Annotated in this window: 418 protein-coding genes, 4 tRNA genes, 3 rRNA genes, 1 other RNA gene and 4 pseudogenes (1 of these 430 running past the window's edge); 318 read left to right on the plus strand and 112 right to left on the minus strand. The window is 71.4% G+C overall.

Annotated features, from left to right (window positions below):
* Positions 1-250: 250 nt before the first annotated feature.
* The 3 genes from rho to DSM26151_RS05070 all read left to right on the plus strand — a co-directional run bounded on the left by rho (position 251) and on the right by DSM26151_RS05070 (position 4,921).
* Complete coding sequence (gene rho, locus DSM26151_RS05060) at positions 251-2,560, plus strand: transcription termination factor Rho (protein WP_407651013.1); 2,310 nt, start codon at positions 251-253, stop codon at positions 2,558-2,560.
* A 3-nt stretch (positions 2,561-2,563) separates the two neighbouring features.
* Positions 2,564-3,643, plus strand: coding sequence for a peptide chain release factor 1 (gene prfA / locus DSM26151_RS05065; RefSeq protein WP_234661331.1), 1,080 nt, complete (start codon positions 2,564-2,566; stop codon positions 3,641-3,643).
* A gap of 303 nt (positions 3,644-3,946) precedes the next feature.
* Positions 3,947-4,921, plus strand: coding sequence for a hypothetical protein (locus DSM26151_RS05070; protein WP_234661332.1), 975 nt, complete (start codon positions 3,947-3,949; stop codon positions 4,919-4,921).
* 141 nt (positions 4,922-5,062) lie between these two features.
* On the opposite strand, the gene epsC is transcribed toward DSM26151_RS05070, so the two are convergent.
* Together epsC and cysK are read right to left on the minus strand one after the other, a co-directional pair.
* On the minus strand, positions 5,063-5,644 hold the full coding sequence (epsC, locus tag DSM26151_RS05075; RefSeq protein WP_234661333.1) for a serine O-acetyltransferase EpsC: 582 nt from the start codon (positions 5,642-5,644) through the stop codon (positions 5,063-5,065).
* A gap of 32 nt (positions 5,645-5,676) precedes the next feature.
* Positions 5,677-6,612 (minus strand): cysteine synthase A, encoded by a 936-nt coding sequence (gene cysK, locus DSM26151_RS05080; RefSeq protein ID WP_234661334.1) that lies wholly within the window; start codon positions 6,610-6,612, stop codon positions 5,677-5,679.
* A gap of 87 nt (positions 6,613-6,699) precedes the next feature.
* Here cysK and prmC point away from each other — a divergent pair, with 87 nt between their 5' ends.
* Entirely contained in the window at positions 6,700-7,581 is an 882-nt protein-coding gene (prmC, locus tag DSM26151_RS05085) for a peptide chain release factor N(5)-glutamine methyltransferase (RefSeq protein ID WP_407651014.1), read from the plus strand.
* An 11-nt stretch (positions 7,582-7,592) separates the two neighbouring features.
* Here prmC and DSM26151_RS05090 read toward each other — a convergent pair whose 3' ends face one another.
* On the minus strand, positions 7,593-8,522 hold the full coding sequence (locus DSM26151_RS05090) for a TetR/AcrR family transcriptional regulator (RefSeq protein ID WP_234661335.1): 930 nt from the start codon (positions 8,520-8,522) through the stop codon (positions 7,593-7,595).
* 106 nt (positions 8,523-8,628) lie between these two features.
* Here DSM26151_RS05090 and DSM26151_RS05095 point away from each other — a divergent pair, with 106 nt between their 5' ends.
* The 14 genes from DSM26151_RS05095 to DSM26151_RS05160 all read left to right on the plus strand — a co-directional run bounded on the left by DSM26151_RS05095 (position 8,629) and on the right by DSM26151_RS05160 (position 20,795).
* Positions 8,629-9,552, plus strand: coding sequence for an ATP-binding cassette domain-containing protein (locus DSM26151_RS05095; protein WP_234661336.1), 924 nt, complete (start codon positions 8,629-8,631; stop codon positions 9,550-9,552).
* Positions 9,549-10,376, plus strand: a complete 828-nt coding sequence (locus tag DSM26151_RS05100; protein WP_234661337.1) for an ABC transporter permease — start codon at positions 9,549-9,551, stop codon at positions 10,374-10,376. The genes DSM26151_RS05095 and DSM26151_RS05100 overlap by 4 nt, the downstream gene beginning before the upstream one ends.
* A gap of 112 nt (positions 10,377-10,488) precedes the next feature.
* Positions 10,489-11,289 (plus strand): L-threonylcarbamoyladenylate synthase, encoded by an 801-nt coding sequence (locus DSM26151_RS05105; RefSeq protein ID WP_234661338.1) that lies wholly within the window; start codon positions 10,489-10,491, stop codon positions 11,287-11,289.
* Positions 11,286-12,560 (plus strand): MraY family glycosyltransferase, encoded by a 1,275-nt coding sequence (locus DSM26151_RS05110; protein ID WP_234661339.1) that lies wholly within the window; start codon positions 11,286-11,288, stop codon positions 12,558-12,560. Before DSM26151_RS05105 ends, DSM26151_RS05110 begins: the two co-directional genes overlap by 4 nt.
* Positions 12,557-13,036: a hypothetical protein gene (locus DSM26151_RS05115; RefSeq protein WP_234661340.1), complete on the plus strand. Its 480-nt coding sequence runs from the start codon at positions 12,557-12,559 to the stop codon at positions 13,034-13,036. The genes DSM26151_RS05110 and DSM26151_RS05115 overlap by 4 nt, the downstream gene beginning before the upstream one ends.
* Positions 13,037-13,192: 156 nt before the next feature.
* Positions 13,193-14,056 carry a F0F1 ATP synthase subunit A gene (gene atpB / locus DSM26151_RS05120; protein ID WP_407651015.1) on the plus strand — a complete coding sequence of 288 codons (864 nt, stop codon included), beginning with the start codon at positions 13,193-13,195 and terminating at the stop codon, positions 14,054-14,056.
* A gap of 45 nt (positions 14,057-14,101) precedes the next feature.
* Entirely contained in the window at positions 14,102-14,338 is a 237-nt protein-coding gene (gene atpE / locus DSM26151_RS05125; protein ID WP_108390493.1) for an ATP synthase F0 subunit C, read from the plus strand.
* A 31-nt stretch (positions 14,339-14,369) separates the two neighbouring features.
* Positions 14,370-14,936 carry a F0F1 ATP synthase subunit B gene (locus DSM26151_RS05130; RefSeq protein ID WP_234661342.1) on the plus strand — a complete coding sequence of 189 codons (567 nt, stop codon included), beginning with the start codon at positions 14,370-14,372 and terminating at the stop codon, positions 14,934-14,936.
* Positions 14,937-14,939: 3 nt separating this feature from the next.
* Positions 14,940-15,731 carry a F0F1 ATP synthase subunit delta gene (locus DSM26151_RS05135; protein WP_234661343.1) on the plus strand — a complete coding sequence of 264 codons (792 nt, stop codon included), beginning with the start codon at positions 14,940-14,942 and terminating at the stop codon, positions 15,729-15,731.
* Between the two features lie 96 nt (positions 15,732-15,827).
* On the plus strand, positions 15,828-17,465 hold the full coding sequence (gene atpA, locus DSM26151_RS05140; RefSeq protein WP_234661344.1) for a F0F1 ATP synthase subunit alpha: 1,638 nt from the start codon (positions 15,828-15,830) through the stop codon (positions 17,463-17,465).
* A 90-nt stretch (positions 17,466-17,555) separates the two neighbouring features.
* Complete coding sequence (locus DSM26151_RS05145; protein WP_234661345.1) at positions 17,556-18,464, plus strand: F0F1 ATP synthase subunit gamma; 909 nt, start codon at positions 17,556-17,558, stop codon at positions 18,462-18,464.
* Positions 18,465-18,491: 27 nt separating this feature from the next.
* The gene (atpD, locus tag DSM26151_RS05150; protein WP_234661346.1) at positions 18,492-19,949 is read left to right on the plus strand and encodes a F0F1 ATP synthase subunit beta; all 1,458 of its coding nucleotides are present in this window, start codon (positions 18,492-18,494) and stop codon (positions 19,947-19,949) included.
* Positions 19,950-19,951: 2 nt separating this feature from the next.
* Complete coding sequence (locus DSM26151_RS05155) at positions 19,952-20,212, plus strand: F0F1 ATP synthase subunit epsilon (RefSeq protein ID WP_234661347.1); 261 nt, start codon at positions 19,952-19,954, stop codon at positions 20,210-20,212.
* A gap of 10 nt (positions 20,213-20,222) precedes the next feature.
* Positions 20,223-20,795, plus strand: coding sequence for an AAA family ATPase (locus DSM26151_RS05160; protein WP_234661348.1), 573 nt, complete (start codon positions 20,223-20,225; stop codon positions 20,793-20,795).
* Here DSM26151_RS05160 and DSM26151_RS05165 read toward each other — a convergent pair.
* A complete protein-coding gene (locus DSM26151_RS05165; RefSeq protein ID WP_234660574.1) occupies positions 20,792-21,766 on the minus strand; it encodes an IS481 family transposase in 975 nt (324 codons plus the stop codon). The genes DSM26151_RS05160 and DSM26151_RS05165 overlap by 4 nt on opposite strands.
* A 109-nt stretch (positions 21,767-21,875) precedes the next feature.
* On the opposite strand from DSM26151_RS05165, the gene DSM26151_RS05170 reads away from it, so the two are divergent.
* On the plus strand, positions 21,876-22,634 hold the full coding sequence (locus DSM26151_RS05170) for a YaaA family protein (RefSeq protein WP_234661349.1): 759 nt from the start codon (positions 21,876-21,878) through the stop codon (positions 22,632-22,634).
* Positions 22,635-22,657: 23 nt separating this feature from the next.
* Here the strand turns inward: DSM26151_RS05170 and DSM26151_RS05175 are convergent, their stop codons facing one another.
* Together DSM26151_RS05175 and DSM26151_RS05180 are read right to left on the minus strand one after the other, a co-directional pair.
* Positions 22,658-23,269 (minus strand): DNA-3-methyladenine glycosylase I, encoded by a 612-nt coding sequence (locus DSM26151_RS05175; RefSeq protein WP_234661350.1) that lies wholly within the window; start codon positions 23,267-23,269, stop codon positions 22,658-22,660.
* Positions 23,266-23,757, minus strand: coding sequence for a methylated-DNA--[protein]-cysteine S-methyltransferase (locus tag DSM26151_RS05180; protein ID WP_234661351.1), 492 nt, complete (start codon positions 23,755-23,757; stop codon positions 23,266-23,268). The genes DSM26151_RS05175 and DSM26151_RS05180 overlap by 4 nt, the downstream gene beginning before the upstream one ends.
* Before the next feature lie 198 nt (positions 23,758-23,955).
* Between DSM26151_RS05180 and DSM26151_RS05185 the strand changes: the two genes are divergently transcribed.
* Complete coding sequence (locus DSM26151_RS05185; RefSeq protein WP_234661352.1) at positions 23,956-25,173, plus strand: DUF4192 domain-containing protein; 1,218 nt, start codon at positions 23,956-23,958, stop codon at positions 25,171-25,173.
* A 102-nt stretch (positions 25,174-25,275) separates the two neighbouring features.
* Here the strand turns inward: DSM26151_RS05185 and DSM26151_RS05190 are convergent, their stop codons facing one another.
* On the minus strand, positions 25,276-26,691 hold the full coding sequence (locus DSM26151_RS05190) for an aspartate aminotransferase family protein (protein ID WP_234661353.1): 1,416 nt from the start codon (positions 26,689-26,691) through the stop codon (positions 25,276-25,278).
* Between the two features lie 25 nt (positions 26,692-26,716).
* Positions 26,717-27,199: an Lrp/AsnC family transcriptional regulator gene (locus tag DSM26151_RS05195; RefSeq protein WP_234661354.1), complete on the minus strand. Its 483-nt coding sequence runs from the start codon at positions 27,197-27,199 to the stop codon at positions 26,717-26,719.
* Between the two features lie 164 nt (positions 27,200-27,363).
* On the opposite strand from DSM26151_RS05195, the gene DSM26151_RS05200 reads away from it, so the two are divergent.
* From DSM26151_RS05200 to DSM26151_RS05260, 13 genes are all read left to right on the plus strand, one after another.
* Positions 27,364-28,515 (plus strand): FHA domain-containing protein, encoded by a 1,152-nt coding sequence (locus DSM26151_RS05200; protein WP_234661355.1) that lies wholly within the window; start codon positions 27,364-27,366, stop codon positions 28,513-28,515.
* Between the two features lie 25 nt (positions 28,516-28,540).
* On the plus strand, positions 28,541-29,347 hold the full coding sequence (locus DSM26151_RS05205; RefSeq protein WP_234661356.1) for a PP2C family protein-serine/threonine phosphatase: 807 nt from the start codon (positions 28,541-28,543) through the stop codon (positions 29,345-29,347).
* A gap of 87 nt (positions 29,348-29,434) precedes the next feature.
* Positions 29,435-30,838, plus strand: coding sequence for a serine/threonine-protein kinase (locus tag DSM26151_RS05210; protein ID WP_234661357.1), 1,404 nt, complete (start codon positions 29,435-29,437; stop codon positions 30,836-30,838).
* Positions 30,835-36,696, plus strand: coding sequence for an Ig-like domain-containing protein (locus tag DSM26151_RS05215; protein ID WP_234661358.1), 5,862 nt, complete (start codon positions 30,835-30,837; stop codon positions 36,694-36,696). Before DSM26151_RS05210 ends, DSM26151_RS05215 begins: the two co-directional genes overlap by 4 nt.
* Before the next feature lie 20 nt (positions 36,697-36,716).
* Positions 36,717-37,688 (plus strand): AAA family ATPase, encoded by a 972-nt coding sequence (locus tag DSM26151_RS05220; protein WP_234661359.1) that lies wholly within the window; start codon positions 36,717-36,719, stop codon positions 37,686-37,688.
* Positions 37,685-39,073, plus strand: coding sequence for a DUF58 domain-containing protein (locus tag DSM26151_RS05225; protein ID WP_234661360.1), 1,389 nt, complete (start codon positions 37,685-37,687; stop codon positions 39,071-39,073). The genes DSM26151_RS05220 and DSM26151_RS05225 overlap by 4 nt, the downstream gene beginning before the upstream one ends.
* Positions 39,070-41,409 carry a transglutaminase-like domain-containing protein gene (locus DSM26151_RS05230; protein ID WP_234661361.1) on the plus strand — a complete coding sequence of 780 codons (2,340 nt, stop codon included), beginning with the start codon at positions 39,070-39,072 and terminating at the stop codon, positions 41,407-41,409. The genes DSM26151_RS05225 and DSM26151_RS05230 overlap by 4 nt, the downstream gene beginning before the upstream one ends.
* Positions 41,406-42,014: an FHA domain-containing protein gene (locus tag DSM26151_RS05235; protein WP_234661362.1), complete on the plus strand. Its 609-nt coding sequence runs from the start codon at positions 41,406-41,408 to the stop codon at positions 42,012-42,014. The genes DSM26151_RS05230 and DSM26151_RS05235 overlap by 4 nt, the downstream gene beginning before the upstream one ends.
* A 99-nt stretch (positions 42,015-42,113) precedes the next feature.
* Entirely contained in the window at positions 42,114-45,086 is a 2,973-nt protein-coding gene (locus DSM26151_RS05240; RefSeq protein ID WP_234661363.1) for an FtsK/SpoIIIE domain-containing protein, read from the plus strand.
* Between the two features lie 158 nt (positions 45,087-45,244).
* Positions 45,245-46,459, plus strand: coding sequence for an ABC transporter substrate-binding protein (locus DSM26151_RS05245; RefSeq protein ID WP_234661364.1), 1,215 nt, complete (start codon positions 45,245-45,247; stop codon positions 46,457-46,459).
* Entirely contained in the window at positions 46,459-47,658 is a 1,200-nt protein-coding gene (locus DSM26151_RS05250) for an ABC transporter ATP-binding protein (protein ID WP_234661365.1), read from the plus strand. The genes DSM26151_RS05245 and DSM26151_RS05250 overlap by 1 nt, the downstream gene beginning before the upstream one ends.
* Positions 47,659-47,661: 3 nt before the next feature.
* Entirely contained in the window at positions 47,662-48,573 is a 912-nt protein-coding gene (locus DSM26151_RS05255; protein WP_234661366.1) for an ABC transporter permease, read from the plus strand.
* A gap of 95 nt (positions 48,574-48,668) precedes the next feature.
* Positions 48,669-49,472, plus strand: a complete 804-nt coding sequence (locus tag DSM26151_RS05260; RefSeq protein WP_234661802.1) for an ABC transporter permease — start codon at positions 48,669-48,671, stop codon at positions 49,470-49,472.
* A 37-nt stretch (positions 49,473-49,509) separates the two neighbouring features.
* On the opposite strand, the gene DSM26151_RS05265 is transcribed toward DSM26151_RS05260, so the two are convergent.
* On the minus strand, positions 49,510-50,499 hold the full coding sequence (locus tag DSM26151_RS05265) for an asparaginase (protein WP_234661367.1): 990 nt from the start codon (positions 50,497-50,499) through the stop codon (positions 49,510-49,512).
* Positions 50,500-50,504: 5 nt separating this feature from the next.
* Entirely contained in the window at positions 50,505-51,887 is a 1,383-nt protein-coding gene (gene gabT, locus DSM26151_RS05270) for a 4-aminobutyrate--2-oxoglutarate transaminase (protein ID WP_234661368.1), read from the minus strand.
* Between the two features lie 103 nt (positions 51,888-51,990).
* On the opposite strand from gabT, the gene DSM26151_RS05275 reads away from it, so the two are divergent.
* The gene (locus DSM26151_RS05275) at positions 51,991-52,470 is read left to right on the plus strand and encodes an OsmC family protein (RefSeq protein WP_234661369.1); all 480 of its coding nucleotides are present in this window, start codon (positions 51,991-51,993) and stop codon (positions 52,468-52,470) included.
* A gap of 10 nt (positions 52,471-52,480) precedes the next feature.
* Here the strand turns inward: DSM26151_RS05275 and DSM26151_RS05280 are convergent, their stop codons facing one another.
* Together DSM26151_RS05280 and DSM26151_RS05285 are read right to left on the minus strand one after the other, a co-directional pair.
* Entirely contained in the window at positions 52,481-53,374 is an 894-nt protein-coding gene (locus DSM26151_RS05280; RefSeq protein ID WP_234661370.1) for a hypothetical protein, read from the minus strand.
* Positions 53,375-53,481: 107 nt separating this feature from the next.
* A complete protein-coding gene (locus tag DSM26151_RS05285; protein ID WP_407651016.1) occupies positions 53,482-54,243 on the minus strand; it encodes a lysophospholipid acyltransferase family protein in 762 nt (253 codons plus the stop codon).
* 86 nt (positions 54,244-54,329) lie between these two features.
* Between DSM26151_RS05285 and DSM26151_RS05290 the strand changes: the two genes are divergently transcribed.
* The 3 genes from DSM26151_RS05290 to DSM26151_RS05300 all read left to right on the plus strand — a co-directional run bounded on the left by DSM26151_RS05290 (position 54,330) and on the right by DSM26151_RS05300 (position 57,484).
* Complete coding sequence (locus tag DSM26151_RS05290) at positions 54,330-54,971, plus strand: 4'-phosphopantetheinyl transferase family protein (protein ID WP_234661371.1); 642 nt, start codon at positions 54,330-54,332, stop codon at positions 54,969-54,971.
* Between the two features lie 27 nt (positions 54,972-54,998).
* On the plus strand, positions 54,999-56,093 hold the full coding sequence (gene dxr, locus DSM26151_RS05295) for a 1-deoxy-D-xylulose-5-phosphate reductoisomerase (protein WP_234661372.1): 1,095 nt from the start codon (positions 54,999-55,001) through the stop codon (positions 56,091-56,093).
* A 65-nt stretch (positions 56,094-56,158) separates the two neighbouring features.
* Positions 56,159-57,484, plus strand: a complete 1,326-nt coding sequence (locus DSM26151_RS05300; RefSeq protein ID WP_234661373.1) for a M50 family metallopeptidase — start codon at positions 56,159-56,161, stop codon at positions 57,482-57,484.
* A gap of 75 nt (positions 57,485-57,559) precedes the next feature.
* Here DSM26151_RS05300 and DSM26151_RS05305 read toward each other — a convergent pair whose 3' ends face one another.
* A complete protein-coding gene (locus DSM26151_RS05305; protein WP_234661374.1) occupies positions 57,560-58,744 on the minus strand; it encodes an acetyl-CoA C-acetyltransferase in 1,185 nt (394 codons plus the stop codon).
* A 121-nt stretch (positions 58,745-58,865) separates the two neighbouring features.
* On the opposite strand from DSM26151_RS05305, the gene DSM26151_RS05310 reads away from it, so the two are divergent.
* From DSM26151_RS05310 to DSM26151_RS05380, 16 genes and pseudogenes are all read left to right on the plus strand, one after another.
* Positions 58,866-60,062 (plus strand): substrate-binding domain-containing protein, encoded by a 1,197-nt coding sequence (locus DSM26151_RS05310; protein WP_234661375.1) that lies wholly within the window; start codon positions 58,866-58,868, stop codon positions 60,060-60,062.
* A 138-nt stretch (positions 60,063-60,200) separates the two neighbouring features.
* A pseudogene (locus tag DSM26151_RS15175) lies at positions 60,201-60,599 on the plus strand (ATP-binding cassette domain-containing protein); the annotation flags it as partial.
* A 234-nt stretch (positions 60,600-60,833) separates the two neighbouring features.
* Positions 60,834-60,881 (plus strand): hypothetical protein, encoded by a 48-nt coding sequence (locus DSM26151_RS15180; protein WP_407651031.1) that lies wholly within the window; start codon positions 60,834-60,836, stop codon positions 60,879-60,881.
* Complete coding sequence (locus DSM26151_RS05320; RefSeq protein ID WP_234661377.1) at positions 60,878-61,609, plus strand: ABC transporter ATP-binding protein; 732 nt, start codon at positions 60,878-60,880, stop codon at positions 61,607-61,609. The genes DSM26151_RS15180 and DSM26151_RS05320 overlap by 4 nt, the downstream gene beginning before the upstream one ends.
* A complete protein-coding gene (locus DSM26151_RS05325; RefSeq protein ID WP_234661378.1) occupies positions 61,609-62,484 on the plus strand; it encodes a branched-chain amino acid ABC transporter permease in 876 nt (291 codons plus the stop codon). The genes DSM26151_RS05320 and DSM26151_RS05325 overlap by 1 nt, the downstream gene beginning before the upstream one ends.
* Complete coding sequence (locus DSM26151_RS05330) at positions 62,481-63,569, plus strand: branched-chain amino acid ABC transporter permease (RefSeq protein WP_234661379.1); 1,089 nt, start codon at positions 62,481-62,483, stop codon at positions 63,567-63,569. The genes DSM26151_RS05325 and DSM26151_RS05330 overlap by 4 nt, the downstream gene beginning before the upstream one ends.
* Complete coding sequence (locus tag DSM26151_RS05335) at positions 63,562-65,142, plus strand: class I adenylate-forming enzyme family protein (RefSeq protein WP_234661380.1); 1,581 nt, start codon at positions 63,562-63,564, stop codon at positions 65,140-65,142. The genes DSM26151_RS05330 and DSM26151_RS05335 overlap by 8 nt, the downstream gene beginning before the upstream one ends.
* Positions 65,139-65,798: a TetR/AcrR family transcriptional regulator gene (locus DSM26151_RS05340; protein ID WP_234661381.1), complete on the plus strand. Its 660-nt coding sequence runs from the start codon at positions 65,139-65,141 to the stop codon at positions 65,796-65,798. The genes DSM26151_RS05335 and DSM26151_RS05340 overlap by 4 nt, the downstream gene beginning before the upstream one ends.
* Positions 65,795-66,541, plus strand: coding sequence for a 3-hydroxybutyrate dehydrogenase (locus DSM26151_RS05345; protein ID WP_234661382.1), 747 nt, complete (start codon positions 65,795-65,797; stop codon positions 66,539-66,541). Before DSM26151_RS05340 ends, DSM26151_RS05345 begins: the two co-directional genes overlap by 4 nt.
* Entirely contained in the window at positions 66,538-67,506 is a 969-nt protein-coding gene (locus DSM26151_RS05350) for an alpha/beta fold hydrolase (RefSeq protein ID WP_234661383.1), read from the plus strand. The genes DSM26151_RS05345 and DSM26151_RS05350 overlap by 4 nt, the downstream gene beginning before the upstream one ends.
* Complete coding sequence (locus DSM26151_RS05355; RefSeq protein ID WP_234661384.1) at positions 67,503-68,294, plus strand: CoA transferase subunit A; 792 nt, start codon at positions 67,503-67,505, stop codon at positions 68,292-68,294. Before DSM26151_RS05350 ends, DSM26151_RS05355 begins: the two co-directional genes overlap by 4 nt.
* A 1-nt stretch (position 68,295) precedes the next feature.
* Positions 68,296-68,937, plus strand: a complete 642-nt coding sequence (locus DSM26151_RS05360) for a CoA transferase subunit B (RefSeq protein WP_234661385.1) — start codon at positions 68,296-68,298, stop codon at positions 68,935-68,937.
* Between the two features lie 11 nt (positions 68,938-68,948).
* Positions 68,949-70,028, plus strand: coding sequence for an alpha/beta hydrolase (locus DSM26151_RS05365; RefSeq protein WP_234661386.1), 1,080 nt, complete (start codon positions 68,949-68,951; stop codon positions 70,026-70,028).
* A gap of 74 nt (positions 70,029-70,102) precedes the next feature.
* Positions 70,103-71,233 carry a flavodoxin-dependent (E)-4-hydroxy-3-methylbut-2-enyl-diphosphate synthase gene (gene ispG / locus DSM26151_RS05370; protein ID WP_234661804.1) on the plus strand — a complete coding sequence of 377 codons (1,131 nt, stop codon included), beginning with the start codon at positions 70,103-70,105 and terminating at the stop codon, positions 71,231-71,233.
* Positions 71,234-71,393: 160 nt separating this feature from the next.
* On the plus strand, positions 71,394-72,920 hold the full coding sequence (locus DSM26151_RS05375) for a hypothetical protein (protein WP_234661387.1): 1,527 nt from the start codon (positions 71,394-71,396) through the stop codon (positions 72,918-72,920).
* Positions 72,921-73,027: 107 nt separating this feature from the next.
* Complete coding sequence (locus DSM26151_RS05380) at positions 73,028-74,794, plus strand: proline--tRNA ligase (protein ID WP_234661388.1); 1,767 nt, start codon at positions 73,028-73,030, stop codon at positions 74,792-74,794.
* 40 nt (positions 74,795-74,834) lie between these two features.
* Here the strand turns inward: DSM26151_RS05380 and DSM26151_RS05385 are convergent, their stop codons facing one another.
* Entirely contained in the window at positions 74,835-75,647 is an 813-nt protein-coding gene (locus DSM26151_RS05385) for a DUF1206 domain-containing protein (protein WP_234661389.1), read from the minus strand.
* A gap of 171 nt (positions 75,648-75,818) precedes the next feature.
* Between DSM26151_RS05385 and DSM26151_RS05390 the strand changes: the two genes are divergently transcribed.
* Positions 75,819-77,855 (plus strand): PhoX family protein, encoded by a 2,037-nt coding sequence (locus tag DSM26151_RS05390; RefSeq protein WP_234661390.1) that lies wholly within the window; start codon positions 75,819-75,821, stop codon positions 77,853-77,855.
* Between the two features lie 12 nt (positions 77,856-77,867).
* Here the strand turns inward: DSM26151_RS05390 and DSM26151_RS05395 are convergent, their stop codons facing one another.
* The gene (locus DSM26151_RS05395; RefSeq protein WP_234661391.1) at positions 77,868-79,382 is read right to left on the minus strand and encodes an alanine/glycine:cation symporter family protein; all 1,515 of its coding nucleotides are present in this window, start codon (positions 79,380-79,382) and stop codon (positions 77,868-77,870) included.
* A gap of 138 nt (positions 79,383-79,520) precedes the next feature.
* On the opposite strand from DSM26151_RS05395, the gene nusA reads away from it, so the two are divergent.
* The 5 genes from nusA to DSM26151_RS05420 all read left to right on the plus strand — a co-directional run bounded on the left by nusA (position 79,521) and on the right by DSM26151_RS05420 (position 86,064).
* Complete coding sequence (gene nusA, locus DSM26151_RS05400) at positions 79,521-80,519, plus strand: transcription termination factor NusA (RefSeq protein ID WP_234661392.1); 999 nt, start codon at positions 79,521-79,523, stop codon at positions 80,517-80,519.
* A gap of 93 nt (positions 80,520-80,612) precedes the next feature.
* A complete protein-coding gene (locus DSM26151_RS05405; RefSeq protein WP_234661393.1) occupies positions 80,613-80,858 on the plus strand; it encodes a YlxR family protein in 246 nt (81 codons plus the stop codon).
* A gap of 88 nt (positions 80,859-80,946) precedes the next feature.
* The gene (infB, locus tag DSM26151_RS05410) at positions 80,947-83,772 is read left to right on the plus strand and encodes a translation initiation factor IF-2 (RefSeq protein WP_234661394.1); all 2,826 of its coding nucleotides are present in this window, start codon (positions 80,947-80,949) and stop codon (positions 83,770-83,772) included.
* 63 nt (positions 83,773-83,835) lie between these two features.
* Positions 83,836-84,279, plus strand: a complete 444-nt coding sequence (gene rbfA, locus DSM26151_RS05415; protein ID WP_234661395.1) for a 30S ribosome-binding factor RbfA — start codon at positions 83,836-83,838, stop codon at positions 84,277-84,279.
* A gap of 102 nt (positions 84,280-84,381) precedes the next feature.
* On the plus strand, positions 84,382-86,064 hold the full coding sequence (locus tag DSM26151_RS05420) for an FAD-dependent oxidoreductase (RefSeq protein WP_234661396.1): 1,683 nt from the start codon (positions 84,382-84,384) through the stop codon (positions 86,062-86,064).
* An 11-nt stretch (positions 86,065-86,075) separates the two neighbouring features.
* Here DSM26151_RS05420 and DSM26151_RS05425 read toward each other — a convergent pair whose 3' ends face one another.
* Complete coding sequence (locus DSM26151_RS05425) at positions 86,076-86,984, minus strand: HhH-GPD family protein (RefSeq protein WP_234661397.1); 909 nt, start codon at positions 86,982-86,984, stop codon at positions 86,076-86,078.
* 23 nt (positions 86,985-87,007) lie between these two features.
* On the opposite strand from DSM26151_RS05425, the gene DSM26151_RS05430 reads away from it, so the two are divergent.
* A complete protein-coding gene (locus tag DSM26151_RS05430) occupies positions 87,008-87,604 on the plus strand; it encodes a nucleoside/nucleotide kinase family protein (RefSeq protein ID WP_234661398.1) in 597 nt (198 codons plus the stop codon).
* 7 nt (positions 87,605-87,611) lie between these two features.
* Here DSM26151_RS05430 and DSM26151_RS05435 read toward each other — a convergent pair whose 3' ends face one another.
* A complete protein-coding gene (locus DSM26151_RS05435; protein ID WP_234661399.1) occupies positions 87,612-88,568 on the minus strand; it encodes a hypothetical protein in 957 nt (318 codons plus the stop codon).
* A gap of 68 nt (positions 88,569-88,636) precedes the next feature.
* Complete coding sequence (locus DSM26151_RS05440) at positions 88,637-89,641, minus strand: ketopantoate reductase family protein (RefSeq protein WP_234661400.1); 1,005 nt, start codon at positions 89,639-89,641, stop codon at positions 88,637-88,639.
* A gap of 96 nt (positions 89,642-89,737) precedes the next feature.
* On the opposite strand from DSM26151_RS05440, the gene truB reads away from it, so the two are divergent.
* The 4 genes from truB to DSM26151_RS05460 are packed head-to-tail and all read left to right on the plus strand — an operon-like array spanning position 89,738 to position 92,389.
* The gene (gene truB / locus DSM26151_RS05445; protein ID WP_234661805.1) at positions 89,738-90,604 is read left to right on the plus strand and encodes a tRNA pseudouridine(55) synthase TruB; all 867 of its coding nucleotides are present in this window, start codon (positions 89,738-89,740) and stop codon (positions 90,602-90,604) included.
* A complete protein-coding gene (locus DSM26151_RS05450) occupies positions 90,601-90,969 on the plus strand; it encodes a hypothetical protein (RefSeq protein ID WP_234661401.1) in 369 nt (122 codons plus the stop codon). Before truB ends, DSM26151_RS05450 begins: the two co-directional genes overlap by 4 nt.
* 26 nt (positions 90,970-90,995) lie before the next feature.
* Positions 90,996-91,463, plus strand: a complete 468-nt coding sequence (locus DSM26151_RS05455; RefSeq protein ID WP_234661402.1) for a hypothetical protein — start codon at positions 90,996-90,998, stop codon at positions 91,461-91,463.
* Positions 91,460-92,389: a bifunctional riboflavin kinase/FAD synthetase gene (locus tag DSM26151_RS05460; RefSeq protein ID WP_234661403.1), complete on the plus strand. Its 930-nt coding sequence runs from the start codon at positions 91,460-91,462 to the stop codon at positions 92,387-92,389. The genes DSM26151_RS05455 and DSM26151_RS05460 overlap by 4 nt, the downstream gene beginning before the upstream one ends.
* Positions 92,390-92,580: 191 nt before the next feature.
* Here the strand turns inward: DSM26151_RS05460 and DSM26151_RS05465 are convergent.
* Positions 92,581-93,840, minus strand: a pseudogene (locus DSM26151_RS05465) (DHA2 family efflux MFS transporter permease subunit); the annotation flags it as partial.
* Between DSM26151_RS05465 and DSM26151_RS05470 the strand changes: the two are divergent.
* The 8 genes from DSM26151_RS05470 to DSM26151_RS05505 all read left to right on the plus strand — a co-directional run bounded on the left by DSM26151_RS05470 (position 93,839) and on the right by DSM26151_RS05505 (position 101,764).
* A complete protein-coding gene (locus DSM26151_RS05470; RefSeq protein ID WP_234661404.1) occupies positions 93,839-94,492 on the plus strand; it encodes a TetR/AcrR family transcriptional regulator in 654 nt (217 codons plus the stop codon). The pseudogene DSM26151_RS05465 and the gene DSM26151_RS05470 overlap by 2 nt on opposite strands.
* A gap of 87 nt (positions 94,493-94,579) precedes the next feature.
* Positions 94,580-95,524: a sugar-binding transcriptional regulator gene (locus tag DSM26151_RS05475; protein ID WP_234661405.1), complete on the plus strand. Its 945-nt coding sequence runs from the start codon at positions 94,580-94,582 to the stop codon at positions 95,522-95,524.
* 25 nt (positions 95,525-95,549) lie between these two features.
* Entirely contained in the window at positions 95,550-96,557 is a 1,008-nt protein-coding gene (gene deoC, locus DSM26151_RS05480; protein ID WP_234661406.1) for a deoxyribose-phosphate aldolase, read from the plus strand.
* A 17-nt stretch (positions 96,558-96,574) separates the two neighbouring features.
* Positions 96,575-98,155: an aldehyde dehydrogenase family protein gene (locus DSM26151_RS05485; protein WP_234661407.1), complete on the plus strand. Its 1,581-nt coding sequence runs from the start codon at positions 96,575-96,577 to the stop codon at positions 98,153-98,155.
* A complete protein-coding gene (locus DSM26151_RS05490) occupies positions 98,152-99,012 on the plus strand; it encodes an aldehyde dehydrogenase family protein (RefSeq protein WP_234661408.1) in 861 nt (286 codons plus the stop codon). The genes DSM26151_RS05485 and DSM26151_RS05490 overlap by 4 nt, the downstream gene beginning before the upstream one ends.
* Positions 99,013-99,020: 8 nt before the next feature.
* Positions 99,021-99,260 carry a hypothetical protein gene (locus tag DSM26151_RS05495; protein ID WP_234661409.1) on the plus strand — a complete coding sequence of 80 codons (240 nt, stop codon included), beginning with the start codon at positions 99,021-99,023 and terminating at the stop codon, positions 99,258-99,260.
* A 2-nt stretch (positions 99,261-99,262) separates the two neighbouring features.
* Positions 99,263-100,762 carry an SDR family oxidoreductase gene (locus DSM26151_RS05500; RefSeq protein ID WP_234661410.1) on the plus strand — a complete coding sequence of 500 codons (1,500 nt, stop codon included), beginning with the start codon at positions 99,263-99,265 and terminating at the stop codon, positions 100,760-100,762.
* A gap of 66 nt (positions 100,763-100,828) precedes the next feature.
* Positions 100,829-101,764, plus strand: coding sequence for a glycerophosphodiester phosphodiesterase (locus tag DSM26151_RS05505; protein WP_234661411.1), 936 nt, complete (start codon positions 100,829-100,831; stop codon positions 101,762-101,764).
* Positions 101,765-101,803: 39 nt separating this feature from the next.
* Here DSM26151_RS05505 and DSM26151_RS05510 read toward each other — a convergent pair whose 3' ends face one another.
* The gene (locus tag DSM26151_RS05510; RefSeq protein ID WP_234661412.1) at positions 101,804-102,361 is read right to left on the minus strand and encodes an O-acetyl-ADP-ribose deacetylase; all 558 of its coding nucleotides are present in this window, start codon (positions 102,359-102,361) and stop codon (positions 101,804-101,806) included.
* A 7-nt stretch (positions 102,362-102,368) separates the two neighbouring features.
* On the minus strand, positions 102,369-102,647 hold the full coding sequence (locus tag DSM26151_RS05515; RefSeq protein WP_234661413.1) for a metal-sensitive transcriptional regulator: 279 nt from the start codon (positions 102,645-102,647) through the stop codon (positions 102,369-102,371).
* Positions 102,648-102,685: 38 nt separating this feature from the next.
* Here DSM26151_RS05515 and DSM26151_RS05520 point away from each other — a divergent pair, with 38 nt between their 5' ends.
* Complete coding sequence (locus DSM26151_RS05520; protein ID WP_234661414.1) at positions 102,686-104,539, plus strand: DUF2207 domain-containing protein; 1,854 nt, start codon at positions 102,686-102,688, stop codon at positions 104,537-104,539.
* An 11-nt stretch (positions 104,540-104,550) separates the two neighbouring features.
* Here DSM26151_RS05520 and DSM26151_RS05525 read toward each other — a convergent pair whose 3' ends face one another.
* Positions 104,551-104,754 (minus strand): hypothetical protein, encoded by a 204-nt coding sequence (locus DSM26151_RS05525; protein WP_234661415.1) that lies wholly within the window; start codon positions 104,752-104,754, stop codon positions 104,551-104,553.
* An 83-nt stretch (positions 104,755-104,837) separates the two neighbouring features.
* Here DSM26151_RS05525 and DSM26151_RS05530 point away from each other — a divergent pair, with 83 nt between their 5' ends.
* From DSM26151_RS05530 to DSM26151_RS05560, 7 genes are all read left to right on the plus strand, one after another.
* Positions 104,838-105,569 carry a ZIP family metal transporter gene (locus tag DSM26151_RS05530; RefSeq protein WP_234661416.1) on the plus strand — a complete coding sequence of 244 codons (732 nt, stop codon included), beginning with the start codon at positions 104,838-104,840 and terminating at the stop codon, positions 105,567-105,569.
* Positions 105,570-105,907: 338 nt separating this feature from the next.
* Positions 105,908-108,052, plus strand: a complete 2,145-nt coding sequence (locus DSM26151_RS05535) for a DEAD/DEAH box helicase (RefSeq protein WP_234661417.1) — start codon at positions 105,908-105,910, stop codon at positions 108,050-108,052.
* A gap of 139 nt (positions 108,053-108,191) precedes the next feature.
* A complete protein-coding gene (locus DSM26151_RS05540; RefSeq protein ID WP_234661418.1) occupies positions 108,192-109,223 on the plus strand; it encodes a 6-phosphofructokinase in 1,032 nt (343 codons plus the stop codon).
* A complete protein-coding gene (locus DSM26151_RS05545; protein ID WP_234661419.1) occupies positions 109,223-109,738 on the plus strand; it encodes an 8-oxo-dGTP diphosphatase in 516 nt (171 codons plus the stop codon). Before DSM26151_RS05540 ends, DSM26151_RS05545 begins: the two co-directional genes overlap by 1 nt.
* 89 nt (positions 109,739-109,827) lie before the next feature.
* Positions 109,828-111,006 carry an inorganic phosphate transporter gene (locus DSM26151_RS05550; RefSeq protein WP_234661420.1) on the plus strand — a complete coding sequence of 393 codons (1,179 nt, stop codon included), beginning with the start codon at positions 109,828-109,830 and terminating at the stop codon, positions 111,004-111,006.
* Complete coding sequence (locus DSM26151_RS05555; protein ID WP_234661421.1) at positions 111,003-111,335, plus strand: peptidase; 333 nt, start codon at positions 111,003-111,005, stop codon at positions 111,333-111,335. Before DSM26151_RS05550 ends, DSM26151_RS05555 begins: the two co-directional genes overlap by 4 nt.
* A gap of 41 nt (positions 111,336-111,376) precedes the next feature.
* Positions 111,377-112,843 (plus strand): NCS2 family permease, encoded by a 1,467-nt coding sequence (locus DSM26151_RS05560; protein WP_234661422.1) that lies wholly within the window; start codon positions 111,377-111,379, stop codon positions 112,841-112,843.
* Between the two features lie 3 nt (positions 112,844-112,846).
* Here the strand turns inward: DSM26151_RS05560 and DSM26151_RS05565 are convergent, their stop codons facing one another.
* Positions 112,847-114,163 carry a uracil-xanthine permease family protein gene (locus tag DSM26151_RS05565; protein WP_234661423.1) on the minus strand — a complete coding sequence of 439 codons (1,317 nt, stop codon included), beginning with the start codon at positions 114,161-114,163 and terminating at the stop codon, positions 112,847-112,849.
* 194 nt (positions 114,164-114,357) lie between these two features.
* Between DSM26151_RS05565 and DSM26151_RS05570 the strand changes: the two genes are divergently transcribed.
* The 3 genes from DSM26151_RS05570 (at position 114,358) to DSM26151_RS05580 (ending at position 117,716) form a co-directional block, all read left to right on the plus strand.
* Positions 114,358-114,651 (plus strand): hypothetical protein, encoded by a 294-nt coding sequence (locus DSM26151_RS05570; protein WP_234661424.1) that lies wholly within the window; start codon positions 114,358-114,360, stop codon positions 114,649-114,651.
* Positions 114,652-114,708: 57 nt separating this feature from the next.
* The gene (locus DSM26151_RS05575; RefSeq protein WP_234661425.1) at positions 114,709-116,088 is read left to right on the plus strand and encodes an adenylate/guanylate cyclase domain-containing protein; all 1,380 of its coding nucleotides are present in this window, start codon (positions 114,709-114,711) and stop codon (positions 116,086-116,088) included.
* 155 nt (positions 116,089-116,243) lie between these two features.
* Positions 116,244-117,716 (plus strand): aspartate ammonia-lyase, encoded by a 1,473-nt coding sequence (locus DSM26151_RS05580; RefSeq protein WP_234661426.1) that lies wholly within the window; start codon positions 116,244-116,246, stop codon positions 117,714-117,716.
* A gap of 50 nt (positions 117,717-117,766) precedes the next feature.
* On the opposite strand, the gene DSM26151_RS05585 is transcribed toward DSM26151_RS05580, so the two are convergent.
* A complete protein-coding gene (locus DSM26151_RS05585; protein ID WP_234661427.1) occupies positions 117,767-118,642 on the minus strand; it encodes a fumarylacetoacetate hydrolase family protein in 876 nt (291 codons plus the stop codon).
* A gap of 71 nt (positions 118,643-118,713) precedes the next feature.
* Complete coding sequence (locus DSM26151_RS05590; protein WP_234661806.1) at positions 118,714-120,234, minus strand: DNA-3-methyladenine glycosylase 2 family protein; 1,521 nt, start codon at positions 120,232-120,234, stop codon at positions 118,714-118,716.
* A 146-nt stretch (positions 120,235-120,380) separates the two neighbouring features.
* On the opposite strand from DSM26151_RS05590, the gene DSM26151_RS05595 reads away from it, so the two are divergent.
* From DSM26151_RS05595 to DSM26151_RS05630, 8 genes and pseudogenes are all read left to right on the plus strand, one after another.
* Positions 120,381-121,775 carry an FAD-binding oxidoreductase gene (locus DSM26151_RS05595; protein WP_234661428.1) on the plus strand — a complete coding sequence of 465 codons (1,395 nt, stop codon included), beginning with the start codon at positions 120,381-120,383 and terminating at the stop codon, positions 121,773-121,775.
* Between the two features lie 26 nt (positions 121,776-121,801).
* Positions 121,802-122,956, plus strand: a complete 1,155-nt coding sequence (locus DSM26151_RS05600; protein ID WP_234661429.1) for a PrsW family intramembrane metalloprotease — start codon at positions 121,802-121,804, stop codon at positions 122,954-122,956.
* Positions 122,949-123,365, plus strand: a pseudogene (gene arr / locus DSM26151_RS05605) (NAD(+)--rifampin ADP-ribosyltransferase); the annotation flags it as partial. The gene DSM26151_RS05600 and the pseudogene arr, both read left to right, overlap by 8 nt.
* A 268-nt stretch (positions 123,366-123,633) precedes the next feature.
* Positions 123,634-124,002, plus strand: coding sequence for an FKBP-type peptidyl-prolyl cis-trans isomerase (locus tag DSM26151_RS05610; RefSeq protein WP_234661431.1), 369 nt, complete (start codon positions 123,634-123,636; stop codon positions 124,000-124,002).
* A 176-nt stretch (positions 124,003-124,178) separates the two neighbouring features.
* Positions 124,179-125,012: a DUF4397 domain-containing protein gene (locus tag DSM26151_RS05615; protein WP_234661432.1), complete on the plus strand. Its 834-nt coding sequence runs from the start codon at positions 124,179-124,181 to the stop codon at positions 125,010-125,012.
* Positions 125,013-125,017: 5 nt separating this feature from the next.
* Positions 125,018-125,713 (plus strand): class F sortase, encoded by a 696-nt coding sequence (locus tag DSM26151_RS05620; protein ID WP_234661433.1) that lies wholly within the window; start codon positions 125,018-125,020, stop codon positions 125,711-125,713.
* A 135-nt stretch (positions 125,714-125,848) separates the two neighbouring features.
* Positions 125,849-126,418, plus strand: a complete 570-nt coding sequence (locus DSM26151_RS05625) for an RNA polymerase sigma factor (RefSeq protein WP_234661434.1) — start codon at positions 125,849-125,851, stop codon at positions 126,416-126,418.
* Positions 126,399-127,217 (plus strand): anti-sigma factor, encoded by an 819-nt coding sequence (locus tag DSM26151_RS05630; protein WP_234661435.1) that lies wholly within the window; start codon positions 126,399-126,401, stop codon positions 127,215-127,217. Before DSM26151_RS05625 ends, DSM26151_RS05630 begins: the two co-directional genes overlap by 20 nt.
* A 50-nt stretch (positions 127,218-127,267) precedes the next feature.
* On the opposite strand, the gene DSM26151_RS05635 is transcribed toward DSM26151_RS05630, so the two are convergent.
* Together DSM26151_RS05635 and DSM26151_RS05640 are read right to left on the minus strand one after the other, a co-directional pair.
* The gene (locus DSM26151_RS05635) at positions 127,268-127,612 is read right to left on the minus strand and encodes a protealysin inhibitor emfourin (protein ID WP_234661436.1); all 345 of its coding nucleotides are present in this window, start codon (positions 127,610-127,612) and stop codon (positions 127,268-127,270) included.
* Between the two features lie 10 nt (positions 127,613-127,622).
* Positions 127,623-128,687, minus strand: coding sequence for a M4 family metallopeptidase (locus DSM26151_RS05640; RefSeq protein WP_234661437.1), 1,065 nt, complete (start codon positions 128,685-128,687; stop codon positions 127,623-127,625).
* 6 nt (positions 128,688-128,693) lie between these two features.
* On the opposite strand from DSM26151_RS05640, the gene DSM26151_RS05645 reads away from it, so the two are divergent.
* Complete coding sequence (locus tag DSM26151_RS05645) at positions 128,694-129,581, plus strand: CPBP family intramembrane glutamic endopeptidase (RefSeq protein ID WP_407651032.1); 888 nt, start codon at positions 128,694-128,696, stop codon at positions 129,579-129,581.
* Here DSM26151_RS05645 and DSM26151_RS05650 read toward each other — a convergent pair.
* Positions 129,496-130,020: a hypothetical protein gene (locus DSM26151_RS05650; RefSeq protein ID WP_234661438.1), complete on the minus strand. Its 525-nt coding sequence runs from the start codon at positions 130,018-130,020 to the stop codon at positions 129,496-129,498. The two genes, DSM26151_RS05645 and DSM26151_RS05650, sit on opposite strands and share 86 nt — an antisense overlap.
* 50 nt (positions 130,021-130,070) lie before the next feature.
* Between DSM26151_RS05650 and DSM26151_RS05655 the strand changes: the two genes are divergently transcribed.
* The 3 genes from DSM26151_RS05655 to DSM26151_RS05665 all read left to right on the plus strand — a co-directional run bounded on the left by DSM26151_RS05655 (position 130,071) and on the right by DSM26151_RS05665 (position 133,059).
* Positions 130,071-131,048, plus strand: coding sequence for an NAD(P)-dependent alcohol dehydrogenase (locus DSM26151_RS05655; RefSeq protein WP_234661439.1), 978 nt, complete (start codon positions 130,071-130,073; stop codon positions 131,046-131,048).
* Between the two features lie 73 nt (positions 131,049-131,121).
* Positions 131,122-131,619, plus strand: a complete 498-nt coding sequence (locus DSM26151_RS05660) for a peptidoglycan-binding domain-containing protein (RefSeq protein WP_234661440.1) — start codon at positions 131,122-131,124, stop codon at positions 131,617-131,619.
* Between the two features lie 261 nt (positions 131,620-131,880).
* Entirely contained in the window at positions 131,881-133,059 is a 1,179-nt protein-coding gene (locus tag DSM26151_RS05665) for a Fic family protein (RefSeq protein ID WP_234661441.1), read from the plus strand.
* Between the two features lie 24 nt (positions 133,060-133,083).
* On the opposite strand, the gene DSM26151_RS05670 is transcribed toward DSM26151_RS05665, so the two are convergent.
* The 3 genes from DSM26151_RS05670 to DSM26151_RS05680 all read right to left on the minus strand — a co-directional run bounded on the left by DSM26151_RS05670 (position 133,084) and on the right by DSM26151_RS05680 (position 135,534).
* Positions 133,084-134,505, minus strand: coding sequence for an HNH endonuclease signature motif containing protein (locus DSM26151_RS05670; RefSeq protein ID WP_234661442.1), 1,422 nt, complete (start codon positions 134,503-134,505; stop codon positions 133,084-133,086).
* 99 nt (positions 134,506-134,604) lie between these two features.
* A complete protein-coding gene (locus tag DSM26151_RS05675) occupies positions 134,605-135,045 on the minus strand; it encodes an SAM-dependent methyltransferase (protein ID WP_234661443.1) in 441 nt (146 codons plus the stop codon).
* A 117-nt stretch (positions 135,046-135,162) separates the two neighbouring features.
* Positions 135,163-135,534 (minus strand): DUF488 domain-containing protein, encoded by a 372-nt coding sequence (locus tag DSM26151_RS05680; RefSeq protein WP_234661444.1) that lies wholly within the window; start codon positions 135,532-135,534, stop codon positions 135,163-135,165.
* 133 nt (positions 135,535-135,667) lie between these two features.
* On the opposite strand from DSM26151_RS05680, the gene rpsO reads away from it, so the two are divergent.
* Entirely contained in the window at positions 135,668-135,937 is a 270-nt protein-coding gene (gene rpsO, locus DSM26151_RS05685; RefSeq protein ID WP_234661445.1) for a 30S ribosomal protein S15, read from the plus strand.
* A 101-nt stretch (positions 135,938-136,038) separates the two neighbouring features.
* The gene (locus tag DSM26151_RS05690; protein ID WP_234661446.1) at positions 136,039-137,151 is read left to right on the plus strand and encodes a M24 family metallopeptidase; all 1,113 of its coding nucleotides are present in this window, start codon (positions 136,039-136,041) and stop codon (positions 137,149-137,151) included.
* A 27-nt stretch (positions 137,152-137,178) separates the two neighbouring features.
* On the opposite strand, the gene DSM26151_RS05695 is transcribed toward DSM26151_RS05690, so the two are convergent.
* On the minus strand, positions 137,179-137,727 hold the full coding sequence (locus tag DSM26151_RS05695) for a CGNR zinc finger domain-containing protein (protein WP_234661447.1): 549 nt from the start codon (positions 137,725-137,727) through the stop codon (positions 137,179-137,181).
* Positions 137,728-137,796: 69 nt separating this feature from the next.
* Here DSM26151_RS05695 and DSM26151_RS05700 point away from each other — a divergent pair, with 69 nt between their 5' ends.
* From DSM26151_RS05700 to DSM26151_RS05725, 6 genes are all read left to right on the plus strand, one after another.
* Positions 137,797-138,801: an EamA family transporter gene (locus DSM26151_RS05700; protein ID WP_234661448.1), complete on the plus strand. Its 1,005-nt coding sequence runs from the start codon at positions 137,797-137,799 to the stop codon at positions 138,799-138,801.
* Between the two features lie 9 nt (positions 138,802-138,810).
* Positions 138,811-139,698 carry an LLM class flavin-dependent oxidoreductase gene (locus DSM26151_RS05705; protein WP_234661449.1) on the plus strand — a complete coding sequence of 296 codons (888 nt, stop codon included), beginning with the start codon at positions 138,811-138,813 and terminating at the stop codon, positions 139,696-139,698.
* Between the two features lie 36 nt (positions 139,699-139,734).
* Positions 139,735-140,370, plus strand: coding sequence for a hypothetical protein (locus tag DSM26151_RS05710; RefSeq protein WP_234661450.1), 636 nt, complete (start codon positions 139,735-139,737; stop codon positions 140,368-140,370).
* Between the two features lie 99 nt (positions 140,371-140,469).
* Entirely contained in the window at positions 140,470-142,113 is a 1,644-nt protein-coding gene (locus DSM26151_RS05715) for a M28 family peptidase (RefSeq protein WP_234661451.1), read from the plus strand.
* A gap of 137 nt (positions 142,114-142,250) precedes the next feature.
* The gene (locus DSM26151_RS05720) at positions 142,251-143,411 is read left to right on the plus strand and encodes an LLM class flavin-dependent oxidoreductase (protein WP_234661452.1); all 1,161 of its coding nucleotides are present in this window, start codon (positions 142,251-142,253) and stop codon (positions 143,409-143,411) included.
* Positions 143,408-144,052, plus strand: a complete 645-nt coding sequence (locus DSM26151_RS05725) for a CE1759 family FMN reductase (protein ID WP_234661453.1) — start codon at positions 143,408-143,410, stop codon at positions 144,050-144,052. Before DSM26151_RS05720 ends, DSM26151_RS05725 begins: the two co-directional genes overlap by 4 nt.
* A gap of 27 nt (positions 144,053-144,079) precedes the next feature.
* On the opposite strand, the gene DSM26151_RS05730 is transcribed toward DSM26151_RS05725, so the two are convergent.
* Both DSM26151_RS05730 and DSM26151_RS05735 read right to left on the minus strand, forming a co-directional pair.
* Positions 144,080-144,397 (minus strand): YciI family protein, encoded by a 318-nt coding sequence (locus DSM26151_RS05730; protein WP_234661454.1) that lies wholly within the window; start codon positions 144,395-144,397, stop codon positions 144,080-144,082.
* Positions 144,398-144,562: 165 nt separating this feature from the next.
* On the minus strand, positions 144,563-144,727 hold the full coding sequence (locus DSM26151_RS05735; RefSeq protein WP_234661455.1) for a hypothetical protein: 165 nt from the start codon (positions 144,725-144,727) through the stop codon (positions 144,563-144,565).
* Positions 144,728-144,858: 131 nt separating this feature from the next.
* Between DSM26151_RS05735 and DSM26151_RS05740 the strand changes: the two genes are divergently transcribed.
* Positions 144,859-145,248: a DUF7882 family protein gene (locus DSM26151_RS05740; RefSeq protein WP_234661456.1), complete on the plus strand. Its 390-nt coding sequence runs from the start codon at positions 144,859-144,861 to the stop codon at positions 145,246-145,248.
* A 6-nt stretch (positions 145,249-145,254) separates the two neighbouring features.
* On the opposite strand, the gene DSM26151_RS05745 is transcribed toward DSM26151_RS05740, so the two are convergent.
* Positions 145,255-145,575 carry a DUF7882 family protein gene (locus DSM26151_RS05745; protein WP_234661457.1) on the minus strand — a complete coding sequence of 107 codons (321 nt, stop codon included), beginning with the start codon at positions 145,573-145,575 and terminating at the stop codon, positions 145,255-145,257.
* A gap of 115 nt (positions 145,576-145,690) precedes the next feature.
* On the opposite strand from DSM26151_RS05745, the gene DSM26151_RS05750 reads away from it, so the two are divergent.
* Positions 145,691-145,864, plus strand: a complete 174-nt coding sequence (locus DSM26151_RS05750; protein ID WP_234661458.1) for a CsbD family protein — start codon at positions 145,691-145,693, stop codon at positions 145,862-145,864.
* A gap of 108 nt (positions 145,865-145,972) precedes the next feature.
* On the opposite strand, the gene DSM26151_RS05755 is transcribed toward DSM26151_RS05750, so the two are convergent.
* A complete protein-coding gene (locus DSM26151_RS05755) occupies positions 145,973-146,179 on the minus strand; it encodes a dodecin family protein (protein ID WP_234661459.1) in 207 nt (68 codons plus the stop codon).
* 203 nt (positions 146,180-146,382) lie between these two features.
* On the opposite strand from DSM26151_RS05755, the gene DSM26151_RS05760 reads away from it, so the two are divergent.
* Positions 146,383-148,533: a glycosyltransferase gene (locus DSM26151_RS05760; protein WP_234661460.1), complete on the plus strand. Its 2,151-nt coding sequence runs from the start codon at positions 146,383-146,385 to the stop codon at positions 148,531-148,533.
* Positions 148,534-149,981: 1,448 nt separating this feature from the next.
* Here DSM26151_RS05760 and DSM26151_RS05765 read toward each other — a convergent pair.
* Positions 149,982-150,884, minus strand: a complete 903-nt coding sequence (locus DSM26151_RS05765; protein ID WP_234661461.1) for an ABC transporter ATP-binding protein — start codon at positions 150,882-150,884, stop codon at positions 149,982-149,984.
* A gap of 333 nt (positions 150,885-151,217) precedes the next feature.
* On the opposite strand from DSM26151_RS05765, the gene DSM26151_RS05770 reads away from it, so the two are divergent.
* The gene (locus DSM26151_RS05770) at positions 151,218-153,500 is read left to right on the plus strand and encodes a polyribonucleotide nucleotidyltransferase (RefSeq protein WP_234661462.1); all 2,283 of its coding nucleotides are present in this window, start codon (positions 151,218-151,220) and stop codon (positions 153,498-153,500) included.
* A gap of 84 nt (positions 153,501-153,584) precedes the next feature.
* Here DSM26151_RS05770 and DSM26151_RS05775 read toward each other — a convergent pair whose 3' ends face one another.
* The 4 genes from DSM26151_RS05775 to DSM26151_RS05790 form a co-directional block, all read right to left on the minus strand.
* The gene (locus tag DSM26151_RS05775) at positions 153,585-154,433 is read right to left on the minus strand and encodes an SDR family NAD(P)-dependent oxidoreductase (protein WP_234661463.1); all 849 of its coding nucleotides are present in this window, start codon (positions 154,431-154,433) and stop codon (positions 153,585-153,587) included.
* Positions 154,434-154,542: 109 nt separating this feature from the next.
* Positions 154,543-154,755: a hypothetical protein gene (locus DSM26151_RS05780; protein ID WP_234661464.1), complete on the minus strand. Its 213-nt coding sequence runs from the start codon at positions 154,753-154,755 to the stop codon at positions 154,543-154,545.
* Positions 154,752-155,408 carry an ArsR/SmtB family transcription factor gene (locus DSM26151_RS05785; protein WP_234661465.1) on the minus strand — a complete coding sequence of 219 codons (657 nt, stop codon included), beginning with the start codon at positions 155,406-155,408 and terminating at the stop codon, positions 154,752-154,754. Before DSM26151_RS05785 ends, DSM26151_RS05780 begins: the two co-directional genes overlap by 4 nt.
* 104 nt (positions 155,409-155,512) lie before the next feature.
* Positions 155,513-155,977 (minus strand): Lrp/AsnC family transcriptional regulator, encoded by a 465-nt coding sequence (locus DSM26151_RS05790; protein ID WP_234661466.1) that lies wholly within the window; start codon positions 155,975-155,977, stop codon positions 155,513-155,515.
* Positions 155,978-156,143: 166 nt separating this feature from the next.
* Between DSM26151_RS05790 and pdhA the strand changes: the two genes are divergently transcribed.
* From pdhA to DSM26151_RS05815, 5 genes are all read left to right on the plus strand, one after another.
* Positions 156,144-157,271 carry a pyruvate dehydrogenase (acetyl-transferring) E1 component subunit alpha gene (gene pdhA / locus DSM26151_RS05795; protein WP_234661467.1) on the plus strand — a complete coding sequence of 376 codons (1,128 nt, stop codon included), beginning with the start codon at positions 156,144-156,146 and terminating at the stop codon, positions 157,269-157,271.
* Entirely contained in the window at positions 157,268-158,278 is a 1,011-nt protein-coding gene (locus DSM26151_RS05800; RefSeq protein ID WP_234661468.1) for an alpha-ketoacid dehydrogenase subunit beta, read from the plus strand. The genes pdhA and DSM26151_RS05800 overlap by 4 nt, the downstream gene beginning before the upstream one ends.
* A gap of 2 nt (positions 158,279-158,280) precedes the next feature.
* Positions 158,281-159,669 (plus strand): dihydrolipoamide acetyltransferase family protein, encoded by a 1,389-nt coding sequence (locus DSM26151_RS05805; RefSeq protein ID WP_234661808.1) that lies wholly within the window; start codon positions 158,281-158,283, stop codon positions 159,667-159,669.
* 16 nt (positions 159,670-159,685) lie between these two features.
* Entirely contained in the window at positions 159,686-159,994 is a 309-nt protein-coding gene (locus DSM26151_RS05810; protein ID WP_234661469.1) for a 4a-hydroxytetrahydrobiopterin dehydratase, read from the plus strand.
* A gap of 146 nt (positions 159,995-160,140) precedes the next feature.
* Complete coding sequence (locus DSM26151_RS05815) at positions 160,141-160,467, plus strand: histone-like nucleoid-structuring protein Lsr2 (RefSeq protein ID WP_234661470.1); 327 nt, start codon at positions 160,141-160,143, stop codon at positions 160,465-160,467.
* Position 160,468: 1 nt separating this feature from the next.
* Here the strand turns inward: DSM26151_RS05815 and DSM26151_RS05820 are convergent, their stop codons facing one another.
* Positions 160,469-160,954: a GNAT family N-acetyltransferase gene (locus tag DSM26151_RS05820; protein ID WP_234661471.1), complete on the minus strand. Its 486-nt coding sequence runs from the start codon at positions 160,952-160,954 to the stop codon at positions 160,469-160,471.
* Positions 160,933-161,529 carry a TetR/AcrR family transcriptional regulator gene (locus DSM26151_RS05825; protein ID WP_234661809.1) on the minus strand — a complete coding sequence of 199 codons (597 nt, stop codon included), beginning with the start codon at positions 161,527-161,529 and terminating at the stop codon, positions 160,933-160,935. The genes DSM26151_RS05820 and DSM26151_RS05825 overlap by 22 nt, the downstream gene beginning before the upstream one ends.
* Before the next feature lie 198 nt (positions 161,530-161,727).
* On the opposite strand from DSM26151_RS05825, the gene DSM26151_RS05830 reads away from it, so the two are divergent.
* From DSM26151_RS05830 to DSM26151_RS05880, 11 genes are all read left to right on the plus strand, one after another.
* A complete protein-coding gene (locus tag DSM26151_RS05830) occupies positions 161,728-163,335 on the plus strand; it encodes a carboxyl transferase domain-containing protein (protein WP_234661472.1) in 1,608 nt (535 codons plus the stop codon).
* A gap of 5 nt (positions 163,336-163,340) precedes the next feature.
* Positions 163,341-165,347 carry an acetyl/propionyl/methylcrotonyl-CoA carboxylase subunit alpha gene (locus DSM26151_RS05835; protein ID WP_234661473.1) on the plus strand — a complete coding sequence of 669 codons (2,007 nt, stop codon included), beginning with the start codon at positions 163,341-163,343 and terminating at the stop codon, positions 165,345-165,347.
* 8 nt (positions 165,348-165,355) lie between these two features.
* Entirely contained in the window at positions 165,356-166,519 is a 1,164-nt protein-coding gene (locus DSM26151_RS05840) for an acyl-CoA dehydrogenase family protein (protein ID WP_234661474.1), read from the plus strand.
* Between the two features lie 30 nt (positions 166,520-166,549).
* Positions 166,550-167,071 (plus strand): MaoC family dehydratase, encoded by a 522-nt coding sequence (locus DSM26151_RS05845; RefSeq protein ID WP_234661475.1) that lies wholly within the window; start codon positions 166,550-166,552, stop codon positions 167,069-167,071.
* The gene (locus DSM26151_RS05850) at positions 167,068-167,919 is read left to right on the plus strand and encodes an HpcH/HpaI aldolase/citrate lyase family protein (RefSeq protein WP_234661476.1); all 852 of its coding nucleotides are present in this window, start codon (positions 167,068-167,070) and stop codon (positions 167,917-167,919) included. The genes DSM26151_RS05845 and DSM26151_RS05850 overlap by 4 nt, the downstream gene beginning before the upstream one ends.
* Positions 167,919-168,695, plus strand: a complete 777-nt coding sequence (locus DSM26151_RS05855; protein ID WP_234661477.1) for an electron transfer flavoprotein subunit beta/FixA family protein — start codon at positions 167,919-167,921, stop codon at positions 168,693-168,695. The genes DSM26151_RS05850 and DSM26151_RS05855 overlap by 1 nt, the downstream gene beginning before the upstream one ends.
* Positions 168,696-168,705: 10 nt before the next feature.
* A complete protein-coding gene (locus DSM26151_RS05860; RefSeq protein ID WP_234661478.1) occupies positions 168,706-169,692 on the plus strand; it encodes an electron transfer flavoprotein subunit alpha/FixB family protein in 987 nt (328 codons plus the stop codon).
* A 3-nt stretch (positions 169,693-169,695) separates the two neighbouring features.
* The gene (locus DSM26151_RS05865) at positions 169,696-171,375 is read left to right on the plus strand and encodes a cytochrome b/b6 domain-containing protein (RefSeq protein ID WP_234661479.1); all 1,680 of its coding nucleotides are present in this window, start codon (positions 169,696-169,698) and stop codon (positions 171,373-171,375) included.
* Between the two features lie 155 nt (positions 171,376-171,530).
* On the plus strand, positions 171,531-172,568 hold the full coding sequence (locus tag DSM26151_RS05870) for an aldo/keto reductase (protein WP_234661480.1): 1,038 nt from the start codon (positions 171,531-171,533) through the stop codon (positions 172,566-172,568).
* A 43-nt stretch (positions 172,569-172,611) separates the two neighbouring features.
* Positions 172,612-173,994 carry a M16 family metallopeptidase gene (locus tag DSM26151_RS05875; protein ID WP_234661481.1) on the plus strand — a complete coding sequence of 461 codons (1,383 nt, stop codon included), beginning with the start codon at positions 172,612-172,614 and terminating at the stop codon, positions 173,992-173,994.
* Between the two features lie 25 nt (positions 173,995-174,019).
* Complete coding sequence (locus DSM26151_RS05880; protein WP_234661482.1) at positions 174,020-174,625, plus strand: histidine phosphatase family protein; 606 nt, start codon at positions 174,020-174,022, stop codon at positions 174,623-174,625.
* Positions 174,626-174,635: 10 nt separating this feature from the next.
* On the opposite strand, the gene DSM26151_RS05885 is transcribed toward DSM26151_RS05880, so the two are convergent.
* Positions 174,636-175,124 carry a GNAT family N-acetyltransferase gene (locus tag DSM26151_RS05885; protein ID WP_234661483.1) on the minus strand — a complete coding sequence of 163 codons (489 nt, stop codon included), beginning with the start codon at positions 175,122-175,124 and terminating at the stop codon, positions 174,636-174,638.
* Between the two features lie 33 nt (positions 175,125-175,157).
* On the opposite strand from DSM26151_RS05885, the gene dapB reads away from it, so the two are divergent.
* Both dapB and DSM26151_RS05895 read left to right on the plus strand, forming a co-directional pair.
* Entirely contained in the window at positions 175,158-175,916 is a 759-nt protein-coding gene (dapB, locus tag DSM26151_RS05890) for a 4-hydroxy-tetrahydrodipicolinate reductase (RefSeq protein ID WP_234661484.1), read from the plus strand.
* Positions 175,913-176,368, plus strand: a complete 456-nt coding sequence (locus tag DSM26151_RS05895) for a hypothetical protein (RefSeq protein ID WP_234661485.1) — start codon at positions 175,913-175,915, stop codon at positions 176,366-176,368. Before dapB ends, DSM26151_RS05895 begins: the two co-directional genes overlap by 4 nt.
* Here DSM26151_RS05895 and DSM26151_RS05900 read toward each other — a convergent pair.
* The gene (locus tag DSM26151_RS05900; RefSeq protein WP_234661486.1) at positions 176,328-177,245 is read right to left on the minus strand and encodes a TIGR01777 family oxidoreductase; all 918 of its coding nucleotides are present in this window, start codon (positions 177,243-177,245) and stop codon (positions 176,328-176,330) included. The two genes, DSM26151_RS05895 and DSM26151_RS05900, sit on opposite strands and share 41 nt — an antisense overlap.
* A 2-nt stretch (positions 177,246-177,247) precedes the next feature.
* Positions 177,248-177,673 carry an OsmC family peroxiredoxin gene (locus tag DSM26151_RS05905; RefSeq protein ID WP_234661487.1) on the minus strand — a complete coding sequence of 142 codons (426 nt, stop codon included), beginning with the start codon at positions 177,671-177,673 and terminating at the stop codon, positions 177,248-177,250.
* Positions 177,674-177,743: 70 nt separating this feature from the next.
* Here DSM26151_RS05905 and DSM26151_RS05910 point away from each other — a divergent pair, with 70 nt between their 5' ends.
* The 16 genes from DSM26151_RS05910 to dapF all read left to right on the plus strand — a co-directional run bounded on the left by DSM26151_RS05910 (position 177,744) and on the right by dapF (position 194,117).
* Positions 177,744-178,550 carry a thymidylate synthase gene (locus DSM26151_RS05910; protein WP_234661488.1) on the plus strand — a complete coding sequence of 269 codons (807 nt, stop codon included), beginning with the start codon at positions 177,744-177,746 and terminating at the stop codon, positions 178,548-178,550.
* Positions 178,551-178,564: 14 nt separating this feature from the next.
* A complete protein-coding gene (locus tag DSM26151_RS05915) occupies positions 178,565-179,077 on the plus strand; it encodes a dihydrofolate reductase (protein ID WP_234661489.1) in 513 nt (170 codons plus the stop codon).
* 178 nt (positions 179,078-179,255) lie between these two features.
* The gene (locus DSM26151_RS05920) at positions 179,256-180,110 is read left to right on the plus strand and encodes a type IV toxin-antitoxin system AbiEi family antitoxin domain-containing protein (protein ID WP_234661490.1); all 855 of its coding nucleotides are present in this window, start codon (positions 179,256-179,258) and stop codon (positions 180,108-180,110) included.
* 185 nt (positions 180,111-180,295) lie between these two features.
* Positions 180,296-181,219, plus strand: coding sequence for a 4-hydroxy-tetrahydrodipicolinate synthase (gene dapA / locus DSM26151_RS05925; RefSeq protein ID WP_234661810.1), 924 nt, complete (start codon positions 180,296-180,298; stop codon positions 181,217-181,219).
* A 76-nt stretch (positions 181,220-181,295) separates the two neighbouring features.
* Entirely contained in the window at positions 181,296-182,972 is a 1,677-nt protein-coding gene (locus DSM26151_RS05930) for a ribonuclease J (RefSeq protein ID WP_234661491.1), read from the plus strand.
* A gap of 78 nt (positions 182,973-183,050) precedes the next feature.
* Positions 183,051-185,945 carry an FtsK/SpoIIIE family DNA translocase gene (locus tag DSM26151_RS05935; protein WP_234661492.1) on the plus strand — a complete coding sequence of 965 codons (2,895 nt, stop codon included), beginning with the start codon at positions 183,051-183,053 and terminating at the stop codon, positions 185,943-185,945.
* Between the two features lie 45 nt (positions 185,946-185,990).
* Complete coding sequence (pgsA, locus tag DSM26151_RS05940) at positions 185,991-186,593, plus strand: CDP-diacylglycerol--glycerol-3-phosphate 3-phosphatidyltransferase (RefSeq protein ID WP_234661493.1); 603 nt, start codon at positions 185,991-185,993, stop codon at positions 186,591-186,593.
* A complete protein-coding gene (locus DSM26151_RS05945) occupies positions 186,590-187,093 on the plus strand; it encodes a CinA family protein (RefSeq protein ID WP_234661494.1) in 504 nt (167 codons plus the stop codon). Before pgsA ends, DSM26151_RS05945 begins: the two co-directional genes overlap by 4 nt.
* A gap of 178 nt (positions 187,094-187,271) precedes the next feature.
* A complete protein-coding gene (locus tag DSM26151_RS05950; protein WP_234661495.1) occupies positions 187,272-187,586 on the plus strand; it encodes a helix-turn-helix domain-containing protein in 315 nt (104 codons plus the stop codon).
* A 64-nt stretch (positions 187,587-187,650) separates the two neighbouring features.
* Positions 187,651-187,872 carry a DUF3046 domain-containing protein gene (locus tag DSM26151_RS05955; RefSeq protein ID WP_234661496.1) on the plus strand — a complete coding sequence of 74 codons (222 nt, stop codon included), beginning with the start codon at positions 187,651-187,653 and terminating at the stop codon, positions 187,870-187,872.
* Positions 187,873-187,910: 38 nt separating this feature from the next.
* Positions 187,911-188,570, plus strand: a complete 660-nt coding sequence (locus DSM26151_RS05960; RefSeq protein WP_234661497.1) for a DUF6226 family protein — start codon at positions 187,911-187,913, stop codon at positions 188,568-188,570.
* 265 nt (positions 188,571-188,835) lie between these two features.
* Positions 188,836-189,900, plus strand: coding sequence for a recombinase RecA (gene recA, locus DSM26151_RS05965; RefSeq protein ID WP_234661498.1), 1,065 nt, complete (start codon positions 188,836-188,838; stop codon positions 189,898-189,900).
* A gap of 11 nt (positions 189,901-189,911) precedes the next feature.
* Entirely contained in the window at positions 189,912-190,625 is a 714-nt protein-coding gene (locus tag DSM26151_RS05970; RefSeq protein WP_234661499.1) for a regulatory protein RecX, read from the plus strand.
* Positions 190,626-190,658: 33 nt separating this feature from the next.
* Positions 190,659-192,212: a tRNA (N6-isopentenyl adenosine(37)-C2)-methylthiotransferase MiaB gene (miaB, locus tag DSM26151_RS05975; protein WP_407651033.1), complete on the plus strand. Its 1,554-nt coding sequence runs from the start codon at positions 190,659-190,661 to the stop codon at positions 192,210-192,212.
* A 16-nt stretch (positions 192,213-192,228) separates the two neighbouring features.
* Positions 192,229-193,164 (plus strand): tRNA (adenosine(37)-N6)-dimethylallyltransferase MiaA, encoded by a 936-nt coding sequence (gene miaA / locus DSM26151_RS05980; protein ID WP_234661501.1) that lies wholly within the window; start codon positions 192,229-192,231, stop codon positions 193,162-193,164.
* Between the two features lie 71 nt (positions 193,165-193,235).
* Positions 193,236-194,117: a diaminopimelate epimerase gene (gene dapF / locus DSM26151_RS05985; RefSeq protein ID WP_234661502.1), complete on the plus strand. Its 882-nt coding sequence runs from the start codon at positions 193,236-193,238 to the stop codon at positions 194,115-194,117.
* On the opposite strand, the gene DSM26151_RS05990 is transcribed toward dapF, so the two are convergent.
* Positions 194,104-194,733, minus strand: coding sequence for a class I SAM-dependent methyltransferase (locus DSM26151_RS05990; protein ID WP_234661503.1), 630 nt, complete (start codon positions 194,731-194,733; stop codon positions 194,104-194,106). The two genes, dapF and DSM26151_RS05990, sit on opposite strands and share 14 nt — an antisense overlap.
* Before the next feature lie 43 nt (positions 194,734-194,776).
* Between DSM26151_RS05990 and hflX the strand changes: the two genes are divergently transcribed.
* The 3 genes from hflX to metE all read left to right on the plus strand — a co-directional run bounded on the left by hflX (position 194,777) and on the right by metE (position 199,880).
* On the plus strand, positions 194,777-196,303 hold the full coding sequence (hflX, locus tag DSM26151_RS05995) for a GTPase HflX (protein WP_234661504.1): 1,527 nt from the start codon (positions 194,777-194,779) through the stop codon (positions 196,301-196,303).
* 215 nt (positions 196,304-196,518) lie between these two features.
* Positions 196,519-197,547, plus strand: coding sequence for a methylenetetrahydrofolate reductase (locus tag DSM26151_RS06000; RefSeq protein ID WP_234661505.1), 1,029 nt, complete (start codon positions 196,519-196,521; stop codon positions 197,545-197,547).
* A complete protein-coding gene (gene metE, locus DSM26151_RS06005; RefSeq protein WP_234661506.1) occupies positions 197,544-199,880 on the plus strand; it encodes a 5-methyltetrahydropteroyltriglutamate--homocysteine S-methyltransferase in 2,337 nt (778 codons plus the stop codon). Before DSM26151_RS06000 ends, metE begins: the two co-directional genes overlap by 4 nt.
* 112 nt (positions 199,881-199,992) lie before the next feature.
* Here metE and lexA read toward each other — a convergent pair whose 3' ends face one another.
* Complete coding sequence (gene lexA, locus DSM26151_RS06010) at positions 199,993-200,670, minus strand: transcriptional repressor LexA (RefSeq protein ID WP_234661811.1); 678 nt, start codon at positions 200,668-200,670, stop codon at positions 199,993-199,995.
* 278 nt (positions 200,671-200,948) lie between these two features.
* Between lexA and DSM26151_RS06015 the strand changes: the two genes are divergently transcribed.
* The 9 genes from DSM26151_RS06015 to DSM26151_RS06055 all read left to right on the plus strand — a co-directional run bounded on the left by DSM26151_RS06015 (position 200,949) and on the right by DSM26151_RS06055 (position 212,255).
* Positions 200,949-201,335 carry a LysM peptidoglycan-binding domain-containing protein gene (locus tag DSM26151_RS06015; RefSeq protein ID WP_234661507.1) on the plus strand — a complete coding sequence of 129 codons (387 nt, stop codon included), beginning with the start codon at positions 200,949-200,951 and terminating at the stop codon, positions 201,333-201,335.
* Between the two features lie 48 nt (positions 201,336-201,383).
* Positions 201,384-202,484, plus strand: a complete 1,101-nt coding sequence (locus tag DSM26151_RS06020; protein WP_234661508.1) for a histidinol-phosphate transaminase — start codon at positions 201,384-201,386, stop codon at positions 202,482-202,484.
* Between the two features lie 9 nt (positions 202,485-202,493).
* The gene (gene hisB, locus DSM26151_RS06025) at positions 202,494-203,111 is read left to right on the plus strand and encodes an imidazoleglycerol-phosphate dehydratase HisB (protein ID WP_234661509.1); all 618 of its coding nucleotides are present in this window, start codon (positions 202,494-202,496) and stop codon (positions 203,109-203,111) included.
* On the plus strand, positions 203,108-203,746 hold the full coding sequence (gene hisH / locus DSM26151_RS06030) for an imidazole glycerol phosphate synthase subunit HisH (protein WP_234661510.1): 639 nt from the start codon (positions 203,108-203,110) through the stop codon (positions 203,744-203,746). Before hisB ends, hisH begins: the two co-directional genes overlap by 4 nt.
* Before the next feature lie 127 nt (positions 203,747-203,873).
* The gene (priA, locus tag DSM26151_RS06035) at positions 203,874-204,620 is read left to right on the plus strand and encodes a bifunctional 1-(5-phosphoribosyl)-5-((5-phosphoribosylamino)methylideneamino)imidazole-4-carboxamide isomerase/phosphoribosylanthranilate isomerase PriA (protein WP_234661511.1); all 747 of its coding nucleotides are present in this window, start codon (positions 203,874-203,876) and stop codon (positions 204,618-204,620) included.
* Entirely contained in the window at positions 204,604-205,392 is a 789-nt protein-coding gene (locus DSM26151_RS06040; protein ID WP_234661512.1) for an SseB family protein, read from the plus strand. Before priA ends, DSM26151_RS06040 begins: the two co-directional genes overlap by 17 nt.
* 80 nt (positions 205,393-205,472) lie before the next feature.
* Positions 205,473-206,855, plus strand: a complete 1,383-nt coding sequence (locus DSM26151_RS06045) for a pyridoxal phosphate-dependent decarboxylase family protein (protein WP_234661513.1) — start codon at positions 205,473-205,475, stop codon at positions 206,853-206,855.
* An 8-nt stretch (positions 206,856-206,863) separates the two neighbouring features.
* Positions 206,864-211,477, plus strand: coding sequence for an ATP-dependent helicase (locus DSM26151_RS06050; protein WP_234661514.1), 4,614 nt, complete (start codon positions 206,864-206,866; stop codon positions 211,475-211,477).
* Position 211,478: 1 nt separating this feature from the next.
* Positions 211,479-212,255: a DNA-formamidopyrimidine glycosylase family protein gene (locus DSM26151_RS06055; RefSeq protein ID WP_234661515.1), complete on the plus strand. Its 777-nt coding sequence runs from the start codon at positions 211,479-211,481 to the stop codon at positions 212,253-212,255.
* Positions 212,256-212,434: 179 nt separating this feature from the next.
* On the opposite strand, the gene DSM26151_RS06060 is transcribed toward DSM26151_RS06055, so the two are convergent.
* Positions 212,435-212,830: a DUF1844 domain-containing protein gene (locus tag DSM26151_RS06060; protein ID WP_407651017.1), complete on the minus strand. Its 396-nt coding sequence runs from the start codon at positions 212,828-212,830 to the stop codon at positions 212,435-212,437.
* A gap of 265 nt (positions 212,831-213,095) precedes the next feature.
* Between DSM26151_RS06060 and infC the strand changes: the two genes are divergently transcribed.
* The 18 genes from infC to DSM26151_RS06150 all read left to right on the plus strand — a co-directional run bounded on the left by infC (position 213,096) and on the right by DSM26151_RS06150 (position 230,424).
* Positions 213,096-213,713 (plus strand): translation initiation factor IF-3, encoded by a 618-nt coding sequence (gene infC / locus DSM26151_RS06065; RefSeq protein WP_234661813.1) that lies wholly within the window; start codon positions 213,096-213,098, stop codon positions 213,711-213,713.
* Between the two features lie 54 nt (positions 213,714-213,767).
* Positions 213,768-213,962 (plus strand): 50S ribosomal protein L35, encoded by a 195-nt coding sequence (gene rpmI / locus DSM26151_RS06070; RefSeq protein ID WP_234661516.1) that lies wholly within the window; start codon positions 213,768-213,770, stop codon positions 213,960-213,962.
* Between the two features lie 32 nt (positions 213,963-213,994).
* Positions 213,995-214,381, plus strand: coding sequence for a 50S ribosomal protein L20 (gene rplT, locus DSM26151_RS06075; protein ID WP_234661517.1), 387 nt, complete (start codon positions 213,995-213,997; stop codon positions 214,379-214,381).
* Between the two features lie 95 nt (positions 214,382-214,476).
* Entirely contained in the window at positions 214,477-215,277 is an 801-nt protein-coding gene (locus DSM26151_RS06080) for a TrmH family RNA methyltransferase (RefSeq protein ID WP_234661518.1), read from the plus strand.
* A 105-nt stretch (positions 215,278-215,382) separates the two neighbouring features.
* Positions 215,383-216,168 (plus strand): amino acid ABC transporter ATP-binding protein, encoded by a 786-nt coding sequence (locus DSM26151_RS06085; RefSeq protein WP_234661519.1) that lies wholly within the window; start codon positions 215,383-215,385, stop codon positions 216,166-216,168.
* Positions 216,169-216,227: 59 nt separating this feature from the next.
* Positions 216,228-217,094 (plus strand): glutamate ABC transporter substrate-binding protein, encoded by an 867-nt coding sequence (locus tag DSM26151_RS06090; protein WP_234661520.1) that lies wholly within the window; start codon positions 216,228-216,230, stop codon positions 217,092-217,094.
* Positions 217,095-217,177: 83 nt separating this feature from the next.
* The gene (locus tag DSM26151_RS06095) at positions 217,178-217,825 is read left to right on the plus strand and encodes an amino acid ABC transporter permease (RefSeq protein WP_234661521.1); all 648 of its coding nucleotides are present in this window, start codon (positions 217,178-217,180) and stop codon (positions 217,823-217,825) included.
* Positions 217,822-218,727, plus strand: coding sequence for an amino acid ABC transporter permease (locus DSM26151_RS06100; RefSeq protein ID WP_234661522.1), 906 nt, complete (start codon positions 217,822-217,824; stop codon positions 218,725-218,727). The genes DSM26151_RS06095 and DSM26151_RS06100 overlap by 4 nt, the downstream gene beginning before the upstream one ends.
* A 39-nt stretch (positions 218,728-218,766) precedes the next feature.
* Entirely contained in the window at positions 218,767-219,807 is a 1,041-nt protein-coding gene (pheS, locus tag DSM26151_RS06105; RefSeq protein ID WP_234661523.1) for a phenylalanine--tRNA ligase subunit alpha, read from the plus strand.
* Positions 219,808-222,333 carry a phenylalanine--tRNA ligase subunit beta gene (pheT, locus tag DSM26151_RS06110; protein ID WP_234661524.1) on the plus strand — a complete coding sequence of 842 codons (2,526 nt, stop codon included), beginning with the start codon at positions 219,808-219,810 and terminating at the stop codon, positions 222,331-222,333.
* 68 nt (positions 222,334-222,401) lie between these two features.
* Positions 222,402-222,815: a DUF1801 domain-containing protein gene (locus DSM26151_RS06115; protein ID WP_234661525.1), complete on the plus strand. Its 414-nt coding sequence runs from the start codon at positions 222,402-222,404 to the stop codon at positions 222,813-222,815.
* Between the two features lie 248 nt (positions 222,816-223,063).
* Positions 223,064-224,107: an N-acetyl-gamma-glutamyl-phosphate reductase gene (gene argC / locus DSM26151_RS06120; protein WP_234661526.1), complete on the plus strand. Its 1,044-nt coding sequence runs from the start codon at positions 223,064-223,066 to the stop codon at positions 224,105-224,107.
* Positions 224,104-225,261, plus strand: coding sequence for a bifunctional glutamate N-acetyltransferase/amino-acid acetyltransferase ArgJ (gene argJ, locus DSM26151_RS06125; RefSeq protein WP_234661527.1), 1,158 nt, complete (start codon positions 224,104-224,106; stop codon positions 225,259-225,261). The genes argC and argJ overlap by 4 nt, the downstream gene beginning before the upstream one ends.
* A gap of 16 nt (positions 225,262-225,277) precedes the next feature.
* Positions 225,278-226,219, plus strand: a complete 942-nt coding sequence (gene argB, locus DSM26151_RS06130; protein WP_234661814.1) for an acetylglutamate kinase — start codon at positions 225,278-225,280, stop codon at positions 226,217-226,219.
* Between the two features lie 35 nt (positions 226,220-226,254).
* Complete coding sequence (locus DSM26151_RS06135) at positions 226,255-227,412, plus strand: acetylornithine transaminase (protein ID WP_234661815.1); 1,158 nt, start codon at positions 226,255-226,257, stop codon at positions 227,410-227,412.
* Between the two features lie 35 nt (positions 227,413-227,447).
* Complete coding sequence (argF, locus tag DSM26151_RS06140; RefSeq protein ID WP_234661528.1) at positions 227,448-228,377, plus strand: ornithine carbamoyltransferase; 930 nt, start codon at positions 227,448-227,450, stop codon at positions 228,375-228,377.
* Positions 228,377-229,807: an argininosuccinate lyase gene (argH, locus tag DSM26151_RS06145; RefSeq protein ID WP_234661529.1), complete on the plus strand. Its 1,431-nt coding sequence runs from the start codon at positions 228,377-228,379 to the stop codon at positions 229,805-229,807. The genes argF and argH overlap by 1 nt, the downstream gene beginning before the upstream one ends.
* Complete coding sequence (locus DSM26151_RS06150; protein WP_234661530.1) at positions 229,804-230,424, plus strand: DNA-3-methyladenine glycosylase; 621 nt, start codon at positions 229,804-229,806, stop codon at positions 230,422-230,424. The genes argH and DSM26151_RS06150 overlap by 4 nt, the downstream gene beginning before the upstream one ends.
* Before the next feature lie 98 nt (positions 230,425-230,522).
* Here the strand turns inward: DSM26151_RS06150 and DSM26151_RS06155 are convergent, their stop codons facing one another.
* Together DSM26151_RS06155 and DSM26151_RS06160 are read right to left on the minus strand one after the other, a co-directional pair.
* Positions 230,523-231,119: a hypothetical protein gene (locus DSM26151_RS06155; protein WP_234661531.1), complete on the minus strand. Its 597-nt coding sequence runs from the start codon at positions 231,117-231,119 to the stop codon at positions 230,523-230,525.
* A gap of 47 nt (positions 231,120-231,166) precedes the next feature.
* A complete protein-coding gene (locus DSM26151_RS06160) occupies positions 231,167-231,892 on the minus strand; it encodes a DNA-binding protein (protein ID WP_234661532.1) in 726 nt (241 codons plus the stop codon).
* A 128-nt stretch (positions 231,893-232,020) separates the two neighbouring features.
* Between DSM26151_RS06160 and tyrS the strand changes: the two genes are divergently transcribed.
* The 21 genes from tyrS (at position 232,021) to der (ending at position 257,197) form a co-directional block, all read left to right on the plus strand.
* Positions 232,021-233,322 carry a tyrosine--tRNA ligase gene (gene tyrS / locus DSM26151_RS06165; protein WP_234661533.1) on the plus strand — a complete coding sequence of 434 codons (1,302 nt, stop codon included), beginning with the start codon at positions 232,021-232,023 and terminating at the stop codon, positions 233,320-233,322.
* A 7-nt stretch (positions 233,323-233,329) separates the two neighbouring features.
* A complete protein-coding gene (locus tag DSM26151_RS06170; protein ID WP_234661534.1) occupies positions 233,330-234,703 on the plus strand; it encodes a CoA transferase in 1,374 nt (457 codons plus the stop codon).
* A 434-nt stretch (positions 234,704-235,137) separates the two neighbouring features.
* Positions 235,138-236,664 (plus strand): 16S ribosomal RNA (locus DSM26151_RS06175).
* A 450-nt stretch (positions 236,665-237,114) separates the two neighbouring features.
* A 23S ribosomal RNA gene (locus DSM26151_RS06180) occupies positions 237,115-240,219 on the plus strand.
* 232 nt (positions 240,220-240,451) lie between these two features.
* Positions 240,452-240,568: ribosomal RNA gene (gene rrf / locus DSM26151_RS06185) — 5S ribosomal RNA — on the plus strand.
* The 16S, 23S and 5S rRNA genes sit together here, the layout of an rRNA operon.
* Before the next feature lie 137 nt (positions 240,569-240,705).
* A complete protein-coding gene (locus DSM26151_RS06190; protein WP_234661535.1) occupies positions 240,706-242,460 on the plus strand; it encodes a primosomal protein in 1,755 nt (584 codons plus the stop codon).
* The gene (locus tag DSM26151_RS06195) at positions 242,457-243,485 is read left to right on the plus strand and encodes an HAD-IIA family hydrolase (RefSeq protein ID WP_234661536.1); all 1,029 of its coding nucleotides are present in this window, start codon (positions 242,457-242,459) and stop codon (positions 243,483-243,485) included. Before DSM26151_RS06190 ends, DSM26151_RS06195 begins: the two co-directional genes overlap by 4 nt.
* Before the next feature lie 73 nt (positions 243,486-243,558).
* On the plus strand, positions 243,559-243,741 hold the full coding sequence (locus DSM26151_RS06200) for a hypothetical protein (protein WP_234661537.1): 183 nt from the start codon (positions 243,559-243,561) through the stop codon (positions 243,739-243,741).
* A gap of 4 nt (positions 243,742-243,745) precedes the next feature.
* Positions 243,746-244,555, plus strand: a complete 810-nt coding sequence (locus DSM26151_RS06205) for a TlyA family RNA methyltransferase (RefSeq protein WP_234661538.1) — start codon at positions 243,746-243,748, stop codon at positions 244,553-244,555.
* Entirely contained in the window at positions 244,510-245,466 is a 957-nt protein-coding gene (locus DSM26151_RS06210) for an NAD kinase (protein WP_407651018.1), read from the plus strand. The genes DSM26151_RS06205 and DSM26151_RS06210 overlap by 46 nt, the downstream gene beginning before the upstream one ends.
* Entirely contained in the window at positions 245,459-247,156 is a 1,698-nt protein-coding gene (gene recN, locus DSM26151_RS06215) for a DNA repair protein RecN (RefSeq protein ID WP_234661540.1), read from the plus strand. The genes DSM26151_RS06210 and recN overlap by 8 nt, the downstream gene beginning before the upstream one ends.
* Positions 247,157-247,300: 144 nt before the next feature.
* Positions 247,301-248,962 carry a CTP synthase gene (locus tag DSM26151_RS06220; protein WP_234661816.1) on the plus strand — a complete coding sequence of 554 codons (1,662 nt, stop codon included), beginning with the start codon at positions 247,301-247,303 and terminating at the stop codon, positions 248,960-248,962.
* A gap of 1 nt (position 248,963) precedes the next feature.
* Positions 248,964-249,626 (plus strand): NUDIX domain-containing protein, encoded by a 663-nt coding sequence (locus DSM26151_RS06225; RefSeq protein WP_234661541.1) that lies wholly within the window; start codon positions 248,964-248,966, stop codon positions 249,624-249,626.
* The gene (locus tag DSM26151_RS06230; protein WP_234661542.1) at positions 249,623-250,528 is read left to right on the plus strand and encodes a site-specific tyrosine recombinase XerD; all 906 of its coding nucleotides are present in this window, start codon (positions 249,623-249,625) and stop codon (positions 250,526-250,528) included. The genes DSM26151_RS06225 and DSM26151_RS06230 overlap by 4 nt, the downstream gene beginning before the upstream one ends.
* A 44-nt stretch (positions 250,529-250,572) precedes the next feature.
* A complete protein-coding gene (locus DSM26151_RS06235; protein ID WP_234661543.1) occupies positions 250,573-251,460 on the plus strand; it encodes a ParA family protein in 888 nt (295 codons plus the stop codon).
* A complete protein-coding gene (locus tag DSM26151_RS06240; RefSeq protein WP_407651019.1) occupies positions 251,444-252,361 on the plus strand; it encodes a segregation and condensation protein A in 918 nt (305 codons plus the stop codon). Before DSM26151_RS06235 ends, DSM26151_RS06240 begins: the two co-directional genes overlap by 17 nt.
* Positions 252,351-253,076, plus strand: coding sequence for an SMC-Scp complex subunit ScpB (gene scpB, locus DSM26151_RS06245; protein WP_234661544.1), 726 nt, complete (start codon positions 252,351-252,353; stop codon positions 253,074-253,076). The genes DSM26151_RS06240 and scpB overlap by 11 nt, the downstream gene beginning before the upstream one ends.
* The gene (locus DSM26151_RS06250) at positions 253,063-253,860 is read left to right on the plus strand and encodes a pseudouridine synthase (RefSeq protein WP_234661545.1); all 798 of its coding nucleotides are present in this window, start codon (positions 253,063-253,065) and stop codon (positions 253,858-253,860) included. The genes scpB and DSM26151_RS06250 overlap by 14 nt, the downstream gene beginning before the upstream one ends.
* A complete protein-coding gene (locus DSM26151_RS06255) occupies positions 253,861-254,943 on the plus strand; it encodes a prephenate dehydrogenase (protein WP_234661546.1) in 1,083 nt (360 codons plus the stop codon).
* Entirely contained in the window at positions 254,940-255,635 is a 696-nt protein-coding gene (gene cmk, locus DSM26151_RS06260) for a (d)CMP kinase (protein WP_407651020.1), read from the plus strand. The genes DSM26151_RS06255 and cmk overlap by 4 nt, the downstream gene beginning before the upstream one ends.
* A 50-nt stretch (positions 255,636-255,685) precedes the next feature.
* A complete protein-coding gene (gene der, locus DSM26151_RS06265) occupies positions 255,686-257,197 on the plus strand; it encodes a ribosome biogenesis GTPase Der (protein WP_234661547.1) in 1,512 nt (503 codons plus the stop codon).
* Between the two features lie 4 nt (positions 257,198-257,201).
* Here der and DSM26151_RS06270 read toward each other — a convergent pair whose 3' ends face one another.
* The gene (locus tag DSM26151_RS06270; protein ID WP_234661548.1) at positions 257,202-257,840 is read right to left on the minus strand and encodes a GNAT family N-acetyltransferase; all 639 of its coding nucleotides are present in this window, start codon (positions 257,838-257,840) and stop codon (positions 257,202-257,204) included.
* On the minus strand, positions 257,837-258,343 hold the full coding sequence (locus DSM26151_RS06275) for a nitroreductase family deazaflavin-dependent oxidoreductase (RefSeq protein WP_234661549.1): 507 nt from the start codon (positions 258,341-258,343) through the stop codon (positions 257,837-257,839). The genes DSM26151_RS06270 and DSM26151_RS06275 overlap by 4 nt, the downstream gene beginning before the upstream one ends.
* A 62-nt stretch (positions 258,344-258,405) precedes the next feature.
* On the opposite strand from DSM26151_RS06275, the gene DSM26151_RS06280 reads away from it, so the two are divergent.
* From DSM26151_RS06280 to DSM26151_RS06290, 3 genes are all read left to right on the plus strand, one after another.
* On the plus strand, positions 258,406-258,876 hold the full coding sequence (locus tag DSM26151_RS06280; protein WP_234661550.1) for a MarR family winged helix-turn-helix transcriptional regulator: 471 nt from the start codon (positions 258,406-258,408) through the stop codon (positions 258,874-258,876).
* Position 258,877: 1 nt separating this feature from the next.
* On the plus strand, positions 258,878-259,534 hold the full coding sequence (locus DSM26151_RS06285) for a hypothetical protein (protein WP_234661551.1): 657 nt from the start codon (positions 258,878-258,880) through the stop codon (positions 259,532-259,534).
* 85 nt (positions 259,535-259,619) lie between these two features.
* A tRNA-Pro gene (locus DSM26151_RS06290) sits at positions 259,620-259,696 on the plus strand.
* 115 nt (positions 259,697-259,811) lie between these two features.
* On the opposite strand, the gene DSM26151_RS06295 is transcribed toward DSM26151_RS06290, so the two are convergent.
* On the minus strand, positions 259,812-260,696 hold the full coding sequence (locus DSM26151_RS06295) for an aldo/keto reductase (protein ID WP_234661552.1): 885 nt from the start codon (positions 260,694-260,696) through the stop codon (positions 259,812-259,814).
* A complete protein-coding gene (locus tag DSM26151_RS06300) occupies positions 260,693-262,192 on the minus strand; it encodes a sulfatase-like hydrolase/transferase (RefSeq protein ID WP_326491037.1) in 1,500 nt (499 codons plus the stop codon). The genes DSM26151_RS06295 and DSM26151_RS06300 overlap by 4 nt, the downstream gene beginning before the upstream one ends.
* A 101-nt stretch (positions 262,193-262,293) precedes the next feature.
* Here DSM26151_RS06300 and DSM26151_RS06305 point away from each other — a divergent pair, with 101 nt between their 5' ends.
* From DSM26151_RS06305 to DSM26151_RS06325, 5 genes are all read left to right on the plus strand, one after another.
* The gene (locus tag DSM26151_RS06305) at positions 262,294-263,703 is read left to right on the plus strand and encodes an ABC transporter substrate-binding protein (RefSeq protein ID WP_234661553.1); all 1,410 of its coding nucleotides are present in this window, start codon (positions 262,294-262,296) and stop codon (positions 263,701-263,703) included.
* Complete coding sequence (locus DSM26151_RS06310; protein ID WP_234661554.1) at positions 263,703-264,647, plus strand: carbohydrate ABC transporter permease; 945 nt, start codon at positions 263,703-263,705, stop codon at positions 264,645-264,647. Before DSM26151_RS06305 ends, DSM26151_RS06310 begins: the two co-directional genes overlap by 1 nt.
* A gap of 5 nt (positions 264,648-264,652) precedes the next feature.
* Complete coding sequence (locus DSM26151_RS06315) at positions 264,653-265,468, plus strand: carbohydrate ABC transporter permease (protein WP_234661555.1); 816 nt, start codon at positions 264,653-264,655, stop codon at positions 265,466-265,468.
* Positions 265,469-265,529: 61 nt separating this feature from the next.
* Positions 265,530-267,050, plus strand: coding sequence for a sulfatase family protein (locus DSM26151_RS06320; protein WP_234661556.1), 1,521 nt, complete (start codon positions 265,530-265,532; stop codon positions 267,048-267,050).
* Positions 267,043-269,430 carry an alpha-L-rhamnosidase-related protein gene (locus DSM26151_RS06325; RefSeq protein WP_234661557.1) on the plus strand — a complete coding sequence of 796 codons (2,388 nt, stop codon included), beginning with the start codon at positions 267,043-267,045 and terminating at the stop codon, positions 269,428-269,430. The genes DSM26151_RS06320 and DSM26151_RS06325 overlap by 8 nt, the downstream gene beginning before the upstream one ends.
* Here DSM26151_RS06325 and DSM26151_RS06330 read toward each other — a convergent pair.
* Complete coding sequence (locus DSM26151_RS06330) at positions 269,421-270,389, minus strand: LacI family DNA-binding transcriptional regulator (protein ID WP_234661558.1); 969 nt, start codon at positions 270,387-270,389, stop codon at positions 269,421-269,423. The genes DSM26151_RS06325 and DSM26151_RS06330 overlap by 10 nt on opposite strands.
* A gap of 224 nt (positions 270,390-270,613) precedes the next feature.
* Between DSM26151_RS06330 and DSM26151_RS06335 the strand changes: the two genes are divergently transcribed.
* The 5 genes from DSM26151_RS06335 (at position 270,614) to ligD (ending at position 276,373) form a co-directional block, all read left to right on the plus strand.
* The gene (locus tag DSM26151_RS06335) at positions 270,614-272,056 is read left to right on the plus strand and encodes an L-fucose/L-arabinose isomerase family protein (protein ID WP_234661559.1); all 1,443 of its coding nucleotides are present in this window, start codon (positions 270,614-270,616) and stop codon (positions 272,054-272,056) included.
* A 776-nt stretch (positions 272,057-272,832) separates the two neighbouring features.
* Positions 272,833-273,756, plus strand: coding sequence for an aggregation-promoting factor C-terminal-like domain-containing protein (locus DSM26151_RS06340; protein ID WP_234661560.1), 924 nt, complete (start codon positions 272,833-272,835; stop codon positions 273,754-273,756).
* A gap of 110 nt (positions 273,757-273,866) precedes the next feature.
* Positions 273,867-274,949, plus strand: a complete 1,083-nt coding sequence (locus DSM26151_RS06345; RefSeq protein ID WP_234661561.1) for a YihY/virulence factor BrkB family protein — start codon at positions 273,867-273,869, stop codon at positions 274,947-274,949.
* Between the two features lie 66 nt (positions 274,950-275,015).
* Entirely contained in the window at positions 275,016-275,294 is a 279-nt protein-coding gene (locus DSM26151_RS06350; RefSeq protein WP_234661562.1) for a DUF2277 domain-containing protein, read from the plus strand.
* A gap of 50 nt (positions 275,295-275,344) precedes the next feature.
* On the plus strand, positions 275,345-276,373 hold the full coding sequence (gene ligD, locus DSM26151_RS06355) for a non-homologous end-joining DNA ligase (protein ID WP_234661563.1): 1,029 nt from the start codon (positions 275,345-275,347) through the stop codon (positions 276,371-276,373).
* A 36-nt stretch (positions 276,374-276,409) separates the two neighbouring features.
* Here ligD and DSM26151_RS06360 read toward each other — a convergent pair whose 3' ends face one another.
* Together DSM26151_RS06360 and DSM26151_RS06365 are read right to left on the minus strand one after the other, a co-directional pair.
* Positions 276,410-277,054 (minus strand): GTP pyrophosphokinase, encoded by a 645-nt coding sequence (locus DSM26151_RS06360; RefSeq protein WP_407651034.1) that lies wholly within the window; start codon positions 277,052-277,054, stop codon positions 276,410-276,412.
* Between the two features lie 156 nt (positions 277,055-277,210).
* Positions 277,211-277,615, minus strand: coding sequence for a YchJ family protein (locus tag DSM26151_RS06365; protein WP_234661564.1), 405 nt, complete (start codon positions 277,613-277,615; stop codon positions 277,211-277,213).
* A gap of 264 nt (positions 277,616-277,879) precedes the next feature.
* Between DSM26151_RS06365 and DSM26151_RS06370 the strand changes: the two genes are divergently transcribed.
* On the plus strand, positions 277,880-278,623 hold the full coding sequence (locus tag DSM26151_RS06370; protein ID WP_234661565.1) for an aggregation-promoting factor C-terminal-like domain-containing protein: 744 nt from the start codon (positions 277,880-277,882) through the stop codon (positions 278,621-278,623).
* A 6-nt stretch (positions 278,624-278,629) separates the two neighbouring features.
* Here DSM26151_RS06370 and DSM26151_RS06375 read toward each other — a convergent pair whose 3' ends face one another.
* The 9 genes from DSM26151_RS06375 to idi are packed head-to-tail and all read right to left on the minus strand — an operon-like array spanning position 278,630 to position 285,061.
* Complete coding sequence (locus DSM26151_RS06375; RefSeq protein WP_234661566.1) at positions 278,630-278,923, minus strand: GNAT family N-acetyltransferase; 294 nt, start codon at positions 278,921-278,923, stop codon at positions 278,630-278,632.
* Between the two features lie 36 nt (positions 278,924-278,959).
* A complete protein-coding gene (locus DSM26151_RS06380; protein ID WP_234661567.1) occupies positions 278,960-279,331 on the minus strand; it encodes an RNA-binding S4 domain-containing protein in 372 nt (123 codons plus the stop codon).
* Between the two features lie 43 nt (positions 279,332-279,374).
* On the minus strand, positions 279,375-280,274 hold the full coding sequence (locus DSM26151_RS06385) for a prenyltransferase (protein ID WP_234661568.1): 900 nt from the start codon (positions 280,272-280,274) through the stop codon (positions 279,375-279,377).
* Positions 280,271-280,624, minus strand: a complete 354-nt coding sequence (locus tag DSM26151_RS06390) for a lycopene cyclase domain-containing protein (RefSeq protein ID WP_234661569.1) — start codon at positions 280,622-280,624, stop codon at positions 280,271-280,273. The genes DSM26151_RS06385 and DSM26151_RS06390 overlap by 4 nt, the downstream gene beginning before the upstream one ends.
* Positions 280,621-280,977, minus strand: a complete 357-nt coding sequence (locus DSM26151_RS06395; RefSeq protein ID WP_234661570.1) for a lycopene cyclase domain-containing protein — start codon at positions 280,975-280,977, stop codon at positions 280,621-280,623. Before DSM26151_RS06395 ends, DSM26151_RS06390 begins: the two co-directional genes overlap by 4 nt.
* On the minus strand, positions 280,977-282,590 hold the full coding sequence (gene crtI, locus DSM26151_RS06400) for a phytoene desaturase family protein (protein ID WP_234661571.1): 1,614 nt from the start codon (positions 282,588-282,590) through the stop codon (positions 280,977-280,979). Before crtI ends, DSM26151_RS06395 begins: the two co-directional genes overlap by 1 nt.
* Complete coding sequence (locus tag DSM26151_RS06405; RefSeq protein WP_234661572.1) at positions 282,587-283,483, minus strand: phytoene/squalene synthase family protein; 897 nt, start codon at positions 283,481-283,483, stop codon at positions 282,587-282,589. Before DSM26151_RS06405 ends, crtI begins: the two co-directional genes overlap by 4 nt.
* Positions 283,480-284,526: a polyprenyl synthetase family protein gene (locus DSM26151_RS06410; protein ID WP_234661573.1), complete on the minus strand. Its 1,047-nt coding sequence runs from the start codon at positions 284,524-284,526 to the stop codon at positions 283,480-283,482. Before DSM26151_RS06410 ends, DSM26151_RS06405 begins: the two co-directional genes overlap by 4 nt.
* Positions 284,519-285,061, minus strand: coding sequence for an isopentenyl-diphosphate Delta-isomerase (gene idi / locus DSM26151_RS06415; RefSeq protein ID WP_234661574.1), 543 nt, complete (start codon positions 285,059-285,061; stop codon positions 284,519-284,521). Before idi ends, DSM26151_RS06410 begins: the two co-directional genes overlap by 8 nt.
* 147 nt (positions 285,062-285,208) lie before the next feature.
* On the opposite strand from idi, the gene DSM26151_RS06420 reads away from it, so the two are divergent.
* The 5 genes from DSM26151_RS06420 to DSM26151_RS06440 all read left to right on the plus strand — a co-directional run bounded on the left by DSM26151_RS06420 (position 285,209) and on the right by DSM26151_RS06440 (position 288,175).
* Entirely contained in the window at positions 285,209-285,676 is a 468-nt protein-coding gene (locus tag DSM26151_RS06420) for an NUDIX hydrolase (protein WP_234661575.1), read from the plus strand.
* 9 nt (positions 285,677-285,685) lie between these two features.
* Complete coding sequence (locus DSM26151_RS06425; RefSeq protein ID WP_234661576.1) at positions 285,686-286,306, plus strand: CDP-alcohol phosphatidyltransferase family protein; 621 nt, start codon at positions 285,686-285,688, stop codon at positions 286,304-286,306.
* 104 nt (positions 286,307-286,410) lie between these two features.
* Entirely contained in the window at positions 286,411-286,824 is a 414-nt protein-coding gene (locus DSM26151_RS06430; RefSeq protein ID WP_234661821.1) for an FHA domain-containing protein, read from the plus strand.
* Entirely contained in the window at positions 286,821-287,513 is a 693-nt protein-coding gene (ftsR, locus tag DSM26151_RS06435) for a transcriptional regulator FtsR (RefSeq protein WP_234661577.1), read from the plus strand. The genes DSM26151_RS06430 and ftsR overlap by 4 nt, the downstream gene beginning before the upstream one ends.
* Positions 287,514-287,620: 107 nt before the next feature.
* A complete protein-coding gene (locus tag DSM26151_RS06440) occupies positions 287,621-288,175 on the plus strand; it encodes a MerR family transcriptional regulator (RefSeq protein ID WP_234661578.1) in 555 nt (184 codons plus the stop codon).
* Positions 288,176-288,273: 98 nt separating this feature from the next.
* Here DSM26151_RS06440 and DSM26151_RS06445 read toward each other — a convergent pair whose 3' ends face one another.
* Complete coding sequence (locus tag DSM26151_RS06445; RefSeq protein WP_234661579.1) at positions 288,274-289,116, minus strand: ParA family protein; 843 nt, start codon at positions 289,114-289,116, stop codon at positions 288,274-288,276.
* Between the two features lie 80 nt (positions 289,117-289,196).
* Between DSM26151_RS06445 and DSM26151_RS06450 the strand changes: the two genes are divergently transcribed.
* Genes DSM26151_RS06450 through def (DSM26151_RS06460) form a run of 3 tightly spaced genes read left to right on the plus strand, consistent with a single transcriptional unit; the run spans position 289,197 to position 294,496 of the window.
* Positions 289,197-292,601 carry a pyruvate carboxylase gene (locus DSM26151_RS06450; RefSeq protein ID WP_234661580.1) on the plus strand — a complete coding sequence of 1,135 codons (3,405 nt, stop codon included), beginning with the start codon at positions 289,197-289,199 and terminating at the stop codon, positions 292,599-292,601.
* A gap of 37 nt (positions 292,602-292,638) precedes the next feature.
* Positions 292,639-293,991, plus strand: a complete 1,353-nt coding sequence (locus DSM26151_RS06455; protein WP_234661581.1) for a MinD/ParA family ATP-binding protein — start codon at positions 292,639-292,641, stop codon at positions 293,989-293,991.
* Positions 293,992-294,004: 13 nt separating this feature from the next.
* Positions 294,005-294,496: a peptide deformylase gene (gene def, locus DSM26151_RS06460; RefSeq protein WP_234661582.1), complete on the plus strand. Its 492-nt coding sequence runs from the start codon at positions 294,005-294,007 to the stop codon at positions 294,494-294,496.
* A 129-nt stretch (positions 294,497-294,625) separates the two neighbouring features.
* Here the strand turns inward: def (DSM26151_RS06460) and DSM26151_RS06465 are convergent, their stop codons facing one another.
* Positions 294,626-296,461 carry an AMP-dependent synthetase/ligase gene (locus DSM26151_RS06465; protein ID WP_234661583.1) on the minus strand — a complete coding sequence of 612 codons (1,836 nt, stop codon included), beginning with the start codon at positions 296,459-296,461 and terminating at the stop codon, positions 294,626-294,628.
* Between the two features lie 140 nt (positions 296,462-296,601).
* Between DSM26151_RS06465 and DSM26151_RS06470 the strand changes: the two genes are divergently transcribed.
* The 3 genes from DSM26151_RS06470 to DSM26151_RS06480 all read left to right on the plus strand — a co-directional run bounded on the left by DSM26151_RS06470 (position 296,602) and on the right by DSM26151_RS06480 (position 299,764).
* Positions 296,602-297,549: an ROK family glucokinase gene (locus DSM26151_RS06470; RefSeq protein ID WP_234661584.1), complete on the plus strand. Its 948-nt coding sequence runs from the start codon at positions 296,602-296,604 to the stop codon at positions 297,547-297,549.
* A gap of 49 nt (positions 297,550-297,598) precedes the next feature.
* Entirely contained in the window at positions 297,599-298,294 is a 696-nt protein-coding gene (locus DSM26151_RS06475) for a lysophospholipid acyltransferase family protein (protein ID WP_234661585.1), read from the plus strand.
* A gap of 141 nt (positions 298,295-298,435) precedes the next feature.
* On the plus strand, positions 298,436-299,764 hold the full coding sequence (locus DSM26151_RS06480; RefSeq protein ID WP_234661586.1) for a class II 3-deoxy-7-phosphoheptulonate synthase: 1,329 nt from the start codon (positions 298,436-298,438) through the stop codon (positions 299,762-299,764).
* A gap of 121 nt (positions 299,765-299,885) precedes the next feature.
* On the opposite strand, the gene pknB is transcribed toward DSM26151_RS06480, so the two are convergent.
* Both pknB and DSM26151_RS06490 read right to left on the minus strand, forming a co-directional pair.
* Entirely contained in the window at positions 299,886-301,772 is a 1,887-nt protein-coding gene (gene pknB / locus DSM26151_RS06485) for a Stk1 family PASTA domain-containing Ser/Thr kinase (RefSeq protein ID WP_234661822.1), read from the minus strand.
* Between the two features lie 115 nt (positions 301,773-301,887).
* Complete coding sequence (locus DSM26151_RS06490) at positions 301,888-302,961, minus strand: LysM peptidoglycan-binding domain-containing protein (RefSeq protein WP_234661587.1); 1,074 nt, start codon at positions 302,959-302,961, stop codon at positions 301,888-301,890.
* 186 nt (positions 302,962-303,147) lie between these two features.
* Between DSM26151_RS06490 and DSM26151_RS06495 the strand changes: the two genes are divergently transcribed.
* Positions 303,148-303,432: an Rv2175c family DNA-binding protein gene (locus DSM26151_RS06495; RefSeq protein WP_234661823.1), complete on the plus strand. Its 285-nt coding sequence runs from the start codon at positions 303,148-303,150 to the stop codon at positions 303,430-303,432.
* Positions 303,433-303,457: 25 nt separating this feature from the next.
* Here DSM26151_RS06495 and DSM26151_RS06500 read toward each other — a convergent pair whose 3' ends face one another.
* Complete coding sequence (locus DSM26151_RS06500; protein ID WP_234661588.1) at positions 303,458-304,558, minus strand: polyprenyl synthetase family protein; 1,101 nt, start codon at positions 304,556-304,558, stop codon at positions 303,458-303,460.
* Positions 304,559-304,634: 76 nt separating this feature from the next.
* Between DSM26151_RS06500 and DSM26151_RS06505 the strand changes: the two genes are divergently transcribed.
* The 26 genes from DSM26151_RS06505 to DSM26151_RS06630 all read left to right on the plus strand — a co-directional run bounded on the left by DSM26151_RS06505 (position 304,635) and on the right by DSM26151_RS06630 (position 334,209).
* Positions 304,635-305,021 (plus strand): DUF3040 domain-containing protein, encoded by a 387-nt coding sequence (locus DSM26151_RS06505; RefSeq protein WP_234661589.1) that lies wholly within the window; start codon positions 304,635-304,637, stop codon positions 305,019-305,021.
* Between the two features lie 393 nt (positions 305,022-305,414).
* Complete coding sequence (mraZ, locus tag DSM26151_RS06510) at positions 305,415-305,846, plus strand: division/cell wall cluster transcriptional repressor MraZ (RefSeq protein ID WP_234661824.1); 432 nt, start codon at positions 305,415-305,417, stop codon at positions 305,844-305,846.
* A gap of 106 nt (positions 305,847-305,952) precedes the next feature.
* On the plus strand, positions 305,953-306,906 hold the full coding sequence (rsmH, locus tag DSM26151_RS06515) for a 16S rRNA (cytosine(1402)-N(4))-methyltransferase RsmH (protein ID WP_234661590.1): 954 nt from the start codon (positions 305,953-305,955) through the stop codon (positions 306,904-306,906).
* On the plus strand, positions 306,903-307,487 hold the full coding sequence (locus DSM26151_RS06520) for a hypothetical protein (protein WP_234661591.1): 585 nt from the start codon (positions 306,903-306,905) through the stop codon (positions 307,485-307,487). The genes rsmH and DSM26151_RS06520 overlap by 4 nt, the downstream gene beginning before the upstream one ends.
* Before the next feature lie 77 nt (positions 307,488-307,564).
* Positions 307,565-309,349, plus strand: a complete 1,785-nt coding sequence (locus DSM26151_RS06525; RefSeq protein WP_234661592.1) for a peptidoglycan D,D-transpeptidase FtsI family protein — start codon at positions 307,565-307,567, stop codon at positions 309,347-309,349.
* A 13-nt stretch (positions 309,350-309,362) separates the two neighbouring features.
* Entirely contained in the window at positions 309,363-310,970 is a 1,608-nt protein-coding gene (locus tag DSM26151_RS06530) for a Mur ligase family protein (RefSeq protein ID WP_234661593.1), read from the plus strand.
* The gene (locus tag DSM26151_RS06535; RefSeq protein ID WP_234661825.1) at positions 310,967-312,379 is read left to right on the plus strand and encodes a UDP-N-acetylmuramoyl-tripeptide--D-alanyl-D-alanine ligase; all 1,413 of its coding nucleotides are present in this window, start codon (positions 310,967-310,969) and stop codon (positions 312,377-312,379) included. The genes DSM26151_RS06530 and DSM26151_RS06535 overlap by 4 nt, the downstream gene beginning before the upstream one ends.
* Positions 312,376-313,470 carry a phospho-N-acetylmuramoyl-pentapeptide-transferase gene (mraY, locus tag DSM26151_RS06540; RefSeq protein ID WP_234661594.1) on the plus strand — a complete coding sequence of 365 codons (1,095 nt, stop codon included), beginning with the start codon at positions 312,376-312,378 and terminating at the stop codon, positions 313,468-313,470. Before DSM26151_RS06535 ends, mraY begins: the two co-directional genes overlap by 4 nt.
* Entirely contained in the window at positions 313,455-315,011 is a 1,557-nt protein-coding gene (gene murD, locus DSM26151_RS06545) for a UDP-N-acetylmuramoyl-L-alanine--D-glutamate ligase (protein WP_234661595.1), read from the plus strand. The genes mraY and murD overlap by 16 nt, the downstream gene beginning before the upstream one ends.
* Entirely contained in the window at positions 314,968-316,227 is a 1,260-nt protein-coding gene (ftsW, locus tag DSM26151_RS06550; protein ID WP_234661596.1) for a putative lipid II flippase FtsW, read from the plus strand. Before murD ends, ftsW begins: the two co-directional genes overlap by 44 nt.
* Entirely contained in the window at positions 316,224-317,324 is a 1,101-nt protein-coding gene (murG, locus tag DSM26151_RS06555; protein WP_234661597.1) for an undecaprenyldiphospho-muramoylpentapeptide beta-N-acetylglucosaminyltransferase, read from the plus strand. The genes ftsW and murG overlap by 4 nt, the downstream gene beginning before the upstream one ends.
* 43 nt (positions 317,325-317,367) lie before the next feature.
* The gene (gene murC, locus DSM26151_RS06560) at positions 317,368-318,774 is read left to right on the plus strand and encodes a UDP-N-acetylmuramate--L-alanine ligase (protein WP_234661598.1); all 1,407 of its coding nucleotides are present in this window, start codon (positions 317,368-317,370) and stop codon (positions 318,772-318,774) included.
* 10 nt (positions 318,775-318,784) lie between these two features.
* A complete protein-coding gene (locus DSM26151_RS06565; protein WP_234661599.1) occupies positions 318,785-319,825 on the plus strand; it encodes an FtsQ-type POTRA domain-containing protein in 1,041 nt (346 codons plus the stop codon).
* A gap of 157 nt (positions 319,826-319,982) precedes the next feature.
* Positions 319,983-321,200, plus strand: coding sequence for a cell division protein FtsZ (gene ftsZ, locus DSM26151_RS06570; RefSeq protein WP_234661600.1), 1,218 nt, complete (start codon positions 319,983-319,985; stop codon positions 321,198-321,200).
* Positions 321,197-321,871 carry a YggS family pyridoxal phosphate-dependent enzyme gene (locus DSM26151_RS06575; RefSeq protein ID WP_234661601.1) on the plus strand — a complete coding sequence of 225 codons (675 nt, stop codon included), beginning with the start codon at positions 321,197-321,199 and terminating at the stop codon, positions 321,869-321,871. Before ftsZ ends, DSM26151_RS06575 begins: the two co-directional genes overlap by 4 nt.
* A 32-nt stretch (positions 321,872-321,903) precedes the next feature.
* Positions 321,904-322,377 (plus strand): cell division protein SepF, encoded by a 474-nt coding sequence (locus DSM26151_RS06580; RefSeq protein ID WP_234661602.1) that lies wholly within the window; start codon positions 321,904-321,906, stop codon positions 322,375-322,377.
* 10 nt (positions 322,378-322,387) lie between these two features.
* Positions 322,388-322,705, plus strand: a complete 318-nt coding sequence (locus DSM26151_RS06585; RefSeq protein ID WP_234661603.1) for a YggT family protein — start codon at positions 322,388-322,390, stop codon at positions 322,703-322,705.
* Between the two features lie 119 nt (positions 322,706-322,824).
* Entirely contained in the window at positions 322,825-323,511 is a 687-nt protein-coding gene (locus DSM26151_RS06590) for a DivIVA domain-containing protein (RefSeq protein WP_234661604.1), read from the plus strand.
* Positions 323,501-324,103, plus strand: a complete 603-nt coding sequence (gene lspA / locus DSM26151_RS06595; RefSeq protein ID WP_234661605.1) for a signal peptidase II — start codon at positions 323,501-323,503, stop codon at positions 324,101-324,103. Before DSM26151_RS06590 ends, lspA begins: the two co-directional genes overlap by 11 nt.
* A 1-nt stretch (position 324,104) precedes the next feature.
* The gene (locus DSM26151_RS06600; protein ID WP_234661606.1) at positions 324,105-325,025 is read left to right on the plus strand and encodes an RluA family pseudouridine synthase; all 921 of its coding nucleotides are present in this window, start codon (positions 324,105-324,107) and stop codon (positions 325,023-325,025) included.
* Positions 325,026-325,185: 160 nt separating this feature from the next.
* Entirely contained in the window at positions 325,186-328,656 is a 3,471-nt protein-coding gene (gene dnaE / locus DSM26151_RS06605; protein WP_234661826.1) for a DNA polymerase III subunit alpha, read from the plus strand.
* 48 nt (positions 328,657-328,704) lie between these two features.
* Positions 328,705-330,018 (plus strand): histidinol dehydrogenase, encoded by a 1,314-nt coding sequence (hisD, locus tag DSM26151_RS06610; protein ID WP_234661607.1) that lies wholly within the window; start codon positions 328,705-328,707, stop codon positions 330,016-330,018.
* Between the two features lie 25 nt (positions 330,019-330,043).
* Positions 330,044-330,517, plus strand: a complete 474-nt coding sequence (gene nrdR / locus DSM26151_RS06615) for a transcriptional regulator NrdR (protein WP_234661608.1) — start codon at positions 330,044-330,046, stop codon at positions 330,515-330,517.
* Positions 330,518-330,574: 57 nt separating this feature from the next.
* Positions 330,575-331,630 (plus strand): quinone-dependent dihydroorotate dehydrogenase, encoded by a 1,056-nt coding sequence (locus DSM26151_RS06620; RefSeq protein ID WP_234661609.1) that lies wholly within the window; start codon positions 330,575-330,577, stop codon positions 331,628-331,630.
* 147 nt (positions 331,631-331,777) lie between these two features.
* Complete coding sequence (locus DSM26151_RS06625; RefSeq protein ID WP_234661610.1) at positions 331,778-333,190, plus strand: hemolysin family protein; 1,413 nt, start codon at positions 331,778-331,780, stop codon at positions 333,188-333,190.
* Positions 333,187-334,209, plus strand: a complete 1,023-nt coding sequence (locus DSM26151_RS06630; protein WP_234661611.1) for a hemolysin family protein — start codon at positions 333,187-333,189, stop codon at positions 334,207-334,209. Before DSM26151_RS06625 ends, DSM26151_RS06630 begins: the two co-directional genes overlap by 4 nt.
* Positions 334,210-334,293: 84 nt before the next feature.
* On the opposite strand, the gene DSM26151_RS06635 is transcribed toward DSM26151_RS06630, so the two are convergent.
* Positions 334,294-335,346, minus strand: coding sequence for an App1 family protein (locus DSM26151_RS06635; RefSeq protein WP_234661612.1), 1,053 nt, complete (start codon positions 335,344-335,346; stop codon positions 334,294-334,296).
* 106 nt (positions 335,347-335,452) lie between these two features.
* Between DSM26151_RS06635 and DSM26151_RS06640 the strand changes: the two genes are divergently transcribed.
* From DSM26151_RS06640 to DSM26151_RS06660, 5 genes are all read left to right on the plus strand, one after another.
* The gene (locus DSM26151_RS06640) at positions 335,453-336,136 is read left to right on the plus strand and encodes a TetR/AcrR family transcriptional regulator (protein ID WP_234661613.1); all 684 of its coding nucleotides are present in this window, start codon (positions 335,453-335,455) and stop codon (positions 336,134-336,136) included.
* Between the two features lie 116 nt (positions 336,137-336,252).
* Complete coding sequence (locus DSM26151_RS06645; RefSeq protein WP_234661614.1) at positions 336,253-337,065, plus strand: ABC transporter ATP-binding protein; 813 nt, start codon at positions 336,253-336,255, stop codon at positions 337,063-337,065.
* Positions 337,062-337,754 (plus strand): ABC transporter permease, encoded by a 693-nt coding sequence (locus DSM26151_RS06650; protein WP_234661615.1) that lies wholly within the window; start codon positions 337,062-337,064, stop codon positions 337,752-337,754. Before DSM26151_RS06645 ends, DSM26151_RS06650 begins: the two co-directional genes overlap by 4 nt.
* The gene (locus tag DSM26151_RS06655; protein ID WP_234661616.1) at positions 337,751-338,518 is read left to right on the plus strand and encodes an ABC transporter permease; all 768 of its coding nucleotides are present in this window, start codon (positions 337,751-337,753) and stop codon (positions 338,516-338,518) included. The genes DSM26151_RS06650 and DSM26151_RS06655 overlap by 4 nt, the downstream gene beginning before the upstream one ends.
* Complete coding sequence (locus DSM26151_RS06660; protein WP_234661617.1) at positions 338,515-339,441, plus strand: ABC transporter substrate-binding protein; 927 nt, start codon at positions 338,515-338,517, stop codon at positions 339,439-339,441. The genes DSM26151_RS06655 and DSM26151_RS06660 overlap by 4 nt, the downstream gene beginning before the upstream one ends.
* Here the strand turns inward: DSM26151_RS06660 and DSM26151_RS06665 are convergent.
* The 3 genes from DSM26151_RS06665 to DSM26151_RS06675 are packed head-to-tail and all read right to left on the minus strand — an operon-like array spanning position 339,438 to position 341,540.
* On the minus strand, positions 339,438-340,205 hold the full coding sequence (locus DSM26151_RS06665; protein WP_234661618.1) for a DedA family protein: 768 nt from the start codon (positions 340,203-340,205) through the stop codon (positions 339,438-339,440). The genes DSM26151_RS06660 and DSM26151_RS06665 overlap by 4 nt on opposite strands.
* A gap of 35 nt (positions 340,206-340,240) precedes the next feature.
* Entirely contained in the window at positions 340,241-341,167 is a 927-nt protein-coding gene (locus DSM26151_RS06670; RefSeq protein ID WP_234661619.1) for a M56 family metallopeptidase, read from the minus strand.
* A gap of 1 nt (position 341,168) precedes the next feature.
* Positions 341,169-341,540 (minus strand): BlaI/MecI/CopY family transcriptional regulator, encoded by a 372-nt coding sequence (locus DSM26151_RS06675; RefSeq protein ID WP_234661620.1) that lies wholly within the window; start codon positions 341,538-341,540, stop codon positions 341,169-341,171.
* Between the two features lie 115 nt (positions 341,541-341,655).
* On the opposite strand from DSM26151_RS06675, the gene DSM26151_RS06680 reads away from it, so the two are divergent.
* The 10 genes from DSM26151_RS06680 (at position 341,656) to holA (ending at position 357,551) form a co-directional block, all read left to right on the plus strand.
* Positions 341,656-343,065, plus strand: coding sequence for a cytochrome ubiquinol oxidase subunit I (locus DSM26151_RS06680; protein ID WP_234661621.1), 1,410 nt, complete (start codon positions 341,656-341,658; stop codon positions 343,063-343,065).
* Positions 343,066-343,078: 13 nt separating this feature from the next.
* Positions 343,079-344,086 carry a cytochrome d ubiquinol oxidase subunit II gene (gene cydB, locus DSM26151_RS06685; protein WP_234661622.1) on the plus strand — a complete coding sequence of 336 codons (1,008 nt, stop codon included), beginning with the start codon at positions 343,079-343,081 and terminating at the stop codon, positions 344,084-344,086.
* A gap of 1 nt (position 344,087) precedes the next feature.
* Entirely contained in the window at positions 344,088-345,722 is a 1,635-nt protein-coding gene (gene cydD, locus DSM26151_RS06690) for a thiol reductant ABC exporter subunit CydD (RefSeq protein ID WP_234661623.1), read from the plus strand.
* Entirely contained in the window at positions 345,715-347,439 is a 1,725-nt protein-coding gene (gene cydC / locus DSM26151_RS06695) for a thiol reductant ABC exporter subunit CydC (protein ID WP_234661624.1), read from the plus strand. The genes cydD and cydC overlap by 8 nt, the downstream gene beginning before the upstream one ends.
* 172 nt (positions 347,440-347,611) lie before the next feature.
* Positions 347,612-349,150: a M20/M25/M40 family metallo-hydrolase gene (locus DSM26151_RS06700; protein ID WP_234661625.1), complete on the plus strand. Its 1,539-nt coding sequence runs from the start codon at positions 347,612-347,614 to the stop codon at positions 349,148-349,150.
* A gap of 104 nt (positions 349,151-349,254) precedes the next feature.
* On the plus strand, positions 349,255-350,670 hold the full coding sequence (pabB, locus tag DSM26151_RS06705) for an aminodeoxychorismate synthase component I (protein WP_234661626.1): 1,416 nt from the start codon (positions 349,255-349,257) through the stop codon (positions 350,668-350,670).
* Positions 350,671-350,753: 83 nt separating this feature from the next.
* A complete protein-coding gene (gene leuS / locus DSM26151_RS06710; protein ID WP_234661627.1) occupies positions 350,754-353,327 on the plus strand; it encodes a leucine--tRNA ligase in 2,574 nt (857 codons plus the stop codon).
* A 104-nt stretch (positions 353,328-353,431) separates the two neighbouring features.
* Entirely contained in the window at positions 353,432-354,124 is a 693-nt protein-coding gene (locus DSM26151_RS06715; protein ID WP_234661628.1) for a helix-hairpin-helix domain-containing protein, read from the plus strand.
* Positions 354,125-356,512, plus strand: a complete 2,388-nt coding sequence (locus DSM26151_RS06720) for a ComEC/Rec2 family competence protein (protein ID WP_234661629.1) — start codon at positions 354,125-354,127, stop codon at positions 356,510-356,512.
* Complete coding sequence (gene holA, locus DSM26151_RS06725; protein ID WP_407651023.1) at positions 356,493-357,551, plus strand: DNA polymerase III subunit delta; 1,059 nt, start codon at positions 356,493-356,495, stop codon at positions 357,549-357,551. The genes DSM26151_RS06720 and holA overlap by 20 nt, the downstream gene beginning before the upstream one ends.
* A 323-nt stretch (positions 357,552-357,874) precedes the next feature.
* Here holA and rpsT read toward each other — a convergent pair whose 3' ends face one another.
* The 4 genes from rpsT to DSM26151_RS06745 all read right to left on the minus strand — a co-directional run bounded on the left by rpsT (position 357,875) and on the right by DSM26151_RS06745 (position 360,880).
* Positions 357,875-358,135, minus strand: coding sequence for a 30S ribosomal protein S20 (rpsT, locus tag DSM26151_RS06730; protein WP_234661631.1), 261 nt, complete (start codon positions 358,133-358,135; stop codon positions 357,875-357,877).
* A 147-nt stretch (positions 358,136-358,282) separates the two neighbouring features.
* Complete coding sequence (locus tag DSM26151_RS06735; protein ID WP_234661632.1) at positions 358,283-359,059, minus strand: alpha/beta fold hydrolase; 777 nt, start codon at positions 359,057-359,059, stop codon at positions 358,283-358,285.
* Entirely contained in the window at positions 359,031-359,657 is a 627-nt protein-coding gene (locus DSM26151_RS06740; protein WP_234661633.1) for a response regulator, read from the minus strand. The genes DSM26151_RS06735 and DSM26151_RS06740 overlap by 29 nt, the downstream gene beginning before the upstream one ends.
* The gene (locus DSM26151_RS06745) at positions 359,654-360,880 is read right to left on the minus strand and encodes a sensor histidine kinase (protein WP_234661634.1); all 1,227 of its coding nucleotides are present in this window, start codon (positions 360,878-360,880) and stop codon (positions 359,654-359,656) included. Before DSM26151_RS06745 ends, DSM26151_RS06740 begins: the two co-directional genes overlap by 4 nt.
* Before the next feature lie 79 nt (positions 360,881-360,959).
* Here DSM26151_RS06745 and lepA point away from each other — a divergent pair, with 79 nt between their 5' ends.
* Genes lepA through hemW form a run of 3 tightly spaced genes read left to right on the plus strand, consistent with a single transcriptional unit; the run spans position 360,960 to position 364,696 of the window.
* Entirely contained in the window at positions 360,960-362,816 is a 1,857-nt protein-coding gene (gene lepA / locus DSM26151_RS06750; protein ID WP_234661635.1) for a translation elongation factor 4, read from the plus strand.
* A 9-nt stretch (positions 362,817-362,825) separates the two neighbouring features.
* Positions 362,826-363,464 carry a DUF1990 family protein gene (locus DSM26151_RS06755; RefSeq protein WP_234661636.1) on the plus strand — a complete coding sequence of 213 codons (639 nt, stop codon included), beginning with the start codon at positions 362,826-362,828 and terminating at the stop codon, positions 363,462-363,464.
* The gene (hemW, locus tag DSM26151_RS06760; protein ID WP_234661637.1) at positions 363,464-364,696 is read left to right on the plus strand and encodes a radical SAM family heme chaperone HemW; all 1,233 of its coding nucleotides are present in this window, start codon (positions 363,464-363,466) and stop codon (positions 364,694-364,696) included. The genes DSM26151_RS06755 and hemW overlap by 1 nt, the downstream gene beginning before the upstream one ends.
* Here hemW and DSM26151_RS06765 read toward each other — a convergent pair.
* Positions 364,693-365,136 carry a DUF4870 domain-containing protein gene (locus tag DSM26151_RS06765; protein WP_234661638.1) on the minus strand — a complete coding sequence of 148 codons (444 nt, stop codon included), beginning with the start codon at positions 365,134-365,136 and terminating at the stop codon, positions 364,693-364,695. The genes hemW and DSM26151_RS06765 overlap by 4 nt on opposite strands.
* A 105-nt stretch (positions 365,137-365,241) precedes the next feature.
* On the minus strand, positions 365,242-365,676 hold the full coding sequence (locus DSM26151_RS06770) for a DUF4870 domain-containing protein (RefSeq protein ID WP_234661639.1): 435 nt from the start codon (positions 365,674-365,676) through the stop codon (positions 365,242-365,244).
* 178 nt (positions 365,677-365,854) lie between these two features.
* On the opposite strand from DSM26151_RS06770, the gene hrcA reads away from it, so the two are divergent.
* The 9 genes from hrcA (at position 365,855) to leuA (ending at position 374,915) form a co-directional block, all read left to right on the plus strand.
* Complete coding sequence (hrcA, locus tag DSM26151_RS06775) at positions 365,855-366,874, plus strand: heat-inducible transcriptional repressor HrcA (RefSeq protein WP_234661640.1); 1,020 nt, start codon at positions 365,855-365,857, stop codon at positions 366,872-366,874.
* 58 nt (positions 366,875-366,932) lie between these two features.
* The gene (gene dnaJ, locus DSM26151_RS06780; RefSeq protein WP_234661641.1) at positions 366,933-368,036 is read left to right on the plus strand and encodes a molecular chaperone DnaJ; all 1,104 of its coding nucleotides are present in this window, start codon (positions 366,933-366,935) and stop codon (positions 368,034-368,036) included.
* A 13-nt stretch (positions 368,037-368,049) separates the two neighbouring features.
* On the plus strand, positions 368,050-368,784 hold the full coding sequence (locus DSM26151_RS06785) for a 16S rRNA (uracil(1498)-N(3))-methyltransferase (protein ID WP_234661642.1): 735 nt from the start codon (positions 368,050-368,052) through the stop codon (positions 368,782-368,784).
* Between the two features lie 24 nt (positions 368,785-368,808).
* A complete protein-coding gene (locus DSM26151_RS06790; RefSeq protein WP_234661643.1) occupies positions 368,809-369,165 on the plus strand; it encodes an HIT domain-containing protein in 357 nt (118 codons plus the stop codon).
* A 76-nt stretch (positions 369,166-369,241) separates the two neighbouring features.
* On the plus strand, positions 369,242-370,276 hold the full coding sequence (locus DSM26151_RS06795) for a PhoH family protein (RefSeq protein ID WP_234661827.1): 1,035 nt from the start codon (positions 369,242-369,244) through the stop codon (positions 370,274-370,276).
* A complete protein-coding gene (gene ybeY, locus DSM26151_RS06800) occupies positions 370,273-370,734 on the plus strand; it encodes an rRNA maturation RNase YbeY (RefSeq protein WP_234661644.1) in 462 nt (153 codons plus the stop codon). Before DSM26151_RS06795 ends, ybeY begins: the two co-directional genes overlap by 4 nt.
* A 2-nt stretch (positions 370,735-370,736) precedes the next feature.
* Positions 370,737-372,056, plus strand: coding sequence for a hemolysin family protein (locus DSM26151_RS06805; protein WP_234661645.1), 1,320 nt, complete (start codon positions 370,737-370,739; stop codon positions 372,054-372,056).
* A complete protein-coding gene (era, locus tag DSM26151_RS06810; RefSeq protein WP_234661646.1) occupies positions 372,053-372,946 on the plus strand; it encodes a GTPase Era in 894 nt (297 codons plus the stop codon). Before DSM26151_RS06805 ends, era begins: the two co-directional genes overlap by 4 nt.
* A gap of 193 nt (positions 372,947-373,139) precedes the next feature.
* A complete protein-coding gene (gene leuA / locus DSM26151_RS06815) occupies positions 373,140-374,915 on the plus strand; it encodes a 2-isopropylmalate synthase (RefSeq protein ID WP_234661647.1) in 1,776 nt (591 codons plus the stop codon).
* 86 nt (positions 374,916-375,001) lie between these two features.
* On the opposite strand, the gene DSM26151_RS06820 is transcribed toward leuA, so the two are convergent.
* Positions 375,002-375,661 (minus strand): trimeric intracellular cation channel family protein, encoded by a 660-nt coding sequence (locus DSM26151_RS06820; protein ID WP_234661648.1) that lies wholly within the window; start codon positions 375,659-375,661, stop codon positions 375,002-375,004.
* A gap of 36 nt (positions 375,662-375,697) precedes the next feature.
* The gene (locus DSM26151_RS06825; protein ID WP_234661649.1) at positions 375,698-376,441 is read right to left on the minus strand and encodes an SDR family oxidoreductase; all 744 of its coding nucleotides are present in this window, start codon (positions 376,439-376,441) and stop codon (positions 375,698-375,700) included.
* A gap of 89 nt (positions 376,442-376,530) precedes the next feature.
* Between DSM26151_RS06825 and recO the strand changes: the two genes are divergently transcribed.
* From recO to DSM26151_RS06840, 3 genes are read left to right on the plus strand one after another with little or no spacing between them, the layout of a single operon-like run.
* Complete coding sequence (gene recO / locus DSM26151_RS06830) at positions 376,531-377,268, plus strand: DNA repair protein RecO (RefSeq protein WP_234661650.1); 738 nt, start codon at positions 376,531-376,533, stop codon at positions 377,266-377,268.
* A complete protein-coding gene (locus tag DSM26151_RS06835) occupies positions 377,265-378,077 on the plus strand; it encodes an isoprenyl transferase (RefSeq protein ID WP_234661651.1) in 813 nt (270 codons plus the stop codon). The genes recO and DSM26151_RS06835 overlap by 4 nt, the downstream gene beginning before the upstream one ends.
* 51 nt (positions 378,078-378,128) lie before the next feature.
* A complete protein-coding gene (locus tag DSM26151_RS06840) occupies positions 378,129-378,794 on the plus strand; it encodes a DsbA family oxidoreductase (protein WP_234661652.1) in 666 nt (221 codons plus the stop codon).
* Between the two features lie 202 nt (positions 378,795-378,996).
* On the opposite strand, the gene DSM26151_RS06845 is transcribed toward DSM26151_RS06840, so the two are convergent.
* On the minus strand, positions 378,997-379,482 hold the full coding sequence (locus DSM26151_RS06845; protein WP_234661653.1) for an aminoacyl-tRNA deacylase: 486 nt from the start codon (positions 379,480-379,482) through the stop codon (positions 378,997-378,999).
* Between the two features lie 84 nt (positions 379,483-379,566).
* Between DSM26151_RS06845 and dusB the strand changes: the two genes are divergently transcribed.
* From dusB to DSM26151_RS06910, 13 genes are all read left to right on the plus strand, one after another.
* Positions 379,567-380,736 (plus strand): tRNA dihydrouridine synthase DusB, encoded by a 1,170-nt coding sequence (gene dusB / locus DSM26151_RS06850; RefSeq protein WP_234661654.1) that lies wholly within the window; start codon positions 379,567-379,569, stop codon positions 380,734-380,736.
* On the plus strand, positions 380,733-382,001 hold the full coding sequence (locus tag DSM26151_RS06855) for a deoxyguanosinetriphosphate triphosphohydrolase (RefSeq protein WP_407651035.1): 1,269 nt from the start codon (positions 380,733-380,735) through the stop codon (positions 381,999-382,001). The genes dusB and DSM26151_RS06855 overlap by 4 nt, the downstream gene beginning before the upstream one ends.
* Before the next feature lie 48 nt (positions 382,002-382,049).
* Complete coding sequence (gene dnaG / locus DSM26151_RS06860; RefSeq protein WP_234661656.1) at positions 382,050-383,939, plus strand: DNA primase; 1,890 nt, start codon at positions 382,050-382,052, stop codon at positions 383,937-383,939.
* 157 nt (positions 383,940-384,096) lie between these two features.
* The gene (locus tag DSM26151_RS06865) at positions 384,097-385,728 is read left to right on the plus strand and encodes an ABC transporter substrate-binding protein (RefSeq protein WP_234661657.1); all 1,632 of its coding nucleotides are present in this window, start codon (positions 384,097-384,099) and stop codon (positions 385,726-385,728) included.
* Between the two features lie 117 nt (positions 385,729-385,845).
* Positions 385,846-386,820, plus strand: coding sequence for an IS481 family transposase (locus DSM26151_RS06870; RefSeq protein WP_234660574.1), 975 nt, complete (start codon positions 385,846-385,848; stop codon positions 386,818-386,820).
* A 75-nt stretch (positions 386,821-386,895) separates the two neighbouring features.
* Entirely contained in the window at positions 386,896-387,987 is a 1,092-nt protein-coding gene (locus tag DSM26151_RS06875; RefSeq protein ID WP_234661658.1) for an ABC transporter permease, read from the plus strand.
* A gap of 1 nt (position 387,988) precedes the next feature.
* On the plus strand, positions 387,989-389,059 hold the full coding sequence (locus DSM26151_RS06880; protein WP_234661659.1) for an ABC transporter permease: 1,071 nt from the start codon (positions 387,989-387,991) through the stop codon (positions 389,057-389,059).
* The gene (locus DSM26151_RS06885) at positions 389,056-390,747 is read left to right on the plus strand and encodes an ABC transporter ATP-binding protein (RefSeq protein WP_234661660.1); all 1,692 of its coding nucleotides are present in this window, start codon (positions 389,056-389,058) and stop codon (positions 390,745-390,747) included. Before DSM26151_RS06880 ends, DSM26151_RS06885 begins: the two co-directional genes overlap by 4 nt.
* Positions 390,744-391,610 carry an ATP-binding cassette domain-containing protein gene (locus DSM26151_RS06890; RefSeq protein WP_234661661.1) on the plus strand — a complete coding sequence of 289 codons (867 nt, stop codon included), beginning with the start codon at positions 390,744-390,746 and terminating at the stop codon, positions 391,608-391,610. Before DSM26151_RS06885 ends, DSM26151_RS06890 begins: the two co-directional genes overlap by 4 nt.
* Positions 391,607-392,599, plus strand: coding sequence for an NAD(P)-dependent oxidoreductase (locus tag DSM26151_RS06895; RefSeq protein ID WP_234661662.1), 993 nt, complete (start codon positions 391,607-391,609; stop codon positions 392,597-392,599). Before DSM26151_RS06890 ends, DSM26151_RS06895 begins: the two co-directional genes overlap by 4 nt.
* Positions 392,600-392,671: 72 nt before the next feature.
* Positions 392,672-392,747 (plus strand) — tRNA-Asn (locus DSM26151_RS06900).
* A 187-nt stretch (positions 392,748-392,934) separates the two neighbouring features.
* Positions 392,935-393,621 (plus strand): AzlC family ABC transporter permease, encoded by a 687-nt coding sequence (locus tag DSM26151_RS06905; protein ID WP_234661828.1) that lies wholly within the window; start codon positions 392,935-392,937, stop codon positions 393,619-393,621.
* The gene (locus DSM26151_RS06910) at positions 393,618-393,923 is read left to right on the plus strand and encodes an AzlD domain-containing protein (RefSeq protein WP_234661663.1); all 306 of its coding nucleotides are present in this window, start codon (positions 393,618-393,620) and stop codon (positions 393,921-393,923) included. Before DSM26151_RS06905 ends, DSM26151_RS06910 begins: the two co-directional genes overlap by 4 nt.
* Positions 393,924-393,963: 40 nt before the next feature.
* On the opposite strand, the gene def (DSM26151_RS06915) is transcribed toward DSM26151_RS06910, so the two are convergent.
* Entirely contained in the window at positions 393,964-394,530 is a 567-nt protein-coding gene (gene def / locus DSM26151_RS06915) for a peptide deformylase (RefSeq protein ID WP_234661664.1), read from the minus strand.
* Between the two features lie 41 nt (positions 394,531-394,571).
* Here def (DSM26151_RS06915) and DSM26151_RS06920 point away from each other — a divergent pair, with 41 nt between their 5' ends.
* The 3 genes from DSM26151_RS06920 to DSM26151_RS06930 all read left to right on the plus strand — a co-directional run bounded on the left by DSM26151_RS06920 (position 394,572) and on the right by DSM26151_RS06930 (position 397,013).
* Complete coding sequence (locus tag DSM26151_RS06920; protein WP_234661665.1) at positions 394,572-395,489, plus strand: DMT family transporter; 918 nt, start codon at positions 394,572-394,574, stop codon at positions 395,487-395,489.
* 198 nt (positions 395,490-395,687) lie between these two features.
* Complete coding sequence (locus DSM26151_RS06925; protein WP_234661666.1) at positions 395,688-396,929, plus strand: glycosyltransferase; 1,242 nt, start codon at positions 395,688-395,690, stop codon at positions 396,927-396,929.
* Between the two features lie 10 nt (positions 396,930-396,939).
* Positions 396,940-397,013, plus strand: a tRNA-Ile gene (locus DSM26151_RS06930).
* A 567-nt stretch (positions 397,014-397,580) separates the two neighbouring features.
* Here the strand turns inward: DSM26151_RS06930 and DSM26151_RS06935 are convergent.
* The 4 genes and pseudogenes from DSM26151_RS06935 to DSM26151_RS06950 form a co-directional block, all read right to left on the minus strand.
* Positions 397,581-398,501: an NAD-dependent epimerase/dehydratase family protein gene (locus tag DSM26151_RS06935; RefSeq protein ID WP_234661667.1), complete on the minus strand. Its 921-nt coding sequence runs from the start codon at positions 398,499-398,501 to the stop codon at positions 397,581-397,583.
* 38 nt (positions 398,502-398,539) lie between these two features.
* Positions 398,540-399,235, minus strand: a complete 696-nt coding sequence (locus DSM26151_RS06940; RefSeq protein ID WP_234661668.1) for a type 1 glutamine amidotransferase domain-containing protein — start codon at positions 399,233-399,235, stop codon at positions 398,540-398,542.
* Positions 399,228-399,833, minus strand: coding sequence for a TetR/AcrR family transcriptional regulator (locus DSM26151_RS06945; protein ID WP_234661669.1), 606 nt, complete (start codon positions 399,831-399,833; stop codon positions 399,228-399,230). Before DSM26151_RS06945 ends, DSM26151_RS06940 begins: the two co-directional genes overlap by 8 nt.
* 227 nt (positions 399,834-400,060) lie before the next feature.
* Positions 400,061-400,795: pseudogene (locus DSM26151_RS06950) on the minus strand (ATP-binding protein); the annotation flags it as partial.
* Between the two features lie 26 nt (positions 400,796-400,821).
* On the opposite strand from DSM26151_RS06950, the gene DSM26151_RS06955 reads away from it, so the two are divergent.
* The 4 genes from DSM26151_RS06955 to DSM26151_RS15185 all read left to right on the plus strand — a co-directional run bounded on the left by DSM26151_RS06955 (position 400,822) and on the right by DSM26151_RS15185 (position 403,972).
* Positions 400,822-401,592, plus strand: coding sequence for an IS3 family transposase (locus DSM26151_RS06955; protein WP_234661670.1), 771 nt, complete (start codon positions 400,822-400,824; stop codon positions 401,590-401,592).
* An 856-nt stretch (positions 401,593-402,448) separates the two neighbouring features.
* Positions 402,449-403,048 (plus strand): helix-turn-helix domain-containing protein, encoded by a 600-nt coding sequence (locus tag DSM26151_RS06960; protein ID WP_234661671.1) that lies wholly within the window; start codon positions 402,449-402,451, stop codon positions 403,046-403,048.
* The gene (locus DSM26151_RS06965) at positions 403,048-403,632 is read left to right on the plus strand and encodes a hypothetical protein (protein WP_234661672.1); all 585 of its coding nucleotides are present in this window, start codon (positions 403,048-403,050) and stop codon (positions 403,630-403,632) included. The genes DSM26151_RS06960 and DSM26151_RS06965 overlap by 1 nt, the downstream gene beginning before the upstream one ends.
* 124 nt (positions 403,633-403,756) lie before the next feature.
* Positions 403,757-403,972 (plus strand): helix-turn-helix domain-containing protein, encoded by a 216-nt coding sequence (locus tag DSM26151_RS15185; protein ID WP_407651036.1) that lies wholly within the window; start codon positions 403,757-403,759, stop codon positions 403,970-403,972.
* Here DSM26151_RS15185 and DSM26151_RS06970 read toward each other — a convergent pair.
* Together DSM26151_RS06970 and DSM26151_RS06975 are read right to left on the minus strand one after the other, a co-directional pair.
* Positions 403,869-404,834, minus strand: coding sequence for a LysR family transcriptional regulator (locus tag DSM26151_RS06970; RefSeq protein WP_234661673.1), 966 nt, complete (start codon positions 404,832-404,834; stop codon positions 403,869-403,871). The genes DSM26151_RS15185 and DSM26151_RS06970 overlap by 104 nt on opposite strands.
* 40 nt (positions 404,835-404,874) lie before the next feature.
* Complete coding sequence (locus DSM26151_RS06975; RefSeq protein ID WP_234661674.1) at positions 404,875-405,912, minus strand: LacI family DNA-binding transcriptional regulator; 1,038 nt, start codon at positions 405,910-405,912, stop codon at positions 404,875-404,877.
* Between the two features lie 181 nt (positions 405,913-406,093).
* Here DSM26151_RS06975 and DSM26151_RS06980 point away from each other — a divergent pair, with 181 nt between their 5' ends.
* The 7 genes from DSM26151_RS06980 to DSM26151_RS07010 all read left to right on the plus strand — a co-directional run bounded on the left by DSM26151_RS06980 (position 406,094) and on the right by DSM26151_RS07010 (position 419,049).
* Positions 406,094-407,407, plus strand: a complete 1,314-nt coding sequence (locus DSM26151_RS06980; protein ID WP_234661675.1) for an ABC transporter substrate-binding protein — start codon at positions 406,094-406,096, stop codon at positions 407,405-407,407.
* A 67-nt stretch (positions 407,408-407,474) separates the two neighbouring features.
* Entirely contained in the window at positions 407,475-408,359 is an 885-nt protein-coding gene (locus DSM26151_RS06985) for a carbohydrate ABC transporter permease (protein WP_234661676.1), read from the plus strand.
* A gap of 5 nt (positions 408,360-408,364) precedes the next feature.
* On the plus strand, positions 408,365-409,267 hold the full coding sequence (locus tag DSM26151_RS06990) for a carbohydrate ABC transporter permease (RefSeq protein ID WP_234661677.1): 903 nt from the start codon (positions 408,365-408,367) through the stop codon (positions 409,265-409,267).
* Positions 409,264-411,906, plus strand: coding sequence for an alpha-L-rhamnosidase (locus tag DSM26151_RS06995; protein ID WP_234661678.1), 2,643 nt, complete (start codon positions 409,264-409,266; stop codon positions 411,904-411,906). The genes DSM26151_RS06990 and DSM26151_RS06995 overlap by 4 nt, the downstream gene beginning before the upstream one ends.
* Entirely contained in the window at positions 411,903-414,149 is a 2,247-nt protein-coding gene (locus DSM26151_RS07000) for a glycoside hydrolase family 3 protein (protein ID WP_234661679.1), read from the plus strand. Before DSM26151_RS06995 ends, DSM26151_RS07000 begins: the two co-directional genes overlap by 4 nt.
* 452 nt (positions 414,150-414,601) lie before the next feature.
* Positions 414,602-416,398, plus strand: coding sequence for an acyl-CoA dehydrogenase (locus DSM26151_RS07005; RefSeq protein ID WP_234661680.1), 1,797 nt, complete (start codon positions 414,602-414,604; stop codon positions 416,396-416,398).
* 914 nt (positions 416,399-417,312) lie between these two features.
* Entirely contained in the window at positions 417,313-419,049 is a 1,737-nt protein-coding gene (locus DSM26151_RS07010) for a bifunctional 3'-5' exonuclease/DNA polymerase (RefSeq protein ID WP_234661681.1), read from the plus strand.
* On the opposite strand, the gene DSM26151_RS07015 is transcribed toward DSM26151_RS07010, so the two are convergent.
* Positions 419,034-419,687 (minus strand): PadR family transcriptional regulator, encoded by a 654-nt coding sequence (locus DSM26151_RS07015; RefSeq protein WP_234661682.1) that lies wholly within the window; start codon positions 419,685-419,687, stop codon positions 419,034-419,036. The genes DSM26151_RS07010 and DSM26151_RS07015 overlap by 16 nt on opposite strands.
* Before the next feature lie 210 nt (positions 419,688-419,897).
* Between DSM26151_RS07015 and DSM26151_RS07020 the strand changes: the two genes are divergently transcribed.
* Positions 419,898-420,419, plus strand: a complete 522-nt coding sequence (locus DSM26151_RS07020) for a DUF3145 domain-containing protein (RefSeq protein WP_234661683.1) — start codon at positions 419,898-419,900, stop codon at positions 420,417-420,419.
* Between the two features lie 153 nt (positions 420,420-420,572).
* Here the strand turns inward: DSM26151_RS07020 and DSM26151_RS07025 are convergent, their stop codons facing one another.
* The 6 genes from DSM26151_RS07025 to aceE all read right to left on the minus strand — a co-directional run bounded on the left by DSM26151_RS07025 (position 420,573) and on the right by aceE (position 428,211).
* A complete protein-coding gene (locus DSM26151_RS07025) occupies positions 420,573-421,808 on the minus strand; it encodes a beta-ketoacyl-[acyl-carrier-protein] synthase family protein (RefSeq protein ID WP_234661684.1) in 1,236 nt (411 codons plus the stop codon).
* 81 nt (positions 421,809-421,889) lie between these two features.
* Positions 421,890-422,138, minus strand: coding sequence for an acyl carrier protein (locus DSM26151_RS07030; protein WP_234661685.1), 249 nt, complete (start codon positions 422,136-422,138; stop codon positions 421,890-421,892).
* Between the two features lie 69 nt (positions 422,139-422,207).
* The gene (locus DSM26151_RS07035; RefSeq protein ID WP_234661686.1) at positions 422,208-423,212 is read right to left on the minus strand and encodes a beta-ketoacyl-ACP synthase III; all 1,005 of its coding nucleotides are present in this window, start codon (positions 423,210-423,212) and stop codon (positions 422,208-422,210) included.
* A 31-nt stretch (positions 423,213-423,243) separates the two neighbouring features.
* On the minus strand, positions 423,244-424,164 hold the full coding sequence (locus tag DSM26151_RS07040; RefSeq protein WP_234661687.1) for an ACP S-malonyltransferase: 921 nt from the start codon (positions 424,162-424,164) through the stop codon (positions 423,244-423,246).
* A gap of 91 nt (positions 424,165-424,255) precedes the next feature.
* Positions 424,256-425,470 carry a PucR family transcriptional regulator gene (locus tag DSM26151_RS07045; protein WP_234661688.1) on the minus strand — a complete coding sequence of 405 codons (1,215 nt, stop codon included), beginning with the start codon at positions 425,468-425,470 and terminating at the stop codon, positions 424,256-424,258.
* A 14-nt stretch (positions 425,471-425,484) separates the two neighbouring features.
* Positions 425,485-428,211 (minus strand): pyruvate dehydrogenase (acetyl-transferring), homodimeric type, encoded by a 2,727-nt coding sequence (gene aceE / locus DSM26151_RS07050; RefSeq protein WP_234661689.1) that lies wholly within the window; start codon positions 428,209-428,211, stop codon positions 425,485-425,487.
* A gap of 176 nt (positions 428,212-428,387) precedes the next feature.
* Between aceE and DSM26151_RS07055 the strand changes: the two genes are divergently transcribed.
* The 5 genes from DSM26151_RS07055 (at position 428,388) to rnpB (ending at position 431,063) form a co-directional block, all read left to right on the plus strand.
* The gene (locus DSM26151_RS07055; protein WP_234661690.1) at positions 428,388-428,849 is read left to right on the plus strand and encodes a peroxiredoxin; all 462 of its coding nucleotides are present in this window, start codon (positions 428,388-428,390) and stop codon (positions 428,847-428,849) included.
* 64 nt (positions 428,850-428,913) lie between these two features.
* Positions 428,914-428,986, plus strand: a tRNA-Val gene (locus tag DSM26151_RS07060).
* A gap of 57 nt (positions 428,987-429,043) precedes the next feature.
* Positions 429,044-429,865, plus strand: coding sequence for a Nif3-like dinuclear metal center hexameric protein (locus tag DSM26151_RS07065; RefSeq protein WP_234661691.1), 822 nt, complete (start codon positions 429,044-429,046; stop codon positions 429,863-429,865).
* A 52-nt stretch (positions 429,866-429,917) separates the two neighbouring features.
* Positions 429,918-430,655, plus strand: a complete 738-nt coding sequence (locus tag DSM26151_RS07070) for a zinc ribbon domain-containing protein (RefSeq protein WP_234661692.1) — start codon at positions 429,918-429,920, stop codon at positions 430,653-430,655.
* A gap of 32 nt (positions 430,656-430,687) precedes the next feature.
* Positions 430,688-431,063, plus strand: an RNA gene (gene rnpB, locus DSM26151_RS07075) — RNase P RNA component class A.
* A 38-nt stretch (positions 431,064-431,101) separates the two neighbouring features.
* On the opposite strand, the gene ppgK is transcribed toward rnpB, so the two are convergent.
* Both ppgK and map read right to left on the minus strand, forming a co-directional pair.
* On the minus strand, positions 431,102-431,857 hold the full coding sequence (ppgK, locus tag DSM26151_RS07080; RefSeq protein WP_234661693.1) for a polyphosphate--glucose phosphotransferase: 756 nt from the start codon (positions 431,855-431,857) through the stop codon (positions 431,102-431,104).
* 34 nt (positions 431,858-431,891) lie between these two features.
* Positions 431,892-432,755, minus strand: a complete 864-nt coding sequence (map, locus tag DSM26151_RS07085) for a type I methionyl aminopeptidase (RefSeq protein WP_234661694.1) — start codon at positions 432,753-432,755, stop codon at positions 431,892-431,894.
* 11 nt (positions 432,756-432,766) lie between these two features.
* Here map and DSM26151_RS07090 point away from each other — a divergent pair, with 11 nt between their 5' ends.
* A complete protein-coding gene (locus DSM26151_RS07090) occupies positions 432,767-432,952 on the plus strand; it encodes an SPOR domain-containing protein (protein WP_234661695.1) in 186 nt (61 codons plus the stop codon).
* Between the two features lie 31 nt (positions 432,953-432,983).
* Here the strand turns inward: DSM26151_RS07090 and panB are convergent, their stop codons facing one another.
* The gene (panB, locus tag DSM26151_RS07095) at positions 432,984-433,871 is read right to left on the minus strand and encodes a 3-methyl-2-oxobutanoate hydroxymethyltransferase (protein ID WP_234661696.1); all 888 of its coding nucleotides are present in this window, start codon (positions 433,869-433,871) and stop codon (positions 432,984-432,986) included.
* Positions 433,872-433,959: 88 nt separating this feature from the next.
* Here panB and glnA (DSM26151_RS07100) point away from each other — a divergent pair, with 88 nt between their 5' ends.
* Both glnA (DSM26151_RS07100) and DSM26151_RS07105 read left to right on the plus strand, forming a co-directional pair.
* The gene (gene glnA, locus DSM26151_RS07100; protein ID WP_234661697.1) at positions 433,960-435,297 is read left to right on the plus strand and encodes a type I glutamate--ammonia ligase; all 1,338 of its coding nucleotides are present in this window, start codon (positions 433,960-433,962) and stop codon (positions 435,295-435,297) included.
* Between the two features lie 13 nt (positions 435,298-435,310).
* Positions 435,311-438,325, plus strand: coding sequence for a bifunctional [glutamine synthetase] adenylyltransferase/[glutamine synthetase]-adenylyl-L-tyrosine phosphorylase (locus DSM26151_RS07105; RefSeq protein ID WP_234661698.1), 3,015 nt, complete (start codon positions 435,311-435,313; stop codon positions 438,323-438,325).
* A gap of 105 nt (positions 438,326-438,430) precedes the next feature.
* Here the strand turns inward: DSM26151_RS07105 and glnA (DSM26151_RS07110) are convergent, their stop codons facing one another.
* The gene (gene glnA, locus DSM26151_RS07110; RefSeq protein ID WP_234661699.1) at positions 438,431-439,855 is read right to left on the minus strand and encodes a type I glutamate--ammonia ligase; all 1,425 of its coding nucleotides are present in this window, start codon (positions 439,853-439,855) and stop codon (positions 438,431-438,433) included.
* A gap of 142 nt (positions 439,856-439,997) precedes the next feature.
* On the opposite strand from glnA (DSM26151_RS07110), the gene DSM26151_RS07115 reads away from it, so the two are divergent.
* On the plus strand, positions 439,998-440,429 hold the full coding sequence (locus DSM26151_RS07115) for an RDD family protein (RefSeq protein ID WP_234661700.1): 432 nt from the start codon (positions 439,998-440,000) through the stop codon (positions 440,427-440,429).
* Positions 440,430-440,512: 83 nt separating this feature from the next.
* Here DSM26151_RS07115 and DSM26151_RS07120 read toward each other — a convergent pair whose 3' ends face one another.
* From DSM26151_RS07120 to lipB, 3 genes are all read right to left on the minus strand, one after another.
* Complete coding sequence (locus DSM26151_RS07120) at positions 440,513-441,235, minus strand: DUF4191 domain-containing protein (RefSeq protein ID WP_234661701.1); 723 nt, start codon at positions 441,233-441,235, stop codon at positions 440,513-440,515.
* A 66-nt stretch (positions 441,236-441,301) separates the two neighbouring features.
* Positions 441,302-442,291 carry a lipoyl synthase gene (gene lipA / locus DSM26151_RS07125; protein ID WP_234661702.1) on the minus strand — a complete coding sequence of 330 codons (990 nt, stop codon included), beginning with the start codon at positions 442,289-442,291 and terminating at the stop codon, positions 441,302-441,304.
* Entirely contained in the window at positions 442,288-442,929 is a 642-nt protein-coding gene (lipB, locus tag DSM26151_RS07130) for a lipoyl(octanoyl) transferase LipB (RefSeq protein ID WP_234661703.1), read from the minus strand. The genes lipA and lipB overlap by 4 nt, the downstream gene beginning before the upstream one ends.
* A gap of 112 nt (positions 442,930-443,041) precedes the next feature.
* Between lipB and DSM26151_RS07135 the strand changes: the two genes are divergently transcribed.
* On the plus strand, positions 443,042-444,610 hold the full coding sequence (locus DSM26151_RS07135; RefSeq protein WP_234661704.1) for a serine/threonine-protein kinase: 1,569 nt from the start codon (positions 443,042-443,044) through the stop codon (positions 444,608-444,610).
* Here DSM26151_RS07135 and sucB read toward each other — a convergent pair.
* The 3 genes from sucB to DSM26151_RS07150 form a co-directional block, all read right to left on the minus strand.
* Complete coding sequence (sucB, locus tag DSM26151_RS07140; RefSeq protein ID WP_234661705.1) at positions 444,607-446,094, minus strand: 2-oxoglutarate dehydrogenase, E2 component, dihydrolipoamide succinyltransferase; 1,488 nt, start codon at positions 446,092-446,094, stop codon at positions 444,607-444,609. The two genes, DSM26151_RS07135 and sucB, sit on opposite strands and share 4 nt — an antisense overlap.
* 67 nt (positions 446,095-446,161) lie before the next feature.
* Positions 446,162-447,535 (minus strand): dihydrolipoyl dehydrogenase, encoded by a 1,374-nt coding sequence (gene lpdA, locus DSM26151_RS07145; protein WP_234661706.1) that lies wholly within the window; start codon positions 447,533-447,535, stop codon positions 446,162-446,164.
* A 93-nt stretch (positions 447,536-447,628) separates the two neighbouring features.
* Positions 447,629-449,101 (minus strand): leucyl aminopeptidase, encoded by a 1,473-nt coding sequence (locus DSM26151_RS07150; protein ID WP_234661707.1) that lies wholly within the window; start codon positions 449,099-449,101, stop codon positions 447,629-447,631.
* 87 nt (positions 449,102-449,188) lie between these two features.
* On the opposite strand from DSM26151_RS07150, the gene DSM26151_RS07155 reads away from it, so the two are divergent.
* The 4 genes from DSM26151_RS07155 to DSM26151_RS07170 all read left to right on the plus strand — a co-directional run bounded on the left by DSM26151_RS07155 (position 449,189) and on the right by DSM26151_RS07170 (position 453,725).
* Positions 449,189-450,106, plus strand: coding sequence for a proteasome assembly chaperone family protein (locus DSM26151_RS07155; protein ID WP_234661708.1), 918 nt, complete (start codon positions 449,189-449,191; stop codon positions 450,104-450,106).
* A 296-nt stretch (positions 450,107-450,402) separates the two neighbouring features.
* Positions 450,403-451,728, plus strand: coding sequence for an RNA polymerase sigma factor (locus DSM26151_RS07160; RefSeq protein WP_234661709.1), 1,326 nt, complete (start codon positions 450,403-450,405; stop codon positions 451,726-451,728).
* Positions 451,729-451,734: 6 nt separating this feature from the next.
* Positions 451,735-452,985 (plus strand): Mur ligase family protein, encoded by a 1,251-nt coding sequence (locus DSM26151_RS07165; RefSeq protein WP_234661710.1) that lies wholly within the window; start codon positions 451,735-451,737, stop codon positions 452,983-452,985.
* The gene (locus DSM26151_RS07170) at positions 452,982-453,725 is read left to right on the plus strand and encodes a type 1 glutamine amidotransferase (RefSeq protein ID WP_234661711.1); all 744 of its coding nucleotides are present in this window, start codon (positions 452,982-452,984) and stop codon (positions 453,723-453,725) included. Before DSM26151_RS07165 ends, DSM26151_RS07170 begins: the two co-directional genes overlap by 4 nt.
* A gap of 108 nt (positions 453,726-453,833) precedes the next feature.
* On the opposite strand, the gene DSM26151_RS07175 is transcribed toward DSM26151_RS07170, so the two are convergent.
* Positions 453,834-454,064 carry a DUF7455 domain-containing protein gene (locus DSM26151_RS07175; protein WP_234661712.1) on the minus strand — a complete coding sequence of 77 codons (231 nt, stop codon included), beginning with the start codon at positions 454,062-454,064 and terminating at the stop codon, positions 453,834-453,836.
* 145 nt (positions 454,065-454,209) lie between these two features.
* Here DSM26151_RS07175 and DSM26151_RS07180 point away from each other — a divergent pair, with 145 nt between their 5' ends.
* Positions 454,210-456,285 (plus strand): DNA gyrase/topoisomerase IV subunit B, encoded by a 2,076-nt coding sequence (locus DSM26151_RS07180; RefSeq protein WP_234661713.1) that lies wholly within the window; start codon positions 454,210-454,212, stop codon positions 456,283-456,285.
* Between the two features lie 55 nt (positions 456,286-456,340).
* Here DSM26151_RS07180 and DSM26151_RS07185 read toward each other — a convergent pair whose 3' ends face one another.
* A complete protein-coding gene (locus DSM26151_RS07185; RefSeq protein ID WP_234661714.1) occupies positions 456,341-458,809 on the minus strand; it encodes a DNA gyrase/topoisomerase IV subunit A in 2,469 nt (822 codons plus the stop codon).
* Positions 458,810-458,886: 77 nt separating this feature from the next.
* Between DSM26151_RS07185 and DSM26151_RS07190 the strand changes: the two genes are divergently transcribed.
* Positions 458,887-460,032, plus strand: coding sequence for an alkaline phosphatase family protein (locus DSM26151_RS07190; RefSeq protein ID WP_234661715.1), 1,146 nt, complete (start codon positions 458,887-458,889; stop codon positions 460,030-460,032).
* 64 nt (positions 460,033-460,096) lie between these two features.
* Here the strand turns inward: DSM26151_RS07190 and DSM26151_RS07195 are convergent, their stop codons facing one another.
* Positions 460,097-460,218, minus strand: partial view of a DUF3043 domain-containing protein gene (locus tag DSM26151_RS07195; RefSeq protein WP_234661716.1) — the final stretch only. It continues 463 nt past the right edge of the window; the window shows 122 of its 585 coding nt (coding positions 464-585); its start codon lies beyond the right edge, outside the window; its stop codon occupies positions 460,097-460,099.

Raw genomic sequence — 460,218 nt, forward strand, 5'->3', positions numbered from 1 at the left:
CGTCGCCGTGCGCGACCGGTCGTCGAGGCGCCCGGCGTGGCGAGTGGTCCGCCGGACCGGCACCCGGTGCTAGACTGATCACGCACCCGGCGGGCGCTGTACCATGGCGCACCGCCGTTCGGTGCAATTCCCGGCATCTCATGCTTTCGCGAATGCGCAGATCTGCGCCCCGTGCGCACGTCTGCGACGTGCCGCGAACAACTCTCCTCGGCCGACCCCCGTAGCCCGGCCAGGGGAAAGGACAATCCCAGTGACCAACGGAACCGACCACGCCGAGGGCGTGGCGAACCGCACCCGCCTGTCGACCATGAAGGTCGCCGAGCTCCAGGAGCTCGCCGCCTCGCTCGGCATCTCCGGTGCATCGAAGCGCCGCAAGGGCGAGCTCGTGGACCTGATCTCCGCGCACGCCGAGGCGAACCCCGTGGCCGACGCCGACGTCGCGCCCGCGGGCACCGCACCGGCCGACGCGCCGGAGGCAGCGACCGCCGCGCCCGCGGAGGCGGCCGCCGAGGCATCCGCTGACGCCCCGGCCGTCGAGGCGCCCGCTGCTGAGGCTGGGCCCGCCGATGAGGTTGCGCCGCCCGTCGAGGCCGCGCCCGCTCGTCGCGGACGCCAGCCGCGGCGCGCGACCACCGCGACGGCGGCAGCACGGCACGCCAACGCAGGACTCGCCGGCATCGATCTCGTGCCCGGCGCAGCGCCCGCTGCCGAGCAGCCGGCTGCCGAGCCGACCGCCGCGGCTCCGGAATCCGGGAACGGCGATCGCGCGAAGCGCGGAGGCTCGAAGAACGGTCCCGCGACGGACGGCGCTCCGAAGTCCGGCCGCGCGCAGGGCGAGCCCGCGCAGGCCGAGCCCGCTGAGGCGGACGACGACGCCCGCGAGGCGGCTCGCGCCGCAGTGCGCGAGGAACTCGCAGCCGCGACCGGCGGCCGCAAGGCCGACCAGGCCGACGCGGGCGAGGACGCCGAGAAGTCCGACGGCGACCGGCCTGCTGCCGAGGGCGGCCGCCAGGGTCGGGGCCGCAACCGCGGCCGCCGCGGCGGATCCGATCGTGGCGACGGCCAGAAGTCGGAGCAGAAGGCCGACCAGCCCGGCGGGCAGAAGGCCGACCAGCCCGGCGGGCAGAAGGCCGACCATCCCTCCCGCAAGCGCGACGCGCAGGCCGACTCCGACCAGGCGCGCCAGGACGACGACACGACCAGGTCCGAGCAGGGCAAGGCCGACCAGGGCAAGGCCGAGCAGGGCGGCCGCGGCCAGCAGGGGCGCGGCGAACAGCAGCAGGGCGACGGCGAGGGCGGCGGTCGCCGCAACCGCTACCGCGATCGCAAGCGCCGCGGCCAGGCCGGCCAGGGCGACGAGGTCGAGCCCGAGATCCTCGACGACGACGTGCTCATCCCGATCGCGGGCATCCTCGACGTGCTCGACAACTACGCGTTCGTGCGCACGACCGGCTACCTTCCCGGTCCGAGCGACGTCTACGTCTCGCTCGGCCAGGTGAAGAAGTACCACCTGCGCAAGGGCGACGCCGTGGTCGGCGCGATCAAGCAGCCCCGCGAGGGCGAATCGAACAGCCGCCAGAAGTACAACGCGCTGGTCAAGATCGACTCGGTCAACGGCCAGACCGCCGAGGAGGCCGCGGCCCGCGTCGACTTCCAGAAGCTCACGCCGCTCTACCCGCAGGATCGCCTGCGCCTGGAGACCGAGCCCACCAAGCTCACCCAGCGCATCATCGACCTCGTGGCGCCGATCGGCAAGGGCCAGCGCGGCCTCATCGTCGCGCCGCCGAAGGCCGGAAAGACCATCGTGCTGCAGCAGATCGCGAACGCCATCGCGATCAACAACCCCGAGGTCCACCTCATGGTCGTGCTCGTCGACGAGCGCCCCGAAGAGGTCACCGACATGCAGCGCACGGTCAAGGGCGAGGTCATCGCCTCGACGTTCGACCGCCCCGCCGAAGACCACACGACCGTCGCCGAGCTCGCGATCGAGCGCGCCAAGCGGCTGGTCGAGCTCGGCCACGACGTCGTCGTGCTGCTCGACTCGATCACCCGCCTCGGGCGCGCCTACAACCTCGCGGCCCCGGCCTCCGGGCGCGTGCTCTCCGGCGGCGTCGACGCATCGGCCCTCTACCCCCCGAAGCGGTTCTTCGGCGCGGCCCGCAACATCGAGAACGGCGGTTCGCTGACCATCCTCGCCACGGCGCTCGTCGAGACCGGGTCGAAGATGGACGAGGTGATCTTCGAGGAGTTCAAGGGCACCGGCAACTCCGAGCTGCGCCTCTCGCGTCACCTGGCCGACAAGCGCATCTTCCCCGCGGTCGACGTCAACGCGTCGTCGACGCGACGCGAGGAGATGCTGCTCTCGCCCGACGAGGTCAAGATCACCTGGAAGCTGCGTCGGGCCCTCGCCGGCCTCGAACCGCAGCAGGCCCTCGAAGCCGTCCTCGGTCGCCTGCGCGAAACGCAGTCGAACACCGAGTTCCTCCTGCTCATGCAGAAGTCGGCCCCCGTCGGCGGGAACGGCAACGGGAACGGACACGAGTCCGACCACCACCGCTGATCCATGTTCGACTCCATCCAGCCGCTGATCGCCGAGCACGCCGCGCTCCAGGAGGAGCTCGCCGACCCGGCGCTCCACGCCGATGCCGCGCGCGCGAAGCGGGTGAACCGGCGCTACGCCGAGCTCAGCCGCATCGTCGCCGCGAACGAGTCGTGGACGCAGGCGCAGGACGACCTCGACGCCGCGCGCGAACTCGCACGCGAGGATGAGGCCTTCGCCGAGGAGGTCCCCGCACTCGAGGCGCACCTCGCCGAGGCGCAGGAGAAGCTCCGCCGGCTCCTGATCCCGCGCGACCCCGACGACGGGCGCGACGTCATCATGGAGATCAAGGGCGGCGAGGGCGGTGCCGAGAGTGCGCTCTTCGCGGCCGACCTGCTGCGCATGTACATCCAGTACGCGCAGTCGAAGGGCTGGAAGACCGAGCTGCTCGAGCGCGACGAATCCGATCTCGGCGGCTACAAGAACGTGCAGGTCGCGATCAAGTCGAACGCGTCCGACCCGTCGCAGGGCGTGTGGGCGCACCTCAAGTACGAGGGCGGGGTTCACCGGGTCCAGCGCGTCCCGGTGACCGAGACGCAGGGACGGATCCACACCTCGACGACCGGCGTGCTCGTCTTCCCCGAAGTGGACGAGCCCGAAGAGGTCGAGATCAACCAGAACGACCTCAAGATCGACGTCTACCGCTCGTCGGGCCCCGGCGGCCAGTCGGTGAACACGACCGACTCGGCCGTGCGCATCACGCACGTGCCCACCGGCATCGTCGTGGCCATGCAGAACGAGAAGTCGCAGCTGCAGAACCGGGAGGCCGCGATGCGCGTGCTGCGGGCGCGCCTGCTCGCGCGTCAGCAGGAGGAGCTCGCGGCCGCGGCATCCGATGCGCGGAAGTCGCAGATCCGGTCGATGGACCGGTCCGAGCGCATCCGCACGTACAACTTCCCCGAGAACCGCATCGCCGACCATCGCACGGGCTACAAGTCGTACAACCTCGACCAGGTCATGAACGGCGCGCTCGAGCCGATCATCGAGTCGGCGATCCACGCCGACGAGGAAGCGCGCCTGGCCGACCTCGGCGACCAGGGCTGACGCCGGGCCGCGGCTCGCGCCCGCGCTCGGCTCGCGCTCGCGCCCGGCTCGCGCCTGCGCTCGGCTCGCGCTCGCGCCCGCGCCCGCGCTTCGATTGCGCCACATGGCCGGCGGTGCGCCCGTCGAGCTGGCGCCGCACGCCGCACGTGGCGCAGACCACGGTGCAGACTGGCGCAGGGCGGGGTGCCGGTCCGCCCGGCGCACTTGGCCCGGCGTTCCTGCACAGCGCGCCGTGCGCCGGTGCTGTCCACGGGTCCGAGCGCCGCGCACCCGTCGCGTCGATCGCGCACCGATCATCGACGGATGGCGCACCCCCTCCTGCCCGTGAACTCCGACGGATTCGTCCTCTCCAGCCAGGTGCGCAGCGTCGGCCGCCTGAGCACGCTCGAGGAGCAGCGTCGCTGCGATGAGCTGCTGCGGCTGCGCCGCGGTGTGTACGTCGACCGCGAGCGGTACGAGGGCGCCGGGCCGCTGCGTCGCTACCGCGATCGCGCGATCGCCGTCGCGCTGCAGCGCCGGTCGCCCGTGTTCGCGGGCTTCACCGCAGCGGTGCTGCACGGCCTGCCGAGCGTCGGCCGCCTGCCGGGCGAGATCTTCCTGCTCGCCGGCGGCCCGTCCGGGCGGCGTCGGAACGGTGTCGTGGAGATCGCACGCACCGGCGCGGAGCGTCTCGTCGAGATCGACGATTGGGCTGCGGTCGATGTCGTCGACGCGGTGATCGACGTGGCGAAGCGGATGCCGCTGCTCACCGCGCTCGTCATGGCCGACGCTGCCCTCCACGCGCCGAGGTTCGGCGAGAAGCCCCCGCGCTGCACCTCCGACGACCTTCGCGCGGCGTACCAGGCGCGGATGCCGTTCCCGGCGAGCAGTGCGGTTCGTGCCGTGATCGAGCGAGCTGTGCCGGATGCGGACACGCCCATCGAGACGCTGAGCCGACTGCGGTTCGAGGAGCTGGGTGTTCCGGCGCCGCTGCGTCAGTTCGCAGTGCCGCTTCCGCGTCTCGGTCGGGTCGTCCATCTCGACTTCGCCTGGCCCGAACTCGGAGTGTGGGGCGAGGCCGACGGTGCGGAGAAGTACGGTTCCGGGCCGGAGGCGGCCCGCGTCGTCCGTGCGGAGAAGCTGCGTGAGGACGAGATCCGCGCGGAGACCGGATGGCGCTGCGCTCGGTGGTCCTGGCGCGACGCATGGGACCGGGCACCGCTCCGAGACATCCTGAGCCGGGCCGGCGTCCGCCGGAACCACTCGATTGCGCCAGTTCGTCCACCGAGCGCCCGGTGATCCGGCGCGGCATCGTCGAACTGGCGCAATCCGGGGCAGAGGTGGGGCCGACCGGGAGAGCAGCGGCAGCGCAGGGCGGCGGCAGCGCAGCGCGGCGGCAGCGCGGCGCGGGGGCAGCGCGGCGCCGCCGCCGGCCGGGCGTCAGATGTGCCAGTCGTGCAGTCCGCGCGCGGCGTCGGCCGTCGCGGGGGAGAGGGGCTTCGCGACCGCCGGGATGCCGACGAGGAGCGAGTGCGCCGGCGCGCCGCGGGTGACGACGGCGTTGGCCCCGATCGCGCTGCCCGCGCCGATGACGATGTCGCCGAGCACCTTCGCGCCGGCGCCGACGGTCACGCCGTCGCCGAGGGTCGGGTGCCGCTTCGCGCCGCGGGGTGCGCCGCGAGGCGCCTTCCCGCCGAGCGTGACGCCGTGGTAGAGCATGACGTCGTCACCGACGACGGCGGTCTCGCCGATGACCACGCCCATGCCGTGGTCGATGAAGAAGCGGCGGCCGATGGTCGCGCCCGGGTGGATCTCGATGCCCGTCAGGAACCGCGTGAGCTGCGAGAGCACGCGCGCAGGGAACCGCAGCAGCGGCGCGGCCCACATGCGGTGCGCCACGCGGTGCGACCAGATCGCGTGCAGGCCGGAGTACGCCACGACGATCTCGAGACGGTTCCGCGCTGCGGGGTCGTGGGATCGGGCGGTCGCGATGTCTTCCCTGAGCCGGCCGAGGATTCCCACCGGCCCAGTCAACCAGATCCCGCGCCGCCCGTTCAGTCGAGGAGGCCCTCGTACAGCACGGTCGACAGGTACCGCTCGCCGTAGCTCGCGAGGATGACGACGATGGTCTTGCCGGCGTTCTCGGGGCGCTGGGCGAGCTGCGTCGCCGCGTGCACGGTGGCGCCCGACGAGATGCCGCCGAGGATGCCCTCCTCGACGCCGAGTCGGCGCGCGGTCGCGACGGCCTGGTCGATGTCGACGTCGATGATCTCGTCGTAGACGTCGCGGTCGAGGATGGAGGGCACGAAGTTCGCGCCGATGCCCTGGATCTTGTGCGGTCCGGGCTCCCCGCCGTTCAGGATCGGCGACTCGAGCGGTTCGACGCCGACGATCTGCACGCCGGGCTTGCGCTCCTTGAGCACCTGGCCGACGCCCGAGAGCGTGCCGCCCGTGCCGATGCCGGAGACGAAGATGTCGACGCCGCCGTCGGTGTCGTTCCAGACCTCTTCGGCGGTCGTGCGGCGGTGGATCTCGACGTTCGCGAGGTTGTCGAACTGCCGTGCGAGGATCGCACCCGGTGTCTCGGCCGCGAGCTGCTCGGCGCGCGCGACCGCGCCCTTCATGCCCTCGGATCCGGGCGTGAGGACGAGTTCCGCACCGTAGGCGCGAAGGAGTGCGCGACGCTCCTTGCTCATGGTCTCGGGCATGGCGATCACGACCCGGTAGCCGCGCGCGGCGCCGATCATCGCCAGCGCGATGCCCGTGTTGCCGCTGGTGCCCTCGACGATGGTGCCGCCGGGCTTCAGCTCGCCGGAGGCCTCCGCGGCGTCGACGATGCCGACGCCGAGCCGGTCCTTCACGCTGGCCGAGGGGTTGTAGAACTCGAGCTTGGCGAGCACGGTGGCGCCGGCGCCATCCGTCACGCGGTTCAGCTTGACGAGGGGCGTGCGCCCGAAGACGTCGGTGATGTTCTCGTAGACCTGGGCCATGGTTCCGCTCTCTCTCGCGCCGGGGTGGTGCCGTCGACCAGCTTACGAAGGGTGGCAACGTGCGGACAGTGGGTTACATTCCATTGCGTGAATGCAACGCCCGGTGCCGCCGCCCGTCCGCTCCGCGAGATCCGTCGGGAGATCGTGCGCGAACTCGGTGCGGCGGGCGTCGTCGACCCCGAGGTCGACGCCGATCTGCTGCTCGGTCACGTCCTCGGGCTCTCGCGCGGCGGGGTGCAGGCGAAGCTGGTCGTCGGCGGCGAGGTCGGTGAAGCGGATGCCGCGGTGCTGACCGGACTCGTCGCGCGTCGGGTCCGGCGTGAGCCGCTGCAGCACCTGACGGGGCGTGCGGCGTTCCGCTCGCTCGAGCTGGCCGTGGGCCCGGGGGTGTTCGTCCCGCGCCCGGAGACCGAGCTGCTCGCACAGCTCGCGATCGATGCGCTGCACGCGGCTGCCGAGCCGGAGCCGATCGGACTCGACCTCGGGTCGGGCAGCGGCGCGATCGCGCTGTCGATGGCGACCGAGGTGCCGCACGCACGGGTCTGGGCGGTCGAGAACTCGCCGGAGGCGTTCGGCTGGACGCGGCGCAACGTCGAGGAGGTCGGTGCGCCGAACCTCGAGCTGGTGTTCGGCGACCTGGCCGACGCGTTGCCCGAGCTCGAGGGGCGCGTGGCCGTGGTGGCGTCGAATCCGCCGTACATCCCGCTCGGTGCGATCCCGCGGGATCCGGAGGTGCGGCTGCACGATCCGGAGCGCGCGCTCTACGGGGGGCGGGACGGCCTGGACGTCGTCCGGGTGCTCTCGCGGCGCGGGCTCCGCCTCGCGCGTCCGGGCGGCGCGCTGATGATCGAGCACGGCGAGGCGCAGTCGGCCGAGATCGCGGCGATACTCGTGGCCGACGGATGGCACGCGGTCGCGCATCACCGCGACCTGACGGGCCGCGACCGGGTGACGACCGCGCGGCGCTGACCGCGGCGCCGTCAGGCGCGCTCGTGGCGTGCGCGAGCCTCGCGCAGCGCGGTGCGGGCGGTCCTGCGCGCGTCGCGCAACCGCTTCTCGGCCTCGCGGACGGCCTTCCGGGTCTCGCGGACCCGCTTGTCGGCGGCGACCTCGGGCGCCTCCGCCGGCTCCGGCCGGGGGTCGGCGACGGCCCCCGCATCGCGGCGTGCGAGGTAGTCGGCGATGCCGTCGAGCACTCGCTCGAGTCCGAACGCGAACGGGTCGTCGCCCTGCGCGAAGACCCCCGCGTCGACGGCGCGTCGGAGCGCCGGGTAGTCGTCGGCCGTGACGAACGCCTCGAGGATCGCCGAACGCCCGTCGTCGATCGCCTGCGGGTCGATGCCGGCGGCGTCGGCCGTCTCGACGTAGGAGCGTTCGATCGAGCTCTGCCAGCGGACCTGGCCGGTGATCAGCAGGATCATCGCGACCCGTTCCCCCTCGTCGATCGCGGCGACGCCCGCGAGGGTGTCGAGCATCGCATCCATCCAGGCGAGGTGGTTCGGGGTCAGCGGGGTGCCCTGGATGGCGATGTCGAGCAGCCAGGGGTGTTCGCGCTGGATCTCGAGCTGCGCCCTCGCGAGCGCGCGGAGCCGCGCGCGCCAGTCGGCCGGGTCGAGGCCCTCGTCGGGTTCGGGCGGCAGGCCGGTGCCGCGTTCCTGCATGAGGACGAGGAGGTCGTCCTTCGAGGTGACGTAGCGGTAGAGCGACATGGGCGTGTAGCCGAGCGACTGCGCCACTCGGCTCATCGAGACGGCCGGGAGGCCTTCGGCGTCGGCGATCTCGACGGCGGCGTCGACGATGCGCTCGATGCTCATCTCGCGCTTGGGGCCGCGCTGCGGGTTCGCGGCGATGCCCCACGCGAGGGCGACGCCCCGGGGCAGGTCGGGCTCGACGGGCGGGTCGCTGCTCATCCGGCTCCAATCGGCGTGCGGGATTGCATCGAGTCTAGAACTGTGTATTACTTAAACGGCAGTGGATGTCATACACAGTTTACGTGATACACGAAAGGTGCGATCCATGACCACCGCGATCGAGGCCCGCGGCATCGCCAAGCGGTTCCGCGGCACCCGGGTCCTCGACGGACTCGATCTCACGGTCGGAACCGGCACCGTCTTCGCCCTCCTCGGGCCGAACGGCGCAGGCAAGACCACGACCATCGACATCCTCACCACGCTCGTGCGCGCCGACGCCGGGACCGCGCGGGTCGCGGGCGTCGACGTGCGCGCCGACCCCGACGCCGTCCGTGCGCGCATCAGCGTCACGGGGCAGTCCGCAGCCGTCGACGGCGTGCTCACCGGACGCGAGAACCTGCTCATGCTCGCCCGGTTGTCGGGGCTGCCCGCGCGATCCGCGAGGTCGCGCGCCGACGAACTGCTCGAGCGGTTCGACCTCACGTCCGCCGCCACCCGGCGCGTCGCGGCGTACTCCGGCGGCATGCGGCGCCGGCTCGACCTCGCACTGAGCCTGGTCGTCCCGACGCCCGTGGTCTTCCTCGACGAGCCCACGACGGGTCTGGACGCACGGAGCCGACGCGAACTCTGGCAGCTCATCCGGGAGGTGTCCGACGCCGGCTCCACGGTCTTCCTCACCACCCAGTACCTCGAGGAGGCGGACCGGCTCGCCGACCGCATCGCCGTACTCGATCGCGGGCGCATCGCCGAAGCGGGAACCGCGAGCGAGCTGAAGTCCCGCGTGGGCGGCGAGGTCGTCGTGCTCCTCGGGGCGGACGACGAGGTGCTCGCCGAACTGCCCACCGACGGCACCGTCCACGCGCTGCGCGCCGCCGTCGACGAACTCGACCGGCACGAGGCATCCGCGATCGACGGTACCCGGGTCGCGATCCGCCGCCCCAGCCTCGACGACGTCTTCCTCGCCATCACCGCGCGCTCGCGCGAACCGCGCGGCGACCACGACCTCATCGGAACGGAGCGACGCCCATGAGCACCATCACCCCGCACGCGAACCCCGCCGCGCACCCGGCCGCGCCCGCCGCGCGCCGCACCCGCCCGGCCGGCCTGACCGCCGAGGTCGTGTTCGTGCGGCGCAGCCTCACGCACACGCTGCGCGATCCCGAGGCGCTGCTCATGGCGGTGCTCCTGCCGACCATGCTCATGCTGCTGTTCACGTTCGTGTTCGGCGGCGCCCTCGACCCGTCGGGCGGCTACGTGGACTACGTCGTGCCCGGCATCATCCTGCTCTGCGCCGGGTTCGGTGCGGGCTCCACGGCGCTCTCGGTCGCGGGCGACATGACGACCGGCGTCATCGACCGGTTCCGGACCATGCCCCTGCGCGCGAGCGCCGTCCTCACCGGACACGTCGTCGCGAGCGTGCTGCGGAACCTCGTCGCGACGGCGATCGTCGTCGCGGTCGCGCTGGCCGTCGGCTTCCGGCCCACGGCGACGGCCGGCGAGTGGCTCGCCGCGATCGGCGTCATCGCGCTCTACATCCTCGCGATCACGTCGCTGTTCGCGGCGATCGGCCTGGCGGCCTCCGGCCCGGACGCCGCGAACGCGTACGGCTTCATCCTGCTCTTCCTGCCCTACCTGTCGAGTGCGTTCGTCCCGGTCGAGAGCCTTCCGACGTGGCTCGCCGGCTTCGCGCAGCACCAGCCGATCACCCCCGTCATCGAGACCATCCGCAGCCTGCTCATGGGCACGCCGGTGGGCGATCAGGCCTGGCTCGCGCTGGGATGGTGCACGCTGATCATCGTCGTGGCCGCGACGTGGGGAGCATGGCTGTTCCGGACCAGGACGGGCAGGCGCTGAGCCGGCGGACCCCCGCCGAGCGTGCGAGAACGGATGCCGCGTGCCGCCGCCCGCACGCGGCATCCGCGCCGCCCAGCGCCGCCGATGCTCGCGCGTCTAGAATCGAGCGGTCATGACACTCATCCACGACTGCTCGGTCGAATCCGACCTCCTCGCCGGCATGCGCCTGGCCCGCCGCGCCATCGGCAGCGGCGAGCTCGTCGTCATCCCCACCGACACCGTCTACGGCGTCGCCGCGGACGCGTTCAGTCCGGCCGCGGTGCAGCGCCTCCTCGACGCCAAGGGTCGCGAGCGCACGTCGCCGCCGCCCGTGCTCGTCCCGGGCATCCCGACGCTCGACGCGCTCGCGTCCGAGGTGCCCGACGCGGTGCGCGCCCTCGTGGCCGAGTTCTGGCCCGGCGGGCTCACCGTCATCCTCCGCGCCCAGCCGTCCCTGCAGTGGGACCTCGGCGAGACCCGCGGCACGGTCGCCCTCCGCATGCCCGACCAGCGGATCGCCCTCGAGCTGCTCTCCGAGACCGGTCCGCTCGCGGTGTCCTCGGCGAACCTCTCCGGAATGCCGTCGGCGACGACCGCACAGGACGCGGCCGACATGCTCGGCGACCGCGTCGCCGTCTACCTCGACGGCGGCGCCGCCGGAACGGCGTACGACGCGATCGGCGAGCGTCCCGGCGACACGTCCTCGACCATCGTGGATGCCACGGGCCTCGGCCCCGACGGCACGGGCGCGCTGCGCATCGTCCGCGCCGGGGTGATCTCCCGCGAGCGGATCGCCGCGGTCGTGGGGGAGGAGGCACTCACGCCCGAGGGCGCGCCGGAGGCGGCGCCCGGGGATTCCGGCGTCGCGCCCGAGGCATCCGCCCCCGCCGCCGACGACGCATCGGCGGAACGCACGGACCCCGGCGCGCCATGACCCTGTTCGTCGCGCTCGCACTGCTCACGGCGATCGTCACGTACGTCGGATCCCTCGTCGTCTGGAAGCTGAGCCTGAAGTTCCGGCTCTACCCGAAGATCCGCGAACGCGACGTGCACACCCGGCCGACGCCGAGACTCGGTGGGGTCGCCATGTTCCTCGGCATCCTCATCGCCTTCGGCGCGGCGGCCTGGATCTCCTCGCTCGGCATCGACCGGTTCGCGAACCTGCGGATCGTGTTCCAGGACCCCTTCCAGGTCCTCGCGATCCTCCTCGGCGCCGGCCTGATCGTCGCGATGGGCGTCGCCGACGACCTGTGGGACCTCGACTGGCTGACCAAGCTCGCCGGCCAGTTCATCGCCGCGGGCCTCATCGCCTGGCAGGGCGTGTCGATCGTGTCGCTGCCGATCGGCGGCCCGGACGGCGGCATCACCGTCGGCTCGGCGTGGATGAGCGCCACCGTGACCGTGTTCACGATCGTGCTGGTCATGAACGCGATCAACTTCATCGACGGGCTGGACGGCCTGGTCGCGGGCGTGGCGCTGATCTCGAACGGCGTGTTCTTCCTCTACTCCTACCTGCTCGTGCAGCAGACCTCGCCGAACAACTACTTCAACCTCGCGTCGCTGCTGGCGGTCGTCGTCGTCGGGGCGTGCGCGGGGTTCCTGCCGTTGAACTGGCACCCGGCGAAGCTGTTCATGGGTGATGCCGGCGCGCTGCTGGTCGGGCTGCTCATGGCGACCTCGGCGATCGCGGTCACCGGCCAGGTCGACCCGTCGCAGCTCGGCACCGACGAGCTGTTCCCGGCGTTCATCCCGATCATCATCCCGTTCGCGGTGCTGCTGATCCCGTTGCTCGACTTCGGGCTCGCCGTCGTGCGCCGCCTGCGCGCGGGCAAGTCGCCCTTCGCGGCCGACCGCAAGCACCTGCACCACCGGCTGCTCGACATGGGGCACTCGCACCTGCATGCGGTGCTGATCTTCTACGGCTGGACGGCCGTGGCATCCTTCGGCTGCTTGCTCGCGTTCGTCCTGCCGGTGTACTTCGGCATCGATTCGGGCTGGGCCTTCCTCTTCATCGGGGTCGGCTTCGTGATCCTCGCAGCCCTCACGCTGGCGCCGCTCGGCCGGCGCAAGCGCCAGACCGTCGCGGCCGAAGCGGATGCCGCGGGCACGCCGTTCCCCGCGGGCCACGACGAGCTGGCGGGCACCTCCCCCCGAACCGCCCCCGAACGCCCGGCGACGGGCGAACACCCCACAGGAGCAAGATGACCCCCGCACCGCGCGATCCGGCAGACCGGACGCCGACCTCGAACCCGATCCTCCGCCGAGCGCTCGTCTGGGGCGGTGCCATCGCGGGCGGCATCGCGGTCGTCGGCGGGCTCGTCGGCTACCTCGTCGCCGGGCCGGAGGGGCTCGTGAGCGCCCTGGTCGGCACGCTCATGGCGGTCGTCTTCATGGGCATCACGGGCGCGAGCATCCTCCTCGCGAACCGGTACGCGAACTCCGACCTCTTCGTCGGCGTGTTCTTCGGGATCGTGCTCGGCGGATGGATCCTGAAGTTCATCCTCTTCATCGTGCTCGTGGTCACGCTCCGCGGGGTGGAGCAGCTCGATCCGGTCGTGCTCTTCCTCGCGATCGTCGCCGGTGTGATCGGGTCGCTCGTGGTCGACGTGCTGGTCGTCGCGAAGTCCCGGCTGCCCTACGCGAGCGACGCGCAGCTGCCGCCGCCGCCGTCCGACGACTGACGCGGACGCCGCGACGCGCCTGCGAGCGGGCACGCCCCGGTCGGCGCCGACTTCTACAACGTGTGGCGATTCGGTCTGACGGCGAAGTCTTGCTAGAGTAATGGAGATCCCCCACGGTTCCGCCCCCTGCTCCGGCATGGGTACCGGACCGTTTCCATGTTCGTCGACGCGAGAGCTCCGCTCCACGCCCCGAAACAGGAGAAAGCGCTGCTAGCTAACGCTGCGAACCTGCTGGTTCCGACTGAAACCACTGATGGTGAATTCCACGGGCCGTCGATCGAGGAATTCTTCCCCGGGCCGATCTTCCTCGAGGGCACCCCCTTCGAGATGAGCCGCATCACGCTGGTTCAGCTGATCGCGGTCGCCGCCCTCCTGCTGGTGTTCTGGGCCGGCACGCGCCGCATGCGCGTCGTGCCCGGTCGCTTCCAGAGCGTCGTCGAGATGGGCCTGGACCTCGTCCGCGTCAACGTCGCCGACGACCTGCTCGGCAAGAAGGACGGCAAGCGGTTCCTGCCGATCCTGACCACCATCTTCTTCATGGTGCTGTTCATGAACATCACGGGCATCATCCCGTTGCTGAACATCGCAGGCACCTCGGTCATCGGCGTCCCGCTCGTGCTCGCGATCGTGTCGTACGTGACCTTCATCTACGCCGGCATCAAGGCGAGCCCGAAGAACTTCTTCAAGAACTCCCTGTTCCCCTCTGGCGTCCCGTGGCCGGTGTACATCATCGTCACGCCCATCGAGCTCATCTCGACCTTCATCATCCGGCCCGTCACGCTCACGCTGCGACTGCTGATGAACATGATCGTCGGGCACCTGCTGCTCGTGCTCTTCTTCGCTGCGACGCAGTTCTTCGTCTTCCAGCTCGGCGGCTGGTACGCCCTGCTCGGCGTCGGATCGCTGGCATTCGGCCTCGCGTTCACGGTGTTCGAGATCCTCGTCGCCGTCCTGCAGGCCTACGTCTTCACGCTCCTCACCGCGGTCTACATCCAGCTCGCGGTGGCGGAGGAGCACTGAGCCAGGGCAACCGCCCGAAGAAACCCCAAGAAAGGAAACCCTAACGTGGACGCAACCACCGTTCTCGCTGAGATCAACGGCAACATCGCAACGGTCGGCTACGGCCTCGCCGCCATCGGCCCGGCCATCGGCGTCGGCATCGTCGTCGGCAAGACGATCGAGGGCGTCGCTCGCCAGCCCGAGCTGGCCGGCCGCCTGCAGGTGCTGATGTGGATCGGTATCGCCTTCACCGAGGCGCTCGCCTTCATCGGTATCGCGACCTACTTCATCTTCACGAACTAGTCCTTTCCGCACCCACTTAGAGGAGGCCACTGTGCTTCACGCAGTACTCAGGGCTGCGACGGAGGGCGAGTCGGGGCCGAACCCGGTCCTCCCGGCCATGTACGACATCGTCTGGTCGGCGGTCTGCTTCGTCATCATCCTCCTGTTCTTCTGGCGCTACGCGCTGCCGCGCATGCAGCAGCTGCTGGACGAGCGTGCCGAGGCGATCGAGGGCAACATCGCGAAGGCCGACGAGGCCCAGCGCAAGGCCGAGGCGGCGCTCGAGGAGTACACCGCCCAGCTCGCCGACGCGCGAGCCGAGGCCGGTCGCATCCGCGAGACCGCCCGCGAGGACGGCAAGAAGATCGTCGCCGAGGCCAAGGACCAGGCGTCGGTCGAGGCGGCACGCATCAGCTCGAGCGCGCAGGCCCAGATCGAGGCCGAGCGTCAGTCGGCCCTGGTGTCGCTGCGCTCCGAGGTCGGCACGATCGCGATCGACCTCGCTTCGGGAGTCGTCGGCGAGACCCTCTCCGACGATGCCAAGGCCAAGGCCGTGGTCGACCGCTTCCTCGCAGACCTCGAGGCGTCCGAGCAGGCCGCCGCAGGAGGGAAGAAGTAGTCCATGGGCAGCGCTACGAGAGAGGCCCTGGCCGGCACGCGAGCCGAGCTCGCGACGCTCGGCGGGGCCGAGCTCCCGGTCGCAGGCGACCTCCTCGCCGCGACCCGGGTGATCGCCGCGACCCCGCAGCTGCGGACCGCGCTCACCGACAACGAAGCGGATGCCGCGCAGAAGACCGCGCTCGTCGAGCGCGTCTTCGGCGACCGGATCGCGCCCGGCGCGGCGAAGCTCCTCGTGAGCGCCGCGTCGCGTCGGTGGTCGAGCCAGGCCGACTTCCTCGACGGCGTCGAGGAACTCGGCTTCCGCGTCGCTGCAGACGCCGCGGGTGACGCCGAGGTCGATGCCGAACTGTTCGCCTTCCAGCGCACGGTCGGCTCCGACGCCGAACTCGAGCTCGCGCTCGGTTCCAAGCTCGGTTCGACCGACGCGAAGGTCCGACTGGTCGAGCGACTGCTCGCGCCCGTCGCCTCGCCCGCGACCACGCTGATCGTGCGTCACCTGGTGCAGTCGCCCCGCGGGCGCCGCACCGGTGAGATGCTGCGGGATGCCGCCGCCGTGGTGGCCGACCAGCGCGGCTTCGACGTCGCGACGGTCACGACCGCCGTCAGGCTCGGCGACGACCAGTTCGCCCGACTCGAGCGCACGCTCGGGGCCCAGGCCGGACGACGGGTCCGCTTCGACGCCATCGTGGACCCGACGGTCCTCGGCGGCATGCGGGTCCAGATCGGCGACGACGTAATCGACGGCAGCGTCGCCAGCCGCCTCAGCGAGCTGAGGCAGAAGCTCGCCGGCTGACGCCGGCCGACAACGACCGGCGTCCTGCGCCGCGACACACCAGTAGCTGTACAAGCGGTACAGATCAGGGCCCCGCCCTCAGAAAAGGAAATGGCAATGGCAGAACTCTCCATCAGCCCCGACGAGATCCGTTCGGCTCTCTCGGAGTTCGCCCGGGACTACGAGCCGGGCGCGGCGCAGAAGACCGAGGTCGGGTACGTCACCGACGCGGCCGACGGCATCGCCCATGTCGAGGGCCTGCCCTCGGTCATGGCGAACGAGCTCGTCAAGTTCGCGGACGGGACGCTCGGCCTCGCCCTGAACCTCGACGAGGACGAGATCGGTGTCGTCGTGCTCGGCGAGTTCACCGGCATCGAAGAGGGCATGGAGGTGACCCGCACGGGCGAGGTCCTCTCGGTTCCCGTGGGCGAGGGCTACCTCGGCCGCGTCGTCGACCCGCTCGGCGCGCCGATCGACGGTCTCGGCGAGATCGCTTCGGAGGGTCGTCGTGCGCTCGAGCTGCAGGCGCCCGGCGTCATGCAGCGCAAGTCGGTGCACGAGCCGCTGCAGACCGGCATCAAGGCCATCGACGCGATGATCCCGGTCGGCCGCGGCCAGCGTCAGCTGATCATCGGCGACCGCCAGACCGGCAAGACCGCGATCGCGATCGACACCATCATCAACCAGAAGGCGAACTGGGAGTCGGGCGACCCGACCAAGCAGGTCCGCTGCATCTACGTCGCGATCGGCCAGAAGGGCTCGACCATCGCCTCGGTGAAGGGTGCGCTCGAGGACGCCGGCGCGATGGAGTACACGACCATCGTCGCGGCCCCCGCCTCCGACCCCGCGGGCTTCAAGTACCTCGCGCCGTACACCGGCTCGGCCATCGGCCAGCACTGGATGTACGACGGCAAGCACGTCCTGATCATCTTCGACGACCTGTCGAAGCAGGCCGAGGCCTACCGCGCCGTGTCGCTGCTGCTGCGTCGCCCGCCGGGCCGCGAGGCGTACCCGGGTGACGTCTTCTACCTGCACTCGCGCCTGCTCGAGCGTTGCGCGAAGCTCTCCGACGAGCTCGGCGCCGGCTCGATGACCGGCCTGCCGATCATCGAGACCAAGGCCAACGACGTCTCGGCGTACATCCCCACGAACGTGATCTCGATCACCGACGGCCAGATCTTCCTCCAGTCGGACCTGTTCAACTCGAACCAGCGTCCGGCGGTCGACGTCGGCATCTCGGTCTCCCGAGTCGGTGGCGACGCCCAGGTCAAGTCGATCAAGAAGGTCTCGGGCACGCTCAAGCTCGAGCTCGCGCAGTACCGCTCGCTCGAGGCGTTCGCGATGTTCGCATCCGACCTCGACGCGGCCAGCCGGCGCCAGCTCGAGCGCGGCGCGCGACTGACCGAGCTGCTCAAGCAGCCGCAGTACTCGCCGTACCCCGTCGAGGAGCAGGTCGTCTCGATCTGGGCCGGTACCAACGGCAAGCTCGACGAGGTCCCCGTCGAGGACATCCTGCGCTTCGAGCGCGAGTTCCTCGACTACCTCGGCCGCAACACGTCGGTGCTCTCGGACCTCCGCGAGACCAACGTGCTCACCGACGAGACCGTCGCGACCATGGAGTCGTCGGTCGACTCGTTCAAGCTCGAGTTCCAGACCGGTGAGGGCAAGCCCCTCGCCTCGGTCGGCAGCGAGAAGTTCGAGGCGATCGATGAGGAAGAGGTCGTCCAGGAGAAGATCGTCAAGGGTCGCCGCTAGTCGCTTTCCCCGTGCCCGGGGCTCTCGGCGCGGTCGCCATCAGGCCGCACGCAGAGCCTCGGGAACAGGAAACCAGGACACAGGAGAAACATGGGAGCGCAGCTTCGGGTCTACCGCCAGAAGATCAAGTCGGCGCAGACGACCAAGAAGATCACGCGAGCGATGGAGCTCATCTCCGCCTCGCGGATCCAGAAGGCGCAGGCGCGCGTCGCAGCGTCCACGCCGTACTCCGACGCGATCACCCGCGCCGTCTCGGCGGTGTCGAGCTACTCGAACGTCGCGCACGTGCTCACGACCGAGCCCGAGCAGGTCGACCGCGCCGCGATCGTGATCTTCACCTCGGACCGCGGCCTCGCGGGCGCGTTCAACTCGCAGGTCCTCCGCGAGGCGGAGGAACTCGCCGAGCTGCTCCGCAGCCAGGGCAAGCAGGTCGTGTACTTCCTCATCGGCCGCAAGTCGGTGGGCTACTTCACGTTCCGTCGCCGCGACTACGAGCGCAGCTGGATCGGGGGCACCGACAACCCCGAGTTCGAGACGGCCAAGGAGGTCGCCGAGGCCGTGCTCGAGGCCTTCCTCCGGGACAGCGCTGACGGCGGAGTCGATGAGATCCACATCGTCTACAACCGGTTCGTCAGCCGCATCACCCAGGTGCCGGTCGTCACGCGCCTGCTGCCCCTCGAGGTGGTCGAGGCCGACGATGAGCCGGCGCCCACGGGCAAGCCCGACGTGTTCCCGCTCTACGAGTTCGAGCCCGACGCGGAGACCGTCCTCGACGGGCTCCTGCCGGTCTACATCGAGAGCCGGATCTTCAACGCCATGCTCCAGTCGGCCGCAGCCAAGCACGCGGCGACGCAGAAGGCGATGAAGTCGGCCACCGACAACGCCGACAAGCTCATCACGGACTACACCCGACTGGCCAACGAGGCCCGTCAGTCCGAGATCACGCAGCAGATCGCAGAAATCGTGGGTGGAGCGGACGCGCTCTCCTCCGCCAAGTAGCCCAGATTCATCCAGAAGGAAGAGGACATGACTGACACCGCTACCGCGCCAGTCCAGGACAAGGCGGGTTCCGTCGGCCGCATCGCGCGCGTGACCGGGCCCGTCGTCGACATCGAATTCCCGCACGACTCGATCCCGGAGATCTACAACGCCCTCAAGGCGACGATCACCATCGGCGAGGAGTCGACGGAGCTGACGCTCGAGGTCGCCCAGCACCTCGGCGACGACGTCGTGCGCGCCATCGCGCTCAAGCCGACCGACGGCCTCGTCCGCGGCCAGGAGGTCCACGACACCGGCGCCGCGATCTCCGTGCCCGTCGGCGACGTGACCAAGGGCAAGGTCTTCAACGTGATCGGCGAGGTCCTGAACGCCGCTCCCGGCGAGACCGTCGAGATCACCGAGCGCTGGCCGATCCACCGCAAGCCGCCGAGCTTCGACCAGCTGGAGTCCAAGACGCAGCTGTTCGAGACCGGCATCAAGGTCATCGACCTGCTCACCCCGTACGTGCAGGGTGGCAAGATCGGCCTCTTCGGCGGTGCGGGCGTCGGCAAGACCGTCCTCATCCAGGAGATGATCCAGCGCGTGGCCCAGGACCACGGTGGTGTCTCGGTGTTCGCCGGTGTCGGCGAGCGCACCCGTGAGGGCAACGACCTGATCCACGAGATGGAGGAGGCGGGCGTCTTCGACAAGACCGCCCTCGTCTTCGGCCAGATGGACGAGCCGCCGGGGACGCGTCTGCGCGTCGCCCTCTCGGCGCTGACCATGGCCGAGTACTTCCGCGACGTGCAGAAGCAGGACGTGCTCCTCTTCATCGACAACATCTTCCGCTTCACCCAGGCGGGCTCCGAGGTGTCGACGCTGCTCGGCCGCATGCCCTCCGCGGTGGGCTACCAGCCGAACCTCGCCGACGAGATGGGCATCCTCCAGGAGCGCATCACCTCGACGCGCGGCCACTCGATCACCTCGCTGCAGGCGATCTACGTGCCCGCCGACGACTACACCGACCCGGCGCCGGCTACGACGTTCGCGCACCTCGACGCGACGACCGAGCTCTCGCGTGAGATCGCGTCGAAGGGTCTCTACCCCGCGGTCGACCCGCTGACCTCGACGTCGCGCATCCTCGACCCGCGCTACCTGGGCGAGGACCACTACCGCGTCGCGACGACCGTCAAGCAGATCCTCCAGAAGAACAAGGAACTGCAGGAGATCATCGCCATCCTCGGTGTCGACGAGCTCTCCGAGGAAGACAAGATCACCGTCTCCCGCGCCCGTCGCATCCAGCAGTTCCTCTCGCAGAACACCTACATGGCGAAGAAGTTCACGGGTGTCGAGGGTTCGACCGTGCCGCTGAAGGACACGATCGAGTCGTTCGACGCCATCGCCCGCGGTGACTTCGACCACGTCGCCGAGCAGGCCTTCTTCAACGTCGGCCCGATCTCGGACGTGGAAGAGAAGTGGGCGAAGATCCAGAAGGAGAACGGCTGAGCATGGCCAGCCTCAACGTGAGCGTCGTCTCGGCCGACCAGGAAGTCTGGTCGGGCGAGGCGGCCATGGTGGTGGCGCGCACCGTCGAAGGCGAGATCGGCATCCTGCCGGGTCACGAGCCCATGCTCGCGATCCTCGCCGGTGGCGAGGTGCGCGTCACCCTCCCCGGTGGTGAGAAGATCACCGCCGACGCGGAGGACGGATTCCTCTCGGTGCAGTCGGACGCGGTCCAGGTCGTCGCCTCGCGGGCCACCCTCGCCTGAGGCGGCGACGATGCTGGGGGAGCACTCGTTCGATCGGCAGTTCGGTGACCTGAGCGTCACGCAACTCGTCGTGATGGCCGGGCTGCCGGGTGCGGGCAAGTCGACGATCGGCGAGATCGTCGGTGCCCGCCTCGGCGCCTCGGTCGTCTCGGTCGACCCGATCGAGTCGGCGATCCTCCGCGCGGGGATCGACGTCGACCAGCCGACGGGGCTGGCCGCCTACCTCGTGGCCCAGCAGATCGCCGAGACTGAGCTCGACGCCGGGCGCACGGTGATCGTCGACGCCGTCAACGCCGCCGAGTCGGCGCGTCTGGCCTGGCGGGACCTCGCCGAGCGGGCTGACGTCCGGCTCCGGGTCGTCGAGGTGGTCTGCTCGGACACGGCCATCCATCGAGAGCGGCTCGAACGGCGCGAGCGCAACCTGCCGCACCTCGACGAGACGACCTGGCGCGCGGTCGAGCAGAGCCTGGACGGGTACGCGCCGTGGACGGGCCCCTCTGCCGCACTCCCGCGCGTGACCCTCGACAGCGTGCAGCCGCTCGGCGTCAACGTCGACGCAGCGCTCGCGTTCATCTCCGCCTAGTTGTTCTTCCCACTGACGTTGTGGACGCGGTCGATGGGTGCGAGGCCGCCGATCCCGGTGTGGGGTCTGTGGTGATTGTAGTGATGCAGCCAGTCGGGGTAGCTCGTGGCGCGCTGCTGGTCTGACGCGTAGTGCCGGGCGTATGCCCATTCGTCGGCGAGGGTGCGGTGGAACCGCTCGATCTTGCCGTTCGTCTGTGGCCGGTACGGGCGGGTGTACTTGTGCGTCACGTTCTCGCCGAGCGCGTCGTTGAATGCCTTCGAGCGGTAGCAGGACCCGTTGTCCGTCATCACGCGTTGCACGGTGATGCCGTGGCCGGTGTAGAACGCGTTCGCGCGTTCCCAGAACCCCGCGGCGGTGTCCTTGCGTTCGTCGTCGAGGATCTCGGAGTACACCAGGCGGGCATGGTCATCGATCGCGGAATGCAGGTACGAGTAGCCGGCCCCGGACCGGTGCTTGCGCCCTGCGGAACGGCCCAGGGTGCGCCACCCGCCGCCGTCGGGGATGCGGCCGAGTTTCTTCACGTCCACGTGCACCAGTTCGCCCGGCACGGCGCGTTCGTAGCGGACGGGCTTGGGCTTGCGGACCCGGACTCCGGTGTTCTTGTCGACCTGTCCCAGCAGCGGCACCCGGTACCGGTTCAGCACCTTCGAGACCGTCGACTGCGGCAGGCCGAGGTGGTACGCGATCCGGTGCGGACCCCAGCGCCGGTTCACCCGCAACCCGATGATGCGACGCTCGGTGCGCTGCGGCGTCCGCGACGGCGAGACCTTCGGCTTCGAGGACCGATCCTGCATCGCCGCACGCCCGCCTGCCCGGTACCGGGCGACCCACTTCGACACCGTGCCACGAGCGACCTGGAACCGTTCAGCGACACGAGCCTGTGTCCACCCGTCGTCGACGACGAGCAACGCGATCTTGATCCGCCCGGTCACGGTGAGCGCAGCACGGGCATGGGTAGCGTAGGACACGAGGACCTCCGTTGTGTCGAGTGAGTGTGGTAACCCACATCGATACCGGAGGTCCTCACCTCACCCCGTCACACCACGCTGCACACAACCACCGTGGGAAGTACACCTAGTGCTGGTCCTGCTGCCTCCGTCCGAGACCAAGCGATCGGGCGGGGAGGGCCACGCGCTGGAGTTCGCCGCGCTCTCGTTCCCGGTACTCGACGAGCCGCGCCGCACGGTCGTCGACGCGACGTGCGCGTTGGCCGCCGATCCGGACGCGATGATGCGCGCCCTCAAGCTCGGTCCCCGCCAGGCTTCCGAGGTCGAGCGCAACCTGCACCTGACGTCCTCGCCCACGATGCCCGCGCTCGACCGGTACACGGGCGTGCTCTTCGACGCGCTGGACGGCCCGTCGCTCGATGCGGACGCCCGGGAGTACGCCCGCGAGCGGGTCGCGGTGCACTCCGCGCTCCTCGGGCTGGTGGGAGCGATGGACCCGATCCCGGCGTACCGTCTCTCGCACGATTCGCGACTGCCCGGGATCCGGTTGAAGGCCCACTGGCGCGCGCGCGTCGCTGCGGCGCTCGCGGAACACGACGGCCTCATCGTCGATCTCCGATCGGAGGGCTACGCGGAACTGGGCCCTGCGCCCGTGCGGCCCGACAGCGTCTTCGTCCGGGTCGTGTCGATCGACGGCGGCGGGCGCCGACGCGCGCTGAACCACTTCAACAAGAAGGCGAAGGGGTTGTTCGCGCGAGCGCTGCTCGAGGCTCGCCCGACCCTGGCGACCCGGACGGACCTGCTCGACTGGGCGAGGACCGCCGGGTTCCGGCTCGATGCCGGGCACTCCCGGCCGGGTGCGCCCGACGAGCTCGACCTGGTCGCGTAGCGCGTCGGGTACCTCGGCCGGATTCAGGACGGTTCCGAGGTCGTCGACTCCGCTGCCGCTCCGGCCCAGTGGCAGCCGGCGACGTGGTCGTTCACCATGCCCATCGCCTGCATGAGCGCGTACATCGTCGTCGGACCGACGAAGCGGTACCCCAGGGACTTGAGGCGGCGGCTGAGTTCGGCCGATCCCGGGGTGGTCGCGGGAACCTCGGCGAATGAGGCGGGCGGCTTCGCCCGGGGCGGCGGAGCGAAGCCCCAGAGCAGATCGTCGAGCGTTCCGTCGAGCGCCAGGGTCGCCCTGGCGTTGGTGATGGTCGCCTCGATCTTGCCGCGGTGCCTGATGATGCGCGCGTCCGTGAGGAGTCGCTGGACGTCGGCTTCGGTCATCGCGGCGACGCGGACGGGGTCGAAGCCGTGGAAGACCTCCCGGAATGCGGGACGGCGCCGCAGGATCGTGATCCACGCGAGGCCCGCCTGGAACCCCTCGAGGCAGAGCTTCTCGAACAGCCGGGTCGGATCGTGCTGCGGACGCCCCCACTCCTCGTCGTGGTAGCGCCGGTACTCGGCATCCGTCGCGGCCCAGGCGCAGCGCGCGAGCCCGTCGTCGCCGACGACGACATCGCGGACCGCGTTCACGCAGCGAACCCGATCTCCTCGTGCGCGAGCAGCCAGAGCTTGGTCGGCACGCCCTGGCCGCCCGAGTACCCGGTGACCCGGCCGTCGGAGCCGAGGACGCGGTGGCAGCCGATGATGAGCGGCAGCGGGTTCGCCCCGACGGCGCCGCCGATGGCGCGCGCCGACCCCGGCCGCCCCACTGCCGATGCGAGCGCCCCGTAGGTGATCGCCTCGCCTCGCTCGAGCCGTTGGAGCTCGGTCCAGACGGCGCGCTGGAAGGGGGTTCCCGAGAGCCGGACCGGGAGGTCGAAGACCGCTCGGCGCCCGAGGAAGTACTCGTCGAGCTGGGCCCGCGCCTCCTCGAGCAGCGGTGACGGCCGCTCGGGCACGCCGTCGTGCGGGAGTGCGCCGTCTCGCTCGATCGCGAGGGAGGTGAGCGCCGACTCGTCGGCGAGGAGTTCGATGCGCCCGATCGGACTCGGGAATCGGATGAGGTACTGGTTGCCCATGCAATGAGGATAGGCCGGGCCGCCGACATCGACTGGCGGGAATCGGACACTGCGCGGAACTCCCGGATCCGGGGCGATGTGGAGGATGAGCCACGTTCCGGCGGCGGCCCGTCCTCCCCAACTCGGGCGGTGACCGGTCCGGCCACCGGAGCGGACGCGGACCCCGGGATCGATGCGCCGACGCCCAGACTGCACGCCATGACGACGATCATCCGCGCCGAAGCGGCGCACGACTTCCTCGCCCTCGTCCCGCACCTGGTCGGGTACCGACCGACGCGATCGCTCGTGTGCGTCGGGTTCGAGGGCTCCCGCACCGCGGGCGTGCTTCGGCACGACCTCCCACCGGAGGACCGCATCGACGCCGTGGCCGCGATGATGCTCGGCACGCTGTGCCGCCTCCCGCGGGTGGACGCCGTAGCCGCGGTGGTCTACGGCGAGGCCGCCTTCGACGGCACCGCGATGCCCCACCGCCGGATCCTCGAGACGCTCGCGAGCCGCCTCGAGGAGGCGGGGTTCGAGGTGCGGGACGCGCTCTGCGTCGCGACCGACGGCTGGGGATCGCTCTTCGATGACGACCTGCCCGGTGGCGGGCATCCGCTCTCGATGATCGAGCAGAGCCCGGCTGCGCGGCGGGCCGCCTTCCGCACGCGCGGAGGGCTCGCCGACTCACCGTCCGCGACGGTCCCCATCCCCGCGCCCGGACCGGAGACCGCGGCTGCCGTGCGCGAACTGCTCGACGCCCTCGGCGACCGGGGCGACCGCACCGAGGACGCCCTGGACCGGATCGACGCCGTACTCGGCACCGACAGCGATCCCCTCGTGCTCGTCGAGCGGCTCGCGGCCGGAGGCATCACGGGCGCGCCCGAGGAGTACGCGTGGATGGTGCACCTGGCGGCGAGTCCGCCCGTGCGGGACGCGATCATGCTGCAGTGCGCGTTCGGACCGCTCGTCGGAGAACTCGCGCTCGCGGCCGGTGACGTCTCCTGCCGGTGCGCCGACGGCGAGCCGTGCGACGCCGACGAGTGCGACGCCGAGGGCGCCGGCGTCGACGCGCACCCGGGCGGTGAGCGCGTCGACGGGTTGCTCGCGAGGCTCATCCTCGGGCAGAGCACGATCCGGCCCGATGCGGATCGGATCGGGACCTGCCTCGAAGCGCTGTGCGCCGCGATCGGGAGCGCGCCCGCCGGGCGGCGGTCGGGCGCCCTGTGCGTGGCCGCCTGGCTCGCGTGGGCGATCGGCCGCGGCTCGGCGGCGGGAACGCTCATCGACCTCGCCCTCGGCGAGGAACCGGAGCACTCGATGTCGCGGCTGCTGCACGGGTTCTTCGGATCCGGTGCGCTGCCCGAGTGGGCGTTCAGCGAAGCCCTTCCGAGGCCGGATCGCGGCGAGGGGCCGCCCGTCTTCGAGGGGATGTGAGGCGGAGACGCCGGAGACGCCGGGACGCCCGGGCCGTGACGGGCCCGGGCGTCCCGGTGGAACGCTCCGCGCGCTCGGGGGTCGCCGGCGCGCAGGTCGCGGTCAGAGGAGGTCGGTCGCCTCCGTGAGCACGCCGCGCAGGGTCTGCTCGATCTCGCGGAACTCCGCGGGGCCGATCGTCAGCGGCGGTGCGAGCTGGATGACGGGGTCGCCACGGTCGTCGGCCCGGCAGTACAGGCCGGCGTCGAAGAGCGCCTTCGAGAGGAAGCCGCGGAGCAGGCGCTCCGACTCGTCATCGTCGAACGTCTCGCGCGTGGCCTTGTCCTTGACGAGCTCGATGCCGAAGAAGTACCCGTCGCCCCGGACGTCGCCCACGATCGGGATGTCGAGCAGTTTCTCGAGTTCGGCGCGGAACAGCGGCGAGTTCTCGCGCACGCGCTCGTTGAGCTTCTCCTCTTCGTAGATGTCGAGGTTCTCGAGCGCGACCGCCGCCGCGACGGGGTGCCCGCCGAAGGTGTAGCCGTGGTAGAAGCTCGTGCTGCCCGACTTGAACGGCTCGTACAGCTTCTCCGAGATGATCGTCGCCCCGATGGGTGCGTACCCCGAGGTCATGGCCTTCGCGCAGGTGATCATGTCGGGCTGGTAGCCGTAGGCGTCGCACGCGAACATGTGACCGACGCGACCGAACGCGGCGATGACCTCGTCGGAGACCAGCAGGACGTCGTACTTGTCGCAGATCTCGCGAACCCGCTGGAAGTACCCGGGCGGCGGCGGGAAGCATCCGCCGGAGTTCTGGATCGGCTCGAGGAAGACCGCGGCCACGGTCTCGGGGCCCTCGAACAGGATCATCTCCTCGATGCGGTCGGCCGCCCACCGGCCGAACGTCTCGATGTCGTCGGTCGGCCCGCCCATCTCGGCCGCGCGGTAGAAGTTCGTGTTCGGCACGCGGAAGCCGCCGGGCGTGACCGGTTCGAACATCTGCTTGATCGCGGGCAGCCCCGTGATCGCGAGCGCGCCCTGGGGCGTTCCGTGGTACGCGACGGCCCGCGAGATCACCTTGTGCTTGGTGGGCATCCCGCGGAGCTTCCAGTAGTACTTCGCGAGCTTGAACGCGGTCTCGACGGCCTCGCCGCCTCCGGTCGAGAAGAACACGCGGTTCAGGTCGCCGGGCGCGTAGTCCGCGAGGCGATCCGCGAGCTCGATCGCGGCGGGGTGGGCGTAGGACCACAGCGGGAAGAACGCGAGCTCCTCGGACTGCTTCGCGGCGACCTCGGCCAGGCGGCGTCGTCCGTGCCCGGCGTTGACGACGAACAGGCCCGAGAGCCCGTCGAAGTACTTTCGGCCGTTGATGTCGAAGATGTGGTGGCCCTCGCCACGCGTGATGATCGGAACTCCGTGCTCCTCCATCACCGACTGGCGGGAGAAGTGCATCCAGAGATGGTCCTTCGCCTTCTTCTGCAGCGCTGCGTCGTCGTAGCCTGCGGTGCCGCTGAGCGGCGCTGCGTCGAGGGTCGTCATCGGATACTCCTTCCGGGCTGCCCGTTCACCGGGTGCCCCAGTTGTAGAACTGCTTCTGCAGCTTCAGGTAGACGAACGTCTCGGTGCCGATCACGCCGTCGAGGCTCCGGATCCGCGAGTTCAGCAGCGTGATCAACTGGTCGTCGTCCTCGCACACGACCTCGGCCATGAGGTCGAAGCTGCCTGCCGTGAGGACCACGTAGTCGATCTCCGGAATCTCGGCCAGGGCCTCGGCGAGGACCCGCGTGTCGCCCGTCGCGCGGATGCCGATCATCGCCTGGCGCGTGAAGCCGAGCTGCATGGGGTCGGTCACCGCGACGATCTGCATCACGCCGGCCTCGGTGAGTCGCTGCACGCGCTGGCGGACGGCGGCCTCGCTGAGGCCGACGGCCTTGCCGATGTCGGCGTAGGAGCGCCGCCCGTCGGCCTGGAGCTGTTCGATGATCGCCTTCGAGACGTCGTCGAGTTGCACCGGCCGCTGGCTGTTCGAGCGGCTTCCGTTCGTCATGCGTTCGATCATGACAGTGAGGCGCTGGTTTCACAAGGGAATCCGTCGATACTCGGTCGATTCACTGCGGATTCCATCGTTGCGGCGTGTGCCCGGGAGCGGGGCGTGCGTCCACCGGGCATGGGGCGGACACTCCGGCCGCCCGCGATGCCAGACTGGACGACATGGTCGACGGTGCGGTGCGTCGCCGGGACGAGCCCGGCGCCCGGGACTGGGACGTCGTGGTCGGCGCTCGGTTCATCGCGGCGATCGCGGCCCCGGCGAACGACCGCGTGCTGAGCGCCCTCGTCGAGCAGGCCGTCACCCCCGAGGCCGACCTCGAGGACCTCGTCGCGAGGATCCCGATGGGCTACGGCGGCGTCGAGCACCTCGCGATCGTGTGGTGGCCCACCGAGGGCGACCCGATCACCGCGATCGTCCGGGGCGACGCCGTGGTCGATCTGGTCTCCCCGGGAGGCACCAGGCGGCTGGACTCCCGCGGCATCGTGCCGTGGCATCTCGCCGAGTTCACCGCGGTCACCCGACTGCGGATCACCGGAGCGAACGCGTCGCCCGACGGCGTCCGCCAGGTCGGCCTCCGAGGGGCGCCGGTCGCGGCCGACCGCGCCGCGTTCCGCGCTTCGGCGGTCGAGTGGTCCTGGCGGGAGGCGCCTGCGGCACCCGGGACTGCGGCATCTGAGAGCGCGGATGCCGGAGCCGCGCGCCCGGCGCCCCCGGCGGGGCCGTCCCGCGCGAGCGCCGATCGCCGGCACCCACTGACCAAGGTGCCGACGATGCCCCTGGACCTCGTCGGCGACGGGGCCGACACCGTCCGCCACGTCCGCGGCGACGTCGCGGAGGCGGACACCGTGCTCACCCCGGCCGCGCGGCGCAGGGCGGGCGGGCCGCGTGAGGGCGACGTGCGAGCGGATGCCGCGGCATCCGCTCGGGCCCGCACGGGTCGCGATCGGGGCGCCTCGGCTCCCTCGGCCCCGGGCTACCGCATCGTCGGGGGCGCGACCGGCACGGTCGCCGGGTCCGTCATCATCGGCCGCAGCCCGAGTGCGCCGCGGGTCGCAGGCGAGTCCGTCGAGCTCGTGCGCGTGGACTCGCCGTCGGGAGTCGTCTCCGCCGCGCACCTCGAGCTCCGCATCGAGGGCGAGCGCCTCGTCGCGGTCGACCTGCGCTCGACCAACGGCACCGTCGTGCGCTCGCGCTCGGGTCGTCGCCGGCTCAGGTCCGGCGAGTCGGTCGTCGTCTCGGCGGGCACCAGCCTCGTCCTCGGAGGGGATACCATCGTCGAGATCCTCCCCGCGCCAGGGAGCGTCGACGCATGACCTCGATCGGAACGCAGGGGGACTGGTGACGCAGATCGGCAACGGCAACAGCCGCCACGAGGTCACGCTGCCCGACGGAACCGAGGTCGAGCTGGCATGGTCGGCTGCGACCGACACCGGCCTGCGCCGCTCGGTCAACGAGGACAGCTACGTGGCGCAGGCCCCGGTCTTCGCGGTCGCCGACGGAATGGGCGGGCACGCGGCGGGCGACTTCGCGAGCGCCGCGGTCGTGACCAGGCTCGCCGAGCACGGAGGACGGGCCGCCGTCGGCACCGCCGAGATCGACGCGGCGCTGAAATCGGCCGTCCAGGACATGGGCCGCGGCACCGGGGTCACCGACGAGGGCAGCGGCACGACCGTCACCGGCGTCGGCCTCGGCCTCGTCGGCGATGAGCCGGCCTGGATCGTGTTCAACATCGGGGACTCGCGCGTCTACCGGCTCGTCGGAGGCGTGCTCGAGCAGCTGACGGTCGACCACTCGATCGTGCAGGAGCTGGTCGACGCCGGGCAGATCACGCGCGAGGAAGCCGACACCCACCCGCACTCGAACGTCATCACGCGCGCGGTCGGGTTCCACGAGGCGCCGATCCCGGACTACCGGGCGATCCCGCTCGAGGAGGGCATGCGCCTGCTCCTGTGCTCCGACGGCCTGACCAAGGAACTCACCTCCTACGGCATCCGCCACTTCCTCACCTCGGGGCGGTCGCCCGACCAGGCCGTGAGGCAGCTCGTCGAAGCGGCCGTCGGCAACGGCGGGCGCGACAACGTGACCGTCATCGTGCTCGACGTGCTCCGGGTCGTCCGACCGTCCACAGGCGACGACGCGGGCTGATCCGGCGGCCGTGGCGCGACCCTAGAATTGGTGGACGCCGCGCGGCGGGCGCGCGGCGCGGATCGCGATCGAGCCGCTGGGAGGAACGTGACGAGGCGACTGCCGTCAACGCCGCCCAACCTGCCGGGCTTCTCGTTCATCCGGGTCCTCGGCTCGGGCGGCTTCGCCGACGTCTTCCTCTACGAGCAGAACATGCCCCGGCGGCTCGTGGCCGTCAAGGTCCTGCTCTCCGAGGTCGTCGACGACGAGGTCCGCCAGATGTTCCAGGCCGAGGCGAACCTGATGGCCCAGCTCTCGAGCCATCCGTCGATCCTGACCGTGTACCAGGCCAGCGTCGCGGCCGACGGGCGACCGTACCTCGTGATGGAGTACTGCTCCTCCACGCTCGCCCAGCGCTATCGTGCCGTCCAGCTGCCGCTGTCCGAGGTGCTCTCGACCGGCGTCCGCATCGCGAGCGCCGTCGAGACGGCGCACCGCCAGGGGGTCCTGCATCGCGACATCAAGCCCTCCAACATCCTCACGACGGCGTACGGCCACCCCGTGCTGGCCGACTTCGGCATCGCCGCGACCCTCGGCCAGGCGGCGGCCAGCGATGCCGTCGGGCTGTCGGTCCCCTGGTCGGCCCCGGAGGTGCTGCTGGACGAGGTCGCCGGCACGGTCGCGAGCGAGGTGTGGTCCCTCGGGGCCACGGTCTACTCCCTCATCGCGGGCCGGAGCCCGTTCGAGATCATCGGCGGTGACAACGGGACGGTCGCGCTCGTCGGCCGCATCGAGAAGGCCAAGGTTCCGCCCACCGGGCGACCCGACGTCCCTCGGAGCCTCGAGGCACTGCTCGCCCGCGCCATGTCCAAGCGGCCCGCCGACCGGCAGGCCGGTGCCCTGGAGTTCATCCGCGACCTCCAGGCCGTCGAGGAGGAGCTCGCCCTTCCGCAGACCCAGCTCGAGGTCGCCATGGACGACTGGGCGCTCGCCACGGCTGTCGACCCCGACGAACGGACGCGGATCGGCGCAGGGACGACCGTCGGTTCGTCGCGCTCGCGGCGCCGGCGCGCCCGCAGCGCGGCACGCCCCAGGACGGTCGACGGGAACTCGCAGGGTTCCGGGGCTGAGCGGGGTCGCGCCGCGCCGCCCTCGACGGGCCGCCTCATCGGGGGCGTCGCGGTCGCCGCGGCGGTGTTCGTCGGGCTCGTGGTCGCGGGGCTCGTCACGCTCGCCCGCGACGCGGGCGGGATCCCCGTCGTCACCGACGTGCGCGCGCGGACCGACGGCGCGGCCATCGAGTTCGCGTGGGAGGACCCGGGGCTGCGCGCCGGGGACGCCTACATCGTGACGGTCGACGGCGCGGCGTCGCCGCCGCAGCGCGCGGCGGCGTACTCGTTGAGCGTCGACGAGCCCGGAACGGTGTGCGTGAGCGTCACGGTCTGGCGCGATGGGAAGTCCGGCACCCCGAGCGTCGAACGCTGCACCGACGTCGACGAGGTGCCCGGATGAACCTGCGGGATCTCTGGAACCGGCGCCGTTCGGCGGTGCTGACCGGCGGGTCCGTCGTCGCGGTCGTCGCCCTCGTCGCGGGCGTCGCCGTGGCATCCGGGGGCTACACCGCGCAGCGCATCGACCTCGGAGACGCCTCCGTGTGGGTCGCCAACGACGAACGGCTGACCGTCGGCCGGGCGAGCACGGCCGTGCACGAGCTCAACGCCGTCGTCGACACCGGCGGGGCGCGTGCCGAGATCGTCCAGCGCGGTGCGAGCGTGCTCGTGCTCGACCGGGACAGGGCGAGCGTCGGCATCGTCGACGCGACGACGTCGACCGTGCTCGACACCGTGGCCGTCCCGGGCGATGCCGAGATCGCGCTCGCCGGAGACCGCGTCGTCCTCGCCGCGGACGGCGACGTCTGGGTCTGGCCGGCGGACGAGTTCGGATCCTTCGACGCGGAATCGGACCCCGCGGTCTCGTTCGGCCCCGGAGCCGTCGTCTCCGTCGACGAGGACGGCCGGATCTTCGGGTTCGTCCCGAGCACCGGGGTGCTCCACGCCTCCGACGCGGACCGGCCCGACGACGTCCGCTCGACCCGGATCGAGGCGTTCGAGGAGGCGGATCGCGTCCAGGTGACCTCCGTCGCGGGACGTTGGGCGGTGTTCGATGAGACCGCACTCGTCCTGCACGTCGAGGGCGGAACGACGGTCGACCTCGATCCCGTCGCGGACCCCGGAGACGGAGCGGTCCTGCAGCGCCCGGCGGCCGGCGGCGACCGCGTGCTCCTCGCGACGCGCACGCGACTCGTCGAAGCGCCCCTCGACGGTTCCGGCGCGGTCGTCCTCGTCGACGGGCGGCGCGGCGTCCCCGCCGCTCCGGTCACGCACGGCGGATGCAGCCACGCCGCCTGGTCGGACGGCATGGCCTGGCGCGACTGCGGGAACGCCGAGCTCGTGCCGCTCGCGGGAACGACCGGATCGCCGTCGCTCGCGTTCCTGGCGAACGGCGAGACGCTCGTGCTCAACGACCGCCGCTCGGGCACGACCTGGGCGGCATCCGGCGACTACGGCGTGATCGACAACTGGGACGACCTGCTGGCCGTCCGACGCGACGAGCAGACGGTCGAGGAGAACGACCCCGACGCGACGCCGACCATCGAGAAGACCCAGGTGCCGCCCGTGGCCGTCGACGACGACTTCGGCGCGCGGCCGGGCCGATCGACGCTGCTGCCCGTGCTGCTCGACGACTACGACGCGAACGGCGACGTGCTCATCGTCTCCGCGACCGACGGCGAACTGCCCGGCTGGGCGAGCCTCGACATCGTCGCGAACCGCCAGCAGATCCAGCTCACCCTCGACGCGGACGCGTCCGGCTCCTTCGAGTTCGGGTACACGATCGACGACGGTCGTGGCGGCACGGCGCACGCGAACGTCGCGGTCACGGTGCGCGCGCCGGACGAGAACGGCGCCCCCGAGCAGGTGCGGCCGACCCGGGCGGTCGTCGAGGAGGGCGGCCGCGTCACGACGGCGGTGCTCGGCGAGTGGGTCGATCCCGACGGCGACCCCGTGTTCCTCAGGCGCGCGACGGCCGAGGCGCCCGACCGCGTGTCGTCCACCGCCGACGGCGTCGTCGTGTTCGACGAGGGGGCCGGCCGCGGGCCCTCCCGGTCGATCGCGCTGGTCGTCTCCGACGGCCGCGACGACGGCAACGGTGCGATGAGCGTCGCGGTGCGCCCGCTCGGCGAGGCACCGGTCATCGCCGAGCCGTTCGTCGCGCTCGCGACCGCCGGCGAGGAGATCGAGATCGAACCCCTCAGGCACGTGCGGGGCGGGTCGGGGATGCCGCGCCTGAGCGCGGTCCCCGCCAAGCCGAAGGCCGAGATCACCCCCGACTTCGACTCGGGCACCTTCCGCTTCCGATCCGAGGACGTGCGAACGCACTACCTCGAGTACACCGTGACCGACGGCGGCGAGACGGCCACGGGACTCGTGAGGGTCGAGGTGAGCGCCCCGCCGGAACGCGACACCACGCCCATCACGGTTCCGCACACCGCGTTCCTGCGCCTCGACCAGCCGATGGAGGTCGATGTGCTCGCGACCGACATCGACCCGACCGGGGGGCTGCTCGTCCTCACCGGCGCGGCCGAGGAACCCGTCGACGCACTGCGGATCGAGGTCATCGACAACCGCGTGCTGCGCGTCACGCTCACGCAGCCGCTGCCGACCGGGTCGACCAGCTTCGGCTATCGGGTGAGCAACGGCCTCGCCGATGCCGTCGGCGCCGTCACGGTCGTCGAGGTGCCCCGCCCCGACCGGTTCCAGCCGCCGATCGCCGTAGCGGACACGGCGTCGGCGCGAACGGGCGACGTCATCGACATCCCGGTCCTCGACAACGACGCGCACCCCGACGGCGACCGGCTCGTCCTCGCTCCCGAACTCGAGCAGGCCCCCGCCGCGGGGCTGCTCTTCACCTCGGCCGGGCGCCTGCGCTTCGCCGCACCCGATGCGCCCGGCGAGTACACCGGCGTCTATCGCGTCGAGGGACCGGACGGCCAGTTCGGGACCGCCGCCGTGACCATCACGGTGCGCGACGCCGATCCCGAGGGCAACGCGGCCCCGGTGCCGCGAACCGCCACCGCGCGGGTCCTCGCGGGCGGCACGGTCCGGATCCAGATCTCGCTCGGCGGCATCGACCCCGACGGCGACTCGGTCCAGCTCATCGGCGAGGAGTCCAACCCCGAGCGGGGGTCCGTCGTGGATCGCGGCCCCGACTGGCTCGAGTACCGGGCCGGCGAGTACTCGGCCGGCACGGACTCCTTCTCGTACGCGGTGGTCGACGCCCTCGGAGCCCGGGCGAGCGGAACCGTTCGCGTCGGCGTGGCGCCGGCCGCGCCGGGCGCCCGGCCCCCCGTCGCGATCGAGGACGACGTGACCGTGCGGCCCGGCCGGACCGTCGCCGTCCGGGTGCTCGAGAACGACAGCGACCCCGACGGGTCGCCGCTGCGGCTGACCGGGGCGGAGCCGAACACCGCAGGCACGTCGGTCGAGACGATCGACGGCCTCGTCGTGGTCGACGTTCCCGAGGAGCCCGACACCTACGGAGCGATCTACACGATCGAGAACGAGCGCCAGTCGAGCGCCTCGAGCTTCGTCCGCGTCACCGCCGACCCCGATGCCCCGCTCGCCCGGCCCGAGGCGCCCGACGTCGTCCTCAGCCTCACGGACGTGCTCGAGGAGGACGAGGTCTCGGTCGACGTCCTCGAGGACGTCTTCATCGCGGATGCGGACCCGGGCGAAGCCGACGTTGCGCTCGTCGCCGGGTACGGCGACGGCGCGCGCGTCGAAGCCGAGGGCGACGTGCGGGTGGAGGTCCGCGACGCCCGCCGCATCGTGCCCTACTCGGTCGGCCACCCCGACGACCCGGGCCTTCGCGCGTACGCGTTCATCTGGGTGCCGGGCCGCGACGACGCGCTGCCGCAGCTGCGCCGCGACGCACCACCCGTTCGCGTGACCTCGGGTGAGGAGGTCGTCTTCGAGCTCGAGGACTACGTCGTCGCGGCGTCCGGCCGTCCGGTCAGGTTGACGGATGCCGCGACCGTGCGCGCGTCCCGATCGGACGGGAGCGACCTCGTCCTCGACCAGGACACCCTCCGGTTCCGGAGCGAGGACGGGTACTTCGGGCCGGCATCCATCTCATTCACCGTGACGGACGGAGCGAGCGCGGACGATCCGGATGGACGGGTCGGGACCATCGTCGTGCCGATCGACGTCCGGCCGGGGGAGGGGCAGCCGCCCGCATTCGTCGGAGGCGTGATCGACTTCGAGCCCGGCCAGGAGAAGGCCATCGACCTCGAGCGCCTGACGAGCTCAGCGGATGCCGACGCGAGCGACCTGGAGTTCCGGGTCGTCGGCCCGGTGCCCGAGGGGTTCGACGCGGGCCTCGACGGCGGCGACCTCGTGGTCCGCACCGACGCGAGCACGGCCCAGGGCACGCGCCGGTCGATCACGATCGGCGTCGCCGACGGCGGGATCGAGGGGACGCCGGGCCGGATCGACCTGCGGGTCGTGCCGTCGACGAGGCCGCTCGCGCAGCCGGCGCCGGACCTCGCCGTCGCCCCGCGCGGTCGGACCACGACCGTCGACGTGCTCGAGAACGACGCCGCCGGCAACCCGTTCCCGAACTCGCCGCTGCGCGTCCTGCGCGTGCGCGGGGTGGATGCGGAGAGCCTTCCGCCCGGGCTCAGGGTCGTGCCCGACGACGACCGCGCGACGCTCGCCGTGACGGTCGAGCCGGGAGCCGATCCCGTCAACACGACGCTGCAGTACCAGGTGGCCGACGCCACGGATGACTCGAGCAGGTACGCCTGGGGCACGGTCACGATCTCGGTCCAGGATCGTCCCGAACCGGTCACCGAGGCACGGCTCACCGCGTTCCGCGACGGCGAGATCGACCTCGCGTTCGGCGCGGGTGCCGCGAACAACTCGCCGATCGAGGGCTACCGGATCAGCCTGCTCGACGCGGGCGACGGAACGGAGCTCAGCGCCTCGGAGTGCGCTGCGACCACCTGCACCGTTCCGACGACCGGGAACGGTCCGGCTTCGGCCGCGGTGGTCCGGATCCAGGCCCGCAACGCGATCGGGCTCAGCCACCCGGTCGACCTGCCCGAACCGGTCTGGTCGGACGTCATCCCGCCGCCGGCAGCGGGCCTTCGAGCGCTCCCGCTCGACGGACGACTGCGCGTGGAGTGGAGCCCGGTCCCATCCGGATCGGGCAGCCCGGTCGAGACGTACGCGGTCTGGGTCGCCGGTTCGCCCGTCGAGGTTCCGGCGTCCAGGGCCTGCACGGCGTCGCTGTGCACCTTCGACTCCCAGGACCTCGCCAACGGCAGCACGGTGGCGGTGACCGTGAGTGCACGCAACGGCGCGCTCCCGGCGCTCGCCGCGTGGACCGAGGCCACGACGACGGGAACGCCCTTCGGCGTGCCGTTCGCGGGAGCGATGAACGATCCGGTTCCGAATCCCGCGGCGGGCAGCGTGGTCGTGTCGTGGTCTGCGTTCGACGGCAACGGCGACGCGATCGACGGGTACTTCGTCCAGCGGCTCGTCGAGGGGGAGACCGCCGTGCCGACGGGCGCCCAGGCGTGCACGGTCACCCGTCCCGCACCGGGAAGCGTCGTCGCCCCCACGGTGGGCGGGACGGTCGCCGAGATGGTGCACGTGGGGCCCGGGACGGCGAGCGTGGCGTTCACGGGCACCGACGCGCAGTCGGCGAGGTACGGGTTCGTCGTCTGGGGGTACAACCGGGCCGGGTGCGTCTCCACGGAGGTCAAGACGACCGTCGTGCGTCCGGCGCCCGACGCGATCAGCGACGTCCGGAGCGGGATGGGATGGCTCGGCCCCGAGACCTGGGACCGCCACATCGACGGCGTCGTCGGCGGAACCCGCCGGCTGCAGGTGATCGCGGTGGACGGGTCGGGAGCGCGGGTCGGTTCGCCGCGGGACTTCTCGGGGTCGGGATGGCTCCGCCAGCTGCTCGACCGCCCGTTCGGGCAGACGGCCCGGTTCCAGGTCCGCGCGTGCACCGTGTGGGGCACCTGCGGGCCGTGGTCCGAGACGTTCCCGAGCGGCGAATCCCCATCGCTCACCTTCGCCCTGCCGGGGCGGGCGTACGACCCGGCGACGCGCACCTGGTCGTGGACGGCCGATCCCGCCAACGGCGGGCTCCCCGTCGAGTACCGCTGCGGGTCGCGCGACGATGCAGGCAGGCCCGCGCAGTCCTCGACGTCCTGCACGGTCGAGAACGGCAGGCCCGGCGACGCGGTCTGGTTGGATGTTGAGGTCGCGGGCGTCACCGCGAGATTCGAGGCACGATGAAGCCCACGGAGGAGCACCGCATGACGATGACGCCCGAGGACGCCACCCGGTTCGCGTCGAACCTCGACGAGCTCGTCGGAGCCGTCGAGGAGGTGCTGCTCGGCAAGAACCGCGTCATCCGGCTCGCGTTCACCGCGCTGCTGAGCGAGGGGCACCTCCTGCTCGAGGACGTGCCCGGCACGGGAAAGACCTCGCTCGCGCGAACCATGGCCCAGTCGGTCGCGGGGACGAGCAACCGCGTGCAGTTCACCCCCGACCTGCTCCCGGGCGACATCACCGGCGTCTCCGTCTACGACCAGCGCTCGCGTGCATTCGAGTTCCATCCCGGCCCCGTCTTCGCGAACATCGTGCTCGCCGACGAGATCAACCGGGCCAGCCCGAAGACGCAGTCCGCGCTGCTCGAGGTCATGGAGGAGGGCCAGGTCACCGTCGACGGTCAGACCCACCCCGTCGCCCGTCCGTTCATGGTCATCGCGACCCAGAACCCCGTCGAGCAGGCAGGCACCTACCGGCTCCCCGAAGCGCAGCTGGACCGATTCCTCATGCGCACCTCGATCGGATACCCGGACCACGCGTCGACCATCCGGATCCTCGAGGGAACCGACCAGCGCGCGCACGACCATCGCGTCGAGGCACGCCTGGACGCCGCCGAGATCGTCGAGATGGCGGCGCTCGCGCGCACCGTCTACGTCGACCCGACCATCAACGACTACGTCTCGCGTCTCGTCGACGCGACCCGGAGCGCGACCGAGGTGCGCCTCGGCGTGAGCGTCCGCGGCGCACTCGCGCTCGTGCGCGCCGCGAAGACGCACGCCGCGGGCCGCGGGCGGCACTACGTCGTCCCCGACGACGTCAAGGCCCTCGCCGAGCCCGTGCTCGCGCACCGGATCATCCTCGATCCCGAGGCCGAGTTCGACGGCGTCACCGCATCCAACCTCATCGCACAGGTGCTCATCGAGACCCCACCGCCCGCAGCGAGGCAGGTCGGGTGAGCTCCGACACCCGGACGATCATCCCCGAGGAGGCCGCGAGCCAGGGCCTGCTCGCGGTGGTCATCGCTCGCGCGGTCGTCGCCGCGCGAGCCGCGGCATCCGTTCTCGAACGCACGACCCGTGCGGCGCGCTCGGTCGTGACGCCCCTCGGCTGGGGCGTGATCGCCGGCGGGATCGCCTCGCTCGTCCTCGCGTACGGCTGGGGGTGGACCGAGCTCGCCGTGATCGGCTGGGGCCTGCTGTTCGTCGCGGCCGCGGCCTCCCTCTGGCTGGTCGGGCGGGGAGCCGGACAGATCCTGCTCACGCTCCCCGTCCCGCGCGTCGCCGTCGGCGAGACCGCCGAGGCGCGCCTGGTCGCCCGCAATCCCGGACGTCGGCGATTCTCGGGCGCCCGGCTCGAGATCCCGGTCGGTCGCCGGGTCGTGGAACTGCTCCTGCCGGCGCTCTCGCGCGGCGGGGAGGTCGACGAGCACGTCGGCATCCCGACCGACCGACGCGGCATCGTCGCCGTCGGACCGGCGCGCACCGTCCGTGCCGACCCCCTCGGGCTCATGCGACGCGAGATCGTGTGGTCGGACGTGCGCGAACTGCACGTGCATCCCCGAACGGTCGCGGTGTCGGCGCTGAGCACCGGGTACCTCCGCGACCTCGAGGGGTCGCCGACACGCGACCTGACGGCGAGCGACATCGCCTTCCATGCGCTCCGGGAGTACCAGCCGGGGGACGACCGACGGTACATCCACTGGCGCAGTTCGGCCAAGACCGGCACGTTCATGGTGCGCCAGTTCGAGGAGACCCGGCGCAGCCGTCTCATGGTGCTGCTCGACCTCCGCCCGGACGCGTACGAGGACCCCGACGACTTCGAGCTGGCGGTGAGCGTCGCGGCATCGATCGGGGCCCGCGCCATCCGCGACGCGAGGAGCCTGGCGTTCGCGGTGTCGGGTCGGTGGCGGAGCGGTCGGCCCGCCCTGAATCGTCGCACCGCCCTGAACCGTCGCACCGCCCCGGGGGCCGAGCCCGTGCGCTCACGCTCGGGCATCGCAGCGGTCCGCGAACTGCCGACGGCGTCGCGCGACCGGCTCCTCGACGCGCTGTGCATCGAGGAGCGCGACCCTCGCGCCGCCGCCCTCGGGGACGTCGCGCGCGCCGCCGCCGAGTCCATCTCGGGGGTCTCGCTCGCGTTCGTGATCACCGGGGGAGCCTGCGAGGTCGCCGACCTGCGGCAGGCCGCGACGCGGCTTCCGCTCGGGGTCGAGACGATCGCGGTGCGCTGCCGATCCGAGGGCGAGGCGAGCGCACGCTCGGTCGGGGGCGTCGCCGTCTACGGGATCGGCTACCTCGAGGACCTGGCCTCCCTGCTCGCGCGGACGGCGTCGGTGGCATGAGCGCGGCACCGGCCCAGGGGCAGCCGCGCACGACGCGGCCGTTCGGCGCAGGCTCGCGGCCCGGCGCAGTGCGCCTGCGCGGGTCCGCGCTCGGGTCCGCGATCGTCGGGACGCTGCTCGTGATGCTGGTCCTGGCGACCGCGATGATCCCGTGGTGGCCGATCTACGAGTCCGCGCGGTTCCTCGTCGCCGCGACGGTCGCGATCGTCACGGGAGCCGCGATCGCCCTCGCCGGGGCGATCTGGAGGTGGCCCGCGTGGGCGGTCGTCGGAGCGGTCGCGGCGGGCTACGTCGTGCTGGGCGTCCCCGTCGCGGTGCCCGCGCGGGCCTACGCCGGGGTGCTTCCCACCGCCGAAGGCGTCATCGACCTCGTGCTCGCGGCGTCGCTGTCGTGGAAGCAGCTCGTCACGATCTCCGTGCCCGTCGGCTCGTACCAGGCGCTCCTCGTGCCGCCGTTCCTCCTGGGCCTCATCGCGAGCGCTGCCGCCGTCACGATCGCCGTGCGCACCCGCCACCCCGCGCTCGCGCTCCTGCCGCCCGCGGCACTCCTCATCACGGGAATCGTGCTCGGCGTCGTGCACGACGAGGGCGCCTTCACGGCGGGCGCGGCGTTCCTCGTCGCGAGCATCGCCTGGCTCGTCCGCCTCGCCTTCGCGCGGACCCGGCCCGAGGCGCGCATCGGGTCCAATTCCGCGCTCGCCGAGGTGCGGCGGATCATCGGCGCGGCGCTCGTCCTCGCCGTCGCGCTCGGCGGGGCCACCGCCGCGTCGCTGGCCATGCCGGCCGGCCCTCGGGACGTGGTGCGCGCCGAGCTGCGCCCGCCGTTCGACCCGCGGACCCAGGACAGCCCGCTGTCCGGCTTCCGTGCGGCGTTCGCACCCGAGGTCGCCGATAGGGAGATGCTCGGCGTGACCGGCCTGCCGAACGGGGTCGGCCTGCGCATCGCGGTGCTCGACACCTACGACGGCATCGTGTACTCCGTCGGCGGGAGCGATCGCTCGGCCGCCTCGGGCCAGTTCACGAGGCTGCCGTACCGCCTGGACCAGTCGGACGAAGCCGGGCGGCCCGTGGCGCTCGAGGTCGAGGTGCTCGGCTATCGCGACGTCTGGGTGCCGGGAGCAGGGAGCCTCGAGCGCATCGAGTTCGACGAGCCGCGAGCGGATGCCCTCGCGGACGAGTTCGCATACAACGACGTGACCGGGACCGCGGCCGTCCGATCCGGCCTGCAGGCCGGCGACGGATACCGGGCGAGCTCGGTCGCGACCGTCGGCGGCGTCGACCTGACGCTGCTGCGCCCCGGCGGCGCCATCCTCCCGGAATCGCCAGAGGCGCCCGACGAACTGCTGCGGCTGCTCGACGCGTGGACGCGTTCCTCCGACGAGCCCGGCGCGCGGCTGGCGGCCGTCATCGAGGGCTTCCATCGCGAGGGCTACGTCAGCCACGGGCTGGAGGACGAGACGCCGAGCCGATCCGGCCACGCGCTCGACCGGATCGCCGAGCTCGCGACGGCCAACCCGATGGTGGGGGACGGCGAGCAGTACGCGGTCGCGGCTGCGCTCCTCGCGCGCGAGATCGGCTTCCCGGCACGGGTCGTGGTCGGCTACCTGCCACGGCCCGAGGACGACGCAGGGGCCGCACGGGTGCTCCGCAGCTCCGACCTGCAGGCCTGGATCGAAGTGCAGGCAGCGGACGGAGCGTGGATCCCGGTCGACCCCAACCCGGAGGTGCGCCCCGTACCCGAGCGGGAGCCGGACGACCCCACGGTGGTCTCGCGGCCCCAGTCGGCCCTGCCGCCGCCGGAGGACCCGACACCGCTCGACGACCGTTCGGGCGAGCCGGACTCCGGATCGCAGGACCCCGATCGCGACGACGCCTGGGTCGCCGCGCTCATCGCAACCCTGCGGATCGTCGGCATCGTCCTCGCGTTCCTCGCGCTGCTCGCGAGCCCGTTCGCCGCGATCCTCGTGGCCAAGGCGCGCCGCCGCCGCCTCCGGCGACGAGCTCCGACGTCCGTCGAACGGATCGAGGGCGGATGGCAGGAGTTCGCGGACCAGGCGGCCGACCACGGATACCCGATCGTTCCGACCGCGACTCGCGCCGAACAGGCCGCGGTCGTCGGCGGTCTCGCACCCGCGGTACTCGCCGCAGTCGTCGATCGGGCCGTCTTCGGCCCGGACGGACCGCATCCGGGCGACGACGATCGCGTCTGGGAGTCGGTCGACGAACTCAGGGGACGCCTCGACGAGCCGAGATCGCGGCGCGAGCGCCTGCGCGCGCGGGTCTCGCTCGCCTCGCTCGGCGGGTACGCTGGCTCGCGGAAGGGAACGGGGACGTGAACTGCCGGATCTGCGGAGCGACACTGCCCGAGGGGGCGATGTTCTGCGGCGCGTGCGGGAGCTCGACGTCGGCGACGCCCGAGTCCCGGAGGCCGTTCGACCCGCGACCCGGCGACACCTTCGTCATCCACCGCACCGAGACCGGCGTGCTCAGCGTGCCGGTGCATCCGCCCGGGCCGTTCGAACCGCCGGCCGCATCCGCGCCCGCTCCGGCACCCGATGAGGATGCCGACGAGGAACCCGCGAGCGGCGCCACGCCCGAGGAGGCTCCGCCCGCGGCATCCGCTTTCGTACTGACCTTCACGACCGGCGAGGTCGTGACCGTCCGGGGGACCGGCCTGGTCGGGCGCCGGCCGCTGGCCGAGCCCGAGGAGGCGTTCGACCACCTCGTGCAGATCGTCGATCGCGGCGTGTCGGTCTCGAAGACCCATCTCGAGTTCGGCCAGCACGAGGGCGCGCTCTGGGTGGCCGATCGGTACTCGGCGAACGGCACGGTCGTTCGCCGCCCGGGGGAGTCCGGGGTCCGGTGCGAGCCCGGTCGGCGGGTGCTCGTGCCGAGGGGGAGCCGCGTCGAGATCGGCGAGCAGGCGTTCACGGTCGCCTGATCGGCGACCCGCCCTCCACGGACCGATCCGGTCGGCGCGTTCCCCACGTCCGGGAGTCGGCCGGCCCGCCCGCCCCTGCCGATGTGATGGCGTGGTCGCATGACGGATGCCGCGGCGCGCGCGCTCGAGGGACTGCCCTCGCTCAGCCTCCCACCGAGCCCGCCCGACCCCCCGCGCCCGGGCTTCCCCTGGATCGCGGCGGCCGCGCCCGTCGCCGGTGCGTTCGCGATCTGGGCGATCACGGGTTCGGCGCTCGCGCTCGCCTTCGCCGCACTGGGCCCGCTCGTCGCGCTCGCCTCGATGCTCGACGCCCGACGGTCCGCGCGCAGGGACCGGCGCGCGCACACCCGGGAGCGGCTCGCGGCGCTCCAGCGGCTGCGTGACGAGATCGCGCGGAGACACGACCTCGAACGCGCGGCGGCGTGGTCGGCCGCGCCGACCGCTCGGGCGTTGCAGGGCCGCGGGGTTCCCGCGTGGGGTCCGAACCTTCCGGGGCGGGTGGTCGTCGGGTCGGGCGTGGTCGCGAGTCGCGTCGCGATCGAGCGAGCGCAGCGGTCCGAACCGGACGCGGACGACCTGCTCGCGGTCGCCTCCAGGCTCACGGACGCCCCGGTGCGGGTCGACCTGCGCGGCGGGATCGGGTTCGTCGGACCCATCGCCCTGGCCCGCGCCGCTGCACGCGCGAGCGTCATGCAGGTCGCCGCGACGATCGACCCGTCGGCGTGCATCCTGCGCCCGGACGGCGACGCCTGGGCGTGGGTGGACGAGCTGCCGCACGCGACTCGCCCGGGCTCGTCGGTCCGGGTGCGGATCGTCGACCGCGTGGAGGAGTCGCGATGCGACCCGGGCAGGGCGGATGCCGCGGCGAGCGAGCCCTCGGAGACCGTCCTCGCCGTCGCCGAGCAGGTCGGCGAACTCCCACCCGGCGTGGGCGCGATCATCCGGACCGCGACGACGCGCGGCGGGGTGCTGCACGTGGATGGCGCACGGCCGGAGCCGATCCGGCCGGAGTACCTCTCGGAGGCCGAGGCCCGTGAGGCGGCCGGGCGCCTCGCGTCCATCGCACGGCGGGCCGGCATCGCGGCATCCGCTCGCGCCCTGCCCGAGCGGGTGGAGCTGGGATCGCTGCTGGAGCCGGCGGGACTCGCACCGCGCGACGGGGCCGACCGCGCCCGTCTGCCCGCGACCTTCCTCGCCGGGGGCTCCGGCCCCGTCGAGATCGACCTCGTCGCCGGACCGCACGCGATCGTCGCGGGCACGTCGGGGAGCGGGAAGAGCGAACTGCTCGTGGCCTGGATCACGGCGATGGCCGCGGCGCGCCCGCCGGATCGGGTCGCATTCCTCCTCGTCGACTTCAAGGGCGGTGCGGCATTCGAACCGGTCGCCGGGCTCCCGCACGTGGCCGGGGCGGTCACCGACCTCGACGAGGACGAGGCGCAGCGCGCCGTGACCAGCCTGCGCGCGGAGCTGCGCCACCGCGAGCGCGTCCTCGCCGATTCGGGGGCGCGCGAGATCTCCGCCGTCCCGCCGAGCGTCGTCCTGCCTCGCCTGGTCGTGGTCATCGACGAGTTCCAGGCGATGATCGAGCGCTTCCCGGAGCTCGGCTCGGCGGTCGCCGACATCGCCGCCCGCGGCCGCTCGCTGGGGGTGCACCTGATCCTCTCCGCGCAGCGGCCGAACGGGGTCGTCCGCGAGCAGGTCAGCGCGAACTGCGGGATCCGGATGTCGCTGCGCGTGCTCCAGCGCGCCGACAGCGTTGCGGTCGTCGGGACCGACGCCGCCGCGCACCTGGATCCGTCCCGCCCGGGCCGGGTCATGGTCGACGCCGGCGACGCTCGCGCGGTCGAGGCGCAGTCCGCGCTCGCCGACCCCGACACGATCGCGGCGGTCGCGGCCGGGTACGCCGGGGCCGGGCCGCCGCGCCGCCCCTGGCTCGACCGGCTGCCCGCGCGGATCGGGGTCGACGACGTCGACGCGGTGCTCTCCGACGCCGACGGCGTGCGATCCGACGGCGTGCGATCCGACGGTCCGTCGGGCGGTTCGGCGGGCCTGGTCCTCGGGGTCGCCGACGACCCGGCCGAGCAGCGGCGTCGGCCGGTGCGCTGGAGCCCGGGGGTCGACGGCGCGCTGCTCGTCCTGGGCAGCCCGGGGTCGGGCCGGTCCGCACTGCTGGAGGCCATCGCGGTGCAGGTCGAGCGCGAGCACGGCCCGGGTGCGGTGGTCCGGCTGGACGGACCGCCAGGGCGCGACTGGGACCGGCTGACGACGCTGCGCGAGGCGGCGGTCGCCGCGGCCGGTGCGGCCGACGAGGTCCGACTGGTCGTCGCGGACGACCTCGACCTGCGCTTCGCCGGCTGGCCGGACGAGCACCGCTTCGCTGCGCTCGACGCGGTCGAGGACCTGGCGCGTGCGGTCCGCCGCTCGGGACCGGCGCTCGCCGCGGCCGCGACGCGCGCGTCCGCGCTGCCGCCCGGGCTCCGCGACCTGCTCGCGACGCACGCGCTGCTGCGCCACGCCACGCGTGCCGACCTCGTCCACGCCGGCGGCGACGGCGGGCTGCACCGCGGCGATGCGCCGCCGGGTTCCGGTCAGTGGAACGGGCTCCGTGCCCAGTTCCTGCATGCGGCACGGCCGCCCGCTCCCGCGAGCGACCTGACGGATGCGCCGGCGCTGCGCCTCGACGGGGCCGCGTGCGTCGCGATCTGCTCGGCACGACCCGGACCGGACGCGGCAACCATCGCGCGGATCCTCGAGCGCGGCCCGACGGGCGGCGAGGCGATCCGGCTCGCCGACGGCCCCGAGGCGGTCGCGCGGGCGACCGCCGCGTTCGCCCGCGGACCGGCCGAGGTGCCGGTCGCGGTCATCGGCGACGGTGAGGCGTGGACCTCGAACTGGGCGCTCGCCGCGACGGCACGTGCGCGGGCGCACCTGATCGTGCACGGCGGACCGGCCGAGTACCGTGCGCTGGTGCGGAGCTCAGGCCTGCCGCCCCTGCTCGACGGCCACCGCGACCAGTGCTGGTCGGTCGAGCCCGGCGAGCCAGCGGTGCGACGAACCTGGCCGACCGGCTGACGACGGATTCCGCAGGCGCCACGGGCAGAACGATGCGGATTCCGTGCCTGCCGATGATGGAAAGTCACGATTCGGACATCATGTGCTGACACCGGGCCGTTCCCTGTGTCACTATCTTCGCACCCCTTGCACGAGCAGCACGTCGATAGGAGACCCTCGTGAGCAGCCGACCCCTTCCCCAGGACCCCGCCGTCCGCGCCCTCATCGCCCAGGCGCGCCGGGCGCAGCTGACCCGCCGGAGCCTGCTCGCGGGCGCCGGAGCGGGCGCCTCGGCGCTCACCCTCGCGGCCTGTTCGACCGGAGGCGGTCAGGCGAAGCCGACCGCCGCCGCCGACGACTCCGCCAACGACAAGACGCTCAACTGGGCGAACTGGGCCGCGTACATCGACGAGGACGACGCCGGCAACTACCCCACCCTCGTCGCCTTCGAGGAGGAGACCGGCATCTCGGTCAACTACGAGGTCGCGGTCGACGACAACAACACCTACTACGGCAAGGTCAAGGACCAGCTCGCGCTCGGCCAGGACATCGGCGCCGACACGGTGTGCCTGACCGACTGGATGGTCTCGAGGTGGATCCGGCTCGGCTACACGCAGGAACTCGACCACGCGAACATCCCGAACATCGCCAACCTCGCACCCGCGCTCGAGAACCCCGGCTTCGACCCCGGTCGCGTGCACTCGCTGCCGTGGCAGGGCGGCTTCGCCGGCATCTGCTGGAACACCGAGAAGGTCCCGGGCGGGCTCGCCTCGGTCCAGGACCTCTGGAACGCCGAGCTGAAGGGCCGCGTCGGCGTGCTCTCCGAGATGCGCGACACGATGGGCCTCATCATGCTGGAGAACGGCGTGGACATCGCGGGCGACTGGGGCGACGCCGAGTACGACGCCGCCATCGAGATCCTCGACGAGCAGGTCGCCAACGGGCAGATCCGCAACATCAAGGGCAACTCCTACCTCGAGGACCTCAAGAGCGAGGACACGCTCGCGGCCATCTGCTGGTCGGGCGACATCACGGTCCTGAACGCCGAGGCCGGCGACAAGTGGCAGTTCGCGATCCCGGACGCGGGCGGCACGCTGTGGAACGACAACTTCCTCATCCCGATCGGCTCGCCCCGCAAGACCAACGCCGAGACGCTCATGAACTACTACTACGAGCCCGAGGTCGCGGCGGAGGTCGCGGCGTGGGTGAACTTCATCACGCCGGTCGTCGGCGCGCAGGAGGCGGCGAGCGCGATCGACCCGGAACTCGCCGAGAACCAGCTGATCTTCCCCAACGCCGACACCCTGAGCACCGCGCACATCTTCCGCGCGCTCTCGGGAGCCGAGGAGCAGAAGTACCAGACCCAGTTCCAGCAGATCCTCCTGGGTTCGTGATGTCGGTTCGCGAATTCGCCGAGAGCGGGGCCGACCTCGAGCTCGTCGGGATCCAGAAGCGCTTCCCGGGCTTCACGGCCATCGAGGAGCTCGACCTCACGATTCCCGCCGGCTCGTTCTTCGCCCTGCTCGGCCCGTCGGGCTGCGGGAAGACCACCACGCTGCGTCTGGTCGCCGGGCTCGAGGAGCCGACCAACGGGCGCATCCTGATCGGCGGGAAGGACGTCACGGCCACGCGTGCGCACCAGCGCCCCGTCAACACGGTGTTCCAGAGCTACGCGCTGTTCCCGCACATGTCGATCATCGAGAACGTCGCGTTCGGGCTCAAGCGTCGCCGGATCGCCGACGCGCAGGCCAGGGCCCACGAGGCGCTCGCGCTCGTCGAACTCGACCACCTCGCGCAACGCCGACCGGCCCAGCTCTCCGGCGGCCAGCAGCAGCGCGTCGCCCTCGCCAGGGCGATCGTGAACCGGCCCGCGCTGCTGCTGCTCGACGAACCGCTCGGTGCACTCGACCTGAAGCTCCGCCGGCAGATGCAGCTCGAGCTCAAGACCATCCAGGAGGAGGTCGGACTGACCTTCCTCCATGTCACCCACGACCAGGAGGAGGCCATGACCATGGCCGACACCGTCGCGGTGATGAACAAGGGCGCGATCGAGCAGATGGGTGCGCCGGAGGAGCTCTACGAGCTGCCGCGCACGGCGTTCGTGGCGAACTTCCTCGGCAAGTCGAACCTGTTCACGGGCGATGTGGTCGCCACGACCGACGCGGCGATCACCGTCGACGCGGGCGGCCATCGCATCGTGGTGCCCACGTCGCGCTCGCAGCGGCACCAGGGCCTGGTCACGATCGGGGTCCGACCCGAGAAGGTCACGTTGCATCCGGAGGAGCCGGAGCCGTCGTCGGGTCGGAACCTGCTCGGCCCGGGGCACGTCATCGACGTGTCGTTCGCCGGGGTGAGCACCGAGTACACGGTCGCGGTCCCGGGCGTCGGAACGATGTCGGTGTTCGCGCAGAACATGACGTTCGGCCCCGTCGCGCACGAGGGATCCGAGGTCTGGCTCAGCTGGGACGTCGAGCACGGGTTCGGGCTCTCCGATGAACCGGACGAGTCCTCGCGCTTCCCGGCGGACTCGGATACGCAGTCCATCGCCGTGCAGCGCCGCGAAGCGCTCCTCACGGAGCTCGAGGGCAGCTGAGCCATGGCCTTCGCAGCATTCGCGACGACGGAGGCGCAGCCGCAGGTCACCAGGAGGAAGAGCCCGATCGCGCTCCTCCTGCTGCTTCCCGGCATCCTCTACCTCGTCCTGTTCTTCCTGACACCGCTCATCTCGCTGATCCTGACCTCGCTCCAGGCCCCCAGCGAGTTCGGCGACATCGGCGTATACGACTACGCGTTCAACTGGCAGAACTACGTCGCCGTCGTCGAGGCGTACTGGCCGCACATCCTGCGCTCGTTCGGCTACGCACTGCTGGCGACGGTGTTCGCGCTCCTGTTCAGCTACCCGATCGCCTACTTCATCGGCGTCAAGGCGCGACGCTGGCCGTTGCTGCAGAGCCTCATGCTGGTGCTCGTGATCGCGCCGTTCTTCATCAGCTTCCTGCTGCGCACCCTGGCCTGGAAGCAGATCCTGTCGGACGAGTCGCTCATCATCACCTCGCTGAAGGCGCTGTCGCTGCTCGCACCCGACGCGTACTTCGCGGGGACGCCGTTCGCGGTGGTGTTCGGCCTGACGTACAACTTCATCCCGTTCATGACCCTGCCGCTCTACACCGCGCTCGAGCGGCTCGACACGCGCTACCTCGAGGCGGGCAGCGACCTGTACGCGAACCCCTTCACGGTCTTCCGGAAGGTGACCATCCCGCTTTCGATGCCGGGCATCGTCGCGGGGACGCTGCTGACCTTCATCCCGGCGGCGGGTGACTACATCAACGCCAGTCGCGACTTCCTCGGCGGGCCGGACACGCAGATGATGGGCAACGTGATCGAGGCGAACTTCCTGGTGCTGCTGAACTACCCGGCGGCCGCGGCGCTCTCGATCATCCTGATGGCCGCGATCCTCGTGCTCGTCGGCGTCTACGTGAAGCGCTCGGGAACGGAGGACCTGCTGTGAGCGGAGAAGTCCAGGCGGCCGCCGTCCTCGGCGGGCTGGCCGAGAGCGAGGAACTCGAGGACCGACGGGGGCCGCAGCGCCCCCGGCGCGGACGGATCGGGCTCGGCGACTGGCTCCTGCCGGTCTACGTCGTCATCGCCTTCGTGTTCCTGCTGATCCCGATCGCGTACACGTTCGTGTTCTCGTTCAACGACTCCCTGAAGTCCAACATCGCGTGGCGCGGCTTCACCTTCGACAAGTGGCTGAACGTCTGCAACGTCGAGGGCGGCGCCGTGTGCGAGGCGTTCGGCAACAGCATCCTGATCGGCCTCGTGGCGACGGTCATCGCGACGACGCTCGGCACGATGATCGCGATCGCGCTCGTGCGCTACCGGTTCCGGGCGCGGTCGTCGATCAGCCTGCTGCTGTTCCTGCCCATGGCGACCCCCGAGGTCGTGCTCGGCGCCGGACTCGCGGCGCAGTTCCTCGCGGTGGGCGTGCCGAAGGACATGCTGACGATCATCCTCGCGCACACGATGTTCTGCATCAGCTTCGTGGTGGTGACCGTCAAGGCCCGCGTCGCGAGCCTCGATCCCGCCCTCGAGGAGGCCGGGCGCGACCTCTACGGTTCGCCGCGCGCGGTGTTCTGGCGGATCACGTTCCCCCTGCTCACCCCGGGCATCATGGCCGCGGCGCTGCTGTCGTTCGCGCTGAGCTTCGACGACTTCATCATCACGAACTTCAACTCCGGTTCCGTGACGACGTTCCCGAAGTACGTCTACATCTCGGCGTCGCGCGGCATTCCGGCCGAGGCGAACGTCATCGCGTCCGCGGTGTTCATCGTGGCCCTCGTGCTCGTCGTCATCGCGCAGGTCTCGCGCGCGGCCCGGGCGAAGCGCCTCGCGGCGGAGGTGGGCTGACCGGACCGGTCGAAGCCGGTGGCCGGGTCCGTGCGCGTCAGACCGTCGCGCGGATCCGGCCGACGGCTCGGCCACCGCCGAGCACGTCGAGTCCGAGTTCGGGCTCGACCCGGTCGACGTCGGACGCCGCCAGCGCACCCGCCGCGACGAGCAGGCGTGCTGCGACGACGCCCGAGGCCCGTGGCGACCCGTCGAGCATCTTCATCGCGAGCGTCGTGCCGTCCGGTGCGGTCATGACCTGCACGCCCTCGGCACCGAACTTCGAGAACACGCCGAGGCGTTCGATGAGCACCGAGTCGTGCCTGCCCGCGCCGGCGACGGCCCATCCGTTGCCGCGCACGCCCTCGGTGAGCGCGGCGGCCTCGCGGAAGAGCGCGAACGGCGAGGACGCCGCGGAGGTCGTGATCTTCTGGATGCCACGCGCGAGCGCGGTGAGGCTGACGGCGTGGACCGGCGCCCCGCACCCGTCGATGACGCTCGCGACCGGACGTTCGCCCGCGAGTCGTTCGAGCACGTCGAGGATGCGCTTCTGCAGCGGATGCTCCGGCTCCAGGTAGTCCTCGATCGACCAGCCGTTGGCTCGGCAGGCCAGGAGCATCGCCGCGTGCTTGCCCGAGCAGTTCATCGTGATCGGGTCCGGACGGAGCCCGGCGCGCACGATCTCGTCGCGCGCGGCGCGGTCGGTCGGGAACTCGGCCGGGCACTGCAGTGCGGATGCGGGCAGGCCCTCGCGCGCGAGCAACCCCCGGACGAGGGCGACGTGGCGGGAGGTGCCGGTGTGGCTCGCGGTCGCGATGGCGGCATCCTCGCCGCGCAGGGTGACGCCCGAGGTCATGACGGCGAGCGCCTGGAACGGCTTCATGCTGGATCGTGCGAGCACCGGGGCGTTCGGCGCGCCGAGTACGCGCACCGTGTCGCCGTCGGGACCGAGGACAACCGCCGAGCCGATGTGCCGGGACTCGACGAATCCGCCGCGTTCGACGACGGCCAGTTCGGCGGCGGCAGCCGCGGGGAAGGTCTCTCCCACGTGCGTCAGCCGAGGCTCGCGAACGCGTCGCCGATCACGCCGAGCGCATCTTCGACGAGCTCGTCGGTCATGCGCAGGCTCGGCAGGAACCGCAGGACGTTGCCCCACGTCCCGGCGTTCAGCAGGAGGACGCCGTGCTCGGCCGCGTAGGCGATGACCTTCGACACCGCCTCGGCGTTGGGCGCCTTGGTCGTCTCGGCCGTGCCCGGCTGGACGAGTTCGATCGCGATCATGGCACCGCGTCCGCGGATGTCGCCGATGATCGGGTGCCGTTCGCGCAGCCGTTCCAGGCCCGCCGTCAGGGTCGCCTCGATCCGCTGCGCCTCGGCGAGGAGCCCGTCGGCCTCGATGGTCTCGAACACGGCGATCGCCGCGGCGCACGCGACCGGGTTGCCCCCGAAGGTGCCGCCGAGGCCGCCCGCGTGTGCGGCATCCATGATCTCGGCGCGCCCGGTCACGGCGGCGAGGGGGAAGCCGGCGGCGACCCCCTTTGCGGTGAGCACGAGGTCCGGGGTCCAGCCGAAGTGCTCGGCGGCGTACACGCGCCCGGTGCGGGCCATGCCGGTCTGGATCTCGTCGGCGATCATGACGACGCCGGCCGCGGTGCACCATTCCTGCAGCGCGGGCAGGTAGCCGTCGGCGGGGACCATGAAGCCGCCTTCGCCCTGGATGGGTTCGACGACGAGGCACGCGAGGTCGCTCGCGCCGACGACCTTCTCGAGGTAGCCGATGGTCCGTGCTGCGGCCTCGGCCCCGGTCAGGCCGTCGCGGTACGGGTAGGAGCTCGGAGCGTGGTAGACGTCGCCCGCGAGCGGGCCGAACCCGGTCGCGTACGGCATGGCCTTGTAGTTCATGGCCATCGTGAGGTTCGTGCGGCCGTGGTACGCGTGGTCGAGCACGGCGACGGCGCGTCGCCCGGTGTGCTTGCGGGCGATCTTCACGCCGTTCTCGACGGCCTCGGCGCCCGAGTTGACGAGCACGCTCCGCTTCGCGAAGTCGCCGGGGGTGTGCTCGGCGAGCAGTTCCGCGACGCGGACGTACTCCTCGTAGGGGGTCACGGTGAAGAGCGTGTGCAGCACGTCGCGCGACTGATCGATCGCGGCCTCGACGACGCGCGCGGGCGTGTGGCCCGCGGTCGTGACGCCGATGCCCGCGCCGAAGTCGAGGAATCGGTTGCCGTCGACGTCTTCGATCACGGCGCCGTGGGCGCGGGCGATGTAGACCGGGAGCGCGCTGGAGACGCCTGCGGACACGACCGCGGTGCGACGGGCGTGCAGTTCCTGCGAACGCGGGCCGGGGATCGCGGTGACGATCCGTCGTTCCTGCGGAACGGCCGAGCCGGCCGGTTCCGCGGGCAGCGTCTGGACGGGAAGCTGGGTGTCAGTCATGATCCGCCCAGCCTAGCGCCGCGTCGGGCCCGCGGCGTGGGCCCTCTGGTGCAGAATCGACCTCGGCGCGGCGCTCGTCCGCGCGCTCGGCGAAGGGATGGCGATGCTCGGCGAACACCGTTACGCGATCGGCCTCGAATGGCAGGGGGATCGGGGCGAGGGCACCGCCTCGTACCGTTCCTACGGTCGGCAGCACGTCGTCCGCGCCCCTGGCAAGCTGCACGAGATCGCCGGTTCGAGCGATCGGGCGTTCCACGGCGACCGCGACCGGTGGAATCCGGAGGAGCTGGTGCTCGCGGCGCTCAGTCAGTGCCACATGCTCTCCTACCTGCATGTCGCGGTGAACCACGGCATCGTCGTCGTGGGCTACGAGGACGACGCCGCGGCCCTCATGCGCGAGGACGGACGCGGCGGGGGGAGCCTCGTCGAGGCGGTGCTCCGACCGAGGGTCACCGTGGCCGAGGAGTCGATGCGGGTGCTCGCCGAGTCGCTGCACCACGAGGCGGCCGAGAAGTGCTTCATCGCGGCATCCGTCGCGTTCCCGGTCCGGCACGAACCGGCGACCCTGGTCCGGGAGGCCTGATCCGCCGCCGCTACGGCGCCGAGCCGGGAGGCGCCGGAGCGGGGCACGGGAAGCCGCCCACGAGCCTCGAGCACGGCGGGAAGTACTCGGGCAGCCGTTCCTCGAGCGGGTCGCCGAACCAGCGGTTCCAGATGCGCCAGAAATTCAGGTTGCCGTAGGCCGAGCAGTCGTCGCCCGCCGACGGATCCTCGAGGACCGTGCCGTTGGGTTGGTAGGGCGTGTAGTTGTACAGGTTCGCGGTCGCCTGGTTCCGGATCCGGATCGCGCTCGACCCGCAGGCGGTGTCCGGGTGGTACCCCACCTCGACGCGGCCGACCCGGTAGGCCCGGTCCGGCTGGACCGTGTACTGCCGGAACTGCCAGGCGGCGTTGTAGACCTGGTTGAAGAAGCCGAAGTACTCGGTGTCGCAGTCGGCGGTGTCGGGGCAGGCGTAGCCGGTCGCGCGCTGGTACCCGTAGGTGCTCGGCCTCGTGAGCAGCGATTGCTCCTTCTGGAGCAGGACGAGCAGGGTGCGCGGGCTCACGCCGCAGGCGTCGGCGACCTCGGCGATGATGCGGCTGGCCGGCACGGCGGTGCCCGCGGGCACTGCGGTGCAGTGGCGCGGTCCGGCGGGCGGCACCGCGGGGACGTCTTCGGCGTAGTCGGCCAGGCAGGGCACGTCGTCGGCGGGCCGGCAGTCCCGCGATTCCAGGAAGGACTGGATGCCGCGCTCGGTCATCGCGGCCGAATCGAAGAAGGCGTCGTCGCTGACGATGAACCCCGGGTCGAACTGCGCGGTCGACGGCGCCCGCCGGTCCTGCGAGGTGACGTCGCGTTGCATGCCCGGCTCGGGTGCGCAGGCCGAGAGCAGCAGTGCCGCGGATGCCGCGATCACCGCGATCCACGTCCGCGTCGCCGTCCTCATCCGGCCGACGATACCGGCGCGCCCGGATCGATCGCTGGGAATCAAGTCGATCCCCGCGAATCGGGCCGATCGCCGGAATCGGGCTGATCCCCGGGAACCCGCAGGGGTCAGACGCGCTCGCGCGGTACGACGCGGTCGGCGATCTTCGCCAGGGTGCCCTGCGGCGGTGCCTCGTTGTAGGCGTTCGCGAGTTCCTGGCCCGTGAGCGCGTGGATCGCCGCCATGATCTCGTCGGTCGCGGCCCGGCGGGCGCGCCCGGAGGTGGCTGCGCCGTGCCGCGAGAGGTCGAGGGGTTCGCCGAACTTCACCGTCACCGGCGCCACGCGCGGCATCGTCGAGCCGACCGGCTGGATCTCCTGCGTGCCGATGAGCCCGACGGGGACGACGGTCGCGCCCGTCTCGAGGGCGAGCCAGGCGATGCCGGTGCGCCCGCGGTAGAGGCGGCCGTCGAGCGATCGCGTGCCTTCGGGGTAGAGCGCGAACGCGCTGCCGGACTCCAGGATGCGACGGCCCTGGTCGAGCGCGGCCTGCGCTTGGGCGCCCGCCCCGCGCTCGACGCCGACCGCGCCGATCGCGGTGAAGAACGTCCGGGAGGCCCAGCCCTTCAGGCCGGTGCCGGTGAAGTAGTGCGATTTCGCGAGGAACTGGACGGGCCGGGGCGCCGCGAGCGGGATGACGATGCTGTCGACGAAGGAGAGGTGGTTCGAGGCGAGGATGACCGGGCCGGTGCGGGGAACGTGCTCGGCGCCGAGGATCTTCGGCCGGTAGACCAGCCGGACGAGGGGCCGGAGGACGCCGCGGACGAGACCGTAGACGGGCCCCGGCTTCGACGGCTTCGCGGGCGCGGCATCGACCTCGATCTGAGTCACCCCTCGACGGTACGGCAGCCCGTATGCGCACTCCGGAATACGGGGCGTGGCCCGCACCGCGTGCCCGCGTGCGTCATCATGGGCGGGTGGAACGGATGCCGGGAGAGACGATCGAGCTGCCCGGGACGGGGGTGCGCGTCCTCGTCGTCGCGGGCGGACGCCGGGGGATCGGCGTCGATGCGGCGCTCCGCGCGCACGTCGCGCACGTCGCCGGGGTCCCGGCGGACGACGTCGAACTCGACCACGCGTGCCCACTGTGCGGCGTGCGACACGGCAGCCCCGCCGTGCGGTACCCGACGACGCCGTCGGGCGCGTCGTGGTTCGCGGATGCCGCGACGGGCGGCGGCGTGGTCGTCGCGGCGATCGATGCCCGGCACGCGCTCGGGGTGGGCGTCGAGGCGGTCGCACCCGAGCCCGACCCGGCGCTCGACGAGGCGGCGCTGCACCCGGAGGAGCGGGCGCGGCTCGACGGGCTCGACGTGACGGCGCGCGGGATGGTGCGCGCACAGCTGTGGGCGCGCAAGGCGGCGATGCTGCGGGCGATCGGGCACGTCTCGGTCGTCGAGCCGGCGCGGATCGCACTCACGATGCCGGGCGACGACGCCGGCGACGCACGCGTGGTCCGGGGCGCGCCCGAACTCGGCGACGGGTGGTCGCGGGTGCGGATCCGCGATGTCGCCGTGCCGGGCCGTGCCGCGGCATCCGTCGCGCTCGTGCCGCGCCCCTGATCGCTGGGCGCCGCCTATGGTGGTGCTGTGCGCAGCGTCATCATCCTCGGGTCCACGGGTTCCATCGGCACGCAGGCGCTCGACGTCATCAGGGCCAACCCGCGGCGCTTCGACGTCGTGGGCCTCGCCGTCGGTTCGAACCGTGCCGAGCTCGAGCGCCAGGCGGAGGAGTTCGGGGTCGAGCACACCGCGGTCGGCATCGACGAGGCCGTTCAGCTGGTGCGCAGCGTCGACGCCGACGTCGTCCTGAACGGCATCACCGGATCGGTGGGCCTCGGCCCGACGATCGCGACGCTCGAGCGCGGCATGACGCTCGCTCTGGCGAACAAGGAATCGCTCATCGTCGGCGGCGACCTCGTGACGCGGCTCGCCGAGCCCGGGCAGATCGTGCCCGTCGACTCGGAGCATTCGGCCATCGCGCAGGCGTTGCGATCGGGCACGCGCGACGAGGTGCGCCGACTCGTGCTGACCGCGTCCGGCGGGCCGTTCCGCGGGCGCCGTCGCGAGGAGCTCGTCGGCGTCACGCCCGCCGAGGCGCTCGCGCACCCGACGTGGGACATGGGCCTCGTCGTCACGACGAACTCGGCGACGCTCGTGAACAAGGGCCTCGAGGTCATCGAGGCGCACCTGCTGTTCGACGTCGACTACGACCGCATCGACGTCGTCGTGCACCCGCAGTCGATCGTGCACTCGATGGTCGAGTTCGTCGACGGGTCCACGATCGCGCAGGCGTCGCCGCCCGACATGCGCCTGCCGATCTCGCTCGGCCTGGACTGGCCGAAGCGGGTCGGTGCCGTCGGGCGCCCGCTCGACTGGACCACCGCGCAGCAGTGGAGCTTCGAACCGCTCGACGACGAGGCGTTCCCCGCCGTGCGGCTGGCCAAGCAGGTCGGCCGGGCCGGCGGGGAGTACCCGGCCGTGTTCAACGCGGCGAACGAGCAGGCGGTCGCGGCGTTCCACGCGGGCAGGATCGGGTTCACCGACATCGTCGAAACCGTGCGCGCCGTGGTCGATGCGCACGAGGCCCCCACGGGTGCGCTGAGCGTCGACTCGCTGGCCGAGGCCGAGCGCATCGCCCGGGCCGCGGCCGACCGGCGCATCGAGCACGCCGGGCGCGGCTGACGCCCGCGGCATCCGCTCACCGCTGCGGACAGCGCGCACCAAGCTGACGCCCCTACGATGACGGGGTGGAATCCGTGCTCGCGTTCGTCATCGGCGTCGCCATCATCTTCGTCGGCCTCGTCCTGTCGATCGGCCTGCACGAGATCGGGCACCTCGTTCCGGCGAAGCTGTTCGGGGTCAGGGTCACGCAGTACATGATCGGGTTCGGCCCGACGATCTGGTCGAGGCGGCGCGGTGAGACCGAGTACGGCCTCAAGGCGGTCCCGCTCGGCGGGTACATCGCGATGATCGGCATGTTCCCGCCCGGCAAGGGCGAGCAGGCGACCGAGGGCAGCACCGGCTTCTTCCGCACGCTCGTGCAGGACGCGCGCGAGTCGAGCCGGGAGTCGATCACGCCCGGCGACGAGCACCGCGCGTTCTACCGGCTGCCGGTGTGGAAGCGCATCATCGTCATGTTCGGCGGGCCGTTCATGAACCTCCTGCTCGCGATCGTGCTGTTCGGCGTGCTGCTCATGGGCTTCGGCATCGCTCAACCGTCGACCACGATCGGCAGCGTCTCGGAGTGCGTGCTGCCCGCGACGAGCGAGCGCCAGACGTGCGAGACGGGCGACCCGGCGGCGCCCGGGGCCGAGGCCGGGATCCAGCCCGGCGACACGCTCCTGGCGGTCGCGGGGACGCCGATCGATTCGTGGACCGAGTCGACCGCGATCATCCGCGAGCGCCCGGGGCAGCCCATCCCGGTCGTCGTCGAGCGCGACGGCGAGGAGGTCGAGCTGCAGGTCACGCCCATGCTCTCGGAGCGGTACGTGACCGACGAGCTCGGCCGCGTCGTCGAGGGCGAGGACGGCGAGCCCGCGACGATCGAGGTCGGCTTCGTCGGCATCGGACCGGCCTCCGAGACGGTGCGCCAGCCGGCCGGGGCCGTGCTGCCCATGGTGGGTGAGAACGTGCAGGCCGTCGCGGGCATCATCGTCAATCTCCCGCAGCGCATGACGGATGTCGCGAACGCCGCGTTCGGTCCGGAGGAACGCGATCCGAACGGGCCCATCTCGGTCGTCGGCGTCGGGCGCCTCGCGGGGGAGATCTCGAGCCTCGACGAGGTGCCGATCGCGTCGCGTGCTGCGGGCCTCGTCGGCATCCTCGCGTCGCTGAACGTGGCCCTGTTCGTCTTCAACCTCATCCCGCTGCTCCCGCTCGACGGCGGGCACATCGCGGGCGCGATCTGGGAGGCGATCCGGCGAGGCTGGGCGAAGCTGCGGAACCGCCCCGACCCGGGCCCGGTCGACCTCGCCAAGCTCATGCCGCTGACCTTCGCGATGGTCATCGTGCTCGGCGGTATGAGCGTGCTGCTCATCTACGCGGACCTCGTCAAGCCCGTCAGCATCCTCTGAGGCGGACGCGCCGGACGCGCCCGACGCCCGACCGCATCCTGCGGCCGGGCGTCGGTTCGTGCGTCGGTTCGTGCGTCAGCGCGAGAGCAGCAGCGCCTCGCCCTGGCCGCCGCCTCCGCACAGGGCGACGGCCGCCCTGCCGCCGCCGCGCCGCGAGAGCTCGAGGGCCGCGTGCAGGGCGAGTCGGGCGCCGGAGGCGCCGATGGGGTGGCCGAGCGCGATCGCCCCGCCGTGGACGTTGACCTTCTCGTGGTCGAGCTCGAGGTCTCGCATCGACTGGAGCGACACGGCCGCGAAGGCCTCGTTGATCTCGACGAGGTCGAGGTCGGCGGCGTTCCAGCCGTCGCGGTCGAGCGCTGCGGCGATCGCGTTCGAGGGCTGCGAGTGCAGCGAGTTGTCGGGGCCGGCGACCTGGCCGGATGCGCCGACGAGGGCGAGCCAGGGCAGCCCGCGCTCCTCGGCCCAGGTGCGGGAGGCGACGACGACGGCCGCGGCGCCGTCGGAGATGGGCGAGGAGTTGCCGGCGGTGATCGCGCCGCCCTCGGCGAAGGCCGGGCGGAGCTTTCCGAGGGTCTCGGCCGTGGAGTCGGGGCGGACGCCCTCGTCGGCCCCGACGATGACGGGGTCGCCCTTGCGCTGGGGGATCTCGACCGGCACGATCTCGTCGTCGAACAGCCCGTCGGCCTGGGCGGCCCCGGCGCGCACGTGGGATGCCGCGGCCACTTCGTCCTGCTCGGTTCGCCCGAGTCCGTACCGGGCGTTGAACCGTTCGGTGGACGCGCCCATCGACTCGTGGTCGAAGGCGTCGGTGAGGCCGTCGTGGGCGGTGACGTCGAGCATCTCGACGTTGCCGTAGAGCGTGCCCCTGCGCGAGCCGGGGAGCACGTGGGGAGCGTTGGTCATGGACTCCTGGCCGCCGGCGACGACGACCTCGGCCTCGCCGAGGCGGATGAGCCGGGCGGCGTCGGCGATCGCGACGAGGCCCGAGAGGCACACCTTGTTGATCGTGACCGCGGGGACGCGCCAGGGGATGCCGGCCGCGACGGCCGACTGCTTGGCGGGGTTCTGGCCGGCACCGGCCTGGAGCACCTGGCCCATGATGACGGCGTCGACGTCGTCGGGGGAGACCCCGGCCTTCTCGATCGCGCCGCGGATGGCGACCGTGCCGAGTTCGACGGCGGTGCGGCTGCCGAGGTTGCCGGCGATGCGGCCGAACGGGGTGCGGGCGCCGGCGATGATCACGACGTCGGGAACGCTCATGTCGGGTGGACTCCTTCGTCTCGAGGCTTGCGCATCGTGCGCGGTTGACTCTAGTGTACGTTCCTGAGACCTGAACCACCTGTCAGGTTTGACATCGTCGTCACCCAGAGAGGCTCACAGCATGCGAGTTGCACCGAAGTATCTCGCCCCGGCGTTCGTCGCCGTCGCGGCGCTGACCCTGGTCGGATGCGCTCCGACCACCACCGCGGGAGGCGACGCCGACACCGGCGATGCAGCCCCCGTCGCCATCGGCATGATCACGTCGCAGACCGGCCCCCTCGCCGCCTACGGCGAGGCCTACACCGCCGGGTTCGAAGCCGGCCTCGACTACGCCACGGACGGCACCGGCGCCGTCGACGGCCGCGAACTCGACATCACCTGGGCGGACGACCAGGGCAACCCCGACACCGCGGTCGCCAAGGCCAAGGACCTCATCGGCCAGGGCACCTCCGTGCTCGCGGGCACCGTCGTCTCGGGCATCGCGGTCTCGCTCGCCGAACAGGCCGAGCAGAACGAGATCCTCTACATCTCGGGCCCCGCCGCCGCCGACGCGATCACGGGTGTCAACGAGTACACCTTCCGCTCGGGCCGGCAGACCTACCAGGACGTCGCGACCGCGGGAACGTTCATCGGCGACCCCGAGGGCAAGAAGGTCGTCGTGTTCGCGCAGGACACCGCGTTCGGCCAGGGCAACCTCGCCGGCGTCGAAGCGGTGCTCGGCGGCCAGGGCGCCGAGGTGCAGGGCGTGCTCGTCGCAGAGGACGCGACCGAGTTCACCCCGTTCGCGCAGCAACTCCTCGACGCCGACGCCGACCTCGTCTTCGTCGCCTGGGCCGGGGCCTCCTCTGGCGCGATGTGGACCTCGCTGCAGCAGCAGGGCGTGTTCGACGCGGTCCCGGTCGTGACCGGGCTCGGAGACGTCGCGACCTACCAGGCCTACGGCGACGCCTCCTCGGAGATCTCGTTCCTCAACCACTACTTCGGCGGCGCGGCGGGCACCGACGTCGAAGCCGCGATGATCGAGCGGCTCGAGGAGGACGGCGCCGAGCCCGACCTCTTCTCGGTCGACGGGTTCGTGGCCGCGCAGATGATCGTGCAGGCCGTCCGCGAGGGCGGCGACGACGTCGCGGCCATGATCGAGGCACTCGAGGGATGGACGTTCGAGTCGGTCAAGGGCGAGATCACCGTCCGCGCCGAGGACCACGCGCTCATCCAGCCGATGTACCAGGTCAAACTCGTCGACGGCGCCGACGGCTGGGCGCCCGAACTCGTCGACACCGTCGACGCCGAGGACGTCGCCCCGCCGGTCGCCGGCTGATCCGATCCGCCCGATCCGCCCGATCCGACCCGACCCGACCGCGAACCGAAGGACGCTTCGACCATGACCGACCACCCGGCGCTCGAACTCGAGCACGTCTCGCTCAGCATCGGCGGCGCACACCTGCTCAGGGACGTGTCGCTCGCCGTGCCCGTGGGAGAGATGCTCGGCGTCATCGGCCCGAACGGGGCCGGCAAGACGACGCTGTTCAACGTCGTCTCCGGCATCCTGAAGCCGACCGAGGGGTCGGTTCGCCTCGCCGGCGCCGACGTGACCGCCCACCCCGTCCACCGGCGGGCGGCGGCCGGGCTCGGCCGCACGTTCCAGACCTCGAGCCTGTTCCCCGCACTCGACGTCCTGGAGAACGTGCGGCTGGCGGCTCAGGCGCGCGAGGGCCGCGCGGCATCCGTGTTCCGAACCCCCAGGCGCACGGATGCCGCCACCGGCCGAGCACTCGCCGCCCTCGAGGAGGTCGGCATGGCCCACCGGGCCGATGCCGGCGCCTCCGGGCTCAGCCACGGCGAGAAGCGCAAGGTCGAGATCGCGATGCTCATCGCGATGGAGCCACGCGTGATCCTCCTCGACGAGCCCATGGCGGGCGTCGGCTCGGCCGACGTCCCCGCGCTCACCGAGGTCATCCGCGGGCTCCACCGCGGCGGGCGCACCGTGCTCATGGTCGAGCACCACATGGACGTCGTCCTCGGCCTGGCCGACCGGGTCGCCGTCATGCACCACGGCGAACTGCTCGCCGCCGACTCCCCGGAGGCCGTCATGGCGAACCCCACCGTCCAGTCCGCCTACCTCGGGACCGCAGCATGACCCGCGAGCATCCGGCCGCAGAACCCATCCTGTCGGTCCGCGGCCTGCACGGCCGGATCGCGGGACAGCAGGTCGTCGAGGACGTCGCGTTCGACGTGCCCGCGACGGGCGTGACCGCCCTGCTCGGACGCAACGGCGTCGGCAAGACCTCGACGATCAGGTCGATCCTCGGCCTGATCGAACGCACCGGCGAGGTGCGCCTCGCGGGCGAGCGCATCGACCGGCTCCCGACCCACCGCATCGTCGGACGCGGCGTCGCCTACGTGCCCGAGGACCGCGAGGTCTTCGGAACGCTCACCGTCGAGGAGAACCTCCGGCTGGCCGAGCGCGACCGGATGCCGCGGCGCGAGCTCGTGGCATCCCTCTTCCCCGACCTGGTCGCCCGCCGCGGCCAGCGAGCGGGCACCCTCTCGGGCGGGCAGCAGCAGATGCTCTCGCTCGCCCGCGCCCTCGTCAACGAGAACCGGCTCCTGCTGGTCGACGAACCCACGAAGGGCCTCGCACCGCGCATCGTCGACGAGGTGGCCGATGCGCTCGCCGAGGCCGCGCGGACCGCACCGATCCTGCTCGTCGAGCAGAACCTCCACGTCGTGCGGCGACTGGCCGAACGCGTGGTCGTGCTCTCCTCGGGCCGCGTCGTGTTCACCGGCACGGCCGGTGAGCTCCTCGACGACCACGACCGCGTGCAGCGCTTCCTCGGCGTGCACGACGAACGGGAGGCCGCCTGATGGACACCCTGATCCTGCTGCTCGTCACGGGCCTCGGCCTCGGCGCGCTGTACTTCCTCGTCGCCAGCGGGCTCTCCCTCATCTACGGGCTCATGGGCGTGCTGAACTTCGCCCACGGCGCCTTCCTCACGATCGCGGCATTCCTCGGCTGGGAGGTCGGGCGTCGCATCTCCGACGGCACGTGGACGGGCCTGGTGATCTCCGCGGTCGTCGGCATCCTCGTCGGCGCGACCGTCGCCGTGCTCACCGAGGTGCTCATCATCCGACGCCTCTACGAGCGCCACATCGAGCAGGCGCTCGTCACGGTCGGCATCTCCCTCGCCGCGGTCGCCCTGTTCGAGGGCATCTGGGGCACCGACCCGATCTACACCGACCGGCCCGCCTGGCTCACCCAGACCACCGAGATCCTCGGCGCCCGCATCCCGAACGACCGGTTCCTGCTCATCGCGTGCGCCGCGCTCGTGCTCGGCGGCATCGTGCTCTTCCTCAGACGCACCAGGTACGGCCTCATCATCCGCGCGGGCGTCGAGAACCGGAACATGGTGACCGCGCTCGGCATCGACGTCCGCCGCTCGTTCACGCTCGTGTTCGCCATCGGCGGCGCCGCCGCCGGACTCGGCGGCGTGCTGGCATCCGTCTACTACGGGTACGTCTCGGCGCACCTCGGATCGATCCTGCTCATCTTCGCGTTCATCGTGACCGTCATCGGCGGCCTCGGCTCGCTCACGGGCGCCGCGATCGCGTCGGTGCTCGTGGCCGTACTGCAGCAGTTCGCGAACTTCTTCCTCGGCGGCACCGGCGACCTCGTCGTCGTCGTGCTCCTCGCCGCCGTGCTGCTCATCCGCCCGCGTGGACTCATGGGGAAGGCCGCATGACCAAGACCTCGCTCCGCCTGCTCGTCGGCGGCATCCTGCTCGTCATCGCCCTCGCGGTGCTGCCGCTGCTCGCCATCGACATCCCGGGCGTCCTGCCCGGCCCGACCTACACGCCGGGAACCCTGCAGCTGCTCGCCTTCGCCCTGCTCATCGCCGCGCTCGCGCTCACCTACCGCATGATGTTCGGCCTGGCCGGCCTGCTCTCGTTCGGCCACGCGCTGTTCTTCGCCGCGGGCGCGTACGGCCTGGCGATGACCCTGGAGGCGTTCGGCCCGGCCGAGTGGCCGAGCGCGCTCGTGTTCACGGTGTCGATCCTCGTCACGCTCGTGCTCGGCTTCGTGCTCGCGGCGACCGTCGGCGCGCTCGCCCTGCGCGTCACCGGGATCTCGTTCGCGATGGTCACCCTCGCGTTCGCCCAGGCCGGGTCGGTGCTCATCCGCCGCAACCCCGGCAGCGCGACCGGCGGCGAGGAGGGCCTGCCGCTGGACACGACCCACGTGCCCGGCGACCTCGTCGGCGTCGTCGACACCCGCAACCTCTACTGGGTCGCCCTCGGCATCCTCGTCGCGGTGTACCTCGTCGTGCTGTGGGTCGAGAAGAGCCGTGCCGGCCATGTCGCCGAGGCGGTCCGCGAGAACGAGCTCCGGGTGCGCGTCATCGGCATGCGCCCCTACAACGTCAAGCTCCTCGTGTTCATCGCCGCGAGCGTGCTCGCCTCGGTCGCGGGCATGGGCTACCTGCTGCTCCAGTCCGGAGCCGCGCCGCGCGTCGCGACCGCCGACTTCACGCTCACGCTGCTCGTCATCGTCGTCCTCGGCGGTGTGGGGGCGCGCTGGGGCGCGGTCGTCGGCGGTATCGTCTACACACTGCTCGACCAGCGGCTCACGGCGCTCGCCGGGTCGGACGCGATCGCCGCCCTGCCCGACGTGCTCCGGATCCCGCTGTCCGAGCCGCTGTTCATCCTGGGCACGCTGTTCGTGCTCGTGGTCCTGTTCCTCCCGGGGGGCATCGCGGGGCTCCCGGCACGCATCGCCACGGGCCGCAAGCAGCACCCGGTCGAGCCGGAGGGGGCCGTCGATGCCTGACGGGGCATGCACGCTGGGTCGCTGGACCGCCGATCGGGCGCGGACCGCGCCCGACGCGGTCGCGGTCGACGACCGGGGGGTCGCGCTGACCTACCGCGGGCTGGACGAGCGCGCCGCACGGCTCGCCGCGACGTTCCGCGAGGCGGGGTACGCGATCGGCGACCGCGTCGCGACGATCACGGGCAACAGCGCCGACCACGTCGTGCTGTTCTTCGCCTGCGCGAAGGCCGGACTCGTGCTCGTGCCGCTGTCGTGGCGGCTCTCGCCGCGTGAGCTCGCGGAGCAGCTCGAGATCGCCGACCCCGTGCTGCTGCTCGTCGAGGACGAGTTCGCCACGCTCGCGCGCGCCACGCTGGCCCGCGTCGCACGGCGCATCCCGGTCGCCGCGCTCGGCGCGCACGGCGTCGAGCAGCGCGTGCCGCACCCGGGCGCGCGTACCGAGACGCCCGAGACCCGCACCGAGGTCCGCGACGACGACGTGCTGCTCATCGTGTTCACGTCGGGCACGACGTCTCGCCCGAAGGGCGCGATGCTCACGCACGCGAACTGCTTCTGGACGAACCTGTCGCTGTCCAAGACCATCCAGATCGCCGAGCACGACGTCGTGCTGGCGGTCATGCCGCAGTTCCACGTCGGCGGATGGAACATCCAGCCGCTGCTGGCGTGGTGGTCCGGGGCCACGGTCGTGCTCGAGCGCACGTTCGATCCGGGCCGGGTGCTCCGGCTGGTGGCGGAGCGCCGGATCACGACGATGATGGGCGTGCCCGCGAACTACCTCTTCCTCGCCCAGCACCCTGACTTCGCGCACACCGACCTCTCGAGCCTCGGGCACGCGGTCGTCGGCGGCGCCCCGATGCCGCCCGCGCTGCTGCGCACCTGGCACGCGCGCGGCGTCGCGCTCACGCAGGGCTACGGGCTCACCGAGGCCTCGCCCAACGTGCTGTGCCTGCCCGACCGCGAGGCACGGGAGCGCGTCGGCTCGGCGGGCGTCGCATACGCGCACGTCGACGTGCGCGTCGCCGACCCGGCGACGGGCGAGCTGCTCGCCGGCGCGGCGGAGGGCGAGCTCCTCGTCGCCGGCCCGGGGGTGTTCCCCGGCTACTTCCGCGACCCCGAGGCGACCGCGGCGGCGCTGCGGGACGGCTGGCTGCACACGGGCGACCTCGTCCGGCGCGACGCCGACGGCCACTTCACGATCGTCGACCGGCTCTCCGACGTGTACATCTCGGGCGGCGAGGGCGTCTCGCCGGCCGAGGTCGAGTCCGTGCTGATCGCCCACCCGGCCGTCGCCGACGTCGCGGTCGTGGGCGTGCCCGACGAGCGCTGGGGCGAGGCCGGCTCGGCCTGGGTGGTCCTGCGGCCGGGCGCGATCACGGATGCCGCCGAGCTGGCCGAGTTCGCCCGCGGCTCGCTCGCGGGCTACAAGGTGCCGCGCGACATCCGCTTCATCGACGAGATCCCGCGCTCGACCGCGGCCAAGACCCTGCGCCGCGTGCTCGCCGAACGGGCCGCACGGCTGCGCGAGGCCGAACGCGAGGCCGGGTCCGCATCGACGACGGAGGTGGACGCATGAGCGCGGCACCGCGCACCGCGCGCGGCGAGAAGACGCGCAGGAGGCTCCTCGAGGCCGCCGAGCACGTGTTCGCCGAGCACGGGTACACCGAGGCATCCGTCTCGCGCATAACCGAGCGCGCGGGCGTCGGGCAGGGAACGTTCTACCTGTACTTCGACTCGAAGCTCGACGTGTTCGACGAACTCGTCGAGGACCTGAACCAGCGCGTGCGCCACGCCATGAGCGAGGGTGCGCGCGGCGCGAGCACGAGGCTCGAGGCCGAGCGCGCCGGCTTCGCGGGGTTCTTCCGGTTCACCGCCGAGCACCCCGCCCTGTACCGGGTCGTGCGCGAGGCCGAGTTCGTCTCGCCGGGCGCGCTCCGGATGCACTACACGCGCATCGTCGAGGGCTACATCGACGGGCTCCGGCAGGCGCAGGATGACGGCGAGATCACCGACATCGACCCGACGGTGGCCGCCTGGGCTCTCATGGGCATCGGCGAGATGATCGGCATGCGCTGGGTGCTGTGGGGCACCGGCGGCGACGGCGCGGGCGGCGACGCCGACCCGACCGCTTCGGGCACCTCCGCCGTCCCGGATCACGTGTTCGACGAGATGATGCGATTCATCGGCGGCGCCCTCGGGCGCGGCCGTGGCGAAGGGGAGGGCGGTTCATGACTTCACTGGCAGGCCGGCGCGCGATCGTCACCGGCGGTGCGAGCGGCATCGGGCTCGCGTGCGCCGAGGCGCTCGCCGGCGCGGGGGCGCACGTGGTCATCGCGGACCTGAACGGAGCCGCCGCCGCCGAGGCGGCCGACCGCGTCGGCGGCGAGGCGTGGCGGGTCGACCTCGGCGAGACCGCCGCGCTCGCGGAGCTCTCGCTCGAGGCCGACATCCTCGTCAACAACGCCGGGCTCCAGCACGTGCGCCCCATCGAGGAGTTCGAGCCCGAACGCTTCTCGCTGCTGCTCCGCGTCATGCTCGAGGCGCCGTTCCTGCTCATCCGGGCGGCGCTGCCCGGCATGTACGAGCGCGGCTGGGGTCGGGTGATCAACGTCTCGAGCGTGCACGGCCTGCGTGCCTCGCCGTACAAGTCGGCGTACGTCGCGGCCAAGCACGGGCTCGAAGGCCTCTCGAAGGTCACGGCGCTCGAGGGCGGCGCGCACGGCGTGACCTCGAACTGCGTCAACCCGGGCTACGTGCGCACCCCGCTCGTCGAGCAGCAGGTCGCCGACCAGGCGAGGGTGCACGGCATCCCCGAGGCCGATGTCGTCGAGAAGGTCATGCTCACCGAGTCGGCGATCAAGCGGCTGGTCGAGCCGGCGGAGGTCGCGAGCCTCGTGCGCTGGCTCGCGAGCGAGGACGCCCGCATGGTGACCGGCGCGAGCTACACGATGGACGGCGGATGGAGCGCCCGATGATCGGACCCGAGGCGATCGGACCCGAGGCGTTCAGCGCACCCGTCCGCGGCGGCGCCCTCGCGGGCGGCCAGTGGCGAGCGGATGCCACGGGCACCCCGATCCTCGCCGTGCACGGCATCACCGCGAGCCACCGGGCCTGGCATCACGTCGCCGGTGCGCTTCGCGGGCGCCGCATCGTCGCGCCCGACCTGCGGGGCCGTGGTCGCTCGGCCGATCTGCCGGGACCGTGGTCGCTCGTGGACCATGCCGAGGACCAGGTCCGCGTACTCGACGCGCTCGGCATCGACCGGGCCTTCGTCATCGGCCATTCGATGGGCGCGTTCGTCGCCGTGCGCCTCGCCGCGGCGCGTCCCGACCGCGTCGCGGGCGTCGTGCTCGTCGACGGCGGCCTGCCGATCCCGCACCCCGAGGGGCTCGCGCCCGACGAGGTCGCCTCGGCCGTGCTCGGGCCGGCGATCGCGCGGCTCGAGATGCGCTTCCCGACCGAGGACGCGTACGCGGACTTCTGGAGGGCGCACCCGGGCATCGGCCCCGCGTGGGACGAGCGCGTCGCCGACTACGTCGCCTACGACCTCGTGGGCGGCGCGCCCGAGCTGCGCAGTTCGTCGGTCGCGGCCGCCGTCGCGCAGAACGTGCTCGAACTGGACGGCAGCGGCGGCTACGCCGAGGCCCTCGCGAGCCTGCCCGGGCCCGTGGACTTCCTCCGCGCCGAGCGCGGGCTGCTCGATCAGCCCGAAGCCCTGTACCCTGCCGAACGGGTGACGGCGTGCGCACGACGGACGCCGGCGCTCCGCGTCACCGAGGTCGCGGGGCTCAACCACTACACGGTCGTGATGACGGATGCCGGGGCGGCCCGGGTCGCCGCGGTCGCAGCACCGCGACTGGTCGAGGCGGATGCCGCGGCATCCGCTCACGGCCGACTGATGGAGCGCATCGGCGCCGTTGACGAGGAGGTCACACGATGACACTGGACAAGACGTTCCCATCGGCCGCGGAGGCGGTCGCCGACATCCCCGACGGAGCGTCGCTCGCGGTCGGCGGGTTCGGGCTGTGCGGCATCCCCATGGTGCTGATCCAGGCGCTGCTCGAGCGCCGCGTCGGCGGCCTGTCGGTCGTCTCGAACAACTGCGGCGTGGACGACTGGGGGCTCGGGGTGCTCCTGGCCGAGGGCCTGATCCGCAAGATGACCTCGTCGTACGTCGGCGAGAACAAGGAGTTCGAGCGGCAGTACCTCTCGGGCGAGCTCGAGCTCGAGCTGACCCCGCAGGGCACGCTCGCCGAGAAGCTGCGCGCGGGCGGCGCGGGCATCGCGGCGTTCTTCACGCAGACCGGCGTGGGCACGCAGGTCGCCGAGGGCGGCCTGCCGCGCAGGTACGCGACCGACGGCTCGATCGCCGTCGCGTCGGAGCCCAAGCCCGTGCAGACGTTCACGATGCGCGGGCAGGAGCACGAGTTCGTGCTCGAGGAGGCCATCACGACCGACTTCGCGCTCGTGCACGCGCTGAAGGGCGACCGGCACGGCAACCTCGTCTTCGACAAGTCGGCCCGCAACTTCTCGCCGCTGTGCGCGATGGCCGGGCGCGTCTGCATCGCCGAGGTGGAGGAGCTCGTCGAGCCGGGCGAGCTCGACCCGGACGCCGTGCACCTGCCCGGCATCTTCGTCGACCGCGTCGTCGAGGTCGGTCGCGACGTCGAGAAGCGGATCGAGCGGCGTACCGTGCGCCAGGCCACCGAGACGACGGAGGGGAACTGAGATGGCGCTCACCAGGCTGGAGATGGCCGCGCGCGCGGCGAAGGAGCTGACGGACGGCTCGTACGTGAACCTCGGCATCGGACTGCCGACGCTGGTTCCGAACTACGTGCCCGACGGCGTCACGGTCGTGCTGCAGTCCGAGAACGGCATCCTCGGCGTCGGGCCGTACCCGACCGAGGACGCGGTCGACCCCGACCTGATCAACGCGGGCAAGGAGACCGTGACGGTGCTCCCGGGTGCGGCGTACTTCGACTCGGCCACGAGCTTCGGCATGATCCGCGGCGGCAAGGTCGACGCGGCGATCCTCGGCGCGATGCAGGTCTCCGCCGCCGGAGACCTGGCGAACTGGATGATCCCCGGGAAGATGGTCAAGGGCCCCGGCGGCGCGATGGACCTCGTGCACGGCGCGAGGCGCCGCATCGTGCTCATGGAGCACGTCGCGAGGGACGGCTCGCCGAAGATCGTGAACGAGTGTTCGCTGCCGCTGACCGGTCGCGGGGTCGTGGACCGCATCATCACCGACCTCGCCGTGATCGACGTCACCGCCGACGGGCTGAAGCTCGTCGAACTCGCGCCCGGCGTGAGCGTCGACGAGGTCGTCGCCGCGACCGAGCCGCCGCTGGACACCACCGCGCTCGGCTGAAAGGAACCCCCATGGTCGACACCATCCTCCCCGGCATCGCCGTCCACCGCGTCGAGACCGCGCGTCTGACCGCGCAGGTGCTCGAACGCCCCGCCGCCGAGCCCGGGCCACCGGATGCCACGGTGCTGTTCGTGCACGGCAACGTGTCGTCCTCGTTGTTCTGGCAGCCCACGATGCTCACCCTCCCGCCCGGCGTCCGCGCCCTCGCGGTCGACCTGCGCGGATTCGGCGGCAGCGACGTGCTCCCGGTCGACGCGGCCCGCGGCCTCGGCGACTTCGCCGAGGACGTGGCATCCGTCGCCGACGCCCTCGGGCTCGACCGCCCGCACGTGGTCGGGTGGAGCATGGGCGGCGGCGTCGTCATGCAGGCACTCGTCGAGCAGCGGATGCCGGCGGCATCCGTCACGCTCGTCAATCCGGTCTCGCCATACGGTTTCGGCGCGACGGATGCCTCGGGGAAGCTGCTCACGCCCGACGCTGCCGGCTCGGGCGGCGGGGGAGCGAACCCCGACTTCATCGCCCGACTCCGTGACGGAGATCGCACCGCCGACGCGCCGTCATCGCCGCGATCGGTGTACCTCGGCACGTACGTGACGCCCGGCTTCAGCTCGGAGCACGACGACATCTGGGTCGAGGCGATGCTCACGACCGCGCTCGGCGAGGCCAACTACCCGGGCGATTCGACGACGTCGGAGAACTGGCCGGGCTTCGCGCCGGGCCACAGCGGCGTGCTCAACACCATGGCGCCCACGCAGTTCGACGTCAGCGGCATCGTCGACCTCGACGTCAAGCCGCCGATCCTGTGGATCCGGGGGGCGAACGACGTCATCGTCTCGGACACGTCGCTCTTCGACCTCAACCACCTCGGCGCGCTCGGCGTGATTCCCGGTTGGCCGGGGGAGGACGTCGCACCGGCGCAGCCGATGGTCGCGCAGACCCGCGCGGTCCTCGAGGCCTATGCCGAGCGGGGCGGTGCGTACCGCGAGGCGGTGTTCGAGGCGAGCGGGCACTCGCCGCTCCTCGAGGAGCCCGAGCGATTCGTCGCCGAGCTCGTCGCGCAGGTCATCGGGGAGGCCCCGACCGCTGCCTGAGCCAATCGTTCGATGGAGGCCCCGCGCAGCGGCCCGGCCGTAGACTCGAACACGTGCCTGCAGTGAATCTCGGAATGCCCAAGGTCCCCGAAGTCCTCGCGCCCCGGCGCAAGACGCGGCAGATCAAGGTGGGCAAGGTGCTCGTCGGCGGCGACGCCCCGGTGAGCGTGCAGTCGATGACGACGACGCCCACGCCGAACATCAACGCGACCCTGCAGCAGATCGCCGAACTCACCGCGTCGGGCTGCGACATCGTGCGCGTCGCCGTGCCGAGCCGCGACGACGCCGAGGCGCTGCCGATCATCGCGAAGAAGAGCCAGATCCCGGTCATCGCCGACATCCACTTCCAGCCGAACTACGTCTACGCCGCGATCGACGCCGGCTGCGCCGCGGTGCGCGTGAACCCGGGCAACATCCGCAAGTTCGACGACCAGGTCGGCGAGATCGCACGCCGGGCGAAGGAGGCGGACGTCTCGATCCGCATCGGTGTCAACGCGGGCTCCCTCGACCCCCGCCTGCTCGAGAAGTACGGCAAGGCCACGCCCGAGGCGCTCGTCGAGTCGGCCGTGTGGGAGGCGAGCCTGTTCGAGGAGCACGACTTCCACGACTTCAAGATCTCGGTCAAGCACAACGACCCGATCGTCATGGTGAAGGCGTACCGCATGCTCGCCGAACGCGGCGACTGGCCGCTGCACCTCGGCGTGACCGAGGCCGGCCCGGCGTTCCAGGGCACGATCAAGTCGGCGACCGCGTTCGGCATCCTGCTCTCAGAGGGCATCGGCGACACCATCCGCGTCTCGCTCTCCGCGCCGCCCGTCGAAGAGGTGAAGGTCGGACTGCAGATCCTGCAGTCGCTGAACCTCCGCGAGCGCAAGCTCGAGATCGTCTCGTGCCCGTCGTGCGGCCGCGCGCAGGTCGACGTGTACAAGCTCGCCAACGACGTCACCGACGGGCTCGAGGGCATGAGCGTGCCCCTGCGCGTCGCCGTCATGGGCTGCGTCGTCAACGGTCCCGGCGAAGCGCGCGAGGCCGACCTCGGCGTGGCATCCGGCAACGGCAAGGGCCAGATCTTCGTCAAGGGCGAGGTCATCAAGACCGTGCCCGAGTCCGAGATCGTCGAGACCCTCATCGCCGAGGCGAACCGCATCGCCGGCGAGATGGGTGCCGACGCGCCGGTCGGCACGCCCACGATCGTCACGCCGTAGGGAGCGCCCGGGCATTCCCGTACCCCCAGTTCGGGGCTGACCCGTATCCGAGCAATCCTTCGCTTCGTTAGCGTAGGGCTGCGCGCCGGGGGACGCGTCCCACTCGGTTCATGCGCGTATCGAGCGCCGTCGAGGACGGCCCGACGAACGGAGTGCACGGATGTCCATCGAGAACCCGCACCGGCCGCGATCCCGGCTCGGACTGGGCGCAGCCGCCCTCGCGACGACCCTCGCGTTGTCGTTCGCCCCGCTCGTCGCCTACGCCGACGAGTCGTCGACCCCGGACGAGGCGGCCTCGGTCGCAGCGACCGAGATGGGGGACACGGTACCCGCCGAGCCCGAGGCCATCGAAGCGGATGCCGCCCCGGCGGCCGAAGCCCCCGAAGCCCCCGAAGGCGCCGACCCGGCTGCACCCGCGGAACCCGCCGAGCCCGTCGAGGTCGTCGTGGCCGACGACGACGCCACCGTCGACGAGACGCTCGCCGAGGACGTCGAGGAGCCGCTCGTGACGCTCTTCAGCGCGGAGCCCGCCGCCGAATCCGCCGCGGTCGAGTCCGCAGCCGTCGAGGCTGCGGCCGTTCCGGCACCGGGCGACCCGTGCTACCCCGCCGTGTGCATCACGAACGGCACGATCCTGCTCGCGGTGAATCCCACGGGCGAGCTCAACACCAACGACGCGACGGGGTCGCCCGCGGGGCCGGGCGATGCGGGCCTCGCCTACCTGCCCACGGGCAGCGACTCGACCTCGCCCGGCTGCCTCTGCGAGGGCTGGGGCGTCGGCGACCCGGCATCCGGAGTCTGGGGCGGTGCGAACCTCGCCTCGGAGGGCCAGGGCGGGACGAACCTGCAACTCGAATCGTTCGTCTACACCGGATCGACGGCGAAGTCCGTCGTGGTCGTCGTGGACGACGCGGATGCACCGGTGTTCCGCGTGACGCACGAGTACGTCCCGTCATCGGCGACGCCGAACCTCTACCAGGTCAACGTGACCATCGAGAACCTCTCGGGCGCGCCCATCGCGACGGTGCAGTATCGCCGCGTCATGGACTGGGACATCGAGCCGACCGCGTTCAGCGAGTTCGTCACGATCGACCGCGGAAGCGCGAGCGCGCTGTTCTACACGAGCGATGACGGCTTCGCGAGCCCCAACCCGCTCTCCGGCCCCGCGTCGATCCTGTTCGAGGGCGAAGCGGTCGACTCCGGGCCGGACGACCACGGTGCCCTGTTCGACTTCAGGTTCGGACCGCTCGGCGTCGGCGGAAGCCTCGGCTTCGTGATCTTCTACGGTGCGGCCGCGACCGAGGCCGAGGCGATCGCCGCGCTCGCCGCGGTCGGTGCCGAGGCGTACTCGTTCGGCCAGACCGAGACCGATCCGAAGGGCGGAACGCCGAACACGTTCATCTTCGCCTTCGGCAAGGTCGGCGGCGCGCCGATCTTCAGCCCGCCCGGCGGCCCCGGCGGACCCGGCGAGCCCGAGCCGAAGCCCGGCTCCGCACCCGCATCCGACGGCGGCGCGACTCCGGTCATGGCCGTGAGCGACACCGGATCGATGGGATCAGCGCTCGCCGAGACGGGCACCGACTCCCAGCCCGTGCTGTGGATCGCGCTCTGGGTGATGCTCGCAGGCGCAGCAGCAGTCGTCGTCGCGCGGATCGCCGGCCGGCGCGAGGACGCTCGAAGGGAGTGATCGACGAGCAGGCCGGTGGCGGGGTCGACCCGCCACCGGCCCGCCGTGCGGCGGGCACCGTCGCGACCGGCGGACCCGCGGCATCCGCCCCTGCATAGAATCGTCGGGTGCCCACACGCCTGACGAACTTCTTCCTCCGCACGCTCCGCGAAGACCCCGCCGACGCCGAGGTCGCGAGCCACAAGCTGCTCGTGCGCGCCGGCTACATCCGGCGCCAGGCGCCGGGGGTGTTCGCCTGGCTGCCGCTCGGTCTGCGCGTGAAGGCGAAGATCGAGCGCGTCGTCCGCGAGGAGATGGAGGCCGCGGGTGCGCACGAGGTGCACTTCCCGGCGCTGCTGCCGCGCGAGCCCTACGAGCAGACCGGCCGCTGGACCGAGTACGGCGACGCGCTGTTCCGGCTCAAGGACCGCAAGGATGCCGACTACCTGCTCGCGCCCACGCACGAGGAGGTCTTCACCCTGCTCGTGAAGGACCTGTACTCCTCGTACAAGGAGCTGCCGCTCACGATCTACCAGATCCAGGACAAGTACCGCGACGAGGCCCGGCCCCGCGCCGGCCTCCTGCGCGGCCGCGAGTTCACCATGAAGGACGCCTACTCGTTCGACGTCAGCGACGCCGGCCTCGACGCCAGCTACCAGGCGCAGCGCGACGCCTACGAGCGCATCTTCGCGCGGCTCGGCCTCGAGTACGTCATCGTCCAAGCGGATGCCGGCGCCATGGGCGGCTCCAAGAGCGAGGAGTTCCTGCACCCGACCCCCGTCGGCGAGGACACGTTCGTGCGCTCGGCCGGGGGCTACGCGGCGAACGTCGAGGCGTACACGACCGCGGTGCCCGAGCCGATCCCGTTCGACGGGCTGCCCGAAGCCGAAGTGCTCGACTCGCCGAACACGCCGACGATCGCGACCCTCGTCGACCTCGCGAACCTCGAGTACCCGCGGCCCGACGGCCGTGACTGGACCGCGGCCGACACCCTGAAGAACGTCGTGCTCGCGCTCACGCACCCCGATCACACGCGCGAGGTCGTCGTCATCGGCGTGCCCGGCGACCGCGAGGTCGACGCCAAGCGCGTCGAGGTCGCCTTCGCCCCCGCCGAGGTCGAGGCCGCCACCGAAGCGGACTTCGCGAAGCACCCCGGTCTCGTCAAGGGCTACATCGGGCCGTGGTCGCCGGGCGGCGCCGTGCTCGGGGCCGAGTCGGCCACCGGCATCCGCTACCTCGTCGACCCGCGCGTCGTCGACGGGACCGAGTGGATCACCGGCGCCAACCTCGACGAGAAGCACGTCTTCGGCCTCGTCGCCGGCCGCGACTTCGTCGCGGACGGCACCATCGAGGCGGCGAACGTGCGCGAGGGCGACCCCGCGCCCGACGGGTCGGGCCCGGTCGAACTCGCCCGGGGCATGGAGATCGGGCACGTCTTCCAGCTCGGCCGCAAGTACGCCGAGGCGCTCGGGCTCAAGGTGCTCGACGAGAACGGCAAGCTCGCGACCGTGACGATGGGCTCCTACGGCATCGGCGTGACCCGCATCCTCGCGATCATCGCCGAACTCAACAACGACGACAAGGGCCTCGTCTGGCCCGCCTCGGTCGCGCCGTTCGACGTGCACGTGCTCGCGACCGGCAAGGACCAGGCGGCGTTCGACGCAGCTGAGACCGTCGTCGCCGACCTCGAGGCGGCCGGTCTCGACGTGCTCTTCGACGACCGCCCCAAGCTCTCGCCCGGCGTGAAGTTCGCCGACGCCGAGCTCATCGGCGTGCCGAAGATCGTGATCGCCGGCCGCGGCGTCGCCGACGGGCTCGTCGAGGTCTGGGACCGTTCGACCGGAGAACGCGCGAGCGTGCCGATCGACGGCGTGCGCGCGGCGCTCGCCGGCTGACCGGGGCGCTCGCCGGGAGGCTGCGGCGCCCGCTCGCTCCTCACAGGCGCGCGTAGCGCGCACGGGCCACGCAGAACAGCCCGTAGACGATGAGGCCGCCGCCGACGATCCAGAGCACCAACGTGCCGAACGGCAGTTCGGCGAGGCTCCGCAATGCCCCGTCGAGCCCGCCGGCCCGTTCCGGGTCGTGGGTGAGCGAGGCGACGACGAAGAGCACGCCGACCACGCCGATCGCCACGCCCTTGGCGACGTAGCCGACGACGCCCAGCGCGAGGATGCCCGTGCGGGCGACGCCGCCGGGCAGGTCGAGGTACTCCTCGAAACGGCGGAGCGCACCGCGGTACACGAAGGCGATCCCGACGCCGATCACGACGAGCCCGAGCAGCACGAGGACGAGCACGCCGCCCGGCGCGGCGAGCAGCCGTGAGCTCAGGGTCTGCGCCGACTCCGAGGAGTCGGACCTGCCGCCCATGGCGTAGACCAGTGCGGTGGCGCCGATCGAGACGTACGCGATCGCCGTGCCGACGTACTTGGCGCGATGGGCCCACTTCGTCTTCGCGTCCGGGTCGCGCTCGAGGAACGCTTCGGTGACCTGCCAGATCGCGAGCGCGAACAGCCCGAGCGCGATGATCCAGAGGAGCACGACGCCGAACGGCAGGCGCGCCAGCTGGCTCATCGCGCCGCCCTGATCGGCGTCTGCGCCGCCGCCGGCGCCCTGCGCGACGGTGATGGCGATGCTGCCGATGACCACGTGGACGACCCCGAGCACGACGTAGCCGAGCCGCGCGGCCACGCGGAAGGAACTCGAACGCTGCGCGGCACCCGCCGCAGACCTTCCCGAGTCGCTCGCCATGCGTTCAGCGTAGCGACGGCGCACGCGAGCCGGCAGGCTTCCCGGATCGGATGGCCCACGTTCACCCGTCGGACACCGATGCGTGGTGCTCCGGCCACTGCGTCCCGAGAGGCTCGGCGCGTCCTTCCGGCCCGAAGCGCGGGGCGCCCGCGCGCAGAACGAGGAGCTTCAATGACCATCCCCGAACTCCGTCTCACCCCGGTCTCGCACGCGATCGGCAAGCGATCGCCCGTGACCTGCCGACTGAAGTGCGCCGACGCATGCCTCGGGCCCGAATGCAACACCTCGAACAACGCCCACTTCCGCGACATCGCGTCGCAGGCGATCTCCCGTCGTTCGGTGCTCGGCCTGGGCGTCGCCGGCGCGATCGGCCTCATGGTGGGCGGCGGCGCAGGAGGCGGCGTCGCCCCGGCCTTCGCTGCGAAGCCCGGGACCGCCGGGCTCGCGTTCACCCCGATCGCCCCCGTCGCCCGGACCGTGGACGCGTTCACCGTGCCGACCGGGTACCGCTGGCAGCCGATCATCCGCTGGGGCGACCCGCTGTTCTCCTCGGTGCCGGCCTTCGACTTCGAGGCCCAGACCGCCGAGGCCCAGGCCGGGCAGTTCGGCTACAACAACGACTACCTCGACATCATCGCCGACCCCAGCGGCAAGACGGGCGTGCTCGTGACCAACCACGAGTACGTCAACCCCGACCTGATGTTCGCGCCCACGAACGACCCCGAGGAGCGCCGCCGCCGCGGCGAGGTCTTCAAGGCCGCCATGGGCATGGCGGTCGTCGAGGTGAAGCGCCGTCGCGTCGGCGACCCGTGGGAGTACGTGGTCGACGGCAGGCGCAACCGGCGCGTGACCGTCGAGTCGACGTTCGAGCTCACCGGTCCCGCCGCCGGCTCCGACCTCGTGAAGACGGCCGCCGACCCCGAGGGCCGCTGGGTGAAGGGCACCCTCGGCAACTGCGCCGGCGGCACCACGCCGTGGGGCACCGTGCTCTCGGGCGAGGAGAACTTCAACGGGTACTTCGCCTGGGCGGCCGACACGGCCGAGCAGAAGCGCTACAGCGCCACCCCGACCACGTCGACGGAGACGGGCTGGGAGCAGTACGACGAGCGCTTCGACGCGCACCGCCCCGGCTACGTCAACGAGCCGAACCGGTTCGGCTGGATCGTCGAGATCGACCCGAGCGACCCGACGTCGACGCCGAAGAAGCACACCGCGATGGGCCGCTTCAAGCACGAGGGCGCCAACGTCACGATCGCCGAGGACGGCCGCGTGGTGGCGTACATGGGCGACGACGAGCGCAACGACTACCTGTACAAGTTCGTCTCGAAGGGCCGCTACACGGCGGCGACCTCGACGGGTGCGCGCAAGAAGAACCTGCGCCTGCTGAGCGAGGGCGACCTGTTCGTCGCGCGCTTCACGGGCAACTCTCCTGCGGCCGAGATCACGGGCGACGGCATGCTGCCGTCGGACGGCGCCTTCGACGGCGGCGGCGAGTGGGTCGCGCTCACGCGCGACGGCGAGAGCGTCGTGCCCGGCATGTCGACCGAACAGGTGCTCGTCCACACGCGCCTCGCAGCCGACCTCATGGGGGCCACCAAGATGGACCGCCCCGAGGACGTCGAACCGAACCCGCGCACCGGAAAGGTGTACCTCGCGCTCACGAACAACAGCCGCCGCACGGTCGCGACCCTCGACGAGGTCAACCCGATCACCGGCAACCGCTTCGGGCACGTCGTCGAGATCACCGAGACCTCGGGCCAGGCGGGGGAGCGCTTCGCCTGGAGCATCCTGCTGCTGTGCGGCGACCCGGCGGTGAACGAGGCCACGTACTTCGCGGGCTTCCCGAAGGAACTGGTCTCACCGATCTCCTGCCCCGACAACGTCGCCTTCGACTCCGAGGGCAACCTCTGGATCTCGACCGACGGCCAGCCGAGCACGATCGGCTACAACGACGGCCTGTTCCGGGTGCCGCTCGAGGGAGACCAGCGCGGCAATGTGCAGCAGTTCCTCGCGGTTCCGCGCGAAGCCGAGACCTGCGGGCCCGTGATCCACGACCGCGAGGGGCTCGTGTTCGTCGCGGTGCAGCACCCCGGCGAGAACGGGTCGGTCGGCGCGCAGACGTCGTACTTCCCGGACTACGTCGCGGCGCACACGGGCGACCGGGTCGCCGCGCCGCGGCCCTCGGTCGTGCAGGTCTGGAAGGGCTGAGCGCACGGATATCTACCGTGGCTCGTCCTCGTGACGCAGGTGGTCGCGGTGCTTCTCCGCCTGGCGGCGCTTGGTCGCGACGTCGATCGGGCCCGTCACGGACCGCTCGTCGACCCAGCACTCGATGCCCGCGACGTCCGGGAGGAGGTCCCGCGTGAAGACGGGGTCGCGGCCCTGCCGACGCTGGTGCGTGTAGTCGCGGAGGAGCCGGAAGGCGATGCCCGAGAGCAGCGCGATGGCGATGAGGTTCACGAGCGCCATGAGACCCATGATCCCGTCGGCCGTGTTCCAGACGAGGTCCGCTCCCGCGATCGAGCCGACGAAGATCGCGACGACGACGAGCGAACGATAGGTCGTGAGCACCCATCGCCGGGGCGAGATGAACTCGATGTTCGATTCGCCGTAGTAGTAGTTGCCGAGGATCGAGCTGAACGCCAGCAGGAACACCACGATCGTCAGCAGCACGCCGGACCACGGCCCGAGGGTCGCGACCATCGCGTCCTGCGTGAGCCCGATGCCGCGTTCGGCGTTCGCGAGGTCGGGGTTCGAGAGCAGGATGATGAACGCCGTGATCGAGCACACCAGGAACGTGTCGAAGTACACCCCGAGGGTCTGGACGAGACCCTGCTTGACGGGGTGGGTGACGGCTGCGCTCGCGCCGGCGTTCGGCGCCGAGCCGAGACCGGCCTCGTTCGAGAACATGCCGCGCTTGACCCCGGTCAGGATGATCGTGCCGAGCGTCGCGCCGACGACTTCGTTGAAGCCGAACGCCTCGGTGAAGATCGAGGCGAACACGGCTGGGAGCTCGGTGATGTTCATGGCGACGATCACGAGCCCGATGAGCAGGTAGGTCAGCGCCATGAGCGGAACGACCGCCTGGGTGACCGAGGCGATGCGGCGGACGCCCCCGAACACCACGAGCCCGGTGAGGGTGGCGATCGCCGCGCCGACCGCCCACCCGACCCAGCCCGGTGCGCCGCCCGGGGCCACGGTGCTCGCGAACGAGGCGCTGATCGTGTTCGCCTGGAGCGAGGAGAACGCGAACGGGAAGCAGAGGATCAGGATGACGGCGAAGAGGATGCCGGCCCATCGCGCCTTGAGTCCTCGTTCGATGTAGTACGCGGGTCCGCCGCGGAAGCCGTCCTCGTCTCGCACCTTGAAGAGCTGCCCGAGGCTGGATTCGACGAACGCCGATGCGCCGCCGATGAAGGCCATGAGCCACATCCAGAAGATCGCGCCGGGTCCGCCGATCGCGATCGCGGTGCCCACGCCGGCGATGTTGCCGACGCCGACGCGGGAGGCCGCGGAGATCGTGAACGCCTGGAACGCCGAGACGGATTGCGGCGCGCCGTCCTCGTCGCGGGGCGTCTTGTCGGTCAGGGTCCGGAACATCTCCGGGATGAGCCGGAACTGCACGACCCCCGAACGGATCGTGAAGTACACGCCGAGCATCACCACGACCGGGAGCACGATCCAGGTCCAGAGCCCGTCGCCGGCGTCGAGCACGAAGTCGTTGAGGACGTCCATCGCCCCAGCATGGCACCTTCCGCGAGGAACCCTCGGGAACCGGGGGCGGCCGCGTGGCCCGGCGGGCCGGGCATCCGCTACGCTTGAGTGTTCCGCCCGCGGGGGAGGCGGACTGAGAGCTGAATAGAGGAGGCCGGAATGGACATCGACCTCAGCGTGCTCCGCATGATGGAGCGCGAGAAGGAGATCCCGTTCGACGAACTGGTGCAGATCATCGAGCAGGCGATCCTGATGGCCTACCTCAAGCACACCGATCCAGCCGTCCACGGGCACGCCAACCCGCGAGGCGCGCGAGCGCACCTCGACCGCAAGACCGGGCACGTGTCGATCTACGTGCCCGAACTCGACGAGAACGGCGACGTCATCGGCGAGGCCGAGGACTCGCCGAGCGACTTCGGGCGGATCGCGGCGTTCGCGGCGAAGCAGGTCATCAACCAGCGCCTGCGCGACATCGCGGACGACGCCGTGCTCGGCGAGTTCCGCGGGCGCGAGGGCGACATCGTCGCCGGCATCATCCAACAGGGACCGAACCCGCGGATGGTGCACATCGACCTGGGCACCGTCGAGGCCATCCTCCCGCCGGAGGAGCAGGTCCCGGGCGAGGAGTACCCCCACGGCCAGCGCATCCGCGTCTACGTGACGAGCGTCGCGAAGGGCGCGAAGGGGCCCGCGATCACCGTCTCCCGGACCCACCCCGCGCTCGTCCGCAAGCTCTTCGCGCTCGAGGTCCCCGAGATCGCGTCGGGCGTCGTCGAGATCGTCTCGCTCGCGCGTGAGGCCGGGCACCGCACGAAGATCGCGGTGCGGGCGAACCAGCCGGGCGTCAACGCGAAGGGCGCGTGCATCGGCGAGCTGGGTCAGCGCGTGCGGGCGGTCACTGCCGAGCTCGGCAACGAGAAGATCGACATCGTCGACTGGAACGACGACCTCGCGACGTTCGTCGCGTCGGCGCTCTCGCCGGCGAAGGTCACCAGGGCGTTCGTGATCGACGACGGCACGCGTGCGGTGCGCGCGCTCGTGCCCGACTACCAGCTGTCGCTCGCGATCGGCAAGGAGGGCCAGAACGCCCGCCTCGCGGCCAAGCTCACGGGCGCGAAGATCGACATCCAGCCCGATTCGATCCTCGACAAGGCCTGATCGGGCCGACACGACCTGATCGAGCCCGACACGACCCGGCCTCGGCGCTCCGTGCGCGGCGCGCGCGGGGGACGCCCCGAACGGAGGTGTAGGATGGAACCCGTCAGAACGTGCATCGGATGCCGTTCGCGTGCCCCGCGGTCCTCGCTTCTGAGGGTCGTCGCCCAGAACTCTCGAGTCCTCGCCGACACGTCGGCGGTGCTTCCCGGGCGTGGCGCGTGGCTGCATCCGACGCTCGAGTGCTTCCGACTCGCCCAGCGGCGGCGCGCCTTCGGGCGCGCACTTCGTCTGGGCGGCGAAACCGATGCATCCGATGTGGAGAACAGGTTGAACGGCTAATGGACAACTCATGAGCGGCTCGAAATGAGACCCGTCCGTCATTGATGGTCCGCCCCTGTGCCGGGGTCGGACCCGGAACAGGAGAGAAGTGGCTGCCAAACCACGCGTACACGAGATCGCCAGCGAACTCGGCGTCGACAGCAAGGTCGCGCTCGAGAAGCTGAAGGAGATGGGCGAATACGTCAAGGGCCCGTCGTCCTCGATCGAACCCCCCGTCGCCCGCAAGCTCCGCGCCGCCCTCGAGGGCGCAGCGGGCGCGCCTGCCGAGGCGGGCAAGTCCGCCGCGGCCAAGCCAGGCGCGGCCAAGCCCGGCGCGGGCAAGCCCGGGCCGAAGCCGGGGCCGAAGCCCGCGGCCGACGCCCCGAAGAGCGTCGCCGAGCGTCAGGCCGAGGCCGAGCAGAAGGCCGCCGCGGCTGCCGCCGAGAAGAAGTCGGCTGCGGCCGAGACCTCGGCTGCCGACCAGGCGCCTGCCGAGGCGCCCGCCGCACCTGCGGCCGAGGCTCCGGCGCAGCGCCCCGGCGGTGCGCCCAAGCCCGGCGGGCCCAAGCCCGCCGACACCGCCCGCCCCGGCGCGCCCAAGCCCGGCCAGGGCGGCGCACCGCGTCCCGGCGGCCCCCGCCCTGGTGCACCGCGCCCCGGCAACAACCCGTACTCGAGCTCGCAGGGCATGGGCCAGCGCCCGAGCCAGCCGCGTCCGGGCAACAACCCGTTCTCGAGCTCGCAGGGCATGGGCCAGCGCCCCACGCCGGGCAACATCCCGCGGCCCCAGCCGCCGCGGCCCGGCGCTCCGCGGCCCGGCGCCCCGCGCCCCGGTGGTGGCGGCGGCGGTCGCCCCGGCGGCTTCCAGCGCCCCGGTGGCGGTGGCGGCGGCGGCGCGCGTCCCGGTGGCGGCGGCGGCTTCGGCGGCCCTCGTCCCGGCGGCGGCTTCGGCGGCCCGCGTCCCGCGGGCGGCGGCGGTCGTGGTCGCGGCCCGGGCGGCGGCACCGCGGGTGCCTTCGGTCGCGGTGGCGGCAAGAGCAAGTCGCGCAAGTCGAAGCGGACGAAGCGGGCAGAATTCGAGATGCGGGAGGCCCCGTCGCTCGGTGGCGTGAGCGTTCCGCGCGGCGACGGCAACACCGTCATCCGCCTGCGTCGAGGCTCCTCGATCTCCGACTTCGCCGACAAGATCGACGCGAACCCCGGTTCGCTCGTCACGGTGCTGTTCCACCTCGGTGAGATGGCGACGGCCACCGAGTCGCTCGACGAGGCCACCTTCGAGGTGCTCGGCGCCGAGCTCGGCTACAAGATCCAGGTCGTCTCCCCCGAGGACGAGGACCGCGAGCTCCTCGAGGGCTTCGCGATCGACCTCGACCAGGAGCTCGAGGACGAGACCGACGAGGACCTCCGGGCGCGCCCGCCGGTCGTCACGGTCATGGGCCACGTCGACCACGGAAAGACGCGACTGCTCGACGCCATCCGCAACGCGAACGTCGTCGCGGGCGAGGCCGGCGGCATCACGCAGCACATCGGTGCGTACCAGGTGCACACCCAGCACGACAGCATCGATCGCGCGATCACCTTCATCGACACCCCGGGTCACGAGGCGTTCACCGCCATGCGCGCCCGTGGTGCGCAGGTGACCGACATCGCGATCCTCGTGGTCGCGGCCGACGACGGCATCATGCCGCAGACGATCGAGGCGCTGAACCACGCGCAGTCGGCGAACGTGCCGATCGTGGTCGCGGTGAACAAGATCGACAAGCCCGACGCCAATCCCGGCAAGGTGCGCCAGCAGCTCACCGAGTTCGGCCTCGTGGCCGAGGAGTACGGCGGCGACGTCATGTTCGTCGACGTCTCGGCGCGCGAGAACATCGGCATCCAGGACCTCCTGGACGCGGTGCTGCTCACGGCCGACGCCGGGCTCGACCTGCGCGCGAACCCCGACAAGGACGCCCGAGGCGTGGCCATCGAGGCCAAGCTCGACAAGGGCCGCGGTGCGGTTGCGACCGTGCTCATCCAGTCGGGCACGCTGAAGGTCGGCGACGCGATCGTCGCGGGCACGGCCTACGGCCGCGTCCGTGCGATGAGCGACGAGAACGGCGAGCCCGTGCACGAGGCGACGCCGTCGCGGCCGGTCCAGGTGCAGGGCCTCTCGAGCGTCCCGCGCGCCGGCGACACCTTCCTCGTCACCGAGGAGGACCGCACGGCCCGCCAGATCGCCGAGAAGCGCGAGGCCGCCGAGCGCAACGCCCAGCTGGCCAAGGCTCGCAAGCGGATCTCGCTCGAGGACTTCACGCGTGCGCTGGAGGAGGGCAAGGTCGAGGCGCTCAACCTCATCATCAAGGGCGACGTGTCGGGTGCCGTCGAGGCGCTCGAGGAGTCGCTGATGAAGATCGAGGTCGACGACTCGGTGCAGCTGCGCATCCTCCACCGCGGTGTGGGTGCCGTGACCGAGAGCGACATCGACCTGGCCACGATCGACAACGCGATCGTGATCGGCTTCAACGTCCGCCCCGACGTGAAGGCACGTGAGCGCGCCGCCCGCGAGGGCGTCGACGTGCGCTTCTACTCGGTCATCTACAACGCCATCGACGACATCGAGAACTCGCTCAAGGGCATGCTCAAGCCCGAGTTCGAAGAGGTGCAGTCGGGTGTCGCCGAGATCCGCGAGGTGTTCCGCTCCTCGAAGTTCGGCAACATCGCCGGTGTCATCGTGCGATCGGGGACGATCACGCGAAACGCCAAGGCACGCGTCATCCGCGACGGCGTCGTGGTCGGCGACAACCTGGCCATCGAGTCGCTGCGTCGATTCAAGGACGACGTCACCGAGGTCCGCACGGACTTCGAGGCGGGCATCGGCCTCGGCAAGTACAACGACATCCAGGTCGGCGACGAGATCGAGACCATCGAGATGCGCGAGAAGCCGCGGGCCTAGGCCCAGGCATCCGGTCCGGGGCGGCGCGAGCCGCCCCGGACCTTCCCCGGAAGGATGGACAGCATGGCTGATCCGCAGCGGGCCAGGAAGCTGGCCGACCGCATCAAGGAGATCGTCGCGCGACGTCTCGACAAGGGACTGCGCGACCCGCGCCTCGGGTTCGTGACGATCACGGACGTCCGCGTGACCGGCGACCTGCAGCACGCGAGCATCTTCTACACCGTCTACGGCACCGATGAGGAGCGCCGCGACTCGGCGCTCGCGCTGAAGGCCGCGACGGGGATGCTCCGCAGCGAGGTCGGGCGGAACATCACCGCGCGCCTCACGCCGACGCTCGAGTTCATCGCGGATGCGATCCCTGAGAACGCCCAGCACATCGAGGAGCTCCTCCGCGAGGCACGCGAGCGCGACCAGGCCACCACCGCCATGGCGGCGACCGCCGCGTTCGCGGGCGACGCCGACCCCTACGTGAAGCCGCGCGAGGTCGACGAAGAGGTCGAGGACTGACCGGCCCGGGCCCGGTGGAGGTCGCGCTCGAGCGCGCGTGAGCGCGGCGAGGGGCCTGTCGCCCTGTCGCCGCCGTCGTTGCGCAGAGTAGACTCCGGGCGCATGTCGAGCGTCGCGCAACCGGTCATCCTCGTCGTGGCGCGCGACCCCCGGGTCCGTGCCGCGATCGTCGCCGAGCTCGAGCGGCGGTACGCCGCCGACTACGGCATCGAGCAGGCCGACGACGATGCCGCCGCCGCGACGCGTATCGACGACATCGCCGCCCGAGGGGCGCACCTCGCGTTGATCCTCGCCGACCGCGCGGGAGACGTCGACGGCCGCAGCCTGTTCGCGCGGGCGCGCACGCGCTTCCCCGACGTGCGCCGCGGCCGCCTCATCGAGTGGGGCCAGTGGGGCGACGCGGCCGTGCGCGACGAGATCCTCTCGCTCATGGGCGCGGGCGAACTCGAGTACTACGTGATCCGGCCGTGGCACTCGCCCGACGAGTACTTCCACCGCACGATCACCGAGTTCCTGCTCGAGTGGGAACGCTCCATCGGACTGCGTCCGCGCGAGGTCGCCGTGATCGGCCGGGCCGGGTTGCCGCGCACGCACGAACTGCGGAGCCTGCTCGCACGCGGCGGGGTTCCCCACGAGTGGCTCGAGCCCGAGACGGATGCCGCTCGCACGCGCCTCGCGGCCGCGGGCGTCGGCGAGGTGCCCGACCGGCCGATCGTGGTCATGCTCGACGGCCGCGTGCTGCGCGACCCCGGCAATGCCGAGCTCGCCGAGGCGTATGGACTCACCACGTCGCTCGGCGACGACCCGAGCGCCGACGTCGTCGTCGTCGGGGCGGGCCCGGGCGGGCTCGCGGCGGGCGTGTACGCGGCTTCCGAGGGGCTCGAGGTGCTCATCGTCGAACGCGAGTCGATCGGCGGGCAGGCCGGGTCCAGTTCGCTCATCCGCAACTACCTCGGATTCTCTCGAGGGATCTCCGGATCCGAGCTCGCGCAGCGCGCGTACCAGCAGGCCTGGGTGTTCGGGGCCCGGTTCGCGCACGCGCGGGAGGCCGTCGCGATGGAGGCGGGCGAGTCCGGGTTCGTGGTGCACGTCGCTCCCGAGGATGCGATCCGCTGCCGCGCGATCGTGCTCGCGACGGGCGTGTCGTACCGGCGACTGGACGTCGCCGGACTCGAGGCGTTCGAGGGCGCGGGGGTGTACTACGGTGCGTCGGCGATGGAGGCGCAGTGGATGGTCGGCCGCCCCGTGTTCGTCATCGGCGGCGGCAACTCCGCGGGGCAGGCGGCGCTGCACCTGGCGCGGTACGCGGCATCCGTCACGCTCCTCGTGCGGGGCTCGGGCCTCGCTGAGAGCATGTCGCAGTACCTCATCGACCAACTCGCCGCGCAGGGCGTCGAGGTGCGCACGCGCGTCGAGGTCGTCGGCGGCGGCGGCGACGGGGTGCTCGAGCGCATCCGCCTGCGCGACCGCGACACGGGTGTCGAGGTCGACGAGGCGTGCGGGGGGCTGTTCGTGCTCATCGGCGCGGCGCCGCGGACCGGCTGGCTTCCCGAGGGCATCCTCCGCGATCGTTGGGGGTACGTGCTCACGGGCCCCGACATGATCGCGCAGGGCGGTGCCGAGACGTGGCCGCTCGAGCGCGACCCGTTCCCGCTCGAGACGAGCGTTCCGGGCATCTTCGCGGTCGGCGACGCCCGGCGGGGTTCGGTCAAGCGCGTGGCGTCCGCGGTCGGGGAGGGTTCGGTCGTCGTCGCGGCGGTGCATGCGCACCTCGCGACGAGCTGACCGGTGTGCGATCAGGAGCCGGGGAGCGCGTAGCCTCCGTGCGAGTGCACCGCGAGGCCGTCCGCGACGAGGGTCGTCAGGGCGCGACCGAGCCGGTCGTCGGGCACGACGGGCTCGAGGTCCTCGCGCGGAACCGGCCGGTGCGCGGCCCGCAGTTCGCGCATGACGAGTCCGCGCGCCTCGCGGTCGCTGCCGGCGAACCGCGCCTGCCGCGGCCGCCGTGGGGCGTCGGAGGCCGGGTGCCCCGCCGCGCGCCAGGCGCAGCGCCCGGCGATGGGGCACGCGTCGCACCGCGGCGCGCGGGCGACGCACACCGTCGCGCCGAGCTCCATCGCCGCCGCGTTGAACGCGCGCGCCTCGGCCGGATCATCGGGCAGGACGGCCGCCATCGCCTCGAGGTCGCGCCTGGACGACGGGGGTCCTGCGTCGGGCCGTCCGTCGATCGCCCGCGCGAGCACCCGGCGCGTGTTGGTGTCGACGACCGGGTGCCGGTCGCCGAACGCGAACGCCGCGACGGCCCGTGCCGTGTACGGTCCGACGCCCTGGAGTGCCAGGAGCGCGTCGAGGTCGCGCGGCACCCGGCCGCCGTGGCGCTCGACGATCTCGGTGGCCGCCCGGTGCAGCCACAGCGCCCGGCGCGGGTACCCGAGCCGATCCCACATGCGCACGGCCTCGCCCGGAGGCGCGGCCGCGAGATCGGCGGGCGTCGGCCACCGCCGCATCCACTCCTCCCACCTGGGCTGCACGCGGGCGACCTGGGTCTGCTGCAGCATGAACTCGCTGACGAGCACGGCCCACGCCGAGACATCGGCGGCACGCCACGGCAGCGGCCGCGCGGCATCCGCGAACCAGGCGACGACGGCCGACGCGATCGGGGCATGATCGTGCTCGCGGTCGGCGATCGACGCGGGCGGGGTCATCCGTCCAGCGTAGGCTTCGAGTCATGCGCTTGGTCACCACGCCCCGGGTCGCGTTCCTGCGTCAGGTCGCCGACGACGTGCTCGCACGCATCGGTCGAGGGCGGGTGATCGTCGCGATCGACGGCCCGGTGCGCAGCGGCAAGACGCAGCTCGCGGACGACCTGGCCGACGTGCTCCGCGAGCGCGACCTGGCCGTGTTCCGGGCCAGCTCGGAGGATTTCCACCGGTCGCGCGAAGCGCAGGCCGCCTACGGTCCCGACACCGCCGAGCGGTACTGGCGGTACGGCATCGACGAGTCGCTCCTGGACCGCACGCTCGTCGACCCGTTCCGGATGGCCGGCTCGACGGCGTTCGTGACCCGCGCGTTCGACCTGGTGCGCGACGCGTGGGTCGAACCGAAGTGGGTCACCGGGCCTGCCGACGCGATCCTCGTGCTCGACGGGCGATTCCTGCTCCGCGAGCGCCTGCGCGACCAGTGGGACGTCGCGATCGCGGTCGACGGCGAGCCGACGGACGCCGCCGACCGTCTCGCCTATGCCGCGAGCGACCCGCGCGAGGTCGCGGCGATCGTGATCGACCAGTCCGACCCGGAGCATCCCCGCCGCGCCGGGGCCCGCTGAGCGCGGATCATCCCGCGGCGGGCTCAGCCTGCTCGCGGCCGAGCCGGCCGACGATGAGCTTCCCGAGCAGGCCGAGCACCGCGACGACCACGGCGACGATGATCGGCGGGAGCGCGAGTGAGGGGTCGGTCACCGCGGCCCGGAACACGTCTCCGGCGTAGTCGAGCATCTCGACCGGGTCGCGCGCGAGCACCCGGCTGCTGGCCGCGTTCGACACCGCGGTGATGAGCGCCGGTCCGATCCAGAGCACCGCGAGCGCGACGAGCGCACCGAGCACCCGGCCGACGCTCGCGACCCCGGCCCACGCGATCGCGGCGCCGACGAGGACCGCGGGCAGCCAGCGCAGGAGGTCGAGCACCTGCGCCGACGCGGGGTCCACCACCGGGAAGAGGTCGTGGATGAGGAGCAGCCGGACCCAGCCCGGCGTGAGGACCGCCGTGATCGCGAGCCCGATGACGGCCCCGCCCGGCGGAGCGGCCGCGACGAGCAGCATGACCACGAGCCCGACGAACACCGCCAGGGTCGCGATGCCGACGAGCGCGGCCAGGTAGAGCGTCGATTCGGGTCGTTCTTCGAGGCCGTCGCGCACGACCGTCGCGGTCTGCGCGATCGCGAAGACCTGGACGGCGAGCAGTCCGAGCAGCATCCACGCCGTGCCCGGACGCCGCCGTACCGGCCGGGTCGCACGGGCCGCGACCCCGGCGAACGCCGAGCCGACGATCAGCAGCGCGGCGATGATCGACAGCGCGTACTGGCTGAACGGCAGCAGCACGAGCGGGTACGACTCGGGCGGGGTATCGGTCGCCCAGAGGTTCTGCAGCGGCAGTCGCATGCCTGAGAGCACCCACGGCAGGAGGCCGAGTGCTGCGGCAGCGGCTCCGATCGGCAGGCACAGCCACCAGCGAATCGGGCGAGGGCCGGTCTCGTCGGGTTCCGCGGATGACTCGGGCTCGCTGGGTTCCACGTCGACTCGTCTCGCTCGGCGGATCGGACTGCGCCGAACCCTAGCCGGTCGGGCGCGCCGCCGGCGTGCTACGCGCCGGTGTGCGCGAGGACCGCGCTCACCCGATCGGCCGGAAGCGGCGTTCCGGCGGACTCGACCTCGTGGACGAGCGCCGTGAGCGCGCGGTTGACCGGTGCGGCGAGCCCTGCGGCATCCGCTGCCCGGACGACCGCGCCGTTGAGGAAGTCGACCTCGGTCGGCTGTCCGCGGCGCAGGCTCTGCTGGGTCGAGCCGAGGTTGGGAACCCGGCCCATGCGCACGCGCATGAGCCACGGCAGCACCTGCCCGATCGCGAGGGGCAGGCGCGCGAACAGGCGCAGGCGCCGGTCGCCGAGGCCCTGCAGGGCGCCGAAGCGGATGCCGCCGGCGATGCCGACCCGCACGCACTCGCGCATCGACGCGGTCACGACCCGGCGCAGCGCCCGGTCGCCGAGGACGTCCTGCACCGAGCGGCCGACGATCGCGGGCACGGCGTTGAGCATGTTGACGACGAGCTTGGTCCACTGCGCGCCGCGGAAGTTCGCGACGGCGACGACCGGCACGGCGCCCGAGAGGAGCGCCGCGACGCGACGCACCTCGCCGTCGGGCTCGCCGTCGCCGCGGCCCAGGTAGCTGGCCGCGGCCGTGGTGACCCGCACCGAGCCCGGCTCGGTGTAGTTCGCGGCGATGATCGAGAGCATGCCCATGCACGAGGAGGCGGGCAGGAGGCGCTCGGCCGCAGCGACGCCGTCGAGCCCGTTCTGCACGACCACGACCGGAACGCCGTCGATCGCGTCGGCGTTCGCGGTGATCGCGGCGGCGGCGTCCTGTGCCTTGGTGCACACGAGCACGAGGTCCGGCCGCGCGGACAACCGCTCGGCCGCCGCAGGTCGCGCATGGACCTCGCCGTAGCCGCCGGTCAGGCGGATGCCGCCCGCGCGGATCGCCTCGAGGCCGGCGCCGCGGGCCGTCACCTCCACGTCGTGCCCCGCTCGGGTGAGCAGGGCGGCGAACGTGCCGCCGAGCGCACCCGCACCGATGATCCCGATCCTCACCGGACCAGCGTAGGCGCACGACGGAGCCCGGCGGTCCGCGCTGTTAGCCTGTACGGCGTGAACAGCGGCATCCTCCTCGTCGACAAGCCGCAGGGGATGACCAGCCATGACGTCGTCGCCCGCGTGCGGCGACTCGCGGGCACGCGCAAGGTCGGCCACGCCGGCACGCTCGACCCGATGGCCACCGGCCTGCTCCTGATCGGCGTCGAGGGCTCCACGCGCCTGCTGCACCACCTCGTCGGGCTCGACAAGGAGTACCTCGCGACGATCCGACTCGGGTGGGGCACGACGACCGACGATGCCGAGGGGGAGGCGCTGCCCGCGGCATCCGCCGACCTCGTCGCGGGCCTCGGACGCGAGGCGGTCCTCGCCCGCATGGCCGAGCTCACGGGCACCATCGACCAGGTTCCGAGCTCGGTCAGCGCGGTCAAGGTCGACGGCAAGCGCGCCTACCGCCGTGTGCGCGACGGCGAGGCCGTCGACCTTCCGGCCAGGACGGTGACCGTGTCGGTCTTCGAGGCGGGCGCCCAGCGGGCGGGCGACGGATGGCTCGACCTCGACGTGCGCGTCGCGTGCTCGTCCGGCACCTACGTGCGCGCGCTCGCGCGCGACCTCGGCGCGGGGCTCGGCGTCGGCGGGCACCTGACCGCGCTGCGTCGCACCCGGATCGGCGCGTTCGACGTCGCCGAGGCCGGCGGGCTCGAGGGGTTCGACGTCGCGGCCGCCAGGCTCGCGCCGGCGGCCGCCGCGCGCCGCGTGCTCCCCGCGATCGGGGTCGACGAGGACGGCGTGCGCGACCTGCGCCACGGCAAGCGCATCGCGGCGCCGCCGGGGGCCGGGACCATCGCGGCCGGCGATCCCATCGCGGCGGTCGGCCCGGGCGACGTGCTCGTCGCCGTCGTCGAACGACGCGGCCCGCAGCTCAAGGTCGTCACCGGATTCCCCGCCGAGGAGGGCGCATGATCGAGTGGTTCGCGTACGTGCAGGTCGCCGTCGCGGTCGTCGCGGGCGTGCTGTGCCTGGTGCTCGGCCTGGCCGGCCGGGTCCCGAACGACCTCGTGCTCGGGGCGCTCGCGGTCGTCGAACTGCTGCTGATCGCGCAGGTGGTCGTCGCACTCGTCGCGCCCGCGGTCGGCAACGCCGCTGCCGGGAGCGTGCTCGAGTTCTGGGTGTACCTCGTCAGTGCGGTGCTGCTGCCGCCCGCGGCGGCGTTCTGGGCGCTCGTCGATCGCGGGCGCTGGGCGACCGTCGTGTGCGGGGTCGCCGCGCTCGCCGTGGCGGTCATGCTGTACCGCATGCTGCAGATCTGGACGGTCCCGCTGTCGTGAGGCGGGGTCTGGGAGAATCGGACGACATGAACGAGACATCCACCGCGCCCGCGCCCGAGCGGGCACGTCGACGCGGTCGGCTGAGCGGCGTCGGGCGCGTGCTCGTCGCCGTGTACGGGGTGCTCGCGCTCGCCGCGACCGGCCGGTCGCTCGTGCAGATCGTGGAGCGCTTCGACGAGGCGCCGATCGCGTACGGGCTCTCGGCGTTCGCGGCGCTCGTCTACATCCTGGCGACCGTCGCGCTCGTGCGGCCCGGTCGCGTCTGGTACCGGGTGGCGTGGGCGACGATCGCGTTCGAGTTCACGGGCGTGATCGTCGTCGGGCTCGTGAGCGTGCTGCGGCCGGACCTGTTCCCGGACGACACCGTCTGGTCGTACTTCGGCATGGGCTACCTGTTCATCCCGCTCGTGCTGCCGCCGCTCGGCATGTGGTGGCTCGCCCGCCACCCGGTCGCCGGGAACGGCGCCGAGGCGGACGCTCGGGAGGGCGAGTGAGGACCTTCCCGGGGATCGAGGCGGTCACCGCGCACTTCGGTCCGTCCGCCGTGACGATCGGCAAGTTCGACGGGGTGCACCAGGGCCACCGTGCGGTCATCGGCGAGCTGCGGCGCATCGCCGACGCGCGGGGCCTCGAGTCGGTCGCGATCACGTTCGACCGGCACCCGGCGGCGTTCCACGCGCCCGGGCAGGCGCCGCCCGAGCTCGTCAGCACCCGGCAGAAGCTCGAACTGCTGGCCACGACGGGCCTGGATGCCACGGTGCTCCTGCACTACGACGGCGGGTTGGCCGGCCACACGGCCGAGGCGTTCGTCCGCAGGTACCTCGTCGACGCGCTCGACGCGCGGGTGCTCCTGGTCGGGCACGACTTCCGGTACGGGGCCGGCAACGAGGGCGATGTCGAGATGCTCCGCCGTCAGGGCGAGGAGCACGGGTTCGAGGTCGTCGTGGTCGACGACGTCGTGCCCGAGGGCGGGCGCCGGGTGTCCTCGACGTGGATCCGGGAACTGCTCGACGCCGGGGACGTCGCGCACGCGGCCGAACTGCTCGGGCACCAGCCGACGGTGCGCGGCATCGTCGTGCACGGCTTCAAGCGCGGGCGTGAACTCGGGTACCCGACGGCGAACCTGTCGCCGGAGTCGGAGGGCCTCATCCCGGCCGACGGCGTCTACGCGGGGTGGCTCGTCGACGGCGGGGTGCGTTACCCGGCTGCCATCTCGGTCGGTGACAACCCCACCTTCGAGGGCGTGCGCAAGAAGCAGGTCGAGGCGTACGTCCTCGACCGGGACCTCGACCTCTACGATCACGTGGTCGATGTCGAATTCGTCGAGCGCATCCGCGGCATGGAGCGCTTCGACGGCGTCGAGGCGCTCGTCGCGCGCATGGCCGTCGACGTGGAGCGCGTGCGCGAACTCGTGTCGTGAGCCGCCGAGCGCCCGGGCGGCAGGAGCATCGCGACGGCTGCGGCGAGACCGAGCACGACGGCGCCCGTCGCCACAGCGGGGACGGCGGCGTCGACGTAGTCGGCGGGAGCGAGCGCCCCGCCTGCCGCGGCGAACACGGCGGTGAGCACGGCGATGCCCAGTGCACCGCCGACCTCGCGGATCGTGGAGTTGACGCCGGAGGCCGTCGCGTGGTGCCGCTCGGGCATCCGGGCGAGCACGGCGGTCGCCATGGGCGCGAACACGAGTCCCATCCCGATCCCGGCGAGCACGAACGCCGGGGCGAGTTCCGGGTAGGGGACCCGCTCGTCGAGGCGTGCGGCGATCCAGGCCATCGCGGCGGACTGGGCGGTCAGGCCGGCGACCATGAGGGCGCGCGTGCCGACGCGCGGCGCGAGCAGGCCCGCGGCGGGGGCGACGAACATGGGTGCGAGGGTCCAGGGCATCGTCATGAGTCCCGCCTCGAGGGCGCTCCTGCCCTGGACGACCTGGAGGAACTGCACGAGGAGGAAGATCGCGCCGAACATGCCGAAGCTGAAGGCGAACCCGACGGCGTTCGCGACGCTGAAGCTGCGGTCGCGGAACAGCGAGAGGGGCATGACGGGGGCGGGCGCGCGTGCCTCCCACCTGACGAACCCGGCGATGAGCGCGGAGCCGCCGAGGATCGGCAGGGCCACTTCGGGCGAGGCCCAACCGGCCTCGTTGCCGCGGACGATGCCGAAGACGAGTCCGAGCACGCCGAGTCCCGCGAGGGCGACGCCGACGGAGTCGATGCGGGTGCGTTCGCCCCTGGAGTCCGCGAGCGCGACGCGTGCGAGCGCGAGGGCCGCGATGCCCAGCGGCACGTTGATCCAGAAGATCGCCTGCCAGCTCCAGCCCGAGATGACGGCGCCGCCGACGAGCGGGCCGAGCGCGACGCCGAGGCCGGACACGCCACCCCACACGCCGATGACCTGTGCGCGCCGGTGGGGCGGTGCGGCGCCGGCGACGAGGGCGAGCGAGAGCGGCATGATCGCGGCGGCGCCGACGCCCTGCACCGCACGCGCGCCGATGACCATCCACGGTTCGGTGCTGAGCGCGGTGAGGGCGCTCGCGAACGTGAACACGGCGATGCCGGCGAGGAACACGCTGCGCCTGCCGAGCCGGTCGCCGAGCGCGGCCGCGGGCAGGAGGAACGTGGCGAAGGCGAGCGCGAACGAGTTGAGGAACCATTGCAGCTCCTCGAGGTCGGCGTCGAGCCGGGCGCCCATGACGGGGAGCGCGGTCGTGATGACGAGGTTGTCGAGCGAGGCCATGAACATGGGCAGCGAGGTCGCGACGAGCGCGAGCCAGACGGGGGAGCGGCGGGGCCGGTGCATCGTTTCGGGACTCCGAGCAAGTAGTAATCGAATGATCACTTGACGGTAGTAATCGACTGATAACCTGTCAAGCATGAACCCGAATCCCGTCCGGCTCTCGGCCGACCAGCGGCGCGAGCAGATCCTCGCGGCCGCGACCCGCGTCTTCGGCGAACTCGGCTACGCCGGCGCGACGACCGACCGGGTCGCGCGCGCCGCCGGGATCAGCCAGCCCTACGTCGTCCGGCTGTTCGGCACGAAGGAGCAACTGTTCCTGGAGACACTGCGGCACACGCTCGCGAGAGTCCTCTCGGTGTTCCGCGAGGCGCTCGCGGCGGAAGACGTGGGAGGCCCTGCGACCGGCCCCGGCCCCGGTCCCGGCCCCGGCCCCGGCCCCGGCCCGGGCCCCGGGTACGAGACGGAGGCGCGACTCGGCGCGGCCTACCTGGCGCTCGTCGAGGACCGCGGGACCCTGCTCACGCTCCTGCACGGCTTCCTGATGGGCTCCGACCCGGTGATCGGCCCCGTCGCCCGCGACGGCCTGCTCCAGGTGTTCCGCCTGCTGCGTGACGAGGCGGGCTTCGCCCCCGAGCAGATCCGCCGCTTCCTCGCCGACGGCGCGCTCATGAACACGCTCCTGGCCTCGGGCATCGGGCTCGCGGTCGAGCGCGATCCGGACGCGGCGGACCTCATCGCGTGCACGTTCGGCCCCCATGTCGGCGCGGTGCTCGGGCGCGCCTCCGCATGACCCCGACTGCTCATGTGAGCAGAACCGCACGCGAGTGTTGCCGATGCGCGGGTCGCTGCCTACGCTGGATGCGGGGGAAGGAGGCGAATGGACGAGACCGACGAACTCCTCTCGATCCGAGCTGCCGAGCTCTACTACGAGGAGAACAAGACCCAGGACGAGATCGGCCAGGCCCTGCGGCTCACCCGCTGGAAGGTCGGGCGGCTGCTCGCGCAGGCCAAGCAACGCGGCTTCATCCGCATCGAGATCCTGCATCCGCGCGCCCGGCGGCTGCCCATCGAGCGCCGCCTCCGCGAGGAACGCGGGCTCGACGACGCGATCGTCGTGTCCGCCGCGGGCGTGGCATCCGCTGAGGAGCTGCAGGCCCGCACCGCCCAGGCCGCGGCCGACTACCTGACCGCCCTGCGGCCCGTGCCGCGCACGCTCGGAGTGAGCTGGGGCCGAACGCTCTTCGAGATCTCCCAGCACCTGCGCACCGGGTGGGCGACCGGCGCCAACGTCGTCCAGATCAACGGCGGCGTGAGCCTGAACCGCCGCGCGGGCACGGCGGCCGCCACGGCCGTCGCCATCGCCCAGAAGGGCGGCGGGAGCGCCACGCTCCTGCCCAGCCCCGCCATCCTCGAGCACCTCGCGACGAAGGAGGCCATCGAGGCCGACCGCGTCGTCGCCGGGGTCATCGACCTGGCCCGTTCGGCCGACGCCTTCCTGTTCAGCGCCGGACCGGCCGACCACACGTCCATCCACATCGAGAGCGGCTACCTCACCGAATCCGACGTCGACCTCCTGGTGCAGAAGGGCGCCGTCGGCGACGTCGTCGGCCGCTACATCGACTCCGACGGCAACATCGTCGACGCCGCGCTCGACGCGCGCACGGTCGGCCTCACGCTCGACGACCTGCGCGGCACCCGCCTGCGCATCGCCGTGATCGCCGGCCGCAGCAAGCACCCCGTCGCCGACGCCGTCGTGCGCTCCGGGCTGTGCTCCGTCCTCGTCACCGACGAGGCCACGGCCCTCGACCTCCTCGACGGCTGAATCCAAGAAAGACAGGTCACCACTGATGTCCGGCACCTCACTCGTCACCGCGCGCGAGCGCGCTGTGGCCGTCCTCGGCGGCCAGCCCGACGACGCGACGCTCCGCAGGTACCTGCACGGCATCGCGGGCGTCGACGCCGTCGGCCTCGAACAGCGCGCGGCGGGCCTCGCCACGCGCTCGATCAAGACCTCGTCCAAGACCTGGGCGCTCGATCGCATCATCTCGCTCATCGACCTCACCACGCTCGAGGGCGCCGACACCCCGGGCAAGGTGCGCTCGCTCGTCGCGAAGGCCATGACCCCCGACCCGACGGATGCCACGACCCCGCGCGTCGCGGCCGTCTGCGTCTACGGTGACATGGTCCCGTTCGCGGTCGACGCGCTCGGCTCCGCGCACGGCGACCCCGACGACGGGCTCGTCTCGGTCGCGGCCGTCGCGACCGCGTTCCCGTCGGGCCGGTCCTCGCTCGAGATCAAGCTCGCCGACACCGCCGAGGCCGTCGCGGCCGGCGCCGACGAGATCGACATGGTCATCGACCGTGGAGCGTTCCTCGCGGGCCGCTACGGGCAGGTGTTCGACCAGATCGCCGCGGTCAAGGAGGCCTGCCGTCGCCCCGACGGCACGAGCGCGTCGCTCAAGGTCATCCTCGAGACCGGCGAGCTCGTCACCTACGACAACGTCCGTCGCGCCTCGTGGCTGTCCATCCTCGCGGGCGGCGACTTCATCAAGACCTCGACCGGCAAGGTCCAGCCCGCAGCGACCCTGCCCGTGACGCTGCTCATGCTCGAGGTCGTGCGCGACTGGCACCTGCTGACGGGCCAGCGCATCGGCGTGAAGCCCGCGGGCGGCATCCGCGCCTCGAAGGACGCGATCAGGTACCTCGTGACCGTCGCCGAGACCGTCGGCGAGGAGTGGCTCGTGCCCCACCTCTTCCGGTTCGGGGCGTCCAGCCTGCTGAACGACGTGCTCCTGCAGCGCCGGAAGATGGCCAGCGGCCACTACTCCGGACCCGACTACGTGACGATCGACTGAGACGAGAGCACCGCATCATGAGCTTCCTCGAATACGCACCCGCCCCCGAGTCGCGGGCGATCCTCTCCCTCCGCGACCAGTACGGCCTCTTCATCGACGGCGAGTTCGTCGACGGACGGGGCACGCCCTTCCAGACCATCTCGCCCGCGAGCGAGGAGCGCATCGCGATGATCGCGAACGCGAACGGCGCCGACGTCGACGACGCCGTCGCCGCGGCCCGGCGCGCCCACGACCGCGTCTGGTCGAAGATGTCGGGCCGCGACCGGGGCAAGTACCTGTTCCGCATCGCCCGGCTCGTGCAGGAACGCGCGCGCGAACTCGCCGTCGCCGAGTCGCTCGACAACGGCAAGCCCATCAAGGAGTCCCGCGACGTCGACGTGCCGCTCGTGGCCGCCTGGTTCTTCTACTACGCGGGCTGGGCCGACAAGCTCGACCACGCGGGCCTCGGTGCGAACCCGCGGGCGTTGGGCGTCGCCGCGCAGGTGATCCCGTGGAACTTCCCGCTGCTCATGCTCGCGTGGAAGATCGCGCCGGCGCTCGCGGCGGGCAACACGGTCGTCCTCAAGCCCGCCGAGACCACGCCGCTGACCGCGCTGATCTTCGCCGAGATCGTGCAGCAGGCCGACCTGCCGCCCGGCGTCGTGAACATCGTGACCGGCGCGGGCGACACGGGCGCCGCGCTCGTCGCCCACGAGGGCGTCGACAAGGTGGCCTTCACCGGGTCGACGGCCGTCGGCCGCGCGATCGCGAAGCAGGTCGCGGGCACCGACAAGAAGGTCACGCTCGAGCTCGGCGGCAAGGCCGCGAACATCGTGTTCGACGACGCGCCCATCGACCAGGCCATCGAGGGCATCGTCAACGGCATCTTCTTCAACCAGGGGCACGTGTGCTGCGCGGGCAGCCGACTGCTCGTGCAGGAGTCGATCCACGACGAGGTCGTCGAGCGGCTCAAGAACCGGCTGTCGACGCTTCGCCTCGGCGACCCGCTCGACAAGAACACCGACATCGGGGCGATCAACTCGCGCGAGCAGCTCGAGCGCATCCGCGCGCTCTCCGACGCGGGCGTCGACGAGGGGGCCGATCGGTGGAGCGCTCCGTGCGAGATCCCCGAGAACGGGTTCTGGTACGCGCCGACGATCTTCACCAACGTGCAGACCTCGAACCGCATCGCGCGCGAGGAGATCTTCGGGCCGGTGCTCTCGGTGCTGACCTTCCGCACGCCGCAGGAGGCGATCGCGAAGGCGAACAACACGCCCTACGGCCTCTCGGCAGGCATCTGGACCGACAAGGGCAGCCGCATCCTCGCGGTCGCCGACCAGCTGCGCGCGGGCGTCATCTGGGCGAACACGTTCAACCGGTTCGACCCCTCGAGCCCGTTCGGCGGGTACAAGGAGTCCGGCTACGGTCGCGAGGGCGGCAGGCACGGGCTCGGGGCGTACCTCGCTCCGGCATCCGTCACCTCGAGTCGTCGCGGCACGCCCCGCGCCGTGGCGGCCGCGGCCGAGGCATCCGACACGAAGCCCGCGGCGCGTCGCCGCACCGCGCGAAGCGCGAAGTCCACGAAGACCACCAAGACCACGAAGGGAGCCGCGAAGTGAGCCGCCTCGCCGTACCCAAGACGTACAAGCTGTTCATCGGCGGCGCGTTCCCGCGCAGCGAGTCCGGTCGCACCTACGAGGTGACCCGGGCCGACGGGGCGTTCCTCGCCAACGCCGCGAAGGCGTCGCGCAAGGACGCGCGCGACGCGGTCGTCGCCGCTCGCGGCGGCGTCGCCGGGTGGGCCGGAGCGACCGCGTACAACCGCGGCCAGGTGCTCTACCGCATCGCCGAGCTGCTCGAGGGGCGGCGGGCGCAGTTCGTCGCCGAGATCGAGGATGCCGAGGGCGTCACGCGCGCCGAGGCCGGCGCCCAGGTCGACGAGGCGATCGACCGCTGGGTCTGGTACGCGGGCTGGGCCGACAAGTTCGCGCAGGTCGCGGGAGGCGCCAACCCGGTCGCGGGCCCGTACTTCAACATCTCGGTGCCCGAGCCGACCGGGGTGGTCGCGGTCATCGCTCCGCAGGACTCCTCGCTCGTCGGACTCGTCTCGGCGATCGCGCCGGCGCTCGTCGCCGGCAACTCGGTGGTCGTGGTCGCGAGTGAGCGGTTCCCGCTCTCGGCGATCAGCCTGGCCGAGGTCCTCGCGACGAGCGACGTGCCCAAGGGCGTCGTCAACGTCCTCACCGGATCGCCAGCCGAGATCGCACCGTGGCTCGCGAGCCACGCCGACGTCAACGCGATCGACCTGGTGGGCGCCGGCGACCTCGACTGGATCGACCTCGAGATCGCGGCCGCCGAGACCCTCAAGCGCGTGCTCCGGCCCGAGCAGGGCGCGGATGCCGCGGCTCCGGCGCTCGACCGGATCTCGGCGTTCACCGAGACCAAGACGGTCTGGCACACGAAGAGCCTGCGGTAGGAGGCGGCGTGTCCGGGCGCAGGGGAGCCTCCGACGAGCGCGGACGCCTCGTCTCCGATCCGTTCGGCTACCGGGTGACCGGGGGCGGCGCGGTCATCGTGCTGCGCGGGGGCCGCGCCGTGATGACGGTCGGCGGCAGGGATGCCGCCAAGCTCGCCGCGGCGTTGGAGCGCGCCGACGATGACGGCGCGCAGCACCTGCTCGCGCGGGCGAGCGGACACTACCGCCAGGGCAACGAGCGCGGCTGAGCATGCGAGTTCTCGTGACCGGGGCGACCGGGTACATCGGGGGGCGGCTCGTGCCGCGGCTCGTCGAGGCGGGGCACGAGGTGCGCGCGATCGTGCGCCGGCCGGAGCGCCTGCGGACGGTTCCGTGGGCGCGCGACGTCGAGGTCGTCGGGGGCGACCTGACGGATGCCGCGGCAGTGGACGCGGCCATGCGCGGGATCGACACGGTGTACTACCTGGTGCACTCCATGGGCGGGCGCGGGGACTTCGAGGACGTCGAGCTCGAGATCGCGGGCAACGTCGCCGAGAGCGCGCGGCGCAGCGGCGTGGGGCGCATCGTGTACCTCGGCGGCCTGCATCCGGGCGAGGGCGAGTTGTCCAGGCACCTGCGGTCGCGGGTGCGGGTCGGCGAGGTGCTCATGTCGTCGGGGGTTCCGACGATCGTGCTGCAGGCGGGGGTGATCATCGGGTCGGGGTCGACCTCGTTCGAGATGATCCGGCACCTGACCGAGGTGCTGCCGTACATGCCCGCGCCGCGATGGGTGCGCAACTTCATCCAGCCGATCGCCGTCCGGGACGTGCTGCACTACCTGGTCGCGGCCGCGCGGGTGCCCGAGCGCGTGAACCGCACGTTCGACATCGGCGGGCCGGACGTGCTGCGCTACGGGCAGCTCATGAACGGCTACGCGGTCGAGGCGGGCCTTCGGCAGCGTCCGATCGCCGCGCTCCCCGTGCTCACGCCGTGGCTCGCCGGGCAGTGGGTCAACCTCGTCACCCCGATCCCGCGGCGGCTCGCGGTGCCGATCATCGAGTCGCTGCAGTTCGACTGCGTCGCGCGCGACCACGACATCGACCGGGTGATCCCGCCGCCTGCGGGCGGCCTCACGCCGTACCGCCGTGCCGTGCGGCTCGCGCTGGAGCGCGAACGGGCGGGCGAGGTCGAGACCAGTTGGCAGAACACCGAGGTCGTCGGGGCTCCCAGCGATCCGCTTCCGAGCGACCCGGAGTGGGCCGGGTACCGCGTGTACACGGATGTGCGCGAGCGCGAGTGCTCGGCGCCCGCCGCGTCGCTCTGGAGCGTGATCGAGGGCGTCGGCGGCACCAACGGCTGGTACTCGTTCCCCCTCGCCTGGGCGATCCGCGGGTGGATCGACAAGCTGGCGGGCGGCGTCGGCCTGCGGCGGGGCAGGCGCGACCCGGCGCGGCTGCGGGCCGGGGACGCGGTGGACTTCTGGCGGGTCGAGCGGGTCGCGCCGCCCGGGGATCGGCCGGGCTTCCTCCGGCTGCGGGCCGAGATGCGCGTTCCAGGGCGTGCCTGGCTCGAGATGTCCGCCGAACCGGCGGGGCAGGGCTCGCGCTACCGGCAGCGGGCGGTCTTCTTCCCGCGCGGGCTCGCCGGCCGGCTGTACTGGTGGGCGGTGTTCCCCTTCCACGGGATCGTCTTCGCCGGGATGGCCAACCGGATCACGTCGGAGGCCGAGGCGGGCCCGTCCTCGACGGGCGCGGAAGTAACGAATCGGTAACGCCGGATGCTAGGGTGACCTGCACGGTCCGCGCAACGAGGCACGGCCCGTGGAAAGGCCCGACACGTGCGTTCCCCCCGAGACGCGGTCGACCCGGCGACCGCATCCCGCCCCCGGCGTTCCCACCGCCCGCCACGTCCGCTCGTCCGGATCCCGCTCGCCATGACCGGCCTGGTCGCAGCAGCCTCGCTGCTGTGGAGCGTCTCGACGCCCGCCGACGTCTACGCCATCGACGTGTTCGGGGCGTTGCGCGAACCCGGCCAGGCCGCCGCGATCATCGGGCATCGCGGCGATCGCGCCCAGGCGCCCGAGAACACGATGCCCTCGCTCGAATCGGCGATGGACGAACTCGAGTACGTCGAGACCGACGTGCGGCTCACCCGCGACGGGGTTCCGGTGCTCTTCCACGACACCGATCTCGAACGCGTCACGGGCCGCACCGGTCGCGTCGAGGACCTCGACCACGACCAGGTCGCCCGCCTCGACGCCGGCGCCTGGTACGCGGAGGAGTGGGCGGGCGAGCCCATCCCGACGCTCGAGGAGTTCCTGGCGGCGCTCGGCGAGCGCGACGCCGCGCGCGCGCTCGTCGAGCTCAAGGCGGACTGGACGGCGTCCGAGGTGCGCATCGTGCTCGACCTCATCGAGCGCCACGGCCTGCGCGGGCGCATCATCCTGCAGAGCTTCAGCATCGAGACCCTGCAGTCCATCCAGCGCGTCGCGCCGACGACGCCGCGCATCATGCTCATCCGCGAGCTCCCGGCAGACCCCGTGCCGTTGGCCGACGAACTCGGGGTCATCGGATTCGGCACGACCGCGGCATCCGTCACCGACGCCCCCGGCGCCGTCGACGCCGCGCACGCGGCCGGACTGGCCGTGCTCTGCTACACGCTGAACACGCAGGACCGCTGGCAGGAGGTCAGCGCGCTCGGCGTCGACGGCATCATCACCGACCAGCCGAGCGACCTCGACGCGTGGATCGCGTCGACCGCGCCGGGCACCTGACCGGGCGGGAACCTGACCCGGGGCCGGACGCCCGTCGGCTCAGCGGGCGTCGAGTTCGACGACCTCGACGCCCAGGCGCGACGCGGCCTCGGAGAAGGTCTCGTGCATGCGCTCGGAGAACAGCACGAAGCGCACGAGCGGGGGCGATGCGGTCGCGCCGGCGACGCTCCCGATCGCGACCTCCGCCGCGTCGTCGGCCGGCCAGCCGTACACGCCGGCCGAAACCGCGGGCAGGGCGACGGATGCCGCGCCGAGCCCGTGCGCGACGCGCAGCGCGTTCCGGTAGGCGTCGGCGAGCCGGACGCGACGTGCGGCCGCTTCGGGGCCCGGGCCGGGCCACACCGGCCCGACGGCGTGCACGACCCACCGTGCGGGCAACCGGCCGGCGGTCGTCGCGACCGCATCCCCGGTCGCCAGGCCGTCCGGCAGCATGGTCTCCCTGATCCGGCGGCACGCGGCCAGGACCTCCGGTCCGCCCGCCCGGTGGATGGCGCCGTCCACGCCGCCGCCGCCGAGCAGCGACGGGTTCGCCGCGTTCACGATCGCATCGACCCGCTCGAGCGTGAGGTCGCCCGTGACCAGCTCGATCCGCGGCATCCGCCCGTCAGCCCCGGTTGTTGGAGAGCTCGAAGATGCGCACGAGCTCGGCGACGGCCGCCTCGCGCTCGTCGCCGCCCGCCTCGTACATGTGCGACACGTGGGTGCGCAGGTGGTTCTCGACGAGGAGCTTGTTCAGCGAGCCGAGCGACTTCTGCACCGCCAGGGAGAGCGTGACGATGTCGACGCAGTAGTCCTCGTTCTCGATCATCTTCTCGATGCCGCGCAACTGACCCTCGATGATCTTCGTGCGGTGGAGCGCGCGCTTCTTGATGTCCTCGATCACCTCGTCAGGATACGCCCGACGTTCGCTAGCGTGAACGCATGCGCCGCGTCCTCCTGAGCTCGATGATCGTGCTGCTCGCGTTCGGCGCCGGGGCACCCGTGGCGGCGGCGGCGCCGGCGGACGCGGTGCCCGCGGCGGCGCCGATCGCCGGGGCGCCGGTCGCCGCGGTGCGGGCCGATGTCGACGACTTCACGTTCGCGAGCCTCGACGCGGTGTACGAACTCGGCAGGGACGACGGCGGACGCTCGACGCTGCGCACGACGGAGACGCTCGTGGCCGTCTTCCCCGAGTTCGACCAGAACCGCGGCATCCGCCGCGCGATCCCGCGCTGGTACGACGGCCACCCCACCGACATCCGGGTCGTCTCCGTCCACGACGACACGGGGGCCGAGCGCGGCTTCGAGACCGAGCGCAGCGAGGACGACGAATTCGAACTGGTCACGATCGCGGCCGACGACTTCGTGCACGGCGAGCAGACCTACGTGATCACCTACGACCAGCGGAACGTGACCTTCGACCCCGACGACCTCGACGTCCAGGAGTTCTACTGGGACGTCAACGGCACGGGGTGGGCGCAGCCGTTCGGCAGGGTCCGGGCCGAGGTCCGGCTCGAACCCGACCTCGCCGCGGCGTTCACCGGGGATGCCGCCTGCTACCGCGGCTTCGAGGGCTCGAACACGCCGTGCGAACGCCTGGACGTGACCCCCGGCGGCGATCCCGTCGCGGTCGCCCGCGCCGAGGCCCTCGGCCCGCACCAGAACCTCACGATCGCGCTCGCCTTCGCACCGGGGACCTTCGAGCCCCGCGACGAGCGGTTCACCTCGTCGCCGGTCGCGATGGCGTCGCTGTTCGGGGCGGTGGCCGCGGTGCTCCTCGCGATCGCCGCGGCCGTGATGCGGCTGACCCGCTGGCGGGACCACCCCGGGCGCGGCATCGTCGTGGCCGAGTACGAACCGCCCGCCGACCTGACGCTCATGGAGGCCGCCGACCTCGTCGGCGCCGCGCCCAAGGGCGTCACGGCGACGCTCCTGGCCGAGGCGGTGTGCCGCCGCGTGCGGGTGGTCGAGAGCCGCCCGAAGCGCTACGCGGTCGTGCTCGAGGCACCGGTCGACGGGGCCGATCGCGACGCCGTGCGCGTCCTGCGGGCGCTGTTCGGCGCCGGTGCCGCGCCGGGGGCGCGCAGGGACCTGCGTACGCGCGACACCGCGGTGGGCACGCGGTTGGCGAGCCTGCGCCGCTCGGTGCACGCGCGTGTGGAGCGCGAGGGGCTGCGCCGCAAGCCCGACCGCGGGTTCCGCGCGGTGTTCGCCGTGCTCGGGCTCGCGGCCGGGCTGTCGGCCGTCGTGTTCGGCTTCGGCGCGCTGGATGCGCGCATGGGCGGCGCATGGCCGTGGCTGACGATCCTCACCGGGGTGATCGCGGCGGCCGCGACGCTCGGCGTGGTCGCGGTCGTGCGTCCCCTCACCGAACGGGGTCGGGCCGGGCGCGACCACCTCGACGGGCTGCGCGAGTTCATCCGCCTCGCCGAGGCCGACCGGATCCGGGTCCTGCAGTCGCCGAGCGGTGCGGAGCGGCGCCCGTTCGCGGGCGAGGACCCAGAGCAGGTGCTCCGCCTGAACGAGCGACTGCTGCCGTACGCGGTGCTGTTCGGGCTCGAACGCGAATGGAGCCGGGTGCTCGCGGCCCTCTACGCCGAGCAGGGTCGCGAGCCGGACTGGTATTCGGGGCGCACCGCCTTCAACGCCGCGGTCTTCGCGGTCGGCGTCAGCTCGTTCGCGAGCGCCTCGAGTGCGAGCTGGTCGGGGTCGTCGTCGAGCTCGTCCTCTGGCGGGTCCGGCGGCGGCGGCTCGTCGGGCGGCGGCGGCGGGGGAGGAGGAGGCGGCGGCGTCTGAGGCGCGTCGCGTCAGTCCTCGTCGCCGGCCGTGCGCTCGGGGAGGACGACGCGTCGCTCGGCATCGATGCCGACGACCTCGTCGGGCTCGTCGTCGTCGGTGGTGCGGGCGTCGTCGTCCGCGCCGTCGGGCTCGGGCGGGAGTTCGCCGTCCTGTGCCACCTGGAACTCGTGATCGTCGGCGATGCCTCCGCCGACCTCCGTCGACACGTCCATGCCACGAGACTAACCCCGCGCGGCCCCGCCCGACAGGGGCGCGTCGCATCCGGCGGCCGAGGCCGCGGAAGTATGCTCCGGGCATGCCCGAGTGGATGCTCGCCGCGCTCGCGGGGCTCGCCGCGGGCGGGGCGCTGCTCGCGGGTGCGATCATCGCGTGGTTCGTGCGCATTCCGCGGAAGGCGGTCGCCGCGACCATGGCGTTCGGCGCCGGCGTGCTCGTCTCGGCGCTCGCGTTCGACCTCGTCCTCGAGGCGGAGGAGGTCGGCGGGTTCTGGCCGACGGTCGTCGGGTTCGCCGTCGGCGCCGTCGTCTACGTCGTCGCCGACGGACTGCTCGACCGCACCGGGCACCGGAACCGTCGCGGCAGCGACGCCGGTCCGGGCTCGGGCACGGGCATCGCGGTCGGTGCGCTCATCGACGGCATCCCGGAGAGCGCCGTGCTCGGCGTCGGCATGCACGGCGGTGCCGGCGTGAGCGTGCCCGTGCTGGTCGCGATCATCATCTCCAATGTCCCGGAGGGGCTGAGCTCGACCGCCGACCTCAAGGCCTCGGGGCGCAGCGCCCTTCAGGTCATGCTGCTGTGGGGCGGGATCGCGCTCGCGTGCGCGCTCGCGGCGCTCGGCGGCTACGCGCTGCTCGCCGACGCGGGCGGTCAGGTCGCCGCGGTCGTCACGGCGCTCGCCGCCGGCGCCATCCTGGCGATGATCTGCGACACGATGATCCCCGAGGCGTTCGCGACGGAGCGGCGACTCACCGGGCTGCTCGCGACGTTCGGGTTCCTGCTGAGCTTCGCGCTGCACCGGGCGGCCTGACCGGGCGGCCCGTCGGGCGGCCCGGCCGGGCGGCCTGGCCAGGCGGCCCGGCCGGACGGCGGAGCACGGCGTGTTGGCATCCGGCCCGCGACCGCGCGTAGAATGACCTGCGGCGCTCGACGGATCCATTCGCGAAGCCGACGGCTGGGGGAACTCGCTCCGCCATGCTCGGCCGCTCCCGGATCCGGCGCACCCCGACGGGACCGCACGCAGCGGCCCGTCGACGGCGCGGGCCACGTGCGTGGCCACGATCGCCGGATCGCATCGGCCGGCAGGCGTGGTCACGCAGCAGGGCATCGGGTGCAGAGGGGCTTCGAGCCCGGACAGGGGAGGACCACTTGGCGCAGAGCAGGCAGCAGACGCAGTCGAGGCAGCGGCAGCGAACGCGCTCGCGCGACGACGACGCGCCCATCATCCCGATCCTCGCGCGCAAGGTGCGCGAGGTCGAGCAGAAGGCGCAGAAGAACAAGCTGGGCCCGACCAACCGGACGAAGTTCCAGGTCATCGCACTGCTCATGCGCGAGGAGCGCGCGCGCGTCAAGGGCGACACCGAGATCGGCGACGCCGCCCGCGCGGAGCTGCTCAAGCGACTCGACGGCATCGCGCAGATCCTCGCGAAGACCGCCGCACGCGACACGAGCCTGATCACCCTGCTCGAACCGGATGCCTCGATCTCGACGGTCGCGCAGCGATTCCGCCGCGACTGGCTGCTCGAGTCCGGCGCCGACCTCAGCGAGGACGAACTGATCATCGTGCGCGAGCCCGAGGCGCGCCCGGTGGTGCTCTCCGAGAACCAGGTGATCCCGCGGTCGGTGCGTTCGCGGCAACTCGCGAACCCGTTCCTCGCGCCCGACTTCGCCGCCTCCGCGCAGCCCGCAGTCCCCGTTCGGCGCCTCGCGAACTGGGAACTGCTCGGACCGCTGTTCAAGTCGTTCGAATCCGGCTCCGGCGGCCAGGCCGCGTCGATGGAGCTCCCCGCGGCGCCGAAGGCCGATCGGCTCTCGCCCCGCGGGCTCGAGCTCATGCCCCACCAGGCCCGATTCATCGAATCGGCCAGGCAGGGCCATCGGCGGTTCCTCCTCGCCGACGAGCCGGGACTCGGCAAGACCGCGCAGTCGGTGCTCGCGGCATCCGTCTCAGGCGCCTATCCGCTGCTCGCGGTCGTTCCGAACGTGGTCAAGATGAACTGGGCCCGCGAGGTCGAGCGCTGGACCCCGCACCGCCGCGCGACCGTCATCCACGGCGACGGCGACACCGTCGACGCCTTCGCCGACGTCGTCGTCGTCAACTACGACGTCCTCGACCGGCACCTGGCCTGGCTGTCGACGCTCGGGTTCCGCGGGATGGTGGTCGACGAGGCGCACTTCATCAAGAACCTGCAGTCGCAGCGGTCGCGCAACGTGCTCGCGCTCGCCGAGCGCATCCGGGCGAACACGCCCGGCGGCGACCCGCTGCTGCTCGCGCTGACGGGCACCCCGCTCATCAACGACGTCGACGACTTCCGAGCCATCTGGCAGTTCCTCGGCTGGATCGACGGCGACCGGCCCTCCCCGGAACTTCTGGGCAGGCTCGAGGAGACTGGGCTCACCCCAGCCGACCCCGGGTTCTACCCCGAGGCCAGGCAGTCGGTCATCGACCTCGGCATCGTCCGACGCCGCAAGAAGGACGTCGCGGCCGACCTGCCCGACAAGCGCATCGCCGATCTCCCCGTGGAGCTCGACGACGAACTCGGCCGGTCGATCCGCGCGGCCGAGCGAGAGCTCGGCAACCGGCTCGCGACGCGCTTCCGATCCCTCGTGGAGTCGCGCAGGCTCCGAGTGGGCGACCTCGACGAGCTCGAGCGCGACCAGTTCATCCGCGCCGTCGCGCTGTCCGAGCTCGAGGAGTCGAAGTCCTCGAAGTCCGGCGAGAACGTCTTCACGATGGTTCGGCGCATCGGCCAGGCGAAGGCGGGCCTCGCGGCCGATTACGCGGCCCAGCTGGCCCGATCGGCCGGCAAGGTCGTGTTCTTCGCCAAGCACATCGACGTCATGGACCAGGCTGAGGCCTCCTTCGCGGCGCGCGAGCTGCGGTCGGTGTCGATCCGTGGCGACCAGAGCGCGATCGCCCGCCAGCAGGCGATCGATGCGTTCAACACCGACCCCGAGGTCTCGGTCGCGGTGTGCTCGCTCACCGCCGCCGGCGTCGGCGTGAACCTGCAGTCCGCCTCGAACGTCGTGCTCGCCGAGCTCAGCTGGACCGCGGCCGAGCAGACCCAGGCGATCGACCGCGTGCACCGCATCGGCCAGGACGAGCCGGTGACGGCGTGGCGCATCATCGCCGCGCACACCGTCGACGCCCGCATCGCCGAGCTCATCGACCAGAAGCAGGGCCTCGCGCTGCGAGCCCTCGACGGCAGCGACGTCGAACCCGGTTCGGCCGACTCGGTGCAGCTCGACGCCCTCCAGCACCTGCTGCGGCAGGCGCTCGACGGCGCGCTGTAGGCGGCGGGGCAGCACCGCCGACGGGCCCGACGTCACGGAATCGAACGGACCCCGCGCTCGACGCTAGACTCCCTCACGTTCGCGCCTCGACGCAGCGGCTCTCTGCGGACGTCCCCCTTCACGAGGAGTCAACACAGGCATGAAGATCGGCATTCTGACCAGCGGCGGCGACTGCCCCGGACTGAACTCCGTCATCCGAGGCGCGGTGCTCAAGGGCGTCATCTCGCACGACGCCGAGTTCGTCGGGTTCCGCTGGGGCTGGCGGGGCGTCGTCGAGGGCGACATCGTGCCGATCGTCCGCCACGACGTCCGCGGCCTGTCGAAGCAGGGCGGCACGATCCTCGGTTCGAGCCGCACCAACCCGTTCGAGGGCGAGCACGCCGGTCCCGACAACATCCGTCGGATGCTCGACGAGCACGACATCGACGCGATCATCGCGATCGGCGGCGAGGGCACGCTCACCGCGGCGCGCCGGCTCGTCGACGAGGGCGGCCTGCCCGTGATCGGCGTGCCGAAGACGATCGACAACGACCTCGCCGCGACCGACTACTCGTTCGGATTCGACACGGCCGTCGAGATCGCGACCGAGGCGATCGACCGGCTCCGCACCACGGCGGACTCGCACGAGCGGTGCATGGTGCTCGAGGTCATGGGTCGGCACGTGGGCTGGATCGCCCTGCACTCCGGCATGGCCGGCGGCGCGCACGCCATCCTGATCCCCGAGCAGCCGATGAGCATCGAGGAGATCTGCGAGTACGTCGAGTCGGTGCGCGACCGCGGCCGTGCCCCGCTCGTGGTCGTCGCCGAGGGCTTCAAGCTCGACACCATGGACGAGGCGCACTCGCACCTCGGCCTCGACGCGTTCGACCGGCCGCGCCTCGGCGGCATCGCCGAGAAGCTCGCGCCCATGATCGAGGCGCGCACGGGCATCGAGTCGCGCCACACGGTCCTCGGCCACATCCAGCGCGGCGGTGCGCCCTCGGCGTACGACCGCGTGCTCGCGACGCGCCTCGGCATGGCGGCGGTCGACGCGGCCGTCGACCGGGCGTGGGGCAGCATGGTCACGCTGCGCGGCACCGACATCGAGCGCGTCACGATCGCCGAGGCGACGGGCGGCCTGAACCGCGTTCCGCAGGCGCGCTACGACGAGGCGAAGATCCTGTTCGGCTGATGGCGACCTCCGCGGGCGGGGCCGGTGAGCGGATGCCGCTTCCGGAGGTCTGCGTCTGCTACGTGCTCCGCGAATGGGAGGGGCGCACCGAGGTGCTGCTGGGGCGGAAGAAGCACGGCCTCGGGAAGGGGTACTTCGTCGGGCTCGGCGGCAAGCTCGAACCGGGGGAGACCGCCGTCGAGGCGGCGGTGCGCGAGGTGCACGAGGAATCCGGCCTCGTCGTGGCATCCGCCGACCTCGACGCGCGCGGCCGCCTGCGGTACCTGTTCCCGTACCGGACGGCGTGGAGCCAGGTCTCGAACGTGTTCGTCGTGCGCGAGTTCGCCGGCGCGCCGGCGCCGTCGGACGAGCTGGATCCGGAGTGGTTCCCACTCGATGCGGTTCCGCTCGCGCACATGTGGGACGACGCGAAGCACTGGCTGCCGGGCGTGCTCGCTGGCGGTCGGGTGGAGCGCACGTACGTGTTCGGCGAGGACCTCGCGACCGTGGTGGAGGCCCGGGATCACGTCGCGTAGTATCGACGGGGCTCGGCGCTCGCCGAGGTCGCAACCACCTTTCCGTGAACACTCGGTGAACCCGTTCGCCGACGGACAGAAAGACGCCGGTGGATCTCACCCTCATCGTCGTGCTGGTCATCGCGCTGGCGCTCTTCTTCGACTTCACGAACGGCTTCCACGACACGGCGAACGCGATGGCGACGCCCATCGCGACCGGCGCGCTCAAGCCCAAGATGGCCGTCACGCTCGCCGCGATCCTCAACCTGATCGGGGCCTTCCTGTCCACCGAGGTTGCGAAGACCATCTCGGGCGGCCTGATCCGGGAAGGCGAGGACGGCGTGTTCATCACGCCCGAGCTCATCTTCGCGGGTCTCATCGGAGCCATCACCTGGAACATGGTGACCTGGCTGCTCGGCCTGCCCTCGTCCTCGAGCCACGCGCTCTTCGGCGGGCTCATCGGAGCGGCCCTCGTCGGCTTCGGCGTCCAGTCGATCGACGGCGCGGTCCTGATGTCGAAGATCATCCTGCCCGCGCTGCTGGCCCCGGTGACGGCCGGGCTCGTCGCGTTCGCCGCGACCAAGCTCGCCTACGCGATCACGCGGCGATACGACGGCAAGCCCGACGGGCGCGACGGCTTCCGGTACGCGCAGATCTTCTCGAGTTCGCTGGTCGCGCTCGCCCACGGCACGAACGACGCGCAGAAGACGATGGGCGTGATCACGCTGACGCTCATCGCCGCGGGGATGCAGACGGCGGGCACGGGACCGGAGTCCTGGGTCGTCGTCACGTGCGCGATCGCGATCGCACTCGGCACCTACATGGGCGGATGGCGCATCATCAAGACCCTCGGCACGGGACTGACCGACGTCAAGCCCGCCCAGGGGTTCGCGGCCGAGACCGCCACGGCCGCCACGATCCTCGCCTCCAGCCACCTCGGGTTCGCGCTCTCGACCACGCAGGTGGCCTCCGGCTCCGTGATCGGCTCGGGTCTCGGCCGCCGCGGGTCGAAGGTGCGCTGGCGCACCGCGGGGCGCATCGGCATCGGCTGGCTGCTGACCCTGCCCGCTGCGGGCGGCGTCGGGGCATTGGCCGCGGTCGTCGCGCTGATGGGCCCGATGGGCGTCATCATCGACGCGATCGCCGCTGCGGCGATCATCGGCGGCATCTTCCTGTGGTCGCGGCGTGACGAGGTCTCGCACCGCAACGTGCTGAGCGAGGTCGCCGACTCGGGTCGCGCGGTCAGGATCAAGCGCAACCCGAAGCCGAAGAAGAAGGTGTCCTCGTGATCGACTGGATCGCGTTCGTGATCGTGTTCGTCGCCTCGCTCGTCGGCGCGGCCGTCGTCGTGAGCGCCTACGCGCTCGGCCTGCGACTGCTCACCGTCGGGGGGCGCACGCCGGTGGTCGCGCCCGCCGACTTCACCGACGCGATCACGACGATCTCGCCCGAGGAGGCGAAGCGGGCCGCCAGGCGCGCCGAGAAGGCCGCGAAGAAGAGCCCGCTGACCGACGCGCAGAAGCGTCTGGCCGTCGTCGGCGCGTGGGCCTGCTTCGCGCTCAGCGGCGCTGCGGTGCTGTACGGGATCTACCTCATCGTGCCCGCGCTCAGCGGCTGACCCGCAGCAGGCGCTTCCCCTCCCGACCCCGACTGGATGCCATGAACACCCGACCCGACACCGAGACCGCCGGCGAACCCGCACCGAGGAACGCGATCGACCGCTTCTTCGAGATCACCGAGCGGGGTTCGAGCGTGCCCGCCGAGATCCGCGGCGGCATCGTGACCTTCGTCACGATGGCCTACATCGTGATCCTCAACCCGATCATCCTCTCCGGCGGAACGGATGTCGCGGGCGAGAACCTCGGCTTCGCGCAGGTCGCCGCGGTCACCGCGCTGACCGCCGGCGTCATGACGATCCTGTTCGGCGTCGTCGCCCGGCTCCCGTTCGCGTTCGCGGCCGGGCTCGGCATCAACTCCTTCCTCGCGGTCTCGGTCGTCGGCCAGGTCACGTGGGCCGAGGCGATGGGACTCGTGCTCATCAACGGCCTCATCATCGTCGTGCTCGCGGCGACGGGCCTGCGGCGCCTCATCTTCGAGGCCGTGCCGATGCCGCTCAAGCTCGCGATCACGGTCGGCATCGGCGTGTTCATCGCGTTCATCGGATTCGTCGACGCCGGATTCGTGACCGCGACCGGCGCGTCGTCGCCGCCCGTGGGCCTCGGCGTCGACGGCTCGGTCACGACGGTGCCGACGCTCGTCTTCGTGATCACGCTGCTGGTCACGGGCGTACTCGTCGCACGCAGGGTCAAGGGCGGAATCCTCGTCGGCCTGCTCTCCGGCACGGTGCTCGCGCTCGTCCTCGAGGCCGTCCTCGACCTCGGTCCGAGATTCGGCGCCGACGGGTCGGTGAACCCGCAGGGCTGGGGGCTGTCCGTTCCCGAGCTGCCCTCGCAGTGGGTGAGCGTGCCCGACCTGTCGCTCATCGGCCAGGTGAGCTTCGGCTCGTTCGAGCGCATCGGCGTCCTCGCCGCGCTCATGCTCGTCTTCACGCTCGTCTTCACCAACTTCTTCGACGCGCTCGGCACCATGACGGGCCTCTCGAAGGAGGCCGGCGTCGCCGACGCGAAGGGCGAGTTCCCGCGCCTGCGCTCGGCGCTCGTCGTCGAGGGCGTCGGCGCCGTCGCGGGCGGCTTCACGTCGAGCTCGTCGAACACGGTGTTCATCGAGTCGGGCTCCGGCATCGGCGAGGGCGCCCGCACGGGCCTCGCGAACCTCGTCACCGGCGCGCTGTTCCTCATCGCCATGTTCCTCACGCCGTTGACCTCGATCGTGCCCTCCGAGGTGGCCGCGGCCGCGCTCGTCATCGTCGGCGCGCTCATGATGGCGCAGATCCGCGAGATCGACTTCTCCGACTTCAGCGTGCTGCTGCCCGTGTTCCTGACGGTCACGGTCATGCCGCTGACGTACTCGATCGCCAACGGCATCGGCGCGGGGTTCATCGCGTGGGTCGTCGTCCGCGCCTTCGCGGGCAAGGCGAAGGAGATCAGCCCGCTGCTGTGGGTCGTCGCCGCCGGCTTCCTGGTGTACTTCGCCCGCGGCCCCGTCGAGGCGCTGCTCGCAGGCTGACGCTCACGAGCTCTCGACCCGATCGTCCGCGACGATCGCGGTGCCGCGCCAGCGCGCGATGCCGTTCATGAGGTGGTAGACCACGATCGCCGCGATCGTGCCGAGTGCGATGCCGTTGAAGACGACGTCGCCCGCCATGAAGGTGAAGTCGGCGACGCCGATGACCAGCGCCGTCGCCGCCGTGAACTGGTTCACGGGGCTGCGGAAGTCGACCCGGTTGTCGACCCAGATCTTCACGCCGATGATGCCGATGAGGCCGTACAGCGCGGTCGTCACCCCGCCGAGCACCCCGGGCGGGATCGTGTTGATGAGCGCGCCGACCTTGGGCGACAGGCCGAGCAGCAGTGCGAACGCGCCCGCGACCCAGTACGCGGCGGTCGAGTACACGCGCGTGGCGGCCATGACGCCGATGTTCTCGCCGTACGTCGTCGTGCCGGACCCGCCGAAGAAGCCCGCCAGGGTGGTCGCGAGGCCGTCGGCGAACAGGGCGCGGCCCGTGGACCGGTTGATCGAGGCATCCGTCATCTGGGCGACGCCGCGGATGTGCCCCACGTTCTCGGCCACGAGCACGAGCACGACCGGGAGGAACGCCGGGAGCAGGCCCCAGACGGCCGCGTCGGCGATCGGGTTCGCCGGGAGGTGGAAACTCGGAAGGCCGACCCAGGCCGCGTCGGCGACGGCGCCGAAGTCGACCTCGCCCTGCGCGACCGCGGCGAGATAGCCGACGACGACGCCGAGCAGGATCGACATCCGCCCGAGCAGACCGCGGAACAGCACGCTCGCGACGATGACCGCGCCGAGCGTGATGAGCGCCGTCAGGGGCGCCGCCTCGAAGTTCGTGCGGGCCACGGGCGCCAGGTTCAGGCCGATGAGCGCGACGATCGCGCCCGCGACGACGGGGGGCATGAGCGCGTCGATCCAGCGCGAGCCGGCGAACTGGACCACGAGGCCGACGACCGCGAGCAGGATGCCGACGACGACGATGCCGAACAGCGCCGCGCCCATGGGGTCGGCCACGCCCTCGGCGGCGGTCGCGGCCGTGATCGGCGCGATGAACGCGAACGACGAGCCGAGGTAGCTCGGGACGCGGTTGCGCGTGATCAGCAGGAAGAGGATCGTGCCGACGCCCGAGAAGAACAGCGTCGTCGCGGGCGGGAAGCCGGTGAGCACGGGCACGAGGAAGGTCGCGCCGAACATGGCGACGACGTGCTGTGCGCCCAGGCCGATGGTGCGCGGCCAGGAGAGCCGTTCGCCGGGCCCGACGACGTCGCCGGGGGCGACGTGCGCGCCGTCGCCGTGGACGGTCCAGGGGAGGTTCATGTGATTCCGATCGGGTCGAGGGGGAGCTGGCCTCAGGGGTCCGGACGGGATGCTACCGGGTGCGCGCCCCTCGGCCGGCGCGGGTGCCCGCCGCACGCAGGTTCCGGGGGTCAGCCCCATGTCGCGGCGTTCGGCCCGCGCCTAGCGTGGAGGCGTACTCGGAACCGGGTACCCGAAGACGAGGAGACCATCGCATGACCACCATCGCGCCCGCCCCGACGAGCACCGACGTCGAGACGCGCGGGTTCGCCGTCTCGAGCCTCGTGCTCGGCATCGTCTCGTTCGTCGCGGGGTTCACGTTCGTGGTGCCCGTCGCGGGCCTCGTGCTCGGCATCCTCGCGCTGCGTCGCGAACGGTCGGCTCGCACCATGGCCGTCTGGGGCGTCGTGCTGAACGCCGTGATGCTCGCCGGCGCCGTCGTCGGCACGCTCGCCTTCCTCGTGTTCGGGCTGCTCCTGCTGCCGTTCGCCCCGCTCGCCTTCATCTGAGCCGGCAGGTGCCGATCCCGCCCCCTCCCGCTAGCCTGACCGCGAGGGGGCGGCGGCATGGACGCTGAACGGGCGACTCGGATCTCGACGTGGGGTTCCGGCGCGCCGGAACCCCGGTACGCCGAGAGCGAGGACGGCTCGGTCGCCTACCAGGTGTTCGGGGACGGACCGCGCGACCTGCTGCTCATCGGCAACTGGGCGAGCAACATCGAGGTGATGTGGGAGCACCCGTCGATGGTGCGCTACCTCGACCGGCTCTCGAGGTTCGCCCGCGTCATCTGCTTCGACAAGCGGGGTGCCGGGCTCTCGGATCCCGTCCCGATGGCCGCGCTGCCCACGCTCGAGCACTGGATGGACGACGCCCGTGCGGTGCTCGACGCCGCAGGCTCCGACTGCGCGGCGCTGCTCGGCGACGCCGAGGGCGGCCCGATGGCGATGCTCTTCGCCGCGAGCCACCCCCAGCGCACGACCTCGCTCGTGCTCACGAACACCTTCGCGCGCATGCTCCGCGCGCCCGACTACCCGATCGGGATGCCGGAGGCCTCCGCCGAGCGCCTGCTCGTGCAGTGGCGTGCCGCATGGGGGACGGGCGACGTGCTGGCGCTGTCGGCGCCGAGCGTCGCGGACGACCCGCAGATGCGCCGCTGGATCAGCAGGTACATGCGGCTGTCGATGACCCCCGCGACATCCACGCGCATGTACCGCTGGGTGCTGCAACTCGACGTGCGCTCGGTGCTGCCGAGCATCCCCGTGCCGACGCTCGTGCTGCACAAGGCCGACAACCTGCACTACCGGCTGCCGTTCGGACGCTACCTCGCCGAGCACATCCCGGGCGCGAAGCTGGTCGAGCTGGCCGGTGCCGACTGGTACCCGCCGTTCGTCGGCACCGACCAGTTGCTCGACGAGGTCGAGGAGTTCCTCACGGGCGACCGCGCCGCGCCCGTGGACGACCGCGTGCTCGCGACCGTGCTCTTCACCGACATCGTCGGCTCGACGGACCTCGCCGCCCGGCTCGGCGACCAGCGATGGCTCGACCTCAAGCTCGCCCACGACGAACTCGTCCGGGCGCGCATCGCGCGGCATCGCGGCACGCACGTGTCCTCGACCGGGGACGGGTTCCTCGCCCTGTTCGACGGGCCCGCCCGCGCCGTGCGCTGCGCGTGGGAGATCGCGACCGCGGTGCGCGGGCTCGGGATCGAGATCCGTGCGGGCCTGCACAGCGGCGAGGTCGAGCTCCAGGGCGAGGATGTCGCCGGGATCGCGGTCCACCTCGCGTCGCGCGTGATCGCGCTCGCGGGTGCGGGGGAGGTGCTCGCCTCGGGCACCGTCAAGGACCTCGTCGTGGGGTCCGGGATCGCGTTCGAGGATCGCGGCGAGCACGAACTGCGCGGCGTTCCGGACCGATGGCGGCTGTTCCGCGTGGCCGGGCTCGGGTGAGCGTTCCGCATCGCCCGACCCGGACGCTGTGTACAGCCAGGTGCCGCACACCGGACGCCCGGGATAGGACCGGGGGCGGGTGCGCGAGTAGGCTCGGGGGAGATCAGGCGCGGTGATCCCGCGCATCCCTGCGAGGCGATGGAGCCAGTGTGTCGATGACCCGACCGAATCCGAGCACCCATGAGCACGCGACCCGGACCGAGACCGATTCGCTCGGGAGCGTCGAGGTTCCCGCGGACGCCTACTGGGGCGTCCACACGATGCGCGCGCTCGAGAACTTCCCGATCTCGAAGCGCCCGATCTCGGTCTACCCCGAGCTGATCGCTGCGCTCGCCCAGGTCAAGCAGGCCGCGTCCCGCGCCAACAAGGAACTCGGCGTGCTCGACCCGCGCAAGCAGGCGTGGATCGACGAGGCGTGCCAGCGCATCATCGACGGCGAGTTCCACGACCAGTTCGTGGTCGGCGTCATCCAGGGCGGCGCGGGCACGTCGACGAACATGAACGCGAACGAGGTCATCGCCAACGTCGCGCTCGAGATCGCCGGCCAGCCGAAGGGGCGCTACGACCTCATCCACCCGATCGACGACGTCAACCGCAGCCAGTCGACGAACGACACGTACCCGACGGCGCTGAAGCTCGCGATGACCGCGTCGCTGACGACGATGCTGCTCGAGCTCGACGCGCTGCGCATCGCGTTCGGCCGGAAGGGCCGCGAGTTCCACGACGTGCTCAAGGTCGGCCGCACGCAGCTGCAGGACGCCGTGCCGATGACGCTCGGCCAGGAGTTCCACGGGTTCGCCACGACCCTCGGCGAGGACATCGCGCGCCTGCGCGAGACGATCAAGCTGCTCTCCGAGGTCAACCTGGGCGGCACCGCGGTCGGCACCGGCATCACGGCGGACCCGGGCTACGCCGCCTCGGTCGTGCGCCACCTCAGCGAGATCGCGGGCAACCCGCTCGAGACCGCGCCCGACCTCGTCGAGGCGACCAGCGACACCGGCGTGTTCATGACGTTCTCGAGCGCGCTCAAGCGCAGCGCGATCAAGCTGTCGAAGATCTGCAACGACCTGCGCCTGCTCTCCTCCGGCCCGCAGGCGGGTTTCGGCGAGATCAACCTGCCGCCCAAGCAGGCCGGCTCGAGCATCATGCCGGGCAAGGTCAACCCGGTGATCCCCGAGGCCGTCAGCCAGGTGGCGTACGCGGTGGCCGGTGCGGATGTCACGGTCATGATGGCCGCCGAGAACGGGCAGTTGCAGCTGAACGCGTTCGAACCGGTCATCGCGCACTCGCTGCTGCAGTCGATCACGTGGATGCGCCAGGCGTGCTGGACCCTGCGGGTCAACTGCGTGGACGGCATCACCGCGAACACCGAGTTCCTCGATGCGCAGGTCGCGTCGAGCGTCGGGGTCATCACCGCGCTCATCCCGTTCATCGGGTACGGCGAGGCGGCGAAGCTCGCGAAGGCGGCGCTCGCGACGGGGCGTCCGGTCGCCGACCTGGTCGTGGAGGCCGGCCTGATGACGCGCGAGGACGTCACGCGCCAGCTGCTGCCGTCGCGCCTGTCGGGAGTGCACCCGATCACGCAGGCGATCCCCGTCGCCGACCTCAAGGCCGAGGCGAGCGACTGACTCGGCGAGCGACTGACTCGGGCGCGCGGCCGGCCTGCGCGCGCCGCGCTTCAGACCACGCGGCAGTGCGTGGTCAGCGAGCCGATGCCCTCGATGGTGACGGTGACGGTCGAGCCGTCGTGCATGAACACCTGCGGGTTGCGCGAGTAGCCCGCGCCGCCCGGGCTGCCGGTCGAGATCAGCGTTCCCGGCGGGACCGTGGCGGTCTTCGACAGGTACGAGATGATCTCGGCGACGCTGCGCACCATCTCGTTGGTCGAGGCGTCCTGCATGACGTGGCCGTCGAGGTTGGTGGTCAGCCAGAGGTCCTGGGGGTCGGCGATCTCGTCGGCGGTGACGACGACGGGACCGGTCGGCGTGAAGCCGTCGAACGACTTGCACCGCGACCACTGCGCTTCGCTGAACTGGATGTTGCGGGCCGTGATGTCGTTGACGACGGTGTAGCCGAAGACGTGGTCGAGCGCGTCCTGCGGCGAGACGTTGCGGGCGGGCGTGCCGATGATGACGCCGAGCTCGGCCTCGTAGTCCACCTGGGGCGCGACGTCGTCGGCCCAGGTGGTCGTCCCGCCGTGCGCGGCGAGCGAGTTCGGCCAGAGCGAGAAGATCGTCATGGTCGACTCGGAGCGGAGCTTGAGCTCGGAGGCGTGCGCGGCGTAGTTCGCGCCGATCGCGAGCACCTGCGCGGGGCGCAGCACCGCGGAGTCGTGGCGCAGTTCGGCCACCGGCATCGTCGGCGCGCCCGCGGCGGTCGCCGCGTCGACGGCGGCGCGCACCTCGGCGAGCGCGTCGGGTCCGCGTTCGATGAGGTCCTGCAGGTCGCGGGGGGCGGATGCCATCGCCTCGTCCAGGAAGAGCGCCTGATCGTCGCGGACCACCGCGAGTCGGGGGGTGTCCTGGCCTTCGACTCGGAGATGCGCGAACTTCACCGTTTCAGGCTATCGGGCGATCCTGCCTTCCGTCTGTGCGGAATGTACAACGATCGGGTCCGGATGCGCCCTCACGGCGACAACGCGGCCGCCCGCCACAGGTGCATCGACGCGTAACTGCGCCACGGCGCCCATGCGGTGCCCCGTGCGGTGAGCGCACGGGCATCGGGCGGGAGTCCGAGTCGCTCGGCTCCGGTGCGCAGTGCGAGGTCGGAGACGAGCAGTTCGTCGGGTTCGCGGGTGACGCGCATCGCGACGTATCCGGCGGTCCACGGCCCGATGCCGGGGATCGCGAGGAGTTCGGCGCGCAGGTCGGCGCGCTCGCGCTCGGGTGCCACGACGAGCGCTCCGCCCGCGAGCCGGGCGGTCACGTCGAGGATGGTCCGGATCCGCGCGGCCGGGCCGCGCAGCACCTGTTCGCCGTGCTCGGCGATGGCTTCGGCGGTCGGGAACAGGGTGCGGGTCGTCCCCGCGATCTCCACGCGCTCACCGAGGTCGGCGGCGAGTCGGGTCAGCGCCGTCCGTGCCGCGGCGACCGAGACCTGCTGGCCGACGAGCGCGCGCACGACCAGCTCGTGCGGGTCGAGGGCGCCGGGCATCCTGATCCCGGGGACGGCCGCGACCGACGGCGCGAGCGCCGGGTCGGTGCCGAGCGCGGCGTCGATCGCCTCGGCGTCGGCGTCGAGGTCGAACAGGCGCCGTACGCGCGCGACGAGCGGGGCGAGGTCGGTGAGGTCGGTCAGGTGGGCTTCGACCTCGAGCGATGGCGAAGCGGATGCCGAGCCCGTAGCGGATGCCGAGCCCGTAGCGGATGCCGGTGCCGCGAGCCGCACGAGGGCCGGCCCGGCCGGGAGTGCGAGCGCGCGCTCGTAGCGATCGGGCGCCGCGTCCTCGACGCCGTCGAGGGCTCGTGCGGCCAGCCACGCGAAGACCCCGGCGGAATCGAAGGGCGCCCTCGCGGGCAGCCGCAGGCGCACCACGCCGGGTTCGACGGGCGCTGAGACGGATGGCGCGGCATCCGCTCGCCCCCGGCGTCGCCCGTTCGCGCGCTGCCCGTTCGCGCGCTGCCCGATCTCGCGGAGTTCGAGCGGGCTGCGCTCGTACACGGCGCGGACGGTGTCGTTGAACTGGCGGATGCTGCCGAAGCCGGACGCGAACGCGACGTCCGAGACGCGCATCGAGGTCGAGGTCAGCAGGGCCCGCGCGGTCTGCGCGCGGTGCGCGCGGGCGAGCGCGAGGGGGCCCGCGCCGAGTTCCGCCGAGAGCACGCGTGTGAGGTGGCGCGGCGTGTAGCCGAGGCGGGCGGCGAGTCCGGGCACGCCCTCTCGTTCGACGACCCCGTCGGTGATGAGCCGCATGGCGCGCGCGGCGAGGTCGTCGCCGAGGTCCCATTCGGGTGAGCCGGGAACGGCGTCGGGCAGGCAGCGCTTGCACGCCCGGAGGCCGGCCTCGTGTGCGGCCGCGGCCGTGCGGTAGAAGGTCACGTTGCGGGGTTTCGGCGGTGCGGCCGGGCAGCTGGGCCGGCAGTAGATGCCGGTCGAGTGGACGCCCGTGATGAACTGGCCGTCGAACCGGGCGTCGCGTGCGAGCATGGCGCGGTAGCGCTCGGCGAAGGCTGCGTCCTCGAGAGCCGGGTCGGCGTGCCCGGTTGCGTTCGTGTCCACCCCTCAAGCGTGGCATCCGTCGGCGCCCTCGACCAGCGGGAATCGGACATCGCCGCGACGGTACGCTGGGCCGCATGCCCGAAGCCCTCCGCGACCGACTCCGATCCGCATTCGGCGACCGTGCCATCCTCGGCGGGCCCCGGCTCGAGGCGGTCCGGGAGGATCGCTCCGGCCAGCGCAGCGACGCACCGCCGCTCGCGGTCGTCGAGGCGACCACGACCCGCGAGGTGCAGGCGCTCATGCGCCTGGCCACCGAGACCCGGACGCCGGTCGTGCCGCGCGGCGCGGGCACCGGGCTCGCGGGCGGGGCGATGTCGAGCCGCGGCTCCATCGTGCTCGACCTCTCGCGCATGAACCGCATCCTCGAGCTCGACGGAACCGACGAACTCGCCGTCGTCGAACCCGGCGTGCTCAACGGCGACCTCGACCGGGCCGCTCGCGAGCACGGGCTCTGGTACGCGCCCGACCCCGCGAGCCGGGCGATCAGCTCGATCGGCGGCAACATCGCGACCAACGCCGGCGGCCTGCTGTGCGCCAAGTACGGCGTGACGCGCGAGAGCGTGCTCGGTCTCGCCGTCGTGCTCGCCGACGGAACCCTGCTGCGCACGGGCCACCGCACGGTCAAGGGCGTGACGGGCTACGACCTCACCGCGCTCATGACCGGCTCCGAGGGCACGCTCGGCGTCATCGTCGAGGCGACGCTGCGGCTGCGCCCGGTCGTGGCCGGGCCCGTCGAGACCGTGGCGGCGGCCTTCCCCGACGTCGAATCCGCGGGCGCGGCGGTCGTCGGCGTCGCGGGCGCCCGCGTCAGGCCCGCGATCCTGGAGCTCATCGACCCGGTCGGTCTCGCCCGCGTGCGCGAGCACCTCGGCGTCGACGGCATCGCGGGCACGCCGCTCGAGGGCTTCGCGCCGGGCGAGACCTTCCTGCTCGCGCAGTTCGATGCGGGGGATGCCGCGGCCGAGGCATCCGTCATCGACCGCGTGTTCACCGAGGCCGGCGGGCGGGTCGTCCGCTCGACCGACCCGGCGACGGGCGAGCGGCTCCTCGGCATCCGCCGCGCCATGCATCCCGCGCTCGCCTCGCGCGGCAGCGTGCTCATCGAGGACGTCGCGGTGCCGCGCTCGAGGTTGCCCGAGATGTTCCGCGCCATCGCCGAGATCGGGCGGCGCCACGGCGTCGAGATCCCGACGCTCGCCCACGCGGGCGACGGCAACCTGCACCCGAACTTCGTGTTCGAGGGCGACGAGGTTCCCGAGCGCATCTGGGCCGCGGCCGACGACCTGTTCCGTGCCGCGATCCGGCTCGGCGGCACGCTCACCGGCGAGCACGGCGTCGGCATCCTCAAGCGCCGCTGGCTCGCCGACGAGCTCGGCGACACGTCGGTCGGCCTCCAGCGGCGCATCAAGGAGGTCTTCGACCCCGCAGGCATCCTCAACCCGGGCGTGATGTTCGTCGACGAGACGTGATCTCCGACGACGAATAGGATTCCCGCGTGACCCTCCCCACCGACGCTCCCTTCCCGCACCGGACCGCACGCCGTCGCGGTGCACGGGCGGGGGCGGGCATCGCGGTCGTCGTCCTCATCGCGATCGCCGGGCTCGTCGCGCTCGTCGTGGCCGCCTACCTGGCCGTCGGGCTCGGCGTCTCGGTGCTCGCGGTCGGCACGCTCGCGGCACTCGTGCCGCTCGCGATCGTGCTGCTCGCGGTCGCCTGGATCGACCGGTGGGAACCCGAACCGCGCTGGGCGCTGTGGCTGGCCTTCCTCTGGGGTGCCGCGGTGTCGGTCGCGATCGCGCTGCTCGTCGACCTCGGCGTGCAGCTGTTCGCGGCCGCAGCGGCCGCGGGCGAGCCGACGGGCTCGCAGGCGATGCAGGCGGTCGTGCAGGCCCCGCTGGTGGAGGAGATCGCCAAGGGCCTCGGCGTGCTGCTGCTGTACGCGCTCGCGCGGTCGCACCTGGACGGGCCCGTGGACGGGCTCGTGTACGCCGCGACCATCGCGGCGGGCTTCGCGTTCACCGAGAACATCCTCTACTTCGGCGCCGCGCTCATCGAGGGCGGGGCCGATGAGCTCGGCATGACGTTCGTGGTCCGCGGCCTGTTCTCGCCGTTCGCGCACGTGCTCTTCACGGCGTGCATCGGCATCGCGGTCGGCATCGCGGCACGGCGAGGCCACGGCGCGAACGTCTTCGGCTGGTTCGCCGCCGGGCTGGTGTGCGCCATCGCGCTGCACGCGTTCTGGAACGGCTCGCTCGCCTTCGCCGACGCGTTCGCCCTCTACTTCACGGTGCAGGTGCCGATCTTCGTCGGCGCGGTCGTCCTGACCGTCGTGCTGCGGCGCGAGGAGCAGCGCGTCACGCGGACCAGGCTGGCCGAGTACGCCGCCGCGGGCTGGTTCAGCCGCGACGAGGTCGACGGGCTCTCGACGTGGGCGGGCCGGCGGGCGGCGCTCGGGTGGGCGCGTGCGCAGCATCCGCCGCGCACCGATGCGGTGCGGCGATTCATCGCGGATGCCACGAGGCTCGCGTTCACCCGCAACGCCATCGCGACCGGGCGTGCCGACGTGCGACGCTTCGAGGACGAGCAGGATCTCCTCGGTGCCGTCTCGCGCGACCGCGCGGCGATCTCGGGGGCACCGGGTCATGGGTGAGCCGAAACCGTTCCAGGTGCATGAGTCGGGTGCGCTGCTGCACGGCACCCGGGCCGACCTCGCGCCGGGCGATCTCATCGTCCCCGGCCGACCCTCGAACTTCGGCGGTGGCCGCACGGCGAACCACGTGTACGTCACCGAGACGCTGGATGCCGCGGTCTGGGGCGCGGAACTCGCGGCCGGCGACGGACCCGGACGCATCTACCTCGTGGAGGCCACCGGCGCCATCGAGGACGACCCGAACCTCACCGACAAGCGGTTCCCGGGCAACCCGACCCGCTCGTACCGCACGCGCGAGCCGGTGCGCGTGATCGGGGAACTGCGCGACTGGACCGGGCACTCGCCCGAGCAGGTGCAGGCGATGCGCGAGGGTCTCGCCGACCTCGAGCGCCGGGGTGCGAACGTCATCTACGACGAGGTCGATCCCACCGAGCCGTCGCCCGAGGGCGGCGATCGGCCCCAGAGCGGCGATCGGCAAGGGTGACGCGCTCCGGTGCGGGGCGACCGGCACCGGAACAGTGAAACTCGCCGCCCCGTGGTGTGGCCTCAGCCGACAGCTCTCCGGGGCGGCGAGCTCTTAGGGGACCAGCGTGCAACGTGTTCGCCATCCGCGCAAGTGGTGGGTGGACGGGCGTCCGCGATTGTGATCGGGCCGCGGCATCCGTTTGGATGGGTGCATGACTGATACGAACAGCAAGCCCGAGATCGAGGCCCCCGAGGGGCCGGCTCCCGTGGAGCTCGTGATCGAGGAGATCGTCGTCGGCGAGGGTGCGGAGGCCGCGCCCGGTTCGACGGTCGACGTGCACTACCTCGGCGTCGAGTACGACTCGGGCGAGGAGTTCGACTCGTCGTGGAGCCGCGGCCAGTCGATCAACTTCCCGCTGCAGGCGCTCATCGCCGGCTGGCAGGAGGGCATCCCCGGCATGAAGGTCGGCGGGCGCCGCAAGCTCGTCGTCCCGCCCGCGAAGGCCTACGGCACCGCGGGCGGCCACCCGCTCTCGGGCAAGACCCTGATCTTCGTCATCGACCTGCTCGGCGTGAGCTGAGCCGGGCAGCCTGAACGGCAGGAGGCCGGCGCACCGAACGGTGCGCCGGCCTTCGTCGTGCCGCGGGATGGCGAGAATCTTCCATGCATGTGCATCCGATCGGCCCGTTCATCCGGAAGGAAGTGGTGTCAGGCAAGATCCGCCCCGCGAACCGCGGGACAGACCAGGAGGACACCATGAAGAAGTTCATCGCCGCAGGCATCGGCGCCGGAGCGCTCGTCGCGCTCAGCGGACTCGCGCCGGCCAACGCCGCCGAGGATGCGGCCATGCTCTCCGTGCTGCACGGGGTCCCCGGCCTCACCGTCGACGTGTACGTGAACGACGAGCTCACGCTCGACGATTTCGAGCCCGGCGACCTCGCCGGCCCGCTCGAGCTCGCCGCGGGCACGTACTCGGTCGCGATCACCGCGTCCGACGCGGCGGATGCCTCGGAGCCCGTGATCGGACCCGTCGACCTGCCGCTCGAGGCAGGCGGGAACTACACGGCCGTTGCGAACCTCGACGCCGACGGCAACCCGACCGCCAACCTGTTCACCAACGACGTCTCGGAGATCGCCGCCGGAGAGGGCCGGCTGACCGTGCGCCACGTCGCTGCGGCACCCGCCGTCGACGTGCTCGCGGGCGGCGAGGCCGTGATCACGGGTCTCGCGAACCCCGACGAGCAGTCGCTCGACCTGCCCGCGGGCACGGTCGAGGCCTCCGTGGCCGCCGCGGGCACGACCGACCCGGTGCTCGGGCCGGCACCCGTCGACGTCGCCGAGGGCACGCTGACGATCGCCTACGCGTGGGGCAGCCTCGAGGACGACACGCTCGCGCTCGCCGTGCAGACGGTGACGGGCATGCACTCGAGCCCCGACGGCGTCCCCGCGGGCGCTGCAGGTCTCGTCGCGACGAACGCGCCGGAGCGCGTCGTCGGACTCTGGGCCGCCGCGGCCATCGCGGCGCTCTCGGTGATCGCGATCGCAGCCGGAGCGGCCCGCAAGGCCGTCTCGGCGAGGACCGAGCGCTGATCACCGTGCGGGGGGAGGCGGTCGCGGCCGGGGCGTGGGGGTCCTCGGTCGCGGCCGTCGCCGCGCTGGCGCTGCTGGTCGGCTGCGCCGCCATGCCAGGCGGAGGAGGCGGAGCCGGCGGAGGAGGCGGGCCAGGCGGAGACGACCGACCCGCTGCCGCGGCGCCGGCCGCCCGGGATGCCGCGCGCGCGCAGCAGACCGTGCCCGAGGTCCCGCGCCGCTCCTCGGCGCCCGAGGCGAATCGTGCGGCGTCGCCGCCCGCGCCGGTCCGGGTCGAGCTGCCCGACCTCGGCATCGACGTCGCGGTCCGCCCGGTGGGCGTCGACTCCGGCGGAGGCATGGAGCTCTTCGACGACCCGTCGCTCGCGGCCTGGTACCGATGGGGGCCGGCTCCGGGTTCGGGCGCCGGCTCGACCGTCATCGCAGCCCACGTCGACTCCCTCGAGTACGACGTCCTGCCGTTCGCCCGGTTGAAGGATGCGGCGCCCGGCACCGCCGTGATCGTGACGGATGCCGCGGGCACCCGCCACACGTACGCCGTCGAGTCGCTCGAGGTGGTCGAGAAGACGGCCGTGGACTGGGATGCCGCGTTCGATCGTTCCGGGTCGCCGCGGTTGACGCTCGTGACGTGCGGGGGAGCGTTCGACTACGACGCGCGAACCTACCTCAGCAACGTCGTCGCGATCGCCGTGCCGACCTGACCGTGGAGACCGAAGGGCAGGGTGGGGATGCTCGATATGCTGATGGCTGCGCCGCAGTCGACGACCGCGGTGCAGCCGCGCGTCACGGCCGACGCGCGGACCGGTCCGAGCCGACGAAGGGATGAGCGCCCCACGGTGAGCCCGATCGCCTTCGACACCCTCGACGACCGAGCCCTCGCGGAGCAGTTCTCCGCGGGCGATGAACGCGCCCTCCGAGAGGCGTACGCGCGCTGGTCGCCGCTGGTCTTCCGCCTCGCGCTGCGCTCGCTCGGTGATCGGACCGACGCGGAGGACGTCACCCAGCAGGTCTACCTCGCCGCCTGGCGCGGACGCGGCACCTTCGACGTCTCCCGTTCGACGCTCAGCGCGTGGATCGTGGGCATCACCAAGCACCGCATCGCCGACGCGCACGAAGCGCGGGCGCGCTCGCGTCGCCTGGAGGAGAGCCTCGTCGCCGAGGCATCCGTCGCGGTGGCCGCAGCCGACGACGACTTCGCCGAGCGCGCGATGGTCGCCGAGGAACTGGGGCGACTCGAGCCGGTGCCGCGTCGCGTGATGCAGCTCGCGTTCTACGACCAGCTCAGCCACTCGCAGATCGCCGAGGCCATGGGCCTGCCGATCGGGACGGTGAAGAGCCATGTCCGACGCAGCCTGAGTCGGCTGAGATCACGATGGGAGGTGGAGGATGGACCACGTCGAGCCTGACGAGCTGGCCGTGCTGGCCCTCGACGGCCGCGAGCCCGATGCCGCGGTCCGCGCCCACCTCGACGCCTGCGACGCGTGTGCGGCCGAGTACGCTGCGCTCGCGCGGACGGTCGACCTCGGACGCGAGTCGCCGTCCGAGGGGTTGGAGGCTCCGCCCGCGTCGGTCTGGGCGGCCATCCACGGCGAGCTCGGGCTCGCGGCCGATCTCGCCGACGACCCGCTCGCCGACGACCCGCTCGCCGACGACCCGCTCGCCGAGACGGATGCCGGCGCGCGGCGCCACGTGCCACGTGCCCGACCACGCGTCCCGTCGGCGGTCGAGCCGGCCGCTCGGGCGCGCCCGGGGCGTTCGCGCCGGTGGTTGCCGGTCGCGGCCGCCGCGGCGGTGGTGGGTCTGCTCGCGGGCATCGGAATCGGCTTCGGCTTCGCCGGCACGGGCGGCGGCGGCGGCGCCGACCCGGCGACCGTGATCGCCACCGCCGAGCTCGACGCCTTCCCCGGGTGGGATTCCACGGGGACCGCGACGGTCGAGGCGGATGCCGCAGGCGAGCGCACGATCGTGGTCGACCTGGCCGCAGAGGTGGCGTCGGGGGAGGTCCGCGAGGTGTGGCTCATCCGGTCCGACGCATCCGGGCTCGTCAGCCTCGGCCTGATGGACGGCGACTCCGCGCGCTTCGCGGTGCCGGCGGGCATCGACCTCGACGAGTACCCGCTCGTGGACGTCTCGGCCGAGCCGGTCGACGGCGATCCCGCGCACTCGGGCGACTCGATCGTGCGGGGCGAGCTCCGCGCCGCCTGATCGGTCGCGTGCCGCCGGGTGCGTGCCGCCGGTCGCGCGCGTCGCGCAGCTCAGGCCTCGGTCGGCGTCCGCCGCCGCTCGGGTTCCGCGGTCTCGGTGACGCGGTCGACGAGCTCGCGCCACGGGCCCGTCACCTGGCGCTCGGCGAGCGTCGCCTCGCGCTCGGGTTGCGTCGCCGCGCGCTCGGGCGGCGCCGCCGCGCTCGCCGTCTCGCCGGTGCACCGGATGCGGTACTCGAACCGGTCGGGTTCCGCGGGCACGGGCGGCGTCCGGCCCCAGGGCAGGCGTTCGACGAGCAGCACCCATTCCTCCGGGTCGGGCTGGTCCTCGACCTGAACGGTCCACGTCAGTCGCAGCCCGGCGAACCCGCCGCTGCGGGTGACCTCGACCTCCATGGTGCGGATGCTACCCGGCGCGCCTCTCGGTTTCGACCCCGACCGCCGCCCAGCCCGACTCGATGGCCCGTGCCTCGCGCGATTCCGGGCCGAAACGAGCGGATGCCGCGGCGAGCGTCGCCGCGCGGAACGCCGTGAACCCGCTGTCGGGGTCGAGCGAACCACCTGTGAGCGTGTCGTACCAGACGCGCCCGACGTGCTCCCACACGAACCCGCCGACCTCGATCGCCGCGAGTGCGAATGCGCGGTTGGGGATGCCCGAGTTCAGGTGCACCCCGCCGTGGTCGGCTTCGGTGACGACGAAGTCGCTCAGGTGCGCGGGCTGCGGGTCGCGGCCGAGGAGGTCGTCGTCGTACGCCGTTCCGGGCTCGAGCATCGAACGCAGCGCCCGGCCCTCGATGTGCTCGGTGAACACCCCGGAGCCGATGAGCCAGGTGGCGGCATCGGCGTCCTGTCCGAGCGAGTACTGCTCGACGAGCGCTCCGATGACGTCGGCGACGTGCTCGTTGAGGGCGCCGGACTGGTCCTGGTAGCGCAGTCTCGCCGTCTGCTCGACGACGCCGTGCGCGAGTTCGTGTCCGATGACGCTGAGGGACTGCGTGAACCCGCTGAAGATCTCGCCGTCGCCGTCGCCGAACACCATGCGCTCGCCGTCCCAGAAGGCGTTGTCGTAGCGGTGGCCGAAGTGCACGGTCGCCTCGAGCGTTCCGCCGCGGCCGTCGATGCCGTCGCGACCGAAGACGCGGACGAGGAGCCGGTGGGTGTCGCCGAGGCCGTCGTAGGCGTCGTCGACGGATTCGTCACCGGTGGCGCGTTCGCCTTCGCTGCGCACCAGCCGGCCGGGCAGCTTCTCGTACCCTTCCGCGTCGGAGATGCGGCGGTCGGGCTCGGAGGGGACGTCGGGAAGCACCGAGGGCAGTTCTGGAAGCTCGCGCTGTTCCGGCGCCTCACGCCCGAGCAGCGCGGCCGGTTCCCGCAGGAGCGTGCGCCGGGCGGCATCCGCTGCCAGGGGGAACCTGGGCGCTGCGAGGCTCGCGATGCGGTCGAGCAGGTAGGGCGGCACGATTCCGGGCATGGTCTGATCGTGGCATCCGCTCCCGACAACGATGCACATGGCACGCTGGGAACCGTGACCCCATCCGCTCCCGCCGCGCTCCGCACGCACCCGATCGCACTCGTGCCCGCCGCACTCGTGTGCGGCGCCGCCATCCTGCTCTTCGGAGTCCAGGAGCGCCTGCCGGGCTACGCGATGCTCCTCGTCGGGCTCGCCGTGGCGTGGGCGACCGACCGGGCCGGGCGCACCGAGCGGCTCGCGCCCGACCTGGCGCTCATCGCGATCGGGCAGGCGATCATCTCGACGATGTCGCTGAAAGCCGACCTGTCGAACGAGGCGATGCTGCGGTTCACGGTCGTGCTCGGTGCGGCGGTCGTCGTGCCGTTCCTCATCTCGCGGCTGGTGTACCGCGAGCGGACGATCCGCTTCCCGTGGCGGACGGGTCGGCGGTGGACGCGCACGCAGTGGTTCTACCTGATCTTCGTGACCGTCGCGGGGTGGCTCATCCTGCCGTTCTACTTCATCACGTCGGGGGTGTACGAGAACTGGCCGACGGTGACCGAGCCCGGCGAGGTCGCGCGCCTGTTCGTGGGCGTGAACGCGGTCGGCACGTGGGATGAGCTGTTCTTCATCTGCACGGTCTTCGCCCTGCTGCGTCGGCACTTCCCCACGTGGCAGGCGAACCTGTTGCAGGCGGTCGTGTTCGTGTCGTTCCTGTGGGAACTCGGGTACCGCGAGTGGGGCCCGCTGCTGACGATCCCGTTCGCGCTCATCCAGGGCTACACGTTCAAGCTCACGAAGTCGCTGACGTACGTGCTCATCGTGCACCTCATCTTCGACGCGGTCGTGTTCTGCGTGATCGTGTACGCCCACAACGGGTGGCCGGCGATCTTCCCGTTCGTGCCGGGAGGATAGTGCGGACCGATGCGACTGCCAGCGCGAGCGCGCCGAGCACGGCACCCGCGCACACCGCCCATTCGAGCGGGCCGGGCGGGTCGGGGATCGTCGCGGCGATCGTGCCCCCGGTGCTGCGGTACACGGTCGCACGCTCGCCGACGGCGAGGTCGTCGCTCCGGATCTCAGCGCGGGTCCCGTCGGCGAGCTCGACGCTCACGACCCGGTACTGTGCCTGCCTGCTGCCGCGCCGGTCGGCGACGAGCTGTTGCTCGGAGCCCTCGTCGACGATGCTCGCCACGACCGCTTCGTACGAGGCGGACGCTCGTGCGGAGACCTCCGCGATCCCGACGACGGCCGCCGACCCGAGCAGGATCGCGCCGAGTGCGAGCACGGCGGCGGTGAGACCGAGCGGCGGATAGCCGGGGCGGTCCTCGGTTCGTCGTCGGGCGTCGGCCATGGGGTCTCCCGCTTCCATCGTCGCACTCGCGGTGCGGATATGCTCCCCGCATGCGCGCCCTGCGGTACGACCGCTACGGAGGTCCGTCGCGGCTCCGCATCGTCGAAGCGCCGATCCCGGTCCCCGCCGCCGGGCAGGTGCTCGTGCGCGTGGCCGCGTCGTCGGTCAACTCGTGGGACTGGGACCTGCTGCGCGGAACCCTGCTCGCGCGGTTCGGCGGGCCGTGGCGTCCCGAGCACCCGGTCCTGGGGGCGGATGTCTCGGGTGAGGTCGTCGCGGTCGGTGCCGGCGTCGCGGAATTCGCGGTAGGCGACGCCGTGTGGGCCGATCTGTCGGATGCCGGGTGGGGGTGCTTCGCCGAGTTCGTCGCAGCGGATGCCGCGGCGCTGCGTCGTCGCCCGGCCGGCGTCGACCCGGTCACCGCTGCCGCGGTGCCGCAGGCGGGCGGGCTGGCCTGGCAGGCGCTCGTCGGGGTCGCGGGGCTGGCAGCGGGTGAGCACGTGCTCGTCGTCGGTGCCGGCGGGGGAGCGGGCACGTTCGCGGTGCAACTCGCGCGGCATCTCGGTGCGGGCGAGGTCGTGGGCGTCGATCGCGCCGAGAAGCTGGGTCCGGTCCGCGAACTGGGTGCGACCGAGATGATCACAGCGGATGCCGGCGCGGCGCTGTTCGCAGCGCGGAGCGCACCCGGTTCCCCGCGATTCGACGTGATCGTCGACCTCGTCGCGCGGCATCCGCTCGCCGCCTACCGTCGGCTGCTGCGCCCGGGAGGCCGTCTGGTCGTCGTCGGCGGATCGCTGCGCACGATCGCCGCGGTCGCGGCGACGCAGGGGCGGCCGGATGGCGACGGGCGCGAGCTGCGCCTGCTCGCGGCGCAGCCGAACGGCGGGCTCGACGAACTCGGTGGGCTCGTGGCATCCGCTGCACTGACGCCGGTCGTCGACGCGGTCGTCGGACTCGAGGGCGTGGCCGGCGCGCTCGCGCGGATCGGGGCGGGAGCGGTGGTGGGCAAGGTCGTCGTGGTTCCGTAGCGGTTCGGCGCGTACGGGGACGGCTGCCCATTCACCCCTGAGGCGGGCTCTGAATAGGCTCGCGCTGCGCAGGGTGCGCCGGGGGTCGGGCCGAGACGGGGCTCGTGTCGCCGGGGGGCTGCTGGCGATCGCCATCGCCGGATTCGGTGTCGTCGTGCCGGCGACGGCGGCGCACGCGGGAACCGGGTCGACGGGCAAGGGGTGCACGGCGCACCAGTACGCGTACGGCGGGTACGCGTCGTGCATCGGGAACATCCAGAAGATGCTGAACGGCATCAGCCACGTTCGGGGCAAGACGTACGGCGGGTACACGCTCACCGTCGACAACCAGTTCGGCGCGAACACCAAGACGAACGTGCGTCGGTTCCAGAGCTACGTCGGACTGGTCTCGGACGGCATCGTCGGGCCGAAGACGTGGCACCAGCTGTGCCGGTATGCGGGGACCCGCTCGTTCGCGGAGCACAACGCGTCCGCCGCGCAGAAGACCGCATGGAACGCCGCGTACCACGCCGGGTGCTGGGTCGACAAGCCCGGTCCGGGGGCGAGCATCATCCCGATCAAGAAGTACTAGGGACCCAGGGGGAGCGAACCCCGGGTGCGGCGATCCGTCTGGTATCTGTGCCGTGCCCGGGGTTCGTTCATGCCCGGGGTGTCAGGGCTGCGCCGCCGTCGGGGCATCTGCCAGACTTGCCTGCCTCGGGCGACGCCGGTGAATGCGACGGCGGATCGCGCGAATACTGCACGCGACGCCCTGAAAATGTTCCCGCACGCTCCAGGGGTCAACTTCGTCCTGATCATTGGCATCGAGGCCGGGTCTCACTAAATCCTGAGCATGTCTGAGCAAAATGCGGTGCCGCACATCGACGAATCGGCGTGGGCGTTTCCCCGGTTCGACTTCGATTCACCGTTGGCCGCGTCGGTCGTCGATCTCGAACGCCTGCGCGGTGAGATCGGCGTCGGCACGACCCCCGCTCGAGTGTTCTCCGAACTCCACAGGCTGTTCCAGTTTCTTTCGAGCATGGTGTCGGCACGCATCGAGGGCAACCGCACCGCGATGCTCGACGCGATCGCCGGAGCGCAGGAAGCCGAACGCGACGCAGCCGGGGTGCCCGAGGCGATCCAGGAGATCCTCAACGTCGAGGCGGCGATGGAGTTCGTGGACACGGTCGATCGCTCGCGTCCGGTCACGCATGCGTTCGTGCGCGACCTGCACCGCCGTGCCGTCGACTCGCTCGTGAGAGAGGGCGACTCGCGACCTGGTGCGTACCGGGTCCGCGATGTCGCCATTCAAGGCGCTGCGCATCGCCCGCCGCTCGCGCAGTCGCTCCAGGCAGAGATGGACCGGTTCCTCGAGTTCGTGAATCTCCCGGTGCCGACCCACCGTCAGCTCCTGCACGTCGCGATCGCGCACCATCGCTTCCGCTGGATCCATCCGTTCCAGAACGGCAACGGGCGCGTCTCCAGGCTGCTGAGCTACGCCATGCTCGGCCGCCATGGGTTCGTGAGCCCTGTCGGGCTCCGAACGGTCAACCCGACCGCGGTCTTCGGCGTGTCGCGGAGCGACTACTACGACGCCCTCGCAGCTGCCGACGACTTGAGCAACGCCGGCACGATCGCGTGGTGCGAGTTCTTCATCGAGGGGTTGCTGGCAGACCTGCGGCGACTGCACCAGCTGCAAGACAACGCTGTGGTGCGCGGCACACTGGTCGTGCCGGCACTCGACCGATTCACCAGGTCGGGTGGCATCACCGCGCTCGAGCGAGACGTGGTGCAGTTCGCATTCGATCACGAGGTGATCCGCGCCGGGCAGCTCGAGCACCTGATTCCGGGCAGCCCCTCGACGCGGAGCCATGCGCTGCGGCCGTTGCTCGACCGCGGTCTGCTCAAGCCGGATCATGCCGGCGGGCGCTCCTACAGCGTCTCGTTCGGCCCGAACGAGCTGACCCCGTTCCTGATCAGGGAACTCGACCGATCCGGGTTCCTGCCTCCGCTGCTGAGAGACGGCGAATAGCTGACAGCTTCGGCGCACGCGAGATCAGAACGGCACAGCCTCGAACTCGGGGTCGAGCAGTTCTCTGACCGCGCCGTCCACGAACGCGGAGCCGACGGGCACGGACGGCACCGGCGCGTTCGCCGCGCCAGGCGGCCGCGAGCCCGCACCGACCGCCTCACCGATCCCGACTGCTTCCCCAGCCCCGACCCCCTCGAACCTCCGCTCCGGATGCGTGCGCAGGACATGCCCCGCGGGGGAGGTCCAGCGCATGACGCCGCCGCCCTCCTGCACCACTCGCCACGCGCTCTCGTGCTTGAGGCGGTGATGATGTCGACACAGTGCGGCGAGGTTCGACGCGTCGGAACGACCGCCGTGCTGCCAGGCGATCGTGTGGTCGAGGTCGGCACGCTCGGCACGACGCGTGCAGCCGGGGAAGCGGCACTGCCCGTCGCGCACTCGCACGAACCCGTCGAGGTCGGCCGGCGCACGGTAGGTCTCGCGGCCGTAGCTGAGGGTGGCGCCCGTCTCGGGGTGCACGAGGATCCGCCGCATCGACGGCGCGTGCGCCGCGAGGCGGCGGGCGGTCTCGGCGTCGATCGGGCCGTAACCCTCGAGGTCGGCCGGCTCGTCGTCGAGACCCAACAGGGTCAGCACGGGCACGGTCACGTTGATGCGCGGTTGCACCGCCCCGGTCGGGCCGGCGGCCGCCTCACGGGTGCGCGCATCGCCCGCGATGACGCCTGAGAGCAGCAGGTCGGCGGCGAGGTCGGCCGCGCGCTGCGTGCGCGTGCGCCGATCGTCGGCTTCGGCCGGACGCGCGGCGAGCGCACCCAGGCGGCGCTCGATCGCGAACGCCCGCTCGGCCTCGAGGAACACGCTCAGCCACGCCATGCCGTCGGGCGCAGCCTCGACGCACACGCGACGATCGGCAGCCGCGCGCGCACGCCGATCGACGAGCGGCTCGGGATGCAACCGCTCGCGCACCCGCCGCATGCGTCGGCGCACGTCGGCATTCGTCGACACGACCCCGTCGGCCACGGCGGAGGCGGCCGCCTCGAGCGCCACACCCTCGACCGCTTCGGCGACCTCGGCCGGTACGTCGCGCGTGAGCTCGAGCACCGACCGCACCTGGGTCGGTGCGATCAGCCCCGCCTCGAGCGCGTCGAGCGTCGCGCTCCGCGGCCCGGTCAGGCGCTCGGCCTCGGCGACCAGCCGGGCAGCGGATGCCTCGTGCTGCCCGAGCGTCGTCGCGAGTTCGGCCACGAACGACCGCGTCGCCAGATCGCGCTCGCCTGCGGCGCTCGACTCGGTGACGCCGTCGGCCTCGGCGGCGAGTTCACGGGCGCGTTGCACGGCCCGGTAGCGCTCAGCGTGGAGCTGTCGGATGAGCTGCTCGTAGACCGTGATCGACGCCAACTCGAGTTCCAGCGCCGCTTCGGCGGGGAGATCGAGGGTGGCTGGCATGAGGCCAGTCAACCAGCGACCACCGACATTCGACGGGGTCTCGAGACGGCGCCGGCGCGCCTCCTCGATCCGCGGGCGTGCGGCGCCGCGCCGCCTGCGTCACCGCCCCGGTCGACCGGGCAGCACGAGTTCGCGCAGCGGATCCCCGCCGTCGATGAACAGGCGGCCATCGGGGGCGAGTGCGTCCGCGATCCGGCGCAGCGCGCGCTCCCCGGCCGCCGGGTGCCGGCCGTCGAGGGCGCCGACCCGGCACGCGAACGCCAGGTCGTAGGGGCGCTCGCCGGGGTCGAGCTCGAAGTCCTCCACCGCGACCTGCCTCACGCTGAGAACGCCCGCCTCGATCTCGTCGGCCGCCGTGCGCCTGGTGAGCGCGACGCCCTTCGCCGAGCGGTCGACGACCAGGATGTGACCGTCGCCGATCCGAGCCGCGACGGCTCTGGCCGCGGTGCCCGGCGCGCCGCCGATCTCGAGTACCCGCATGCCGGGCCGCAGCGGAAGAGCGTCGACGACCGCGGCCAGTCGTGGAGAGATCACGCTCATCGCCCCAGCCTCCTCGGCGGCGGCGTGCACGGCAAGAGCGGTGCTGACAGACCTCGACGCGACCGCCGACCCGATCGGCGAGGCACGCAGCGCCTGAGCCGCACCGGGGTCACCGCACTACCCCGTCTCCGCCCCGTGCGCCGCCAGCCACTCGAGCAGCACCCGCGCGTGGTTCTGCGTTTCATCCCTCGCCCCGTACACGAGCGTCACCCGCTCGTGCGTGCCCGCGACCTCGAGCAGCGCGGCCGCGGCCGCGCTGCCGTCGAGCTCGGCACGGTACCGCGCCGCGAACCCGTCGAAGGTGCCTGCACGGTCGGCTGCGTGGTGCCACTCGGCACGCAGTTCCGGGGAGGGCGCGGCATCCTTCGCCCACTCGTCGAGTTCGGCGCGCTCCTTCGAGATCCCCCGCGGCCAGAGCCGGTCGACGAGCACCCGGTATCCGTCGGATGCCTCGGGGGCGTCGTACACGCGCTTGATCACGACCACCATGCGCTTCATCCTGCGGCAACCCCGCGGCATCCGCTCTGGTAGAGTATGGAGGTTGCCGTGAATCGGCCGCGCATCAAGAGAGCCCAGGCACCCAGCCCCGGGCAGCGCGCAACGAGAAGAAGGGATCCCGTCTATGGCACTGGATGCGAACATCAAGAAGGCGATCATCGACGAGTACGCGACTCACCCCGGTGACACTGGATCCCCCGAGGTCCAGATCGCGATCCTCACCAAGCGCATCAAGGACCTCACCGAGCACCTGAAGGAGCACAAGCACGACCACCACTCGCGTCGTGGCCTGCTGCTCCTCGTCGGTCAGCGTCGTCGTCTGCTCGGCTACCTCGCCGACGTCGACATCAGCCGCTACCGTGCGCTCATCGAGCGTCTCGGGCTGCGTCGCTGAGCGCGCGAATCGTCTCCCCGAAGGCCCCGGCTCCTCCTGCACGAGGAGGCCGGGGCCTTTCGGCAGGTACGGGGGAGCGTGCGAACGGCTAGCCTCCGGCCATGACCGCCGCGTTCACCGCCGACGACCACATCGCCCGCATGCACCGCGCCGCGCGGCAGGCCGCAGACGCGGGCCTCGCGGGCCTGGTCGTCACGCCCGGCCCGGACCTGCGCTACCTCACCGGCTACCTTCCGGTCGCGATCACCGAGCGGCTCACGATGCTCGTGATCCCCGCCGAGGGCGACCCGTCGCTCGTCGTGCCGAGACTCGAACGGCCCGACGCGGAACGCGCGGAGGCGGCATCCGCCCTCGCCATGCTCGACTGGCGCGACGGCGACGACCCGTACGCGACCGCCGCACCCCTGCTCGGCCCGGGTCGCTACGCGATGTCGGATTCCGCGTGGGCCATGCACCTGCTCGGGCTGCAGGCCCGGCTGCCGGGCACGACCTACGTGTCGATGACCGAGGCGCTGCCCATGCTGCGCGCCGTCAAGGACGCCGACGAACTCGAACGCCTTGCGGCGGCGGGTGCGGCAGCGGATGCCACGTACCGCGAGATCCTCGGGGTGCGCTTCGCGGGCCGCACCGAGCGCGAGGTCGCGGCCGACCTCGCGGCCGGGCTCACCGCGCACGGCCACTCGCAGGTCGATTTCACGGTCGTCGGGTCCGGCCCGAACGGCGCGAACCCGCACCACGAACAGGGCGATCGGGTCATCGAGGACGGCGACATGGTCGTGCTCGACTTCGGCGGGCTCAAGCACGGCTACGGCTCCGACACGACCCGCACGGTGCACGTCGGCGAGCCGACGGACGAGGAACGAGCGGTGCACGACCTCGTCGTCCGCGCCCAGCAGGCCGGATTCGAGGCGGTGCGTCCGGGAGTTCCGTGCCAGGAGATCGACCGCGTCGCGAGGGCCGTGATCACGGATGCCGGCTACGGCGAGTACTTCATCCACCGGGTGGGGCACGGCATCGGGTTGACCACGCACGAACCGCCCTACATGGTCGAGGGCGAGACCACGCCGCTCGAGCCGGGAATGTGCTTCTCGATCGAACCCGGCGTCTACCTTCCCGGCAGGTTCGGCGTGCGCATCGAGGACATCGTCACGGTCACCGCCGACGGCGGGAAGCGCTTCAACGAGACGCCGCACGAGATGGCGATCGTGCAGTAGGCCGGCGCGTGCAGTAGGCCGGCGCGGTCAGTCCGCCGTGCGCGCCCGGTACGCGCGCGTGGCCATCCGGTTGCCGCAGCGGACGCTGCAGAAGCGCTTCGAGGCGTTCTTCGACAGGTCGACGAACACGCCCGTGCAGTCGTCGGCCTCGCAGCGCGCGAGGCGGTCGACCTGGTCGGCGCGGATCACGTCGACCAGCGCCATGGCGGCCTCGACGAGCATGCGCTCGGCGAGCGGGGACTCCTGCGAGACGGCGTGGATGTGCCAGTCGAGATCGTCGTGCCGGACGAGCCGCGGGATCGCGTGGGCCTCGTCGAGGATGACGTTCACCTCGTGGGCCAGGTGGTCGCGATCGAGGGTCCAGACGGCGCGCAGGCGGTCGCGCACCGCGCGCACCTCGGCCAGTTCCCGCGTGTCGCCGTCGCGACGGCCCGAGAAGGCCCACTCGTCGAGCAGGGCCGCGAGCTGCGCCGCGTCGGCGAGTTCGTCCGTCCCGGATTCCGACGCGCCGGGGACCGTGTCGGCGACCGCGGCCATGAAGCCGAGCGCCGACACCGTGTCATCGGTGAAAATCATTTGACTCCTGACATCCGTTCGGCTAACGTCACGAGCATAACCAAGTTGGCTCATGACATAGGGGTGGCAATGCGCGCATCGCGGGGCATCGTCGGCATCGTGATCGGGCTCGCGGCCGGGCTCGCCTTCGGCGCCGGCGGCGTGTTCGTCAAGCCGCTGCTCGAGCACGGCTGGTCGCCCGGCGCCGCGGTGCTCGCGCGCATCAGCATCGCCGCGGCCCTGCTCGTCGTGCCCGCGCTCATCGTGCTCCGATTCGACCTCAGACCGCTCTGGCGCGCCCGCTGGACGATCCTGCTCTACGGCGTCGTCGCGGTCGCGGCCGTGCAACTGGCCTTCTACGCGTCGATCGAGCGCATCCCCGTCTCGATGACGCTCCTGATCGAGTACCTCGCGCCCATCGCGCTCGTGCTGTTCGCCTGGGTGCGCACCAGGCGGGTTCCGCAGCTCATCGTCATCGGGGGCTCCGTGCTCGCGGCCGCGGGCCTCTGGCTCGTCATCGGGCCGGGCGGCGGCGACCTCGACCCCCTCGGCCTGGCCCTCGCGGCCATCGCGATGCTCGGCGTCTGCGTGTACTACGGCATGGGGGAGCGCGCGACCGAACAGCTCCCGCCCGTCGCGCTGCTCGCCGCGGGCTTCGTCGTTGGGGCGATCGCCCTCGCCCTCGCCGGGCTCGTCGGGCTCGTGCCGATGGAGGTCAGGTTCGGCGAGGTCCCCTTCCTCGCCGGCACCGCGCCGTGGTGGGTGCCGCTGCTGACCGTCGGCGCCGTCTCGACCGCGTTCGCCTACACCGCAGGCGTCGCCTCCATCCGGTTGCTCGGAACCCGGCTGGCGTCCTTCCTCGGGCTCTCCGAGGTGGTCTTCGCCGGGATCGTCGGCTGGATCCTCATCGGCGAGGCCCTCGGGGCCCTGCAGATCCTCGGCGGCGTGCTCATCCTCGGCGGCATCGTGCTCGTCAAGCTCGAACGCACCCCGGCCGACGAGGCATCCGTCGCGCTCGACGCGGACCTCGTGCCGGTACCCGCGGACCTGACGCCGACCGCGCCGCCCACCGCGCCGGTCCGGACCTCCGCGTAGGCTCGGCCCATGCGCTTCGGCCTCGTCATCCTGCCCCAGTACGACCGCGCGGAGACCGAGCGCCGGTGGCGCCGGGCCGAGGAACTCGGCTTCGACCACGCCTGGACCTACGACCACCTGTCGTGGCGCGGGCTCGCGGGCGAGCCCTGGCACGCCACCGTGCCGACGCTCACGCTCGCGGCCACGGTCACCGAACGGATCCGGCTCGGCACGTTCGTCGCGAGCCCGAACTACCGCCACCCCGTGCCCTTCGCGAAGGACGTCGCGACGCTCGACGCGATCTCGGGCGGACGCCTCGTGCTCGGGCTGGGGTCGGGCGGCACCGGGTTCGACGCGCACGTGCTCGGCATCCCGCCGCTGTCGGCGAGGGAACGGTACGAGCGGTTCCGCGAGTTCACCGAGGCGCTCGACGTGCTGCTGCGCTTCGAGCGCGGGTCGGGCGAGGGCATCTCGCACCGCGGCGCCCACTACGTCGCCGACGCCGCACGCATGGTCGGCGAACCCGCGCAGGCGCCGCGCATGCCCTTCCTCATGGCCGCGAACGGTCCGCGGGCCATGCGCCTGGCCGCCCGATACGGCTCCGGGTGGGTCACCACGGGCGGCGAGCACGAAGCGGATGCCGCGTGGTGGGCCGACCTGGCCGACCTCGCCGCGCGCGTCGACGAGGCCTGCGCAGCCGAGGGGCGTGATCCCGCGGGCTTCGACCGCGTGCTCTCGCTCGACGCCGAGTCCCGCTACTCGATGCGGAGCGTCGATGCGTTCGAGGACGCCGTGCTCCGTGCCCGCGAACTGGGCTTCACCGACGTGATCGCGCACCGCCCCCGCGAGCACGGCCTCTACGCGGGCGACGAGCGCGTGTTCGAGGAGATCGCCGGAATCCTCCCGACGCTTCGCTGAACCTCGGCGGCACCTGCCCGGCGGTAGCCTGTCGTGGTGTCCGCGCCCCGCTACGTCCCCGTGCTCCACTGGGAACCCCTGCCCTATCTCGTGATCGTGTTCCTGCTCGTCCTGACCGGGGCGATCCGGCCCGAGCACGGCGGATGGTACGTGCTCCTCCTCTTCGCCATCGCGCTCACGGCCGGATGGGGCGTGATCGCGTTCATGCGCGAGCGACGCACGCGCAACCCCGACCCGATGGGCGGCCTCACCGGCCTCGACGGGCTCGCGATCGTCGACGCCCCGGCCCTGGCGGCATCCGTTCGCGCCGTCGTGCCGGTCGCCGACACGCATCGCCACCAGTCCGCGATCGAGATCGCGCGCGTGCACGGCGGACCCGACCTGCACGCCGTGCTCGTGCCGCGCGCCAGGCGCTGGCTCTCGCCCAGGTACCGCGTCGGGGTGCAGCTGATCGCGGCCGGCACCGGCGACGCCAGGCCCAGGCACGCCGGATTCCTGCGCGAGGACGCCGATGCCCGGTGGCGCGACCGGCTCGACGCGCTGCGCGTCGACGGACGCTACGTCAGGGTTCCGGCGCGCATCACGGGCGCCGCGCAGCCGCGCGGGGTCGAACTCGACGTCAGCGGACTCGAGTCGGTGGTCGGACCGGAGCCCGGGAACCGCCCCCAATAGGCGTCCATCTGGCCATTGTCAAGCCTGTTGAGGGGACCTCAGGTCCAGTAGTGTCTCGCATCGAGGGCGTCGACGAAGACGCCTCGAGAAGGAGAGACGATGTATCACACGAAACGGCTTTCCCGCCGCGCCGCGGTGCTCGCGACCAGTGCAACCACGGTCGCAGCCCTGGCGTTGGTCCCCGCAGGAGCCGCGTTCGCCGCACCCGGCGGCAACTCCTGCGACACCCGGAACAACAACACCGTCCAGAAGCTCCTCGAATGCGTCGACGCCGACGGCGCGATGGAGCACCTGCAGGCCCTGCAGTCCATCGCGGATGCCAACGACGACAACCGCGCCGCCGGCACGAGCGGCTACGAGGCGAGCGTCGACTACGTCGTCGACGTGCTCGAGGACGCCGGATGGGACGTCTCGACCGAGTCGTTCCCGTACACCTACGTCGGACCGTCGACGCTGACGCAGCTGGCGCCGATCACCGCCGAGTACGAGACCGGGCCGTTCACCGGCAGCGGTGCGGGCGACGTCACGGGCACGGTCATCCCGGTCGACGTGATGCTCGGGCTCGGCAACACGAGCACGAGCGGCTGCGATGTCGCCGACTTCGCGGGCCTCGACTTCTCCGGCCAGGCCGACATCGCGCTCGTCCAGCGCGGCACGTGCCCGTTCGCCGACAAGGCGCTGAACGCCGAGGCCGCAGGCGCCGAGGCCGTGATCATCTTCAACCAGGGCAACACGACCGGCGACGACCGCAACGGGCTCATCGTCGGCACCCTCGGCGGGTCCTCGGTCGTCGGCATCCCGGTCGTCGGCGCGAGCTACGAGCAGGGCGTCGCGCTCAGCCAGGCCGGCTCGATCGCGAACGTCTTCGTGCCCGCGCCCGAGGAGCGCCCGCAGAAGAACGTGATCGCCGAGAAGAAGGGCGTCAACGACGACAACGTGGTCATGGCGGGCGCGCACCTCGACTCGGTGCAGGCCGGCCCCGGCATCAACGACAACGGCAGCGGCTCGGCCGCACTGCTCGAACTCGCGCAGAGCATCGAGAAGCTGAAGCCCCAGAACACCATCCGCCTCGCGTGGTGGGGCGCCGAGGAGTCGGGTCTCATCGGCTCCGAGGAGTACGTCGCCGGCCTCAGCCAGGAGGAACAGGACCGCATCGCGCTGTACCTGAACTTCGACATGGTCGCCTCGCCCAACTACATCTTCATGGTGTACGACGGCGACGAGTCCGGCTGGCTCGCACCGACCGGCGTGCCGATCCCCGACGGCTCGACCGCCATCGAGAAGCTGTTCGAGAGCTACTACACCTCGGTCGGCGAACCGTACGACGACGCGCAGTTCAGCGGTCGCAGCGACTACGACGCGTTCATCCGCGTCGGCATCCCCGCGGGCGGTCTGTTCACCGGTGCCGAGGTCGTCAAGACCGCGGAGCAGGAGAGCATCTGGGGCGGTGTCGCCGGTGAGTCGTACGACCAGTGCTACCACCAGGCCTGCGACACGATCGACAACGTCAACGCGCACGCGCTCGGCGTCAACGCCGACGCGGTCGCACTCGCCGTGCTCGCCTACTCCTACTCGACCGAGTCGGTCAACGGCGTCAAGGGCACGGCCGTGCCCGGCGGGCTGAACCTCCCGGCACCGGCTGGGCCCGAGGGCACCATCGGCGGCAACGCCGGCGGCCTCGACCCCGACCTCGTTGATGAGGACGGCCACGGCCACCACCACGGACCGCACGAGACCGAGTAGTCCGACCGATCCGAGCCAGCGGGGCCCGTCGCGATTCGCGACGGGCCCCGTCGGTGTGCGGGAATAGTGCGGGCGCGGCATCCGTTGTCGACCATTGCATGCAGAAGCATGGAACACGGAAGGCCCAGGAGGGCGACATGCAGTTCGGAATCTTCTCCGTCAGCGACATCACGCAGGACCCGACCACCGGTCGGACTCCGAGTGAGGCCGAGCGGATCCAGGCGACGCTGACCATCGCCGAGCACGCCGAGGCCGTCGGCCTCGACGTCTTCGCGCTCGGCGAGCACCACAACCCGCCGTTCTGGTCCTCCTCGCCCACGACCACGCTCGCGTACATCGCCGCGAAGACCTCCACCCTGCAGCTCTCCACCGCGACGACCCTCATCACCACCAACGACCCGGTGAAGATCGCCGAGGACTACGCGATGCTGCAGCACGTCTCGGGCGGCCGCACCGACCTCATGCTCGGCCGCGGCAACACCGGGCCGGTCTACCCATGGTTCGGCAAGGACATCCGCCAGGGCCTTCCCATCGCGGTCGAGAGCTACGAACTGCTGCACCGCCTCTGGCGCGAAGACGTCGTCGACTGGGAAGGGAAGTTCCGCACCCCGCTGCAGAGCTTCACCTCGACCCCGCGGCCCCTCGACGGCGTGCCGCCCTTCGTCTGGCACGGATCGATCCGCACCCCCGAGATCGCCGAGCAGGCCGCGTACTACGGCGACGGATTCTTCGCCAACCACATCTTCTGGCCCGCCAGCCACACCCAGCGCATGATCGCGCTCTACCGGCAGCGCTTCGAGCACCACGGCCACGGCACCGCCGCGCAGGCGATCGTCGGACTCGGCGGCCAGGTCTTCATGCGCGCGAACTCGCAGGACGCGGTGAACGAGTTCCGCCCGTACTTCGACAACGCACCCGTGTACGGGCACGGCCCGAGCATGGAGGACTTCACGCAGCAGACGCCGCTCACCGTCGGCAGCCCCCAGGAGGTCATCGACAAGACGCTCGGCTTCCGCGACTACGTCGGCGACTACCAGCGCCAGCTGTGGCTCGTCGACCACGCCGGCCTGCCGCTGAAGACCGTGCTCGAACAGCTCGACCTGCTCGGCGGCGAGGTCGTCCCCGTCCTGCGCCGCGAGTTCGCGAAGGACCGCCCCGCCGACGTGCCGGACGCGCCGACCCACGCCTCGATCGTGCGCGCCGCGTACGGAGACGCGGCGCCCCCGCAGGCGACCCCGAACGCCAACCGCGGCGACAACCTCACGCTCGGCTCGCCCTACCTGGAGGCCGCACGATGACCGCCGAACCGTCGACCGTGCGCAGGATCGTCGTCGTCTCGTCGGGCCTGTCCACGCCGAGTTCGACCCGGCAGCTCGCCGACCGGCTCCTCGCCGACAGCTCCGGGCTCCTCGGCGAACGCGGCGTCGAGGTCGAGGCACGCGTGTTCGAGTTGCGCGACCTCGCCCACGACATCGCCAACCACCTGCTCATGGGCTTCGCGCCACCGTCCCTCGAGGAGGCGCTCGACGCGGTCGCCGGGGCCGACGGGCTCATCGCCGTGACCCCGATCTTCACGACGAGCTATGCGGGCCTGTTCAAGTCGTTCGTCGACGTCATCGAGCCCGACGCGCTCACCGACCTGCCCGTGCTCATCGGCGCGACCGGCGGCACCCCGCGGCACTCGCTCGCGATCGACTACGCGATTCGCCCGCTGTTCACCTACCTGCACGCGATCCCGGTCACGACCGGTGTCTTCGCCGCCACGGGCGACTGGGGCGGCGGCGGAGACGGCGTGCGCTCGCTTCCCGACCGGATCATGCGCGGCGCCACCGAGTTCGCCGACCTCGTCGAGCGCACCGACCGTTCGACGCGCGTGCGGGATCCGTTCTCGCTCGATCGGCCCATGGGCCACCTGCTCGGCGGGCTCACGGGCCAGTAGCGGCGCGCCACGGCATCCGCTCTCGCCTCACATCCCGGGCACCGAGAGCTGTTCGAGGATCTCGATCGTGCCGAGCTCCAGGTGCGGATGGCCGTCCATCAGGGCGGCCGCGGCATCCGCGTCGGGCGCCTCGATGATCGAGAAGCCGGCGATGGTCGACGCGGTGCCCTCGGCGCCGACGTGGCGGGCGGCGCCGAGCGGCGTGCCGAAATCGACCAGCGCGTCGCCCGCCTGCCCCGCCCAGGCCATCCAGGCCTGCATCGCGGCCTGCCCCTCGGACTCCGACTGCTGCATCTGCTCCTCGGCGCTGACGTCCGCGTGGTAGAGCACCAGGTACGTGGTCATGGTCGACCCCCTCAGGTGCGGCTGCGCCCGTCGCGCCCCGCCCGAGGCTCACGATACGCCCGCGCCGCGCGCGCCGACAGGTGCGATCCGTGTGCGGAGGAGCGTGCAAGCGGATGCCACGGAGGAAGGTCCTCGCGCGGCATCCGCTTGCTCAGGCTCCGAGGCTCAGACTCGGTTCCGCCCGCTCATCGATCTGATCAGCCAGGCGATCGCGGCGAGGACGAGCAGGACGAGACCCACCCAGAGCAGGAAGTTCAGTGACTCGACCAAGCCGCCCGTGATCGCGAGGACCACCGCGACGACGATGATGATGATGAAGAGGATGCTCATGCAGAATGCTCCCGTCGCTCCTGTTCGGATGCGCTGAATGCTACGGGCGGACCGGGCACGGCAGAAAGGGGGTTGACAACGAATCCGCGCCCGATGCCCCGTTGCGGCGGGCGGCGGCGTATCGTTGCCCTGTGGGCACCCTGTACTACGGCGACTCAGGCACGCCGATCGGGATCGAGGACCGGGCGCTGGCCCACCTTCAGGTCGCGCTGGTCACCAAACTCCGCCGCAACGAGAGCTTCACGCTGTCGTGGCCGCACTCCGAGGACCAGGAACGCGGGCGGACCGCGCTCTGGCTCCACCCGGCGATCCCGCTGCGGTTCGTGTTCGACGAGTCCGAGCGGATCGAACTCAGCCGGGAATGGGTCGAACGACTGATGCGCTCGGCGAACAGCACGAGCGGCATCGAACTCGTCCCGGAGCAACTCGACTCGGAGCCGATCCGAACCGACGCCGAGCAGCCGATCCAGGTGGGCGTCGACGTGCAGCCGGTCGAGGGGGAGCCGGCCGAGGCGTCGTAGCGACGCTCAGGTCTCGAACGGCGCCGTCTCGGATGGCTCGGGCAGCACGTGGAGACCGTGCGTGCTCCCGGCGCTCAGGGCGAGCTCCTCGACCCAGAAGCGGTTCAACGCCGGCCGCCGGTTGCCGCTGAACACGAACTGCAGCGGGATCGACTCGTGCAACCAGAGCGTCGTCCGGCCACTGCCGCGGTCGACGCCGTGCTCGAGCGTGAGTGCGAAGCTCTCGGAGCGCCTGAGCTTGTTGATGATCACCACGCGAAGATGCGCGAGGGCACGGTCGTCGATGTCGAACTCGCGCGACGACGCGCCGTAGATCAGTTTTCCCATGTCCGCACTGTATCGCCGGCCCGCAGCCTTAGCGCGCACCGTGTGCGTTCGCAAGCCCCTTCCGTTCGCGCCGCGGGCGGCGTTCACTGGAAGCGAGCGAACGGAGGTGCGCACGATGGGCGCAAGCGACAAGATCAAGCACACGGCTGAGAAGGTGTCCGGGCAGGCGAAGGAGGCGGTCGGCAAGGCCACCGACGACGAGCAGAAGGTCGCCGAGGGCAAGGCCGAGCAGAGCGGCGCCGACCTGAAGCAGGCGGCGGAGAACGTCAAGGACGCCTTCAAGAACTGACCGCAGGACCGGGGGACAGCACGACCCGGGGGGGCACGGGGCCGGAGCGGATGCCGCTCCGGCCCCGGTGCGTCCGCAGGTCTTCGACGGCCGCAGCTCTCGACGGCCTCAGCCCTCGAGCACGAACGTGACCTCGAGGGTCACGGACCACTCGATGACGCTCCCGCCCTCGACCTTGACCTTCTGCTCCTTCACCCAGGCGCCCTTGACGTTCCGCAACGTCTCGGCGGCGCGCGCGATGCCGATGGAGACCGCGTCGTCGAAGCCCGACTCCGAGAACGCGGTGATGGTGGTGACCCGTGCGACCGATGACATGTCGTTCCCCCTCGAACGTATCCGGACACGTCGGGCGACGCGCCCTGCACCCCATGTAACTCCTCCGAGCGGGAATCCGCGACCGCCGGGCGTTGCCCGTACCCGGACGGGATGCGACGCGCGAGCGTCGAACCGGTGAACCCTGGGCGACCACCGGCGTCGCGGTGCGGTCCGTGCGAGGACGGCCCGCCATGCTGGGCCGCGTGAGAGTCGCACTGCTCGCCGAGTCGTTCCTCCCGCACATGAACGGGGTCACCCACTCGCTCCTGCAGGTGCTCCGGCACCTCGAACGGCGCGGGCACGACGCGCTCGTCCTCGCACCGCGCTCGGGGCCCGTCGAGCACGGGATGCACGGCGCCCGCGCCGAGTTCCTGCGGTCGATCCCGATGCCCGGGTACCCCGAGGTCCGCGTCACGATCGCGAGCACCCGTCGCCTCGCGGGCCTGCTCGCGGACTTCGAGCCGGACGTCGTGCACCTCGCGTCCCCGTTCGTGCTCGGCTGGCAGGGCGTCCTCGCGGCCGAACGGCTCGGCGTGCCGAGCGTCGCCGTCTACCAGACCGATGTGCCGGCCTACGCCGAGCGCTACCGGCTCCCCGGCGCCGCGCCGATGCTCGCCGACCACGTCGGCCGGTTGCACCGCCGTGCGACGCTGAACCTGGCTCCGTCGACGGCCGCGATCGCGCAGCTCGAGTCGTACGGCGTCGATCCGGTACGGCGGTGGGCGCGCGGGGTCGACACCGACCGGTTCCGGCCCGGCCGCCGCTCCGACCGGTGGCGGCGACGGCACGCGCCCGACGGCGAGGTGCTCGTCGGCTACGTCGGCCGGCTCGCACCCGAGAAGCAGGTCGAGGACCTCGCGGCGCTCGCCGCGATCGACGGGGTCCGCCTCGTCGTGATCGGCGACGGCCCCTCCCGCGCCGCGCTCGAGGCGATGATGCCGGATGCCGCGTTCACGGGCTTCCTCGGCGGCGACGCGCTCGCCGAGGCGATGGCGAGCCTGGACGTGTTCGTGCACCCCGGCGAGAGCGAGACCTTCTGCCAGACCGTGCAGGAGGCGCTCGCGAGCGGCGTGCCCGTGGTCGCGACCGGACGCGGCGGCCCGCTCGACCTGGTCACGTCGAGCCGGGACGGCTGGCTGTACCGGCCTGGCGACCTCGGCGATCTCGTCGCGCGCGTGCGCGACCTCGCGGGCGACCTCGCGAAGCGGCGGGCGTTCGGTCGTGCGGCGCGCGACGGCGTGGCGGGGCGAAGCTGGGAGCGCCTCGGCGACGAACTGCTCGCGCACTATGCGGAGGCGGGCGCGTTGCGGCGCGGCACGGCCGCGCGCTCGGCGCCGTCTGCGCTCGCGACGCCCGCGATGACGACGCCCCGAGCAGACCCGGTGCGTCCGGCGGCCATCGACGGCGAAGAGCGGATGGCGCTGCCGCCGCCCGGTTCGTCCGCGCCGCGCCCCGCGTGGCGTCGGTACGTGGCCGTCGGCGACTCGATCACCGAGGGGCTCTGCGACTCGTCGCGCATGGCCGCGGGGGAGTACCGGGGGTGGGCCGATCGCCTCGCGATGCTGCTCGCGCAGAGCGGTGACGGCATCGGCTACGCGAACCTCGCGGTTCGGAGCCGTCGCATCGCGGATGCGGTCGACACGCAGGTGCCGCGCGCGGCCGAGCTCGACGCCGACCTGGTGACGGTGCTCATCGGCGGCAACGACCTGGTCCGGATCGACGCGAGGCCCGAGGCGCTCGCCGCGCGCCTCGGCGACGCGGTCGACGCGCTCCGCGGCCGCGGCGCCGACGTGCTCGTGGTCACCCCGTTCCTTCCCGCCCATGCGCGTCTCGGCACGGTGCGGGGGCGGTTCGAGCGGTTCGCCGGACTCGTCGCGGCGCGCGCGGAGGCGTCCGGGGCCCGGGTGCTCGACGCGTCCCGGCACACCGGGCTCACGGCGCGCGGCGTCTGGGCCGAGGATCGCGTGCACCTGAACTCGTCCGGGCACCGTGCGCTCGCGTACGCCGCGGCGGGGGCGCTCGGCGTTCGGGATGCCGCGGCGCTCGCGGGTCTCGACGCGGCCCTGCACGGCGACGCCGAGGATCCCGATGCCTCGCCGCTGCCGAACGCGGAGTGGTTGCGCAGGCATGCCGTCCCGTGGATCGGGCGGCGCATGCTCGGCCGGACCGCGGGCGACGGTCGCGTGCCCAAGCACGACGCGCTCGTGCGGGTGCCGGCTTCAGCGCGGGACGTCTCGACGGCGCATGCCGATGAAGCCCGTGAGGGCGAGCGCCGCGCCGATGCCGCCGAGCAGCCACTGGGTCGCGGGGACCACGTCATCGACGGGGAGGTTGCCGACCAGGTGGACCGGTGAGAGGTCGAGCGCCCAGTCGGGCAGGTCGAGCGTGTTCCCGAGGACGGCGACGAACGCGATGTACCCGAGCGCGATCCAGACCCCCCAGGTCGCGCGGGGGAAGGCGCCGAGCAGGAGGACCCCGAGCCCGACGACGACGGCCACCGCCGGAAGGTACGCCACTGCGGCCGCGAGGATGCCGTCGACCTCGCCGTTCGCGGTCAGGCCGAGCCCGGCCGCGCCGATGAGCAGCGTCGCGGCGGCGAACACCGCCGACCACGCGGCGTGCGCACCGAGCCAGCTCGCCCGCGCGATCGCCCGCGCGAGCGTCGGTTCGAGCGTGCCCGACGTCTCTTCGTCGCGCGCCCGTCCGACGCCCTGCCCGAGGCATCCGATCGCCATCACGACGATGATCGCCAGCGTGATGGCGACGTAGCCCTCGGTCGCCTCGCCGTCGCCCATGACCGCGGCCAGCGCCGGGTTGGCGGCGATCGCGTCGGCGATGTCATCGGTGAACGCGCCGAACACGGCGCCGACGGCGAAGGCGCCCGCGATCCAGGCGAGCCCGGCAGGCGTCTGCAATCGCAGCGCGAGTCCCCACGTCGAACGCGTGATCCGGCCGGCCCGGGCGGGCCCCGGCCGTGACGGCACGAGTGCCGCGCCCAGGTCGCGCCGCCCGACGAGCGAGATCCCGGCGAGGATCAGCACGGCGGCGACCCCGATCGCGAGCGCGAGCGGCCAGAGACGCTGGTCGTCGGTGAACGGCCGGGTCTCCTGCTGCCAGGCCAGCGGCGAGAGCCACTTCCATCCGTTCTCTCGCACGTCGCCGACCGCGCGGGCGGCATACGAGAGCCCGAGCACGAGGATGCCGAGACCCGTGACCGCGCCGGCACGGCGGAGCAACTGGCCCGCGAAGGTCGCGAATCCGGCGAACACGGCGCCGAGCGCGGCGATCGACCCGCCGTAGAGCATCGCGGCATCGGCCGGCTCGCCGTAGGCGATGAGCACGGTCGCGAACCCGGCTCCGACCACGACGAGCGCGCACACGGTGGTGAGCACGGCCGCGATCCACGGGTCACGTGCGCCGACGCCGCGCGAGCGCAGCAGTTCGAGCATTCCCCGTTCCTCCTGCGCGCGCGTCTGCCGCACGACGAGCAGGAGTCCCATGAGCGGGATCGCGATCCCCGAGATGAACCCGAACTCGTTCGAGACGACGCCGCCGAGCGTGTCCGCACCGTATGGCGTGCCGTTGATCGCCGCCATCGCGGGGTCGCTCGCGACGGTGTCGTCGTAGCCCTGCAACTGCTCGGGCGTTCCGTAGAGCCCGTCGACGGCGGCGACCGTCGCGAGGTAGACGCCGATCAGGGCGAGAGTCCAGACGACCAGTGGAATCCACCCGGTGCGCAGCTGGATGCGAGTGATCGCGGCGAGCCCGCCGGTCGCCGCGCGCGGCGACGCCACCGCGGCGCTCATCGCCCGCCCTGGTAGGCGGTGAGGAAGAGCTCGTCGAGGCTGGGTGGGCGCACCGTGAGCGCTTCCACGCCCGCTGCGAGCAACGGCGGAAGCACATCGTCGAGCGCTGCCGGGTCGATGGTGAACTCGAGTTCCACGCCGTCGCCGGCCGGCCGCCGTTCGAGGCCGGCGACCGACGGGTGCCTCGGCTCAGCGACCGGCCCGCGCGTGACCGCGTGGATCGTCGTGCGCGAGAGTCGTCGCAACTCGGCCACGCTGCCGGATTCGACCACCTTGCCGTGCCGGATGATCGTCACGTTCTCGCACAGTGCATCGACCTCGCCGAGGATGTGACTCGAGAGCAGCACGCTCGCCCCTTCTGCGGCGCGTTCGCGCACGCACTCGCGGAACACCTCCTCCATGAGCGGATCGAGCCCCGATGTCGGCTCGTCGAGGATCAGCAGGTCGGCACGGGCCGCGAACGCCGCGACGAGGGCGACCTTCTGGCGGTTGCCCTTGGAGTAGTCGCGGACGCGCTTGGAGGGGTCGAGGTCGAATCGCTCGAGCAGTTCCGCCCTGCGGCCCTCGTCGAGCGGGGCGCCCGAGGAGCCGAGCACGTCGATGCACTGACCGCCGGTCAGGCGCGGCCAGAGGGCGACGTCGCCCGGCACGTAGGTGAGGCGTCGATGCAACGACACCGCGTGCGCCCAGGGGTCCGAGCCGAACAGCCGCACGTTCCCGCTCGTCCGGCGCACGAGTCCGAGGAGGATCCGGATCGTCGTCGACTTGCCCGCGCCGTTCGGCCCGAGGAAGCCCAGCACCTCACCCTGCCGGAGCTCGAGGTCGAGCCCGTCGAGGGCGACGACCCTGCCGAAGTGCTTGACCAGCCCGTCGATCTCGATGATCCTGTCGGTCTCCATACCCGCCTCCACCCGCGTCTCGTTCCCACGCAGGGTATCGGCGTGCGGCGCCGCTCACTAGGTCCCGACACGCCGGACTGATAGGCTCTGGAAGGATGCCCGCGTGGCATCCGCTCAATTCAACATGAGCACGCGCCCTGCCAAGGGCGTTCCGGAGCAGGCCGGCAGGAAGCTGGTCCCCTGTGGTGGTGTACCAATCGCGAGCTTGGTGGACTTCTACTGGTGGCCAGCGTGAACGCGTCGGCATCGATGCGATTCGTATTGCCTGTTCCTGCTCCTGCGTTCGAGTCGTGCCCACACGGGGTGCGACGATAAACAAAGGAGAGAGACCTCTTGGAAGGTCCTGAAATCACGTTCGCCGAAACCGTCATCGACAACGGTCGGTTCGGCAGCCGCACCATCCGCTTCGAGACCGGCCGACTCGCGCAGCAGGCGCAGGGTTCGGCGGTCGCCTACCTCGACGACGAGACGATGCTGCTCTCGGCCACCTCGGTGTCGAAGCAGCCGAAGGAGCACTTCGACTTCTTCCCGCTCACGATCGACGTCGAGGAGCGCATGTACGCCGCGGGCCGCATCCCCGGCTCGTTCTTCCGCCGCGAGGGTCGCCCCTCGACCGAGGCGATCCTCACGTGCCGCCTCATCGACCGCCCGCTGCGCCCGTCGTTCGTCGACGGCCTCCGCAACGAGGTCCAGGTCGTCGTGACGGTGCTCGCCATCGAGCCCGACGAGCTGTACGACGTGCTCGCCATCAACAGCGCGTCGCTCTCGACGCAGCTCTCGGGCCTGCCCTTCTCCGGCCCGATCGGCGGCGTGCGCGTCGCCCTCATCGACGGCCAGTGGGTCGCCTTCCCGAAGCACTCGCAGCTCGAGGAGGCCGTGTTCAGCATGGTCGTCGCGGGCCGCGTCGTGACCGAGGCCGACGGCTCCGAAGACGTCGCGATCATGATGATCGAGGCCGAGGCCACCGACAACGCGTGGAACCTCATCCAGGCCGGCGCCGTCAAGCCCGACGAGACCGTCATCGCCCAGGGCATCGAGGCGTCCAAGCCGTTCATCAAGCAGCTCGTCGTCGCGCAGCAGCAGGTCGCGGCCACCGCGGCCAAGCCGACCGCCGACTACCCGACCTTCCCGCCCTACCAGGACGCGACGAAGGCCGCGGTCGAGGCGCTCGCCCTCGACGAGCTCGAGCGCGTCTACCAGATCGCCGGCAAGGTCGAGCGCCAGGACGCCGACGACGCGCTCAAGGCGCGCGTCAAGGAGGCCATCGCAGCCAAGGTCGAGGCGGGCGAACTGCCCGAGTCGGCGAACGCCGAGGTCTCCGCGGCGTACAAGTCGGTCACCAAGCACGTCGTCCGCTCGCGCGTCCTCACCGACGGCGTCCGCATCGACGGGCGCGGCCTCGCCGACATCCGCCCGCTCGACGCCGAGGTGCAGGTCATCCCGCGCGTGCACGGTTCCGCGATCTTCCAGCGCGGCGAGACCCAGATCATGGGCGTCACCACGCTGAACATGCTCAAGATGGAGCAGCAGATCGACTCGCTGAGCCCGGTCACCAAGAAGCGCTACATGCACAACTACAACTTCCCGCCCTACTCGACGGGTGAGACGGGTCGTGTGGGTTCGCCCAAGCGCCGCGAGATCGGCCACGGTGCACTCGCCGAGCGTGCGCTCATGCCGGTGCTGCCGACGCGCGAGGAGTTCCCCTACGCCATCCGCCAGGTCTCCGAGGCGCTCGGCTCGAACGGCTCGACCTCGATGGGCTCGGTCTGCGCGTCCACGCTGTCGCTGCTGAACGCGGGCGTGCCGCTCAAGGCGCCCGTCGCGGGCATCGCGATGGGCCTCATCTCCGACACCGTCGACGGTGAGACCCGCTACGCGGCGCTCACCGACATCCTCGGTGCCGAGGATGCACTCGGCGACATGGACTTCAAGGTCGCCGGCACCTCGGAGTTCGTCACGGCGATCCAGCTCGACACCAAGCTCGACGGCATCCCCGCCTCGGTGCTCGCGGGCGCGCTGACCCAGGCGAAGGAGGCGCGCACCACGATCCTGCAGGTGCTGAACGCCGCGATCGACAGCCCCGACGAGATGGCCCCGACCGCGCCGCGTGTGATCAGCGTCCAGATCCCGGTCGACAAGATCGGCGAGCTCATCGGCCCCAAGGGCAAGACGATCAACGGCATCCAGGACGACACCGGCGCCGACATCTCGATCGAGGAGGACGGCACCGTCTACATCGGCGCGACCGACGGCCCCTCGGCCGAAGCGGCCCGCGCAGCGGTGAACGCGATCGCCAACCCGACCAACCCCGAGATCGGCGAGCAGTTCCTCGGCACCGTCGTGAAGATCGCCGCGTTCGGCGCCTTCATCTCGCTGCTGCCCGGCAAGGACGGCCTGCTGCACATCTCGGAGGTGCGCAAGCTCGCCGGCGGCAAGCGCGTCGAGAACGTCGACGACGTCCTCGGCGTCGGCCAGAAGATCCTCGTCGAGATCACCAAGATCGACGACCGCGGCAAGCTCTCGCTCGCTCCCGTCATCGCGGAGGAGGCCGACACCAACGGCCGCGGCGCGACCGGCGAGCACGCCGACGCTCCCGCCGAGGGCGTCGACGCGTAAGCGCGCGATCCCGTCACCGGATGCCCGTCCCGATTCGTCGGGGCGGGCATCCGTCGTTCTCGGCTCGCCGGCCGCCGGGCGCCGCTAGCCGCGGGTGTCGGCGGCCGCCGCGACGATGCCGCGCATGACGTTCCAGTAGCCGACGGGCGCGACGCGCGTGACCAGGTCGCTCAGCCGCGAGTCGCGGCCGATGAACACGCGCGGGCGGCGCCGCACGATGCCGTCGACGATGCGCTCGGCGGCCTGGGCGGGCGTCGTGCGGTAGAGGGCGGCCTGCGCGTCGGCGGCGCGCGCGGCCGCGCCGGGTGCGACGGCGGCCGCGACGCGGGCGTGGTGGATGATGCCGGTCTGCACGCCGCCAGGGTAGACCGCCGACACCGAGACATCCGTCGCCTCGAGCTCATGACGCAGCGCGTCGGTGAACCCGCGGACGGCGAACTTCGACGTGACGTAGGGGACCCGCCCAGCGGGCGCGGCGAGGCCGTACAGGCTCGACACGTTGGCGATGTGCGCGTCGCCCGCGGCGATGAGCGACGGCAGGAACGCCTTCGTCATCGCGACCGTTCCCCAGAGGTTGATGTCGACGACCCAGCGGAACTCCTCGAGCGTGGCCTGCTCGAAGCTGCCGAGCATCGACACGCCGGCGCAGTTGAGCAGGATGCTCGGTGTGCGCCCGTGCCCCGCTTCGACCGCGTCGGGGAGCGCGGCGACCGCGGCGAGGTCGGCGAGGTCGATCACGTGGGTGCTGACGATCGCGCCGCCGGCGCGCAGCCCGCCCGCGAGCGCCTCGAGGGCTGCAGCGTCGCGGTCGACCAGCGCGAGCGCGCACCCTCGGGCGGCGAGCAGTTCGGCCGAGGCCCGACCCATGCCGCTGCCGGCTCCGGTGACGACGGCGAGTCGGCCGTCGAGTCGCAGGGCGGGTCGGCGGGCCATGGCGCTCCTTCGCGGCGGTGGATCGGGCAGTACACCCTGACACGACGGCGCCGCCGGACCAAACCCGGGCGGTGCGCGGGTCGCGCACCGCCCGGTCCGGATGGGGTCGCTACCCGAGCATCAGGCGTGCGGCGGCGTGGGTGCGCGCGTTGGCTTCGGCCGCTTCGCGTGCCGCCGATCGCTCGGCGAGGACCCGAAGGATCCGCTCGCGATCGGTGCGGCGCACGGCGCGCCGGCGGCCCCATCTCGCGAGGGCGAGCCCCGCGCGGACGGCCAGGCCTGAGACCCGGGTCGACGCGGGGGAGACGGTGAGCGTGTTCATGGCTGCTCCGTTTCGGCGGGGTCGGCTGCCTGCCCGCGAACCAGCGGGAAGGCGTTGACGTGGATCTGCACGGGGCGCGATCCGGGCGACGGCGTGCGCTTGTACGCGTCGATGTACTTCTTCAGCACGGCGTCGATGTCGGTCACGAGCCCGTGCAGCTGGTCGGGGGTCAGCGTGAGGTTGATCGTGTCGGAGGTCGCGACGTCGAGCCAGTCGCTGCCGAACACCTCTTCGCCCGTGGTCACGAACTCGCGGAAGTTCTGGTCGCGCGAGCGGAACCACTCGTCTTCGACGAGCCGCACCGCGAGCCGCTCGGCGCTGCCCTGCGGCAGGCTTCGCGCGTCGGGGATCGCGATCGAGCCCGGCCGGCGCTCCCACCAGCGCTCGCGACCCGTGCCGCGGCCCGTGACCTCCTGCACGAGACCGGCCTTCGCGAGCTGCCTGAGGTGGTAGCTCGTCGCCCCGCTCGACTCGCTGAGCCGCTCGGCGAGGCCGCTCGCGGTGGAGGGGCCGTACGTCGAGAGCTCGTCGTAGATCTGCACCCGCAGCGGGTGCGCGAGGCTCTTCAGGCTCTCGCTGGAGAGCACGTGGTCGATGCCCGGGTGGCGGGTGCTGCTCGGCCAGGTCTCGGGGTCGTTCGTCTGCTCGTCCATGGTGCAAAGGTACCTCTGCAAAGAAAACTTTGCAAGGGTTTGTTTGCAACGATGTGTTTGCAGCAGGTTCGCCGCATCGCCTCAGGACGCCTCGCGGCGGATGATCAACCGGATCGATCGAGCAACGGGCCGAGCCGGTAGGGGATGAGCTCGCCCATCGCGAGCGAGGTCTCGGTGCGCTCGACGCCCTCGATCGCGAGGATCTCCTCGTCGATCCGGAACAGGTCGTGCGCGTCGCGGCACACGACCCGGACGAGGAGGTCGATCTGGCCCGAGAGCCCGTGCGCCTGGATCACCTCGGGGATCGCGGCGAGGGCGACGACGACCTCGGAGAGCACCTTCTGTCGTGCGTGCACGGCGACGAACGCCTCGAGCGGGTAGCCGAGCGGGCTCGGATCGATGCTCCGCTCGAACGAGAGGAAGGCGCCGGATGCCTCGAGCCTCGCCATCCGCGCCTGCACCGTGTTCCGGCTCATCCGCAGCCGCTCGGCGAGGGCCACGACGGTCGCACGCGGATCGGCTGCGAGTGCGCTGAGCAGTGCACGGTCGACGTGGTCGTAGCCGGTCATAGTGCTTCACGATAGCACCGGCGTTCCCCTCTCGACCATGCAACATGCTCAAGCGGATCGCCGATGCTTGAGCCGATTGCCAGTTCGTCGTAGCCTTCGGGTATCCGGCATCGGCGCCGGATGCCGGGCTGCCCACAAGGCGGCCGGCCGACACGGAGGTTCGACGATGACCCCTAGCGACCGAGAGGCGACCGGGCTGCTCACCCGCCCCGACGACCTCGTCCGACTCCTCGACCAGTCCGGCGTGCGTCACGCCAGCCCCGAGTTCGACCCGTGGGTCGCCGATGTCGACCTCGACGCGCTCATCCGCCTCCACCGCGACATGGTGGTCGTGCGCCGCCTCGACTCCGAGGCCACCGCGCTCCAGCGTCAGGGCGAACTCGGCCTGTGGCCGCCGCTGGCCGGGCAGGAGGCCGCGCAGATCGGCTCCGCCCGGGCCCTGCACGATGACGACTTCGTCTTCTCGAGCTACCGCGAGCACGCCATCGCCTGGATGCGCGGCGTCCGCCCCGACGAACTGCTGAGCGTGTGGCGCGGCTCCGCGGCATCCGGATGGGATCCGTACGCCAGGCGCATGGCGATCCCGCAGATCATCATCGGCGCCCAGACCCTGCACGCCGTCGGCTGGGCCATGGGCGCCCGGTGGGAGGGCACGACGTCGGCGTCGATCGCGTACTTCGGCGACGGGGCGACGAGCGAGGGCGACGTGAACGAAGCGCTCGTGTTCGCCTCGAGTTTCGACGCGCCCGTCGTGTTCTTCTGCCAGAACAACGGCTGGGCGATCTCCGAACCGGTCGGCCTGCAGTCCAAGCAGCCGCTCGCGCGCCGGGCCGACGGCTTCGGCATGCCCGGCATCCGCGTCGACGGCAACGACGTGCTCGCGGTGCTCGCCGTCACCCGCTGGGCGCTCGAGCGCGCCCGCCGCGGCGAGGGGCCGACCTTCATCGAAGCCGTCACGTACCGCATGGGACCGCACACCACGGCCGACGACCCCAAGCGATACCGCTCCGACGACGACCTCGCGGCGTGGCGCGAGCGCGACCCGATCACGAGGCTCCACGCGCACCTCGCGGCATCCGGTGCCGACATCGACGCGGTCGACGCCGACGTCAAGGAGGCCGCCGACCGCGCCGCGGCCGAACTCCGGGCGGGCCTCACCGCGATCGCCGACCCCGAACCGATGAGCGTGTTCGAGCACGTCTACGCCGAACCCAACAGCCACGTCGAACGGCAGAAGGAGCGCTTCGCGCGCTACCTCGCGATGTTCGGCGACGAGGACGGAGGCACCGCATGAGCACCATCACCTTCGGCAAGGCCATCAACGAGGGCCTGCGCCGCGCGCTCGCCGACGACGACAAGGTCGTCCTGCTCGGCGAGGACATCGGCACCCTCGGCGGGGTCTTCCGCATCACCGACGGGCTCAAGGCCGAGTTCGGCGAGCACCGCGTCGTCGACACGCCGCTCTCGGAGGCGGGCATCATGGGCACCGCAGTGGGTCTGGCGTACCGCGGGTTCCGTCCGGTCGTCGAGATCCAGTTCGACGGATTCGTCTACCCGTCGTTCGACCAGATCGTCACCCAGGTCGCCAAGCTCCACTACCGTTCGCGAGGGACGGTGCGGATGCCGCTGGTCATCCGGATCCCGTTCGGCGGCGGCATCGGCGCGGCCGAGCACCACTCCGAATCGCCCGAGGCGTACTTCACGCACACCGCGGGCCTGCGGGTCGTCGCGTGCTCGAACCCCGCGGATGCCTACGTCATGATCCGCCAGGCGATCGCGAGCGACGACCCCGTCGTCTTCCTCGAGCCCAAGCGCCGGTACCACGTCAAGGGCGAGGTCGACCTCGACGCGAGCCTCGCCGACGCGCGCCCGATGGGCGTCGCGACGACCGTGGCGTCCGGCGGCGACGTCACGCTCGTCACCTACGGTGCGCTCGTGCAGACCGCGAGGGATGCCGCGACCGCCGCCGCAGAAGACGGCGTGTCGATCGAGGTCATCGACCTGCGTTCGCTCGCGCCCGTCGACTACGCCACGATCGAGGCATCCGTGCGCCGCACCGGCCGGCTCGTCGTCGCCCACGAGGCCGGCGAACAGGGCGGCGTCGGCGCAGAGATCGCCGCGTCGATCACCGAACGCTGCTTCGACTGGCTCGAGGTCGCGCCCGTTCGGGTGACCGGCCACGACATCCCGTACCCGCCCGCGAAGCTCGAGCAGTACCACCTGCCCGACCTCGACCGGATCCTCGACGGCGTCGACCGCGCGCTCGGGCGGCCGAACTCGCTGAGCGAGGTGGAGGCGTGAGCATGATCCGCGACTTCGCACTGCCCGACCTCGGCGAGGGGCTCACCGAGTCCGAGATCGTCGCCTGGCGCGTCAAGGTCGGCGACCACGTCGAACTGAACCAGATCATCGCCGACGTCGAGACCGCCAAGGCCGTCGTCGAACTTCCGTCGCCCTTCGAGGGCACCGTCACGGCCCTGCACGCGGCCGAGGGCGAGACCGTCAACGTGGGCGAGAAGCTCTTCTCGTGCGACACCGGCGGGGGAGCGGATGCCTCGGCAGCGGATGCCGCAGCACCTGAGGCCCCCGCGGAGGTCGCTGCCCCGGAGGCCGCCGAGGTGCGCGAGCCCACGCTCGTGGGGTACGGCGCGAGCGCCGACCGCGGACCCAAGCGCCGCCCGAGACGGCTCGGCGCAGCGGCACTCGCCGAGGACCTCGTGCCCGAGCCGCCGGAGCACGAACGCGCCGTGACGGCCGGCACCGGCGCGGCCGGCACCGGCGCGGCCGAGCACCCGGACCGGGGCGAGCGGCCGCGTTCGACCCCGCCCGTGCGCAAGCTCGCGCGCGATCTCGGCGTCGACCTCGAACAGGTCGAGGGCACTGGCGAACGGGGCCTCATCACGCGGGCCGACGTCGAGGCCGCGGCATCCGCCGCCCCCGCGGCATCCGCTGCCGGCACGGCATCCGCTGCCGTCGCCGAACCGGCAGCACCGGGCGAGACCCGCATCCCGATCCGCGGCGTCCGCAAGCACACCGCGGCGGCCATGGTCCGCAGCGCCTTCACCGCGCCGCATGTGACCGAGTTCCTCACGGTCGACGTGACGGCGACCATGGCGCTGCTCGAGGGCATCCGCTCGGATCGCGCCTTCGCCGGTCACAAGGTGACCCCGCTCGCGATCGTCGCGAAGGCGCTGTGCATCGCCGCCGCCCGCACGCCCGAGGTCAACTCGCGCTGGGACGAGGACGCGCAGGAGATCGTGCGCTTCGGTCACGTCAACCTCGGCATCGCCGCCGCGACCGAGCGCGGTCTCGTGGTGCCGAACATCCGCGGCGCCGAGCGGATGACGCTCATCGAACTCGCCGACGCGATCGTGGCCCTCGCCGAGACCGCTCGTGCCGGGAAGACGCCGCCTGCCGATCTCATGGGCGGCACGATCTCGATCACGAACATCGGCGTGTTCGGGATCGACGCGGGCACGCCCATCCTGAATCCGGGGGAGGCGGCGATCCTCGCGATGGGTGCGGTGCGGCGGGAGCCCCGCGAGCATCGCGGCGAGATCGCGCTGCGCGAGGTCATGACGCTCTCGCTCTCGTTCGACCATCGACTGGTCGACGGCGAGCAGGGTTCGCGCTTCCTGGCCGACATCGGCCGGATCCTGCGCGACCCCGGGCTGGCGCTGACCATGATGTAGGGGCAGCATGGGCGGCATGGACGCGCACACCCCGCTCGCGCGGGAGGAGGTCGAGGCCGACCTCGCAGGCACCGGATTCCGGCACGACGGCGAGCGGCTGACCGCGGAATTCCGCACCAGGGATTTCGCGGGCTCCGTTCGCCTGCTCGATGCCGTCGCGATCGAGGCGGATGCCGCGAACCACCATCCCGACGTCAGGCTCGGTTGGGGGCGGATCGAATTCGATCTCGTCTCCCACGACGTCGGGGCGGTGACCGCACGGGATGTCGCGCTCGCCCGCGTCATCGGCGGCATCGCGGAGGCGCAGGGCATTCTCCCGGCGTGAATTCATCGTGAATTCCGCGGCGATCGAATTCTCCACATGCGATGGAATTCAGTGCTGTATCTCGAATCGGTTCCCTATGCTCGGAAGCGATATCCGAATCGGTTCTCGAGTTGTGCGGTGAATTGCCGCAGTGAGGGATGTGGAACATGGCCAAGCGCGTGATCGAGACGCTCATCGACGATCTCGACGGGAGCGACGCCGATCGCACCGTCTCGTTCGCCCTCGACGGCGACCAGTACGCGATCGACCTGTCGGATGAGAACATCGCCAAGCTCGGCGCGGCGCTCGCGCCCTTCATCGGCGCGGCGCGCAAGACCGCGGCGCGCGGCGGCGGCCCTCGGCGTCGCAGCAGCGGCGGCGGGGCGGGCAGCGAGACGAAGGATGCGCGCGAATGGCTCCGTGCCAACGGGCACGAGGTCTCCGACCGCGGTCGGATCCCCGCGAACCTGATGGAGCTCTACCGCAACCGGTGATTCAGCGCAGGACGAACTCGATCTCCTCGATCTCCTCGCCGCGCGCGTTGGCGTAGTCGCGGTCGCGGCCGACCTCGACGAACCCGAGCTTGCCGAGCACCGCGACGGATGCCGCGTTGTCGGCCGCGGCGCGTGCGCGCAGGGGGCGCGGCTGCGTGTCGAGGAACAGTCGCAGCGCGCGAGTGGCGATGCCGCGGCCCCAGTGCGCCCGGTCGATCCAGTAGGTGATCTCGGGCATCCCGGTCTCGGGGTCGACCCAGCGGGCGACGCTGCCGACGATCCGTCCGTCGCACCGCACCGTGCGCGCGTCGTAGTCCTCCCGCTCGGCGAATCGGGCGCAGTGCGCGTCGTACGCGGCGCGATCGGTCGGATCGGATGCCGTGAACGCGGCCACGCGATTGGCCTCGGGATCGAGTTGGATGCGGAACAGCTCGTCGCGGTCTTCTGCGCGGGTCGCGCGCAGGGTCACGACGTGAGGCTCGACCATGCCATGTCCTCCAGGATGCTGCGGACGACTCTGTCCGCGGGTCGGCGCCCATGGATGCGGGCGCTGTGGGGGGTCGAGTTGATCAGTCCGAAGGCGGCGTGTGCCCGGATGCGCAACTCGGATTCGGCCCGGTCGGGCCGAAGTCTGGTGAGCACGTCGACCCAGAGCTCGACGTACTCGCGTTGCAGGCGGCGGACCTCGTGCGTGTCGGTGCCGTCGAGGCTGTCGAGGTCGCGGTCCTGGACGCGGATGACGTCGGCGTTCGCGAGGGCGAAGTCGACGTGGAAGCGGATGAGCGCGTGCAGCGCGGCCGAGGGGTCGGCGATCTCGTGCGCGGTGCGTCGCCCTCCGTCGAGGAGCCCACGGCTCGCGTCGGCGAGGATCGCGGCGAGCACCGCGGCCTTGCCCGGGAAGTGGCGGTACACGGCGGGGCCGGACACGCCCGCGGCCTGCCCGAGTTCCTCGAGGGTGACTCCCGCGTACCCGCGGTCGGCGAAGAGCCGTGCGGCGGCAGCGAGCAGCGCGGCGCGACGGTCGGCCTTGGCTCGGCCGCGTTCGGTGAGCGTCTCGGTCAGGGGTGCCTCCGGGGGATCCCGCGGGTCATTCGGTGAATGAACACTAACCGACCTCCGCGCCCACGGCAAGGCTTCGCCCGGTCGTGCCCATCGGTGCTTGCGGAACTCGGTGAATGCTCGCTAACATGAATCCCGGTTAGCGAGCGTTCACCGAAGCGCTCGCCTGAACGCCACGACGGAGAGGCGGAACGGGAGCGGATGCACACCATCACGAGCGCGATCGATGCGGCGTCCGACGCCGCGCGCGCCAACGCCGACGCCCATGCCGTGCTGGCCGACGAACTGCGCGAGAAGCTCGCGACCGCAGCGCTCGGCGGGCCGGAGGGCTCACGCGAGCGCCACGTCGCGCGCGGCAAGCTGCTGCCGCGCGACCGGGTCCGGCGCCTGCTCGACGAGGGCAGCCCGTTCCTCGAGCTCAGCCCCCTCGCCGCGGGCGACCTCTACGACGACGACACGCCCGCCGCGGGGGTCATCGCGGGTGTCGGCCTCGTGCACGGCCGGCCGGTCATGGTGGTCTGCAACGACGCGACCGTCAAGGGCGGCACCTACTACCCGATGACGGTGAAGAAGCACCTCCGCGCTCAAGAGGTCGCCCTCGAGAACCGGCTCCCGTGCATCTACCTCGTCGACTCGGGCGGCGCGTTCCTGCCCAAGCAGGACGAGGTGTTCCCCGACCGCGACCACTTCGGCCGCATCTTCTACAACCAGGCGAACCTCTCGGCGCGGCGCATCCCGCAGGTCGCCGCCGTCATGGGCTCGTGCACCGCCGGCGGCGCCTACGTCCCGGCGATGAGCGACGAGACCGTGATCGTGCGCGACCAGGGCACGATCTTCCTCGGCGGCCCGCCGCTGGTGAAGGCCGCGATCGGCGAGGTCGTCACGCCCGAGGAGCTCGGCGGCGGCGAGCTGCACGCCCGCACCTCCGGCGTCACCGACCACCTCGCGGAAGACGACGAGCACGCACTCGAGATCGTCCGCGACATCCTCACGACCCTTCCCGCCCCGCCCGAGCGGGCGTGGGCCGTGCGCGAGCCGCGCGAACCCGCGGTCGACCCCGCGAGCCTCACCGCGGCCGTCCCCGTCGACGTGCAGCAGCCCTACGACGTGCGCGAGGTCATCGCGCGCCTCGTCGACGGCAGCGAGTTCCACGAGTTCAAGCGCGAGTACGGCGACACGCTCGTCACCGGCTTCGCCTGGATCGACGGGCACCCCGTCGGCATCGTCGCGAACAACGGCGTGCTCTTCAGCGAGTCCGCCATGAAGGGCGCGCACTTCATCGAGCTCTGCGACCAGCGCGGCATCCCGCTCGTGTTCCTCCAGAACATCTCCGGCTTCATGGTCGGCCGCGACGCCGAGGCGGGCGGCATCGCCAAGCACGGCGCCAAGATGGTCACCGCCGTCGCCACGACCCGGGTGCCGAAGTTCACGGTCGTCATAGGCGGCTCGTTCGGCGCCGGCAACTACTCGATGTGCGGCCGGGCGTACTCGCCGCGCTTCCTCTGGATGTGGCCGAACGCGCGCATCTCCGTGATGGGCGGCGAGCAGGCGGCATCCGTGCTCTCGACGGTCAAGCGCGACCAGCTGGCCGTGCGCGGCGAGCAGTGGTCCGCCGAGGACGAGGAGGCGTTCAAGGCGCCCGTGCGCGAGCAGTACGAGGCGCAGGGCAGCCCTTACCACTCGACCTCGCGGCTGTGGGACGACGGCGTCATCGCGCCCGGCGACACCCGCACGGTGCTCGCCCTCGCCCTCGAGCTCGCGAGCCGCACCCCGCTGCCCGAGCCCCGCTTCGGCCTGTTCAGGATGTGATGGGAATGTTCGAACGTGTCCTGGTGGCCAACCGCGGCGAGATCGCGGTGCGCGTCATCCGCACCCTCAAGCGACTCGGCATCCGCTCGATCGCGGTGTACTCCGACGCCGACGCCGGCGCGCCCCACGTCGCGCTCGCCGACGAGGCCGTCCGGATCGGCCCGGCCGCGGCGTCCGAGAGCTACCTCGACCCTGCGCGCATCGTGCGCGCCGCGCTCGAGACGGGCGCGCAGGCGATCCACCCCGGCTACGGCTTCCTCAGCGAGAACGCGGCATTCGGCCGTGCGTGCGCCGAGGCCGGCATCGTGTTCGTCGGGCCCGGAGCGCTGGCCCTCGAGGTCATGGGCGACAAGATCCGCGCCAAGCGGCACGTCGAGGCATCCGGCGTGCCCGTCGTGCCCGGCGTCAGCGAACCCGACGCGACCGACGTGACCCTCGCCGCGGCGGCGCCCGGGATCGGCTTCCCGATCCTCGTCAAGCCCTCCGCGGGCGGCGGCGGCAAGGGCATGCAGGTCGCGCGCGACCAGGCGGAGCTCGAGCAGGCACTGCCCGCCGCGCGCCGCGTCGCCCGTGCCGCGTTCGGCGACGACACGCTCCTGCTCGAGCGCTTCATCGAGCGCCCGCGCCACATCGAGGTGCAGGTCCTCGCCGACGCGCACGGCACCGTCATCCACCTCGGCGAGCGCGAGTGCTCGCTGCAGCGCCGCCACCAGAAGGTCGTCGAGGAGGCGCCCTCGCCGTTGCTCGACACCGCGACGCGCGCGCGCATCGGCGCGGCCGCATGCGAGGCCGCTCGCAGCGTCGAGTACCTCGGCGCGGGCACGGTCGAGTTCCTCGTCTCGGATGCCGCGCCCGACGAGTTCTTCTTCATCGAGATGAACACCCGGCTGCAGGTCGAGCATCCGGTCACCGAGCTCGTCACCGGCGTCGACCTCGTCGAGCAGCAGCTGCGCATCGCGGCGGGCGAGCCGCTCGCGATCGCGCAGGACGACGTGCGGATGACCGGCCACGCGATCGAGGCGCGCGTCTACGCCGAGAGCCCCGAGCGCGGGTTCCTGCCGTCGACCGGCGACGTGCTCGCCTGGCGTGCGCCGACGGGCGAGGGCGTGCGCGTCGACGCGGGCATCAGCGAGCAGCAGCGGATCACCGCGGACTACGACCCGATGATCGCCAAGGTCATCGCGCACGGCGCCGATCGGGCGGAGGCGGTCGACCGGCTCGACGCGGCGCTCGCCGACACCGTGCTGCTCGGCGTCGAGACGAACGTCGCGTTCCTCCGGACCCTGCTCGCGCACCCCGACGTGCGCGCCGGACGGCTCGACACCGGGCTGATCGACCGGCTGCCGGCGGCAGCGGCGAGCGCGCCTGGCTCGGCGGCAGCGGATGCCCCGGCCGACCCGCTCGCGGGCGCGGCGCACGCCGAACGCGAGCGCATGGCGCGCGCAGCGGCCGACGGCGGGCACGCCTGGGCGCGCGAGCGCGGCTGGCGGATCGGCGGCGAGCGCGATGGCGAGACGGATGCCGCGGCATCCGCTGCGGGCGACGCCGTCGTCGCGACCGCACCCGACGGCACCGTCTGGGTGCATGCCGACGGCCGCACCGCGGCCTTCCCGCGGCCGGACCGCCGGGCGGCGCTCGAGGCTCGCCTCGCCCTGCTCGAGCGCGGCGGCAGTGCCGATCCCGACCTGCGCGCGCCCATGCCCGGCAGCGTCACGACGATCCTCGTCGCCGACGGCGACCGGGTCGAGGCCGGAGCACCCGTGCTCGCGATCGAGGCGATGAAGATGGAGCACCGCGTGACCGCGACCGTCGCCGGGCTCGCCCGCATCCGCGTCGCCGTGGGCGACCAGGTCGCCCGCGACCAGGTCGTCGCGCGCGTCGAGCCCGCGCCCGACGCCGCTGACGTCGCTGACGCCGCCGACGCCGCCGGCACCGGCCCCGCGACATCCGAGAACCGACCGCGGGCCGGCGCCCACGACGCCGCCGTCCCGAACGCATCCCACGAGGAATGAGGAGCACCATGCACGACCTGACCGACGAGGAACAGCAGCTGTACGACATGGTCTGCGAGTTCGCCGACACCGTCGTCGCCCCGCAGGCCTACGAGGCCGACCGCACGCACGAGCTCTCGATGGACGTCGTGGCGCAGATGGGCGAGCTGGGCCTGTTCGGCCTGCCGTTCCCCGAGGAGGTCGGCGGCCAGGGCGGCGACTACCTGGCGCTGTGCCTCGCGATCGAGGCGCTCGCGCGCGTCGACCAGTCGATCGCGATCACGCTCGAGGCCGGCGTCGGCCTCGGGGCCATGCCGATCTACCGTCACGGCACCGACGAGCAGAAGGCCGAGTACCTGCCCGACCTCACGGCCGGCCGTGCCCTGGGCGGGTTCGGCCTCACCGAGCCCGAAGCAGGCTCCGACGCGGGCGCGACGCGCACGACGGCCGTGCTCGACGGCGACGAGTGGGTCGTGAACGGCTCGAAGCAGTTCATCACCAACTCGGGCACGCCGATCACGAGGTTCGTCACGGTCACGGCGGTCACGGGCGAGCGCACGCGCCCGGATGGCTCCACCTCGAAGGAGCTCTCGACGATCATCGTGCCGAACGGCACCCCCGGTTTCACCGTCGGTCCGGGCTACGACAAGTCCGGATGGCGTGCCTCCGACACCCACCCGCTCACCTTCGACGACGTCCGCGTCCCGGCTGCGAACCTGCTCGGGGAGCGCGGGCGGGGCTTCGCCAACTTCCTCCAGGCGCTCGACGAGGGCCGCATCGCGATCGCCGCCCTCGCGACCGGCGCGGCGCAGGGGTGCCTCGACGAGGCCGTGGCCTACGCGAAGACCCGGAACGTGTTCGGCGTGCCCATCGCGAGCCACCAGTACATCGCGTTCACCATCGCCGGCATGCAGGCCCGCGTGCACACCGCGCGCCTGGCATGGCACGACGCGGCGCGCCGTGCCGACGCGGGGCTGCCGTTCAAGAAGGAGGCCGCGATCGCGAAGCTCGTCTCGAGCGACGCCGCGATGCTGAACGCCCGCGACGCGACGCAGATCTTCGGCGGCATGGGGTTCATGAACGAGACGACCGTGGCCAGGCACTACCGTGACTCGAAGATCCTGGAGATCGGCGAGGGCACGAACGAGGTGCAGCTCATGGTCATCGCGCGCGAGCTCGGGCTGGCGGCGTAGGGCGGCGCGGCCGCCGGTGAGGAGGATGCCATGACGGATGGCGCGATGCGCGACGTCGTGCAGCGCGGGCTCTGGTTCGAGGAGTTCGAGGAGGGCGTGCGGTACCTGCACCGCCCCGGGCGCACGGTCACGGAGGCCGACAACGTCCTGTTCACGACGCTCACCATGAACCCGCAGCCGCTGCACCTCGATGCGGCGTGGTCGGCACGTCAGCCGTTCGGCCGGGTCCTGGTGAACTCGCTCTTCACCTTGTCGACGCTCGTCGGCCAGTCCGTGGGGCAGCTCACGCAGGGCACGCTCGTCGCCAACCTCGGCTTCGGGGCGGTCGCGTTCCCGAACCCCGTCTTCGTGGGCGACACCCTCTACGGCGAGAGCGTCGTCGAGTCGAAGCGGCTGTCGTCGTCGCGTCCCGGCGAGGGCATCGTCGTGCTCGGCCACACCGCGCGCAACCAGGACGACGAGGTGGTCGCGACGGCGTCGCGCACGATGCTCGTGTGGACCCGCGAGGCGGGCGAACGCCGGTCTCGCGCCGATGGCGAGGTGAGCGGATGACGCACCCGCCGTTCCGGTTCGGCCCCGCGCTGCTGTTCTGCCCTGCCGACCGGCCCGACCGGTACGCCAAGGCGGCTGAGCGCGCCGACGCCGTGATCCTCGACCTCGAGGACGCCGTGGCCGAGTCCGCGAAGCCGGCGGCTCGCGAGTCCCTCGTGGCGAACCCGATCGACCCGGCACGCGTCGTGGTGCGGCTGAACCCGGCATCCACACCCCATCTCGCCGACGACCTCGCGGCGCTCCGGCGCACCGCGTACCGCACGGTCATGCTCGCCAAGTGCGAGGGCACCGCCGACCTGGTCGCGCTCGAGGACTTCGAGGTGATCGCGCTGTGCGAGACCGCACGCGGCGTGCTCGCCGCGCCCGACATCGCGTCGGTCCCGATCGTCTCCGCGCTCATGTGGGGCGCGGAGGACCTCGTCGCCTCGCTCGGCGGCGGCTCCAGCCGGACCGCCGACGGTCGCTACCGCGACGTCGCGCGGCACGCCAGGTCCCAGGTGCTGCTGTCGGCCGGCGCGCACGGCGTGGCGGCGATCGACGCGGTGCACCTCGACCTCGCCGACGGGGACGGCCTCCGCGCCGAGGCCGAGGACGCGGCCGCGCTCGGCTTCGCCGCCACGGCGTGCGTGCACCCGGGCCAGGTCGAGATCGTCCGGTCGGCGTACGCGCCGGGCCCCGAACGGCTCGAGTGGGCGCAGTCGCTGCTCGCCGAGGCGGCCGTGCGCGAACTCGACGGCGTGTTCGCCTTCCGCGGGCAGATGGTGGACGCACCGCTCCTGCGTCAGGCAGAGTCGGTCGTGCGGCGGGCGCACGCCCGTGGATCGTCGGAGAAAGGGACTGAGCGCTGATGAAGATCGTCGTCCTCGTGAAGGAGGTCCCCGACACCTACGGGGAGCGCCGACTCGACCTCGAGACGGGGCTCGCGGATCGCGCCGCGAGCGAGGCCGTCCTCGACGAGATCGGCGAGCGCGCGCTCGAGGTGGCCCTCGCCCACGCCGACGCGCACGAGGGCACCGAGGTGGTCGTCATGTCGATGGCGCCCGAGAGCGCCGCTGCGACGATCCGCAAGGGCCTGGCGATGGGCGCAGCCTCGGCCGTGCACATCGCCGACCCCGGCCTGGCCGCCGCAGACCTGGGATTGACCGCGCGCGCCCTCGCCGCTGCGATCCGACGCACCGGGTTCGACCTCGTCATCACGGGCAACCTCTCGACCGACGGCAGCGGCGGCGTGCTCCCCGCCATGCTCGCGGAGCTGCTCGAGGTCCCGAACGCGACCGCGCTCACGTCCGTCGAGATCACCGACGGCTCGGTGTCGGGAACGCGCGACGTCGACGGCGGCACCATGCGCGTGAGCGCGCAGCTGCCGGCCGTGATCTCGATCACCGAGGCCCTTCCCGACGCCCGATTCCCGAACTTCAAGGGCATCATGGCCGCGAAGAAGAAGCCGTTCGAGACGCTCGCGGCCGCCGACCTCGGCATCGAGCCGGCGGACCTGTCCGCAGCCTGGTCGATCATGACCGCCATCGCCGAGCGGCCACCGCGCACGGCGGGGACCAAGATCACCGACGAGGGCGACGGCGGCACGCGGATCGCCGAGTTCCTCATCGAGAACCGGCTGGTGTGAGAGGACGACCATGAGCGACCACCCCGCAGACCAGATCCTCGTCGTCCTCGAGACGACGCCGAACGGCGACCTCGCCGCCAGCGCGGCCGGCCTCCTCGCGGCCGCATCCGGCATCGGCACGCCCGTCGCCCTCGTCGTCACCGCCCCCGGCGGGGCGCAGGCGCTCGCCGAACAGGCCGCGGCGCTCGGTGCCGAACGCGTGCTCGCCGTCGAGACGCCTGCGGCGCAGTCCGAGCTCACGGTCCCGCACGTCGATGCGCTCGCCGCGGCTGCCGCGGCCGTCGCGCCAAACGCGGTACTCATATCCGAGTCGGTCGACGGCCGCGACATCGCGGGCCGCTTCGCCGCCCGCTCGGGTGCGCCGATCGCGGTGGACGCGGTCGGCCTCTCGCGCGACGACGAGGGCGTGGTGGCGCACCACTCCGTGTACGGGGGCGCCTACACGCTCGCCTCGGCCGCCACGTTCGGGCCGCTCCTCGTGACCGTGCGGCAGGGCGCCATCGATGCGCGGGCCGAGGCACGACCCGTCGTGCTCGAATCGCTCGAGGTAGCGGCCTCGGGTGCGTCGTCGGCCGCGATCGAGTCGGTCGAGCCCGTGACCGAGTCCTCGAGCCGCCCCGAACTGCGCGGCGCGAAGCGGGTCGTGTCCGGTGGTCGCGGCCTCGGCTCGGCCGAGCAGTTCGCGCTCGTCGAGGAACTCGCCGACGCGCTCGGCGCCGCCGTCGGCGCCTCCCGTGCGGCGGTCGACGCCGGCTACGTCCCGGCGAACCACCAGGTCGGGCAGACCGGCGTCTCGGTCTCCCCGCAGCTCTACATCGCCCTCGGCATCTCCGGAGCGATCCAGCACAAAGCGGGAATGCAGACGGCCAAGAACATCGTCGCCGTCAACAAGGACCCTGACGCCCCGATCTTCGAGGTCGCCGACTTCGGCGTCGTCGGCGACGTCTTCACCGTCGTGCCGCAGCTGATCAGCGCGCTCGCCGAGCGGAAGCGCTGACGCGTGACCGAAGTTCGCAACCTGCGCAGGGGACTGCCACGGAGCCGCGGCGGTGAGCCCTGGCCCCCGGACGCGGCGGCACCGGCCGCGCAGGTGCCGGACGCGCAGGTGCCGGATGCGCAGGTGCCGGATGCGCAGGCGACGGCGCAGGCCGTGACGCCGCAGGCGGCCCCGGAACCGGCGGCAGCAGCGGCGGCGACGCCGCCCGCCGCGCCATCGGGTCGCCGGCTCCGAAGCGGCCTGCCGCGGGTGCGCGGAGGGGCGCCGTGGCCCGAGCCCGGCCAGGCGCCCGATGGTGCGATCGCCGAGGCGAGGGATGCCGCGGCCGCACCGCCACCGGCCACGTCGTCGCCGACCGCATCGTCGCCGGCCGCATCCGTCGATGCCGTGTCCGAGCCGCGTTCCGCGGATGCCGCGGGCGGGGCCGCTGCGGCGATCGGCACCGGGCTTCGCCGCGGGCTCCCTCGAGTCGCCGGGGGAGAGCCGTGGCCGGCACCCGGGGACGCTCCGGCGTCGACCCCGCCGACGCCGGTCGCTCGAACCACCGCGCCTCCTGCGACGGCGACCTCCGTGCCCGCGGCATCCGCTCCCGACGCTCCCGCGCCCGCGGCGGCAGCCGCTGCACCGACGAAGGCCGCCACCGCGCCTGCGGTATCGGCCCCAGAAGACCCGGCCCGGGCAGCAGCCGCGGCAGCCGTGGCATCCGCACCGACCGCGGCACCCCCGGCAGCCGCGGCGGCCCCGGCCCCCGACGCGCCCGCGCAGCCGGGTCCGATGCTGCGCGGCCCGATGACCGTCAGGCAGTGGGCCGGCGCATCCGTCGTCGGCATCCTCGCGATCATCGGTGCCGCGACCATCGTCGTCCAGCTCACGAGGTGGTTCCTCGGGCTCGAGTTCATGCAGGACTTCCTTGCGACCTACCCCGGCGAGACGCACCTGCCCGACGGTGCGCCCGTCGGCCTACCGGCCTGGCTCGGCTGGCAGCACTTCTTCAACGTCTTCCTCATCGTGCTGATCATCCGATCGGGCCTGCAGGTGCGCACCGAGCGGCGCCCGCCGGCGTCCTGGACGCCGCGCTGGGCGAAGGGCGGCCAGGGGAGGATCAGCCTCACCCTGTGGTTCCACCAGTCGCTCGACATCCTGTGGCTCGTGAACGGACTCGTCTTCATCGTGCTCCTGTTCGCGACGGGCCAGTGGATGCGCGTCGTGCCGACCAGTTGGGAGGTCCTTCCGAACGCGGTCTCCGCGGGGCTGCAGTACCTCTCGCTCGACTGGCCGCTCGAGAACGGCTGGGTCAACTACAACAGCCTCCAGGTGCTGGCGTACTTCGCGACGATCTTCATCGCCGCGCCGCTCGCCGCGATCACCGGGGTGCGGATGTCGGGGCTGTGGCCGAAGCGCGCCGCGACGCTGAGCCGCCTCTACCCGGTCGAGTGGGCTCGCGCCGTGCACTTCCCGGTCATGCTGTACTTCGTCGCGTTCATCGTCGTGCACGTGGCACTCGTGTTCCTGACCGGGGCGCTGCGCAACCTCAACCACATGTACGCGGCGCAGGACGCCGACGGCTGGCTGGGCTTCTGGATCTTCGTCGCCTCGATCGTCGTCATCGCGGCCGCGTGGTTCGCCGCCCGGCCGTCGGTGCTCGCGCCGATCGCGGGAGTGTTCGGCAAGGTCGGCCGGTAGCTCCCGAGTCCGATCCAGCCGGTCGCCGGACCGCGGCGCACGGGGCGTTCGTCTCCTCGGGTTCACAAACGATTCAGTAACGCTTCACCGTCAGGCCCGACGGCGCGTTCGTCCATCACCTAGCGTCGAAGGCAATCCTGGGGAGGAGGACACGCGTGGCACGACACGTACTGCAGGGGGCACGCCGCGTCGAGGACGCGGCGGCGACGCGGATGCCGCGCCACGACGCGCACGAGGCGATCGACAGCAACGCCGTCTCGGGACCGATCGCGGTTCCACGTCGCGAACCGCTCGGCGACACCGGTTTCGAGATCCACCCGCTCGCGCTCGGCGGGAGCGGGCTGGGCCGGGCGCTCGGCGACGGCGACGGCGACGCGATCCTGGATCGCTTCGTCGCGCTCGGCGGCAACCTGATCACCGCGATCGGCGACGATGCCGATGGCGGGAGCGAGCGCCTCATCGGCTCCTGGATGCACGAGCGCGGCACCCGCGACCGCGTCCACGTGATCACCGAGGTCGGTCGCGACCCGCAACGGCCGGGACTGTCTCCTGCGGCCATCGCCGCGTCGGTCGATGCGTCGCTGACGCGCCTGGCGACCGACCGGATCGACCTGCTCTGCTTCCACGGGGAGGACCCCGACACCCCGCTCGAGGAGAGCCTCGGCGCCGTCGACGCCCTCGTGCGTTCCGGCAAGGTGCTCGCCCTCGGCGCCTCCCACTTCAGCCCCGAACGGCTCATCGAGGCCCGCGTCCTCGCGGCCAACGGGCTCCCGCGGTTCAGGGCGATCACGACGCCGTACAACCTCATGCAGCGTCGCGGCTTCGAGGGAGCCACCGAACTGGTCGCCCACGCGCAGGCACTGCCCGTCCTGCCGTCCTCGGCGCTCGCGAACGGGTTCCTCGCCGGAGGCATCCGTCGTCGCACCGACGCGTCCCGCGACGCGCACGGCGCACGGCGCACGGCGCACCTGGGCCGGCGCGGATCGCGCGTGCTCCGGGCGCTCGACGAGGTCGCGGCGGCCCACCGCGCCACGCCCGCGACCGTCGCGATCGCGTGGCTGCTGGCCCGACCCACGGTAGCGGCCCCCGTCGCGAGCGTCAGCCGGCCGGAGCAGGTCGATGCGCTGCTCGCCGCGAGTTCGCTCCGACTCCAGCGCTCCGAACTCGTCGAACTCGACCGCGCCTCGGCCTGACACGCGAGACGTCGGCGTCCGGAGCGTGGCATAGGCTGGACGGGTGAACGGCGCCGTCGACCTCCAGCTCGGTGAGCCCGACCTCACCTTCCGCGCCGCAGGCGACACGCTCGTTCGCAGGACCGTGCTCCCGTCCGGCATCCGCGTGCTCACCGAGCAGGTGCCCGGAAGCCGGAGCGCGACCATCGGCTTCTGGGTCGCGGTCGGCTCGCGAGACGAGCACCCCGCAGACAGCGGCCACCCCGCGACCTTCGGTTCGACGCACTTCCTCGAGCACCTCCTGTTCAAGGGCACCGGCACGCGCAGCGCCCTCGACATCGCGGTCGCCGTCGACGCGGTCGGCGGCGAGCACAACGCCGTGACGGCGAAGGAGTACACGTGCTACTACGCCAAGGTGCAGGACCGCGACCTGCCCATGGCCGTCGACGTGCTCGCAGACATGTTCACCTCGTCGGTGCTCGACGTCGACGACTTCGAGTCCGAGCGCGGGGTCATCCTCGAGGAACTCGCGATGGCCGGCGACGACCCGGCGGATGTCGCGAACGAACGCTTCTTCGAGGCGGTGCTCGGCTCGCACCCGCTCGCGCGCCCCATCGGCGGCGACGCCCACACGATCGGCGCCGCCACCCGCGACGCGGTCCGGGAGCACTACCGTGCGTGCTACCGGGCGCCCGACCTCGTCGTGACGGCCGCGGGCGCCGTCGACCACGACGAACTCGTCGCCGGCCTGTCCGCCGCGCTCGTCGCCGCAGGCTGGGACCTCGAGGCGGTCGCGCCGCCGGTCGACCGCCGCGCGACGGAGGTCGCGCTCCTCGAGGGGCGCGCACCGCTGACCGTCGTCGAACGACCCGGCGAGCAGGCCCACCTCGTGCTCGGCGTGCCGGGCCTCGTGGCCACCGACGAACGACGCAGCGTGCTCAGCGTGCTCAGCACCATCTTCGGCGGCGGCATGTCGTCGCGACTCTTCCAGCAGATCCGCGAGCAGCGCGGGCTCGCCTACGCGGTGTACTCGTTCGCGCCCGGCTACTCGGATGCGGGCGTGTTCGGCATGTACGCGGGGTGCGCGCCGAAGAACGCCGCGACCGTCGCCGCGCTCATGCGCACCGAGCTCGAACGTCTCGCCCACCACGGCGTGACCGACGAGGAACTCGCGCGCGCGACCGGGTACCTCGGGGGAGCGTCCGCGCTCGCGCTCGAGGACTCCGACACGCGCATGTCGAGGCTCGGCCGCGCCGAGCTCGCCCTGGGGGAGTTCTCCGACCTCGACGAGGCGTTGCGCCGCGTCGGGCGCGTCACCGCCGACGACGTCCGGGCGCTCGCCACGGAACTGGCCGCCAGGCCGTTCTCACTCGCCGCGGTCGGCCCCGTCGACGAATGGATGTTCCGATCCGTCGTCGACTCGCCCGAAGCCCGACCCGTCGCCTGACGACGCCCGACCACAGGACCCGAACGTGCCCCACCACCTCTACCTCGTCCGACACGGCGAACAGCTCGACGCCGAGCACGGCATGCCCGACGGGCCGCTGTCGCCGCGCGGGCGACGCCAGGCCGAGCTGCTCGCCGAGCGGCTCGGCGGCATCCCCTTCGACGCCGCCTACCATTCGCCGCTGCAGCGTGCGGCGGAGACCGCCGGGATCATCGCGGAGAAGCTGCCGTCGCTGACGCCGGAGCCCTCGCCGCTGCTGTTCGACTGCGTCCCCTCGGGGCCCGCACCCGAGACGCCGGCCGCGTACGCCCCGTTCTTCGGCTCCTTCACCGAACTCGACTTCGAGGCCGGGCGAGCGCAGATGGCCGACGCCAACGCCGAGTTCCTGCGCTCGCACCGCGAGGACCGGCACGACCTGCTGATCACGCACAACTTCGTCATCGGCTGGTTCGTTCGCGAGGTGCTCGGGTCGCCCGAATGGCGGTGGGCGACCATCAACCAGGCGAACTGCGGGCTGACGGTGCTCACGCAGCGCGCGCCCGGACGGCCGTGGACGCTCGTCGTCCACAACGACCTCGCGCACCTGCCGCCCGAACTGCGCACGGGCCTGCCGGAGCCCTACGCGATCTGAGCGGGCCCGCTCACGGGCGCGGCCGCACGAGCTTGCCGTACCAGTTCGTGGCGTTCGGGTTGTCGTTGTAGGGCTCGATGGGCTCGTATCCGCTCGACGCGTACAGCCCGCCGGCCGCGGAGAGGCTCGCGTTGGTGTCGAGCACGAGCTCCTGGGCGCCGAACCCGATCGCGCGCGCCTCGAGCTCCTCGAGCAGGCGGCGCCCGCCGCCCCGGCCGCGCGCGGGCGGCGCGAGCCAGAGGTGCTTGACCTCGTACCGCACGAGCCCGTCGGTCGACGGGTCGATCCGCCGGATGCCGCCGCACCCGACCGCGGTCCCGGACTCGTCCTCGATGACGACGAACAGCCCTGCGGGCGGCGTGAACTGCGCGGCATCCGGCCACGTCGGGCGGTACGCACCCTGCTCGGGCGGGAATCCCGCGGCCCGCTCGGCGAAGTAGTCGCCGAGCAGCCCCTGCGCGTCGGGTGCGGTCACGGCGGCGTCGCGGAAGCGGAGCATGACGCCAGCCTACGGGCGGGTAGGGTGAAGCCCGTGACGATCACGGTGGCGGTCGCTGGCGCGACCGGGAAGATGGGGCGCTTGGCGACCCGGCTCATCGACGAGGCCGACGACCTCGACCTGCACGCGGGGCTCGACTCGTCGTCGAGCCTCGACGAACTCGCGGGCGCCGACGTCGTCTTCGACGTGACGCACCCGTCGGCGAGCCCGGCGATCGTCGAGGCCGCGATCGCCGCGGGTGCCGCGGTCGTCGTCGGCACGTCCGGGTGGTCGCGCGAGCGCATCGCCGAGGTCGAGTCGAGGCTCCGCCGCGAGGAGTCGCCGCGCGGGGTGATCTTCGTGCCGAACTTCTCGGTCGGCAGCGTGCTCGGCTCGGCGTTCGCCGCGATCGCAGCCCGGCACTTCGACTCCGTCGAGATCGTCGAGGCGCACCACGCGGGGAAGGTGGACTCGCCCTCGGGCACCGCGGTCCGCACGGCCGAACTCGTCGCCGCGTCCCGCGGCGACCTCGGCCCCGTCGCCGCCCCGCACGCCGACCAGCGGGCGCGCGGCCAGCTCGTCTCGGGTGTCCCGATCCACAGCCTCCGCATGGACGGCATCCTCGCCGACCAGCGGGTGCTCCTCGGCGGTCCGGGGGAGAGCCTGCAGATCACGCACTCGACGATCGCGTCCTCGGCGTACGAGGCGGGCATCCTGCTCGCGGTGCGCCGGGCTGCGACCGCGGACGGCGTCACGGTCGGCCTGGACGCGCTGCTCGGACTCGACACGCTCCTCGACGCGCCCGCCGCATGAGCGGAGCCAAGCTCGGCGCGATCGTCATGACCGCGCTGCTCGCCCTGTACGTGGTGCTGGTCGGCGCTCGCGCCATCCAGTTCGTGCAGACCGGCGAGCCGGTCGCGATCGCGATGGGCGTCGCCCTCATCGTGCTGCCGGTCATCGCCGTGTGGGCGATCTGGCGTGAACTGTCGTTCGGCATCCGCTCGCAGCGTCTCGTGCGCCGCCTCGAGGGCGAGGGCGCGCTCGACCTCGGCATCCCGGCGCGCCCGAGCGGCCGGGCGGATCGCGATGCGGCGGATGCCGCGTTCGGGCGGTTCCGCGCGGAGGTCGAAGCCGAACCGGACTCGTGGCGCGCCTGGCTCCGGCTCGGGCTCGCCTACGACGCCGCAGGCGACCGCCGGCGTGCGCGACGGGCGGTGCGCCGCGCTATCGAGCTGGACCGTTCGGGCGAGCCGGATCAGCACTGAGCATCGCGTCGAGGGCCGACTCGATGCTCGGGTGCGCGAACCGGTACCCGTCGTCGATGAGCCGCTGCGGGCGCACCTTCTGGCTCGAGAGGATCAGGTCGTCGGCTGCGCGGCCGATGGCGAGCTCGAGGACCCGTTCGGGGACGGGGATCGCGTAGGGCCGATGCAGCCGTTCGGCGAGCGCCGCCATGACGCGGTCGGCGGTCGCGGGGGTCGGCCCGACCAGGTTCACCGGGCCCGACGCATGCGAGTCGAGCAGTCGCACGATCGCCCCGACCTCGTCGTCGAGCGAGATCCACGGCCAGTGCTGGCCGCCCGTGCCGAGCCGCCCGGACACGCCGAGCGTGGAGAGCAGTCGGAGCCGTCGCATCACGCCGCCCGGGCCGATGACGATGCCGCTGCGCAGCAGCACGGTGCGGGTCTGCTCGGGGGCCAGGCGCGCCGCGGCCTCCCATCGGGCGACGACCTCGGCGAGGAACCCGGTGCCCGCGCTCGAATGCTCCGTCAGCAGTTCGCCGGGCCGGTCGCCGTAGTACCCGACGGCCGAGCCGCTGAGGAACACGGCGGGCGGGGTTCGCGCCTTGCGCATGGCGTCCGCGAGCGTTCGGGTCGCGCGCACGCGCGACTCGAGGATCTCGTTTCGGTAGCGGCGGGTCCAGGGGAGCCGCTGAAGTGAGGCGCCCGCGAGGTTCAGCACCGCGTCGACGCGGTCCATGATCGTGAAGTCGATGATCCCCGAACCGGGCGACCACGACACCTCGTCGTCGGACTGCGCTCGTCGCCGGACGAGCCGCACCACGTCGTGCCCGTCGCCGGCGAGTCGCTCGCGGACGGCAGAGCCGATGAAGCCGGACGCTCCGGCGACGAGGACGCGCACCGCTACGCGAGTTCCGCCTCGATGGTGATGGTCGTGCCGGCGAGGGCCTTCGAGATCGGGCAGTTCACCTTCGCGTCCTCGGCGAACGCCTCGAACTCCGCCTCGGTGACCCCCGGCACGCGTGCGCTCACGAGCAGGTGGCTGCCCGTGACGCCTTCGCCCGGCTGGAAGGTCACGGCGGCGGTCGTCTGGATGCTCTCGGGTGCGTGTCCGGCCTTGGTGAGGATGTTCGACAGCGCCATCGAGAAGCAGGCCGAGTGCGCCGCACCGAGCAGTTCCTCGGGGTTGGTCGTGCCGGCCTCGCCCTCGGCGCGTGCCGTCCAGTTCACGGCGAACTCGGCGACCTTCGACGAATCGAGTCGCGTCGTGCCCGAACCCTCGAAGAGGGTTCCCGTCCAGACCGTGGTCGCTTCGCTCGTCAGTGCCATGGGTCCTCCTCGTCGAATGGGTTCCCAGCCTATCGAGCGGATGCCGCGCCGTCGGCGTTAGCCTTGGGCCGTGGCCAGCGCGATTCCGACTCCGTACGAAGACCTCCTCCGCGATGTGCTCGAGCACGGCACGCCGAAGGCGGACCGCACCGGCACCGGAACGCGCAGCGTCTTCGGCCGTCAGCTGCGCTTCGACCTCGCGCAGGGGTTCCCGCTCATCACGACCAAGCGCGTCCACTTCAAGTCCGTCGCGCTCGAGCTGCTGTGGTTCCTGCGGGGCGATTCGAACGTGCGGTGGCTCCAGGAACGCGGCGTGAGCATCTGGGACGAGTGGGCGGATGCCGCGGGCGAGCTCGGCCCGGTCTACGGCGTGCAGTGGCGCAGCTGGCCTACCCCGTCGGGCGAGCAGGTCGACCAGATCGCTCAGGTGATCGACGAGATCCGCCGCAACCCCGACTCGCGTCGGCTCGTCGTGTCGGCCTGGAACCCGGCCGACATCCCCGACATGGCGCTCGCGCCGTGTCATGCGCTGTTCCAGTTCCATGTCGCCGACGGCCGCCTCTCGTGCCAGCTCTACCAGCGCAGCGCGGACCTGTTCCTCGGCGTGCCGTTCAACATCGCCTCGTACGCGCTGCTCACGCACCTGATCGCGCAGCAGACCGGGCTCGAGGTCGGCGACTTCGTGTGGACCGGCGGCGACTGCCACATCTACGACAACCACGTCGAGCAGGTGCGCACGCAGCTCGAGCGCGACCCGTACCCGTATCCGACCCTGCGCGTGGCCCCGCGCGCGTCGATCGACGAGTACGAGTTCGCCGACTTCGAGGTCGTCGGATACGAGCACCACCCCGCGATCCGCGCGGCCGTCGCGGTATGAGCGGTGACGGCGGCGTGAGCCGAATCGGACTCATCTGGGCGGAGGCGCGCGGGGGAGTCATCGGCGCGGGCGGCGGCATGCCCTGGCACGTGCCCGAAGACCTGGCGCACTTCAAGCGCACGACCGCCGGATCGCCCGTGATCATGGGCCGGCGAACCTGGGACTCGCTCCCGCCGAGGTTCCGTCCGTTGCCGGGCCGGGCGAACATCGTCGTGACGCGCCGGGCCGACTGGCACGTCGACGGCGCCGAGCGCGCGGCATCCGTCGGCGAGGCGATCGAGCTCGCGAACTCGCACGCGTCGGCCGCAGCGGACGGCCGCATCTGGGTCATCGGCGGCGCCGAGATCTTCGCGCGCACGATCGGCCTGGCCGACCGCCTCGTCGTCACCGAACTCGACGTCGACGTCGACGGGGACACGTTCGCACCCGACCGCTCGGGCTGGCCGGTCGTGTCGTCCGACCCCGTCGAGGGATGGCACGACTCGAGCTCCGGCATCCGCTACCGCTTCCTCACCCTCGAGCGCTGACCCGTCGACCGGTCGTCGGACGATCGGGCCGACACGCCGCCCGGTCCCGGCGCGTCGAACGAATCCTCCGACGACCGGCCAACCGACCCTGCCTCCACACGCGCGGGCGTGAGGGAGTTGCGCACTGGGGGAAGGTGGGGTGGGCGGAAACGGCTGCGCGGCGCGCAGCATGTGGGTCATGCCCATCGATCCCGTTCGCGCATGCGCCGCGCTGGGCGGCATCGCCAGCAGGGCCGAACTGCTTCGCGCGGGTGCGTCGCGCTCGACGATGCACCGGGCGGTGCGGGCGAACGACCTGCTGCGACTGCGCCAGGGGGTGTACGCCGTCGCGGACCTCCCCGACGAAGTGAGGGCGGCCGCCGCGCACGGCGGCGCGCTCACCTGCGCCCCGCGGCTCCGGTTCGCAGGTCTCTGGCTGCTCGCCGAGCAGCACGGCGTGCACGTCGCGATCCCCGGTCGCGGCCGGATGTTCGAGCACGTGGGTTGCGTGTGCGTCACCCACCGGGCCGACGCTCCCGCCAGGGGAGGTATGGTGCCCGTGGTCCATGCCCTGGCGCATCTGCGGCGTTGCGCGGGCGCGGAGGATTTCGTCGTGGCGCTCGAGTCCGCGTTGCGGCTCGGCGTGCTCGAAGAGCCCGGGCGGGCGGCGTTGCGCGCGTTGGTCCCGAAGCATGCATGGGCACTCGTCGACGATGCGAGAACGGATGCCGACAGCGGACTCGAGTCGCTGCTGCGCCACCGGCTGAACCGTCTGGGAATCTCGCTGCAGTCGCAGGTGAGCATCCCCGGGGTCGGTCGGGTCGACTTCGTCCTGGGAGACCGGCTCATCCTCGAGGTCGACGGGCGCGACAACCACGACGGACCGTCGAAACGGCACCGCGACCTGGTGCGGGATTCGGTCGCAGCGGCGCACGGCTTCGACACCCTGCGCTTCGACTACGCCATGGTCGTCCACGACTGGCCGGTCGTCGAGGCCGCGATCCTCGGCAAGGTCGAGCGGAACCTTCACCTTCGTCGGCCGTACGTCGGATGATTCGGATGCCGCGCCGACCTCCCCCGGCGCGCCGCACGAATCATCCGACGATCGGCACGTGAGACGGCGGGAGGACGGGGGAGTCGGGCGGCTGGAGGCGAGGCGGGAGGGCGAGCCGCGATAGCCTGTAGGGCGTGAGTGCAGTCAATCCCTTCGGTCAGGTGCTCGTCGCGCTCGTCACGCCCATGACGGCGGACGGCGAGGTCGCGTGGGACGACGTCGAGAAGCACATCGACGACGTCATCAGCGCCGGCGCCGACGGGATCGTGGTCACGGGCACGACCGGTGAGACCTCGACGCTCACCGATGCCGAGAAGCTGCGCCTCGTCGAGGTCGGCAAGGACGTCGCCGCGGGCCGCGCGAAGATCATCACGGGCGGCGGGTCGAACGAGACCGCGCACGCCATCGAGCTCTACAAGGCCAGCGAGAAGGCCGGCGCCGACGGCATCATGATCGTCACGCCCTACTACAACAAGCCCACCCAGGCCGGAATCCTCACGCACTTCCGCCTCGTCGCGGATGCGACCGACCTGCCCGTGATCCTCTACGACATCCCCGGCCGGACCGGCGTGCCCATCGCGTACGAGACCATCCTGCGCCTGGCCAAGCACCCGAACATCCTGGCTGTGAAAGACGCCAAGGGCGACTTCAGCCAGGTGAGCCGCGTGCTCAACCAGACCGACCTCATGTACTTCTCGGGCGACGACGCCAACGTGCTGCCGCACCTCTCGATCGGCGCGACCGGCCTCATCGGCGTGACCGCGAACATCGCGCCCGCGCCGTACCGCGCCATCGTGGACGCCGTCAATCGGGGCGACCTCGCGGCCGCGACCGCCGAGCACCGTCGGCTCGAACCGCTCGTGCGAGCCGCGATGACGCACGTGCCAGGCACCGTCGCGTCGAAGTACATCCTCCACGGACTCGGCCGGATCGGCAGCCCGCGCGTGCGCCTTCCGCTCGTCGGCCCCGAGGAATGGGAGGCTGCCCTCATCGAGGACGAGCTCGACCTCGTCCAGGGCGTGCCCGGCGTCGACTTCCACAACTTCCGGCCCGACCGCAACGCCGCCGCCGGCGGCGCACTGCCGAAGGTGGCCGGCACCACGCGCTGACGCGCGCCCCACGAGACATCCGCTGCGGCACGCGCCACAGCACCAACTGAACACTGCGAGAGAGTAAGGAGGGCGCATGCCCGACGAGATCTTCGACCCCCAGCCGCTCCAGCCCGGAACGCTGCGGGTCACCCCCATCGGCGGCCTCGGCGAGGTCGGCCGCAACATGACGTGCTTCGAGATCGACGGCAAGCTGCTGATCGTCGACTGCGGCGTGCTCTTCCCCGAGGAGCACCAGCCCGGCGTCGACCTGATCCTGCCCGACTTCGGCTTCCTCGAGGAGCGCATCGACGACATCGTCGCGGTCGTGCTCACCCACGGCCACGAGGACCACATCGGCGCCGTGCCCTACCTGCTGCGCCTGCGACGCGACATCCCCCTCGTGGGCTCCACGCTCACGCTCGCGCTCGTCGAGGCCAAGCTCAAGGAGCACCGCATCGCGCCCTACAGCCTCACCGTCAAGGAGGGGCAGGTCGAGGAACTCGGGCCGTTCGAGCTCGAGTTCGTCGCGGTCAACCACTCGATCCCCGACGCACTCGCCGTCGCGATCCACACCGACGCGGGCACCGTGCTCGCGACGGGCGACTTCAAGATGGACCAGCTCCCGCTCGACGGGCGCCTGACCGACCTGCGCGAGTTCGCCCGCCTCGGAGAAGAGGGCGTCGACCTCTTCCTCGTCGACTCGACGAACGCCGACGTGCCCGGCTTCACCCCGCTCGAGCGCGCGATCGGCCCCGTGCTCGACGAGGTCATCGCCCGGTCGCCGCGTCGCGTGATCGTCGCGAGCTTCTCCAGCCACGTGCACCGCGTACAGCAGGTGCTCGACGCAGCCCACGCGAACGGACGCCGTGTCGCACTGCTCGGGCGCTCGATGGTGCGCAACATGACCATCGCCGCCGACCTCGGCTACCTCAAGGTTCCCGAGGGCGTGCTCGTGGACTACAAGAAGGCCGGCGACATCCCCGACGACGAGATCGTCTACATGTCGACGGGCTCGCAGGGCGAGCCGATGGCGGTCCTCAGCCGCATGGCCAACCGCGACCACCAGATCGAGGTCGGCGAGGGCGACACCGTGATCCTCGCGTCGAGCCTGATCCCGGGCAACGAGAACGCGGTCTACCGCGTGATCGACGGACTCACCAAGCTCGGCGCGAACGTCGTGCACAAGGGCAACGCGAAGGTGCACGTCTCTGGGCACGCCGCCGCGGGTGAACTGCTGTACTGCTACAACATCCTGCAGCCGAGGAACGTCCTGCCGGTCCACGGCGAGTACCGCCACCTCGTCGCGAACGCGCGCCTCGCGCAGGACACCGGCATCCCCGCCGAGCGCACCTTCATCGCCGAGAACGGCACCGTGCTCGACCTGCGCGACGGCGAGGTCACCGTCGCCGGCCAGCTCGACCTCGGATTCGTGTACGTCGACGGTTCGACGGTCGGCGAGATCACCGACGCCGACCTGAAGGACCGCCGCATCCTCGGCGAGGAGGGGTTCATCTCGATCATCGTCGTCGTGGACGCCTCGACCGGGCGCGTGATCGTGGGCCCCGAGATCCACGCGCGCGGCTTCGCCGAGGACGACGCGGTCTTCGAGGACGTCAAGCCCAAGATCGTGGCTGCGCTGGCGGATGCCGCCCAGCACGGCGTCCACGACCCGCACGCGTTGCAGCAGACGCTGCGTCGCACGGTCGGCACCTGGGTGAACCGCCGCCTGCGTCGCCGCCCGATGCTCGTGCCGCTCGTCATCGAGGCGTAGCCGCGCCCCCTTCCCTCCCTGCCCGACACTCGCCGCCGCTGCGCGTCGGCGTCGTCGGCTGGCCGTAACGTGGAACCCATGGCTCCGAGCACCAAGTCGAACGGCCGCGCGTCGCGCGCGTCCGGGCGCGGCTCGTCGGCGCGCACGGCACCTACGAAGAAGCTGCCGGCCCAGCGCGCGTCGACGAGTTCCCGCAGCGCCGCGAAGCCCGATCAACCCGGGCTGCTCGTGCGCGCCTGGATGGGACTCGCGCACATGACGGGTGGTGCGGCGCGCGCGCTCGGCCCCGAGACGCTCGCGAAGGAGGAGCGCCGCGACGGCCTGCCCTTCTTCCTGGTGCTCATGGCGATCACCGGAGCGGTCGTCGAGTGGTTCTTCATCAACGACGAGGTCGCGCGCTCGCTCGACGCGTACACGTTCGGCGGGCTGTTCGGGCGGGTGGCGTTCGCGCTTCCGGTCGTGATGCTCATGTTCGCGGTGTGGCTGTTCCGGCACCCGAGTTCGGTGCACGACAACACGCGCATCGGCATCGGGCTGGGCATGCTGCTCATCACCGTCTCCGGCCTGTGCCACCTGTTCGGCGGGCAGCCCGAGCCGAGCGAGGGCATGCCCTCGCTCGCGCAGGCGGGCGGCATCCTCGGCTGGATGCTCGCGGCGCCGCTCATCTTCCTCATCACCGAGGTGGGCGCGGGCATCGTCCTCGTCGTCCTCGTGCTGCTCTCCCTGCTGATCCTGACCAAGACGCCGCCGACGCGGGTGCCCCAGCGGTTCCGCGAACTGTACGAGTGGCTCTTCGGTGCACTGGAGGGAGCGGATGCCGAGGCTGGGGAGCCCGCGACGTCCGAGTCCAAGCCCAAGCGCCGCTCGAAGGCGGACCGCACCGAGCAGGTCGAGCTCGACGGGGTCGACGACGACGAGACCCCCTCGGGCGGCCTGCTGCCGTGGTGGCGCCGCAACGCGTCGAACCGCGAGGAGGATCCGGACTTCACCGGCTCCGGTGCCGAGGGCCTCACCGAGGTGTTCGGCGAGGGTTCGGCCGCCGGCAGCTTCGAGACTCCGCTCGAGGGCGTTCGTCCCGCAGATCCGTACGGTGCCGGGGTCATCGACGACCTCGAGCGCGCCGAGTCGGCGCTGCAGCGCTTCACGGGCGAGGTCGCGCCCGGCGGCACGGGCCTGCTCGGCGACGACCCGGGCGCGACCCAGGTGCTCGCACCTGCGGGCGCGGGTGCGCCGGCCGGCACCGCCGGCGCGACGACGGCGGATGCCGCGGCCGGAGCAGATGCCGCACCCGACCTCGATCCCGAGGACCACCACCCGGATCGGCCGTACCACCTGCCCGCGTCGTCGACGCTGGCGGCGGGTGCGCCGGGCAAGACCCGTTCGGCGGTCAACGACGAGGTCGTGCGCCAGATCACGGGCGTCCTCGAGCAGTTCAACGTCGACGCGAAGGTGACCGGGTTCTCACGCGGTCCGACGGTCACGCAGTACGAGATCGAACTCGGTCCCGGGGTCAAGGTCGAACGCGTGACCGCGCTGTCGAAGAACCTCTCGTACGCGGTCGCGTCGAACGAGGTGCGCATCCTCTCGCCGATCCCCGGCAAGTCCGCCATCGGCGTCGAGATCCCGAACGCCGACCGCGAGACGGTCACGCTCGGCGACGTGCTCCGCTCGGGCGCTGCGGTCAACGCCAAGCACCCGATGACGATCGGCGTCGGAAAAGACGTCGGCGGCGGGTACGTCGTGGCGAACCTCGCGAAGATGCCGCACCTGCTCGTGGCCGGCTCCACCGGTTCGGGCAAGTCGAGCTTCGTGAACTCGATGATCACGAGCCTGCTCATGCGCGCGAAGCCCGCCGAGGTGCGGATGGTGCTCATCGACCCCAAGCGCGTCGAGCTCGCGCCGTACGCGGGGGTGCCGCACCTCATCACGCCGATCATCACGAACCCGAAGAAGGCGGCGGAGGCGCTGCAGTGGGTCGTGAAGGAGATGGACATGCGCTACGACGACCTCGCGTCGTTCGGGTTCCGTCACATCGACGACTTCAACGCGGCCGTGGTGGGCGATGAGATCAAGCTGCCCGCCGGCAGCGAGCGCAAGCTCAAGCCGTACCCGTACCTGCTCGTCGTGGTCGACGAGCTCGCCGACCTCATGATGGTCGCCCCGCGCGACGTCGAGGACTCGATCGTTCGCATCACGCAGCTCGCCCGCGCGTCGGGCATCCACCTCGTGCTGGCCACGCAGCGGCCGTCGGTCGACGTCGTGACCGGCCTGATCAAGGCCAACGTGCCGTCGCGCCTCGCGTTCGCGGTGACGAGCGTCACCGATTCCCGGGTCATCCTCGACCAGCCGGGCGCCGACAAGCTCATCGGCCAGGGCGACGCGCTGTTCCTGCCGATGGGGGCCTCGAAGCCGATCCGCGTGCAGGGTGCGTGGGTCACCGAGACCGAGATCGACCGCGTGGTGAAGCACGTCACTCGTCAGGCGCGCCCCGAGTACCGAAAGGACGTCGAGGCCGCGGTCGAGCGGAAGGAGATCGACTCCGACATCGGCGACGACCTCGAGCTGCTGCTCGCCGCCGCGGAACTCGTCGTCTCGACCCAGTTCGGGTCGACGTCGATGCTGCAGCGCAAGCTCCGCGTCGGGTTCGCCAAGGCGGGCCGCCTCATGGACCTCCTCGAGTCGCGCGAGATCGTCGGGCCGTCCGAGGGTTCGAAGGCGCGCGACGTGCTCGTGACGCCCGAGCAGCTCCCCGGGGTGCTCGCGAGGCTGCGCGGCGAGGAACCGTCGACGCCGGCCGCGCCCGCGGCATCCGCTTCGCCCGAGCAACCGCCGGCCGCAGCGCCGGCGACGCAGCCCGGGCCGAGCGAGGTCGACGACCGCTACGACGACCCGGTCGGCCGGATCCCCGAGGGCCTCGAAGAGGTCGAGGCCGGCCCCGACGAGGATGCCTGGGGGCTCACCGGACGGGACTGACGGGCCGCGACGGGGCTGGCCGCGAGCGGCCGTTAGGCTGGGCGCATGACCGCTCCCGAGGGCCGTGCACGCGTCTCGAACTGGAACCTGCCGAACGCGATCACGGTCGTCCGGATCGTCATGGCGCCCGTGTTCTTCTGGCTGCTGCTCGCCGATGCAGGCGCCGACGGGCCGATGCGCTGGTGGGCAGCGGCCATCTTCGTCGTCGCGATCTCGACCGACTGGGTCGACGGCCATCTGGCGCGCTCCCGGGGGCTCGTGACCGACCTCGGCAAGCTGCTGGATCCGATCGCCGACAAGCTGCTCACGAGCGGCGCGCTCGTGTGCCTGTCGATCCTCGGCGAGCTGTGGTGGTGGGTCACGATCCTCATCGTCGTGCGCGAGGTCGGCATCACGGTCTGGCGGCTCGTCGAGGTGAGCCGGGGCACGGTGGTCCCGGCATCGTCGGGGGGCAAGGCGAAGACGTTCACGCAGGCGATCGCGATCTCGCTCCTCCTGACGCCGCTGTGGCTGTTCCTCGGCGACTGGTACCTGTGGCTGGGCTGGGCGTGCATGGCGGCCGCGCTCGTGCTCACGGTCTGGTCGGGCCTGCTGTACGTGCGCGACGCGATCCGCCTCGGGCGCGAGCACCGGGCCGGCGCGCAGTGAGCGACGCGGCGGAACTCGTCGCGCGGCTTCGGGAGCGCGGGCGCACGGTGGCGTGCGCCGAATCGCTCACGGGCGGGCTGCTGTCCGCGACCATCGTCGACGTGCCCGGCGCCTCGGAGGTGCTCCTCGGCGGGGTCGTCGCCTATGCGACCGAGCTCAAGAGGGCGCTCGTCGGCGTCGACGAGCGGCTGCTCGCCGAACGGGGACCCGTCGACCCGGAGGTCGCCGAACAACTGGCCGAGCGGATCCGCGCGCTCTGCGCGGTCGCCGGCCGTGCGGCCGATCTCGGGCTCGCGACCACCGGCGTCGCCGGGCCCGACCCCCAGGGCGGATTCCCCCCGGGGCGGGTCCACCTCGGCATCGCCTCACCGCGCGGCGTCCGCTCGGTCGAGCTGGACCTGCCGGGCGATCGTGCGGCCGTTCGCCGCGGGAGCGTCGACCGGGCGCTCGCCGAGGCGCTCGTCGAGCTCGACGCGCTGGACGCGGCATCCGTCGGGTGAGGTACGCGACCGCGTCCGGGCCCGGGGAATAGGGCAGATGACGACTCGGTTACACGTCTGCAGTTCACAAGAAAACACCAGTGACCCCCGCTAGGCTCGGGTGACGGGATGAGGCGCTAGACTGACCTCCCCGAAACCGGCTCCGGTGAGGGTCGCAGGGTAGACGAGGGAGGTTCCGATGGTTCTGGTCCGACAGGAGATCGGCGACGTGCTGAGGGACTTCCGCCTGCAGAAGGGGCGCACCCTCCGTCAGGTCGCCAGCAAGGCGAGCGTCGCGCTGGGCTACCTCTCCGAGGTGGAGCGCGGCCAGAAGGAGGCGTCGAGCGAGATCCTCGCCTCGGTGGCAGACGCGCTCGACACGCCCATCTCCGTGATCATGCACGAGGTCGGAGACCGCATCGCGGTGCTCGAGGGGCTCTCGACGCCGTCGGTGCCCGACAGCCTTCCCGACGAGCTGGTCGCGGAGTTCGACGCGGACATGATGGTCCGCTGATCCATTCGATCGTGATGAACGGCCGGTCTGCGGACCGGCCGTTCGCATGTGCGAGAGGCACGACGTGAAGCGCAGCGAGTTCGCCCGGGCGGTCGAGCAGGAGTTCGGTCCCGGCTACGGCGACGTGGTGGTGCGCGACCTCGTGCTCGTCGAGCTCGGCAATCGCACCGCGCATGAGGCGCTCGCGGCGGGGGTGGCGCCTCGCGACGTGTGGTTCGCGCTGTGCGCGGCGACGGATGTCCCGGAGCAACGTCGTCACGGCGCCGGACTGCCCGAGCCTCGCTGACGCGGACTGCGCCGACCAGGGCTGGATAGGGTGGGGCCGTGCCCGACTACGTGCGACCTGTGCTCCCCGGGCGGGTGTTCGTCGATGAGCACGGTGCGCCGATCGAGTACGGCCGGCGGTGGGGCGACGATTCGCCGCCTGACGAGGCGTACTCGCGCACCGGGAACCTCGAGCGCTTCGCCGGCCTGCACACCGTCGCGCTCGCCCTCATCGAGTGGTTGCGTGCCTCGTTCGACGTCGAAGTCGACGAGGGTGCGGATGCCGAGGCCGACCTGCTCCTGCAGCCGACGGACATGGTGCGCGCGGTGCGCCTGACGCCCGCGTCCGCCCAGTGCGCGCCGCTGACCTTCGTGCTGACCGGGTTCCCCGGCGTGTTCCTGCACGCTGGGATGCTGCACGACTTCCACTTCCCGGCGTGCGGGTGCGACGCGTGCGACGAGGACCCGAGCGCTCTCGTGGATGACTTCGAGTGGACCGTGCGCATGGTCGTCGCCGGGCACTACCACGAGACGGCGGGGTCGCCTCGGGGCGGATGGCACGGGTTCCGGCTCGACGAGCCCGGCGTGGGTTCGCGCGCCGGACAGGGGCAGACGATCGAACTGCCTCCCGGGGTGCTCGAGGCCGCGCTCGAGCGGATGCCGGCGGGCGGGAGGTGGCGCGCGTGGCCCGAGCGGACCGAGTCCGCGCCGGGCGGGTGACCCGCGGACCCTCTCCGAAGACGCGTTCGACACGCCGACGCGCGGTTCGAACATCCGTTCGGGAGCTGCGCTAGGCTCCTCACCAGCGGGAGGGATGACGCATCCATCCACAGTCGGCGGCCTTCGGGCGACGGATGTCGGTGGTCGGCCATACGGTCGATGCGTCGGAACACCCCGCCACCGCCTTGTCGCGAGACGTGCCGGTCACGGCCTGGCACGCGGACGACAGCCTAGAGGCAGCCGCCGAACCCACGAAGGAGCACCGATGCCATCACCCGCAGACCGCGAGAAGGCCCTCGAGACCGCACTCGCCCAGATCGACCGCCAGTTCGGCAAGGGGTCGGTGATGCGCCTCGGAAGCGAGGAGCGCGCACCGGTCGAGGTCATCCCCACCGGCTCGATCGCGCTCGACGTCGCACTCGGTGTCGGCGGCCTCCCGCGCGGCCGGATCATCGAGATCTACGGCCCGGAGTCCTCGGGCAAGACCACGCTCACGCTCCACGCGATCGCGAACGTGCAGCGGGCCGGCGGCATCGCCGCGTTCATCGACGCAGAGCACGCGCTCGACCCCGAGTACGCCAAGAAGCTCGGCGTCGACATCGACTCGTTGCTCGTGTCGCAGCCCGACACGGGTGAGCAGGCGCTCGAGATCGCCGACATGCTCGTGCGGTCCGGCTCGATCGACCTCGTCGTCATCGACTCCGTCGCGGCGCTCGTGCCGCGCGCCGAGATCGAGGGCGAGATGGGCGACTCGCACGTCGGCCTCCAGGCGCGCCTCATGTCGCAGGCGCTGCGCAAGCTCACGGGCGGACTCAACCAGACCAAGACCACGGCGATCTTCATCAACCAGCTCCGCGAGAAGATCGGCGTGTTCTTCGGCAGCCCCGAGACGACCGCGGGCGGCAAGGCGCTGAAGTTCTACGCGTCGGTGCGCCTCGACATCCGCCGCATCGAGACGCTGAAGGACGGCACCGACGCGGTCGGCAACCGTACCCGCGTCAAGGTCGTCAAGAACAAGATGGCGCCGCCGTTCAAGCAGGCCGAGTTCGACATCCTGTTCGGCGTCGGCATCTCGCGCGAGGGCAGCCTCATCGACTACGGCGTCGACCAGGGCATCGTGAAGAAGTCCGGTGCCTGGTACACCTACGACGGCGACCAGCTCGGCCAGGGCAAGGAGAACGCGCGCAACTTCCTCCTCAAGAACCCCGACATCGCCGCGGACATCGAGCAGAAGATCCTTGCGAAGCTCGGCATCGGGATGCCCGCGGGGGCACCGGTCGCCGTGCCGGCGAACGTTGAGTCGCTCGCGGCCAAGCGCAAGGGCGCCTGACGGGCACCACGATGAGCGAGCAGGGAACCGAGCGTCTCGCACCGGTCACCTACCTGCCGTGGGTGTCGTCGTCGGCAGGACGGGCCGACGACGACACCGCTCCGCTCGACCGGGCGGTCGCATCGCACCCGGCCGGATCCGCCGTACGTCGCGGGGGGCAGGGGGGCACGCAGCGTTCGTCCTCCGCACGGGTCGGCGCTGCGGTGCCCGACCCGGAGGAGACCGGAACCGAACGCGACGATCGCATCGACCGGCTCATCGTCTCGCGGCTGCGGCGATCATCGCTCTCGGTCGCCGAGGTGCGAGCCATCCTCGTCGAACACGGGCTCGACGACGCCGAGGTCGAGGAGTGGCTCGAGCGATACGAGCGTCTCGGGTACCTCGACGACCGACGGCTCGCCGAACAGCTCGTGCACGCCCATGAGCGACGGGGGCGCGGCAGCGGCGCGCTCGTGCACGAACTCGGCCGACGCGGCATCGCCGACGAGCTCGCGCGCGAGGCCGCCGACGCCCTCGACCCCGAGATCGAGTTCGAGCACGCCCTCGCCGTCGCCGAACGCCGCGCGAGACAGCTCGGTGGACTCGAGCGCACCGTCGCCGAGCGGCGGCTCTCGGCGTTCCTCATGCGTCGCGGGTACGGCAGCCAGCTCGTCCGACGGGCGGTGGCGATCGCGCTCGATGGCGCGGCCGACGGCGGAGGCGGAGCCGACACGCGCGGATCGTAGACTGGTTCGACCATGAGCACCATTCACGAGGCGATGCCCGCTGCAGCGGAATCCATCGCCGCAGACGAAGCCGCGCCCCGCACCTACGAGGTCCGAACCTACGGGTGCCAGATGAACGTGCACGACTCCGAGCGGCTCAGCGGCTCGCTCGAAGCGGCCGGGTACGTGCCGGCCGACGGGGTCGAACCCGACATCGTGGTGATCAACACGTGCGCGGTGCGCGAGAACGCCGACAACAAGCTCTACGGCAACCTCGGGCACCTCGCGGGGGTCAAGCGACGCCATGCGGGCATGCAGATCGCCGTCGGCGGCTGCCTCGCCCAGAAGGACAAGAGCGTCATCCTCGAGAAGGCGCCATGGGTCGACGTCGTGTTCGGAACCCACAACATGGGCTCGCTGCCGAGCCTGCTCGAGCGCGCCCGCCACAACGACGAGGCGCAGCTCGAGATCCTCGACGCCCTCGAGGTGTTCCCCTCGACGTTGCCCACCAAGCGGGACTCGACCTACTCCGGGTGGGTCTCGATCTCCGTCGGCTGCAACAACACGTGCACGTTCTGCATCGTGCCCGCCCTCCGCGGCAAGGAGAAGGACCGCCGCCCGGGCGAAATCCTCGCCGAGGTCCAGGCGCTCGTCGACGACGGCGCCATCGAGGTGACGCTGCTCGGCCAGAACGTCAACTCCTACGGGGTCGAGTTCGGCGACCGGCAGGCGTTCGGCAAGCTGCTCCGCGCCACGGGCGCGATCGACGGCCTCGAGCGCATCCGCTTCACGAGCCCCCACCCGGCCGCCTTCACCGACGACGTCATCGACGCCATGGCCGAGACGCCGAACGTCATGCCGCAGCTGCACATGCCGCTCCAGTCGGGCTCCGACCGCATCCTCAAGGCCATGCGTCGCTCGTACCGTTCCGAGAAGTTCCTCGGCATCCTCGATCGGGTCCGCGCGAAGATCCCGAACGCCGCGATCTCGACCGACATCATCGTCGGCTTCCCCGGCGAGACCGAGGAGGACTTCCAGGAGACCCTGCGCGTGGTCGAGGCCGCCCGGTTCGCGTCCGCGTTCACGTTCCAGTACTCGATCCGGCCCGGCACGCCCGCCGCGACGATGGCCGACCAGGTGCCCAAGGAGGTCGTGCAGGAACGCTACGAGCGCCTCGTGGCGCTCCAGGAGCGCATCTCCTGGGAGGAGAACCAGAAGCTCGTCGGCGCTCCCGTCGAGGTGCTGGTCGCGACCGGCGAAGGCAAGAAGGATGCCGAGACCCATCGCCTCACCGGTCGTGCCGAAGACAGCCGGCTCGTGCACTTCGAGGTCCCCGCGGGTTCCGAGCTCCCGCGCCCCGGCGACGTCGTCTCCGTCGTGATCACCCAGGCCGCGCCCTTCCACCTCATCGCCGACTCCACCGACGATGCGCCCCTGCGGGTCCGCCGCACACGCGCCGGCGACGCATGGGATCGCGCGCAGGCCGAGAGCTGCGGCGTTCCCGCCGCGCCGGGCGCGGCATCCGCTCCCGGACGCGTGTCGCTCGGGCTGCCGGGCCTGCGGGTCGCCACCACCCCGATCTACGACCCGACCGACGGCCAGCGCTGAGGTGGCCTGCGCGCAGGTGACCAGCACTGACGTGAGCCTCATCGCGGTCGTCGGCGCGACGGGAACCGGCAAGTCCCGCTTCGCGCTCGACCTCGCCCACGCGATCGCCGCGACCGGCCGACCCGCCGAGGTCGTCAACGCCGACGCGATGCAGCTCTACCGCGGCATGGACATCGGCACCGCGAAGCTGCCGGAGGCCGAGCGCGAGGGCGTGCCGCACCACCTGCTCGACGTGCTCGAGGTCACCGACGAGGCATCCGTCGCCGCCTACCAACGAGACGCCCGACGCGCGATCGAGGCGATCGCCGGGCGCGGCGGCGTCGCGCTGCTCACGGGCGGGTCGGGCCTGTACGTCTCGAGCGTCATCCACGACCTGCGGTTCCCCGGAACGGATGCCGCGATCCGCGCCCGGCTCGAGGCCGAGCTCGACCGGGTCGGACCGGGGATCCTGCACCGCCGCCTGCGCGAGATCGACCCCGAGACGGCCGCGAGCACCGACCCGCAGAACGGCCGTCGCATCGTGCGTGCCCTCGAGGTCATCGAACTCACGGGCGAGTCCAAGGCCGCACGCCTGCCCGACGAGCCCGTGCCCTGGCGCCCGCACCGCATCGTGCACCTGCGCGCCGAGCGCGCCGACCTCGTCGCCCGGCTCGATGCGCGCGCGGCGGGCATGTGGGCGGAGGGCCTGGTCGACGAGGTCCGCGGCCTCGTGCCTGCCGGCATCGAACGCGGTGTGACCGCGCGCAAGGCCATCGGCTACGCGCAGGCGCTGGGCCAGATCCACGAGCGGATGCCGGAGGCCGACGCGATCGCCGAGACGCAGGCGCTGACCCGCACCTACGCGCGCAGGCAGGTCGGATGGTTCCGGCGGTACGCCGCGGCATCCGTCGTCGACGCCCTCGACCCGGCCGCCGTCGCGGCCGAGGTGGCACGGCAGGCGAGCGTCGCCTGAACGCAGCCTGAGCGTCGCCTGAGCGCCGGAGGCGGTCCGACGGGCCCTCGGCCGCTGCCTAGACTGGTGCGATGGCGTTCGATCTGCGCTTCACCAAGGGCCAGGGCACGGGCAACGACTTCGTGCTGACCAGCGACCCCGACGGGGAGCACCCGCTCGACCCCACGCGGATCGCGGCCGTGTGCGATCGCCGGTTCGGCGTCGGCGCCGACGGGTTCATCCGGGCGGTGCGCTCCGAGCGACTGCCCGAGGGCGAAGCCGCACTCGCGGAGGATCCGGGCGCGACGTGGTTCATGGACTACTGGAACGCCGACGGCAGCCCGTCCGAGATGTGCGGCAACGGCATCCGCGTGTTCCTGCGCTTCCTCATCGACCAGGGGCTCATCGCACCCGTCGACGGCGAATGGGTCGCGATCGGCACGCGTGCCGGGGTGCGCCGGGTGCGCACGTCGCCCGGAGGCTTCGAGGCCGACCTGGGCCTCTGGCGCCTCGACGGCGGCGAGCCGCTCGTGCGCGCGAAGAACCTGCCCGTCGCGCGCCCCGGGATCGGCATCGACGTGGGCAATCCGCACGTCGTGGTCGCCCTCGCCGACGACGACGAGCTCGACGGACTCGACCTGTCGTACGTCCCCGTGGTCGAACCGGCGCCCGACACCGGCGCGAACATCGAGTTCGTCGTGCCGGCCGACCCGCTCGTCGACGGCGGCCGCGGCCGCATCCGCATGCGCGTGCACGAGCGCGGGTCGGGGGAGACCCTCTCGTGCGGCACGGGAGCGGTCGCCTCGGCGCTCGCGGTGCGGTACTGGGCGGGCGCGGGCGCCCCGGACGAGTGGATCGTGCAGGTGCCCGGCGGCGTCGTCGGCGTGCGCATGCAGGTGCAGGGCGACGGCGAGCACGTGCTGCTCTCGGGCCCGGGCGAACTCGTCTTCGACGGGGTGCTCAGCCTGGGCTGAGCAGGCCTCGTTCGCGGCCCACCGCGAGCACCCGGAACCCCTTCGAGGACCCGGCGCGCTCGACGCGCCACCCCTCGCCGAACTCCTCGGCGATCCAACGGGCGAGCGAATCGGCGCCGAGGTTCTTCTGCACGACCAGCCACGCGGTCGCGTCGTCGTCGAGCCGCGGCAGCCAGCGGCGAAGCAGGGCGTGCAGCTCGGCCTTGCCGATGCGGATCGGCGGATTCGACCAGATCGTGGCGAACCGGACCTCCTCGGGGACGTCGTCGGGCAGCGCGGCCGAGACATTGCGCACGCCCAGGCTCCGGGCGTTGCGGCGCACGAGGTCGAGCGCTCGTTCGTTGACGTCGACGGCCCACACCGTGGCATCCGGTGATTCGAGGCCCAGGGTGAGCGCGATCGGCCCCCATCCCGCCCCGAGATCGAGCAGGTGCCCGGTCGACGGCGGCGACGGCACCTCCTCGAACAGGACGCGCGTGCCGACGTCGACGTGGTCGGGGCTGAAGACGCCGCCCGCGGTCCGCACCTCGACGTCACGGCCCGCCAGCTTCACGGAAACGGTCCGCAGGGAGGCCGGATCGGCGGGCTTGGACGAGAAATAGTGCTCCTGCGGCATACAGGGGAACCTATCGCAGCACACCCCAAGTAGGCTTGATCGGATGAACGAGCAGGAACCCGGCACCCACGACGATGCGGTCGACCGCGTCCTGCGCAGCGCGGACGCGCACGCCGGCGTGTCCAGGTTCGGCGGAGCGGACGCCACGTCGATCCAGCGTGCGGGCCTGGACGCGACCGGCGGCGACGGGTTCGACGGCGACCAGTACGACCGCGAGGAACGTGCGGCGCTGCGCCGCGTCGGCGGACTCTCCACCGAGCTCGAGGACGTCACCGAGGTCGAGTACCGGCAGCTGCGGCTCGAGAACGTCGTGCTCATCGGCGTCTACGCGCAGGGCTCGCTCGAGGACGCCGAGAACTCGATGCGCGAGCTCTCGGCGCTCGCCGAGACCGCGGGGGCACGCGTGCTCGACGGGGTCCTGCAGCGGCGCCCGCATCCGGACCCGTCCACCTACCTCGGCCGGGGCAAGACCGAGGAACTCCGGCACCTCGTCGCCGCACTCGGCGCCGACACGGTCGTCGCCGACACCGAACTCGCGCCGAGCCAGCGGCGCGCCCTGGAGGACGCGGTCAAGGTCAAGGTCATCGACCGGACGGCCGTCATCCTCGACATCTTCAGCCAGCACGCCAAGAGCCGCGAGGGCAAGGCGCAGGTCGAGCTCGCGCAGCTCGAGTACCTCCTGCCGCGCCTGCGCGGCTGGGGCGAGTCGATGTCGCGTCAGGCCGGTGGCCAGGTCGGCGGCGCCGGTGCGGGCATGGGCTCGCGCGGTCCGGGTGAGACCAAGATCGAACTCGACCGCCGACGCATCCACTCGCGCATGGCGAAGCTGCGCCGCCAGATCGCGGGCATGAAGCCCGCACGCGACGCCAAGCGGGCCAACCGCAAGCGCAACGCGGTGCCGTCGGTCGCGATCGCCGGCTACACCAACGCGGGCAAGTCGAGCCTGCTCAACCGCATCACGGGTGCGGGCGTGCTCGTCGAGAACGCGCTGTTCGCCACGCTCGACGCGACCGTGCGCCGCAACACCACCGCCGATGGGCGCGTCTACACGATCGCCGACACCGTCGGGTTCGTGCGCAACCTCCCGCATCAGCTCGTCGAGGCGTTCCGTTCGACGCTCGAGGAGGTCGCCGACGCCGACCTCGTCGTGCACGTCGTCGACGCCGCCCACCCCGACCCCGCCCAGCAGATCGCCACGGTCCGCGACGTGATCGGCGAGGTCGGTGCACGCGACATCCCCGAACTCGTGGTCTTCAACAAGGCCGACCTCGTCTCCGCCGAGGACCGCCTCGTGCTGCAGGGCCTCGTGCCGGGCGCCGTGTTCGCGTCCGCGCGCACGGGCGAGGGCGTGCCCGACGTGCTCGCCGCGATCGGCCGCATGCTGCCCGACCCCGCCGTCGAACTCGACCTGCTCGTGCCCTACGACCGCGGCGACATCGTCTCCGCGCTGCATGAGGGCGGTCGGGTCCTCTCGACCGAGTACGTCGAGGACGGCACGCGCATCCGCGCGCTCGCCTCACCCGAGCAGGCCGCGCAGCTCGAGTCGTTCCGGGCGGCCGCGAGCGCGTAGCATCCGCTGCCCGAGTCACTCGTCGTAACAACCGCCGCGCCGCCGGATCGCGCGGCGTATCGTCGCAGCAGATCGTGACGAACGGCCCGACGCCGATCGTCTGGAGCGACAGCCGAGCCCGGCACCCGCCCGCGAGACCCACCTGCCGTGACGGCCGGTCGGGCGCGGCGTGCCGTGCATCCGACCATCCGGTCGCGGGCGTCCCCTGGAGCGAGATGAGCGGACCGGAACCCGACGACGCAGTGACCGCGCCGCTCCCGCCGATCTCGTTCGAGCTCTTCCCGCCGAGAACGGATGCCGCGGCGATCGCCCTCGGCCGCACGATCGACCGGCTCGCCGACGTCGATCCGGCGTTCATCTCCGTGACCTTCGGTGCCGGTGGGTCGAGCCGCGACCGGTCGCTCACCGTGCTGCGCTACATGCTCGAGCACACGCGCGTGGAACCCATGGCGCACCTCACGTGCGTCGGATCCAGCCACGCCGAGGCGAACCGGCTCGTGCGCGAATTCCTCGACGCGGGAGTGACGAGCTTCCTCGCGCTGCGCGGCGACCCGCCCGCGGGCGCCGCGGACGCGGACGACGCGATCGGCGACCTGCGCAGCGCCGCCGAGCTCGTGCAGCTCATCCACCGCGTCCAGGAGGAGCGCGAGCCCTTCGGGCAGTCGCGCATCCCGGGCATCCCCGGCGCGACCGCGATCGGTGCACGCCCGCGCCCCGAGCGGGTCGCCGTCGCGGCCTTCCCGACCGGACACCCGCGTTCGCGCGGGACGAGCCAGGACGTCGACGTGCTGCTGGCGAAGGAGATCGCGGGCGCGACGCTCGCGATCACGCAGCTCTTCTGGCACGCCGACGACTACCTCGGCTTCGTCCAGCGCGCGCGCGCAGGCGGAGTGGGCATCCCGATCCTCCCGGGGATCATGCCCGTCACCAACCCCGCCCGCCTGAGCCGCCTCGAGCAGCTCACCGGGGTGCCGGCGCCCGCGAGCCTGTCGATCGGCCTCGAGATCGAACCCGACGCCGACGAGCAGTTCGCCATCGGCGTCGAGTACGCCTCGAACCTGTCCGCCGAGGTGCTCGCGGGCGGTGCGCCCGGCCTGCACCTGTACACCTTCAACCGGCACGAGGCCGTCCTGGCCGTCCTCGGCCGGCTCGACCGCGCCGACGACCCCGCACCCGTCCCCGCCAGGATCCCCGCACCCACTCCCGCCACCGCGGGCACCGAGAGGAACACGAGAGAACGATGACCGCACCGACCTTCCCCACCGGAACGATCCTGGGCTACCCCCGCATCGGGCGACGCCGCGAGCTCAAGCGCGCGGTCGAGGCGTTCTGGGCCGGACGCATCGACGCCGCCGAGCTCGAGACGACCGCCGCCGAGCTGCGTGCGGCGACGCGCGAACGCCTCGCCGCACTCGGCCTCGGCCGCACCGACTCGGCGATCCCCGAGAGCTTCTCGTACTACGACCAGGTGCTCGACGCCGCGGTCGCGGTCGGAGCGATCCCCGCCCGCTTCGAGCGGCTGCGGGGCGCGGACGGCCGGCTCGACCTCGCCGGCTACTTCACCGTCGCGCGCGGCGAGGGTGCCGACGCCCCGCTCGAGATGACGAAGTGGTTCGACTCGAACTACCACTACCTCGTTCCCGAGATCGGCCCCGACACCGCGTTCGCCGCGAACGCCGACGCGCTCGTCGCCCAGGTGCGCGAAGCGCGTGCGGCGGGCTTCGTCACGCGCCCCGTGCTCGTCGGGCCGGTCACCTTCCTGCTCCTGTCGAAGGCAGCGGATGGCGCACCCGACGGGTTCCGCCCCATCGACCGCCTCGCCGACCTCGTGCCGGTCTACGCGCGACTGCTCGCCGAACTCGCCGCCGCCGGGGCCGAATGGGTGCAGCTCGACGAGCCCGGGCTCGTCAGCGAGAGCATCGACGAACCGCGTGAGCGCGTGATCGCCGCCGTGTCGGCCGCATACGACGCGCTCGGCGCTGCCGTGGAGCGCCCCGCCATCCTCGTCGCGGCCCCGTACGGCGGTCTCGACGACGCACTGCCCGCGCTCGCGGCGACTTCCGTCGAGGCGCTCGCCCTCGACCTCGTGCGCGGCGACGTCCCGACCGGGCTCGACGCCGCGACGACCGAGGCGCTCGCGGCGAAGACCCTCGTCGCGGGCGTGGTCGACGGGCACAACATCTGGCGGGGCGACCTCGCGCACGCCTTCGCGCTCGCCGATTCGCTGCGCGAGCTGTCGGGCGCGGTGGCCGTGTCGACCTCGACCTCGCTGCTGCACGTTCCGCACGACGTCGACGACGAGACCGCGCTCGACGCCCGGCTGGCGAGCTGGCTGGCGTTCGCCGACCAGAAGGTCGCGCAGGTGGCTGTGCTCGCCCGCGGCCTCGCCGAGGGGCGCGACGCGATCGCGGACGAGCTCGCCGCGGCATCCGCTGCCCTGGTGGACCGCGCCGGCGCACCCGGCGTGCAGGTTCCCGCCGTGCGCGACCGGCTCGACGCGCTCGGCGCGTCGGCGTTCGCGCGCGTCGACTACGACACCCGCGTCGCCGCCCAGGACGACCTCGCGCTGCCGGCGCTGCCGACCACGACGATCGGGTCGTTCCCGCAGACCGCCGACATCCGTCGCGCGCGAGCCCGCCTGGTCGCGGGCGAGCTCACCGACGCCGAGTACCGCGAGCTCATGCGGGAGGAGATCGCCCGGGTCATCCGCCTCCAGGAGGACCTGGGCCTGGACGTGCTCGTGCACGGCGAACCCGAGCGCAACGACATGGTGCAGTACTTCGCCGAACTGCTCGACGGGTTCGCGGTCACGCAGCACGGCTGGGTGCAGTCCTACGGTTCGCGATGCACGCGCCCGTCGATCCTGTGGGGCGACGTCTCCCGCCCGGCGGCCATGACCGTCGACTGGTCGACCTACGCGCAGTCGCTCTCCGACAAGCCCGTCAAGGGCATGCTCACGGGCCCCGTGACGATCCTCGCGTGGTCGTTCGTGCGCGACGACCAGCCGCTCGGCGACACCGCCCGGCAGGTCGCGCTCGCGCTGCGCGACGAGATCGGCGACCTCGAGCGGGCCGGCATCCGCATCATCCAGGTCGACGAGCCCGCGCTGCGCGAGCTGCTGCCGCTCAAGCGCGCCGACCAGCCCGCCTACCTCGACTGGTCGGTCGGTTCGTTCCGCCTCGCGACCGCGGGGGCGGCGCCGGCCACCCAGGTGCACACCCACCTGTGCTACTCGGAGTTCGGCGTCGTCATCGACGCGATCCGCGCGCTCGACGCCGACGTCACCTCGATCGAGGCGGCGCGCAGCCGCATGGAGGTCGTCGGCGACCTCGCCGCGAGCGGCTTCGACCACGGCGTCGGACCCGGCCTCTACGACATCCACTCGCCGCGCGTTCCGAGCGTCGAGGAGGTGCGGGCGCTGCTCGAGACCGCCGTCGCCGGCGTTCCGGCCGGCCGGCTCTGGGTGAACCCGGACTGCGGCCTGAAGACGCGCGGCTACGACGAGACCGTCGCGTCGCTGGCCAACATCGTCGCCGCGACCCGTGCCGTGCGCGAGGGCGTGACCGTCGGGGCCTGATCGGCCCGGTCGGCCCGGGTCGCCCTGATCCACGAGAGCGGATGCCGCGGCGCGAGCCGTGGCATCCGCTCTCGCCCGTCTCCCGCCCGCGCGGCGAGGCGGTTCGCGCGCGTCAGACCGTGCGGAGGACCGCGACGACCTTGCCGAGCACCTCGGCGTGGTCGCCGAGGATCGGCTCGAACGCCGTGTTGCGGGGGAGCAGCCAGGTGTGGCCGTCGCGCTGGCGGAATACCTTGACGGTCGCCTCGCCGTCGAGCATGGCTGCGACGATCTCGCCGTTCTCGGCGGTGGGCTGCGACCGCACCACGACCCAGTCGCCGTCGCAGATCGCCGCATCGACCATCGAGTCGCCGACGACCTTGAGGATGAACAGCTCGCCCTTGCCCACGAGCTGGCGCGGGAGCGGGAAGACCTCCTCGACCTGCTGCTCGGCCGTGATCGGGATGCCGGCGGCGATGCGCCCGACGAGCGGGACCATGGCCGCGTCGCCGACCGGTGCGGGATCGGCGGCGCCTGCCGGGCGTTCGGTGCCGGGCACGTCGATGAGGATCTCGAGCGCGCGCGGCCGGTTCGGATCGCGTCGGAGGTAGCCGGACAGCTCGAGCTGGTTGAGCTGGTGCGTGACGCTCGAGAGGGAGGAGAGCCCGACGGCGTCGCCGATCTCGCGCATGCTCGGCGGGTAGCCGCGATCGGCCACCGAGGAGCGGATGGCGTCGAGGATCGCGAGCTGCTTGGCGCTCAGCGTCTTGCGCCGACGGGACCGGCCGCCCGTGCCGCGCGCCTGGTCGATGTCGGTGCTCACGGGCCTCGCCTCCGGTTCGGCGTTCGGATGTCGGTGGTCGGTGTTCGACTGTCGTCGGACATTCGAAACTGTATCCGCCTCGCACGCGCACGACAAACATCCGTTCGAGTGTGTCGCGGAAACGGCGGCGGGAATCCCACCTCCCGACGCTTGCGGGTTCGAATGTTCGAAGATATATTCGGAACACAGGTTCGCATCCGGCCTTCCCGGCCGAAGGCCGGATGCGAGACCGACTCGGATCGGGCGGTGTCTCGGGAGGTGCGCAGATGAGTGCAGTGGTGATCAGGGCTGCCGGAGCGATGTCGGTGATGCCCGGCTTCCCGTCGCAGTCGCGTTCGCCGAAGCGTCGCCTCCGGTTGACGCGGCGTGGGCGCGCGGTGTTCACGACCCTGGCGGCGCTGCCGCTCGTGGCGGGCGTGCTCACGGGGGCACTGGCCTCCGGCGGCGCGGTCGCCGGCATCGACGACGGGCGTGCGCCCGCCGTGCTCGAGACGTTCGAGGTCGGCGCGGGCGACACCCTGTGGGCCATCGCCGAGTCGATCGCGCCGTCCGCCGATCCGCGCGACGTGATCTACGAGATCATGCGACTGAACGGTCTGCGCGACGCGGTCGTGCAGCCCGGCCAGCAACTCGTGCTTCCCGCCGCTCCGTGAGTGCGGACCCCGCCGAAACAGGCGCAACCGCGCGGATAGCATTGATCGGTGACGAGTCTCGACGATCTGCCCATCCGTGACGACCTGCGTGGCAAGGCGCCGTACGGTGCGCCGCAGAAGCACGTGCCGGTCGCGTTGAACGTCAACGAGAACACGCATCCGATCCCGGAGGACGTGGCGCACGACATCGTCGCGCGCGTCGCTGCGGCGATCATCGGCCTGAACCGGTACCCCGACCGGGAGTTCACCGATCTGCGCACGGCGCTCGCGGACTACCTCGGCCACGACCTCGCCCCCGAGCACATCTGGGCGGCCAACGGCTCGAACGAGGTCCTCCAGCACGTGCTGCAGGCGTTCGGCGGTCCGGGGCGGACCGCGCTCGGCTTCGGTCCGACCTACTCGATGTACGGGCTCATCGCCGACGGCACGGGCACCGCGTGGATCGCGGCGGACCGCGACGCCGACTTCGAACTCGCGCCCGAGACGGCCGTCGCCGCGATCCGTCGACACGACCCCGACATCGTGCTGCTCTGCTCGCCGAACAATCCGACCGGCACCCCGCTCCCGCCCGAGACCGTCGCGGCCGTCGCGGATGCGGCGCGCGGCGTCGTGGTCGTCGACGAGGCCTACCACGAGTTCGCCGCCCCCGGGACGCCGAGCGCGCTCGAACTGCTCCGCGGTCGACCGCGTCTGCTCGTCTCGCGCACGATGAGCAAGGCCTTCGCGTTCGCCGGCGCGCGCGTCGGCTACCTCGCAGCCGATCCGGCCGTCGTCGACGCCCTGCGCCTCGTCCGGCTCCCGTACCACCTGTCGGCGCTCACCCAGGCCGCCGCCCTCGGCGCGCTCGCCCACGCCGACGAGATGCTCGCGATGGTCGACGAGATCCGCGGCCAGCGCGACCGCATCACGCGCGAGCTCGCGGGCATGGGCTTCACCCCGTACCGCAGCGGCTCGAACTTCGTCCTCTTCGGCGGGGTCGCCGACCCGCCCGCCGTCTTCGCGGCGCTCCTCGAGCGCGGCATCCTGATCCGCGAGATCGGACTGCCCGGATGCCTTCGGGTGACCGCCGGAACCGAGGCCGAGACCACCGCGTTCCTCGAGGCGATCGCGCTGTTCGCGCCGAACGACCCGTCGACGACCCCCGAATAGGATGACCGCATGAGCACCACCGAACGCCCATCGCGCACCGCGCGCGTCCAGCGCGAGACCAGCGAATCGAGCATCGACCTGTCGATCGACCTCGACGGCACGGGCGCGAGCGACATCGAGACGAGCGTGCCGTTCTACGACCACCTCCTCACCGCGTTCGCGAAGCACTCGCTCACCGACCTCACCGTGCGCGCGCGCGGCGACATCGAGATCGACGTGCACCACACCGTCGAGGACGTCGGCATCGTCCTCGGCACGGCGATCCGACAGGCGCTCGGCGACAAGCGCGGCATCTCGCGCTACGGCGACGCGCTCGTGCCGCTCGACGAGGCGCTCGCGCAGGCCGTGGTCGACATCTCCGGGCGCCCCTACCTCGTGCACACGGGCGAGCCGGCCGGGTTCGAGTTCCACCTCATCGGCGGCCACTTCACCGGATCGATGGTGCGGCACGTGTTCGAGGCGATCACCCACAACGCCGGGCTCACGGTCCACATCGACGTGCGCGGCGGCCGCGACCCGCACCACATCGCCGAAGCCGAGTTCAAGGCGTTCGCCCGGGCCTTCCGCCAGGCGAAGGCGTTCGATCCGCTCGTGCGCGGCGTTCCGTCGACCAAGGGCGCGCTGTGAGCGGTGCGCGCCGAGTCGCCGTGCTCGACTACGGTTCGGGCAACGTCCACTCGGCCGTCAAGGCGCTCGAACGCGCCGGCGCCGAGGTCGAACTGACCGCGGACCGCCGAACGATCTTGGAGGCCGACGGGCTCCTCGTGCCCGGTGTCGGCGCCTTCGCTGCTGTCATGGAGGGCCTTCGCTCGGTGCGCGGCGATGAACTCGTCGACCGGCGCCTCGCCGGAGGGCGGCCGGTGCTCGGCATCTGCGTGGGCATGCAGGTCATGTTCGAGCACGGGGTCGAGCGCGGCGTCGACACCGAGGGTCTCGGCGAGTGGCCGGGATCGGTCACCGAGCTGCCGGCCGACGTGCTGCCGCACATGGGCTGGAACACCGTGCAGCCGGATGCCGGTTCGGTCCTGTTCGACGGGCTCGCCGACGAGCGGTTCTACTTCGTGCACTCCTACGCGGCCCGGGAATGGCACCTCGACGTCATCCCGCCGTTCCCGCAGCCCGCGCTGACCTGGTCCGAGCACGGCGGCCGGTTCCTCGCAGCCGTCGAGAACGGCCCGCTGTCGGCGACCCAGTTCCACCCCGAGAAGTCGGGGGATGCCGGCATCCGCCTGCTCGCGAACTGGATCCGTTCGCTCGGGTGAGGCAGGAGCGCGCCCCGCGTACCATCGCGCATGACGGCGCGATTCGTCATCGACGGCATGGTGCGGACTAGGATTCTGTGACTGTGCCGAGGCCGCGCCCCGCGGCTGCTCCGATCCGAGGACAGTGATGAGTGAGTTCAACAAGACCCCCCGTCTGGTGCTGCTTCCGGCAGTCGACGTGGCGGGCGGCAAGGCGGTCCGCCTGACCCAGGGCGAAGCCGGCACCGAGACGAACTACGGCGACCCGGTCGACGCGGCCGCCGACTGGGCCGACCAGGGCGCGGAGTGGATCCACCTCGTCGACCTCGACGCGGCGTTCGGCCGTGGGTCGAACGCGGGGATCCTGAAGAAGGTCATCCGGCAGGTGCGGGGTGTGAACGTCGAGCTCTCCGGCGGCATCCGCGACGATGCGTCGCTCGAGAACGCCCTCGAGATCGGCGCGAAGCGCATCAACCTCGGCACGGCCGCCCTCGAGAACCCGGAGTGGGCGGCATCCGTCATCGCCCAGTACGGCGAGGCGATCGCCATCGGCCTCGACGTGCGCGGCACGACGCTCGCCGCGCGCGGCTGGACGAAGGACGGCGGCGACCTCTGGCAGGTCATGGACCGGCTCGAGGAGGCGGGCGCTGCGCGCTACGTCGTCACCGACGTGACGAAGGACGGCACGCTGCAGGGGCCGAACATCGAGCTGTTGCAGCGCATCATGGAGCGCACGCGCCGCCCGGTGATCGCCTCGGGCGGCGTCGCGAGCCTCGACGACATCGCGGCGCTGCGCGAGCTCGTTCCGCACGGCCTCGAGGGCGCGATCATCGGCAAGGCCCTGTACGCGGGTGCGTTCACGCTGCCCGAGGCGCTGGATGTCGCTTCCCACTGACCCTACGGCCGACTCGGCCGGCCGCCCGTGGGCGGGCCGGTCGTTCCAGCCCAACCCGCACGCAGCCGACGACGGGCTCATGCCCTCCGGGCTCGGTGACGCGCTCGCCCGCTTCCGGGCGGGCGAGTCCGGCCAGGCCGACGTCGTGGCCGCGTTCGGCCCGGCGCGCCTGCTGATCCCGCTGCTCGCCGAACTCGGCGACGGCGGCACCGAGGTCGGTGCGCACGGGCACGCGATCGAGAAGAGCCAGGAGCTCTCGATCGTCACGGTCGAAGGACCGGACGGGCGCCGCGTGCTGCCCGTGTTCGGCTCGGTCGAGGCGATGACGGCCTGGAACCCCGCCGCCCGCCCGGTGCCCGCGGACGGCGTGCGCGTCGCGCTCGCCGCGGCGGACGACGCGACCGAGCTCGTCGTGCTCGATCCCGGATCGGCGACCGAGTTCGTGCTGCGCAGGCCCGCGGTGTGGGCGGTGGCGCAGTCCAGGCCGTGGCATCCGCCGTTCGAGTCCGAAGCCGTTCGGGCCGCGTTCGAACGTTCGATCGGCGGCGAACTCGCGGTGCTCGGCGTCGAACTGGCACCGGGGGACCCCACCGCACGACTGCGGGGCCCGGAGCTCGTCGTGCGGCTGACGCTCGTGGCGGGACTGACCCGGCAGGAACTCGACGCCACGACCGCGCGCCTCGCGCGGCGCTGGGCCGCCGATGACGTGATCGCGACCGGGGTGGACTCGCTCGCGGTCAAGCTCGTCGGAGGCGACCGGGAGCCGGCCTGACGCGTTGACGCCGTCCCCGCCCGGGTGGAGGATCGGGGTGCGCGTCGGTGCGTGCCGGGGCGCTGAGGCGGGTGGGGGCCATGACCTACGACGAGTCGCTGCTGGACGTTGCGCACCGCAGCGCGGCGGACTGGCTGCGGGGTGTGGCCGAACGACCGATTCCGCCGCGCGCGGACGTCGACGAGCTGGCCGACTCGCTCGGCAGGGACCTGCCAGAGCGCGGCGAGCCGGCGCCGGAGGTCGTCGCCCGGCTCGCCGAGCGCGCCGAGCCCGGCCTCATCGCGATCGGCTCGCCGCGGTTCTACGGATGGGTGATCGGCGGAACCCAGCCCGTCGCGCTCGCGGCCGACTGGCTGGTCTCGGCGTGGGATCAGAACGCGGGGCTGCGCAAGATCACGCCCGCCGTCGCGGCGCTCGAGGAGATCGCCGGCGCCTGGCTCCTCGACCTGCTCGGGCTGCCCGCGGGAGCCGACGTCGGCTTCGCGACCGGCGCGACGACGGCGCAGACCGCGTGTCTCGCGGCCGCGCGCGACGAGGTCCTGCGGCGCGTCGGCTGGGATGCCCTGCAGGAGGGCCTCGCGGGCGGTCCGCGCATCCGTTGGATCGTGGGGGAGGAGCGGCACGGGACGATGGACCTCGCCGCCCGCTACCTCGGGCTCGGTGCGCCGACGGCCGTCGCGTGCGACGACCAGGGGCGGCTGTGCGCGGACGCGCTCGAGGCCGAGCTCGCGCGCGGTGACGGGCCCGCGATCGTCGCGCTGCAGGCGGGCAACATCCACTCGGGCGCGTTCGACCCGTTCGCCGACGCGTGCCGCATCGCGCACGAGGCCGGCGCGTGGGTGCACGTCGACGGGGCGTTCGGGCTGTGGGCCGCGGCATCCCCTCGGCTGGCCCACCTGACGGCCGGGATGGCCGCCGCGGACTCGTGGTCGACCGACGCGCACAAGACGCTCAGCGTGCCGTACGACTGCGGCATCGCGATCGTGCGCGATCCCGCGGCGATGCGCCGCGCGCTCAGCATGCACGCCAGCTACCTCCAGGCGACCGAGGTCGGCGCCGACCCTCACGAGAAGGTGCTCGAACTCTCGCGGCGGGCGCGCGGCGTGCCGACGTGGGCGGTGCTGCGGCATCTCGGTCGCTCCGGGGTCGCAGATCTCGTGGACCGGCTCGCCGGTTCGGCGCGGATCATCGCCGACGGGCTCGCACGGCTGCCCGGCGTCGAGGTGCTCAACGACGTGGTCTTCACGCAGGTGTGCATCGCGCTGCCCGACGACGCGGCGACCGAGGCGCTGAGCTCGGCGCTGTGGGCGGACGGCGAGGTGCTCGCGATGACCTCCCGCTGGCGCGGGCGCGCGGTCGTGCGGTTCTCGGTGAGCAACTGGGGAACGGATGCCGCGCAGGCGCGCCGCACGGTCGACGCCGTCGCCCGGGTGCTGGCGGGACTGTCGGCGGCATCCGGTTGAATGGCAGGGTGACCGGGGCGCTGGATTCGTTCGCGCCCGCGACGCGGGCGTGGTTCACCGAGTCGTTCCGTGCGCCGACCTCCGTTCAGGAGGCTGCGTGGCGGGCGATCGCGGCGGGCGAGCATGCGCTGGTGGTCGCGCCGACCGGGTCGGGCAAGACGCTCGCGGCGTTCCTGTCGGCGATCGACCGGTTGCACCACGCCGAACCCGCCGAGCAGCGGCGCACCCGCGTGGTCTACCTCTCGCCGCTCAAGGCCCTCGGCGTCGACGTGGAACGCAACCTCCGGGCGCCGCTCGTGGGGATCGCCCGAACCGCCGCGGCGCTCGGGGTTGCGGTGCCCGAGGTCTCCGTCGGCGTGCGCTCGGGCGACACGACGCCCGCCGACCGGCGCGCGCTCGTGACGCGGCCGCCCGACATCCTCATCACGACGCCCGAGTCGCTGTTCCTCATGCTGACCTCCCAGGCGCGCGAGACGCTCGCGGGCGTCGAGACCGTCATCGTCGACGAGATCCACGCGCTCGCCGGCACCAAGCGCGGGGCGCACCTCGCGCTCTCGCTCGAGCGGCTCGACGAGCTCGCCGCGGCACCCGTGCAGCGCATCGGACTCTCGGCGACCGTGCGACCGCACGACGAGGTCGCGCGATTCCTGGCGGGCACCCGCCCCGTGTCGGTCGTCGCGCCCCCGTCGGGCAAGCGATTCGACCTGCGCGTGACCGTGCCGGTCGACGACCTGGCCGACCTCTCGGGCGGACCGGACGGATCGGGCGAACCCGGCGGCTCGGTCTGGCCGCACGTCGAGGGGGCGATCCTCGACGAGGTGCTCGCACACCGTTCGACGATCGTGTTCGCCAACTCGCGCAGGCTCGCCGAACGACTCACGGCGCGGCTGAACGAACTGTGGGCGGAGCGGACCGCCGAAGCCACCGGGCTCGAGCCGACGGGCCCCGGAGCGGTCGCGCGCCGGCCGGCGGGGCTCGCGCCCGTCGCGATCGGGCCGGCCGCGGCATCCGCCCAGGGCTCGCCGCCCCGCCGTCCGCCCGCGGAACTTCCCGGGGCGTCCGGGCTGACCACGGGCGCCGCCGCGGTCATCGCGCGCTCGCACCACGGCTCGGTCAGCAAGGAGGAGCGCGCGCTCGTCGAGTCCGACCTGAAGGCCGGGCGACTGCGGTGCGTCGTGGCGACGTCGAGTCTCGAGCTCGGGATCGACATGGGCGCGGTCGACCTGGTCATGCAGGTCGAGTCGCCGCCGTCGGTCGCGAGCGGGCTGCAGCGCATCGGGCGGGCCGGGCACCAGGTCGGCGAGGTCTCCAAGGGGCTGCTGTTCCCCAAGCACCGGGCCGACCTGCTGCACTCGGCGGTCGTCGCGGAGCGCATGGTCGCGGGCGGCATCGAGCCGCTGCGGATCCCCGCGAACCCGATCGACGTGCTCGCACAGCACACGGTCGCGGCCGCGGCGGTCGACGAATGGGAGGTCGAGCACTGGTTCGACCTCGTGCGCCGCGCGGCGCCGTTCGCGACGCTCCCGCGCTCGGTGTTCGACGCGATCCTCGACCTGCTCGCCGGGCGCTACCCGTCCGACCGGTTCGGCGAGCTGCGACCGCGCATCGTGTGGGACCGCGACACCGGCACGATCACGGGCCGGCGAGGCGCGCAGCGACTCGCCGTCACGAGCGGCGGCACGATCCCGGACCGGGGCATGTTCGGCGTGTTCATGGTCGGCGAGGCCGGTCCCGGCCGGCGCGTCGGCGAGCTCGACGAAGAGATGGTGTACGAGTCGAGGGTGGGCGACGTGTTCGCGCTCGGTGCCACGAGCTGGCGCATCCAGGAGATCACCCACGATCGGGTGATCGTCTCGCCGGCGTTCGGCGAGCCCGGCCGCCTGCCCTTCTGGAAGGGCGACGGCATCGGCCGCCCGGCCGAGCTCGGCGCCGCCATCGGCGCGTTCATCGGCGAGCTCTCGGCAGCCGACCAACCGGCCGCGCTCGCGCGAGTGGCCGCCGCGGGCCTCGACGAGCGCGCGGGCGCGAACCTGGTGCGCTTCATCGCCGACCAGCGCGAGGCGACGAACGTCGTGCCCGACCACGAGCACCTGGTCGTCGAGCGGTTCCGCGACGAGCTCGGCGACTGGCGCATCGTGCTGCACTCGCCCTACGGCCTGCGCGTGCACGCGCCGTGGGCGCTCGCGGTCGACGCGCGCGTGCACGAACGCCTCGGCGTCGAGGCGCACGCCGTCGCCAGCGACGACGGCATCGTGCTGCGCATCCCCGATGCGGCAGACGAGCCGCCCGGCAGCGAGCTGTTCGACTTCGAACCCGACGAGCTCGCGCAGATCGCGACCGAACGGGTCGGCGACTCGGCCCTGTTCGCCTCGCGGTTCCGGGAATGCGCGGCGCGCGCGCTGCTGCTGCCGCGGCAGAACCCCGGCCGCCGGTCGCCGCTCTGGCAGCAGCGGCAGAAGGCGTCGCAGCTGCTCGAGGTCGCGCGCGACTATCCGGAGTTCCCGATCGTGCTCGAAGCCGTGCGCGAGTGCCTCCAGGACGTGTACGACCTGCCCGCCCTCCGCAGCCTCGCCGAGCGCATCCGCGGGCGGAAGGTGCGCTTCGTCGACGTCGCGACCGAGACCGCGAGCCCGTTCGCCGCGAGCCTGCTCTTCGGATACGTCGGGGCGTTCATGTACGAGGGCGACGCGCCGCTCGCCGAACGCCGCGCGGCGGCGCTCTCGCTCGATCCCGGCATGCTCGCCGAACTGCTGGGCACGGTCGAACTGCGCGAACTGCTCGATCCGGGTGTCGTGGAGGAGACCGAGCGGATGCTCCAGCGCCGGCATCCCGACCGGCTCGCGCGCGGCGAGGAGGGGGTCGCCGACCTGCTGCGCGAGCTCGGCCCGCTCACGGGCGCCGAGATCGCCGAGCGGGTCGACGAGACGACGGATGCCGCGGCATCCGTCACCGCGCTCGTCGCCGCCCGCCGCGCGGCCCTCGTCCGGTTCGCCGGCACCGAATGGGTCGCCGCGGTCGAAGACGTCAGCCGCCTCCGGGACGCGCTCGGCGTGCCGATCCCGCCCGGGCTGCCCGACGCGTTCGGCGAGCCCGTCCGCGACCCCCTCGGCGACCTCGTCAGCCGGTTCGCGCGCACGCGCGGGCCGTTCACGGCATCCGCCGTCGCGGAGCGCTTCGGCGTCGGCACCGCCATCGCGCACACCGCGCTCGCGCGGCTCGCGGGCGAGCGTCGCGTGGTCGAAGGGGCCTTCCTTCCGCACGGCGGCGGCACGGAATGGTGCGATGCCGAGGTGCTGCGCAGGCTGCGGCGGCGTTCGCTCGCGGCGCTGCGAGCTGAGGTCGAACCCGTCGCACCGCGCGACTTCGCGAGGTTCCTGCCCGACTGGCAGCACGTCGGCGGGCGCTTGCGGGGCGTCGACGGCGTCGCCGCGGTCGTCGAGCAACTCGAGGGCGTGCCCATCCCGGCCTCCGCGTGGGAGACGCTCGTGCTTCCGGCGCGGGTCGCGGACTACCGGCCCGAGTTCCTCGACGAACTCAGCTCGTCGGGCGAGGTGCTGTGGGTCGGGCGCGGCGCCCTCTCAGGAGACGACGGTCGGGTGAGCCTGCACCTGGCCGACACCGTGCACGTGACGATGCCGCCGCCGGTGGATCAGCCGCTCGACGCGATCGAGACGGAACTGCTCGCCGCGCTCGGCGGCGGCGGGGCGTACTTCTTCCGGCAGCTCTCCGAGGCGGTCGGGCAGACCGAGGATGCTCCGCTCATCGACGCCCTCTGGCGACTCGTGTGGGCGGGCATGCTCACCAATGACACGTTCGCACCCGTCCGCGGCCTCCTCGGGGGCGGCGGCGCGCATCGCGCGCGCGCGACGACGCCGCGCGCACGGGTCGGCGGACGCACCGTGTCGCGGCGCGTGCTCGCCTCGGCGGCGGCGGCCGCGCAGGGTGCGCGCACGCCCAGGTCCGCGCCGCCGCGCGCAGCCGGCCGGTGGTCGGTGCTCCCGGTCGCGAGCGACGTCGCGACGCCGCGCGCCCACGCGCTCGGCGAGACCCTGCTGGAGCGCTACGGCGTCGTCACGCGCGGATCCGTCGTCGCCGAAGACCACCTCGGCGGATTCGCGCTCGCCTACCGCACCCTCGCCGGGTTCGAGGAGAGCGGTCGCGTGCGGCGCGGGTACTTCATCGACGGCCAGGGCGGCGCCCAGTTCGCCACGAGCGCCGCCGTCGACCGACTCCGGCAGGCGCCGCGCGGCGGTGTGCACGTGCTCGCCGCGACCGACCCCGCGAACCCCTTCGGGGCTGCGCTCGACTGGCCCGAACCCACGGTCGAGCTCGCCCACCGCCCAGCCCGCAAGGCGGGCGCCGTCGTCGCGATCGTCGACGGCGAGGCCGCGTTCTACCTCGAACGCGGCGGCCGCACCGCACTCGTGTTCACCGACGACGACGAGGTGCTCGCCCAGGGTGCCGCGGCGCTCGCCGAGACGCTCGCCCGCGCGCGCGGCGCGCGCTTCCGCGTCGAGACGGTCAACGGCGCGCGCGTGTTCGGCTCGGTGCTCGACGCGCCCCTGCGTGCCGCAGGGTTCCGTGAGAGCCCTCAGGGGTTGCGGTTCGAGGCGCGGAGCTGAGATGCCCGAGGGAGACACGGTCTTCCGCGCCGCTCGACGACTCGACGCCGCGCTCGCCGGGTCGACGGTCGTGCGCAGCGACCTCCGCGTCCCGGCGTTCGCGACCGTGTCCTTCGCGGGCGAGGCGGTCGGCTCGGTCGGCAGCCGCGGGAAGCACCTGCTCATGCGCATCGGCGACCGGGTGCTGCACACGCACCTGAAGATGGAGGGGGAGTGGCGCGTGCTCCGGCCCGGTCAGCGGTGGCCGCGCCCGGCGCACCGCGCCCGGGCGATCCTCGAGACGACGGATGCCACGGCCATCGGGTTCGACCTCGGACTCGTCGAGGTCTTCCCCGCTGCCGAGGAGGACGAGCGGCTCGCCTACCTCGGGCCGGACCTGCTCGGCCCGGACTGGGACGGGGCCGAAGCCGTCCGTCGGCTCGCGGCCGCACCCCACGCGCAGATCGTGGTCGCCCTCGCCGACCAGCGCAACCTCGCCGGGCTCGGCAACGTGCTCGTGAACGAGGTGTGCTTCCTGCGCGGCATCCGCCCCGATCGTCCGGCCGGCGAGGTCGACCTCGCAGCGGCCGTCGACCTCGCCAGACGCGTCATCCATGCCAATCGGGACCGGGTCGAACGCACGACGACGGGCGACACTCGGCCGGGCCGGCGCCTGTGGGTGTACGGCCGGGCGGGCGAGTCGTGCCGCCGGTGCGGAGCGCGCATCGAGCACGGCAGGTACGGTCCGAACGCCGTGGAGCTCCGCGAGACCTACTGGTGCCCGAACTGCCAACGGTGAGCCGGGGCCGCCCCGCCGTGAACGTGCGGCATCTCCTCGTGCCGCGATTCAGGAGGATTCGCGCTCGCGTCGGCGTGTCGCGCACCGACACGCCGGCGAGCGGGGAATTCCTCCTGAATCGCGGGAGGGCGTGAGGGCGTGAAGGGGTGGGGGAGGGGACGCGCGGGAGCGCCCGAACCTCAGGTGACGGGGCCGGTGTACTTCTCGCCCGGGCCCTGCCCGATCGGGTCGGGGATCGCGGACGCCTCGCGGAACGCCAGTTGCAGCGAGCGCAGCCCGTCGCGCAGCGAGCGCGCGTGCATGTCGCTGATCTCGGGCGCGCCCGCGGTGATGAGCCCGGCGAGGGCGTTGATGAGCTTGCGGGCCTCGTCGAGGTCGGTCTGCGACTCGGGGTCGTCGGCCAGGCCGACCTTGACGGCTGCGGCGCTCATGAGGTGAACGGATGCCGTGGTGATGACCTCGACCGCGGGCACCTCGGAGATGTCGCGCGTGGCGTCGGCGACGCCCTGGTCGGTGCCGGATTCGGCATGGTCGTGCTCGGGCGCACGCGTGGACTCGGCCGGAATGTTGCTCACGGGGATCCTCTGCTAGACTACTGCGGGCTCCGGGGCCAGTCCCCGGTACGAAAGTGGAGAGACTCCCACCCGCGCATACCGCTTCAACAAGGTTACCGGGTCGTTCGCACTCCGCTTCCCCGCTCCGGCGGGGGAGTAGTCAGGGTGCCGCATGAGCCCGCGGTGAGATTCCGCGGGCGTCATCGCGTTGGATTTCCGCTCTCGTCGTCGGGCGGCATCCGTTTCCCGACGAGCTGGAACACCAGTTCGAGTAGAGGAGACACGCATCAGCGATCCGCGTACCAATGACCGTATCCGCGTCCCCGAGGTCCGCCTCGTGGGCCCTGGCGGAGAGCAGGTCGGCGTCGTGAAGATCGAGGTGGCACTGCGGCTCGCGCAGGAGGCCGACCTCGATCTCGTCGAAGTCGCGCCGAACTCCCGTCCGCCGGTCGTCAAGATCATGGACTACGGCAAGTACAAGTACGAGGCTGCGCAGAAGGCGAAGGAAGCCCGGCGCAACCAGGCGAACACGATCCTCAAGGAGGTTCGGTTCCGTCTCAAGATCGACAAGCACGACTACGAGACCAAGATGAAGCGCGCCGTCGGCTTCCTGAAGTCCGGCGACAAGGTCAAGGCCATGATCCTGTTCCGCGGTCGCGAGCAGTCGCGCCCCGAGATGGGCGTGCGCCTCCTGCAGCGCTTCGCGGAGGATGTCGCCGAGTTCGGCACCGTCGAGCACAACCCCACGATCGACGGCCGCAACATGGTCATGGTCATCGCCCCCCTCAAGAACAAGTCCGAGGCCAAGGCCGAGGCGAATGCACAGCGTGCTGCGGCCAAGCAGCGCCCGGCGGCGGATGCCACGGGCGACGGGTCGCAGACGGCCGAGGCCACCGAGGCCTAGGCCAGCACCACGTCCGCCACCGCGGTGGCGGCAGAACCAAGGAGAAGACGAGAGATGCCGAAGCAGAAGACCCACTCCGGGTCCAAGAAGCGCTTCAAGGTCACCGGCAGCGGCAAGATCAAGAAGCAGCAGGCCGGTATGCGCCACAACCTCGAGGTCAAGTCCTCGTCGCGCAAGGCCCGCCTGAACCAGGACAAGGTCGTGTCGGCCCCCGACGCCAAGGTCATCAAGAAGCTGCTCGGTCGCTGAGCGCGCCGAACCCGTAAGGAAGTAACAGAGCAATGGCAAGAGTCAAGCGCGCAGTCAACGCGCACAAGAAGCGTCGGGTCATCCTCGAGCGTGCCGAGGGCTACCGCGGTCAGCGGTCGCGCCTCTACCGCAAGGCGAAGGAGCAGGTCACCCACTCGCTCGTCTACTCGTACAACGACCGCCGCAAGAAGAAGGGCGACTTCCGTCGCCTCTGGATCCAGCGGATCAACGCGGCCGCCCGCCAGAACGGCATCACGTACAACCGCCTCATCCAGGGCCTCGGCCTCGCGGGCATCGAGGTCGACCGTCGCATCCTCGCCGAGCTCGCCGTGAACGAGCCCGCGGTCTTCGCCGGTCTCGTCGAGAGCGCCAAGCAGGCCCTCCCGAAGGACGTGAACGCTCCGAAGGACGCTGCGTAAGCCGGCATCCCGCGCCTGAACGGCCCGGCACCCGTGTGGGTGCCGGGCCGTTCGCGTTCCCGGCGCCCCGTGGCATCCCTCGGTAGGCTGGCCGTGTGCTCGAGAATCCGAGGTCGCCGCGCGTCCGTGCCGTCGCCAAGCTCGCGAAGAAGTCCGCGCGCCAGGAGACCGGCATGTTCCTGCTCGAGGGGCCGCAGGCGGTCGCCGAGGCGCTGACGTTCCGGCCCCAGCTGGTGGTCGAGCTGTACGCCACGCCCACCGCGGTCGAACGGTACTCCGACATCGGCGACACCGCGATCGACGCGGGCGTCGACCTCGAGTACGTCACCGAAGAGGTCCTCGACGCGATGGCCGACACGGTCACGCCGCAGGGCTTCGTCGCGGTGTGCCACCAGTTCCCGACCGCCGTGAAGGACGTGTTCGCCGCGAAGCCCACGCTGGTCGCCATCCTCGAGGAGGTGCGCGACCCGGGGAACGCGGGAACGATCGTGCGGGCAGCGGATGCCGCCGGTGCCGACGCCGTCGTCTTCACCGGCCGTGCGGTCGACCTGTACAACCCGAAGGTCGTGCGCTCGTCGACGGGGTCGATCTTCCACCTGCCGGTCGCGGTCGGCGCCGACCTCGAGGACGTGCTCGCACGCGCCCGCGAGGCGGGACTCACGGTGCTCGCAGCGGACGTCAAGGGCGACGACCTGCTCGAGGTCCGGCGCGAGGGGCTGCTCGCCGGGCCGACGGCCTGGCTCTTCGGAAACGAGGCGCGCGGGCTCCCGGACGACCAGCTCGCGATGGCCGACCGGACGGTCACCGTGCCGATCTACGGGCATGCCGAGTCGATGAACCTCGCGACCGCGGCGTCCGTGTGCCTCTACGAGAGCGCGTTCGCCCAGCGCGACTGATCGCGCGAGACGTCGGGGTCGGATCCGGTCGCCGACGTCACGGTTCGGTAAATCCCCCGTTCGGGCGGTGGCCGTCGACGCCCCGAGGGCCCTATTTTTGGGGGTATGCCCACCGACAGCGCCGCCCGCACGTCGAACATCTCGGTCCGTCGCGGTGAACCGCTCGTCGTGATCGACCACGTCGACAAGCACTTCGGCGAGCTCCACGTGCTCAACGACATCAACACCGTGGTCAACCGCGGCGAGGTCGTCGTCGTCATCGGGCCGTCGGGTTCGGGCAAGTCGACCCTGTGCCGGGCGATCAACCGGCTCGAGACCATCGACTCGGGCACGATCACGATCGACGGCAACGTGCTGCCGGAGGAGGGCGCGGCGCTCGCGAAGCTCCGGGCCGACGTCGGGATGGTCTTCCAGTCGTTCAACCTCTTCGCCCACAAGACGGTGCTCGAGAACGTCACCCTCGCGCCGATCCGGGTCAAGAAGACCTCCCGCAAGGAGGCCGACGCCAAGGCGATGGAGCTCCTGGAACGCGTGGGCGTCGCCAATCAGGCCAAGAAGATGCCGGCGCAGCTCTCGGGCGGGCAGCAGCAGCGTGTCGCGATCGCTCGCTCGCTCGCGATGAACCCGAAGCTGATCCTCATGGACGAGCCGACGAGCGCCCTCGACCCCGAGATGATCAACGAGGTCCTCGACGTCATGATCGGCCTCGCCGAGCAGGGCATGACGATGATCGTCGTCACGCACGAGATGGGCTTCGCCCGGAAGGCGGCCGACCGCGTGCTGTTCATGTCGGACGGCGCCATCGTCGAGGAGGCGACTCCGTCGGACTTCTTCGACAACCCCCAGACCGACCGCGCGAAGGACTTCCTTTCGAAGATCCTCGAGCACTGAGACCTCCGCGGCCACGAGCCGCGGAGAACCTGATCGAACCACGAGAGATGAGGCACGACATGAGACGCAACAGAATCGCCCTGGTCGCCGCCGCGGCCGCCACCGCGCTCCTGTTCAGCGCGTGCGCCAGCGACGGAGGCGACACCGCCGATGAGCCCACCGTCGAGGAGTCGCCGGAGTTCGAGGAGGGCACGACGATGGCCGAACTCGCCGAGGCGGGCTCGGTCACGGTCGGCACCAAGTTCGACCAGCCGCTGTTCGGCCTGGTCGGCCCGGACGGGATCCCCGTCGGCTTCGACGTCGAGATCGCGAAGATCATCGCGGGCGAGCTGGGCATCGCACCCGAGAACATCGAGTGGGTCGAGACGGTCTCGGCCAACCGGGAGCCGTTCATCGAGAACGGCCAGGTCGACTTCGTGGTCGCGACGTACACGATCAACGACGAGCGCAAGGAGGTCGTCGACTTCGCCGGGCCGTACTTCGAGGCCGGTCAGTCGATCCTCGTGCTCGCCGACAACGAGGACATCATGAGCGAGGACGACCTGGTCGGCCAGCCGGTGTGCTCGGTGAGCGGGTCGACGCCCGCGGCGAACCTGCGCGACCTGGGCGCCGAGGTCATCGAGACCGACACCTACAGCAACTGCCTCGAGCCGCTGCGCAGCGGTCAGGCCGTCGCGGTGTCGACCGACAACGTGATCCTCGCGGGTCTGGTGGACCAGAACCCCGGCGAGTTCAAGGTCGTCGGCGAGCCGTTCACGCAGGAGCCCTACGGCATCGGCGTGATGCTCGGTGACGACGACTTCCGGTCGTTCATCAACGACGTCCTCGAGCAGTCCTACGAGGACGGCTCGTACGAGGCGGCATGGGATGCGACCGCGGGCACGGTGCTCGAGTTCCGCGACCCGCCGGCCGTCGACCGGTACTGATCCGCACGTGAGGTCCGGGCGCCGCGGGCGCCCGGACCTCCCGGGTCGGTTCGTCCGGCCCGCCCCGTACAGGAAGGAAGCGCGTGGACGCCGTCATCGACAACCTCCCGTTCTACCTCGAGGGCTTCGGCATGACGCTGCTGCTGCTCGTGGTGTCCGGAATCGCGGCGCTCGTGATCGGCACGCTCATCGCGGCCATGCGCATCTCGCCCGTGCCGTCGCTGCGCTGGTTCGCGACGGGCTATACCGAGATCGTCCGGAACACCCCGCTCACGCTCGTCCTGTTCTTCTGCGCGTTCGTGCTCCCGGTGCTGGGCTCGCGACTCGACTACGCGACGGCCGCGATCATCGGCCTGTCGGTGTACACCTCGCCGTTCGTCGCCGAGGCGCTGCGCTCGGGTGTGAACGGCGTCCCGGTCGGCCAGGCCGAGGCCGCCCGCAGCGTCGGATTCGGCTTCTCGCAGACGGTGGGGCTCATCGTCCTGCCGCAGGCGTTCCGGATGACGATTCCGCCGCTGATCAACGTCTTCATCGCACTGACGAAGAACACCTCGGTCGCCGGCGGGTTCTTCGTGGTCGAGCTCTTCGCGGTCGGCCGCATCGTGGCGAACGCGCGCGGTGACCAGGTCATCGCGATCCTGCTCGCGGTCGCCACCTTCTACCTGCTCATCACCGTGCCGCTCGGTCTGCTCGCGGCGCGCCTCGAACGACGTTGGGTGGTGCAGCGATGACGAGCGTGCTCTTCGACGCGCCGGGCCCCGTGGCCCGCCGCAATTCCCTGATCGCGTCCGTCGTCGGCGCTGTCGCGATCCTCGCCGGCATCGCCTGGCTCTACTTCGTGCTGAACGCACCCCGCGGCGACCTCCCCGGCTACTTCGACCCGAGCCGGTGGGAGCCGTTCACCGAACCCCTGGTCTGGCAGCGCCTCATCACGGTCGGCGTGTGGGGCACGTTGAGCGCCGCGCTCACGGCATCCGTCTTCGCGATCGCCCTCGGCATCGTCTTCTCGCTCCTCCGCAGCGCCCAGACCGCCTGGATCCGCATCCCCACGGCGATCGTGCTCGAGTTCGTGCGCGGCATGCCCGTGCTGCTCATGATGCTGTTCATCCTGCTCGTGCTCAACACGGGCTCGTTCTGGGCGGTCGTGGCGGCGCTCACGCTGTACAACGGCGCGCTCATCGGCGAGGCGCTGCGCGCCGGGCTCGCAGCGCTGCCGAAGGGGCAACGCGAGGCGGGCCTCAGCCTCGGCATGCGGCCCATGCAGTCGAAGATGCTCATCGAGTTCCCGCAGGCGTTCCGGCAGATGCTGCCGATCATCATCGCCCAGCTCGTCGTACTGCTCAAGGACACCTCGCTCGGCTACATCGTCGGGTACGTCGAACTGCTCCGCGTCAGCATGAACCAGCTCGCGAGCTTCTACGGCAACTACTACCTGTTCTCGTTCTTCATCGTCGCGCTCGTGCTGTACCTCACGATGAACCTCACCCTGTCGTGGTTCGCGCGGTGGGTCGCACGGCGCACCCAGCGTCGTACCGGCATGAAGGCGCCGAACCCCGACGAGGAGAACGAGGAGCTGCTGCGGGCGAAGGCGATCGCGGAGTCGAAGCAGACACCGCAGGGCGGCATCCTGTAGGTCGGTGCGCGTCCGGCCGGACGACTAGACTCGACTCTCGTGTCCGAGCCCCTCCAGATCACCGAACCGGCCGTCGCCGCCGCGGTCGACGCGGCCCTCGTCGCGATCGCCTCAGCGAGCGACTCCGCTGCGCTCAAGGCCGTCCGAGCCGAGCACACCGGCGAGAAGTCGACCCTCGCACGACTGAACGCGTCGCTCCGCGACGTCCCGGGCGACCAGAAGGCCGCCCTCGGCAAGCTCGTGGGCGGTGCCCGCGGCCGGGTGAACCAGGCCTTCTCGGCCCGCGAGGCCGAGATCCTCGCGGCCGAGGCCGAGGCGCAGCTCGCCGCCGAGGCGGTGGATGTCACGGCGTTGCCGTCGCGGTTCAGCGCCGGGGCGCGGCATCCGCTCGCCCTGCTCGAAGACCGCGTGTGCGACGTCTTCACCGGCATGGGCTGGGAGATCGCCGAAGGTCCGGAGGTCGAGAGCGAGTGGTTCAACTTCGACGCGCTCAACTTCGACGCCGACCACCCGGCTCGGGCCATGCAGGACACGTTCTTCGTCGACCCGCCCGAGTCGCACCTCGTCATGCGCACGCACACGAGCCCGGTGCAGATCCGCTCGCTGCTCGAGCGCGAGGTTCCGGTCTACGTGCTGGCTCCCGGACGCGTCTACCGCACCGACGAGTTCGACGCGACCCACCTGCCGGTGTTCATGCAGTTCGAGGGCGTCGCGGTCGACAAGGGCCTGACCATGGCCCACCTCCGTGGAACCCTCGACCACTTCGTGAAGTCGATCTTCGGCGAGGAGGCGAAGGTGCGCCTGCGCCCGAGCTACTTCCCGTTCACCGAACCGTCGGCCGAGCTCGACTTCTGGCATCCGACCTTCAAGGACGGCCCGCGCTGGATCGAGTGGGGCGGGTGCGGCATGATGCACCCGAACGTGCTCCGCGCGGCCGGCATCGACCCCGAGGTCTACACGGGCTTCGCCTTCGGCATGGGCATCGAGCGAGGGCTCATGCTCCGCAACGGCGTCCAGGACATGCGCGACATGGCCGAGGGCGACATCCGCTTCTCACAGCAGTTCGGAATGGTGGTCTGAATGCGAGTGCCGCTCAGCTGGCTCGCCGAATACGTCGACCTCGCGCCGGGGGCCTCCCTCGAGGACGTCCATGCCGCGCTCGTGCGCGTCGGACTCGAAGAGGAGGACGTGCACACGTTCGACCTCCAGGGGCCGATCGTCGTGGGCGAGGTCCTCGAGTTCGTCGAGGAGCCGCAATCCAACGGCAAGACCATCCGCTGGTGCCAGGTGCGCGTCGCGCCCGACGGCGAGCAGGCCGCCGATGGCGGGGACGCCGTGCACGGCATCGTGTGCGGGGCGCGCAACTTCTTCGTGGGCGACAAGGTCGTGGTGACCCTTCCCGGCTCGGTGCTGCCCGGACCGTTCCCCATCGCGGCCCGCAAGACCTACGGGCACGTGTCCGACGGCATGATCGCGTCGGCGCGCGAGCTCGGCCTCGGCGAGGACCATGACGGCATCCTGCGCCTGTCGACGCTCGGCGTCGACGCGCCGGTCGGCACCGACGCGCTCGAGCTGCTCGGCCTGAACGACGCGGCCGTCGAGATCAACGTCACGCCCGACCGCGGCTACGCGTTCTCGATCCGCGGCGTGGCCCGTGAGTACGCGCACGCGACGGGCGCCGTCTACCGCGACCCCGCGGCGCAGCACGAGACGGCGGATGCCGCGGCCGACGCGTTCCCCGTCGAGGTCCGTGACGACGCCCCCATCCGGGGCCGTGTCGGCGCGAGCGTCTTCGCGACGCGCATCGTCCGCGGCATCGACGCGACCCGGCCCACGCCGGCGTGGATGGTCGCGCGCCTGAAGCTCGCCGGCATCCGCTCGCTGTCGCTGCCCGTCGATATCACGAACTACGTGATGCTCGAACTCGGGCAGCCGATCCACGGCTACGACCTCGACGCGCTGCAGGGCGGCATCGTGGTCCGTCGCGCGGCGGCGGGGGAGACCCTCGAGACGCTCGACGGCAAGGTCCGCACGCTCCACGCGGAAGACCTGCTGATCACCGACGATCGCGGCCCGATCGGGCTCGCGGGCGTCATGGGCGGCGCAGAGACCGAGATCGGCGACGAGACCGCCAACGTGCTCATCGAGGCGGCGAACTTCGATCCCGTCTCGATCGCGCGCACCGCTCGGCGGCACAAGCTTCCCAGCGAGGCGTCCAAGCGCTTCGAGCGGGGCGTCGACCCGGCGATCGCCGGGGCCGCGGCCGCGCGCGTCGCGCAGCTGCTCGTCGACCTCGCGGGCGGCACGGCGGATGCCGCGGGCGGCCTGCTGCACGACGCGCCGGCGCGCGAGGCGATCCACCTGCCCGACGGGTTCGTCTCGGAGCGGATCGGCGTCGAGTACACGGCCGACGAGGTCCATGACGCCCTCGCCGAGGTCGGCGGGGTCGTGACGCGGGTCGACGGCGGATTCGACGTCGTGCCGCCGTCGTGGCGGCCCGACCTGACCGCGAACGTCGATCTCGTCGAGGAGGTCGCGCGCCTGCTCGGGTACGACCGCATCCCGTCGGTGCTCCCCGTCGCCCCGCCGGGGCGCGGCCTCACTCGAGCGCAGCGGATCCGCCGCGGCGTGGCCGACGCGCTCGCGGCCGCGGGCTCGACCGAGGTGCTCGCGTTCCCGTTCACGACCGACGCCGACAACGCCCTGTACGGCTCGGCCGACGGTGCGCCGGTCGCGGGCGTCAGGCTCGCGAACGCGCTCGACGCGTCGGCGCCGTTCCTGCGGCGCTCGCTGCTGCCCGGGCTGGTCCAGGTCGCCCGGCGCAACCTCTCGCGCGGCTTCACCGACCTCGACGTGTACGAACTCGGGCTCGTGTTCCTGCCCGAGGCCGGCCGCACGTACGGCACCTCCGAGCTCCCGGTCGGCTGGAAGCGCCCGGCCGCCGAGGTGCTCGACACGCTGAACGAGGGCATTCCGGCGCAGCCGCGCCACGCGGCCGTGCTGCTCGTGGGCGACCGCGTCGCCAAGCAGCCTGGTGTCGCGGCCGAGGCGGTCGGCATCGCCGACGCGCTCGACGCGGTGCGGCGCATCGCGCGGGCCGCGGGCGCCGAGGTGGAGTTCGTGCAGGGATCGCACCAGGCGATGCACCCGGGGCGCACCGCCGAGGTCCGCGTCGCCGGGCAGTCCGTCGGGTTCGCGGGCGAACTGCACCCGAGGCTCACCGCCGACGCCGACCTGCCGCGCGTGGTCGCGGTCGCCGAGGTCGACCTCGACCGGATCATCGAGCTCGCGGACGAGGTCGTCGAGGCCGCTCCGATCGGCACGCTGCCGGCTGCGACGCAGGACCTCTCGCTCCTGGTCGACGCGGGCGTGCCAGCCGCGGCCGTCGCACAGGCCGTGCGCGAGGGTGCCGGCGAGTTGCTCGAGCACGTGCGACTCGTCGACGACTACCGCGGTGCGGGCGTTCCCGACGGGGCGAAGAGCCTGACGTTCGCCCTGCGCTTCCGTGCGTCCGACCGCACCCTGACCGCGGCCGAGGCGAGCGAGGCCAAGCTCGCGGGTGCCGCGCTCGCGGGCGAGCGCACCGGGGCCGTGATCCGCGACTGACCCGACACGCGGCGGGGCCGGCCGGCGAAGACCTCGCAGACGGGCCCCGACGGCGGTACCGTGTCGGCATGGCCGAAGCGAAGACCGTGCCGACCGGGGCGAGCGTGTCGGAGTTCCTCGATCGCGTCGAGCCCGCAGGGCGACGCGCCGACGGGTTCGAGTTGCGCGAGCTGTTCGACCGCGTGACGGACACCGACGCGGTGATGTGGGGGCCGTCGATCGTCGGCTACGGTCTGCACCACTACCGGTACGAGTCCGGCCGCGAGGGCGACTCGATGGTCGTCGGCTTCTCGCCTCGGAAGGCGTCGGTCTCGCTCTACGGGCTGCAGACCCCGGGCGCCGAGGAGCTCATCGACCGGCTCGGCAAGGTCAAGGTCGGGGCCGGATGCCTCTGGGTCGGCCGGCTCGAAACCATCGACCGTGCGGTGCTCGAGTCGCTGGTCGACCGGGCCTGGGTGCGCACGCGCGGCGACGACGTCTGAGCCGAGTCGTCCGTCGGCGGTCGGGACGCCTGCCCGGTTTGCCGTTCCTCGCGAGTGCCCGCTAGTCTCGCTGGCATGTCCACCTCGCGCCCCGCCGTCGACGCACCCGTCGCGCGCGCCGCGGCGCTGCGTGGCCGACGTCGTGTCGGGCGCCGAATCGAGGCGACCCCCGCGACGGCCTGAGTCCGCCGTCCCGGGCGTCGCCGGAGCCGCAGCCCCCCGACCGATCAGCCCTTAAGGTGGATCCCATGACGTTTACCGTCGCCGTCTCCGGCGCGTCCGGGTATGCGGGCGGCGAGTTGCTGCGCCTGCTCGCCGACCATCCCGATCTCGAGGTGCGCACGGTGACCGCGCACTCCAACGCGGGGCAACCGCTCACCGCGGTGCAACCGCATCTGCGCAGCTACACGCACCTCACCCTGAAGGAGACCACGGCTGAGACGCTCGCCGGCCACGACGTGGTCTTCCTCGCGCTGCCGCACGGCGCCTCCGGCGCGATCGCGGCGGAGCTGCCCGACGACACGCTCGTGATCGACTGCGGCGCCGACCACCGGTTGGAGGATGCGGGCGACTGGTCCGCGTTCTACGGCGGCGACTTCCACGGCGCCTGGGAGTACGGCGTCCCCGAGCTGCCGCGGCTCTCGGGCACGCAGCGCACCCGGCTCGCGGGAACGCGCCGCATCGCGGCGCCCGGCTGCAACGCCTCGACCGTCGCGATCTCGCTCGCCCCCGGCATCCGCGCGGGCGTCATCGAAGACGCCGACCTCGTCTCGGTCCTCGCGGTCGGACCGTCGGGTGCGGGCCGGGCACTGAAGGCCCACCTGCTCGGTTCCGAGATCCTGGGCTCGGCGAGCCCATATGCCGTCGGGGGCACGCACCGCCACATCCCCGAGATCCAGCAGGCGCTGCGCTGGGCCGGGGCCGCGGCGCCGACCATCTCGTTCACGCCGACGATCGTGCCCATGGCCCGCGGCATCCTCGCGACCTCGACCGCGAGGGTCGTACCCGGAACGAGCGCACGCGACGTGCGCGCCGCCTGGGAGGACGCGTACGCGAGCGAGCGCTTCGTGCAGCTCCTGCCGGAGGGGCAGTTCCCGCGGACGGCCGACGTTCTCGGCGCCAACACCGCGCTCCTCGGCCTCGCCGTCGACGAGGCGGCCGGCCGGGTCGTCGTGGTCGCTGCCGTCGACAACCTCGTCAAGGGCACCGCGGGCGCCGCGATCCAGTCGACGAACATCGCACTCGGCCTCGCCGAGGCGACCGGCCTTCCCGTGAACGGAGTCGCACCGTGACCGTCACCGCACCCGGCGGGTTCGACGCCGCCGGCATCGCCGCCGGCATCAAGCGCTCCGGCGCGCTCGACCTCGCGGTCGTGGTCAACCGCGGCCCGCTCGCGAACGCCGCGGCGGTCTTCACCACGAACCGCGCCAAGGCCAACCCGATCCTCTGGTCCGAGCAGGTCGTCCAGGACGGCACGGTCTCGGCGATCGTGCTGAACTCGGGCGGCGCGAACTGCTTCACGGGCCCCGAGGGGTTCCAGGTCACCCACCGGACGGCTGAGGCAGCGGCATCCGCTCTCGGCATCTCGGCCGGCGACGTGCTCGTCTGCTCGACCGGGCTCATCGGCGAGCAGCTCGACGGCGAGGTGCTCGAGGAGGGCGTGCTGTCGGCCGTGAACCGGCTCGCCGCGGACGCCACGGCCGGTGCCGATGCGGCCCGCGCCATCATGACGACCGACTCGCGACCCAAGACCGTCGAGGTCGTCGTCGACGGCTGGCGCATCGGCGGCATGGCCAAGGGCGCGGGCATGCTCGCCCCGGGACTGGCGACGATGCTCGTGGTGCTCACGACCGACGCGGTCGTCGACGCCGCCGGGCTCGATGCCGCACTGCGGAGCGCGACGCGCGTCAGCTTCGACCGGCTCGACTCCGACGGGTGCATGTCGACCAACGACCAGGTGACCCTCATGGCGTCGGGGGCGTCGGGCGTCGAGCCCGACCCCGAGACGTTCGCCGACGCGCTCGCGACCGCGTGCCGCGACCTCGCGTTGCAGCTGCAGGGCGACGCCGAGGGCGCGAGCCATGACATCGCGATCGAGGTGCGGGGCGCGGCGAGCGAGGACGACGCGGTCGAGGTGGGCCGCTCAGTGGCCCGCAACAACCTCTTCAAGGCGGCCATCTACGGCAACGACCCGAACTGGGGCCGCGTCCTCGCCGCGATCGGCACGACGCAGGCACCGTTCGACCCGTACCTCGTCGACGTCACGATGAACGGCGTCCGGGTCTGCCATGCGGGCCGACCCGATCGCCCGCGCGAGGACGTGGACCTCACGCCGCGCGCGACGCACGTCGTCGTCGAACTGCATGCGGGCGAGGCATCCGCGACGATCTGGACCAACGACCTCACGCACGAGTACGTGCACGAGAACAGCGCGTACTCGAGCTGACATGGACGAGGAGCAGATGACGCCCGAAGACGCCCGAGCGGATGCCGCCGACGCGACCCGCAAGGCCGGAACCCTGATCGAGGCGCTGCCCTGGCTCAAGCGCTTCCACGGCGAGACGATCGTCGTGAAGTTCGGCGGCAACGCGATGGTCAGCCCCGAACTGCAGCGCGCGTTCGCCGAGGACATGGTCTACCTCCGCTATGCGGGCATCCGGCCGGTCGTCGTGCACGGCGGCGGCCCGCAGATCTCGGCGATGCTCGACCGGCTCGGCATCGCGAGCGAGTTCCGCGGCGGCTACCGGGTCACGACCCCCGAGACGATGGACGTCGTGCGGATGGTGCTCTCCGGGCAGGTCACCCGCGAGCTCGTGAGCCTCATCAACGAGCACGGCCCGCTCGCGTCTGGCGTGTCCGGTGAGGATGCCGGGCTGTTCACCGGGCGTCGTCGCGGCGCGCTCGTCGACGGCGTCGAGGTCGACCTCGGCCAGGTCGGCGACGTCGTCGCGGTCGACCCGACCGCGGTCGTCGCGCACCTCGAGGCGGGACGCATCCCGGTCGTGTCCTCGATCGCGCCGGACCTCGATCAGCCCGGCCAGTCCCTCAACGTCAACGCCGACTCGGCGGCGGCCTCGCTCGCCGTCGCGCTCGGCGCGGCGAAGCTCGTGATCCTCACCGACGTGGCCGGCCTCTACCGCGACTGGCCGAACCGCGACTCGCTCGTGTCGATGATCGACGTGCCCGAACTGCAGTCGCTGCTGCCCTCGCTCGAATCCGGGATGATCCCGAAGATGACGGCGTGCCTCGACGCCGTCGCAGGCGGCGTGCCGAAGGCGGCGATCATCGACGGCCGTCTGCCGCACTCGATCCTGCTGGAGATCTTCACGCAGCAGGGCATCGGCACCGAGGTCGTCCCCGCTCCGGCGATGACGGCGACGGATGCCGCGGGGGAGCGCTCGTGAGCGGTGTCGACTGGCGCGAGCACTACTCGCGCCGCATGATGCGCACGCTCGGGATGCCGCTCGCGAAGCTGGAGCGCGGCGAGGGCGCCTGGGTCTTCGACGACGAGGGCACCCGCTACCTCGACTTCCTCGCGGGGATCGCGGTGAACTCGCTCGGCCACGCCCACCCCGTCTTCGTCGACGCCGTGTCGACGCAGGCGGCGAGGCTCGCGCACGTGTCGAACTACTTCGCGACCCAGCCCGCGCTCGATCTCGCCGACCGGCTGACCCGGCTCGCGGGTGCGGGCGAGCGGGGCCGCGTCTGGTTCGGCAACTCGGGCGCGGAGGCGAACGAGGCGGCGTTCAAGCTCGCACGGCTGAACAACTCCGGCGGGGCCCGGACCCGCGTGCTCGCACTCGTCGACGCGTTCCACGGGCGCACGATGGGCTCGCTCGCGCTGACCGGCAAGCCAGCGATGCGCGATGCGTTCGAGCCGTTGCCGGGCGGCGTCACGCACCTGCCCTCGACGATCGAGGCGCTCGAGGGCGCGCTCGACGACTCGGTCGCCGCCCTCGTCCTCGAACCCGTCAAGGGCGAGGCGGGTGTACTCGAACTGCCCGACGGCTACCTCCAGGCGGCCCGCGAGCTCACGCGACGACACGGCGCGCTGCTCATCATCGACGAGGTGCAGACCGGGGCCGGTCGCACGGGCGAGTGGTTCGCCTTCCAGCACGCCGGCATCGTGCCCGACGCGATCACGGTCGCCAAGGGCATCGGCGGCGGCATCCCGATCGGCGGCCTGATCACGTTCGACGGCGCATCCGAGCTGTACGCCAAGGGCCAGCACGGCTCGACCTTCGGCGGCAATCCGCTGGCGACCGCGGTCGCCGACGCCGTGCTCGCCGAGATCGAGCGCGCCGACCTCGTCGGCAACGCCGAGCGCCGCGGTGCCGAGCTCCGCGATCGCATCGACCGGATCGGGTCGCCGCTCGTCGCCGGCACGCGCGGACTGGGCCTGCTCGCGGGCGTCGCGCTCACCGAGCCCGTTGCGGCGCAGGTGTCGGCGGCCGCGCTCGAGGCCGGCCTCATCGTCAACGCCGCGAACGACTCCACGATCCGGCTCGCGCCGCCGCTCATCATCGGCGACACCGAACTCGACGTGTTCGAGGAGCGCTTCGCCGGCGCCCTCGCAACCGTCGCCGCGTCCCTCTGACCACCCCGTCCGCCGAAGCGCAGAACGGAGCACCCATGACCCGCCACTTCCTCCGGGACGATGACATCACGCCCGCCGAGCAGGCCGAGATCCTCGACCTCGCGGAACGCCTCAAGGCCGACCGCTGGTCCGAGACGCCGCTCGCCGGACCGCAGACCGTCGCCGTCATCTTCGACAAGTCCTCGACGCGCACGCGCGTCTCGTTCGCGGTCGGCATCGCCGACCTCGGCGGCTCGCCCCTGATCATCTCGACCGCCAACAGCCAGCTCGGCGGCAAGGAGACCCCGTCCGACACGGCACGCGTGCTCGAGCGGATGGTGTCGGCGATCGTCTGGCGCACCTACGCGCAGGCGGGCCTCGACGAGATGGCCTCCGGAACGAGCGTGCCCGTCGTCAACGCGCTCTCCGACGACTTCCACCCCTGCCAGCTGCTCGCCGACCTGCTCACGATCCGCGAGCACAAGGGCGACCTGGCCGGCCTCACGGTCACGTTCCTCGGCGACGGGGCATCGAACATGGCCCAGTCGTACGTGCTCGCCGGGGCGACCGCGGGCATGCACGTGCGGATCGCGTCGCCCGAGGAGTTCGCCCCCGCGGCATCCGTCGTCGCCGACGGCGACCGCATCGCGGCGGCGACCGGGGGATCGGTCACGCTGTACACCGACGCGGCCGAAGCCGCCGCGGGCGCCGACGTGATCGTCACCGACACGTGGGTGTCGATGGGCAAGGAGGACGAGAAGGCGCACCGCGTGGCGACGTTCGGCGGGTACAAGGTCGACGCCGAACTGATGTCGCTCGCGAAGCCCGACGCCGTGTTCATGCACTGCCTGCCCGCCGATCGCGGGTACGAGGTCGAGGCCGACGTCATCGACGGGGAGCAGTCGATCATCTGGGACGAAGCGGAGAACCGCCTGCACGCGCAGAAAGCGCTGCTCGTGTGGCTCCTGGCGCGGAAGGACGCGTGATGGCCGAGCAGCACGGAACCAACGAGGGCTCGCTCTGGGGCGCCCGGTTCGCCGGCGGTCCGTCTCCCGAACTGCAGCGGCTGTCGAAGTCGACCCATTTCGACTGGCAGCTCGCGGCGTACGACCTCGCCGGGTCGCGCGCGCACGCGCGCGCGCTCGCCGCGGCGGGCTACCTCGAGGCCGACGAGCTCACGCGCATGCTCGCGGGCATCGACGCGATCGAGGCGCGCGTGGTCACGGGCGAGCTCGTCGCGGCGGAGGGCGATGAAGACGTGCACGGCGCGCTCGAGGCGGCGCTCATCGCCGAGCTCGGGCCCGAGCTCGGCGGGAAGCTCCGCGCGGGCCGCAGCCGCAACGACCAGATCGCGACGCTCGTGCGCCTGTACCTGAAGGATCACGCCGCCACGATCGCGCGACAGCTCGTGCACCTGATCGACGCGCTCGCGGCGCAGGCCGAGGCGCACCGCACCGCGATCATGCCCGGACGAACCCACCTCCAGCACGCCCAGCCCGTGCTGCTCGCGCACCACCTGCTCGCGCACGCGTGGGCGCTCTCGCGCGACGTCGAGCGCCTCGTCGATTGGATGAAGCGCGCGGACGTCTCGCCGTACGGCGGCGGCGCCCTCGCGGGGTCGACGCTCGGCCTCGACGCGGCATCCGTCGCGCGCGACCTCGGGCTCGCGAGCCCGGCCGAGAACTCGATCGACGGCACCGCGAGCCGCGACGTCGTCGCGGAGTTCGCATTCGTCGCCGCGATGGTCGGCATCGACCTCTCCCGCATCTCGGAGGAGATCATCCTCTGGAACACGCGCGAGTTCGGCTTCGTCACGCTCGACGACGCGTACTCGACGGGCTCGTCGATCATGCCGCAGAAGAAGAACCCGGACATCGCCGAGCTCGCCCGCGGCAAGTCGGGTCGCCTGATCGGCAACCTCACGGGCCTGCTCGCGACGCTCAAGGCGCTGCCGCTGGCCTACAACCGCGACCTCCAGGAGGACAAGGAGCCCGTCTTCGACTCGGTCGAGACCCTCGAGGTGCTCCTGCCCGCGTTCACGGGCATGGTCGCGACGCTCACGTTCCACACCGAGCGGATGGCCGAGCTCGCGCCGGCCGGGTTCTCGCTCGCGACGGATGTCGCCGAGTGGCTCGTCAAGCGCAAGGTGCCGTTCCGCGACGCACACGAGATCACCGGCTCGCTCGTGCGGTACGCCGAGGAGCACGGGCTCGAGCTGCACGAGGTCGACGACGCGGCGCTCGCCGACGTCTCCTCCCACCTGGTCCCCGAGGTCCGCGAGGTGCTCACGATCGAGGGGTCGGTGGCCAGCCGCGACGGCATCGGGGGAACCGCTCCGGCGAGCGTCGGCGCGCAGTTCGCCGCGCTCGCCGACCGGGTGCGCCACCTGGTGCAGTCGCTTCCCGGAGCGGATTGAGCGACTCGGGTCTGGTCGCACCCGGACGCGAGTGGTTCGCGCGCGACCCCGTCGAACTCGCTCCGAGGCTGCTGGGCGCCGTGCTGGGGTACGACGCTCCGGATGGGCGCGTCGCCGTCAGGGTCGTCGAGGTCGAGGCGTACCGGGGCGTCGGCGTCGACCCCGGCTCGCACGCGTTCCGGGGTCGGACCCGCCGCAACGAGGTCATGTTCGGCGAGGGCGGGCACCTGTACGCCTACTTCACGTACGGCATGCACGTGTGCCTGAACGTCGTCGCGGATGCGACCGGGACCTCCGGGGGAGTGCTGCTGCGCGGCGGCGCGATCGTCGACGGCCTCGGGCTCGCCCGCGCACGACGCCCGGGCGCGTCGGACGGGGATCTGGCGCGTGGGCCGGCGCGCCTGGCGAAGGCCCTCGGGGTGCCGCTCGCGGCGAACGGGTCGGACCTGCTCGCGCCGCCGTTCTCGTTGCGGGTGCCCCGCTCGCCGCTCGAGCACGCGTCGGGCCCGCGCACCGGGATCAGCGGCGCCGGCGGCGCGAGCTCGTTCCCGTGGCGGTTCTGGCTCCCGGGCGAGTCGGGGGTGTCGCCGTACCGGCGGCATCCCAAGTCGCACTGACGGCGCACCGACCGGCGCACTGACGGTGCACGGACCGGTGCACCGACGGGAGGGGCGACGCCCCGGGGCATCCGCTCGACCCCGGCCTGCCGATTCGCTCAGCGCACCGCGAGGTGCACGGCGAGCGCTGCCGCGCACGCCCAGACCAGGCTCGCGAACGTGCCGATGATGAAGCGCTCGCGCGCCTCGGGCGCCTCGAGTTCGGTGAACCGGCCGACGCCCTTGACCGCGACCACGATCGCGAGCCCCTCGGGGAAGCCCGCGAGGATCGTTCCCGCCGCCGCGAGCCGTTCGAGGATGCCGATCGTGAGCCCGCCGCGCAGCACCTCGCGTCGCGCGGGGGCGACGCCCGGCACCGGGGGTGCGTCGGAGCGGACGTCGACCATGATTCCGCCGTGGATGCCGGCGGGCGTGCTCGTGCCCATCGCGAGCCGGAGCGCGGTCGCCGCGGCCGGGCTGCCGCCGAGGACGGCGGTGACCATCGCGAGCAGTCCCGCGAGCGGGGCCGCGACCGGTGGGACGTGCTCGGGGACGGTCGATGCGGCGACGATCGCCAGGCCGAGCGCGCCCGCGGCCGACCAGAGCAGGACGGGACGGGGCCTCAGGTACGCCATGACGGACAGGACGGCCGCGGCGGCGAGGGCGCCGAGGATCACGGACCATCCGATGGCGGACATCGCTGCGACGACGTTCACGGGCTCCTCCGCTGCAGCCGGGGTTCGGGTCGGCGGCGGGGTCGAGCCTACCGAGCACCACCGTCGTCGGGCTCCGCCGGGTGCCCCGTGTCGGATCCCGCCGATCCGCCGGCATCGAAGCGGGAGCCGAGGTCCGCGACGAGGCGCACGAGCGTCGGGTGCGCGTCGGCCTCCGCGGCCCAGAGCGCGGTCTTCAGGCGCTGGCTCACCGCGGCGTCGGAGATGCCCAGGCGGGCCGCGGCATCCTTCTGGCTTCCGCCGTCGCGCACGAGGTCGACGGCCTCCCACCCCTGGGGGGTGCGCCGGGCCCGGATCAGCAGCAGCAGGCGCACGAGCGCCTCGACCTCGGCGGGTTCGAGCGACGGGGATCGGGCCGGGGCCGGGGTGGATGCCGCGTCCGGCGGCGGGTTCACCGGGCCGGTCGCCTCGCCCGCGCGCAGCGCGAACCTCGCGTCGGCGCGCTTGGCCGCCTCCACGGCGTCGCGCGCGGCGAAGAACGCGGTGCCGCTGGCGAGTCGCACCGCGTCGGGGAGCGGCTCGCGGACCTCGCCGACGCCGAGACCGATGCTCCAGTGGCCGTCGCGCGCGAGGTCGAGTACCACGTCGATCGCGCACTCGGCGTCGGCGGTGAGCAGCTGCAGTTCGTCGCCGGCGGTCTGGTCGACGGGCAGTCGGAGGCGGTCGCCGAACCGGCGCTGCAGGCGGTCGCGCGTGGATGCGGATCGGTCGACGTCGGTCCGGCTGTCGACCTGGTCGGCGGTGATGACGTACACGGCACACGCTCCTCACTGAAGGGTTCAACCTTCGATCGACATGATCAAGTCTAGAGACTTCAATCAAGTGATTCAAGGATGCCGCGCGGAACCCGGATCCGCCGATCGCCGCTGCTAGCCTTGCAGGCGTGTCCGACCCCGCCATCCTCGCAACCCAGCAGAACGACCCCTCGTTCGACGACGTCTGGGAGGAGCTCCGCTGGCGCGGGCTCGTCCACGTGTCGACCGACGAGGCGTCCCTGAAGGAACTGCTCGCGGGCGAGCCGATCACGTACTACTGCGGGTTCGACCCGACCGCGCCGAGCCTGCACCTCGGCAATCTCGTGCAGATCCTCACGCTCCGCCGCATCCAGCTGGCCGGTCACCGGCCGCTCGGGCTCGTCGGCGGCTCGACGGGCCTCATCGGCGACCCCCGCCCGACCGCGGAGCGCACCCTGAACACGAAGGAGACGGTCGCCGACTGGGTCGGCCGCCTCGAGACGCAGGTCAGGCGCTTCCTCTCCGCCGAGGGCGAGAACGCCGTCCGCATGGTCAACAACCTCGATTGGACCGCCGGTCTCTCGGCGATCGACTTCCTGCGCGACGTCGGCAAGCACTACCGCGTCGGCACGATGCTGAAGAAGGATGCCGTCGCGTCGCGCCTGAACTCCGACGCCGGTATCAGCTACACCGAGTTCAGCTACCAGATCCTGCAGGGCTTCGACTACCTCGAGCTCTTCCGTCACTACGACTGCGTGCTGCAGACCGGCGGCAGCGACCAGTGGGGCAACCTCACGAGCGGCACCGACCTGATCCACCGCGTCGAGGGCCGGCACGTGCACGCGATCGGCACGCCGCTGATCACGAACTCCGACGGCACGAAGTTCGGCAAGAGCGAGGGCAACGCCATCTGGCTCGATGCCGACATGTGCAGCCCCTACCGCTTCTACCAGTTCTGGCTCAACACCGACGACGCCGACGTGATCGCTCGCCTCAAGGTGTTCACGTTCCTCGGCCGCGAGCGCATCGAGGAACTCGCGGCCAGGGTCGCCGACGAGCCGTTCCGGCGCGAGGCGCAGAAGGTCCTCGCGCACGAGGTCACGACGCTCGTGCACGGTCCGGATGCCACGGCCGCCGTCATCGCGGCATCCGAGGCGCTCTTCGGCCGCGGCGAACTCGAGGGCCTCGACCACGCGACGCTCGAAGCGGCATTGCGCGAGCTTCCCCACACCGAGACCACGGCGGATGCCACGGTCGTGCAACTGCTGGTCGACACCGGACTCGTCTCGAGCCTGAGCGATGCCAGGAGGGCGATCGCGCAGGGCGGGGTGTCGATCGACAACGCCCGCGTCGACGACGATGCCGCGACGATCGGCGATCGCACGGCGGGCGGCGGCATGGCGGTCCTGCGCCGCGGCAAGAAGACGCTCGCGGGCGTGTTCGTCCGATAGGGCGACGATGACGCGCGAGTCGGCGGCCGACGGGCTGCTCGCGCGCGTCTGGGCCGAACTCGGACGCGACACCGCGGAGCTCGGCGCGCTCGGGTCCCTTCCCGCAGCCCCGCTGCCGGCGCGGCTGGACGTGTCGGGTCTCGCCGTGGCATCCGTCGCCGCCGCGAGCCTCGCGGCCTGGGCGCGCACCGCGGCCGCCGACTCGATCCGCCTCGACGGCGACCGCGTCGCCGCGGCGTTCCAGAGCGAGCGCGTGGCGCGCCTGGACGGCGTCGCGCCCGACGTGTGGTCGCCGCTCTCGGGGTTCCGGCGCGCCCGCGACGGCTGGGTGCGCACGCACGGCAACTACCCGCATCACGCTGCGGCGCTGCGCCGCGTGCTCGGGCTCGGCAGCGCCGAGGCCCGGCCGGAGGTCGTCGATGCGGCCGTCGCGGGTCGGGATGCCGACGAGCTCGCCGAGGCCGTGACGGCGGCCGGTGGCATGTGCGTGGTCGTCGCCGAGGAGGACCCCGCCGCGGATGCGCACCTGCGGGAGCATCCGCTGGTCGACCTGACCCGATCGACGGATGCCGCGCCACGGCCGGGTCCTGCGCGCGGCGCGCCGGATCGGCCGCTCGAGGGGGTGCGCGTGCTCGACCTCACCCGGGTGATCGCCGGCCCGGTGGCGACCCGCACCCTCGCACTGCTCGGTGCCGAGGTGCTGCGGATCGATCCGCCCGAGCCGGCCGAGCTCGGCTGGCAGCACCTCGAGGGCGGCCCGGGCAAGCGCAGCGCCCTGCTCGACCTCGGGCGAGAAGCGGATGCCGCCCGGCTGCGGGCCCTGCTCGAGGGAGCCGACGTCGTCGTGCTCGGGTACCGGCCGGCGGCGCTCGGCCGGCTCGGCCTGGACCCGGACGACCTCACCGCCCGGTACCAGGGACTCGTGGTCGCGCAGCTGTCGGCGTGGGGCACCGAGGGTGCCGCACGGGAGCGGGGCGGCTTCGACAGCCTCGTGCAGGCGCAGTCGGGGATCGCGCTGGTCGAAGGAGGACCCGATGCGCCGGGAGCGCTGCCGGCGCAGGCGCTCGACCACGCGACCGGGTACCTGCTCGCGGCCTCGGTGACGACCGCACTCGAGCATCGTGCCGTCCGCGGCGGCTCCTGGATCGCGCGGATGTCGCTGCGGAGGACGGCCGCCGAACTGCTCGGCATGCCACGCGGGCTCGCGACGGCGCGCCGGGGACTCGACGATGCGCGGCGCAGCGCGCTCGCGATGACGCTCGTCGGAGAGGCCGGCAGTCAGCGCCTCGCCGTGCCCGCGATCGCGTCTCCCATGGGGCCGGTGCGGTGGCGAGCACCCGCCCGTCCCTGGGGCGCGGACCGGGCCGAATGGGCGTCGTGATCGGCGACACGCCCGGGATGCGGCCGCGAGTTGCGGCAGCCCCCTGAACTCCGTAGAGTATTCATTCGTTGCCCCAAAGGAGCAGAGGACGCGAGCAGCTCCTCCTCCTCAAGCGGCACGATCCCGAACCCCCGATCAGATCTGATCCGAGGGTTCGAAGCTTCCGGAGCGGTCCCACGGGATCACCGGCGGAAAGACGAACATCGCTTCGGATGATCGACTCGCGACGAGCGGGTCGAGGTCCGGGTGCGTCCGTTCCTTGAGAACTCAACAGCGTGCACTATGTTCAATGCCAATTTTTGAATCCCGTGTTTCCTCTTTCGGGAGGGGATGGGTTTCCTTTGATTGATGGACAATTTGATTTTTGTAAGTCAGTTGTTTCTCTGTCAGTGATTTGAACTCCCTGACGCCTTTCGGGGTGTTGGGAACCATTTTTTTTGGAGAGTTTGATCCTGGCTCAGGACGAACGCTGGCGGCGTGCTTAACACATGCAAGTCGAACGATGAGGCCCAGCTTGCTGGGTGGATTAGTGGCGAACGGGTGAGTAACACGTGAGTAACCTGCCCCTGACTCTGGGATAAGCGTTGGAAACGACGTCTAATACCGGATATGACCTTTCCCCGCATGGGGTTTGGTGGAAAGTTTTTCGGTTGGGGATGGACTCGCGGCCTATCAGCTTGTTGGTGAGGTAATGGCTCACCAAGGCGTCGACGGGTAGCCGGCCTGAGAGGGTGACCGGCCACACTGGGACTGAGACACGGCCCAGACTCCTACGGGAGGCAGCAGTGGGGAATATTGCACAATGGGCGCAAGCCTGATGCAGCAACGCCGCGTGCGGGATGACGGCCTTCGGGTTGTAAACCGCTTTTGTCAGGGAAGAAGGGCCTTCGGGCTTGACGGTACCTGGAGAAAAAGGACCGGCTAACTACGTGCCAGCAGCCGCGGTAATACGTAGGGTCCGAGCGTTGTCCGGAATTATTGGGCGTAAAGAGCTCGTAGGCGGTTTGTCGCGTCTGCTGTGAAATCCCGAGGCTCAACCTCGGGCCTGCAGTGGGTACGGGCAAACTTGAGTGGTGTAGGGGAGACTGGAATTCCTGGTGTAGCGGTGGAATGCGCAGATATCAGGAGGAACACCGATGGCGAAGGCAGGTCTCTGGGCACTTACTGACGCTGAGGAGCGAAAGCGTGGGGAGCGAACAGGATTAGATACCCTGGTAGTCCACGCCGTAAACGTTGGGCGCTAGATGTGGGGACCTTTCCACGGTTTCCGTGTCGTAGCTAACGCATTAAGCGCCCCGCCTGGGGAGTACGGCCGCAAGGCTAAAACTCAAAGGAATTGACGGGGGCCCGCACAAGCGGCGGAGCATGCGGATTAATTCGATGCAACGCGAAGAACCTTACCAAGGCTTGACATGACCGAGAACGCCGCAGAAATGTGGAACTCTTTGGACACTCGGTTACAGGTGGTGCATGGTTGTCGTCAGCTCGTGTCGTGAGATGTTGGGTTAAGTCCCGCAACGAGCGCAACCCTCGTCGCATGTTGCCAGCACGTTATGGTGGGGACTCATGTGAGACTGCCGGGGTCAACTCGGAGGAAGGTGGGGATGACGTCAAATCATCATGCCCCTTATGTCTTGGGCTTCACGCATGCTACAATGGCCGGTACAAAGGGCTGCGATGTCGTAAGGCGGAGCGAATCCCAAAAAGCCGGTCTCAGTTCGGATTGAGGTCTGCAACTCGACCTCATGAAGTCGGAGTCGCTAGTAATCGCAGATCAGCAACGCTGCGGTGAATACGTTCCCGGGCCTTGTACACACCGCCCGTCAAGTCATGAAAGTCGGTAACACCCGAAGCCGGTGGCCTAACCCTTGTGGAGGGAGCCGTCGAAGGTGGGATCGGTGATTAGGACTAAGTCGTAACAAGGTAGCCGTACCGGAAGGTGCGGCTGGATCACCTCCTTTCTAAGGAGCACTGGACCAGGTTTCTGGTTCCAGGAGTCCCAGATCAGACCGAACGTGTCTGCTGGGTGCTCGTGGGTGGAACATTGACATAGGCGTCCAGGCTGATGGTTCTGGTTCAGTACGCCGCTCTTCGGGGTGGTTGGAACGACCGGGGTTGTCGGGTTGGGTGCGTGCACGCTGTTGGGTCCTGAGGGACCGGACATGGCCTTGGGTGTCTTCGGGTGCCCTGTGGTCGGGGATGGTTTCCCTGTTCAGGCCTTCATCGAAGCCGGCGGTTGCTGGTGGGGGTGGGGGTTCTGTCCGTCTGTTGAGAACTACATAGTGGACGCGAGCATCTTAGATTCAATGTCCTTCGGGATGTTGGGTCACAAAGGTGAGTCGTCAGGTGGCTGCCTTTCGGGGTGGCTGTTTGGCGTATTCACTGGTCAATTTTGATCGAACTCATGTGATTTTCAAGTTTCTAAGAGCAAACGGTGGATGCCTTGGCATCTGGAGCCGAAGAAGGACGTCGTAATCTGCGATAAGCCTCGGGGAGTTGATAAACGAGCCGTGATCCGAGGATTTCCGAATGGGGAAACCCCGCCAGGCCCTTCGGGTGACCTGGTGACTCCCGCCTGAATGTATAGGGCGGGTAGAGGGAACGTGGGGAAGTGAAACATCTCAGTACCCACAGGAAGAGAAAACAACCGTGATTCCGTGAGTAGTGGCGAGCGAAAGCGGATGAGGCTAAACCGGTCATGTGTGATACCCGGCAGGGGTTGCATGGTCGGGGTTGTGGGACCTTTCGGGTCGATCTGCCGGTCGACCACGGTGACGCGTCGGGTATAGGCGAACCGGTTTGAATGCCGGACCAGAGTGGGTGTGAGTCCCGTAGCTGAAATGCCCGGCCGGCCGGAGAGGGATCCCAAGTAGCACGGGGCCCGAGAAATCCCGTGTGAATCTGTCAGGACCACCTGATAAGCCTAAATACTCCCAGATGACCGATAGCGGACAAGTACCGTGAGGGAAAGGTGAAAAGTACCCCGGGAGGGGAGTGAAAGAGTACCTGAAACCGTTTGCTTACAAACCGTCGGAGCCTCCTTTGTTGGGGTGACGGCGTGCCTTTTGAAGAATGAGCCTGCGAGTTAGTGATCTGTGGCGAGGTTAACCCGTGTGGGGTAGCCGTAGCGAAAGCGAGTCTGAATAGGGCGTTTGAGTCGCAGGTTCTAGACCCGAAGCGAAGTGATCTATCCATGGCCAGGTTGAAGCGACGGTAAGACGTCGTGGAGGACCGAACCCACTTAGGTTGAAAACTGAGGGGATGAGCTGTGGATAGGGGTGAAAGGCCAATCAAACTTCGTGATAGCTGGTTCTCTCCGAAATGCATTTAGGTGCAGCGTTGCGTGTTTCTTGCCGGAGGTAGAGCTACTGGATGGCCGATGGGCCTCAACAGGTTACTGACGTCAGCCAAACTCCGAATGCCGGTAAGTGAGAGCGCAGCAGTGAGACGGTGGGGGATAAGCTTCATCGTCGAGAGGGAAACAACCCAGACCACCGACTAAGGTCCCTAAGCGCGTGCTAAGTGGGAAAGGATGTGGAGTTGCACAGACAACCAGGAGGTTGGCTTAGAAGCAGCCACCCTTGAAAGAGTGCGTAATAGCTCACTGGTCAAGTGATTCCGCGCCGACAATGTAACGGGGCTCAAGCACGCCACCGAAGTCGTGGCATTACCGCATATCGATAGGCCTTCGTGGTCCAGTCGTGGTGATGGGTAGGAGAGCGTCGTGTGCCGAGTGAAGCGGCGGTGGAAACCAGCCGTGGACGGCACACGAGTGAGAATGCAGGCATGAGTAGCGAAAGACGGGTGAGAAACCCGTCCTCCGGAAGACCAAGGGTTCCAGGGTCAAGCTAATCTGCCCTGGGTAAGTCGGGACCTAAGGCGAGGCCGACAGGCGTAGTCGATGGACAACGGGTTGATATTCCCGTACCGGCGAAGAACCGCCCACACGAGACCAGGAGTGCTAAGCATCCCAAGACACGTGGACCCCTTCGGGGGCGATCGTGTGGCGGCATGCGACCCCGTCTGGTGGAGTGAGCGTGATAACAGGTGTGACGCAGGAAGGTAGCCCAGCCCGGGCGATGGTTGTCCCGGGGCAAGCGTGTAGGCCGACTCCTAGGCAAATCCGGGAGTCACACAAGGCTGAGACGTGATGCGGATGAAAAGTGGGTGATCCTATGCTGCCGAGAAAAGCATCGACGCGAGGTTCCAGCCGCCCGTACCCCAAACCGACTCAGGTGGTCAGGTAGAGAATACCGAGGAGATCGAGAGAATCGTGGTTAAGGAACTCGGCAAAATGCCCCCGTAACTTCGGGAGAAGGGGGGCCGGATACGTGAACCCACTTGCTGGGGGAAGCGTTGAAGGCCGCAGAGACCAGTGGGAAGCGACTGTTTACTAAAAACACAGGTCCGTGCCAAGTCGCAAGACGATGTATACGGACTGACGCCTGCCCGGTGCTGGAAGGTTAAGCGGAACGGTTAGCACTTCGGTGCGAAGCTGAGAAGTTAAGCCCCAGTAAACGGCGGTGGTAACTATAACCATCCTAAGGTAGCGAAATTCCTTGTCGGGTAAGTTCCGACCTGCACGAATGGCGTAACGACTTCCCAGCTGTCTCAACCGCGAACTCGGCGAAATTGCATTACGAGTAAAGATGCTCGTTACGCGCAGAAGGACGGAAAGACCCCGTGACCTTTACTACAGCTTGGTATTGGTGTTCGGTGTGGCTTGTGTAGGATAGGTGGGAGACTGTGAAGCGGGCACGCCAGTGTTCGTGGAGTCATTGTTGAAATACCACTCTGGTCACTCTGGATATCTAACTTCGAACCGTGATCCGGTTCAGGGACAGTGCCTGGTGGGTAGTTTAACTGGGGCGGTTGCCTCCCAAAGAGTAACGGAGGCGCCCAAAGGTTCCCTCAACCTGGTTGGCAATCAGGTGGCGAGTGTAAGTGCACAAGGGAGCTTGACTGTGAGACTGACAGGTCGAGCAGGGACGAAAGTCGGGACTAGTGATCCGGCAGTGGCTTGTGGAAGCGCTGTCGCTCAACGGATAAAAGGTACCTCGGGGATAACAGGCTGATCTTGCCCAAGAGTCCATATCGACGGCATGGTTTGGCACCTCGATGTCGGCTCGTCGCATCCTGGGGCTGGAGTAGGTCCCAAGGGTTGGGCTGTTCGCCCATTAAAGCGGTACGCGAGCTGGGTTTAGAACGTCGTGAGACAGTTCGGTCCCTATCCTCTGCGCGCGCAGGAAATTTGAGAGGATCTGACCCTAGTACGAGAGGACCGGGTTGGACGAACCTCTGGTGTGCCAGTTGTTCCGCCAGGAGCACCGCTGGTTAGCTACGTTCGGGATGGATAACCGCTGAAAGCATCTAAGCGGGAAGCCGGCCTCGAGATGAGATTTCCATCCCCTTCGGGGGGAGAGGCTCCCAGCCAGACGACTGGGTTGATAGGCCAGATGTGGAAGCACCGCAAGGTGTGCAGCTGACTGGTACTAATATGCCGATAACTTGATAATCACTACACACACCACGTTTCAAGGCGGTGGTGTGTGGCCAAGGTGACTCGCGTCCACTCTGTGGTTCCCTTCAGACGGAAACACACACATAACAACACAGCGACACCCCCACCCCACCAACCGCCCTCACGGGACGGCCGGCGGGACACCCGGGGGACCGAGACCACCAACACCCCACCCACCCCGCACACAGCCGGGGGTGACGGGTCGGGGAGCATGTTGGTTCTAGAGTTTCGGCGGCCATAGCGCGAGGGAAACGCCCGGACACATTCCGAACCCGGAAGCTAAGACTCGCAGCGCCGATGGTACTGCAGGGGCGACCCTGTGGGAGAGTAGGACACCGCCGGACACACATTGCAGAGTGGCCACCCACCGCGTTCAATTGCGAACGCCGGAGGGTGGCCATTCTTCGTTGACGCGGTCGCTCGACTGCACCGCGAGTACGGTTGAGTCCACAGGGCTCCCAGACAGGACGACAGGTACACCGTGAGCGACTCCACGCACGAACCGGGCGAGCGCCGGAACGAACAGGGCGGTGACCGTCGAGACGCACGTCGCGGCGATCGTCCAGGGCACACGGAGGGCACCGGTCGCGGTGGCGACCGCAAGTCCGGAGGTGATCGTCGCGACGGCGGGCGGCCGTCCGGGCAGCGTGGCTCTGGTGAGCGTCGTGACGGAGACCGGTCCACCGGGCAGCGTCGCGACGGGAACCGGGAGTCCGGGCCGCGTCGTGACGGCGATCGGTCGGCCGGGCAGGCGCGCGCGGGCGGTCGGTCGTACGGGCAGCGTTCGGACGAACGCCAGCCGTACGGCCAGCGCCGCGACGGGGGGCGCGGGGAGCGTCGCGAGGGGGATCGTCGGGACGGCGACCGCTCGTACGGGCGCGATCGCGGCTTCGACCGACAGCAGGGCCGCCCCTCGAGCGACCGCGGGCAGCAGGGCGACCGTCCCTACGGCGACCGCAGGCATGGCGACCGGCGCCAGGACGATCGCAGGCAGGGCGAGCGTCCCTATCGCGAGCGCACCTCCGGCGACCGTCCGGGCGGGGAGCGCCCGTATCGGCCACGGAGGGACGACGAGCGCGGGTACGGTGCGCGCGACGACCGCCGGGGTCACGGCGGGCGCCACACCGACGGGCCCGCGGGCCCGCGCGAGCCGCGCCAGGGCGGCGGTCGCGTCGCAGGACGGCCCGCGCAGCGCGGGTTCGACCGTGGACGAGACCGGGACCGGGCACCGCACGAGCGCGCGCCCCGCGAGGCCGGGCACGGGGCCGCCGAACTCGCGCTCCGCCCGCGCCACGACGACCCGGTCGTCGCCGACCGGATCCAGCCACGAGACCTCGACCGCGCGGCGAGATCCGAGCTGAAGACGCTCTCGAAGGAGAACGCGGATTGGGTCGCACGTCACCTCGTCGCGGCAGCCGAGGCCCTCGAGGACGACCCGGCACTCGCGCACCGGCACGCGCTGTCGGCGTCGCGCCGCGCAGGTCGCGTCGCCGTCGTGCGCGAGACGCTCGCGATCACCGCGTACGCGACGGGTGACTTCGCCCTCGCCCTGCGCGAACTGCGCACGTACCGGCGCCTGTCCGGCAACGACGACCAGATCGCCCTCATGGTCGACAGCGAGCGCGGCGTCGGCAGGTCCGACCGGGCGCTCGAACTCGGACGTTCGGTGGACCGGTCCGCGGTGCCCGTGCAGGTCCAGGTCGCGCTCGCGATCGCGATGTCGGGTGCACGACTCGACCTCGGTCAGCCCGAACTCGCGCTGACCGAACTCGAGATCGCGCAGCTCGACCCCGACCGCGCGTTCTCCTACAGCCCGGCGCTGTTCGCCGCGTATGCGGAGGTGCTCGAGGAACTCGGACGCGCGGACGACGCGGCGCGGTGGCGGTCGCTCACCGAGCGCGCCGAGGCCGCGCTGGAAGGCGCCCGTCCGGACTTCATCGAGGTGTTCTCGCTCGAGGACGACGAGGAGCCCGTCGCGGTCGACGCGCCGGCCGCGCCCCCGACCGGGTCCTCCGAGCCGGGCGCCGAGCCTGATGGCGAACCGACCGGAGCCGAGCCGACCGAGGACGAGCCGACCGAGGATGCGCCGTCGGAGGATTCCGCCGGCGCACCGGCCGATTCCGTCGACGCGGTCGAGGAATCCGACCCGGCCGATGCCATCGAGCCCGAGGTCGCGGAGATCCTCGCCGAGACCGCCCACCTCGACGGCGACCAGGCCGGCGCCGAGCCGGCATGAGTCCGTTGTTCGCGTCGCGCCGGAACGGCGCGACGCCGCTCGACGGGGTCGACGCCGTGTTCGCCGACCTCGACGGCGTGGTCTATGCGGGACCGCACGCGATCCCGCACGCCGTCGAGAGCCTGAACCGGGTCGCCGGATCGGTACCGGTCGCGTACCTCACGAACAACGCCTCGCGCAGCGACGAGCAGGTCGCCGCCCACCTCACCGCCCTCGGGCTGAAGCCGGTCGCACGCGACGTCGTGACCTCGCCGCAGGCGGCGATGCGGCTGCTCGCGGCATCCGCTCGGCCGGGGGCGCTCGTGCTCGTCGTCGGCGGCGACGGCATCGTCACCGAACTCGAACGCCGCGGATACCGGGTGACCCGGTCGGCCGACGACGCGCCGGACGCGGTCGTGCAGGGATTCCATCCGGACGTCGGATGGCGGGAACTGGCCGAGGCCGCGTTCGCGCTCAACGCGCACGGCGGGCCGGGCGAGCCCGGCGGCATCCCGTGGATCGCGACGAACATGGACTGGACCATCCCCGTCGAACGCGGCGTCGCGCCCGGCAACGGCACGCTGGTCTCCGCGGTGCACACGGCCGCGGGTCGCTTCCCGGAGGTGGCGGGCAAGCCCGAGGCGCCGATCTTCGAGGAGGCGCGCGAGCGATTCGGCGCCGCGAACCCGCTCATGGTCGGCGACCGGCTCGACACCGACATCCGCGGGGCGAATCGCGCCGGGATCTCGTCGCTGCTGGTGCTGACCGGGATCGATCGCGCCAAGCAGGCGCTGGCAGCGGATGCCGCGAGCCGGCCGGACTTCATCGTGACCGACCTCCGCGGGCTGCACGAGCCGTACCCCGAGGTCGAACGGCGCCGCGGCGCCGTTCGCGTCGGGCGTGCCGAGGTCCGGGTCGACGGCCGTCGCGTCGTCGTGGAACGCGAGGGCGAGGGGATCGACCTGCTCCGTGCCGCGTGCGTCGCGATCTGGGAGTGCGGCACCGCGATCCACGCCCTCGACGTGCCCGAGCGGCTGTACCGCTGAGCGATTCGCGGCGCCGCGCGGTGCGCACCGCGTGTCGCCGCCCGTGTCGGCGGCACCGGGTAGCGTTGAGGGCGTGAGCACAGGAGACCTCGACGTCGACGAGCCGATGGAGCACGATCTCGCGGCGTCGGCCGCCGACGCGCTCGAGTCGATCGATGCGGCGCCGCTCGAGGAGCGTGCCGCGAGGTTCGATGCGCTGGCGGAGCGGCTGCGACGCGAACTCGAGCGCTCCGACCCCGCGCGTGCCGCGGGCTGAGCCCGTGGCGCAGCAGCGACTCGATGCGGCGCTGGCCGCACGCGGACTCGCGCGATCGCGCACGCACGCGGCCGCGCTCATCGCCGACGGTGCCGTCCGCGTCGACGGGCGGCCCGTCGTCAAGCCGTCGCACAAGGTCGACGACGCCGACGTGATCGAGGTCGCGGCCGCAGATCACTACGTCAGCCGGGCGGCGCACAAGCTCATCGCGGCACTCGACGCATTCGAGGTCGATCCGGTGGATCGCGTCGTCCTCGACGCGGGGGCGTCGACCGGTGGCTTCACGCAGGTGCTGCTCGAGCGCGGCGCCCGGCGGGTGCTCGCGATCGACGTGGGCCACGGGCAGCTCGCCCCCGAGCTGCACGGGCTCCCGGGGCTGGTGCTCGTCGAGGGGTGCAACGTCCGCCACCTCGACGCCCCGTCCCTGGCCGAACTGACCGGAGTCGACGAACGGCCGGGCCTGGTCACCGCCGACCTCTCGTTCATCTCGCTGACGACCGTGCTGCCGGCGCTCCGGGCGGCGGCCGACCCCGCCGCCGAGTTCGTGCTCCTCGTCAAGCCGCAGTTCGAGGTCGGGCGCAGCGGAACGCGGGAGGGCGTCGTGCGCGACCCCGCGGCGCGTGGTGACGCCGTCATGCAGGTGCTGTGGTCCGCCCACGACCTCGGACTCCGGACGGCTGGGGTGCTGTCCTCCCCAATCGCCGGCACGCACGGCAACCGCGAGGTCCTGGTGCTGCTGAGCCCGTCGCGCGGCGGCGATCCGTCAGAATGGTCGGGTCGGGTCCGAGAAGCGACGGGAGGCATCACGGCGTGAGCGAAGCGCGGTACTTCCTCGTGGTCTCCCACACCGGTCGGGCGTCGGCGCTCGAGGCGACCGCCGATGTGTGCGGGCAGCTCGTGGCGGCCGGAGCCGTTCCGGTCGTCGCCGATGAGCAGTGGCGCGACGTGATGACGGCGCTGCCCGAACTCGACGGACTCGTCGAGCGGTTCGAGCGAGTCGAGGCGTCGGCGATCGAACTGGTCATCGTGCTCGGCGGCGACGGCACGATCCTGCGCGCGGCCGAGCTCACGCGCGACGCCCCGGTGCCGCTGCTCGGCGTGAACCTCGGCCATGTCGGCTTCCTCGCGGAGAGCGAGCGCGACGACCTCGGGTACACGGTCGGGCGCGCCCTCGCACGTGACTACACCGTCGAGGAGCGCATGACGCTCTCGGTGCGTGCGAAGGTCGGCGACGAGGTCGTCTACGAGGGGTGGGCGCTCAACGAGGCCAGCGTCGAGAAGGCCGAACGCGAGCGCATGATCGAGGTCCTCATCGAGGTCGATCGGCGCCCGCTCTCGTCGTTCGGGTGCGACGGCGTGGTCATGTCCACGCCGACCGGATCGACCGCGTACTCGTTCTCGGCGGGCGGGCCCGTCGTCTGGCCGGCGGTCGAGGCGCTCCTGCTCGTCCCGCTGAGCGCGCACGCGCTCTTCGCCCGGCCGCTCGTCGTGGGGCCGGACTCGTCACTCGCGGTCGAAGTGCTGCAGCGGACCGAGACGACCGCGGTGCTCTGGTGCGACGGAAGGCGGATGTTCGAGCTGCCCCCGGGCGCTCGCGTCATCGTCCGCCGATCCGACGTGCCGGTGCGGCTCGCCCGACTGCACCAGGCGCCGTTCACCGATCGGCTCGTGAACAAGTTCCAGCTGCCCGTGACGGGATGGAAGGGGCCGGTCGCCGGTGATTGAGGAACTCGGAATCCGCGACCTCGGGGTGATCGCCGAGGCCACGCTGCCGCTCGGCCCGGGGTTCACCGCCGTCACGGGTGAGACCGGTGCGGGCAAGACGATGGTCGTGACCGCGCTCGGCCTGCTGCTCGGCGCCCGGGCGGATGCCGGGACGGTGCGCTCGGGGGCCAAGCAGGCGTGGGTCGAGGGGCGGTGGCTGCTGGCCGACGCCGAGCCGGTCGCCGAGCGGGTGGCCGACGCCGGCGGCGAGATCGACGCGGGCGAACTGCTGCTCGGCCGATCGGTCTCCTCGGAGGGGCGCAGTCGCGCGATCGTCGGCGGGCGGAGCGCGCCCGTGGGCGTGCTCGCCGAACTCGCCGATCACCTCGTCGTCGTCCACGGCCAGGCCGACCAGCAGCGGCTGCGTTCGGCGACCGCGCAGCGCGACGCGCTCGACCGGTTCGCGGGCGCCGATCTCGCGGCGGTGCTCGCCGACTATCGTGCGGCGTTCCGCGCCTGGCGTGCCGACGCCGACGAACTGCGCACCCTGCGCGAGCACCACGACGAGCGGCTGCGCGAGGCGGAGGAGCTGCGCACCGCGCTCGACGAGCTCGAGGAGGCCGATCCGCAGCCGGGCGAGGATGCCGCGCTGCAGGAGCGCGCCGACCGCCTGACGAACCTCGAGGAGTTGCGCCTCGCGGCAGCGCAGGCGCGCGAACTCGTGTCGGCCGAGGTCGCCGGCGAGGACACACCCGACGCGATCACGCTCGTCGAGGCCGCGCGCCGGCATGTCGAACGCGTCGTCGCGCACGACGCGGGCCTCGCGCCGATCGCCGAGTCGATCGCGAACGCCGGGTTCGCGCTCGCCGACGCCGCGACCGAACTCTCCGGGTACCTCGCCGGTCTCGACGCCGACGGCGCCGCGGAACTCGAGACGGTGCAGCAACGCCGTGCCGTGCTCGCCGGCCTCGCGCGGCGCCACGGCTCACTCGAGGGCGCCGTCGCGTTCCGCACCGACGGCGGGCTCCGCCTGGTCGAACTCGACGGCGACGACGACCGCATCGCCGAACTGGAAGCGCGCGTCGCCGTGCACGAAGCCCGGGTCGACGAACTCGCCACGCGCGTCACCGGGCTCCGCACCGACGCCGCAGCACGGCTCGCATCGGCGGTCACGGCCGAACTGGGCGCCCTCGCGATGCCCGACGCCGAACTCAGCGTCGTCGTCGAACCGGTCGCCGAGGCATCCGCTCACGGGCGCGACCAGGTCGCGATCCTGCTTCGGCCCCATCAGGGCGCCGAACCGCGCTCGGTCTCGAAGGGCGCCTCCGGCGGAGAGCTCTCGCGGGTCATGCTCGCGATCGAGGTCGTGATCGCGGGCACCGACCCCGTTCCGACGTTCGTGTTTGACGAGGTCGACGCGGGGGTCGGCGGCGCGGCCGCGATCGAGATCGGACGGCGGCTCGCGCGGCTGGCGGAACGCTCCCAGGTGATCGTCGTCACCCACCTCGCGCAGGTCGCCGCGTTCGCGGGCAACCACCTCAGCGTCGTCAAGGGCACCGACGGGCGGGTGACGGCCTCGAGCGTGCGACAGCTCGACGGCGTCGAACGCGAGGCCGAGATGGCGCGACTGCTCTCGGGGCTCGCCGATTCCGAGTCCGGGCTCGCACACGCGCGCGAACTGCTCGAGATCGCCGAACGGGATGCCGCGTGAGGCCCGTCTGGGGCCGGGTGAGGCCGACACGCGGCATTCGGCTCCGTCCCAGCCTCGAGTCGGATAGGCTATAAGCCCGTGGTGGATGATCGCGGAGCAGACCTTTCGAACACTCGACGCACGGATGCGGACGTCACCGATCGTGTGACCAAGCACATCTTCGTGACCGGCGGTGTCGTTTCCTCGCTGGGCAAGGGGCTGACGGCTGCGAGCCTCGGCAACCTGCTCACGGCCCGGGGCCTCCGGGTGGTGATGCAGAAGCTCGACCCGTACCTGAACGTCGACCCGGGGACGATGAACCCGTTCCAGCACGGCGAGGTGTTCGTCACCGACGACGGCGCCGAGACCGACCTCGACATCGGGCACTACGAGCGCTTCCTCGACATCGACCTGTCGCAGGCCGCCAACGTCACGACCGGCCAGATCTACTCGACCGTCATCGCCAAAGAGCGCCGCGGTGAGTACCTCGGCGACACCGTGCAGGTCATCCCGCACATCACCGACGAGATCAAGCGCCGCATGCGCCTCCAGGCCTCCGAGACGCCCAAGCCCGACGTGATCATCACCGAGATCGGCGGCACGGTCGGCGACATCGAGTCGCAGCCGTTCATCGAGTCGGCACGTCAGGTGCGCCACGAACTCGGCCGGGGGAACGTCTTCTTCGTCCACGTCTCCCTCGTGCCCTTCATGGGCGCATCCGGCGAGCAGAAGACCAAGCCCACCCAGCACTCCGTCGCGGCGCTGCGCTCGATCGGCATCCAGCCCGACGCGCTCGTGCTGCGCAGCGACCGTCCCGTCACCGAGTCGAACAAGCGCAAGATCGCGCTCATGTGCGACGTCGATGAAGCGGCCGTCGTGAACGCCGTCGACGTGCCCTCGATCTACGACATCCCGACGATGCTGCACGACCAGGGCCTCGACACCTACCTCATCGACGCCCTCGGACTCGACGCGAAGGCCGACGACGTCGACTGGTCGGCCTGGTCCGACCTGCTCCGCGTCGTGCACGACCCGGCGCACGAGCTCACGATCGGCCTCGTCGGCAAGTACATCGACCTGCCCGACGCCTACCTCTCGGTGACCGAGGCGCTGCGCGCCGGCGGCTTCGCCAACGACTCGCGCGTGAAGATCGAGTGGATCCCCTCCGACGAGTGCCGCACCCCCGAGGGCGCGAAGGAGAAGCTCTCCCACCTCGACGGCATCTGCGTACCCGGCGGGTTCGGGGTGCGCGGCATCGAGGGCAAGCTCGGCGCCCTGCACTTCGCCCGCGAGAACGGCATCCCGACGCTCGGGCTGTGCCTCGGCCTGCAGTGCATGGTCATCGAGTACTCCCGCAACGTCGCCGGCATGCCCGGCGCGTCCTCGAGCGAGTTCGACGAGGACACCGAGTTCCCGGTCATCGCGACCATGGAGGAACAGGTCGAGATCATCGCTGGCGGCGACCTGGGCGGCACCATGCGCCTCGGGCTGTACCCGGCGGCCCTCTCGGAGGGCTCCATCGTCGCCGAGCTCTACGACGCCGAACTCATCAGCGAACGCCACCGGCACCGCTACGAGGTCAACAACGCCTACCGCGACCGCATCGCCGACGCCGGCCTGGTGTTCTCGGGCCTGTCGCCGGACCGCTCGCTCGTCGAGTTCGTCGAACTGCCCCGCGACGTGCATCCGTTCTACGTCGCCACGCAGGCCCACCCGGAGCTGCGCAGCCGCCCGAACGACGCGCACCCGCTGTTCCGCGGGCTCGTCGCCGCCGCACTCGAACGGCACCAGTCCAGCCTGCTGTTCGACGACGTCGAGGAAGCCTGAGATGACCGCGCCCGTCGGCGGGTCGGCCGAGCCGCCCGCCGACGAGTACGTCGACCTCCCGGTCCGCGAGCGTGAGCGCGTGTTCGAAGGGCGCGTCTGGGACGTGCGCCGCGACGAGTTCGAGTACGGTCCGCGCGGGGCGTCGATCGTCCGCGAGTACGTCGACCACCCCGGAGCGGTCGCGGTCCTCGCGCTCGACGAGGACGACCGGGTGCTCCTGATCCGGCAGTACCGGCACCCCGTTCGCGCCCGCGAGTGGGAGATCCCGGCGGGCCTGCTCGACGTCGACGGCGAACCGCCCGTCGAGGCCGCGCGGCGCGAGCTCGCCGAGGAGGCCGACCTCGTGGCATCCGACTGGGCGGTGCTCGCGGACTACTTCACGACGCCCGGCGGCAGCGACGAGGCGATCCGCATCTACCTCGCCCGCGGACTCGCGGCGGCGCCCGACGTCCACGACCGGGAAGACGAGGAGGCCGACATGCTCGTGCGCTGGGTCCCGCTCGACGAGTGCGTCGACGCGGTCCTGGCACGCCGCGTCGGCAACCCGTCGCTCGCGGTCGGCGTCCTCGCCGCCGCAGCGTCCCGCGCGCGGGGCTGGGCGAGCCTCGCGGCCGCGGACACGCCGTGGCCGGCCCACCCAGGCCTGCGACCGGCCGGCGGATGACCTCGCGCGGGGTCGAGGAGTACCTGCGGCACCTGACCGTGGAGCGCGGGCTTGCGCGCAACACCCTCGCCTCGTACCGGCGCGACCTCGCGATCTACCTCGACTGGCTGGAGGCCGCGGGGCTCGGCGAGCCCGAGCGGGTCGGCCCCCAGGACCTGGCCGCGTTCGTGCACTTCCTCGGCGCCGAGCGGATGCCGCCGCTGGCGGTCTCCTCGATCGCGCGCGTGCTCTCCGCGGTGCGCGGCCTGCACCGCTTCCTCGCCGAGGAGGGTCGCACGGCCGCCGACCCGTCGCGCGACCTGCGCCCGCCGAAGCTGCCCGTGCGGCTGCCCAAGGCGATCCCGGTCGAACAGGTCACCGCGATCATCGACGCGGCCCGGATCGGCGATGAGGTCATCGCGCTCCGCGACGTCGCGCTGCTCGAGCTGCTGTACGCGACGGGTGCGCGCGTCTCCGAGGCGACCGCGCTCAACGTCGACGACCTCGTCGACCGGGACGTGGTGCGGCTCTTCGGCAAGGGCGGAACCCAGCGCATCGTGCCCGTCGGTTCCTACGCCCAGGACGCCCTCGGCGCGTACCTCGTGCGATCGCGCCCCGTGCTCTCGGCCCGGGGGAGCGCGACGCCCGCCCTGTTCCTCGGCGTCCGCGGCCGTCGGATGTCGCGACAGGCCGTGTGGCAGGTGCTGCAGGATGCCGCGTCGCGTGCCGAGGTCGCGGCATCCGTCTCACCGCACACCATGCGGCACTCGTTCGCGACGCACCTGCTCGCCGGCGGGGCGGACGTCCGGGTCGTCCAGGAACTGCTCGGGCACGCGTCGGTCGCGACGACCCAGATCTACACGCTGGTCACGGCCGATACACTCCGCGAGATGTACACGGTCGCGCACCCGCGTGCTCGCTAGAATCGACCGAACGCATCCGGAACCGACGGGGAGAGAGCCGAACCGTGACCTACGAACACGACCCGGTGGACGGCACCGCCACGCTGGAGTCGTCGGACCTGGGTCCCACCGGCCGCCCGCTGCGGGAGTTCGACGAACCCGCGCCGCTGCGCGAGCACGGTCCGGCGCGCATCATCGCCCTCTGCAACCAGAAGGGCGGCGTCGGCAAGACCACGACGACGATCAACCTCGGTGCCGCGCTCGCCGAGTACGGTCGCCGCGTGCTCGCCGTCGACTTCGACCCGCAGGGCGCGCTGTCGGCGGGCCTCGGCGTCGAGACCCACGACGTGCCGACGATCTACGACCTGCTGCTCTCGCGCAGCGTCGCGCCGGCCGATGCGATCCAGCGCACCGCGATCGACGGTCTCGACGTCATCCCGGCGAACATCGACCTGTCGGCTGCCGAGGTGCACCTGGTGACCGAGGTCGCGCGCGAGCAGATCCTCGCGGGCGTGCTGCGCAAGCTCGCGCCCGAGTACGACGTGATCCTCATCGACTGCCAGCCGTCGCTCGGCCTGCTCACGGTCAACGCGCTCACGGCGGCGCACGGCGTGGTCATCCCGCTCGAGTGCGAGTACTTCGCGCTCCGCGGCGTCGCGCTGCTCATCGAGACGATCGACAAGGTGCGCGACCGCCTCAACCCGGCGATCACGCTCGACGGGATCCTCGCGACCATGTACGACGCGCGCACCCTGCATTCGCGCGAGGTGCTCGAACGCGTCGTCGACGCCTTCGGCGACCGCGTGCTCGAGACCGTGATCACGCGGACCGTGAAATTCCCGGACGCGACGGTCGCGGCGACCCCGATCACCGAGTTCGCACCCGAGCACGCGGCGGCGCGCGCCTACCGACAGCTCGCCAGGGAACTGGTCGACCGTGGCGCGGTCGCCTGAGCCGACGGCGGCGGCACCGACCCCCGAGGCGCCTGCGGCGGCCGAGCCCGCCGCCCCCGAGTCCGCCGCGGTCGCGGCCGATGTGGCCGCGGCCGATGCCGACGTGCCCGGCGCCGATCCCGAGTTCCGGGTCGCGCTGTCGAACTTCGAGGGCCCGTTCGACCTGCTGCTCTCGCTGATCGCCAAGCACGAGCTCGACATCACGGAGGTGTCGCTCTCCGCGGTGACCGACGAGTTCATCGCCCACCTGCGCGGCGTCGAGACCGAGGCCGACCTCGATCGGGCCAGCGAGTTCCTGGTGGTCGCGGCGACGCTGCTCGACCTGAAGGTCGCGGGGCTGCTGCCGCAGGGCGAGCTCGTCGACGCCGAGGACGTCGCGCTGCTCGAGGCGCGCGACCTGCTGTTCGCCCGGCTCCTGCAGTACCGGGCGTTCAAGGAGGCCGCGGCGTGGTTCGGCGCGCGGATCGAGGTCGAATCGCTCAGGCATGCGCGCACGGTCAGGCTCGAGGAGCGCTTCCGGCAGCGGGCGCCGGAACTGCGGTGGACGGTGGATGCCGCGGACTTCGCCGCGCTCGCGACGCTCGCGTTCACGCCGCGCGAGATCCCGACCGTGGGACTGGATCACCTGCACGCGCCGCTCGTGTCGATCCGGGAGCAGGCGGCGCACGTCGTCGCGGTGCTCCGGCGCGGCGACCCGGTGACGTTCCGCCGGTTGATCGCGGGCGTCGATCGACCGGGTATCGTCGTGGCGCGGTTCCTCGCGGTCCTCGAGCTGTACCGGCACGCGGCGATCGGCTTCGACCAGGTCGAGCCGCTCGGCGAGTTGACGCTGCACTGGGCGGCGAGCGAGGACTGGTCCGATGACCGACTGGAGAGCCTGGGGGCCGATTATGACGAGTGAGGGTCTCGAGGGGGCCGAGGGTCTCGAGGGCGTCGACGGTCTCGACCGGCCGCGACCGGCGGATGCCGCGGAGGAGGTCTCGGTCGCGACGCCCCTGGACGTTCCGGGGCAGCCCCGGCTCGATCTCGACCGCGCGATCGAGGCTCTGCTGTTCATCGCCGACGAGCCGCAGAGCCTCGTGCACCTCGCGGCCGCGGTCGCGCGTCCCATCGCCGAGGTGCGCGCGGCCATCGCGCGACTGAAGGGCGACTACGACGGCGGGGCGGCCTCGGGCGAGCCGCGGACCGACGCGGGGGAGCGGGCGGATGCCGGTGGCATCCGTCGCGCCTTCGAACTGCGCGAGGTCGGCGGCGGCTGGCGTTTCTACGCGCGTGCCGAGTACGACGCGCTCATCACGAGCGCCGTCCTCGCCCAGACCTCGACCCGGCTCAGCCAGGCGGCCCTCGAGACGCTCGCGGTCATCGCCTACAAGCAGCCGATCTCCCGGTCGGGGGTTGCCTCGATCCGCGCGGTCAACGTGGACTCGGTCGTGCGCACCCTGCTCGGCAGGGGCCTGGTCACCGAGGTCGACACCGACGAGGAGACCGGCGCGATCCTGTACGGCACGACTGACCTGCTGCTCACCAACCTCGGCATCTCCTCGCTCGACGAGCTGCCGCCGATCTCGCCGCTGCTGGACGGCGGCCAGGAGGGATTCGATCGTGACCTCGTCTGACCTGCCCCAGGGCACGCGCCTGCAGAAGGCGCTCGCGGCGGCGGGCGTCGCCAGTCGCCGCGTCGCGGAAGACCTCATCGTCGCCGGCCGTGTCGAGGTGAACGGCGTGGTCGTGACCGAGCTCGGCCGGCGCATCGACCCCCTCGCCGACCTCGTCTCGGTCGACGGCACCGCGGTGCAGCTCGACCAGGAGAAGCGCTACTACATGCTCAACAAGCCGCGCGGCGTGGTCTCGACGATGCGCGACGAGCAGGGCCGGCCAGACCTGCGGCGCTTCACCGACCCGCTCGACGTGCGCGTCTTCAACGTCGGGCGCCTCGACGGCGACACGACCGGCCTGCTCGTGCTCACCAACGACGGCGACCTCGCGCACGTGCTCTCGCACCCGTCGTTCGGCGTCGAGAAGACCTACATCGCGAAGGTGGGCGGGCGGATGACTCCGCAGACCCTGCAGCAGCTCAAGCGCGGGGTCGACCTCGAGGACGGCCCGATCCGCGCGGACCGCGCGAAGATCCTGCAGGCCGCGGGCGACCAGCGGCACACCATGGTCGAGGTCACGCTGCACTCGGGTCGCAACCGGATCGTGCGACGTATGCTCGACGCGGTGGGGCATCCGGTCGTCGAACTCGTCCGGCGCCAGTTCGGCCCGCTCCACCTCGGCACGCTCCGTTCGGGCGAGCTGCGCGAACTCGAGCGTGACGAGGTCGGCAAGCTCCTCACGATCGTGCGCGACGCCGAGGCCCGTCGGAGCACCGACGCGGACGGGAAGAAGGGGAACGCCTAGATGGTCGAGTCACGACTCGTCGGTCCGGTGCGCGTCGTCGGCACGGGCCTGCTCGGCACGAGCGTGGCGTTGGGCCTGCGCACCCGCGGCATCGACGTGATCCTCGCCGATGCCTCGCCCACGCACGTCGCGATCGCGATCGACCTCGGCGCAGGTCGCGCCGAAGCCGACGGCGACGCGCCCCAGCTCGTGGTCGTCGCCGTCCCGCCGGATGTCACGGCGCGGGTCGTGGCATCCGAACTGGCGGCCTTCCCCGAGGCGATCGTGACTGATGTCGCGAGCGTGAAGGGCGGCATCCTCGCCGACCTCGTCGCCGCGGGCGCCGACGTGTCGCGGTACATCGGGTCGCACCCCCTCGCGGGCCGCGAGCGCGGCGGACCGCTCGCCGCGCGCGCCGACCTGTTCGCGGGCCGGCCGTGGGTCGTCGCGGCGCACGACGAGATCAGCTACCGGCGGGCGAGCGCGATCGACGACCTCATCCTCGACCTCGGCGCGACCCTCGTCGAGATGACCCCCGACGCGCACGATCGCGGGGTCGCGCTCATCTCGCACGTGCCGCAGGTCGTCTCGAGCATCATGGCGCGGCGATTCATCGACGCGCCGAACGATGCGCTGGGCCTCGCCGGGCAGGGCGTGCGCGACGTCACTCGCGTCGCCGCGAGCGACCCGGACCTGTGGGTGCAGATCCTCGGCGCGAACGCGGCGCCCGTGCGCGACATCCTGCTGGCCTACCGCGACGACCTCGACCGCTTCATCGACGCGCTCGCCGACCCGGCCGCGCCCGGAGCCCGACGCCGCGTCGCCGAGGAACTCACGGGCGGGAACACGGGCGTCGAGCGGCTCCCGGGCAAGCACGGCACCGACAAGCGCTTCACCACGATCGTCGTCATGGTCGACGACCGGCCGGGCCAGCTGGCCCGGCTGCTCGCCGAGATCGGCGAGATCGGCGTCAACCTCGAAGACCTCCGCCTCGAGCACTCCCCGGGCCGCCAGGTCGGCCTCGCCGAAGTGCAGGTCGTGCCCGAGGCGGCCGACCGACTGACCACCGAGCTGGCCGCACGCGGCTGGCGGATCGCAGGATGAACATGCACCACGACCCCGTCCACCCCTTCGTCGTCGCCGTCGACGGTCCCGCAGGCAGCGGGAAGTCCAGCGTGTCCAAGGCGGTCGCCCGCAGTCTCGGCTGGGGATTCCTCGACACGGGCGCGGCCTACCGGGCGCTCGCCTGGCACACGGTCGCCTCGGGCGTCGACGCCGAGGACGCGGCATCCGTCATCGCCTGCCTCGACTCGTTCGACTACCGGATCGGGACCGACCCGACGGGGTACGCCGTCCACGTCGGGGCGACCGACGTGACCCGGGCGATCCGGGAACCGGGCATCTCGGGGGTCGTCAGCCTCGTCGCGCGCGTCCCGGAGGTGCGCACCGACCTCATCGAGCGGTTCCGGGCGATCATGGCGGCCGAGCGCCGCGGCGGCATCGTCGTCGAGGGCCGGGACATCACGACCGTCGTCGCGCCCGACGCCCCCTCGCGCATCCTCCTCACCGCGTCGGAGGAGGTGCGGATGGCGCGGCGCTCGGCGGAACTCGTCGGGCACTCGGCCGCCGCGACCGGCGCGCAGCTGCGCGCACGCGACGCCGCCGACTCGAAGGTCGTCGACTTCATGAACGCCGCCGACGGCGTCGTCACGGTCGACTCGACCGACCTCGACTTCGACCAGACCGTCGAGGCCGTGCTCGCGGTCATCCGCGACGCTCAGGTTCGAACTGGTTGAATAGACCGGTTGTGCGCCCGCGCGCGACCCCGAGACACCCAGGAGTTGGAATGACCGATCGCGACGACGAGTTCGACGCACCCGACGACGACCTCGCCGAGCGCCTCGCGGGCGTCGACGACGAGCTCGCCGAGCAGCGCGCCGCCGCACTCCGGTCGGGGCTCGACGACTACGACCTGGAGGACGAGGACCTCGACCTGCTCGAGCACGCCGAGGAGGGCGAGGAGGGCATCCGCTACCTCCCGGCGCTGCCGGTCATCGCGATCGTGGGCCGCCCGAACGTGGGCAAGTCGGCGCTCGTGAACCGCATCCTCGGGCGCCGCGAAGCCGTCGTCGAGGACACGCCCGGCGTGACCCGGGACCGCGTGTCGTACAAGGGCGAGTGGCTCGACCGACGCTTCACGCTCGTCGACACGGGCGGTTGGGAGCCCGACGCGCGGGGCATCGACGCGTCGGTCGCGGCGCAGGCCGAGGTCGCGATCGAACTGTGCGACGTCGTGCTGTTCGTGGTGGATGCCACGGTCGGCGCGACCGCGACCGACGAGCACGTCGTGCGGCTGCTCCGCAAGACGAAGAAGCCCGTGTTCCTCGTCGCGAACAAGGTCGACGACGCCCGCCAGGAGCCCGAGGCGGCGGCGCTCTGGAACCTCGGCCTGGGCGAGCCGTACCCGGTCTCGGCGCTGCACGGCCGCGGCGTCGCCGACATGCTCGAAGCGGTCTTCAAGGTCCTTCCGCAGGTTTCGGCCGTCGCGAAGGACGAGTTCGGCGGCCCTCGCCGGGTCGCGATCCTCGGGCGCCCGAACGTGGGCAAGTCGAGCCTGCTCAACAAGGCGGCCCGCGAGGAGCGCGTCGTCGTCAACGACCTCGCCGGCACCACGCGCGACCCGGTCGACGAGCAGATCGAGCTCGGCGGCAAGGTGTGGCGCTTCGTCGACACCGCCGGCATCCGCCGCCGCGTGCACCTGCAGCAGGGCGCCGACTTCTACGCGTCGCTGCGCACGCAGGCCGCGCTCGAGAAGGCCGAGGTCGCCGTCGTGCTCCTCGATGTCTCGCAGCCGATCTCCGAACAGGACGTGCGCATCATCGACCTCGTGCTCGAGTCGGGCCGCGCGCTCGTGCTCGCGTACAACAAGTGGGACCTCCTCGACGACGACCGTCGCCGCTACCTCGAGCGCGAGATCGAGCAGGACCTGCACCACGTGCAGTGGGCGCCGCGCGTGAACATCTCCGCGAAGACCGGCCGGCACCTCGAGAAGCTCGTGCCCGCCCTGGAGACCGCGCTCGAGTCGTGGGACACGCGCATCCCGACCGGCAAGTTCAACGCGTTCCTCACCGAGCTCGTCCAGGCCCACCCGCACCCCCTGCGGGGCGGCAAGCAGCCGCGCATCCTGTTCGGCACCCAGGCGTCGACGCGCCCGCCGACCTTCGTGCTGTTCACGACCGGGTTCCTCGACCCCGGCTACCGCCGGTTCATCCAGCGCCGCCTGCGCGAGATCTACGGCTTCGTCGGCACGCCCATCGTGACGAACATGCGCGTCCGCGAGAAGCGGCAGCGCGCGTAGGGCGTCACTCGCCCAGCAAGACCTGCATGATCGCGCGGTCGGGCTTCGGGCGCGCGACCTCGACGAAGCCGGCCGCCGCGTACATCGGCACGGTGCCGGGGAAGAGGTCGGCCGCGGGCGTCTTCGCGCCGTTCGCGCGCCTGACCTCGGTGTCGACGGCATAGGCTTCGACCACCCTCGCGCCGTGCGACCGCGCGTGCTCGACGGCCGCCCGGGCGAGGGCGCCAGCGACGCCGCGCCGGCGATGCGCCCGCGGCACCACGAAGCACGAGACCGACCACACCCCGGGGTCGTCGAAGTCGGCCTCGGGCGATGCCGGCCCGAGCCGCCCGTGCGGGAGGCGTACGAGCGCGGGCCGAGGCTCGACCGCGCACCACCCGACGGGCGTGTCGTCGTCGTACGCGATGAGGCCCGGCCCGGGCTCAGGGCCGGCGAGCTGGGCGGCCAGGCGGCCCCGCAGTTCGTCGCGCGGCGCGGTGTCGAACTCGGCGCCGCGCAGCTTGTACCACTGGCACCAGCACCCGGCCGGGTCGCCGCGCGTGCCGAACACCGCCTCGACGTCGGCGAACGGCGCCTCACGCGCCGAGACGACGCGGAACCGCGGTGCGGTCGGTGCGGGGGCGGCCTCGGCAGGCTCGGTCATGGGGAGACGCTCTCGCCCGCCGGCGACCTGCGCGGATCGAGTCGAAGGGCGCGCAGGTCGAGCGCCATGACGCGCAGTGCCGCCGGGTCGCCGGTGAACCTCTCGCCGAGTGCCATGCGGCCGAGCATCGCGGCGGCCTTCGGGTGGCGGCGCTGGTAGTCGGCGAGCAGGTCGAACCGGGCGTCCTCGTCGAGGTCGACGGCGGTCGCCGCGTACCGGTCCGAACGCCAGTGGACGCCGACGTGCGGCCGTGCGAGCGCGTTGCGGTACCAGTCGGTGCGCGAGCCCCGGCTCGCGACGACCCACAGCGTCGGGGGAGCCGAGCCGGAGCGCTCGCTCCGGACGACCTCGAGCACGGTCTGCCGTTCGACCCCGCTGCGGCGCCCCGTCGCGCTCAGCATGAGGTACCGGCCGCCCATCATCTCGCCGAGTCCCGCCCGGTAGATCGCCGCTGGGGCGCGGTAGAACCAGCTCAGCAGGGGTCCGGGCTTCTTCATCGCCATCCGTTCAGCCTAGGAGCTCGACCCGGCGCCGCACGCGCAACATTGTGAAGTATCATCACGATATGGCCACGCCCGCGACCGTGCTCGACCGGCTGCTCGAGATCAGCGACCTGTTCCAACGCGACCTCGCCCGCGAGTTCGCGGGCACCTCGCTCACCGCGTCGCGCACCCGGCTGCTGTGGGAGCTCGTGCACGAGGGGCCCAGCACCCAGCACGCGCTCGCGGAACGGCTCGAGGTCAGCCCGCGGAACGTCACCGGCCTGGTCGACGCGCTCGAGGCATCCGGCTACGTCCGGCGCGAGCCGCACCCGAGCGACCGCCGTGCGTTCCTCGTCACCCTCACCGCGGCCGCCGAAGCGCTCATGACCGAGATGCAGCGCGACCACGCCGAACTCTCCGAAACCCTGCTCGCCGCGGTCGCGCCCGAGGATCGCGCCGCGTTCCTGCGCGGCGCCGAGGCCGTCGCCGACCGGCTCCGCGGGCTCGTCGAGACCGCCGAGGCCGGCCGTGCGGCCAGCCGGAGGGAGCCGTGACATGACCGCGGAGGTCCGACGCGCGCCCGTGGCATCCGTCGCCCGTCGGGTCGGCGCGACCGCCCTGCGGGCGCTGAGACTCGAACTGCGCATCTACGCCAGCATCGGCCGGCTCATCGCCCGGCGCCCGGCGATCGCCCCCGGCGCGAGCGGGTTCGGCTACCACGCACCCGTCATCACGATCCTCTGGATCTTCATCGTGCTCTCGGCCGTCGAGATCCCGATCCTCGACCTCATCGTCCACCGCTGGCCCGTCGTGCGCATCACCGTGCTCGTCATCGGGATCTGGGGACTCACCTGGATGATCGGGCTCCTCGCCGCCTATCTGATGCGGCCGCACACGGTCGGGCCCGACGGCATCCGCGTGCGCGAGGGCCTCGAGACCGACGTGCTGCTCGCCTGGGACGACATCGCCTCGGTCGCGCGCGAGCGCCGCATCGACGAACCCAAGACGCCGAAGGTCACTGAAGCGGACGGCACCCGAACGCTGTCACTGCGGATGCAGAACGAGACCGCCGTGCTCATCGAGCTCGAACGGCCGACCCGGGTGCGGCTGCCCGGGCAGCCCCCGCGCGGGGGCGAGCAGGTGGTCGACCACGTTCGCATCTGGGTCGACGACGTGGACGGGTTCATGGCGGCGGTGCGGCGGGAGATCTGAATCCGCTGCGGGCACGTGTGCACGAGCACCCCTCCGGATGCGGCTATGATTGACGAGTTGCCTTCGACGGAGACGAAGCGGGCATCGGGCTGTGGCGCAGCTTGGTAGCGCACTTGACTGGGGGTCAAGGGGTCGCAGGTTCAAATCCTGTCAGCCCGACCAGAAAGTCCCGGAAACTCAAGGGTTTCCGGGACTTCCTCGTTGGAAGCGAGGCTATCGACTCAACGGAGCAGGACCGTGGAGTCCTCGCTGGAAGTCGACGTCGGTGGACGTGGGCTCACGTGGCGGTCGCGTCGGTCAGCCCTCCACGTGCCGAATCCGCCCGGGCTGTGTCGGAGGCCCACGCGGCCGCACAGGCCGCGTCCCAGTACTCCGTCTGCGCTGCCGCTCCGTCGGCTGCACGCGACGGGCTTCCCATGCCCACGATCACCGACAGGGCCTCCGAGTTGGCGAGCATCCCACGGAGCGCCAGACGATGCGCCCCCACGCCGCGTTCCCGTGCGAGTGCCGCGAGCGCTGGGAGGCGCGCCGGGAGGTCGCGAGCGTGCGCGGGACCGCCGAGGGGCGAGAAGGCGAAGAACGCCAGGCCGAGGTGCTCGGCGCAACGGAGCTCCGACGTGGCATCGCCGGCGACGAGGCGGTTCTGAACGGCGGTCAGTCGGCACGACGAACGTGCCGCCTCGATCTGAGCCACGGAGGCATTCGAGATTCCGATCGCGCCGATCTTGCCTTCGCGCCGCAAGTCGTCCAGGGCGCCGAAAGCTTCTTCGAGGTCTCCGCCTTCGTCGGCGCGGTGGAGGTAGTACAGGTCGAGACGCTCGCGATTCAGGGAACGAAGGCTCGCGTCGACGTCCCGCCGCAAGCGGTCGGGTGTGTTCTCGACCGCCCACGTCGTCGGACCGGTGCGGAAGTGGCCGCCCTTGGTCATGATCACGGCACCTTCTCGCCCGCGAAGCGCCCCGGCGAGGAGGTGCTCGTTGTGAAGGTCGTCATCGACCGTGGCATACGCTCGTGCCGTATCGAAAACACGCACCCCGGCCTCATATGCGGCGCGGATCGTGGCGACCGCGTTCGCGTCGTCGCGCAGATCCGCGGTCGAGAAGCGTCCGCAGCCTTGCGCAACGCGACCGCGGAGGAATGCGGCTGTGATCGAGCCGGTCATCGAGGCAGCGGACCGCGGATGAGCGGGCTCATTTCCCGCATGCGATGGATAGGGGGTGTCGTCTCAGAGACGACGTACGTCCAGAGCTCACGCTGATTCGGGAACGGGTCCTCGAAATACGCCAGCCACTCCTCCAACTTCGCGTGGAGGCGCGCCTGGACCTCTGCAGTCCCAGGAACCCCGGGTAGTGGGATGCGCCCGAAGTGGTTGTCGAGCTGATGAGTGTCGTCGGAGCGGCGGAACAGGGTATCCATGCGCCGCAGCAGCACGGTGCGGCCGACGTCCGACTCCGCATGCGGTTCCGAACCGTCTGTGCGGTCGATGTTCTCGGTCGAGTACGTCCACTCCTTGGTGTAGACGCCTCGCCACGGGGTAGTGAAGTAGAAGAGGGGCGCTGACTCGACGACGTCGTCGTCCTCGTCGCGGATCGCTGCCGACAGGTCCTTGCCGTGGACATGCTCGGGCACGTCGAGCCCCATCAGCCCGAGCAGCGTCGGCATGAGGTCGATCGTCCCCACGATCAGTTCGGACGTGCGCGCTCGCACCTGCCCAGGGATCGACATGATCAGGGGTACGCGTGCCGACACGTCCTCGGGGCTGGACTTGTGCCAATGGTTGTTGAACGCGCCGAAGGTCTCGCCGTGGTCGCTCGTGTACACGATGATCGTGTTTTCACGCACGCCGCGCTCATCAAGCGCTGCAATGACTCGGCCGACGTTGGCGTCGACCTCGCTGCAGAGGGCTAGGTAGCCCTGGGTCATCAGGCGCGTGCGCTCGTTGACCGGGACCGTGGGGCGAAGGGTGAGAGCATCCGGGTCGTAGAGGTCCTTGAACTCGTCAGGCGCGTCGAACGAGGTGTACTTCGCATCGTCTCCGCCGTTGTGGTTGTGCGGCGCGTGGTACGAGACGAACAGGGTGAACGGGTCATCGACGCTCTGGTTCTCGATGAAGCGCAGGGCCTGATCGGTCTGCCCTTCCACCTCCCAACAACCGAAGTGCACCTTCTCGTCGCCGTCCCAGAAGAAGGAGTTGTCGGGGTCGTAGTTGACCGCGCAGTTGTTCGACAGGAATTCGTCATCGAAGCCGTGGCGATCCGGTCCGGCCGGGATCGGGCGGTTCCGGTCTCCACCGTACAGGTGCCACTTGCCGACATACCCGTTGCGGTATCCGTGGCGCCGGGTGACTTCGGCGAACGAGTCACCGAGGTCTGTCGCCAGGCGCCGGTCGTTCGTGAAGCAGTTGTTCCACAGCGGGTGCACGCCCGAGATGAGCATGCTCCGCGCGGGCGTGCAGACGGGCGAGTTCGAGACCGCGTGATCGAACAACAGGCCCCGTTCGGCAAGTCGATCGAGGTGTGGGGTCTTCACGTCGCTGAGCCCGTACGCACCCAGCATGTCTCGCGACTGCTGGTCGGAGAAGATGAACACGAGGTTCGGCCGCCGGGGGGATCCTGTCGTCGGTGCGGGCGCGTCGTGATCGTATATGAACCGGTTCATGAGGATGATCCTCCCACAGCTTCATTCGACATGGGGGGTCACAGGGCCCTTGGTTGTCAGCAATCTGGCCATGCATCGCTCCTCCAGTTCGAGGTGGGTATATGCGATCGCGGCGGCATCTGCTACATTTTCGTGAATCGGTTCATTGCGACCGAATCCCTGTCCAAGCAAAGAAGGTTGTCACAGTGGCCACTTCACCATTGACCCCCCGCCGGCTTGTCGCCGGCGCCGGCGCGGTCGTGCTCGCCATCTCACTCGCCGCCTGCTCCGCGAGTGACCCCAGCTCCGACGACTCCGACGCCTCGACGCTCAGCGGTGAGATCCGCGTCGGGATGATCGCGTCCCTCGCTCCGCAGTTCGAGCGGTACGCCGAGGAGTTCGAGGCGGACTTCCCCGACATCGACGTCACCGTCGAAGCCGTTGCGGAGTCGCCCGCCGACTACATCCAGCAACTCGCGACACTGAACCTCAGCGACTCCGTTCCGGATGTGCTGTTCAACACCGGCGGGCTCAACCAGACGCTCGATGCGAATGGCTTGCTGTGGGACATGTCGGAGTGGCTGGATGAAGGCCGATCGGGCCTCGACGCAGCCAGTTTCGCGCCCAACTTCCTCGGTCTGTTCCAGGGCGACGACGGTCGCACCACAGGCCTTCCGGTCAGTGCCGACAGCGGCGTCGTGACATACAACATCGCACAGTTCGAGGAGTACGGCGTGCCGCTGCCGACCGAGGACTGGACCTACGAGGAGATGTACGACGCCGCACGCCAGATCACCGAGGGGTCCGGTGGCGATGTCTACGGCATCGTCACTCCTCTCGCTGTGGCCGAAACCCCCTTCCAGTGGTATCCCGTTCTGCGCGCCTACGGCAGCGAGATGTACGACGCCGACGCCGATGAGTTCGTGTTCGCAGACGCTGCGGGCATCGAAGCGTGGACGACGCTGCTGGAGCCGTACACCGAGGAGTTCGGCGTGCCGTACTCAGCGCTCGCGAACGACCCGGGCAAGAACCTCTTCCCGAGCGAGCAGGCAGCCATGGAGGTGTCTTCGACCGCTCGCATCGCCGCACTTCGCGAGCAGATGCAGAGCGACTGGGACGTCGCCCCGATGCCTCTCATCGACGGTGTGCGCACCACCGGCGGGGGTGCGTACTCGCTGTCGCTGAGCGAGAAGTCCGACAAGAAGGACGTCGCGTGGGAGTTCCTCGCGTGGTTCTACTCGGTCGAGGGCGGATTCGAGGTCGCCAAGGACGACGGGATCATCCCCGCGACCACCGACGGCATCGAGAACGGTACCTGGCAGCAGGACCCGCCGCCCGTGCCTGCGAGCTTCGTCCCGACCGTTCAGACGTCGATCGAGGACGCGATCCTGCAGAAGCCGTACCCGGCCGACGTCGCACCGGAGGTGCTGCCGGCGCTTCAGGAAGCGATCCAGAAGGTCATGCTGCGTGACGTCGCCATCGATGTGGCGTTCACGGAAGCCCAGGACTCGCTGAACGCACTGCTGCGGTAATGACAGACACGCGCGCGACTCAGCGCATCGTCACTCGTCCGGGCGCGGGGAACACCCCGCGCCCGGCGGGCCGGCGCGCGCACCGCTTCGACGTCGTCGCCGCGTGGGGGATGCTCACCCCTGCGGTGGTGATGTTCCTCACGTTCGTCATCGTTCCCGCGCTGGTCGGGATCGGACTCAGCTTCACCGAGTGGGACTTCTTCAGGCCGCCCGTCTTCGTGGGCTTCGACAACTACACCCGGCTGGTCTCCGATCCCGACGTCTGGCAGGCGCTCGGCGTGACGATCCAGTACGTCGTGCTCGGCGTGATCCCCACCGTCCTCATCGGCTTCATGATGGCCGTGCTCATCAATGCCAATATGCCCGGCGTTCCGGTGCTGCGCGTGCTCTACTTCGTTCCGGTGGTGCTCTCGGTCGCGGTCTCCGCCGTGTTGTGGTCGTTCATGTACGACCCCCGGCAGGGCCCGATCGCCGCGTTGTTCCGAGTGGTCGACGTTCCGCCCGTCGACTTCCTCAACAGCGAGGTGCTCGCCCTGCCATCGCTCGTTCTCATGATGATCTGGCTGGCCCTGCCGATCGTGATCATCTTCTATCTGGCAGGCCTGCAACGGGTGCCCGAGGACATCTACTCCGCGGCGGCGCTCGACGGCGCCGGCACTTGGCGCATGCTCTGGTCGATGACGTGGCCGAACGTCATGCCGACGACGTTGGTCGTCGTCGTGCTCCAGATCATCAACTTCGTGGCCAACTCACTCGACGTGGCGCTGATCATGACCGGTGGCGGACCGCTCGGGGCGACACGGAGCCTGTCGCTCTATGCGTATGAACAGGCCTTCATGTCTCAGAACGTGGGCTACGCCAGCGCACTGTCGATCTTCCAGCTCCTGCTCATCGTCGGGATCATCGCCCTCGGGCGCGTCCTGGGATCGAGGTCATTCCGATGAAACCCATGACCATGCGCTACGGCCGCTACACCACCATCGTCGTGTTCGGGCTGATCATCGCCTTCCCGCTGCTGTACCTCCTGTCGGGGTCCCTGATGTCATTCCAGGAGATCTCGCAGTACCCGCCGAAGCTCGTGCCGAGCGAACTCATCTGGCAGAACTACGCGGACGCGTGGGAGTACCTCACCCCGCGGACCGTGCTGAACACGTTCATCTTCGTGATCTCGGTCCTGGTGCTGCAGCTCGCGATCTGCCTGCCCGCGGGCTTCGCGCTCGCGAAGATCCCGATCCGCGGCACGGGACTGCTGCTGGCGATGTTCATCATCCCGATCTTCCTGCCTGCGAACCTGACACTCATCCCGACGTTCATCGTGACGCTCGAACTCGGCCTCGTCGGTTCGTTCGCCGGCCTGATCCTGCCCGTGGTGGGCCACGCGTCGCTGGGCATCCTGTTGTTCCGCCAGTTCTTCGCAACGTTCCCGGGCGGTCTGATCGAGGCTGCGCGTCTCGACGGCGCCGGGTGGTTCCGCACGTTCTTCTCGATCGCGCTGCCACTGGCCAAGCCGGTCATCGCGTCGTACTCGGTCGTGACGTTCCTGACGGCGTGGAACATGTACATCTGGCCGCTCGTCGCGGCGCCCGGTCCCGACACCCGCGTGCTCACGCTCGCCCTCGCGCCGCTGGCGCAGGGGGATTTCAGCAACATCTCACCCGCGGTGAGCTTCGCGGCAGCGGTGGTCGCCATGATCCCGGTATTGCTCGTCTTCGTGCTGTTCCAGCGATGGTTCACCCGGGGAATCGTCGGCTCTGGACTCGAATGACCCCTACCGCGACCGACCACGGGCGCGTCCTGCACGCGCCATCCCTTCGAAAGGTTCCACGATGACCGCGGATGACAGGCCCGACATCATCTTCCTGATGACGGACCAGCAGCGCTGGGACGCCCTGGGCGTCCACAACCGCCTGGTCAAGACTCCCCACCTCGATCGCCTGATCGAGTCTGGGATCCTCTTCCCCCAGGCGACCTGCCAGGCGCCGATGTGCGTGCCCAGCCGTCACTCGCTGATGACCGGGACGTACCCGTCGCAGAACGGTGTCCGCTCGAATGAAGCGGCCACGCCGGGCGACGACGCGATCGTCGCTCCCGTGCTCGCAGAGGCGATGCGCGACGCCGGCTACCTCACGGCGGGCTTCGGCAAGACCCACTGGGGTCGAACCCCCGAAATCCCATCGACCCGTGGGTTCGACGTGCGGGTCGTCGGGACGCGCGATCTCGGGATCGAGGTCGGAGCCGTCGGCTGGCAGGAGGAGGAGGACCCCGATGGTCGTGCGGCCTATCTCGAGATGACGCGCGGCTACGGCCCCGGAGAGGAGGAACCGGTCGGGTACATCGGGGCCACGTCGACGATCCCTACCCGGAACCATCCCGACGGCTGGATCGCCGAGCGTGCCCTCGAGTGGCTCGACGGTCCGGATCTCGAAACCGACAAGCCGTTGTTCTTCTACCTCAGCTTCGTGAAGCCCCATGCGGGCCACAACCCCGCCGCGGAGTTCGAGGCGCTGTACGACATCGACGAGATCCCCGATCTCGAGACGCCTCCGTGGGACGAGTCGCGTTACGATCACATCCGGGTTCGAGACGACAACTCGCACTTCCTCGGGGCCCGCAGCGAACGGTGGCGTGACGCGTGGCGGGGGTTGACTCCGCGCGAGCGTCGGTACGCGACCCTGCGCTACTGGGCGAACTGCAGTTGGTTGGACTCCCTGTTCGGCAGAGCGCTCGACCGACTTGCGGTGCGAGGCCGTCTCGCCAACGCGCTCATCGTGTTCGCCAGCGACCACGGCGAAATGCTCGGCGAGCGCAACTTCCAGTTCTCCAAGTACTGCCTCTACGACAGCAGCGTGCGCGTGCCGCTGGTCCTTTCCGGCACGGCCATCGCCTCGGGGCTCCGGGGGACTGTGGACGATCGTCCCGCTGCCCTCGTCGACATCTACCCGACGATCGCTCAGGCGGCGGGTTTCGGCATCCACGCGAGCGCCGCGGGTGCTTCGCTGCTCGAGCCGGCCCGCCGGGCGGGGTCGTTCGCCGAGATGCACGAGCCCGCACCTGCGTGGATGTGGCGCACCGCTCGCTACAAGCTCATCGCGTTCGTCGACCCGGAGAGGTCCGGGGCACAAGGCGAGCTCTACGACTTGCAGGCCGACCCTCGAGAGTGGCACGACCTGTACCACGACCCGGCGCACCTCGCGGTGCGCGCGGACCTCATGGCAGAGCTCATCGCCCATATGGCGGCGACCTCCGCCGCTTCACCCACCCACGGCGCGCTCGGCGCAGCACCCGTCCTCGAGGCGGTACACGCCTTCGCAGGCCACCAGAACGACAGCGAGACCAGCCATGAGTGACGTCGACACGCGACAGACCATCCGCCCACAGGACAGCCCTCTCAGCGATCATGCCCTCCTCGAAGGAGTGCAGATCGAGCCCCACGGCCGCTCTGGCCTGGACGGCCGGCCGGCCGGTGCCGTGCGCCGCGCGCTCGAACCGACGTTCCCCGGCGCGTTCTGGTTGGCAACCGACGCCCGGCCCGACCAGCACGCGGGGTTCGTCGCCGACGTCGTGGTGCCGGAGGACTGCTCGTACCGACTCGCCGTCCAGGCGTCGGGCGCCTTCCGCCTTCGCATCGACGCCGAGACCGTCGTGCATGGGCCGCTTCGGTATGCGCCGGCGCTGCCGGAGTATCACGAACAGCGCATCGACCTCCCGGCCGGGCGTCATCGGCTCGCGTTGCATGCGCAGGCCGAGCTCCTGACGACCCGCATGTCGGCGGCGGTGCCGCCCTTCGCGTGGGTGCGGCTCATTGCCGATGACGACGTCGAGGTGTCGCTGAGCTGGCGTGGCCGCGAGCTGGAGGAGTATCACGCCACCGGCTTGCGCGTCAGTCCGCTGCTCGGCTGGGTCGAGTGGCAGGCACTCCCGTTCGTGGGCGCGTGGTGGGACGACGATCTGCATGCCGGGTGGTCCGAGACCCGGGCGGTCGATCTCTCGGTGCTCGGACCCGAAGCCACGTGTGCCGACATCGCCTTGCCCGCATGGCGGACGCATTCGCTCGCACCGCAGTCGTCCGGGGTCTATCGCGACACCTACGTCGGGTACGAGTTCGACGACATCGGCACCCAGTTCCTGCTCGCGGACGACGACCCCGACCCGCTCGATGACCTGGACGGAAGGTGGTTCCGCTACGACCTGGGCCGCGTTCGAGTGGGATCGGTCGCTTTGAGGGTGGCCGCGTCCGCGAAGGCGGAGATCACGGTCGGATTCGCCGAGCGATTGACGCCAGATGGTCGCCCGTCACCCGTCGTCGCCCTCTCAGCTGGTCCGACGCGCATGCTCCAGCACTTCACGGTCGATGCCGGCGAGACGACGATCGAACCGTTGCAGTCCCTCGGCGGCCGCTACGTCGAGGTGCGGGTGCGCGGTGGACTGGACAGCGACATCAAGGACGCCCGCTTCGTCGAGCGGGACTTCCTGGGGGCGCCTACCGGGCGCTTCGAGTCGGGCGACCCACTGCTCGACCGCATTTGGATGACGGGGCTGGACACGCTCCGGGCGACGGCTGAAGACAGTCTCATCGACTCCGTTCGTGAGCGCGGTGAGTGGGTTGGCGACGTTGTCTCGAGCGCCCTGCACCTGTTGAGCGCAGGTTGGGGGGATGTGCGTCTCGTACGCCGCGCATTGCTGCACTCCGCTGCCGGGGCACGTGACGACGGGCTCGTCTCCGGTTGCGGTCCAGGGGAAGTGCTCTACCTCGGCACCTATGCCGCGCAGTGGGTGACGGCGTGCCTCAACGTTGCGCGGGTCGAAGGGGACATCGGCATCCTCCGCGAACTCGAGGAGAGTGCCAGCGCGAATGTCGATGCTCTCCTCGCCTGTATCGATTCCGATGGCGACCACCGCCTCCCTTGGTCGTTCGTCGACTGGGGGTACGGCGTTCCGCAGGACCAGCCCAACCTGGCCGTGCTGTCCCATGTCCACCAGGCGGTGCGGAGTTGGCGGCGCTGGCTCGAACTCCTCGGACAGCATGACCGGGCAGCGGTCTACGGGGTCGACGAAGAGCGGCTCGCGCGGGTGCTCGCTCGTTGGATGGGCGACCCCGCCAACCCCTACCACTCATGGACCCTCGGTGTTCAGAGCGGCATCGTCGATCCCGAGGGCGCGGCGGAGTACATCCAGAAGCACGTCTCGCGGGCGTTCCCGTTCGACCGCACGGCGGACAGACTTCGCGACCCAGGACAGGTGCGTCCCGGCGCGGTCACACCGTACTTCACGAACTACTCCTTTCCCGTCCTCCTCGACACGGGTCTCGGCTCCGAGGTCGCGGAGATGTGGCGCACCGGTTGGGGCTGGATGCTCGAGCGCGGAGCCACGACCTGGTGGGAGGTCTTCGACGAGCGGTGGAGCCAATGCCATTACTGGGGTGGCGCGCCGACCTGGCAGATGTCGCGGTGGGGCCTCGGGCTGCATCTCGACGTCGATCACGAAGGACCGGTCGCCGACCTCCGCGTCAACGACCTCGGGCGGGACCGGGTCTCGGGCCGCGCGCATCTCGCCGGTGGCCGGACTGCCGAGGTGGAGTGGGAGAAGACCGGCGGTGATTCCATCCGCTACCGGATCGACTTGTCGGACGCGATCCGCCTCCGCGTGCATGGTCGGGTGCGGCACTTGTCGCGCGGCGGTCATGAGTTCGAGATGCAACGCCAGGGAAGCAGCGCGCTCTACCGATGAAGACCGACCGACGTGGGCAGCGACGTGTGGCGCACGACGAGTTCGGGGGAGTACACGCGCCGGGAATGCTCGTGGCCTGGCCCCGCGGCGATCTCCGCGACCGTGAGCTCCACCGCGGCCTGGGCGATGAGTTCGACCGGCTGACGCACCGTCGTCAACGGCACCTGCGCGGTCGCGGCGAACTCGATGTCGTCGTGCCCGATGAGGCTCAGGTCATCGGGAATGCGGATGCCGCCTTCCCGGGTGATCTCGTGCATCAGCCCTATGGCCAGCCGGTCGTTCGCTGCGAAGATCGCGTCGGGGCGGCGTTCGGGCGGCGTCGCGAGTACGCGCGCTCCCACCCGCCGACCTTCGTCGATCGAGAGAGTGACGGTCGACAGGTAGTCCATGCGCACCCCGGGCGTCTCGGCTACGGCGCGCGCGGCACCGTCCACACGCCCGCGGACCTGGTGGATCGGGCCGCCGGCGACGAGGATGTCACGCCGCCCCTGTTCGATGAGGTGTCGCACGGCGACGTAGCCGCCGTGCTCCGCGTCGGACTGGACGGTGCTGAAATCTCCATCGGCGTCGGCTACGCCGAGGAGCACGATCGGGGTGCCGCTGGCGTGAATGGAACGCACGCGTGGGGTGACTCCGCCGATCGGCGCCAGCATGATCCCGCCGACGCGCTGCTCTTCGAACAAGTCGAGATAGCGGGTCTCGCGCTCGGCCCGCTGCGAGCTTCCGCCCAGCAGCACGGAGAAGCCGGCCTTCTCCGCGGCGTCCTCGGCCACTTCGGCGAGTGTGTTGAAGAAGGAGTCGTAGCCGCTCAGAACGAGCAGACCGAGGGTCCTGCTCGAACCCGAGGAGAGCTGCCGGGCGTGGCTGTTGGGCACGTAGTCGAGGTCGCGCATCGCAGCGTGCACGCGCGCAACGAGTTCGGGCTTCACCGAAGTACGACCGTTGAGCACATTGGACACGGTTCCCACCGAGACTCCCGCAGCGCGAGCGACGTCTCTGATGTGAACCCGCGCGCGCGACATCGAACTGGCCTCCCGTCCTGCCCGCACCGCCATGGCTCGACGCGGGCGCTCTTCATTATGTCCGGCGCGAGGCCGAAATCGCGCCGGGACCGCGCCGCGTCCCCTGCCGACAACCCATCCTCACATCGTGGCATGCGCCGCGACAACGAAAGAAGGCACGCATGACGACCGAACTGACCGAGTTGAGCACGGTGCTCGCTCCGAAATCGCGGCGCAAGCCGAGGATCGGATTGGTCGCGGGCGGGCTCGGGACATACTGGCCGCAGTTCCCGGGATTGCTTCCGCAACTGCGCGAATCGTCCCGGTATGTGTCTGAACGGTTCGCGGAGATGGATTCGGATGTGACGGATGTCGGATTCATCTCCGACGCCCAGGAGGGGGCGGCCGCCGCGGAGGCATTGAGGAAGGCTGATTGCGACCTGATCGTGCTCTTCCTGACGACGTATCTGACGAGCTCGATGGTACTGCCGATCGCGCAGCGGTCGGGCGCGCCGGTGCTGGTCATCGACCTTCAGCCGACGCAGAAGATGGACCATGCATCGTTCGATACCGGTGCATGGTTGGCATACTGCGGCCAGTGCCCGGTCCCGGAGGTGGGGAACGTGTTCATGCGCGCCGGCATCGAGTTCCGGTCGGTGTCAGGGTACCTCCGGCAGGAGTCTGCGTGGAAACGGATCGAGCAGTGGATCGCAGCCGCGCATGTGAGGGCGGCGCTCCGGCATGCCCGTCACGGCCTCATGGGGCACGTGTATCCGGGGATGCTCGACGTCTCGACCGACTTGACACTGCTGCCGGTGACATTCGGGTCGCACGTGGAGGTATTGGAGTTCGACGACCTGCGCGTGCGGGTGGATTCCGTCACCGAGCGAGAGACTGCGCAGAGGATGGAGCTTGCGCGCCGAGTCTTCACACTCGACCACTCGGTCGTGGAGGAGGACTTCGCCTGGGGTGCGAAGGTATCCGTCGGCTTGGACCGACTCGTGGACGACTTCGACCTGGACTCGCTCTCCTACTATCACCGCGGCCTCGACGGGGAGCAGCACGAACGGCTGGGTGCCGGCATGATCCTCGGTGCTTCATTGCTGACCGCCCGGGGCATACCGGCGACGGGCGAGTACGAGTTGCGCACGACGCTCGCGCAGCTCGCGACGCAGGTCGTCGGTGCCGGTGGGTCGTTCTGCGAGATCCAGGCCTTGAACTTCGAGGACAACGTGGTCGAGATGGGGCACGACGGACCGGCCCACCTGGCCGTCTCATCTCGTGACCCGCTGCTGCGCGGCCTCGGGGTGTTCCACGGCAAGCGCGGGTGGGGTGTATCGGTCGAGTTCGACGTGCGGCACGGCCCGGTCACGCTGCTGGGACTCGGGCAGAACCGCGACGGGTCGTTGTCGTTCATCGCCTCTCAGGGCGTGGTGGTTCCCGGCCCGCTGCTGGAGATCGGGAACACCACGAGTCGGGTGGACTTCGGTCGCGATCCGGGAGAGTGGGTCGACGCCTGGTCGGCGACCGGCGTCGGGCACCACTGGTCCCTTTCGCTCGGACACCGCGGCACCACCTATCGCGCGGCCGCGTCGCTTCTGGGTATCGACTTCCGGATGGTCTGAACCCATGCCTGTCACCGTCGTCGCAGTCCTCACCGCCAAGCCGGGTCAGGGCTCGGCCGTCATCGAGTCGTTCCGCGCAGTGTCGCCGCTCGTTCGAGCAGCCTGAATGAGTGGATTCAGCGGCGAAACGACGGCCACTCCTTCAGAGCATTGCGGGGATCTCGTAGCTGGGTTCGCCGCGGAGCCTGAACGCGTCGGCGATGAGCGCCCGGGCGTGTAGATCCCGATCGTGCGTTCTGACGCGGCAACGGCGGCGTGACGACCGGGGCAGTCCGACGTACGATCGAAGAACGCCGGCCGGGGCGCTTCGAAGGGAGCAGCACTGGCCACGTGGCATCCGATCCTCGCCGCCGAAGAGCCCGAACCCGGCCGGTGGCGACTCGTCGACTCGCTCGGCCGCGAATACGGCCTCGTGAGCATCGTCCGCGTCGACGGGCAGGTGCGATTCCGCGCCGAGTTCGAGGGAAGGCTCCTCGGGTACGGCACGACGTTGCGGGGCGCATGCGAGCGCGTGCACCACGCGTTCGTGCGTTCCCACGGGCCCGGCGAATGGCGGGGATACCCCGATTTCTCTCGGGCGGAACGGTGAGCACACCCGTGCCGAGGAGGTGAGGTTCCGTCACTGATTCTGATGACTTTCACAGGGAACCGGCACGAGTCGTGGAGGAACGGTGTGCAGACTGGCGGCTTCGCCACGGCGACCCCCCTTTACGTGAAGCACCGAGACGAGACCGCGAACGCGCGAGGACAGCACCTCGTGCCGCCGCACTGGATATATGCAGAACCAGAACACTTCCCCCGACATCCTCAGCACCACCGAAACCCTCGACGCCACGCGTGAGCGCGTGCGCCGCACACGCCGCAAGCGGCGCGCGGCCTGGCTCACCGCAGGCGGCATCGTCGCCGTCGGCGCGATCGTCGGATCCGGCTTCGCCATCCAGACGGCCGTCGCCGACCAGGAGCAGCGCGTCGCCGCGACGGCCGCGCTGACCGCCGCGACCGAGCGTGACACCGACCAGCTCACCGCGGCCGGCGGCCTCCTCGAGGCCCACGCCGCCAAGAAGGCCGAGGACACGCTCGCCACCGCCGACGCCACGATCGCCAAGGCGAAGGGCAAGGCGGATGCCACCGAGCTCGCCTCCACGGTCGCGTCGCTCGAGTACTACACCCACCTGGCACCCGAACGCGTCTTCGCGCTCGCCGACCAGACCAGCGACCACGTCTCGAAGGTGGCCGCGCAGGTCAAGGAGTTCGACCGCAAGGCCGCTGAGAAGGCCGCAGCGGAGAAGGCCGCCCGCGAGAAGGCCGCCGCCGAGAAGGCCGCGGCCGAGGCCGCAGCCGCAGAGACCGAGTCGTCGTACTCGGCACCGTCGTACCCGAGCGGCCCCGCGAACCCGAGCGGCGCGCAGGCGACCGCGCGCGACCTCATGGCGTCGATGTACGGCTGGGGCGGCGACCAGTTCGGCTGCCTCGTCGACCTCTGGAACAAGGAGTCCGGCTGGAACGTCTACGCCCAGAACCCGTCGAGCGGCGCCTACGGCATCCCGCAGGCGCTCCCCGGCAGCAAGATGGGCAGCGCCGGCGGCGACTGGGCCACGAACGCCACGACCCAGATCAAGTGGGGCCTCGGCTACATCGCCGGCCGCTACGGCACCCCGTGCGGCGCCTGGTCGCACTCGCAGTCGGTCGGCTGGTACTGATCCCCGGCCGCACCTGACGCGCCCCACGACGGGACCCGCGGACCTCGAGGTCCGCGGGTCCCGTCGCGTGTTCCCGGGCAGGCGCACCCGCCGTGGGTACGCTGGGCGACATGAGCGTCACCGGTGCGAACCCGCGCGGAGGCGGCATCCGCGCCCGTATCACCCGCGCCGTCGAGTGGGTGCTCAGCACCAAGCCCGCCCGCGCCGTCCTGCTCTATCAGGAGCAGCACGGCCCGATGCTCGCCGACAGCATCACGTACCGCACGCTGTTCTCGGTGTTCGCCGGCGCATTCCTCGGGTTCGCGATCGCCGGAATCTGGCTCGCCGGCAACCCGCAGGTGATCGACGCGATCGTCGAGACCGTCGACGACGTCATCCCGGGGCTCATCGGCGCGAACGCCGCGATCGACCCCGACGTGCTCATCCAGCCCGTGAACCTCTCGATCGCGGGAGCGATCGGCCTCGTCGGCCTCGTCGCCGCCGCGATCGGCGCCATCCGGTCGCTGCGCATCGCCCTGCGTGCGCTCGCCGGCAAGCCCGACGAGACCACCTTCGTCGCGTGGCAGTTGCTGCGCGACCTCGCGATCGCGATCGGCTTCGGGCTGCTGCTGGTCGCCGGATCCGCGGCGACGGTCATCGGCACCGGGTTGCTCGATTCGTTCGTCGACTGGCTCGGCGCCCCGCTCGGCGGTGCGCTGTTCGACACGGGCTCGCGCACGCTCTCGGTCGCGGTCGTGTTCGCCATGGACACCGTCGTCGTCGCGGGCCTGTTCCGCATCCTCTCCGGGCTCCGGCCGGGGGCCAGGGCGCTCTGGACCGGCGCCCTGCTCGGCGGCGCCGCCCTGACCGTGCTCCAGGTGCTCTCCGGGCTGTTCGTCGGGGGAGCCACGCGCAACCCGCTGCTCGCCGGCTTCGGGTCGCTCATCGCCCTGTTGCTGTGGCTGAACCTCTCCAGCCAGGTCATCCTCATCGCGAGCGCCTACATCATCACGGGCGTCCACGAGGCGCAGGACCGCGTGCGCGAACGGTACGGTGCGACCTCGATGGCCCTCCGGCGCCTCAAGCGCGCCGAGCGCAGAGCAGCGGATGCCGCGGCCGAGGTCGCCGCGGCCCGTGACGCGATGCTCGGGGTCGAGGAGGGCGACCGGAAGCGCGAACGGGCCGACGGTGATCAGCTCGGGCCGGGCGGCTGAACCACCCGGGTCCTCGACGAGGCCGACACCCTCGACGCCGCCGCAGCACCGGGTTAGGCTCACGCCATGTGCAGGAACATCCGCACCCTCCACAACTTCGAGCCCGCAGCCACCGGCGACGAGGTGCGCGCCGCCGCCCTGCAGTACGTCCGCAAGGTCAGCGGATCCACCCACCCGTCCAAGGCGAACGAAGCCGCGTTCGACGAGGCCGTCGAAGCCGTCGCGCACATCACCCAGCACCTGCTCGACCACCTCGTCACCAACGCGCCGCCCAAGGATCGCGAGATCGAGGCCGAGAAGGCGCGCGCACGCGCCGAGAAGCGCTACGCCGCGCTCAGCGCCTGACCGCCGGCCGCACGTGACCGGCGTCGGCGGAGCACGATAGCCTCGGCGCCATGGCCCGCGACGCGACCACCATCGACCTCGACGGCCCGGACGGCACGCGCACCGTCCGGATCTCCAGCCCCGACCGCGTGGTGTGGTCGGAGCCCGGCATCACCAAGCTCGCCCTCGCCGAGTACCTCGTCGCCGTCGGGCCGGCGTTCGTCGCCGCGAACGGCGACCGGCCGGTCTCGCTCGAACGGTTCCGCGACGGCATCGGCGGGGAGTCGTTCTTCTCGAAGAACCCGCCGAAGGGTGCACCCGAGTGGGTGCACGACGTCACGGTGACCTACCCCAGCGGCAGGCGGCATCCGCAACTGGTCATCGACGAACCGGCGACCGCGGTCTGGGCGGCGCAGATGAACACCATCGTGTTCCACCCGTGGGCCTCGCGGGCCGGGGCGCCCGACCTGCCCGACCAGCTGCGCGTCGACCTCGACCCCCAGCCCGGAACCGGGTTCGCCGACGCCGTCCCCGCGGCGCACGCACTGCGCGAACTCATGGCCGAGGCCGGCCTCACCGCGTACGTCAAGACCTCCGGCAACCGCGGCATCCACGTGTTCGCCCCGATCGAACCAGAGCACGAGTTCCTCGACGTGCGGCACGCCGTCATCGCGCTCGGCCGCGAACTCGAGCGCCGCATGCCCGACCGCATCACGACCGCCTGGTGGAAGGAGGAACGCGGGCAGCGCGTGTTCGTCGACTTCAACCAGGCCAACCGCGACCGCACCATGGCCGGCGCCTACAGCCCGCGCGCCATACCGGGCGCCCCCGTGTCGTGCCCGCTCGACTGGGACGAGCTCGACGGAACCGACCCCGCCCGGCACACCGTGCTCACCGTGCCGATCCGGCTCGCCGAGCACGGCGACCCGTGGGCGGGCATGCACGAGCACCCCGGGCGGATCGACACGCTCCTCGAGTGGTGGCAGCGCGACCTCGAGGACGGCCTCGGCGAACTGCCGTTCCCGCCCGACTTCCCCAAGATGCCCGGGGAACCCACCCGCGTGCAGCCGAGCCGCGCCCGCAAGCCCGAGGCCGACTGACGGCCGCGCGCGACGCGCGCACCGGCGCGCCAGGGCTCAGACCTCGACGGGCCCGTCGTTGCGCGGCTCACGAGGCAGGCCGTGCACCTCGCGATGCAGTCGCTCCATGCGCGTGTCGAGCTCCGCCGCCGTGCGCGCCGCATCGGTGAGCTGCGCGAGCAGCGACTCGGGCACCTGCCGGTCGAACTTGTAGTAGATCTTGTGCTCCAGGCTCGCCCAGAAGTCCATCGCGATCGTGCGGATCTGCACCTCGACGGCGACCGGGTGAGCGCCCGTCGACAGGTACACGGGGATCTCGACGATCAGGTGCAGGCTCTGGTACCCGTTCGCCTTCGGGTGCGCGATGTAGTCCTTCACCCGCAGCACGCGCACGTCCTCCTGCGCCGTCAGCAGGTCGGCGATGCGGTAGGCGTCCGAGACGAAGCTGCACGTCACGCGGACTCCCGCGATGTCGGTCACCGTCGCGCGGATCGTGTCGAACGAGGGCTCGACGCCCTTGCGCCGCATCTTGTCGATCACGCTGTCGAGGCTCTTCAGCCGGCTCGAGATGTGCTCGATCGGGTTGTACGCGTACGCCTGGTTGAACTCCTCGCGCAGGATCGACAGCTTCGTGATGATCTCGTCCATGCCGAACTTGTACCGCTGCATGAACCGCTCGGTCTCATCGCGCAGCGCGCGCATCTCGTCGAGCGTCGAGCCGTCGATCGTGTCGAGCGTGCGCAGGGCACGATCCGTGAGCATCGGCTGCCGGGCGGGGCGGGCCGGCGGTGGTGCGTCGAGCTGCGTCATCGAGGTTCACCGTAGGCGGTCAACCTCGACGTTGCCCGAGCGGATGCCTCACCCGATCGCGTCGACGTACAGCCACCGGCCCTCGCGCACGAACCGGCTGACCTCGCGCTGCACGCCGCGCTCGCCGGAGGCGACGTATCGTGCGGCGAACTCGACGACGCCCTCCCGGTCGAGCGGGCCACCGCGTTCCGTGCGGATGATCTCGAGCGAACGCCAGTGCACGTCCGGGTCGGGCTCGAGGGTCGCGGGTCTCGTCGACGGATGCCACGTCGCCAGCAGGTACGTCACGTCGCCGACCACGAACGCGGTGTAGCGGGAACGCATGAGCTGCACTGCCGTCGGGGCGGGCGCACCCGCGAGGACGGGCCCGCAGCACTCGGCGAACACGTGACCGCTCGTGCACGGGCACCGGTCGCCGGGGGCGGGGGCGGGGAACGCGCTGGAATGCGGCATCCGCCCAGTCTGGCGCAGGTTCTCCTCAGGAGAAGTCGAGGGTTCATGCAGAAACGGCGTGCAGAGTGGGGGACTCGTGCGCGGCAGCCCCCGGCCCGCGTCATGCCAAGCCCCAGCTCGGAGGGCCCCCGACCATTCTTCCGAGCGCCCCCGCCTATGCACTCCAGCACCCCCACCACGCCTGCCCAGCCCGCGGACGCCCCCGTCCGCACCGATGCGGCCACCCGCCGCGGCGCACGCCGGAGCCGCGCGTCCCGCCGCCGCATGCTGCTCGGCGCAGGTGCGCTCGTCGCGATCGGCGCCGTCGCCGGCACCGGGCTGACCGTCAACCAGGCCCTCGCCGCGCAGCGCGTCGCGGAGACGAGCGCGCTCACCGAGTCGACCGGCCTCGCCGGCGAGCAGCTCGGCGCGTACGCCGGCATCGCACAGGCGAAGGTGCACGCCGAGGCCCAGGACACGCTCACGCTCGCGACCGACACGCTCGCGGAGGTCGAGGGCAAGATCGACGCCACCGGGCTCGCGTCGTCGGTCGCCTCGCTGGGCGAGTTCGAGACGCTCCCGCTCGACGACGTGCGCGACCGCGTGGCGTCGACCCGGTCGGAGATCGACGAGGCCGCAGCGAGCGCCGCCGCCTACGACAAGGCGCTCGCCGAGCGGAAGGCCGCCGAGCGCCGCGCCGCGGAACTCGCGCGCGCCAACACGCCCGAGGGCGCCAAGGCCACGGCCCGCTCGCTCGCCGCATCCCAGTACGGCTGGGGCGAGGGGCAGTTCGGCTGCCTCGTGAACCTGTGGAACAAGGAGTCCGGCTGGAACTACCAGGCCACCAACCCGTCCAGCGGTGCGTACGGCATCGTGCAGGCGTGGCCCGCGGAGAAGCTCGCGACCGCGGGCGCCGACTGGAAGACCAACGCCACCACCCAGATCAAGTGGGGCCTGGACTACATCTCACGCGGTTACGGCTCGCCGTGCGCCGCATGGGGCCACTCGCAGTCCGTGAACTGGTACTGACCCGGCTCAGCTCGCCCTCGGGTCGAGCAGCTCGCGCCGGTCGGGATGCCGGTCGAACCACTGCTCCACGTACCAGCAGCTCGGCACGATGCGTCGGGCGCCCTGCGCCTCGACGTCGTCGACGGCGAACGCCACGAGATCGGCCGCGAGCCCGCTCCCGCGATACGGCGGATTGGTGAACGTGCGCACGAACGCGACCGCATCGCCGAGCTCGCGATAGTCGAGCACGCTCGCCACCTGCCCGTCGACACGGAGCACGTACCGGCGCTGGTCGGGTTCGTGGAGAAGTTCCCTGCTCACCCGGCCCACGCTACGCCAGTGCGCGGGCGGGCGCGGTCAGCGCCCGCGAAGTCGGTCGAGATCGCGACGCTCGCGCTTGGTCGGCCGGCCCGCACCCCGATCGCGGACGGGCACGGTCGGAACCGCCTCGCGGGGCAGAGGAGCGGGCGTGCGATCCTCCACGGCCGTCGCCGCGAGCTCCGCCGACACGCGCTTCACGATCGGGCGCCGCACGATCAGGGTGCGGTCGAACCCGTGCAGGCGCACCCGGACCTCGTCACCCGGCCGCACCGCCTGCGCGGCCTTCGCGCGCTCGCCGTTGACCCGCACGTGGCCCGCCCGGCACGCGGTGGTCGCCGCGGACCGCGTCTTGCAGACGCGGACCGCCCACAGCCACGCGTCCACGCGTGCCGACTCGAGCTCCGCCATCCCCTCAGCCTACGACGGCGAACGGATGCCGACCCGCGTCGCGTCAGCGGATGAGCGCCCACCAGATCATGAGCATCGTGACGAAGAATCCGACGACGTAGTTGATGAGGATGAAGTGCCGCCACCCGCGGTTGGACGTGCCCGACGCGGCATCCGTCACCGAACGATAGGGCCAGGCCGCCCACAGGTACGGCAGCACCAGCAGGGCCGCGAGCGGGCCCGGCCACTCCGTCGCGAGCATCAACAGGCCCGCCGCGAGCCACAGGGCCAGCGCGATCCGGACCGTCGTCGCCGCGCCGAACGCCGTCGCGATCGACGCGATCCCGGCCTCCCGGTCCGGCACCACGTCCTGCACGGCGCCGAACGCATGGCTGGCCATGCCCCAGCAGAAGAACGCGACGAGCAGCGCGACCAACGGCCAGGTCGGCGCGGCTCCCGCGATCGCCAGACCGTACACGGCCGGGCTCACGAAGTGCGTGCTCGAGGTCGCCGAATCCAGCACCGGGACCTCCTTGAACCGCAGGCCCGGCACCGAGTACGCGAACACCGCGAACAGGCTCACCGCGAGCACGAGCCACGACCACGGCGACCCGGCACCGAGCCACAGCAGCAGTGCCACGAGCGGGGCCGCGGTCGCGACGCCCGACCACACGACCGCACGGTGCAGCCCCGGGTCGAGCAACGCCCCCTCCGCGCCGCCCTTGCGCGGGTTTCGGAGGTCGGACTCGTAGTCGTACACGTCGTTCACGCCGTACATGAGCAGGTTGTACGGAACGAGGAAGAACAGCGTGCCGACGACGAAGACCGCATCGACGCGACCGGTCGTCAGCACGTACGCCGCCGCGAACGGGAACGCGGTGTTGATCCAGCTGACCGGCCGCGACGACCACAGGACCTGCCCGGCCGCCCGGAGCGCGCCGACCCGCGCGCGTTCGGCGCTCATCGCGAACCTCCGGCCCGTCGGCGCGCGAACAGCGACCACACGGCCGGGAGCAGCAGCACCCCCGCGATCGGGTACAGGAAGTCCTCGACGGGTGCGAGCCCGATCGTGACCCCGGAGCGTCGGTCCTCGTCGTAGGCCACGATCCCCGCGGCGATGATGAGCGTGTCGAACACCGCGGTCAGCACGAGCAGGACCGCGGCCGCCGCCGACGTCGCGACCGCGCGGCGACGACCCGCGCGGCGACGACCCGCGCCGGGTCCCCGCGACCCGGAACTCCCGCGAGGCCATCCGACCCGGGCCACGACCGCCGCCACGACGAGGAACGGAATGCTGATCAGCAGGTACGTCACCGGTCACCGCCTCCCGACCGGACCTCGGCATCGCGGCCGGCCCGGACCTCGAGGATCCGTTCGAAACCGAGCACGAGCACGAGCGTGAGGTAGCACAGGAACACCAGGAACACCGGTTCCTCGAGCGGCAGCTCCGGAGCCAGCTCGATGCCCGTCACGATCGACGAGTCGCCGCGGAAGAACACGCCCGACAGGATGCCCGCGGCATCCCACACGAGGAAGAAGGCGACGCCGATCCCGACCGTCGCCGCCGCCGCGAGCGGGGCGCGCCAGAACACGAGGCGCCAGCGCGCATCGATGAGCGCCATGCACCCGATCACCGCGGAGAGGCCCGCGAGGTAGACCAGCCCCATCAGCGACCCGCCGGCCACTGCCGAGCGCCCGCGGCATCCGCGCCGTCGGGCTCGGCGATCGGCCCGGTCGAACGATCGCCGCGCACGCGCTTGAGCACGTTCTCGGCACTGATGAGGCACATCGGCAACCCGATCCCCGGCGTCGTCGAACCGCCCGCGTAGTACAGGCCCTCCACCCGGCGCGACCGGTTCGAACCCCGCAGGAAGGCGGACTGCCGCAACGTGTGAGCCGGCCCGAGCGCCCCGCCCCGCCACGAGTTCAGGCCCTCCTCGAAATCGGCCGGCCCGACCGTGCGCCGGACCACGATCCGCTCCGACAGGTCGCCGACCCCGGGCAGCCGCGAGATGCGGCGGATGGCGGCATCCGCCGTCTCCTCGACGAGCCGGTCGCCCGACCCGCCCTCACCGCCGCGCCCGATCGAGGGATCGGCGGGCACCGGCACCAGCAGGAACAGGTTCGTGTCGCCGGGCGGCGCCACCGTGGCATCCGTCGCACTCGGCATGCACGCGTAGAACGAAGCGGGGTCGGGCACCCTCGGATCCGAACCGAAGATCGCGTCGAAGTTCGTCCGCCAGTCCTCCGTGAAGAACAGCGTGTGGTGGGCCAGCTCGGGAACCCGGCCGCGGATGCCGAGCATCGCCAGCACCGCCCCGGGGCCCGACGTCCGCCGCCGCCACCACGACTCCGGGTACGTCTGCGCGGCCACCGGGAGCAACTGCGTCTCCGTGTGGTGCAGGTCGGCGGCCGAGACCACACGATGCGCCGGAGCGACCACCTCGCGCCCGTCCGAGGTGCGGAACCGGGCGCCCCTGACCGCCGGCCGCGGGCCGTCCCACGACAACTCGATCGCCTCGACCCGCGCACCCGTGACGATCTCGACCCCCGCGCCGACCGCGATCGCGGCGATCCGCTCGATCAACCCGGCGAACCCCCCGCGCGGATACGCCACGCCCTCCCCGAGATCCAGGTGGCTCATCAGGTGGTACAGGGCCGGAGTCCGATCCGGCGACGAACCGAGGAACACCGCCGGGTAGCCGAGGACCTGCCGCAGGCGGCGATCGCGCACGGCCCGCGCGGCGAACCGCTCCAGGCTCGTGCCGAGCAGCCGAGCCATCCGGCCCGACTCCCGCACCACCTCGCCCGCGGCCAGCCCGCGGACGTCCGTGAAGTCCGTGTACAGGAACCTCCGCAACGCCAGGTCGTAGGCGGAATCGGCCGAATCGAGGTAGCGCTCGAGCGCCCGCCCCGCGCCGGGCTCGACCGACTCGAACAGCTCGACGTTCGCGGCACGCGTCGAGCGCACGTCCAGCGGCTCCTCGTACCCGTCCGCCCAGACCCGATACCCGGGGTCGAGCCGCACCGGGTCGACCTCGGCCGCGGCGCTCGTCCCGAACAGGCGGAAGAAATGCTCGAACACCTCGGGCATGAGGTACCACGACGGACCGGTGTCGAACCGGAAGCCGTGACGCGACCAACTCCCCGCGCGCCCGCCCACCTCGTCGCGCGCCTCCAGCAGCGTCACCCGATGCCCGTCCCGCGCGAGCAGCGCGGCCGTCGCCAGCCCCGCGATCCCGCCCCCGATCACCACGATCCGCTCCGAACCGCCGATCATCGCCGACCACCTCCCGTCGTCAACGCCGACCGCACCGCGATCGCGAACTTCTCCCCGTCGGGCACCCGGATCCGAGTCGCGATGATCGACGACGCGGGCGTCGCACGACACCGGGTCGCAAGACTCGCGAACACCCCGTGCGCCGCGGCGACCGAGGCCCGCGCTCGCCGCGGGAGCTCGGGGATCGCCGCGCGCGCGAGGTCGAGATCGCGTTCGATGTCGTCGAGGATCGCGGACTTGTCGGCCTCGGAGAACGCATCCGGGTCGACGCCGGGGAAGTAGTTCCTGCCGAGCGTGCGCCAGTCCGTCGCGAGGTCGCGGAGGAAGTTGATCTTCTGGAACGCCGCGCCGAGATGGACCGCGCCGCGCTCGAGCCGGGCTCGCCGGGCGGGGTCGACACCGGATCCGGACTCGTCGACCAGGAACGCCGCGAGGCACATCAGGCCCACGACCTCCGCGGAACCGTGGATGTACTCGGCGATCTCCTCCGGCGCGATTGGCGTCGGATCGAGGTCGCGCCGCATCGACGCGAAGAACGGGCGCGTCAGCTCGACACCGAACCCGCACTCGCGTGCCACCGAGGCGAACGCGTGCACGACCAGGTTCGCCGAGTACCCGCGGGCCAGTGCCCGCTCGACCTCCTGCTCCAGGCCGTCCAGCACGTCGCGCTGCTCGAGCACGTCCAGTCCGGCCTCGGCGGCCGCGCCGTCCACGACCTCGTCCGCGACCCGGACGAGCGCGTACACGGTGCGGATCCGATGTCGCGTGGCAGGGTCGAGCAGCCGCGCCGCCGTCCCGAACGACGTCGAGTACCGGGCGATCACGGTCGCCGAACTCGCCTCGGCGGCATCCGAGTACCGCGCGAGCAGCCCGCGGTCGTCGCGCGCGCTCACCGGACGCGTCCGATCGCCTGCTGCGCGAACCCCGCCAGCTCCGACCGCAGCTGGAGGGGGACCTCCGCACCCTCCAGCTCGTGCAGCGCGAGCGTGACGTGCTCGGCCGCCGACGCGACCGCGGCGTCGAGCGCACCGCACCCGCGCAGTCGCTCGCGCAACGCCGACGCGCCCGCGTCGTCGAGCGCAGGATCGCCCAGGCGGTCGCGGATCTCCGGCCACGCCGTCGTCGCGGCCGCATGCGCGATCAACGCCGTCCGCTTGCCCTCGCGCAGGTCGGCGGACGCCGACTTCCCCGTGCTCACCGGGTCGCCGAAGACGCCGAGCACGTCGTCCGTGATCTGGAAGGCCACACCCGCGAGGCGCCCGAACCGGCCGAGCGCCGCCACCGCGGACGCGGGCGCCCCGGCCAGCACGGCGCCCGCCGACAGCGGCGCCTCGAACGAGTACACGGCCGTCTTCTGCTCGAGCATCGCCAGCACGCCCTCCAGTTCGGGCGTGGATCCGTGCAGCGACGAGACCACGTCGGCGAGCTCGCCTGCAGCTGACACGAAGACCGCGTGATCGAGGATGTCGAGCAGCGCCCGCCTCCGGTCGTCGCCGATCGGCAGGATCGCGATCTCCCGGTGGGCGCGGCTCAGCGCGAGATCGCCCGCGAGCACGGCCGCGGTGGCGCCCCACACCTCGCTCGCCCGGGCATCCCCGCCGAACTCGGTCGCGCGCGCCGCGAAGCGACCCGCCACGTTCGGCACGCCCCGCCGAACCGTGTCCCGATCGATCAGGTCGTCGTGGATCAGGAACGCCGTGTGCAGCAGCTCGAACGCCAGGGCCACGCCGGTCACCACCGTGCGGTCGACCCCGCCGAACCCCCGGTACGCCGACCACACCAGCCCGGGGCGGATCCGCTTCCCGCCCGAGCTCTGATGCTCGATCGACTCCCACAGCGCGGCGTAGTGGCTGCCGTAGGCACCCGCTCGCAATCGCGCCTCGGCGAAGAAGACCCGGAGCCCCTCGTCGACGTCGGCATCGAGCCGTTCAGGCACGGAACAGCTCCAGTTCCTCGGCCTGCAGCACCAGCCACGGGCTGAACGCCCACGGCGTCGCGCGGATCGCGGCCGCGAACTGCTCCGGCCGGACCCAGCGGTACTCGGCGACCTCGCGCGGATTCGGATCGGGCTCGGCCGAAGCGGTGGCCACGTAGACCGGGCACACCTCGTTCTCCACGATGCCCGCGGCATCCGTCGCCCGGTACCGGAACAACGGCAGGGCCAGGTCGATGCCGGTCAACTCGAGCCCCAACTCGTGATCGGCCCTCCGCCGCACCGCATGCAGCAACGGCTCGGCCGGGCGGGGGTGACCGCAGAACGAGTTCGTCCACACCCCGGGCCAGGTCTGCTTCGTCACCGCCCGACGGGTGACGAGCACCTCGCCGATCGGATTCACGACGTGGCACGAGAACGCCAGGTGCAACTCGGTCGACGGCCCGTGCGCGGCGCTCTTCGGTGCGCGGCCGATGGGCGTACCCGACTCGTCGAGGAGCACCACCTCGTCCTCGAGACCGTTCATCGTGCGGTCCATGGGTCCTCCCTCCGGCTGTGCGGGTGCATCAGCCCCCGCGTCATGTGGACGAAGCTATCGAACGCCGATCCGGTCGGGAACAACCGAAAGTTCGATCAGGCCACGCAGACGGATGTCGCACCCGACCGACTGCGGCATGCTGGAGACGTGACGCGAACGAGTGGCGACGGCTGGGTCGAGGGGCCGGGCGGCGCCAGGTACTGGGGGAGGTTCGGCGCGGCCGGGCTGCTGATCCTCGAACCCGGCGGCACGGTCCTCATGCAGCACCGCGCGGCGTGGAGCCACTTCGGCGGCACCTGGGGGATCCCCGGCGGCGCACGCGACGCCGGCGAGACCGCGTGGGCGGCCGCGGTCCGCGAGGCGACCGAGGAGACCGGGATGCCGCGGGGAATCCTCGTGGAACGGTTCCAGAGCGTCCTCGACCTCGGGTTCTGGTCGTACACGACCGTCGTCGCCGACGCCGAACGGCGATTCGAACCGCGTCTGGCCGACCCGGAATCGATCGAGCTGCGGTGGATCGCGCTCGCCGAGGTGGACGATCTGCCGCTGCATCCGCGCTTCGCGGAGTCGTGGCCGGCGTTGCGCGGCCGGATCCGGGCGACGAGCGGTCGATAGGATCGACTCGTGGGCGGGCACAGTTCGGGGGTCTCGGATCGGGTCTGGACCGTGCCCAACATCCTCAGCATGCTCCGGCTGCTGCTGGTGCCGGTGTTCCTCGTCCTCGTGGTCGCGGGGGAGTACGTCCCGGCACTCGTGGTGCTCGTCGTCGCGAGCCTGACCGACCTGCTCGACGGCTACCTCGCCCGGCGGCTCGGGCAGATCACCAGGCTCGGCCAACTGCTCGACCCCGCCGCCGACCGGCTGTACATCTTCGCCGCCCTCCTCGGGCTCGCCGCGAACGGCCTGGTCCCGTGGTGGATCGTCGTCGTGATCGTCGCGCGCGACGTGTTCCTCCTCGTGCTGGGCATCGTGCTCGCGAACCACGGATACGGGCCGCTGCCGGTCCACCAACTGGGCAAGGCCGCGACCTTCGCGCTGTTCTCGGGCGTGCCGATCATCATGCTCGGGCTCGCGTTCCCGCAGGTCCAGCCGGTCAGCGAGCCGATCGGCTGGGCCGTGACGATCTGGGGCGCCTTCCTCTACTGGTGGGCGGGCGTGATCTACGCGATCGAGACCGCGCGTGTCGTCCGCCAGGCGCGGGTGTCCCCGCCCCCGGCATCCGATACGCTTGAGCAGGGAGGTTAGCGGTGGCGGATTCCGACATGACCCAGACCGGCGCGAACGACGAGGGGGTCGAGCCGCCTGCCGAGACATCGGCGCAGCTCATCGACCACGTCAACGACACGACGATGGGCTTCAGCCGTGAGGCGGCGGCGCAGTTGAACGCCCTCGACGGCGACGTCAGCGTCGCCGAACAGGAGGCGATCGCGGCGCTCCCGTCCGCTTCGGCGCTGCTCATCGTGCGTCGGGGGCCGAACGTCGGCGCGCGGTTCCTGCTCGACACCGACGTCACGTCGGTCGGCCGTCATCCCGACGCCGAGATCTTCCTCGACGACGTCACGGTCTCGCGCAAGCACGCGGAGTTCGTCCGTCACGGCACGGCGTTCCAGGTGCGCGACCTCAACTCGCTCAACGGCACCTACTTCGACGGCGTCCGGATCGAGACCGCGCTGCTCAGCGACGGCGCCGAGGTCCAGATCGGCAAGTACCGGCTCACCTTCTACGCCTCCCGACACGACCTCGCGCCGGCGGGAACCGGGTGAGCGGGGGCGCCGCGACGCGGCGTCCGGCTCACGCCCCACCGCTGCTCGGCATCGGCCAGGTCCTGGCGAAGCTCCAACCGGAGTTCCCGGAGCTGACCCCGTCGAAGCTGCGCTTCCTCGAGGAGCAGGGGCTCGTCTCGCCCGCCCGGACCGCGGCGGGCTACCGCAAGTTCTCCCCGGGGGACATCGAACGACTGACCGTGGTGCTCTCGATGCAACGGGACCACTACCTCCCGCTCAAGGTCATCCGGACCCATCTCGCCGAGATCGACGCGGGCCGCACGCCCGCGCTTCCCGGCGCGGTCGACGCGGCGGCCTTCCGCGCCTCGGCTGCGAGGTACTCCCGCGACGAACTCGTCCGTGAAGCGGATGCGACACCGGCGCTGCTCGACGACGCGATCGCGGCCTCCCTCATCCGGCCGGCCGAGGTCTACGGCCCAGAGGCGCGCGATGTGCTCGCCGCCCTCGCCGTCCTGCGGGGGAGCGGCATCGAACCGCGACACCTCAGGGGCATGCGTGCCGCAGCCGAGCGCCAGGCGGCGCTCGTCGAACAGGCGATCGCGCCCGAACGGCGCACCGACCCGGCCGGCCGCGCGCGGAGCGCCGAGCGCGCGCGCGAACTCGGCGATCGCCTCGCCGCGGTGCACGCCGCGGTCCTCAGGCAGAGTCTCGAACGGCCGGCGCGGTGACGCGACACGCCGTGACGTTCGGCCCGATGTCCTCGACTCCGATGCGGCACGTCGGTAGCGTGGACTGCGCGGCCGCGGGGTGCGGGCGAGAGTAGAGGGGCGATCGGATGACCGGGCTCGATCGGAGCGAACGAACACGCTACGACCTCGGACTGCTCTTCACCGACGGCCTCCCCGAGCACGACGACGGCACCGGCTACCGCGGAGCGGTCGCCGCTCGCGCCGCGGGCATCAGCTATCGGCAGCTCGACTACTGGGCGCGCACGCAGCTCGTCGAACCGACCGTCCGCGGCGCGGCCGGATCGGGTTCGCAGCGGCTCTACGGGTTCCGCGACATCCTCGTGCTCAAGCTCGTCAAGCGTCTGCTCGACACGGGCATCTCGCTCCAGCAGATCAGGGTCGCCGTGACCCAGCTCCGCGAGTCGGGAATCGACGACCTCGCGCAGACCACGCTCATGAGCGATGGTGCGAGCGTCTACCTCTGCACGTCCGACGACGAGGTCATCGATCTCGTCAATCGCGGCCAGGGCGTGTTCGGCATCGCGGTCGGCAAGGTGCTCCGCGAGGTCGAGTCGACGCTCGTGCAGCTCGACACCCAGCCCGTCGAGCACGTCGACGAGCTCGCCGCACGGCGCGGTCGACCCGCGCGCAAGATCTCCTGACCCAGGGCGATCGGCTCCTCGCGAGGCTCGCACGCGTGCGATGTGACGTCGCGTTACGCGCCGACGCAGGCCCCGATCAGCCCTGACGCCCGCCCCGATCAGGGCTGCGACGCGTCCAGCTCGAACTGCTGCGGAAGGCCCGGCGCGACGTCGCCGATGCGCGCGGCGCGCAGCACCCGCTCGAGCAACTGGTCGAAGTGCGCCGACATCTCCTCGGCGCTCTCGCCCGGCCACATGTGCAGCGGCTTCGCCGCGCCCTGCGCCTGCTGCAGCGAGGTGCGCTCGGGCAGCTGCGGGCTGAGCACCAGCGGGCCGAACATGTCGCGGAGCTCCTTGATGCGGAACTGGTGCTCCAGCGACTGCACACGCGCGCGGTTCACGATGATGCCGAGCGGCTGCAACCGGGGCGAGAGGCCCCGCCGGATCTCCTCGATCGCACGAAGCGCGCGGTCGGCCGCGGCGACCGAGAACAGCCCGGGCTCGGTGACCACGGCCACGCGGTCGCTCGCAGCCCAGGCGGTGCGCGTGAGCGCGTTGAGCGACGGCGCGCAGTCGATCAGGACCAGCTCGTAGTCGGCCTCGACGTTCGCGAGCGCCTCCTCGAGCTTCCAGATGTCGCGGATCGACGGGTGCGGCCCGTCGTAGTTGATGGCCGACGGACTGCCGATCATGACGTCGATGGTCGACTGCGGGTTCGTGCGCGCCCACCCGCTCGGCGCGATCGCCGAGCGCACGATCTTCTCCTTGGGAGAGGCGAGGACGTCCGCGACGTTCAGGTGACCGGCGACCTGGATGTCCATGCCGGTCGAGACGTCGGATTGCGGGTCGAGGTCGACCACCAGCGTGCGCACCCCTCGCGCGAAGGCCGCGGACGCCAGCCCGAGGGTGACGGTGGTCTTTCCGACTCCGCCCTTCAGTGAACTGACCGAGAGAACGTGCACGAGCGAATACGTTACCGTTACTCGGAGCGCGTTACCTCACAGTTCGCTGTGCGGGAAAGTCCCCCTGGTGAAAGGCCTGCATGTTCTCGAAGATCCTGGTCGCCAATCGCGGTGAGATCGCCATCCGTGCGTTCCGTGCCGCCGTCGAACTCGGTGCGAAGACCGTCGCCGTCTTCCCCTACGAAGACCGCAATTCACTGCACCGGCTGAAGGCTGACGAGGCGTACCAGATCGGCGAGCCGGGGCATCCCGTGCGCGCCTATCTCGACGTCTCGGAGATCATCCGCGTCGCGAAGGAGTGCGGAGCCGACGCGATCTACCCCGGCTACGGGTTCCTCTCCGAGAACCCCGAGCTCGCGCAGGCCGCGGCCGATGCGGGCATCACCTTCATCGGGCCGCCCACGCGCGTGCTCGAGATGGCCGGCAACAAGGTCACCGCGAAGCAGCAGGCCATCGCCGCGGGCGTGCCCGTGCTGAAGTCGACCGATCCCTCGACCGACGTCGACGGCCTGCTCGCGCAGGCCGACGAGATCGGCTTCCCGATCTTCGCCAAGGCGGTCGCCGGCGGCGGCGGGCGCGGCATGCGCCGCGTCGACCGCAAGGAGGACCTCCGCCGAGCCCTCGAGGAGGCCATGCGGGAGGCCGACAGTGCATTCGGCGACCCCACCATGTTCCTCGAGCAGGCGGTGCTGCGGCCCCGGCACATCGAGGTCCAGGTGCTGGCGGATGCCTCCGGCGAGACCGTCCACCTCTTCGAACGCGACTGCTCGGTGCAGCGTCGACACCAGAAGGTCGTCGAGATCGCGCCGGCACCGAACCTGTCCGACGAGGTCCGCCAGTCGCTCTACCGCGACGCGGTCGCGTTCGCGAAGTCGATCGACTACGTCAACGCCGGAACGGTCGAGTTCCTGCTCGACACCGCCGGTGAGCGGGCCGGCGAGCACGTGTTCATCGAGATGAACCCGCGCATCCAGGTCGAGCACACCGTGACCGAGGAGGTCACGGACGTCGACCTCGTCGTCGCGCAGATGCGGATCGCCGCGGGGGAGCGGCTCTCCGACCTCGGACTCACTCAGGACCGCCTGCAGCTCCGGGGCGCGGCGCTGCAGTGCCGCATCACGACGGAGGACCCCACCGCGAACTTCCGCCCCGACACCGGCAAGATCACGACCTACCGCTCGCCGGGCGGGGCCGGCATCCGCCTCGACGGCGGCACGGTCAACCCGGGTGCCCAGATCAGCCCGCACTTCGACTCGATGCTGGCGAAGCTCATCTGCCGGGGCCGTGACTACGAGCAGGCCGTCACCCGAACCAAGCGCGCACTGGCCGAGTTCCGCATCCGCGGGGTGTCCACGAACATCTCGTTCCTGCAGGCGGTGATGGACGACGAGCAGTTCATGGCCGGCGACCTCAGCACGTCGTTCATCGACGAGCGGCCCGAGCTCATGCGGGGCCGCGTCTCGAAGGACCGCGGAACGAAGATCCTGAACTGGCTCGCGGACGTCACCGTGAACCAGCCGAACGGCGCGGCGCCGACCACCGTCAGCCCGGCCGAGAAGCTCCCCGAGATCGACCTCGGCGCCCCCGCACCCGCGGGGTCCCGGCAGCGCCTGCTCGAGCTCGGGCCGGCCGGCTTCGCCGCCGCGCTGCGCGCGCAGACGCCGCTCGCGGTCACCGAGACCACCTTCCGCGACGCCCACCAGTCGTTGCTCGCGACCCGGGTCCGCACGCGCGACCTCGTCGCCGTGGCACCGCACGTGGCCCGCATGACGCCGCAGCTGCTGTCGGTCGAGGCCTGGGGCGGGGCGACCTACGACGTCGCACTGCGCTTCCTCGGCGAGGACCCGTGGGAGCGGCTCGCCGCGCTCCGCGAGGCGCTGCCGAACATCAACATCCAGATGCTGCTCCGCGGTCGCAACACGGTCGGGTACACGCCGTATCCGACCGAGGTCACCGACGCCTTCGTCCAGGAGGCGGCGGCCACCGGCGTCGACATCTTCCGCATCTTCGACGCGCTCAACGACGTCTCGCAGATGCGCCCCGCGATCGACGCGGTGCTCGCGGCCGGTTCGCCCGTCGCCGAGGTGGCGCTCTGCTACACGGGCGACCTGCTCGACCCGTCCGAGGACCTCTACACGCTCGACTACTACCTGCGGCTCGCCGACCAGATCGTCGACGCCGGGGCGCACGTGCTGGCGATCAAGGACATGGCGGGGCTGCTCCGCCCGACCGCGGCCGAGAAGCTCGTCTCGGCGCTCCGCGAGCGGTTCGATCTCCCCGTGCACCTGCACACGCACGACACCGCGGGCGGCCAGCTGGCGACCCTCCTCGCCGCGAGTCGGGCCGGCGTCGACGCGGTCGACGTGGCATCCGCCCCGATGGCCGGAACCACCAGCCAGCCGTCGGCATCGGCGCTCGTCGCAGCCCTCGCCCACACCGAGCGCGACACCGGCATCCCGCTCGACGCGGTCTCCGACCTCGAGCCGTACTGGGAGGCGGTGCGCCGCATCTACCGTCCGTTCGAGTCCGGACTGCCCGGCCCGACCGGCCGGGTGTACCACCACGAGATCCCCGGCGGCCAGCTCTCCAACCTGCGCCAGCAGGCCATCGCGCTCGGCCTCGCGGACGACTTCGAACTCATCGAGGACATGTACGCCGCCGCGAACGACATCCTCGGTCGCGTGCCGAAGGTGACGCCCTCCTCCAAGGTCGTCGGCGACCTCGCGCTCCACCTCGCGGCGGTCAAGGCCGACCCGGCCGACTTCGCGGCCAACCCCGAGAAGTACGACGTGCCCGACTCGGTCATCGGCTTCATGGCCGGCGAACTCGGCGACCTCCCCGGCGGATGGCCCGAGCCCTTCCGGACGAAGGTGCTCGCCGGGCGCGATGCGCGCGTCGGCGTGACCGAGCTCTCGCACGCGCAGCGCCGCGGGCTCGCGGAGCCAGGACCGGACCGGCGCGCCCTGCTGAACGCGCTGCTCTTCCCGGCGCCGACGCGCCAGTTCGAGCAGATCCGCGAGCTGTTCGGCGACCTCTCGGTCATCGACACCGCCGACTACCTCTACGGGCTCCGCCCGGGCGCCGAGCACGTCGTCGAGATCGCGAAGGGCGTGCGCCTCTACGCCGGACTCGAAGCGATCGGCGAGGTCGACGACAAGGGCATGCGGACCGTCATGACCGTCCTGAACGGCCAGCTCCGCCCGGTGTTCGTCCGCGACCGCAGCATCACCGTCGAGGCGCGCGCAGCGGAGAAGGCGGATGCCTCGCAGCCCGGCCACATCGCCGCGCCGTTCTCCGGCGTGGTGACGCTCCAGGTCGAGGCGGGCGCCGAGATCGAGGCGGGCCAGGCCGTCGCCTCGATCGAGGCGATGAAGATGGAGGCGGCGATCACGTCGCCGGTCGCCGGTGTCGTCGAACGCGTCGCGATCCCCAGGACGCAACAGGTCGAGGCGAGTGATCTGCTCCTGGTGGTGCGCCCGGGTTAGACTCGGCACAGTTCAGCACTGATGAGGAGGGGACTCGGTGGCGGAACACGACGAGGTCTCGAACGGCTCATCCGATCCTGACGAACGCGAGAACCACCGAACGCGTTCGGGTGGCGCGCACGCCGCCGAGCAGGTCGACGTCCACGTCGACCTGCCACCGGCACCGCCGCGCGCGATGCCCGACGACGAGGTCGCCGTGGCGATCGACGACGTCGCGGTCGACCCGGGCGACCTGACCGCGGTCACCGCCGGGTCGGCATCGGTCGACGTGGTGCCGTCGTTCGTCGGCGGCGCCCGCGCCGCCGCGAGACGCGACGGCTCGCCGTACGGTGCGCTGCTCGCTGCCGACGGGGCTCGACTGCGTCGCGAACGCGTCACGACCGACACGGGCTCGCACGTGGCGGTCGTCGAGGACCGCGACCCCGCCGCGCTCCCGGCCGAGGTGCCCGAGACCGCCGAGTCGCTCACCGCCGACCGGCTCATCGACGTCAACCGCACGACGCGACCGGCCCCGCAGGGCGGGATGAACCGCTTCGTGTACGAGGCGAGCTTCCACCTCGTCAACCTCGGCGACTCGGCGAAGGTCCGTGCGCACCAGGCGATGAGCGAGCGCATCCGCCGCCGGTTCGACGGCGGCGCCAGGTTCGTGCCCGTGCTCACCCGCAAGGGCGGGGTCGGCAAGACCACCGTGACGACGCTGCTCGGCATGGCCCTCGCGGACGCCCGCGACGATCGCATCATCGCGATCGATGCGAACCCCGACCGAGGCACGCTCGCCGAACGCGTCGACCGGCAGACCAGGGAGACCGTCCGCGACGTGGTCGCCAAGGCCTCTTCGATCGGCGGCTACACGGACTTCTCCCGGTTCGTCTCACGCGACGGCACGCGCCTCGACATCCTCGCGTCGGACACCGACCCGACCCTGTCCGAGGCGTTCGACGACAACGACTACAACGTCGTCGCGGGCCTCGCGGCGCGCTACTACTCGATCGTGCTCACCGACTGCGGCACGGGCATCGTGCACTCGGTCATGCGCGCGACGTTGCAGCGCGCCGACTCGATCGTGGTCGTCTCGGGCGGCAGCGTCGACGAGGCGCGACTCGCGAGCGAGACGCTGACCTGGCTCGAGGCGAACGGGTACACCGAGCTCGTGCGCAACGCGGTCGTGGCCATCAACCTGGCGACGCAGGGCACCCATATCGTCAACGTCGACGAGATCGAGGCCCATTTCCAGTCTCGCGTGCGCGAGATCGTGCGGATCCCGTACGACCCGCAGCTCGCGGCGGGCTCGGTGGTGAACTGGGGCGACCTGCGCTCCGTCACGCAGCACTCGGCCCGCGAACTCGCCGCCCTCGTGGTGGAAGGCCTGCCCGTCGAACGCGGGCACTGAACACGGAGCACCATTGCCGGAACGTCCTATTCGCCTGTTCGGCGACCCTGTCCTGAAGACCGCTTCGAGCCCCGTCGGCGACGTCGACGATCGCGTCCGATCCCTCGTGGAGGACCTGGTCGACAGTGTCCGCCTGCCGGGGCGGGCGGGCGTCGCGGCGCCCCAGATCGGGGTGAACCTGCGCGTGTTCAGCTACAACATCGACGGCGAGGTCGGGTACGTCATCAACCCCGTCCTCGTGGAGGTCTCGGGAGACCCGGAACTGGTCGACGAGGGGTGCCTGTCGGTCCCCGGACTGTGGCACAAGACGCCGCGTCATCCGTTCGCCCGGGTGCGCGGATTCGACCTCGAGGGCAATGAGATCGAGGTCTCGGGCGACGGCCTCATGGCGCAGGCGCTCCAGCACGAGACCGATCACCTCGACGGCGTGCTCTACCTCGACCGGCTCGAGAAGGACGAGCGCCGTGCTGCGATGCGCGCGGTGCGCGAATCCGACTGGTTCTGAGCGGGCCCGCGCCGTGCGTCGCGGGCCCACGGCGGTGCCCGGTGCGCCGCCCGGTGCGCCCCCCGGCGCCGCCCGGAACGACGAAGGTCCCCGCGGACTCCGCGGGGACCTTCGCCGTTCGAGCGGTCGTCAGCTCACGATCGAGTGACCCTCGGTCGCGGGCGAGCCCGAGTAGAGCCCCTCGATCTCGGCGGAGAAGTCCTCGAGGATGACGTTGCGCTTGATGCTCATCTTCGGCGTCAGGTGACCGCTGGCCTCGGTGAACTCGGTGGGCAGGATCACGAACTTCCGGATCGACTCGGCGCGCGAGACGTTCTCGTTCGCGGTGTCGATCGCGCGCTGGACCTCGGCGAGCACCTTGGCGTTGCGACCGGCATCCTCGATGGACATGCCGGCATCCTCGCCGTTGTTGTTGAGCCAGACCGGGAGCATCTCGGGGTCGAGGGTCACGAGCGCCGAGATGAACGGCTTCGCGTCGCCGACCACGACGACCTGGCCGACCAGCGGGTTCGCGCGGATCGGGTCCTCGAGCGCGGCGGGCGCCACGTTCTTGCCGCCCGCGGTGACGATGATCTCCTTCTTGCGCCCCGTGATGGTGAGGAAGCCGTCGGCGTCGAACTGGCCGATGTCGCCGGTCTTGAACCACTCGCCCTCGAAGGCCTCGGCGGTCGCCTCGGGGTTCTTCCAGTACTCCTTGAAGACGTTGATGCCCTTGACCTGGATCTCGCCGTCGTCGAGGATGCGGACCGAGACGCCGGGCAATGCGGGGCCGACCGTTCCGATCTTCGACTTCGTGACCAGGTTGACCGTCGCGGGCGCCGTGGTCTCGGTCAGGCCATAGCCCTCGAGGATCGTGATGCCGAGCGCGTGGTAGAAGTGGCCGAGGCGGGGTCCGAGCGGCGCGGATCCGGAGACGGCGTACTTCACGTTGCCGCCCATCGCCGCGCGGAGCTTCGAGAACACGAGTCGGTCGAAGAGTGCGAACTTCAGGCGGAGCCCGAGGGGGATCTTGCCTCCGGCCTCGAGCGCGGTCGAGTAGGCGACCGCGGTCTCGGCGGCCGCGTGGAAGATCTTGCCCTTGCCGCCGGCCTCGGCCTTCTGCTCGGAGACGTTGTAGACCTTCTCGAAGACGCGGGGGACCGCGAGCAGGAACGTCGGCTTGAAGCTGCCGAGGCTCGGCAGCAGCTGCTTGGTGTCGGGCTGGTGCCCGACGCGCACGCCGGCGTGCACGCAGAGCACCGAGATGAACCGGGCGAACACGTGCGCCGTCGTGATGAACAGCAGCGTCGACGCGCCGTTCGGGTCGAGCACGACCTCGTCGAGTGCGACGGCCGAGTTGCGGCAGAGCTCGACGAAGTTCGCGTGGGTGAGCACGCACCCCTTGGGCTTGCCGGTCGAGCCCGACGTGTAGATCAGCGTCGCGATGTCGGAGCCGACGGCGAGGTTGCGACGGCGCTCGATCTCTTCGTCGGGCACGTCGGCACCGCCGGCCGCGAGCTTGTCGAGGTCGCCGAGGTCGATCTGCCAGACGTTGCGGATCGCCGGCAGGTCGGCGTGCACCTCGTCGAACCGCGCGAAGTGGTCGGCCGTCTCGAGGATGACCGCGATCGAGCCCGAGTCGCTGAGGTTCCACCGCACCTGCGCGGGGGAGTTCGTCTCGTAGATCGGCACGAGCACGGCGCCGGCGAACCAGGCGGCGAAGTCGATCAGCGTCCACTCGTAGCGGACCTTGCTCATGAGGCCGATCTTGTCGCCGGGCTGGATTCCGGCTGCGACGAGGCCCTTGGCCAGGCGGACGACCTGCTCGTGGAACTCCCTGGTCGTGACCGGGCTCCACCCGCCGTCGGACGTCGGCAATGAGAAGAGGACCGAGTCGGGCGTCGCCCTGACGCGCTCGACGAGCAGGTCGGTGGTGTTCGCGTCGGGGTCCGCTGGGACCAGCGGCGCGGTGGTGAATTCGATCACGGTAGCTCCTTCGGCACCGGAAGGGCCGCTCGGCGTACGGGATCGAACGGCCACTGCTGTGGGGTTGACTACACTCTAGTCGGTGCGCCCCGGCTCGGGCCGGAGTTCGCGACCTCGACATCCCGGCGAAAGGCTTCGACGTGCACGCGATCGGCATCGACATCGGCGGCACCAAGATCGCGGGGGCAGTGGTCGACGACCTCGGTGCCATCGTGCGGTCCGCTCGCGTGCCGACGCCGACCGATGCGAGCGCGCTCGAGGACGCGGTCGTCGCCATGATCGGCGAACTCTCCGACTCCGGCCCGGTCGACGCCGTCGGCGTCGCGGCGGCCGGGTTCATCGATGCGGCCCAGTCCACCGTGTACTACGCACCCAACATCGACTGGCGCAACGAGCCGCTGCGCGAGAAGCTCGAACGCCGCGCCGGGCGACCGGTCGTCATCGAGAACGACGCGAACGCCGCGGGATGGGCCGAGTTCCGCTTCGGCGCCGGCCGGCTCGTGAGCGACATGGTCATGCTCACCATCGGGACCGGGGTGGGCGGCGCGGTCGTCTCGAACGACCGGCTGTTCCGCGGCGGCTTCGGCATCGGCGCCGAACTCGGCCACCTTCGCCTCGTGCCCGACGGGCTGGCCTGCGGCTGCGGGCGGCGCGGATGCCTCGAACAGTACGGGTCCGGGCGGGCGCTGCTGCGCATCGCCGGCGAGATCGCGGACGGCGGCGGCATCGGCGAGGCGCTCGCGACGGCGCGATCCGAGCGCGGCGGGCTCGATGGCCACGTCGTCGGCGCCCTGATCGGGTCCGGCGACCCCGGCGCGATGGCGGCGCTCGAACGACTCGGGCGGTGGCTCGGCGAGGCCGCCGCGAGCATGTCCGCCGTGCTCGACCCGCAGCGGTTCGTGTTCGGCGGCGGGGTCTCGGTCGCCGGCGAGGCCCTGCTCGAGCCGATCCGTGCGGCGTACCTCGAGCACCTTCCGGCGCGCGGGTATCGTCCCGAGCCCGACTTCGTGATCGCCGAACTGGTCAACGACGCGGGGGTCGTCGGCGCGGCCGATCTCGCCCGGGTCTGGGTGGAGGAGCACGCCTGACGCCTCGCGCGTTAGGCTTGCGACTGCTGGACGAGACGGAAGGACCGACGTGTTCTACTGGATCATGAAGCACATCGTGGTCGGCCCGCTCATCCTCGCGGTCTTCCGCCCCTGGGTCGTCGGCCTCGAGCGCGTCCCGAAGGAGGGCCCGGTCGTGCTCGCCTCGAACCACCTGTCGTTCATCGACTCGATCTTCCTTCCGATCGTGGTCGATCGTCCCGTGGTCTTCCTGGCCAAGAGCGAGTACTTCACCGGGAAGGGCCTCAAGGGCTGGGCCACGCGCATGTTCTTCCAGTCGGCAGGGCAGCTGCCCATCGACCGGTCGGGCGGCAAGGCGTCCGAGGCGTCGCTGAACACCGGCCTCCGGGTCCTCGGCGAGGGCAAGATCCTCGGCATCTACCCGGAGGGCACGCGCAGCCCCGACGGAAGGCTGTACCGCGGCCGGACGGGCGTGGCGCGGATGGTGCTCGAGGCGGGAGTTCCGGTCGTGCCCGTCGCGATGATCGGAACGGCCGAGATCATGCCGATCGGCACCAGGCTGCCGAAGGTCCGGCGCGTCGGCATCGTGTTCGGCGAGCCGCTCGACTTCTCCCGATTCGACGGGATGGAGGGCGACCGCTTCGTCCTCCGGTCGGTCACCGACGAACTCGTCTACGACCTTCGCGCGCTCAGCGACCAGGAATACGTCGACGTCTACGCCAGCACGGTCCGCGAGCAGCGGGCGGTGCCGTCCGCCGGGCGGTAACGGGCCGCCGCGGGGCGGTAGGGTTGATCGACGGCGTCGCGACGTGCGACGCCGGTTCCCGTTCAGCGCCGCGTGCGCCCAACCCTCCAGGACAGTCCAGTGGTACAGCTCGTCGAGCCGGTCGTGAATGCAGATCCCTCCGTGATTGCCGGCCTCGACTATTGGCGCACGCTGCCGATCAAGCAGCAGCCGTCCTGGCCCGACCCCGAGGCCGCGCACGCGGCATCCGCCGAACTCGCGGCGCTCCCGCCGCTCGTGTTCGCGGGCGAGGTCGACATGCTCCGCGATCGGTTGGCCGCGGCATCCCGCGGCGAGGCGTTCCTGCTCCAGGGCGGCGACTGCGCCGAGACCTTCGCAGGCGCGACCGCCGACCAGATCCGCAACCGCGTGAAGACGGTGCTGCAGATGGCCGTCGTGCTCACCTACGGCGCGTCGATGCCGGTCGTGAAGATGGGGCGGATGGCGGGCCAGTTCGCCAAGCCCCGTTCCAGCGACACCGAGACCCGTGGCGACGTGACGCTGCCCGCCTACCGCGGCGACATCGTCAACGGCTACGACTTCACGCCGGAGTCGCGGCAGGCCGACCCCTCGCGCCTGCTCCAGGGCTACCACATGGCCGCGTCGACGTTGAACCTGATCCGCGCGTTCACGCAGGGCGGGTTCGCCGACCTGCGCCAGGTGCACGCATGGAACCAGGGGTTCGCAGCCAACCCCGCGAACATCCGCTACGAGAAGCTCGCACGCGAGATCGACCGCGCCGTCAAGTTCATGGACGCCTGCGGTGCCGACTTCGAGGAGCTCAAGCGCACCGAGTTCTACACCGGCCACGAAGGCCTGCTGATGGACTACGAGCGTCCGATGACTCGCATCGACTCGCGCACGGGCACGCCGTACAACACGTCGTCGCACTTCATCTGGATCGGCGAGCGCACCCGCGAGCTCGACGGTGCGCACGTCGACTTCCTCTCGCGCGTGCGCAACCCGATCGGCGTGAAGCTCGGCCCGACGACCACGCCCGAGGTCATGCTCGAGCTCGTCGAGAAGCTCGACCCGAACCGCGAGCCGGGAAGGCTGACGTTCATCACGCGCATGGGTGCGGGGAAGATCCGCGACGCCCTGCCGCCGCTGCTCGAGGCGATCGCGGCCAGCGACGCGAATCCGCTGTGGGTCACCGATCCGATGCACGGCAACGGCATCACCACCCCGACCGGCTACAAGACGCGTCGCTTCGACGACGTCGTGGACGAGGTCAAGGGCTTCTTCGAGGCGCACCGCGCTGCGGGCACCCACCCGGGCGGCATCCACGTCGAACTCACGGGCGACGACGTCACCGAGTGCCTCGGCGGGTCCGAGCACATCGACGAGAGCACGCTGGCGACGCGCTACGAGTCGCTCTGCGACCCTCGCCTGAACCACATGCAGTCCCTCGAGCTGGCGTTCCTCGTCGCGGAGGAACTCGCCGCTCGCTGACGCTCACGCCCGACGGGCGGTCGCGCATCCACGGATGCCGCGGCCGCCCGTCGCCGTTCGCGGGGGCGCTGCGGGCGCCGTCGGCGCATCCGGCGCCCGCAGCGCCGGATGCCTCAGCGCATCACTGGGTCAGCGAACCCACCAGTCGGACGCTGCTGCCGCGCGGAGCGAGCTCCCCGGCTGCGGGCGACTGCTCCTTGGCGGTCGCGAGCCCGAGGAAGAGGTCCGGGAACTCGTACGAGACCGTGAATCCGGCCGCCTCGAGCTCATCGATCGCCTCGGTCATGACCTTGCCCACGACGTTCGGAACCTCGACGGGTGCGGGCCCCTTCGAGACCGTCAGTCGCACGGTGTCGCCCGGGTTCATGGGGTCGTCGAGCCAGTCCGCGGTGACCACGACGTCGACCGGGACGCTGTCGCTGTAGGCGGGATCGGCGAAGTCGACCACGAGCCCGGCATCCTCGAGCCGCTGCTGCGCCTCGCCGACCGCAGTGCCCTCGACCGGGGGCACCGGGCCCACGGAGACGACCAGGGAGAGCTCGCCGCGCTCGGGATACGCCTCGGCGATCGGGCTTCCGTCTGCAGCGAGCACCGCGATGACCAGGCCCGCCTCGACGTCGCGCGAGAACTGCTCGGCGGACTCGCCGACGGAGAACGCGGCCAACGCCTCCGTCGCGGCCGCCTCCGGCTGGCCGATCACGTCCGGGACGGCGAGGATCTCCGGGCCGGTTGACACGTACATCGTGACGGTCGAGCCTCGGCGGGCGGAGTCGCCCGCGGGCGGGTCCGTCCCGGCGACCTGGCCCTCCGGGACGACCGGATCGGTGCGCTCCGCGGGTTCGACCGTGAAGCCGGCGCCCTCGAGCAGCCGCGTGGCATCCGCCGGGAGCAGCTCGGCCGTGTCGGGGACCGCGGCCATCGCACCCGGCCCTGCGCCGAAGTACCACCCGGTTCCGGCGGCGAGGCCGGTCAGCAGCAGCACCAGGGCGAAGATCCACGAGCCGCGCCGACGACGCCGCGTCGCGGCGCTCGCGAGCGCATCGGCATCCTCGTGGTCTTCGGCCGCGCCCGCCGGCGCGAGCATCGCGGCCGTCCCGCCCGCGAGCACGCGCGTCTCGGCCGTCGGGATGCCGGCGCCGCCCGGCGCGAGCACGAGCGTGTCGTGCGCGGCCGTGCTCGCCCCTCCGGGGCGGAGTGCGGGTTCGAGCGCGCGGAGGCGGTCGAGCATCGCCCGGGCATCGGCCGGACGCGCGTCGGGGTCGCGCGAGGTCGCCCAGAGCACGAGCTCGTCGAGTTCGGCGGGCACCGACGGCATCCGCTCGCTCGGGGCGGGGACCGACTCGTTCGCGTGCTGGTAGGCGATCTGCATGGGCGCCTCGCCCACGTAGGGCTGTTCGCCCGTCAGCATCTCGTACGCCATGATGCCCAACGCGTAGATGTCGCTGCGGGCGTCGGCGACGCCGCGCGTGACGAGCTCGGGGGAGAGGTAGGCGATGGTGCCGAGCAGGGCCTGCCCGGTCGCGGTGTTCGCGCTCGCGGCCCGGGCCAGCCCGAAGTCGCCGAGCTTGATGCGGCCGTCGTCGGCCAGCAGCACGTTCTCGGGCTTCAGGTCTCGGTGCACGATGCCGGCCTTGTGCGCGGCAGCCAGTCCCGAGAGCACGGCGTCGAGGATGTCGACGGTCTGCTCGGGCGTGAGGCGCCGGTAGTCCTTGAGGAGATCGCGCAGCGTGATGCCCGGCAGGTACTCCATCACGAGGTACGCCATGTCGGCGTCCTGGCCCTGGTCGAACACGTTGACCACGTTCGGGTGCGCGAGGCGCGCAGCCGAACGCGCCTCCTGGACGAAGCGCGTCTTGAAGGTGTTGTCGTCGGCCAGGTGGCCATGCATGATCTTGATCGCGACCCGGCGCTCGAGGCGCAGGTCGGTCGCGAGGTAGACCGTCGCCATGCCCCCGCGGGCGATCCGCGAGCGCACCTGATAGCGACCGTCGACGAGACGGCCGATCATCGGATCAGCGGGCGGAGCGGTGGTCACCGTAGAAGTGTACGAAGCGGCATATGCCGTTCGGTGAACAAACGCCGGGGCGTGGGGGATCGGTACGGCATCGTGACGATGCCGTGGATCAGCCGAGTTCGTCGAGCCAGCGCCTGGCGGATGCCTCCCACTTGGCGTAGTGCAACGGGTGCGCACTGCGCTGCACGGCCTGCGCGGCATCCGTCACCGAGAGCTCCTCCCACCCCGTCACGTCGAGCAGGCCGGGCGTGCGGCCCTCGTTGGGCGTGGTCGGCCCGCCGTAGAACGCCGTGGCGGCCCGGACGGGGTCGAGCACCTGCTCGGCTGTGCCCCAGCCCTGGCTCGGCCGCTGCTGGAACAGCCCGGCGGAATCGCGGTCGCCATGGCGGAGGTTGCGCAGTCCCGACTCCTGGGCGGCCGCGGCGAGGGCCACGACGATGCCCCGATCGGGGACGCCGAGCGATCGGCCGACGTCGATGACGACGTGCGCGTTCGCGCGCATCTCGTCGTCGAGGCGGACGTCGAGCGCGACGACCTCGGCGGCGTCCGAGGGCGCGGCGGATGCCTCGGGCGCGACGGATGCCTCGGCCCGGCCCTCGCCGGTCGGGAGCCGGATCGCCTGTCCGGGGAAGATCAGGCTCGTCCGGCTCAGGCCGTTCGCGCTCAGCACGACGTCGACGCTGAGGCCGTGCTCGGCGGCGATCGCGCTCACGGTGTCGCCGGGCGCGACGATGTGGTGCGCGATGCCGGGGTCGGCTGCGCCATCGCCGGCCGGACTCGCCGCGGTTCCCCCAGGCAGGGCGAGTCGTTGCCCGGGGAAGATGAGGCTCGACCAGCTCAGGCCGTTCTCGGCGAGGACCTCGGCGGTGGCCATGCCGTATCGCTCGGCGATCGCGCTGACCGTGTCGCCGGCCTGGACGACCACCTCGGCGGGCGTCGCCGTCGCAGCGGCGACGGTCGCAGCGGTCGGGGCCATCGCCCGGGTGGACTTCGGCTTCGGGCGCTGCTTGGTCGTCTGCGGCGCGGCGTCCGCCGGCTGGGCGAACCCGAGGGTCACCGCGACGGCGCCGAGGATCGCGACGGGGAGCGTGAGGAGCCGGTGACCGGCTCTGCGACGTCGCCCCGCTGGGAGCGGACGGCCGGAACCGCCCGTCGCCGACGCCTCGCCCCGGTGCTGCCTCATGGATCCCCCTCCGCATGGTGCGCGGATGCCGTCACGGTCTCACGCGTACCGGGCCGAGTCAAACCGGCGGCGGGCGAGTCGCGACACCGGGGCCGGTACCGGATCGCGGGTCCGGCGTGGCAATCTGGTGTGGTGACCGACGTCGAGCAGACCGAATGGCTGACCATCCCCGATCTCGTCGAACGCATGGACGAGAGTCCCGGGCGGATCCGGCGCCTGATCTCCGAGCGCTACCTGCTCGGGGCGCGGGTCGACGGGGTGCTCAAGGTTCCCGCCGCGTTCATCCGCGACGACGCGCCGCTGCCCGAGCTCCACGGAACGGCGATGGTGCTCGCCGATGCCGGGTTCAGCGACGACGAGGCGCTCAGGTGGCTGCTCGCCGAGGAGGACAGCCTCGGCACGACCCCGATCGCCGCGCTCCGTGCGGGGCGGAAGGCCGAGGTGCGGAGGGTCGCGCAGGCGCTCGCCTGACGTGGCTCCGGTGCCCGGCGCGCGTTCAGTGCTCGCGTCGCGTGACGGCGTAGGCGAGTTCGGTCAGGCCGTCGGTCGCGTCGCGATCGAGCCCGCCCGCCGCGAGCGCGCCCAGGGCCCGCTCGGTGTCGGCCGCGATCACGGCCTCGACCTCGTCGACGGCCCCGCTGTCGCGGATCATCCGCTGCAGCGTGCCGATCTCGTCGGCTGAGAGCGCCGGGTCGCCGAGACGGTCGTCGAGTCGTTCCCGGTCGACCGCAGGCATCCGCTCGCGAGCGATCGCGATGAGCATGGTCCGCTTGCCCTCCCGGAGGTCGTCGCCCGCGGGCTTGCCGGTCACCTCGGGGTCGCCGTAGACGCCGAGCACGTCGTCTCGGAGCTGGAAGGCGATCCCGATCGGCAGGCCGAACTCGCGCAGGACGTCGATCCGGTGCTCCGAGCCGCCCGCGATCGACGCGCCGATGACGAGCGGAGCCTCGATCGAGTACTTGGCGGACTTGAACACGAGCACCCGTTCGGCGCGCTCACGATGGCTGCCGTCGGGGTGGGCGACCCACGCCTGCTCCTCGAGGATGTCGAGGTGCTGCCCGACCGTGACCTCGGTCCGCATGCGGTTGAACGCGAGCCGGGCGGCGCGTGCGGATGCGCGGTCGCGCATGCCGGCGAGACCCTCGTCGAGGAGTTCGTCGCTCCAGCCGAGCAGGAGGTCGCCGAAGAGGATCGCGCTCGCGCGGCCGAACGCCGCCGCGTCGCCGGCCCAGGCGGCCCCGGCATGCTGGGCCTCGAAGACACGGTGGGTCGACGGTGCGCCGCGGCGCGTATCGGAGTTGTCGACGAGGTCGTCGTGGACGAGGGCAGCGGCGTGGAAGACCTCGAGGGCGGATGCCGCGGCGACGAGCGCCTCGCGGGAGCCGTCGTCGGCATCGCCGGCCGCACCGCGGACGGCAGCGAACCCGAGCGCGCAGCACCGCGCTCGGAAGCGCTTGCCGCCGCTGAGAAACACCTTCGAGAACTCGGAAATCGGGTCGAGGTCGGTGCTGATCGAGCGGAGAATGGAAGCACGGTCGGCGAGGAACTCCTCGAGGCGTTCGTTCACCGCATCGGCGAGACGGGGAGCAGTGACCACCCGCCTAGCCTACCGGCGCCGATGGGGACTAGAATGGCGTGACCAAGCGTCGATCCCGAGAACTGAGGGGAATGAGATGCCGCTTTCGGAGCAGGAGCAACGCCTTCTCGAGGAGATGGAGCGGAACCTCTACAAGAACGACGCCGATTTCGTCGCGACCGTCGGCGGTGGCGGGCGCGGGCGCCCGAACTACCGGTCGATCGTGATCGGAGTCCTGCTCGCCGTTGCGGGTGCCGGCGCCCTGATCGGGGGAGTCGCCTCGCAACTGCTGATCGTGGGCGTGCTGGGCTTCGCCGTCATGTTCGCCGGCGTGCTGATCGCGATCACCCCGTCCAAGCGAGCCGGCGGTGCCGCGCAGCCCATGCCGCAGCCGGGCGCCGCCTCCAGGCCCGCGAAGCCGCAGGCCGGGTTCATGGACCGGCTCAACGAGCGCTGGGACCGTCGTCAGGACGGGCGCGACTGACCTTCATCCCCTGATTCCGACTTCCTGACGGGCCGATCTTCGGATCGGCCCGTTCTCGTGCGCGCGGGGCTCCCGTTCCCGCCGGGAGTCGCCTCCACCTCGCGCCGGGAGTCGCCTCCACTTCGCACCACCGGTACGCCGGGGCTCGTCGCCGAGGCATCCCCCGTCGCGCCACGGGGCGCTCCGAGGTGGTGCCCGGAGGCGTGCTCCTCGTCCCCCGGCGGTGCGGCACGCCGCGAGGCATCCATTTCCCTCCACCTCCGGGATGCCTGAGAATCAGGGCTTTCCCCGAGGTCGAATCGCCGATTCCGCGGGAATGTCGTTGTTCAGTGGAGGAGAGTGGAGTAAAGTGGGGCTGCACCTGGTTCCTGGCCGGAGGATGGGGGTGACGTGATGTTCCTCGGAAGCTACGAACCGAAGCTGGATGAGAAGGGTCGTGTCATTCTTCCGGCGAAGTTCCGGGAGGAGTTGTCGAACGGCCTCGTGCTCACACGCGGTCAGGAGCGCTGCATATACGTGTTCAGCGCGCGGGAGTTCGAGAGCATGAGCGAGAAGATCCGCCAAGCCCCCGTCACGAGCAAGCAGGCGCGCGATTACATGCGCGTCTTCCTGTCGGGTGCCTCTGCGGAGACCCCCGACAAGCAGCATCGCGTCACCATCCCTGCGAACCTCCGCACCTATGCGGGGCTCGACCGGGACCTCACGGTCATCGGGGCGGGGAGCCGGGTGGAGATCTGGGATGCCGCGGCGTGGACGACGTACCTCGCCGAGCAGGAGGCGGCCTTCGCGGAGACGGCGGAGGAGGTGATTCCCGGACTGCTCTGAGTCCACGGGGTCCGACTCCCAGCCGTGCGAGCCTGCTGCACTTCCCCGCAGCAGGACGAACGGATGGGGATCAGGCCCCGGAGGCCGAGGGGACGAGAGGGAGATCATGGACATCGAACGGATCCACACACCCGTGATGCTCGAGCGAACGCTCGAGTTGCTGGCGCCGGCCCTCGAACGCGAGGGTGCGGTGTACGTCGATGCGACCCTCGGCATGGGCGGGCACTCGCGTGCCGTGCTCGAGCGCTTCCCGAACGCGACCGCGATCGGACTCGACCGGGACACCGACGCGCTCGCCATCGCGCGTGAGCGCCTCGCGGCGTTCGGCGACCGCGCGCGATTCGTGCACACCGTGTACGACGGCATCGTCGAAGCGGTCCGCGGCGAGGGGCTGCGCGAGGTCGACGCGATCCTCTTCGACCTCGGCGTCTCCTCGCTCCAGCTCGACCGGGCCGAACGAGGCTTCGCGTACTCGAAGGACGCACCGCTCGACATGCGCATGGACTCCACGCGCGGCCGGACGGCCGCCGAGGTCGTCGCCGAGTACTCCGAGGAGGACCTGCGGCGCATCTTCCGCGACTACGGCGAGGAGAAGCTCGCGGGGCGGTACGCGAGGGCTATCGTCGCCGCTCGGGCGCGAGAGCCGATCACCCGCTCCGCGCAGCTCGTGGACGTGCTCCAGGCGGCGACCCCCGCAGCGATCCAGCGGGCCGGCCACCCCGCCAAGCGCGTCTTCCAGGCGCTGCGCATCGAGGTCAACGAAGAGCTGACGGTCCTCGAGCGGGCCCTGCCCGCGGCCCTCGGCCTGCTCGGCGTGGGCGGGCGCATCGTCATCCTGTCGTACCAGTCGCTCGAGGACCGGCTCGCCAAGCGGGTCCTCGCTGCGGCATCCACCTCCACGGCACCCCCCGGGTTGCCGATGGAACTCCCCGAGCACCGCCCGCAGTTCACGCTCCTCGTCCGGGGTGCCGAGCTCGCGAGCGAGGCCGAGCAGGCGGAGAACCCGCGTGCGAAACCCGTGCGACTTCGTGCCGCAGAACGAGTGAGGAGGCCGTCATGAGCGCACTGCCGGCCCAGACCGGACCCGCCAGACGGCTCGTGCCGTCGCCTGCGCGGCGCCTGCGGCCCGCCCCCGAGCCGTCCGCGCGCCGCGCGCCGCGGCTCGTGTACGCGGTCGTCGCCCTCGGCTCGATCGGCGTGATCGCGATCGTGCAGTTGCTGCTCTCGATCGCCATGACGCAGGGCGCCTACGAACTCGACGCCCAGCTGCAGCGCCAGGCCCAGCTCCAACGCGAGCAGCAGAAGCTCGCCGACGACCTCGACCGGCTGCAGTCGCCGCAGTTCCTCGCGGCGAACGCCGAAGCGCTCGGCATGGTCCCGAACACCGACCCGGTCATGCTGCGGCTCTCGAACGGTGCGGTGATCGGCGACCCGACCGCGGCCGAAGCGGGTACCGGCTCCTCCTCGTCGCTCGTGCCGAACGCCCTGATCAGCGGCGTGCCGCTCGTGACCGAGCGGGGCGGCGAGCAGACTGCGAAGGGTGAGGCCGGCAAGCCCGCGGAGGCGGCCGACGGCGCACCGGCAGCGCCGGCGCCGCCGCCGGTGGTGACCGACGGGCTTCCGACCCCCGCCACGCACTGACCCGCCCGCCGGGCAACCGACCGAACCCGAGACCGAGAACCGAGAACCGAGACGGAGCGAACCAGCCGATGAAGCGCGTGAGCCGCCACCCGATGCGCCGCATCGTCGCAGCCGGAACGGCACTCGTGCTCATGGTCGGCTGGTTCGTCGTCCGGCTCGTCGACATCCAGGTCGTTCGGGCCGCCGAGCTCAACGAGGCATCGCAGGACGTGCGATCCGAGACCGAGACCGTCTACGGCGAGCGGGGCCGCATCCTCGACGCGAACGGCACGGTGCTCGCGGAGCCCGTCATGAGGTACCACATCACGATCTCGCCGAAGCAGGCGATGGCCACCGAGTCGTTCGAGCGGACCGCCGCCGACGGCGCCGACGAGGACGTCACCCGCGACGAGGCCCTCGAACAGCTCGGCGCCGCGCTCGGGCGCACCGGCGCCGACATCCGCTCGGAGATCGACGAGGCGCTCGCGGCCGATCCGAAGGCGGACTTCGCCTACCTCGCCAAGCGCGTCGACACCGAGGTCTACGAGACCGTCAAGGCGCTGCGCATCCCCTTCGTGTACTCGAAGGAAGCGCCCGCGCGCCGCTACCCCAACGGCTCGGTCGCGGGCAACCTCATCGGCTTCGTCACCGAGGAGGGCGAGCCCGGAGCCGGGCTGGAGTACTCGGAGAACACGTGCCTGGCCAGCGAGGACGGCGAGCGGACCTGGCTGCACAGCCTCAAGGACTGGGTCGCGATCCCCGGCACCGAGGTCGTGAACGTGCAGCCCCACGACGGTGGCGACCTGCAGCTCACGATCGACGCCGACCTGCAGTACTACGTCCAGCGCGTCGCCGCGGAGCAGGTGCGCGCGACGGCCGCCGACTGGGCGACCGTGACGGTCATGGAGGCGAAGACCGGCAGGCTCCTCGCGGTCGCCGACGTGCCGACCGTCGACCCCAACGCGCCGAGCGCGACCGACGAGGGCGACCGCGGTTCGCGGGCCTTCACGGCCCCGTTCGAGCCGGGGTCGACCTTCAAGGCGCTGACCGCGGCATCCGTCATCGATGCGGGCGAGGGCGACGCGAAGAGCCGGGTGACGGCCGACTACCGCTACATCGCGCCGAACGGCGCCGACGTCAACGACAGCTTCTACCACGGACCGACCAACTACACGATGACGGGCATGCTCATCGACTCGTCGAACACCGCGATGTCGCTGTTCGGCGAGAAGGTGAGCGACGAGCAGCGGTATCAGGACATGGTCGACTTCGGCCTCGGCGAGCCGACCGAGGTCGGGTTCGCGAGCGAGGCCGGCGGCGACCTGCACGGCGGACCCGACGAGTGGGACAACCAGACCAGGTACGCCACGATGTTCGGGCAGGGCCTGACGACGACGTCGATCCAGATCGCGAGCGTGTACCAGACCCTCGCGAACGGCGGCGTGCGGATGCCCGTCACGCTCGTCGACGGATGCCTCGCGGCCGACGGCACCCTGACCGACGCCCCCGCGCAGGAGGGGCGTCGGGTCGTCTCCGAGAAGGCGGCCGACCAGACCTCGCTCATGCTCGAGCAGGTCTACCGCGAGGGGTGGCTCGCCGACCAGTGGAACATCCCCGGCTACCGGGTCGCGGCGAAGACCGGGACCGCCCAGGTCCCGGACGGCCAGGGCGGGTACCAGGCGGGGTACCTCGTGTCGGTGTCCGGCTTCGCCCCGGCGGATGATCCCGAGTTCGTCGTTTCGGTCAGCATCATGAACCCCGTTAAGATGAACTCGTCCGCCGCATCGGCTCCCGTCTTCCAGCAGGTGATGAGCCAGGTGCTCAAGAAGTATCGGACCGTTCCATCCGGCGCCCAGGCGCCCGAACTGCCAGCCACCTGGTGAGAAAGTTGGGTTCGTGACCGGATCGCCTCCGACGGCACTCCGGCCGCAGCACCCGAGTCCTCGTTCGCTCCGCGGCCTCGCGGAGGCGTTCGGATTCGAGGTGCGCGGCCGGATCGACGAACTCGACGTCACGGGCGTCGCCATCTCGACGGGCGCGGTGCACGGCGGCGACCTGTACGTCGGAGTGCCCGGGCGCAACGCCCACGGCGCCGACTACGCCGCGAAGGCCGCCGCGAACGGTGCGATCGCCCTGCTCACGGATGTCGCCGGCGCCGAGCGCGCCGCGGACGCGGGCCTGCCGATCCTCGTGACGCCCGACGCACGCGCAGCACTCGGCGAGGTCGCCGCGTGGATCCACCGCACCGCCGAGAACCCGGCCGCGCTGTTCGGGGTCACGGGCACCAACGGCAAGACGAGCGTCGTCTACCTGCTCTACGCGATCCTGCGACAGCTCGGCGTGACCGCCGGGCTGACCTCCACCGCCGAACGCCGCATCGGCGACGAGGCCGTCACGAGCTCGCTCACGACGCCGGAGGCGAGCGAGCTGCACGCGCTGCTCGCCCGCATGCGCGAGGTCGACGTGCGTGCGGTGGGGATCGAGGTCTCGGCGCAGGCGCTCAGCCGGCACCGCGTCGACGGCATCGTGTTCGACGTCGTCGGCTTCACGAACCTCTCGCACGACCACCTCGACGACTACGCCTCGATGAGCGAGTACTTCCACGCCAAGCGGGAGCTGTTCACGCCCGAGCGCGCCAGGCGCGGCGTGGTGACGATCGAGTCCGAGTGGGGCGCCCGGCTCGTCGCCGAGTCGCGCATCCCGGTGACCACGCTCGCGATCGGCGAGGATGCCCCGGACGCCCCGGACGCCCCGGGCGCCCCGGACGCCCCGGGCGCCCCGGGCGCCCCGGGCGCCGACGCCGACTGGCGCCTCGACGTGCTGGAGGAGGCTCCGACGCACACGGCGTTCCGCCTCACGGGCCCGGGCGGGCGCGAGCTCGCGACCCGGATCCCGCTCATCGGACGCTACAACGCCGCGAACGCGGCGCTCGCGATCGTGATGCTCGTCGAGGCCGGCAACGACCTCGACCTCATCGCGGCGGCCGTCGCCGACCACGGCATCGACGCGTACATCCCCGGGCGCACCGAGCGGGTCTCGGGCACGCGCGGTCCGGTCGTCTACATCGACTACGGCCACACGCCCGATGCGTTCGCGCACGCGCTCGACGCCATCCGCCGCACGACCGACGGCCGCGTGGTCATGGTGTTCGGCGCCGACGGCGACCGCGACACGACCAAGCGCGCCCAGATGGGCGCCATCGCCGCTCGCGGAGCCGACGTGGTCGTCATCACCGACTTCCATCCGCGATGGGAGGACCCGGCCGCGATCCGCGCCGCGCTCGTCGAGGGTGCCCGTGCGGCCGTCCCGGACCGCGAGATCCACGAGATCGCCGACCAGCGGGCCGCGTTCCGCGCCGCACTCGCGCTCGTCGGCGAGGGCGATGCCATCCTGTACGCGGGGCCGGGACACGAGGACTACCAGGAGGTCGCGGGCGTGAAGCATCCGTACTCGGCCCGGGACGACGCCCGGCTGGCACTTCAGGAAGCGGGGTGGCTCGAATGATCGCGCTGACCATCGCCGAGATCGCCGAGGCGACCTCGGGACGATTCGAGGCGGGCGACTCGGGCGACACGGCCGAGACGGTCGTCGACGGCGCCGCGACGACCGACACGCGCGAGGTCGAACCGGGCGGCGTCTTCGTCGCCAAGCGCGGCGAGTTCGACGACGGCCACCGGTTCGCGCCGGCGGCCGCCGAACGCGGAGCGGCACTGCTCATCGTCGAACGCCGGCTCGACCTCCCGGTCGCGCAGGTCGTCGTCGAGGACTCGGTCGACGCGCTGGGCGCGCTCGCCACCGAGGTCGTGCGTCGCGTGCGCGCCCTCGGGAGCCTGCGCATCGTCGGCGTGACCGGCTCCAACGGCAAGACCACGACGAAGAACCTGCTGCGGACTGTCCTCGATCAGGTCGGCCCGACGGTCGCCTCGCGCAAGAGCTACAACAACGAGGTCGGCGCACCGACGACCATGCTCGAACTGACCGCCGAGACCCGCTACCTCGTGGCCGAGATGGGCGCGTCGGGCGTCGGCGAGATCTCGCGACTGATCCGGATGGCGCGCCCCGACGTCGGCATCGTGCTCAAGGTGGGCCTCGCGCACGCGGGCGAGTTCGGCGGCATCGAGCGCACGGTGCAGGCGAAGTCCGAGATGGTCACCGACCTGCTGCCGACGGATGTCGCGGTGCTGAACGTCGACGACCCGCTCGTCGCGCCCATGGCCGGGCGCACGGACGCACGTGTCGTCGGGTTCGGCCTGGGTGAGCGTGCCGACGTGCGCGCGAGCGACATCGTCGTGCATGCGCGCGGCACCGAGTTCACGGTCGCCGTCCCCGGCGGTGAGTCGGCGCGCGTGCGGTTCTCGGTGCTCGGCGAGCACCACGTCATGAACGCGCTGGCCGCGACATCCGCCGCCCTCGAACTCGGCGTGCCGCTCCCGGTGATCGTCGCCGGCCTCGAGCAGGTCACGCTGGCCGAGCAGTGGCGCATGCAGGTGCTCGGCGGCCGCGACGGCATCACCGTGATCAACGACGCGTACAACGCCAGCCCGGACTCGATGGCCGCGGCGCTCAAGACGCTCGCGCAGGTCCGCACGCCGGGCTCGCGCACCATCGCGGTGCTCGGCGAGATGAGCGAGCTCGGCGACCTGTCCGGCGAGGAGCACGACCGCATCGGCCTGCTGGCCGTGCGGCTCGGCATCTCGCAGCTCGTCATCGTCGGCGACGGTGCTCGACGCATGCACATCAGCGCGATCAACGAGGGTTCCTGGGACGGCGAGTCGACCCACGTCGCCACCGACGACGAGGCCTTCGAGCTCGTGACCGCACTGGCACGACCGGGGGACACGGTGCTCGTGAAATCCTCGAACGCGGCGGGCCTCCGCCACGTCGGCGACCGACTGGGAGAATGGTTCGCGTGAGAGCACTACTGACCGCCGGGGCCCTGTCGCTCTCGTTCACCCTGTTCCTGACGCCGCTGTTCATCAGGCTGTTCACCCGGCTCGGGTGGGGCCAGTTCATCCGCGACGACGGTCCGAAGACGCACCACGTCAAGCGGGGGACGCCCACCATGGGCGGCATCATCTTCATCCTCGGCACGCTGTTCGGCTACTTCACCGCGACGCTGCTCATCGGCGACGGTCCGACCGCTTCGGGCCTGCTCGTGCTGTTCATGATGGTGGGCCTCGGCCTCGTCGGGTTCGTCGACGACTTCCTGAAGACCCGCAAGCGCCAGAGCCTCGGACTCGGCGGGTGGGCGAAGATCGCCGGGCAGACGGTCGTCGCCGCCGCGTTCGCGCTCCTGGCCCTGCAGTTCCCGAACCGCGAGGGCGTCACTCCCGCGACGACGAAGATCTCCTTCATCCGCGACCTGCCGCTGGACTTCATGGTCTTCGGCACGGTGTTCGGCATCATCGCGTACCTCGTCTGGATCGTGCTCATCACGGCCGCGGCCTCGAACGGCGTCAACGTCACCGACGGCCTCGACGGCCTCGCCTCCGGGGCGTCGATCCTCGCGATCGGCTCGTTCATCATCATCGGCTTCTGGCAGTTCAACCAGTCGCGGTTCAGCGAGAACCTCAATCCGAGCGACCTGTATCGCAGCTACGACGTGCGCGACCCGCTCGACCTCGCGATCGTCGCGACGGCGATCGTCGGGGCGGTCGTCGGCTTCCTGTGGTGGAACACCAACCCCGCGCACATCTACATGGGCGACACCGGCTCGCTCGCGCTCGGCGGCGCGCTGGCCGCCCTCGCGGTCGTCAGCCAGACCGAGCTGCTCCTGCTGCTCATCGGCGGCCTGTTCGTGATCGAGGCCGGCTCGGTCATCGTGCAGCGCGTGTACTTCAAGCTCACCGGCGGCAAACGCATCTTCCTGATGAGTCCGATCCACCACCACTTCGAGCTCAAGGGCTGGGCCGAGGTGACGATCGTGGTGCGGTTCTGGATCATCGCCGGCCTGTTCGTCGCCGCCGGCGTCGGCGCGTTCTACTTCGAATGGCTGCAGAGTTGACGGATGCCGCGGCCGGCGCCGCACGTCTCGAAGCGCTGACCAGCTGGCACGCCGAGGGGTGGCGCGGGCTCAGGGTCGCCGTGCTCGGGCTCGGCGTCACGGGCTTCGCGGTCGCCGACACGCTCGCCGAGCTCGGAGCGGACGTGAGCGTCTACGCGAACGCGCGCGACGACGAACGCGCACGGATCCTCGACGTGATCGGCGTGCGGTTCGTCGTCGACCCGCTCGCCGACGTGCCTGCGGAGCTCGCGGCATCCGCCCCCGAGCTCATCGTGGTCTCGCCCGGATTCCGGCCCGACCATCCGGTGCTGCGCTGGGCCGCCGACGCGGGGGTGCCCGTGTGGGGCGACATCGAACTGGCATGGCGCGTGCGCGACAAGGTGCGCGCCTCGGAGTGGATGCTCGTCACCGGCACGAACGGCAAGACGACCACGGTGCAGCTGGCCGCGACGCTCGTCGCCGCGAACGGGGTGAGGGTCGCGCCGTGCGGCAACATCGGGGTGCCCGTGCTCGACGCGGTCCGCGACCCGATCGGGTACGACGTGCTCGTGGTCGAGCTCTCGAGCTTCCAGCTGCACCACCTGCCGATCGCCGGGCCGGGAGCGATCCACCCGGTCGCGAGCGTGTGCCTGAACCTCGCCGACGACCACCTGGACTGGCACGGCTCGCCCGAGGCGTACCGCGGCGCCAAGGCCAAGGTGTACGCGAACACGAAGCTCGCGTGCGTGTACAACCGCGCCGACGACGCCACGCGGGCCATGGTCGAGGACGCCGACGTCGAGGAGGGCGCGCGCGCCATCGGCTTCGGCCTCGACAGCCCCGGGCCGAGCGACTTCGGCGTGGTCGACGGCATCCTGTGCGACCGGGCGTTCCTCGAGGACCGCCGCACGGCCGCGCTCGAACTCACCACGCTCGAGGAACTCGAACCGAACGGGCTCGCGGTCCCGCACATCGTCGCGAACATCCTCGCCGCGTCGGCGCTCGCGCGTTCCATCGACGTGCCCGTGGGCGCCATCCACGACGCGCTCGCGACGTTCCGGCTCGACGCGCACCGCATCGAGTCGGTCGCGGTCGCGGGCGGCATCCGCTGGATCGACGACTCGAAGGCGACCAACCCGCACGCGGCCGAGGCGTCGCTCGCGGCGTTCAGTCCCGTGGTCTGGGTCGTCGGCGGGCTCCTGAAGGGCGTCGACGCCGATGAACTCGTGCGCAGGCACGTGCCGCGGCTGCGCGCGGCGGTGGTCATCGGACGGGACCGGACGGCGCTGGTCGCGGCGTTCGGCCGACACGCGCCCGAACTGCCCCTCTTCGAAGTCGAAGCGGATGACACTGAGAGCGTGATGCCCGACGCGGTCGCCCTCGCGGCCTCGGTCGCGCAGGACGGCGACACCGTGCTCCTCGCGCCCGCGGCGGCATCCATGGACCAGTTCGCGGATTACGCCGATCGCGGCCGGCGCTTCCAGGACGCCGTCCGCGCCAGGCTCGGAGGGGAGGGGCATGGCAGGCCGGCCACGGACCCCTCGACCGGCGAAGCCGACTGAGCCCAGCGGGCTCGCGGCCCGCATCCGGCTCGGCGCGTTCCGCTCCGAGTCGAAGGACTGGTTCCTGCTGCTCGGCACGGTGCTCTTCCTCGTCGTGCTCGGGCTCGTCATGGTGCTCTCCTCGTCGCAGGTCGAGTCGGCGCTCGCGAACGACGGCGACTTCACCTCGCGCGCGGCCCAGCAGGCGACCTACGCCCTCCTCGGCGTGCCCGCGATGCTCATCGCGGGGCGCATGCCGGAGAAGTTCTGGATGCGGATCGCGTGGACGGCGCTCGGCATCTCGTGCATCCTCCAGGTGCTCGTCGTCGCGACCCCGCTCGGCGTCGAGGTGGGCGGGAACACCAACTGGCTGCGGCTCGCACCGGGCGTGCAGTTCCAGCCGTCCGAGCTCATCAAGGTCGCCCTGGTCCTCTGGCTCGGACTCATCGTGACGAAGAAGCAGGACCACCTCGGCGACTTCGGCAAGGGCATCATGCCGATCCTGATCGTCGGCGGGGGATCGATCGGGCTCGTGCTGCTCGGCGGCGACCTCGGCACCGTCATGGTCATGGCGGCGATGCTGATCGGCACGCTCTTCCTGATAGGCGTGCCGCTGCGGCTGCTCGCCGTCCCCGTGATCTTCGGCTCGGTCGCGTTCGCGCTCGTCGCGGTCTCGAGCGAGAGCCGCATGCGTCGCATCACCGCGTTCCTCGAGGAGGACTGCGCGAAGTACAACCTCGGCGACTGCTGGCAGATCCAGCACGGCACCTTCGCACTGGCCAACGGCGGGTTCTTCGGCGTGGGCCTCGGCAATTCCGCGGCGAAGTGGTCGTGGCTGCCCGCGGCCGACAACGACTTCATCTTCGCGATCATCGGCGAGGAACTCGGACTCATCGGCGCGGTCGTGGTCATCGGGCTGTTCGTGGTGCTCGCGATCGCGCTCGCGCGCATCATGCGCCACGCGGCGACGCCGTTCGGGCGCACGGTCTCGGCGGCGGTGCTCGTCTGGGTCGTCGGCCAGGCATGTGTCAATATCGGTGTCGTGCTCGGCATCTTCCCCGTCCTCGGCGTTCCGCTGCCGCTCGTGTCGGCCGGCGGGACGGCGCTGCTCACGACCCTGTTCGCGATCGGGGTGGTGCTCTCCGTCGCGCGCGACCCCGGCGCCCCGGCCCCTGCGGTCGCCGTCGCGGCGCGACGCGGCGGTGCGCGCGGATCGAAGGCGGCGCGCGCGCGATGACGACCTACCTGCTGGCCGGCGGCGGAACCGCCGGTCACGTGAACCCGTTGCTCGCCGTCGCCGACCGGCTCCGCGAACGCGACGCGTCGGCCGAGGTACTCGTGCTCGGGACCGCCGAGGGACTCGAGGCTCGGCTGGTGCCCGCGCGCGGGTACGAGCTGCTCACGATCGAGAAGGTGCCCTTCCCGCGTCGGCCGAACGGCGCGGCGCTGCGCTTCCCGTCGCGGTTCCGGCGTTCGATCGCCGACGTGCGCGAGATGATCGCCGGGCGCGGGGTCGACGTCGTGGTGGGCTTCGGCGGGTACGTGTCGACGCCCGCGTACCTCGCCGCACGCAGGGCCGGCATCCCCGTCGCGATCCACGAGGCGAACGCCCGCCCGGGCCTGGCCAACCGTCTCGGTGCGCGCTTCGCGGCGCGCGTCGGGGTCGCCTTCGCGGGCACGCCGCTGCGGCACGCCGAGGTCGTCGGGATGCCGCTGCGGCGCGAGATCGAGACGCTGGACCGCCCCGGCCGACGCTCCGAGGCGGCCGACCTGTTCGGCCTCGATGCGGGCCGGCCGGTGCTGCTCGCCACGGGAGGATCCCTCGGTGCACGTCGCATCAACCGCACGGTGGTCGACAGCGCCGAGGCGATCACTGGTGCCGGATGGCAGGTGCTGCACGTCACGGGCGCGAAGTCCGAGGTCTCCGACCCCGGCGTCGCCGACTACCGCATGATCGAGTACGCCGACCGCATGGACCTCGCGCTCGCGATCGCCGACGCCGCGGTGTCGCGGGCGGGCGCTGCGACCGTGAGCGAGCTCTCCGCGCTCGGCATCCCCGCCGTGTACGTTCCGTACCCCGTCGGGAACGGCGAGCAGCGGTTCAACGCCGCGGGCGTGGTCGCTGCCGGCGGCGGCATCCTCGTCGAGGACGCCGCGTTCCTGCCCGAGTGGGTCGGTCGCGAGGTCGTCTCGCTCATCGCGGACCGCGACCGGCTCGAGCGGATGTCGCGTGCCGCGGCATCCGTCGGCGCGCTCGACGGCACCGACCGCATGGTGGCCCTCGTCGACGGCGCCCTGCGCGGCGGCGGCGCCCCGGGCGCCGCGGGCGCGTAACGTTGACCACACAGACCCGACCCGCAGGAAGCACCGCGATATCGTGACGATCAAGCCCGACCTCTCCACCGTGATCCCCGCCGACCTCGGCGCCGTGCACTTCGTCGGGATCGGCGGTTCCGGCATGAGCGGCATCGCGCGGCTCGCGCTCGACGCCGGGCACCGCGTGACGGGTTCCGACGTGCGCGATTCGGCCAACGTCGAGGCGCTGCGCGCGCTCGGCGCGACCGTCTCGATCGGCCACGCGGCCGAGAACCTGCCCGACGACGTCGACACCGTGGTCGTGACGGGCGCGCTCTGGCTGGACAACCCGGAGTACCGGCTCGCGCTCTCGCGCGGCATCCCGGTGCTGCACCGCTCGCAGGCGCTCGCGTCGGTCATCGCCGGCCGGCGCCTGGTCTCGGTCGCCGGAGCGCACGGCAAGACGACGTCGACGGGCATGATCATCACGGGCCTGCTGGGCCTCGGCGAGGATCCGAGCTTCGTCAACGGCGGCGTCATCGAGGAGCTCGGGGTCAGTTCGGCGGCGGGCGAGGGGGAGCTGTTCGTCGTCGAGGCCGACGAGTCGGACGGTTCGTTCCTGCTGTACGACACGTCGGTCGCGCTGATCACGAACGTCGACCCCGACCACCTCGACCACTACGGATCGTTCGAGGCGTTCGAGCAGGCGTTCGTCGACTTCGCCGACCGGTCGGACGAGCTCGTCGTGATCTCGGCCGACGATCCGGGCGCCGTGCGCGTGCGGGACCGGCTCTCGCACGCCCGGGTGCTGACGTTCGGCGAGGCGGCCGGCGCCGCGGTGCGCGTGCACTCGATCGTGACCGAGGGGCCGGTCTCGTTCGCGCTCGACTACGAGGGGTCGACGTACTCGGCGACCCTGCGGGTCCCGGGACGGCACAACGCGATCAACGCGGCCGGCGCGTTCGCCGTGCTCGTGGGGCTCGGGTTCGACCCGGCGGCGTCGCTCGCGGGCATCGCGCGATTCGCGGGGACCGGGCGCAGGTTCGAGCTGCATGGCGTCGTCGACGGCGTGAGCGTGTACGACGACTACGCGCACCACCCGACCGAGGTCGCGGCCGCGCTCTCGGCGGCGCGCACGGTCGTGGGCGACGGGCGCATCATCGCCGTGCACCAGCCGCACCTCTACAGCCGCACGCGACTGTTCGCGAAGGAGTTCGCCGACGTGCTCGAGGAGCATGCGGACCTCACGGTCGTCCTCGACGTCTACGGCGCCCGCGAGGATCCCGAGCCCGGCGTGACCGGGGCCCTGGTGAGCGAGCGGTTCGCCGACGGCGAGCGGGTCGCGTTCATCGCCGACTGGCAGGATGCGGCCGATCACACGGCGCGCATCTCCCGTCCGGGAGATTTCGTGATCACGCTGGGGTGCGGTGACGTCTACCGCATCGTGCCGCAGATCCTGGGGTCGCTCGAGCGCGAGCGAAACGACTGATCGGGGCGCGGTGAAGCGTCCCGAGGGATTCGATCGCACGAGGCCCGCCCGGGCGGCGGCGCCGGGCACGGCGGGGTCCGCGTCGGCCTCGACGCCCGTGGCGGGGCGGCGCCCGGGTTCGAGCCCGGGCCGGGGTGCGAGCGCGAGCCGGGGCACGAGCCCGACTGCGGCGAGGTCGGCTCCGGCGTCGGGTCCGGCGTCGCCGGAGTCGTCGCGTTCCCAGGCGACCGAGCCCATCGTCCTGCCCGAGGGGGCTCCCGAGCCCGCGAGCGGACGCCGCGGCGAGACGTTCGCGGCGCGGCGGCGGCTCGCGATGGCGGAGCGCGAGCGCCGCAGGTACGAGCGACGCGAGGTTCGCAGGTTCACGAAGCGTTCGCGCCTGCGCCGTGCGACGTGGATCACGGTGCTCGCGACCGCGGCCGGGATCGCGGTCGCCGCGGTCGCGGTGGCGTACTCGCCGCTGATGGCGCTGCGCGAGGTGCGGGTCGAGGGCACCGCGCGGATCGACGCGGCGGCGGTGACGGCGGCGTTCGACGAGCGGATCGGCACGCCCCTGCCGCTCATCGCGCCCGACGAGGTCCAGGGGGCGCTGTCGGAGTTCCCGCTCATCGAGACGTACTCGACCGAGACGATCCCGCCGGGGACGCTGGTGGTCCGGATCGTGGAGCGCACGCCGGTCGGCGTACTCGACACGTCGGGCGGCCTGGTCTCGGTCGATGCTGCCGGCGTGGTCGTCGAGCGACTGGAGGAGCGTCCTTCCGGTCTGCCGTTCATCGAGGTCGACGGCGGGCTCGGTGCGCCGCCGTTCCAGGCGGCGGGCCGGGTGCTGCGCGGGCTGCCGGCCGAGGTCCGCGCCGGCATCGACGTGGTGCGTGCGAGCTCGGCCGACGACCTCCGGTTCGAGTTGGCGACGGGCGCCGAGGTCGTGTGGGGCGGCGCGGACGAGCTCTCGCTCAAGGTCGCGGTCCTCGAGCGCCTGCTCGCGACGGCGCCGCCCGACGAGGTGGATCGCTACGTCGTCTCGGCGCCGCTGTACCCGGTCGTCGAGTGATCGAGGCGGCTTTCGTCGGTCGGATCGCGACACGCCGCGGGCGGCGAGCGGAGCGACCGCCCGCGCCGCCTACGTTCAATTCAGGAATTGCATACTCGGCAAAACTTTAACCTTCGAGTAGAGGTTCAGGGTTCAGAGTTCGCAGAGAGGGCCGGACATGTCGACAAACCAGAACTACCTCGCCGTGATCAAGGTCGTCGGCATCGGCGGTGGCGGCGTGAACGCCGTCAACCGCATGATCGAGCTCGGCCTTCGCGGCGTCGAGTTCATCGCGATCAACACCGACGCCCAGGCATTGCTGATGTCGGATGCCGACGTCAAACTCGACGTCGGCCGTGATCTCACGCGCGGGCTCGGGGCGGGCGCCGACCCCGAGGTCGGCCGACGGGCCGCGGAGGACCACGCCGAGGAGATCGAGGAGGCCCTCGCGGGCGCCGACATGGTCTTCGTCACCGCGGGCGAGGGCGGAGGAACCGGAACCGGCGGCGCCCCCGTCGTCGCCAGGATCGCGAAGTCGATCGGCGCGCTCACGATCGGTGTCGTCACCAAGCCCTTCAGTTTCGAGGGCCGCCGTCGCCAGACGCAGGCCGAACAGGGCGTGGCGCGCCTGAAGGAAGAGGTCGACACCCTCATCGTCGTGCCCAACGACCGGCTGCTCGAGATCAGCGATCGCGGCATCTCCATGCTCGAGGCCTTCGCGACCGCCGACCAGGTCCTCCTGGCCGGCGTCCAGGGCATCACCGACCTCATCACGACGCCCGGGCTGATCAACCTCGACTTCGCCGACGTGAAGTCCGTCATGCAGGGCGCCGGGTCCGCGCTCATGGGCATCGGATCCTCGAGGGGAGCCGACCGGGCGATCAAGGCCGCCGAACTCGCCGTCGCGAGTCCGCTTCTCGAAGCCTCGATCGACGGCGCGCACGGCGTGCTGCTGTCGATCCAGGGCGGATCCAACCTCGGCATCTTCGAGATCAACGACGCGGCCCGACTCGTGCAGGAGGCCGTCCACGCCGAGGCGAACATCATCTTCGGGGCCGTCATCGACGACACCCTCGGCGACGAGGTCCGCGTGACCGTGATCGCCGCCGGATTCGACGGCGGCGAGCCCTCGGCCAGGCCGGTCGAGGTGCGACAGCCGAGTGCGGTTCCCGCCGCTGTGGGCGTCGGCGCAGGCGTCGGCGGGCACGCCGGGGCGGGCATCGGGGGTTCGAGCGCGGGTGAGGACTCGGTCGACGGCGTCGCCGAGATCGACATCGAAGAGCTCGTCGAGAGCGCGAACTGGGGCGAGGCGAGCGCGACGGCCGACCGGATCGGATCGGACCCCGCATTCGGCGACGACCAGGACGACCTCGACATCCCCGACTTCCTCAAGTGACGCAGGGCCTGTCCGACCGCCTCGAGTCGGTCCGGTCGGCGGTGGCGGATGCCGCGGCCGAGGCCGGGCGCGACCCGGGCGGGATCACGACGATCGTCGTGACCAAGTTCCAGCCCGAGTCGCTCGTGCGCGACCTCGCCGCGCTCGGCGTGCGAGACGTGGGGGAGAACCGACACCAGGAGGCGCAGGCCAAGGCGCGCGCGCTCGAAGACCTCGACCTCCGGTGGCATTTCGTGGGGCAGTTGCAGAGCAAGAAGGCCCGGCAGGCGCGCGAGTACGCCTCGGTCATCCACTCGATCGACCGGCTCTCGCTCGTCGACGCCCTCCGCTCCGACGACCGGGTCGTCGACGGGTTCATCCAGGTGAACCTCACCGACGACCCGGGCCGCGGCGGCGTCGCCCCCGGCGAGCTGGACGCGTTCGCCGAGCGCGTACTCGCCACCGCCGGCATCCGCCTGCTCGGGCTCATGGCCGTCGCGCCGCTCGACGAACCGGCTCGCGCGGCGTTCGCTCGCGTGCGCGCGATGTCGGACCGCCTGCGATCGATCGCCCCCGAGGCATCCGCTCTGTCCATGGGGATGTCTCACGATTTCCGGGACGCGATTCTGGAGGGTGCGACACACCTTCGGATCGGGACGGCAATCACCGGGAACCGGCCGGTCGCCGGTTAGCCTCGAACCACGCAACACTGACGGAGGCCGCGATGTCGAACCCGCTCAAGAAGACGATGGTCTACCTGGGACTCGCCGACGAGGAGCTCGAGCCCGAGACGACGACCGCGTCCACGCCGACGCCGGTCGTGCAGCCCGCGCCCGCGCCGGCCCCCAAGAGCGGCGGCTCCGTGACCCCCCTCCGAAAGCACCATGTGCAACCGACACCCCCGCAGGCGGAGATGAACGAGATCCTCACGGTGCACCCGCGCCAGTACAAGGACGCCCAGATGATCGCCGAGTCGTTCCGCGAGGGGGTGCCCGTCATCATCAACCTCTCCCAGATGTCGGACGCCGATGCGCGTCGTCTCATCGACTTCGCGAGCGGACTCTCGCAGGGCCTCCACGGCAAGATCGAACGCGTGACGAGCAAGGTCTTCCTGCTCTCGCCCGCGCACGTCGTGGTCTCCGGCGAGGCGGGCGAGAACGAGGGCGACGTGGACGCCTCGTTCTTCTCGCACGCGTAGACTCGCGGACGTGAGCGCACTCGTCGTCGTCTGGAACCTCGTCTACACGCTCCTCCTCATCTACTTCTTCGTGATGTGGGCGCGGTTCGTGCTCGACCTGGTCCGGACCTTCAACCGCTCGTGGCGCCCCCGCGGCGTCGTGCTCGTCCTCGTCGAGGCCGTGTACACGGTGACCGATCCGCTGGTGCGGTTCTTCCGTCGCCTCATCCCCCCGATCCGGCTCGGTCAGGTCGCACTCGACCTCGGCTGGAGTGTCGCGATGCTCGTGGTCATCATCGCGATGACCGTCGTCTCGTGGCTCGCTGCGGGGGCCGCGGTCGCCGCCTGACGTGTTCGCCAGGCGCGGACGCGCCGCATGACACGCGCACTGCGTCCGTCGAGGTGGTCTTTGCTACCGTTAGCAGAACGTGATCGAACCGTTCGACAGAATCAGAGGGATGGAAAGCCATGGCGCTAACTCCGGAAGATGTGGTCAACAAGCGCTTCCAGGCGACGAAGTTCCGGGAGGGCTACGACCAGGACGAGGTCGACGACTTCCTCGATGAGGTGGTCGTCGAACTGCGCCGGCTGAATCAGGAGAACGACGAGCTCCGGCAGCGGCTGATGGCCGCCGAAGCGCGCGCCGCCGAAGGCGCCGCAGCTCCCGTCGCCGCGGCGGCCCCGGCACCCGCGGCCCCCGCCTACGCCGAGCCCGCGGTCGGTGCGCCCACGGTGGCCGTGCCGACGCAGCCCGCCGCGCCGCAGTCCGAGCTCGACGAGCAGGCCAGCACGACCAACCTGCTGCAGCTGGCCCGCCGACTCCACGAGGAGCACGTGCGCGAGGGCGTCGAGAAGCGCGACGCGCTCATCGCCGAGGGCCACGCGACCGCCGCGCGCATCGTCGCCGAGGCCGAGGCCAAGCAGCGCGCACAGATGGGCGTCCTCGACCAGGAGCGCGTCGCACTCGAGAAGCGGGTCGACGAGCTGCGCGTGTTCGAGCGCGACTACCGCGCCAAGCTCAAGAGCTACATCGAGGGTCAGCTCCGAGACCTCGACACGGCGCAGCCGGTCCAGGTCGGAGCCGGTGCCGGGTTCCCGGCCCAGGGCGTGAGCGGCGAGCAGCCCACCCCGACCTTCCAGGGCTTTGGAGGCTGAGCGCCCGGCCAGGACGGGCGTCATCACGCTGCTGATCCTGGTCGGCGTCGCGGGCGCGATCTACGGCATCGACCAGCTCAGCAAGCAGTACGTCGTCAGCACGCTCGCCGAGGGGGAGATCGTTCCCGTCCTCGACGGCGTGCTGCAATGGCAGTTCGTGCGCAACCCCGGCGCCGCGTTCTCGATCGCGAGCGGCATGACCTGGGTGTTCACGATCCTCGCCGCAGCGGTCATCACGGTCATCATCTGGTTCGCCCGGCGCATCCGTTCGATCGCCTGGGCGCTCGTGTTCGGGCTCCTCCTCGGCGGGGTGCTGGGCAACCTCACCGACCGTCTCCTCCGGGAGCCGGGCTTCGGGATCGGCCATGTGATCGACTTCATCTCGACGCCGTGGATGCTCCCGGCGATCTACAACGTCGCCGACATCGCGATCGTCTCGAGCATGATCCTGTTCATGATCCTGACGATCCGCGGGATCGGCCTGGACGGATCCCGCCCCGAGAAGTCGCCCGCCGCGACCGCCGGTGCCGACCCGGCCGGCGAGCCCGACGCCCGTGGCGGCACCGCCGCGGAACTCGCTCGCGAGTCCTGACGTGGAGCACCGTTCGCTGCCCGTCCCGGACGGGCTCGACGGCGTCCGCGTCGACGCCGGCCTCGCGAAGCTCCTCGGCTTCTCGCGCACGCAGGCGGCCGACATCGCGTCGTCCGGCGGCGCGAGCCTCGACGGTCGCCCGGTCGACAAGTCTGACCGGCTCCGCGCGGGCGGCTGGCTCGAGGTGACCTGGGCGCCGCCGCGCACCCTCGAGGTGGAGCCCATCCCCGTGCCCGACCTCGGAATCGTCCACGACGACGACGAGATCGTCGTGGTCGACAAGCCCGCGGGCGTCGCAGCCCACCCGTCGCTCGGCTGGGAGGGCCCGACCGTGGTCGGCGCGCTCGCGGCATCCGGCTACCGCATCTCGACCTCCGGCGCCGCCGAACGGCAGGGCGTCGTGCACCGCCTCGACGCGGGCACGAGCGGGCTCATGGTCGTTGCGAAGTCCGAGTACGCGTACACGATGCTCAAGCGGGCGTTCCACGACCGCGAGGTCGAGAAGATCTACCACGCGGTGGTCCAGGGGCACCCCGACCCGTTCGCGGGTACGATCGACGCGCCCGTCGGCCGGCATCCGCGCTCGGAGTGGCGGTTCGCCGTGACGGTCGACGGCAAGCACGCGGTCACGCACTACGAGACGATCGAGGCGTTCCCCTACGCGTCGCTGCTCGAGATCCACCTCGAGACCGGGCGCACGCACCAGATCCGCGTGCACATGTCCGCCCAGCGGCATCCGTGCGCCGGCGACGCGATGTACGGCGCCGATCCGACCCTGTCGGCCCGACTCGGGCTCACCCGCCAGTGGCTGCACGCCAAGCAGCTCTCGTTCGTGCACCCGGGCACGGGGGAGTGGTCGACCTACGCGTCGGAGTACCCGGCCGACCTGCAGCACGCGCTCGACGTGCTCTCGGGCGACTGAGCCCCGGTCGCGCGCGTCGACCGCCGCGAGCCCGCGCCCGATCGTCGGCGGCTCGCCCTACACTGTGAACACCCCCGAACACGCCTCGCAGCACCACCCGAAGAGGAGCCCTGTGGCCGCGGATTCCTTCGTCCACCTGCACGTGCATTCCGAGTACTCGATGCTCGACGGAGCCGCCCGCGTCGGGGAGCTGATGAAGGCCGCGGCGGCCGAGGGCATGCCGGCGGTCGCGATGACCGACCACGGCAACGTGTTCGGTGCGTTCGACTTCTGGAAGCAGGCGACGGATGCCGGGGTCAAGCCCATCATCGGCACCGAGGCGTACCTGACCCCGGGCACCCACCGGAGCGACAAGACCCGGGTCCGGTGGGGCAACGGCGGTGGAGACGACGTGTCGGGCGCCGGCGCCTACACGCACATGACGCTGCTCTCCGAGACCAACGAGGGCATGCACAACCTATTCCGGCTCTCGAGCCGCGCGTCGATCGAGGGCTACTACTTCAAGCCGCGCATGGACCGCGAGCTCCTCCAGACCTATTCCAAGGGGCTCATCGCGACCACCGGGTGCCCGTCGGGCGAGGTGCAGACGAGGCTCCGCCTCGGGCAGTACGACGAGGCCGTCGCGGCCGCCGCCGAGTTCCGCGACATCTTCGGGCGTGAGAACTTCTTCGCCGAGATCATGGACCACGGCCTGGGCATCGAGAAGCGGATCATGGACGACCTGCTGCGGCTCGCCAGGCAGCTCGACCTCCCGCTCGTGGCCACCAACGACCTGCACTACACCCACGCCCACGACGCCAAGAGCCACGCGGCGCTCCTGTGCGTGCAGTCGGGATCGACGCTCGACGACCCGAACCGCTTCAAGTTCGACGCCGACGAGTTCTACCTGAAGTCGGCCGCCGAGATGCGACACCTCTTCCGCGACCACCCGGAGGCGTGCGACAACACGCTGCTCATCGCGGAGCGATGCGACGTGCAGTTCAACACGAACGCGAACTACATGCCGCGCTTCCCCGTGCCCGAGGGTGAGGACGAGCAGAGCTGGTTCGTCAAGGAGGTCGAGCGCGGGCTGCACGAGCGCTACCCGGGCGGGATCCCCGACGAGGTCCGGAAGCAGGCCGACTACGAGGTCGGGGTCATCAGCCAGATGGGCTTCCCGGGCTACTTCCTCGTGGTCGCCGACTTCATCAACTGGTCCAAGCGCAACGGCATCCGAGTGGGCCCGGGCCGCGGCTCGGGTGCCGGATCGATGGCGGCGTACGCCATGAAGATCACCGACCTCGACCCGCTCCAGCACGGCCTCATCTTCGAGCGTTTCCTGAACCCCGACCGCGTCTCGATGCCCGACTTCGACGTCGACTTCGACGAGCGTCGTCGCGGCGAGGTCATCAGGTACGTGACCGAGAAGTACGGCGACGAGCGCGTGGCGCAGATCGTCACGTACGGCACGATCAAGGCCAAGCAGGCACTGAAGGACTCCAGTCGCGTGCTCGGGTTCCCCTTCGGCATGGGCGAGAAGCTGACGAAGGCGATGCCGCCCGCGGTGATGGGCAAGGACATCCCGCTCTCGGGCATCCTCGACCGGGACCACGCCCGCTACAAGGAGGCGGGCGACATCCGCGCCCTCATCGAGACCGACCCCGAGGCGAAGACCGTCTTCGAGACCGCGCTGGGCCTGGAGAACCTCAAGCGCCAGTGGGGGGTGCACGCCGCAGGCGTGATCATGTCGAGCGAGCCGCTCATCGACATCATCCCGATCATGAAGCGCGAACAGGACGGCCAGATCGTCACCCAGTTCGACTATCCGGCGTGCGAGTCGCTCGGCCTGATCAAGATGGACTTCCTGGGGCTGCGCAACCTCACGATCATCGACGACGCGCTCGACAACATCGAGGCCAACCGCGGGTTCCGACCCGTGCTCGAAGACCTGGCGCTCGACGACCCCGCGGCCTACGAACTGCTCTCGCGCGGCGACACGCTCGGGGTGTTCCAGCTCGACGGCGGCCCGATGCGCTCGCTCCTGCGGCAGATGAAGCCCGACAACTTCGAGGACATCTCGGCCGTCATCGCGCTGTACCGCCCGGGGCCGATGGGTGCGAACTCGCACACCAACTACGCGCTCCGCAAGAACGGGCTGCAGGAGATCACGCCGATCCACCCGGAGTTCGAGGAGCCGCTGAAGGACATCCTCGACACCAGCTACGGCCTGATCATCTACCAGGAGCAGGTCATGGCGATCGCCCAGCGCGTCGCCGGCTTCTCGCTCGGCCAGGCCGACATCCTCCGACGGGCGATGGGCAAGAAGAAGAAGTCCGAGCTCGACAAGCAGTACGAGGGCTTCTCCGGCGGCATGAAGGCCAACGGCTTCTCGGATGCCGCGATCCAGAAGCTCTGGGAGATCCTGCTGCCGTTCTCCGACTACGCGTTCAACAAGGCCCACTCGGCCGCCTACGGCGTGCTCAGCTACTGGACCGCGTACCTCAAGGCGCACTACCCGGCGGAGTACATGGCCGCACTGCTCACGAGCGTGGGCGATGCACGCGACAAGCTCGCGCTGTACCTCAACGAGTGCCGTCGGATGGGCATCCAGGTGCTTCCCCCCGACGTCAACGAATCGATCGGGTACTTCGCCGCCGTCGGCGACGACATCCGCTTCGGCCTCGGTGCGGTGCGCAACGTCGGCTTCAACGTCGTCGACGCGATCCGCGCCGCACGCGAGGCGAAGGGGCGCTTCGAGAGCTTCCACGACTTCCTGAAGAAGGTGCCGACGCAGGTCGCGAACAAGCGGACGGTCGAGTCGCTCGTGAAGGCGGGCGCGTTCGACTCGCTCGGGCACACGCGCCGCGCGCTCGTCGAGATCCACGAGGGCGCGGTCGAAGCGGCCGTCAAGGAGAAGCGAGCTGAAGAGAACGGCGATGTCGGGTTCGATTTCGACAGCCTGTTCGAGGATCACGAGAAGGATGCCGCGCCGTCGCCCGTGCCCGACCGGCCCGAGTGGGCCAAGCGCGACAAGCTCGCCTTCGAGCGCGAGATGCTGGGGCTCTACGTCTCCGACCATCCGCTCGCCGGTCTCGAGGCGACGCTCGCCAAGCACGCGTCGACCTCGATCACCGACCTGATGAGCTCGGATGCGACGCAGGACGGCGACGTCGCGACGATCGCAGGGCTCGTCACGAGCGTCCAGCATCGGGTGGCGCGCCAGTCGGGCAACCAGTACGGCATGATCCAGGTCGAGGACTTCTCGGGCGAGATCACCGTCATGTTCATGGGCAAGGCCTACCAGGAGTTCGCCCCGGCCCTGCAGGGCGACTCGATCGTCGTCGTGCGCGGTCGGGTCAGCCTGCGCGACGATGGCATGAACCTGCACGCGTACAGCGTGTTCGAGCCCGAGGTCGGCCAGGGCGATGAGAGCGGGCCGGTCATGATCTCGCTTCCCGACGTGCGCGCGACGACCGAGACCATCCAGGCGCTCGGCGACGTGCTCATCCGCCACCGCGGCGGCACCGAGGTGCGTCTGAAGCTCACCAAGGGTCGCACCGCCCGGGTCTTCGAACTGCCATACCCCGTGGCCGTGAGCGCCGACTTCTACGGCGAACTCAAGAGCCTGCTCGGGCCGAACTGCCTCGCATGACGCCGCGCCAGGCGGCCGGGGTGCGCGGATCGCTAGGCTGAGCAGGCCATGCTTCGCACGATCGATCTCCGCGGCTCCCGTCCGACCCCGACCGAACTGCTCGCGCTCGTCCCGCGCGCGGCGACCGACGTCGGCGCAGCGCTCGAGCCCGCGCGCGCCCTGATCGACGACGTCCTCGCGCGAGGCGAGGAGGCGCTGCTCGACCAGGCCGAGCGCTTCGACGGGGTGCGCCCCGCAGCGGTGCGCGTCTCGGCGGGCGAGCTCCGTGCCGCTCGCGACGGACTCGATCCCGAGGTCCGGCGGGCGGTCGAGGCCACGATCGACCGGGTTCGTGCCGCGAGCGCCGCCCAGGTCCCGCCGCCCGAGCGCACGGTGCTCGGTCCGGGCGCCGTCGTCGAGCAGCGCTGGCAGCCGGTCGGCCGTGTCGGCCTGTACGTCCCCGGCGGCAAGGCGGTGTACCCCTCGAGCGTCGTGATGAACGTGGTCCCGGCACAGGTCGCCGGCGTCTCCTCGATCGCGCTCGCGTCGCCTGCCCAGGCCGCGCACGGCGGCCGGATCCACCCCACGATCGCGGGCGTCGCCGCGCTCCTCGGCGTCGACGAGGTGTACGCGATGGGCGGCGCGGGCGCGATCGGCGCCTTCGCGCACGGCGTGCCCGGAATCGGGCTCGACCCCGTGCAGCGGGTGACCGGTCCCGGCAACGTCTTCGTGGCCGCAGCCAAGCGGGTCGTGCAGGGCATCACGGGCATCGACGCGGAGGCCGGTCCGACCGACATCCTCGTCATCGCCGACGACACGGCCGATCCGGACTTCGTCGCGGCCGACCTCGTCAGCCAGGCCGAGCACGACGAGCTCGCGGCGGCCGTCCTCGTGACCGACTCCGCCGATCTGGCGCAGCGCGTGCTCGAGCGCGTCGCCGCGCGGGCGGAGGCGACGCGTCACGCCGAGCGCGTCCGGCAGGCGCTCCGTGGCGAGCAGTCCGCGGTCGTCCTCGTCGACGACCTCGAGCAGGCGGCCGCGTTCGCGGACGCGTTCGGCGCCGAGCACCTCGAGATCCAGGTGGCCGACCCGGATGACGTGCTCGCCCGCATCCACAACGCCGGCGCGATCTTCATCGGCCCGTACTCGCCCGTGAGCCTCGGCGACTACGCGGCAGGGTCCAACCACGTGCTGCCCACGGGCGGCCAGTCGCGCCACGCGGCCGGCCTCTCGGCGGCGACGTTCCTGCGTCCGCAGCAGGTCGTGCGCTACGACGAGTCGGCATTGCGCGCCGTCGCCCCGACGATCGCGACCCTGTCGGCCGAGGAAGACCTCCCGGCGCACGGCGAGGCCGTCGCCGTCCGCTTCCACGAGCACCCCTGAGGGCCCGCGCTACGCTGAGGACACCATGTACTGCCCCTTCTGCCGCCACCCAGACTCCCGTGTCATCGATTCCCGGACGAGCGACGACGGGCTCTCGATCCGGCGCCGGCGCCAGTGCCCCGAGTGCGGGCGTCGGTTCTCGACGACCGAGACCGCGAGCCTCGCGGTGATCAAGCGTTCGGGCGTGATCGAGCCGTTCAGTCGCGAGAAGGTCGTGCTCGGCGTGAAGAAGGCGTGCCAGGGGCGCCCCGTCACCGATTCCGACCTCGCGGTGCTCGCGCAGAAGGTGGAGGAGACGATCCGCTCCACCGGGGCGTCGCAGATCGACGCGAACGACATCGGCCTGGCGATCCTGCCGCCGCTTCGGGAACTCGACGAGGTCGCCTACCTGCGGTTCGCGAGCGTGTACCAGGCGTTCGAGTCGCTCGACGACTTCGAGTCGGCCATCGAGGTGCTCCGCGAGGAGCACGGCCGGATCCCCGCACGCCCGGTCGAGTGAGCCGCCGGGCGATCGCGGTCGGGGCCGCGGCGCCCGCTCCGGTACCCTGATCCAGGCATGTATGGACTCCTCTTCTCCCTCGTCTTCACGCGCATGGATCCCGAGCGTGCGCACCACCTCGCGTTCCGGGTGATCCGCAGCCTTCCGACGCTCGGCATCGGCCGGCTCGTCGAGCGCTCGACCGCACCGTCGGACGAGCTCGCGGTGGAGGCGCTCGGCCTGCGGTTCCCGTCGCCGTTCGGCGTCGCGGCCGGCTTCGACAAGGACGCGCTCGGCGTCGTCGGCCTCGGCCAGCTCGGGTTCGGCCACGTCGAGGTCGGCACGATCACGGCCCTGCCGCAGCCAGGGAACGATCGCCCGCGGCTGTTCCGCCTCGTGGGCGACCGTGCGCTCGTCAACCGCATGGGGTTCAACAACGGCGGGGCGGATGCCGCGGCCGGACGTCTCTCGCGGCTTTCACGCCGCACGCGCCGTCCGGTGCTCGGAGTGAACATCGGCAAGAGCCGGGTGACGCCGGTCGAGCGCGCCACCGAAGACTACGTGCGCAGCGCCCGGGTGCTCGCGCCGTACGCGGACTACCTCGTGGTCAACGTGAGCTCGCCGAACACGCCGGGCCTGCGCGGCCTGCAGGAGCTGGATGCGCTCGCACCGCTGCTCGAGGCCGTGCGGGCGGCCGCGGGGGCGACCCCGCTGCTCGTGAAGATCGCCCCGGACCTCGCCGACGACGAGGTCGTGCGCATCTGCGACCTCGTGGTGCGGCTGGGGCTCGACGGCATCATCGCGACGAACACGACGATCTCGCGCGAGGGCCTGACCGCCTCCGCGAGCGAGGTCGAGGCGATCGGCGCGGGCGGGTTGTCCGGCGCGCCGCTCGCGGCACGCTCGCTCGAGGTCCTGGAGCTCATCCGGGCGCACGTCCCGGCGGAGCTGTGCGTCGTCTCGGTCGGCGGCGTCGAGACCGCCGAGCAGGTCCAGGAGCGGCTCGATGCCGGTGCCACGCTCGTGCAGGGGTATTCGGCGTTCATCTACCGCGGTCCGATGTGGGCGCGGCAGGTCAACCGGGGCCTGGAGCGCATCCGGCGCGAGCGTCGCCCGGCGGCACCCGCCGCCTGACCGGCATCCTCCGCAGTCCGTGCCGAGCGGGCGGCGCTACGCTCGAATGCACATGAGAACGCTTGGAGGCGTCGAGCACACCGTGCCCACCACACCGACCGTCGGTCCCCGAAGCCGCGCCACGACCGTCGTCACGAACACGACCCGATGATCACCGCCCTGCTCCTGCTGCTCCTGGGCATCGTGCTCACCGCAGCCATCATCGCCGCCAACGGCTACTTCGTCGCGCAGGAGTTCGCGTACATGTCCGTCGACCGCGCACGCCTGCGGGCGAGGGCCGACGGCGGCGACGCCGCCGCGAGGCGTGCGCTCGCGGTCACCAGACGCACCTCGTTCATGCTGTCGGGTGCGCAGCTCGGCATCACCGTGACCGGCCTGCTCGTCGGGTACGTCGCCGAACCGTTCATCGGCGAGTCGCTCGGCGTGCTGCTCGGCGGGGTCGGCGTGCCGACCGCGACCGGCATCGCGATCGGCACCGTCGTGGCGCTCGCGCTCGCCACGGTCGTGCAGATGATCTTCGGCGAGCTCTATCCGAAGAACCTCGCGATCGCGAATCCCGAACCGCTCGCGCTCGGCCTGGCCGGATCGACCCGACTGTACCTCGGCGCATTCGGCTGGCTCATCAGCCTGTTCGACGCCGCCTCCAACACGGTGCTCCGACTGCTTCGCGTCGAGCCCGTGCACGATGTCGACAGCAGCGCCACGGCCGAGGACCTGGAGCACATCATCGACGACTCGCGTACGAGCGGCGACCTGCCGGAGGAGCTCTCCATCCTGCTCGACCGGATCCTCGACTTCCCCGATCAGGACGTCGAGCACGCGATGATCCCGCGCGTGCGCGTCGACACCGCGGCCCCGGCCACGACGATCGCCGAGATCCGCGAGCTCATGACGACCGGTCACACGCGGTACCCCGTCATCGACGAGCGGGACGAGCCCGTGGGCGTCGTGCATCTCGCCGATGTGCTGGCCGCGGCACCCGACGACCCGCGCCCGGTGACCGAGATCATGCGCCGACCGCTCGTCGTGCCGACCCTCATGCGGCTGCCCGATGCGCTCCGGGAACTCACCGGCACACGCAACGAGCTGGCGTGCGTCATCGACGAGTACGGCGGGTTCGCGGGCGTCGTGACGGTCGAGGACCTCGCCGAGGAACTCGTCGGAGAGATCAGCGACGAGCACGACGCGCCCGTCGGCGTCGGCGCCGAGATCGACGACGACGGGGCGTGGATCATGGACGGCGACCTGCACCTCGACGAGGTCGAACGCATCATCGACCGCGATCTGCCCCGCGGAGACTCCGAGACGATCGCCGGCCTGGTCATCGCGGAGGCCGGCGCGCTCCCCGCGCTCGGCGACGCGGTCGAGGTCGAGCTCCCCGCGACGGGTGCCGAGCTCGCCGAGGACGAACCGGAGCTCCGCCGCCTGCGCGTGGAGGTCACCGCGATCGACCGGCACGTGCCATCCGCCGTCAGGGTGAGCTTCGCCCCGCCCGCCGGAGACTCCCCGGGCGAGTCCGCCGACGGGTCGGATCCTGCCGACGAGGAGGCGGATCGATGAACGCCTGGGTGGTCGCGGGGATCACGGTCGGTCTCATCGCGCTCAGCGCGTTCTTCGTCGTCATCGAGTTCGCGCTCATCGGGGCGCGGCGCCACCGCCTCGAGCAGGAGGCGGGCGAGAAGCGTTCGGCGCGCGCGGCGCTGCGCGGCATGAACGAACTGACCATCATGCTCGCGGGCGCACAGCTCGGCATCACCGCGTGCACCTTCGCGCTGGGCGCGGTCACCAAGCCCGCGGTCGACGGATGGCTCGGCCCCGTCTTCGCCTCGTGGGGACTGCCCGACTGGCTCGCCGGCGGCTCCGCGTTCGCGTTGTCGCTGGCGTTCGTGACCTTCCTCCATCTCGTCATCGGCGAGATGGCGCCGAAGTCCTGGGCGATCGCGCACCCGGAGACCGCGGCGAAGCTCATCGGCCTGCCCTCCCGCGCGTTCATCTGGGTGTTCCGCCCGTTCCTGCTGTGGGTGAACCGCATCGCCAACGTCCTCGTCGCGAAGTCCGGCGTGGAGCCCGTGGACCGTGCCGCGGTCGGCGGCCGCGACGCCGAGACCATCCGCAACCTCGTCGAGTACTCGACCCAGGTCGGCGTGCTCGAGCCCGGACTGCAGTCGCAGATCACCGAGGTGATCCGGCTCGAGCAGCTGACGGTGGACGCGATCACGACGCCCGATGAGGCGCCGACCTCGGTCGGTCCGGATGCCACCGTCGCCGATGTCCGCGCCGCAGCGTTGGCCTCGGGCCACCTGCGCATCCTGCTGCGGGACGTCGACGGACGCATGGCGCGCGTCGTGCACGTCCGAGACACGCTTCCGGCAGCGGATGACACGAGCGCCGACGCGTTCGCCCGTCCGGCGTTCCGGGTCGAGTCGTCCACGCCGGTGTACGAGCTTCTGCGCCGGATGCGCGAGCAGCGTGTGCAGCTCGCCGTCGTCGAGCGCGGTGAGCGGCTGCTCGGCATCGTGACCCTCACCGACGTGGTTCGGCGCGTGCTCCCGGAGACGGCGACGAACGCGGGCGCCTGACCGCGGGCGGAGCCGCGCGGGCGGAGCCGCACCCGCCCGGGAGCGTCCGATGCGCAGCGACGCCGGGGTCAGACCATGCCGAGGTCAGAGCATGCCGATGTCGGCGAGGCGGTCCGCGATCGTCGCGCCGTCCCGTGCCGAGACCCACGGAACCCCGGCGTGCTGCGCGGACTTGGCCCGGCCGCCCGCGAGAACGGCCTGACCTGAGGAGAGCTCGCGGATCGCGATCGCCGCGACGAGCTCGGGGTGCTCCCGGGCGAACTCCGCGTAGAGCTCCTCGTCATGCTGGCCGTCGTCGCCGATGAGGAGCCAGCGGACCCCGGGGAACTCCTCCGCCAGGCGCCGGAGGTTCTCGATCTTGTGCGCCCGGCCGCTCCGGAACCACCGGTCGTGCGTGGGCCCCCAGTCGGTGAGCAGGAGCGGGCCCGGCGGGTAGAGGTGCCTCGAGAGGAACCGGGTGAGCGTGGGCGCCACGTTCCAGGCCCCCGTCGAGAGGTAGATGACGGGCGCGCCCGGGTAGCGGTGCACGAGCCGCTCGAACAGCACCGCCATGCCCGGCGTGGGCATGCGCGCGTGCTCGTCGAGCACGAACGTGTTCCAGGCGGCGACGAACGGGCGGGGGAGCGCGGTCACCATGACCGTGTCGTCGACGTCGGAGATGATGCCGAAGTCGACGTCGGGGCCGACGACCCAGATGGGTGCGTCGACCGGTTCGGCGCCCTCGGTGTGCAGGACCGCGCGGTTCCAGCCGGGCTCCAGGCGCACCGGGACCTTCGTGTCGACCACGCCGCCGCGATCGGCGAGGACCTCGATGCGCTGGCCTCCGACCTCGATCGTCACGGGCACGTCGCCGACGGGCACGCTCGTGAAGCTCCGCCATCCGCGGATGCCCTGGTCGCGCCTGCGGCGCCGACGCGGGGACGCGTCGGCGGCCACGGGCCGGGAGAGCAGGACCCGGCAGAACACCCGTGCCCACTCGGTCGAGCCGTAGCCCGTGTAGGGCACCACGGTCGGAACGTGGCCGCGGCGGCGGGCCCAGCGTTCCCGGACGTCGTGGACCCAGTCCTCGACGCGCGCGGCACCGTGCCGGGTCGGGCGCTGCCGTGGTCCGGCCGGGACGGGGGAACTCGCCGGCATCCACTCAGTTTGTCATGTCGCCCGAGTCCGACGCGAAATCCGTCGCGGGGCGGATGATCGGGCCGTCCGGACACCGGTAGAGTGGTCCGGCGAACAAGGAGGACCCGTGCCGAACATCGACCTGATCCTGGGGGCCGATCACGGAAGACGCCGATCGGTGCGGACCGAGCCGACGCAGCGACGCAGCAGCCAGCGGCTCGACGCGCTGCTCGATGCGGCCGCCGCGATCGTCGACGAACTCGGATTCGAGCGACTGACGACGCAGATGGTCGCCGAGCGCGCCGGTGCCTCGATCGGAACCGTCTACCGCTACTTCCCGGATCGGGTGGCGGTGCTGCACGCGCTCCGCGAGCGGAGCGTCCGGCGCTATCGCGAGCGTCTCGCCGAGGCGATGGAGTGCAACGAGCTCGCGGCATGGTGGGACGTCGTCGACTGCGCGCTCGGCGTGTGCATCGACCTCTACCGCGAGGAGCCCGGGTTCAGCGTCGTGCATGCCGCTCCGCGCGAACTGTCGGAGATCGACGGCGAGCCCGAGATCGCGCACCGGATCGCGAAGGTGCTCGAGCACGAATTCGGCGCGGTCGACGACGAGGAGCTCCGGCTCCGACTGGGCGTCTGCCTCGAGACGGGTGCCGCGCTCATCCACCGCGCGTTCGAGCGCGAGGCCGACGGCGACGCGCGGTACCTCGACGAGGCCCGCCGCATCGTCCGCGACTACCTCGACGCGCACTTCGGTGCGACGCTCCCGGAAGGGCTCGCCGCGGGCGCGGCCTCGTCCTCGGCGGCCTGAGCGCCGGATTTCCGCGACGAGCGAACCGCCGCGGCATCCGTTGCCCCGTCGCGGCACTCGTGTTTGGCTTGTTCCGCGGCGCCGTGCGGCATCGCGACCGGAGCGTGAGGGGCGACATGATCGAGTTCCGAGGCGTCACCAAGCAGTTCCCCGACGGCACGGTCGCCGTCCACGAGGTCGACATCGTCATCCCGCCGCGCAAGACGACGGTGTTCGTCGGGTCGTCGGGATCCGGCAAGACGACCCTGCTGCGGATGATCAATCGCATGGTCGACCCCACCCTGGGCCAGGTGCTCATCGACGGAACGGATGTCGCGACGGTCGACCCGGTCGCGCTCCGCCGGAGCATCGGCTACGTCATGCAGAACGCCGGGCTCCTGCCGCACCGGAGGGTCATCGACAACGTCGCGACGGTGCCGCTCCTGCGCGGCGTGTCGAAACGGGAGGCGCACGCGCACGCGCTCGAACTGCTCGACACCGTGGGGCTGGACCGCTCGCTCGCGGACAGGTACCCGTCGCAGCTGTCCGGCGGCCAGCAGCAGCGGGTCGGCGTCGCGCGCGGGCTCGCGGTCGACCCGAACATCCTGCTCATGGACGAACCGTTCGGTGCGGTCGACCCGATCGTTCGCGCCGAGCTCCAGCAGGAACTGCTGCGCCTCCAGGGCGAGCTCGGCAAGACGGTCGTGTTCGTCACGCACGACATCGACGAGGCGTTCCTGCTCGGCGACCAGGTCGTGATCCTGCAGCAGGGCGGGTTCATCTCGCAGGCCGCGTCGCCCGCCGAGATCCTCGCGAACCCCGCCGACGCGTTCGTCGCGGACTTCGTCGGCGCCGATCGCGGCAAGCGGGCGCTGCACATCACCGACGTCGACGGGCGGCAGGTCGTCGTCGATGGCGACGGTCGGCCCGCCGGAGTCCTGACCTCGTGACCTGGCTGTGGTCGAACCTCGACCTGGTCGCCGAGCTCATGCTCGTGCACCTGGCGTTGTCGGTGCCCGCGATCATACTGAGCTTCGTGGTGTCGGTCCCGCTCGGGTGGCTCGCCCACCGGTACCGGTGGTCGCGCGGCGTGCTGCTCTCGCTGTGCGGACTGCTGTACGCCATCCCCTCGCTCGCCCTGTTCATCGCGCTGCCCGCGTTCACCGGGCTGGGACTTCGTTCCCCGGTGAACCTGGTCATCGCACTCACCCTGTACGGCATCGCGGTCATCGTGCGGACCGCGGCCGACGCGTTCGACGCGGTCGACCGCGACATCCGCCAATCGGCGACCGCCGTCGGATATTCGGCTGCGGGCCGGTTCTGGGGGGTCGAGCTCCCGCTCGCGGGTCCGGTCCTCCTGTCGGGGCTCCGGGTGGTCATCGTCAGCACCGTGAGTCTCGCGACCGTCGGCGCCGTCATCGGCGTGCAGAGCCTCGGGAGCCTGTTCACGGACGGATTCCAACGCGGCATCCAGGCGGAGATCATCGCCGGCATCGTCGCGACGGTCGTGCTCGCGCTCGGGCTCGACGCGCTGAGCGTGCTGCTCGGCCGAATCCTGATGCCGTGGACCCGGCGGCGGGCGCCGATCGGCGCCCCGGCCGCGTTGCCGGCCCGGCCGCGGACGGAGGAGCCGGCGTGAACCTCTTCCTCGACGCCTTCGCCTGGCTCACCGACCCCGCCAACTGGACCGGGGCGGGCAGCATCCCGCAGCGCACCTGGGAGCATCTGTGGATCTCGGCACTGGTGCTCGCGATCGCCTCGGTCATCGCCCTGCCCCTGGGCGCGTTCGTGGGCCACACCGGGCGCGGTCGCGAGAGCGCTGTCATGGTCTCGGGCGGACTGCGCGCACTTCCCACGCTCGGGGTCCTGACGCTGTTCGGGCTCTGGCTCGGCATCGGACTGCGCGCGCCGGTGCCCGCGCTCGTCATCCTCGCGATCCCGCCCCTGCTCGCGGGGGCGTACGCGGGCTTCGAGGCGGTCGATCGTCGGACGATCGACGCGGCCCGGGCAATGGGCATGCGCGAGACGCAGGTCGTGGCCAAGGTGGAACTGCCGCTCGGACTGCCCATCGTCGTCGGCGGCATCCGTTCGGCGACACTGCAGATCATCGCGACGGCGACGCTCGCCGCCTACGTCGCCGACGAGGGCCTCGGCCGGTTCATCTTCGCGGGACTGAAGACCCGCGACTACCCCGAGATGCTCGGCGGATCGATCCTCGTCATCCTCCTCGCGCTCGTCATCGACGGATGCCTGGCGATCGCGCAGCGCGTCGCCGTCCCCGCCGGTGTCCGCGCGACGCGCACGTCGGAACCGCAATCGCGGCGCACATCAGAACTCCGTTCGCGGCCGACCCGGCCGCGAACGATCGCGGGGCGACCCGACACCGAAGGGAAACAGGAATGATCACAGCAGGAAAAGGCCGGCTCGTTGCGCTCGCAGCGGCCGCGGTCGGGGCGACAGTGGCCCTGGCAGGGTGCGCGTCGGGCGATCCGCTCGACAGCGGATCGGATGGCGGCGACGCCACGAGCGAGACCATCGTCGTCGGCTCGCAGGACTACTACTCGAACGAGATCATCGCCGAGCTCTACGCGCAGGCGCTCGAGGAGAACGGCTACACGGTCGACCGGCAGTTCCGGATCGGCCAGCGAGAGGTCTACATCCCCGAGATCGAGTCGGGTGCGATCGACGTCTTCCCGGAGTACACGGGCAACCTCCTCCAGTTCTACGCGCCGGACACGACGGCGACCGCGAGCGAGGACGTCTACGCGGAGCTCGAGTCGGCACTGCCGGAGGGACTGCGCGTGCTCGAGCAGTCGCCGGCGACCGACCAGGACTCGTACAACGTCACGCAGGCGTTCTCCGACGAGTACGGCGTGACCAGCCTCGCCGACCTCGCGGACGTCTCGGCGCCGATCACGCTCGGCGGCAACTCCGAGCTCGAGACGCGGCCCTACGGTCCGGAGGGCCTGAGCTCGGTCTACGGGGTCGAGGTCGCGTTCACGCCGATCGAGGACAGCGGCGGCCCGCTCACGCTGAAGGCGCTCGTGGACGACCAGGTGCAGATGGTCAACATCTTCAGCGCCGATCCGAACATCGCGGCGAACGACCTCGTCACCCTCGAGGACCCCGAGGGGCTCTTCCTCGCCTCGAACGTCGTCCCCGTGGTCAGCGAGAAGGTCACCGATGAGATCGCGGCGATCATCGACACGGTCAGCGCTGCGCTGACCGCCGAGGAACTCGTCGCGCTCAACGCGCTCAGCGTCAACGAACAGCAGTCGGCCGAGGAGATCGCGGGCGACTGGCTCGCGGAGCAGTCGCTCTTCTAGGGCAGCGTCTTCCGCTCGGAGGGGTCGGTCGCGGTCGCGGCCGGCCCCTCGTCCGTCGTGGCGGTGCCGTCGAGCGTCGGGGTGGTGCCGTCGTTCGCCGGGGCGGCGGGCGTGCGGTGCGCCCCGGTGTCGTCCATGTGGCGCGCCTCGAGTCGCATGAGCAGCCTCTTGCCGAGCCACGCGAGGATCAGGAAGACCACGATCGCGCCGACGAACAGGTACCCGGCCCAGTGCAGGCTGTCGCTGAGTTCCCGATAGCCGCCCGCAGCCGCTGAGCCGACCCCGACGTAGGCGAAGGACCAGATGACGCACGCGGGCGCGGTCCACGCGAGGAACCGGCGGTAGCTCATCTCGCTCATGCCGACCGTGAGCGGCACGAGCGAATGCAGTACGGGCAGGAACCGGGAGATGAACACGGCCGGGCCGCCGCGCCGCGCGAGGTATCGCTGCGCGCGATGCCAGTTGTGGTCGCCGATGCGCCGCCCGAGGCGGGAGTGCTGGATGTGCGGGCCGAACCATCGCCCGAGCGCGAAGCCGATGCTCTCGCCGACGAGGGCGCCGATGATGACGGTGAGCGCGAGGGCGATGAACTCGACGGAGCCCTCGACGCCGGTGGAGGCCACGATGACGATCGAGTCGCCCGGGACGACGAGCCCGATGAGGACCGAGGTCTCGAGCATGATGCCGATGCCGGCGAGCAGGGTGCGGACGACCGGGTCGACGCCCTGCACCGTCTCGAGGATGCCGTCGAGCAACTCGTTCACGCTCGAGATCCTATTCGTCGGGCCTGCGTGGCCGCTCAGAACGCGATCGTCGCGATGACTGCGGAAGGCACGACGACGATGGCGGCCGACAGGGACCACACGGCGGTGCGCGCGTCGCGCCCGAGCGGGAGGAGGCCGGGGGCGAGCCGGGCGAGCCGGCGCTCGAGCATGCCCTCGTCGGGCGTCACCCCGCCGGCATCCGCGTAGGCGCCCGGCTCGCCGGACGTGCCGACCCGCAGCAGCGCGCTCCGCAGCGGTGCGGCGCCGATGCGGCGACGCGGCGCGTCGTCGGCGAGCATCTCGGTCAGCACGGTGACGGATCGTTCGGCGCGGTTCGCGATCGGGAACCAGGGCAGGGCGGCGTGCCACGACCGGAACGCCAGGAGCACGAGGTGGTGGAACTGGTCGAGGTGCGCGCGTTCGTGGTCGATGACCGCGCGGAGTTCGTCCTCGTCGAGCAGGTCGACCAGGCCCTCGGTGATCACCGTCGCGGTGCGCAGCCCGGGCACGCAGTACGCGGCCGGCGTCGGATGGGCGAGCACTCGGGCGCCGGAGCCCGCCTGCACCGGGCTCGCGAGCAGGTCGATGAGGCGGTGCTGGCGTCGCCGCGCGCGCTCGGCGCGCACGGCGGTCGTCAGGAGGTTCAGCGCCAGGTGGACTGCGAGGCCGACGGCGAGCGTGAGCGACGCGAGGTGCACCACGCCGAAGTGCACGGGGATCGGACCGCCGTGGAACGCGGGGAGGAGTTCGGCGGTGGCCGATCCGAGCGAGCCGGCCGGCGCGGCGCCGAACGCGAGCAGGGCGCCGATCATCGAGAGGCCGCCGCCGAGCGCGATCGCCTGCCACAGCACGAGCGCGGTCGCGGGGGAGCGTGCCGGCCAGTTCGCGCGCGAGAGCGCGACGGGCACCGGCCACGCGAGGGCCAGCGCGAGCGCGCCGAGCAGGAGGGCTGCGGCGATCACGTCAGGTGCGGATGAGGTCGTCGAGCAGCTTGCGGAGCGTGCTCGCTTCGCCGGCGCTGACGGTTCCGACGAAGCGCGCGAGTGCCGCGTCGCGGTCGGAGGAACTCGAGAGGACCTCGTGCATGAGTTCTGCGGTGTGGTCGGCTCTGGAGAGCAGTGCCGAGTAGTGGTGCGGGCGCGATTCCCGGGTGCGGGTGACGAATCCCTTGCGCTCGAGGCGCGAGAGGACGGTGAGCACGGTCGTGGTCGCGGGGGCCCTGCCTGGCTCCGAGGATGCCGCGAGCCGGTCGCGCACCTCGTTCGCGGTGAGCGACTCGTCGCTGATCCAGAGCTGCTCCATGACGGAGCGCTCGAGTTCGCCGAGACCTGCCATGGAACGAGGATACCGCCCGGACCCTCCGAATTCTACGAAACGTAGAAAACTGGCCTATGGTGAGAGCACCGACCTCCGGAATCCACAGGTCCCGCCCATGAAAGGGGTCCCCGGCGTGAACGACCTCCTCGATCCGTTGCTGCTCGCCAGATGGCAGTTCGGGCTCACCACGGTCTACCACTTCCTGTTCGTGCCGATCACGATCGGCCTGGCGACCTCGGCCGCCGTGTTCCAGACCGCCTGGGTGCGCACCGGCAAGGTCGAGTACCTCCGCATCACGCGCTTCTTCGGAACGATCTTCCTCATCAACTTCGCGATGGGCGTGGTCACCGGCATCGTCCAGGAGTTCCAGTTCGGCATGAACTGGTCGGAGTACTCGCGTTTCGTCGGCGACGTGTTCGGGGCCCCGCTCGCCCTCGAGGGCCTGCTCGCGTTCTTCCTCGAGGCGACCTTCATCGGACTGTGGATCTTCGGCTGGAACCGGCTTCCGCAGAAGGTGCACCTCGCGACGATCTGGGCGACCGCGATCGGCACCATCCTCTCGGCCTACTTCATCATCGCGGCGAACGCCTTCATGCAGAACCCCGTCGCCTACCGGATGAACGCCGAGCGGGGACGAGCCGAGCTCACCGACATCTGGGAACTGCTGACCAACCCCGTCGCGCTCGCGGCGTTCCCGCACACGATCACGGCGTCGTTCATGGTCAGTTCGGGCCTCATCATCAGCGCCGCGGCCTGGCACCTCGCGCGCAACCAGCACCTGGACACCATGCGGCCGGCGCTGAAGTTCGGCCTGTGGGGCATGGTGGTCTGGGGCGCCCTGACGACGATCTTCGGCGACCAGCTCAGCCTCGCGATGGTCGCCACCCAGCCCATGAAGATGGCGGCCGCCGAGGCGACCTACGACACCGTGTGCGGGGCGGATGCCTCGTTCTCGCTGTTCACGCTCGGCACGCCTGACGGATCGAGCGAGCTGTTCTCGGTCCGAGTGCCCTACCTGCTCTCGCTGCTGTCGACCCACTCGCTCGACGGCTGCGTCGAGGGCATCAACCAGCTCCAGGCCGAGTACACCGAGCTGTACGGCCCCGGCGACTACACCCCGATCATCTGGGTGACGTACTGGGCGTTCCGCTGGATGATCGGCCTCGGCATGCTGCACGTGCTCGTCGCGGTCGTCGGGCTGTGGCTCACGCGCGGCGGCAGGCTGCCGAAGCAGCCCTGGATCTGGAAGGCCGCGGTGTGGAGCTTCCCGCTCTCGCTCGGGGCGATGATCGTCGGCTGGGTGTTCACCGAGATGGGCCGCCAACCCTGGATCGTGTTCAAGCTGCTCCCGACCGAATCGGCCGTCTCGCCCAACGTGACCGGGCTCGAGGTGCTCATCTCGCTGGTCGCCTTCACGCTCGTCTACGGGGCGCTCGCGGTCGTCGAGTTCCGCCTCATCGTCCGTGCCGTGCAGAAGGGCCCGCCCGAGATCGAACCCGACCCGGAGTCGGGCGAGGTCGAACACGTCGAGACGGTCTACTAGGAAGGACACGGTCATGGATCTCGCAGTGCTCTGGTTCTGGATCGTCGCGTTCATGTTCGTCGGCTACTTCGTGCTCGACGGCTTCGACTTCGGCGTCGGCATGTCGTTGCCCTTCCTCGGCAGGGACGACACCGACCGGCGGGTGCTCATCAACACCATCGGCCCCGTGTGGGACCTCAACGAGACCTGGGTCATCGTCGCGGGCGCGTCGCTGTTCGCCGCCTTCCCCGAGTGGTACGCGACCCTCTTCTCCGGGTTCTACCTCGCCCTGCTCGTCATCCTGCTCGCGCTCATCGCGCGCGGCGTCTCGTTCGAGTACCGCCACCAGCGGCCCGAGGCCGAGTGGAAGCGCCGTTTCGACCTGATGATCATCGTCGGCTCCGCGGTGCCGGCCCTGCTGTGGGGCGTCGCGTTCGCGAACATCGTGCAGGGCGTGCCGCTGGACGCCGACCACAACTACATCGGCACGCTGTTCGACCTGCTCAACCCGTACGCCCTGCTCGGCGGGCTCACGACGCTGCTGCTGTTCTTCACCCACGGCGTGGTGTTCGTCGCGCTCAAGACCGACGGGGACATCCGTCGCCGGGCCCGACGCCTCGCGACGCGCGCGGGGCTCGCGACGATCGTCGTCGCGGCGACGTTCCTGGTGTGGACCGGATTCGCGCACGGCACCGTCTGGTTCTGGGCCCTGGCCGCGGTCGCGGCGCTGGCGCTCATCGGGTCGTGGCTGGCGAACGCGCGCGGCGCCGAGGGCGTGGCGTTCGGACTCATGGCCGCGACGATCGGAGCGGCGGTGTTCGCGCTCTTCGCGGCGCTGTTCCCGGAGGTCATGCCGGCCTCGAACGACCCCGCGAACAGCCTCACGATCGAGAACGCGTCGAGCACGCCGTACACGCTCACCGTCATGAGCTGGACCGCGCTGATCTTCCTGCCGCTGATCCTCGCCTACCAGGGGTGGACGTACTGGGTGTTCCGCAAGCGCGTCACCCGACGTCAGGTCGACCCCGCCGCCGTGGGCTGACGTGCGCCCGTTCGATCCCCGACTGCTCCGGCGCTCGCGCGCCGCGCGCGGCTTCCTCGCCGCGGGCGGCGCGCTCGCGCTGCTGCAGGCCGGGGCGACGGTCGGCTTCGCGTGGGCGCTCGCGACCCTCGTGACCGGAGTCATCGCCGGGCAGGTGCCGGGCGGTGCCGGCGCGATGACGGCCGTGCTGCTCGCGACGGCCGGCATCCGCGCCCTCGCCGGGTGGCTCTGGGAGTGGCTCGGCTCGGCTGGCGCGATGCGGGTGAAGTCCGGACTGCGCGCCGACCTGCTGCTCGCGCTCGAGCGGTCCGGGCCGTCGAGCCGGCCGGGCGGGACCGCCCGTGCGGCGACGCTCCTCGGACCGGGGCTGGACGCCCTCGACGAGTACTTCGGCCGGTACCTGCCGCAGCTCGTGCTCACTGCGGTCGCGACGCCGGTCCTGGTCGCCGCGGCGTGGGCGGCCGACTGGGTCTCCGGGCTCATCCTGCTGATCGTGCTGCCGCTCATCCCGGTGTTCATGGCCCTCATCGGCATGGCCACCGAGGTCGTGCAGCGCAAGCAGTGGAGCCGGTTGCAGGCCCTCGCGCGCGGGTTCCTCGAGGTGGTCGGCGGCCTCTCGACGCTCATGGTGTTCGGCCGTGCCGAGCGGCAGGCCGGTCGCATCCGGCGCGTCACCGACGAGTACCGGTCGAGCACGATGAAGGTGCTGCGGGTCACGTTCCTGTCGGGCTTCACGCTCGAGCTCGCGGGCAGCCTCTCGGTCGCCCTCGTCGCGGTCTCGATCGGGCTTCGGCTCGTCGCGGGCGACATGACGTTCGCTCCCGGGCTGTTCGTGCTGATCCTGGCACCCGAGGTGTTCCTGCCGATCCGGAACGTCGGCGCGGCGTTCCATGCGGCGACCGCGGGCCTCGAGGCCTCGCGCGATGCGCTCGACCAGCTCGACCGGGCGGATGCCGCGGACGCGCCGGTCGCCGACCCGGAGGCGGTGGCATCCGCCGCGTCGACCCGCGGCGGGCTGCGCGCGCGGGGGCTGGTGGTGCGCCGCGACGGACGACCGGTCGTCGGGCCGGTCGACCTCGACGGAGCGAGGGGCGAGGTGGTCGCGCTCGTCGGCCCGAGCGGATCGGGCAAGTCGTCGGTGCTGGCGGCGATGCTCGGGTTCGCGGATGCCTCGGGCGAACTCGCCCTCGACGGGCGCGCGCTCGGCGCGCAGCGGCGGGGGAGCATCGCCTGGTCGGCCCAGACGGCCCGACTGTTCGAGGGCACCGTGGCTGAGAACGTGCGGCTCGGCGCGCCGGATGCGGACCCGACGCTCCTCGAGCGGGCCCTGGCCGTCGGCGGCGTCGACGTCCCGGCCGACCTCGCGCTCGGGCCGTCGGGAGCGGGACTCTCGGGAGGGCAGGCGCAGCGGGTCGCCGTCGCGCGGGCCGTGCACCGGGCACTCGCGACGGATGCGCCGCTGCTGCTGCTCGACGAGCCCACCTCGGCGCTCGACGCCGACCTCGAGCGCACCATGGCCCGCGAGCTCGTCGAGTTCGCCCGGTCGGGGCGCATCGTCGTGGTCGCGACCCACCGGGGTGCGCTCGCGTCCGCGGCCGACCGGGTCGTCGCGATCCAGGAGGCGGCGCATGTCTGATCGCACGTCGACCGTGCTGCGCAGCGCCGTCCCTCCGCTGCGACGCCTGCTGCCGTCGGTGCTGCTCGGGATCGCCTCCGGCGGGTCGGCCGTCGCGCTGCTCGCGGCGAGTTCCTGGCTCATCGCTCGCGCCGCGGAGCAGCCCCCGATCCTGTACCTCTCGCTCGGCGTGGTCGGGGTCCGCGCGTTCGCGATCGGCCGGGCCGTGTTCCGCTACCTCGAGCGCCTGGCCGGGCACGACGCCGCGTTCCGCCAGCTCGCCGAGATCCGTTCCGGCGTCTTCGAGCGGATGCTGCCGCTCACGCCCGACGGACTGGCCTCCTCGCGTCGGGGCGACCTGCTCGCCCGCTTCGTGGGCGACGTCGACGAGTTGCAGAACGTGAGCCTGCGGATCGTGCAGCCGGTCGTGAGTGCCGTCGTCGTACTGGCGGGGGCGATCGCATGGCTCGCGTGGCTGGCGCCGGCGTCGGCGCTCGCGGTCGGGTCGTGCCTGCTCGTGGGCGTCGCGGTCGCGATCCTGGCCCAGACGGTGCTCGCGGCTCGCGCCGACGCGAGGCTCGCGCCGCTGCGCGGCGACCTGCAGGCCGCGATCGTCGAGCACGTGCAGGCGCTCGACGTGCTCGTCGCGTTCGACGCGGCCGCTGCGAGCCGCGAGCGGATCTCCCGGCTCGGCGCACGCCTCGAGCGGGCGACGCGGACCCGCGCGTCGGCGGTCGGGCTCGCAGCGGCGGCCATGAGCGCGCTCGGCGGCTTCGCGGCCGCCGCGAGCCTCGCCGTCTCCGGGCCGGTGTTCGCAGACGGGCGCATCGACGCTCCGACGCTCGCGGTGCTCTGCCTCGTTCCGCTCGCGATCGCGGAGGTGGCGGCCGCCGTTCCGGTCGCCGTCGGCTCGCTCCGGGTCGTGCGCGCGTCGGCGCGTCGCGTCGCCGAGGCGGTCCCCGCCGACCTGCCCGTGGAGATCCCGGCACCGGCTCCAGGCACCACCGAAGGCGGAGCCGTCGTCACTGCGCGGGTGCCGGCGCCGTATCGGAGCGTTCCCGCGATCCGGCTCCGGTCGGTCGGAGCGCGATGGCCGGAGGCATCCGCCCCATCGGAGGCCGTCGATGCGACTGCGCCCGCGGCGCGCCCCGCGGCGCCGTTGCGCGATCTCGACCTCGACCTGGCACCCGGCGAGCGCGTGCTCGTGACCGGTGCCTCAGGGGCGGGCAAGACCACGCTCGCCCACGTGCTCGTGCGGTTCCTCGAGTACGGGGGCTCGTACCGGATCGACGGGGTCGAGGCGCGCGACCTCGACCCGCGCGAGGTGCGACGGATGGTCGGGCTCGTCGAGCAGCGGCCGTGGCTGTTCGACGAGGATGTGCGCCAGAACCTGCTGTTCGCCCGCGACACCGCGACCGACGACGACCTGCTCGGGGTCCTGGAACGAGTCGGCCTGCGGGACTGGCTCGACGATCGGGGCGGCCTCGACGCGCGCGTCGGCGAGCGCGGCGGCCTCGTCTCGGGCGGGCAGGCCCAGCGCATCGCGCTCGCGCGTGCGATGCTCGCCGACTTCCCGGTCCTGGTGCTCGACGAACCGACCGCGAGCGTCGACCCCGAGCGTGCCGATGCCCTGCTGCGCGACCTGCTCTCGGCGGCCGGTCCGGACCGCTCCGTCGTGCTCATCTCGCACACGGGCGCGCCGGCGGGGCTCGTCGATCGCGAGGTGCGGCTGGGGTAGTTCCGGGCCGCGCACGTCGGCGGTCGCGCACGATTCCGTCGTTCGGCGCCGATCGGTTGCGTCGGCGCGCGCGAGGGCTTCCCTCGGAGGACGGGCGTGGGTTAGGTTCCCGCCAGCGGCGTGCGAGCCGTTCGCTGGGCCGCGTGATCACATCACCTCCGGAGGAGCAACTGTGAAGCATCGAACCAAGACCGGACTCACCCTCGGCGCGGTCGCGGCGAGCGCCGCCCTGTGCGGGAGCGTCATCGTCGCGGGCTCGGCCCAGGCCGCGCCCGTCACCGACACCCAGGCCCTGCGCGACGCCGTGACCGTCGGCGGAGTCATGGAGCACCTGACCGCGTTCCAGTCGATCGCCGACGCGAACGGCGGCAACCGCGCGGCCGGGACCGCCGGCCACGAGGCGTCGCTCGCGTACGTGCAGGGCCTGCTCGACACGGCCGGCTATGACACGTGGACGCAGGAGTTCACGTACGAGCGCACCGACTTCACGGGAACCTCGCTCTCGCAGACCGCACCCGGCGCAGTGCCGTACACGCTCGGCGTCGACTACTTCCCGATGGACTTCACGGGCGGCGCGAACGTCGAGGCGGCGGTCACCGCGGTCGACGTGAACCTCTCGGGCGACCGGGCCTCCACGAGCGGCTGCGAGGCCGGCGACTTCGCCGGATTCACCCCCGGGAACATCGCGCTCATCCAGCGCGGGTCGTGCGACTTCGCCGTCAAGGCGCAGAACGCGCTCGACGCCGGCGCCGTCGGCGTCATCGTGTTCAACCAGGGCAACGATGTGCCGGGCGACGACCGGTTCGGACTGTTCGGCGGCACGCTCGGCTCGATCATCGACCCGAGCCTGCCCGTCGTGAGCGCTCCGTTCGACCTCGGCGCCGAGTGGGTGAACACCCCCGGCCTCCGGTTGAACCTCAGCGTCCAGATCGACATCGTCGAGGTCACGACCGAGAACCTCCTCGCCGACACCACGAGCGGTCGAACCGATCGCACGGTCGTGGTCGGCGGCCACCTCGACTCCGTCGCCGAAGGTCCCGGCATCAACGACAACGGTTCGGGCACCGCCGCGATCCTCGAGACCGCGCTGCAGATGGCCGAACTCGGCATCGACCCGGAGAACCGCGTGCGGTTCGCGTTCTGGAGCGGCGAGGAGGACGGCCTGATCGGATCCAGCCACTACGTCGAGCAGCTGAGCGCGCGCGAGATCAAGGAACACGCGCTGAACCTCAACTTCGACATGATCGGCTCGCCGAACTCCGTGAACTTCGTCTACGACGGCGACGGCGATGCGTTCGGCGCGGCCGGGCCGAACGGGTCGGCGCTGATCGAGGGCGTCTTCACGGACTTCTTCGCCTCGCAGGGGCAGTCCTCCGACCCCACCGAGTTCGACGGCCGGAGCGACTACTTCGGCTTCATCGAGGCCGGGATCCCGGCCGGCGGGCTCTTCACCGGCGCCGAGGGCATCAAGTCCGTGGAGCAGGCCGCCCGCTACGGCGGAACGGCGGGCATCGCGTACGACCCGTGCTACCACGCGGCGTGCGACGGGATCGCGAACGTGAGTGCGGGTGCGCTCGACATCATGTCGGACGCGGTCGCGCACTCGACGTTGACGTTCGCCGAGACCGAGTCGGCCGTGAACGGCACCGGGAAGGGCAAGGCCAAGGGCCAGTTCGACCCGCAGTTCAAGGGCAGCAACGCGGTGAAGTGAGTTCGGATGAGGCCCGGGGCCGCCGCGCGAGCGGGGGCCCCGGGTCGATCTCCGGGCGGGGACGCGCGCGCGAGGAGCACCGCGCGCGCATCTATCCTGAGGGGATGCCGCGCCGGATCCGGAGTCTCGCCCTGCCCGGGTGGCGCGACCCCGAGACGGTCTTCCTCGCGGTCGGCGCGGGCGCGCCGCGGGTGGCGTGGCTCGACGGGGGCGCCGACGCGGCCGAGGGCCGCAGCGTGATCGCGGTCGCCGCCGATGGTGCGCCCGCCGTGATCGGGGGTCCGGAGGCCGAGCCCGACGCCGTCGCCGCGGCGCTGGCCGCGCACGTGGACGGCACGAACCTCGCCGGGCAGGTGCGCGCGGGCGAGCGCGCGGCCGTCGGCTGGCACGGCTGGTTCGGGTACGAGTTCGGTGCGCGCACACTCGGCGTGCCGGCCGCGGTCGCCGACGCCGCCGGGCCCGCCGTGCCGGAGGTCGCCTTCTTCCTCGCCGACCGGGTCGTCGTGTTCGAGCACGGTCCGCGCCGCGTGCGGCTCGAGTGGCTCGAGGACGACGCCGCGGACGACGCCGGACGGCGGGCGATCGCCGAGTGGGTCCGGGCCACGACGCACGCGATCGCGACGGCGCCGGCGGCTGCGCCATCCGTTCGCCCACCGGGTCAGGACGAGGCGGCGGCCCCGCCCGCGCCGACCCGCTGGCGGCACCCGCCCGACGAGTACCGGCGCATGATCCTCGAATGCCAGGCCGCGATCACGCGCGGCGACGCCTACCAGCTGTGCCTGACCAACCGCGTCGACGTCGACGTGCGGCCCGACCCGGTCGCGACGTACCTCGCCCTGCGCGCGTCGAGCCCGAGTCACCACGGCGGGTTCGTCCGCATCGACGACGTCGCCCTGCTCAGCGCGTCGCCCGAGCAGTTCCTGCTCGTCGAACCCGACGGCACGGTCGCGACCAAGCCCATGAAGGGCACCCGGCCGCGTTCGGCCGACCCGGCAGCGGATGCCGCGCTCCGCGCCGAGCTCCACGCGAGCGAGAAGGAACGCGCGGAGAACCTCATGATCGTCGACCTCATGCGCAACGACCTCGGCCGGATCGCGGAACTCGGCACCGTCCGGGTGCCGCACCTGCTCGAGGTCGAGGAGTACCCCCACGTGCATCAGCTCGTCTCGACGGTCTCGGCGCGGCTGCGGCATCCGCTCACCGCGCTCGACGCCGTCCGATCGGCGTTCCCCGCCGGGTCGATGACGGGCGCACCCAAGCTGTCGGCCATGACGATCCTGCACGGACTCGAACGCGGGCCGCGCGGCGTGTACTCCGGAGCGTTCGGATGCCTCGGCGTCGACGGGGGCGCGGACCTCGCGATGGTGATCCGGTCGATCCTGGTCACGCCTGCCGGAGCGTCGATCGGCACGGGCGGCGGCATCACCGCGCTCTCCGATCCCGACGAGGAGATCGAGGAGACGCACGTCAAGGCGCGTGCGCTCATCGCGGTGCTCGGTGGGCGGATGCCGCCCGGGTAGGCTTGATCCCCGGGCGCGTCGTCGTGCGCGCCGCACGTCCCAGGGCGTTTCCCCGAACCCTTCGCAGCACGATTGAGAGATCCGTGGCACACGAGCAGGACCCCACGCAGACCGAGGCCGGCATCTACGACTTCGCGGCCATCCAGGCGAAGTGGCTTCCAGTGTGGGACGAGCTCGAGCCGTTCCGGGCGGCCAGGCCCGGCGACACGCGCCCGCGCAAGTACATCCTCGACATGTTCCCCTACCCGTCGGGCGACCTGCACATGGGTCACGCCGAGGCCTTCGGGTTCGGCGACGCCGCTGCGCGGTACTGGCGCCACCAGGGCTTCGACGTGCTCCACCCGATCGGTTGGGACTCCTTCGGACTGCCCGCCGAGAACGCGGCCATCAAGCGCGGTGCCGACCCGCGCGAGTGGACCTACGCGAACATCGATCAGCAGAAGCGCTCCTTCAAGCAGTACGCGCCGTCGTTCGACTGGTCCCGCGAGCTGCACACGAGCGACCCCGAGTACTACAAGTGGAACCAGTGGCTGTTCCTGAAGCTCTACGAGCAGGGCATCGCGTACCGCAAGGACGGCCAGGTCAACTGGTGCCCGGTCGACCAGACGGTGCTCGCCAACGAGCAGGTCGTCGACGGCCACTGCGAGCGCTGCGGTGCGGTCGTCACGAAGAAGGCCCTGACGCAGTGGTACTTCCGCGTCACCGACTACGCCGACCGCCTGATCGACGACCTCAACCAGCTCGAGGGCAAGTGGCCGAGCAAGGTCCTCACGATGCAGCGCAACTGGATCGGCCGCTCGTCGGGTGCCGACGTCGACTTCGCCATCGAGGGTCGCGACGAGCCGGTGACGGTGTTCACGACCCGCCCCGACACGCTCTACGGCGCGACTTTCATGGTCGTCGCGCCCGACTCCGCGATCGCGGCCGAGCTCGCCGCCGGCGCGTCCGACGAGGTGCGCACGCGCTTCGAGCAGTACCTCGACTCGGTGCGCGCCGAGAGCGACATCGAGCGACTCGCCACCGACCGGCCGAAGACGGGCGTGTTCCTCGAACGGTACGCGACCAACCCGATCAACGGCGAGCGGCTGCCGATCTGGGCCGCCGACTACGTCCTGGCCGACTACGGGCACGGTGCGGTCATGGCCGTGCCCGCGCACGACCAGCGCGACCTCGACTTCGCGCGTGCGTTCGAACTGCCCGTGCGCGTCGTGGTCGACACGAACGCGCCCGTGACCGGGGTCATCCCCGTCATCCCGGTCGACGAGCACGGCGTGCCGTTGCCCATGGACGACCTGCCCGTGCTCGACCCCGCCGCCACCGGCGTCGCCCTCGCGGGCGAGGGGCGCCTGATGAACTCGGGCCCGCTGAACGGGCTGAGCAAGTCCAACGCCATCCGGCGTGCGATCGAGCAGCTCGAGGAGCGCGGCGTCGGCCGCGCCGCGAAGAACTTCCGGCTGCGCGACTGGCTGATCTCGCGCCAGCGCTACTGGGGCACGCCCATCCCGATCATCCACTGCGAGCACTGCGGCCAGGTCCCGGTCCCCGAGGCCGACCTGCCGGTGCGGCTGCCGGATGCCGCCGGGCTCGACCTCAGCCCGAAGGGCGCGAGCCCGCTGGGCGCTGCCGAGGAGTGGGCCCGCGTCGCGTGCCCGTCGTGCGGTCGCGACGCGCGACGCGACTCCGACACGATGGACACGTTCGTCGACAGCTCCTGGTACTACCTGCGGTACCTGAACCCGAACGACGACGAGCGCGCGTTCGATCCGGCCGAAGCCGACAAGTGGATGCCGGTCGACCAGTACGTCGGCGGCGTCGAGCACGCCATCCTGCACCTGCTGTACTCGCGATTCGTCACGAAGGTGCTCTTCGACCTCGGCTACCTCGGGTTCACCGAGCCGTTCACCTCGCTGCTCAACCAGGGCATGGTGATCATGGACGGCACGAAGATGTCGAAGTCCAAGGGCAACCTGGTCGAGTTCGCCACCGAGCTCTCGGCGCACGGCGCCGATGCGCTGCGCGTCACGATGGCGTTCGCCGGGCCGCCGGAGGACGACATCGACTGGGCCGACGTGTCACCGGTGGGCGCGGCGAAGTTCCTCGCGCGCGCCTGGCGCATCTCGGGCGAGGTCACCTCGAGCCCCGACGTCGAGTGGAAGACCGGTGACGCGGCGCTGCGCCGCGTCACGCATCGACTGCTGGCGGATGCCCCGGGGCTGGCCGAGTCGTTCAAGTTCAACGTGATCGTGGCTCGACTCATGGAGCTCGTGAACGCGACCCGCAAGGCGATCGACTCCGGTCCGGGTGCGGGCGACGCCGCGGTGCGCGAGGCGGCCGAGGTCACGGCGATGATCCTCGACCTGTTCGCGCCGTTCACCGCGGAGGACATGTGGGCGCGGCTCGGGTACGAGCCGACCGTCGCGAACGTCGTGTGGCGCAAGGCCGACCCGGCGCTGCTCGTCGAGGAGTCGGTCACCGCGATCGTGCAGGTCGACGGCAAGGTGCGCGACCGAATCGAGGTCTCGCCCAAGGTCGGCGCCGACGAGCTCGAAGCGCTCGCACGAGCCTCGGCCGCGGTGATCCGCTCGGTGGGCGAGCGCGAGATCGTGAACGTCATCGTCCGCGCGCCGAGGATCGTGAACATCGCCACGCGCGGGTAGGCGCGGGCCGGTCCCGTCCTCCACATGAGGCCACGGGACGCGCGGGAGCGACCTGCGGAGCGGCCGCCGCCGCCCGGGGTGCTCGCGCACCGTAGCGTCGCGGCGTGACCCGCGAACCCGGCCCCGACCCGCTCGCACCGCTCGCGGCCGCACGTGCCCGGCCGCGTGCACGGGTCGCGGTCGGCGCGGCCGTCGTGGTCTTCCTGCTCACGGTCGCGATCTCCGCGGTGGGGGCGTTCGCCGCGTCGGGTGGCGGCGATCACGGTGAGATCGGCCCGGCCTCCGGCGATCCGTCGGTCGCCGCGGACGGCGTCACCGTCGACGGCGGGGCAGGCGCCGCCGCAGTGGATGCGCCGCAGGTGCTCGTGCACGTGCTCGGAGCGGTCGTCGAGCCCGGCCTCGTCGAGCTCGCCGCAGGCGCCAGGGTCATCGACGCGATCGCCGCGGCGGGCGGTCTCGCCGAGGACGCCGACCCGGCGGGCGTGAACCTCGCGCGGACCCTCGCCGACGGCGAGCAGCTCGTCGTGCCCAGGGAGGGCGAGGTTCCGCCGCCCGTCGCGGAGGGAACGGCCGGCGCCGGTGCCCCAGGCGGGGGAGCGCCGGGCGGGCGGGTCAGCCTCAACCGCGCCGGGCTCGCCGAGCTCGACACCCTCCCGCGGATCGGTCCCGCGCTCGCCCAGCGCATCATCGACTGGCGCGAGTCGAACGGCCCCTTCACCGACGTGTCGCAGCTCATGGACGTCGCGGGCATCGGCGACGCGGTCTACGCCGGACTCGTCGACCTCGTGAGCCTCTGAATGCGCGGCCACGACCTGCGGCTGCTCGCACCCGCGGGCGCCGCCTGGGCCGCGGGGTGGTGGGCGACCGGGGCGACCGAGGCCGGGGTGCCGACCTGGGTCGTGCCTGCGGCGGCCTGGTCGACCGCGCTCGTCGCGGTCGCGATCCTCGTGCGCGGCCGGTCGGTCGTGCGCGGGGCGGCCGCGGTGCTCCTGACCGTCGCGTCCGCGGCGGGCCTCGTGGCCGGGTCGGCGTGGGTGGTGCTCGAGCAGCGGCATCCGCTCTCGGTCGCCACCGCCGCCGACTCGCGGGCACCGGTGCTCGTGCACGTCCGGCTCGACGCGTCCCCGCGCCCCGCGCGAGCCGCACCGTGGGACGAGGGCGGGCGGCTCCGCGCGGCGGGCACGCTCATCGCCCTCGAGGCACCCGACGGAACCCTGCGGACGCTCGGCGGCGTCCCCGTGCGCGTGAGCCTGTCGATGCCCGAGATCGACCCGGCACCCGGATACGGAAGCACCGTCGTCGCACGTGCGCGACTGTCTCCCGAGCCCGGCTCGTCGCGCGCCGCGTATCGTGCGGCGACCGACGAGGTCGCAGCGGTCGAGGCGGCGTCGCCGTTCGTGGCGTGGACGCACCCGCTGCGCGCGTCCTTCGCCGACGCGGCCGCCGGCCTCGGCGGCGACGGCGGCGCGCTCGTGCCGGGCCTCGCGATCGGCGACACCTCGCGAGTCTCGGAGGAGCTCGAGGCCGCCATGACGACCGCGTCGCTCACCCACCTGACCGCGGTCTCGGGAGCGAACTGCGCGATCGTGACGGCCGCGGCGTTCTGGTTCGCCGGGCTCGCGGGCGCGTCGCGCCTCGGCCGTGTGGTCGCCGCGCTGGTCGCCCTCGGCGCGTTCGTCGCGCTCGTGACCCCCGAGGCGAGCGTCGTGCGGGCCTCGGCCATGGCGGTCGTCGTGCTCGTCGCGTGCGCGACCGCGCGGGCGGCCGGCGGTGTGCCGGCGCTGTCCGCGGCCGTGATCGTGCTGCTCGCGATCGACCCCTGGTACGCGCGCGATGCCGGCTTCGCGCTCTCGGTGTGCGCGACCGCCGGGCTCGTGCTCCTCGCGGGTCCGCTCACGGGAGTGCTCGCGCGATGGATGCCGCGGACGCTCGCCGCGGTCGTCGCGATCCCGGCCGCCGCGCAGATCGCCTGCCAGCCCGTCCTGATCCTGCTCGAACCCGTGATCGCGCTCTACGGCGTGCCGGCGAACCTGCTCGCGGCGCCGGCCGCGCCCATCGCGACGATCGCGGGACTGCTCGGCTGCCTGCTGCTGCCCGTGCTGCCCTCGGTGGCGGTCGCGCTGATGCAGGTCGCGTGGGTGCCCGCGTCGTGGATCGCGATGCTCGCGCGCGGGGTCGAGACCCTGCCCGTGCCGGGCGTGGCCTGGCCCGAGGGTGCACTCGGCGCCGGGCTCGTGATCGTGGCCGCCGCCTCGTGGGTCGTGCTCGCCTTCGGGTCCACGGGCACCGCGGGACGCAGCGTGGACCGTGGCCGGGCCGGCCCGCGGCCGATCGTGCGCGCGGTCGCAGCGACGCTGCTGCTGACGTGCACGGCCGTCCCGCTCGGTGCCGCGGCGGGCCCCGCGTTCGTCGCCGCGGCGAGTCGCCCCGGCGACTGGGACGTGTGGCAGTGCGACGTCGGCCAGGGCGACGCCGTGCTCGTGCGCGTCGACGGCTCCGTCATGCTGATCGACACCGGCCCCGAGGCATCCGCTCTCGACCGCTGCCTGAGCACGGCGGGCGTCGACCGCGTCGACCTCCTCGTCATCACGCACTGGGACGCCGACCACGCCGGCGGAACCGGCGCCCTCGGCGGTCGCGTCGGCACCGTGCTGCACGGCCCGCTCGACGGCGCCCGCTCCGACCGCGCGCTCGAACCGCTCGTCGCGGCCGGTGCCGGCACCGTCGAGGTCGTCGCCGGCCGGACCGGGACGCTCGGCGGCGCGCAGTGGCGCGTCGTCTGGCCGCGCCCGGGCGCCGCACCCGGCAACGACGCGAGCGTGGTGCTCGCGCTCGCGAGCCCGGAGTTCCGCGCGGTGTTCCTGGGCGACCTCGGCCGCGACGCGCAGGACGCGCTGCGGCGCGCGGGCACGCTCGAGCGGGCGGACATCGTGAAGGTCGCGCACCACGGCAGCGCCGACCAGAGCGCCGAGCTCACCCGCTCGCTCGACCCGCGCGTGGGCCTCATCGGCGTCGGTGCCGACAACGGCTACGGGCACCCGACGGATGCCGCGCTGGACGCGCTCGCGGCCACGGGCGCGACGGCCGTTCGCAGCGACCTCGCCGGGCACGCGGCGCTGCGCGTCGAGGACGACGGCATCCGCCTCTGGACCGAGCGCGGGGCGGATGTCGCGGCCCCTCCGTAGACTGGACCGGCACGACGGGAGGAACAGCGTGGCGGCACGAGCGGGCGCGAAGGCGTCCAGGGCCAAGGTGCCCCAACTGGACTGGAGCGACGTGCGGCCTGCGCCGATCGTGCTCGTCTCCGGCGCCGAGGACGTCCTGGCCGAGCGGGCGATGACGACCCTGCGCGACGTGCTCCGATCTGAGGATCCGTCGCTCGAGGTGACCGACATCGAGGCCGACGGCTACACCCGCGGCACGCTGCTGACGATCGCGAGTCCGTCGCTGTTCGGCGAACCCCGACTGATCCGCGTCACGGGGGTCGAGAAGGCCAGCGACGAGTTCCTGCTCGACGCGCTCGACTACCTCGGCGCTCCGGCCGAGGGCACGACCGTGGTGCTGCGCCACCGGAGCGGCAATCGCGGCAGGAAACTGCTCGACGCGGTCCGCGCCGGCGACGGCGGCGGCATCGAGGTCGTGTGCGCCGAGCTCAAGCGCGACGCCGACAAGCAGGAGTTCGCTGCGGCGGAGTTCCGGCTGGCAGGCCGGCGCATCGCCCCTGGCGCGCTGCGCGCCCTCGTGAACGCCCTCGGCGACGACCTCGGCGAACTCGCTGCGGCCTGCCGTCAGCTCATCGCCGACGCCCCTGGCGCCATCGACGAGCGCACGGTCGAGAAGTACTACGGCGGTCGCGTCGAGACCACGGCGTTCGAGGTCGCCGACGCGGCGATCGCGGGCCGGCACGGCGAGGCCCTCATCGCGCTGCGGCACGCGCTCGACTCGGGCGCCGACCCGGTGCCGATGGTGGCGGCGTTCGCGATGAAGATCCGCACCATGGCGAAGGTCGCGGGTTCGCGGGGGGCGTCCGCATCTTCGCTCGGACTCGCGCCGTGGCAGGTCGATCGCGCGCGGCGCGACCTGGCCGGGTGGAGCGACGAGGGGCTCGCCACGGCGATCCGCGCGCTGGCCGACGCCGACGCCGGTGTCAAGGGTGCCGAGCGCGATCCGGTGTTCGCGCTCGAACGGCTCGTCGGCGTGATCGCGGGGCGCGGGCGCGGCTAGCCGCCGCGGCCCGCCTGCCGCCGGCTCGGCCTGCCGCCAGCTCGGCATACCCGACCCATTCGGTCCACCGCTTCCCGGCTGCGCCGGAACGCGATTCAGGACATTCGGGCGCTCCGGCGGCGTGTCGCGCTGCGACACGCCGGGCTCGACCGCGAACGTCCTGAGCGGGTGTGCGGGTGTGCGGGTGTGCGGGTGTGCGGGTGTGCGGGTGTGCGGGTGTGCGGGTGTGCGGGTGTGCGGGTGTGCGGGTGTGCGGGCAGGAGTGCGGCGGAACGACGAAGGCTCCGCACCTCACGGTGCGGAGCCTTCGATCACGACTCGGTTCAGAGCGCGGCAGCCTGCTTCGCGATCGCCGACTTGCGGTTCGCGGCCTGGTTCTGGTGGATGACGCCCTTGCTCACGGCCTTGTCGAGCTTGCGGTTCGCGACGCGGACCGCGGCGGCGGCCTTGTCCTTGTCGCCGCCGGCGATGGCCTCGCGCGCGGCGCGCACGACGGTCTTCAGCTCGCTCTTGACGGCCTTGTTGCGCTCTTCGGCCTTGCGGTTGGTACGGATGCGCTTGATCTGCGACTTGATGTTTGCCACGTGGTTCGTCTTTCGTGTGTTCTGCGGGTACCTGAGTTGCCGCAATCGGTAGAGGGGCCGTCGCGGCGCATCGTGCGGGGTGGGACCCACACGCAAGCCAACAGGCAACGATACCAGCATCGTCTGGCACGCACCAATGCGAGAGGTTCAGCGTGTCGGCCGCCGGGCCGCGGCCCGACGCTCGAGTTCGGCGACCGCGCCGAGAACCGCGCCCGCGAACTCGTCGGGCCGCACCAGGCTCACCAGGTGCGTCGCCCGTTCGACGTGCACGAGCCGCGCGTCGCGCGCGGCACGCAGCATCCGCCGCTCCTCGACGCGGAAGTGATCGAGGCGGCCGTTGACGAACCAGATCGGCACCCTGACGGCGGCGATCGAGGCGAGCACGTCGAGTTCGCCGACCGCCGCGAGCGTCGGCTGCATCGCGTCGAGCGCGACGCCGCCCGCCACGACGTCCTCGACCGCGGAAGGGGAGAGGAACATGCGCGCGACCGCGTCGTTCATCCACCGGCCGCGGTCGGGCAGGCGCCCGATCAGGCGCGCGAGCGCCTGGTACCCGCGGAGCGCGGGGCCGCGCGGGCGCGTTCCGCACGACGCGGCGACGAGCCCGTCGAGTGCGTCGGGATGCCGCGCCGCGAACTCGATCCCGAGGTACCCGCCGAGGCTCAGGCCGACGAGCAGCCGCGGCGTGCCCGGGGCGGGCGGGCCGAGGGCGTCGCCGATGACGCGCATCGCCGCGGCCAGCGAGAACGGTTCGTCGATCCGCGCACCGTGCCCCGGAAGGTCGACGGCCACGACGTCGAGGTCGTGTCGGGCGAGCCTGACCGCCTGCCCGCGCCACATGCTCGCCGAGGTGCGGATGCCGTGCACGAGGACGACCCGGGCGCGCGGCATCCGCTCACCCCGCCCGGATCGTGCCGAGCTCACGGGCCCGGGCGACCGCTGCCGTGCGCGAGCCGACCCCGAGCTTGGTGAAGATGTGCACGAGGTGCGACTTCACGGTCGCCTCGCTCAGGAAGAGGGCCTGCCCGATCTCCCGGTTGGTCCGCCCGGCGGCGACGAGGTTCAGCACCTCGGCCTCGCGGACCGTCAGCCGCTGATCGGCCGTGCGCCGGGATTCGTCGAGGCGCGACGCGACGCCCGGTGCGAGCGCGGACTCGCCCGCGGCGGCGGCGCGGATCGCGTCGATCAACTCGTTCGGCGGCGCGTCCTTGAGCAGGTAGCCGCTCGCGCCCGCTTCGATCGCGCCCAGGATGTCGGCGTCGGTGTCGTAGTTGGTCAGGACGAGTACGCGCGGGGCGCCCACGATGGAGCGGATGCGACGCGTGGCCTCCACCCCCTGCAGGGCACCGGGGAACTGCAGGTCCATGAGCACGAGATCGATGCCGGGGCCGGATGCCAGGCGCACGGCCTCCTCGGCGGTGGCGGCCTCGCCGACGACGTGCAGGTCGGCCTCGGCCTCGAGCAGTGCGCGCATGCCGGCGCGCACCACCGGGTGGTCGTCGCTGAGCAGGAGCCGGATCACGAGCCCGCCACCGGGATCCGGATCGACACGGCGGTGCCGCCGCCGGGGGAGGACTCGACGTCGGCGCGGCCGCCGAGGCTCTCGGCGCGGCGGCGGATGGCGCGCAGGCCGAACGACTCGGCGGCAGCCTCGGTGCCCTCGAGTTCCGCAGGGTCGAACCCGACGCCGTCGTCGACGACGTCGAGCGCGACCTCGTCGCCGAGGTAGCTGAGCGTGATCTCGGCGCGGTCGGCGTCGGAGTGCTTGACGACGTTGGAGAGCGAGCCCTGGGCGATGCGCAGGAGGGTCGCCTCGATCGACATCGGCAGCGGCACGGGCTCGCCGCTCAGCGAGAACGCGATCCGGGTGCGTGCGCCCGCCTGACGGGACTGCTCGTCGGTGGCCGACGCGAGGCGGCCGAGCGCCGCCGGCAGCGTCTGCTCGTCCAGTGCCGGCGGAGTGAGTTCGCGGATGAACCGGCGCGTCTCGTGCAGGTTCTCCGCGGCGGTCTCGCGAGCGAGCCGGAGCTTGTCGCGCGTGGCCGCGTCGACGGTCTCGCGTTCGGCGGCGTGCAGGAGGAGCTGGATGCTGGAGAGCCCCTGGGCGACGGTGTCGTGGATCTCGCGCGCGATGCGCTCGCGCTCGGCGAGGCTGCCCGCCTCGCGGCTCGCGGCGGCGAGTTCCTCCCTCGTCGCGAGGAGGTCGATGATGAGCGACTGCCGCTCGCGCGTCTCGACGGCCATGGCGCGGTAGCCGAGTCCGATGATGACCGCGACGCCCGCGGAGATCAGGGGGCCGACGATGCTCCCGACCTCGAATCCGAGCTGCGAGGTCGTGCTCCACACGCTGATGAGGAAGGTCACGCCCACGAGCGGCACGGCCCACCGCGCGGGCAGCACGTGCAGTTCGAGGAAGAACAGGGGGAACGCCAGGAACGCGGCATCCGGGGTCAGTGCGCTGAGGCCGAGCCACAGGCCCAGCAGGATGACGAGCCATCCGGCCCGCATCCACGGCGTGACCACCGAGTGCGCGGTGACGACCCCGACGAGGTAGGCGCCGACGAAGGCGATCGAGAGGATCGAGATCGCGACGACCTGGTCGCTTCCGACGATGATCGCCCGGGCCAGGACGAACACCGTCAGGCCGACGACCAGCACGTGGAGGCCGACCCGCAACGAGACGAAGACGGGTCGCAGCGCGGACGGCTGGACCCGTCCGACGAGTGGGGCATCGAGCACGGTCATGGTGTCGTTCAGCGTAGCCGCGGGCCCGCGGCGCGGCATCCGTCGAAAGTGGGATCGCCCGCATGGGAGAATCGACGGGATGTCTCCGAGAGCCGCCCATCCACCGGTGCCTGCCGCCACCGATCCCGCGCTGATCCGCAACTTCTGCATCATCGCGCACATCGACCACGGCAAGTCGACCCTCGCCGACCGCATGCTCGGGATCACGGGGGTGGTCGCCGACCGCGACATGCGCGCCCAGTACCTCGACCGCATGGACATCGAGCGCGAGCGCGGCATCACGATCAAGAGCCAGGCCGTGCGCATGCCGTGGCAGGTCGGCGACACGTCGTACGCGCTCAACATGATCGACACGCCCGGTCACGTCGACTTCAGCTACGAGGTGTCGCGCTCGCTCGCCGCGTGCGAGGGCGCGATCCTCCTGGTCGACGCGGCGCAGGGCATCGAGGCGCAGACCCTCGCGAACCTCTACCTCGCGCTCGAGAACGACCTCGAGATCATCCCGGTGCTGAACAAGATCGACCTTCCGGCCGCCGAGCCCGAGAAGTACGCCCGCGAGCTCGCCGACCTCATCGGCGGGTCGCCCGAGGACGTGCTGCGGGTCTCCGGCAAGACCGGCCTCGGCGTGGAAGACCTGCTCGACCGGGTGGTCGAGCGCATCCCCGCGCCGACCGGCGACGCGGACGCCCCGGCCCGGGCGATGATCTTCGACTCCGTCTACGACAGCTACCGCGGTGTCGTCACGTACGTGCGGATGGTCGACGGCAAGCTGAACCCGCGCGAGCGCATCCAGATGATGTCGACGAAGGCCACGCACGAGGTGCTCGAGATCGGCGTGAGTGCGCCCGAGCCGACCCCCACCAAGGGGCTCAGCGTCGGCGAGGTGGGCTACCTGATCACGGGTGTGAAGGACGTCCGGCAGTCGAAGGTCGGCGACACGGTGACGACCTCGACGAAGTCGGCCTCCGAACCGCTGCCGGGCTACACCGAGCCGCTGCCCATGGTGTTCTCGGGCATCTACCCGGTCGACGGCAGCGACTACCCCGACCTGCGCGAGGCGCTCGACAAGCTCAAGCTCTCCGACGCCGCGCTCGTGTACGAGCCCGAGACCTCGGTCGCGCTCGGCTTCGGCTTCCGCTGCGGCTTCCTCGGCCTGCTGCACCTCGAGATCGTGACCGAGCGGCTGCGCCGCGAGTTCGGCCTCGACATCATCGCGACCGCACCGAGCGTGGTGTACGAGGTCGTGACCGAAGACAAGAAGCAGATCACGGTCACGAACCCGAGCGAGTTCCCGACCGGCGGCAAGATCGCCGAGGTCCGCGAGCCGATCGTCAAGGCCGCGATCCTCGCGCCGAAGGACTACGTCGGCACGATCATGGAGCTCTGCCAGTCGCGTCGCGGCACCCTGCTCGGCATGGACTACCTCGGCGAGGACCGGGTCGAGATCCGCTACACCATCCCGCTCGGCGAGATCGTGTTCGACTTCTTCGACAACCTCAAGTCGAAGACCGCCGGGTACGCGTCGCTCGACTACGAGCCCGCGGGGGAGCAGGCCGCCGACCTCGTGAAGGTCGACATCCTGCTCCAGGGCGAGCAGGTCGACGCGTTCAGCGCGATCGTGCACCGCGACAAGGCGTATGCGTACGGCACGATGATGGCCACGCGCCTGCGCGAGCTCATCCCGCGGCAGCAGTTCGAGGTGCCGATCCAGGCCGCGATCGGCGCGCGGATCATCGCGCGCGAGAACATCCGCGCGATCCGCAAGGACGTGCTGGCCAAGTGCTATGGCGGCGACATCACGCGCAAGCGCAAGCTGCTCGAGAAGCAGAAGGAGGGCAAGAAGCGCATGAAGATGGTCGGTCGCGTGGAGGTCCCCCAGGAGGCGTTCATCGCGGCGCTCTCGGGTGAGACCGAGAAGAAGGATGCGAAGAAGTAGGGGGAGATCGTGGCCCGTCGAAGCACCTTCACCGACCAGTCCGTGACCTACGGCGCGATCGGGGCGACCATCGACCCCGACCTGCTGCGGTACCCGCCGCCCGGGTTCTCCGCGGCCGAGGACTCGGTGCGGCTGGGCTCGGGCCGGGACCGGTTCGAGCAGTCGGCCGAGTCCCTGATGACGTGGGGCATCCAGCAGGGGGCCGGCTTCACCGTGACGGATGCCGCTCCGGGCACGGGTGCGCAGTACACGGGCATCTCGTACGATGCGACGGGCACGCCGCTGCCCGAGCAGCCGGCCACCCGGACCGAGCAGAAGTTCGCCGCCGACGGCACGCCGTACCTGAGCGCCGGGATGACCGCGACGCTGCGCCGTCGGCGGCGTTCGACGCCGGTCCTCGTCGTGTACCTGATCGACGAGCCGAACCGCGTCGGGTTCGCGATCGGCACCGCGGGGCCGTCGCGCGAGCATGGCGAGGAGTCGTTCGTGCTCGAGCACCGCGACGACGACTCGGTGTGGCTGACGATCCGTTCCGCGTTCGAACCGCACGGGCGGATGGGTCGGCTCCTGGCTCCCGTGCTGCGTCGCCGACGCCGCGAGCTGACCACGCGGGAGCTCCGCGCGCTGCATCCCGCGTTCACCTCCTGATGGCGGGGCCCCTGCCCATCGCGGATCCGGCGCCGGCCGACGGACTCCTTCCGGCGAGTGCGACGGCGGATGCCGCGTCCCGCGCGTTCGGCGTGTACGTGCATGTTCCGTTCTGCCGGGTGCGGTGCGGGTACTGCGACTTCAACACCTACACGGCCGGGGAGCTCCGCGGTCTCTCGCAGGCGGCGTATGCCGACCAGGCGATCGCCGAGGTCGCGTTCGCGCACGGCGTGCTCGCCGCGTCGGGCGTGCCCGACCGTGCGGCGGGGACCGTGTTCTTCGGCGGCGGCACGCCGACGCTGCTGCCCGCGACCGACCTGGTGCGCATGCTCGGGGCGATCACCGACGCGTTCGGGCTCGCGCCCGGTGCCGAGGTCACGACGGAGGCGAACCCCGACTCGGTGGACGCCGATGACCTCCGCCGGCTCGCGGACGGGGGCTTCACGCGCGTGTCGTTCGGCATGCAGTCGGCCGTTCCGCACGTGCTCGCGACGCTCGACCGGACCCATGATCCGGCCCGCATCCCGCTCGTCGTCCGGTGGGCTCGCGAGGCGGGTCTCGACGTGAGCCTCGACCTCATCTACGGCACTCCCGGCGAGCGCCTGGCCGACTGGCGCACGAGCGTCGAGGCGGCGCTCGAGGAGGCTCCCGATCACGTGAGCGCGTACGCGCTCATCGTCGAGGACGGGACGAAGCTGGCCCGGCAGATCAGGCGCGGCGAGGTCGCCGCGGTCGATGACGACCTCGCAGCGGACATGTACGAGCTCGCGGACGACCTGCTCGCTCGGGCCGGCTACGAGTGGTACGAGGTGTCGAACTGGGCGAGGGACCCCGCGCACCGGTCGCGGCACAACCTCGGGTACTGGCGCGGGGACGACTGGTGGGGCGTCGGGCCGGGGGCGCACAGCCATGTCGGCGGCGTGCGGTGGTGGAACGCGAAGCACCCGGCGGCCTACGCGGAGCGACTGGTCGCGGGCGTCTCGCCCGCGGTCGGCCGCGAGCGCCTCGATCACGCGACGCGCGAGACCGAGCGGGTGCTCCTCTCGGCCCGGATCCGCGAGGGCATCGAGGTGTCGAGCCTGCACGCCGCCGGGAGGCACGCGGTCGCCGGGCTCATGGCCGACGGACTGGTGGATGCGCGAACCGCCCTCGCCGGGCGGCTGACGCTCACCCGCCGCGGGCGGTTGCTGGCCGACGCCGTCGTGCGACGCCTGCTCGAGGGCGCCTCCTAGCTCACGAACTTGATCGCGACCGGGTACACGTAGTACTCGCCGTTGTTGGCCTTGATCGCGGCGATGATGCCGAACACGATCGCGCAGACCCAGGCGGCGATCAGCAGGAAGATGCCGATGATCACGAACGTCAGGATCGAGCCGACGACGTAGGCGATCAGCAGCGTGATCTGGAAGTTCAGTGCGGTCGCGGTGTGCTCCCGGATGAACGGCCCCTTGTCCTTCAGGATCAGGTACCCGATCAGCGCGGGGAGGAACCCGAAGAGGATCCCGCCGATGTGGATGAGCGTGGCCCACAGCTTCTCGTCGGCCGGGCTGAGCGGCTGGCTCTGCTGGTAGGAGCCGCCGCCGGGCGGCGGAGGCGTCGGGCCGCCGGGCGGCGGGGGAGGCGGTCCGCCTGCGGGCGGCGTGGGCGGTGTGGGAGGCGGTGCGTCGGACATGCTGTGCTCCTCTGATCGGCGCCGTGCAGGGACGCTCTCATGCTGGCACACGACGACGCGCCGGTCGAGGACGACTCGACCGGCGCGTCGGCAGGAGACGGAGCGCTACTTGATGAGGCGGATGGCGAAGGGGTAGCGGTAGTGGTTGCCGTCCTTGGCCTGCATGAAGCCGAGCACCGAGAACACGATGACCGCGACCCAGAGCGCGAGCGGCAGGATCCAGCCGATGAAGCCCCAGATGCCGAACGTGACGGCCGTGAGGATCGCGTTGACGATGAAGATCGCGACGTAGGCGAACACGGCGGTGATCTGGAAGTTCAGCGCCTCCTTCGCCTCGGTGTTCGTGAAGGCGCCGCGGTCCTTGAACACGAGCCAGATGATCAGCGACGGCAGGAAGCCGAGGATGCCGCCGAGGTGGGCGAACGACGCCCACTGGACATCCTGTTCGTGGGGCAGGGGTGCGGCGGGGCCGGGCGCGCCCTGGGAGCCTGGGTCCTGCGGAGGAAGGTTCGAGTCGGTCACGACGGGCCTTTCGGTCATGGGATCGGGGATTCTGCGGGCGGCCGGGGGCGACCCTCCCGCGGGACGAAGCACACGCTATCGGCGCGGCGGGTCCGGCGGCAACGGGGCAGGCACCGGATGTCGAGATATGATTAGCAGTCACGTGGGCGGAGTGCCAGCCACGAGCCATCCGGATCGGTCGAGGGAAGCGAGGGACATGGTCTCCGAACGCAGCCTCGAAGTGCTCCGGGCGATCGTGCAGGACTACGTCGCGTCGCGCGAGCCGGTCGGCTCGAAATCGATCGTCGAGCGGCACCACTTCGGGGTGTCCGCCGCGACCATCCGCAACGACATGGCCCTCCTCGAAGAGGAGGAGCTCATCGCCGCGCCGCACACCTCCTCGGGCCGGATCCCGACCGACAAGGGCTACCGCGTGTTCGTCGACCGGTTGGCCGACGTCCGCCCGCTGACGCCGGCGCAGCGCCACGCGATCGAGACCTTCCTCGGCGAGTCCCACGACCTCGACGAGCTGCTCGGGCGCACCGTGCGGCTGGTGTCGCAGCTGACTCGGCAGCTCGCGGTCGTGCAGTACCCGAGCTTCGCGCGCGCGCGTGTGCGCCACGTCGAACTCGTCTCGCTCGCGCCCACGCGGGTGCTGTGCATCCTCATCTCGGACAGCGGGCAGGTCGAGCAGCGCCTCGCCGAACTCGACCAGGAGGTCGACGAGGGCACGCTCGCGCGCCTGCGCGATCGGCTCAACGAGATCTCGGCGGGCCTGACGATGGCGGATGCCGCGACCGCGCTGTCCGCAGAGACCGACCACGCCGACCGGGCCCACGCCGAGGTCCTGCGCACGCTCGCCGCGACGCTCGCCGACCAGGCCATGGTGACGCGGGCCGACCGCCTCGTCGTCGCGGGAGCCGCGAACCTGGTGCGCACCGAGCAGGACTTCGCCGGCAGCATCCTCGGCGTCATGGAGGCGATCGAGGAGCAGGTCGTCATCCTCCGGCTGTTCGGCGAGATGGCCGCCGACGAGGGGCTCGCGGTGCGCATCGGCCGCGAGAACGCCGCCTACGGGCTCGGCGAGACCTCGGTCGTCTCGAGCACCTTCGCCGTCCCCGGTCGCGACATGTCGCGGCTCGGCGTCGTCGGCCCCACCCGCATGGACTACTCCCAGAGCATGGCGGCCGTCCGCGCCGTCGCCCGATACCTCTCCCGCACACTCGGCGAGAACTGAACCGGAGGGTGCCGCCGTGCGGCATCCGCCCATCGCGATCGAAAGGAATCCGCCTCACGTGGCCGACCACTACGAGGTCCTCGGCGTCGCCCGCGACGCCGCCCCGGACGAGATCAAGAAGGCCTACCGACGTCTCGCGCGCGAGCTGCACCCGGACGTGAACCCGGGCGCCGAGGCGTCCGAGCGATTCAAGGAGGTCACGCACGCGTACGACGTGCTCTCGGACCCGAAGCAGCGGCAGCAGTACGACCTCGGCGGCCAGGGCGGGTTCGGCGGCGGAGCGGCCGGGTTCGGCGGGTTCGGCGACATCTTCGAGACGTTCTTCGGTGCGGGCCAGGGCAGTCGCGGACCGAGATCGCGCCGCGAGCGCGGCCAGGACGCGCTGATCCGCCTCGAGGTGGGCCTCGACGAGGTGATCTTCGGCACGCACCGCGACCTCGAGGTCGACACGGCGGTCGTGTGCGAGACCTGCAACGGATCGTGCTGCCAGCCCGGCACCTCGCCCGTGCGCTGCGACATCTGCGGCGGAAGCGGGCAGATCCAGCGGGCGGTGCGCTCGCTGCTCGGCAACGTCATGACCTCGAGCCCGTGCGGGTCGTGCCGCGGGTACGGCACGATCATCGCCACGCCGTGCGTGACCTGCCAGGGGCAGGGTCGCGTCCGCGCGCGTCGCACGGTCCCCGTCGACGTGCCCGCCGGTGTCGACACCGGCGTGCGACTGCAGATGCCCGGCTCCGGCGAGGCGGGCCCCGCGGGCGGACCGAACGGCGACCTCTACCTCGAGATCAAGGTGAAGACCCACGAGGTGTTCAGTCGGGACGGCGACGACCTGCTCTGCACGCTCGAGGTGCAGATGACCGATGCCGTGCTCGGAGCGACCGCGAAGGTCGCCGCCCTCGACGGGGACGTCGAGCTCGAGCTGCGCTCCGGAGTGCAGTCGGGCGACGTCCTCACGGTCAGGGACCGCGGCATCACCCACCTGCGCGGCAACGGCCGCGGCGACCTCAAGGTCGCGGTGCACGTGATCACGCCCACCAAGCTCAGCGGCAAGGAGCGCGAGCTCGTCGAGCAGCTCGCGGCCCTGCGCAAGCCCAAGTCGCCCGAGCTCGGGCACTTCCAGCAGGGGCTGTTCGCGCGCCTGCGCGACCGGTTCCTCGGCTGACCGGGTCGGATCGATGAGCCACCGCTACCTCGACGAGTCCCTGGACCTCGCCACGGCGACGCCGGGCGATTCGGTCGAACTCGGCGGTGACGAGGCCCGGCACGCCGTCACGGTGTCGCGGCTGCGCGTCGGCGAGCAGGTCTCGATCGGCGACGGCCGCGGTCGCGTCGTGCACGGGCCGGTCACCGTCGCCGAGCCGCGACGGCTCCGGATCGAGGTCGAGGCCGTAGACGACGAACCCGAGGCGTCGCCGCGTCTCACGCTCGTGCAGGCGCTCGCGAAGGGCGACCGCGACGAGCTCGCGGTGCAGGCCGCGACCGAGCTCGGCGTCGACCGCATCGTGCCGTGGTCGGCGAGCCGGTCGGTGTCGCGGTGGGAGGGCGCGAAGGCAGCGAAGGGTCGCGCGCGGTGGGCGAGCATCGTGCGCGAGGCCGTCAAGCAGTCCCTGCGCGCCCGTCTGCCCGTCGTCGAGGACGTCGCGACGACCCGTGGCCTTCCGGGCGTGCTCGCGGGCGAGCGGATGCTGCTGCTCGTGCCGGGCGCCCGGACCCGGCTCGCCGACATCCGTCCCGACGGTCGCGACCTCGCGCTCGTCGTCGGCCCAGAGGGCGGCATCGACCCGGCCGAGATCGAGCGGTTGGTCGAGGCGGGCGCCGAGGCGGTCCGGCTCGGCGAGCCCGTCCTCCGCACCTCCACGGCGGGCCCAGCGGCGATCGCCGTGCTCTCGGTGGCGCTCGGGCGGTGGTGAGGCATCCGTCGCTACGATGGTGGGATGAGCGGAACGGCTGAGCCCACGGTCTTCGAGCGCATCGCGGCCGGCGAGATCCCGGCGAAGATGGTCGCCGAGACCGAACGCGTCATCGCGTTCCACGACATCGCACCGCAGGCGCCCGTGCACGTGGTCGTCACGCCCCGCATCGGCCGGCACCGCGACGTCGTCGAACTCGCGGCCGACGACCCCGAACTGCTCGCCGAGCTCGTCTCGGTGGCCAAGGGCATCGCCGACGACCTCGCAGACGGGCAGTTCCGGCTGATCTTCAACACCGGCCCCGCCGCAGGCCAGACCGTGTTCCACGTGCACGCCCACGTCCTCGGGGGCGGCCTGAAGGAGGGATCGCTTGGCGGCTGACGAGGCTGAGGCGACCGCGCCCACCGGAGCCGACGCGCGGGGCGAAGAGGATCGCCTCCGGATCGACGGAATCGCGATGGTGCGCCTCCTCGGGCCGCAGGACCGACTGCTCACGACCATCGAGCGCGAGTTCCCCGGCGTCGACGTGCACGTGCGCGGCAACGAGATCGCGATCCGCGGCGACGCCGACGAGCGGGGTCGGGTGCGCCGGCTCATCGAGGAACTGCTCGAACTCGTCCGCAGCGGCGGCGAACCCACCCCGATCGAAGTGAGGAGCTCGGCCCGAATGCTCGAAGCAGACCCGAACGCCAAGCCGTCCGAGCAGCTCGGACAGGTCATCATCTCCAGTCGCGGCCGGTCCATCCGGCCGAAGACCGAGGGCCAGCGCGCCTACGTCGACGCGATCGACCTGAACACCGTGGTGTTCGGCATCGGCCCGGCCGGAACCGGCAAGACGTACCTGGCGATGGCGAAGGCCGTGCAGGCGCTCCAGCGCAAGGAGGTCAGCCGGATCATCCTGACGCGTCCCGCGGTCGAGGCGGGAGAGCGGCTGGGCTTCCTGCCGGGCACGCTCACCGACAAGATCGACCCGTACCTGCGCCCGCTCTACGACGCGCTCAACGAGATGATGGATCCCGAACTCGTGCCCAAGCTGCTCGCGTCGGGCACCGTCGAGGTCGCGCCGCTCGCGTACATGCGGGGCCGGACGCTGAACGACTCGTTCGTCATCCTCGACGAGGCGCAGAACACGACGCCCGAGCAGATGAAGATGTTCCTGACCAGGCTCGGGTTCGGATCGCGCATGGTCGTCACGGGGGACATCACCCAGGTCGACCTGCCGGGCGGGTCGAGCGGGCTGCGCCTGGTGACGCGGATCCTCGACGGGATCGACGACATCCACTTCGCCCGGCTCACGAGCGACGACGTCGTCCGGCACACGCTCGTCGCCCGCATCGTCGACGCCTACACCGAGCACGACCAGCGGTCGCAGGCGCAGCGCTACGAGCGCGAGCAGGCGCGCGAGTTCGCCAACCGCGCCGAGCGCCGCGGGGCCGAGCGCCGCGGCGCCCCCGCCCCCCGCGACCACCTGCCCAGGAAGAGGATGCCGTGAGCATCGAGATCAACAACGAGTCGGCCGTCGAGGTCGACGAGGCCGCCCTCCAACGGCTCGCCGTGTACGCCCTCGATGCGATGCACGTGCACCCCGATGCCGAGCTCGCGATCGTGCTGGTCGACGAGGGCGCCATGGAGCAGCTCCACGTGCAGTGGATGGACGAGCCCGGACCGACCGACGTGCTGAGCTTCCCGATGGACGAGCTGCGGCCGGGGACCGAGGACGAGCCGGCGCCGGCCGGCCTGCTCGGCGACGTGGTGCTGTGCCCGCAGGTCGCCGAGTCGCAGGCCGCAGCGGCCGGGCACACCCTGCTCGACGAACTGCTGCTGCTGACCACGCACGGCGTGCTGCACCTGCTCGGATTCGACCACGCAGAACCTGCGGAGGAGAAGGAGATGTTCGGCATCCAGCGCGACATCCTCGTCGGATTCTCGATGCAGGAGCGGCGCCGCTGACCATGCTTCCCTGGCTCTTCCTGGGGGCGGCCTTCGTCCTCGTCGCGTTCGGCGGACTCATGGCCGCCGTCGATGCCGCCATCGGCGTGACCAGCCGTGCCGACCTCGTCGACCTGTCGTTCGGCGCGCGCGCCGCACGATCGCTGCGGGCGATCGCCGAGGATCCGGGCGCGCACGTGAACGCCGTGAACTTCATGCGCATCCTCGCCGAGACGACCGCTGCGGTCCTCGTGACGCTCGCGTTCACGTTCATCCTCGACGACGTCTGGCTCGTGCTGCTCGTGTCGGCGCTCATCATGACCGGCATCTCCTTCGTGCTCGTCGGGGCGAGCCCGCGCAGCGTCGGCCGGACCCACGCGGCCGCGGTGCTGCGATTCGCCGCGCCGATCGTGCGGTTCGTGCGCGTGCTGCTCGGCCCGCTCGCCGGCGCGCTCGTCTCGCTCGGCAACCGGGTCACGCCGGGCCGCATCCGGTTCGCGGGCGTCTCGAGCGAAGAGCAGCTGCTCAGCATCGTCGACGAGGCCACCGAGCTCGAGGTGCTCGAGCAGGCCGATCGCGAGCTCATCCACTCGGTGTTCGAGTTCGGCCACACGCTGGTGCGCGAGGTCATGGTGCCGCGCACCGACATGGTCACGATCGAGACCGCGGCGCACCTGCCGCAGGCGATGGCCCTGTTCCTGAAGGAGGGTTACTCGCGCATCCCGGTCGTCGACCGCGAGGCCGACGACATCGCCGGCATCCTCTACCTGAAGGACCTGGCCCGTCTCGGCTTCGAGCGCCCGCTCGACGCCGCGACCGTCACCGTCGCCGACCTCGTCAGGCCGGCGACGTTCGTGCCCGAGTCGATGGGCGCGGATGCGCTGCTGCGGCAGATGCAGCTCGAGTCCAACCACCTCGCGATGGTCGTCGACGAGTACGGCGGCATCGCGGGGCTCGTCACGCTCGAGGACCTCATCGAGGAGCTCGTGGGCGACATCTCCGACGAGTACGACCGCGAGGCCGCGCAGGTGGAGCAGCTCTCCGAGGGCCGGTACCGGGTCAACGCGCGCCTGCCGGTCGACGAGCTCGGCGAACTGTTCGGGCTCGACCTCGACGACGAGGACGTCGACACCGTCGGCGGGCTGCTCGCGAAGGGCCTCGGCCACCTGCCGGTCACCGGCGACCGGGTGGGCGTGAGCGGGCTGCTGCTCGAAGCCGAACGGACCGAGGGTCGCCGCAAGCGCATCGCGACCGTCCTGGTCGAGGCCGACCAGGCGCTGATCGACGTGCGGGCCGCGTTCGCGGCCGACACGGGCACCACCGATGAGGGGACGCGACCATGACCGAGTACCGAGCCGGATTCGTCTCCTTCGTCGGGCGCCCGAACGTGGGCAAGTCGACGCTCACGAACGCGCTCGTCGGCGAGAAGGTCGCGATCACGAGTTCCAAGCCGCAGACGACCCGCCGTGCCATCCGCGGGATCGTGCACCGACCGCACGGCCAGCTCATCGTCGTGGACACGCCCGGGCTGCACCGGCCGCGGACCCTCCTCGGCGAACGCCTGAACACGCTCGTGCAGACCACCCTGGGCGACGTCGACGTGATCGGCTTCTGCGTGCCCGCGAACGAGGCGATCGGCCCCGGCGACCGCTTCATCAACGACCAGCTCGACCAGTACCCGCGGGCCCGCAAGGTCGCGATCGTGACGAAGACGGATGCCACGGGCAAGGCGCGCGTCGCCGAGCAGCTGCTCGCGGTGTCGAAGCTGCGCGAATGGGACTCCGTCATCCCGGTCTCGGCGCCGCGGGGCGAGCAGCTCGACGTGCTGGTCGACGAACTGCTCGCGCTCATGCCCGCCTCGGAGCAGCCGCTGTACCCGGCCGAGGCGACGACCGACGAGGACCTCGAGGAACGCATCGCCGAACTCGTTCGCGAGGCCGCGCTCGAGGGCGTCTCCGACGAGCTGCCGCACTCGATCGCGGTCACGGTCGACGACATGATCGAACGCGAAGACAAGGACCTCCTCGAGGTGTACGCCAACGTGTACGTCGAGCGCGACAGCCAGAAGGGCATCATCATCGGCAAGGGCGGGGCCAGGCTCAAGCAGGTCGGCGCCGACGCGCGCGCGCAGATCGAGGCGCTGCTCGGCCGGAGGATCCACCTGGCCCTGCACGTGAAGGTCGCCAAGGACTGGCAGCGCGACCCGAAGCAGCTCGGCCGCCTGGGGTTCTGAGCCCGGGCGGCGTCGGGGCAGCCGCACGCGGCATCCGTCACGATTGCCCCCAGCCTCGGCGACGGTGTTAGCCTTGTCGCGTGCTTCACGGCCTGCTTCTCCTTAGCCGCCGCAGCGAGTCCTAGTTCACAGGCCTCCCTCGCTGCGGAGTTCGTCGTCGGCTGAAACCCCCGAATCGCGAGAAGAGCACCCAATGCAGAACCACCAGAAGCCGTCGCCGATGCCGGTGCACCGGTACCGTCCGTTCCACGAGCAGATCCGCGTCGACCTGCCCGACCGCACCTGGCCCGCCAAGCGCATCGAGGTCGCACCGCGCTGGTGCGCCGTGGACCTGCGCGACGGCAACCAGGCGCTCATCGACCCGATGAGCCCCGAACGCAAGCGCATCATGTTCGACCTGCTCGTGCGGATGGGCTACAAGGAGATCGAGGTCGGCTTCCCGAGCGCGAGCCAGACCGACTTCGACTTCGTTCGCAGCCTGATCGACGAGGGGGCCATCCCCGACGACGTCACGATCCAGGTCCTGACCCAGGCGCGCGACCACCTGATCGAGCGCACGTACGAGTCGATCCGCGGCGCGAAGCAGGCGATCGTGCACCTGTACAACTCGACGAGCGTGCTCCAGCGCGAGGTCGTCTTCCGCACCGACCGGCAGGGCATCATCGACATCGCCCTCCACGGCGCCCGGAAGTGCCGCGAGATGGAGGCGAGCGTCCCGGGGACGACCGTGTACTACGAGTACTCGCCCGAGAGCTACACCGGCACCGAGCTCGAGTTCGCCGTCGACGTGTGCAACCAGGTGCTCGAGGTGCTCGAGCCCACCGCCGAACGCAACGTCATCATCAACCTGCCCGCGACCGTCGAGATGGCCACGCCCAACGTCTACGCCGACTCGATCGAGTGGATGAGCCGGCACCTGAACCATCGCGAGCACGTCATCCTGTCGCTGCACCCGCACAACGACCGCGGCACCGCGGTCGCGGCGGCCGAGCTGGGCTACCTGGCCGGCGCCGACCGCATCGAGGGGTGCCTGTTCGGCAACGGCGAGCGCACCGGCAACGTCGACCTCGTCGCGCTCGGCATGAACCTGTTCACGCAGGGCATCGACCCGCAGATCGACTTCTCCGACATGGACGAGATCAAGCGGACCGCCGAGTACTGCAACCAGCTCGCGGTGCACGAGCGCAGCCCGTGGGCGGGCGACCTCGTCTACACGGCGTTCTCCGGTTCGCACCAGGACGCGATCAAGAAGGGGTTCGAGGCGATGGAGGCCCGCGCCGCCGAGCGCGGCGGAACCGTCGACGACCTGGTCTGGGCCGTGCCGTACCTGCCGGTCGACCCGAAGGACATCGGCCGCAACTACGAGGCCGTGATCCGGGTCAACTCGCAGTCGGGCAAGGGCGGCGTCGCGTACCTGCTGAAGTCCGACCACGCGCTCGACCTGCCGCGTCGCCTCCAGATCGAGTTCTCGGGCGTCGTGCAGGCCAAGACCGACGCCGAGGGCGGCGAGGTCACGAGCGAGCAGATCTGGGCGATCTTCACCGACGAGTACCTGCCCGCGCCCGAGGAACGCCACGGCGCCAAGTGGGGCCGCTTCGAGCTGCTCTCGATGCGCAGCGAGAGCGACCTGACCGGCGAGGTGCGCGTCCGCGTCGGCCTGCGCGACGGCGACGAGCGCGTCGACGCCGACGGGTCGGGCAACGGCCCCGTCGCGGCGTTCCTCTCGGTCCTGGCATCGGAGGGCGTCGAGGTCCGCGTGCTCGACTACAGCGAGCACGCGATGTCCTCCGGCGGCGACGCGATCGCCGCGGCGTACGTCGAGTGCCAGGTCGACGGCCGCACCCTGTGGGGCGTCGGCATCGACGCGGACATCTCGACGGCGTCGCTCAAGGCCGTCGTGTCCGCCGTGAACCGGGCCCTGCGCGCCGCGCGCGTGCTCGACGGCGCGAGCGAGCCGGCCCTGGCCTGACCGTCCGGGCGAGCACCGGTCGCGGGTCGTCGCGGCCGGTGCCCCTCGGTCAGCTCCGGTGCCCCCGGTCAGCTCCGGTGCCCCGGTCAGCTCCGGCGCCACACCCGCCAGCTGCCGATCGCGCGCTGCTCGGGAAGGCTCCACCCGAACCGGACCGACAGCAGGCGGATGACCGTCGTCACGACCACGCACGCCGTCGCCGCGACGAGGATGTTCGTCCCGAGCAGGACGAGCACCACGAGCAGCGCCGTCCCGGCGCCCGCGGCGACGGCGTACAGCGACCCGACGTGCATGAGCGCGATGGGCAGGTTCAGGGTCACGTCGCGCAGGATCGAGCCGCCGACTGCGGCGACCACGCCCACGAAGATCGCGGGCACCTCGGGAAGGCCGCTCGCGAGCGCCTTCGACGTCCCGATCGCCGCGAACAGGCCGATCGTGACGGCGTCGAGCGCGATGATCAGCGAGTTGAGCCGGTCGAACAGCTGCAGGAGCAGCATGCCGATGAGCGCTGCGGCGCTCGCGATGACGAGGTACCAGTTGCTGCGCATCGCGGCAGGGAGCTGGTTCAGCAGGAGGTCGCGCAGCAGCCCGCCGCCGAGGCCGACGAGGACGCCGATGAGCGCGACGCCGAGCAGGTCGATGCGGTGCTCCTTGATGCGCGCCGCGAACATCGCGCCCTGGAGCGCGCCGATGCCGACCGCCGCGAGGTCGGCCCAGAACGGGATGGTGAAGGCCGCGACGGTCATGGACCGGTTCTACCACGACGGATGCCGCGGCTCGCGTCAGCGCGCGGCGGCGAGCGCCTCCTCGAACCGCATGTGCCCGTACGGTTCGCCGGGGACGAGGTTCTCGCCGGCGCTGAACGCCGCGAACCGGGTGCCCGGCAGGCGGAAGGTCGCGGTCGCGCGGTGCAAGCCGCGAACGCGGAGCCACGCCCGGGCCAGGTCTCGAGCCGTGCGGACCTCGGGTCCGCCGATGTCGGGTGCGATGCCGACGACGTCGTCGTCGAGGAGCTGCAGCAGGCGCGCGGCGACGTCTTCGACGGCGATGGGCTGGTACCGGAACGCGGGCGCCATGATCACGGGGGAGAAGCGCTGGATCTGGAAGATCGACGCGACCAGGTTGTGGAACTGCGTCGTGCGCTGGGTCGTCCAGCGCAGCCGGGATTCGGCGATGATGCGTTCGGAGGCGCGCTTGCCGCCGTAGTAGGCGAGCGGGATCCGGTCGATGCCGACGATCGAGGAGTACAGGATGCGCGGCCGGCCCGAGCGCTCCGCGGAGCGGACGAGCGTGCGCGTCATCTCGGTGTCGTCGCGATTGGTCGTCGCGAGGTGCATCACGACGCCGACGCCGTCGAGCGCCTCCGCCACGCCCTCGCCCGTGGTGAGGTCGCCGAGAACCGTTCCCGCGGCGCCCGAGCGGCTCAGCACGCGCACGTCGTCGCCCCGGGCCGCGAGTCGGCGCACCACGGCGCGCCCGAGGGATCCGGTTCCCCCGGTGACGAGGATCGGCGACGTCGAGGCCACCAGCACATTCTGCACGATCGAAACCGGCTTCCCGGCGCCGTGCGCCGGCATGCGGGCCGGCGGCACCGTCGCGGTGGGAGAATCGATCCGTGCCCGTGTACCGAGATGACGCCGTCGTGCTGCGCACGCACAAGCTCGGCGAGGCCGACCGCATCGTGACGCTCCTCACGCGGCGTCACGGCAAGGTCCGCGCCGTGGCGCGCGGAGTCCGGCGCACCGCCTCGAAGTTCGGCTCCCGCCTCGAACCGTTCATGGTCGCCGACCTGCAGCTCTACGAGGGTCGGTCGCTCGACGTCATCACCCAGGCCGAGACGATCGGCGCCTACGGCGCCGAGATCAGCCAGGACTACGCGGCGTACACGGCGGCGAACGCCATGGTCGAAGCTGCCGACCGACTCACCGAGGCCGAGGGGTCGCTCCAGCAGTACCTGCTGCTCGTGGGCGCGCTGCGCTCGCTCAGCCGCAGTGAGCACGGCCCCGACCTGACGCTCGACTCGTACCTGCTGCGCGCCCTCGCGATCGCCGGGTGGGCGCCGAGCTTCGAGGACTGCTCGCGGTGCGGCACCGCCGGGCCGCACACCGCGGTCGTCGTGCAGCTCGGCGGCGTCGTGTGCGGCGACTGCGCGCCACCCGGCTCGCCCCGCATCGCGCCGACGACGGTCGACCTGCTCGGCGCGCTGCTCTCCGGTGACTGGAACGTCGCCGAGGCGGCATCCGCCCGCGATCGCTCGCAGGCCAGCGGCATCGTCGCCGCCTACGCGCAATGGCACCTCGAGCGCGGACTGCGCTCGCTCACCCACGTCTCCCGAGGAGCGGCACCAGAGTGACCCCGAAGCCCTACACGCACAAGGACGCGGTGCCCTACCGTCCGCTGGACTGGACGGGCGTGCACCCGCCGGCGTTCCCGAAGGGAGCCGTGCCCGGGCACGTCGCGATCGTCATGGACGGCAACGGGCGCTGGGCGAACCGGCAGGGCCTCACCCGCATCGAGGGGCACAAGGCCGGCGAGGAGGTGCTGCTCGACGTGGTCGCGGGCGCGATCCAGGCGGGCGTGAAGCACCTGTCGGTCTACGCGTTCTCGACCGAGAACTGGAAGCGCAGCCCCGACGAGGTGCGCTTCCTCATGGGCTACAACCGCGACGTGCTGCACCGCCGTCGCGACCAGCTCAACGAGTGGAACGTGCGCATCAGGTGGGCGGGCCGTCGGCCGCGGCTCTGGAAGTCGGTCGTCGACGAGTTGCAGGTCGCCGAGCGGCTGACCGCTGGCAACACCGGCCTCCAGTTCACGATGTGCGTCAACTACGGCGGCAGGAACGAGCTCGTCGACGCCGTGCGCTCGATCGCGGACGAGGTCGCGGCGGGTCGGCTGAAGCCGTCCGCGGTATCGGAGAAGCTCATCGAGCGGCGCCTCTACGTGCCGGACATGCCCGACGTCGACCTGTTCGTCCGCAGTTCGGGGGAGCAGCGCACGTCGAACTTCCTGCTCTGGCAGTCGGCGTACGCCGAGATGGTGTTCCTCGACACGCTCTGGCCCGATTTCTCGCGCCGCGACCTCTGGCATGCGATCGACCTGTACGCGTCGCGCAACCGCCGCTTCGGCGGCGCGGTGGACGCGCCCGACGCCACGGCGCCGTGAGCGGATGCCGGGACGGGAATACGTGAGCACCGGCATCCGTTGGGCCTCAACGTGACTTCCCCCATCAAGATCGACATCTGGTCCGACATCGCCTGCCCGTGGTGCTACATCGGCAAGCGGCACCTCGAGGCGGGCATCGCCTCGCTCGGCGCGGACGCGCCCGACGTCGAGATCGAGTACCACTCGTACGAGCTCTCGCCCGACACCCCGCTCGACTTCGAGGGATCGACCGTGGAGTACCTCTCGGCGAAGAAGGGCATGCCCGTCGAGCAGGTCGAGCAGATGATGCAGCATGTGACGGACGTCGCCGCGAAGGCCGGCCTCGAGTACCACTTCGAGCACGTCGCGCACACGAAGACGCTCAAGGGCCACGAACTGCTGCACCTCGCCAAGGCGCACGGCAAGCAGCTCGAGATGAAGGAGCGCCTCATGAAGGCGTACTTCACCGACGGCGGTCGCGTGAACCGCATCGACGAGCTCGTGGGCTGGGCCGAGGAGCTCGGCATCGACGCCGCCGAGGCCCGCGACGCGCTCGAGTCGGGCCGCTATGCCGACGACGTGCAGGCCGACATCGCCCAGGCCCGCGCGTACGGCATCCAGGGCGTGCCGTTCTTCGTCATCGACGGCAAGTACGGCGTGTCGGGCGCGCAGCCGGCCGAGGTGTTCGCGCAGGCGCTCACCCAGGTCGCCGGCGAGCGCGACGGGGAAGCGGCGTGAACCGCGACAGTGCCGCAGCGGATGGCGCGCCCGCGCCGTTCACGATGGTGGCGGGTGACCCGAGCGCATTCGTCTGCGAGGGCGACGCGTGCGTGCTGCCGGTCGTCGGGGATTCCGCGTAACACGCCGCATCCGCCCGGCGCGTCGCGCGGATCGTCCGACGAGCGGCAGGCCAGCCGGGCGCCCAGCGGCAGAGCGCGCGTTACTCGGGGTCGGTGATGTCGGCGACGGTGGCGTCGAGCGCGGCGATGAGGGCGTCGGCGTCGACGAACAGGCTGCGGCCGTGCTCGCCGGCGCCCATCGAGACGCGGCGGCCGGCGATCGACGCGTCCGCGACCACGGGCCACTCGGTGTGCGAGCCGAGCGGCGTGATCGTGCCGCGTTCGTAGCCGGTCGCGGCGAGTGCGAGCGAGGCGTCCGGAAGCTGCAGCTTGTTCACGCCGAGCAGGCCCCGCAGCTTCGGCCAGCTGATCTTGCGGCCGCCGGGCACGAGGGCGAACACGAACGTGTCGTCGCTGCGCTTGACCACGAGCGACTTGACGATGTCGGCAGGCGTGATGCCGAGGATCTCCGCGGCCTCCTCGAGGCTGCGCGCGGCAGGGCGCTCGATCACGTCGATGTCGAGGCCCCGCGCCGCGGCATCCGCTCGCACCCGCTCGACGCCGTCGAGCCCTTCGAATCGCGCCATCCCGACCTCCCGGCTGCTGCCCTGACCGGCATCCTACGTGCGTGGCGGGCGACTCCCGGCCGGTGTCTGGGAGAATCGACAGCGATGCCAACGACCACGACCCCAGCCCGCCCGCTCTCGATCGGCGGCCTCGACCTCGAGGTGCCGGTCGTGCTCGCGCCCATGGCGGGCATCACGAACACCGCGTTCCGGCGGCTCTGCCGCGAGTTCGGCGCGGGCCTGTACGTCTCCGAGATGATCACGAGCCGCGCGCTCGTCGAGCGCACGCCCGAGTCGATGCGCCTCATCACGCACCACGAATCCGAGACTCCGCGCTCGATCCAGCTCTACGGCGTCGACCCGAAGACGGTCGCCGAGGCGGTCACGATGCTCGTAGCCGAGGACCGGGCCGACCACATCGACCTGAACTTCGGATGCCCCGTGCCGAAGGTCACGCGCAAGGGCGGGGGAGCGGCGCTGCCGTGGAAGACCGGCCTGTTCCGCGACATCGTCGAGGGCGCGGTGAAGGCCGCGGGCGAGATCCCCCTCACGGTGAAGATGCGCAAGGGCATCGACGCCGACCACCTCACCTACCTCGAGGCGGGGCGCATCGCCGAGGGGGCGGGCGTCGCGTCGATCGCGCTGCACGCGCGCACCGCGAGCGAGTTCTACTCCGGTCACGCCGACTGGCCGGCGATCGCGAAGCTCAAGGAGACCGTCACGAGCGTGCCCGTGCTCGGCAACGGCGACATCTGGTCGGCCGACGACGCGCTGCGGATGGTCGAGCAGACCGGGTGCGACGGCGTGGTCGTGGGGCGCGGATGCCTCGGGCGGCCGTGGCTCTTCGGCGACCTCGCCGCGGGGTTCCGGGGGCAGCTGGCCGACGGGTCGGCGTCGCTGTTCCAGCCGACGCTCGGCGAGGTCGCGCAGACCTTCCGCAGGCACGCCGAACTGCTGACCGAGTTCTTCGACAGCGAGGAGCGCGGATGCCGCGACATCCGCAAGCACGTCGCCTGGTACTTCAAGGGCTACCCGGTGGGCGGCGACCTCCGGGCCAAGCTCGCGACCGTCGACACCCTCGCGCACCTGGACGACCTGCTCGGAACGCTCGACTGGTCGATGCCCTACCCGGGCGAGGGCGCCGAAGGTCCGCGCGGCCGGGCCGGCACGCCGAAGAACCCGGCCCTGCCCGACGGGTGGCTCGCGTCGCAAGACCTGGCGGGCCACGACCGGGCGACCCTCGTCGGCGCCGAACTCGACACGAGCGGCGGCTGACCGGCGTGCGCGACCGACTCTTCGGCGGCTACGACGAGGCCGATGCCGAGCGCTTCCTGCCCGAACAGCACGAGAACCGGCGCCGAAGCGACTTCGCGCGCGACCGCGCGCGGCTGCTGCACTCGAGTGCGCTGCGCCGGCTCGCCGCGAAGACGCAGGTGCTCAGCCCGACCTCGGGGCTCGACTTCGCGCGCAACCGCCTGACGCACTCGCTCGAAGTCGCGCAGGTCGGCCGGGAACTGGCCGAGAGCATCGGACTCGACCCCGACGTGGTCGACACGGCCTGCCTCGCGCACGACCTGGGGCATCCGCCGTTCGGCCACAACGGCGAGAAGGCGTTGAACGCGTGGGCCGCCGACATCGGCGGGTTCGAGGGCAACGCGCAGACGCTTCGGCTGCTGGCGCGCCTCGAGCCGAAGGTGTTCTCGCCCGAGGGGCGCCCGCTCGGGCTGAACCTCACGCGGGCGAGCCTCGACGCGAGCTGCAAGTACCCGTGGCCCGCGGCCTCCGGGGTGGGCGACCCGAGCGGACGGACGAAGTTCGGCTTCTACGACGACGACGTCGACGTGTTCGAGTGGATGCGTCGCGGTGCGCCCGAGCGGCGCCTGTGCGTGGAGGCGCAGGTGATGGACCTCTCCGACGACATCGCGTACTCGGTGCACGACTTCGAGGATGCGATCGTGGGCGGCTACATCGACGTGGCGGCGCTCGGCCGGAGGGTCGACCACGACGAGCTCGTGACCTCGATGTACGACTGGGTCGGCGGGACGATCGACCACGACGAGCTCGTCGCGGCGTTCGACCGGCTCGACTCGCTCGACGCGTGGATCTCCGAGTGGTCGGGCAGCCGCCGCGACCAGGCGGCCCTGAAGAACCTCACGAGCCAGCTCATCGGCCGGTTCGCGCATGCCGCGACGGAGGCGACGCGCGCGCACCACCCGGTCGCGAGCCTCATCCGCTTCGATGCGGATGTCGTGGTACCCCGCGACATCCAGGCCGAGATCGCGGTGCTCAAGGGCATCGTCGCGGCGTTCGTGATGGAGCGCGGCACCCGCAGGCCCATCTACTCGCAGCAGCGCGAGGTGCTGACGGGCCTCGCCGACGCGCTCTGGGAGCGCGGCGGGGCCGACCTCGACCGCGGCTTCGCCGAGGACTGGGCGGGTGCGAGCGACGACCCGGGCCGCAGGCGCGTCGTCGTCGACCAGGTCGCGAGCCTCACCGACCAGTCCGCGCTCGCGTGGCACGAACGGCTCGTGCAACGGTGACGGGCCGGACGGGTCCGCCGGCGGCATCCGCGCAATAGGATTGGCGTCATGGCGGGCCGTATTCGACAGAGCGATGTCGAAGAGGTCAAGTCCCGCACGAACATCGCCGACATCGTCGGCGAGCATGTGGCGCTGAAGTCCGCCGGCGTCGGCTCGATGAAGGGCCTGTGCCCCTTCCACGACGAGCGCAGCCCGAGCTTCCACGTGCGCCCGCAGTTGGGCTACTACCACTGCTTCGGCTGCGGCGAGTCGGGCGACGTGTACACGTTCCTGCAGCGCATGGACCACGTCAGCTTCACCGAGGCGGTCGAACGCCTCGCCGAACGGGTCGGGTACGAGCTTCACTACGAAGACGGCGGCTCGCACGAGGGCCCGGGCAACCGGGCGCGGCTGCTCGCGGCGAACCGTGCCGCCGAGGACTGGTTCATCGCGCAGCTCACCTCTCCCGAGGCCGAGGTCGGCCGCCGGTTCCTCGGCGAGCGCGGGTTCGATGCCGAGGCGGCGAGGCGGTTCGGCGTCGGGTTCGCGCCGAAGAGCTGGGACGCGCTCACCAAGCACCTGCGCGGCAAGGGGTTCACGACCGACGAGATCACCGCGTCGGGGCTGGTCTCGCAGGGCGACCGGAACGTGTACGACCGGTTCCGGGGTCGGCTGATCTGGCCGATCCGCGACGTCACCGGGCAGACGGTCGGATTCGGTGCGCGGCGACTGCTCGAGGACGACCAGGGGCCGAAGTACCTGAACACCCCCGAGACGGCCGTGTACCACAAGGCGCAGGTGCTCTACGGGCTCGACCTGGCCAAGCGCGAGATCTCGAAGACGCACCGCGTCGTGGTCGTCGAGGGCTACACCGATGTCATGGCGTGCCACCTCGCGGGGGTGACGACCGCGATCGCGACGTGCGGCACGTCGTTCGGCGTCGATCACATCAAGGTGCTCCGACGCGTGCTCGGCGACGACTCGGCCGACGGCGAGGTCGTGTTCACCTTCGACGGCGACGCGGCCGGCCAGCAGGCCGCGATGCGCGCGTTCGCCGAAGAGAGGCGGTTCGCGGCGCAGACGTTCGTCGCGGTCGCTCCCGACGGGCTCGACCCGTGCGACCTGCGGCTCGCGCGAGGCGACGCCGCGGTGCGCTCGCTCGTGGAGGCGCGGACGCCGATGTTCGAGTTCGTGATCCGGCACACGCTCGCGAGGTTCGACCTCGAGACCGTCGAGGGCCGGGTCGCTGCGCTCCGCGCGGCCGCGCCGGTCGTCGCGGAGATCCGCGACCCCGCGTTGCGGCCCGGGTACACGCGCGAGCTCGCGCGCATGCTCGGCATGGAGCTCGACGAGGTCGGTCGCGCGGTGCGCCGCGCGGGCGCGCCGAACGGCGGGCAGCGGATGCCGCAGGCGGGGGTCCGCCCGGGCGAGAGCGCACCTGCGGAGCCGGCGCCCGTGGAACGCCCGTACTCGATCACCGACCTGCCTGGGGATCCGGCGACCCGGCTCGAACGCGACGCGCTGCAGGCGATGCTCCAGTACCCGGAGCTGGTGGGCGAGGACCTGCTCCGCCACGGCGTGGACTGCCGGTTCGGCAACGGCACGTTGGCCGCGGTGCGCGACGGGATCGCATCGGTGCTGGACTCGGCATCCGCTCCGGGCCGGAGCGCGGCGACGCCGGTCGCCGTCGACCGCGTCGTCGCCGAGGTGCCCGCGCCGTTCGCCGCCGTCGTGCAGCAGCTCGCCGTGCTGCCCGTGCCGCAGCGCAACGAGGCCGAACTGCTCGGCTGGGCCCGCGGTGTCGTCGAGTCCCTCGTGCATCGCGAGCTGCTCCGCCAGAAGCAGGAGCTGCTCGGTCGCCTGCAACGCACCGATCCGGCAGACACTGCGGCGTACACGATGATCCAACGTGCCCTCGTCGAGATCGAGCGCGAACGGCGCAGCCTCCGCAGCGACTGACCCGTACCGTCGAAGGTTGCAGATCGGTCACATTCGAGCTTCGGGGGGCCTCGCGTACCCCCGCGCGACCAGCTCGCTGTGCTAGCTCTGGAAGATACGCGATCGCGCCGCGGCGAACCCGCCTGCGCGATCCCACTCGACAGGAAGAGGCACGGATATGGCATCCGCACGCACGAACCGCCGGCGCGCACTCGCGCTCACGGCGGGCTTCTCCGCGGCAGCGCTCGCGCTGGCCGGCTGCTCCGCAGGCGGAGAGGACGACGGCGAGACCGGTGGCACGCTCACCATCGGCACCACCGAGCAGATCACGGCGCTCGACCCGGCCGGCTCGTACGACAACGGGTCGTTCGCGGTGATGAACCAGGTCTACCCGTTCCTCATGAACACGCAGTACGGCAGCCCCGACGTGGAGCCGGACATCGCCGAGTCGGCCGAGTTCACCTCCGACAACGAGTACACGGTCACGCTGAAGGAAGGGCTCACGTTCGCGAACGGCAACGAGCTCACCTCGTCCGACGTGAAGTTCACGTTCGACCGCCAGGTCGCGATCGCCGACCCGAACGGGCCCTCGTCGCTGCTCTACAACCTCGACAGCGTCGAAGCGCCTGACGACACCACGGTGGTGTTCACGCTGAAGTCGCCGAACGACCAGATCTTCCCGCTGATCCTGTCGAGCCCCGTCGGGCCGATCGTCGACGAGGAGGTCTTCGCGGCCGACGCGCTCACGAGCGACGACGACATCGTCGCGGGCGAGCCGTTCGCCGGCCAGTACACGATCACGAGCTACGACTTCAACAACCTCGTGGCGTACCAGGCGAACCCCGACTACGACGGGCTGCTCGGTGCGGCGAAGACCGACACGGTCAACGTGAAGTACTACACGGACGCCTCGAACCTGAAGCTCGACGTGCAGGAGGGCAACATCGACGTCGCGCACCGCACCCTCAGCGCGACCGACATCGAGGACCTCCGCGGCAACGACAACGTGAAGGTCGTCGACGGCCCGGGCGGCGAGATCCGCTACCTCGTGTTCAACTTCAACACGATGCCGTTCGGCGCCACGACCGCCGAGGCCGACCCGGCCAAGGCACTCGCCGTGCGCCAGGCGGTGGCCGACCTCATCGACCGCGACGCGATCTCGGAGGACGTGTACAAGGGCACCTTCACGCCCCTGTACTCGTACGTCGCCGACGGGCTGACCGGCGCCAACGAGGCCCTCAAGGGCCTCTACGGCGACGGTGCGGGCAGCCCCGACCCCGACAAGGCCGCGGAGCGCCTCGAGGCCGCCGGCGTCGAGACCCCGGTCGCGATCGGCATCCAGTACGTCGCCGAGCGCTACGGGCCGTCCTCGTCCGACGAGTACGCCATCATCAAGGAGAACCTCGAGTCGAGCGGCCTGTTCACGGTCGACCTGCAGTCGACCGAGTGGGTCCAGTACAACGAGGACCGCGTCGCCGACCTGTACCCGGCCTACCAGCTCGGCTGGTTCCCGGACTACTCGGACGCCGACAACTACCTCTCACCGTTCTTCCTCACGGAGAACTTCCTCGCGAACCACTACGAGAACGCCGAGGTCAACGACCTCATCCTCGAGCAGTCCACGACGGCCGACCCCGACGCCCGCGCCGCCCTCATCGGCGAGATCCAGGACAAGGTCGCGGCCGACCTGTCCACGATCCCGTACATGCAGGGTGCGCAGATCGCCGTGGTCGGCTCCGACGTGAGCGGCGCCGAGGACACGCTCGACGCGTCGTTCAAGTTCCGGTACGCCGCCCTGTCGAAGGGCTGAGCGCGCACTAGCTGTACTTCCCACGGTGGTTGTGTGCAGCGTGGTGTGACGGGGTGAGGTGAGGACCTCCGGTATCGATGTGGGTTACCACACTCACTCGACACAACGGAGGTCCTCGTGTCCTACGCTACCCATGCCCGTGCTGCGCTCACCGTGACCGGGCGGATCAAGATCGCGTTGCTCGTCGTCGACGACGGGTGGACACAGGCTCGTGTCGCTGAACGGTTCCAGGTCGCTCGTGGCACGGTGTCGAAGTGGGTCGCCCGGTACCGGGCAGGCGGGCGTGCGGCGATGCAGGATCGGTCCTCGAAGCCGAAGGTCTCGCCGTCGCGGACGCCGCAGCGCACCGAGCGTCGCATCATCGGGTTGCGGGTGAACCGGCGCTGGGGTCCGCACCGGATCGCGTACCACCTCGGCCTGCCGCAGTCGACGGTCTCGAAGGTGCTGAACCGGTACCGGGTGCCGCTGCTGGGACAGGTCGACAAGAACACCGGAGTCCGGGTCCGCAAGCCCAAGCCCGTCCGCTACGAACGCGCCGTGCCGGGCGAACTGGTGCACGTGGACGTGAAGAAACTCGGCCGCATCCCCGACGGCGGCGGGTGGCGCACCCTGGGCCGTTCCGCAGGGCGCAAGCACCGGTCCGGGGCCGGCTACTCGTACCTGCATTCCGCGATCGATGACCATGCCCGCCTGGTGTACTCCGAGATCCTCGACGACGAACGCAAGGACACCGCCGCGGGGTTCTGGGAACGCGCGAACGCGTTCTACACCGGCCACGGCATCACCGTGCAACGCGTGATGACGGACAACGGGTCCTGCTACCGCTCGAAGGCATTCAACGACGCGCTCGGCGAGAACGTGACGCACAAGTACACCCGCCCGTACCGGCCACAGACGAACGGCAAGATCGAGCGGTTCCACCGCACCCTCGCCGACGAATGGGCATACGCCCGGCACTACGCGTCAGACCAGCAGCGCGCCACGAGCTACCCCGACTGGCTGCATCACTACAATCACCACAGACCCCACACCGGGATCGGCGGCCTCGCACCCATCGACCGCGTCCACAACGTCAGTGGGAAGAACAACTAGCATCGTCAGTGCCGTGCGACGGGGGCGATCCGCAGTCGCGGGTCGCCCCCGTCCGGCCGCACGCGTGAGGACCCCATGAGCACAGTCGACACCCTCCAGACGTCGGACGCCCCACCCGGCGGCCGGCCGAAGCCCAAGGCGCAGGGGGGCGGTTTCGGTCGGTACCTCCTGGTGCGCTTCCTCCTGATCTTCCCCACGATCTTCATCCTCGTGACGGTCGTGTTCTTCCTCGCGAGGACCACGGGCGACCCGATCTCGGCCGCGCAGGGCGGCCGTCTCGGTCCCGAGCAGCTCGCCGAGCTCCGTGCTGCGGCCGGGTACGACCGGCCGCTCCTCGTGCAGTACGCCGAGTACCTCGGTCAGCTGCTGTCGGGCGACTTCGGCACGACGATGACGACGAACCGGCCGGTGGCCGAGGTCCTCCTGACCTACGGCCCGGCGACGTTCGAGCTCGTCTTCTACTCGCTCATCGTGGCCTTCGCCGTTGGCGTGCCGCTCGGGCTGTACGCCGCCTTCCACCGCGACAAGGCGCAGGACGCGATCGCGCGCGTGCTCGCGATCATCTGGTACGCCGTCCCGATCTTCTTCGCGGGCCTGCTGCTGAAGCTCGTCTTCGCCGTGTGGCTGAAGTGGCTCCCGGTCGCCGGGCGCGCGAGCGTCGGCGCCGAACTGCAGATGCAGGCGCTGCCGAACAAGACCGGCTTCTACACGATCGACGCGATCATGACCGGCGACCCCGACGTCCTCCTCGACGTGCTCTCGCACGCGGTGCTCCCAGCGATCGCGCTCGGTCTGCTCACCGCGGGCATCTTCCTGCGGCTCGTGCGGACCAACGTGATCGGCACGCTCGCGACCGACTACGTCGACGCGGCACGCTCGCGCGGCGTCGCCGAGTCGCGGCTGCTCCGCAAGCACGCCTACCGGCCCGCGCTGATCCCGATCATCACCGTCATGGGCCTGCAGATCGCGCTGCTGCTGGCCGGGGCCGTGCTCACCGAGACGACGTTCGAGTGGAAGGGGCTGGGCTTCATCCTCGCCGAGTTCCTCGAGTCGCGCGACTTCGCCGCCGTGCAGGGCATCGTCGTCCTGTTGGCGGTGATCGTCGCCCTCACCAACTTCATCGTCGACATCATCGCCGCGTTCATCGACCCGAGGGTGAGGTACTGACATGGCCGTCACCGCCGCCCCGCGCCCCGGTCATCGGTGGCGCGACCGCATCCCCGTCGTGCACCAGGTCCGGCAGAGCGTCGGCCTGCAGCGCGGCATGCTCGTCGCCGGCCTGGCCATGCTGCTCGTGTTCGTGCTGTGCGCGATCTTCGCCCCGCTGCTCGCACCGTACGGCTTCGCTCAGCGCTCCGACGAGTCGGGCGGATTCGGTGCGCAGCAGCCGCCGTCCGCCGAGCACCCGTTCGGCACGACCGTCGGCGGGTACGACGTGCTCTCGCGCGTGATCTGGGGAACGCAGACCGCGATCCTCGTGATCGTCATCGCCGTCGTGCTCGCGATCTTCATCGGCGTCGTCCTCGGGCTCTTCTCCGGCTACTTCGGCGGGTGGCTCGATCGCGTGCTCGTCGTGATCTTCGACGCGATCTACGCGTTCCCGTCGCTGCTGCTCGCGATCGTGCTCTCGATCGTGATCTCGGGAGGGCAGTCCAACCTGTGGGGCGGGGTGCTGGCGGCGGCCGGCTCGATCACGGTCGTGTTCATCCCGCAGTACTTCCGCGTCATCCGCGCCGAGACGGTGCGCATCAAGTCGGAGGCGTTCGTGGAATCGGCGAAGGTGCTCGGCGCCCCCAACCGCCGGATCGTGTTCCGGCACGTGTTCCGCAACGCCACGCGCACGCTGCCGCTCATCATCACGCTGAACTCGTCCGAGGCGATCCTCACGCTCGCCGCCCTCGGGTTCCTCGGCTTCGGCATCGAGCCGACGGCCGCGGCCGAGTGGGGGTACGACCTGAACAAGGCGCAGTCGGATGTCACGAGCGGGATCTGGTGGACGGCGATGTTCCCGGGCCTCGCGATCGTGTTCACGGTCCTCGCGATCACGCTCGTGGGCGAGAGCCTGAACGACCTCGCCGACCCGCGCCTGCGCGGGCGACGGCGGGTCGCGCAGGCCTCGGGCGAGGTCGCGCAGACCTCGGTCGTGCCGGGCGGCACGCTCGATGCGGGTCCCGGCGGGTTGCAGGGCCTGGAGGACGGCGAGACGTTCGACGAGCACGGGATCGAGGTCAGGCGATGAGCACGGTGGTCGACATCAGGGACCTCGGCGTCTCGTTCGCGACGGATGCCGGTGCGGTCAAGGCCGTCGCGGGCGTCACGCTCTCGGTCGATCGCGGCGAGGTGCTCGCGATCGTCGGCGAGTCCGGGTCGGGCAAGACGGTGACCGCGAAGACCATCCTCGGCCTCCTCCCGGAGACGGCGACGACCAGCGGCGCCGTGGTGCTCTCGAACCGCGACGGCACGGCCGAGCACGACGTGGTGTCGCTCAGCGGAGCGCGGCTGCGCGGCATCCGCGGCACCGATGTCGCCATGGTGTTCCAGGAGCCGTCCACGGCGCTGAACCCCGTGTACACGGTCGGCTGGCAGATCATGGAGGGCCTGCGCGCGCACGGGAAGGTGTCGAAGGCCGAGGCGCGCTCGCGGGCGATCGAGATCCTCGGCAAGGTCGGGATCCCCGACCCCGAGCACCGCGTCGACCACTACCCGCACCAGTTCTCGGGCGGGCAGAAGCAGCGCATCGTGATCGCGATGGCGCTCGTGCTCGAGCCGGGCCTCATCGTCGCCGACGAGCCGACGACGGCGTTGGATGTCACGGTGCAGGCCGAGATCCTCGACCTGCTGCGGCGCGTGCGCGACGAGTTCGGCACCGCGATCGTGCTCATCACGCACAACATGGGCGTCGTCGCGGATCTCGCCGACCGCGTCGCGGTCATGTACCACGGCGAGGTCGTCGAGGAGGCGCCCGCGCGTGAGCTCTTCGCCGAGCCGAAGGCCGAGTACACCAAGGCGCTGCTCGCGGCCGTGCCGTACGTCGGGCACGGCTCGGCGCGCGCGGTCGAACGCGCCGCGGCGCGGCCCGCCGACTGGGCCGACCACGCGCCCGTCGTCGAGGCGCGCGGCCTCGAGATCGAGTACCCCGGGCGGCTCGGGCGGGCCGGCTTCCGCGCGGTCGACGGAGTCGACCTCGTGATCCGGCCCGGCGAGGTCCTCGGCCTCGTCGGCGAATCGGGCTCGGGCAAGACGACGATCGGCCGTGCCATCGCGGGCCTGACGAAGGTGACCGGCGGGTCGCTGCGCGTGCTCGGGCACGAGATGCTCGGCATCCGGGAGCGCAGCTTCCGCCCGTCTCGCAGCCGGATCGGGTTCGTGTTCCAGGACCCGGCGTCGAGCTTCAACCCGCTGCTGACCATCGCCGAGTGCGTCGCCGAGCCGCTCGTCATCCACGACCGCGCGGTCGATGCGCGCGACGCGCGCCCCCGCGTCGACGAGCTCCTCGAGGCCGTGCAGTTGCCGGCCGGCTACGGCGACCGGTACCCGCACGAGCTCTCGGGCGGGCAACGGCAGCGCGCGAGCCTCGCGCGCGCGATCGCGCTCGAACCCGAACTGCTCATCGCCGACGAGCCGACGTCGGCACTCGACGTGTCGGTGCAGGCGCGCGTGCTCGAGCTGTTCGCCGAACTGCAGCGCGAGTTCGGCTTCGCGTCGCTGTTCATCAGCCACGACCTCGCGGTCGTCGACCTGCTGGCCGACCGCATCGCGGTCATGTACCGTGGGCGCCTGGTGGAGGAGGGCACCGGGGCCGAGGTGCTCGGCTCGCCGAGCGACCCGTACACGCAACGGCTGCTCGCCTCCCTGCCGGTTCCCGACCCGGTCGCGCAGGCGGACCGTCGGGAGCAACTGCGCCGCCTGCGGGAAGAAGGATCATGAGTCGTCCCGCCGCCCACGGCTTCCCGGTCGTCGTCAGCGACCTGTCGGTCGAGTACCCTGCGCGCGGTCCGAGTGCCGCGCACGTCGCCCTGCACGGCGTCGACCTGCGGGTCGCGCCCGGCGAGGTGCTCGGCGTGATCGGATCGGCCGGAAGCGGCACGACCACGCTGGCGCGCGTGCTCTCGGGTGCGGGCCTGGATGCGGCGATCGGCTCGTCCGAAGCGCGCCCGGTGATCACGGGCGGCGAGGCGAGCGTGCTCGGGCGCAAGCTGCGCGGCATCTCCAGGCGCAAGCTCAACGAGCTGCGCTTCCACGTGGGGTACCTGGCGCAGGATGCCGCGCAGCGGCTGCCATCGGATCGCATGGTCGCCGAGATCATCGGCGAACCCATCCTCGAGCGCGACCACCGGTACAACCGTTCGGCGCTCGCGACGCGGGTCGCGACCATGATCGACTCGGTCCGGTTGCCGCTGTCGATGCTCGAGAAGTTCCCGTACGAGCTCTCGAACGGGCAGCGCCAGCGCGTCGCCCTGGCGCGCGCGCTCGTGCTGGGCCCGTCGCTGCTCATCGCCGACCAGCCCACGGCGGGCATCGACCTGACCGTGCGGGATGCGGTCGCGAACCTGATGACCGACCTGCGCGACGGGCACACGTTCTCGGCGATCATCGTCTCGCACGACCTGCCGGTGCTGCGCCGGGTCGCCGACCGGCTCGTGATCCTCGACCAGGGTCGCGTGGTCGCGATCGGCACGATGGACGAGATCTTCGCCGACCCGTCGCACCCGTACGTCAAGGCGCTCGCGGGCGCGGTCGACGACGGCCACGCCCGGGTCGAGGACGTCGCGCCCGAGCCGCGCCGGTGAGTGCGTCGGGTGCAGCGGATGCCGCGGGCGCGGCGCCGCACGGAACGACCGGCGCGCGCTCGCCCGCCGCTCGCGTCGCGATCGTCGACGATGCCCGTGGCGAGTTCGTCGACGCGGCCCGCTCCGCCGGTGCGGAGGTCGGTCCGCTCTCGGCGGCGACACGCGGACTGATCTGGACCGCGTCCGAGGGCGAGGACGACCTCGAGGCGCTGCTCGCCGAGTACCAGGGCATCTCGTGGGTGCAGCTCCCGTGGGCGGGCGTGGACGCGTTCGCGGGGCTGCTCGAACGGCACCGCGGCGACGGCCGCGTCTGGACGAGCGCGAAGGGCGCCTATGCCCGGCCGGTCGCCGAGCACGCGCTCGCGCTCGTGCTGGCCGTGCTGCGGGAGCTGCCCCGGCGCGCCCGGACCGACCGGTGGGAGGCTGACGAACGGGGTCGGACCCTGTTCGGCGGTCGGGTGGTGATCCTGGGCGCAGGCGGCATCACGGTCGAGCTGCTGCGGTTGCTCGAACCGTTCGGGGTGCACGCGACGGTGGTGCGACGAGCGGATGCCGCCCTGCCGGGAGCTGCACGGACCGTCACGGAGGACCGGCTGCTCGAGGTGCTCACCGACGCCGACGTGGTCGTCGTCGCGGCCGCGCTCACGCCGACCACGCGCGGCATGTTCGGTGCCGCGGCGTTCGCCGCGCTGCCGCCCGGCGCCGTGCTCGTGAACGTCGCGCGGGGTGCGATCGTCGACACGGGCGCGCTCGTGGCCGCGCTCGGGTCGGGCCGGCTCGCGGGTGCGGCGCTCGACGTCACCGATCCGGAACCGTTGCCGCCGCGGCATCCGCTCTGGACCGCGCCGAACTGCCTCGTCACGCCGCACGTGGCCGACACCGAGGCGATGACGGTGCCGTTGTTCGCGCGGCGGATCGCCGTGAACACGGCCGCGTTCCTCGGTTCGGGAGACTTCGTGGGACGCATCGATCTCGATGCGGGTTACTGACGGAGCTGAGCCGACCTCGGATTGGGACTCCGGCGCGCGCTTTGCTAAAGTATCTCTGCGCGCACGCCGCGATCCTCCATAGCTCAATTGGCAGAGCAATCGGCTGTTAACCGATAGGTTCTTGGTTCGAGTCCAAGTGGGGGAGCCACAGGCCCCGCGACCACCGGTCGCGGGGCTTCGTCGTTCCCGCGGCCCGGCCCCGCCGCGGGATCGGGCGAGCGGCACCCGATGCGGATTTGCGGGCTCCCGGCAGGAGCGGGTCAACTGGGGGAGTGAGTTCCCCCGAACCGGTCGAGACGGATGCCGCGGCGGCCGACGCCGCCCGAGCGGACGCGCTGGCGGTGCGCGGCGCCCGGCGCGACGGCATCGCGGTCGGGCTCGCGACGGCCGCGTACGGCATCTCGTTCGGTGCGCTGTCGGTCGCGTCGGGGCTGGACGTCTGGCAGACCTGCTTCCTCAGCCTCGTGATGTTCACGGGCGGGTCGCAGTTCGCGCTCGTCGGCGTGCTCGGCGCCGGCGGGGTCGCGGCAGGCGGTTCGGCGATCGCCGCGGCCGCGCTGCTCGGGGTCCGCAACGTCGTCTACGGCATGCGCATGCGCCCGGTCGTCGGCGAGCACGGCATCGCGCACCGCGTGGCAGCCGCCTGGGTCACGATCGACGAATCGACTGCCGTCGCGCTCGCGCAGAGCACCGAGCGCGCCGCGCGGGTCGGGTTCTGGGTCACGGGCGTCGCGATCTTCGTCGGCTGGAACCTGACGACGCTCATCGGTGCGCTCATCGGCGACGCGCTCGGCGACACCCGGGCGTACGGGCTCGACGCCGCGGCCGCGGCCGCGTTCCTGGGCCTGCTGTGGCCACGATTGCAGCGCGTGCAGGCCGGCGCGGTCGCGGTGCTCGCGGCGGTCGTCGCGACCATCGCGACACCCGTCCTCACGCCGGGACTGCCCGTGCTCGTCGCAGCGGTCGTCGCCGTGATCGTCGGCTGGTTCGACCTGTTCCGGCGGCGGGAGGCGACCCGATGACGATCTGGCACGTCGTGCTCATCGCGACCGCGGCGACGCTCGCCCTGAAGATGTCCGGCCACCTCATGCCCGCCGGGTTCCTCGAACGCGAGCGGCCGGCCCGCATCGCGGACCTGTTGACCGTGGCGCTGCTCGCGGCGCTCATCGCCGTGCAGACGCTCGGCGACGGCCAGGCGCTGGTGGTCGACGCCCGGGTGCCGGCGGTCGTGGTCGCGGCGGCGCTCTACGCCGTGCGGACGCCGTTCATCGTGGTCGTCGCGGTCGCCGCCGGCGTCGCGGCGGGCATCCGGTTCTTCGCCTGACCCGCCGCTGTCGACGTCGGTCGCGAGCGGATGCCGCCGCTCACGCCTCCAGGTCGTCGACGCCGGGCGTCCAACTGCACCCCGGGCGGCCCCAACCGCGCTTGCGCGTGATCTTCTGCACGATGCGCTGGTCGTGGTCGTCGAGCCGGTCGAGGTAGAGCACGCCGTCGAGGTGGTCGAACTCGTGCTGGAAGATGCGAGCGAGCCATCCGTCGGCGACGATCTCGAACGGTTCGCCGTCGAGGTCGGTGGCACGCAGGATCGCCCGCTCGGCGCGGCGCAGCGCGAATCGTTCGCCCGGGAATGACAGGCAGCCCTCCGACTCGTCGTCCTCGTCGGGCATGCCCGGCACCGGCGGGGAGATCCACAGTTCCGGGTTGATCGCGACCCCCCGCCACTCGCGGTCGTCCTCGTCGGTCCAGCCGAACGTGAAGACGCGCAGCGGCACCCCCACCTGGGGTGCGGCGAGGCCGACACCGGGCGCGGCATCCATCGTCTCGAAGAGATCGCGCACGAGCGCGCGGATCTCGTCGTCGATGGTTTCGACCGGCGACGCCGGCGCGTGGAGCACGGGATCGCCCGTGATTCTGATCGGGAGCACGGCCATTCGGCAAGGATATCGGCGGGCGTGCCGGTAGGGTCGAGGTCGTGGATCCGGACCTCAGCGAGCTCACCGAGCTGATTCCGCTCGATCCGACGCAGTTCATCGGCATCCCGCTCGCGCTCATCGGCGCGGTCTTCCTGTCGCTCGGAGCCCAGTTCCAGCATCGCGGCGTCGTCAAGGTCGAAGCCAACACCGCCGACACACTGGGCAAGGGGCTCAACGGCAAGCAGCTCGCGCTGCTGCTGGCACGACCCTCGTGGGTGCTCGGCACGCTCATGCTCGGGCTCGCGATCGTGTTCCAGCTCTCGAGCCTGTACTTCGCGCCGCTCATCGTGGTGCAGCCGCTCGGCGCGCTGGCGCTCGTGATCACGTCGATCATGAACTCGCGGATCAACAAGGTGAAACTGAACCGGAAGTCGATCACCGCGATCGCGATGTGCGTGGGCGGCGTGTTCGTCTTCGTGGGCGTCGCCGCGTTCACCGCGGTCGACAAGCCCGTCCAGTCGCGGCAGCTCATCACGATCCTGATCGTGCTCGCCGTCGTGCTGGCCGCGGCCGGGATCACGTTCGCGCTGTTCCGCCGCCGCATCCGCGCCGTCTTCTACGTCATCATGGCGGGCGTCATCTACGGGTTCGTCGCGACGCTCGCGAAGGTCGTCCTCTCGCGGGTCCAGCAGGGGGAGTTCGACTGGCTGACGTTCCTGTGCGTGATCGCACTGATCGCGGCCACCGCCCTGGGCGCCTACTTCGTGCAGAACGCCTACGCGAGCGGCCCGCCCGATCTCGTGATCGCCGGACTCACCGTCGTCGACCCGATGGTGGCCGTGCTCATCGGCATCATCGTGCTCGGCGAGGCGTCGCAGGCGCCGCTCGCGGCGAACATCACGTTCGCCGTCACGGGTGCGATCGCCATCTGGGGCGTGTTCCTGCTCGCGAAGAATCATCCGCAGACCAGGTTGTGACCCGGGCGCGCGCGATGCGCGCGCGAAGCGGCATCCGCTCATGCGAGCAGCGCACGGCGCGCGGAATGGTTCCCGCACAGGCCGCCCTCGTAGACTAGGGTCGGTTCAATCCACCCGCCCCGCCCGTCCAGAACGGCAGACGGGCAAGCCCGCGCGCGGGCCACACCCCGTTCCACGAACAGCGAGGTACAGCACCACGTGTCCGACTCACCGAGCGTGTCCGCCGAACCCGGCCCGGATCGCCCCCTCCGGATCCTGATCGGCGCCGACACCTTCGCCCCCGACGTCAACGGCGCCGCACGATTCGCCGAGCGCCTCGCCGCCGGCCTCGTCGAGCGCGGTCACGACGTGCACGTCATGGCCCCGGCATCCAGCCGAAAGCACGGCACGTGGACCGAAGTGCACGAAGGGCAGGAACTGACCGCCCACCGGCTGCGCAGCTGGCGCTGGTACCCGCACGACTGGCTGCGCTTCGCGCTGCCCTGGCGCATCAAGCAGAACAGCGCCCGGGTGCTCGACGCCGTGCGCCCCGACGTGGTGCACTTCCAGTCCCACATCGTCGTCGGGCGCGGGCTGTCGATCGAGGCCGCGAAGCGCGGCATCCGCATCGTGGGCACCAACCACTTCATGCCCGAGAACATGCTCGAGTTCACGCTGATCCCGAAAGCGTGGCAGGACTGGGCCGTGGGGCTCGCGTGGAAGGCCGCGCGGCGCACGTTCGGCCGGGCCGAATCGGTGACGACGCCGACCAGGCGCGCCGCGGACTTCCTCGAGAAGTACACGGGCCTGCGCGGCGTGCACGCCATCTCGTGCGGCATCGACGCGCACAAGTACTTCCCGAACTGGGAACCGCGCACCGAGAACCGGATCGTGTTCGTCGGGCGGGTCACGGGCGAGAAGCAGATCGACGTCCTGCTGCGCGCCGTCACGCTCCTGCCCGCGGAGCTCGACGCGAAGGTCGACATCGTCGGCGGCGGCGACCAGAAGCGCAACCTCGAGCACCTCGCCGTCGAACTCGGCATCGCCGACCGCGTGAACTTCACCGGGTACGTGACCGATGAGGAGCTGCGCGAGATCTACCACCGGGCGTCCGTGCTCGCCATGCCGTCGATCGCCGAACTGCAGAGCATCGTCACCATGGAGGCCATGGCGTCGGCACTGCCCGTCGTCGCGGCCAACGCCATGGCCCTGCCCCACCTCGTGCACGACGGCGAGAACGGCCGCCTCTTCGAACCGGGCGATTCCCAGGACCTGGCCGACAAGCTGCGCCAGGTGCTCGAAGCCACCCCCGACGACTACAACGCGATGAAGGCGCAATCGCTCAAGCTCATCAAGACGCACGACATCACCCGCACACTCGACACGTTCGAGAGTCTGTATCGTGGGGAACGCGTGACCGATCCGGTCACCGAGTCGATCCCGGTCATCCTTCCCGACTGAGATCGCTCACGGGGCGGTAGCTCAGCCGGTTAGAGCAGTGGACTCATAATCCATCGGTCACGGGTTCAAGTCCCGTCCGCCCTACTTGTCGGAAACTGCACCTGATCAGGCACTTCTCCTTCGTTTCCGAAGCTGGCATGTTCGCAGGAAATGCGCATTCAGGCCGCCGTATATCGCTCTGATCAGGGGTTTCTCGTCAGACTTGAACCCAAGTCCAGAAGACTCTCGCATCAAGTGTGGCCAAGTTGGAAATCGCTCTGATCAGGAGTTCTGCGGGCTCGAATTCGCCTTCTTAGAGGCGTTCACGTTTATTCAACGTTTATTCGATGTCCATCGAGGCGAATCATCGTCGCGGCGCTCAATAGTGCGGGTGGTTCTTGACGACTCGGACTGTCCCGATCAGCTCGCACCGGGGTGGCGAGGGAAGCGTCGCAGCCACTCGGCGTGATAGGTCGGGCGCGCGTGGCGCCGCCCGTGCGATTCGCCGGCCAGAACGATGCCCTCGTATGTCGAGATGAGACCGTCCCAGGTCTGGGCCACGAGATGGAAGCCCGCGCTGAACGCATTCGCGATCGCGTTCGAGGGCCGCATCAACGAATGAACGCCGGCCCAGAAACACCGTTCATCTGACAGACCAGCGGCGTGACGACGTTAACTCTGGAGCAGGTCGCTGATCCCGTCGCGGTAGCTGGTAGTCGGGAAGTCGGGGAATCGTGCTGTGAACTTCGATGAGTCGAAGATGTTGTCCTGCCGGTAGCGGGGCAGCAGCTCTTCGGCCTCCTTGACCGCCGGGTTCACGAGTCCGCCGATCCGGAACGCCCACTCGGGCACGGTGGTGAACGGGATCTTCCTCCCGATGACGTCGGAGGCGGTGTCGATCATGTCCCGGTAGGTCAGTCGGTCCGTGGGGACCGGAAGATGCCAGGTCTGCCCGTAGGCATCGGGGGTGTTGCCGATGAGGGCCATGGCGCGGCTGGCGTCGGGTGTCCAGATCAAGCTGCGCCGGGTGTCCGCGCTCAGCGGCACCAGCGGGCGCTTGCCCTGTTTGATGCGGTCGAAGACCGCTGCGTTGGTGAGGCTCTGGGTCTTGCCGGGGCCGTAGAACTCAGGGGCGCGGCAGATCACCGCATCGATCGTGCCGGCGGCCATCTCAGCGAGCAGAGTCGTGGCGATCTGCGCGCGCACGGTCGCTTTGCGGCCGACCGGCTCGAACGGCGTCTGCTCCGCCTGAGGCGTCGCGGTGCGCGGGTACATGTAGGTGTTGTCGAAGAAGACCAGTCGTGCGCCGTGCGTGCGGCAGGCGGCGATCGTGTTGGCCATCATGGTCGGGAACCGCTGTTCCCACAGTGTCGAGTCCATCGGGAGGCCCACAGTGAGATAGACGATGTCGCTCCCTGCCACCGCCCTGTCGGTGGTGTCGGCGTCCATCAGGTCGGCGGGCACGAGCTGGTCGGTGTCGTGGACTTTGCGGGGGTTTCGGCTGACGAGACGGATGTCGTCGGTGAAGTTCCGGCGTAGTTCGCGGGTGAGTTCTTCGGCGATCTGGCCGCCTGATCCGAGTATGGTCTGCATGCGTTTCGCCCTTTCCGGCGCGAGTTTGGGGGTGGTCGTCAGCGGTTGTCGAGGAGGGCGGCGACTTTGGTCGCGGTCTCCTTGGCCGAGCCGGGGTTCTGACCGGTGACGAGGTTCCCGTCCACGACGGCGTTGGAGACGAACGGCAGCAGCGCTTTGGAGTAGTGCGCGCCGCGTTGCTGGATGCGTTCCTCGATGTTGTACGGGACGAGCTTGTCGACCCGGGCGAGGACCTCTTCGCGCCAGGAGAAGCCGGTAAGGTCGCGGCCCGCGACCAAGTAGCTGCCGTCGGAGAGGGTCGTGTCGACCAGGCCGCAGTATCCGTGGCAGACCGCACCGACGATTCCGCCGCGCTCGAAGATCTCCCGGGTGATCCGTTGCAGGCCCGTGCTGCCGGGGAAGTCGAACATCACCGCGTGACCGCCGGTGAAGTAGATCGCGTCATAGTCTGCGGAGTCGACCTGCTCGGGGCTGGCCGTGTTCTCCAGCAGTGCCATTCGCGCCGGGTCCTCCCGCCATGCTCGGGCGGACTTGTCGTAGTTGGGTCGCTTGAGTGACCGTGGCTCCAGCGGCGACTTCCCGCCGGCGGGGCTCACGATCGTCTGCTCGAAGCCGCGCTCGGCGAAGATGTCGTAGGCGTGCGTCAGTTCGGACAGCCACAGCCCGGTCGGATGCGAGGGGTCGATCTCATAGCTGTCGACATTGGTGACGACGAGCAGGATGCGCTTACTCATGGGAACTCTCGATTCTGGAGGACGAGGTAGGTGGGAAGACGGCAGCGAGCGTCGATCGCACGCGCTCGTCGACAGCGGCAGGGTCGGTGGCGGGAAGTTTGCCGTCGAGGTGCAGGAACGCCAGCCCATGGGCCAGCGACCACCCCGCGGTCGCCAAAGCGACAGGGTCGGACTGCGGGAAAACCTCGACCATGACAGCTTCGAGATAGCCATGCAGTGTGCGTGCTGCACGCACCCGCTCGTCGTCCTGGTCGTCGCATTCCTGCCCGAACATCAGCCGGAACAACGCCGGCCTGCGCAACGCGAAACGCACATACTCGACGGCAAGCTCGCCAACCTCGGCCGCAGAGGCCGGAGGCTTCCTGTCGGCGGTGAGATCGTCCATCAGCTCACGCAGCCCCTGAACCGCCAACGCCGACTCCAGCGCCTCCCGGTCGGTGAAGTGCCGATACGGAGCGCCCGTGGACACGCCAGCCCGACGAGCGGCCGCACGCAGCGACAGCGGCTCGCCGGCCTCCAACCCCTCCAGCGCGGCACGCAGCAACGTCGCCCGCAGATCGCCGTGGTGATAGCCCACCCTCGCCGTGTCCGAACTCATCCATTGCTCCCACCACCAAGTATGCACCGCTTACATTACCATCACGGATGCCTCTACCGGCCGCGCCACCCTGATCTCGGGTGGGCGCCGTTGCGCCGCAGTCGGGCGGCACCCACAGGGCGGGGCGGGCTGGGCTGGATACGATGAAGCCGGACAGGGTGCAAGTTCCACGAACATGTACCCCCGCAACCCCTCACAGCAGTCCTGAACCCGCATGTTCCCGCGATTCAGGCTTCAGAATTCCTGAACTTGCGGGGAACGGCCATCATGCGCGCGGTGGTCTCGGACGCGGCGAGCTCATCGGGATGCAGTTGATGCTGCACGACGAAGCTGCGGTCCTTGACGCGCCAGAGGCCCTGCCCGAGCCCGAGCGTCGGCGGCAGCAGGTTCTGCTCGGTGCCTGACAGGCCGAGCGCGGCGGCCGTCGACCCGAGCTGATCCGGCTCCTGCTGGTAGACGATGCGCGTCTCGGCGTTCGCGAGCAGCGAGGAGGCGAGTGCGCGCATCGCGGAGCCGGAGTCACCGACGTTGTCGAGGTCGGAGAGCTTGTGGAAGATCAGCATGTTCGCGATGCCGTAGTGGCGGGCGAGGCGCCGCTGCGCATCCATGCGTCGAGGCAGCGCGGGGTAGGCCATCAGCCGCCACGCCTCGTCGTAGACCACCCACCGCTGCCCACCGTCGGGATCAGCGAGCGCGGATTCCATCCACGCCGACGAGCTCGTCATGAGCGCCGAGATCAGGGGCGAGTTCTCGGCGACGCGCGACAGGTCCAGCGAGACCATCGGCAGGCTTGGGTCGAAGCGGGCCGTCGACGGGCCGTCGAGCAGCCCGGCGAGGTCGCCCGCCACGAGGCGCCGGAGGGCGTGGCCGACGAGGCGCCCGTCGTCCGCGAGGCGGCCGTCCGGGTCACCTGCTGTGCCTGGTTGGAGTACGCGGTCGACGAGCATCGGCAGGATCGGCACGACGGCAGCTCCGGGAGGATCTGCTCGTGCCGGAGATCGTGCGGCTGCACACGGAGAACTACGGCGTCTACGGGTGCCGGAAGATGCATGCGCTGCTGCGCCGGCAAGGATGGGTGATCGGCCGGGATCAGACCGAGCGGTTGATGCGTCGTGCCGGAGTCCGCGGCGTGCAGCGCTCGAAGCGGGTGTTCACGACGAAACCGGACCCGGCGCAGGCCAAGCCGAAGGACCTCGTGCAACGCCGGGTCACGGCCGACGCGCCTCGGAAGCTGTGGGTGGCTGACGTGACGTACGTCGCAACATGGAGTGGCTTCGCCTACGTGGCGTTCGTCACCGACGTCTACTCGCGTCGCATCGTCGGCTGGAACGTCGCGTCGACGTTGAAAGCGGACGTGCTGCCGCTGCAGGCGCTGAACATGGCCGCGTGGGCCGCAGACGGCAAGCTCGACGGGCTGATCCATCACGCCAATCACGGGTCGAACTACCTCGCCGTCGTCTACACCGACCGGATCGAGGAGCTCGGCGCGAAACCCTCCACCGGGACGGTCGGCGACTCGTACGAAAACGCCCTCGCCGAAGCGGTGAACGGGCTCTACAAGACGGAACTGATCCGCCGTCGGGGGCCGTGGCGGACCGTCGAGCAAGTCGAACTCGCGACGCTCGAGTACGTCTGGTGGTGGAACAACCAGCGCCTGCATGGCGAGCTCGACATGCGCACCCCGATCGAGGTCGAGCAGGCGTACTACGCTGACCAGAAATCAGACCTCCCGGCGACCGCCGGACAGGAAACCCGATAGGCACGAAACCCAGGCCGAATCACTACTGCAATGGCGCCGCGTTGACCGAACACAGAAGCGCCGCGCCTGCTTCTGACGCGCCGCAGGTTTCAACGCTGGCCTGGCTGGCAAGGTCGACGCAGTCCCGGCCCGGATCCTCGCCGCAGTCCGCCGCTGGTTCGCTCGTTTCACCGTCGGCGGCAGGTTCGCGCTCATCGGCCCGGCGCTGCTGACGTTCATCATGTTTCTGAGCGGCGGCCTCGGCGGGGGCCTCATGGATATCGGCGTGATCGGATTGATCACCGGGGTCTACACGCCCATCACGCAGCGTCGCTCTTTGGGGGGGGCATCGTGGCCCGGAAGCCGCCGCCAGTGTGGTCGCTGCGGGCCCGCTCGCATCGTTCGTCGGCACGGCCGCGACGGCGGTGACTACACCTGATCGCCTTGAAGCAGTGGGGCGCAGTGCACGCCGACGCCGGACGCTGGTTCGGGACTTGATGCGTCAACGTTTATCCAACGTTTATTCGATCCGAGGTCGGTCGAACTGTACCGAGGTATCTTGCGTACTCTGGAAGGCACACTTACAGGATCGGCGAGAAATCCCAGGTCATGTCGAGATCGGTCGAGCAGTCGCCGCGATTCGGAGTCTTGCCACCTCGGCCTGGGCGAGTCCATCGGTCACGGGTTCAAGTCCCGTCCGCCCTACCGTATATCGACGTGATCAGGACTTCTTGCCCAGAGTGATGGGTGAGTCCGCCCGGCCCGTCCGGAGAGGTCATCCCTCGGCGTTTCGACCTTGGAGCGTTTCCGCCCGTACGTTTCGGGGAGCAGCCCTGCTGGGTTCTTGTCCCGAGGCCTGCGCTAGAATATGTGCTGAGTGTCATATTCGGAGGTGGTCATCGTGGCGAGTTCGTCGACGCTTGTGCGGGCCGCGCGTCGGAGTCGGCATCTCACCCAGACGCGGCTTGCGGCGCTGACTGGGATCGATCAGGCGAGCGTGTCGCATCATGAGCGGGGGAGGGATGCTGCGTTCAGTACCGTGGATCGGTTGCTGGCCGGCGCCGGGCATCGTTTGTATGCGGCGCCGACGCGTCGGGATGATGTTGCCAGCGCGGCGGTGGCGATCCGCGACCACCTTCGTGCGAAGGATCCGGATCGGGCTCTCCGCGCGCTGCTCCAGTTGAACGACGACCTCACCGCAGAGCATGGACTTGTCAGAGGCATCCTGGCCCTGGCTGAGCCGGAACCCACCGGGGACCGGGTCTGGGATGCGGCGATCGCGGCGCTTGTAGCGTGGAGGCTGAAGCAGGAACAGATCCCGGTGCCTGCTTGGGTGGACGAACCTGAACGTGCACTGACTGAGCCGACCGTGTTCAGGGTCGACCCCGCCGATCCTACGCCCGGGCCGGACGATGTCCCGGATGAGTTCGCTGAGCGTGGCGTCCTTGCCTGGGCCGACACGTTCGCGAGCGTGTGATGCCGGGCCCTGCGCTCGACCGTGATGAGATCATCATCGCTCTCAGAGACCTTGTCGCCGAGCTTCGCGCCGCCGGCGAGATCGCAGGCATCCGGCTCGTGGGCGGGGCAGCGCTTGCACTGCATTACTTCGACCGAGGAACCACGCAGGACCTGGACGCGCTGCACGTCCACCCGGGATCGGATGAGTCGGTCGTGGCCGCCGCCGAGCGGGTGGCCGACCGGCACGGTTGGGACGCACACTGGCTGAACTTCGAGGTCACCAAGGCTGATGCGATCCCGACCCTCGGCCGCGCCGTGGAATGGGAGACGATCTACGAGGTCGACGACATCGTCATCCAGGTCGCGTCGAAGGAAGCGATGCTCGCGATGAAGCTTCGCGCGAACCGCCCCGGTCGCGACACCCGCGACATCCGCCTGCTCCTCGCGCTCTGCGACATCCACACGCTCGAGCAGGCGGAGGATCTCTACGAGGAGTTCTACCCCGGTGACCTGCTCGCCGAACGCGCGGTGCGGATGGTCACCGCCATCCTCGATGATGGACCGACGCCGGCGCCGCCCTCGCCGGGGCCGATCGAGATCTGAAGGCCGACCCGACGCGGCGCGCGCCGGGCGCAGCGTGATCGAGTGTGTTCGGTTCGCCTGGGTTCGTCTCGAACACCTTCGTGGCATGAACAGCGAACGCCTTTCCGGGCTCGGCTTGGAGCCCATGTTGACCACGAGCGAGCTCGCCGAGTACCTCGGCGTGCACGTGCAGGCGATCTACGACCTGCGTTCCGACGGGCGCGGCCCGGTCCGTCGGGATGTGAGACATTCCGGGTTCAAGGGCGTAGGGCGCTCTGCGCTGTGCGCTCCACGAGGCTTCGGAACCAGCGGTGCCCGGCGTCCTGTTCGTGTGTGGGGCTCCACCAGAATGCCTGCTTGATATCCGGCAAGGAGATGGGGCAGTCGACGGCCAGGACGTCGCCGCGACGTTCGAACCGCTCGACCAGGGAGGCCGGCACGAAGGCGACCCGATCGGTGTCGGCCACCATGTCGGGCAATGTCAGGAAGCTCCGCGTCGTCACCTGCGTACGCGGGTAGACCCCGAGCACGTGCAGTTCGCGCGTGGCCGCGACGATCGCGGTGCGCCCACTGTAGGTCGTGGCCCACGGCCGCGCGCCGAGCGCCTCGACCGTCAGCTCGGTGGCGGCGGTCTCGATGGCGACGAGGCACCGCCAGCGGTCGCTGAACAGGTCGATGAAGCCGATGTGCTCGAGATAGCCGTGGGGGAGGATGAGCCCGTCGATCTCCCGGAGCGAGTCGGGGGCGCCGTCCACGATCGCGTCCTGCACGTGCTCCATGCGGAGCATCGCGTTCGGTGCGGCCTGCGAGAACTCGCGGGCGAGCACGGCCCCGAACACGGTCGAGACGTAGTCGGAGCAGACGAGGCGGAACTCGCGCGTGCTCTCATGTGGCCGGAATTCGGCCTGGGCGGCGAACACGCGGCTGAGCGCGTTGCTCGCGTTGATCACGGACTCGAGCAGCTCGACGCCGAGCGGGCTGAGCTCGTACCGGTTGCCCGAGCGGATGAGCAGCTCGTCATTGAAGTGCCTGCGGAGACGAGCGAGCGCGGCCGACAGCGCGGGCTGGCTCATGAACAGCCGCTCGGCCGCTCGGCTCACGCTGCGCTCCTCGAGCAGCGTCTGCAATGGCACGACGAGGTTGAGGTCGACCGAGCTCAGCTGCAGGGGAGTTCGACCGGGCTCCGTCGACACGTCACACGAGGCGGTCGGCTCGTTCGTCATCGTCGACGCCTCCTTCGCGGGGATCGGTCCACGGTTCAGGCTATCGCTCGGTGCTCCGGCGTACGATCAGCTCGGGATTCAGGCGGATCGCCCGATGTTCGTGGCCGGGCTGCTCGACTTCGTCGATCAGCAGGTGAGCGCCGACGAACCCGAGTTCCTCACCAGGTTGGCTGATCGTCGAAATCGGGATCGGGGCATCCCATGCCGCCTGGTTGTTGTCGTAGCCGATGACGCCGACCTGGTCGGGAACCGGGATCGCTCCGTGCTCGGAGAGCGCCTGGACGATGCCGGCGGCGAGGAGGTCGGATGCCGCGACGATGCCGTCGACCTCTCCCGCGCGCACGCGCTCGGCGAGGGCTCGGCCGACCTGCCAGCCGTCCGCCCTGTTGACCCAGGTCGGCGAGACCTCGTCGACCGGGGTGAGTCCGGCCTGGGCGAGGGCGCGGCGGAAGCCGCGACGACGGTCGTCGACCGGTTGCAGCGAGTCGGGTCCGCCCACGAAGACGATCCGCCGCCGCCCCGTCTCGAGCAGGTGCGCGGTCGCCAGGTGCCCACCAGCCTCGTTGTCGATCGACGCCGTGCAGTACCGGCCGCTGTCGTCGTGGAGGTTCAGCATCACGAGCGGCTGGCCGTGCGCGTGTCGACCGACGATCGCACGGAAGTGCGACGCGTCGTTCAAGGTGAGCAGCACGCCGCGCACGCGGGTCTCGGCGAAGAGCTCCACGTAACGGTCCTCGCGTTCGAGCTCGCCGTCGCTGTTGGCGAGCACGATCGACAGACCCCGCTCGTCGGCGGCGCGCTCGGCGCCGCGCGCGATGTCGACGAACAGGGAGTTGCCGAGGTCGGAGAGGACGAGCCCGAACGACCGCGTGCGGCCGGCGGCGAGCGAGCGAGCGGCCCCGTTCGGGATGTAGCCGAGCATGCCGATGGCCCGGTCTATGCGATCGAGGGTCGGCGCCGCCACGCGCTCGCGATGGTTCAGGGCGTTCGAGACCGTGGCGATCGAAACGCCGGCGAGGGCGGCGACATCCTTGATGCCGGCCGAGGCGGGCTCCTCGCGCGGCGCTGCGTCTGACATGCCTCGAAGCCTAACCGACGTTGGAGCGCTTCAACGCACGCCGCCGGGCCCATTCGCGTGGCGGATATCCGCTATCCAGCTGACGCGGTGCACGAAGACCGGTTTCGGCTCGTGGGCCAATCGGAGACCACCTACGCTCTCGTTGTAGCGCTTCAAACGAGGCCGCATTCAAGGAGGAACTGTGACCACAGCACGTCAGCGGGCGACGAAGCTCGCTCCGCTCATCGCCACGATCGGCATCACCGCACTCGCGTTGACCGGCTGCTCGGCCGGCAGCAGCAACGACGGCGCCGCCACCGCACCCGAGACGTTCAGCTATCTCTCGTTCGCCGAGAACACGTCCATCCAAGACACCCTCACTGCGCTCTCGACCGGCGAGTGCTCGGCCGAGCACGACGCCCTGCCGCTCGACATCACGACGCAGCCGCAGGCGAGCTACGACCAGCAGCTCCAGCTGCTCGCCGGCCAGAACGCCCTGCCGGTGCTCTTCGCGAGCGGCAACACGCCGCAGGTCGCGAAGGACCTCAACACGGGCGGCAAGCTCGTCGATGTCGAGCAGGCACTGGCCGACCTCAACAAGTCCGACGCGATCATCCCGGCCGCGAAGTCGACCATCGACGCCCTCTACGACGGCGAGCAGTACGTGCTGCCGACCGAGTTCAACGTCGAAGGCATCTGGTTCAACAAGAAGCTCTTCGCCGACAACAGCATCGAGGTGCCGACGACCTGGGACGAGCTCGTGGCCGCGGCGGACGCGCTCGACGCAGCAGGAGTCATCCCGTTCTCCGCCGACGGTCAGGACGGCTGGCCGCTCACGCGTCTCGTCGGCAACTACATCTTCCGCGACCTCGGGCCCGATGCGCTGCAGAAGGTGGCAGACGGCGACGCGAAGCTGACCGACCCCGAGTACGTGAATGCCGCAGCGGCCGTCGCCGACCTCGGTGCCAGGGGCTACTTCGGCCCGTCCGTGACGTCGATCGACTACATGACGGCTGTCAACCAGTTCCTCACCGGGCAGGCCGGCATGTTCTACATGGGCAGCTGGATCCTCGCGAACTTCAACGACCCCTCGCAGAACCAGATCGGCGTGGAGAACATCGGCTTCATGCCCTTCCCCTCGGTCGAGGGCGGCGCGGGATCGGCCGACCAGCTCGCTGCGAACGTGGGCGTGCCGCTCGCGCTGTCGAATTCGTCCTACTCCGACGACGTCGCGACGTGGCTCGGGTGTTTCGCCGACAACTTCGGCTCGAGCTCGCTGGAGAACCAGGGCGTCATCACCGGGTTCAAGGTGAACACGCCCGTCGAGGACCTGCCGCCGCTCACGCAGGAGGTCCAGACGCAGATCGACGCCACCACCCAGAGCGTGCTCTGGTTCGAGGCGCTGTTCAACGCCAAGGCCGCGACCACCAGCCAGACCAACGCGTCGCAGCTCGTCACCGGAGCGATCAGCCCCGATGACTTCATGAAGGCCGTCCAGGCAGACCTGGGCAACTAGTCGGGGCCCGAGGTGTGCCCCCGCCGCGCGGGGGCACACCTCGGCATGACACGAAAGACCTATTGCAGTGAATCGCGTACTTGGTGACTGGCGCGCCGTCACCGTGCTCCTCGGCCCGGCCCTCCTCGTCTACAGCCTCATCATGCTGGTGCCGATCTTCTGGTCGCTCGGCTACACCGTGTTCGAGGGCAACCCGATCATCGGCTTCACGTTCGTCGGGTGGGACAACCTCCTCGCGCTGTTCACCGACCCGAAGGTCGCCGACGCGCTGATGTTCACCATCAAGTACGCGCTCGTGCTCACCGTCGGCCAGGTGCTCGCCGGATACGGCCTCAGCCTGCTCTACGTGTTCTGGCTCAAGAAGGCGTCCGGACTCATCCGCACGCTCGTCTTCTTCCCGGTCGTGCTGCCGACGGTGGCCGTCGCACTGCTCTTCCAGGCACTCTTCGCGATCGCGCCGCAGATCGGCCCGGTCAACTCGCTCCTGAACCTCATGGGCCTCGACTCGATCGACTGGTTCGCCTCGGGCGCCACCGCATTCTGGGTCATCATCATCATGGACATCTGGCGCTCCATGGGCTTCTACGCTGTGCTCCTCTACGCGGGCCTCGTCGACATCCCCGAGGAACTCTTCGAATCCGCGCGCATCGACGGCGCCTCGGGATGGCGGCTCGTGCGCCACATCGTCATCCCGCTGTCGCTGCCCGTGCTCTTCTCCTCGATCATCTTCAGCATCAACGGCACGTTGAAGGTCTTCGACTCCGTGCTCGCGCTCACCAGCGGCGGCCCGGGCAACACGACCACGCCGCTCACGCTGTACATGTACCAGACCTCGTTCACGTACGGCGAGTACGGCTACGGCAGCTCGATCGCCCTCATGCTCACGATCCTCTGCCTGCTCGTGACGATCTTCATCTTCCGCTCCTCGCGCCGCGACCTCACGAAGGGGTGACCACCGTGTCCCACACCACACTCGAGACCGTCGCCCGCCCCTCGGTCCGCCCCGCCGAACCGCAGCGCCGCAACCCGATGCGCTGGGTCGGCCGCATTCCCGGCTGGCTCGTCGTCACACTCCTGCTGATCGCCGTCGTCTACCCGCTCTTCTGGCTGCTGACCGGCTCCTTCAAGACCCAGAGCGAGTTCCTGAACAACCCGACCTGGTCGCTGCCCGAGGACTGGACCAACTTCGACAACTACATCGAGGCGTTCACGACCGGAAACCTGGGCGTGTACATCAAGAACAGCATCCTCGCCACGCTCCCGGCCCTCGCGCTCACGATCATCTTCGGCGTGGCGGCGGGCTTCACACTCGAGGTCATGGTCTGGAAGGGCCGCGGAACCGTGCTGCTGCTCTTCCTCGCCGGCATCATGGTGCCCGGTCAGATGATCCTGCTCCCGCTGTTCACGATCTACTTCCAGACCGGCCTCACCGGGACGCTCTGGCCGCTCATCATCACCTACACCGCCATCGGTCTTCCGCTCACCGTGTTCATGATGGCCACGTTCTTCCGCGGTGTCCCGCGCGAGATCTTCGAGGCCGCAACGTTGGACGGTGCGAGCATCTATCGGATGTTCTGGGAGATCGGGTTCCCGATGGTGAAGAACGCCATCTTCACGGTCGCACTCGTGCAGTTCTTCTTCATCTGGAACGACCTGCTCATCGCCCTCACGTTCACCAACCGCGACGACCTGCGCACCATCCAGGTCGGCCTGCTCAACTTCACCGGCCAGTTCGGCCAGGTGCAGTACGGCCCGACGTTCGCCGCGGTGTGCGTCAACGTCTTCGGCACCCTCGTCATCTACCTGTTCCTCAACCAGCGGGTCATGAAGGGCATGACCTCCGGGGCGGTGAAGGGGTGAAGGTCCTCGACCTGCGCGTCGAACACGTCGCCGAGCCCCTCGGCATCGGCATTCCGACGCCGCGTCTCAGTTGGCGGCTCGAAACTGGCGCCCAGCTCGCCTACGAGGCCGAGGCCGTCGCCCCCGACGGCCGCACCGAGCTCGTGCGCGTCGATAGCGGCGACGTACTGCTCCGGCCGTGGCCGTTCGCGCCGCTCGGCTCGCGCGACGCCGTGCGGGTACGCGTGCGCGCCCTCGTCGACGGGCAGGCGGACTTCGGCCCGTGGAGCACGCCGCTGCGCGTCGAGGCCGGCCTGCTCGACCCGTCGGATTGGCAGGTCGACTGGGCCTCGCCCTCGACCGAGGCACCGCACGACGGCCCGCGCCCCGCGCACCTCCTCCGCGCCGAGTTCGCGTTGGCGGGCGGCATCCGCTCGGCCCGCCTCTACGTGACGGGGCACGGCGTCTACGACCTCGAGGTGAACGGCGTCGCCCCGACCGACGAACTGCTCGCACCCGGGTGGAGCTCGTATCGGCACCGCCTGCGCTATCGCACGCTCGACCTCGCCGAGCAGCTCGTTCCCGGGCGCAATGCGATCGGCGTACACCTCGCCGACGGCTGGTACCGGGGCCGCATCGGGTTCAACGGCGGACTCTGGGACGAGTACGGCACGGATGTCGCGGTGCTCGCGCAACTCGAGATCCACGACGACTCGGGCCGACGCATCGTTCCGCTCGACTGGCGCTCAGCCGAGAGCGCGATCACTTCGACCGGCCTCTACGAGGGCGAGCGGCACGATGCGCGCCTCGAGTCGCCAGGATGGTCGGCGCCGGGCTTCGACGATGCCGGTTGGCGTCCCGCGACCCGAATTCCACGGGAGGCGTTCTCCGCAGCGCTCGAGGCGCCGAGCGGACCGCCCGTGCGGGTCGTGGAGACGATCCACCCGACGCTCGTGCGGCGCGCAGACGACGGGACGCTGCTGCTCGACGTCGGCCAGAACATCACCGGCAAGGTGCGTCTCACCGCCACGGCGGCCGCCGGCACCACCGTGCGCATCCGCCACGCCGAGGTGCTCGAGCACGGCGGACTGGCCACCCGGCCGCTGCGCTCGGCGACCTCGGTCGATGAGTACACCTTCGCCGACGGCGAGCGGGTGACCTGGACTCCGCGGTTCACGATCCACGGATTCCGCTACGTCGAGATCAGCGGTCTGCCCGACCTCGCGGTCGAGGACGTCGAGGCGCTCGTCGTGCACTCCGACATGCGCCGCACCGGCTGGTTCGAGACCGAGCATCCGCTGCTCGATCGGTTCCACGACAACGTGGTCTGGAGCATGCGTGACAACTTCGTCGACCTGCCCACCGATTGTCCGCAGCGCGACGAACGGCTCGGGTGGACCGGCGACATCCAGGTGTTCGCCCCCACCGCGGCCTACCTCTACGACGCATCGGGGGTGCTCGGCAACTGGCTCCGCGACCTCGCGGCCGAGCAGTCCGAGTTCGGCACCGTGCCGAACTTCGTGCCGTGGATCGACTGCGGATTCCCGAGCGACCCCGCGGCCGTCTGGGGCGACGCCGCGGTGATCGTGCCCTGGACGCTCTACCGGCGAACCGGCGACACCGGCGTGCTTCGCGACCAGTTCGAGAGCATGGGGGCCTGGGTCGACCAGGTCTTCACCCTGACAGACGGCACGGGGCACTGGAGCCGGGGCTTCCAGCTCGGCGACTGGCTCGACCCGGCGGCGCCGCCCGAACGGCCCGGCGACTCGAAGACCGACCCCTACCTCGTCGCGACGGCGTACCTCGCCCACTCCGCGCGAATCGTGCGCGACGCCGCCGCGGTCCTCGGCGAGCACGCTGCGGAGCATCGGTTCGCCGCCGTCCACGACGCCGCGCTCGACGCGTTCCGTCGCCACTACGTCGCACCCTCGGGCCGGATCGTGAGCGACACCGTCACCGCGGTCGCGATCGCGATCGCGTTCGACCTCCTCGAGGACGACGCGCAGCGCGAGGCCGCCGGAGCACGGCTGGCCGAGCTCGTCGCCGCCGGCGACTACCTGATCCAGACGGGCTTCGCCGGCACCCCGATCGTCTGCGATGCGCTCGCGACGACGGGGCATCTCGACGACGCCTACCACCTCCTGCTGCAGAGCGAGGCGCCGTCGTGGCTCTACGCCGTGACGATGGGTGCGACCACCGTCTGGGAACGCTGGGACAGCATGCTGCCCGACGGCAGCGTGAACCCGGGTGAGATGACCTCGTTCAACCACTACGCGCTCGGTGCGGTCGCCGACTTCCTGCACCGCGTCGTCGGCGGGCTCGAGGCAGCCGAGCCCGGCTACCGTCGGGTGCGCATCGCCCCGCGCCCGGGCGGCGGGCTCCAGCGGGCCGCAGCCAGACACGACAGCGCATTCGGCACGATCTCGAGTTCGTGGGTTCGCGAAGGCGAGCGGATGTCGCTGAGCGTCGTCGTGCCGCCGGGCGTGACGGCCGACGTGGTGCTGCCCGACGCCGGCGGGACCACCACGACCGTCGGCGAGGGACGCCACGAGTTCACGATCTCGCACCGCGCCCCGGCCGACGATCCCTCACGCCCGCGCAGATGGAACATCCACAACCCCGAGGAGCGGCTCCAGATGATCGAGGCAGGTGCGCTGTGAGCGCCTTCGGAGATGCCCAGGGCGCCCAGTCCGTCGAACTCACGCTCACCGAGGCGGCTTCGCTCCTTTCAGGCGCAGACATGGCCTCCACGAAGGCGCTGACGGAGCACGGCATCCCCTCGGTGCGCATGACCGACGGATCCAACGGCCTTGCCATGAACCTGCCCGACTTCTCGGGCAAAGTCCCCGCGACCTGCTTTCCGACATCGTCCGCGCTCGCGGCGACTTGGGACCCGGCGCTCGTCTCACGGGTCGCGGCGGCGATCGCCCGCGAGGCCGCCGCTGCCGGCGCCCAGGTGCTGCTGAGCCCGGGCATGAACCTCAAACGCTCGCCGCTCGGAGGGCGCAACTTCGAGTACTACAGCGAGGATCCGCTGCTCACCGCAGAACTCGCGGTCGGGTTCGTGAAGGGGGTGCAGGGGGAGGGCGTCGGTGCCTGTGTCAAGCACTACGTCGCCAACAACCAGGAGACCGACCGGATGCGCGTGAGCGCCGATGTCTCGGAGCGGGCGCTCCGCGAGCTCTACCTCCGCGCCTTCGAGGAAGTCGTCAGCCGGGCGAAGCCGTGGCTCGTCATGGCCTCGTACAACAAGGTGAACGGCACGTACGTGAGCGAGGACGAGCGACTGCTCACCGGCATCCTGCGTGACGAGTGGGGCTTCGACGGCGTCGTCGTCTCGGACTGGGGCGCGGTCGACGACCGGGTCCGCGCGCTGCGTGCCGGACTCGACCTCGAGATGCCCTCGACCTCGGGCGCCTCCGACGCGCAGGTCATCGCAGCGGTCGAGGATGGCACGCTCGACGCCGCCTTCGTCCACCGTTCCGCCCGCCGGGTCGCCGAACTCGCGCGGCGGGCGGCGGACTCCCGTCGACCGACCGGCGACCCGCCCGCGCCGGTCGAGTCGGCAGCCGACCTCGCGATCACGGCGGCCGAGCGATCCGTGGTGCTCCTTCGGAACGAGCACGGTGTGTTGCCGCTCGCGCCGAGGGCAGGGGTCGCGGTCATCGGCGCGTACGCGAGCGCCCCGAGGTTCCAGGGCGGCGGCAGTGCGGGCGTGCAACCGAAGCAGCCGGCCGGATCCATCGTGGACGCCGTCGGCGCCAGGCACGCCGGAACCGTCGAGTACGCGCCCGGCTACGCGGCCGACGGGCTGACCCGGGATCCGGCGCTGCTCGACCAGGCCATCTCCGTCGCGGCGACCGCGGACGTCGCGATCGTCGTCGTCGGCTCGCCCGAGTCGGCCGAAAGTGAGGGGTACGACCGCGCAGACCTCGACCTGCCCGAGGCGCAGAACGAGATCGTCGCCGCGGTCGCCGCTGTAGCGCGCAGCACGGTCGTCGTCATCGTCTCGGGGGGCCCAGTGCGCACCGAGGCCTGGCGTACGAGCGTTGACGCGATCGTCTCGACCGGGCTCGCCGGGCAGGGCGTGTCGCTCGGGCTGGCGTCCATCCTCGTCGGCGACGCTGATCCGGGCGGGCGCCTGGCCGAGACGTGGCCCTGCGAACTCGCCGACACCCCGAGCTTCCTCAGCTTCCCCGGCGAGGGCGGGCACAGCGTCTACGGCGAGGGCATCTTCGTCGGCTACCGCGGGCACGACCGTATCAACGGTGCGGTGGCGTTCCCGTTCGGTCACGGTCTGTCGTTCGCCGAGACCCGGTTCGAGGATCTCGCGGTCGTTGAGTCCGCGAGCGGGTGGAGCGTTGACGTGACCGTCGTGAACGACTCCGAACGTGCGGCTCGTGAGGTCGTGCAGCTCTATGTCGAGGCACCCGAGCTCGCCGCCCGTCGCGCGCCGCGTGCGCTCGTCGGGTTCGCTGCCGTCGCGGTGGCCCCCGGCCAGAAGACCCAGGCGCGCATCAGGGTGCCGCGACGCGCACTCAAGCGCTGGGACGAGGCCGCTGCGGGTTGGACGCTCGACTCCGGCATCCACACGTTCGTCGCCGCGCGTTCGTCGCGCGACGCGGTGCTCCGTCACGAGATCGATGTCGTCGGCGACGACATTCGGATGCCGCTGACGGCCGCCTCGACACTCGTCGAGTGGCTCGGGCATCCGTCAGTGGGCCCGGCCTTGATCGCGGCCGTGACTGAGGCCGACCCGACGGGCCGCACGACCGGCATGCTGACCAACCCGATGGCCGTGCTCATGATCGGCGGACTGCCCATCGGTCGGCTCGCCGTCGATGCCGCTAACGCGCTCACGCTCGACCTGCTCGACCGGGTCCTGGATTCGCACATGGGCTGAGCTATGGCGCGCGGGTCGGAGGGGCGATCGAGCCTGAGCAGACAGTTCCAGCTCCTCGACGCGTTCAGCGTCGATCATCCGTACCTCACGGCGTCGCCCGCGTTGAGGCGCTCGGCCGTTGAGAATTCCTGCACGAGCGAGACCGGGCTGTCATCTCGATCAGCGGGTCGGTTCGATGCACGGTGTCTCGCGGTCGTCGGCGCGCTGCTGCTCAGCGTGGGGCGATCGAGAGCGATGCGAGACGGTGCCGGCGTATCATCCGCGTCTCGCCCAGCGGGACGCCAAGTTCCTGTTCAGCCTCGACACCTCGTGGTTCGATCTCGACCAACCGGCCTGCCATGCGAGTGATGCCGTTGTCCGAAGCCACAGGCTCCGCGGCCTGACGACGCCGCTTCTCGTCGAACCCGACAGATCACGGCCGACTCGGCCGTTTCCGGCGCTACCCTCCCGACATGAGTGAATTCCGTTCGCCCGTCGCCGACCTCATGTACGCCCTCGAGCATGTCGTCGGGTACGAACGGGTTGCGCAGCTTCCGGGCTTCGAGCACGCCGATCTCGACACCGTCGCCGAGGTCCTGGGGGAGGTGGGCGACTTCATGGCCGAGGTCGTCGCACCGACCAACCGCGCCGGCGACCTCGAGGGCGCCCACCTCAACGCCGACGGCACGGTGACGACCCCGACCGGGTTCAAGGAGGCGTACTCGGCCTACGTCGACGCGGGTTGGGGTTCGGTGCCGCTGCCCGAGGAGTACGGCGGCGGCGGGTTCCCCCGCACGATCGGGCTCGCCATCCAGGAGCTCACCACCACCGCGAACATGGCGTTCGCGCTGGCGCCGCTGCTCACCCAGGGGGCGATCGAGGCGCTCCTGCACTACGGCACGGACGAGCAGAAGCAGGCCTGGCTCCCGAAGATGGTCAGCGGAGAGTGGGCCGGCACCATGAACCTGACCGAGCCGCACGCCGGCTCCGACGTCGGTGCGCTCACCACGAAGGCCGTGAAGCGAGCGGATGGCACGTACGGCATCACCGGTCAGAAGATCTTCATCACGTTCGGCGAGCACGACCTGAGCGAGCAGATCGTGCACCTCGTGCTCGCGCGCACGCCCGACGCTCCCGCGGGAACCAGGGGCATCTCGATCTTCATCGTGCCGAAGTTCCTCGTGAACGACGACGGCTCGCTCGGCGAGCGCAACGCGGTGAAGGCGGTCGGCGTCGAGCACAAGATGGGCATCCACGGATCGCCGACCTGCGTGCTGTCGTACGAGGATGCCACGGGCTACCTCGTCGGCGAGGAGAACTTCGGCATGCGCATCATGTTCGTCATGATGAACAGCGCCCGACTCTCCGTCGGCATGCAGGGCCTGGCCGTGGCGGAGCGCGCCTACCAGCAGTCGCTCGACTACGCGACGCAGCGCATCCAGGGCCGCGCGATCGGCGCAGCGGAGGAATCCCCGATCATCGACTACCCCGACGTGCGCCGCATGCTCATGACGCAGAAGGCGTACATCGCCGCGCTTCGGCGCATGACCCTCCTCGACGCCGTCTACACCGACATCTCGACGCACCATTCCGACGCAGCCACGCGCGAACGCGCCGCCGAGGTCGTCGGCCTGCTCACCCCGATCTGCAAGGCGTTCGGCACCGACCTCGGCAACGAGCTCACCTCGCTCGCCCTGCAGATCCACGGCGGAAGCGGCTTCATCGAGGAAGCCGGCGCCGCCCAGCACTACCGCGACGTGCGCATCGCCGCGATCTACGAGGGCACCAACGGCATCCAGGCCGCCGACCTCGTCGGCCGCAAGCTCGGCATCCGCGGCGGAGCGTCGTTCCTCGAGTTCATCGCCGAGATGCGTGGACTCGACGCTGAACTCGCCACCGCGGGCGACGACTTCGCGTCCATCCGCTCCTCACTGACCGCCGGGCTCGACGCGCTCGAGCAGACGACGGCATGGATGCTGCGCACCGGCGTCGACGACCCGCACTCGGTGCTCGCGGGCTCGAGCCCGTACCTGCGCATCTGGGGGCTCGTCGTCGGCGGGTGGCTCATGGCCAAGTCGGCGCTCGCGGGGCGTGAGCTCGGCGACGACCCGATCGGCGCATCGCAGCTGCCGCTCGCCCGGTTCTACGCCGAGCAGCTCCTGCCAGCGGCATCCGGGCTCGCCGCCGCCGCGACCGCGGGATCGCGCGACCTGTTCGCGCTCGACGCCGACGCACTCGGCGATTCGGTGCGCCGCACCGCTCGCGTCTGATCCCCGGCGGCGTCGCTCCGGCCCGGCCCGGCACCTGCTGCCGGGCCGGGCCGGACGAGCAGCGCCTCGACCGCGGCATCCCCCCGGATCGAACGCATCATGCGGACGACCTCGTCGGCGACCGCACCCGTGATCGACCGGCACACGATGCTGTGCGGGCCCAACGCCTCCAGGCCGCCGCCGCGGATGCGGATGACCTCCCACCCGACCTCGCGGAGCGCAGCATCCTTCTCGAGGTCGGAGCCCTCCTTGAGTCCTCGGTGCGCCCGGCCCGACCTGCCGGGGTCGTCGTACTCGATCGCGATGCGCAGCTCCGCGACCAGGATGTCGGGCCAGACCTCCTGTCGGCCGTGGAACATGCGGGCGATGCGCACCGCGTTGGCGCGATGGTGGAGGCGGACCCGCTCGCCGAGCAGCACCCTGAGACGCTGCTCGGTCATCGAGGTCGCGACGCGCAGGCCCGGCTTCATGAACGGCATGCCGGCCTCGCGGCGCGCGCCCGGCGCCGTGGCGTTCGCACGGCACTTCGCGCAGCCGCTCCCGGTCAGCACCTCCATGACGCTGGCACGGTAGCGGTCGTGGCCGCGGCGGCACGTCCACTCGTAGTCGGCGCCCGCCCGCGTCTCCACCGCGAGACGGCCCCGTTGGGCCGGGGAGACCCTGCCGAGGAGTTCGCCGCGCGTGCGCTGCGTCTCGTGCAGGAGCATGCACACCGGGCACGCGCGTCGCAGCGTCGCGGCGGCATCGCCCTCGGCCGCCCCGTGCCCGCACCCGAACCTCACCGCGACCACGTCGCCTCCTGACCTCGCATGCCGACATCGTCGCGGATGCCGCCGACATCCGCGCTGCGGCGTGGAACGCGCTGCGGCGCCGAACGCGCCCCCGTGTCGTCGGGGCACGGCAGAATCGACGTCGTGCGGATCGCGATCGCGACGACGGGCGCGGGGCGCGTGGTCTTCCTCGACCCCGAGCGCGGCGAGCGCAGAGAGGTTCCGGCAGCCGATGCGGCCGCCGAGATCCGCCGGCTCGAGGCCGAACACGCACCCCGCTGGGTGTGGCGCGACACGCGGGAGTGGGCCCCGCGGCTGCTCGCATCGGGGGTTCGCGTCGCTCGCGCGCACGACCTCCGGCTGTGCGGCGCGATCCTGGCGGCGTCCACCGCGGTCCCGGCGCCACCCGCCGGCGTGGCGCACGACCGACCGGACTGGCTGCCGCCGGGCCCCGCGGAAGCGGGGGCCGGGGTGGTGCCCGCGCCCGTGGCATCCGTCGACCGAGGCCCGGCACTGTTCGACCTCGACCCGATCCGGGCCGCGCCGACGCACGAGTCCGAGTCCGCCGAGGCCCTCGTCGACGAGCACGATCGGCAACTCGCACTCGTCGCGGGGTCCGAGCGCCCCGCCGCGCTCCGGCTACTGCTCGCGGCCGAATCCGCGGGCGCGCTCATCGCGGCCGAACTGCACGAGGCCGGCCTCCCGTGGCGCCGGGTCGTGCACGAGCGCGTGCTCGAAGCCGCGCTCGGCCCGAGACCCGGCGTCGGGCGCAAGCCCGAGCGTATGGAGGCGCTCGCGGTCCGGATCCGCGCTGCGCTCGACGCCCCGGAGCTCCGGGTCGACTCGCAGTCCGACCTGCTGCGCGCGCTCCGCGCCGCCGGCATCGGCGTCGATTCGACCGCGAAGTGGGAGCTGCACGAGCACGAGCATCCCGCGATGGAACCGCTGCTCGAGTACAAGCGGCTGGCGCGGCTGCTGACCGCGAACGGCTGGGCGTGGCTCGACGAGTGGGTCGCGGGCGACCGGTTCCGCGCGGACTACGTCGCGGGCGGCACCGCGACCGGCCGCTGGGCGACCGCCGGCGGGGGAGCGCTGCAACTGCCGAAGGCGATCCGGGCGGCGGTCGCCGCCGACCCCGGGTGGACCCTGGTCGTGGCGGATGCCGCGCAGCTCGAGCCGCGCGTGCTCGCAGCGCTCGCACGCGACGGGGCGATGGCTGAGGCCGGTCGCGGGCGCGACATGTACCGCGCGATCGTCGACGCGGGAGTGGTCGCGACGCGTGAGGAGGCGAAGCTCGCCCTCCTCGGTGCCATGTACGGCTCGACGACTGGCGACAGCGGCCGGCTCGTGCCGCAGCTCGCACGGGCCTACCCGCGCGCGATGGCGCTCGTCGACCGTGCCGCACGCGACGGCGAGGCCGGGCGGCGCGTCACGACCCTGCTCGGGCGCTCCTCACCGCTGCCGCCGGCGTCGTGGCATGAGATCCAGGCGGCGGCCTCTCAGCCCGACGCGACGGCAGCCGTGGAGCGGCGGGCACGGTCGGCGGCACGCGACTGGGGGCGGTTCACCCGCAACTTCGTGGTCCAGGGCACCGCGGCGGAGTGGGCCCTGTGCTGGCTGGCGGGCGTGCGCACGCGACTCACGGCGATCCGTGGTGCCGACACGCCGGCCGCGGCATCCGGTGGCGTGTTCGACCGAGCGCCGCATCTCGTGTACTTCCTTCACGATGAACTCATCGTCCATTCACCCGTCGAGCACGCCGACGCGGCGGCCGACGCGGTGCGCGACGCGGCCGCCGAGGCCGGGAGGCTGCTGTTCGGCGACGCGCCGGTCGAGTTCCCGCTCGAGCTCGCGGTGACCGCGGACTACTCGTCGGCCTGAGGCCCGCCCGCGGGCGTGCCCGCGGCGACCGCGGGCGCCGACGGGCGGCGCCCGCGCCGCGGGCGTTCAGCCGACGGTGCGAACGATGCCCCGTCCGGTCCGGCAGCCGCGACCTCGTCCAGCCACGCGAGCATCGCCTCGGCGAGCCGGGCCTCGGCACGGGCAGCGGATGCCGCGAGCCGCGCCCGGGCTTCGCGTGCCAGCTGCGCCGGGGCGACCGCGCCGGGCTCCGATGCGCCGGGCCCGGCGGCTCCACGCGCGGCGACCGACCGCTCCCGCCATCGCGAACGCTCGCCGTTGAGCACCCGTCGGGCATCGACCGTCGGCATCGACATCGCCACGAGCACCCGATCGACGCTCTCGTGCCACGGGTCGGCACCGGCACCGTCCGCGCCGTCGAGCCAGGCCTCGGCAGCGGCCGACCCGGCCGTGGTCAACCGGTGCAGGGGGAGCCCGTCGTCGGTCGAGCCGGCGGATTCCACGAGCCCCTGCTTCGTCAGGCGCTCCAACGTCGAGTAGGTCTGCCCGACGTTCACGTCCCGTCGTCCGCCCGTGCGCGCGGCGAGGTCGCCGTGCAGCGCGAACCCGTACGCGGGACCGTTCATGAGCAGCACGAGCAGCGCGTCGCGAACGGCCATTCCGTCTCCTCACCCGTGGAAGAAGGCACTCACCGGGTAGGCAGTTTATCGGGCGGTGATCGTCGCGCGCCGCCGAAACCCTTGTCAGTCCGGGCGAAGCGGGGCATACTCGACCCTGACGACTCGCTCGTCGCAACAGAACACGCACCGCCGTCCGGCAGGTTCCGAGGTCGTAGGGGAAGACGCACCTCATCAGGAACGGAGCAGGAGATGGCGGAACAGGTCACGCGGGCCGCGCGCGCCGCGCGCGGCGTGCTGTTCGTGCACTCGTCCCCGCGTGCGGTCGGACCGCACATCGAGTGGGCGGTCGGCCGCGCACTCGGCCACCCGGTGAACTTCGAATGGACCGAACAGCCGGTGCTGCCCGGAACCCTGCGCACCGAGTTCTCGTGGGCGGGTGAACCCGGCGCCGGCGCGCGCATCGCATCCGCACTGCGCGGATGGGAGCAGACCAGGTTCGAGGTGAGCGAAGACCCGACGCCCGGCAATGACGGCGCCCGCTGGATGCACACTCCCGAGCTCGGTGTGTACTACGCCCAGACCGACGCCGCCGGCAACGTCGTCATCCCCGAGGATCGCGTGCGCTACGCGATGGAGGTCGCGGCGTTCGACGCGACCGAACTCCACCGCGAACTGCGCCTCGCACTCGGCCAGGCATGGGACGACGAACTCGAACCCTTCCGGCACGCGAGCGACTTCGCTCCCGTGGTGTGGTTGCACCACGTGGGGTGAGCCCACCGTCGGTGGCGCGACGCGCCGCCCGGTCGACGACAGGTCCCGGGAGGTGCACGAGCGAAACCGGCGGTGGAACGCAGGCGGGCCCCGAACGCCGGATGGCGTCGGGGCCCGATGCGTGCGAGCGGATGCCGCGGCATCCGCCTCGGGTCACGCCGAACGGAACGCGATGACCGCGTTGTGCCCGCCGAACCCGAACGAGTTCGAGATCGCGAGCTGGTCGCCGCTGCCGAGCTCCTGCGGAGCGCCCGAGACGCGGAAGGGCACCTCCGGGTCCTGCTCGGTGATGTTGATCGTCGGCGGCGCCGTGCGGTCGCGCAACGCGAGCACGGTGAAGATCGCCTCGAGGGCGCCCGTGCCGCCGAGCAGGTGCCCGGTCGACGCCTTCGTGGCCGACACGGGGATGTCCTCGATCCGGTCGCCGAACACGGCCTGCAGCGCCGTGTACTCGTTCGGGTCGCCCACCGGGGTCGACGTCGCGTGCGCGTTGATGTGGGTGACGTCGTCGGCCGAAGCGCCGGCAGCGGCCAGCGCGAGCTCGACCGCGCGCGCGGCCCCCTTGCCCTCGGGGTCGTTCGCGGTGATGTGGTACGAGTCGGCCGTGACGCCGCCGCCGACCACGTAGGCGTAGATCTTCGCGCCGCGCGCCCGCGCGTGCTCCTCGGTCTCGAGGATCAGCACGCCCGCGCCCTCGCCCATGACGAAGCCGTCGCGGTCGATGCTCGTCGGGCGCGACGCCGTCGCCGGGTCGTCGTTGCGCTTGGACAGCGCCTGCATCGACGCGAACGAGGCCATCGTGATCGGGTGGATCGCCGACTCGGTGCCACCGGCGATGACCACGTCCGCCAGGCCGTCGCGCAGGTGCTCGACGGCGTTGACGAGCGACTCTGTGCTCGACGCGCAGGCGCTCGCGACCGTGCTGGCGTAGGCGCGGGCGCCGAAGTGGAGCGAGAGGTTGCCGGCCGCGGCGTTCGGCATGAGCATCGGCACCGTCATCGGGAGGACCCGACGCGGACCCTTCTCGCGCAGCGTGTCCCACGCGTCGAGCAGGGTCCACACGCCGCCGATCCCGGTGGCGAAGTCGATGCCGAGGCGCTCGGGTGCGACGTCGGGGCTGCCGGCATCCGCCCACGCCTCCTTGGCGGCGATGAGGGCGAACTGCGACGCGGGATCGAGCCGCTTGGCGACGGGGCGCTCGAGCACCGTCTCGGGGCGCACGAGCGCCTCGGCCGCGAAGGTCACGGGGATCTGGTACTTCTCGACCCACTCGTGCTCGAGGGTGCGGGTGCCCGAGGTGCCGGCGAGCAGGGCCTCCCAGCTTTCGGGCGCGGTGCCGCCGATCGGCGAGCTCGCACCGATGCCGGTGACGACGATGTTCTTGGTCATGACGAAAACACTCCGGAGAGGGAAGGGTGGAAATCGATCGAGGGGGCCGGGGCCGTGCCCGCGGCCCCCTCGGATCGGTGCCTAGGCCTGCGCGTTGACGATGAAGTCGACGGCGTCGCCGACGGTCTTGAGGTTCTTGACCTCTTCGTCGGGGATCTTGACGTCGAACTTCTCCTCGGCGTTGACGACGATCGTCATCATCGAGATCGAGTCGATGTCGAGGTCGTCGGTGAACGACTTGTCCGCCTCGACCGTGTCGGTGGCGATGCCGGTCTCGTCGTTGATGAGCTCAGCCAGGCCGGCAAGCACTTCGTCGCGGGTCGATGCCATGTTTCTTCTCCTTGCAGGGGTGTCTCGTTCTTGACCGAGACACAGTCTAGATGGACGGGGGACGGCGGCTCAGGGCAGAACCACCACTTGGGCGCCGAACACGAGTCCGGCGCCGAAGCCGATCTGGAGGGCGAGTCCGCCCGAGAGCTCCGGGTGCTCCTCGAGCAGTCGGTGCATCGCGAGCGGGATCGACGCGGCCGACGTGTTGCCGGTCGTGGCGATGTCGCGACCGATCACGACCGACTCCGGCAGCTTCAGCTGCTTGGCGAACTCGTCGATGATGCGCATGTTCGCCTGGTGGGGGAGGAACGCGGCGAGGTCCGAAGCCTGGATGCCGGCGGCATCCAGCGCCTGCTGCGCGACCTTGGCCATGTCCCAGACCGCCCAGCGGAAGACCGTCTGGCCCTCCTGGCGGAGCGTCGGCCACGGGGCTGCGCCGTCGCGGAACTCCACGAGCGTGTGGTTCATGCCCACCGCGCCCGCCTTCGAGCCGTCGGAGCCCCACACGGTCGGTGCGATCGCCGGCGTGTCGCTCGGTCCGACCACGACCGCGCCGGCGCCGTCGCCGAGCAGGAAGCTGATGCTTCGGTCGGCGGGGTCGACGACGTCCGAGAGCTTCTCGGCGCCGATCACCAGCGCGTGGCGCGCGGCGCCGGCGCGGATGAGGGCGTCGGCCTGCGCCACCGCGTACGCGTAGCCCGCACACGCCGCGTTCATGTCGTACGCCGCAGCCGGGTTCGCCCCGACGCGGTCGGCGACGACCGCGGCGATCGACGGGGTCTGCTGCGGGTTCGAGATCGTCGCCACGATGACCAGGTCGATCTGGTCGGGGGAGAGCCCCGACCGCTCGACGGCTTCGCGCGCGGCATCCGTCGCGAGGTCGAGCGCCGACACGTCGGCGCCCGCACGCGTGCGCGTGATGATGCCCGTGCGCTGGCGGATCCACTCGTCGGACGAGTCGATCGGGCCGACGAGGTCGTCGTTCGGGACGGCGTTCTCGCCGCGGGCGGCACCGACCGACAGCAGGCGCGTGTGCGCGGGGCCGGTCGACTGGGTGAGCGTGGGGTGCGTCATGCGGTCTCTCGTGTCGTGGGGAGGTCGGGCGCTACGCGGCCTGCTCGAGCAGGCCGATCGCGGCGGGGAGGTCGTCGGGCGTCTTCACCGCGATCGTCGGAACGCCCTTCAGCGCCCGCTTCGCGAGGCCGACGAGCGCCCCGGCGGGCGCGAGTTCGATGATGCCCGTGACGCCGGCGTCGGCGAACGACGCCATGCAGAGATCCCAGCGGACCGGGGACGCGACCTGGCCGACGAGCAGGTCGACGAACTCGGCACCGGATGCCACGGCGCGCCCGTCGCGATTGCTCCAGAGTCGCAGGCTCGCCTCGCTCGGTGCGAGGCCAGCGGCGACCGCCGCGAGCCGCTCGCGCGCGGGCTGCATGTAGCGCGTGTGGAAGGCGCCGGCGACCTGCAGCGGGATGACCCGGGCACCAGCGGGCGGTTCGGCCTTCAGCCGCTCGAGCGCGTCGACCGCGCCCGCGACCACGACCTGGCCACCGCCGTTGAAGTTCGCCGGCTCGAGGCCCAGCGCTTCGAGCCGGGCGAGCAGGTCTGCCTCGTCGCCGCCGAGGACCGCGCTCATCGCGGTGGGCTCGAGCGCGGCGGCATCCGCCATCGCCCGGCCCCGCTCGCCGACGAATCGCATCGCATCCGCCTCGCCGAGGACGCCGGCCGCGGCCGCAGCCGTGATCTCGCCGACCGAGTGCCCGGCGACGCCGCCCACGAGGTCGCGCCGGCCGTCGCCGACGAGCGCGTCGAACGCGAGGATGCCGGCGGCGACGATGAGCGGCTGGGCGATCGCCGTGTCGCGGATCGTGTCCGCATCGGATTCGGTGCCGTGCCGTGCGAGGTCGACGCCGGACGCGTCGGCGAGTTCGCCGAGCCGGTCCGCGAAGGACGCCTCGGTCAGCCAGGGGGCGAGGAAGCCGGGGGTCTGGGAGCCCTGTCCAGGGCAGACGACGACGATCACCGTCTCAGTCTGCCAATCGTGGGCACGACGTGTGTGTGCACTCGCAACAAGGTATTCGAGGGACCCTTGTGGTGCGGCGACAGTCCGCGCGTCAGTTCGATGGTCGTCGGCGTGGCGCGGAATCGTGATCGCTCATCGAGCCGATGATCAGCGCCGACTGGAGGATGAGCGCCTCACGGGCCCCGGTCGCATCCCATCCGATGACCTCGGACACGCGCTTCAACCGGTAGCGGACGGTGTTCGGGTGGACGAAGAGCTCGCGGGCGGTCGCCTCGAGCGACCGGCCGTTGTCGAGGTAGCTCCACAGCGTGGTGAGCAACTCGGTCGAGTGCGCCTGCAGCGGTCGGTAGATCCGGTGCACCAGCGTCGCGCGCGCCAACGGGTCGCCCGCGAGGGCCCGCTCGGGCAGCAGGTCGTCGGCGTGGACCGGCCGTGGCGCGTGCCGCCACGACCGCGCCACGGCGAACCCGGCGAGGGCCGCCTTCGCGCTCTTGGACGCGTCGACGAGGTTGGGCACCTCGTGGCCGAGCACGAGGTGCCCCGGCCCGAAGAACGGCTCGAGCTGCGTCGCGATGTCGATGAACGAGAGCGCGGCCCCGGTCGCCGCGGGCTCCTCCGGCGTCGCCGCCTGCGGCTCGGCGCGGCCGATCACGACCACCAGGCGGTTGCCCTGCACGCCGATCAGCACGTCGGACTGCATGTGCCGCGCCGACCGCCGCACCTGGTCGACGTCGAAGAGCTTCGGGGCCGTGCCGACGAGCACCGCCACCTCGCCGTGACCGTGCCAGCCGAGCGCCGCGATACGGCTCGGGAGCTCGTCGTCGTACTCGCCCGAGAGGATCGAGTCGACGACGAGCGCCTCGAGCCGTGCGTCCCAGAGTCCGCGCGCCTCGGCGGCGCGGGCGTAGACGTCGGCGGCCGCGAACGCGATCTCGCGCGAGTAGAGGAGGATCGCCTCGCGCAGCGGCTCGCCGCCGTCCTTCACGCGTTCCTCGACGACCTCGACCGTCACCCGGATCAGCTGCAGCGTCTGCTGGAGGCTCACCGAACGCAGCAGCTCCCGCGGGGCCGCGCCGAACACGTCGGCGGCGATCCACGGCGTCGAGCGCGGGTCGTCGAACCAGGCGATGAACGAGGAGATGCCCGCCTGCGCGACCAGCCCGACGGCCGACCGCCGGCTCGGCGGCATCTCCCCGTACCAGGGCAGCGTGTCCTCCAGGCGCTTGAGCGTCTGGGTCGACAGTTCACCCGAGATCGTCCGCAGCCACGCGAGCGTCTCGGCCTTCGTCCTGGGCTTCGCTGCCACCGTCGTGTCGCCTGCTAGCTCTCGCCGCCGGCGGTTCCGGTCGTCCCCGCGTTCACGTCGTGGAGACGGTACTTCTCGATCGCCTGCGCGGCCAGCGAGCGGTCGACCTCGCCGCGTGCGGCGAGCTGCTCGAGGGCTCGGACCACGATCGACGGGCCGTCGATCTTGAAGTACCTGCGGGCTGCCGCACGCGTGTCGGAGAAGCCGAAGTCGTCGGCGCCGAGCGTCGCGAAGTCGCCGGGCACGTAGGCGCGGATCTGGTCGGGCACGGCGTGCATGTAGTCGGAGACGCCGAGGAACGGCCCGGGTGCGCCCGAGAGCTTGTGCGTGACGTACGGTACGCGCGGCTCGGCGTCGGGCTGGAGGAAGTTGTGCTCGTCCGCGGCGAGGCCGTCGCGGCGCAGTTCCGTCCAGCTCGTGACCGACCAGACGTCGGCCGACACGCCCCAGTCGTCGGCGAGGAGCTGCTGCGCCTCGAGCGCCCACGGGACCGCGACGCCCGAGGCGAGCAGCTGCGCGCTCGGTCCGGTGCCGTTGCCGGCGGCGACGCGGTGGATGCCGCGCAGGATGCCGTCGACGTCGACCCCCTCGGGCTCGGCGGGCTGCACGATCGGCTCGTTGTACACGGTCAGGTAGTACATGACGTTCGGATCGGCGTGCGAACCGCCGTACATGCGGTCGAGGCCGGCGCGCATGATGTGGCCGATCTCATAGCCGTAGGCCGGGTCGTAGCTGACCATCGCCGGATTGGTCGCGGCGAGCATCGGCGAGTGGCCGTCGGCGTGCTGCAGGCCCTCGCCGGTCAGCGTGGTGCGGCCGGCGGTCGCCCCGATGATGAAGCCGCGCGCCATCTGGTCGCCCGCGGCCCACATCGCGTCGCCGGTGCGCTGGAAGCCGAACATCGAGTAGAAGACGTACACGGGGATGAGCGGCTCGCCCTGCGTCGCGTACGAGGTCCCGATGTTCGTGAACGCGGCGAGCGCGCCGGCCTCGTTGATGCCCACATGCACGATCTGGCCCTGCGGGCTCTCCTTGTAGGCGAGCAGCAGTTCGCGGTCGACCGAGGTGTAGTGCTGGCCGTTCGGGTTGTAGATCTTCGCGGTCGGGAAGAACGCGTCGATGCCGAAGGTGCGCGCCTCGTCGGGGATGATCGGCACGATGCGGTGCCCGAAGTCCTTGGAGCGGATGAGGTCCTTCAGCAGTCGCACGAACGCCATGGTCGTGGCGATCTCCTGGTGGCCCGAGCCCTTCTTCGCGATCGCGTAGGCCGAGTCGTCGGGCAGCGAGATCTCGACGTGCTTCGAGCGGCGCTCGGGCACGTACCCGCCGAGTTCGCGACGGCGCTCCTGGAGGTACCGGATCGCCTCGTCGTCCTGTCCCGGGTGGTAGTAGGGCGGCAGGTACGGGTTCTCCTCGAGCTGCGCGTCCGAGATCGGGATCCGCATGTTGTCGCGGAAGCCCTTGAGGTTCTCGAGCGTGAGCTTCTTCATCTGGTGAGTCGCGTTGCGACCCTCGAAGGACTTGCCGAGCCCGTATCCCTTGATGGTCTTCGCGAGGATGACGGTGGGCTGGCCCGTGTGCTCGGTGGCCGCCTTGAACGCCGCGTAGATCTTGCGGTAGTCGTGGCCGCCGCGCTTGAGGCCCCAGACCTCGTCGTCGCTGAGGTGCGAGACGAGCTCGAGCGCACGGGGGTCCCGTCCGAAGAAGTTCTCGCGCACGTACGCGCCCGACTCGGCCTTGTACGTCTGGTAGTCGCCGTCGGGCGTGACGTTCATGAGGTTGCGCAGCGCGCCGTCGTGGTCGCGCGCGAGCAGGTCGTCCCACTCGCGGCCCCAGACGACCTTGATCACGTTCCACCCGGCACCGCGGAAGAAGCTCTCGAGCTCCTGGATGATCTTGCCGTTGCCGCGGACGGGTCCGTCGAGGCGCTGGAGGTTGCAGTTGATGACGAAGTTCAGGTTGTCGAGGCCCTCGTTCGCCGCGACCTGGAGTTGCCCGCGGCTCTCGACCTCGTCCATCTCGCCGTCGCCGAGGAACGCCCACACCTGCTGGTCGGAGGCGTCCTTGATGCCGCGGTTCGTCAGGTACTTGTTGAGCTGCGCCTGGTAGATCGCGTTGATCGGCCCGAGGCCCATCGACACGGTCGGGAACTGCCAGAACTCCGGCATGAGCCGCGGGTGGGGGTACGAGGACAGCCCGTGCGGTGCCCGCGACTTCTCCTGGCGGAACCCGTCGAGGTCGTTCTCGCCGAGGCGCCCCTCGAGGTAGGCGCGGGCGTACATCCCGGGCGACGCGTGGCCCTGGAAGAAGATCTGGTCGCCGCCGCCGGGGTGGTCCTGGCCGCGGAAGAAGTGGTTCAGCCCCACCTCGTACAGCGACGCGGCACCCGCGTACGTGGAGATGTGGCCGCCGACCGAGATCTCGGGCCGCTGGGCGCGGTGCACCAGGACCGCGGCGTTCCAGCGCAGCCAGGCACGGTAGCGCCGTTCGATGTCCTCATCGCCGGGGAAGTCGGGCTCGTTCTCGGGGGCGATCGTGTTCAGGTAGTCGGTCGTCGGCACCATGGGCACGCCGAGGTGCAGTTCCTTGGAGCGCTTGAGCAGGCTGAGCATGATCTCGCGCCCGCGCTGGTGGCCCTTCGCCGCGACGAGCGCGTCGAGGGATTCGCCCCACTCGGTCGTCTCCTCCGGATCGGAGTCCATCGCCTCGACCGAGTACGGGTCCTGGTCGTTGACAGTCACACTCGACCTCTCTCTTCAACAGATCGTGCCCTCTTGCGGGGGCGGCCTCGGGATCGTGCGGCCGCATGACGATGACCGGGTCCCGGCCGTGGGCACCCAGCCATCCTAGTGAGTTCGGCTCGGTGCTCGCCGGGCTAGGCTGGCGCGCGTCGACACTCGATCCGTCGGGAGGCGCTGTGATCCTCGGCCCGGGAACCCCCGCACCCGAGTTCGCGCTGCCGGACCAGTTCGGCGCGCCGCGCCGCCTCGCCGACCTCACGGCCCGCGGCGGTGTCGTGCTCGCGTTCGTGCCGTTCGCGTTCTCCCGGATCTGCACCGGAGAGCTCCACGACCTGGATGCCGCCCGGCCGATGTTCGAGGCGGCAGCCGCCGAGGTCTTCCTCGTCTCCGTGGACGCGAAGTACGCCCTGCGCGCATGGGCGGAGGCGGAGGGCGTCCGGCTCGGGATGCTCTCCGACTTCTGGCCGCACGGAGCCATCGCGCGCGCCTACGGCGCGTTCGACGAGCAGGCCGGCTTCGCACGGCGAGCCACCTTCGTGATCGGCTCCGACGGCGTCATCCGCTCGTCGTTCTCGGCGCCCGCCGGGCAGGCGCGCCCGATCGCCGCCTACCGCGACGCGCTCGCGGCCCTCGGCTGAAGCCGCGGCGAGCGGATGCCGCGTCGCGGCGCGGCTACGATGGGTGCACCGCCGCACGCGGCGAGGGCCTTTAGCTCAGTTGGTAGAGCGCCACGTTTACACCGTGGATGTCGTCGGTTCGAGCCCGGCAGGGCCCACCGGCATCCGCGCGTTCGCCTCCGCGTCGGGCCCCGGGCCGACGGTAGGGTGAGTGGGTGCCGATCCGCCTCTCCGACGTCCTCTCGACCGTGGAACGACTGTGGCCCGTGTCCGGCGCCGAGGCGTGGGATGCTCCCGGGCTCGTGACCGGCGATCCGTCGCGCGAGGTCGGGCGCGTGCTGCTCGCGGTCGACGCGGTCGGTGCGACGGTCGACGAGGCGGTCGCGTCGGGTGCCGACCTGATCGTCGCGCACCATCCGCTGCTGCTGCGAGGCGTCACCTCGGTCGCCGAGGACCGCTACAAGGGCGCACTGCTCGCGAAGCTGATCCGCGCCGACTGCGCGCTCGTCGGCGCCCACACGAATGCCGACGTCGTCGAGACGGGCACGTCGGCGGTCCTCGCCGATCGGCTGGGGCTCGAGGGCGCGGTCCCGATCGTGCCGAGCCAGGCGGATGCCGCGCGCGGACTCGGACGCGTCGGGCGGCTGCCCGAGCCGACGACCCTCGGGCGCCTCGCGCGGCGCCTCGCCGAGATCCTGCCCCCGACCGCGACCGGCGTCCGGGCGGCCGGCGGCTTCGACGACCCGGTCCGCACCGTCGCCGTGTGCGGCGGCGCCGGCGACTCCCTGCTCGGCCACGAGGCCGTCCGCACGGCCGACGCCTACGTGACCGCCGACCTCCGCCACCACCCGGCATCCGAAGCCCGCGAGCAGGCGATGCTCGGGGGCGGGCCGGCGCTGCTCGACGTCTCGCACTGGGCGAGCGAGTGGCTCTGGCTGGAGGCCGCGGCCGCCGAGCTCCGCGCCGCGCTCCCCGAGGTCGACGTGGTCGTCAGCGAACTGCGCACCGATCCGTGGGATTTCCAGGTGGTCCAGTGACCTCCCGCCCGACTTCGCACCCATCAGACCCCATCCCGACGAGGAGCACCACGTGAAGGCCAGTCCCGCCGACCAGGAGCAACTGCTCCGCCTCCAGGCCATCGACACCCGCCTGCAGCAGCTCGCGCACCGGCTCCGGTCGCTGCCGCAGACCGCGGAGCTCGCCGCCCTCGGCGAGCGCGACGCGGCCGTGCGCGGCCGACGGGCCGAGGCGATCGGCGTGCTCGAGGACGCCCGGACCGAACTCGGTCGCATCGAGTCCGACGTCGAGGTGGTCGAGAAGCGGATCGCCCGCGACGGCGACCGTCTCACCCACACGTCGTCGATGAAGGACGTCCAGGCGCTCGAGGCCGAGCTGGTCTCGCTGCGCAGGCGCCTCAGCGACCTCGAGGACGCCGAGCTCGTCGTGATGGAGAAGGTCGAGGCCGCGGAGTCGGCCGTCGCGGCGATCGACGGCGAGCGCGCGGAACTCGCCGAGGCGACGGCTGCGCTCGAAGCCGCACGCGACGAGGCGGCAGGCGGACTCGGCACCGAGCGGGAGCACGCCGAGCGGGATCGCGGCGCGATCGCGGCGACCGTCCCTGACGACCTGCTGCGCTTCTACGAGAGCCTCCGGGTCCGCGGCGCCGGCGTCGGCGCCGCCCTGCTGCGCCAGCGCACGTGCGGCGGGTGCACCATCACGCTCACGGGATCCGACCTCGAGTCGGTGCGCCGATCGGCGCCCGACGAGGTGCGCCAGTGCCCCGAGTGCGACCGCATCCTCGTGCGGACCGACGAATCGGGACTCTGACCGACCGCGGGGCGGTAGCCTTGCAGGGCGAGCGGGTCGGCAAGACGGCCGCGTCGCCCGAGCGATCGGGCGCCGAGGAACGTCCGGGCTCCGCAGGGCAGGACGGTGGGTAACACCCACCCGGGGCAACCCGCGAGACAGTGCCACAGAGAACAGACCGCCACGGGCCTCGGCCCGCGGTAAGGGTGAAACGGTGGGGTAAGAGCCCACCAGCGGCCGCGGCGACGCGGTCGGCTCGGTAAACCTCGTCCGGAGCAAGGCCAGACAGGGAACCATGGGGCTGCCCGTCCCGTTCCCGGGTAGGCCGCTGGAGGGGCACGGCAACGTGTCTCCGAGAGAGATGGCCGTCCAGCCGGTGTCGCGCAAGCGCCCGGTGAACAGAACCCGGCGTATCAGCCGGCCCGCTCGCCCCCCGCCCCAGGATCGTGACGCCGGGGCGATCGCCGTCAGAACCGCGCGGCGAGCGCCGCGGCACCGAGGATGCCGGCGTTGTTCCGGTGCACCGCCGGCACGATGGGCGTGGCGAGCTCGAGCAGCGGCAGGAACCGTTCGTGGTGCTTCGAGACGCCGCCGCCGACGACGAACAGGTCGGGCGAGAAGAGGAACTCGACGTGCGCGTAGTAGCGCTGGAGTCGCTGCGCCCACGCCTCCCACGTCAGGCCGTCGCGCTCCATGGCCGAGTAGGCGGCCCGTTCCTCGGCGTCGCCGCCGTCGACCTGCAGGTGACCGAGCTCGCTGTTCGGCACGACGGCGCCGTCGAAGATGAGCGCCGAGCCGATGCCCGTGCCGAGGGTGGTCAGGATCACGAGACCCCGCTCGCCGTGCGCCGCGCCGAACTCCGATTCGGCGTAGCCGGCGGCATCCGCGTCGTTGATGAAGTGGATGCCGGTGCCGAGCTCGCGCTCGAAGAGCCGCTCGGCCTCGAGGCCGATCCACTCGTCGGACACGTTCGCGGCCGAGAGGGTCCTGCCGTGCTTGACGATCGCGGGGAAGCACACCCCGAGCGGCAGCGCGGAGTGCCCGAGGTCGGCGACCTGGGCGAGCAGGTCGCCCGTCGCCCGCAGGATGTCGGCCGGGCGCCCGCCCGAGGGCGTCCTGACCTTGATGCGTTCGGTGACCAGTTCGCCCGTGCCGAGGTCGACGACCGCTCCCTTGATGCCGGTGCCTCCGATGTCGATGCCGATCGCCCGCTCGCCCGTCATGGCGTCAGACTAGCGCCCGGGCCGAAGCGGCCGTTCAGGGCTCGGTCAGGATCTCGGCGCCGCGTTCGGTCACCACGATCGTGTGCTCGAACTGGGCGGTCAGCCGGCGGTCGCGGGTCACCACGGTCCAGTCGTCCGGCCAGAGGTCCCAATCGGTCGTGCCGAGCGTGAGCATCGGCTCGATGGTGAACACCATGCCCGGCTCCATCACCGTCGTCGCGTTCGGGTCGTCGAAGTGGGGGATCACGAGGCCCGTGTGGAACGCCCGACCGACGCCGTGGCCGGTGTAGTCGCGCACGACGCCGTACCCGAACCGCTTCGCGTACGACTCGATCGCGCGCCCGATGACGTTGACCTGCCGTCCGGGGGCGACCGAGCGGATGCCGCGGGCGAGCGCCTCGCGCGTCCGTTCCACGAGCAGCTCCGCCTCGTCGTCGGCCTCGCCGACCAGGAAGGTGTGGTTGAGGTCGCCGTGCATGCCGTCGAGGTAGGCGGTGACGTCGATGTTGACGAGGTCGCCGTCCCCGAGGACGGTGTCGTCGGGGATGCCGTGGCAGATGACCTCGTTGACCGACGTGCACGAGGACTTCGGGTACCCGCGGTACCCGAGCGTCGACGGGTAGGCGCCGTGCGAGACGACGACCTCGTGTGCGATGCGGTCGAGCTCGTCGGTCGTCACGCCCGGGCGGATCGCGTCGGCGGCTGCTGCGATCGCGCGTGCGGCGACGCGCCCGGCGGCGCGGATCCGCTCGACCTCGTCGGGGGTGTACCGGTCGCCGTCGGGGTTCGGGGAGGGCGCGGCACGCCCGACGTACTCGGGGCGTGCGATCCCCGCGGGAACGGGGCGTGCGGGGGAGAGGCGGCCCGCGATCAGGCGGCCGTGGGCGTCCTTGGGCATAGGATCAGCCTATGTCCAGGGATGTGGAGCATCGGTTCTGGTACAACCTCAACACCGGTGAGGTCGAGGAGGGCATGGTCTCGCCGTCCGTCGAGCGGGTCGGCCCGTTCGAGACGCGCGCGGAGGCCGAGCAGGCGCTCGAGATCCTCCGAGCGAACAGCGCCAAGTGGGCCGAGGAGGACGCCGCCGAGGACTGACCGCGGGCGACCCTGCGTCGTCGACGCCGGGTCAGTACGAGTGCTCCTCGGTCGGATAGGTGCCCGAGGCGACATCCGCTCGCCAGGCCTTCGCGGCGTCGCCGAGCACGCCGGCGAGGTTCGCGTACTGCTTGACGAACCTCGGGATGCGACCCGTGGTCAGGCCCGCCCAGTCCGTCCAGACGAGGAGCTGGCCGTCGCAGTGCGGCCCGCCCCCGACCGAGATCGTCGGGATGTGCAGCCGTTCGGTGACCTGGCGTGCGGCGTCGGCCGGAACCATCTCGAGGACGACCGCGAACGCCCCGGAGTCCTGTACGGCCTCGGCGTCGGCGAGCAGCTGCTTCACGCCCTCGCCGCGGCCCTGGATGATGTGGCCGCCGAGCCCGTGCTCGCTCTGCGGCGTGTAGCCGATGTGGGCCATCACGGGGATGCCCGCACCGACGATCCGCCGGATCTGCTTGTGGCTGCGCTGCCCGCCCTCGAGCTTGACCGCGTGCGCGCCCGCCTCCTTCATGAAGCGGATGGCGGTGTGCAGGGCCTCGTCGGGTCCGTTCTCGTATGAGCCGAAGGGCATGTCGGCCACGACGAAGGCCCGCTGGACGGCGCCCGCGACCGCCCGGGTCATCGGGATGAGCTCGTCGACGGTGACGGGCAGCGTCGTCTCGTAGCCGAGGACGTTGTTGCCCGCCGAGTCGCCGACGAGCAGGAAGTCGATGCCGGCGTCGTCGAAGATGCGGGCGGTCAGCTGGTCGTAGCTGGTCAGACCCGTGATCTTGATGCCGTCGCGTTTGGCGGTCTGGAAGTGCCGGGTGCGGACCCGCTTGGGGCCGCCGCCGGACGCCTGCGCCCCGCCGTAGGGGTTCTCCGCCTGCTGGGGTTCGGGCGTGCTCGCAGCGCCCTCGGGTGCGTGGTCGGACATGGCGCAAGTCTTGCACAGGCGCGGTGACCGGCACGGACGGGCCGGGGGAGCGCACCCACTACGCTGAGAGCATCGAGGAAGGGTGTGCATGGACAAGCAGCGCGACTTCGTTCTCCGGACCATCGAGGAACGCGGCGTCAAGTTCGTCAGGCTCTGGTTCACGGACGTCGTCGGGACCCTGAAGTCGGTCGCGATCGCACCGGCGGAGGTCGAAGGCGCCTTCACCGAGGGCATCGGATTCGACGGCTCCGCGATCGAGGGCCTGAGCCGGACCTTCGAGTCCGACCTGCTCGCCTACCCCGATCCCACGACGTTCCAGACCCTGCCGTGGCGCGGCGACGTCGACCCGACGGGGCGGATGTTCTGCGACATCACGACGCCCGACGGCGAGCCCGCCGTCGCCGACCCGCGCAACGTGCTCAAGCGCACGCTCGCGCGCGCGGCCGACGCGGGCTTCACCTTCTACACGCACCCCGAGATCGAGTTCTACCTGCTGAAGTCGAGCAAGTACGGCGCCGAGGGCCCGCAGCCGGTCGACTCCGCAGGGTACTTCGACAACGTTCCCGGGGGCACCGCCCACGATTTCCGGCGCCGCTCGGTGCGCATGCTCGAAGACCTCGGCATCTCGGTCGAGTTCAGCCACCACGAGGCAGGCCCCGGCCAGAACGAGATCGACCTGCGCTACGCCGACGCGCTGACCACGGCCGACAACATCATGACGTTCCGCACGGTCGTCAAGGAGGTCGCGATCGAACAGGGCGTGTACGCGACGTTCATGCCCAAGCCGTTCTCGGACAAGCCCGGTTCGGGCATGCACACGCACCTGTCGCTGTTCGAGGGCGACTCGAACGCCTTCTACGAGCCGGGCGCCCAATACCAGCTCTCCAAGATCGGGCGCCACTTCATCGCGGGCCTGCTGCGGCACGCGAACGAGATCTCGGCCGTGACGAACCAGTTCGTCAACTCCTACAAGCGGCTCTGGGGCGGCGACGAAGCCCCGAGCTTCATCTGCTGGGGGCACAACAACCGTTCCGCACTCGTGCGCGTGCCGCTGTACAAGCCGAACAAGGGGCAGAGCGCGCGCGTGGAGTATCGCGCGATCGACTCCGCCGCGAACCCCTACCTGGCGTTCTCGCTGCTGCTCGCGGCCGGGCTCAAGGGCATCGAAGAGGGCTACGAGCTCCCGCTCGAGGCCGAGGACGACGTGTGGGCCCTCACCGACAGCGAGCGTCGCGCCCTCGGCTACCGGCCGCTGCCCGCGAGCCTCGACCACGCGATCGAGTACATGGAGACCTCCGAGCTCGTGGCCGACACGCTCGGAGAGCACGTGTTCAACTACGTCCTCGCGAACAAGCGCGCCGAGTGGCGCGAGTATCGCACGCAGGTCACGCCGTTCGAGTTGCAGCGCAACCTCGAGATCCTCTGACGAACGGGAGCGGATGACGCGGCAGGGTGCGACACTCGGTGCGCTCGCGCGCGCCGGGTTCGACGACCTCGGACTCGCCGCGGCGCACACGACGCAGCTCGCGAGTTCGGCGGGGACCGACGTCCGGGCCCTCGTCGACGCGCTGGGAGCTGCGGCGGACCCGGATCACGCGCTGCACGAACTCCTCCGGTTGCGCGAACGCGCGCCGGAGGCGATCGACGCCGTGACCCGCGACCCGGCGGCGCTCGACCGTGCCGCACGCCTGCTCGGCGCGTCACGCGGCTTCGCCGAGTACTTCCATCGCAACCTCGGCGAACTCGCGCTCCTGCACGACGACCCGGCCCCGCCGCCGGCCGCCGACGCCGCATCGGCCGAACTCGTCGGAGTCGTGGCATCCGTCGACGCCCCGCTCGCAGACCTCGCCGAGGTCGGCGCACGCGCGCTGCGCGTCAGGTACCGGCGGCTCCTCGCCGGCATCGCCGTCTGGGACCTCACCCGCGGCGACCCGGTCGACGCCCTCGACACCGTCGCCGCGGGCCTCGCCGACCTGGCCGGCGCCGCGATCGAGGCGGCACTCGTGCTCTCCCGCAGGCTCGCCGCACGCGGTGCGGGCGAACCGGCTGCGCCGGGGCGCTTCCCCGCGGCCGAGGTCGACGCCACGCGACTGGCCGTCATCGGCATGGGCAAGGCCGGAGCCCGCGAACTCAACTACGTCAGCGACGTCGACGTGATCTTCGTCGCCGAATCCGCCGACGACGAGACGGTGCCGACGTCTCGTGCGCTCGAGGTCGCGACGCGACTCGCGATGACCGCGATGCGTGCCATCGGCGAACCCGGCATCGAGCCGCCGCTCTGGGAGGTCGACCCGAACCTCCGACCCGAGGGCAAGGACGGCGCACTGGTTCGCACCCTCGAGTCGCACCTGCAGTACTACGACCGATGGGCGAAGAGCTGGGAGTTCCAGGCACTGCTGAAGGCCAGGCCGCTCGCGGGCGACCCCGAACTCGGCGACCGCTACGCCGCCGGCGTCGCACCGAAGGTGTGGGCGAGCTCGTCGCGCGACGGGTTCGTCGAGTCCGTGCAGCGCATGCGCGAACGTGTCACGGAGCACATCCCCGACGACGAGGTCGACGTGCAGCTCAAGCTCGGGCCGGGCGGCCTGCGCGACATCGAGTTCACGGTGCAGCTGCTGCAGCTCGTGCACGGCGCCGCGGACGACTCGATCCGCCAGGGCGGCACGATGCGGGCGCTCGCGGCCCTCGCCGAGCGCGGGTACGTCGGGCGCGAGGAATGCGCGGAGTTCTCGCACGACTACCGCGTGCTCCGGGTGCTCGAGCACCGCCTCCAGCTCTTGCGACTCCGACGCACCCACCTCATGCCGACCGACGATGCCGCACGCCGCGTGCTCGCCCGCGCCTCGGGCCTCGGCCGCAGCGCCGCCGAGCTCACGACGCTCTGGCAGTCGGTGCGGCGCCGCGTCCGGGGCCTGCACGAACGACTGTTCTACCGCCCGCTCCTGTCCGCGGTCGCGGCGCTCCCCGCCGACGGACTCGGACTGACCAGCGAACAGGCCGGCGCGAGGCTCGCCGCGATCGGGTTCACCGACCCGCGCGGCGCGCTCGCCCACATCGCCGCGCTCACCGCAGGCGTCTCGCGCCGCGCGACCATCCAACGCCACCTCATGCCCGTGCTCATCTCGTGGTTCGCCGAGGGCGCCGACCCCGACTACGGCCTGCTGTCGTTCCGCCGCATCAGCGACACGCTCGGAACGACGCACTGGTACCTGCGGCTGCTCCGGGACTCCTCCGACGCGGCGATGCGGCTGACCCGGGTGCTGTCGGGGTCGCGGTTCGTCGGCGGCCTCCTCGAGCGCACGCCCGAGGCGGTCGCCTGGCTCGAAGACCAGGCCGACCTCCGCCCCCGTTCGCTCACCGGCCTGCGCGAGGAGGGCGATGCGGTCCTCGCGCGGCACACCGATCTCGACGCGGCGGCCAAGGTGCTCCGCGCGATGCGACGACGTGAGGTCCTCCGACTCGCGATCGCGGGCATGCTCGACGTCTGCACCGTCGAAGAGCTCGGCCACGCCCTGAGCGACCTCACCGAGGCCCACCTCGAGAGCCTCGTCCGCGCCATCCGGCGCGACGACGACGGCATCGAGTTCGCGGTCGTCGGGATGGGCCGGTTCGGCGGGCGGGAGCTCGGCTTCGGGTCCGACACCGACATCCTCTACGTCTACCGCCCGGTCACCGCGGAGCCGGATGCCGCCCACACCCGCGCCCTGAAGATCGTCTCCGAACTCGTCCGGCTCACCGAGGACGCGCTGCTCCCGTTCGACCTCGACCCCGGGCTGCGCCCGGAGGGGCGCAACGGCGTCGTCGCACGCTCGCTCGACGCGTATCGGGCGTACTACGCCCGGTGGTCGCTCACGTGGGAGGCGCAGGCGCTGCTGCGAGCGCGCGGCGTGGCGGGGGATCGCTCCCTCATCCGGGACTTCACGGACCTGGCGGACGAGGTCCGCTACCCCGCGGCGATCGCCGACCAGGACGTCCGGGAGGTCAAGCGGATCAAGGCGCGCGTCGAGAACGAACGCCTGCCCCAGGGCGCGGACCCGACGCGCCACCTGAAGCTCGGCCGGGGTTCGCTCAGCGACGTCGAGTGGTACGTGCAGCTGATCCAGCTGCAGCACGCGAGGGAGGTCCCGCAGCTCCGGACGACCTCCACCCTCGACGCCCTGGCGGCCGCGGTCGACGCGGACCTGCTCGACGAGGAGGACGCGGACACGCTGCGTGCCGCGTGGGTGCTCGCCTCCCGAGCGCGCTCGTCGCTCACCCTGTGGCTCGACCGGACGACCGACGTCCTCCCGGTCGAGCGGACTCAGCTCGAGGGCGTTGCGCGGATCATGGGGTATCCGCCCGGGTCCGCGACCGCGCTCGAGCACGAGTACCTGGCCGTGACGCGCCGCGCGCGGGTGGTGTTCGAACGCGGGTTCTACGGCGAGCAGCCGCGACGCGAGCCGAAGATCCGCTGAGCCGGACGCGACGGGGCCGTCTCGACGGTGCCGGGCGCGCGCGGAACGACCGATGCCCCGCACCGGATGGTGCGGGGCATCGGTCGTTCGGGTGAACGCGCGAGGTCAGACGCCGTAGTACAGCTCGAACTCGAACGGGTGGGGGCGCTGGGCCAGCGGCTTCAGCTCCTTCTCGCGCTTGTAGTCGATCCAGGTCTCGATGAGCTCCTTGGTGAAGACGCCGCCCTCGAGCAGGAACTCGTGGTCGGCCTCGAGCGCGTCGAGCACGTCGGCGAGCGTGCCGGGCACCTGCGGAATCGACTTGGCCTCCTCGGCGGGCAGCTCGTAGAGGTCCTTGTCGACCGGCTCGTGGGGCTCGATGCGGTTCTTGATGCCGTCGATGCCCGCCATGAGCTGTGCCGCGAACGCGAGGTAGGGGTTGCCCGAGGCGTCCGGCGCGCGGAACTCGATGCGCTTGGCCTTGGGGTTGGTGCCCGTGATCGGGATGCGGATTGCGGCGGAGCGGTTGCCCGCCGAGTACACGAGGTTGACCGGGGCCTCGAAGCCGGGGACGAGGCGGTGGTAGGAGTTCACCGTCGGGTTCGTGAACGCGAGCAGCGCCGGGGCGTGCTTGAGGATGCCGCCGATGTACCAGCGTGCGACGTCCGACAGGCCGCCGTAGCCGGCCTCGTCGTAGAACAGGGGCTTGCCGTCGCTCCACAGCGACTGGTGGGTGTGCATGCCCGAGCCGTTGTCGCCGAAGAGCGGCTTCGGCATGAAGGTCGCGGTCTTGCCCCACTCGTTCGCCGTGTTCTTGACGATGTACTTGAACTTGAGGATGTCGTCCGCGGCGTGGACCATCGTGTCGAACTTGTAGTTGATCTCGCCCTGGCCGGCGGTGCCGACCTCGTGGTGCGAGCGCTCGAGCTCGAGACCGGCGTCGATGAGCTTCAGGCAGATGTCGTCGCGCAGGTCGGCGTGCTGGTCGACGGGGGAGACCGGGAAGTAGCCGCCCTTGTACGGGGTCTTGTTCGCGAGGTTGCCGCCCTCTTCGGCCCGACCCGAGTTCCACGCGCCCTCGCTGGAGTCGACCGAGTAGAAGCTCGAGTGCTGGTTCACCTCGTAGCGCACGTCGTCGAAGATGTAGAACTCGGCCTCGGGGGCGAAGTACGCGGTGTCGGCGATGCCGGTCGAGGCGAGGTACTTCTCGGCCTTCTTGGCGACCTGGCGCGGGTCCTTGGCGTAGATCTCGCCGTTGCGCGGGTTGTAGATGTCGAACACCATGATGAGCGTGCGCTCGGCGCGGAACGGGTCGACGTAGGCCGTCGAGACATCCGGGATGAGCTGCATGTCGGACTCGTGGATCGACGCGAAGCCGCGGATCGATGAGCCGTCGAAGAGCTGACCGGTCGTGAAGAAGTCCTCGTCGACCGTCGAGGCCGGGATGTTGAAGTGCTGCTGCACACCCGGCAGGTCGGTGAAGCGGATGTCGAGGAACTTGACGTCCGTCTCCTTGATGAACTTGAGGACTTCGGAAGAATCACTGAACATGCGACGCGGCTCCAGGGGTGGTTGGGACGGGGAGAACGAATCTCGTTCGACCGGTTCCCGACGCTATCCGCCCGCGGTTTCCCTGCCGTGACGCGATTGTTTCGAGCGTGTTACACGGTTGCCGGGTCGGTAGACTCGATCGGTGCCCGACTCCGCAGTTCCCACCGGTGACATCCCGCCCAGCTCCTACCCGGGAGAGCGGCTCGGCCTCCCGGAGGAGGGCCCGAACTCGGTCGCCCGGCTCGGGCGTCGGATCGGAGCGCTCCTGATCGACTGGGCGATCGCCAACGTCATCGCGCTGCTGGTCGGCCCGTACGCGTCGAACGCCCAGTCGTGGGCTGCGCTCGGCATCTTCGCGCTCATGCAGATCCTGCTCATCCCGACGATCGGGGGGAGCATCGGGCACCGACTGCTCGGGATGCGCGTCGTGCCGATCCGCGGCGGATGGATCGGGCTGTGGCGCCCGGTCGTCCGCACCGCGCTGCTGGTCGTCGTCGTGCCGGCCCTCGTCTGGGACTCCGACCAGCGCGGATTCCACGACAAGATCGCCGGGACCGTCCTGATCCTGGCCTGAGCCGGTACGACGCGCCGCCGTCGTGGGCTGAGACGACTGCGGCATCCGCTCGAGGGAACGGATGCCGCAGTGAGGCCGATCGGTCAGCGCATGCGCCCGCGCTGCGGGCGCACCTTCAACGGGTCGACGCCCTTCGGAATGGGCAACGAGCTCTGCAGGGAGTTCAGGCGGTTGGTCACGGCCATGACCTCGGGCTTGGTGAGCGTGCGCTTGGTCTTGCGCAGCGTCGCGGCCAGGCGGTGCAGTTCGACCGAGCCCTCTTCGTGGCCGACCGAGATCAGCGTCACGGGGACGTTCGGGAGGATGCGCGCGACCTTGCGCTTCTCATCCTCGAGCATGCGCTCCGTGCGGGAACGCGAGCCCTCGCTGATGAGCGCGACGCCGCCGCGGCCGACGGCGCGGTAGACCGCGTCCTGGGTGCGGCCGTTGACGGCGACCGGCATCTCGTTGCCGACCCAGCTTCCGCGCAGCCCGCTGCGGAGGACCGCGCCGACCGCGCCCGGCTGGCCGTCGATCTGCGAGTACGCGGCGCGCTCGGCGCGACGGCCGAGGATGATGAGCGCGATGAGCAGGCCCGCCAGCACGCCCGCGACGACCCACAGGGCGATGGTGAACCCGTTGCCCCCGCTCAGCCACAGCGCGAGTCCGAGGCCGACGGCGATCGGGAGCAGGAAGCCGAGGAGCATGAGCCACTGGGCGCTGGAGTCGTAGCGGCGGGTCATCTGGAAGACCTGCCACATCTGCTTCATGCGGCCGGGCTCCTTCGGGGGCTTGGGAGCGGCCCCGGCGTCCTTGGTTCGTGCCATGCCTTCAAGGATACCGGCGCGGGAGCGGGCCGTCCGACGCGCGAGCGGCGTCGGACGGCCCGGACCTCACCCGACGGCCTGTGCGAAGCCGAGCGAGGCGTCCGCGAGGTGCGCGAGATCGGGTGGAAGTCCGCGGCCCTTCGCCTGCATCGACTGCGCCCAGAGGCGTCCGGCACGGTACGACGAACGCACGAGCGGCCCCGCGAGCACGCCGAGGAACCCGATCTCCTCGGCCTCGGCCTTGAGCTCGACGAACTCCTCGGGACGGACCCACCTGGCGACCGGCAGGTGCCGCGGGCTCGGGCGCAGGTACTGCGTGATCGTGATGATGTCGGTTCCGGCCTCGTGCAGGTCGCGGAGCGCCTGCGAGACCTCATGGCGTTCCTCGCCCATCCCGAGGATGAGGTTCGACTTGGTGATCAGTCCGGCATCCCGCCCCTGCGTGATCACGTCGAGCGAGCGCTCGTACCGGAACGCCGGCCTGATGCGCTTGAAGATCCTTGGCACGGTCTCGACGTTGTGGGCGAAGACCTCGGGCACGGCCGAGAACACCTCGCCGAGCAGGTCCGGGTCGCCCGAGAAGTCGGGCACCAGGATCTCCACCCCGGTGCCCGGGGACTGCGCATGGATCTGCCTGATCGTCTCGGCGTACAGCCACGCGCCCTCGTCCGGCAGGTCGTCGCGCGCGACCCCGGTGACGGTCGAGTAGCGCAGCTGCATCCGGACCACCGACTCTGCGACGCGCCTGGGCTCGTCGGCGTCGAAGTCGGCGGGCTTGCCGGTGTCGATCTGGCAGAAGTCGCAGCGCCTCGTGCACTGCGAGCCGCCGATCAGGAAGGTCGCCTCGCGATCCTCCCAGCACTCGTAGATGTTCGGACAGCCGGCCTCCTGGCAGACCGTGTGGAGGTCCTCCGACTTCACCAGCTGCTGCAGCTGCCGGTACTCGGGGCCCATCTTCGCCCGCGTCTTGATCCACTCGGGCTTGCGTTCGATCGGGGTCTGCGCATTGCGGACCTCGAGGCGCAGCAGCCGACGCCCACCGGCATCCGCGCTCATGCGACCAGCTCCGGTGAGAACTCGGCATCGAGTCGGGCACGAACGGCGTCCGCGACATCCGCCGGGGTGACGGTGCGGCCGAGCACCCGGGTCATGGTCGTGACCCCCGCATCGCGGATGCCGCACGCGACGATCCTCGAATACGGCTCCAGCGAGTTCGAGCAGTTCAGGGCGAACCCGTGCATCGTGACGCCGTCGGCGACGCGGATGCCGATCGCGGCGATCTTCTCCTCGGTGCCGTCGCGGACGATCCAGACGCCGGAACGACCTTCCACCCGGCTCCCGTCCACCCCGAACCCGCCGAGGACGTCGATGAGGACGCCCTCGAGACGGCGCACGTATCCGACGACGTCGACGGGTTCGGCCAGCCGGATGATCGGATAGCCGACGAGTTGGCCCGGCCCGTGCCAGGTGATCTTGCCGCCCCGGTCGACGTCGACGACGGGGGTGCCGTCGACCGGACGTTCGTCGGGGGAGGTCCGCTTGCCGGCGGTGTAGACCGGCTCGTGTTCGAGGAGGATGACGGTGTCCGGTCGCTGACCGGAGACCACCGCCTGATGGACGGCGCGCTGGAGGGTGAGTCCCTCGTCGTACGGCACGGAGTTGGCGCTTAGCCCCGTGTCGACATAGTCGAGCATGCGGCAAGTCTAAGCGGCGTCCCGTCCTCCACCGTCCGGTCGGCCGTCCGGTCGCCCCCCGGTCGAGGAGCGGCGGGGGTCCCCGCCGGCCGGCCGACGGCATCCTCGGGGCATGATCCGTCGACGAGCGCCGCGCGCGAACGCACCGGACCCCGAGCCCGGGCCGATCCCGTCCGCACGATCCGGGGCGGTGCTCGCCGGCTATCGACTGGTGCGCCGCCTCGCGACCGGCGAGCGGGCGGGCGTGCACCTCGCGGTCGTCGACCGGGACGGCGATCGCGGCGCCGACCCCGCGCTCGTCGTGATCCGGATCTACCCGGCGGACGCGGACGACGTGATGATCGCGACCGAGATCGCGGCGATGCAGGCGGATGCCACACGGAGCGCCCCCGCGCTCCTCGATGTCGCGGCACTTCCCGACGGGCGTTCGTGCCTGGTCGTCGAGCGGATCGCCGGGCGATCCCTCGGCGAGCACCTCGTCGCCGGATCGCTGACCCCAGGACAGGCGGTCACGGCGCTCGCGCCGATCGTCGTCGCGAGCCGCGAACTCGCCCGACACGGATTCGCCCACGTGCGTCTGTCGGCATCGGACGTGCACCTCGACGCGACGGGTCGCCCGCGACTGCTCGGGCTCGGAGCGCTCGAGTCCATCGGCGACGGGGTCGCTCCTGCGGACCGCATCGACCGGTCGCGCCGCGCCCACCGGGCGTTGGCGACGCTCGTCGAGGATGTCGCCGCAGCGACCGTCCGCCCCGGGGCGTTCCGTCCCGTGCTCGACCTGATGCGCGCGACCGAGGACCGCCGCCCGTTCCAGCCGGATCTGCTCGCCCTCGAACGGGCCCTATTCGCGGTGGCGGATCCGGTGCCCCTCGTCCGGTCGGGCGGACCCGGCGGACAGGTCGCAGTGCCGTCTCGGATCGCGGCCGAAGCGGTGCCCGCGGGCGCGCCTGCGCCCGCGCCCGGCGGCGGATCGATCGTCGGCGCGACGAGGGACCCACGCGCATCGGCCCGCTCCCTCGCCGAGCTGGCGCAGTTGCCGGGAACGCTCGCCGACGAGTTCGGCGAGGCGCTCGATGCGGGCCCGCTCGCCGGACTCGGACGACGCTGGACGGCCTGGATGGCGGGCCGGCGCGCGGTGGTCGCGGTCGGCGGCCTGGTGGGGGCGGGAGCGCTCGTCGCCCTCCTGACGGCCGTGCCGCCCGGCGCCGGCGGAGCACCGGGCTCGAGTGCTCCGGAACCCCCTGGCCCGACGCAGGCGGCGACGAAGGACGACGAAGGAGCCGACACCGACGATCCCGCGGCCGCGGACCGGGCGCGGCCCGCCGCGGCGACGCACGTCACGCCCTCGACCGCGGCGCCGGATCCGGTCGATCCGGAGGACCCGGTCGCCGCCGCAGCCGCCCTGCTCGAGATCCGCACGGGGTGTCTCGCGGCGCGCGATGCGGACTGCATCGCCGCCTATGCCCAGTCGGGCTCGCCGATCGAGGCGCGCGACCGCGCGATCGCCTCGGGAGCGGGTGAGCCGGACGACCCGGTGGCGAGCCTCGACGACATCACGATCGGGACCGACCTCGGCGATGCCGTCGTGCTCCGCGTGCCCTCCTCGACCGAACGCGAACCGGCCTCGCTCCTGATGATTCGGAGCGAGGCCGGTTGGCGATTGCGGGAGTGGTTCGACTAGAGGCCGAGGTCGCCCTCGAAGTCGCCTTCCTCGAGCCGGTCCTTGACCGCGGTCAGGAACCGGGCGGCGTCGGCACCGTCGATGATGCGGTGGTCGTACGACAGCGCCAGGTAGACCATCGACCGGATCGCGATCGCGTCGGCGCCGTCCTGTGTCGTCACGACGGGGCGCTTGACGACCACGCCGGTGCCGAGGATCGCGGTCTGCGGCAGGAACACGACGGGCGTGTCGAACAGCGCACCGCGCGAGCCCGTGTTCGTCAGCGTGAACGTGCCGCCGGCGAGCTCATCGGGCTTGAGCTGGTTGTTGCGCGTGCGCTCGGCGAGGTCGGCGATCTGCTTGGACAGGCCGGCGATGTCGAGCTCGCCCGCATCGCGCACGACCGGCGTGAGCAGTCCGCGCTCGGTGTCGACCGCGATGCTGAGGTTCTCGCGCTCAGGGTAGACGATCGAGTCGCCGTCGACCGTCGAGTTGACGATCGGGTAGGCGCGCAGCGCCTCGACGGCCGCGAGGGCGAAGAACGGCAGGAACGAGAGCTTCGTCCCGGTCTGCTCGTGGAACGCGCCCTTGACCCTGTCACGCAGGCGAGCGACGCGCGTGACGTCGACCTCGACCACCGACGTGAGCTGGGCGGTCGACTGCATCGACACGACCGCGCGCTCGGCGACGACCTTGCGCAGGCGCGTCATCGGCTGCGTCGTTCCGCGCAGGGGAGAGGTCTCGAGCGGCTGGCGGGCGGGTGCGGTATCTGCCGTGGCCGGCGCTGCCGTCCCGGCGGAGAGCACGTCCTGCTTGCGGATGCGGCCGCCGACGCCCGTGCCCGTCACGCTCGCGAGGTCGACGCCCTGCTCGTTCGCGAGCTTGCGCACGATCGGCGTGACGTAGCCCGACGTGCCCGCGTGGGCACCGGCCTGCGGAGCGGGAGCGGCCTGGGCCGCCTGCTGCTCGGGAGCGGGAGCGGCGGGTGCCTCCGCCGCGGGCGCAGCGGGAGCGGATGCCGCCTCGGCCGGCGCGGCCTGCGGTTCTGCCGGAGCCGCAGGGGCGGCGGGAGCCTCGGCGGCGGGAGCTGCCGGTGCCTCGGGCGCCGCGGGTGCGGACGGAGCCTCCGCCGGCGCGGGTGCGGCCTGCGGCTCCTCCGGAGCAGCCGGCGCCTCGGCGGCGGGCTCCTCGGCAGCCGGTGCCGCCTCAGCGGCGGGCTCCTCAGCAGCGGGTGCCTCGGGCTCCTCGGCGGGCGCGGCCGCAGCCGAACCGTCTCCGATCGTCACGAGCGCGGCGCCGACCTCGACCGTCTCGTCCTCCTGGACGAGGATCGCCTCGATGACGCCCGCCACCGGCGATGGGATCTCGGTGTCGACCTTGTCGGTCGAGACCTCGAGCAGCGGCTCGTCGACCTCGACACGGTCGCCCACATTCTTCAACCAGCGGGTGACCGTGCCCTCGGTGACACTCTCGCCGAGTGCCGGGAGGCTGACGGATTCGCTCATTCGCTTGTCTCCTTCACAGCGTGTGACGCGTTCTAGCTTATTGCAGTCGGGATTCGACGGGCCGGGCTCAGAGAGCGTGCAGCGGCTTGCCCGCGAGCTTGAGGAAGGCCTCGCCGAGGGCCTCGTTCTGCGTGGGGTGCGCGTGGATCAGCGGAGCGACATCCTCCGGGTACGCCTCCCAGTTCACCGCGAGCTGGGCCTCGCCGATCAGCTCCCCGACACGGGCGCCGATCATGTGCACGCCCACGACGGGGCCGTCCTCGACGCGGACGACCTTGATCGAACCGCTGGTCTCGAGGATGTGGCTCTTGCCGTTGCCGGCCAGGTTGTACTCGTACGAGGAGACCTTGTCGGCTCCGAACTTCTCGGCCGCACGGGCCTCGGTGTAGCCGACGGATGCCACCTCGGGCTCGCAGTACGTGACCTTGGGGATGTTCACGTCCTCGACCACGATCGGGTTCAGGCCCGCGAGTTCCTCGGCGACGAAGATGCCCTGCTGGAAGCCGCGGTGCGCGAGCTGGAGGCCCGGGACGATGTCGCCGACGGCGTACACGCCCGGGACGCTCGTCTCGAGGCGCTCGTTCGTGATGACGAACCCGCGGTCGATGGTCACGCCGGCCTCTTCGTAGCCGAGGTTCGCCGTGACCGGGCCGCGCCCGACCGCGACGAGCAGCAGCTCGGCCTCGACGGTGTCGCCGTTCTCGAGCGTCACGACGACCCCGTCGTCGTTCTGGGCGACGCTCTGGAACCTGGTTCCGAGCTTGTAGTCGATGCCGCGCTTGCGGAAGGCGCGCTCGAGCTGCTTCGAGATCGACTCCTCCTCGTTGGGCACGAGGTGGGGCAGTGCCTCGATGATCGTGACCTCGGCGCCGAACGAACGCCACACGCTCGCGAACTCGACGCCGATGACGCCGCCGCCGAGGACGGCGACCTTGCCGGGCACGAAGTCGAGCTCGAGCGCCTGCTCGCTCGTGATCACGCGACCGCCGATCTCGAGGCCGGGAAGCGACCGCGAGTAGGAACCGGTCGCGAGGATGACGTTGCGACCCACGAGCCGGTGCTCGCCGACGACGACGGTCTTGGCGCCGTCGAGGCGGCCCTCGCCCTCGAAGACCGTGATGCCGCGGGCCTTGATGAGCCCCTGGAGCCCCTTGAACTTGCTCGAGACGATGCCCTCGCGATAGCGGGTCACCGCGGCGACGTCGATGCCCTCGAACGTGCTGCGCACGCCGAACTTGGCCGACTCGCGCGAGCTGTCGGCGACTTCGGCGGCGTGGAGCAGCGCCTTCGTCGGGATGCAGCCGCGGTGCAGGCATGTGCCGCCGAGCTTGTCCTTCTCGACGAGGGCCACGGTGAGGCCGAGCTGGACGGCGCGCAGCGCCGCTGCGTAGCCTCCGCTGCCGCCTCCGAGGATGACGAGGTCAAAGTTCTGCTCGGACAAACGGAATCTCCCTTGCGCATCGGATCTGCGGGGCGAGTCACCCGGGTTCGCGGCCGGGGCACGTCTGGGCGAGGAACGCCCCTGACGACTGTACTACCTGGCGACGGTCCGCTCGCCCAGCGCGATCAGCGTCCGCACGGCCGCGCCCGTCCCGCCCGCGCCGGTGAATCCCCAGGGCGCCGCGGTGTTGTACGACGGCCCGGCGATGTCGAGATGCGCCCAGGGGATGCGCGCGTCGCCCTCGCCCTCGCGGCGCCCGACGAACTGCTGGAGGAAGACCCCGGCGAGCAGCATTCCCGGGGTCACGGTGCCGAGCTTGGTGTTGGCGAGGTCGGCGACGTCGGACTTCAGCAGCGCGAGCAGGTCGTCGGACAGCGGCATCGGCCAGGTCGGTTCACCGGCGGCATCCGCTGCCTGCGCCACGCGCTCGACGAGCGCGTCCTCGCCCATCAGGCCGGTGATCCGATGCCCGAGCGCGACGAGCTGCGCACCCGTGAGGGTCGCCACGTCGACGATCGCGTCCGGCTGCTCCTCGCTCGCGGCGGCGAGTGCGTCGGCCATGACGAGCCGTCCCTCGGCGTCGGTGTTCAGGATCTCGACGCTCGTGCCGCCCTTCATGCGGATGACGTCGTTGGGGCGGGCGGCCGTGCCGGACGGCATGTTCTCCGCGAGGCAGAGCCACCCGGTGACGCGCACAGGGATGGCGAGCTCGGCGAGCGCGACGATCGCCGAGAGCACGGCGGCCGCACCGGCCATGTCGGATTTCATCCCGACCATCGAGGTTCCCGGCTTCAGCGAGAGCCCGCCGGAGTCGAACGTGATGCCCTTGCCGACGAGGGCCAGGTGAGCGGATGCCGCTTCCGGCGCGTAGTCGAGACGCACCAGTCGCGGCGGGCGGGAGGAACCGCCGCCGACGGCGAGGATCCCGTTGAACCCGCCCTCTTCGAGCGCCGCCTCGTCGTACACGGTGGCGTGGACGCCGACCTGCTCGGCGGCCTCGCGTGCGAGTTCGGCGAGTGCGGCGGGCGGGAGCTCGTTCGGGGCCGTGTTGACGAGGTCCTTGGTGCGGGCGACCGCTGCGACGACGCTGCGCACCCGCGGCAGGCGGACGTCCGCTTCGGTGTGCGCCGTGTGCAGCACGACGCGGTCCGGCCCGGTGGGGCCCTCGCGGTACTCGGTGAAGGTGTAGGCGCCGAGGCCGGCGCCCTCGAGGAGCGCCTCCGCGGATGCCGGGTCGAGCGTTCCGGCGGCGACGGCGACCGAGTCGGCGGTCGCGAGCGCGCGGACCGCGGCGCCCGCCGCGAGGCGCAGGGTCGCGGCATCCGCCGTCTCGCCGACCCCGGCCGCGATGACCAGCCGGCCCCGCTCGCCGGGCTCGACCAGGCGCGTGACCTCCTCCGGTGCGCCCTTGGCGCCGAGGCGTCCGAGCGCGTCGGCCACCCACGCGAAGCCGTCGACCTCGAACGGCTCCGGGCCGTCCGGAGTGCGTCGGACGGGGATGACGACGGCGTCGGCGTCGGCTTCGGATGCGGGGGAGTCGGAGAGCGTGAGCGCGGGAACGGACATGGCAACGATGCTAGGTGTTCGCTCTGGGCTTGTGCCCGCCTCGGCGAACCCGGCGGGGCGGACTCCGGCCCTCGGTACCCTTGATCCATGCGCGATCCCCGCTCCCTGTACGAGCTCGAGGCCGACGTCCGGGTGTCTGCGGGCCTGCCACTCGTCGCCGGGCTCACGGGCTTCGCCGATGCCGGGTCCGCGGTCGCGCAGACGACCGAGTACCTGCGCACGACGCTCGACACCGAACCGGTCGCGATCTTCGACGCCGACGAGCTCCTCGACTACCGGGCCCGGCGGCCGATCATGCTCTTCGACGGTGATCACCTGACCGACTACCGGCCGCCGCGACTCGCGCTCGACCTCGCGAAGGACGAACTCGGGCAGCCGTTCCTCCTGCTGACCGGGTTCGAGCCGGATTTCCAGTGGGAGCGTTTCTCGGCCGCGGTGCTGGGGCTCATCGACGACCTCGAGGTGGGGTCGACCACGTGGATCAATTCGATCCCGATGCCCGTGCCGCACACGCGCCCGATCGGCGTGACCGTGAGCGGCAACCGGAGCGACCTGATCGAGGCGATGTCGATCTGGCGGCCGACCACGCAGGTGCCGTCCAACGCGCTGCACCTCGTCGAGTACCGCCTGCAGGAGCGCGAGCACCCGACCACCGGGTTCGTGCTGCTCGTGCCGCACTACCTGTCGGACGCGGAGTTCCCGTCGGCCGCGGTGGCCGCACTCGAGGCCGTGAGCGCGTCGACCGGGCGGATCTTCCCGACGGACGCCCTGCGCGAGCAGGGGCGCGAGTTCCTGGCGAAGATCGACGAGCAGGTCGCGGAGAACGGCGAGCTCGCCAAGCTCGTGCGCACGCTCGAACAGCGGCACGACGAGTACATGGAGGGCGCCGGCCTGCGCTCTCCGCTCACCGACGAAGACGGCGAACTGCCGACCGCCGATGAGATCGCGGCGGAACTGGAGAAGTTCCTGGCGCGCCGCCGCCACCCCGACGACGAGGGGGCGTGAACCGCGTCGCACGGGGGATCGGGCGGGGGAATGCACGTCCGGCCGTCGGCGTTGGAGCAGGAGGACGGGTCGAATCAGTCGATCATCGTGTGGCGCCGCGACTCGATCGTCGAATGATCCCTGTATAATGGAGGGAAGGACCCGGTCTGGTCCGCCCGGCGATGAAGGTCGCCTACCGAAGCGGACTTGACATGGGTCCTCATCGTGTCCGAAATCACGCCGAGCGTGACGCGGCCGCCCACCTGCCCCGGCCCCCGGGCGCGGCTGTGCGACAGCGAGGAAGAGGTTCAGAACACATGGCAGCCAAGACCACCCCGGCGAAGACCGACGAGTCGGCCGAGGCCACCGGCACCACGGCGGCGAAGAAGCGCGCCTCGACGTCGGCGAAGTCGAGTGCGGCCGGCGCAGCGAAGAGCACGGCGTCCAAGGGCGCCGCCTCCCGCACGTCGACCACGACCGCGTCGAAGACGCCCCGCACGTCCACGGCCAAGGCCGCCAAGGCGAAGTCCCCGCGGGCGAAGAAGGCCAAGGAGGACGACGAGATCGAGCACGTCGCCGACCACGAGGTCGAGGCCGACGACCACGCCGACGGCGACGAGGGCGGGAAGAAGTCGACCGTCACCGAGCCGCACCCGACCGGTGCGATCGTCCTGCGCGCATCCGACGACGAAGACGAGATCCCGGTCTACTCGTCCACGATCACGGGTGCCACGGCCGACCCGGTCAAGGACTACCTCAAGCAGATCGGCAAGGTCGCGCTGCTGAACGCGGCCGAAGAGGTCGAACTCGCGATGCGGATCGAGGCCGGCCTCTTCGCGGAGGAGAAGCTCTCGCAGATGCCCGAGAAGGAGAAGCGCAGCCAGTACGGCCGCGAACTCCAGTGGGTCGCACGCGACGGCCAGCGAGCGAAGAGCCACCTGCTCGGGGCCAACCTGCGCCTCGTCGTCTCGCTCGCCAAGCGCTACACGGGCCGCGGAATGCAGTTCCTCGACCTCATCCAGGAGGGCAACCTCGGCCTCATCCGTGCGGTCGAGAAGTTCGACTACACCAAGGGCTTCAAGTTCTCGACGTACGCGACCTGGTGGATCCGCCAGGCCATCACGCGCGCCATGGCCGACCAGGCCCGCACCATCCGCATCCCGGTGCACATGGTCGAGGTCATCAACAAGCTCGCCCGCGTGCAGCGCCAGATGCTGCAGGACCTGGGCCGCGAACCCACCCCCGAAGAGCTGTCGCGCGAACTCGACATGACCCCCGAGAAGGTCATCGAGGTCCAGAAGTACGGCCGCGAGCCGATCTCGCTGCACACCCCGCTCGGCGAGGACGGCGACAGCGAGTTCGGCGACCTCATCGAGGACACCGAGGCGGTCGTCCCGGCCGACGCGGTCGGCTTCACGATGCTGCAGAAGCAGCTCGAGTCGCTGCTCGACTCGCTCAGCGAGCGCGAAGCGGGCGTCATCCGCATGCGCTTCGGACTCGGCGACGGCATGCCGAAGACGCTCGACCAGATCGGCGACACCTTCGGCGTGACCCGCGAACGGATCCGCCAGATCGAGTCGAAGACGATGGCGAAGCTGCGCCACCCGTCCCGCTCGCAGTCGCTGCGCGACTACCTCGAGTAGGCCGACGTGAAGTACGCGCCGGCGATCCTCGTCGGCCGCATGACCAGATTCGCCGCCCGGCTGCGCAAGCCGGGCGGCGGTTCGGCGGTGCCCGGCCTCGTCGTCAACACCATCGCTCCCGGCTACCTGCGCACGACCCTCTCCGGATTCCCGGAGGGGCTCGTCGTCGTCTCGGGTTCGAGCGGAAAGTCGACGACGACGAAGATGCTCGTGGCCGTGCTGCGCGCGCACGGGAGTCGGGTGTTCACGAACCCCTCGACGGCGAACATCAGCCAGGGACTCACCTCGGCGCTGCTCGAACAGGCGGACTGGCGCGGTCGGGTTCCCGGGGACGTCGCCGTCCTCGAGATGGACGAGGGCCACGGTGCCGTCGTGATGGCGGACGTCGATGCGCGCGTCGTCACGCTCACGAACGTGATGGTCGACCAGATCGACCGATTCCACGACTCCGAGATGGTCGCCGGCATGCTCGCGCGGATCGCGGCACGCGCCCACGGTGCCGTCGTGGTGAACGCGGACGACGGCTACCTCGGCCGGATCGCGGACGACGTCGACGTCGCGGTCCGCCGGTTCGGGGTCTCGGCCGACGTGCTCGCGGCCTCGCCGCGGGGACTCGGGCACACCGAGACCGCACCCGAGCGTCTCGGCGCCGGTGACGGTGTCGTCGTGGCATCCGTCGACGGCGCTTCGGCAGTGCTCGCCGACGGCGACGATCGGGTCGAGATCGGGCTCCCCGCACGCGGGACGCACTATGCGGTCGACGCCGCAGCCGCCTACGCGACCGCGCAGGCCGTGCTCGGCGAGCGGTTCGACGCCGCGACCGCGGCGCGGGCGCTCAGCGCGATCCCCGCGGTCTTCGGGCGCGGCGAGCGGGTCGAGGTCCGTGGCCACGAGGTCGATTTCGTGCTCGTGCAGAACCCGGCCAGCTACCAGCTCAACGTCGACAGCATCCCCGCCGGGACCGAGCAGATCCTGTTCGCGATCGGTTCGGACGTGCGCGACCCGTCGTACTTCTGGCCGGTCGACGCCTCGTCGCTCGGCCGCGTCTCGATCGTGAGCGGGTCCAAGGCCGATGAGGCCGCCCTCATGCTCGCGTACGACGGAGTCGTGATCGACCGGGTCGAGCACGACCTCGGCCGTGCACTCGACGACTTCCTCGCAGCGCCCGCCCCGGCGGCCGGCGTGAAGACCATCGTCTTCTCCGCCGACTCGATGCGGCGCACGCGGGCGCACCTCGGACTCACGGGAGCGGAATGAGCCTTACGATCGTCTCGCTGCTGCCCTCGCTGCAGAACACCAACGGCGACGCGGAGAACGCGGCCGTGCTCGCGGCACGCGCCCGCTGGGCCGGCCTGGATGCGGTGGTCGCCGCCGTGGAGCGCGTGGAGGACCTGCCCGAACGCGTCGACGCGGTCGTGCTCGGCTCGGGCAGCGACGCCTCCCTCGACCGCAGCAGGCAGGCGCTGCTCGGGCTGCACGACCACCTGCGCCGTTGGGGCACCGAGGGGGTGCCCATCCTCGCGGTCGGCACCGGGTGGGAACTGCTGAGCTGGGGCATCGAACTGCCCGACGGGAGCACCGTCGAGGGGCTCGGCATCGTCGCCGGCCGTGCGGTTCCCGCCGCGGCGCGCATCGCGGGCGACCTCGTGGTGAAGGCGTCGGGAGGGCTCGGCACGCTCATCGGGTTCGAGAACCACGCGCGCGACTACGTCGGAGCCGAGGCATCCCCGATCGGCCGAGTGCAGGCCGGCACCGGCAACGGCCGCGGGTCGGGCCAGGAGGGCGTGCGCATGGGCGACGTCCTCGGCACGCACCTGCACGGCCCGGTGCTCGCGAAGAATCCGAGGCTCGCCGACCTCATGCTCGCCAGGATGTGCGAGCGCGCCGGACTGGACTACCGCCCGGGGGAGCGCACGGCGCGCGTCGACGAGTACGCCGAGGCCGCGCGTTCCGCGCAGTTGCGTGCTGCGGGCGTCGCGGCATCCGCCCACGCCTGACCGGCGCATACTCGAACAGCGCCGCCGACCCGCCTGTCCGCCGGGCCCCGCCGGAACGCGGAACGCCCCCGGAATCCTCCGGGGGGCGTTCGCGGTCTCGGGTCTCGATCAGTCGTTCAGGAGCCGGCTGGACTCGTCGTGCCAGCTGTGCGCGATCTGCGAGAGCTTCTCCTGGTGCTTGCGGCCGTGGTGGGCGCAGAAGAGGAGCTCGCCGCTCGCGACGACCACGCGGATGTAGGCCTGCGCGCCGCACGCATCGCAGCGGTCGAGCGCGGTGAGCTCGTGCGCGGTCTCGGCGTCCTCGACAGTGCCGGCGGCGGTGTCGGTGTACTGGGTCATGGCGCCTCCTCCGTAGATCACGAGCCGTTCCTTCACTCAATGAAAACACGCGCACGGCTGCGAACCTTCCGTGAGGCGCCCGGTTTCGCTGTACGCGAAGCGCCTGAGCCGGGTACGGGGGTGGTCCTCAGTAGGCTTGTGCGACGTGAGCTCCGACTATTCCGCCCGCCATCTCTCCGTCCTCGAGGGTCTCGAGGCGGTTCGCAAGCGTCCGGGCATGTACATCGGCTCGACCGACTCGCGCGGCCTCATGCACTGCCTGTGGGAGATCATCGACAATGCCGTCGACGAGGCCCTCGCCGGGCACGGCACCGAGATCGAGGTGCGGCTGCACGCCGACGGCAGCGTCGAGGTGACCGACCACGCCCGCGGAATCCCGGTCGACGTCGAACCGAAGACCGGGCTGACGGGCGTCGAGGTCGTGTTCACGAAGCTGCACGCCGGCGGCAAGTTCGGCTCGGGGTCGTACTCGTCCTCGGGCGGCCTCCACGGCGTCGGCGCATCGGTCGTCAACGCGCTGTCCGAGCGCCTCGACGTCGAGGTCGACCGCGGCGGCGCGACCTGGGCGATGTCCTTCCACCGCGGGGAGCCCGGGGTGTTCGACGACACGGGGGCGCCATCGCCCACCGCGCCGTTCCGCCCGTTCGAGCAATCCAGCGAGCTGCGCAAGGTCGGGCGTGTCGCGAAGGCCGTGACCGGCACGCGCGTGCGCTACTGGGCCGACCCGCAGATCTTCACGCGCGGGGCGGGGTTCCAGCTCGACGAGCTCCTGAACCGAGCGCGGCAGACCGCGTTCCTGGTCCCCGGGCTCGCGATCACCGTGTTCGACCAGCGCGGCGACGAGCCCGAGACGCACCGCTTCCAGTTCGACGGCGGCATCTCCGAGTTCGTCGAGCACCTCGCCGTCGACGGACCGGTCACCGACATCTGGCGACTGACCGGCGACGGCCGCTTCACCGAGACCGTCCCCGTGCTGAGCGATCACGGCGCGATGGTGCCGACCGATGTCGAACGGCACTGCCACGTCGACATCGCCCTGCGCTGGGGCACCGGGTACGACACGGTCATGCGCAGCTTCGTCAACATCATCGCCACGCCGAAGGGCGGAACCCACCAGACCGGGTTCGAGCAGGGGCTGGTGAAGTTCATCCGCCAGCAGGTCGAGCAGAACGCTCGGCGGCTCAAGGTCGGCAACGACAAGCTCGACAAGGACGACATGCTCGCCGGGCTCACGGTCGTGCTCACGGTCCGGGTGCCCGAACCGCAGTTCGAGGGTCAGACGAAGGAGGTGCTCGGCACCCCAGCGGTGCGCTCGATCGTCGCGTCGGTCGTGCAGAAGGCGCTGGGGGAGCGATTCGCATCGACCAAGCGCGACGACAAGGCGCAGACCGCGATGCTGCTGGAGAAGATCGTCTCCGAGATGAAGGCGCGCATCTCGGCCCGCACCCACAAGGAGACCCAGCGCCGGAAGAACGCGCTCGAGACCTCCTCGCTTCCGGCGAAGCTCGTCGACTGCCGCTCGACGGATGTCGCGACGAGCGAACTGTTCATCGTCGAGGGCGACTCGGCGCTCGGCACCGCCAAGCTCGCTCGCGACAGCGAGCACCAGGCGCTGCTGCCGATCCGCGGCAAGATCCTGAACGTGCAGAAGGCCAGCATCGCCGACATGCTCGGCAACGCCGAGTGCGCGTCGATCATCCAGGTGATCGGCGCCGGCTCGGGACGCACGTTCGACCTGGCCGCCGCACGATACGGCAAGGTCATCATCATGAGCGATGCCGACGTCGACGGCGCACACATCCGCACGCTTCTCCTGACGCTGTTCTTCCGCTACATGCGGCCGATGATCGAAGCGGGCCGGGTGTTCGCCGCGGTCCCGCCGCTGCACCGCATCGTCGTGCAGAATCCGGGTTCGAAGCCGAACGAGATCATCTACACGTACTCCGAGAAGGAGTACGCGGCGGTGCGTGCCGACCTCGCGCGCAAGGGCCGGAAGTTCGGCGAACCGCAACGGTACAAGGGCCTCGGCGAGATGGACGCCGACCAGCTCGCGACGACCACGATGGATCCGGCGCACCGCACGCTGCGCCGCGTCGGCGTGGCCGACGCCGAGCAGGCCGGCCGGGTGTTCGAGCTGCTCATGGGCAACGAGGTCGCCCCGCGCAAGGAGTTCATCGTCGACAGCGCCGCCGCCCTGACGCGCGACCGCATCGACGCCTGACCGCGTCACGGCGTCTTCGCGGACGCGGATTCCTCCGCGCGCCGCGATGCGTCCGTCAGCGGATGCTTCGCCCGATCGCGTGCACGACCGCCTCGAGCTGAACACCGGAGCCGTCGCGCTTCGCGCCGCCCTCGGGGAGCGCTCGGACCGATCCGTCGGCGCCCGTCGCGTGCGCCGGACCGGGGCCGACCCACGCGCTCGAGAGTCCGTCCTGGCCCTTGAGGAACCGGTGCGCGCGCACGCCGCCGGTCGCGCGGCCCTTGCCGGGGAACTCGCTGAAGTCGCTGACCTTCGCTGCGCCGGGGTCGGCGCCGAGGAGCGTGTCGTCGGTCGCGGCAACGGTCACCACCACGGCGGCGTCGAGGTCCGCAGGCGGCAGCACGGTGAAGGAGATCACGCGGGCGCCGGGCGCGAGCTTGATGCCGGCCATGCCACCCGCCGCGAAGCCCTGCGGACGAACTGCCGAGGCCGGGAAGTGCAGCAGCTGCGCATCGCTCGTGACGAACACCAGCTCGTCGTCGTCGCCTCCCTGCGCCGCCCCGACGACGCGGTCGCCGGACTTGAGGGCGACGATCTCGAAGTCGGGCCGGTTCGGGTAGGCGCCGGGCGCCACGCGCTTGACGACGCCCTGCTCGGTGCCGACGACGATCGGCTGCTGGGAGTCCAGCGAGACGACCGCGAGCACCTGCTCCGATCGGTCGGTCAGCCCGAGGTAGTCGGCGATGCGGACGCCTGCGCCGAGCTGGACCGAGTTCGGGGGCAACGCCGGCAGGTCGAGCGGGGAGAAGCGGATGAGCCGGCCCGCGGAGGTGACGGCGCCGATCTCGCTGCGGCTCGTGGTCGTCACCTCGGATCGCACGGCGTCGTGCTTGGTGCGCCGCGAGGGCGGGGTGAGCGCGACGGTCGACTCGCCGTCGGGTGCGTCGACACGGGCGATGCGCCCGGTCGCGCCGAGGATGACCCGGCACGGCACGTCCGCGTGCTCGAGCGTGGCGGGATCGATCGCCTTCCGGGTCTTGGGCTGCACGCGCGCCTCGGTGAGCATGGTCCGGCGCGGCGTCCCGAACGCCTCCGCCGCGGCATCGAGTTCGTCGGCCACCTGCATGCGGATGCGTGCATCGCTGCCGAGCAGCTCCTCGAGTGCGGCGATGTCGGCGAGGAGCTGGTCGCGCTCGGCCTCGAGCTCGATGCGGGAGAACTTCGTGAGACGGCGCAGCCGCAGTTCGAGGATGTACTCGGCCTGGAGGCGGCTGAGGTCGAAGACCTCCTCGAGGCGGCTGCGGGCGGCCTCGGCGTCGTCGCTCGAGCGGATGACCTGGATGACCTCGTCGATGTCGAGGATCGCGACGAGCAGGCCCTCGACGAGGTGGAGTCGTTCGCGCTTGCGCGCGAGCCGGAACTCGGATCGGCGTGTGACGACCCGGATGCGGTGCGCGAGGTAGACCTCGAGCAGCTCCCGCAGCCCGAGGGTCTGCGGCTGGCCGTCGACGAGGGCGACGTTGTTGATGTTGAAGGAGTCCTCGAGCGGAGTCAGGCGGTAGAGCTGCTCGAGCACGGCCTGCGGGTTGAACCCGGTCTTCACGCCGATCACCAGGCGCAGCCCGCGCTTGCGGTCGGTGAGGTCGGCGACATCCGAGATGCCGGTGATCTTCTTCGCCGCGACGCCGTCCTTGATCTTCTCGATCACCTTCTCGGGTCCGACGAGGTAGGGCAGCTCGGTCACCACGAGTCCTGACTTGCGGGGCGTGAGTTGTTCGACCGAGACCTTCGCGCGCGTCTTGAAGGACCCCCGCCCGGTCGCGTACGCGTCGCGCACGCCCGAGAGGCCGACGATCGTGCCACCCGAGGGGAAGTCCGGGCCGGGGACGAACTCCATGAGGTCGTCGAGCGTGGCCTCGGGCGTGAGGATGAGGTGCCGGGCGGCCGCGACGACCTCGACGAGGTTGTGCGGCGCCATGTTGGTGGCCATGCCGACGGCGATGCCGCTCGCGCCGTTGACGAGCAGGCTCGGGAACGCCGCGGGCAGCACCTCGGGCTGCAGGTGGGAATTGTCGTAGTTGGGGATGAAGTCGACGACGTCCTCGTCGAGGTCGGCGGTCATCGCGACGGCCGGCGGCGCCATCCGGGCCTCGGTGTACCGCGACGCGGCGGGGCCGTCGTCGAGCGAGCCGAAGTTGCCGTGGCCGTCGACGAGCGGCACGCGCAGCGTGAACGCCTGGGCGAGGCGCACGAGCGCGTCGTAGATCGCCGAGTCGCCGTGCGGGTGGAGCTTGCCCATGACCTCGCCGACCACGCGGGCCGACTTGACATGGCTGCGTTCGGGGCGCAGGCCCATCTCGCTCATCATGTAGAGGATCCGGCGCTGGACCGGCTTCAGGCCGTCGCGCGCGTCCGGGAGCGCGCGCGAGTAGATGACCGAGTAGGCGTACTCGAGGAACGAGCCCTGCATCTCCTCCGAGACGTCGATGTCGTCGATGCGTTCGGCGACCGGTGCTGCGGCGGGCTCGTTCTTCGCTGGGGTCATTCGTCGTCTCTGCGGTGGGCGCGCGGCGCGCGAGCGGGGAAGTGGGCGACGCGCCGCCTGTGACAGACTGGGGCGCGATGCCAGCAATGCTACCGGTGCCCGCCGACGGCGCCTCACGGCTCACCGGGGTCCTGCCGAGCGCCCTCGCATCGATGACGGGCGGCCATGGCCCGTTCGACCTCCCGGCCGCGACGTCGGCCGTCGTCGTGCTGGCCGACGGCCTCGGCGTGCACAACCTGCGCTCGCGGGCCGGGCACGCGAGGTTCCTCGCGAGCCGGCTGGCCAGACGCGACGTGATCCGCACGGTCCTCCCGTCGACGACCGCGGCCGCGATCGCGAGCTTCGCGACCGGGCTGATGCCGGGCGCGCACGGCCTGGTCGGGTACCGCGTGCCCGACCGGGCGCACGACCGGGTCGTGAACCAGCTGAGCGGGTGGGACGACCGGATGGTCCCCGAAGCCTGGCAGCCGCACCCGACCGTGTTCGAGCGAGCGGGGGCGCACGCCATCCGTGCGGTGGCGATCGGCGGCCCCCGCTACCGCGACTCCGGGTTCACCCGCGCGGTCCTGCGCGGTGCCGAGTACGTGCCCGGCGCGCGGATCGCCGACCGGTTCGATGCAGCACTGCGCGTGCTCGAGGACGGCCCCGCCCTGATCTACCTCTACCTCGCCGAACTGGATCAGGTCGCGCACGCGCACGGCTGGGAGTCGGACCGCTGGCTGGCCGAACTCGAAGCGTTCGACGGCGAGCTCCAGTCGTTCGAGAGACGGATGCCGCGCGGCACCGGAGTGCTCGTGACCGCCGATCACGGGGTGATCGACGTTCCCGCCCATCGCCATGTCTTCATCGACGCTGGCCCGGGGCTCCTCGACGGCGTACGCCATGTGGCGGGTGAGCCCAGGTGCCTGGGGCTCGTACTCGAGGACGCCCTGGACGACCGCGCGCGCGCCGACGTGCTCGAGCGCTGGCGCACCGCGGAGGGCGAGCGCGCCTGGGTGATCCCACGCCACGAGGCGATCGCGGCCGGCTTCTACGGCGAGGTCGAGCCGCGCGTGATCGACCGCATCCCCGACATCCTCGTCGCCGCGCGCTCCGGGGTCGCCTACTACGACCGGCGCGAACCTGACCGGAGCGCAGAGCGCATGGTCGGGCAGCACGGTTCCCTCACCGACGAGGAGACGCGGATCCCGCTGGTCCGGTTCGGCGCATTCGCGCGCGACTGACCGACCGCGGAGACGACGGATGCCACGGCGCCCGGCCGTGGCATCCGCTGCGGTTGCGCGCGCGTCAGGAGGGGTAGCGGCCCCGCTTGACCTGGGGCTTCGGAAGCCGGAGGGGCCGCAGCTGCAGCGCGCGCATCGCGGCGTACCAGCGGACCTTCTCGACCTTCGACGCGCCGAACTTGGCGG

The organism is Agromyces marinus (assembly GCF_021442325.1).
GTDB classification, from domain to species: domain Bacteria; phylum Actinomycetota; class Actinomycetes; order Actinomycetales; family Microbacteriaceae; genus Agromyces; species Agromyces marinus.

Excerpts from the sequence above, each read along its gene's own strand:
- sucB (WP_234661705.1), bottom strand. The coding sequence starts at position 446,094 with ATGAGCGAATCCGTCAGCCTCCCGGCACTCGGCGAGAGTGTCACCGAG.
- DSM26151_RS05340 (WP_234661381.1), top strand. The coding sequence starts at position 65,139 with ATGAGCGCGGCACCGCGCACCGCGCGCGGCGAGAAGACGCGCAGGAGG.
- DSM26151_RS05765 (WP_234661461.1), bottom strand. The coding sequence starts at position 150,884 with ATGGAGACCGACAGGATCATCGAGATCGACGGGCTGGTCAAGCACTTC.
- DSM26151_RS05500 (WP_234661410.1), top strand. The coding sequence starts at position 99,263 with ATGCGAGTTCTCGTGACCGGGGCGACCGGGTACATCGGGGGGCGGCTC.
- DSM26151_RS07035 (WP_234661686.1), bottom strand. The coding sequence starts at position 423,212 with ATGACGCACCCCACGCTCACCCAGTCGACCGGCCCCGCGCACACGCGC.
- DSM26151_RS06335 (WP_234661559.1), top strand. The coding sequence starts at position 270,614 with ATGACGACCGAACTGACCGAGTTGAGCACGGTGCTCGCTCCGAAATCG.
- metE (WP_234661506.1), top strand. The coding sequence starts at position 197,544 with ATGACCGCACCGACCTTCCCCACCGGAACGATCCTGGGCTACCCCCGC.
- DSM26151_RS07005 (WP_234661680.1), top strand. The coding sequence starts at position 414,602 with ATGAGTGAATTCCGTTCGCCCGTCGCCGACCTCATGTACGCCCTCGAG.
- DSM26151_RS06370 (WP_234661565.1), top strand. The coding sequence starts at position 277,880 with ATGCTGCTCGGCGCAGGTGCGCTCGTCGCGATCGGCGCCGTCGCCGGC.
- dapA (WP_234661810.1), top strand. The coding sequence starts at position 180,296 with ATGACGGCGGACGGCGAGGTCGCGTGGGACGACGTCGAGAAGCACATC.
- DSM26151_RS07185 (WP_234661714.1), bottom strand. The coding sequence starts at position 458,809 with ATGACCCCAGCGAAGAACGAGCCCGCCGCAGCACCGGTCGCCGAACGC.
- DSM26151_RS05425 (WP_234661397.1), bottom strand. The coding sequence starts at position 86,984 with ATGACCCCGCCCGCGTCGATCGCCGACCGCGAGCACGATCATGCCCCG.
- DSM26151_RS06745 (WP_234661634.1), bottom strand. The coding sequence starts at position 360,880 with ATGACCGTGCTCGATGCCCCACTCGTCGGACGGGTCCAGCCGTCCGCG.
- map (WP_234661694.1), bottom strand. The coding sequence starts at position 432,755 with ATGCCCAAGGACGCCCACGGCCGCCTGATCGCGGGCCGCCTCTCCCCC.
- DSM26151_RS06970 (WP_234661673.1), bottom strand. The coding sequence starts at position 404,834 with ATGACGAACGAGCCGACCGCCTCGTGTGACGTGTCGACGGAGCCCGGT.
- crtI (WP_234661571.1), bottom strand. The coding sequence starts at position 282,590 with ATGATCGGCGGTTCGGAGCGGATCGTGGTGATCGGGGGCGGGATCGCG.
- DSM26151_RS06890 (WP_234661661.1), top strand. The coding sequence starts at position 390,744 with ATGAGTCGTCCCGCCGCCCACGGCTTCCCGGTCGTCGTCAGCGACCTG.
- DSM26151_RS05610 (WP_234661431.1), top strand. The coding sequence starts at position 123,634 with ATGACTGATACGAACAGCAAGCCCGAGATCGAGGCCCCCGAGGGGCCG.
- DSM26151_RS06210 (WP_407651018.1), top strand. The coding sequence starts at position 244,510 with ATGGTCGGGTCGGGTCCGAGAAGCGACGGGAGGCATCACGGCGTGAGC.
- DSM26151_RS05525 (WP_234661415.1), bottom strand. The coding sequence starts at position 104,754 with ATGGACGTGTCGACGGAGGTCGGCGGAGGCATCGCCGACGATCACGAG.
- DSM26151_RS06965 (WP_234661672.1), top strand. The coding sequence starts at position 403,048 with ATGCCGGGCCCTGCGCTCGACCGTGATGAGATCATCATCGCTCTCAGA.
- DSM26151_RS06505 (WP_234661589.1), top strand. The coding sequence starts at position 304,635 with ATGCCGCTTTCGGAGCAGGAGCAACGCCTTCTCGAGGAGATGGAGCGG.
- DSM26151_RS05485 (WP_234661407.1), top strand. The coding sequence starts at position 96,575 with ATGAGCTTCCTCGAATACGCACCCGCCCCCGAGTCGCGGGCGATCCTC.
- ftsW (WP_234661596.1), top strand. The coding sequence starts at position 314,968 with ATGGCAGGCCGGCCACGGACCCCTCGACCGGCGAAGCCGACTGAGCCC.
- DSM26151_RS06580 (WP_234661602.1), top strand. The coding sequence starts at position 321,904 with ATGTCGAACCCGCTCAAGAAGACGATGGTCTACCTGGGACTCGCCGAC.
- DSM26151_RS06380 (WP_234661567.1), bottom strand. The coding sequence starts at position 279,331 with ATGGCGGAGCTCGAGTCGGCACGCGTGGACGCGTGGCTGTGGGCGGTC.
- DSM26151_RS06450 (WP_234661580.1), top strand. The coding sequence starts at position 289,197 with ATGTTCTCGAAGATCCTGGTCGCCAATCGCGGTGAGATCGCCATCCGT.
- DSM26151_RS06360 (WP_407651034.1), bottom strand. The coding sequence starts at position 277,054 with ATGCGCGCGCTGCGCGATGAGACCGAGCGGTTCATGCAGCGGTACAAG.
- DSM26151_RS05790 (WP_234661466.1), bottom strand. The coding sequence starts at position 155,977 with ATGACCGGCTACGACCACGTCGACCGTGCACTGCTCAGCGCACTCGCA.
- argF (WP_234661528.1), top strand. The coding sequence starts at position 227,448 with ATGACCCGCCACTTCCTCCGGGACGATGACATCACGCCCGCCGAGCAG.
- DSM26151_RS06340 (WP_234661560.1), top strand. The coding sequence starts at position 272,833 with ATGCAGAACCAGAACACTTCCCCCGACATCCTCAGCACCACCGAAACC.
- DSM26151_RS05905 (WP_234661487.1), bottom strand. The coding sequence starts at position 177,673 with ATGGCACTGACGAGCGAAGCGACCACGGTCTGGACGGGAACCCTCTTC.
- DSM26151_RS06625 (WP_234661610.1), top strand. The coding sequence starts at position 331,778 with ATGATCACCGCCCTGCTCCTGCTGCTCCTGGGCATCGTGCTCACCGCA.
- DSM26151_RS06940 (WP_234661668.1), bottom strand. The coding sequence starts at position 399,235 with ATGAGTAAGCGCATCCTGCTCGTCGTCACCAATGTCGACAGCTATGAG.
- DSM26151_RS06440 (WP_234661578.1), top strand. The coding sequence starts at position 287,621 with ATGACCGGGCTCGATCGGAGCGAACGAACACGCTACGACCTCGGACTG.
- DSM26151_RS06520 (WP_234661591.1), top strand. The coding sequence starts at position 306,903 with ATGAGCGCACTGCCGGCCCAGACCGGACCCGCCAGACGGCTCGTGCCG.
- argB (WP_234661814.1), top strand. The coding sequence starts at position 225,278 with ATGACGCCCGAAGACGCCCGAGCGGATGCCGCCGACGCGACCCGCAAG.
- DSM26151_RS06845 (WP_234661653.1), bottom strand. The coding sequence starts at position 379,482 with ATGGCGCGATTCGAAGGGCTCGACGGCGTCGAGCGGGTGCGAGCGGAT.
- DSM26151_RS06490 (WP_234661587.1), bottom strand. The coding sequence starts at position 302,961 with ATGAGGCAGCACCGGGGCGAGGCGTCGGCGACGGGCGGTTCCGGCCGT.
- DSM26151_RS05280 (WP_234661370.1), bottom strand. The coding sequence starts at position 53,374 with ATGAGGACGGCGACGCGGACGTGGATCGCGGTGATCGCGGCATCCGCG.
- pheT (WP_234661524.1), top strand. The coding sequence starts at position 219,808 with ATGCGAGTGCCGCTCAGCTGGCTCGCCGAATACGTCGACCTCGCGCCG.
- def (WP_234661664.1), bottom strand. The coding sequence starts at position 394,530 with ATGGCCGTGCTCCCGATCAGAATCACGGGCGATCCCGTGCTCCACGCG.
- DSM26151_RS06875 (WP_234661658.1), top strand. The coding sequence starts at position 386,896 with ATGAGCACAGTCGACACCCTCCAGACGTCGGACGCCCCACCCGGCGGC.
- DSM26151_RS05935 (WP_234661492.1), top strand. The coding sequence starts at position 183,051 with ATGGCTCCGAGCACCAAGTCGAACGGCCGCGCGTCGCGCGCGTCCGGG.
- DSM26151_RS05680 (WP_234661444.1), bottom strand. The coding sequence starts at position 135,534 with ATGGTGGTCGTGATCAAGCGCGTGTACGACGCCCCCGAGGCATCCGAC.
- DSM26151_RS05355 (WP_234661384.1), top strand. The coding sequence starts at position 67,503 with ATGACACTGGACAAGACGTTCCCATCGGCCGCGGAGGCGGTCGCCGAC.
- argC (WP_234661526.1), top strand. The coding sequence starts at position 223,064 with ATGACGTTTACCGTCGCCGTCTCCGGCGCGTCCGGGTATGCGGGCGGC.
- recA (WP_234661498.1), top strand. The coding sequence starts at position 188,836 with ATGCCATCACCCGCAGACCGCGAGAAGGCCCTCGAGACCGCACTCGCC.
- DSM26151_RS07105 (WP_234661698.1), top strand. The coding sequence starts at position 435,311 with ATGACGCGGCAGGGTGCGACACTCGGTGCGCTCGCGCGCGCCGGGTTC.
- DSM26151_RS06535 (WP_234661825.1), top strand. The coding sequence starts at position 310,967 with ATGATCGCGCTGACCATCGCCGAGATCGCCGAGGCGACCTCGGGACGA.
- DSM26151_RS05735 (WP_234661455.1), bottom strand. The coding sequence starts at position 144,727 with ATGAGCATCCTCTTCATCATCATCATCGTCGTCGCGGTGGTCCTCGCG.
- gabT (WP_234661368.1), bottom strand. The coding sequence starts at position 51,887 with ATGACTGACACCCAGCTTCCCGTCCAGACGCTGCCCGCGGAACCGGCC.
- DSM26151_RS06795 (WP_234661827.1), top strand. The coding sequence starts at position 369,242 with ATGGTGCGCCTCCTCGGGCCGCAGGACCGACTGCTCACGACCATCGAG.
- lipB (WP_234661703.1), bottom strand. The coding sequence starts at position 442,929 with ATGCTCGACTATGTCGACACGGGGCTAAGCGCCAACTCCGTGCCGTAC.
- DSM26151_RS05155 (WP_234661347.1), top strand. The coding sequence starts at position 19,952 with ATGGCCAGCCTCAACGTGAGCGTCGTCTCGGCCGACCAGGAAGTCTGG.
- glnA (WP_234661699.1), bottom strand. The coding sequence starts at position 439,855 with ATGTTCAGTGATTCTTCCGAAGTCCTCAAGTTCATCAAGGAGACGGAC.
- dapF (WP_234661502.1), top strand. The coding sequence starts at position 193,236 with ATGGCGTTCGATCTGCGCTTCACCAAGGGCCAGGGCACGGGCAACGAC.
- DSM26151_RS06805 (WP_234661645.1), top strand. The coding sequence starts at position 370,737 with ATGCTTCCCTGGCTCTTCCTGGGGGCGGCCTTCGTCCTCGTCGCGTTC.
- pabB (WP_234661626.1), top strand. The coding sequence starts at position 349,255 with ATGCCGCGCCGGATCCGGAGTCTCGCCCTGCCCGGGTGGCGCGACCCC.
- lepA (WP_234661635.1), top strand. The coding sequence starts at position 360,960 with ATGTCTCCGAGAGCCGCCCATCCACCGGTGCCTGCCGCCACCGATCCC.
- hflX (WP_234661504.1), top strand. The coding sequence starts at position 194,777 with ATGAACGAGCAGGAACCCGGCACCCACGACGATGCGGTCGACCGCGTC.
- DSM26151_RS05105 (WP_234661338.1), top strand. The coding sequence starts at position 10,489 with ATGACACTCATCCACGACTGCTCGGTCGAATCCGACCTCCTCGCCGGC.
- DSM26151_RS07150 (WP_234661707.1), bottom strand. The coding sequence starts at position 449,101 with ATGTCCGTTCCCGCGCTCACGCTCTCCGACTCCCCCGCATCCGAAGCC.
- DSM26151_RS05655 (WP_234661439.1), top strand. The coding sequence starts at position 130,071 with ATGCGCGCCCTGCGGTACGACCGCTACGGAGGTCCGTCGCGGCTCCGC.
- DSM26151_RS06315 (WP_234661555.1), top strand. The coding sequence starts at position 264,653 with ATGACCATGCGCTACGGCCGCTACACCACCATCGTCGTGTTCGGGCTG.
- DSM26151_RS05860 (WP_234661478.1), top strand. The coding sequence starts at position 168,706 with ATGAGCGACCACCCCGCAGACCAGATCCTCGTCGTCCTCGAGACGACG.
- DSM26151_RS06090 (WP_234661520.1), top strand. The coding sequence starts at position 216,228 with ATGAGACGCAACAGAATCGCCCTGGTCGCCGCCGCGGCCGCCACCGCG.
- DSM26151_RS05895 (WP_234661485.1), top strand. The coding sequence starts at position 175,913 with ATGAGCGGAGCCAAGCTCGGCGCGATCGTCATGACCGCGCTGCTCGCC.
- DSM26151_RS05255 (WP_234661366.1), top strand. The coding sequence starts at position 47,662 with ATGGCCTTCGCAGCATTCGCGACGACGGAGGCGCAGCCGCAGGTCACC.
- DSM26151_RS05345 (WP_234661382.1), top strand. The coding sequence starts at position 65,795 with ATGACTTCACTGGCAGGCCGGCGCGCGATCGTCACCGGCGGTGCGAGC.
- DSM26151_RS05570 (WP_234661424.1), top strand. The coding sequence starts at position 114,358 with ATGACCACCATCGCGCCCGCCCCGACGAGCACCGACGTCGAGACGCGC.
- DSM26151_RS05640 (WP_234661437.1), bottom strand. The coding sequence starts at position 128,687 with ATGCCCGGAATCGTGCCGCCCTACCTGCTCGACCGCATCGCGAGCCTC.
- DSM26151_RS06635 (WP_234661612.1), bottom strand. The coding sequence starts at position 335,346 with ATGCCGGCGAGTTCCCCCGTCCCGGCCGGACCACGGCAGCGCCCGACC.
- DSM26151_RS06195 (WP_234661536.1), top strand. The coding sequence starts at position 242,457 with ATGAGTCCGTTGTTCGCGTCGCGCCGGAACGGCGCGACGCCGCTCGAC.
- DSM26151_RS05730 (WP_234661454.1), bottom strand. The coding sequence starts at position 144,397 with ATGACCACGTACCTGGTGCTCTACCACGCGGACGTCAGCGCCGAGGAG.
- DSM26151_RS05305 (WP_234661374.1), bottom strand. The coding sequence starts at position 58,744 with ATGAGCGTTCCCGACGTCGTGATCATCGCCGGCGCCCGCACCCCGTTC.
- DSM26151_RS06720 (WP_234661629.1), top strand. The coding sequence starts at position 354,125 with ATGCGCGGCCACGACCTGCGGCTGCTCGCACCCGCGGGCGCCGCCTGG.
- DSM26151_RS05615 (WP_234661432.1), top strand. The coding sequence starts at position 124,179 with ATGAAGAAGTTCATCGCCGCAGGCATCGGCGCCGGAGCGCTCGTCGCG.
- DSM26151_RS07190 (WP_234661715.1), top strand. The coding sequence starts at position 458,887 with ATGCCAGCAATGCTACCGGTGCCCGCCGACGGCGCCTCACGGCTCACC.
- DSM26151_RS05755 (WP_234661459.1), bottom strand. The coding sequence starts at position 146,179 with ATGTCATCGGTCGCACGGGTCACCACCATCACCGCGTTCTCGGAGTCG.
- DSM26151_RS05185 (WP_234661352.1), top strand. The coding sequence starts at position 23,956 with ATGACGACGATCATCCGCGCCGAAGCGGCGCACGACTTCCTCGCCCTC.
- DSM26151_RS05530 (WP_234661416.1), top strand. The coding sequence starts at position 104,838 with ATGCCCGAGTGGATGCTCGCCGCGCTCGCGGGGCTCGCCGCGGGCGGG.
- DSM26151_RS07135 (WP_234661704.1), top strand. The coding sequence starts at position 443,042 with ATGATCCGTCGACGAGCGCCGCGCGCGAACGCACCGGACCCCGAGCCC.
- DSM26151_RS07015 (WP_234661682.1), bottom strand. The coding sequence starts at position 419,687 with ATGGCCGTTCGCGACGCGCTGCTCGTGCTGCTCATGAACGGTCCCGCG.
- DSM26151_RS06935 (WP_234661667.1), bottom strand. The coding sequence starts at position 398,501 with ATGCAGACCATACTCGGATCAGGCGGCCAGATCGCCGAAGAACTCACC.
- DSM26151_RS05565 (WP_234661423.1), bottom strand. The coding sequence starts at position 114,163 with ATGAACCTCCCCTGGACCGTCCACGGCGACGGCGCGCACGTCGCCCCC.
- DSM26151_RS05240 (WP_234661363.1), top strand. The coding sequence starts at position 42,114 with ATGACGGATGCCGCGGCGCGCGCGCTCGAGGGACTGCCCTCGCTCAGC.
- DSM26151_RS05180 (WP_234661351.1), bottom strand. The coding sequence starts at position 23,757 with ATGGGCAACCAGTACCTCATCCGATTCCCGAGTCCGATCGGGCGCATC.
- DSM26151_RS06045 (WP_234661513.1), top strand. The coding sequence starts at position 205,473 with ATGACCTACGACGAGTCGCTGCTGGACGTTGCGCACCGCAGCGCGGCG.
- DSM26151_RS06885 (WP_234661660.1), top strand. The coding sequence starts at position 389,056 with ATGAGCACGGTGGTCGACATCAGGGACCTCGGCGTCTCGTTCGCGACG.
- DSM26151_RS05850 (WP_234661476.1), top strand. The coding sequence starts at position 167,068 with ATGACGCACCCGCCGTTCCGGTTCGGCCCCGCGCTGCTGTTCTGCCCT.
- DSM26151_RS06820 (WP_234661648.1), bottom strand. The coding sequence starts at position 375,661 with ATGACCGTCGCGGCCTTCACCATCCCGTTCTGGGCCGACCTCGCGGCG.
- DSM26151_RS05720 (WP_234661452.1), top strand. The coding sequence starts at position 142,251 with ATGCAGTTCGGAATCTTCTCCGTCAGCGACATCACGCAGGACCCGACC.
- DSM26151_RS05635 (WP_234661436.1), bottom strand. The coding sequence starts at position 127,612 with ATGGAGGTCGAGGTCACCCGCAGCGGCGGGTTCGCCGGGCTGCGACTG.
- DSM26151_RS05360 (WP_234661385.1), top strand. The coding sequence starts at position 68,296 with ATGGCGCTCACCAGGCTGGAGATGGCCGCGCGCGCGGCGAAGGAGCTG.
- DSM26151_RS05595 (WP_234661428.1), top strand. The coding sequence starts at position 120,381 with ATGCCCGAAGCCCTCCGCGACCGACTCCGATCCGCATTCGGCGACCGT.
- pgsA (WP_234661493.1), top strand. The coding sequence starts at position 185,991 with ATGACCGCTCCCGAGGGCCGTGCACGCGTCTCGAACTGGAACCTGCCG.
- DSM26151_RS06350 (WP_234661562.1), top strand. The coding sequence starts at position 275,016 with ATGTGCAGGAACATCCGCACCCTCCACAACTTCGAGCCCGCAGCCACC.
- deoC (WP_234661406.1), top strand. The coding sequence starts at position 95,550 with ATGTCCGGCACCTCACTCGTCACCGCGCGCGAGCGCGCTGTGGCCGTC.
- hrcA (WP_234661640.1), top strand. The coding sequence starts at position 365,855 with ATGGTCTCCGAACGCAGCCTCGAAGTGCTCCGGGCGATCGTGCAGGAC.
- dusB (WP_234661654.1), top strand. The coding sequence starts at position 379,567 with ATGCCAACGACCACGACCCCAGCCCGCCCGCTCTCGATCGGCGGCCTC.
- DSM26151_RS05590 (WP_234661806.1), bottom strand. The coding sequence starts at position 120,234 with ATGCTCGCACGCGACGCCCGGTTCGACGGCCAGTTCATCACGGGCGTC.
- ligD (WP_234661563.1), top strand. The coding sequence starts at position 275,345 with ATGGCCCGCGACGCGACCACCATCGACCTCGACGGCCCGGACGGCACG.
- idi (WP_234661574.1), bottom strand. The coding sequence starts at position 285,061 with ATGGACCGCACGATGAACGGTCTCGAGGACGAGGTGGTGCTCCTCGAC.
- argH (WP_234661529.1), top strand. The coding sequence starts at position 228,377 with ATGGCCGAGCAGCACGGAACCAACGAGGGCTCGCTCTGGGGCGCCCGG.
- pknB (WP_234661822.1), bottom strand. The coding sequence starts at position 301,772 with ATGATCGGCCGTCTCGTCGACGGTCGCTATCAGGTGCGCTCGCGGATC.
- DSM26151_RS07175 (WP_234661712.1), bottom strand. The coding sequence starts at position 454,064 with ATGACCCAGTACACCGACACCGCCGCCGGCACTGTCGAGGACGCCGAG.
- murD (WP_234661595.1), top strand. The coding sequence starts at position 313,455 with ATGGCTGCAGAGTTGACGGATGCCGCGGCCGGCGCCGCACGTCTCGAA.
- DSM26151_RS06395 (WP_234661570.1), bottom strand. The coding sequence starts at position 280,977 with ATGGGGCTGGTCTACCTCGCGGGCCTCTCCGCGGTGATCGGGTGCATG.
- DSM26151_RS05700 (WP_234661448.1), top strand. The coding sequence starts at position 137,797 with ATGCGCGCATCGCGGGGCATCGTCGGCATCGTGATCGGGCTCGCGGCC.
- DSM26151_RS05430 (WP_234661398.1), top strand. The coding sequence starts at position 87,008 with ATGCGCTTGGTCACCACGCCCCGGGTCGCGTTCCTGCGTCAGGTCGCC.
- cydB (WP_234661622.1), top strand. The coding sequence starts at position 343,079 with ATGGATCTCGCAGTGCTCTGGTTCTGGATCGTCGCGTTCATGTTCGTC.
- DSM26151_RS06945 (WP_234661669.1), bottom strand. The coding sequence starts at position 399,833 with ATGAGTTCGGACACGGCGAGGGTGGGCTATCACCACGGCGATCTGCGG.
- DSM26151_RS05815 (WP_234661470.1), top strand. The coding sequence starts at position 160,141 with ATGGCCAAGCGCGTGATCGAGACGCTCATCGACGATCTCGACGGGAGC.
- DSM26151_RS07170 (WP_234661711.1), top strand. The coding sequence starts at position 452,982 with ATGAGCCTTACGATCGTCTCGCTGCTGCCCTCGCTGCAGAACACCAAC.
- DSM26151_RS05470 (WP_234661404.1), top strand. The coding sequence starts at position 93,839 with ATGAACCCGAATCCCGTCCGGCTCTCGGCCGACCAGCGGCGCGAGCAG.
- DSM26151_RS06630 (WP_234661611.1), top strand. The coding sequence starts at position 333,187 with ATGAACGCCTGGGTGGTCGCGGGGATCACGGTCGGTCTCATCGCGCTC.
- DSM26151_RS05835 (WP_234661473.1), top strand. The coding sequence starts at position 163,341 with ATGTTCGAACGTGTCCTGGTGGCCAACCGCGGCGAGATCGCGGTGCGC.
- ftsZ (WP_234661600.1), top strand. The coding sequence starts at position 319,983 with ATGTCGACAAACCAGAACTACCTCGCCGTGATCAAGGTCGTCGGCATC.
- dnaG (WP_234661656.1), top strand. The coding sequence starts at position 382,050 with ATGGCGGGCCGTATTCGACAGAGCGATGTCGAAGAGGTCAAGTCCCGC.
- DSM26151_RS05715 (WP_234661451.1), top strand. The coding sequence starts at position 140,470 with ATGTATCACACGAAACGGCTTTCCCGCCGCGCCGCGGTGCTCGCGACC.
- DSM26151_RS05690 (WP_234661446.1), top strand. The coding sequence starts at position 136,039 with ATGACCGCCGCGTTCACCGCCGACGACCACATCGCCCGCATGCACCGC.
- DSM26151_RS05215 (WP_234661358.1), top strand. The coding sequence starts at position 30,835 with ATGAACCTGCGGGATCTCTGGAACCGGCGCCGTTCGGCGGTGCTGACC.
- DSM26151_RS06975 (WP_234661674.1), bottom strand. The coding sequence starts at position 405,912 with ATGTCAGACGCAGCGCCGCGCGAGGAGCCCGCCTCGGCCGGCATCAAG.
- der (WP_234661547.1), top strand. The coding sequence starts at position 255,686 with ATGACCGATCGCGACGACGAGTTCGACGCACCCGACGACGACCTCGCC.
- DSM26151_RS07090 (WP_234661695.1), top strand. The coding sequence starts at position 432,767 with ATGTCCAGGGATGTGGAGCATCGGTTCTGGTACAACCTCAACACCGGT.
- mraZ (WP_234661824.1), top strand. The coding sequence starts at position 305,415 with ATGTTCCTCGGAAGCTACGAACCGAAGCTGGATGAGAAGGGTCGTGTC.
- DSM26151_RS05115 (WP_234661340.1), top strand. The coding sequence starts at position 12,557 with ATGACCCCCGCACCGCGCGATCCGGCAGACCGGACGCCGACCTCGAAC.
- DSM26151_RS06115 (WP_234661525.1), top strand. The coding sequence starts at position 222,402 with ATGGCCGAAGCGAAGACCGTGCCGACCGGGGCGAGCGTGTCGGAGTTC.
- DSM26151_RS05320 (WP_234661377.1), top strand. The coding sequence starts at position 60,878 with ATGACCCGCGAGCATCCGGCCGCAGAACCCATCCTGTCGGTCCGCGGC.
- DSM26151_RS05420 (WP_234661396.1), top strand. The coding sequence starts at position 84,382 with ATGTCGAGCGTCGCGCAACCGGTCATCCTCGTCGTGGCGCGCGACCCC.
- DSM26151_RS05405 (WP_234661393.1), top strand. The coding sequence starts at position 80,613 with ATGGAACCCGTCAGAACGTGCATCGGATGCCGTTCGCGTGCCCCGCGG.
- DSM26151_RS06085 (WP_234661519.1), top strand. The coding sequence starts at position 215,383 with ATGCCCACCGACAGCGCCGCCCGCACGTCGAACATCTCGGTCCGTCGC.
- DSM26151_RS05545 (WP_234661419.1), top strand. The coding sequence starts at position 109,223 with ATGGCGACCTCCGCGGGCGGGGCCGGTGAGCGGATGCCGCTTCCGGAG.
- DSM26151_RS05250 (WP_234661365.1), top strand. The coding sequence starts at position 46,459 with ATGTCGGTTCGCGAATTCGCCGAGAGCGGGGCCGACCTCGAGCTCGTC.
- DSM26151_RS05275 (WP_234661369.1), top strand. The coding sequence starts at position 51,991 with ATGCTCGGCGAACACCGTTACGCGATCGGCCTCGAATGGCAGGGGGAT.
- lipA (WP_234661702.1), bottom strand. The coding sequence starts at position 442,291 with ATGAGCGCGGATGCCGGTGGGCGTCGGCTGCTGCGCCTCGAGGTCCGC.
- DSM26151_RS06365 (WP_234661564.1), bottom strand. The coding sequence starts at position 277,615 with ATGCCGCATTCCAGCGCGTTCCCCGCCCCCGCCCCCGGCGACCGGTGC.
- dnaE (WP_234661826.1), top strand. The coding sequence starts at position 325,186 with ATGCTCGACGGAGCCGCCCGCGTCGGGGAGCTGATGAAGGCCGCGGCG.
- DSM26151_RS06255 (WP_234661546.1), top strand. The coding sequence starts at position 253,861 with ATGGTCGAGTCACGACTCGTCGGTCCGGTGCGCGTCGTCGGCACGGGC.
- rbfA (WP_234661395.1), top strand. The coding sequence starts at position 83,836 with ATGGCTGATCCGCAGCGGGCCAGGAAGCTGGCCGACCGCATCAAGGAG.
- DSM26151_RS05745 (WP_234661457.1), bottom strand. The coding sequence starts at position 145,575 with ATGGGAAAACTGATCTACGGCGCGTCGTCGCGCGAGTTCGACATCGAC.
- DSM26151_RS05335 (WP_234661380.1), top strand. The coding sequence starts at position 63,562 with ATGCCTGACGGGGCATGCACGCTGGGTCGCTGGACCGCCGATCGGGCG.
- DSM26151_RS06230 (WP_234661542.1), top strand. The coding sequence starts at position 249,623 with ATGACCTCGCGCGGGGTCGAGGAGTACCTGCGGCACCTGACCGTGGAG.
- DSM26151_RS05100 (WP_234661337.1), top strand. The coding sequence starts at position 9,549 with ATGAGCACCATCACCCCGCACGCGAACCCCGCCGCGCACCCGGCCGCG.
- DSM26151_RS06645 (WP_234661614.1), top strand. The coding sequence starts at position 336,253 with ATGATCGAGTTCCGAGGCGTCACCAAGCAGTTCCCCGACGGCACGGTC.
- rpmI (WP_234661516.1), top strand. The coding sequence starts at position 213,768 with ATGCCGAAGCAGAAGACCCACTCCGGGTCCAAGAAGCGCTTCAAGGTC.
- DSM26151_RS06135 (WP_234661815.1), top strand. The coding sequence starts at position 226,255 with ATGATGCGCACGCTCGGGATGCCGCTCGCGAAGCTGGAGCGCGGCGAG.
- DSM26151_RS05675 (WP_234661443.1), bottom strand. The coding sequence starts at position 135,045 with ATGAGCGTGATCTCTCCACGACTGGCCGCGGTCGTCGACGCTCTTCCG.
- atpA (WP_234661344.1), top strand. The coding sequence starts at position 15,828 with ATGGCAGAACTCTCCATCAGCCCCGACGAGATCCGTTCGGCTCTCTCG.
- DSM26151_RS05190 (WP_234661353.1), bottom strand. The coding sequence starts at position 26,691 with ATGACGACCCTCGACGCAGCGCCGCTCAGCGGCACCGCAGGCTACGAC.
- atpD (WP_234661346.1), top strand. The coding sequence starts at position 18,492 with ATGACTGACACCGCTACCGCGCCAGTCCAGGACAAGGCGGGTTCCGTC.
- rsmH (WP_234661590.1), top strand. The coding sequence starts at position 305,953 with ATGGACATCGAACGGATCCACACACCCGTGATGCTCGAGCGAACGCTC.
- DSM26151_RS05160 (WP_234661348.1), top strand. The coding sequence starts at position 20,223 with ATGCTGGGGGAGCACTCGTTCGATCGGCAGTTCGGTGACCTGAGCGTC.
- DSM26151_RS06300 (WP_326491037.1), bottom strand. The coding sequence starts at position 262,192 with ATGAACCGGTTCATATACGATCACGACGCGCCCGCACCGACGACAGGA.
- DSM26151_RS06285 (WP_234661551.1), top strand. The coding sequence starts at position 258,878 with ATGACCGCGGAGGTCCGACGCGCGCCCGTGGCATCCGTCGCCCGTCGG.
- DSM26151_RS06325 (WP_234661557.1), top strand. The coding sequence starts at position 267,043 with ATGAGTGACGTCGACACGCGACAGACCATCCGCCCACAGGACAGCCCT.
- DSM26151_RS05785 (WP_234661465.1), bottom strand. The coding sequence starts at position 155,408 with ATGGACGAGCAGACGAACGACCCCGAGACCTGGCCGAGCAGCACCCGC.
- DSM26151_RS06495 (WP_234661823.1), top strand. The coding sequence starts at position 303,148 with ATGGACGAGAGTCCCGGGCGGATCCGGCGCCTGATCTCCGAGCGCTAC.
- DSM26151_RS05385 (WP_234661389.1), bottom strand. The coding sequence starts at position 75,647 with ATGGCGAGCGACTCGGGAAGGTCTGCGGCGGGTGCCGCGCAGCGTTCG.
- cysK (WP_234661334.1), bottom strand. The coding sequence starts at position 6,612 with ATGGCCCAGGTCTACGAGAACATCACCGACGTCTTCGGGCGCACGCCC.
- DSM26151_RS05775 (WP_234661463.1), bottom strand. The coding sequence starts at position 154,433 with ATGGCCCGCCGACCCGCCCTGCGACTCGACGGCCGACTCGCCGTCGTC.
- DSM26151_RS05780 (WP_234661464.1), bottom strand. The coding sequence starts at position 154,755 with ATGAACACGCTCACCGTCTCCCCCGCGTCGACCCGGGTCTCAGGCCTG.
- DSM26151_RS05375 (WP_234661387.1), top strand. The coding sequence starts at position 71,394 with ATGTCCATCGAGAACCCGCACCGGCCGCGATCCCGGCTCGGACTGGGC.
- scpB (WP_234661544.1), top strand. The coding sequence starts at position 252,351 with ATGACGAGTGAGGGTCTCGAGGGGGCCGAGGGTCTCGAGGGCGTCGAC.
- atpB (WP_407651015.1), top strand. The coding sequence starts at position 13,193 with ATGTTCGTCGACGCGAGAGCTCCGCTCCACGCCCCGAAACAGGAGAAA.
- DSM26151_RS05805 (WP_234661808.1), top strand. The coding sequence starts at position 158,281 with ATGATCCGCGACTTCGCACTGCCCGACCTCGGCGAGGGGCTCACCGAG.
- DSM26151_RS05990 (WP_234661503.1), bottom strand. The coding sequence starts at position 194,733 with ATGCCGCAGGAGCACTATTTCTCGTCCAAGCCCGCCGATCCGGCCTCC.
- truB (WP_234661805.1), top strand. The coding sequence starts at position 89,738 with ATGACCAGCCATGACGTCGTCGCCCGCGTGCGGCGACTCGCGGGCACG.
- DSM26151_RS05475 (WP_234661405.1), top strand. The coding sequence starts at position 94,580 with ATGGACGAGACCGACGAACTCCTCTCGATCCGAGCTGCCGAGCTCTAC.
- DSM26151_RS06310 (WP_234661554.1), top strand. The coding sequence starts at position 263,703 with ATGACAGACACGCGCGCGACTCAGCGCATCGTCACTCGTCCGGGCGCG.
- DSM26151_RS06865 (WP_234661657.1), top strand. The coding sequence starts at position 384,097 with ATGGCATCCGCACGCACGAACCGCCGGCGCGCACTCGCGCTCACGGCG.
- DSM26151_RS06275 (WP_234661549.1), bottom strand. The coding sequence starts at position 258,343 with ATGGCGATGAAGAAGCCCGGACCCCTGCTGAGCTGGTTCTACCGCGCC.
- DSM26151_RS05845 (WP_234661475.1), top strand. The coding sequence starts at position 166,550 with ATGACGGATGGCGCGATGCGCGACGTCGTGCAGCGCGGGCTCTGGTTC.
- DSM26151_RS05145 (WP_234661345.1), top strand. The coding sequence starts at position 17,556 with ATGGGAGCGCAGCTTCGGGTCTACCGCCAGAAGATCAAGTCGGCGCAG.
- DSM26151_RS07120 (WP_234661701.1), bottom strand. The coding sequence starts at position 441,235 with ATGGCACGAACCAAGGACGCCGGGGCCGCTCCCAAGCCCCCGAAGGAG.
- DSM26151_RS05580 (WP_234661426.1), top strand. The coding sequence starts at position 116,244 with ATGACCCGACCGAATCCGAGCACCCATGAGCACGCGACCCGGACCGAG.
- DSM26151_RS05810 (WP_234661469.1), top strand. The coding sequence starts at position 159,686 with ATGGACGCGCACACCCCGCTCGCGCGGGAGGAGGTCGAGGCCGACCTC.
- DSM26151_RS07030 (WP_234661685.1), bottom strand. The coding sequence starts at position 422,138 with ATGGCATCGACCCGCGACGAAGTGCTTGCCGGCCTGGCTGAGCTCATC.
- DSM26151_RS05950 (WP_234661495.1), top strand. The coding sequence starts at position 187,272 with ATGGTTCTGGTCCGACAGGAGATCGGCGACGTGCTGAGGGACTTCCGC.
- DSM26151_RS06170 (WP_234661534.1), top strand. The coding sequence starts at position 233,330 with ATGACGCGCGAGTCGGCGGCCGACGGGCTGCTCGCGCGCGTCTGGGCC.
- DSM26151_RS05110 (WP_234661339.1), top strand. The coding sequence starts at position 11,286 with ATGACCCTGTTCGTCGCGCTCGCACTGCTCACGGCGATCGTCACGTAC.
- DSM26151_RS06620 (WP_234661609.1), top strand. The coding sequence starts at position 330,575 with ATGTATGGACTCCTCTTCTCCCTCGTCTTCACGCGCATGGATCCCGAG.
- DSM26151_RS05090 (WP_234661335.1), bottom strand. The coding sequence starts at position 8,522 with ATGAGCAGCGACCCGCCCGTCGAGCCCGACCTGCCCCGGGGCGTCGCC.
- DSM26151_RS05670 (WP_234661442.1), bottom strand. The coding sequence starts at position 134,505 with ATGCCAGCCACCCTCGATCTCCCCGCCGAAGCGGCGCTGGAACTCGAG.
- DSM26151_RS05575 (WP_234661425.1), top strand. The coding sequence starts at position 114,709 with ATGGACGCTGAACGGGCGACTCGGATCTCGACGTGGGGTTCCGGCGCG.
- DSM26151_RS05195 (WP_234661354.1), bottom strand. The coding sequence starts at position 27,199 with ATGACGAACGGAAGCCGCTCGAACAGCCAGCGGCCGGTGCAACTCGAC.
- DSM26151_RS06100 (WP_234661522.1), top strand. The coding sequence starts at position 217,822 with ATGACGAGCGTGCTCTTCGACGCGCCGGGCCCCGTGGCCCGCCGCAAT.
- DSM26151_RS05820 (WP_234661471.1), bottom strand. The coding sequence starts at position 160,954 with ATGGTCGAGCCTCACGTCGTGACCCTGCGCGCGACCCGCGCAGAAGAC.
- DSM26151_RS06765 (WP_234661638.1), bottom strand. The coding sequence starts at position 365,136 with ATGTCCGACGCACCGCCTCCCACACCGCCCACGCCGCCCGCAGGCGGA.
- DSM26151_RS05540 (WP_234661418.1), top strand. The coding sequence starts at position 108,192 with ATGAAGATCGGCATTCTGACCAGCGGCGGCGACTGCCCCGGACTGAAC.
- DSM26151_RS05695 (WP_234661447.1), bottom strand. The coding sequence starts at position 137,727 with ATGATTTTCACCGATGACACGGTGTCGGCGCTCGGCTTCATGGCCGCG.
- DSM26151_RS06785 (WP_234661642.1), top strand. The coding sequence starts at position 368,050 with ATGAGCCACCGCTACCTCGACGAGTCCCTGGACCTCGCCACGGCGACG.
- DSM26151_RS05070 (WP_234661332.1), top strand. The coding sequence starts at position 3,947 with ATGGCGCACCCCCTCCTGCCCGTGAACTCCGACGGATTCGTCCTCTCC.
- DSM26151_RS15185 (WP_407651036.1), top strand. The coding sequence starts at position 403,757 with ATGTTGACCACGAGCGAGCTCGCCGAGTACCTCGGCGTGCACGTGCAG.
- DSM26151_RS05135 (WP_234661343.1), top strand. The coding sequence starts at position 14,940 with ATGGGCAGCGCTACGAGAGAGGCCCTGGCCGGCACGCGAGCCGAGCTC.
- DSM26151_RS05095 (WP_234661336.1), top strand. The coding sequence starts at position 8,629 with ATGACCACCGCGATCGAGGCCCGCGGCATCGCCAAGCGGTTCCGCGGC.
- glnA (WP_234661697.1), top strand. The coding sequence starts at position 433,960 with ATGGACAAGCAGCGCGACTTCGTTCTCCGGACCATCGAGGAACGCGGC.
- DSM26151_RS06880 (WP_234661659.1), top strand. The coding sequence starts at position 387,989 with ATGGCCGTCACCGCCGCCCCGCGCCCCGGTCATCGGTGGCGCGACCGC.
- DSM26151_RS05365 (WP_234661386.1), top strand. The coding sequence starts at position 68,949 with ATGGTCGACACCATCCTCCCCGGCATCGCCGTCCACCGCGTCGAGACC.
- DSM26151_RS06385 (WP_234661568.1), bottom strand. The coding sequence starts at position 280,274 with ATGAGCGCCGAACGCGCGCGGGTCGGCGCGCTCCGGGCGGCCGGGCAG.
- DSM26151_RS05800 (WP_234661468.1), top strand. The coding sequence starts at position 157,268 with ATGAGCACCATCACCTTCGGCAAGGCCATCAACGAGGGCCTGCGCCGC.
- DSM26151_RS06345 (WP_234661561.1), top strand. The coding sequence starts at position 273,867 with ATGAGCGTCACCGGTGCGAACCCGCGCGGAGGCGGCATCCGCGCCCGT.
- DSM26151_RS05230 (WP_234661361.1), top strand. The coding sequence starts at position 39,070 with ATGAGCGCGGCACCGGCCCAGGGGCAGCCGCGCACGACGCGGCCGTTC.
- DSM26151_RS05350 (WP_234661383.1), top strand. The coding sequence starts at position 66,538 with ATGATCGGACCCGAGGCGATCGGACCCGAGGCGTTCAGCGCACCCGTC.
- miaB (WP_407651033.1), top strand. The coding sequence starts at position 190,659 with ATGCCCGCTGCAGCGGAATCCATCGCCGCAGACGAAGCCGCGCCCCGC.
- DSM26151_RS06320 (WP_234661556.1), top strand. The coding sequence starts at position 265,530 with ATGACCGCGGATGACAGGCCCGACATCATCTTCCTGATGACGGACCAG.
- DSM26151_RS05310 (WP_234661375.1), top strand. The coding sequence starts at position 58,866 with ATGCGAGTTGCACCGAAGTATCTCGCCCCGGCGTTCGTCGCCGTCGCG.
- DSM26151_RS05220 (WP_234661359.1), top strand. The coding sequence starts at position 36,717 with ATGACGATGACGCCCGAGGACGCCACCCGGTTCGCGTCGAACCTCGAC.
- hemW (WP_234661637.1), top strand. The coding sequence starts at position 363,464 with ATGGCGGGGCCCCTGCCCATCGCGGATCCGGCGCCGGCCGACGGACTC.
- DSM26151_RS05390 (WP_234661390.1), top strand. The coding sequence starts at position 75,819 with ATGACCATCCCCGAACTCCGTCTCACCCCGGTCTCGCACGCGATCGGC.
- DSM26151_RS06430 (WP_234661821.1), top strand. The coding sequence starts at position 286,411 with ATGGGCTTCAGCCGTGAGGCGGCGGCGCAGTTGAACGCCCTCGACGGC.
- DSM26151_RS06280 (WP_234661550.1), top strand. The coding sequence starts at position 258,406 with ATGGCCACGCCCGCGACCGTGCTCGACCGGCTGCTCGAGATCAGCGAC.
- DSM26151_RS05650 (WP_234661438.1), bottom strand. The coding sequence starts at position 130,020 with ATGGCCGACGCCCGACGACGAACCGAGGACCGCCCCGGCTATCCGCCG.
- rplT (WP_234661517.1), top strand. The coding sequence starts at position 213,995 with ATGGCAAGAGTCAAGCGCGCAGTCAACGCGCACAAGAAGCGTCGGGTC.
- DSM26151_RS06590 (WP_234661604.1), top strand. The coding sequence starts at position 322,825 with ATGGCGCTAACTCCGGAAGATGTGGTCAACAAGCGCTTCCAGGCGACG.
- DSM26151_RS06225 (WP_234661541.1), top strand. The coding sequence starts at position 248,964 with ATGACCGCGCCCGTCGGCGGGTCGGCCGAGCCGCCCGCCGACGAGTAC.
- DSM26151_RS06270 (WP_234661548.1), bottom strand. The coding sequence starts at position 257,840 with ATGACCGAGCCTGCCGAGGCCGCCCCCGCACCGACCGCACCGCGGTTC.
- DSM26151_RS07025 (WP_234661684.1), bottom strand. The coding sequence starts at position 421,808 with ATGACCAAGAACATCGTCGTCACCGGCATCGGTGCGAGCTCGCCGATC.
- DSM26151_RS06910 (WP_234661663.1), top strand. The coding sequence starts at position 393,618 with ATGACGATCTGGCACGTCGTGCTCATCGCGACCGCGGCGACGCTCGCC.
- DSM26151_RS05830 (WP_234661472.1), top strand. The coding sequence starts at position 161,728 with ATGCACACCATCACGAGCGCGATCGATGCGGCGTCCGACGCCGCGCGC.
- DSM26151_RS05840 (WP_234661474.1), top strand. The coding sequence starts at position 165,356 with ATGCACGACCTGACCGACGAGGAACAGCAGCTGTACGACATGGTCTGC.
- nusA (WP_234661392.1), top strand. The coding sequence starts at position 79,521 with ATGGACATCGACCTCAGCGTGCTCCGCATGATGGAGCGCGAGAAGGAG.
- DSM26151_RS05520 (WP_234661414.1), top strand. The coding sequence starts at position 102,686 with ATGCGCCGCGTCCTCCTGAGCTCGATGATCGTGCTGCTCGCGTTCGGC.
- DSM26151_RS05855 (WP_234661477.1), top strand. The coding sequence starts at position 167,919 with ATGAAGATCGTCGTCCTCGTGAAGGAGGTCCCCGACACCTACGGGGAG.
- DSM26151_RS05705 (WP_234661449.1), top strand. The coding sequence starts at position 138,811 with ATGCGCTTCGGCCTCGTCATCCTGCCCCAGTACGACCGCGCGGAGACC.
- nrdR (WP_234661608.1), top strand. The coding sequence starts at position 330,044 with ATGTACTGCCCCTTCTGCCGCCACCCAGACTCCCGTGTCATCGATTCC.
- prfA (WP_234661331.1), top strand. The coding sequence starts at position 2,564 with ATGTTCGACTCCATCCAGCCGCTGATCGCCGAGCACGCCGCGCTCCAG.
- DSM26151_RS05395 (WP_234661391.1), bottom strand. The coding sequence starts at position 79,382 with ATGGACGTCCTCAACGACTTCGTGCTCGACGCCGGCGACGGGCTCTGG.
- DSM26151_RS07155 (WP_234661708.1), top strand. The coding sequence starts at position 449,189 with ATGCGCGATCCCCGCTCCCTGTACGAGCTCGAGGCCGACGTCCGGGTG.
- hisD (WP_234661607.1), top strand. The coding sequence starts at position 328,705 with ATGCTTCGCACGATCGATCTCCGCGGCTCCCGTCCGACCCCGACCGAA.
- rpsO (WP_234661445.1), top strand. The coding sequence starts at position 135,668 with ATGGCACTGGATGCGAACATCAAGAAGGCGATCATCGACGAGTACGCG.
- leuA (WP_234661647.1), top strand. The coding sequence starts at position 373,140 with ATGCAGAACCACCAGAAGCCGTCGCCGATGCCGGTGCACCGGTACCGT.
- holA (WP_407651023.1), top strand. The coding sequence starts at position 356,493 with ATGTCGCGGCCCCTCCGTAGACTGGACCGGCACGACGGGAGGAACAGC.
- ppgK (WP_234661693.1), bottom strand. The coding sequence starts at position 431,857 with ATGACGGGCGAGCGGGCGATCGGCATCGACATCGGAGGCACCGGCATC.
- cydC (WP_234661624.1), top strand. The coding sequence starts at position 345,715 with ATGTCTGATCGCACGTCGACCGTGCTGCGCAGCGCCGTCCCTCCGCTG.
- DSM26151_RS06675 (WP_234661620.1), bottom strand. The coding sequence starts at position 341,540 with ATGGCAGGTCTCGGCGAACTCGAGCGCTCCGTCATGGAGCAGCTCTGG.
- DSM26151_RS05665 (WP_234661441.1), top strand. The coding sequence starts at position 131,881 with ATGTCTGAGCAAAATGCGGTGCCGCACATCGACGAATCGGCGTGGGCG.
- DSM26151_RS05630 (WP_234661435.1), top strand. The coding sequence starts at position 126,399 with ATGGACCACGTCGAGCCTGACGAGCTGGCCGTGCTGGCCCTCGACGGC.
- DSM26151_RS05200 (WP_234661355.1), top strand. The coding sequence starts at position 27,364 with ATGGTCGACGGTGCGGTGCGTCGCCGGGACGAGCCCGGCGCCCGGGAC.
- DSM26151_RS05560 (WP_234661422.1), top strand. The coding sequence starts at position 111,377 with ATGAACACCCGACCCGACACCGAGACCGCCGGCGAACCCGCACCGAGG.
- priA (WP_234661511.1), top strand. The coding sequence starts at position 203,874 with ATGAGTGAGTTCAACAAGACCCCCCGTCTGGTGCTGCTTCCGGCAGTC.
- DSM26151_RS06040 (WP_234661512.1), top strand. The coding sequence starts at position 204,604 with ATGTCGCTTCCCACTGACCCTACGGCCGACTCGGCCGGCCGCCCGTGG.
- DSM26151_RS05725 (WP_234661453.1), top strand. The coding sequence starts at position 143,408 with ATGACCGCCGAACCGTCGACCGTGCGCAGGATCGTCGTCGTCTCGTCG.
- murG (WP_234661597.1), top strand. The coding sequence starts at position 316,224 with ATGACGACCTACCTGCTGGCCGGCGGCGGAACCGCCGGTCACGTGAAC.
- DSM26151_RS06660 (WP_234661617.1), top strand. The coding sequence starts at position 338,515 with ATGATCACAGCAGGAAAAGGCCGGCTCGTTGCGCTCGCAGCGGCCGCG.
- DSM26151_RS05750 (WP_234661458.1), top strand. The coding sequence starts at position 145,691 with ATGGGCGCAAGCGACAAGATCAAGCACACGGCTGAGAAGGTGTCCGGG.
- DSM26151_RS05970 (WP_234661499.1), top strand. The coding sequence starts at position 189,912 with ATGAGCGAGCAGGGAACCGAGCGTCTCGCACCGGTCACCTACCTGCCG.
- DSM26151_RS06055 (WP_234661515.1), top strand. The coding sequence starts at position 211,479 with ATGCCCGAGGGAGACACGGTCTTCCGCGCCGCTCGACGACTCGACGCC.
- DSM26151_RS06770 (WP_234661639.1), bottom strand. The coding sequence starts at position 365,676 with ATGACCGAAAGGCCCGTCGTGACCGACTCGAACCTTCCTCCGCAGGAC.
- DSM26151_RS06305 (WP_234661553.1), top strand. The coding sequence starts at position 262,294 with ATGCGATCGCGGCGGCATCTGCTACATTTTCGTGAATCGGTTCATTGC.
- DSM26151_RS05920 (WP_234661490.1), top strand. The coding sequence starts at position 179,256 with ATGCCCATCGATCCCGTTCGCGCATGCGCCGCGCTGGGCGGCATCGCC.
- ispG (WP_234661804.1), top strand. The coding sequence starts at position 70,103 with ATGCCCAAGGTCCCCGAAGTCCTCGCGCCCCGGCGCAAGACGCGGCAG.
- DSM26151_RS05930 (WP_234661491.1), top strand. The coding sequence starts at position 181,296 with ATGCCCGACGAGATCTTCGACCCCCAGCCGCTCCAGCCCGGAACGCTG.
- DSM26151_RS05450 (WP_234661401.1), top strand. The coding sequence starts at position 90,601 with ATGATCGAGTGGTTCGCGTACGTGCAGGTCGCCGTCGCGGTCGTCGCG.
- DSM26151_RS05510 (WP_234661412.1), bottom strand. The coding sequence starts at position 102,361 with ATGCCGCGGATCGAGCTGGTCACGGGCGACCTCACGCTCGAGCGGGTC.
- DSM26151_RS06790 (WP_234661643.1), top strand. The coding sequence starts at position 368,809 with ATGAGCGGAACGGCTGAGCCCACGGTCTTCGAGCGCATCGCGGCCGGC.
- pdhA (WP_234661467.1), top strand. The coding sequence starts at position 156,144 with ATGACCCCTAGCGACCGAGAGGCGACCGGGCTGCTCACCCGCCCCGAC.
- DSM26151_RS06000 (WP_234661505.1), top strand. The coding sequence starts at position 196,519 with ATGAGCGGACCGGAACCCGACGACGCAGTGACCGCGCCGCTCCCGCCG.
- hisB (WP_234661509.1), top strand. The coding sequence starts at position 202,494 with ATGAGCACCACCGAACGCCCATCGCGCACCGCGCGCGTCCAGCGCGAG.
- era (WP_234661646.1), top strand. The coding sequence starts at position 372,053 with ATGACCGAGTACCGAGCCGGATTCGTCTCCTTCGTCGGGCGCCCGAAC.
- cmk (WP_407651020.1), top strand. The coding sequence starts at position 254,940 with ATGAACATGCACCACGACCCCGTCCACCCCTTCGTCGTCGCCGTCGAC.
- DSM26151_RS06015 (WP_234661507.1), top strand. The coding sequence starts at position 200,949 with ATGAGTGCAGTGGTGATCAGGGCTGCCGGAGCGATGTCGGTGATGCCC.
- DSM26151_RS05885 (WP_234661483.1), bottom strand. The coding sequence starts at position 175,124 with ATGCTCCGCTTCCGCGACGCCGCCGTGACCGCACCCGACGCGCAGGGG.
- DSM26151_RS05330 (WP_234661379.1), top strand. The coding sequence starts at position 62,481 with ATGACCAAGACCTCGCTCCGCCTGCTCGTCGGCGGCATCCTGCTCGTC.
- DSM26151_RS05455 (WP_234661402.1), top strand. The coding sequence starts at position 90,996 with ATGAACGAGACATCCACCGCGCCCGCGCCCGAGCGGGCACGTCGACGC.
- DSM26151_RS05325 (WP_234661378.1), top strand. The coding sequence starts at position 61,609 with ATGGACACCCTGATCCTGCTGCTCGTCACGGGCCTCGGCCTCGGCGCG.
- DSM26151_RS07160 (WP_234661709.1), top strand. The coding sequence starts at position 450,403 with ATGGCAGCCAAGACCACCCCGGCGAAGACCGACGAGTCGGCCGAGGCC.
- DSM26151_RS07020 (WP_234661683.1), top strand. The coding sequence starts at position 419,898 with ATGGCGGAACAGGTCACGCGGGCCGCGCGCGCCGCGCGCGGCGTGCTG.
- panB (WP_234661696.1), bottom strand. The coding sequence starts at position 433,871 with ATGTCCGACCACGCACCCGAGGGCGCTGCGAGCACGCCCGAACCCCAG.
- DSM26151_RS06295 (WP_234661552.1), bottom strand. The coding sequence starts at position 260,696 with ATGACCGGCTCGATCACAGCCGCATTCCTCCGCGGTCGCGTTGCGCAA.